This is a genomic window from Streptomyces sp. bgisy027 (genome assembly GCF_057710365.1).
Genome location: NZ_JBYIVZ010000001.1, coordinates 1 through 461,373, shown reverse-complemented (window position 1 = coordinate 461,373; position 461,373 = coordinate 1). Strand labels below are relative to the sequence as shown.

Annotated in this window: 385 protein-coding genes, 6 tRNA genes and 8 pseudogenes (1 of these 399 only partly in view); 227 read left to right on the top strand and 172 right to left on the bottom strand. The window is 70.0% G+C overall.

Going from position 1 to position 461,373, the window contains the following annotated elements:
* On the bottom strand, positions 1 to 1,988 hold the 5' portion of the coding sequence (locus tag AC3ETA_RS01995; RefSeq protein ID WP_432191035.1) for a bifunctional glycosyltransferase/CDP-glycerol:glycerophosphate glycerophosphotransferase. The gene continues 244 nt to the left of window position 1, outside the view; the window shows 1,988 of its 2,232 coding nt (coding positions 1-1,988); its start codon is at positions 1,986 to 1,988; the stop codon falls past the left edge of the window.
* Between the two features lie 326 nt (positions 1,989 to 2,314).
* Here AC3ETA_RS01995 and galE point away from each other — a divergent pair, with 326 nt between their 5' ends.
* The gene (gene galE, locus AC3ETA_RS01990; RefSeq protein WP_432191064.1) at positions 2,315 to 3,286 is read left to right on the top strand and encodes a UDP-glucose 4-epimerase GalE; all 972 of its coding nucleotides are present in this window, start codon (positions 2,315 to 2,317) and stop codon (positions 3,284 to 3,286) included.
* A gap of 79 nt (positions 3,287 to 3,365) precedes the next feature.
* On the opposite strand, the gene AC3ETA_RS01985 is transcribed toward galE, so the two are convergent.
* Positions 3,366 to 4,430: a phage baseplate protein gene (locus tag AC3ETA_RS01985; protein ID WP_432191034.1), complete on the bottom strand. Its 1,065-nt coding sequence runs from the start codon at positions 4,428 to 4,430 to the stop codon at positions 3,366 to 3,368.
* 402 nt (positions 4,431 to 4,832) lie between these two features.
* Between AC3ETA_RS01985 and AC3ETA_RS01980 the strand changes: the two genes are divergently transcribed.
* Together AC3ETA_RS01980 and AC3ETA_RS01975 are read left to right on the top strand one after the other, a co-directional pair.
* Positions 4,833 to 11,675 (top strand): polymorphic toxin-type HINT domain-containing protein, encoded by a 6,843-nt coding sequence (locus AC3ETA_RS01980; protein ID WP_432191033.1) that lies wholly within the window; start codon positions 4,833 to 4,835, stop codon positions 11,673 to 11,675.
* A complete protein-coding gene (locus AC3ETA_RS01975; RefSeq protein ID WP_432191032.1) occupies positions 11,675 to 12,142 on the top strand; it encodes a hypothetical protein in 468 nt (155 codons plus the stop codon). The genes AC3ETA_RS01980 and AC3ETA_RS01975 overlap by 1 nt, the downstream gene beginning before the upstream one ends.
* Positions 12,143 to 12,755: 613 nt before the next feature.
* Here AC3ETA_RS01975 and AC3ETA_RS01970 read toward each other — a convergent pair.
* Positions 12,756 to 14,804 (bottom strand): hypothetical protein, encoded by a 2,049-nt coding sequence (locus AC3ETA_RS01970; protein WP_432191031.1) that lies wholly within the window; start codon positions 14,802 to 14,804, stop codon positions 12,756 to 12,758.
* Between the two features lie 203 nt (positions 14,805 to 15,007).
* Here AC3ETA_RS01970 and proB point away from each other — a divergent pair, with 203 nt between their 5' ends.
* The 5 genes from proB (at position 15,008) to AC3ETA_RS01945 (ending at position 20,105) form a co-directional block, all read left to right on the top strand.
* Positions 15,008 to 16,135, top strand: a complete 1,128-nt coding sequence (gene proB / locus AC3ETA_RS01965; protein ID WP_432191030.1) for a glutamate 5-kinase — start codon at positions 15,008 to 15,010, stop codon at positions 16,133 to 16,135.
* Positions 16,136 to 16,315: 180 nt separating this feature from the next.
* On the top strand, positions 16,316 to 16,780 hold the full coding sequence (locus AC3ETA_RS01960) for a hypothetical protein (protein WP_432191029.1): 465 nt from the start codon (positions 16,316 to 16,318) through the stop codon (positions 16,778 to 16,780).
* Between the two features lie 74 nt (positions 16,781 to 16,854).
* Positions 16,855 to 18,141, top strand: coding sequence for a glutamate-5-semialdehyde dehydrogenase (locus AC3ETA_RS01955; RefSeq protein WP_432191028.1), 1,287 nt, complete (start codon positions 16,855 to 16,857; stop codon positions 18,139 to 18,141).
* Between the two features lie 185 nt (positions 18,142 to 18,326).
* On the top strand, positions 18,327 to 18,902 hold the full coding sequence (locus AC3ETA_RS01950; protein ID WP_432191027.1) for an SCO2584 family spore wall biosynthesis protein: 576 nt from the start codon (positions 18,327 to 18,329) through the stop codon (positions 18,900 to 18,902).
* Between the two features lie 123 nt (positions 18,903 to 19,025).
* On the top strand, positions 19,026 to 20,105 hold the full coding sequence (locus AC3ETA_RS01945; RefSeq protein WP_432191026.1) for an SCO2583 family membrane protein: 1,080 nt from the start codon (positions 19,026 to 19,028) through the stop codon (positions 20,103 to 20,105).
* Positions 20,106 to 20,156: 51 nt separating this feature from the next.
* On the opposite strand, the gene AC3ETA_RS01940 is transcribed toward AC3ETA_RS01945, so the two are convergent.
* Entirely contained in the window at positions 20,157 to 21,290 is a 1,134-nt protein-coding gene (locus AC3ETA_RS01940; RefSeq protein ID WP_432191025.1) for a M48 family metallopeptidase, read from the bottom strand.
* Positions 21,291 to 21,415: 125 nt separating this feature from the next.
* Between AC3ETA_RS01940 and AC3ETA_RS01935 the strand changes: the two genes are divergently transcribed.
* The 9 genes from AC3ETA_RS01935 (at position 21,416) to AC3ETA_RS01895 (ending at position 26,618) form a co-directional block, all read left to right on the top strand.
* The gene (locus AC3ETA_RS01935; RefSeq protein ID WP_093745985.1) at positions 21,416 to 21,577 is read left to right on the top strand and encodes a hypothetical protein; all 162 of its coding nucleotides are present in this window, start codon (positions 21,416 to 21,418) and stop codon (positions 21,575 to 21,577) included.
* Between the two features lie 131 nt (positions 21,578 to 21,708).
* Positions 21,709 to 21,873: a hypothetical protein gene (locus tag AC3ETA_RS01930; RefSeq protein ID WP_432191024.1), complete on the top strand. Its 165-nt coding sequence runs from the start codon at positions 21,709 to 21,711 to the stop codon at positions 21,871 to 21,873.
* Between the two features lie 76 nt (positions 21,874 to 21,949).
* Positions 21,950 to 22,588 carry a nicotinate-nucleotide adenylyltransferase gene (nadD, locus tag AC3ETA_RS01925; protein WP_030948193.1) on the top strand — a complete coding sequence of 213 codons (639 nt, stop codon included), beginning with the start codon at positions 21,950 to 21,952 and terminating at the stop codon, positions 22,586 to 22,588.
* A 25-nt stretch (positions 22,589 to 22,613) separates the two neighbouring features.
* Positions 22,614 to 24,335 carry an LCP family protein gene (locus AC3ETA_RS01920; RefSeq protein ID WP_432191023.1) on the top strand — a complete coding sequence of 574 codons (1,722 nt, stop codon included), beginning with the start codon at positions 22,614 to 22,616 and terminating at the stop codon, positions 24,333 to 24,335.
* 124 nt (positions 24,336 to 24,459) lie between these two features.
* On the top strand, positions 24,460 to 24,906 hold the full coding sequence (gene rsfS, locus AC3ETA_RS01915; RefSeq protein WP_030948187.1) for a ribosome silencing factor: 447 nt from the start codon (positions 24,460 to 24,462) through the stop codon (positions 24,904 to 24,906).
* A complete protein-coding gene (locus tag AC3ETA_RS01910) occupies positions 24,903 to 25,574 on the top strand; it encodes a histidine phosphatase family protein (protein WP_432191022.1) in 672 nt (223 codons plus the stop codon). Before rsfS ends, AC3ETA_RS01910 begins: the two co-directional genes overlap by 4 nt.
* A gap of 104 nt (positions 25,575 to 25,678) precedes the next feature.
* A tRNA-Ala gene (locus AC3ETA_RS01905) sits at positions 25,679 to 25,751 on the top strand.
* Positions 25,752 to 26,190: 439 nt separating this feature from the next.
* Positions 26,191 to 26,424 carry a hypothetical protein gene (locus tag AC3ETA_RS01900; protein WP_003976229.1) on the top strand — a complete coding sequence of 78 codons (234 nt, stop codon included), beginning with the start codon at positions 26,191 to 26,193 and terminating at the stop codon, positions 26,422 to 26,424.
* Positions 26,425 to 26,545: 121 nt separating this feature from the next.
* Positions 26,546 to 26,618 (top strand) — tRNA-Ala (locus tag AC3ETA_RS01895).
* Between the two features lie 123 nt (positions 26,619 to 26,741).
* Here AC3ETA_RS01895 and AC3ETA_RS01890 read toward each other — a convergent pair.
* Positions 26,742 to 28,355 (bottom strand): NADH-quinone oxidoreductase subunit NuoF family protein, encoded by a 1,614-nt coding sequence (locus AC3ETA_RS01890; RefSeq protein ID WP_030948180.1) that lies wholly within the window; start codon positions 28,353 to 28,355, stop codon positions 26,742 to 26,744.
* Positions 28,352 to 29,659 (bottom strand): ferric reductase-like transmembrane domain-containing protein, encoded by a 1,308-nt coding sequence (locus AC3ETA_RS01885; protein WP_432191021.1) that lies wholly within the window; start codon positions 29,657 to 29,659, stop codon positions 28,352 to 28,354. The genes AC3ETA_RS01890 and AC3ETA_RS01885 overlap by 4 nt, the downstream gene beginning before the upstream one ends.
* A gap of 586 nt (positions 29,660 to 30,245) precedes the next feature.
* On the opposite strand from AC3ETA_RS01885, the gene leuS reads away from it, so the two are divergent.
* The 10 genes from leuS to AC3ETA_RS01835 all read left to right on the top strand — a co-directional run bounded on the left by leuS (position 30,246) and on the right by AC3ETA_RS01835 (position 43,273).
* A complete protein-coding gene (leuS, locus tag AC3ETA_RS01880) occupies positions 30,246 to 33,116 on the top strand; it encodes a leucine--tRNA ligase (RefSeq protein ID WP_432191020.1) in 2,871 nt (956 codons plus the stop codon).
* Positions 33,117 to 33,366: 250 nt separating this feature from the next.
* Positions 33,367 to 34,269 (top strand): hypothetical protein, encoded by a 903-nt coding sequence (locus AC3ETA_RS01875; protein ID WP_432191019.1) that lies wholly within the window; start codon positions 33,367 to 33,369, stop codon positions 34,267 to 34,269.
* A gap of 93 nt (positions 34,270 to 34,362) precedes the next feature.
* Positions 34,363 to 35,208 (top strand): DegV family protein, encoded by an 846-nt coding sequence (locus AC3ETA_RS01870; protein WP_107906590.1) that lies wholly within the window; start codon positions 34,363 to 34,365, stop codon positions 35,206 to 35,208.
* A 661-nt stretch (positions 35,209 to 35,869) separates the two neighbouring features.
* Positions 35,870 to 36,934: a ComEA family DNA-binding protein gene (locus AC3ETA_RS01865; protein WP_432191018.1), complete on the top strand. Its 1,065-nt coding sequence runs from the start codon at positions 35,870 to 35,872 to the stop codon at positions 36,932 to 36,934.
* Complete coding sequence (locus AC3ETA_RS01860) at positions 36,931 to 39,537, top strand: ComEC/Rec2 family competence protein (protein ID WP_432191017.1); 2,607 nt, start codon at positions 36,931 to 36,933, stop codon at positions 39,535 to 39,537. The genes AC3ETA_RS01865 and AC3ETA_RS01860 overlap by 4 nt, the downstream gene beginning before the upstream one ends.
* Entirely contained in the window at positions 39,518 to 40,357 is an 840-nt protein-coding gene (locus AC3ETA_RS01855; RefSeq protein WP_432191016.1) for an arylamine N-acetyltransferase family protein, read from the top strand. The genes AC3ETA_RS01860 and AC3ETA_RS01855 overlap by 20 nt, the downstream gene beginning before the upstream one ends.
* Positions 40,358 to 40,530: 173 nt before the next feature.
* Positions 40,531 to 41,412, top strand: coding sequence for a YceI family protein (locus AC3ETA_RS01850; protein ID WP_432191015.1), 882 nt, complete (start codon positions 40,531 to 40,533; stop codon positions 41,410 to 41,412).
* 93 nt (positions 41,413 to 41,505) lie between these two features.
* Entirely contained in the window at positions 41,506 to 41,751 is a 246-nt protein-coding gene (locus AC3ETA_RS01845) for a hypothetical protein (RefSeq protein ID WP_107907336.1), read from the top strand.
* A gap of 68 nt (positions 41,752 to 41,819) precedes the next feature.
* Positions 41,820 to 42,809, top strand: coding sequence for a DNA polymerase III subunit delta (gene holA / locus AC3ETA_RS01840; protein ID WP_432191014.1), 990 nt, complete (start codon positions 41,820 to 41,822; stop codon positions 42,807 to 42,809).
* A 65-nt stretch (positions 42,810 to 42,874) separates the two neighbouring features.
* Positions 42,875 to 43,273, top strand: a complete 399-nt coding sequence (locus AC3ETA_RS01835; RefSeq protein ID WP_432191013.1) for a nuclear transport factor 2 family protein — start codon at positions 42,875 to 42,877, stop codon at positions 43,271 to 43,273.
* Positions 43,274 to 43,484: 211 nt separating this feature from the next.
* On the opposite strand, the gene rpsT is transcribed toward AC3ETA_RS01835, so the two are convergent.
* A complete protein-coding gene (rpsT, locus tag AC3ETA_RS01830) occupies positions 43,485 to 43,751 on the bottom strand; it encodes a 30S ribosomal protein S20 (RefSeq protein ID WP_030947131.1) in 267 nt (88 codons plus the stop codon).
* Positions 43,752 to 43,985: 234 nt separating this feature from the next.
* Here rpsT and lepA point away from each other — a divergent pair, with 234 nt between their 5' ends.
* Both lepA and AC3ETA_RS01820 read left to right on the top strand, forming a co-directional pair.
* Positions 43,986 to 45,854 (top strand): translation elongation factor 4, encoded by a 1,869-nt coding sequence (lepA, locus tag AC3ETA_RS01825; RefSeq protein ID WP_432191012.1) that lies wholly within the window; start codon positions 43,986 to 43,988, stop codon positions 45,852 to 45,854.
* 250 nt (positions 45,855 to 46,104) lie between these two features.
* Positions 46,105 to 47,979 carry an AMP-dependent synthetase/ligase gene (locus tag AC3ETA_RS01820; RefSeq protein WP_432191011.1) on the top strand — a complete coding sequence of 625 codons (1,875 nt, stop codon included), beginning with the start codon at positions 46,105 to 46,107 and terminating at the stop codon, positions 47,977 to 47,979.
* 88 nt (positions 47,980 to 48,067) lie between these two features.
* On the opposite strand, the gene AC3ETA_RS01815 is transcribed toward AC3ETA_RS01820, so the two are convergent.
* Both AC3ETA_RS01815 and AC3ETA_RS01810 read right to left on the bottom strand, forming a co-directional pair.
* Complete coding sequence (locus AC3ETA_RS01815; RefSeq protein ID WP_432191010.1) at positions 48,068 to 48,628, bottom strand: response regulator; 561 nt, start codon at positions 48,626 to 48,628, stop codon at positions 48,068 to 48,070.
* A 12-nt stretch (positions 48,629 to 48,640) separates the two neighbouring features.
* Entirely contained in the window at positions 48,641 to 52,846 is a 4,206-nt protein-coding gene (locus AC3ETA_RS01810) for a HAMP domain-containing protein (RefSeq protein WP_432191009.1), read from the bottom strand.
* Between the two features lie 102 nt (positions 52,847 to 52,948).
* On the opposite strand from AC3ETA_RS01810, the gene AC3ETA_RS01805 reads away from it, so the two are divergent.
* The 3 genes from AC3ETA_RS01805 to AC3ETA_RS01795 all read left to right on the top strand — a co-directional run bounded on the left by AC3ETA_RS01805 (position 52,949) and on the right by AC3ETA_RS01795 (position 56,835).
* Positions 52,949 to 54,886 (top strand): SpoIIE family protein phosphatase, encoded by a 1,938-nt coding sequence (locus AC3ETA_RS01805; RefSeq protein WP_432191008.1) that lies wholly within the window; start codon positions 52,949 to 52,951, stop codon positions 54,884 to 54,886.
* A gap of 43 nt (positions 54,887 to 54,929) precedes the next feature.
* A complete protein-coding gene (gene hemW / locus AC3ETA_RS01800) occupies positions 54,930 to 56,162 on the top strand; it encodes a radical SAM family heme chaperone HemW (RefSeq protein WP_432191007.1) in 1,233 nt (410 codons plus the stop codon).
* Positions 56,163 to 56,262: 100 nt separating this feature from the next.
* The gene (locus tag AC3ETA_RS01795; protein WP_432191006.1) at positions 56,263 to 56,835 is read left to right on the top strand and encodes a Uma2 family endonuclease; all 573 of its coding nucleotides are present in this window, start codon (positions 56,263 to 56,265) and stop codon (positions 56,833 to 56,835) included.
* Here AC3ETA_RS01795 and AC3ETA_RS01790 read toward each other — a convergent pair.
* Positions 56,825 to 57,628, bottom strand: coding sequence for a DUF3097 domain-containing protein (locus tag AC3ETA_RS01790; protein ID WP_432191005.1), 804 nt, complete (start codon positions 57,626 to 57,628; stop codon positions 56,825 to 56,827). The genes AC3ETA_RS01795 and AC3ETA_RS01790 overlap by 11 nt on opposite strands.
* 31 nt (positions 57,629 to 57,659) lie before the next feature.
* Positions 57,660 to 58,403, bottom strand: a complete 744-nt coding sequence (locus tag AC3ETA_RS01785; RefSeq protein WP_432191004.1) for an MBL fold metallo-hydrolase — start codon at positions 58,401 to 58,403, stop codon at positions 57,660 to 57,662.
* Positions 58,404 to 58,567: 164 nt separating this feature from the next.
* On the opposite strand from AC3ETA_RS01785, the gene hrcA reads away from it, so the two are divergent.
* The 9 genes from hrcA (at position 58,568) to AC3ETA_RS01740 (ending at position 69,434) form a co-directional block, all read left to right on the top strand.
* Positions 58,568 to 59,584 (top strand): heat-inducible transcriptional repressor HrcA, encoded by a 1,017-nt coding sequence (gene hrcA, locus AC3ETA_RS01780; RefSeq protein WP_432191003.1) that lies wholly within the window; start codon positions 58,568 to 58,570, stop codon positions 59,582 to 59,584.
* Positions 59,585 to 60,721 (top strand): molecular chaperone DnaJ, encoded by a 1,137-nt coding sequence (gene dnaJ, locus AC3ETA_RS01775; protein WP_359046827.1) that lies wholly within the window; start codon positions 59,585 to 59,587, stop codon positions 60,719 to 60,721. It abuts the gene before it with no gap.
* A gap of 168 nt (positions 60,722 to 60,889) precedes the next feature.
* The gene (locus AC3ETA_RS01770) at positions 60,890 to 61,975 is read left to right on the top strand and encodes a nitronate monooxygenase (RefSeq protein WP_432191002.1); all 1,086 of its coding nucleotides are present in this window, start codon (positions 60,890 to 60,892) and stop codon (positions 61,973 to 61,975) included.
* A complete protein-coding gene (locus tag AC3ETA_RS01765) occupies positions 61,972 to 62,721 on the top strand; it encodes a 16S rRNA (uracil(1498)-N(3))-methyltransferase (RefSeq protein WP_432191001.1) in 750 nt (249 codons plus the stop codon). Before AC3ETA_RS01770 ends, AC3ETA_RS01765 begins: the two co-directional genes overlap by 4 nt.
* Before the next feature lie 452 nt (positions 62,722 to 63,173).
* The gene (locus AC3ETA_RS01760) at positions 63,174 to 63,731 is read left to right on the top strand and encodes a hypothetical protein (RefSeq protein WP_432191000.1); all 558 of its coding nucleotides are present in this window, start codon (positions 63,174 to 63,176) and stop codon (positions 63,729 to 63,731) included.
* Between the two features lie 147 nt (positions 63,732 to 63,878).
* Entirely contained in the window at positions 63,879 to 67,052 is a 3,174-nt protein-coding gene (locus AC3ETA_RS01755) for a S41 family peptidase (RefSeq protein ID WP_488187626.1), read from the top strand.
* Positions 67,053 to 67,149: 97 nt separating this feature from the next.
* Positions 67,150 to 67,503, top strand: coding sequence for a histidine triad nucleotide-binding protein (locus AC3ETA_RS01750; protein ID WP_432190999.1), 354 nt, complete (start codon positions 67,150 to 67,152; stop codon positions 67,501 to 67,503).
* A gap of 12 nt (positions 67,504 to 67,515) precedes the next feature.
* Complete coding sequence (locus tag AC3ETA_RS01745; RefSeq protein WP_432190998.1) at positions 67,516 to 68,421, top strand: ribonuclease Z; 906 nt, start codon at positions 67,516 to 67,518, stop codon at positions 68,419 to 68,421.
* A gap of 20 nt (positions 68,422 to 68,441) precedes the next feature.
* The gene (locus tag AC3ETA_RS01740) at positions 68,442 to 69,434 is read left to right on the top strand and encodes an adenosine deaminase (RefSeq protein WP_432190997.1); all 993 of its coding nucleotides are present in this window, start codon (positions 68,442 to 68,444) and stop codon (positions 69,432 to 69,434) included.
* Positions 69,435 to 69,450: 16 nt separating this feature from the next.
* Here the strand turns inward: AC3ETA_RS01740 and AC3ETA_RS01735 are convergent, their stop codons facing one another.
* A complete protein-coding gene (locus AC3ETA_RS01735; RefSeq protein ID WP_432190996.1) occupies positions 69,451 to 70,692 on the bottom strand; it encodes an MFS transporter in 1,242 nt (413 codons plus the stop codon).
* 202 nt (positions 70,693 to 70,894) lie between these two features.
* On the bottom strand, positions 70,895 to 71,683 hold the full coding sequence (locus tag AC3ETA_RS01730) for an IclR family transcriptional regulator (RefSeq protein ID WP_432190995.1): 789 nt from the start codon (positions 71,681 to 71,683) through the stop codon (positions 70,895 to 70,897).
* Between the two features lie 150 nt (positions 71,684 to 71,833).
* On the opposite strand from AC3ETA_RS01730, the gene AC3ETA_RS01725 reads away from it, so the two are divergent.
* From AC3ETA_RS01725 to AC3ETA_RS01715, 3 genes are all read left to right on the top strand, one after another.
* Positions 71,834 to 72,730 carry a 5-dehydro-4-deoxyglucarate dehydratase gene (locus tag AC3ETA_RS01725; RefSeq protein WP_432191062.1) on the top strand — a complete coding sequence of 299 codons (897 nt, stop codon included), beginning with the start codon at positions 71,834 to 71,836 and terminating at the stop codon, positions 72,728 to 72,730.
* Positions 72,727 to 74,016 (top strand): glucarate dehydratase family protein, encoded by a 1,290-nt coding sequence (locus tag AC3ETA_RS01720; protein WP_432190994.1) that lies wholly within the window; start codon positions 72,727 to 72,729, stop codon positions 74,014 to 74,016. Before AC3ETA_RS01725 ends, AC3ETA_RS01720 begins: the two co-directional genes overlap by 4 nt.
* 182 nt (positions 74,017 to 74,198) lie before the next feature.
* On the top strand, positions 74,199 to 75,314 hold the full coding sequence (locus AC3ETA_RS01715) for a carbohydrate kinase family protein (protein WP_432191061.1): 1,116 nt from the start codon (positions 74,199 to 74,201) through the stop codon (positions 75,312 to 75,314).
* Positions 75,315 to 75,395: 81 nt separating this feature from the next.
* On the opposite strand, the gene AC3ETA_RS01710 is transcribed toward AC3ETA_RS01715, so the two are convergent.
* From AC3ETA_RS01710 to AC3ETA_RS01700, 3 genes are all read right to left on the bottom strand, one after another.
* Complete coding sequence (locus tag AC3ETA_RS01710; RefSeq protein WP_432190993.1) at positions 75,396 to 76,196, bottom strand: VOC family protein; 801 nt, start codon at positions 76,194 to 76,196, stop codon at positions 75,396 to 75,398.
* Positions 76,197 to 76,282: 86 nt separating this feature from the next.
* Positions 76,283 to 76,636, bottom strand: a complete 354-nt coding sequence (locus tag AC3ETA_RS01705) for a cytidine deaminase (protein ID WP_432190992.1) — start codon at positions 76,634 to 76,636, stop codon at positions 76,283 to 76,285.
* A 28-nt stretch (positions 76,637 to 76,664) separates the two neighbouring features.
* A complete protein-coding gene (locus AC3ETA_RS01700) occupies positions 76,665 to 77,486 on the bottom strand; it encodes a helix-turn-helix transcriptional regulator (RefSeq protein WP_432191060.1) in 822 nt (273 codons plus the stop codon).
* 149 nt (positions 77,487 to 77,635) lie between these two features.
* Between AC3ETA_RS01700 and AC3ETA_RS01695 the strand changes: the two genes are divergently transcribed.
* Positions 77,636 to 79,096 (top strand): MFS transporter, encoded by a 1,461-nt coding sequence (locus AC3ETA_RS01695; RefSeq protein ID WP_432190991.1) that lies wholly within the window; start codon positions 77,636 to 77,638, stop codon positions 79,094 to 79,096.
* Here AC3ETA_RS01695 and AC3ETA_RS01690 read toward each other — a convergent pair.
* The 5 genes from AC3ETA_RS01690 to era all read right to left on the bottom strand — a co-directional run bounded on the left by AC3ETA_RS01690 (position 79,058) and on the right by era (position 83,419).
* Complete coding sequence (locus tag AC3ETA_RS01690; protein WP_271663735.1) at positions 79,058 to 79,417, bottom strand: MmcQ/YjbR family DNA-binding protein; 360 nt, start codon at positions 79,415 to 79,417, stop codon at positions 79,058 to 79,060. The genes AC3ETA_RS01695 and AC3ETA_RS01690 overlap by 39 nt on opposite strands.
* A complete protein-coding gene (locus AC3ETA_RS01685) occupies positions 79,414 to 80,721 on the bottom strand; it encodes a hemolysin family protein (protein WP_432190990.1) in 1,308 nt (435 codons plus the stop codon). Before AC3ETA_RS01685 ends, AC3ETA_RS01690 begins: the two co-directional genes overlap by 4 nt.
* Positions 80,718 to 81,215, bottom strand: a complete 498-nt coding sequence (gene ybeY / locus AC3ETA_RS01680) for an rRNA maturation RNase YbeY (protein WP_388167591.1) — start codon at positions 81,213 to 81,215, stop codon at positions 80,718 to 80,720. Before ybeY ends, AC3ETA_RS01685 begins: the two co-directional genes overlap by 4 nt.
* Before the next feature lie 15 nt (positions 81,216 to 81,230).
* The gene (locus tag AC3ETA_RS01675) at positions 81,231 to 82,295 is read right to left on the bottom strand and encodes a PhoH family protein (protein WP_432190989.1); all 1,065 of its coding nucleotides are present in this window, start codon (positions 82,293 to 82,295) and stop codon (positions 81,231 to 81,233) included.
* Positions 82,296 to 82,459: 164 nt separating this feature from the next.
* Positions 82,460 to 83,419 (bottom strand): GTPase Era, encoded by a 960-nt coding sequence (gene era / locus AC3ETA_RS01670; protein ID WP_432190988.1) that lies wholly within the window; start codon positions 83,417 to 83,419, stop codon positions 82,460 to 82,462.
* A gap of 165 nt (positions 83,420 to 83,584) precedes the next feature.
* On the opposite strand from era, the gene AC3ETA_RS01665 reads away from it, so the two are divergent.
* Positions 83,585 to 84,904, top strand: a complete 1,320-nt coding sequence (locus AC3ETA_RS01665) for an ammonium transporter (RefSeq protein ID WP_432190987.1) — start codon at positions 83,585 to 83,587, stop codon at positions 84,902 to 84,904.
* The gene (locus tag AC3ETA_RS01660; protein ID WP_190068824.1) at positions 84,901 to 85,239 is read left to right on the top strand and encodes a P-II family nitrogen regulator; all 339 of its coding nucleotides are present in this window, start codon (positions 84,901 to 84,903) and stop codon (positions 85,237 to 85,239) included. Before AC3ETA_RS01665 ends, AC3ETA_RS01660 begins: the two co-directional genes overlap by 4 nt.
* Before the next feature lie 47 nt (positions 85,240 to 85,286).
* On the opposite strand, the gene AC3ETA_RS01655 is transcribed toward AC3ETA_RS01660, so the two are convergent.
* Positions 85,287 to 85,763, bottom strand: a complete 477-nt coding sequence (locus AC3ETA_RS01655; protein WP_432190986.1) for a hypothetical protein — start codon at positions 85,761 to 85,763, stop codon at positions 85,287 to 85,289.
* 241 nt (positions 85,764 to 86,004) lie between these two features.
* Positions 86,005 to 86,853, bottom strand: a complete 849-nt coding sequence (locus tag AC3ETA_RS01650) for a helix-turn-helix transcriptional regulator (protein WP_432190985.1) — start codon at positions 86,851 to 86,853, stop codon at positions 86,005 to 86,007.
* 119 nt (positions 86,854 to 86,972) lie between these two features.
* Between AC3ETA_RS01650 and AC3ETA_RS01645 the strand changes: the two genes are divergently transcribed.
* Positions 86,973 to 87,827, top strand: a complete 855-nt coding sequence (locus tag AC3ETA_RS01645) for an NAD-dependent epimerase/dehydratase family protein (protein ID WP_432190984.1) — start codon at positions 86,973 to 86,975, stop codon at positions 87,825 to 87,827.
* 113 nt (positions 87,828 to 87,940) lie between these two features.
* Here AC3ETA_RS01645 and AC3ETA_RS01640 read toward each other — a convergent pair whose 3' ends face one another.
* The 4 genes from AC3ETA_RS01640 to AC3ETA_RS01625 are packed head-to-tail and all read right to left on the bottom strand — an operon-like array spanning position 87,941 to position 91,929.
* Complete coding sequence (locus tag AC3ETA_RS01640; protein ID WP_432190983.1) at positions 87,941 to 89,182, bottom strand: MFS transporter; 1,242 nt, start codon at positions 89,180 to 89,182, stop codon at positions 87,941 to 87,943.
* Positions 89,179 to 90,525 (bottom strand): GH1 family beta-glucosidase, encoded by a 1,347-nt coding sequence (locus AC3ETA_RS01635; RefSeq protein WP_432190982.1) that lies wholly within the window; start codon positions 90,523 to 90,525, stop codon positions 89,179 to 89,181. Before AC3ETA_RS01635 ends, AC3ETA_RS01640 begins: the two co-directional genes overlap by 4 nt.
* A gap of 46 nt (positions 90,526 to 90,571) precedes the next feature.
* Positions 90,572 to 90,838, bottom strand: a complete 267-nt coding sequence (locus AC3ETA_RS01630) for a protealysin inhibitor emfourin (protein WP_432190981.1) — start codon at positions 90,836 to 90,838, stop codon at positions 90,572 to 90,574.
* 20 nt (positions 90,839 to 90,858) lie between these two features.
* The gene (locus AC3ETA_RS01625) at positions 90,859 to 91,929 is read right to left on the bottom strand and encodes a M4 family metallopeptidase (RefSeq protein WP_432190980.1); all 1,071 of its coding nucleotides are present in this window, start codon (positions 91,927 to 91,929) and stop codon (positions 90,859 to 90,861) included.
* 320 nt (positions 91,930 to 92,249) lie between these two features.
* Here AC3ETA_RS01625 and leuA point away from each other — a divergent pair, with 320 nt between their 5' ends.
* The 6 genes from leuA (at position 92,250) to AC3ETA_RS01595 (ending at position 100,406) form a co-directional block, all read left to right on the top strand.
* A complete protein-coding gene (gene leuA, locus AC3ETA_RS01620) occupies positions 92,250 to 93,971 on the top strand; it encodes a 2-isopropylmalate synthase (RefSeq protein WP_432190979.1) in 1,722 nt (573 codons plus the stop codon).
* A gap of 228 nt (positions 93,972 to 94,199) precedes the next feature.
* On the top strand, positions 94,200 to 94,898 hold the full coding sequence (locus AC3ETA_RS01615; protein ID WP_432190978.1) for a TerB family tellurite resistance protein: 699 nt from the start codon (positions 94,200 to 94,202) through the stop codon (positions 94,896 to 94,898).
* Between the two features lie 156 nt (positions 94,899 to 95,054).
* Positions 95,055 to 97,139: an MMPL family transporter gene (locus AC3ETA_RS01610; protein WP_432190977.1), complete on the top strand. Its 2,085-nt coding sequence runs from the start codon at positions 95,055 to 95,057 to the stop codon at positions 97,137 to 97,139.
* 103 nt (positions 97,140 to 97,242) lie between these two features.
* The gene (locus AC3ETA_RS01605) at positions 97,243 to 98,496 is read left to right on the top strand and encodes a sensor histidine kinase (protein WP_432191059.1); all 1,254 of its coding nucleotides are present in this window, start codon (positions 97,243 to 97,245) and stop codon (positions 98,494 to 98,496) included.
* Positions 98,493 to 99,152, top strand: a complete 660-nt coding sequence (locus AC3ETA_RS01600) for a response regulator (protein ID WP_432190976.1) — start codon at positions 98,493 to 98,495, stop codon at positions 99,150 to 99,152. The genes AC3ETA_RS01605 and AC3ETA_RS01600 overlap by 4 nt, the downstream gene beginning before the upstream one ends.
* A 39-nt stretch (positions 99,153 to 99,191) precedes the next feature.
* A complete protein-coding gene (locus AC3ETA_RS01595) occupies positions 99,192 to 100,406 on the top strand; it encodes a sialidase family protein (protein ID WP_432190975.1) in 1,215 nt (404 codons plus the stop codon).
* On the opposite strand, the gene AC3ETA_RS01590 is transcribed toward AC3ETA_RS01595, so the two are convergent.
* The 6 genes from AC3ETA_RS01590 to AC3ETA_RS01565 form a co-directional block, all read right to left on the bottom strand.
* Entirely contained in the window at positions 100,403 to 101,335 is a 933-nt protein-coding gene (locus AC3ETA_RS01590; protein WP_432190974.1) for a dihydrodipicolinate synthase family protein, read from the bottom strand. The two genes, AC3ETA_RS01595 and AC3ETA_RS01590, sit on opposite strands and share 4 nt — an antisense overlap.
* A 2-nt stretch (positions 101,336 to 101,337) precedes the next feature.
* Complete coding sequence (locus AC3ETA_RS01585; RefSeq protein WP_432191058.1) at positions 101,338 to 102,345, bottom strand: oligopeptide/dipeptide ABC transporter ATP-binding protein; 1,008 nt, start codon at positions 102,343 to 102,345, stop codon at positions 101,338 to 101,340.
* Positions 102,346 to 102,434: 89 nt separating this feature from the next.
* Entirely contained in the window at positions 102,435 to 104,423 is a 1,989-nt protein-coding gene (locus AC3ETA_RS01580) for a dipeptide/oligopeptide/nickel ABC transporter permease/ATP-binding protein (RefSeq protein ID WP_432190973.1), read from the bottom strand.
* Positions 104,420 to 105,379, bottom strand: a complete 960-nt coding sequence (locus AC3ETA_RS01575; RefSeq protein ID WP_432190972.1) for an ABC transporter permease — start codon at positions 105,377 to 105,379, stop codon at positions 104,420 to 104,422. The genes AC3ETA_RS01580 and AC3ETA_RS01575 overlap by 4 nt, the downstream gene beginning before the upstream one ends.
* A 10-nt stretch (positions 105,380 to 105,389) precedes the next feature.
* Positions 105,390 to 107,018 (bottom strand): ABC transporter substrate-binding protein, encoded by a 1,629-nt coding sequence (locus AC3ETA_RS01570; RefSeq protein ID WP_432190971.1) that lies wholly within the window; start codon positions 107,016 to 107,018, stop codon positions 105,390 to 105,392.
* Between the two features lie 171 nt (positions 107,019 to 107,189).
* Positions 107,190 to 107,348 (bottom strand): hypothetical protein, encoded by a 159-nt coding sequence (locus AC3ETA_RS01565; protein ID WP_432190970.1) that lies wholly within the window; start codon positions 107,346 to 107,348, stop codon positions 107,190 to 107,192.
* On the opposite strand from AC3ETA_RS01565, the gene AC3ETA_RS01560 reads away from it, so the two are divergent.
* The 4 genes from AC3ETA_RS01560 to AC3ETA_RS01545 all read left to right on the top strand — a co-directional run bounded on the left by AC3ETA_RS01560 (position 107,347) and on the right by AC3ETA_RS01545 (position 111,591).
* Positions 107,347 to 108,081: a FadR/GntR family transcriptional regulator gene (locus AC3ETA_RS01560; protein ID WP_432190969.1), complete on the top strand. Its 735-nt coding sequence runs from the start codon at positions 107,347 to 107,349 to the stop codon at positions 108,079 to 108,081. The two genes, AC3ETA_RS01565 and AC3ETA_RS01560, sit on opposite strands and share 2 nt — an antisense overlap.
* A 71-nt stretch (positions 108,082 to 108,152) precedes the next feature.
* Entirely contained in the window at positions 108,153 to 108,563 is a 411-nt protein-coding gene (locus AC3ETA_RS01555) for a VOC family protein (protein WP_432190968.1), read from the top strand.
* Positions 108,564 to 108,630: 67 nt separating this feature from the next.
* On the top strand, positions 108,631 to 110,994 hold the full coding sequence (locus AC3ETA_RS01550) for an ATP-binding cassette domain-containing protein (RefSeq protein ID WP_432190967.1): 2,364 nt from the start codon (positions 108,631 to 108,633) through the stop codon (positions 110,992 to 110,994).
* Positions 110,995 to 111,174: 180 nt separating this feature from the next.
* Positions 111,175 to 111,591: a helix-turn-helix transcriptional regulator gene (locus AC3ETA_RS01545; RefSeq protein WP_432191057.1), complete on the top strand. Its 417-nt coding sequence runs from the start codon at positions 111,175 to 111,177 to the stop codon at positions 111,589 to 111,591.
* Between the two features lie 67 nt (positions 111,592 to 111,658).
* On the opposite strand, the gene AC3ETA_RS01540 is transcribed toward AC3ETA_RS01545, so the two are convergent.
* The 4 genes from AC3ETA_RS01540 to AC3ETA_RS01525 form a co-directional block, all read right to left on the bottom strand.
* Complete coding sequence (locus AC3ETA_RS01540; protein WP_432190966.1) at positions 111,659 to 112,585, bottom strand: hypothetical protein; 927 nt, start codon at positions 112,583 to 112,585, stop codon at positions 111,659 to 111,661.
* Positions 112,582 to 113,106 (bottom strand): SigE family RNA polymerase sigma factor, encoded by a 525-nt coding sequence (locus AC3ETA_RS01535; protein ID WP_432190965.1) that lies wholly within the window; start codon positions 113,104 to 113,106, stop codon positions 112,582 to 112,584. The genes AC3ETA_RS01540 and AC3ETA_RS01535 overlap by 4 nt, the downstream gene beginning before the upstream one ends.
* A gap of 58 nt (positions 113,107 to 113,164) precedes the next feature.
* On the bottom strand, positions 113,165 to 114,025 hold the full coding sequence (gene bla, locus AC3ETA_RS01530; RefSeq protein ID WP_432191056.1) for a class A beta-lactamase: 861 nt from the start codon (positions 114,023 to 114,025) through the stop codon (positions 113,165 to 113,167).
* A 349-nt stretch (positions 114,026 to 114,374) separates the two neighbouring features.
* Entirely contained in the window at positions 114,375 to 114,821 is a 447-nt protein-coding gene (locus AC3ETA_RS01525) for a GNAT family N-acetyltransferase (RefSeq protein ID WP_256224998.1), read from the bottom strand.
* A 324-nt stretch (positions 114,822 to 115,145) separates the two neighbouring features.
* Between AC3ETA_RS01525 and AC3ETA_RS01520 the strand changes: the two genes are divergently transcribed.
* The 6 genes from AC3ETA_RS01520 (at position 115,146) to AC3ETA_RS01495 (ending at position 121,684) form a co-directional block, all read left to right on the top strand.
* Entirely contained in the window at positions 115,146 to 115,895 is a 750-nt protein-coding gene (locus tag AC3ETA_RS01520; protein WP_432191055.1) for an SCO2525 family SAM-dependent methyltransferase, read from the top strand.
* 85 nt (positions 115,896 to 115,980) lie between these two features.
* Positions 115,981 to 117,831, top strand: coding sequence for an SCO2524 family protein (locus AC3ETA_RS01515; RefSeq protein WP_432190964.1), 1,851 nt, complete (start codon positions 115,981 to 115,983; stop codon positions 117,829 to 117,831).
* 3 nt (positions 117,832 to 117,834) lie between these two features.
* The gene (locus AC3ETA_RS01510) at positions 117,835 to 118,752 is read left to right on the top strand and encodes an SCO2523 family variant P-loop protein (protein ID WP_125526061.1); all 918 of its coding nucleotides are present in this window, start codon (positions 117,835 to 117,837) and stop codon (positions 118,750 to 118,752) included.
* A complete protein-coding gene (locus AC3ETA_RS01505; protein ID WP_432190963.1) occupies positions 118,749 to 119,729 on the top strand; it encodes an SCO2522 family protein in 981 nt (326 codons plus the stop codon). The genes AC3ETA_RS01510 and AC3ETA_RS01505 overlap by 4 nt, the downstream gene beginning before the upstream one ends.
* Before the next feature lies 1 nt (position 119,730).
* Positions 119,731 to 120,705, top strand: coding sequence for an SCO2521 family protein (locus AC3ETA_RS01500; RefSeq protein ID WP_432190962.1), 975 nt, complete (start codon positions 119,731 to 119,733; stop codon positions 120,703 to 120,705).
* A 154-nt stretch (positions 120,706 to 120,859) separates the two neighbouring features.
* Positions 120,860 to 121,684, top strand: coding sequence for a DUF6879 family protein (locus tag AC3ETA_RS01495; protein WP_432190961.1), 825 nt, complete (start codon positions 120,860 to 120,862; stop codon positions 121,682 to 121,684).
* Here the strand turns inward: AC3ETA_RS01495 and AC3ETA_RS01490 are convergent.
* Together AC3ETA_RS01490 and AC3ETA_RS01485 are read right to left on the bottom strand one after the other, a co-directional pair.
* Positions 121,668 to 121,865: a DUF397 domain-containing protein gene (locus AC3ETA_RS01490; RefSeq protein WP_432190960.1), complete on the bottom strand. Its 198-nt coding sequence runs from the start codon at positions 121,863 to 121,865 to the stop codon at positions 121,668 to 121,670. The genes AC3ETA_RS01495 and AC3ETA_RS01490 overlap by 17 nt on opposite strands.
* On the bottom strand, positions 121,847 to 122,680 hold the full coding sequence (locus AC3ETA_RS01485) for a helix-turn-helix domain-containing protein (RefSeq protein WP_432190959.1): 834 nt from the start codon (positions 122,678 to 122,680) through the stop codon (positions 121,847 to 121,849). The genes AC3ETA_RS01490 and AC3ETA_RS01485 overlap by 19 nt, the downstream gene beginning before the upstream one ends.
* Before the next feature lie 114 nt (positions 122,681 to 122,794).
* On the opposite strand from AC3ETA_RS01485, the gene AC3ETA_RS01480 reads away from it, so the two are divergent.
* The 5 genes from AC3ETA_RS01480 to AC3ETA_RS01460 all read left to right on the top strand — a co-directional run bounded on the left by AC3ETA_RS01480 (position 122,795) and on the right by AC3ETA_RS01460 (position 125,586).
* Positions 122,795 to 123,001, top strand: a complete 207-nt coding sequence (locus AC3ETA_RS01480; protein ID WP_432191054.1) for a hypothetical protein — start codon at positions 122,795 to 122,797, stop codon at positions 122,999 to 123,001.
* A complete protein-coding gene (locus AC3ETA_RS01475) occupies positions 122,998 to 123,213 on the top strand; it encodes a hypothetical protein (protein ID WP_432190958.1) in 216 nt (71 codons plus the stop codon). Before AC3ETA_RS01480 ends, AC3ETA_RS01475 begins: the two co-directional genes overlap by 4 nt.
* Positions 123,214 to 123,243: 30 nt before the next feature.
* The gene (locus AC3ETA_RS01470; protein ID WP_432190957.1) at positions 123,244 to 123,864 is read left to right on the top strand and encodes a DUF1266 domain-containing protein; all 621 of its coding nucleotides are present in this window, start codon (positions 123,244 to 123,246) and stop codon (positions 123,862 to 123,864) included.
* Positions 123,865 to 123,982: 118 nt separating this feature from the next.
* A complete protein-coding gene (recO, locus tag AC3ETA_RS01465) occupies positions 123,983 to 124,729 on the top strand; it encodes a DNA repair protein RecO (RefSeq protein ID WP_030947864.1) in 747 nt (248 codons plus the stop codon).
* 17 nt (positions 124,730 to 124,746) lie between these two features.
* Positions 124,747 to 125,586: an isoprenyl transferase gene (locus tag AC3ETA_RS01460; protein ID WP_432190956.1), complete on the top strand. Its 840-nt coding sequence runs from the start codon at positions 124,747 to 124,749 to the stop codon at positions 125,584 to 125,586.
* Positions 125,587 to 125,715: 129 nt separating this feature from the next.
* Here AC3ETA_RS01460 and AC3ETA_RS01455 read toward each other — a convergent pair whose 3' ends face one another.
* From AC3ETA_RS01455 to AC3ETA_RS01440, 4 genes are all read right to left on the bottom strand, one after another.
* The gene (locus AC3ETA_RS01455; protein WP_030947874.1) at positions 125,716 to 126,132 is read right to left on the bottom strand and encodes a Fur family transcriptional regulator; all 417 of its coding nucleotides are present in this window, start codon (positions 126,130 to 126,132) and stop codon (positions 125,716 to 125,718) included.
* A 61-nt stretch (positions 126,133 to 126,193) separates the two neighbouring features.
* The gene (locus tag AC3ETA_RS01450) at positions 126,194 to 127,096 is read right to left on the bottom strand and encodes a metal ABC transporter permease (RefSeq protein WP_432190955.1); all 903 of its coding nucleotides are present in this window, start codon (positions 127,094 to 127,096) and stop codon (positions 126,194 to 126,196) included.
* Positions 127,096 to 127,863 (bottom strand): metal ABC transporter ATP-binding protein, encoded by a 768-nt coding sequence (locus tag AC3ETA_RS01445; RefSeq protein WP_432190954.1) that lies wholly within the window; start codon positions 127,861 to 127,863, stop codon positions 127,096 to 127,098. The genes AC3ETA_RS01450 and AC3ETA_RS01445 overlap by 1 nt, the downstream gene beginning before the upstream one ends.
* A 20-nt stretch (positions 127,864 to 127,883) precedes the next feature.
* On the bottom strand, positions 127,884 to 128,855 hold the full coding sequence (locus tag AC3ETA_RS01440; protein WP_432190953.1) for a metal ABC transporter solute-binding protein, Zn/Mn family: 972 nt from the start codon (positions 128,853 to 128,855) through the stop codon (positions 127,884 to 127,886).
* A gap of 162 nt (positions 128,856 to 129,017) precedes the next feature.
* On the opposite strand from AC3ETA_RS01440, the gene AC3ETA_RS01435 reads away from it, so the two are divergent.
* On the top strand, positions 129,018 to 130,400 hold the full coding sequence (locus tag AC3ETA_RS01435) for a glycine--tRNA ligase (protein WP_432190952.1): 1,383 nt from the start codon (positions 129,018 to 129,020) through the stop codon (positions 130,398 to 130,400).
* A gap of 112 nt (positions 130,401 to 130,512) precedes the next feature.
* Here AC3ETA_RS01435 and AC3ETA_RS01430 read toward each other — a convergent pair whose 3' ends face one another.
* The gene (locus AC3ETA_RS01430) at positions 130,513 to 131,637 is read right to left on the bottom strand and encodes an endonuclease/exonuclease/phosphatase family protein (protein WP_432190951.1); all 1,125 of its coding nucleotides are present in this window, start codon (positions 131,635 to 131,637) and stop codon (positions 130,513 to 130,515) included.
* 187 nt (positions 131,638 to 131,824) lie between these two features.
* Here AC3ETA_RS01430 and AC3ETA_RS01425 point away from each other — a divergent pair, with 187 nt between their 5' ends.
* Positions 131,825 to 132,436: a LysE family translocator gene (locus AC3ETA_RS01425; protein WP_432190950.1), complete on the top strand. Its 612-nt coding sequence runs from the start codon at positions 131,825 to 131,827 to the stop codon at positions 132,434 to 132,436.
* Here AC3ETA_RS01425 and AC3ETA_RS01420 read toward each other — a convergent pair.
* Entirely contained in the window at positions 132,433 to 133,584 is a 1,152-nt protein-coding gene (locus AC3ETA_RS01420; protein ID WP_432190949.1) for a TRM11 family SAM-dependent methyltransferase, read from the bottom strand. The two genes, AC3ETA_RS01425 and AC3ETA_RS01420, sit on opposite strands and share 4 nt — an antisense overlap.
* 177 nt (positions 133,585 to 133,761) lie before the next feature.
* On the opposite strand from AC3ETA_RS01420, the gene AC3ETA_RS01415 reads away from it, so the two are divergent.
* Both AC3ETA_RS01415 and AC3ETA_RS01410 read left to right on the top strand, forming a co-directional pair.
* On the top strand, positions 133,762 to 134,427 hold the full coding sequence (locus AC3ETA_RS01415) for a maltokinase N-terminal cap-like domain-containing protein (RefSeq protein WP_432190948.1): 666 nt from the start codon (positions 133,762 to 133,764) through the stop codon (positions 134,425 to 134,427).
* Positions 134,428 to 134,444: 17 nt separating this feature from the next.
* On the top strand, positions 134,445 to 134,990 hold the full coding sequence (locus tag AC3ETA_RS01410; protein ID WP_432190947.1) for a GNAT family N-acetyltransferase: 546 nt from the start codon (positions 134,445 to 134,447) through the stop codon (positions 134,988 to 134,990).
* Here AC3ETA_RS01410 and AC3ETA_RS01405 read toward each other — a convergent pair.
* A complete protein-coding gene (locus AC3ETA_RS01405) occupies positions 134,968 to 136,014 on the bottom strand; it encodes a chitinase (RefSeq protein ID WP_432190946.1) in 1,047 nt (348 codons plus the stop codon). The genes AC3ETA_RS01410 and AC3ETA_RS01405 overlap by 23 nt on opposite strands.
* Before the next feature lie 181 nt (positions 136,015 to 136,195).
* Between AC3ETA_RS01405 and AC3ETA_RS01400 the strand changes: the two genes are divergently transcribed.
* Both AC3ETA_RS01400 and AC3ETA_RS01395 read left to right on the top strand, forming a co-directional pair.
* Positions 136,196 to 137,203: an aldo/keto reductase gene (locus AC3ETA_RS01400; protein WP_432190945.1), complete on the top strand. Its 1,008-nt coding sequence runs from the start codon at positions 136,196 to 136,198 to the stop codon at positions 137,201 to 137,203.
* A 29-nt stretch (positions 137,204 to 137,232) separates the two neighbouring features.
* Positions 137,233 to 137,832 (top strand): TetR/AcrR family transcriptional regulator, encoded by a 600-nt coding sequence (locus AC3ETA_RS01395; RefSeq protein WP_432190944.1) that lies wholly within the window; start codon positions 137,233 to 137,235, stop codon positions 137,830 to 137,832.
* 4 nt (positions 137,833 to 137,836) lie between these two features.
* Here AC3ETA_RS01395 and AC3ETA_RS01390 read toward each other — a convergent pair whose 3' ends face one another.
* The 3 genes from AC3ETA_RS01390 to AC3ETA_RS01380 form a co-directional block, all read right to left on the bottom strand.
* Entirely contained in the window at positions 137,837 to 138,460 is a 624-nt protein-coding gene (locus AC3ETA_RS01390) for a GNAT family N-acetyltransferase (RefSeq protein WP_432190943.1), read from the bottom strand.
* Positions 138,457 to 138,675, bottom strand: a complete 219-nt coding sequence (locus AC3ETA_RS01385; protein WP_432190942.1) for a hypothetical protein — start codon at positions 138,673 to 138,675, stop codon at positions 138,457 to 138,459. Before AC3ETA_RS01385 ends, AC3ETA_RS01390 begins: the two co-directional genes overlap by 4 nt.
* A 135-nt stretch (positions 138,676 to 138,810) precedes the next feature.
* Entirely contained in the window at positions 138,811 to 140,241 is a 1,431-nt protein-coding gene (locus AC3ETA_RS01380) for an MFS transporter (RefSeq protein WP_432190941.1), read from the bottom strand.
* 101 nt (positions 140,242 to 140,342) lie between these two features.
* Here AC3ETA_RS01380 and AC3ETA_RS01375 point away from each other — a divergent pair, with 101 nt between their 5' ends.
* Complete coding sequence (locus AC3ETA_RS01375) at positions 140,343 to 141,242, top strand: helix-turn-helix transcriptional regulator (RefSeq protein ID WP_432190940.1); 900 nt, start codon at positions 140,343 to 140,345, stop codon at positions 141,240 to 141,242.
* 410 nt (positions 141,243 to 141,652) lie between these two features.
* Positions 141,653 to 141,901 carry a hypothetical protein gene (locus tag AC3ETA_RS01370; protein ID WP_432190939.1) on the top strand — a complete coding sequence of 83 codons (249 nt, stop codon included), beginning with the start codon at positions 141,653 to 141,655 and terminating at the stop codon, positions 141,899 to 141,901.
* Between the two features lie 7 nt (positions 141,902 to 141,908).
* Here the strand turns inward: AC3ETA_RS01370 and AC3ETA_RS01365 are convergent, their stop codons facing one another.
* Positions 141,909 to 143,354, bottom strand: a complete 1,446-nt coding sequence (locus tag AC3ETA_RS01365; RefSeq protein WP_432190938.1) for an MFS transporter — start codon at positions 143,352 to 143,354, stop codon at positions 141,909 to 141,911.
* A 64-nt stretch (positions 143,355 to 143,418) separates the two neighbouring features.
* Here AC3ETA_RS01365 and dusB point away from each other — a divergent pair, with 64 nt between their 5' ends.
* Positions 143,419 to 144,561, top strand: a complete 1,143-nt coding sequence (gene dusB, locus AC3ETA_RS01360) for a tRNA dihydrouridine synthase DusB (RefSeq protein WP_432190937.1) — start codon at positions 143,419 to 143,421, stop codon at positions 144,559 to 144,561.
* A gap of 24 nt (positions 144,562 to 144,585) precedes the next feature.
* Here dusB and AC3ETA_RS01355 read toward each other — a convergent pair whose 3' ends face one another.
* From AC3ETA_RS01355 to AC3ETA_RS01345, 3 genes are all read right to left on the bottom strand, one after another.
* Positions 144,586 to 146,862: a CDP-alcohol phosphatidyltransferase gene (locus AC3ETA_RS01355; RefSeq protein ID WP_432190936.1), complete on the bottom strand. Its 2,277-nt coding sequence runs from the start codon at positions 146,860 to 146,862 to the stop codon at positions 144,586 to 144,588.
* A 580-nt stretch (positions 146,863 to 147,442) separates the two neighbouring features.
* Positions 147,443 to 149,383 (bottom strand): amylo-alpha-1,6-glucosidase, encoded by a 1,941-nt coding sequence (locus tag AC3ETA_RS01350; RefSeq protein ID WP_432190935.1) that lies wholly within the window; start codon positions 149,381 to 149,383, stop codon positions 147,443 to 147,445.
* The gene (locus AC3ETA_RS01345; protein WP_432190934.1) at positions 149,380 to 150,777 is read right to left on the bottom strand and encodes an MGH1-like glycoside hydrolase domain-containing protein; all 1,398 of its coding nucleotides are present in this window, start codon (positions 150,775 to 150,777) and stop codon (positions 149,380 to 149,382) included. Before AC3ETA_RS01345 ends, AC3ETA_RS01350 begins: the two co-directional genes overlap by 4 nt.
* Positions 150,778 to 150,898: 121 nt before the next feature.
* Here AC3ETA_RS01345 and AC3ETA_RS01340 point away from each other — a divergent pair, with 121 nt between their 5' ends.
* Both AC3ETA_RS01340 and ppdK read left to right on the top strand, forming a co-directional pair.
* Positions 150,899 to 152,095, top strand: coding sequence for an ROK family transcriptional regulator (locus AC3ETA_RS01340; protein WP_432190933.1), 1,197 nt, complete (start codon positions 150,899 to 150,901; stop codon positions 152,093 to 152,095).
* 407 nt (positions 152,096 to 152,502) lie between these two features.
* Entirely contained in the window at positions 152,503 to 155,223 is a 2,721-nt protein-coding gene (ppdK, locus tag AC3ETA_RS01335; RefSeq protein WP_432190932.1) for a pyruvate, phosphate dikinase, read from the top strand.
* Between the two features lie 202 nt (positions 155,224 to 155,425).
* Here ppdK and AC3ETA_RS01330 read toward each other — a convergent pair whose 3' ends face one another.
* The 4 genes from AC3ETA_RS01330 to AC3ETA_RS01315 form a co-directional block, all read right to left on the bottom strand.
* Positions 155,426 to 156,343 (bottom strand): SDR family oxidoreductase, encoded by a 918-nt coding sequence (locus AC3ETA_RS01330; RefSeq protein ID WP_432191053.1) that lies wholly within the window; start codon positions 156,341 to 156,343, stop codon positions 155,426 to 155,428.
* A gap of 280 nt (positions 156,344 to 156,623) precedes the next feature.
* Positions 156,624 to 157,781 (bottom strand): alkaline phosphatase PhoX, encoded by a 1,158-nt coding sequence (locus AC3ETA_RS01325; protein WP_432190931.1) that lies wholly within the window; start codon positions 157,779 to 157,781, stop codon positions 156,624 to 156,626.
* Positions 157,782 to 158,014: 233 nt separating this feature from the next.
* Positions 158,015 to 159,529, bottom strand: coding sequence for a sensor histidine kinase (locus AC3ETA_RS01320; RefSeq protein WP_432190930.1), 1,515 nt, complete (start codon positions 159,527 to 159,529; stop codon positions 158,015 to 158,017).
* Complete coding sequence (locus AC3ETA_RS01315; protein WP_432190929.1) at positions 159,526 to 160,413, bottom strand: response regulator transcription factor; 888 nt, start codon at positions 160,411 to 160,413, stop codon at positions 159,526 to 159,528. The genes AC3ETA_RS01320 and AC3ETA_RS01315 overlap by 4 nt, the downstream gene beginning before the upstream one ends.
* 192 nt (positions 160,414 to 160,605) lie before the next feature.
* Here AC3ETA_RS01315 and AC3ETA_RS01310 point away from each other — a divergent pair.
* The 3 genes and pseudogenes from AC3ETA_RS01310 to AC3ETA_RS01300 all read left to right on the top strand — a co-directional run bounded on the left by AC3ETA_RS01310 (position 160,606) and on the right by AC3ETA_RS01300 (position 163,511).
* Positions 160,606 to 161,211: pseudogene (locus AC3ETA_RS01310) on the top strand (carbonic anhydrase).
* Complete coding sequence (locus AC3ETA_RS01305; RefSeq protein WP_432190928.1) at positions 161,208 to 163,001, top strand: SulP family inorganic anion transporter; 1,794 nt, start codon at positions 161,208 to 161,210, stop codon at positions 162,999 to 163,001. The pseudogene AC3ETA_RS01310 and the gene AC3ETA_RS01305 overlap by 4 nt, the downstream one beginning before the upstream one ends.
* Positions 163,002 to 163,085: 84 nt before the next feature.
* Complete coding sequence (locus AC3ETA_RS01300; protein ID WP_432190927.1) at positions 163,086 to 163,511, top strand: excalibur calcium-binding domain-containing protein; 426 nt, start codon at positions 163,086 to 163,088, stop codon at positions 163,509 to 163,511.
* Positions 163,512 to 163,521: 10 nt separating this feature from the next.
* On the opposite strand, the pseudogene AC3ETA_RS01295 reads toward AC3ETA_RS01300, so the two are convergent.
* The 4 genes and pseudogenes from AC3ETA_RS01295 to AC3ETA_RS01280 form a co-directional block, all read right to left on the bottom strand.
* Positions 163,522 to 164,019: pseudogene (locus tag AC3ETA_RS01295) on the bottom strand (SDR family NAD(P)-dependent oxidoreductase); the annotation flags it as partial.
* Entirely contained in the window at positions 164,020 to 164,370 is a 351-nt protein-coding gene (gene nirD / locus AC3ETA_RS01290; protein WP_432190926.1) for a nitrite reductase small subunit NirD, read from the bottom strand.
* The gene (gene nirB / locus AC3ETA_RS01285; RefSeq protein WP_432190925.1) at positions 164,367 to 166,979 is read right to left on the bottom strand and encodes a nitrite reductase large subunit NirB; all 2,613 of its coding nucleotides are present in this window, start codon (positions 166,977 to 166,979) and stop codon (positions 164,367 to 164,369) included. The genes nirD and nirB overlap by 4 nt, the downstream gene beginning before the upstream one ends.
* Positions 166,979 to 168,190, bottom strand: coding sequence for an NAD(P)/FAD-dependent oxidoreductase (locus AC3ETA_RS01280; protein ID WP_432190924.1), 1,212 nt, complete (start codon positions 168,188 to 168,190; stop codon positions 166,979 to 166,981). The genes nirB and AC3ETA_RS01280 overlap by 1 nt, the downstream gene beginning before the upstream one ends.
* A gap of 781 nt (positions 168,191 to 168,971) precedes the next feature.
* Here AC3ETA_RS01280 and AC3ETA_RS01275 point away from each other — a divergent pair.
* Entirely contained in the window at positions 168,972 to 169,754 is a 783-nt protein-coding gene (locus tag AC3ETA_RS01275; RefSeq protein ID WP_432190923.1) for a sulfite exporter TauE/SafE family protein, read from the top strand.
* On the opposite strand, the gene AC3ETA_RS01270 is transcribed toward AC3ETA_RS01275, so the two are convergent.
* The 4 genes from AC3ETA_RS01270 to AC3ETA_RS01255 all read right to left on the bottom strand — a co-directional run bounded on the left by AC3ETA_RS01270 (position 169,751) and on the right by AC3ETA_RS01255 (position 173,659).
* Positions 169,751 to 170,260 carry an NAD(P)-binding domain-containing protein gene (locus AC3ETA_RS01270; protein ID WP_432191052.1) on the bottom strand — a complete coding sequence of 170 codons (510 nt, stop codon included), beginning with the start codon at positions 170,258 to 170,260 and terminating at the stop codon, positions 169,751 to 169,753. The two genes, AC3ETA_RS01275 and AC3ETA_RS01270, sit on opposite strands and share 4 nt — an antisense overlap.
* Positions 170,257 to 170,925, bottom strand: a complete 669-nt coding sequence (locus tag AC3ETA_RS01265; RefSeq protein WP_432190922.1) for a class F sortase — start codon at positions 170,923 to 170,925, stop codon at positions 170,257 to 170,259. Before AC3ETA_RS01265 ends, AC3ETA_RS01270 begins: the two co-directional genes overlap by 4 nt.
* Positions 170,926 to 171,042: 117 nt before the next feature.
* A complete protein-coding gene (locus tag AC3ETA_RS01260; RefSeq protein ID WP_432190921.1) occupies positions 171,043 to 171,558 on the bottom strand; it encodes a hypothetical protein in 516 nt (171 codons plus the stop codon).
* Between the two features lie 454 nt (positions 171,559 to 172,012).
* Positions 172,013 to 173,659 (bottom strand): M4 family metallopeptidase, encoded by a 1,647-nt coding sequence (locus AC3ETA_RS01255; RefSeq protein WP_432190920.1) that lies wholly within the window; start codon positions 173,657 to 173,659, stop codon positions 172,013 to 172,015.
* Between the two features lie 110 nt (positions 173,660 to 173,769).
* Here AC3ETA_RS01255 and AC3ETA_RS01250 point away from each other — a divergent pair, with 110 nt between their 5' ends.
* Entirely contained in the window at positions 173,770 to 174,198 is a 429-nt protein-coding gene (locus AC3ETA_RS01250) for a gamma-glutamylcyclotransferase family protein (protein ID WP_432190919.1), read from the top strand.
* A gap of 30 nt (positions 174,199 to 174,228) precedes the next feature.
* On the opposite strand, the gene AC3ETA_RS01245 is transcribed toward AC3ETA_RS01250, so the two are convergent.
* Positions 174,229 to 176,406 (bottom strand): molybdopterin oxidoreductase family protein, encoded by a 2,178-nt coding sequence (locus AC3ETA_RS01245; protein WP_432190918.1) that lies wholly within the window; start codon positions 176,404 to 176,406, stop codon positions 174,229 to 174,231.
* Between the two features lie 386 nt (positions 176,407 to 176,792).
* The gene (locus tag AC3ETA_RS01240) at positions 176,793 to 177,494 is read right to left on the bottom strand and encodes a SanA/YdcF family protein (protein WP_432190917.1); all 702 of its coding nucleotides are present in this window, start codon (positions 177,492 to 177,494) and stop codon (positions 176,793 to 176,795) included.
* Positions 177,495 to 177,717: 223 nt separating this feature from the next.
* Here AC3ETA_RS01240 and AC3ETA_RS01235 point away from each other — a divergent pair, with 223 nt between their 5' ends.
* The 5 genes from AC3ETA_RS01235 to AC3ETA_RS01215 all read left to right on the top strand — a co-directional run bounded on the left by AC3ETA_RS01235 (position 177,718) and on the right by AC3ETA_RS01215 (position 184,898).
* On the top strand, positions 177,718 to 178,590 hold the full coding sequence (locus AC3ETA_RS01235) for a sirohydrochlorin chelatase (protein ID WP_432190916.1): 873 nt from the start codon (positions 177,718 to 177,720) through the stop codon (positions 178,588 to 178,590).
* Positions 178,591 to 178,795: 205 nt separating this feature from the next.
* The gene (locus tag AC3ETA_RS01230) at positions 178,796 to 180,049 is read left to right on the top strand and encodes a deoxyguanosinetriphosphate triphosphohydrolase (RefSeq protein WP_432190915.1); all 1,254 of its coding nucleotides are present in this window, start codon (positions 178,796 to 178,798) and stop codon (positions 180,047 to 180,049) included.
* A 156-nt stretch (positions 180,050 to 180,205) separates the two neighbouring features.
* Complete coding sequence (locus tag AC3ETA_RS01225) at positions 180,206 to 181,471, top strand: NAD(P)/FAD-dependent oxidoreductase (protein WP_432190914.1); 1,266 nt, start codon at positions 180,206 to 180,208, stop codon at positions 181,469 to 181,471.
* A gap of 105 nt (positions 181,472 to 181,576) precedes the next feature.
* Positions 181,577 to 183,481 carry a DNA primase gene (gene dnaG, locus AC3ETA_RS01220; RefSeq protein WP_432190913.1) on the top strand — a complete coding sequence of 635 codons (1,905 nt, stop codon included), beginning with the start codon at positions 181,577 to 181,579 and terminating at the stop codon, positions 183,479 to 183,481.
* A gap of 112 nt (positions 183,482 to 183,593) precedes the next feature.
* On the top strand, positions 183,594 to 184,898 hold the full coding sequence (locus tag AC3ETA_RS01215; protein ID WP_432190912.1) for an RNA polymerase sigma factor: 1,305 nt from the start codon (positions 183,594 to 183,596) through the stop codon (positions 184,896 to 184,898).
* Positions 184,899 to 184,981: 83 nt separating this feature from the next.
* On the opposite strand, the gene AC3ETA_RS01210 is transcribed toward AC3ETA_RS01215, so the two are convergent.
* The 4 genes from AC3ETA_RS01210 to AC3ETA_RS01195 form a co-directional block, all read right to left on the bottom strand.
* Positions 184,982 to 186,910, bottom strand: coding sequence for an ABC transporter ATP-binding protein (locus AC3ETA_RS01210; RefSeq protein ID WP_432190911.1), 1,929 nt, complete (start codon positions 186,908 to 186,910; stop codon positions 184,982 to 184,984).
* Positions 186,910 to 188,643 (bottom strand): ABC transporter ATP-binding protein, encoded by a 1,734-nt coding sequence (locus tag AC3ETA_RS01205; protein ID WP_432190910.1) that lies wholly within the window; start codon positions 188,641 to 188,643, stop codon positions 186,910 to 186,912. Before AC3ETA_RS01205 ends, AC3ETA_RS01210 begins: the two co-directional genes overlap by 1 nt.
* Positions 188,644 to 188,956: 313 nt before the next feature.
* Positions 188,957 to 190,411 carry a xylulokinase gene (locus tag AC3ETA_RS01200; protein ID WP_432190909.1) on the bottom strand — a complete coding sequence of 485 codons (1,455 nt, stop codon included), beginning with the start codon at positions 190,409 to 190,411 and terminating at the stop codon, positions 188,957 to 188,959.
* 151 nt (positions 190,412 to 190,562) lie between these two features.
* Positions 190,563 to 190,871: a YtxH domain-containing protein gene (locus AC3ETA_RS01195; RefSeq protein WP_432190908.1), complete on the bottom strand. Its 309-nt coding sequence runs from the start codon at positions 190,869 to 190,871 to the stop codon at positions 190,563 to 190,565.
* A gap of 159 nt (positions 190,872 to 191,030) precedes the next feature.
* Between AC3ETA_RS01195 and AC3ETA_RS01190 the strand changes: the two genes are divergently transcribed.
* The 3 genes from AC3ETA_RS01190 to AC3ETA_RS01180 all read left to right on the top strand — a co-directional run bounded on the left by AC3ETA_RS01190 (position 191,031) and on the right by AC3ETA_RS01180 (position 191,438).
* Positions 191,031 to 191,103, top strand: a tRNA-Asn gene (locus AC3ETA_RS01190).
* A gap of 5 nt (positions 191,104 to 191,108) precedes the next feature.
* Positions 191,109 to 191,181 (top strand) — tRNA-Asn (locus AC3ETA_RS01185).
* A 180-nt stretch (positions 191,182 to 191,361) separates the two neighbouring features.
* Positions 191,362 to 191,438, top strand: a tRNA-Ile gene (locus tag AC3ETA_RS01180).
* Between the two features lie 148 nt (positions 191,439 to 191,586).
* On the opposite strand, the gene AC3ETA_RS01175 is transcribed toward AC3ETA_RS01180, so the two are convergent.
* The gene (locus AC3ETA_RS01175; protein WP_432190907.1) at positions 191,587 to 193,476 is read right to left on the bottom strand and encodes a site-specific integrase; all 1,890 of its coding nucleotides are present in this window, start codon (positions 193,474 to 193,476) and stop codon (positions 191,587 to 191,589) included.
* Positions 193,477 to 193,991: 515 nt separating this feature from the next.
* Here AC3ETA_RS01175 and AC3ETA_RS01170 point away from each other — a divergent pair.
* Positions 193,992 to 194,969, top strand: a complete 978-nt coding sequence (locus AC3ETA_RS01170) for a recombinase family protein (RefSeq protein ID WP_432190906.1) — start codon at positions 193,992 to 193,994, stop codon at positions 194,967 to 194,969.
* Here AC3ETA_RS01170 and AC3ETA_RS01165 read toward each other — a convergent pair.
* Positions 194,966 to 195,742: a hypothetical protein gene (locus AC3ETA_RS01165; RefSeq protein ID WP_360841890.1), complete on the bottom strand. Its 777-nt coding sequence runs from the start codon at positions 195,740 to 195,742 to the stop codon at positions 194,966 to 194,968. The two genes, AC3ETA_RS01170 and AC3ETA_RS01165, sit on opposite strands and share 4 nt — an antisense overlap.
* 1 nt (position 195,743) lies before the next feature.
* Positions 195,744 to 196,277: a hypothetical protein gene (locus AC3ETA_RS01160; protein ID WP_432190905.1), complete on the bottom strand. Its 534-nt coding sequence runs from the start codon at positions 196,275 to 196,277 to the stop codon at positions 195,744 to 195,746.
* Positions 196,278 to 197,120: 843 nt separating this feature from the next.
* Here AC3ETA_RS01160 and AC3ETA_RS01155 point away from each other — a divergent pair.
* The 7 genes from AC3ETA_RS01155 (at position 197,121) to AC3ETA_RS01125 (ending at position 203,748) form a co-directional block, all read left to right on the top strand.
* The gene (locus tag AC3ETA_RS01155) at positions 197,121 to 198,257 is read left to right on the top strand and encodes a ParB/RepB/Spo0J family partition protein (RefSeq protein ID WP_432190904.1); all 1,137 of its coding nucleotides are present in this window, start codon (positions 197,121 to 197,123) and stop codon (positions 198,255 to 198,257) included.
* A gap of 189 nt (positions 198,258 to 198,446) precedes the next feature.
* The gene (locus AC3ETA_RS01150) at positions 198,447 to 198,764 is read left to right on the top strand and encodes a hypothetical protein (RefSeq protein ID WP_432190903.1); all 318 of its coding nucleotides are present in this window, start codon (positions 198,447 to 198,449) and stop codon (positions 198,762 to 198,764) included.
* Between the two features lie 148 nt (positions 198,765 to 198,912).
* Entirely contained in the window at positions 198,913 to 199,326 is a 414-nt protein-coding gene (locus AC3ETA_RS01145; RefSeq protein WP_432190902.1) for a DUF488 family protein, read from the top strand.
* 130 nt (positions 199,327 to 199,456) lie between these two features.
* Positions 199,457 to 200,791, top strand: coding sequence for a putative antirestriction adenine methyltransferase (locus AC3ETA_RS01140; protein WP_432190901.1), 1,335 nt, complete (start codon positions 199,457 to 199,459; stop codon positions 200,789 to 200,791).
* A 2-nt stretch (positions 200,792 to 200,793) separates the two neighbouring features.
* On the top strand, positions 200,794 to 201,699 hold the full coding sequence (locus AC3ETA_RS01135) for a ParB N-terminal domain-containing protein (protein WP_432190900.1): 906 nt from the start codon (positions 200,794 to 200,796) through the stop codon (positions 201,697 to 201,699).
* A 25-nt stretch (positions 201,700 to 201,724) separates the two neighbouring features.
* Positions 201,725 to 202,258 (top strand): hypothetical protein, encoded by a 534-nt coding sequence (locus tag AC3ETA_RS01130; protein WP_360841871.1) that lies wholly within the window; start codon positions 201,725 to 201,727, stop codon positions 202,256 to 202,258.
* Between the two features lie 53 nt (positions 202,259 to 202,311).
* On the top strand, positions 202,312 to 203,748 hold the full coding sequence (locus tag AC3ETA_RS01125; RefSeq protein WP_432190899.1) for a terminase large subunit domain-containing protein: 1,437 nt from the start codon (positions 202,312 to 202,314) through the stop codon (positions 203,746 to 203,748).
* 11 nt (positions 203,749 to 203,759) lie between these two features.
* Here the strand turns inward: AC3ETA_RS01125 and AC3ETA_RS01120 are convergent, their stop codons facing one another.
* On the bottom strand, positions 203,760 to 203,900 hold the full coding sequence (locus AC3ETA_RS01120) for a hypothetical protein (protein ID WP_432190898.1): 141 nt from the start codon (positions 203,898 to 203,900) through the stop codon (positions 203,760 to 203,762).
* A 375-nt stretch (positions 203,901 to 204,275) separates the two neighbouring features.
* Between AC3ETA_RS01120 and AC3ETA_RS01115 the strand changes: the two genes are divergently transcribed.
* The 7 genes from AC3ETA_RS01115 (at position 204,276) to AC3ETA_RS01085 (ending at position 210,205) form a co-directional block, all read left to right on the top strand.
* On the top strand, positions 204,276 to 206,021 hold the full coding sequence (locus AC3ETA_RS01115; RefSeq protein WP_432190897.1) for a hypothetical protein: 1,746 nt from the start codon (positions 204,276 to 204,278) through the stop codon (positions 206,019 to 206,021).
* A 96-nt stretch (positions 206,022 to 206,117) separates the two neighbouring features.
* Positions 206,118 to 206,981 (top strand): relaxase domain-containing protein, encoded by an 864-nt coding sequence (locus AC3ETA_RS01110; RefSeq protein WP_432190896.1) that lies wholly within the window; start codon positions 206,118 to 206,120, stop codon positions 206,979 to 206,981.
* A gap of 228 nt (positions 206,982 to 207,209) precedes the next feature.
* A complete protein-coding gene (locus tag AC3ETA_RS01105) occupies positions 207,210 to 207,917 on the top strand; it encodes a hypothetical protein (protein WP_432190895.1) in 708 nt (235 codons plus the stop codon).
* Between the two features lie 106 nt (positions 207,918 to 208,023).
* A complete protein-coding gene (locus AC3ETA_RS01100; protein WP_306501640.1) occupies positions 208,024 to 208,440 on the top strand; it encodes a head decoration protein in 417 nt (138 codons plus the stop codon).
* Between the two features lie 15 nt (positions 208,441 to 208,455).
* Positions 208,456 to 209,505 carry a major capsid protein gene (locus tag AC3ETA_RS01095; RefSeq protein ID WP_361267517.1) on the top strand — a complete coding sequence of 350 codons (1,050 nt, stop codon included), beginning with the start codon at positions 208,456 to 208,458 and terminating at the stop codon, positions 209,503 to 209,505.
* Positions 209,505 to 209,792 carry a hypothetical protein gene (locus AC3ETA_RS01090; RefSeq protein ID WP_361267515.1) on the top strand — a complete coding sequence of 96 codons (288 nt, stop codon included), beginning with the start codon at positions 209,505 to 209,507 and terminating at the stop codon, positions 209,790 to 209,792. Before AC3ETA_RS01095 ends, AC3ETA_RS01090 begins: the two co-directional genes overlap by 1 nt.
* An 80-nt stretch (positions 209,793 to 209,872) precedes the next feature.
* Positions 209,873 to 210,205: a hypothetical protein gene (locus AC3ETA_RS01085; RefSeq protein WP_432190894.1), complete on the top strand. Its 333-nt coding sequence runs from the start codon at positions 209,873 to 209,875 to the stop codon at positions 210,203 to 210,205.
* 90 nt (positions 210,206 to 210,295) lie between these two features.
* On the opposite strand, the gene AC3ETA_RS01080 is transcribed toward AC3ETA_RS01085, so the two are convergent.
* Both AC3ETA_RS01080 and AC3ETA_RS01075 read right to left on the bottom strand, forming a co-directional pair.
* Complete coding sequence (locus AC3ETA_RS01080; protein WP_432191051.1) at positions 210,296 to 211,252, bottom strand: HNH endonuclease; 957 nt, start codon at positions 211,250 to 211,252, stop codon at positions 210,296 to 210,298.
* Entirely contained in the window at positions 211,252 to 212,961 is a 1,710-nt protein-coding gene (locus AC3ETA_RS01075; RefSeq protein ID WP_432190893.1) for a ParB N-terminal domain-containing protein, read from the bottom strand. The genes AC3ETA_RS01080 and AC3ETA_RS01075 overlap by 1 nt, the downstream gene beginning before the upstream one ends.
* Positions 212,962 to 213,296: 335 nt before the next feature.
* Here AC3ETA_RS01075 and AC3ETA_RS01070 point away from each other — a divergent pair, with 335 nt between their 5' ends.
* Positions 213,297 to 213,830, top strand: a complete 534-nt coding sequence (locus tag AC3ETA_RS01070; RefSeq protein WP_432190892.1) for a hypothetical protein — start codon at positions 213,297 to 213,299, stop codon at positions 213,828 to 213,830.
* 454 nt (positions 213,831 to 214,284) lie between these two features.
* On the top strand, positions 214,285 to 216,015 hold the full coding sequence (locus AC3ETA_RS01065; protein WP_432190891.1) for an ATP-binding protein: 1,731 nt from the start codon (positions 214,285 to 214,287) through the stop codon (positions 216,013 to 216,015).
* 76 nt (positions 216,016 to 216,091) lie between these two features.
* Here the strand turns inward: AC3ETA_RS01065 and dndE are convergent, their stop codons facing one another.
* From dndE to dndB, 4 genes are read right to left on the bottom strand one after another with little or no spacing between them, the layout of a single operon-like run.
* On the bottom strand, positions 216,092 to 216,469 hold the full coding sequence (dndE, locus tag AC3ETA_RS01060) for a DNA sulfur modification protein DndE (protein ID WP_432190890.1): 378 nt from the start codon (positions 216,467 to 216,469) through the stop codon (positions 216,092 to 216,094).
* Positions 216,459 to 218,456: a DNA sulfur modification protein DndD gene (gene dndD / locus AC3ETA_RS01055; protein WP_432190889.1), complete on the bottom strand. Its 1,998-nt coding sequence runs from the start codon at positions 218,454 to 218,456 to the stop codon at positions 216,459 to 216,461. The genes dndE and dndD overlap by 11 nt, the downstream gene beginning before the upstream one ends.
* Positions 218,443 to 219,960: a DNA phosphorothioation system sulfurtransferase DndC gene (dndC, locus tag AC3ETA_RS01050; RefSeq protein ID WP_432190888.1), complete on the bottom strand. Its 1,518-nt coding sequence runs from the start codon at positions 219,958 to 219,960 to the stop codon at positions 218,443 to 218,445. The genes dndD and dndC overlap by 14 nt, the downstream gene beginning before the upstream one ends.
* A complete protein-coding gene (gene dndB / locus AC3ETA_RS01045; protein WP_432190887.1) occupies positions 219,957 to 221,087 on the bottom strand; it encodes a DNA sulfur modification protein DndB in 1,131 nt (376 codons plus the stop codon). Before dndB ends, dndC begins: the two co-directional genes overlap by 4 nt.
* An 83-nt stretch (positions 221,088 to 221,170) precedes the next feature.
* On the opposite strand from dndB, the gene dndA reads away from it, so the two are divergent.
* Positions 221,171 to 222,313: a cysteine desulfurase DndA gene (gene dndA, locus AC3ETA_RS01040; protein ID WP_432190886.1), complete on the top strand. Its 1,143-nt coding sequence runs from the start codon at positions 221,171 to 221,173 to the stop codon at positions 222,311 to 222,313.
* On the opposite strand, the gene AC3ETA_RS01035 is transcribed toward dndA, so the two are convergent.
* The 3 genes from AC3ETA_RS01035 to AC3ETA_RS01025 all read right to left on the bottom strand — a co-directional run bounded on the left by AC3ETA_RS01035 (position 222,305) and on the right by AC3ETA_RS01025 (position 226,596).
* Positions 222,305 to 223,756, bottom strand: coding sequence for a DNA phosphorothioation-associated putative methyltransferase (locus AC3ETA_RS01035; protein WP_432190885.1), 1,452 nt, complete (start codon positions 223,754 to 223,756; stop codon positions 222,305 to 222,307). The two genes, dndA and AC3ETA_RS01035, sit on opposite strands and share 9 nt — an antisense overlap.
* Before the next feature lie 201 nt (positions 223,757 to 223,957).
* Positions 223,958 to 226,306, bottom strand: a complete 2,349-nt coding sequence (locus AC3ETA_RS01030; RefSeq protein WP_432190884.1) for an nSTAND3 domain-containing NTPase — start codon at positions 226,304 to 226,306, stop codon at positions 223,958 to 223,960.
* 89 nt (positions 226,307 to 226,395) lie between these two features.
* A complete protein-coding gene (locus tag AC3ETA_RS01025) occupies positions 226,396 to 226,596 on the bottom strand; it encodes a helix-turn-helix domain-containing protein (RefSeq protein ID WP_432190883.1) in 201 nt (66 codons plus the stop codon).
* 458 nt (positions 226,597 to 227,054) lie between these two features.
* On the opposite strand from AC3ETA_RS01025, the gene AC3ETA_RS01020 reads away from it, so the two are divergent.
* On the top strand, positions 227,055 to 228,095 hold the full coding sequence (locus AC3ETA_RS01020) for an AAA family ATPase (protein WP_432190882.1): 1,041 nt from the start codon (positions 227,055 to 227,057) through the stop codon (positions 228,093 to 228,095).
* Positions 228,092 to 228,643 carry a P-loop NTPase family protein gene (locus AC3ETA_RS01015; RefSeq protein ID WP_432190881.1) on the top strand — a complete coding sequence of 184 codons (552 nt, stop codon included), beginning with the start codon at positions 228,092 to 228,094 and terminating at the stop codon, positions 228,641 to 228,643. Before AC3ETA_RS01020 ends, AC3ETA_RS01015 begins: the two co-directional genes overlap by 4 nt.
* A gap of 24 nt (positions 228,644 to 228,667) precedes the next feature.
* On the opposite strand, the gene AC3ETA_RS01010 is transcribed toward AC3ETA_RS01015, so the two are convergent.
* Positions 228,668 to 229,537, bottom strand: coding sequence for an NAD(P)-dependent oxidoreductase (locus AC3ETA_RS01010; RefSeq protein WP_432190880.1), 870 nt, complete (start codon positions 229,535 to 229,537; stop codon positions 228,668 to 228,670).
* Positions 229,534 to 230,199, bottom strand: coding sequence for an HAD family hydrolase (locus tag AC3ETA_RS01005; RefSeq protein WP_432190879.1), 666 nt, complete (start codon positions 230,197 to 230,199; stop codon positions 229,534 to 229,536). The genes AC3ETA_RS01010 and AC3ETA_RS01005 overlap by 4 nt, the downstream gene beginning before the upstream one ends.
* Positions 230,200 to 230,439: 240 nt before the next feature.
* Between AC3ETA_RS01005 and AC3ETA_RS01000 the strand changes: the two genes are divergently transcribed.
* The 3 genes from AC3ETA_RS01000 to AC3ETA_RS00990 all read left to right on the top strand — a co-directional run bounded on the left by AC3ETA_RS01000 (position 230,440) and on the right by AC3ETA_RS00990 (position 232,389).
* On the top strand, positions 230,440 to 231,144 hold the full coding sequence (locus tag AC3ETA_RS01000; protein ID WP_432190878.1) for a nucleotidyltransferase domain-containing protein: 705 nt from the start codon (positions 230,440 to 230,442) through the stop codon (positions 231,142 to 231,144).
* 124 nt (positions 231,145 to 231,268) lie between these two features.
* Complete coding sequence (locus tag AC3ETA_RS00995) at positions 231,269 to 231,754, top strand: NUDIX domain-containing protein (RefSeq protein WP_432190877.1); 486 nt, start codon at positions 231,269 to 231,271, stop codon at positions 231,752 to 231,754.
* 83 nt (positions 231,755 to 231,837) lie between these two features.
* Positions 231,838 to 232,389, top strand: a complete 552-nt coding sequence (locus AC3ETA_RS00990; RefSeq protein WP_432190876.1) for an ATP-binding protein — start codon at positions 231,838 to 231,840, stop codon at positions 232,387 to 232,389.
* 161 nt (positions 232,390 to 232,550) lie between these two features.
* Here the strand turns inward: AC3ETA_RS00990 and AC3ETA_RS00985 are convergent, their stop codons facing one another.
* Entirely contained in the window at positions 232,551 to 232,787 is a 237-nt protein-coding gene (locus AC3ETA_RS00985; RefSeq protein ID WP_432190875.1) for a hypothetical protein, read from the bottom strand.
* 157 nt (positions 232,788 to 232,944) lie between these two features.
* Here AC3ETA_RS00985 and gltX point away from each other — a divergent pair, with 157 nt between their 5' ends.
* Positions 232,945 to 234,312 carry a glutamate--tRNA ligase gene (gene gltX, locus AC3ETA_RS00980; protein WP_432190874.1) on the top strand — a complete coding sequence of 456 codons (1,368 nt, stop codon included), beginning with the start codon at positions 232,945 to 232,947 and terminating at the stop codon, positions 234,310 to 234,312.
* Between the two features lie 143 nt (positions 234,313 to 234,455).
* Here the strand turns inward: gltX and AC3ETA_RS00975 are convergent, their stop codons facing one another.
* The gene (locus AC3ETA_RS00975) at positions 234,456 to 235,163 is read right to left on the bottom strand and encodes a restriction endonuclease (protein WP_432190873.1); all 708 of its coding nucleotides are present in this window, start codon (positions 235,161 to 235,163) and stop codon (positions 234,456 to 234,458) included.
* 327 nt (positions 235,164 to 235,490) lie between these two features.
* Between AC3ETA_RS00975 and AC3ETA_RS00970 the strand changes: the two genes are divergently transcribed.
* The 3 genes from AC3ETA_RS00970 (at position 235,491) to AC3ETA_RS00960 (ending at position 239,354) form a co-directional block, all read left to right on the top strand.
* Positions 235,491 to 236,249: a methyltransferase domain-containing protein gene (locus tag AC3ETA_RS00970; protein ID WP_432190872.1), complete on the top strand. Its 759-nt coding sequence runs from the start codon at positions 235,491 to 235,493 to the stop codon at positions 236,247 to 236,249.
* Positions 236,250 to 236,944: 695 nt separating this feature from the next.
* The gene (locus AC3ETA_RS00965; protein ID WP_432190871.1) at positions 236,945 to 238,183 is read left to right on the top strand and encodes a helix-turn-helix transcriptional regulator; all 1,239 of its coding nucleotides are present in this window, start codon (positions 236,945 to 236,947) and stop codon (positions 238,181 to 238,183) included.
* Between the two features lie 703 nt (positions 238,184 to 238,886).
* Positions 238,887 to 239,354, top strand: coding sequence for a helix-turn-helix domain-containing protein (locus AC3ETA_RS00960; protein ID WP_432190870.1), 468 nt, complete (start codon positions 238,887 to 238,889; stop codon positions 239,352 to 239,354).
* Positions 239,355 to 239,493: 139 nt separating this feature from the next.
* Here the strand turns inward: AC3ETA_RS00960 and AC3ETA_RS00955 are convergent, their stop codons facing one another.
* Positions 239,494 to 240,477, bottom strand: coding sequence for a phosphotransferase family protein (locus AC3ETA_RS00955; protein ID WP_432190869.1), 984 nt, complete (start codon positions 240,475 to 240,477; stop codon positions 239,494 to 239,496).
* 252 nt (positions 240,478 to 240,729) lie between these two features.
* On the opposite strand from AC3ETA_RS00955, the gene AC3ETA_RS00950 reads away from it, so the two are divergent.
* Positions 240,730 to 241,284, top strand: coding sequence for a histidine phosphatase family protein (locus tag AC3ETA_RS00950; RefSeq protein ID WP_432190868.1), 555 nt, complete (start codon positions 240,730 to 240,732; stop codon positions 241,282 to 241,284).
* A gap of 149 nt (positions 241,285 to 241,433) precedes the next feature.
* Here the strand turns inward: AC3ETA_RS00950 and AC3ETA_RS00945 are convergent, their stop codons facing one another.
* Positions 241,434 to 241,697, bottom strand: a complete 264-nt coding sequence (locus AC3ETA_RS00945) for a hypothetical protein (protein WP_432190867.1) — start codon at positions 241,695 to 241,697, stop codon at positions 241,434 to 241,436.
* A gap of 600 nt (positions 241,698 to 242,297) precedes the next feature.
* Here AC3ETA_RS00945 and AC3ETA_RS00940 point away from each other — a divergent pair.
* Genes AC3ETA_RS00940 through AC3ETA_RS00895 form a run of 10 tightly spaced genes read left to right on the top strand, consistent with a single transcriptional unit; the run spans position 242,298 to position 251,981 of the window.
* Complete coding sequence (locus tag AC3ETA_RS00940; protein WP_432190866.1) at positions 242,298 to 244,112, top strand: carbamoyltransferase family protein; 1,815 nt, start codon at positions 242,298 to 242,300, stop codon at positions 244,110 to 244,112.
* 10 nt (positions 244,113 to 244,122) lie between these two features.
* Entirely contained in the window at positions 244,123 to 245,106 is a 984-nt protein-coding gene (locus tag AC3ETA_RS00935; RefSeq protein WP_432190865.1) for a hypothetical protein, read from the top strand.
* Between the two features lie 13 nt (positions 245,107 to 245,119).
* Positions 245,120 to 245,800, top strand: a complete 681-nt coding sequence (locus AC3ETA_RS00930; RefSeq protein ID WP_432190864.1) for a methyltransferase — start codon at positions 245,120 to 245,122, stop codon at positions 245,798 to 245,800.
* Positions 245,800 to 246,948, top strand: coding sequence for a hypothetical protein (locus tag AC3ETA_RS00925; protein ID WP_432190863.1), 1,149 nt, complete (start codon positions 245,800 to 245,802; stop codon positions 246,946 to 246,948). The genes AC3ETA_RS00930 and AC3ETA_RS00925 overlap by 1 nt, the downstream gene beginning before the upstream one ends.
* A 3-nt stretch (positions 246,949 to 246,951) precedes the next feature.
* Positions 246,952 to 247,419: a hypothetical protein gene (locus AC3ETA_RS00920; protein ID WP_432190862.1), complete on the top strand. Its 468-nt coding sequence runs from the start codon at positions 246,952 to 246,954 to the stop codon at positions 247,417 to 247,419.
* Positions 247,412 to 248,023 carry a hypothetical protein gene (locus AC3ETA_RS00915; protein WP_432190861.1) on the top strand — a complete coding sequence of 204 codons (612 nt, stop codon included), beginning with the start codon at positions 247,412 to 247,414 and terminating at the stop codon, positions 248,021 to 248,023. Before AC3ETA_RS00920 ends, AC3ETA_RS00915 begins: the two co-directional genes overlap by 8 nt.
* Positions 248,024 to 248,041: 18 nt before the next feature.
* Positions 248,042 to 249,070: a glycosyltransferase gene (locus tag AC3ETA_RS00910; RefSeq protein ID WP_432190860.1), complete on the top strand. Its 1,029-nt coding sequence runs from the start codon at positions 248,042 to 248,044 to the stop codon at positions 249,068 to 249,070.
* 36 nt (positions 249,071 to 249,106) lie between these two features.
* Positions 249,107 to 250,168, top strand: a complete 1,062-nt coding sequence (locus AC3ETA_RS00905; RefSeq protein ID WP_432190859.1) for a phosphotransferase family protein — start codon at positions 249,107 to 249,109, stop codon at positions 250,166 to 250,168.
* Positions 250,165 to 251,013, top strand: coding sequence for a phytanoyl-CoA dioxygenase family protein (locus AC3ETA_RS00900; protein WP_432190858.1), 849 nt, complete (start codon positions 250,165 to 250,167; stop codon positions 251,011 to 251,013). The genes AC3ETA_RS00905 and AC3ETA_RS00900 overlap by 4 nt, the downstream gene beginning before the upstream one ends.
* The gene (locus AC3ETA_RS00895; RefSeq protein ID WP_432190857.1) at positions 251,010 to 251,981 is read left to right on the top strand and encodes a phosphotransferase family protein; all 972 of its coding nucleotides are present in this window, start codon (positions 251,010 to 251,012) and stop codon (positions 251,979 to 251,981) included. Before AC3ETA_RS00900 ends, AC3ETA_RS00895 begins: the two co-directional genes overlap by 4 nt.
* Before the next feature lie 174 nt (positions 251,982 to 252,155).
* On the opposite strand, the gene AC3ETA_RS00890 is transcribed toward AC3ETA_RS00895, so the two are convergent.
* The 4 genes from AC3ETA_RS00890 to AC3ETA_RS00875 all read right to left on the bottom strand — a co-directional run bounded on the left by AC3ETA_RS00890 (position 252,156) and on the right by AC3ETA_RS00875 (position 256,466).
* Positions 252,156 to 252,695, bottom strand: coding sequence for a DUF2087 domain-containing protein (locus tag AC3ETA_RS00890; protein WP_432190856.1), 540 nt, complete (start codon positions 252,693 to 252,695; stop codon positions 252,156 to 252,158).
* 990 nt (positions 252,696 to 253,685) lie between these two features.
* Entirely contained in the window at positions 253,686 to 254,240 is a 555-nt protein-coding gene (locus tag AC3ETA_RS00885; RefSeq protein WP_432190855.1) for a flavoprotein, read from the bottom strand.
* Positions 254,241 to 254,245: 5 nt separating this feature from the next.
* A complete protein-coding gene (locus AC3ETA_RS00880) occupies positions 254,246 to 255,478 on the bottom strand; it encodes a helix-turn-helix domain-containing protein (RefSeq protein ID WP_432190854.1) in 1,233 nt (410 codons plus the stop codon).
* A gap of 259 nt (positions 255,479 to 255,737) precedes the next feature.
* On the bottom strand, positions 255,738 to 256,466 hold the full coding sequence (locus AC3ETA_RS00875) for an HAD family hydrolase (protein WP_432191050.1): 729 nt from the start codon (positions 256,464 to 256,466) through the stop codon (positions 255,738 to 255,740).
* A 652-nt stretch (positions 256,467 to 257,118) separates the two neighbouring features.
* Between AC3ETA_RS00875 and AC3ETA_RS00870 the strand changes: the two genes are divergently transcribed.
* From AC3ETA_RS00870 to AC3ETA_RS00860, 3 genes are all read left to right on the top strand, one after another.
* A complete protein-coding gene (locus AC3ETA_RS00870) occupies positions 257,119 to 257,259 on the top strand; it encodes a hypothetical protein (RefSeq protein WP_432190853.1) in 141 nt (46 codons plus the stop codon).
* Between the two features lie 747 nt (positions 257,260 to 258,006).
* Positions 258,007 to 258,492, top strand: coding sequence for a hypothetical protein (locus tag AC3ETA_RS00865; protein WP_432190852.1), 486 nt, complete (start codon positions 258,007 to 258,009; stop codon positions 258,490 to 258,492).
* Between the two features lie 75 nt (positions 258,493 to 258,567).
* Positions 258,568 to 260,094: an amino acid permease gene (locus tag AC3ETA_RS00860; protein ID WP_432190851.1), complete on the top strand. Its 1,527-nt coding sequence runs from the start codon at positions 258,568 to 258,570 to the stop codon at positions 260,092 to 260,094.
* A 253-nt stretch (positions 260,095 to 260,347) separates the two neighbouring features.
* Here AC3ETA_RS00860 and AC3ETA_RS00855 read toward each other — a convergent pair whose 3' ends face one another.
* Both AC3ETA_RS00855 and AC3ETA_RS00850 read right to left on the bottom strand, forming a co-directional pair.
* The gene (locus AC3ETA_RS00855; RefSeq protein WP_432190850.1) at positions 260,348 to 260,983 is read right to left on the bottom strand and encodes a 2'-5' RNA ligase family protein; all 636 of its coding nucleotides are present in this window, start codon (positions 260,981 to 260,983) and stop codon (positions 260,348 to 260,350) included.
* A 7-nt stretch (positions 260,984 to 260,990) separates the two neighbouring features.
* Entirely contained in the window at positions 260,991 to 262,520 is a 1,530-nt protein-coding gene (locus AC3ETA_RS00850) for a helix-turn-helix domain-containing protein (protein WP_432190849.1), read from the bottom strand.
* A 610-nt stretch (positions 262,521 to 263,130) separates the two neighbouring features.
* On the opposite strand from AC3ETA_RS00850, the gene AC3ETA_RS00845 reads away from it, so the two are divergent.
* A complete protein-coding gene (locus tag AC3ETA_RS00845; RefSeq protein ID WP_360822668.1) occupies positions 263,131 to 264,177 on the top strand; it encodes a phosphotransferase enzyme family protein in 1,047 nt (348 codons plus the stop codon).
* Positions 264,178 to 264,306: 129 nt separating this feature from the next.
* On the opposite strand, the gene AC3ETA_RS00840 is transcribed toward AC3ETA_RS00845, so the two are convergent.
* A complete protein-coding gene (locus AC3ETA_RS00840) occupies positions 264,307 to 264,783 on the bottom strand; it encodes a TrmO family methyltransferase domain-containing protein (RefSeq protein WP_432190848.1) in 477 nt (158 codons plus the stop codon).
* Positions 264,784 to 265,203: 420 nt separating this feature from the next.
* Here AC3ETA_RS00840 and AC3ETA_RS00835 point away from each other — a divergent pair, with 420 nt between their 5' ends.
* The 37 genes and pseudogenes from AC3ETA_RS00835 (at position 265,204) to AC3ETA_RS00655 (ending at position 296,968) form a co-directional block, all read left to right on the top strand.
* Positions 265,204 to 267,057 carry an ATP-binding cassette domain-containing protein gene (locus tag AC3ETA_RS00835; protein WP_432191049.1) on the top strand — a complete coding sequence of 618 codons (1,854 nt, stop codon included), beginning with the start codon at positions 265,204 to 265,206 and terminating at the stop codon, positions 267,055 to 267,057.
* 44 nt (positions 267,058 to 267,101) lie between these two features.
* Complete coding sequence (locus tag AC3ETA_RS00830) at positions 267,102 to 267,677, top strand: NUDIX domain-containing protein (RefSeq protein ID WP_432190847.1); 576 nt, start codon at positions 267,102 to 267,104, stop codon at positions 267,675 to 267,677.
* 324 nt (positions 267,678 to 268,001) lie between these two features.
* Positions 268,002 to 268,376 carry a hypothetical protein gene (locus AC3ETA_RS00825; RefSeq protein ID WP_432190846.1) on the top strand — a complete coding sequence of 125 codons (375 nt, stop codon included), beginning with the start codon at positions 268,002 to 268,004 and terminating at the stop codon, positions 268,374 to 268,376.
* Positions 268,366 to 268,797, top strand: coding sequence for a DUF6093 family protein (locus tag AC3ETA_RS00820; RefSeq protein WP_432190845.1), 432 nt, complete (start codon positions 268,366 to 268,368; stop codon positions 268,795 to 268,797). The genes AC3ETA_RS00825 and AC3ETA_RS00820 overlap by 11 nt, the downstream gene beginning before the upstream one ends.
* Positions 268,797 to 269,225: an HK97 gp10 family phage protein gene (locus AC3ETA_RS00815; protein WP_432190844.1), complete on the top strand. Its 429-nt coding sequence runs from the start codon at positions 268,797 to 268,799 to the stop codon at positions 269,223 to 269,225. The genes AC3ETA_RS00820 and AC3ETA_RS00815 overlap by 1 nt, the downstream gene beginning before the upstream one ends.
* Positions 269,222 to 269,665 carry a hypothetical protein gene (locus tag AC3ETA_RS00810; protein ID WP_432190843.1) on the top strand — a complete coding sequence of 148 codons (444 nt, stop codon included), beginning with the start codon at positions 269,222 to 269,224 and terminating at the stop codon, positions 269,663 to 269,665. Before AC3ETA_RS00815 ends, AC3ETA_RS00810 begins: the two co-directional genes overlap by 4 nt.
* 131 nt (positions 269,666 to 269,796) lie before the next feature.
* Positions 269,797 to 270,438, top strand: a complete 642-nt coding sequence (locus AC3ETA_RS00805) for a phage tail tube protein (protein ID WP_360822691.1) — start codon at positions 269,797 to 269,799, stop codon at positions 270,436 to 270,438.
* 2 nt (positions 270,439 to 270,440) lie between these two features.
* A complete protein-coding gene (locus AC3ETA_RS00800) occupies positions 270,441 to 270,995 on the top strand; it encodes a hypothetical protein (protein WP_432190842.1) in 555 nt (184 codons plus the stop codon).
* On the top strand, positions 270,938 to 271,336 hold the full coding sequence (locus AC3ETA_RS00795; protein WP_360822697.1) for a hypothetical protein: 399 nt from the start codon (positions 270,938 to 270,940) through the stop codon (positions 271,334 to 271,336). The genes AC3ETA_RS00800 and AC3ETA_RS00795 overlap by 58 nt, the downstream gene beginning before the upstream one ends.
* A 33-nt stretch (positions 271,337 to 271,369) precedes the next feature.
* Entirely contained in the window at positions 271,370 to 275,638 is a 4,269-nt protein-coding gene (locus AC3ETA_RS00790) for a phage tail tape measure protein (protein WP_432190841.1), read from the top strand.
* Positions 275,638 to 276,585: a phage distal tail protein gene (locus AC3ETA_RS00785; RefSeq protein WP_432190840.1), complete on the top strand. Its 948-nt coding sequence runs from the start codon at positions 275,638 to 275,640 to the stop codon at positions 276,583 to 276,585. Before AC3ETA_RS00790 ends, AC3ETA_RS00785 begins: the two co-directional genes overlap by 1 nt.
* A gap of 11 nt (positions 276,586 to 276,596) precedes the next feature.
* Positions 276,597 to 277,523, top strand: a complete 927-nt coding sequence (locus tag AC3ETA_RS00780; protein ID WP_432190839.1) for a hypothetical protein — start codon at positions 276,597 to 276,599, stop codon at positions 277,521 to 277,523.
* On the top strand, positions 277,520 to 278,629 hold the full coding sequence (locus AC3ETA_RS00775; RefSeq protein ID WP_432190838.1) for a hypothetical protein: 1,110 nt from the start codon (positions 277,520 to 277,522) through the stop codon (positions 278,627 to 278,629). Before AC3ETA_RS00780 ends, AC3ETA_RS00775 begins: the two co-directional genes overlap by 4 nt.
* Entirely contained in the window at positions 278,630 to 279,067 is a 438-nt protein-coding gene (locus AC3ETA_RS00770; RefSeq protein WP_432190837.1) for a hypothetical protein, read from the top strand. It begins immediately after the preceding gene.
* Positions 279,068 to 279,212: 145 nt separating this feature from the next.
* Positions 279,213 to 280,121: pseudogene (locus AC3ETA_RS00765) on the top strand (peptidoglycan-binding protein); the annotation flags it as partial.
* 322 nt (positions 280,122 to 280,443) lie between these two features.
* Positions 280,444 to 280,689, top strand: a complete 246-nt coding sequence (locus AC3ETA_RS00760; RefSeq protein ID WP_432190836.1) for a hypothetical protein — start codon at positions 280,444 to 280,446, stop codon at positions 280,687 to 280,689.
* 72 nt (positions 280,690 to 280,761) lie between these two features.
* Positions 280,762 to 281,220, top strand: coding sequence for a hypothetical protein (locus AC3ETA_RS00755; RefSeq protein ID WP_432190835.1), 459 nt, complete (start codon positions 280,762 to 280,764; stop codon positions 281,218 to 281,220).
* A 146-nt stretch (positions 281,221 to 281,366) separates the two neighbouring features.
* Positions 281,367 to 281,942, top strand: a complete 576-nt coding sequence (locus AC3ETA_RS00750) for a hypothetical protein (protein WP_361262556.1) — start codon at positions 281,367 to 281,369, stop codon at positions 281,940 to 281,942.
* An 87-nt stretch (positions 281,943 to 282,029) separates the two neighbouring features.
* Positions 282,030 to 282,233, top strand: a complete 204-nt coding sequence (locus AC3ETA_RS00745; RefSeq protein ID WP_432190834.1) for a hypothetical protein — start codon at positions 282,030 to 282,032, stop codon at positions 282,231 to 282,233.
* Positions 282,234 to 282,339: 106 nt separating this feature from the next.
* A complete protein-coding gene (locus AC3ETA_RS00740) occupies positions 282,340 to 282,684 on the top strand; it encodes a hypothetical protein (RefSeq protein ID WP_360822728.1) in 345 nt (114 codons plus the stop codon).
* 14 nt (positions 282,685 to 282,698) lie between these two features.
* Positions 282,699 to 283,685 carry a recombinase RecT gene (locus AC3ETA_RS00735; protein ID WP_432190833.1) on the top strand — a complete coding sequence of 329 codons (987 nt, stop codon included), beginning with the start codon at positions 282,699 to 282,701 and terminating at the stop codon, positions 283,683 to 283,685.
* Positions 283,686 to 283,757: 72 nt separating this feature from the next.
* On the top strand, positions 283,758 to 284,891 hold the full coding sequence (locus tag AC3ETA_RS00730; RefSeq protein WP_432191048.1) for a PD-(D/E)XK nuclease family protein: 1,134 nt from the start codon (positions 283,758 to 283,760) through the stop codon (positions 284,889 to 284,891).
* 84 nt (positions 284,892 to 284,975) lie between these two features.
* Positions 284,976 to 285,917, top strand: a complete 942-nt coding sequence (locus tag AC3ETA_RS00725; RefSeq protein WP_432190832.1) for a helix-turn-helix domain-containing protein — start codon at positions 284,976 to 284,978, stop codon at positions 285,915 to 285,917.
* 30 nt (positions 285,918 to 285,947) lie between these two features.
* Complete coding sequence (locus tag AC3ETA_RS00720; protein ID WP_432190831.1) at positions 285,948 to 286,277, top strand: hypothetical protein; 330 nt, start codon at positions 285,948 to 285,950, stop codon at positions 286,275 to 286,277.
* Positions 286,278 to 286,366: 89 nt separating this feature from the next.
* Positions 286,367 to 286,987 (top strand): hypothetical protein, encoded by a 621-nt coding sequence (locus AC3ETA_RS00715; RefSeq protein WP_432190830.1) that lies wholly within the window; start codon positions 286,367 to 286,369, stop codon positions 286,985 to 286,987.
* Positions 286,988 to 287,196: 209 nt separating this feature from the next.
* Positions 287,197 to 288,687 (top strand): DNA cytosine methyltransferase, encoded by a 1,491-nt coding sequence (locus AC3ETA_RS00710; RefSeq protein ID WP_432190829.1) that lies wholly within the window; start codon positions 287,197 to 287,199, stop codon positions 288,685 to 288,687.
* A 34-nt stretch (positions 288,688 to 288,721) separates the two neighbouring features.
* Entirely contained in the window at positions 288,722 to 289,447 is a 726-nt protein-coding gene (locus AC3ETA_RS00705) for a hypothetical protein (protein WP_432190828.1), read from the top strand.
* 18 nt (positions 289,448 to 289,465) lie between these two features.
* Positions 289,466 to 289,906: a hypothetical protein gene (locus AC3ETA_RS00700; RefSeq protein ID WP_432190827.1), complete on the top strand. Its 441-nt coding sequence runs from the start codon at positions 289,466 to 289,468 to the stop codon at positions 289,904 to 289,906.
* A gap of 2 nt (positions 289,907 to 289,908) precedes the next feature.
* Complete coding sequence (locus AC3ETA_RS00695; RefSeq protein WP_432190826.1) at positions 289,909 to 290,718, top strand: hypothetical protein; 810 nt, start codon at positions 289,909 to 289,911, stop codon at positions 290,716 to 290,718.
* 157 nt (positions 290,719 to 290,875) lie between these two features.
* Positions 290,876 to 291,217 (top strand): HU family DNA-binding protein, encoded by a 342-nt coding sequence (locus AC3ETA_RS00690; protein ID WP_432190825.1) that lies wholly within the window; start codon positions 290,876 to 290,878, stop codon positions 291,215 to 291,217.
* Positions 291,218 to 291,275: 58 nt separating this feature from the next.
* Entirely contained in the window at positions 291,276 to 291,776 is a 501-nt protein-coding gene (locus AC3ETA_RS00685) for a hypothetical protein (protein ID WP_432190824.1), read from the top strand.
* Positions 291,773 to 292,402 carry a hypothetical protein gene (locus tag AC3ETA_RS00680; RefSeq protein WP_432190823.1) on the top strand — a complete coding sequence of 210 codons (630 nt, stop codon included), beginning with the start codon at positions 291,773 to 291,775 and terminating at the stop codon, positions 292,400 to 292,402. The genes AC3ETA_RS00685 and AC3ETA_RS00680 overlap by 4 nt, the downstream gene beginning before the upstream one ends.
* Positions 292,403 to 292,696: 294 nt before the next feature.
* Positions 292,697 to 293,335, top strand: coding sequence for a hypothetical protein (locus tag AC3ETA_RS00675; protein WP_432190822.1), 639 nt, complete (start codon positions 292,697 to 292,699; stop codon positions 293,333 to 293,335).
* Between the two features lie 61 nt (positions 293,336 to 293,396).
* Positions 293,397 to 293,699, top strand: a complete 303-nt coding sequence (locus tag AC3ETA_RS00670; RefSeq protein ID WP_361262514.1) for a hypothetical protein — start codon at positions 293,397 to 293,399, stop codon at positions 293,697 to 293,699.
* Positions 293,700 to 293,790: 91 nt separating this feature from the next.
* Positions 293,791 to 294,801: an N-6 DNA methylase gene (locus AC3ETA_RS00665; RefSeq protein ID WP_432190821.1), complete on the top strand. Its 1,011-nt coding sequence runs from the start codon at positions 293,791 to 293,793 to the stop codon at positions 294,799 to 294,801.
* Positions 294,798 to 295,325, top strand: coding sequence for a hypothetical protein (locus AC3ETA_RS00660; RefSeq protein WP_432190820.1), 528 nt, complete (start codon positions 294,798 to 294,800; stop codon positions 295,323 to 295,325). Before AC3ETA_RS00665 ends, AC3ETA_RS00660 begins: the two co-directional genes overlap by 4 nt.
* A complete protein-coding gene (locus AC3ETA_RS00655; RefSeq protein ID WP_432190819.1) occupies positions 295,322 to 296,968 on the top strand; it encodes a DUF4192 domain-containing protein in 1,647 nt (548 codons plus the stop codon). Before AC3ETA_RS00660 ends, AC3ETA_RS00655 begins: the two co-directional genes overlap by 4 nt.
* A 166-nt stretch (positions 296,969 to 297,134) precedes the next feature.
* Here AC3ETA_RS00655 and AC3ETA_RS00650 read toward each other — a convergent pair whose 3' ends face one another.
* Positions 297,135 to 298,622, bottom strand: a complete 1,488-nt coding sequence (locus AC3ETA_RS00650; protein WP_432190818.1) for a hypothetical protein — start codon at positions 298,620 to 298,622, stop codon at positions 297,135 to 297,137.
* 661 nt (positions 298,623 to 299,283) lie between these two features.
* On the opposite strand from AC3ETA_RS00650, the gene AC3ETA_RS00645 reads away from it, so the two are divergent.
* Positions 299,284 to 299,562 carry a lyase family protein gene (locus AC3ETA_RS00645; RefSeq protein ID WP_432190817.1) on the top strand — a complete coding sequence of 93 codons (279 nt, stop codon included), beginning with the start codon at positions 299,284 to 299,286 and terminating at the stop codon, positions 299,560 to 299,562.
* A 35-nt stretch (positions 299,563 to 299,597) separates the two neighbouring features.
* On the opposite strand, the gene AC3ETA_RS00640 is transcribed toward AC3ETA_RS00645, so the two are convergent.
* The 3 genes and pseudogenes from AC3ETA_RS00640 to AC3ETA_RS00630 all read right to left on the bottom strand — a co-directional run bounded on the left by AC3ETA_RS00640 (position 299,598) and on the right by AC3ETA_RS00630 (position 320,793).
* Entirely contained in the window at positions 299,598 to 300,353 is a 756-nt protein-coding gene (locus tag AC3ETA_RS00640; protein ID WP_432190816.1) for a thioesterase II family protein, read from the bottom strand.
* Positions 300,354 to 300,429: 76 nt separating this feature from the next.
* Positions 300,430 to 306,927, bottom strand: a pseudogene (locus AC3ETA_RS00635) (thioester reductase domain-containing protein); the annotation flags it as partial.
* Between the two features lie 168 nt (positions 306,928 to 307,095).
* Positions 307,096 to 320,793, bottom strand: a complete 13,698-nt coding sequence (locus AC3ETA_RS00630; RefSeq protein ID WP_432190815.1) for a type I polyketide synthase — start codon at positions 320,791 to 320,793, stop codon at positions 307,096 to 307,098.
* Between the two features lie 269 nt (positions 320,794 to 321,062).
* On the opposite strand from AC3ETA_RS00630, the gene AC3ETA_RS00625 reads away from it, so the two are divergent.
* Entirely contained in the window at positions 321,063 to 321,470 is a 408-nt protein-coding gene (locus AC3ETA_RS00625) for a YybH family protein (protein ID WP_432190814.1), read from the top strand.
* A gap of 282 nt (positions 321,471 to 321,752) precedes the next feature.
* Here the strand turns inward: AC3ETA_RS00625 and AC3ETA_RS00620 are convergent, their stop codons facing one another.
* Positions 321,753 to 322,172: a YybH family protein gene (locus tag AC3ETA_RS00620; RefSeq protein WP_432190813.1), complete on the bottom strand. Its 420-nt coding sequence runs from the start codon at positions 322,170 to 322,172 to the stop codon at positions 321,753 to 321,755.
* Positions 322,173 to 322,248: 76 nt separating this feature from the next.
* On the bottom strand, positions 322,249 to 322,797 hold the full coding sequence (locus AC3ETA_RS00615; RefSeq protein ID WP_432190812.1) for a flavin reductase family protein: 549 nt from the start codon (positions 322,795 to 322,797) through the stop codon (positions 322,249 to 322,251).
* 179 nt (positions 322,798 to 322,976) lie between these two features.
* On the opposite strand from AC3ETA_RS00615, the gene AC3ETA_RS00610 reads away from it, so the two are divergent.
* Positions 322,977 to 324,581: an aspartate aminotransferase family protein gene (locus tag AC3ETA_RS00610; protein ID WP_432190811.1), complete on the top strand. Its 1,605-nt coding sequence runs from the start codon at positions 322,977 to 322,979 to the stop codon at positions 324,579 to 324,581.
* Between the two features lie 277 nt (positions 324,582 to 324,858).
* Here the strand turns inward: AC3ETA_RS00610 and AC3ETA_RS00605 are convergent, their stop codons facing one another.
* Both AC3ETA_RS00605 and AC3ETA_RS00600 read right to left on the bottom strand, forming a co-directional pair.
* Positions 324,859 to 325,740, bottom strand: coding sequence for an NAD(P)-dependent oxidoreductase (locus AC3ETA_RS00605; RefSeq protein ID WP_432190810.1), 882 nt, complete (start codon positions 325,738 to 325,740; stop codon positions 324,859 to 324,861).
* Between the two features lie 54 nt (positions 325,741 to 325,794).
* Positions 325,795 to 326,973 carry an acyl-CoA dehydrogenase family protein gene (locus AC3ETA_RS00600; RefSeq protein ID WP_432190809.1) on the bottom strand — a complete coding sequence of 393 codons (1,179 nt, stop codon included), beginning with the start codon at positions 326,971 to 326,973 and terminating at the stop codon, positions 325,795 to 325,797.
* 382 nt (positions 326,974 to 327,355) lie between these two features.
* Between AC3ETA_RS00600 and AC3ETA_RS00595 the strand changes: the two genes are divergently transcribed.
* Entirely contained in the window at positions 327,356 to 328,795 is a 1,440-nt protein-coding gene (locus AC3ETA_RS00595; protein WP_432190808.1) for a flavin monoamine oxidase family protein, read from the top strand.
* A gap of 650 nt (positions 328,796 to 329,445) precedes the next feature.
* Complete coding sequence (locus tag AC3ETA_RS00590; RefSeq protein WP_432190807.1) at positions 329,446 to 331,653, top strand: BTAD domain-containing putative transcriptional regulator; 2,208 nt, start codon at positions 329,446 to 329,448, stop codon at positions 331,651 to 331,653.
* Here the strand turns inward: AC3ETA_RS00590 and AC3ETA_RS00585 are convergent.
* Positions 331,563 to 332,309 (bottom strand): ABC transporter transmembrane domain-containing protein, encoded by a 747-nt coding sequence (locus AC3ETA_RS00585; RefSeq protein ID WP_432190806.1) that lies wholly within the window; start codon positions 332,307 to 332,309, stop codon positions 331,563 to 331,565. The two genes, AC3ETA_RS00590 and AC3ETA_RS00585, sit on opposite strands and share 91 nt — an antisense overlap.
* A 49-nt stretch (positions 332,310 to 332,358) precedes the next feature.
* The gene (locus AC3ETA_RS00580) at positions 332,359 to 332,475 is read right to left on the bottom strand and encodes an NAD-binding protein (RefSeq protein WP_432190805.1); all 117 of its coding nucleotides are present in this window, start codon (positions 332,473 to 332,475) and stop codon (positions 332,359 to 332,361) included.
* Positions 332,476 to 332,701: 226 nt separating this feature from the next.
* On the opposite strand from AC3ETA_RS00580, the gene AC3ETA_RS00575 reads away from it, so the two are divergent.
* The 4 genes from AC3ETA_RS00575 (at position 332,702) to AC3ETA_RS00560 (ending at position 336,139) form a co-directional block, all read left to right on the top strand.
* Positions 332,702 to 333,304, top strand: coding sequence for a TetR/AcrR family transcriptional regulator (locus AC3ETA_RS00575; RefSeq protein WP_432190804.1), 603 nt, complete (start codon positions 332,702 to 332,704; stop codon positions 333,302 to 333,304).
* Complete coding sequence (locus AC3ETA_RS00570; RefSeq protein ID WP_432190803.1) at positions 333,301 to 334,194, top strand: aldo/keto reductase; 894 nt, start codon at positions 333,301 to 333,303, stop codon at positions 334,192 to 334,194. Before AC3ETA_RS00575 ends, AC3ETA_RS00570 begins: the two co-directional genes overlap by 4 nt.
* 58 nt (positions 334,195 to 334,252) lie before the next feature.
* Positions 334,253 to 335,272, top strand: a complete 1,020-nt coding sequence (locus tag AC3ETA_RS00565) for an NADPH:quinone reductase (protein WP_432190802.1) — start codon at positions 334,253 to 334,255, stop codon at positions 335,270 to 335,272.
* 111 nt (positions 335,273 to 335,383) lie between these two features.
* Positions 335,384 to 336,139, top strand: a complete 756-nt coding sequence (locus AC3ETA_RS00560) for a cation:proton antiporter (protein ID WP_432190801.1) — start codon at positions 335,384 to 335,386, stop codon at positions 336,137 to 336,139.
* Here the strand turns inward: AC3ETA_RS00560 and AC3ETA_RS00555 are convergent.
* On the bottom strand, positions 336,087 to 336,347 hold the full coding sequence (locus AC3ETA_RS00555; protein WP_432191047.1) for a DUF389 domain-containing protein: 261 nt from the start codon (positions 336,345 to 336,347) through the stop codon (positions 336,087 to 336,089). The genes AC3ETA_RS00560 and AC3ETA_RS00555 overlap by 53 nt on opposite strands.
* A gap of 126 nt (positions 336,348 to 336,473) precedes the next feature.
* Between AC3ETA_RS00555 and AC3ETA_RS00550 the strand changes: the two are divergent.
* The 3 genes and pseudogenes from AC3ETA_RS00550 to AC3ETA_RS00540 form a co-directional block, all read left to right on the top strand.
* A pseudogene (locus tag AC3ETA_RS00550) lies at positions 336,474 to 336,818 on the top strand (trehalase-like domain-containing protein); the annotation flags it as partial.
* 378 nt (positions 336,819 to 337,196) lie between these two features.
* Entirely contained in the window at positions 337,197 to 338,129 is a 933-nt protein-coding gene (locus AC3ETA_RS00545; protein WP_432190800.1) for a cyclase family protein, read from the top strand.
* A gap of 90 nt (positions 338,130 to 338,219) precedes the next feature.
* Positions 338,220 to 339,797 carry a GMC oxidoreductase gene (locus tag AC3ETA_RS00540; RefSeq protein WP_432190799.1) on the top strand — a complete coding sequence of 526 codons (1,578 nt, stop codon included), beginning with the start codon at positions 338,220 to 338,222 and terminating at the stop codon, positions 339,795 to 339,797.
* Positions 339,798 to 339,807: 10 nt separating this feature from the next.
* Here the strand turns inward: AC3ETA_RS00540 and AC3ETA_RS00535 are convergent, their stop codons facing one another.
* The 9 genes from AC3ETA_RS00535 to AC3ETA_RS00495 form a co-directional block, all read right to left on the bottom strand.
* Complete coding sequence (locus AC3ETA_RS00535) at positions 339,808 to 340,851, bottom strand: cytochrome d ubiquinol oxidase subunit II (protein WP_432190798.1); 1,044 nt, start codon at positions 340,849 to 340,851, stop codon at positions 339,808 to 339,810.
* A complete protein-coding gene (locus AC3ETA_RS00530; protein ID WP_432190797.1) occupies positions 340,848 to 342,335 on the bottom strand; it encodes a cytochrome ubiquinol oxidase subunit I in 1,488 nt (495 codons plus the stop codon). Before AC3ETA_RS00530 ends, AC3ETA_RS00535 begins: the two co-directional genes overlap by 4 nt.
* 165 nt (positions 342,336 to 342,500) lie before the next feature.
* Positions 342,501 to 343,340, bottom strand: coding sequence for an SDR family oxidoreductase (locus AC3ETA_RS00525; RefSeq protein ID WP_432190796.1), 840 nt, complete (start codon positions 343,338 to 343,340; stop codon positions 342,501 to 342,503).
* Between the two features lie 237 nt (positions 343,341 to 343,577).
* Positions 343,578 to 345,329, bottom strand: a complete 1,752-nt coding sequence (locus AC3ETA_RS00520; RefSeq protein WP_432190795.1) for a VanW family protein — start codon at positions 345,327 to 345,329, stop codon at positions 343,578 to 343,580.
* Positions 345,330 to 345,508: 179 nt separating this feature from the next.
* Entirely contained in the window at positions 345,509 to 346,684 is a 1,176-nt protein-coding gene (locus tag AC3ETA_RS00515) for a DUF475 domain-containing protein (protein ID WP_432190794.1), read from the bottom strand.
* 1 nt (position 346,685) lies between these two features.
* On the bottom strand, positions 346,686 to 347,081 hold the full coding sequence (locus tag AC3ETA_RS00510; RefSeq protein WP_030946795.1) for a universal stress protein: 396 nt from the start codon (positions 347,079 to 347,081) through the stop codon (positions 346,686 to 346,688).
* On the bottom strand, positions 347,078 to 348,601 hold the full coding sequence (locus AC3ETA_RS00505; protein WP_432190793.1) for a tripartite tricarboxylate transporter permease: 1,524 nt from the start codon (positions 348,599 to 348,601) through the stop codon (positions 347,078 to 347,080). The genes AC3ETA_RS00510 and AC3ETA_RS00505 overlap by 4 nt, the downstream gene beginning before the upstream one ends.
* A gap of 7 nt (positions 348,602 to 348,608) precedes the next feature.
* Positions 348,609 to 349,118 carry a tripartite tricarboxylate transporter TctB family protein gene (locus AC3ETA_RS00500; protein WP_432190792.1) on the bottom strand — a complete coding sequence of 170 codons (510 nt, stop codon included), beginning with the start codon at positions 349,116 to 349,118 and terminating at the stop codon, positions 348,609 to 348,611.
* Between the two features lie 26 nt (positions 349,119 to 349,144).
* Positions 349,145 to 350,155, bottom strand: a complete 1,011-nt coding sequence (locus AC3ETA_RS00495) for a Bug family tripartite tricarboxylate transporter substrate binding protein (RefSeq protein WP_432190791.1) — start codon at positions 350,153 to 350,155, stop codon at positions 349,145 to 349,147.
* Between the two features lie 97 nt (positions 350,156 to 350,252).
* Between AC3ETA_RS00495 and AC3ETA_RS00490 the strand changes: the two genes are divergently transcribed.
* Together AC3ETA_RS00490 and AC3ETA_RS00485 are read left to right on the top strand one after the other, a co-directional pair.
* The gene (locus AC3ETA_RS00490) at positions 350,253 to 351,932 is read left to right on the top strand and encodes a sensor histidine kinase (RefSeq protein ID WP_432190790.1); all 1,680 of its coding nucleotides are present in this window, start codon (positions 350,253 to 350,255) and stop codon (positions 351,930 to 351,932) included.
* Complete coding sequence (locus tag AC3ETA_RS00485) at positions 351,929 to 352,609, top strand: response regulator (protein WP_432190789.1); 681 nt, start codon at positions 351,929 to 351,931, stop codon at positions 352,607 to 352,609. Before AC3ETA_RS00490 ends, AC3ETA_RS00485 begins: the two co-directional genes overlap by 4 nt.
* Positions 352,610 to 352,800: 191 nt before the next feature.
* Here the strand turns inward: AC3ETA_RS00485 and AC3ETA_RS00480 are convergent, their stop codons facing one another.
* Positions 352,801 to 353,097 (bottom strand): DUF1876 domain-containing protein, encoded by a 297-nt coding sequence (locus AC3ETA_RS00480; RefSeq protein ID WP_432190788.1) that lies wholly within the window; start codon positions 353,095 to 353,097, stop codon positions 352,801 to 352,803.
* Positions 353,098 to 353,237: 140 nt separating this feature from the next.
* On the opposite strand from AC3ETA_RS00480, the gene AC3ETA_RS00475 reads away from it, so the two are divergent.
* The 4 genes from AC3ETA_RS00475 to AC3ETA_RS00460 all read left to right on the top strand — a co-directional run bounded on the left by AC3ETA_RS00475 (position 353,238) and on the right by AC3ETA_RS00460 (position 357,999).
* The gene (locus tag AC3ETA_RS00475; RefSeq protein WP_432190787.1) at positions 353,238 to 354,134 is read left to right on the top strand and encodes a DUF6424 family protein; all 897 of its coding nucleotides are present in this window, start codon (positions 353,238 to 353,240) and stop codon (positions 354,132 to 354,134) included.
* Positions 354,135 to 354,435: 301 nt separating this feature from the next.
* Positions 354,436 to 355,113, top strand: a complete 678-nt coding sequence (locus AC3ETA_RS00470; protein ID WP_432190786.1) for a response regulator transcription factor — start codon at positions 354,436 to 354,438, stop codon at positions 355,111 to 355,113.
* An 18-nt stretch (positions 355,114 to 355,131) separates the two neighbouring features.
* Positions 355,132 to 356,376 carry a sensor histidine kinase gene (locus AC3ETA_RS00465; protein ID WP_432190785.1) on the top strand — a complete coding sequence of 415 codons (1,245 nt, stop codon included), beginning with the start codon at positions 355,132 to 355,134 and terminating at the stop codon, positions 356,374 to 356,376.
* 267 nt (positions 356,377 to 356,643) lie between these two features.
* Entirely contained in the window at positions 356,644 to 357,999 is a 1,356-nt protein-coding gene (locus AC3ETA_RS00460) for a hypothetical protein (RefSeq protein ID WP_432190784.1), read from the top strand.
* 33 nt (positions 358,000 to 358,032) lie between these two features.
* Here the strand turns inward: AC3ETA_RS00460 and mreB are convergent, their stop codons facing one another.
* From mreB to AC3ETA_RS00440, 4 genes are all read right to left on the bottom strand, one after another.
* Entirely contained in the window at positions 358,033 to 359,067 is a 1,035-nt protein-coding gene (gene mreB, locus AC3ETA_RS00455; protein WP_432190783.1) for a rod shape-determining protein, read from the bottom strand.
* A 346-nt stretch (positions 359,068 to 359,413) separates the two neighbouring features.
* The gene (locus AC3ETA_RS00450) at positions 359,414 to 360,778 is read right to left on the bottom strand and encodes a carboxyl transferase domain-containing protein (RefSeq protein ID WP_432190782.1); all 1,365 of its coding nucleotides are present in this window, start codon (positions 360,776 to 360,778) and stop codon (positions 359,414 to 359,416) included.
* Positions 360,775 to 362,319, bottom strand: a complete 1,545-nt coding sequence (locus AC3ETA_RS00445; protein ID WP_432190781.1) for an acyl-CoA synthetase — start codon at positions 362,317 to 362,319, stop codon at positions 360,775 to 360,777. The genes AC3ETA_RS00450 and AC3ETA_RS00445 overlap by 4 nt, the downstream gene beginning before the upstream one ends.
* A gap of 52 nt (positions 362,320 to 362,371) precedes the next feature.
* Positions 362,372 to 363,748: an SLC13 family permease gene (locus AC3ETA_RS00440; protein ID WP_432190780.1), complete on the bottom strand. Its 1,377-nt coding sequence runs from the start codon at positions 363,746 to 363,748 to the stop codon at positions 362,372 to 362,374.
* Positions 363,749 to 363,962: 214 nt separating this feature from the next.
* Between AC3ETA_RS00440 and AC3ETA_RS00435 the strand changes: the two genes are divergently transcribed.
* On the top strand, positions 363,963 to 364,670 hold the full coding sequence (locus AC3ETA_RS00435; protein WP_432190779.1) for a FadR/GntR family transcriptional regulator: 708 nt from the start codon (positions 363,963 to 363,965) through the stop codon (positions 364,668 to 364,670).
* 89 nt (positions 364,671 to 364,759) lie between these two features.
* Here AC3ETA_RS00435 and AC3ETA_RS00430 read toward each other — a convergent pair.
* A pseudogene (locus AC3ETA_RS00430) lies at positions 364,760 to 365,005 on the bottom strand (MerR family transcriptional regulator); the annotation flags it as partial.
* A gap of 131 nt (positions 365,006 to 365,136) precedes the next feature.
* Between AC3ETA_RS00430 and AC3ETA_RS00425 the strand changes: the two are divergent.
* On the top strand, positions 365,137 to 366,015 hold the full coding sequence (locus AC3ETA_RS00425; RefSeq protein WP_432190778.1) for an ATP-grasp domain-containing protein: 879 nt from the start codon (positions 365,137 to 365,139) through the stop codon (positions 366,013 to 366,015).
* Positions 366,016 to 366,029: 14 nt separating this feature from the next.
* Here the strand turns inward: AC3ETA_RS00425 and AC3ETA_RS00420 are convergent, their stop codons facing one another.
* The 10 genes from AC3ETA_RS00420 to pgfA form a co-directional block, all read right to left on the bottom strand.
* Positions 366,030 to 366,626: a hypothetical protein gene (locus AC3ETA_RS00420; protein WP_432190777.1), complete on the bottom strand. Its 597-nt coding sequence runs from the start codon at positions 366,624 to 366,626 to the stop codon at positions 366,030 to 366,032.
* Positions 366,592 to 367,419, bottom strand: coding sequence for an FkbM family methyltransferase (locus tag AC3ETA_RS00415; RefSeq protein WP_432190776.1), 828 nt, complete (start codon positions 367,417 to 367,419; stop codon positions 366,592 to 366,594). The genes AC3ETA_RS00420 and AC3ETA_RS00415 overlap by 35 nt, the downstream gene beginning before the upstream one ends.
* Entirely contained in the window at positions 367,416 to 367,706 is a 291-nt protein-coding gene (locus AC3ETA_RS00410) for a Trm112 family protein (protein ID WP_432190775.1), read from the bottom strand. Before AC3ETA_RS00410 ends, AC3ETA_RS00415 begins: the two co-directional genes overlap by 4 nt.
* Positions 367,703 to 368,629, bottom strand: a complete 927-nt coding sequence (locus AC3ETA_RS00405; protein WP_432190774.1) for a hypothetical protein — start codon at positions 368,627 to 368,629, stop codon at positions 367,703 to 367,705. The genes AC3ETA_RS00410 and AC3ETA_RS00405 overlap by 4 nt, the downstream gene beginning before the upstream one ends.
* Before the next feature lie 24 nt (positions 368,630 to 368,653).
* Positions 368,654 to 369,391: a class I SAM-dependent methyltransferase gene (locus tag AC3ETA_RS00400; protein WP_432190773.1), complete on the bottom strand. Its 738-nt coding sequence runs from the start codon at positions 369,389 to 369,391 to the stop codon at positions 368,654 to 368,656.
* A complete protein-coding gene (locus AC3ETA_RS00395) occupies positions 369,388 to 370,788 on the bottom strand; it encodes a condensation protein (RefSeq protein ID WP_432190772.1) in 1,401 nt (466 codons plus the stop codon). Before AC3ETA_RS00395 ends, AC3ETA_RS00400 begins: the two co-directional genes overlap by 4 nt.
* A gap of 166 nt (positions 370,789 to 370,954) precedes the next feature.
* The gene (locus AC3ETA_RS00390) at positions 370,955 to 375,505 is read right to left on the bottom strand and encodes an alpha-(1->3)-arabinofuranosyltransferase domain-containing protein (RefSeq protein ID WP_432190771.1); all 4,551 of its coding nucleotides are present in this window, start codon (positions 375,503 to 375,505) and stop codon (positions 370,955 to 370,957) included.
* Positions 375,502 to 376,227 carry a class I SAM-dependent methyltransferase gene (locus tag AC3ETA_RS00385; RefSeq protein ID WP_432190770.1) on the bottom strand — a complete coding sequence of 242 codons (726 nt, stop codon included), beginning with the start codon at positions 376,225 to 376,227 and terminating at the stop codon, positions 375,502 to 375,504. The genes AC3ETA_RS00390 and AC3ETA_RS00385 overlap by 4 nt, the downstream gene beginning before the upstream one ends.
* A gap of 97 nt (positions 376,228 to 376,324) precedes the next feature.
* Positions 376,325 to 377,473, bottom strand: a complete 1,149-nt coding sequence (locus AC3ETA_RS00380) for a glycosyltransferase family 4 protein (RefSeq protein WP_432190769.1) — start codon at positions 377,471 to 377,473, stop codon at positions 376,325 to 376,327.
* A 218-nt stretch (positions 377,474 to 377,691) separates the two neighbouring features.
* Positions 377,692 to 378,678, bottom strand: a complete 987-nt coding sequence (gene pgfA / locus AC3ETA_RS00375) for a cell envelope lipid trafficking protein PgfA (protein ID WP_432190768.1) — start codon at positions 378,676 to 378,678, stop codon at positions 377,692 to 377,694.
* A 270-nt stretch (positions 378,679 to 378,948) separates the two neighbouring features.
* Between pgfA and AC3ETA_RS00370 the strand changes: the two genes are divergently transcribed.
* The 5 genes from AC3ETA_RS00370 to AC3ETA_RS00350 all read left to right on the top strand — a co-directional run bounded on the left by AC3ETA_RS00370 (position 378,949) and on the right by AC3ETA_RS00350 (position 382,720).
* A complete protein-coding gene (locus tag AC3ETA_RS00370; RefSeq protein WP_163016988.1) occupies positions 378,949 to 379,101 on the top strand; it encodes a hypothetical protein in 153 nt (50 codons plus the stop codon).
* Positions 379,102 to 379,103: 2 nt separating this feature from the next.
* The gene (locus AC3ETA_RS00365; RefSeq protein ID WP_432190767.1) at positions 379,104 to 380,348 is read left to right on the top strand and encodes a PucR family transcriptional regulator; all 1,245 of its coding nucleotides are present in this window, start codon (positions 379,104 to 379,106) and stop codon (positions 380,346 to 380,348) included.
* A gap of 25 nt (positions 380,349 to 380,373) precedes the next feature.
* Positions 380,374 to 380,775 carry a zinc ribbon domain-containing protein gene (locus tag AC3ETA_RS00360; RefSeq protein ID WP_432191046.1) on the top strand — a complete coding sequence of 134 codons (402 nt, stop codon included), beginning with the start codon at positions 380,374 to 380,376 and terminating at the stop codon, positions 380,773 to 380,775.
* Positions 380,776 to 381,101: 326 nt separating this feature from the next.
* On the top strand, positions 381,102 to 381,875 hold the full coding sequence (locus tag AC3ETA_RS00355; RefSeq protein ID WP_432190766.1) for an IclR family transcriptional regulator: 774 nt from the start codon (positions 381,102 to 381,104) through the stop codon (positions 381,873 to 381,875).
* Positions 381,872 to 382,720, top strand: a complete 849-nt coding sequence (locus AC3ETA_RS00350) for an SMP-30/gluconolactonase/LRE family protein (protein ID WP_432190765.1) — start codon at positions 381,872 to 381,874, stop codon at positions 382,718 to 382,720. The genes AC3ETA_RS00355 and AC3ETA_RS00350 overlap by 4 nt, the downstream gene beginning before the upstream one ends.
* Before the next feature lie 6 nt (positions 382,721 to 382,726).
* Here the strand turns inward: AC3ETA_RS00350 and AC3ETA_RS00345 are convergent, their stop codons facing one another.
* Genes AC3ETA_RS00345 through AC3ETA_RS00335 form a run of 3 tightly spaced genes read right to left on the bottom strand, consistent with a single transcriptional unit; the run spans position 382,727 to position 385,966 of the window.
* Complete coding sequence (locus AC3ETA_RS00345; protein ID WP_432190764.1) at positions 382,727 to 384,136, bottom strand: NAD(P)/FAD-dependent oxidoreductase; 1,410 nt, start codon at positions 384,134 to 384,136, stop codon at positions 382,727 to 382,729.
* On the bottom strand, positions 384,129 to 385,358 hold the full coding sequence (locus tag AC3ETA_RS00340) for an MAB_1171c family putative transporter (RefSeq protein WP_432190763.1): 1,230 nt from the start codon (positions 385,356 to 385,358) through the stop codon (positions 384,129 to 384,131). The genes AC3ETA_RS00345 and AC3ETA_RS00340 overlap by 8 nt, the downstream gene beginning before the upstream one ends.
* Positions 385,355 to 385,966: a toxin-antitoxin system, toxin component family protein gene (locus AC3ETA_RS00335; protein WP_432190762.1), complete on the bottom strand. Its 612-nt coding sequence runs from the start codon at positions 385,964 to 385,966 to the stop codon at positions 385,355 to 385,357. The genes AC3ETA_RS00340 and AC3ETA_RS00335 overlap by 4 nt, the downstream gene beginning before the upstream one ends.
* A gap of 334 nt (positions 385,967 to 386,300) precedes the next feature.
* Between AC3ETA_RS00335 and arfA the strand changes: the two genes are divergently transcribed.
* The 3 genes from arfA to AC3ETA_RS00320 all read left to right on the top strand — a co-directional run bounded on the left by arfA (position 386,301) and on the right by AC3ETA_RS00320 (position 389,512).
* Positions 386,301 to 387,815: an arabinosylfuranosidase ArfA gene (arfA, locus tag AC3ETA_RS00330; RefSeq protein ID WP_432190761.1), complete on the top strand. Its 1,515-nt coding sequence runs from the start codon at positions 386,301 to 386,303 to the stop codon at positions 387,813 to 387,815.
* Between the two features lie 176 nt (positions 387,816 to 387,991).
* A complete protein-coding gene (locus tag AC3ETA_RS00325) occupies positions 387,992 to 388,360 on the top strand; it encodes a sulfite exporter TauE/SafE family protein (protein ID WP_432190760.1) in 369 nt (122 codons plus the stop codon).
* A gap of 492 nt (positions 388,361 to 388,852) precedes the next feature.
* Positions 388,853 to 389,512, top strand: a complete 660-nt coding sequence (locus AC3ETA_RS00320) for a DUF4360 domain-containing protein (protein WP_432190759.1) — start codon at positions 388,853 to 388,855, stop codon at positions 389,510 to 389,512.
* A 76-nt stretch (positions 389,513 to 389,588) separates the two neighbouring features.
* On the opposite strand, the pseudogene AC3ETA_RS00315 reads toward AC3ETA_RS00320, so the two are convergent.
* Together AC3ETA_RS00315 and AC3ETA_RS00310 are read right to left on the bottom strand one after the other, a co-directional pair.
* Positions 389,589 to 389,888: pseudogene (locus tag AC3ETA_RS00315) on the bottom strand (peptidase associated/transthyretin-like domain-containing protein); the annotation flags it as partial.
* A 98-nt stretch (positions 389,889 to 389,986) separates the two neighbouring features.
* Positions 389,987 to 390,949 (bottom strand): alpha/beta hydrolase family protein, encoded by a 963-nt coding sequence (locus tag AC3ETA_RS00310; protein ID WP_432190758.1) that lies wholly within the window; start codon positions 390,947 to 390,949, stop codon positions 389,987 to 389,989.
* Positions 390,950 to 391,085: 136 nt separating this feature from the next.
* On the opposite strand from AC3ETA_RS00310, the gene AC3ETA_RS00305 reads away from it, so the two are divergent.
* On the top strand, positions 391,086 to 391,676 hold the full coding sequence (locus AC3ETA_RS00305; RefSeq protein WP_432190757.1) for a TetR/AcrR family transcriptional regulator: 591 nt from the start codon (positions 391,086 to 391,088) through the stop codon (positions 391,674 to 391,676).
* A 344-nt stretch (positions 391,677 to 392,020) separates the two neighbouring features.
* Here AC3ETA_RS00305 and AC3ETA_RS00300 read toward each other — a convergent pair whose 3' ends face one another.
* From AC3ETA_RS00300 to AC3ETA_RS00265, 8 genes are all read right to left on the bottom strand, one after another.
* Positions 392,021 to 393,643 carry a pyridoxal phosphate-dependent aminotransferase gene (locus AC3ETA_RS00300; protein WP_432190756.1) on the bottom strand — a complete coding sequence of 541 codons (1,623 nt, stop codon included), beginning with the start codon at positions 393,641 to 393,643 and terminating at the stop codon, positions 392,021 to 392,023.
* A 204-nt stretch (positions 393,644 to 393,847) separates the two neighbouring features.
* A complete protein-coding gene (locus AC3ETA_RS00295) occupies positions 393,848 to 394,993 on the bottom strand; it encodes an aldose epimerase family protein (protein ID WP_432190755.1) in 1,146 nt (381 codons plus the stop codon).
* Positions 394,994 to 395,061: 68 nt separating this feature from the next.
* Positions 395,062 to 396,306: a multiple monosaccharide ABC transporter permease gene (mmsB, locus tag AC3ETA_RS00290; RefSeq protein ID WP_432190754.1), complete on the bottom strand. Its 1,245-nt coding sequence runs from the start codon at positions 396,304 to 396,306 to the stop codon at positions 395,062 to 395,064.
* Positions 396,303 to 397,853, bottom strand: coding sequence for a multiple monosaccharide ABC transporter ATP-binding protein (mmsA, locus tag AC3ETA_RS00285; RefSeq protein WP_432190753.1), 1,551 nt, complete (start codon positions 397,851 to 397,853; stop codon positions 396,303 to 396,305). The genes mmsB and mmsA overlap by 4 nt, the downstream gene beginning before the upstream one ends.
* A gap of 32 nt (positions 397,854 to 397,885) precedes the next feature.
* A complete protein-coding gene (gene chvE / locus AC3ETA_RS00280) occupies positions 397,886 to 398,998 on the bottom strand; it encodes a multiple monosaccharide ABC transporter substrate-binding protein (RefSeq protein ID WP_432190752.1) in 1,113 nt (370 codons plus the stop codon).
* Positions 398,999 to 399,153: 155 nt separating this feature from the next.
* Positions 399,154 to 400,116, bottom strand: a complete 963-nt coding sequence (locus AC3ETA_RS00275) for a hypothetical protein (protein WP_432190751.1) — start codon at positions 400,114 to 400,116, stop codon at positions 399,154 to 399,156.
* Between the two features lie 156 nt (positions 400,117 to 400,272).
* Positions 400,273 to 401,286: a zinc-dependent alcohol dehydrogenase gene (locus AC3ETA_RS00270; RefSeq protein WP_432190750.1), complete on the bottom strand. Its 1,014-nt coding sequence runs from the start codon at positions 401,284 to 401,286 to the stop codon at positions 400,273 to 400,275.
* Positions 401,283 to 402,446: a mandelate racemase/muconate lactonizing enzyme family protein gene (locus tag AC3ETA_RS00265; RefSeq protein ID WP_432190749.1), complete on the bottom strand. Its 1,164-nt coding sequence runs from the start codon at positions 402,444 to 402,446 to the stop codon at positions 401,283 to 401,285. The genes AC3ETA_RS00270 and AC3ETA_RS00265 overlap by 4 nt, the downstream gene beginning before the upstream one ends.
* Positions 402,447 to 402,759: 313 nt before the next feature.
* Between AC3ETA_RS00265 and AC3ETA_RS00260 the strand changes: the two genes are divergently transcribed.
* Complete coding sequence (locus tag AC3ETA_RS00260; protein WP_432190748.1) at positions 402,760 to 403,878, top strand: SCO2400 family protein; 1,119 nt, start codon at positions 402,760 to 402,762, stop codon at positions 403,876 to 403,878.
* 72 nt (positions 403,879 to 403,950) lie between these two features.
* Here AC3ETA_RS00260 and AC3ETA_RS00255 read toward each other — a convergent pair whose 3' ends face one another.
* Positions 403,951 to 405,276, bottom strand: a complete 1,326-nt coding sequence (locus AC3ETA_RS00255) for a diacylglycerol/lipid kinase family protein (protein ID WP_432190747.1) — start codon at positions 405,274 to 405,276, stop codon at positions 403,951 to 403,953.
* Between the two features lie 162 nt (positions 405,277 to 405,438).
* Positions 405,439 to 405,897, bottom strand: a complete 459-nt coding sequence (locus AC3ETA_RS00250; RefSeq protein WP_432190746.1) for a MarR family winged helix-turn-helix transcriptional regulator — start codon at positions 405,895 to 405,897, stop codon at positions 405,439 to 405,441.
* Positions 405,898 to 406,028: 131 nt separating this feature from the next.
* On the opposite strand from AC3ETA_RS00250, the gene AC3ETA_RS00245 reads away from it, so the two are divergent.
* Positions 406,029 to 407,027 carry an NADP-dependent oxidoreductase gene (locus AC3ETA_RS00245; RefSeq protein WP_432190745.1) on the top strand — a complete coding sequence of 333 codons (999 nt, stop codon included), beginning with the start codon at positions 406,029 to 406,031 and terminating at the stop codon, positions 407,025 to 407,027.
* 97 nt (positions 407,028 to 407,124) lie between these two features.
* Positions 407,125 to 407,544, top strand: coding sequence for an organic hydroperoxide resistance protein (locus AC3ETA_RS00240; RefSeq protein ID WP_432190744.1), 420 nt, complete (start codon positions 407,125 to 407,127; stop codon positions 407,542 to 407,544).
* 77 nt (positions 407,545 to 407,621) lie between these two features.
* On the opposite strand, the gene AC3ETA_RS00235 is transcribed toward AC3ETA_RS00240, so the two are convergent.
* Together AC3ETA_RS00235 and AC3ETA_RS00230 are read right to left on the bottom strand one after the other, a co-directional pair.
* Positions 407,622 to 408,773: a serine hydrolase domain-containing protein gene (locus AC3ETA_RS00235; protein ID WP_432190743.1), complete on the bottom strand. Its 1,152-nt coding sequence runs from the start codon at positions 408,771 to 408,773 to the stop codon at positions 407,622 to 407,624.
* 9 nt (positions 408,774 to 408,782) lie between these two features.
* Positions 408,783 to 411,401, bottom strand: a complete 2,619-nt coding sequence (locus AC3ETA_RS00230; RefSeq protein WP_432190742.1) for a M14 family zinc carboxypeptidase — start codon at positions 411,399 to 411,401, stop codon at positions 408,783 to 408,785.
* 164 nt (positions 411,402 to 411,565) lie between these two features.
* On the opposite strand from AC3ETA_RS00230, the gene AC3ETA_RS00225 reads away from it, so the two are divergent.
* Both AC3ETA_RS00225 and AC3ETA_RS00220 read left to right on the top strand, forming a co-directional pair.
* Positions 411,566 to 412,429: a serine/threonine-protein kinase gene (locus AC3ETA_RS00225; protein ID WP_432190741.1), complete on the top strand. Its 864-nt coding sequence runs from the start codon at positions 411,566 to 411,568 to the stop codon at positions 412,427 to 412,429.
* 69 nt (positions 412,430 to 412,498) lie between these two features.
* Positions 412,499 to 413,293, top strand: coding sequence for an EI24 domain-containing protein (locus tag AC3ETA_RS00220; RefSeq protein ID WP_432190740.1), 795 nt, complete (start codon positions 412,499 to 412,501; stop codon positions 413,291 to 413,293).
* Here the strand turns inward: AC3ETA_RS00220 and AC3ETA_RS00215 are convergent.
* Positions 413,283 to 414,542, bottom strand: coding sequence for a pyroglutamyl-peptidase I (locus tag AC3ETA_RS00215; protein ID WP_432190739.1), 1,260 nt, complete (start codon positions 414,540 to 414,542; stop codon positions 413,283 to 413,285). The genes AC3ETA_RS00220 and AC3ETA_RS00215 overlap by 11 nt on opposite strands.
* A gap of 253 nt (positions 414,543 to 414,795) precedes the next feature.
* On the opposite strand from AC3ETA_RS00215, the gene AC3ETA_RS00210 reads away from it, so the two are divergent.
* Entirely contained in the window at positions 414,796 to 417,231 is a 2,436-nt protein-coding gene (locus tag AC3ETA_RS00210; RefSeq protein ID WP_432190738.1) for a glycoside hydrolase family 3 protein, read from the top strand.
* An 80-nt stretch (positions 417,232 to 417,311) separates the two neighbouring features.
* Here AC3ETA_RS00210 and AC3ETA_RS00205 read toward each other — a convergent pair whose 3' ends face one another.
* Positions 417,312 to 418,289 (bottom strand): aldose epimerase family protein, encoded by a 978-nt coding sequence (locus AC3ETA_RS00205; protein ID WP_432190737.1) that lies wholly within the window; start codon positions 418,287 to 418,289, stop codon positions 417,312 to 417,314.
* Positions 418,290 to 418,299: 10 nt separating this feature from the next.
* Positions 418,300 to 419,190: an SGNH/GDSL hydrolase family protein gene (locus AC3ETA_RS00200; RefSeq protein WP_432190736.1), complete on the bottom strand. Its 891-nt coding sequence runs from the start codon at positions 419,188 to 419,190 to the stop codon at positions 418,300 to 418,302.
* Between the two features lie 267 nt (positions 419,191 to 419,457).
* On the opposite strand from AC3ETA_RS00200, the gene AC3ETA_RS00195 reads away from it, so the two are divergent.
* Positions 419,458 to 419,952 carry a DUF3145 domain-containing protein gene (locus tag AC3ETA_RS00195; RefSeq protein ID WP_432190735.1) on the top strand — a complete coding sequence of 165 codons (495 nt, stop codon included), beginning with the start codon at positions 419,458 to 419,460 and terminating at the stop codon, positions 419,950 to 419,952.
* 66 nt (positions 419,953 to 420,018) lie between these two features.
* On the opposite strand, the gene fabF is transcribed toward AC3ETA_RS00195, so the two are convergent.
* The 5 genes from fabF to fasR form a co-directional block, all read right to left on the bottom strand.
* Positions 420,019 to 421,290: a beta-ketoacyl-ACP synthase II gene (fabF, locus tag AC3ETA_RS00190; RefSeq protein WP_432190734.1), complete on the bottom strand. Its 1,272-nt coding sequence runs from the start codon at positions 421,288 to 421,290 to the stop codon at positions 420,019 to 420,021.
* Between the two features lie 85 nt (positions 421,291 to 421,375).
* The gene (locus AC3ETA_RS00185) at positions 421,376 to 421,624 is read right to left on the bottom strand and encodes an acyl carrier protein (RefSeq protein WP_004001566.1); all 249 of its coding nucleotides are present in this window, start codon (positions 421,622 to 421,624) and stop codon (positions 421,376 to 421,378) included.
* Positions 421,625 to 421,726: 102 nt separating this feature from the next.
* Positions 421,727 to 422,728 (bottom strand): ketoacyl-ACP synthase III, encoded by a 1,002-nt coding sequence (locus AC3ETA_RS00180; RefSeq protein ID WP_432190733.1) that lies wholly within the window; start codon positions 422,726 to 422,728, stop codon positions 421,727 to 421,729.
* Positions 422,729 to 422,743: 15 nt separating this feature from the next.
* The gene (locus AC3ETA_RS00175) at positions 422,744 to 423,655 is read right to left on the bottom strand and encodes an ACP S-malonyltransferase (RefSeq protein WP_432190732.1); all 912 of its coding nucleotides are present in this window, start codon (positions 423,653 to 423,655) and stop codon (positions 422,744 to 422,746) included.
* Between the two features lie 89 nt (positions 423,656 to 423,744).
* Positions 423,745 to 424,950: a fatty acid biosynthesis transcriptional regulator FasR gene (fasR, locus tag AC3ETA_RS00170; protein ID WP_432190731.1), complete on the bottom strand. Its 1,206-nt coding sequence runs from the start codon at positions 424,948 to 424,950 to the stop codon at positions 423,745 to 423,747.
* An 86-nt stretch (positions 424,951 to 425,036) separates the two neighbouring features.
* Between fasR and AC3ETA_RS00165 the strand changes: the two genes are divergently transcribed.
* Together AC3ETA_RS00165 and AC3ETA_RS00160 are read left to right on the top strand one after the other, a co-directional pair.
* Complete coding sequence (locus AC3ETA_RS00165; protein WP_432191045.1) at positions 425,037 to 425,690, top strand: pirin family protein; 654 nt, start codon at positions 425,037 to 425,039, stop codon at positions 425,688 to 425,690.
* Between the two features lie 82 nt (positions 425,691 to 425,772).
* A complete protein-coding gene (locus tag AC3ETA_RS00160) occupies positions 425,773 to 428,028 on the top strand; it encodes an MMPL family transporter (protein WP_432190730.1) in 2,256 nt (751 codons plus the stop codon).
* A gap of 6 nt (positions 428,029 to 428,034) precedes the next feature.
* Here AC3ETA_RS00160 and AC3ETA_RS00155 read toward each other — a convergent pair whose 3' ends face one another.
* Positions 428,035 to 428,850 (bottom strand): serine hydrolase domain-containing protein, encoded by an 816-nt coding sequence (locus tag AC3ETA_RS00155; RefSeq protein ID WP_432190729.1) that lies wholly within the window; start codon positions 428,848 to 428,850, stop codon positions 428,035 to 428,037.
* Between the two features lie 174 nt (positions 428,851 to 429,024).
* Here AC3ETA_RS00155 and AC3ETA_RS00150 point away from each other — a divergent pair, with 174 nt between their 5' ends.
* Positions 429,025 to 429,498 (top strand): MerR family transcriptional regulator, encoded by a 474-nt coding sequence (locus AC3ETA_RS00150; protein WP_432190728.1) that lies wholly within the window; start codon positions 429,025 to 429,027, stop codon positions 429,496 to 429,498.
* Positions 429,495 to 430,508: an aldo/keto reductase gene (locus tag AC3ETA_RS00145; RefSeq protein ID WP_432190727.1), complete on the top strand. Its 1,014-nt coding sequence runs from the start codon at positions 429,495 to 429,497 to the stop codon at positions 430,506 to 430,508. Before AC3ETA_RS00150 ends, AC3ETA_RS00145 begins: the two co-directional genes overlap by 4 nt.
* Positions 430,509 to 430,769: 261 nt before the next feature.
* Here AC3ETA_RS00145 and AC3ETA_RS00140 read toward each other — a convergent pair whose 3' ends face one another.
* The 3 genes from AC3ETA_RS00140 to AC3ETA_RS00130 form a co-directional block, all read right to left on the bottom strand.
* Positions 430,770 to 431,630, bottom strand: coding sequence for a DUF4429 domain-containing protein (locus tag AC3ETA_RS00140; RefSeq protein WP_432191044.1), 861 nt, complete (start codon positions 431,628 to 431,630; stop codon positions 430,770 to 430,772).
* A gap of 57 nt (positions 431,631 to 431,687) precedes the next feature.
* Positions 431,688 to 432,905, bottom strand: coding sequence for an alpha/beta hydrolase (locus tag AC3ETA_RS00135; RefSeq protein WP_432190726.1), 1,218 nt, complete (start codon positions 432,903 to 432,905; stop codon positions 431,688 to 431,690).
* Between the two features lie 93 nt (positions 432,906 to 432,998).
* Positions 432,999 to 433,625, bottom strand: coding sequence for a TetR family transcriptional regulator (locus AC3ETA_RS00130; protein WP_432190725.1), 627 nt, complete (start codon positions 433,623 to 433,625; stop codon positions 432,999 to 433,001).
* Between the two features lie 66 nt (positions 433,626 to 433,691).
* Between AC3ETA_RS00130 and AC3ETA_RS00125 the strand changes: the two genes are divergently transcribed.
* Complete coding sequence (locus AC3ETA_RS00125) at positions 433,692 to 435,311, top strand: MFS transporter (protein WP_432190724.1); 1,620 nt, start codon at positions 433,692 to 433,694, stop codon at positions 435,309 to 435,311.
* Positions 435,312 to 435,965: 654 nt separating this feature from the next.
* Here AC3ETA_RS00125 and AC3ETA_RS00120 read toward each other — a convergent pair.
* Both AC3ETA_RS00120 and aceE read right to left on the bottom strand, forming a co-directional pair.
* Complete coding sequence (locus tag AC3ETA_RS00120) at positions 435,966 to 436,736, bottom strand: potassium channel family protein (protein WP_432191043.1); 771 nt, start codon at positions 436,734 to 436,736, stop codon at positions 435,966 to 435,968.
* Between the two features lie 90 nt (positions 436,737 to 436,826).
* On the bottom strand, positions 436,827 to 439,574 hold the full coding sequence (gene aceE, locus AC3ETA_RS00115; RefSeq protein WP_432190723.1) for a pyruvate dehydrogenase (acetyl-transferring), homodimeric type: 2,748 nt from the start codon (positions 439,572 to 439,574) through the stop codon (positions 436,827 to 436,829).
* 353 nt (positions 439,575 to 439,927) lie between these two features.
* On the opposite strand from aceE, the gene AC3ETA_RS00110 reads away from it, so the two are divergent.
* The 6 genes from AC3ETA_RS00110 to AC3ETA_RS00085 all read left to right on the top strand — a co-directional run bounded on the left by AC3ETA_RS00110 (position 439,928) and on the right by AC3ETA_RS00085 (position 444,487).
* Complete coding sequence (locus AC3ETA_RS00110) at positions 439,928 to 440,365, top strand: DUF3052 domain-containing protein (RefSeq protein WP_432190722.1); 438 nt, start codon at positions 439,928 to 439,930, stop codon at positions 440,363 to 440,365.
* A 118-nt stretch (positions 440,366 to 440,483) separates the two neighbouring features.
* On the top strand, positions 440,484 to 440,942 hold the full coding sequence (locus AC3ETA_RS00105) for a peroxiredoxin (RefSeq protein WP_269639883.1): 459 nt from the start codon (positions 440,484 to 440,486) through the stop codon (positions 440,940 to 440,942).
* Positions 440,943 to 441,080: 138 nt separating this feature from the next.
* Positions 441,081 to 441,656 (top strand): TerD family protein, encoded by a 576-nt coding sequence (locus AC3ETA_RS00100; RefSeq protein ID WP_432190721.1) that lies wholly within the window; start codon positions 441,081 to 441,083, stop codon positions 441,654 to 441,656.
* Between the two features lie 140 nt (positions 441,657 to 441,796).
* Entirely contained in the window at positions 441,797 to 442,372 is a 576-nt protein-coding gene (locus AC3ETA_RS00095) for a TerD family protein (RefSeq protein WP_383409890.1), read from the top strand.
* A 126-nt stretch (positions 442,373 to 442,498) separates the two neighbouring features.
* On the top strand, positions 442,499 to 443,647 hold the full coding sequence (locus AC3ETA_RS00090) for a DUF475 domain-containing protein (RefSeq protein WP_432190720.1): 1,149 nt from the start codon (positions 442,499 to 442,501) through the stop codon (positions 443,645 to 443,647).
* Between the two features lie 102 nt (positions 443,648 to 443,749).
* Complete coding sequence (locus AC3ETA_RS00085; RefSeq protein ID WP_432190719.1) at positions 443,750 to 444,487, top strand: TerD family protein; 738 nt, start codon at positions 443,750 to 443,752, stop codon at positions 444,485 to 444,487.
* Between the two features lie 66 nt (positions 444,488 to 444,553).
* On the opposite strand, the gene AC3ETA_RS00080 is transcribed toward AC3ETA_RS00085, so the two are convergent.
* Complete coding sequence (locus AC3ETA_RS00080) at positions 444,554 to 445,357, bottom strand: TerD family protein (protein WP_432190718.1); 804 nt, start codon at positions 445,355 to 445,357, stop codon at positions 444,554 to 444,556.
* 187 nt (positions 445,358 to 445,544) lie between these two features.
* Here AC3ETA_RS00080 and AC3ETA_RS00075 point away from each other — a divergent pair, with 187 nt between their 5' ends.
* From AC3ETA_RS00075 to AC3ETA_RS00065, 3 genes are all read left to right on the top strand, one after another.
* A complete protein-coding gene (locus tag AC3ETA_RS00075) occupies positions 445,545 to 446,714 on the top strand; it encodes an HpcH/HpaI aldolase/citrate lyase family protein (protein ID WP_432190717.1) in 1,170 nt (389 codons plus the stop codon).
* 90 nt (positions 446,715 to 446,804) lie between these two features.
* Positions 446,805 to 449,408, top strand: a complete 2,604-nt coding sequence (locus tag AC3ETA_RS00070; RefSeq protein ID WP_432190716.1) for a phosphoribosyltransferase — start codon at positions 446,805 to 446,807, stop codon at positions 449,406 to 449,408.
* The gene (locus AC3ETA_RS00065) at positions 449,408 to 450,223 is read left to right on the top strand and encodes an HAD family hydrolase (RefSeq protein ID WP_432190715.1); all 816 of its coding nucleotides are present in this window, start codon (positions 449,408 to 449,410) and stop codon (positions 450,221 to 450,223) included. The genes AC3ETA_RS00070 and AC3ETA_RS00065 overlap by 1 nt, the downstream gene beginning before the upstream one ends.
* A gap of 113 nt (positions 450,224 to 450,336) precedes the next feature.
* On the opposite strand, the gene AC3ETA_RS00060 is transcribed toward AC3ETA_RS00065, so the two are convergent.
* Complete coding sequence (locus AC3ETA_RS00060; protein WP_432190714.1) at positions 450,337 to 450,570, bottom strand: FmdB family zinc ribbon protein; 234 nt, start codon at positions 450,568 to 450,570, stop codon at positions 450,337 to 450,339.
* Between the two features lie 251 nt (positions 450,571 to 450,821).
* Here AC3ETA_RS00060 and AC3ETA_RS00055 point away from each other — a divergent pair, with 251 nt between their 5' ends.
* From AC3ETA_RS00055 to AC3ETA_RS00045, 3 genes are all read left to right on the top strand, one after another.
* Positions 450,822 to 452,957: a transglycosylase domain-containing protein gene (locus AC3ETA_RS00055; protein WP_432191042.1), complete on the top strand. Its 2,136-nt coding sequence runs from the start codon at positions 450,822 to 450,824 to the stop codon at positions 452,955 to 452,957.
* 61 nt (positions 452,958 to 453,018) lie between these two features.
* The gene (locus tag AC3ETA_RS00050; protein ID WP_432190713.1) at positions 453,019 to 454,308 is read left to right on the top strand and encodes a polysaccharide deacetylase family protein; all 1,290 of its coding nucleotides are present in this window, start codon (positions 453,019 to 453,021) and stop codon (positions 454,306 to 454,308) included.
* 117 nt (positions 454,309 to 454,425) lie between these two features.
* On the top strand, positions 454,426 to 455,574 hold the full coding sequence (locus AC3ETA_RS00045) for an amidase domain-containing protein (protein WP_432191041.1): 1,149 nt from the start codon (positions 454,426 to 454,428) through the stop codon (positions 455,572 to 455,574).
* A gap of 26 nt (positions 455,575 to 455,600) precedes the next feature.
* Here the strand turns inward: AC3ETA_RS00045 and AC3ETA_RS00040 are convergent, their stop codons facing one another.
* Complete coding sequence (locus tag AC3ETA_RS00040; RefSeq protein WP_432190712.1) at positions 455,601 to 457,064, bottom strand: hypothetical protein; 1,464 nt, start codon at positions 457,062 to 457,064, stop codon at positions 455,601 to 455,603.
* Between the two features lie 74 nt (positions 457,065 to 457,138).
* Positions 457,139 to 457,912, bottom strand: a complete 774-nt coding sequence (locus tag AC3ETA_RS00035) for a DUF4097 family beta strand repeat-containing protein (protein ID WP_432190711.1) — start codon at positions 457,910 to 457,912, stop codon at positions 457,139 to 457,141.
* Positions 457,913 to 458,117: 205 nt separating this feature from the next.
* On the opposite strand from AC3ETA_RS00035, the gene AC3ETA_RS00030 reads away from it, so the two are divergent.
* Positions 458,118 to 458,189 (top strand) — tRNA-Val (locus tag AC3ETA_RS00030).
* Positions 458,190 to 458,342: 153 nt separating this feature from the next.
* Here the strand turns inward: AC3ETA_RS00030 and AC3ETA_RS00025 are convergent.
* The 4 genes and pseudogenes from AC3ETA_RS00025 to AC3ETA_RS00010 all read right to left on the bottom strand — a co-directional run bounded on the left by AC3ETA_RS00025 (position 458,343) and on the right by AC3ETA_RS00010 (position 460,859).
* The gene (locus AC3ETA_RS00025) at positions 458,343 to 458,942 is read right to left on the bottom strand and encodes a hypothetical protein (protein ID WP_432190710.1); all 600 of its coding nucleotides are present in this window, start codon (positions 458,940 to 458,942) and stop codon (positions 458,343 to 458,345) included.
* Positions 458,943 to 459,153: 211 nt separating this feature from the next.
* On the bottom strand, positions 459,154 to 459,492 hold the full coding sequence (locus AC3ETA_RS00020; RefSeq protein ID WP_432190709.1) for a hypothetical protein: 339 nt from the start codon (positions 459,490 to 459,492) through the stop codon (positions 459,154 to 459,156).
* A 64-nt stretch (positions 459,493 to 459,556) separates the two neighbouring features.
* A pseudogene (locus AC3ETA_RS00015) lies at positions 459,557 to 459,751 on the bottom strand (IS481 family transposase); the annotation flags it as partial.
* A 202-nt stretch (positions 459,752 to 459,953) separates the two neighbouring features.
* Entirely contained in the window at positions 459,954 to 460,859 is a 906-nt protein-coding gene (locus AC3ETA_RS00010; RefSeq protein ID WP_432190708.1) for a ketopantoate reductase family protein, read from the bottom strand.
* 96 nt (positions 460,860 to 460,955) lie between these two features.
* On the opposite strand from AC3ETA_RS00010, the gene AC3ETA_RS00005 reads away from it, so the two are divergent.
* The gene (locus AC3ETA_RS00005; protein WP_030964487.1) at positions 460,956 to 461,195 is read left to right on the top strand and encodes a DUF2277 domain-containing protein; all 240 of its coding nucleotides are present in this window, start codon (positions 460,956 to 460,958) and stop codon (positions 461,193 to 461,195) included.
* The last annotated feature ends 178 nt before the right edge of the window (positions 461,196 to 461,373 follow it).

The following is a 461,373-nucleotide window of genomic DNA, read 5'->3' as shown; positions in this document are numbered from 1 at the left end:
ACCATCCCGGGCGGCTCCTCCAGCAGGTTGAAGTACGTGCCGCGGACCGTGGAGTAGATGTCCCAGTCCGGCGTGTAGATGATGATCGGCCGGTCGAGGACGGCGTAGTCGAACATCGCCGACGAGTAGTCCGTGATGAGCGCGTCCGCGGCCAGGTAGAGCTCCTCCACCCGAGGGTGCGCCGAGACGTCGACGATCCGCTCGCTGCGCCGCAGTTCGGCAATGTGTGGGGAACTGCCGTAGAAGTAGTGGCCCCGCACCATCAGGGTCACGTCGGGGCCCAGCTCGTCGGCGAGCCGACCGAGGTCCAGGCCCGGGTCGAAGCCCGGCTGGTACTCGCGGTGGGTGGGCATGTACAGAAAGGCCTTGGTGCCGGTGGCGAGCGTCAACTGCGCGCGTGCCCGTCGGACGTCCGCGGCCGTGGCGTTCACGAGGACGTCGTTGCGCGGGTAGCCGGCCTCGAGGGAGACGTAGGAGCTGGGGTAGACCCGTTCCCACACAGCCGTCGAGAAGGCGTTGGAGCTGAGGCTGAAGTCCCACCGGTCACACCGCTTGAGGAGTTTGTCGAAGTCCATGTCGGTGGAGGCGGGGTACTTCTGCTGGTCCAGACCCATCGTCTTCAGCGGAGTGCCGTGGTGGGTCTGGAGATGGATCTGACCCTCTCGCTTCACCACAGCGTCCGGGAAGTTCACGTTGTTGACCAAGTACTTGGCGCGCGCCAGGGCCGCCCAGTACTTCCGGGAGCCGACGCGGACGTACTCGACGCCCTTGGGCACCTGGTCCACCGCGTCCGGCCGGATGGCCCAGACCCGGCGGATGTGCGGGGCGAGACGGGCGAGTTCCGCGTCGACGGCGGCGGGGTTACAGGAGACGCCGCGGCTCCAGTAGGCGGAGAACAGGGCGAGGTTCTCGTCGAGCGGCAGCCGCAGCTGCGACTGGTAGAAGACGCCCATGGCGCTGCGCTTGGACCGGTTGACGGCGCTCCGTGCCCGAGCCCTGACCCTGCGCCGGAACTTCACGGCCGCGGTGGCGCTCGCCATGGCCGCGTACGCGTCGCGCTCCAGCATCGCGTACTTGTGGCCGCGGCCGCCGGCCAGCCGCTGGAATCCCTCGGGCCGGTGCGCGCGATAGTCGGCGGCGGCGCGGTGGAAGAACTCCGCCCGGGCGTTCCGCGGCAGTCGGTCCGGTCTCTCCAGCACGGTCAGATAGTGGTCGACCATTTTGCAGAACATCGGTGTCCGCCACTGGTCGAGTTCCTCGTGGGCCGCGATGAAGTCGAACACGCGGCGGTACTGGTCGAAGACGTCGAAGTGCTTGCGGCTGACGGTCTTGAGGATGTTGCCGCCTTCGCGGCGCTGCCGGTAAAGCACACAGACGCGGTCCAGGATGGCTATTCGCTCGGCGCTGATCAGCGAGCAGAACGTCCAGGGAGCGTCCTCGTAGTACCCGGGAGGGAAGGTGAGGCCGGTGCGGGTGATGAAGTCACGCCGGTAGGCCTTGTTCCAGACGATCTGGAGCAGGTCGAGCAGTTGCGGGCGGTCGGAAAGGCGGAAGACGTCCGGGCCTTCGCCGCTGAGCAGATCCGCTCTCTGATTGGGGCGGACCCTGCCGTCCCAGTAGGTACGCACGTAGTCGTAGACGAGTATGTCCGGGTCCCCGGTCGCCGCGAGGCGGTCGGCTATCGCCGCCAGCGCCCCGTCGGACAACGTGTCGTCACTGTCCAGGAACAGGACGTAATCACCCTGGGCTTTCTCCAGTCCCACGTTGCGCGCGCGCCCCAGACCAACGTTTTCAGTGAGGTGAATCACATGAATGCGCGCGTCTCTCTCTGCGTATCGATCGAGAATGACGCCCGAGCCGTCCGGCGAACAATCGTCGACGGCGATGACCTCGAAGTCCGTGTAGTCCTGCCCGAGTATGGAGTCAAGGCACTCTGTTAAGTAGCCCTGCACCTTGTATGCAGGGACGACAAGCGAGATTTTGGGCATCCTTCAACCTGTTCCGAGAGCTGACCATGTACGCACGGACTGAAGTGGGACCGCTCCGGACGCAGTTGGGCCCGCAGGGTCCGGCCGCATCAGCGTAAAGGATTCATGGAAAGTTTCCGTGGGAGCGGTGGCGGCGCGTCTGAAGGCGGCCCAATGGAATTGCCTGACTCTGCAAGGCCCCTGCTTTCTCTCCGGGGACCGCGAAGCATGCTCGCGATGGTGGCGATTTTATCCCTTTTGGCCCCTTGCGTCCTGTCTGCCCGACTCGATTTTTCCAACTCCGCAGAAGAGTCTGCAGGCACGGACTAGACCCTGGAGGCATGAGCATGAGTTGGCTGGTCACCGGTGGGGCGGGGTACATCGGCGCACATGTGGTGCGCGCCATGCGCGACGGCGGGGAGTCCGTCGTCGTGTACGACGACCTGTCCACCGGTAGTGCGGACCGGGTTCCGGAGGGGGTGACCCTCGCGGTCGGCAGCGTCGGGGACCGCGACCTGCTGGAGCGGACAATGCGTGACAATACTGTGACAGGTGTGGTGCATATCGCGGCGAAGAAGCAGGTCGGAGAGTCCGTCGAGCGGCCCCTTCACTACTACCGGGAGAACGTCACCGGCCTGCAGACGCTCCTTGAGGCCATGTCCGCGGCCGGCGTCGACAAGATCGTGTTCTCTTCCTCCGCGGCGGTCTACGGCATGCCCGATGTGGACCTCGTCATGGAAGAGACACCGTGCGTGCCCCTCAGCCCGTATGGGGAGACGAAGCTCATCGGCGAGTGGCTGATCAAGGCGGCGGCCACCGCGTACGGCATTCGGGGCGCCTCCCTGCGCTACTTCAACGTAGCCGGAGCGGCCTCGCCGGACCTGTCCGACACTGGAGTCTTCAACCTCGTCCCCATGGTGTTCGAGCGCCTGGAGGCGGGGGAGTCGCCGCGGATCTTCGGCGACGACTATCCGACGTCAGACGGCACGTGCGTCCGCGACTACATCCATGTGCAGGACATCGCGTCCGCCCACGTCGCGGCGGCATCGCGGCTGAAGGAGGCCGCGGCAGGCACGGCTCTCACGCTGAACATCGGCCGGGGTGAGGGGAGTTCGGTGCGGGAGATGGTCGACCGCATCCTCAAGGTCACCGGACGGGAGGACCTGACCCCCGAGGTGACCGCCCGTCGCGCCGGCGACCCGGCGCGCGTCGTGGCCTCGGCGGACCGCATCCGCGAGGAACTCGGGTGGTCGGCCCGCTACGGCGTGGACGAGATGATCGAGTCGGCCTGGCAGGGGTGGCGGCACCGCCGCGCGTGACTTGATGTGGTGGGGAGTCTCGCCCGGCAGCGTGCGAGGGCCCGCCCGGCCGCCCGGGCGGGCCCTCACACACGGGGGCTCAGACGAGAAGGTCCTTGTAGTAGAAAGTGGCCTTCTTGTCGGTCTGGCTGAGGGACTCCTCGGAGCCGAAGCCGATGTGGAGGCGGAGGGCGCCGGGGTTGGCCAGGTCGGGGATCTGGACGGCCAGACCCTCCGGCTCCCGGTAGAACAGGCTGTAGGCGGCGTTGCTCCAGCGGCGTTCGTAGACGATGCCGGTGTTCCAGTCGACGGATGTCAGGTAGGTGTTGCTCTGGCTGGTCTGGTTGCCGCTTGCGTCGTAGGTGTACGCGGTGCCGTCGAGGAGGTACAGGTACTGGCCCAGGCTGGTGTACCCCTGGAAGGTCTTACCGGTGAGAACGTCAGGCTGGGGGATGGCCGCCAGCGGGGTGAACGTACCGGCCTTGAAGGTGGCGAGGTCGTACAGGCTGAACTGCCAGGCGCCGTTGATCCGGTGCCGGTGCACGAGGCGGTTGTTGACCGGATCGACGGCGACGGTGTTGTGATCCGAGCCCGGCACCGGATCGAAGCGCGTGACCTGGAACGAGTCGGGCTGCAGCACGGCTCCGTTGGCGAACTTGAAGCGCGCGACCTTGGTGCCGTAGCCGTTGTTCTGGCTGTCGGGCACGGATTCGGTCTCGGTCCACAGATAGGCGCTGTTGCCGGACGGCTCGACGCCGATGGAGACGCCGTGACCGAAGCCTTTCAGGTACATCCGGCCGATGATGTAGCCCTGCCAGTCGAGCCGGGTGATGCACAGGTCGCCGTTGGTGGAGCGCTCGGTGCCGGTGTACGTCCGGGTCTCGCCGGGGAGGATGCGGCCGGCCTGCACCAACTGGGCCGTGTAGAGGTGCTTGTTGGTGTTGTCGAAGGCGAAGGACTGCAGGATCCGAGTCTCGCTCAGCAGGATCTCGCGGAGCCATTTGTCGGATCCGTCGGTGAGATCGAACCGCTGGGAGGCGGGCACGGCCGCGGAGGCGGTGCCGGCCTGGGTGAGGACCAGGGACCCGGTGAGGGCGGCAGCCGTCAGTCCGCCGGCCCGTCTGAGCACTTGCCGTCGGCTCGGGCCGGACGTCTCGCCGTTCATCTGACTCGGGATCCTTCGCTCGGCGTGTGCGCGCTGTGATGTGACGCAGTGACGCGGAATTGAACCACTTCCCCCACTTCTTGCACCAGCGTTTGTTTGTGCAGCTCAGCAACTGGTTCCCGATCCGGCTAAAGCGTGATTGACGTCACATTCGTAAGGGTGCCGTAAAGGCCTGTTTCTGTTGATCATTCCGCTTTGCGTGACTGTTCACATGTCAGTCGCAACGTTTAACGTGCCGACTTGATTTGGCCTCTGAGCAGTCATCTTTTTGTTGGTGCCGCGCAGTCACGGCCTGTTCGCTCTGCTGTCAACGCCGGGACGGTGTCCCGGCTTCGTCTGGTTGGGGATGGTCCCGTGCGACACGCGCGCAGGCAGGGGAAGGCGACGCCGTGGGCGTTGGCCATGGCTATGGCGGCCTCGTTGCTGGTTGCGGTCCCGGTGGCCGAGGCCACGGCCGCGGTCTCCGCTGCCAAGCCGAAGCCGCCCGTGGACGTTCCCGCCGGGGAGGCCGGTTCCGTCCCGAAGGATGAGATGGCGGAGCCGACGCGGACGAAGCCGGTCCGTCCGAAGTGGCCCAAGGCCGCCCAGGCGCGCATCTCCCTGTCCGACCTGGCCCCGGGCAAGTCTGCCCCGGTGGTCCCGTCCGGTGGCGGCGAGGCAGCCGTCCAGGTGGGCCCGGCGCCGGTGTCGGCCCTGGCCCGGCCCCAATCGTCGCTCCTCACTTCCGCGCCCGAGGACATTGGGGTCAAGGTCCTCGACCATGCCCAACTGGCCAAGGCCGGCGGTGTCGGCCTCGGCGTCCAGGTCACCCGGCGCGACGGCACCGGTACCCCCGGCCCGGTACGCGTCTCGATCGACTACTCCGACTTCAAGTACGCCTACGGCGGCAACTTCGCCTCCCGGCTGCGCCTGGTTGCGCTGCCGGCCTGTGCGTTGACCACGCCGAAGGCCAAGGGCTGCTCGCCGGACAACCTGAAGTCCGTACCGGTCACCAACGACACGGACAGTGACACGATCACGGCCACGGTGCAGGCGGACGGTGACCCGGACGCGGGAGTCTCGCTGATCGAGTCGAACAGCTCAGCAGTGTCGAAGTTCCAGTCGGCACCGTCCTTCACCACCACTGCCGCCTCCGGGACGGTCTACGCGCTGGCGTCGGGCTCCTCGTCGGAGGCGGGCGACTACCGGGCCTCGTCGCTGAAGCCGTCCGGGTCGTGGAACGTCTCCACCGGCTCGGGCGCGTTCACCTACAACCTGCCAGTGCAGATCCCCAAGCCGCCCACCGGCCCCACGCCGCCGCTGTCGTTGTCGTACAACTCGCAGTCGGTCGATGCGATGACCTCGGCCCAGAACACCCAGGCGGGCTGGGCCGGTCTGGGCTGGGAGCTGGGCGGAACGGGCTTCATCGAGCGACGCTACCGCGGCTGCCAGGACGACGGCACCGGCACCGGCTGGGTGGGCGACCTGTGCTGGGACTCACCGAACTCGACGCTCGAACCCGACGGCGCGATGTACGTCATCCACTTCAACGGCGTCAGCTCCACCCTCGTCCAGGACGGCAACGGCACTGGCTCCTACCACGTCCAGGACGACCCGGGCTGGCGCGTGCAGCACCTGACGGGCGGGCACGGCTCGGACGACGAGTACTGGGTCATCTCCGCCCAGAACGGTATGCGCTACTACTTCGGCTGGGGCCGCTCCGAGCGCACCAGCGCGGCCACGGATTCGGTGCTGACGGTGCCGGTGTTCGGCAACAACCCGGGCGAGCCGGGCTACAACGGCGGCGTCGGCGTCCGGGACCAGGCATACCGCTGGCAACTCGACCGTGTGGTCGACCCAAACGAGGTGGAGTCCGCCTACTTCTACGAGAAGGAGCAGAACCACTACCGCTCGGTGCTGCTGACCGACCAGGCCCGCGCCTACGACTCCGCCGCGTACCCGGTCAGGATCGAGTACGGCTGGGCCTCGCAGATCCCCGGCGCCCAACTGCCCGCCAAGGTCGACCTGCGCTACGTAGGCCGTTGCGTGGAGCGCATGTCGGACACGGACCCGCTGGCCAGTGAGCCGGCGGCCTGTCCGGCCATCTCCTCCAACCCGGACTCCTACCCGGACGTGCCCACCGACCTGATGTGTGACGGCACCGACGCCGACAACGGCTGCCGCACCATCACCGGTGAGACCTACTCGCCGACCTTCTTCGCCGCGAAGATGCTGTGGGACATCAAGACCTACGTCCGGGACGACGACGCTTCGGCGTGGGATCCGGCGATGCAGTACCAGATGAAGTACGGCCTGCCCAACCCGGACGGCGTGGTCGACGCCAACCTCTGGCTCGACTACGTCCAGCGCAAGGGCTACGGAGACGGCCCCGACATCACCCTGCCCACCATCAACATCAACGGTGACTGGCGGGACAACCAGCTCGGCGGCGGCGTCCTCAACTTCCGCCGGGTCACCCAGATCCACGGTGACCTCGGCTCCTTCGTCAACGTCACGTACCGCAACTACGACGAGCAGGACACCTGCGACATCAACAACCCGCCCACGGAATCCAACAACACCGAGGCGTGCTTCAAGCAGCGCTGGGTGCCGGAGGGCTCCACCACGGAGCAGACGGGCTGGTTCAAGAAGTACGTCGTGTCGAAGGTGAGCGTGGACCCGGGCCCCGGGGCGGGCTCCGGCAACGACGGCGACCCGGTGATGACCACCACCTACGACTACGTGGGCAAGCCGGCCTGGGCCTTCCCCAACGATCCGCTGACCAAGGACGAGGACGAGTCCTGGACGGAGTGGCGCGGCTACCAGCAGGTCGAGGTCCACACCGGCACCAAGTCCAACGCGGCCTCCACCTACTACTGGCTCTACCGCGGCATGGACGGCGACCGAACCTCCAAGACCGACCCCTCAGCCACCCGCAGCGTCACCGTCGACGACGGCGACAGCGCGACCCCGGCGGTGACCGACTCGGCCTGGCTGAACGGCAAGATCCTGGAGACCAGCAACCGCGACGGCTCCGGCCAGTCCCACAAGCGGGTCTGGCACGAGTACTGGGTGTACAACACGGCCCAGTACGAGGGTCTGCCCGACGCCCGCTTCGTGCGTGAGTCGAAGACCACAACTGATGAGAAGACCTCGACCGGCTGGCGCGAGCACGTCGTCAAGGACGAGTACGACACAGCAGAACCCGCCAGCACCAAGTACGGCCTGCCCCTGCGCACCAACGACTGGGGCCTGTCCGCCACCGACGACAACCGCTGCACCACCTACGGCCGCGCCTACAACACCGACTACTTCCCCAACTCGCAGGTCCAGCGCTGGATGGTCCTGCCCGACGAGACCCGCCACTACGCAGCCGACTGCGCGGCCCGCTCGTCGGCCAACCAGGACGCCTACACGGTGACGCTGTACGACGGCGCTACCTCGGTCGCGACAAACAAGCCGGCCGACGGCAACGCCACCGAGGTGCGCAACTACACGGATGCCACCAACTACCGCCGCACGAGCGCGACGTACGACCAGGGCGGCCGCCAGATCACGGCGACGGACGGCAAGCAGAAGACCACCACGACCACCTACTCACCGGCGACGTCCTGGCCGGTCAACGGCGTCAAGGTGACCACCCCCGACCCCGACGGCACCACGGCCGGAGCCGGGCCACAGTCCACCACCACCTGGTACTCCCGCCTGTGGGGCACCCCGTACCGGATCCTGGACGCCAACAACCACACGGCCCGGATCGTGCACGACTCGGTGGGCCGCATCGCGCAGGTCTTCAAGCCCTCCCAGATCGCCGCCTATCCCAGCGGTACGCCGTCCATCGCGTACGACTACACGGTCACCGTGTCGGACAACAGCGCGGGTGTCCCCGATCTGGTCTCGGCGGTTCCGCCGAAGATCACGACGCGGACCCTGCTGGAGTCCAGTGGAAAGACGGCGACTTCATACAAGTACGTCGACGGACTGGGCCGCACCCGTGAGACACAGACCCCGGCTCCGACCGGCACCGGACGGACCGTCGTGTCGACCCGCTACGACACATCCGGCAACGTCACCGGCGCCAGCGCCGCGTTCTACAACGCGGACGCCGCGGGCTCCGGCATGGTCCTGCCCACCGTGACCGACCTGCCCTCCTATACCGACCTGATCATCGACTTCGCCGGCCGGACCACCGAGTCGCGGATCCTGGTGAACGGCATCGCGCAGAGCCAGGGCCAGACGCGCACCAACTTCCACGGCGAGTACACCACCACGATGCCTGCCGCTGGTGAGCGCACGAACACCTACTACGACGTGTTCGGTCAGGTCACCAGGGTCGTTGAGTTCGGCCCGTCCACGTACTCGACGTACTACGACTACACCCGGAGCGGCCAACTCTCGAAGATCACCGACTCCAAGGGCAACGTCACCACGTACACCTACAACTGGCTCGGCGAGCGCACGGGCGGCAAGGACCCCGACAGCGACCCGAACGGAATCGGCGCCTCCACCTACGATGCAAACGGCAACATCGAGACGACCAAGGACGGCAACGGCACCGTCCTGACGTACACGTACGACGCCCTGAACCGGCCGCTGACCGTGCAGAACGGGTCGACGGTGCTGACCCGCAACAGCTACGACACGGCGCCAGGGGGCATCGGCCTGCCTGCCGGCTCGACCTCGTACTCGGGCAGCTATGCCTACACCACCTCCGTCACCTCCTACGACGTGGACGGCAACGCCACCGGGGCGCAGACGACGATCCCCGCCGACGGAAGCGGCCTGCAGGGCACCTACGAGACGGCCTCCACCCACAATGCGGGCGGTCAGCAGACCAGCGTGACCTACCCGGCCGTCGGGGACCTGCCGCAGGAGACCGTCACCACGCAGTTCGACGCCCTCGGCAACCCGGAGAAGGTCACCAGCGACCTCGACAACACGGTCTACGTCGACGCGACCGGCTTCGACAGCCTGGGCCGCCTGACCGACCGCACTTACGGCACCACCGCCACGACCGGTACCACGGCCCGCCGCTCGTACGCGTACGACGACGCCAATGGCACCGGCTGGCTGAAGAACATCACCACGACCACCAGCACGAAGGGCACCGTCCAGAACGACGACTACCTCCGCGACAACGCGGGCCAGACCACCGACCTCGCCGACCGGATCACCGGCCAGCACCAGTGCTACACCTTCGACGAGCTGATCCGTCTCTCCCGCGCCTGGACCTCGGCGGCGGCCACCGGCTGCGCCGGCCCCTTCTCCACCGACCTGTCCACCGGTCAGGACCCCTACCAACTCGACTACACCTACGACGGCATCGGCAACCTGCAGAAGGTCACCAACACCACCGCCACCGGCGCCGAAGTCAACGACTATGTCTACCCCGGCTACTCCGCCGACCAGTCGACCTACACCGCCGGCGCCGACCGGCCGCACGCCGTCTCCACCGTCAAGACACCGGCCGGAACCGACAGCTACACCTACGACGACGCCGGCCGGATGAAGAGCCGCACGGTGAACGGGGCCACGACCGACCTCGCCTGGAACGCCCTGGGTCAGGTCACCGCGACCAGCGGGGCCAGCACCACCGGCTATGTCTACGACGCCGGCGGCAGCCTGCTGCTGCGCAGCTCACCGAACGAGAACGTGCTGTATCTGGACGGCCAGGAGGTCCACAAGGCACCGGGCGCCGACGCGAAGGCCACGCGCTACTACAGCGACGGCAGCGGCGTCGTCGCCTCGCGCACGGCGGTGGACCCGACCACCAGCAAGCTGAGTTGGGTCATGTCCGACACCCAGGCGTCGACCCAGCTGACCGTCGACACCGCCACGGGCACCCCGTCGCGCCGCCGCTACCTGCCCTTCGGCGCCCAGAACGGCGACACCGACCTGCCCGCCGGCAGCGACCGCGGCTTCCTCGGCAAGCCCGAGGACGACACGACGGGCCTGTCCGTCCTGGGCGCCCGCATGTACGACGCCACGCTGGGCCGTTTCCTCAGCCCGGACCCGCTGGTCACGCCGTACGCACCGCAGAACCTCAACGCGTACTCGTACTCGGTCAACAACCCGGTCAGCCTCATGGACCCCGACGGCCTCAAGCCGGTCACCATGTGCGACAGGGGCTGCAAGGACGGCGACGACACCTACCGGGACTGGATGACCCCGAACGGGGACGGAACCTGGGACTACCACTACGAGAACACCCACTACAACTACCGCTCCGACGGCGAGCTCCACAGCATCTACAAGACGGGCAGTGACCTGCCGACGCTCGGCAAGAAGATCGATTTCAAGCCGTACGACAACGCGATCACCGTGACTGTCTTCAAGACCGTCGCCTCGCTCGTCCTGCCCGACCCCACGGCATGGAAGGACTGTCTCTCCGGCTCCGGCGCGCAGAGCTGCCTCGTGGCGGGAACGGACCTTCCCCTCGCCAAGGCCCTGAAGCTGGTGCCCGACTCGGTGCTCAAGAAGGGCGTCGACGCCGTCGGGGACTGGCTCGCGAAGTTCGGCAAGGGCTGCAAGTGCTTCCTCGCCGGTACCGACGTCCTGATGGCCGACGGCAGGACCAAGGACATCGAGGACGTCAAGGTCGGCGACGAGGTCCTCGCCACCGACCCGAGAACCGGTGAGACGGACCCCCGAAAGGTCACCCGCCTCATCGTCACCGAGGACGACAAGCACTTCAACGAGCTGTCCCTCGCCACCGAGAACGGCATCGAAAACCTCACCGCGACCCACGAGCACCCCTTCTGGTCCCCGTCACAGCGAGACTGGGTCCAGGCGGGCAGTCTCCGGCCGGGCATGACGTTGCGCACGGACGACGGCGACACGGTCATCGTCACCGCCAACCGGCACTTCACGAAGAACGCCCGCACGTACAACCTCACCGTCGATGGCCTGCACACGTACTATGTGCTGGCGGGCGAGACTCCGGTCCTCGTTCACAACAGCAACTGCAATCTCTTCAGTGGCGACGGATGGCAACATGTGTTGGACGAGCATGTGAATGGAAGTCCTGGGGTGGCGCCAGGTAACACTACGTTCTCCGATTATCTTGACCTCGATGACATTGGAGATTTGATCGAGGACACGGCCAAAACGCGGGGGCGGCCGAATACCCCTGATGCAGCTGGGCGTCCTCGCGACGGAACAATTCACACATACGACTTCGAATACCCTGTTGGATCCAGGGGTGAAACGAGCGTCGAAGTGATCCTCAACCCGGACGGATCCCTGCGTACCGCCTATCCAAGGTGATGGAAGTGGAAGAATTTTCTCTGGATTGGAAGATGGTGCGGACCGGCTCTGCCGACCTCGTCCTACGTTTTCCGCAAGAGACTATCGAGGTGCACACCACGTACGTGGGGGATGGGCTCGGTTCAGTAGTGCAAGCGGCCATCGACCTCCAGTTGGGGTCAAGCTCGGCAATTGCTTTCCTTCCTGCTGAGCCTGCGGGTACCTTTCTGTTCTTTTCCGGAGCGGATGAAGGGGTGGTGTACTTGCAGGTCGTCCAATTCGCTGACATGGAATCGGAGTCCCGTCGCTGGAGTGGTGGTAGCTTGCGATGGCGCGGTCTAGTTGACGTACGCGTATTCATTCGAAGCGTGGTGGTCATGGCTGACGCTGTGCTGGCGAAGTGTGGCGGTAGTGAAGCGTATTCGAAGGCCTGGAGCGGAATTCCATTCCCGTGTGATGAATTGGAAGCCCTCCGGCTGGAATCGTGAACTGCGACGAGGGGCCACCCTGCGCGGGTTCGGTTCTTCCAGCTTGCAAACTTGAAATCTCGACGGAAGGGTGGTTTCTGCCGTTATGTCGTCACCTGACGGCAGTAGTTGACGCTGAGGTTGAAAGGGCGGGGTGACAAGCTACGGGGGCTCCAGCCAGTCCGGTCCCGGCGATGAAGCCGTTGGGGGCTTCGGGGCGGCGTTGGATGTCGTGTAGGCGGTTCTTCACGAGCGGGGTGAGGTCTCCGACCCTCGCCAGGGTCCACCGCTGATCCTCGCTCCAGCCGTGCGCCGCAGGGCCGGCATCCCTCAGCGGCAACGTCAGCGGACGATGGCTCCGCACGGCGGCGGGTCGTCGCCGTTGTTGCGGGCCCGGCTCGTCGTTGGCGGGACCGTCCAGGGCGGTGCTGAGGGTGTCTATGGCGTCGCGCTGGAGGCGGAGTCGGACGTGGGCGCAGACGCGACGACCCCAGCCAACCCAAGCCGAACAGCATCCCCGACTCCGTGCACCTCGCCGAGCCGCACGAAGCCCGCGCCGGCCACGGATATCGCGTGGTCGGCGCGGGCTTCGTGCGGCGTGCGGCGTGCCAGGCGCTCAGGTCCTCGGGCGGGCCTACGCTTGGTGGGCGGGCTGCGGCGGCGTAAGCGACTTGCCCTGGTCCGGGATCTCGGTGGCGGTCTCCGCTGCCAGCCGCTCCACCATCCGCGCCCGGTGTTCCTGGGCCTCGGAACACAGTGCCTGCACGGCGTCGTTGAAGCGTACCTGTGACACCGGCTCGTCCGGCCCCAGCAGCTCGCGCTTCAACTCGGCCCGAACCTCCGCCAGTTCGTCCTTCTCGGGGTGCCGCACCGTCTTCAGCAGGTCCGGCACTCCGGCCGCGTCCGGCGTCAGCACGGTCGCCGCGCGCACGGTCGGGAACGCCTTGCGGAAGGTGTCCTCCGCGAGTCCGCTGGTGTTGGCGACGGCGTACGGCTTCCCACTCGCCAGGAAGTCACTGATCACGCTCGACACATCGCTGATCAGCAGGTCCGCCCGGTCGAAACAGGCGTACAGCGCGGGCCGGACGTCCGTGACGACCTGGTGCTCGCCCTGCGGCAGCGACGCCCAGTACGCCTCCTCCCAGGCCGCCGTCGCCGCCGCCACCGCATTCGCCCGCCCCGGCTCCGGCGCGGACTGGAGCATCATCCGCTCGACCTGATCGGCGGCGGCTCGCGTCGCGGTCGTGGTGAGCCGGTCCAACTCCCGTGTCCGCAGGGCGAGTTCCCCCGTGTCGCGCGGCTGCTCGACGGCCCGCTCGCGGTTCGCCGCGCGGATCAGCTCACGGATGCGCAGATCGGCCGCCCCGGCTCGCGGATCCACCGAGCCCGTCAGCGGGTGCGGCTTGTACAGCAGCCGTACGCCCGGGTCCGCGAGCAGCGCCCGCACGAGGTTCTCGCCGGCCTCGATCACCGAGGTGTTGCCGGGATTGCCGTCCCAGCCTTCCCAGGTCGGGGCGTACAGGACCGTGGTCCAAGCGCCGGCCGGCGGGCCCGCGTACGGCCGTAGGCCATCCAGCTGCGGACGGCCGATCTCCACCACGTCCTTGTCCTCGACGCCGACGTCGGCCAGGGCATACCGCTCCCGCGCCGCCGGACCGGCCACCCACACCTCGTCGTAGGCCTTCGCGTACGGGTTGCAGGAGGACAGCTTGTCACTCTCGCCGTGGTTGACGAACGTGTGCTTCACCGTGGGGATGCGCAGCACCTGGGAGGTCTTGCCGGAGTTCGAGGGGTGGATGAGGATCTGGAGCGAGGAATCCTCCAGGCGCATCAGCGTCGAGACCTTCGGCAGGCACAGGATCGGCACGTCCGTCGGGCCGATCTTCTGCACCATGAACCGCTCGCGCAGCACGATGAGCGGCCGGCCGTCCAGCTTCGCCAGCGGCTCCAGCCACATGTTCGCCTGGTACGCCGAGGAGACCCCACCGGAGAAGTACAGACCGGCCGTCGGCCGGTACTCCGCGAGCCAGGCGTCCAGCCACTGAAGCGTCTCGTGCTCGCCCGCCGGGCGACGGCTCGGCAGCAGCCGTACGAGTAGGTTGCACAGGCCCACCAGGGAGAGTCCCAGGGACACCGCGATGCCGAGGACGGCGTAGCGCACATCGTCGGTGGCAGCCGTGGCCAGCAGGCCCGCGGTGGCCGGGAGCCCGAAGATCAGGATGCGGTCGTTGGGGCGGCGCAGCAGGAGCGGCGAGGCCGGGGACAGGCGCAGTGCCGAGGCGTCGATGTTGCGGGTGACCACCGGCAGGGTGCGGGTGCGGCGGACCAGTATCGAGACCGCCTGGATCGCGCAGTGCAGGGCGTAGAAAGCGAGCAGGCCCGCGACCAGCGGTGTGTACAGCGTCTCCCGGTTCTGCTCGCCGAGCCGCAGCAGGGCGACGACCAGCAGCAGATCCCGCAGCACATGCCGTACTGTGATGTCCGCGTGTGACTTGGCGAACACCGACTGCATGCCGCGCTGCCATCGGTACATCACGCCCTCGATGGCCAGGGACAGGACGGTCGAGGCGAGCAGCAGCGGGATGTGCGGCCGCAGCGCGGCCACGGCTTGGGCGCAGAAGGCTGCGACCAGGAGGGCCGCGACCAGGGCTCTGGCCGGGACGCTGGACAGGGGTGTGGGCAACTGCGGTCACTCCAAGATCAGCGCGGAAGTCTGCGCTCCGGTTAACGTGCGGCAGCATACAGGCGACACGCACATGCCTTGAATGCCTTGCGAAAGTGGTCACGTTTGCCTGTCCGGAGGTTGGACCGATGCGCACCACACGATCCGCTTCGCGTAGATTTCGGGGCAGGCAGCCGGCGTCCGCGCGAGGGGGAAGAGCACAGGTGGCAGGGGCAAGGCAGGGTGTGCGCGAGGCCCGCAGGGTCGTCGTCAAGGTGGGCTCCTCGTCACTGACCACCGCCTCCGGCGGCCTCGACGCGGACCGTGTCGACGCGCTGGTCGACGTCCTCGCCAAGGGGCGCAGCGGCGGGGAGCGGGAGATCGTGCTGGTCTCCTCCGGTGCCATCGCGGCCGGGCTCGCCCCGTTGGGGCTGCGCCGCCGCCCCAAGGACCTCGCCCGCCAGCAGGCCGCCGCCAGCGTCGGTCAGGGCCTGCTGGTCGCCCGCTACACCGCCTCCTTCGCGCGCTACGCCGTCCGCGTCGGCCAGGTGCTGCTGACCAGCGACGACATGAGCCGCCGCGCCCACCACCGCAACGCCTCGCGCACCCTCGACAAGCTCCTCGCGATGGGTGCGTTCCCGATCGTCAACGAGAACGACACCGTCGCCACGGACGAGATCCGCTTCGGCGACAACGACCGGCTGGCCGCCCTCGTCGCCCACCTCGTCCGCGCCGACCTGCTGGTGCTGCTGTCCGACGTGGACGGCGTCTACGACGGCGACCCGAGCAAGCCGGGGACCGCGCGGATAGCGGAGGTACGCGGGCCCGACGACCTCGCGCACGTCGAGATCGGCAGCGCGGGCAAGGCCGGCGTCGGCACCGGCGGCATGGTCACCAAGGTCGAGGCGGCCCGGATCGCGGCGGCCGCCGGCATCCCCGTCGTCCTGACCAGCGCGATCCACGCCGCCGAGGCCCTGTCCGGCGGCGACACCGGCACCTACTTCCACGCCACCGGCAAGCGCTCCGCCGACCGTCTGCTGTGGCTCCAGCACGCCTCCACGCCCCAGGGGTCGCTGACCCTGGACGACGGCGCGGTACGGGCGGTCGTGGAGCGCCGCAAGTCCCTGCTGCCGGCCGGGATCGCGGCCGTCGAGGGCGAGTTCAGCGCGGGCGACCCGGTCGAACTGCGCGACGCCTCGGGGCGCGCGGTCGCCCGCGGGCTCGTCAACTTCGACGCCAAGGAGATCCCCCAGCTGCTCGGGCGCTCCACGCGCGAGCTCGCGCGGGAGCTCGGAGCGGAATACGAGCGGGAGGTCGTGCACCGCGACGACTTGGTGCTCCTGGAGCCGTAGACGGCAGGTGCTCCTGGAGCCGTAGGCGGCCGAAAACAGGGGGAACGCCCCGTTTCGAAGTTCGCCCTGAGGTGGACGTTCCGCAAAACCGCCCCGCGAGCCCTTGCGGCCTGCTCAACTTTGTCTACGGGACACATTCCGCACGACCACAGGGTCGGTCACTGCGAAAAGGAGGCCGTCGTGAGACGAGTGCGCCCTGGGACGGCGTCCCGCAGTGCCGTCGGGGGCACGTCCCGAGCGGCCGGTGAGGAGCGTGCGTTGACCAGCGTGGCGGCCGGCGACCGGTACGAGCAGCCCGAGGACCTGCCCCGCCTGTGGCACGTCACCCTCTCGGTCTCCGGCCGGGAGGCCCCGCTCAAGGAGGTCCGGCGCGCTCTCGAACAGCTCGCCCACGACCACCCCTTTCTGCTCACCAGCCGGTACGCGAACGATCACGCGGAGATCCGCTACTGGGAAGAGGCCCGCGATCTGCACGACGCGGCCGCCGTCGCCCTGCGCCTGTGGGGCGAGCACAGGCAGAGCGCGGGGCTGCCGCCCTGGGAGATCGTCGGCCTGGAGGTCATCGACCGCGAGACCTATCACCAGCGCGTCGCCGAGGGCTACGGACCGCCACCGGCGACTCCGGTGGGTGTCCATCCGTATTGAGCGGCCCTGGGCGGCTTGTCTCGCGGTTCGGAACGCGCGGGGGAACGGCCCGGCAACCGCACTACCCTTCTTTCATGACCACGCTCTCGCCGTACGACTCCATGTCCCCGGTCAACCGGGCCGCCTACCGCGCCAAGGCCGCCGCCGCCGACCTCGCCCCGCTGCCGCGGGCCGAGAAGGACGACGCGCTCCTCGCCATCGCGGACGCCCTGGAAGTCCGTACGAGTGAGATCGTCGAGGCCAACGCCAAGGACATCGCCAAGGCCCGTGAGGCCGGCACCAGCGAGGCGATCATCGACCGGCTGACGCTGACGCCGGAGCGGGTGCGGGCCATCGCCGCCGATGTGCGGGACGTCGTCGCGCTGCCCGACCCGGTCGGCGAGGTGGTGCGCGGCTCGACCCTCCCCAACGGCATCGACCTGCGCCAGGTCCGCGTCCCGCTCGGCGTCGTCGGGATCATCTACGAAGCCCGCCCGAACGTCACCGTGGACGCCGCCGCCCTGTGCCTGAAGTCCGGCAACGCCGTACTGCTGCGCGGCTCGGCCTCGGCGTACGAGTCGAACACCGCCCTCGTCCGGGTGATCCGCGACGCCGTGGGCGGCGCCGGACTGCCGGCCGACGCCGTGCAGCTGGTGCCCGGCGAGAGCCGTGAGAGCGTGCGCGAGCTGATGCGGGCCCGCGGCCTGGTCGACGTGCTGATCCCGCGCGGCGGCGCCTCGCTGATCCAGACGGTCGTCTCGGAGTCGATCGTCCCCGTCATCGAGACCGGCACCGGCAACTGCCACGTCTACGTCGACGCCCACGCCGACCTCGACATGGCGATCGAGATCCTGATCAACTCCAAGGCCCAGCGCGTCAGCGTCTGCAACGCCGCCGAGACCCTCCTGGTCCACCAGGACATCGCCGCCGAGTTCCTGCCGCGCGCCCTGGACGCCCTCGCGGAGGCCGGCGTGACCGTGCACGCGGACGAGAGGGTGATGGCGTACGCCAAGGACTCCAAGGCGACCGTCGTCGAGGCCACGGCCGAGGACTGGGAGACCGAGTACCTGTCGTACGACATCGCCGCCGCGGTCGTGGACTCGCTGGACAAGGCCGTCGAGCACATCCGGCTGTGGACGTCCGGTCACACCGAGGCGATCGTCACCACTTCGCAGCAGGCCGCCCGCCGCTTCACCCAGCTGGTCGACTCCACGACGGTCGCGGTGAACGCCTCCACCCGCTTCACCGACGGCGGCCAGTTCGGCTTCGGCGCCGAGATCGGCATCTCCACGCAGAAGCTGCACGCCCGCGGCCCGATGGGGCTGCCGGAGCTGACCAGCACCAAGTACATCGTCACCGGGGACGGGCACGTACGGCGCTGAATCAGGCCGTTCCCGGGCCCTCGGCGTGCGTCGGCGGCCCTCGGGGGCGCATGGCGCGCGGCCAGGGCATATGCGCCCGACATGCGCCCCCGGAATGACCCCGTGCCGCAGGACGGTGTCTCACAAGGCGGATGAATTTCCATACCGTCTGCCCAAATTGACCCCCCAGGACTACTCTGGATCCCGTGCCGGAGGACGTGGGGGGCACGCCGTTCCCTGACGGCTGGGAGCCCGACGACGACCACGACCGCGGGGTGTCGGACGAAGAGTTCGCCTCCGTGGTCTTCGACGAGGCCTTCGTACAGGCGGCCGTGGTGCACGAGCCGACCGCCGTCGAGCGCCTCCTGGCCGCCGCCCAGGCGAGAGCCGAGGCCTCCGAGGCGGAGGCCCGCCGGGCCCACGGCAGGGGCGAGCGGTACGAAGAGGGGTACGGCCCCGACGGCCGCACCGGATTCAGTCATGATCCCGACCTGGACGATCTGGACGACACGGACATCCTGGAAGGTCCCTACGGCGCCCCTGGCACGTACGGCAAGCAGGTCCGCTGGCACCGTCCCGTCGCCTGGGTGCTCGCCTTCGTGATGGGCATCGGCATGGTCGCGCTGGCCTTCACGGCGGTCTACCGCGGCGCCTCCTCGGGCAGCAGGGACCAGGTTCCGCCGCCGGCCTCCACCGGCCTGGAGCAAGGCAGCGGAGCGGCTCCCTCCGCCTCCGCCGACTACTCGCCGCCGGCCGTCCCGGCGACCCCGCGCACGCCCTGACAGACAGACGGTCGAGGCCCCCAGCGCCACGCGGAACCGCCGGGCGAACCTGGTGAGAACCTGTCAGAACTTGTGGCGCAGCGGGGCGTTTACCCGAGCTCTCCGCGACCTACCCTTGAAGATATGGGAGGGTCTGGAGACCCACCCGAGGGGACACCCGAAGGCGGCCCCGGAGGTGGCGAGGAAGAGTACCGATCCGTCGTCTTCGACGAGTCGTTCATCCGCGCTGCCCGCCTCCAGGAGTTCTCCGCCCAGGAGCGGCTGGCCGACCACGCCCCCGCCGTACGCAGGCGGGCACCCGTGCGCCGGGGGCTGTCCCGGCAGGCCCTCGTCCTCGTCCTGCTGATCGCCGTGGCCTTCGGCACGGCGATCTACATGGGTGTACGGCACCCCTACCAGGGCCCCGCCGAGTCCGGGCCGCCCGCCGAGCCGCTGCGGATGACCGTCATCCCGCTCGCCCCCGAGGGCGAGGTGCCCGGGACCGGCGACACCGACCACCTTTACGCGAGCAGTCCGGCCGCGCAGTTCCGGATCGGCGCCGAGGGCATACCGCTGCCGGCCGCGCGGCGCACCGCGCACTTCTCGGACGGTCAGGTCACGAACGCGCTGAGCATCGCGAAGGACTACATCGTGCGGTCCTCGCTGTACCCGGAGGTGCTGACCGGCGACCAGGTCCGGCCGGTGCGGGTGCTGCTGGACCCCGACCAACTGGATCAGTTCGACCAGAGCTTCGCTCACCCGAGCGCGGACGGCCGGCATGCGCCGACCGGCTGGCTGGTTCGCTTCGACTCCTCGCAGGCACAGCTGGCAGACCGCAGCATCCGGGTGCAGGGCACGCTCCAGGCCGCCGAGACCGACGCGTCGACGCTGGAGGTCACCGCCGACCACACGTTCGTGTACGCACTGCGGGCGGTGGCCGGCGAGAAGGCGAAGACGGCCGAGGCGTCCCTGTTCACGGTGCGCCGGGAGCTGCACTTCCGCTTCGACCGCGAGGACCTGCGGCTGCACCAGACCCAGCTGGTCGTCTCCTACGTCCAGGCCGGCCCGCTGTCCTGCGCCGAGGACTCCACGAACCGGCTGCATCCGCTGCTCGCGGGCCAGACCGCGAAGGAGGGCGGCCCGGCGGGCACCGACCCGTACGCCACGGGCGGTACCACGGCGCTGTGCGGCTCGCTCGCCCCGGGCTCCCAGCCGAAGGTGTGAGCGCCGGTCCGGGCACCGTGCGGTCGCCCGGACCTACGTCGAGAGGTGGCCTCAGTTCTTGCTTCCGGCGTCGCCCGGGCCGTCCGCGCCGTCCGTGCCCGTGCCGTCGCTCCCCGGCTCGTCCCTCGGCGGCGCGCTCGTGAAGCCGCCGAAGCCCCGGCGCACCCGGCCGCCCAGGTCGCCCGCGCCGCCGGCGATGTCCGTGACCAGCTTCATCAGGGGGTCCTTGGAGGACTTCACGTGCGTGGCGTAGTGGGACGCCGACTCACGCAAGGAGTCGGTGACCGAGGTGTCCTTGTCCTCGCTGCGCCGCGGATAGTGGCCGTCCATGATCCGCTGGAAGTCGCGGGACTCGGCCCACTTCTTCAGCTCGGCCGCGCGGACCGTGGTGAAGGGGTGCGAGCGCGGCAGCACGTTCAGGATCTTCAGCACCGAGTCGCGCAGGTCACCGCCCGCCTCGTACTCCTCGGCCTGCTTCAGGAAGGCGTCCACGTTCATCTCGTGGAGGTGATTGCCGCCCGCGATCTTCATCAGGCCGCGCATCGAGGCCTTCAGATCCTGGCCGACCAGCAGGCCCGCCCGGTCCGCGGACAGCTCCGACTTGCGGAACCACTCCCGCAGCGCCGTCACGATCGCCATGATCGCGAGGTTGCCCAGCGGGATCCATGCGACCCGGACCGCGAGGCTGGTCAGGAAGAGCAGGATCGTGCGGTAGACCGCGTGGCCGGAGAGGGCGTGGCCCACCTCGTGGCCGATGACCGCCCGCATCTCCTCCTCGTCGAGCAGCTCGACCAGGCCCGTCGTGACGACGATGATCGGTTCGTCCAGGCCGATGCACATCGCGTTCGGCACCGGATCCTGGTTGACGTACATCGGCGGGACCTTCTCCAGGTCCAGGATGTAACAGGCATCCCGCAGCATGTCGTTGAGGTGCGCGAACTGCTGGTCCGACACCCGCACCGAGTCGGACAGGAACAGCAGCCGCAGGCTGCGCTCGGGCAGCAGCCCGCTGAGCGCCTTGAAGACCGTGTCGAAGCCGCTGAGCTTGCGCAGGGCCACCAGGGCCGAACGGTCCGCGGGGTGTTCGTACGCACGCGAGGAGATCCCCGGGAAACGCCTGCGCTGCCTGCTCGGCACGTTCTCGTGACCGTCGTTCTGGTGGCCGTCGGACATGTCTTCCCCCATGTGCGAGTGGATGGGTCTCTCTCGGCCCTTTGCGGAGCCTTGTTCCGCCCTTTGCGCCCCCGAAGCAGAGCCCAGCCTAGGCGGAGTTACCTTGGACGGGCACTACAGCGAAGGAGTTCCGCGTCATGGAGCACAACCCCTCGGCCGCCTGGCTCACCGAGGCCGCGAGGGCGGCCGAGCAGCAGGGAGCGGGGAATCTGCTCCGGGTCGTACTGATCGTGATGGTCGTGGGCTGTGTGCTGACCGCGTGGTTCCTGTTGCGGGGCTACAGGCAGAAGGACGACTGAACCGCCGGGAAGGTTGCCCGCCGCTCCGGCCGGGGCGCCCCAACGGTGGAGTCGGCGTGATCGCCGTCATGGCGGCCGCTTACGATGGGCCGACATCTTTATCCCGCCCACACCGATAGGTCACGCCGAAGATGAGCTTCCACAGCGCAGCTGCCCAGTTGGTCACCCTCGCCGCCGAGGGCGAGGAGCACGGCGGCAACCACGACAGCATCAGCCCGCTGGTCACCGGTGGCGGCGCGTTCATCATTCTCATGCTGCTGCTGTGGATCACCACCCGCTTCAACCGCGACCGCTGAGTCCCGGCCAGCCCCTCGCTCCGCCCGCGCGACTGCCGGCCGGAGCTCTCGGACGGGGCCGGTAGGGTCTGCACGCATGGGAGAGCAGGACATGCCTACCGGCCCCGGAAACGGCCCGTCGAACCCCGGCAAGCGCCGGCTCGGCGTCATGGGCGGAACGTTCGACCCGATCCACCACGGGCACCTCGTCGCGGCCAGTGAGGTCGCCGCGCAGTTCCACCTCGACGAGGTCGTGTTCGTGCCGACCGGCCAGCCGTGGCAGAAGAGCCACCGGCACGTCTCCCCGGCCGAGGACCGCTATCTGATGACGGTCATCGCCACCGCCGAGAACCCCCAGTTCTCCGTCAGCCGCATCGACATCGACCGCGGCGGTCCGACGTACACGGTGGACACCCTGCGCGATCTGCGCGCGCTCAACCCCGACACGGACCTCTTCTTCATCACCGGCGCCGACGCCCTCGGCCAGATCCTGACCTGGCGCGACTCTGAGGAGCTGTTCTCCCTCGCGCACTTCGTCGGGGTCACCCGGCCCGGCCACCACCTGGACGACGCCGGCCTGCCGGAGGGCGGAGTGTCGCTGGTCGAGGTTCCCGCGCTGGCCATCTCGTCCACCGATTGCCGCGCGAGAGTCGCGAAGGGCGATCCCATCTGGTATCTGGTGCCGGACGGAGTCGTGCGCTACATCGACAAACGTGAGCTGTACCGCGGCGAGTGAGGCAGTGAGCCGAGAGGGGCTACCGGTGAACGACCGATACGACGCGGGGGCGGCAGGACACGGCGCCGACCAGTACGAACTCGTCGGCTACGACGAGTACGGACAGCCGGTCTACCGACAGGTCCCGCCCCATCGGCAGACACAGCAGCCGTACGACAGCTACGCACAGCAGGGGTACGGCTACGACCCGTACGCGACGGGCGGACAGCAGCAGGCCCAGCAGTACGACCCCTACGGCGGCGACACCGGACGCCAGCCGCAGACGCCGTCCTACGACCCGTACGGCACCGGCTCGCACCAGCAGCAGCACCCCGGCAGCCACCAGCAGCACCCCGGCGGGCACTCGGCGCCGTACGACCCGTACGGCCGCACCGCCGCAGGCGGGCAGCAGCCGCGGGTCGCCGAGCAGACCGCCTACATCCCGCAGCAGGCCGGCCCGGTCGAGGAGCCGGTGGCCCAGGAGCGGGGCGAGAGGGACTACCGCACCGAGCAGTTCGCCTTCGTCGAGGAGCCCGACCAGGACTCCGAGGACGTCATCGACTGGCTGAAGTTCACCGAGAACCGCACCGAGCGCCGCGAGGAGGCCAAGCGACGGGCACGCGCGCGTGTGGTCGCCCTCGTGGTCGTCCTGGCGCTCGCGGCGGCCGGCGGCGTCGGCTACCTCTGGTACGCCGGGAAGCTGCCCGGCCTCACGTCCTCGGACGACAGGAAGGACACCGCGACGTCGGCGGGCGCCCAGAAGCGCGACGTGATCGTCGTCCACCTGCACAACACCAAGAAGGGCGGCACCTCCACGGCGCTGCTCGTCGACAACACCACCACCAAGCAGGGCACCACGGTCCTGCTGCCCAACGCCCTCGCACTCTCCGGCGACGACGGCACCACGACCACGCTGGCCAAGTCGGTCGACGACGACGGCTCCTCCGGCACCCGCGACGAGATCGACACCGTCCTCGGCACCGAGATCCAGGGCACCTGGCGACTGGACACCCCCTACCTCCAGAACCTCGTCGACCTGATCGGCAACATCGAGGTCGACACCAACGCGAACGTCCCCGACCCGGACGCCAAGTCCAAGGGCACCGCGCCCCTGGTGCGCAAGGGCAAGGCCCAGACCCTCAGCGGCAAGTCGGCCGTCGCCTACGCCACCTACCAGGGCTCGGGCGAGGCGCAGAACGCCCAGCTGGAGCGGTTCGGGCAGGTCATGCAGGCCGTGCTGCGCAAGCTGACGTCGGACGCGCAGGGCGCGACCACCACCGTGCAGACGCTCGGCATGATCATCGAGCCGCCGCTGACCGACGAGGACCTCGGCGCCTTCCTCGCCAGGCTCGCCGACCTCGCCAAGGGCGGCGACTACAAGACGGCCCTGCTGCCGGTCCGGACCGACGGCACGCTGAGCGCCCAGGCGAGCGCGAGCGTCGTCAAGGACGTCCTCGGCGGCGCCGCGAAGAGCCCCGACAAGGACGCCCCGGTCCGGGTGTCGGTGCGCAACGCGAGCGGCGTCAAGGACAACACCGGCAAGGCGCGCGTGGTGCTGCTGAACGGCGGCTTCTCGTTCCTGGAGGGTGGCTCCGGGGCGACCGAGGCCACCTCGGAGGTCGTCTACGCCGACGCCGCCGGCAAGGACGACGCCGTCGAGGTCGCCAAGACGCTCGGCCTGTCCGCGGACGCGGTCAGCAAGGGCGAGGTGTCCGGGAACGCCGACGTGTCCGTGGTCCTGGGGCAGGACTACGCCCCGTCCTCGTAACAGCGGTCGGCATATCGCCGCGGGCCACCCCACGTGAAGCGATAATCACGTGGGGTGCTGTCACCGGTCCGTGAGACCCTTGATGTCGAGTGAAGTCAAGTGTCCGCCGATCGAAAGCCTTGTAGTGACCGCTACCGACCGTTCCCTCGAGCTCGTCAACACCGCCGCCCAGGCCGCGGCCGACAAGCTCGCGCACGACATCATCGCCTACGACGTCAGCGACGTCCTGTCGATCACGGACGCCTTCCTGCTGGCCTCCGCGCCCAACGACCGCCAGGTCAAGTCGATCGTCGACGAGATCGAGGAGCGGCTCAGCAAGGAGCTCGGCGCCAAGCCGGTGCGCCGCGAGGGCGACCGCGAGGCCCGCTGGGTGCTGCTCGACTACGTCGACATCGTCGTCCACGTCCAGCACAGCGAGGAGCGCGTCTTCTACGCCCTTGAGCGGCTGTGGAAGGACTGCCCCGAGCTCGAACTGCCCGAGGACGCCAGGGCCACCCGCGGCAAGGCCGCCGAGCACGCCAAGCTCCAGGCCGCCGAGGAGGCCGCCGACCTCGGCGGTGAGTGGCGATGAGCACCACCGACGAGGTCCCCACGGGCAGGCCCGGCCGCGGCCGCCGCGTCATTCTGTGGCGGCACGGCCAGACCTCCTGGAACGTGGAACGCCGCTTCCAGGGCACCACGGACGTCCCCCTCACCGAGGCGGGCATCTCCCAGGCCCGCCGCGCCGCCCGGCTGCTCGCGGGCCTCAAGCCCGACGCGATCGTCGCCTCGGACCTCCAGCGGGCCGCGAACACCGCTGCCGAGCTGGCCGGGCTCACCGGCCTGGAGGTGACGTACGACGAGGCCCTGCGCGAGACCTACGCGGGCGTCTGGCAGGGGCTGACGCACGAGGAGATCATCGCCCGCCACGGCGAGGAGTACGCCGCGTGGAAGCGCGGTGAGCCGGTGCGCCGCGGCGGTGGCGAACTGGAGACCGAGGTCGCCGACCGCGCCGCGCCCGTGGTGCTCCGGCACACCGAGAAGCTGCCCGACGACGGCACGCTCGTGGTGGTCAGCCACGGCGGCACCATCCGTACGACCATCGGCCGCCTCCTCGGCCTCCAGGCCCGGCACTGGGAGAGCCTCGGCGGCCTCTCCAACTGCTGCTGGTCCGTCCTGGGCGAGGGCGCGCGCGGCTGGCGCCTGCTGGAGCACAACGCCGGCACCCTGCCGGAGCCGGTGCTCGGCGACGACGACTGAAGCCGGGCTCCCGGCCGGGGCGACCCGGGACCCGGATTTCACTTTCTGGCAGGTCGCAGGCTAAAGTTCTTCTTGTTCGCCCCGCTGAGCGGGACGGAACGCAAGGGGCTATAGCTCAGTTGGTAGAGCGCCTGCATGGCATGCAGGAGGTCAGGAGTTCAATTCTCCTTAGCTCCACAGTCAGACAACAAGATCCCGTCGATCGCTCAGATCGGCGGGATCTTCTGGTATCCGAACTGTTCGGGTCCGGCTTGAGTCACTTGGGCCTCGCAGGCGTATACCTCTCAGGAGAGGCGTGTTGGGGTGCGTGTTCGCATGGCCGTACGGCCACGGAGGCTGCCGTGTCCGGACTGGTACTGAGGCGTCGCTGACCGTATTGGTCCGGCCGTGGCAGAATCAAACGGCCGGAGGGGGCGCGGCCCGACGGGAGGGAGTAGCGATGCCTGCGAGCATCCTCGGAGAGGGCGGTCACCTCTTCGAAGCAGCATTGACACGGGACACGATCACCCGCCTCAGCTGCCCTTCCTGCGGCTCCGTCCATGTCGCCCAGCTTCTCGGTGACAACGGCGGAGTTTCCTACGTGTGCACGGCCTGCGGCCACAGCTGGAGCTGATCGATGGGTGCACACAGGCGAAAGTGCGACTGGTGCGGCAGCGGAACGCCGATCGTCCGCGACATGGAACCGGTGAACCCCGACTACCAGTACTGGTGCGAGGAATGCGCGCGGGCGCTGATCATAAAAGGCGACCCGATCGAGACCTACCGTGAACTCGAGGGCGAGCCGATCTATGGCCGGCTGCTCGAAGAGCACTGCACCCTCAAGCGGTTCTACTCGTTCGTCACGGCGTGACTCTCGGGTTATAAATTCCGACATTTGGGGTCGTACTGCCCTGGAGGGTAAACGATTTGGTGCTGCACCCGGTCGCCCGGTAATGTTGGCGTCGCCGCCGGGGAGACCGGGCGGAACGCAAGGGGCTATAGCTCAGTTGGTAGAGCGCCTGCATGGCATGCAGGAGGTCAGGAGTTCAATTCTCCTTAGCTCCACAGTGAGACAAGAAGATCCCGCCGGATGGAATCCATCCGGCGGGATCTTTTTCTTGTGCCTACACCCCTGGTTCCGAACACCCCTGGTTCCGGGGGCCGTCCCGGCGGGACGGCCCCTGAGTCTCAGCGGCCCAGGGCGCGCCTGCCGCGGCCCTGGGAGAGGACCGGCAGGTTGTTGCGGGAGGTGTCCTGCCCGCGGGTGTCCTCCTCGATCCGCAGCGCGAGGGCGGGGCAACGGCGCACCGCGCGCAGGGCCTTGGCCTCGGCGTAGCGAGGCACCATCGCCTGGGCGACGGTCGGGAAGCCGTCCGCACCGAGCTGGAAGACCTCCGGGAGGATGTCGGCGCACAGGCCGTGGCCGCGGCACAGCGTCCAGTCGACGTAGATCTTCTGGCGGGCCGGGCCGTTCTCCTCCTCCTCGGCGCCGCCCGGGATGCCCGTGGGTGCCCTGCCGCCCTCGAAGAGCGGCAGAACGCCCTCCACGGGCCGTCCGCAGCCATTGCCGAGGACATGGGCCGCGAGGTCGTCCGTGAACGCCTTGATGGTCGACTCCAGGAACATCGCGGAGCCGTCCGGGTGCGAGCACGCGCCGCGCCGCTTCACGTTCTTGGCGACCTGCTTGAGCGCCTCCAGGGCGGCCGGGCCGCCGCCGTTGAGGATGTCCTCCAGTCCGCGCGCGGCGGCCGGCAGACCGAGGTAGCAGGGGCCGCACTGGCCCGCGCTCTCCTCGGCCAGCCACTGTGCCACCCGCAGCGATTCGCCCAGCGGGCAGGTCTCCTGAGTGATCGGCAGGATCGCGCCGGCGCCGAGCGCGCCGCCCACCGCGTCCAGGGAGTTGCGCGAGACGATCGCCTCGTTGACCGTCGCCGCGTCGATCCACTTGCCGTGGTAGCCGCCGGTCAGCACGCCCTGCGGCACCGGCGGGGCGCCGGCCAGCTGGAGGACGTAGCGCAGCGGTACGCCCGTGGGCACCTCGATGACCATCGGGCGGGCGACCGCGCCGGAGACCGTGAGCATGACGGTGCCCGGCTCGTCGTACAGGCCGGTGTTGCCGTAGCGCTCCGGGCCGATGCGGGCGGCGATGGCCAACTGTGCGAACGTCTCGGCGTTGGAGAGCAGGGTCGGGGCGCCGCCGACGCCGTTCTGCGAGGCGCTGACCTTGCGGCCGGGCGGGATCGCCGGGCCGCCGTCGATCGAGCGGATCACGGAGGCCGCGGCACCGGTGACCATGCGCACCGGGTTGCGCTGCACGAACGCGCGTAGCGCCGAGCGGCGGCTGTTGCTCAGGCCGCGCTCGGCGAGGGCGGCCTCCATGGAACGCTGGGTGGACTCCCGGGTGACCGCGATCACGAGCGTGCGGGCACCCATGGCCTCGGCGCACAGCAGCGCGCCGTCCAGGATGAGATGCGGGGCACGGTTGATCATCACCGTGTCCTTGCGGCAGGCCGGTTCGTCCTCGCTGCCGTTGACCACGACGACGGGCCGTACGCCGCGCTTGATCGCGGTCTCGGCGACCGAGCGCAGCTTCTTGTGGAAGGGGAAGCCCGCGCCGCCGCGGCCCTTCAGGTTGATGTTCTCGGCGAGCTTGGCGAGTTGCTCGCCGCCCATCGGTTCGAGCGGCCCGTGCACCTTCAGGTGCATGGGCAGATCGAGTCTTTCGACAAGGTCGAAGCCCGACGTGAGCTGAGGAAGACCGACCACGCGGACTTCTGGTACGTCGGGCAGGGCCTCGTTCACTTAAACCCTCCGGAAGGCGTGTTCCAAGGTTCGCCCGAACCCGGTGCCTCGAAGTCGTAGGGGGCACCGGGGAATGTTTCAGTGGCGGGACCGCTGTTGTTGTACGTGTCGTTCTGGTTGTACGTACCGAAGACGGCGTTTGTCTCAGAGGTGTCGTACACATCACTCGACCCGTAGCCGGCCGCGTTGGAACCGTAGCCCGAAGTGTTCGAACCGTAGGTCGTGGTTCCGGAATTGTCGTACACCGGGATGTTGTAGCTCGTGTCGTTGAGCGGGTCGTAGGCGGACGGGGGTGCCTCGCCGACCGGCGGCGGGGAGGGGATGGGCCAGTTGCCGGTGCTGCTCGAGTTGCCGTCGACGCGCGGGATCGCCTCCGTCGGCTGCATGTCCATGGGCAGGTCCATGCGGGAGGTCTGGTCGGCGTACTGCTGCTGTTGCTGCCCGCCGGAGCGGGGGTTGACGGCGCGGTAGGCGGCGGCGAAACCGCCCGTGGTCTCCGCGGCCGAGGGGGGCTGGGAGGGCATGCCGGGCAGGGGGCCGGTGCGGTCATTGCGGTCGCTGCGAGAGGGGCGCTCGTCGCGTGCGCCCCGTCCCGGGCGCCGGGCCTCGTGGCCGGGCAGGGAGGAGCCGGACGCCGCCCGGGCGCGGCTCTCCTTCAGGTCCTCGCGGGCTCCGGGGGCGTTGCCGATGAGCTGGGCGAGGCGGTCGGCGATTTTACGCTTGACCGGGCGCGGGGCGGCGCGCAGGGCTAGGGCCGCGGCGACGGCGACGACGCAGAGTTCGTAGCAGACCATGAAGAACGTCTTCGCCGGGCGGCCGGCGAACAGGCCGTGGATCAGGGCCGCGCACCAGGCCGGGTAGGCCAGCATGTGCATCGCGCGCCAGCGGGCCGCGACCGGCGCCGGGGACGCGAAGCGGTTGCGCAGCGCGCCGGTGACGCCGACGAAGATCATGAGCAGGGCGGCCAGGGTGCCGAGGCCGATCAGGAACGCGGTGCCCGTGAACTCGTCGCCGCCCGTGAGGAGGAGCCCGAAGGGGATGATCACGGCGATCCAGCTCGTGTGCTCCAGCGCCAGCTTGGCGAAGATGTGCACGAGGAGGAAGGCGATCGAGGCGACCGCGGTCACCCGGTGAACGGCCTGCGCCGTGATCCGCTGCCGGGTGTCGAGGATCATCCGGTCCTGGGCGACGAGTCCCCAGATCACCGAGCAGGTGAGGCAGACGAGCGACAGGACGCCGACGCCGAAGTTGAGGAACTCCAGGATCGTGTCGTCCACTGTGCTGTCGTTCGGATCCGTCGTCACGACGTGCCTCCCGACGTCGTGATGACGGGTATGGACGACCGAGTGTCAGCGACCGTAGCCCCCCAGGCCGGGAGAACCGGTCCCGGGGGCGGGTTCTTGTGAGGACGAGGGTTCATGGGGGCAACTCCGAACGGTTCGGGAAGGCGGTCCCGCTGCCGCACTCTAAGTGGCTCCATACCGGGGGGTACGGCGTTTGAGTTATTGCGTTGTTATCTACGGACTGTGTGGGGCAGGCGATGTCCCTTAGTGACTGTTACGCCAGGTAACAATTGAACGTTGTTCAGCTTTTCCATGTCTTCACAACTCCCAGGTACGGATCAGGGGGCGCGGTTGTTCATGTGTGAGTCCTCTCATCGAGCGCCGCCGTGCGCCCCCGGAAGCCCGTCGCGACCCGCTGTGGCGCTGCGGTACCCTGACGCCATGCGTGCCGTACGCCTTCTGCTTAGCGAGCCGCGCTGATCAATCCCGACCACCGGGCGAATCGGATGGTCGGCATCGGCGCGGCGTCCCCTCCTGTGCGAGGGGATTTTTCGTTTCCCGGGAACCGCAGCCGCTGGCAGAGACGATCGATGGAGCTTTGAGGATCATGAGCGAGACGAACCCCGCTGCCGCCGAGGTGGCCGCGCCGCACCGCTACACGGCGGCCGTTGCCGCCGAGATCGAGGCACGCTGGCAGGACTTCTGGGACGCCGAGGGCACGTACGCGGCTCCGAACCCCAAGGGCGACCTGGCGGGCGACCCCGGGCTGGTCGCCAAGCCCAAGAAGTTCATCATGGACATGTTCCCGTACCCCTCCGGTGCGGGCCTGCACGTCGGTCACCCGCTGGGCTACATCGCCACCGACGTCTTCGCGCGCTTCCAGCGCATGACGGGCCACAACGTCCTGCACACCCTGGGCTTCGACGCCTTCGGCCTGCCCGCCGAGCAGTACGCCGTGCAGACCGGCACGCACCCGCGTGTCTCCACCGAGGCCAACATCGAGAACATGAAGGTCCAGCTGCGCCGGCTGGGCCTGGGCCACGACAAGCGCCGCTCGTTCGCCACGATCGACCCGGACTACTACAAGTGGACCCAGTGGATCTTCCTGCAGATCTTCAACTCCTGGTACGACGAGGAGGCGAAGAAGGCCCGCCCGATCGCCGAGCTGGTCGCGCAGTTCGAGTCCGGTGAGCGTGCGGTGCCCGGCCGCACGCGCGCGTGGAGCGAGCTGAGCGCCGGCGAGCGTGCCGACGTCCTGGGCGGCCACCGCCTGGCGTACGCCTCCGACGCGCCGGTCAACTGGTGCCCCGGCCTGGGCACGGTGCTGGCCAACGAGGAGGTCACCGCCGAGGGCCGCTCCGAGCGCGGCAACTTCCCGGTCTTCAAGGCCAAGCTGCGCCAGTGGAACATGCGGATCACCGCGTACGCCGACCGGCTGCTGGACGACCTGAACGAGCTGGACTGGCCCGAGGCCATCAAGCTGCAGCAGCGCAACTGGATCGGCCGCTCCGAGGGTGCCCGCGTCGACTTCCCGGTGGACGGCGAGCGCATCACCGTCTTCACCACGCGCCCCGACACCCTGTTCGGCGCGAGCTACATGGTGCTGGCGCCCGAGCACCCGCTGGTCGACAAGTTCACCCCGGACGCCTGGCCCGAGGGCACCCACGACGTGTGGACCGGCGGTCACGCGACCCCGGCCGCGGCCGTCGCCGCCTACCGCGCGCAGGCCGCCTCCAAGTCCGACGTCGAGCGCCAGGCCGAGGCCAAGGACAAGACCGGCGTCTTCATCGGCTCGTACGCGACCAACCCGGTCAACGGCGAGCAGGTGCCCGTCTTCATCGCCGACTACGTCCTGATGGGCTACGGCACCGGCGCGATCATGGCCGTACCCTGCGGCGACCAGCGTGACTTCGAGTTCGCGCGCGCCTTCGAGCTGCCGATCCACTGCATCGTCGAGCCGACGGACGGCCGCGGCACGGACACCTCCACGTGGGAGGACGCCTTCTCGTCGTACGACGCGAAGATCATCAACTCCACCGCCGAGGGCATCTCCCTCGACGGCCTGGGCGTCACCGAGGCCAAGGCGCGCATCACCGAGTGGCTGGAGCGGTCCGGCGTCGGCGAGGGCACGGTCAACTTCCGGCTGCGCGACTGGCTGTTCAGCAGGCAGCGCTACTGGGGCGAGCCCTTCCCGATCGTCTACGACGAGGACGGCATCGCCCACCCGCTGCCCGAGTCGATGCTGCCGCTGGAGCTGCCCGAGGTCGAGGACTACAGCCCGCGCACCTTCGGCCCGGACGACGCCGACACCGAGCCCGAGACGCCGCTGTCGCGCAACGAGGACTGGGTCAACGTCACGCTGGACCTGGGGGACGGCCCGAAGCGGTACCGGCGCGAGACCAACACCATGCCCAACTGGGCCGGTTCCTGCTGGTACGAGCTGCGCTACCTGGACCCGCACAACAGCGAGCAGCTGGTCGACCCCGAGATCGAGCGGTACTGGATGGGCCCGCGCGAGGGCCGGCCGCACGGCGGCGTCGACCTGTACGTCGGCGGCGCCGAGCACGCCGTGCTGCACCTGCTGTACGCACGCTTCTGGTCCAAGGTCCTGTTCGACCTGGGGCACGTCTCCTCCGCGGAGCCGTTCCACAAGCTGTTCAACCAGGGCATGATCCAGGCCTACGTCTACCGCGACAGCCGTGGCATCGCGGTGCCGGCCGCCGAGGTGGAGGAGCGCGACGGCGCGTACCACTACCAGGGCGAGAAGGTCTCCCGACTGCTGGGCAAGATGGGCAAGTCCCTGAAGAACGCGGTCACTCCGGACGAGATCTGTGCCGAGTACGGCGCCGACACGCTGCGTCTGTACGAGATGGCGATGGGCCCGCTGGACGTGTCCCGGCCGTGGGACACGCGCGCGGTGGTGGGCCAGTTCCGGCTGCTGCAGCGGCTGTGGCGCAACGTCGTCGACGAGTCGACCGGCGCCGTGACCGTGGTGGACGCCGAGCCCGACGAGAACACGCTGCGTGCCCTGCACAAGGCGATCGACGGTGTGCGCGGGGACCTGGAGGGCATGCGGTTCAACACCGCGATCGCCAAGGTCACCGAGCTGAACAACCACCTGACCAAGGCGGGCGGAGCGGTGCCGCGCTCCGTCGCCGAGTCGCTGGTGCTGATGGTCGCGCCGCTGGCTCCGCACATCGCCGAGGAGCTGTGGCGCAAGCTGGGCCGCGACGGCTCGGTCGTGCACGAGGACTTCCCGGTCGCCGACCCGGCGTACGTGGTCGACGAGACGGTGACGTGCGTCGTGCAGATCAAGGGCAAGGTCAAGGCCCGCCTGGAGGTCTCGCCCGCCATCTCCGAGGAGGAGCTGGAGAAGGTCGCGCTGTCCGACGAGAAGGTCGTGGCCGCGCTGGACGGGGCAGGGATCCGCAAGGTGATCGTGCGCGCGCCGAAGCTGGTGAACATCGTCCCGGCGTAGGGTGCCGGGGCACTGGGGCCGGCCGGAAGGGCCGTCCGGTCGGTTCGGCGTGGGGTGCCGGGGCTCTGGCCGGGCCGGAAGGACCGCCCGGTCGGCGGGCGTGCCGCCGGATGCCATGATCGCGGCGGACGGCTCGGGGTGATCCCCTACGGGCAGGTTCCGGGTTCTGCTGGAACTCCGGGCCTGCCCACTGCGTTTACCGTTGAAGAGTGACGTGGCCATGGGCCGCGGCCGGTCTGAGGAGGAGTTCGTGGAAGCAGTGATCGCAGTCGTCGCCCTGCTCTTCGTGCTCTTCGTGGCGCTCGGCGCGTACGCCACCGTGAAGGTGGTCGGCGCCGCCAAGCGCCGCGTGGACGAGACGATCACCCACGCCCGGCGCACGGTCGAGGACCACACCCTGCGGGCCAAGTCCTTCGCCCAGCCCGGCGCGGTCGGCGAGCTCGCCCAGCTGCGGCTGAAGCTGCGCACCTCGATGCGCGCCACCCAGGACGCCCTGCACGCGGGCGTGGGCGAGGACGAGTCCCTCAAGGAGTCCCTAGGCCTCTTCGAGCGCCTGAGCGCACACGGCCACGAACTGGACGCGGAGCTCAGGCGCCTGGAGTCCGAGCCGGACCGTACGACGCTCGCGGGGCGGCTGCCCGACCTGCGCGAGCGCACCGAGCGCATCGTCGAGGCCGCGGACTCCCTGCGCTGGGCGGCCCGCGACCGGGCCCGCCGGTTCGCCGACGACGACCTGGACACCCTCAGCGCCCAGATCGACGTGGAGACCGGCGCCCTGCGGCACTGGCAGACGACGGAGTCCATGGAGACCGGGTCGACGGGGGCAGGGGCGGCGGCGACCGCGCCCGGGTCCTCGACCGCAGGGGCTGCAGGATCTTCAGCGACGGGATCTTCAGCGACAGGGTCTTCAGCGACGGGATCCTCGAAGGCGGATTCCGCAGCGGCCGGGCCGGCGCCCGAGCGCTCCTCCTCCCCACCGCCCCCGTGGCCGGAGGCACCTGCCTCCGACGCCGCCGAGACCACCGAGCAGACCTGGCCCGACAGCCCTCAGCGGCAGCGGGCCGAGGAGCCGACGAGGCCCGCCATCAACCCGCCGGGGCCCCGCCAGACGTACCCCTGGCAGAAGAAACCCCGTCCCGAGAGCACGACTTGAGCCCCTACGGCCACGCGCCGCTCCGGTCAAGGCTTCACCGTCTGAGCGGGGTCGGGCTGCCGCCAGGGCACTACGCCAGGTAACCTCCAGCTCATGTCCCGCCATGTCGCTATCGTCACCGATTCAACGGCCTACCTGCCGCCCCGGACGATGGAGCGCCACGGCATCACAGCGGTACCCCTGACCGTGGTCGTCGGCGGCCAGGCGCTGGACGAGGGCACCGAGATCTCGACCCGTTCCCTCGCCCAGGCGTTGCAGAAGCGACGCCCCGTCACGACCTCACGCCCCAGCCCCGAGGTCTTCGCACGGCACTACCGCGAGGTCGCCGAGTCCGGCGCCACCGGCATCGTCTCCCTGCACCTGTCCGCCGAGCTCTCCGGCACGTACGACGCGGCGGTCGTCGCCGCGCGCGAGGCGCCGGTGCCGGTGCGCGTGGTGGACACCGGCATGGTCGCCATGGCGCTAGGGTTCTGCGCGCTCGCGGCGGCCGAGGCGGCGGAGACGGGCGGCACGGTGGACGAGGCCGTCACGGCCGCCGAGAAGCGGGCCGGGGGCACGGCCGCCTACTTCTACGTCGACACCCTCGACTATCTGCGCCGCGGCGGCCGCATCGGCGCCGCGCAGGCCCTGCTGGGCTCCGCGCTCGCGGTGAAGCCGCTGCTGCAGCTGGAGGGCGGGCGGATCGGGCCCCTGGAGAAGGTCCGCACGGCGTCCAAGGCGATCGCCCGCCTTGAGGAGATCGCCGCCGACCGGGCGGGCAGCGCACAGGTGGACATCGCGGTCCACCATCTCTCGGCACCGGACCGGGCGTCGGCACTGGCGGATCGTCTGCGGGCGCGGGTGCCGGGGTTGGCGGAGCTGCATGTGAGTGAGGTCGGGGCGGTGATCGGGGCGCATACCGGGCCTGGGCTGTTGGGGGTTGTGGTTTCGCCTCGGTGACGGGTCATTCGGGGTGATGGGTCATTCGAGGTGATGGGTGACTCGGGATGACGGGTGATTCGGCGTGATGGGTCGCGCGGGTGACGGGTCGCTCGGCGTGACGCGCCTTTGGGTGGGGGCGTCACTCGTGTGGGTGGCGGGGTTTTCCACAACTGGGCGGTAATCCCCGGGAAGTGAGCAAGATCATCGCGGGTGGGGCGAGACGTCGGATCCTCCTCGCATGGCACTTCGATCACGCACACGTTCACGTACTGTCACGCGGCCGGGCGCGACCATGGCTACCGCCGCATCCATGTCCTCGGCCGCACGGGGTCGCACCGCGACGGTGACCAGTGGTCCGGGGCGCGGTCCGCGATCCGACGGGCGCACTCGGCACCGGCGAGGCACGCATGTCACCGGGAGGGCGCGTCAGCGTCATGCGTCGGCGGAGGAACTGCGGCGCCGGGCGGAGGTGATTTTCTCCGAACGGGGCGGTGAGTGGGGAGAGTCGGGGGAGTCGGGGGCTGGGCCGCCGGGGCGGAGCGGGGCTGAGGGCGCGGGGAGGGATCTCGGTCTCGCCCCGGACCTGACGCGGGGCGGCGTGGTCGCAGGGGCCGGTCGCGAGAGTGGTTGCGGGGCTGGTGGGGAGGGTGGTTCCCGGGCTGGTCAGGAGGGCGGTTCCGTGGCTGGTGGGGAGGGTGGTTCCGGGGCTGCTCGGGAGGGTGGTTCCGTGGCTGGTCGGGAGGGCGGTTGCGGGGCTGGTCGGGAGGGTGGTTCCCGGGCTGGTCGCGGGGGCGGTTCCGTGGCTGGTGGGGAGGATGGTTCCCGGGCTGGTCGGGAGCACGGTTCTGGGGCTGTTGCCGGCAGCGGTGGCGGTGCCGCTGGTGTCGGTGGCGATACCGGCAGCCGTGCCGGTGCCGCCCCCGGTGCCCGAGCCCGTGCCGGTGACGCCGGCTTGGGCGCGGGCGCCGGCTCGAGGGAGTGGCGGGTGCGGGCCGGGCTGGCGTTGCGGGAGCGGATGCCGGTGTGGTTGCAGGCCCGGTGTGGGCTGGAGCGGCGGAACGTGGTCGCACTCACCGTGGTGCTCCTCCTCGCCGTCGGCTTCGCGGTGCAGCACTTCTGGGCCGGGCGGGCGCAGTCCGTGCGGGCTCCTGAGGTGGTGCGGGCGGCGGCACCGTACGGAGGAGGGGAACCCGGTGCAGAGCAGGGTGGTGAGCGCGGGCCGGCTGCATCGCGGCCCGGTGCTTCCACGGCAGGTGCATCGGCGGTCGGTGCGCCCGGTGCCGGGGGCACGTCGGCGCCCGAGATCGTGGTGGACGTCGGCGGCAAGGTGCGCGAGCCGGGGATCCATCGCCTCCCGGCGGGCGCACGCGTCGCCGACGCTCTGCGGGCGGCCGGTGGAGTACGCCCCGGCACGAACACCGACACCCTCAACCGGGCCCGGTTCCTGGTGGACGGCGAGCAGGTGATCGTCGGCGCTCCGCCGGCCCCGGCACCCGAGACCGGCACCAGCACGGGCACCGGCGGCGCCGTGGCCCCCGGTGCCGTACCCGCCGCACCGATCCCCCTCAACACGGCAACCGTGGACCAGTTGGACACCCTCCCGGGCGTCGGCCCGGTGCTGGCCCGGCACATCATCGACTACCGCACCCGGCACGGCGGTTTCCGCTCGGTGGACGAGCTGCGTGAGGTCAACGGCATCGGCGATCGCCGCTTCGCCGATCTACGGAATCTCGTACGGCCATGAGCCCGGACGACCACGACACCCCGGCACCCGTCTCCCGGCCCGCCCGAGCCGCCGTTCACGCCACATCCGGCCGACGGCTGGGCGCGGCCCACCCTCGTCAGGAAGGCCCGACGGACCTGCGCCTGGTCCCGCCGGCGCTCGCCGCTTGGGCGACGGCGGCGCTGACGTTGGACGCACCGCCGGAGTGGGTGGCCGGCGCGGCGGTGGTCTGCTTGGTTGCGGCAGGCGTACTGCTGCTGGTCGTTCGGCGAGGCGGGTCGGGCGGGCAGACCCTCCGGGTACCGGCGCGCCGGAGCCGGCCCCGCACCTCGGCCGCCGCCCTGCTGCTCTGCGTCGCGGCGGCCGCCGTCTCCGCCGCGTTGCACGGGGCCGACCTGCGGCGTGGGCCGGTGCCTGGGCTGGCGCGGGAGTACGCCACGGTGACCGCCGAGGTTGAGATCACCTCGGACCCCCGGCTCACCCGGCCCAGGGTCAAGGGGAATCACATGGCGCCGACCGCCGTGCTGGTCGACGCGGACGTACGACGCGTGGACAAGCCGGACGGCACGGTGGTGGAGACGCGGGCGCCGGTGCTGGTCATCGTCGACACGGGGTGGGGGCAACCCGCCTCCACCACCCGTCCCTCCGCGACGCGCCCGTCCCCCTGGCTGTCCCTCCTCCCCTCCACCCGCCTGCGCATCACCGCCCGGCTCGCTCCAGCTCTTGCGGGCGGGGACCGGATCGCGGCCGTGTTGCGGGTGCGGGAGTCCGCCGGGACGGAGGTCGTGGGGGAGCCGTCGGCGGTGCAGCGGCTCGCGGGGCGGTTGCGGGGAGGGCTGCGGGAGGCGACCGACGGGTTGCCGGCGGATGCGCGGGCGTTGCTGCCCGGCCTGGTCGTGGGAGACACCTCGCGGATCACGCCGGAGCTGGACGAGGCGTTCAAGGAGACCGACCTCGCGCACACGCTGGCAGTGTCCGGCAGCAACCTCACGATCATCCTGGCCCTGCTCATCGGCCCGCCCAGCCTCGCCCAGCAGGTCGAGCGCCGAGGACTCGCACCCCGGCTCGGCATCTCACTGCGCACGACCGCGTTGTTCGGCGGCGCGCTCACGCTCGCGTTCGTCGTGGTGTGCCGGCCGGACCCGAGCGTGCTGCGGGCAGCGGCGTGCGGGGCCGTCGTGTTGCTGGCCCTGGCGACCGGGCGCCGCAGATCGCTGATCCCGGCGCTGGCGACGGCCGTACTGCTGCTGGTGCTGTACGACCCGTGGCTGGCCCGCAGCTACGGCTTCCTGCTCTCCGTCCTGGCGACGGGTGCCCTGCTCACCCTCGCACCCCGCTGGAGCGCGGCGCTGCGCAGACGCCGGGTGCCGCCGCGTCTTGCCGAGGCGTTGGCGGCCGCGGCTGCCGCGCAGGCGCTGTGCGCGCCGGTCGTGGCGGTGCTGTCGGCCCGGGTGAGCCTGGTTGCGGTGCCGTGCAATCTGCTGGCGGAGTTCGCGATCGCGCCGGCCACGGTGCTGGGCTTCGCGGCGCTGGCGACGGCACCGCTCGCGATGCCGGTGGCCAAGGCGTTGGCCTGGTGCGCGAGTTGGCCGACCGGTTGGCTGGCGAACGTCGCCCGGACGGGTGCCGCGCTGCCCGGCGCGGGCGTGGACTGGCCCGGCAGCTGGACCGGGGCGGCACTGCTCGCCCTGGTCACGGTGGCCGTCGTGCTCGCCGGACGCCGGCTGCTGAGGCACCCCTGGTGGTGCGGGGTCTGCGGGGCGCTGCTCCTGCTGGCGGTGGTGCAGCCGCCGCCGCTGACCAGGGTCGTCACGGGGTGGCCGCCGCCGGGGTGGACGTTCGCGATGTGCGACGTGGGGCAGGGCGACGCGACGGTGTTCGCGGCGGGCGCGGGGACGGGGGTGGTGGTGGACGCCGGCCCCGATCCGACGCTGATCGACCGTTGTCTGCGCACGCTCGGCATCACGAGGATCCCGCTCGTCGTGCTGACCCACTTCCACGCCGACCATGTGGCGGGCCTGCCCGGCGTGCTGCGTGGGCGGGCGGTGGGCGCGATCGAGACGACGGGGCACGAAGAGCCCGTGGACCAGGCGGAGTTCGTGCGCGGACAGGCGGCTGCCCGACGGATCCCCGTGACGCGGGCCGCCGCCGGGGAGGAGCGGCGCACCGGGGCCCTGAGCTGGCGGGTGCTGTGGCCACCGCCCCACCCGGCCCTGACCCCGGACGCCCCGGACGGCCCGAACGACTCCAGCGTCACCCTGCTCGTCCGGTCGGCGGGGCTGCGGTTCCTGCTGCTCGGCGATCTGGAACCCCCGGCGCAGCGGGCGCTGTTGAGCTCGCCGGCGGGGCCGTTGCTCGGCGGCGTGGACGTGCTGAAGGTCGCCCACCACGGCTCGGCGTACCAGGACCCGGAGCTCATACGCCGGGCCGCACCGAGGCTGGCGCTGATCTCCGCAGGGGCGGACAACCCCTACGGTCACCCGGCTCCCGCCACGGTCGCGGCGCTGCGGGCGCAGGGCGCCGTCGTGCTGCGGACGGACGAGGACGGGGCGCTCGCGGTGGCGGGTACGGGCGCGGAGCTCATGGTGGCGGGAGACTGGGGCCATGGATTCCGTAGAGGTTGATGCCTATCTCCGGCGCCTGGGAGTCGAGCACCCGGCGTGGCCCACCGTGGACGTGCTGCGTGAGCTGCAACTGCGCCACCTGCAGACCGTGCCCTTCGAGAACCTGTCGGTCCACCTCGGCGAGGAGATCGTGCTGGAGGAGAAGCGGCTGCTGGACAAGGTGGTGGGTGCGCGGCGGGGCGGGTTCTGTTACGAACTGAACGGGTCGTTCGCGGCGTTGCTCGGCGCGCTGGGCTTCGATGTGACGCTGCTCGCGGCGCGCGTCTACGGCAAGGAGGAGCGGCTCGGGATCCCCTACGACCACATGGCGCTGAAGGTGGGCACGGTGGACGGGGGAGCGTGGCTGGCGGACGTCGGATTCGGGGCGCACAGCCACTATCCGCTGGCGTTCGAGGCGCGGGGTGAGCAGGTGGATCCGGCGGGGGTGTTCCGGATCGTGGAGGCCGGGCCGGACGCGGCCGGGGTGCGCGGCGGGCACGACTCGGCGGCGGCGGCTGACCTGGACGTCGTGATGGACGGCAGACCGCAGTACCGGTTGGACCGGCGGCCCCGGGCGCTCGGTGACTTCGCGGCGGGGGCGTGGTGGCACAGCACCTCGCCGCTGTCGCACTTCACACAGTCGCTGGTGTGCTCGCGGGTGACGCAGGAAGGGGGACGGATCACGCTGAGCGGCCGCACGTTCAAGACGACGGCGGCGGACGGGACACGTGAGGAGCGGGAGTTGGGGACGGACGAGGAGGTGCTGAGGGCGTACCGGGAGCGGTTCGGGATCGAGCTGGACCGGGTGCCTGCGGTGAGCAAGCCCGACAGAGCCGGCTGACGCCACAGGGTTCGGGGCTCGGCGCCTCGTGCGCCACTGGTGCTACTAGCTGGTAGAACCAGCGCATGTGCCGGTTTCCCACGATGTGATCCCGTGTTGCCCCGAAAAACTCGGCGGTGGTCGAATGCCCCTTCGGCAACGCGTGAGGTCGAGTTCGTACAGGGGTGTCGAGGATGATCGGTCGCCGGCGAGGAAGCCGAACGAACCCGGAACAGCGGACGAGCCCTCTGACGGCGCTGGAGACTCCGCCGAGCGCGGGAGTGCTGAGCTGCCGGGTGCTCGATCCGGTCAACGAGCCCGTCCGGCACGCGGAGTTCGTGGTGAGCGACACCATGGGACGGACGGTGATGAGCGGGGGACTGGATCCCTTCGGGTCGTTCGTGATCACGGTGCCGGCGGGTGAGTACCGGCTCGCGGTGTCGGCCGAGGGGTACACGCCGTACCGGACGACCACGACCGTCGTGGAGAACACGTTCGCCTCGCTGGGGGACGTGACCCTCCAGGTCGCCCAGCCGCCGGAGCTGCCGGCGCCGGGCGACTGGGAGGTCGAGCCGGCGCACACCTCGATCGGGTTCACCGCGCGGCACATCGGGCTGGCCCGGATCCACGGCCGGTTCAACTCATTCGCGGGGGCGGTGCGGATCACCGACCCCGTCGAGCGGTCGGCGATGCATGTGGTGATCGACGCGGCGTCCATCGACACGGGCGTGCGGATGCGGGACGACCATCTGCGGTCGGCGGACTTCCTGGACGTGGCGTCCTTTCCGACGCTGGAGTTCTACAGCGAGCGGTTCGTGCACAAGGGCGGCACCCGGTGGGCCGTGACGGGCGCGCTGACGTTGCACGGCGTGACGCGGACGGTCGTGCTCGACACGGAGTACCTCGGGCTCGGCAACGGCATGGAGGGCGAGGTGCGGGCGGCGTGCCGGGCCACGACCGAACTGCAGCGCGACGACTTCACCGTGAGCTGGCAGACGATGCTGGCGCGGGGGATCGCGGTGGTGGGGTCGAGTATCCGCGTCGAGCTGGACGTGCAGCTGGTGCGCAAGGGCTGACCAAGGGACTCCCCTCTCGCCGGGTGCCCGGGGACTCCCCTCCCGCCGGGTGCCCAGGGGCTCCCCTCCCGCCGGGTGTCCGAGAATGGCTCCGTGAGCGATGTGAGACATGTGCTGGTGCTGCCCGACCGTGACGCGGCCCAGGAGGCGGCGGAGGCGCTCGGGGAGCGGTTCGGGATCGACGAGGAGCCGCGCCTGGTGCGGGACGCGCTGGCCGGTGAGGACGATGCCGAGGACGCGCAGTGGCTCGTAGTGCTGAGGGACGAGGGCGGACGGCTCGATCCGGGGGCGCTGGACGAGTTCGCGGGGGAGTGGGACGGCTGGCGGGAGGAGCCGTGACCGTGCCGTAGCCGCCGGGTGTCCGGCGCCGGCGTGGGTTGTCAGCGGCCCGTGCCATCCTTGTCGCGATGGCCAAGAAGAGTGCGAACGACGCCCCCCTCGCCCCCGTGACCCTCGCCGTGGGTCAGGAGGAGCTGCTGCTCGACCGTGCCGTGCGGGAGGTGGTGGTCGCCGCCCGGGCCGCCGACGCTGACACGGATGTGCGGGAGCTGACCCACGACCAGTTGCAGCCGGGCACGCTGGCCGAGTTGACCAGCCCCTCGCTGTTCGCGGAGCGCAAGGTCGTGGTCGTACGCGGCGCGCAGGACCTGTCGGCGGACTCGGTCAAGGATGTGACGGCGTACATCGCCTCGCCTGCCGAGGAGATCACGCTCGTGCTGGTGCACGCCGGCGGGGTCAAGGGCAAGAAGCTGCTCGACGCCGCCCGCAAGGCGGGGGCGCGTGAGGTGGCGTGCCCGAAGATGACCAAGCCGGCGGACCGGCTGGCGTTCGTCAGGAGCGAGTTCCGGGCGACCGGGCGCTCGGCGACGCCCGAGGCGTGCCAGGCGCTGGTCGACGCCATCGGGAGCGATCTGCGGGAGCTGGCGTCCGCGGTGAGCCAGCTGGTCGCCGATGTCGAGGGCACCATCGACGAGGCGGTCGTCGGGCGGTACTACACCGGCCGTGCGGAGGCGTCGAGCTTCACCGTCGCCGACCGGGCCGTCGAGGGGCGAGCGGCGGAGGCGCTGGAGGCGCTGCGGTGGTCGCTGGCCACCGGCGTGGCACCCGTCATGATCACCAGCGCGCTCGCCCAGGGCGTCCGGGCCATCGGCAAGCTGTCCTCCGCGCGCGGCGGCCGTCCCGCCGATCTGGCCCGCGAGCTGGGCATGCCGCCCTGGAAGATCGACCGGGTCCGCCAGCAGATGCGGGGGTGGACACCCGACGGGGTCGCGGTCGCGCTGCGGGCGGTCGCCGAGGCCGACGCCGGTGTGAAGGGCGGCGGGGACGACCCCGAGTACGCCTTGGAGAAGGCGGTCGTGACCATCGCGCGGGCGGCTCGTTCCAGAGGGCGCGGCTAGGCTCCGGAGAGGAGAATCAGGCGTATCAGCCGTATTTCGCCGGACTGGGAAAGGTGGCGAGCACCATGGCTGAACACCCGCACGCGTCTCTCGTCCGCAGAGGCTACGAGGCCTTCCAGCGCGGAGACATGGACACCCTCAGGGGCCTGATGGCCGGGGACTGCACGCACCATGTGCCCGGCTCCAACCCGCTGTCGGGAGACTACAAAGGGCTCGACTCGATCTTCGAGGGGTACTACGGCCGGCTCTTCTCCGAGACGGACGGCACTTTCCGGGTCGAGCTGCGCAACATCTTCGTCGACGGCCGCGGGCACGCCATGTCCGTGCACCACTTCACCGCCGACCGGGGCGGCAAGCACCTGGACGAGATGGGCGGCATCGTCTTCCGCATCGTGGGCGACAAGATCACCGACCTCGACGAGTGCCTCGCGGACATCGAAAAGGGCAACGACTTCTGGTCCTGACGCAGGCATGCCGAAGGCCCCGGCGCCCGCCCTGGGGAAGGGCGAGGCACCGGGGCCTTCGGTTGAAGCTGCTGGATCCGCACCCGCGTGGCGAACGCAGGCCGCGTGCGAATCCGGGGTGCCGGCCGGGAGCGGATGAGAGAGGGCCCGCTCTGGGTCCTGCCGGCGGCTGGATCCGGGAAGCCGGATCCGATCAGACCAGATAAGGGGTTCAGCCCTTGAGGGAAGCGACCTTCGAAGCAAGCGCCGACTTCTTGTTGGCGGCCTGGTTCTTGTGGATGACGCCCTTGGAGACGGCCTTGTCGAGCTGACGCGCGGCAGCGCGCTGGTACTCGACGGCCTTCTCCTGGTCACCCGCGGCAGCGGCCTCACGGGCCTTGCGGATCGCGGTCTTCAGGGAGGACTTGACGGCCTTGTTGCGCAGCCGGGCCTTCTCGTTGGTCTTGATCCGCTTGATCTGGGACTTGATGTTCGCCACTGATTGAGCCTTTTCAGGTTCAGGTACGGGACCGCGCGGGAGCCGCACGGAATCCGTACCGGGTGATTTCTTCGGGGTGTGCCTCGCGCTGAGAGGGCATGAGACACAGCCACCCAGACTACCAGTGGCCCGGCCGACGGCCCAAAACGGTCCCCGGTCGCCGCCCATGGGACCATGGAACCTACGTATCGATCCGACCCGAGGCATAAGGCGCCTCAAGAGACAGGACCCTGCGTGCCCGCGACCCCTAACAATGTGCCCGAGCCGAGCCGTACCGACCCGGCTCTGATCCGCAATTTCTGCATCATCGCGCACATCGACCACGGCAAGTCCACGCTCGCCGACCGGATGCTCCAGCTGACCGGCGTGGTCGAGCAGCGGCAGATGCGTGCTCAGTACCTCGACCGGATGGACATCGAGCGCGAGCGCGGCATCACGATCAAGTCCCAGGCGGTGCGGCTGCCGTGGGCTCCCACCCACGAACCCGGCAACACGCACATCCTCAACATGATCGACACCCCGGGGCACGTCGACTTCACCTACGAGGTCTCGCGGTCGCTGGCCGCCTGCGAGGGAACCATCCTCCTCGTCGACGCCGCCCAGGGCATCGAGGCGCAGACCCTCGCCAACCTCTACCTGGCGATGGAGAACGACCTCACGATCATCCCCGTACTGAACAAGATCGACCTGCCGGCCGCGCAGCCCGAGAAGTTCGCCGAGGAGCTCGCCAACCTGGTCGGCTGCGACCCGGACGACGTGCTCAGGGTCTCCGCCAAGACGGGCATGGGCGTCGATGCCCTGCTCGACAAGGTCGTCGCCGAGGTTCCCGCTCCGGTCGGCGTCAAGGACGCGCCCGCCCGCGCGATGATCTTCGACTCGGTCTACGACTCCTACCGCGGTGTCGTGACGTACGTCCGTGTCATCGACGGCCAGCTCAACAAGCGCGAGCGCATCCGGATGATGTCGACGGGCGCCACGCACGAGCTGCTGGAGATCGGGACGAACTCGCCCGAGATGCTCGGCGCCGACGGTCTCGGCGTCGGTGAGGTGGGCTACCTCATCACCGGTGTGAAGGACGTCCGCCAGTCCAAGGTCGGTGACACCGTCACCAGCCAGCACAAGGGGGCCACGGAGGCGCTCGGGGGCTACAAGGACCCCAAGCCCATGGTCTTCTCCGGCCTGTATCCGCTGGACGGCTCGGACTACCCGGAGCTGCGCGAGGCCCTGGACAAGCTCCAGCTCAACGACGCCGCGCTCGTCTACGAGCCGGAGACCTCCGCCGCTCTCGGCTTCGGCTTCCGCGTCGGCTTCCTCGGCCTGCTCCACCTCGACGTGATCCGTGAGCGGCTGGAGCGCGAGTTCGGCCTCGACCTGATCGCCACCGCGCCCAACGTGGTCTACCGCGTGGTCATGGAGGACGGCAGCGAGCACACCGTCACCAACCCGAGCGAGTTCCCCGAGGGCAAGATCAACGAGGTGTACGAGCCGGTCGTGCGCGCCACGATCCTCGCGCCCACCGAGTTCATCGGCTCGATCATGGAGCTGTGCCAGACCCGGCGCGGCACCCTGCTCGGCATGGACTACCTCTCCGAGGACCGCGTCGAGATCCGCTACACCCTGCCGCTCGCGGAGATCGTCTTCGACTTCTTCGACCAGCTGAAGTCCAAGACCCGCGGTTACGCCTCGCTGGACTACGAGCCCACCGGCGAGCAGACCTCCAGCCTGGTCAAGGTCGACATCCTGCTGCACGGCGACAAGGTGGACGCCTTCTCGGCGATCACCCACAAGGACGCGGCGTACGCGTACGGGGTGCGCCTGGTCGCCAAGCTGCGCGAGCTCATCCCGCGGCAGGCCTTCGAGGTGCCGATCCAGGCCGCCATCGGCTCCCGGGTGATCGCCCGCGAGACCATCCGCGCCATCCGCAAGGACGTCCTCGCCAAGTGCTACGGCGGCGACATCTCCCGCAAGCGCAAGCTGCTGGAGAAGCAGAAGGAAGGCAAGAAGCGGATGAAGATGGTGGGTTCCGTGGAGGTTCCTCAGGAGGCCTTCATCGCCGTGCTGAGCAGTGATGACAGCGCGGGGTCGGGCAAGGGCAAGAAGTAACCACAGGTAACACCCGGTGACCCGGCAAATCGCCGCAAGAGGGGTCCGTCGCGTGCAAGTGCGACGGGCCCCTTTGTGTACGCCAGGTGACCCTCTGGAGGAAGTGATAGGGCGCGGACCCTTACGCAGTGGCCTGTCGACCTTTAACCTGATCCCTGCTCGATAGTTACTCGCGAGTTAAACAACGTCTCGCGCGTAGGAACCAGCCGCACTGAGCCAGCCGCATCGTCGCGGGCCCCCGGAGGATGTCTTGAGCGACACACAGACACTGATCGAGAACCGTCCGCCGAGCGTGGCGACCCTCTTCCTGGAGCGCGTGGCCGCCACGCCGGACGCCGAGGCGTACCGCTATCCCGTGCCGGCGGCCTCGGGGGAGGGCCCCGAGGACTGGAAGTCGCTGAGCTGGGGGCAGGCGTCCGAGCGGGTCTACGCCATCGCGGCCGGGCTCATCGAGCTGGGCGTCCAGCCCGAGCAGCGCGTCGCCCTCGCCTCCTCGACCCGGATCGAGTGGATACTGGCCGACCTGGGCATCATGTGCGCCGGTGCCGCGACGACCACCGTCTATCCGCAGACCAACGCCGAGGAGTCGGCCTTCATCCTCTCCGACTCCGAGAGCCGGGTGCTGATCGCCGAGGACGCCGCCCAGGTGGCCAAGGCGCTGGAGAAGCGCGCCGAGCTGCCGAACCTGACCCATGTCGTCGTCGTCGACGCGACCGGCGTCGAGACCGGTGACTGGGTGCTGAGCCTCGCCGAGCTGGAGGCCCGTGGCGCGGCCCGGCTGGAGAAGGACCCCGAGCTGATCAAGCAGCGGGTCGGCGCGATCACCAAGGGCCAGCTGGCCACCGTGATCTACACCTCCGGCACCACCGGCCGCCCCAAGGGAGTGCGGCTGCCGCACGACAACTGGTCGTACATGGCGAAGGCGATCGCGGCGACCGGCCTGGTCGGCGCGGAGGACGTGCAGTACCTGTGGCTGCCGCTCGCGCACGTCTTCGGCAAGGTACTCACCTCCGGCCAGATCGAGGTCGGGCACGTCACCGCCGTCGACGGCCGTGTCGACAAGATCATCGAGAACCTGCCGGTCGTGCAGCCGACGTACATGGCCGCTGTCCCGCGCATCTTCGAGAAGGTCTACAACGGGGTCGCCGCGAAGGCCCGCGCGGGCGGCGGCGCCAAGTACAAGATCTTCCAGTGGGCCGCCGGGGTCGCCCGCGAGTACGCCAAGGTCACCCAGGACAACTTCCGGCGCACCGGCACCCACTCCGCGCCGTTCGCTCTCGCCGCCAAGCACAAGGTCGCCGACACGCTCGTGTACGCCAAGATCCGCGAGGCCTTCGGCGGCAACCTGCGCGCCTGTGTCTCGGGTTCGGCCGCGCTCGCCCCGGAGATCGGCTACTTCTTCGCCGGCGCCGGCATCCACATCCTGGAGGGTTACGGCCTCACCGAGTCCTCGGCCGCGTCCTTCGTGAACCCGGGCGAGGCCTACCGCACCGGCACCGTCGGCAAGCCGCTGCCCGGTACCGAGGTCCGTATCGCCGACGACGGCGAGATCCTGCTGCGCGGTCCCGGCATCATGGAGGGCTACCACGGGCTGCCCGACAAGACCGCCGAGGTACTGGAGGCCGACGGCTGGTTCCACACCGGCGACATCGGTGAGCTGTCGCCCGACGGCTACCTGCGCATCACCGACCGCAAGAAGGACCTCATCAAGACGTCCGGCGGCAAGTACATCGCGCCCGCCGAGGTCGAGGGCCAGTTCAAGGCGGTCTGCCCGTACGTCTCCAACATCCTGGTGCACGGCGCCGACCGGAACTTCTGCACGGCGCTGATCGCGCTGGACGAGGTCGCGATCCAGGCGTGGGCCGAGGAGAACGGGCTGTCCGGGAAGCCGTACGCGGAGATCGTGGCCGCGCCGGCCACCGTGGAGATGGTCGACGGCTACGTCAAGAAGCTCAACGAGGGGCTTCAGAAGTGGCAGACGATCAAGAAGTTCCGGCTGCTGCCTCGGGATCTCGATGTGGAGCACGGTGAGATCACGCCGAGCCTGAAGCTGAAGCGGCCGGTCGTGGAGCGTGAGTACAAGGCGCTCATCGAGGAGATGTACGCCGGTACGCGCGAAGCGTAGGGGAGGGCGGGGGACTGCGTCGCGGCTGCCGGTAGGCGGTGGCCGGTCGCGCAGTTCCCCGCGCCCCCTTCAGGCGCGACGCGCAGCCCTAGCCGACCAGCCTGCGTATTTCGTGGACCCTCGCGCGCAGGTCCGTCAGGTCCGGGGCGCTGTCGTCGGACAACTGGTCCGCCAGGGCCGCCAGCCGGGTGCTCAGCTGCCTGCTCTGGATGTGCTCGCGGCTGAGCAGATGCTCCAACTGCCTGTTCTTGCGGTACAGATCCAGGAACACCGACACCTTCGCGCGCAGCACCCAAGGGTCGAACGGCTTGGTGAGATAGTCGGCGGCTCCGGTGGCGTAGCCGCGGAAGGCGTAGCCGGGCTCGTCCTCCGCGCCGGTCAGGAAGATGATCGGGACGTCCTTGGTCTGGTCGAGCCGTTTGATGTTCGCGGCGGTCTCGAAGCCGTCCATGCCCGGCATCCGGACGTCGAGCAGGACCAGGGCGAAGCGCTGCCGCAGCAGCGCCTTCATGGCCTCCTCGCCCGAACGCGCGCGGATGAGCGGCTCGTTGAGGGACCCCAGGACGGCCTCCAGCGCGATCAGGTTGTCCTCCATGTCGTCGACCAGGAGGATGCCGGCACGCTCGTCGGGCGTTGCCTCAGCGATCATGGTGAAGTGGCCTCATTCGGTGATGGTCGGCGGGACCTCTTCCTCCTCGGAAGCGTCCGGTCCCGGTACTGCGGTGTTCTCCGGGCCTGCGGAACGGCCCTCCGGCCGCGTGACCTCGGGGTCCAGGAGGTCGCAGACGACGGTGAGGAGCTGATCCACGTCCACCGGCTTCGGTACGTAGTCGTTGGCGCCCCGGGCGATGGACTTCTCCCGGTCTCCGGGCATGGCCTTCGCGGTCAGCGCGACGATGGGGAGATGGGCCCAGCGCGGTGTGCGCCGGATGGCGGAGATCGTCTCATATCCGTCCATCTCCGGCATCATGATGTCCATCAGAACGAGTTCGACGTCCGGGGTGCGCTCCAGCGTCTCGATGCCCTCGCGTCCGTTCTCCGCGTACAGCACCGGCATGCCGACCCGGCCCAGCACATGGGTCAGCGCGAAGACGTTGCGGATGTCGTCGTCCACGATCAGCACCCGCCGACCCGGCAGGACCTGGCCCGCCCGGCCCGTCTGCCACTCCTCCAGCTTGGTCGGCGTCGGCCATGAGTCCTCCGTGTCGTGGGCGGCCGCGTACGGCTCGGCCGACCGCTGCTCCGGCACCGGCAGCGGCCGGTCCTCGGGCACCGGCCCGGTCGCGGCGTGACCGGGGCTGACGACGGGGACGTACAGCGTGAACGTGGAGCCCTTGCCGGGCTCGCTCTCGGCGACGATACGGCCGCCCAGCAGACCCGCGATCTCGCGGCTGATGGACAGACCGAGTCCCGTGCCGCCGTACTTGCGGTTGGTGGTGCCGTCGGCCTGCTGGAACGCCTCGAAGATCACCGGGAGTTTCTCCCGCGCGATGCCGATGCCGGTGTCGGTGACCGCGAAGGCGATCACCTCGTCGCTCTCACGGACTCCCGCACTCTCGACTTCGTTCGAGCGGGGGGACCCCCATCGGCGCTCGGGGTCCTTCAGCCGGCCCACCCGCAGCTCGACCCGGCCCGTCGCGGTGAACTTGATCGCGTTGGACAGCAGGTTGCGCAGGATCTGCTGGAGGCGCTGTTCGTCGGAGTACATCTCGCGCGGCACGTCCTCGCCCACCGACACCTCGAAGGCGAGCCCGCGGTCCAGGGTGAGCGGGCGGAACGTGGCGTGGACGTAGTCGAGAAGTTTGATCAGCGGCAGCTTCTTCGGACGTACGTCCATCCGGCCCGCCTCGATCTTCGACAGGTCCAGGATGTCGTTGATCAGCTGGAGCAGGTCCGAGCCGGAGCGGTGGATCGTCGTCGCGAACTGGACCTCCTGGTCGGAGAGATGGCCGTCCGGGTTGTCGGAGAGCAGGCGCGCCAGGATCAGCAGGGAGTTCAGCGGGGTGCGCAGCTCGTGCGACATGTTCGCCAGGAACTCCGACTTGTACTGCGACGACGTCGCCAGCAGCGCCGCCTTCTCCTCCAGCTCGGCGTTCGAGCGCTGCAGCTCCGCCTGCTGCATCTGGAGTTCGTCCGAGCGTTCCTGGAGCTGCATGGCCAGGCGCTGGGACTCGCCGAGCAGGGACTCCGTACGGGAGTTGGCGATGATCGTGTTGATCGCGACGGCGATGGTGTTCACGAACTGGTCGAAGAACGCCAGGTGCACGTCGGAGAAGCGGGAGAAGGACGCCAGCTCGATCACGCCGAGGAGCTTGTCCTCGAACAGGATCGGGATGATGACGACGCTCGTCGGCGCCGCCTCACCCAGCCCGCTGTTGATCTTGATGTAGTCCGGCGGGGCCTCCTCGACGAGGATCCGCTTCTTCTCGCGCGCCGCCTGCTGGACCAGTCCGTGCACCGGGAGGCCGCCGGTCTCCACGGTCGCGCCCTGCGCCGAGCCGTACCCGGCGATGAACGCCAGCCCCTTGGCCGGAACGGTCGTGCGCAGCGAGGCGCTCTCCTCGTCCGGGTCGGCCAGGAAGAACGCGCCGTACTGTGCGTTCACGAGCGGCGTCAGCTCCCGGAGCAGCAGGTCGGCGACCTCCATCAGGTCGCGGTGGCCCTGCATCAGGGCGGCCAGGCGGGCCAGGTTCGATTCCAGCCAGTCCTTGGCGCGGGTCGTCTCGCGCAGGTTGGACACCATCAGGTTGATGTTGTCCTTCAGCTCGGCGTCCTCGCCGCGCGTCTCCACCGTGATCGAGCGGGACATGTCGCCCTGGGCCACCGCGGAGGCCACCTCGGCGATCGCGCGGACCTGGGTGGTCAGGTTCGACGCCAGCTCGTTCACGTTCGTCGTCAGGCGCTTCCAGGTGCCGTACACGCCCTCCACCCGTGCCTGGCCGCCGAGTTGGCCCTCGGAGCCCACCTCGCGGGCCACCCGGGTGACCTCGGAGGAGAAGGAGGAGAGCGTGTCGACCATCGTGTTGATGGCGGTCTTCAGCTCCAGGATCTCGCCGCGCGCGTCCACGTCGATCTTCTTGGAGAGGTCGCCGTTGGCCACGGCGGTGGTGACCTGGGCGATGTTCCGCACCTGGGAGGTGAGATTGTCGGCCATGTAGTTGACGTTGTCGGTGAGGTCCCGCCAGACGCCGGAGACGCCCAGTACCTGGGCGCGGCCGCCGAGCCGGCCGTCGGTGCCGACCTCGCGGGCCACCCGGGTGACCTCGTCGGCGAAGGCCCGCAGCTGCTGCACCATCGTGTTGACGGTGTCCTTCAGCTCCAGGATCTCGCCGCGCGCGTCGACGGTGATCTTCTTGGAGAGGTCGCCGTTGGCCACGGCGGTGGTGACCTGGGCGATGTTGCGGACCTGCGAGGTGAGGTTCAGCGCCATGAAGTTGACGTTGTCGGTGAGGTCCTTCCAGACGCCGGACACGCCCCGGACCTGGGCCTGACCGCCGAGGTTTCCTTCGGTGCCGACTTCGCGGGCGACGCGGGTGACCTCGTCGGCGAAGGCGGAGAGCTGGTCGACCATGGTGTTGATGGTCGACTTCAGCTCCAGGATCTCGCCCTTCGCCTCGACGGTGATCTTCTTGCCGAGGTCGCCCTGGGCCACCGCGGTGGAGACCAGGGCGATGTTCCTCACCTGTGAGGTGAGGTTGTCCGCCATGAAGTTGACGTTGTCGGTGAGGTCCTTCCAGACGCCGGAGACACCGCGCACCTGGGCCCGGCCGCCGAGGTTTCCTTCGGTGCCGACTTCGCGGGCGACGCGGGTGACCTCGTCGGCGAAGGCGGAGAGCTGGTCCACCATGGTGTTGATGGTCGACTTCAGCTCCAGGATCTCGCCCTGGGCGTCCACCGTGATCTTCTGCGACAGGTCGCCGTTGGCCACCGCGGTGGTCACCTGGGCGATGTTGCGGACCTGCGAGGTGAGGTTCGACGCCATGAAGTTGACGTTGTCGGTGAGGTCCTTCCACACGCCCGAGACGCCCCTCACCTGGGCGCGCCCGCCCAGCTGCCCCTCCGTGCCGACTTCGCGGGCGACGCGGGTGACCTCGTCGGCGAAGGCGGAGAGCTGGTCCACCATCGTGTTGACGGTCAGCTTCAGTTCGAGCAGCTCGCCGGTCGCCTCGACGGTGACCGTGCGGGTCAGGTCGCCCCGGGCCACGGCCGTCGTCACCGCGGCGATGTCACGCACCTGCGCCGTGAGCCGGGACGCCATCGCGTTGACGGCCTCGGTCACGTCCCGCCAACTGCCCGACAGGCCCCTCACCTTGGCCCGGCCGCCGAGCCGGCCCTCGGTGCCCACCTCACGGGCCACCCGGGTGACCTCGCCGGTGAACAGGGAGAGCTGGTCCACCATCTTGTTCACGGCCCGGCCCAGACGGCGCAGGTCGCCGCGTAACTGGCGGGTGCCGTCGTGCAGATCGACGCGCTGGGTGAGATCGCCGCCGGCCACCGCGTCCAGGACGCGCGTCGCGTTCGCCGCCGGGGCCACCAGGGCGTCGAGCAGATGGTTGACGTCGTTGACGCGGGTCGTCCAGTCGCCCTGGCCCGGGCTCGCCGAGAGCCGCTCGTCGAGCCTGCCGTGCCGGATCAACTCCCGCTTGACGCGCTGCACTTCCGTGTTGAAGTGCGTACTGCGGTCCATGATCTGGTTGAAGACCGCCGTCAGCTCGGCCACCACTCCCTCATCGGTCTCCGGGAGACGGCGGAAGTCCCCGTCCCGGGCCGCGGTCATCGCGGCGAGCAGCGGGCGCAGGTCCGATGCTCGAATTTGACCGTATTTCTGTCCTTCTTCGAGCACGCGCGTAGCACTGTTCTCACTCATGGCGGCCCACTTCGGTAACTCGGTGCTTATGGGCGCGGTCAGTCTGTCACTCTGTCGGCGTCGACTGAGGTGTATTCGTCCGAACCGCTCGGGGAGCTGTACATGGGGGCCATTCCGGTGCAACGGGAGACCATCACCCGTGCCTGTGATGCGCCCGCGCCCGGAAACGAGTGCGCGCAGGCCCGCACCGTCCTCCCCGGCAGCCCCCTCTCCCCGGGCTCCGCCCGCACCCTCGTGCGCGCCGCTCTCGACGACTGGGCCTCCTCCGGTCTCCCCGGCACCGAGCACATCGGCGAGCGGCTCCTCGACGACGCCGTCGTGGCCGTCAGCGAACTCGTCACCAACGCCGTCGTGCACGCCGGCACCGAGGTCGAGCTCAGCTGCCGCCTGGAGGAGGACGGCGCCCTGCTCGTCGAGGTCCTGGACCACCATCCCTCCCGCGCCCCGCGCGACGGGGAGCTGGAGGCGCCGTACGAGACACCCGAGTACGGGCGCGGGCTGCGGCTGGTGGCCCGGCTCGCGGAGTCCTGGGGCGTCACCTACCGCACCGGCGCCAAGACCGTGTGGGCGCGGCTGCCCGCCGAGGACCCCGTGGCGGTCAAGGACGACATCGAGGCGTACGCCGAGGAACGCGCACTGGAGCGCGGGCTGCGGGTCGCCGAGATCCTCGCCCCCGAGCCCCAGCGGGCCGAGCGCGAGCGGGACTGGCTCAACCGGGGCGCCCTGTCCTTCCTCGCGGAGGCCTCCGACCTGCTCGCCGGGCAGCTCGACGAGAACCTCGTCGCCGCGCTCGCCGGCCAGCTGATCGTGCCGAGGCTCGCGGACTGGTGCGCGGTCTGGCTGGAGGACGAGGTCGCCGGGCGCTGGGGATACGCCCGCTCCGGCGACGGGGACAGCGGCGGCGGCTGGGCCGTGGACGGCATCGCCGGGACCGGGCCCCGGCTCGCCCGGGTCTGGCACGGCTCCGAGAACCTCATCGAGGAACTGCGCCGGGTCCTGGAGAAGGAGCCGCCGCTGCCGCCCGACAACCACCGCACCGGGCCCGTCCCCTACCCCTGGCCCGGCGACGCGCTCGGCCGGCGCCAGGAGCACGGCACCGCGCTCGCGTACCGCCTGATCGCCGGCGGCCACCCGCTGGGCACGCTGGTCATCGGGCGGGCCGACCTCGTGCGCTTCCCCGACGAGGTCACCGGACTGGTCGAGGACCTCAGCCGCCGGGTCGCCCTGGCCATCGGCGCGGCCCGCCAGTACGCCCGGCAGGCCACCATCAGCCGGGTCCTCCAGCGCGGACTGCTGCCCGGCGCCGTCGCGGAGATCCCCGGTGTGGCCAGCGCGCTGGTGTACGAGCCGTGCGACAAGGGCGGTCCCAGCGGCGACTTCTACGACCTCTTCCCGGCCCGCGACGGCCGCTGGTGCTTCGCCATCGGCGACGTCCAGGGCAAGGGACCCGAGGCGGCCGTCGTGATCGGCATCGCACGGCCCTGGCTGCGGCTCCTGGCCCGCGAGGGCTACCGCGTCTCCGACGTCCTGGACCGCCTCAACCAGCTCCTCCTCGACGACGCCACGGAAGCCGCCGACGCCGCCGCCCGCGCCCTCGTCGGCCCGGCGGCGCCCGGCGACGGCCCGCAGACCCGGTTCCTGTCCCTCCTCTACGGCGAGCTCACGCCCTTCGACGGCGGCATCCGCTGCACCCTCGCCTCCGCCGGCCACCCGCTGCCCCTGCTCCTCGGCGCGGACGGCGAGGTCCACACCGCCGCCCAGCCGCAGACCCTCCTCGGGGTCGTCGAGGACGCGACGTACACCAGCGAGACCTTCGAGCTGCGCTCCGGCGACACCCTGCTGTGCGTGACCGACGGGGTGACCGAGCGGCGCAGCGGCTCCCGCCAGTTCGACGACGGCGACGGCCTCGCGACCGCGCTCGCCGGGTGCACGGGCCTGAACGCCCAGCTGATCGCCGAACGGATCCGCCGCCTCGTGCACGAGTTCGGCGGGCGCCCGCCGGAGGACGACCTGGCGCTGCTGGTACTCCAGGCCGAGTGACCGGCGGGGAGGGACACTCGCCCAGTACGGGACAATGGAACCCATGCCCTCCGCACTCCCCGACGGCGAGCCCGTTCCCGACGACGGCGCGCTGCCCGCCGCCGCGCTCACCGGGACCGCCGACCGCCCCCTCGGCTTCTATCTGCACGTCCCGTACTGCGCGACCCGCTGCGGCTACTGCGACTTCAACACCTACACCGCGACCGAGCTGCGCGGCACCGGCGGAGTGCTGGCCTCCCGCGACAACTACGCCGACACCCTCGTCGACGAGGTCCGCCTGGCCCGCAAGGTCCTCGGCGACGACCCGCGCGAGGTCCGCACGGTCTTCGTCGGCGGCGGTACGCCCACCCTGCTGGCCGCCGGTGATCTCGTACGGATGCTGGGGGCGATCCGCGACGAGTTCGGGCTGGCGCCCGACGCGGAGATCACCACGGAGGCGAACCCGGAGTCGGTGGACCCGGCCTATCTGGCCACGCTCCGCGAGGGCGGCTTCAACCGGATCTCCTTCGGCATGCAGAGCGCGAAGCAGCACGTGCTGAAGATCCTCGACCGCACGCACACACCCGGCCGCCCCGAGGCCTGCGTGGCGGAAGCCCGCGCGGCGGGCTTCGAGCACGTCAACCTCGACCTGATCTACGGCACCCCGGGCGAGTCCGACGACGACTGGCGGGCCTCGCTGGAGGCGGCGCTCGCCGCCGGACCCGACCATGTCTCGGCGTACGCCCTGATCGTCGAGGAGGGCACCCAGCTGGCCCGCCGCATCCGCCGGGGCGAGGTCCCGATGACGGACGACGACGTCCACGCGGACCGCTACCTGATCGCGGACGAGGTGATGTCGGCGGCCGGATTCGACTGGTACGAGGTCTCCAACTGGGCCACCTCCGAGGCCGCCCGCTGCCTGCACAACGAGCTGTACTGGCGCGGCGCCGACTGGTGGGGCGCGGGCCCCGGAGCCCACTCGCACGTCGGCGGGGTGCGCTGGTGGAACGTCAAGCACCCGGGCGCGTACGCGGGCGCCCTGGCGGCGGGACGGTCACCGGGCGCCGGGCGCGAACTCCTGTCGGAGGAGGACAGGCGGGTCGAGCGGATCCTGCTGGAGCTGCGGCTCCGGGAGGGCGCACCGCTGGCACTGCTCCGTCAGGAGGGACTCGCAGCGTCGCGCCGGACCTTGTCGGAGGGGCTACTACAGGCCGGTCCGTATGAGGAGGGGCGTGCGGTACTGACGCTTCGGGGGCGGTTGCTGGCGGATGCGGTGGTCAGGGACTTGGTGGACTGATCACTCGGGCGAGTGAATCGGTGCGGAACGTCGGTTCGGTCCCTAACCTGATTCGTAGGCTGCCGCCAAAAGGACGCGGCGGATGTGGAGGGCCACGGAGATGACCGCTGTGGATGATCGCCGGGTGCATGAGGCATTCGAGAACCTTGAGGTCCCCGAGGGCTTCAAGGCTGAGCTCATCCGGGGGGAAATCGTGATGATGGCCGGACCCGACAAGGTCCACAACCGCATCGTGCAGGCAGTGCAAGATCAGATCCCGTCGGCCGGATGGGACCGGCTGCAAACGCAGGACGTCGCCTTTCCCGGTCAGGACAGCGAGCCACAACCGGACCTCGTCGTCCTGGAGGTCGGCGCCGATGACGGCCCCGGGCGGCTCGTGCCCGCAGGTGCCGTGACCTTGTTGGTGGAGGTCGTCTCCAAGACCAGCGTCCACCGTGACTACGTGGAGAAGCGGTCGATCTACGCAGCCGGTGGGGTCCCCGCATACCTGATCATTGACCCCTTCGAAGCCAAGTGCCTGGTGTTGTCGGAGCCGATCGGGAGCGGTGTTTCGGCCGACTATCAGTCGGAGCGAACCCGTAAGTTCGGGGATTCGGTGCCGCTGCCATGGGTGAGCATCGATCTGGACACGAGCAGGTTCGGCACCTTGCCGCCGCTCGGTGCTACGCCGTGACGAAGTCGATCAGTTCCTCCACCCTCCCCAGCAACTCCGGCTCCAGGTCCTTGTAGGACCCCACCCGCTGGAGAATCGCCTGCCACACTGCCCCGGTGTTGTCCGACGGCCAGCCCAGGGCCCGGCAGACCCCGGTCTTCCAGTCCTGGCCGTGCGGGATCCGGGGCCATGCCTCGATGCCGAGGGCCGACGGCTTCACCGCCTCCCAGATGTCGATGTACGGGTGGCCCACCACCAGGGCGTGCTCGTTCGTCACCGACTCGGCGATGCGCCACTCCTTGGTGCCGGGCACCAGGTGGTCCACCAGGACGCCCAGGCGCGCGTCCGGACCGGGTGCGAATTCGGCCACGATCGACGGCAGGTCGTCGACGCCCTCCAGGTACTCCACGACCACGCCCTCGATGCGCAGGTCGTCGCCCCACACCTTCTCGACCAGCTCGGCGTCGTGCCGGCCCTCCACGTAGATACGGCCGGCGCGGGCAACGCGGGCGCGGGCGCCGGGGACCGCGACCGAACCGGACGCCGTACGGGTGGGGCGTACCGGAGCCGCCCCCGACGGGCGGACCAGCGTGACGGCCTTGCCCTCCAGCAGGAATCCGCGCGGCTCCAGCGGGAACACCCGGTGCTTGCCGAAGCGGTCCTCCAGGGTCACCGTGCCCGCCTCGCAGCGGATCACCGCGCCGCAGAACCCCGTGCCGGGCTCCTCGACCACCAGGCCGGGCTCCGCCGGGACCTCGCGGACGGGCTCGGGCTTCTTCCAGGGCGGGGTCAGGTCCGGGGAGTACTGGCGCATTCGGATGACGATAGGAGAAGCACGCCCGCGCTCACTGCGACACGCCGAATTCCGACGCGAGCTCGTCGCGCTGGCGCCGTACGAACTCCGCGTCCACCACCGCTCCGTGACCGGGCACGTACAGCGCGTCCTCACCGCCCAGGGACAGCAGCCGGTCCAGCGCGGCCGGCCAGTGCGAGGGCACCGCGTCGGGACCGGCCTGGGGCTCGCCCGACTCCTCCACCAGATCGCCGCAGAAGACCACCTCCCGATCGCCTGTGACGTCGCCCGGCACGAACACCACGAGGTCGTGCGCGGTGTGGGCGGGGCCCAAGTTCGCCAGCAGGACCCGGCGGCCACCGCCCAGGTCGAGCGTCCACTCGCCGCTGACCTGGTGTCGTGGCCGGATCAGCGCGTCCACCGCCTCCTCCGCCGCGGCCGGATCCAGACCGTGGCGCACCGCGTCGGCCCGCAGCTCCTCGCGCGCCTGCCGGCCGTCGAGCACCGTGTCCATGCCGACCGGGCCGTAGACCTCCGCGCCCGCGAACGCGGCCGCCCCGAAGACATGGTCGAAGTGGGGATGCGTCAGCGCGAGATGAGTCACACGGTGACCGGCGAGCAACTGCGCCTGCGTACGCAACCGCACGCCCTCCGCCAGGCTCGACCCGGCGTCGACGACCAGCGCGCTGCCGTCCCCCACGACCAGCCCCGCCGTGCAGTCCCACCCCGGGAGCCGGCACCTGCCCACCCCGGACGCCAGCCGCTCCCATCCCAGCTCTTCCCAAGTCACCGTCATGCGGCGACGCTAGCGGGGACACCCGCGTCGAGCACGGCGGACCTGGCCCGGCCTTGCCCGGGGTGTACCCCACCGCCGTACACTGGCCGGGGACGGCTGGCACTCGGATGGACAGAGTGCCAGGAAAGATGTCAAGGGGAACGAGTTCTGGAGGTGTGCGCGAGATGCTGAGCGAACGCAGGCTCCAGGTGCTGCGCGCCATCGTCCAGGACTACGTCGGGACGGAGGAGCCGGTCGGCTCCAAGGCGCTCACCGAGCGGCACAACCTCGGTGTCTCCCCGGCGACCGTCCGCAACGACATGGCGGCCCTGGAGGACGAGGGCTTCATCGCCCAGCCGCACACCAGTGCCGGGCGCATCCCCACCGACAAGGGTTACCGGCTGTTCGTCGACAAGCTCGCCGGCGTCAAGCCGATGACCCCGCCCGAGCGACGCGCCATCCAGAACTTCCTCGACGGCGCCGTCGACCTCGACGACGTCGTGGCCCGCACGGTACGGCTGCTCGCGCAGCTCACCCGGCAGGTCGCCGTCGTGCAGTACCCGTCGCTGACCCGGTCCACCGTCCGGCACGTCGAGCTGCTCTCGCTCGCGCCCGCGCGGGTGATGCTCGTGCTGATCACGGACACCGGCCGGGTCGAGCAGCGGATGATCGACTGCCCGGCGCCCTTCGGCGAGGCCTCGCTCGCGGATCTGCGGGCACGGCTGAACAGCAAGGTCGCGGGGCGGCGCTTCACCGATGTGCCCAGGCTCGTCGAGGACCTCCCCGAGGGCTTCGACCACGAGGACCGCGGCACCGTCTCGACCGTGCTCTCCACCCTCCTGGAGACACTCGTCGAGGAGAACGAGGAGCGGCTGATGATCGGCGGCACCGCCAATCTCACCCGCTTCGGGCATGACTTCCCCCTCACCATCCGGCCGGTCCTGGAAGCCCTGGAGGAGCAGGTCGTCCTCCTCAAGTTGCTTGGCGAGGCCGGGGATTCGGGCATGACCGTGCGGATCGGGCACGAGAACGCCTATGAGGGACTCAACTCCACTTCAGTGGTCTCGGTGGGCTACGGTTCGGGCGGCGAGGCAGTCGCCAAGCTCGGCGTGGTCGGACCGACCCGCATGGATTACCCGGGAACGATGGGAGCGGTACGCGCAGTGGCACGTTACGTCGGACAGATCCTGGCGGAGTCGTAAGTGGCCACGGACTACTACGCCGTGCTCGGCGTGCGTCGCGACGCGTCGCAGGAAGAGATCAAGAAGGCCTTCCGGCGGCTCGCCCGCGAGCTGCACCCGGACGTCAACCCGGATCCGAAGACCCAGGAGCGGTTCAAGGAGATCAACGCCGCTTACGAGGTGCTGTCGGACCCGCAGAAGAAGCAGGTCTACGACCTCGGCGGCGACCCGCTCTCGCAGGCGGGCGGCGCGGGCGCGGGCGGCTTCGGCGCCGGTGGCTTCGGCAACTTCTCGGACATCATGGACGCGTTCTTCGGTACGGCGTCCCAGCGCGGTCCGCGCTCGCGCACCCGGCGCGGCCAGGACGCGATGATCCGGCTGGAGGTCGAGCTCGACGAGGCGGCCTTCGGCACGACGAAGGACATCCAGGTCGACACGGCCGTCGTCTGCAACACCTGTAGCGGTGAAGGGGCCGCACCCGGCACCTCCGCCCAGACGTGTGACATGTGCCGCGGCCGCGGTGAGGTGTCCCAGGTGACGCGGTCCTTCCTGGGCCAGGTCATGACGTCGCGGCCCTGCCCGCAGTGCCAGGGCTTCGGCACCGTCGTCCCGACGCCGTGCCCCGAGTGCGCCGGCGACGGCCGCGTGCGGTCCCGCCGCACCCTCACGGTCAAGATCCCGGCCGGTGTCGACAACGGCACCCGGATCCAGCTCGCCGGTGAGGGCGAGGTCGGGCCCGGCGGCGGTCCCGCCGGTGACCTGTACGTCGAGATCCACGAACTCCCGCACTCCACGTTCCAGCGGCGCGGCGACGACCTGCACTGCACGGTGACGATCCCGATGACGGCGGCGTCCCTCGGCACCAAGGTGCCGCTGGAGACGCTGGACGGCATGGAGGAGGTCGACATCCGGCCCGGCACCCAGTCCGGCCAGTCGATCCCGCTGCACGGCCGCGGTGTCACGCATCTGCGGGGCGGCGGCCGCGGCGACCTCATCGTGCACGTCGAGGTCCAGACCCCGACCAAGCTGGACCCCGAACAGGAGCGGTTGCTGCGCGAGCTGGCCAAACTGCGGGGCGAGGAACGCCCGCAGGGGCAGTTCCAGCCGGGTCAGCAGGGGCTGTTCTCGCGGCTGAAGGATGCTTTCAACGGTCGCTGACCCGTGGGTGGGGGCGGCTCGCCGTGGCCGGGGGCTGCCGCCCCCGGACCCCCGCTACGGCCCTGAAGGGGCCTCGTCCTCGAACGCCGGACGGGCTTCCTTCAGCCGGCTCCCGCCAAGCGGTAGACCCGATTCGGACTTGTTCGGAGGACGTGACAACATGCCGTCATGTCCTCCGCGCTGACCGATCTTTTCCCCCATCCGATCGTGCAGGCCCCCATGGCGGGCGGCGTCTCCGTGCCGCATCTCGCTGCCGCCGTGTCCGAGGCCGGTGGGCTGGGCTTTCTCGCCGCCGGGTACAAAACCGCCGACGGGATGTACCAGGAGATCAAGCAGCTGCGGGGACTGACCCAGCGCCCCTTCGGCGTGAACGTGTTCATGCCGCAGCCCGAGTACGCCGACGCGGCCGCCGTGGACGTCTACCGTCACCAGCTCGCCGGTGAGGCCGCCTGGTACGAGGTCGAGCTGGGGGACCCGGACAGCGGTCGCGACGACGGCTACGACGCCAAGCTCGCCGTGCTGCTCGACAACCCGGTGCCGGTCGTCTCCTTCCACTTCGGCGTGCCCGGCGCCGAGGTACTGGAGTCCCTGCGCCGCGCCGGCACCGTCACCCTCGTCACCGCCACCACCCCGGACGAGGCACTCGCCGTGCAGCGGGCCGGTGCCGACGCCGTGATCGTGCAGGGCGTCGAGGCCGGCGGCCACCAGGGCACCCACCGCGACCACCCCGAGACCGACTGCACCGGAATAGGGCTGCTGTCGCTTCTCGCCCAGGTCCGCGAGACCGTCAGCCTGCCGCTGGTCGCCGCCGGCGGCATCATGCGCGGCAGCCAGATCGCCGCCGTCCTCGCGGCCGGCGCCGGCGCCGCCCAGCTCGGCACCGCCTTCCTCATCACCCCGGAGTCCGGCGCCAACGCCCTGCACAAGCAGGCGCTGACCAACCCCCTGTTCGTGCGCACCGAGCTGACGCGCGCGTTCTCCGGACGCCCCGCGCGCGGCCTCGTCAACCGCTTCATGCGCGAGCACGGCCCGTACGCCCCCGCCGCCTACCCCGAGGTCCACCACCTCACCTCGCCGCTGCGCAAGAAGGCCGCCGCGTCCGGCGACCCGCAGGGCATGGCGCTGTGGGCCGGGCAGGGCCACCGCATGGCCCGCGAACTCGCCGCCGGGCGGCTGGTGGAGGTCCTGGTCGCCGAACTGGACGCGGCGTCGACAGCGTTGTCGGCCTACCCGGAGGGCGGTGCGGCCGGATGACCGCGCCGGTCTTCGTCGTCGAGTCGATGGAGCGGGCCGGCGGCGCCGAGTTCGTGCTCGACGGTCCCGAGGGCCGGCACGCCGTCTCGGTGAAGCGGCTGCGGGCCGGCGAGGACGTCGTCCTCACCGACGGGCACGGCCGCTGGGCCGAGGGTGTGGTCAAGGCGGCCGAGGGCAAGGACCGGCTGGTGCTGGAGCTCGGTGCCGTGGCCGAGGAGGCCCCCGAGCGGCCCCGGATCACCGTCGTGCAGGCCCTGCCCAAGGGCGACCGCGGTGAACTCGCCGTCGAGACCATGACCGAGACCGGCGTCGACGCGATCGTGCCGTGGGCGGCCGCCCGGTGCATCACGCAGTGGAAGGGCGAGCGGGGCCTCAAGGCGCTCGGCAAGTGGCGGGCCACCGCCCGCGAGGCCGGCAAGCAGTCGCGCCGGGTGCGCTTCCCCGAGGTCGCGGACGCGGCGACGACCAAGCAGGTCGCGGCGCTGCTCGCGGCGGCCGACTTCGCCGCCGTACTGCACGAGGACCGCGACTACGGCAGCGAGCCCCTCGCGACCGCCGACCTGCCGGCCGAGGGCGAGATCGTGCTCGTCGTCGGGCCGGAGGGCGGGGTGTCGCCGGAGGAGCTCGTCCTCTTCGAGGAGGCGGGGGCGAAGGCGTACCGTCTGGGCCGTACCGTCCTGCGCACCTCGACCGCCGGAACCGCGGCGACGGCACTGCTCCTCGGCCGTACCGGCCGCTGGTCCTGACATCGGTCGCGCGTCCGGTTCGCAACCCGGTGGAATGGTGTTCGGCTCATCGCGCGCGATGGGCGGTTGGCGTTGCCACGGTCATCGCGTCCGACAGGACCTACCGCCGGACGGGCGGGAAGTGACGCCTGTGGAGGCCCAGCTCCGGCGAGTGCGGCTCGGGGCCGCCACGCGCGTGCGGGCGCCGTCCGGGCGGAGGTTCAGGACCTCACGGCACATGTCGCCGTCGTGGTGCTTGTGCCGGACGCTCCACAGACACGTCGTCCGCTCGTCGGCGACGAGCCCGCGCGGTCGGCGGTGGCGTCGCATCCGGCCACACCACGGCGCCGGGCACCGCCCGGTCTCCGGGTTCTCAGGGCCGGTTGGGCGGCACCCGATGGTGACGTCCGAGGTCCTGGAGTGGCCGTATGCGCTCTACCGCGTCGGCCGGGACAGTGGCAGGCTCCCCTCCCATGGGGGCATTCAGGAGGATTCCAGGTCGCGTGGACCGGCGTGCGGGGCGCGGCGTGCGGGTGGCCGGTGCCGCCGGGATCGTCGTGGTCGCGGTCGGCGGGCTGGGCGCCTGCGACCCGGGCGGACTGAGCAGCGCGACCGTCGCGTTCACCACCGACCAGACCGTGACCGCGGAACTGGAGCGGCAGAAGGCCGACGTGCAGTGGCTCAACTGCACCGGCTCCTACGACGGCGGCGGCAACAAGAGCTCCGGTGCCACGGCGAGCGAGAACACCGTGGTCAAGGTCGACTGCGAGGGCGAGACCGGCGACGGCAAGGACATCGTCGTCACCGGCCGGATCACCCGGGCCGTCAGCGGCGCCTGTGTGCGCGGGGACCTGGTCGCCAAGATCGACGGCAAGGAGTGGTTCCACGTCAACGGGCTCGGCAAGTGCGACGCCACACCCTCGCCCGTGAACCCGGGCGGCGGACAGCAGCCCGGGCCCACCGTCACGGTGACCGTCACCAAGACCGTCTACTGCAAGGAACACCCGAACTGCTGGCCGGAGGGCAAGTGACCGCTTCCCCCGGGCGGCGCGGGCAAGTGATCCAAAGGGCTGTTCGCGCACGCCGCCCTTGCTTAGGGTGATCGGGTGACACAGTCCGCGACGGCCGTGACGACCTCGGCCTCCCTCCCGCCGGCCGCACACCCCTCGTCCGCGTATCTGCGGTACCCGCATCTGCACGGCGACCTGGTCGCCTTCACCGCCGAGGACGACGTGTGGATCGCCCCCCTCGACGGCGGCCGCGCCTGGCGGGTCAGCGCCGACAACGTGCCGGTCTCCCGGCCGCGCATCTCGCCCGACGGCACGACCGTCGCCTGGACCTCCACCCGCGACGGCGCCCCCGAGGTGCACATCGCGCCGGTCGACGGCGGCCCCTCCAGGCGCCTGACGCACTGGGGCAGTTGGCAGACCCGGGTGCGCGGCTGGACCCCGGACGGCCGGGTCCTCGCGATCAGCACCCGGGGCCAGGCCGGCAGCCGCCGCACCTGGGCCCACACCGTCCCGCTCGACGGCGGCCCCGCGACCACCCTGCCCTACGGCCCCGTCGGCGACGTCGTGCACGGGCCGCACCTGGTGCTCGCCTCCGCGCCGATGGGCCTGGAGGCCGCCCGCTGGAAGCGCTACCGGGGCGGTACGGCGGGCAAGCTGTGGATCGACCGGGAGGGCGCGGGCGACTTCGTACGGCTCCACGAAGAGCTGGACGGGAATCTCGAGGACCCCGTGTGGGTGGGGGACCGGATCGCCTTCCTCTCCGACCACGAGGGCGTCGGGGCCCTGTACTCCTCGCTCGCCGACGGCTCCGACCTGCGCCGGCACACACCGGTCGACGGCTTCTACGCCCGGCACGCCGCGAGCGACGGCACCCGGGTCGTGTATGTGTCCGCCGGTGAACTCATGTTGCTGGACGACCTCGACGGCGCCGAGCCGCGCCGGCCGGACATCCGGCTCGGCGGGCAGCGCACCGACCGGCAGCCGTATCCGCTGAACGCCGCCCGCTCCTTCGGGGAGGCCGCGCCCGACCACACCGCGCGCGGCAGCGCCGTCTGCGTCCGGGGCACCGTGCACTGGGTCACCCACCGTTCCGGCCCCGCCCGCGCACTGGCCGCCGAGCCCGGCGTACGGGCCCGGCTGCCCCGCACCTTCCGCGCGGACGGCGAGGAGTGGGTGGTGTGGGTGACGGACGCCGACGGCGACGACGCGCTGGAGTTCGCCCCGGCGACCGGGCTCGCGCCCGGGGCCACCCCGCGGCGACTGGCCGCCGGACAGCTCGGGCGGGTGCTGGAGCTGGCCATGGCGCCCGACGGGAGCCGGGCGGCGGTCGCCGCGCACGACGGCCGGGTGCTGTTCGTCGAGCGGGAGAGCGGCGAGGTCCGCGAGGTCGACCGCAGCGTGGACGGTGACGTGTCGGGGCTGGTCTTCTCGCCCGACTCGGCCTGGCTCGCCTGGTCGCACCCCGGCCCGCGCCCGCTGGCCCAGCTCAAGCTGGCCAACACCACCGACCTCTCGGTCTCCGAGGCGACCCCGCTGCGGTTCCAGGACTACGCGCCCGCGTTCACGCAGGACGGCAAGCACCTGGCGTTCCTGTCGACGCGTGCCTTCGACCCGGTCTACGACGAGCACGTCTTCGACCTGGCCTTCGTGGTCGGCTCCCGCCCGCACCTGATCACGCTGGCGGCCACGACGCCGTCCCCCTTCGGTCCGCAGCGGCACGGCCGCTCCTTCGACGCGCCGGACAAGGAGGAGACCCCCGACAGCGAGGGCAGCCCCACCACCCGTATCGACCTCGAAGGGCTCGCCGACCGGATCGTGCCGTTCCCCGTCGAGGCCGCCCGCTACACCGGCCTGCGGGCCGCGAAGGACGGCGTGCTGTGGCTGCGGCACCCGGTGCGCGGAGCCCTCGGCGCCTCCCGGGCCACGCCCGACGACCCCGAGCCCAAGACCGAGCTGGAGCGCTACGACCTCCTCCAGCGGCGCGTCGAGCATCTCGCCGACGACGCCGACGACTTCGAGGTCAGCGGCGACGGCAAGCGGGTCCTGCTGTGGACCGACGGCAGGCTCAAGGTCGTACCGAGCGACCGGCGGGCCTCCGGCGACGAGGACAGCGACTCCAACATCACCGTGGACCTGACCCGCGTACGGCAGCGGATCGACCCGGCCGCCGAGTGGCGGCAGATGTTCGACGAGGCCGGCCGCATCATGCGGGACCACTTCTGGCGGCCCGACATGAGCGGGGTGGACTGGCCGGGCGTCCTGGACCGCTACCGCCCGCTCCTCGACCGCGTCGCCACCCACGACGACCTGATCGACCTGCTGTGGGAGGTGCAGGGCGAGCTGGGCACCTCGCACGCCTACGTGTCGTCGCGCGGCGGATACGGCGGCGGGGCCCGGCAGGGACTGCTCGGCGCGGACATCTCCCGTCACGCCGACGGGAGTTGGCGCATCGACCGGATCCTGCCGTCGGAGACCTCGGACCCCGACGCACGGGCACCGCTGGCCGCGCCCGGCGTCGCGGTGCGGGCCGGCGACGCGATCGTGGCCGTGGCCGGGGTGCCGGTGGACCCGGTGACCGGGCCGGGACCGCTGCTCGTCGGCACGGCGGGCAAGGCGGTCGAGCTGACGATCTCGCCGGCCGGCGGCGGGGACGTACGGCACGCGGTCGTGGTGCCCATCGCGGACGAGCAGCCGCTGCGCTACCACGCGTGGGTCGCGGACCGGCGGGCGTACGTCCACGAGAAGTCCGGCGGCCGGCTCGGCTACCTCCACGTGCCGGACATGCAGGCCCCGGGCTGGGCGCAGATCCACCGCGACCTGCGGATCGAGGTGGCCCGGGAGGGACTCGTCGTGGACGTCCGGGAGAACGGCGGCGGGCACACCTCCCAGCTGGTCGTGGAGAAGCTGGCCCGGCGGATCGTCGGCTGGGAACTGCCGCGCGGGATGCGGCCGTACAGCTACCCCCAGGACGCGCCCCGGGGACCCGTGGTGGCGGTCGCGGACGAGTTCTCCGGGTCGGACGGGGACATCGTCAACGCGGCGATCAAAGCGCTCGGCCTCGGACCGGTCGTGGGCACCCGGACCTGGGGCGGTGTGATCGGGATCGACAGCCGGTACCGGCTGGTCGACGGCACGCTGATCACCCAGCCGAAGTACGCCATCTGGCTGGAGGGCCACGGCTGGGACGTCGAGAACCACGGCGTCGACCCGGACGTGGAGGTGTTCCAGCGCCCACAGGACTGGGCGGCGGGCAGGGACACCCAACTCGACGAGGCGATCCGCCTGGCCCTGGAAGGGCTTGAGGAGCGGCCGGCCAAAGCGCCGCCGAGTCTGCCCACCTAGGGGCGCGGGGAACTGCGCGATCAACCCCCACGTGGCGGCACCCGGCGACGATACGATGCCCCCCGTGAACCGAACCGGCCCAACCCCCGGAGGGAACATGGCAGGGGAGCCGCAGGACGACTGCTTGTTCTGCAAGATCGTCGCGAAGCATGTTCCGGCGACGATCGTGCGGGAGACGGAGACGACCGTCGCCTTCCGGGACATCAACCCTCAGGCGCCCACCCACGTCCTGGTCATCCCCAAGGCGCACTACAAGGACGCCGCCGCCCTCGCCGCCGCCGAGCCGGCCCTCGCCGCGGACGTCCTGCGCGAGGCCCGGACCGTCGCCGACGAGGACAAGCTGGAGAGCTACCGCGTCGTGTTCAACACCGGAGCCGGCGCCGGCCAGACCGTGTTCCACGCGCACGCCCACGTCCTCGGCGGCCGTGGCCTGCAGTGGCCCCCCGGCTAGGCCGAAGCAGTCGTGTCCGTACGTGAGTTGGTCGTCCTCGGGACCGCGAGCCAGGTCCCGACCCGGCACCGGAACCACAACGGCTATCTGCTGCGGTGGGACGGCGAGGGCATCCTCTTCGATCCCGGCGAGGGCACGCAGCGCCAGATGCTGCGGGCCGGCGTCGCGGCCCACGACCTGAACCGGATCTGCGTCACCCACTTCCACGGGGATCACTCACTGGGGCTCGCCGGGGTCATCCAGCGGATCAACCTCGACAAGGTCCCGCACCCCGTGACCGCCCACTACCCGCGGTCCGGTCAGCGCTTCTTCGACCGGCTGCGGTACGCCACCGCCTACCGTGAGACCGTCGACCTCACGCAGGCCCCGGTCGACACCGACGGAGTCATCGCCGACACCGGCGGCTACACCCTGCACACCGCCCGGCTGTCGCACCCCGTCGAGTCGTACGGCTATCGCCTCGTCGAGCCCGACGGCCGCCGTATGCTGCCCGAGCGGCTCGCCGCGCACGGCATCAAGGGCCCGGACGTGGGCCGGCTCCAGCGCGAAGGCGTCCTCGGCGGTGTCTCGCTGGACGACGTGAGCGAGTTCCGGCGCGGACAGCGCTTCGCGTTCGTCATGGACACCCGGCTGTGCGACGGCGTGTACACCCTCGCCGAGGGCTGCGACATGCTCGTCATCGAGTCCACCTTCCTGGACCAGGACGCTGAACTCGCCGCCGAGCACGGTCATCTGACCGCCGGTCAGGCCGCCCGGGTCGCGCTCGGCAGTGGAGTACGGCATCTCGTGCTCACGCACTTCAGCCAGCGCTACACCGAGCCGGCCGATTTCGAGCGGCAGGCACGGGACGCCGGGTTCGACGGGGAGCTGACGGTCGCGCACGACCTGCTGAGGGTCCCGCTACCAAAACGTCGGTAATGCCGCCGTACGATGCGTTGATGCCCCTCCCCAAAGCAGAACTGCACCTCCATGTCGAAGGCACCCTTGAACCGGAGCTCGCCTTCGAGATGGCCGCTCGCAACGGCGTCACACTGCCCTACGGCGACACCGACGAGCTGCGCAAGGCGTACCAGTTCGAGGATCTGCAGTCCTTCCTGAACCTGTACTACGAGCTCATGGCCGTCCTGCGCACCGAGCAGGACTTCGCGGACCTCGCGCACGCCTATCTCGCGCGGGCCGCCGCCCAGGGCGTGCGGCACGCGGAGATCTTCTTCGACCCGCAGGCCCACACCAAGCGGGGCGTCGGGCTGGGCACGGTCGTCGAGGGACTGTGGCGGGCGCTGGGCAGCAGCGAGGCCGACCACGGGGTCTCCACCCGGCTCATCATGTGCTTCCTGCGCGACGACTCCGCCGAGTCGGCCATGGAGACGCTGCGGGCCGCCGAGCCGTATCTCGACCGGATCACCGGCGTCGGCCTGGACTCGGCCGAGGTCGGCCATCCGCCGGTGAAGTTCCGCGAGGTCTACGAGGCGGCCGCCCGGCTCGGGCTGCGGCGCGTCGCGCACGCCGGCGAGGAGGGCCCGCCCGCCTACATCACCGAGGCGCTGGACGTTCTCGGCGTCGAGCGCGTCGACCACGGGCTGCGCTGCATGGAGGACCCGGCGCTGGTCGAGCGGCTGGTGCGGGAGCGGGTGCCGCTGACCCTGTGCCCGCTGTCGAACGTGCGGCTGCGGACCGTCGACACCCTCGCCGACCACCCGCTGCCCGCGATGCTCGACGCCGGGCTGATGTGCACGGTCAACTCCGACGACCCGGCCTACTTCGGCGGGTACGCGGGCGACAACTTCGACGCGGTGCGCTCGGCGCTGGGCCTGGACCGGGAACGGCTCCGGGAGCTGGCCCGCAACTCCTTCCTCGCCTCCTTCCTGGAGGACGACGAGGAACTGCGGGCGCGGTATCTCGCCGAGGTGGCGGGCTACGCGTTCGGCTAGCCCGCCGGGCGGCCGCTCAGGTGGCGGCGGTCAGGCGGTCGGGGGCGGCCGGGGAGGCTTCGACGGTGTCCAGTGGGATCTCGACGACCTCGACCACCTCGACGACCTCCGCCGTCTCGGCGACCTCGCCGCTCGTGCGGGCCAGGCGGCCCAGCGCAACGGCCGTCATGGGGACGGAGACGACCAGCAGTCCCACCGCGAGGACCGCGCCCATGACCGGGAACCCGGCCCGCGCCGACAGCACGCTCCCGGCCAGCGGGCCCGCGGCCGTGCCCAGCGACGCCGCCGAACCCACGAGCACCGCCCAGCGGCCCCGTGGGTCGAGGGAGGCGGCGAGGCCGATGACGTACGACAGGACGATCGGGTAGATCGTGTTCCAGGCGATCTCGCCGGTCGCGAACGTCGGCAGATCGGTGGCGGACGCGCTGAGCGCGATGCAGCCCGCGATGAGGACCGTGCCGGCGCCGATCGGCAGGGCGAGGCCGAGCCGCGGGCCGAGCGCGCCCGCCCCGGTCACGCCGAGCAGCCCGGCGCCGAGCGCCACGGCGAACACCGCGCCGACCGTGGCCTCCGTCAACTGCGCCTGCGTGAGGCCGATCCGGCCGCTGACGCCCCACAGGGAGTTCTGGGCCAGGGACCAGCACAGCATGCAGCCGGCCAGGGCCAGGCCGGGACGCAGGTGGGGGAGCCGTGCGACGGGCCGGCGTGACTCGACCGTCGGCGCGTCGACCGGGATACGGCCCGTCAGCGGCCATACGGCGACGGCCGTGAGCGCGATGGCGGCCAGCGGCTGGCCATGGCCCGCACCGAGGTGCGGGACCGTCAGGTAGACGGCGCCCGCGAGGGCGGAGACGCCGAGCAGGCCGGCCGTGGTGGTCCGGTGGGGGTCCCGCTGGGCGGCGATACGGGTGGCCGCGACGGCAGTGGCCGTACCGGATCCGAAGCCGCCGACCAGGACGCCGAGGACGACGGCCGGGACGGCGTGCGCGAGGGCCGCGCCGCCGTAGCCGAGCAGGGCCAGGGTGAGGCCGATCCGGGCCGGCCTGCGGGCGCCGAAGCGATCCACGCGGGAGGCCAGCAGGAAGCCGGCCGAGGCCGAACTCAGCAGCAGCGCGCTGCCGACGGCACCGGCCTGGGTGGGGGAGAGCGGAAGTCCGGAGTCGAGCCTGCCGACGACGGTCGGCAGCAGATACGGAGCGAGGTACCCGGCCGTGAAAAGGGCAATGAGAGGCCAGGGGGTGGTGCGGGGGGCGAACACGGGCGGTCCCAGGGCATGCGAAAGGAGCGGCACAGAAAAAGGGGGAGGGGCGCATGCCGTCGACGGACAGGACCGCGCGGGCAATTTGTATCAAGCGGAGGGAGCCGCGAAGAAGTGGGGACGGAGTGATCTGAGGCACATTCCGTTTGCGGTGAGGGAAGGGGGGTAGTCGTGATGCTCGCCCGTGCCTCGTCGGGTACTCTCAGCTGCGCCAGTGCACCGAGCCGCCCCTGCCGCCGGGGGCCCTCGCCTCGATCTTCGCCCGGGTCTCCCGCAGCACCGCGACGATCCGCTCCTCGTGCGCGGCCGACAGCCGGGCCACCGGCACCGAGCAGCTGATCGCGTCCTGCGCCGGGGTGTCGTAGCGCAGCGCGAAGCCGAAGCCGACGATGCCGAGGACGCCCTCCTCGCGGTCGATCGACCAGCCGCGCGCCCGTACCTCGGCGAGGTCGGCGGCCAGCGCCTCGCGGCTGGTACGGGTGTTGGGGGTGAGTGCCCGGTAGGGGCCCTCGGGCAGGTCGCCGTCGGGGCGTTCGGCGAGCAGTGCCTTGCCCAGGGCGCCGACGTGCGCCGGCAGCCGGCGGCCGACCCGGCTGATCGTCCTGAGGTACTCGTGCGACTCGCGCGTCGCCAGGTACGCCACGTCCCGGCCGTCCAGCCGCGCCAGGTGGATCGTCTCGCCCAGCGCCTGCGACGCCTCGTCGAGGTACGGGCGCACCAGGCGCACACGCGGGTCGGAGTCGAGGTAGCTGGTGCCGGTGAGCAGGGCGTGGATGCCGATGCCGTAGAGCGAGCCGGTGACATCGGTGCGGACCCAGCCGCGCGAGATCAGGGTCTGGAGCAGCGCGTACATGGAGCTGCGCGGCACCTCCAGCTCGTCGGCCAGCTCCTGGAGACGCGCGGGCCGGTCGCCGCGCGAGGCGAGGAGTTCGAGGAGCTCGACCGTGCGCGCCGCGGACTTCACCTCGCGTACGCCGCCTGTCTCTGACATGGGCCGATCGTAATCGGACGGGCCGTGCGATTGACGGTCACCGTTCGCGTATCTAATCTCAGTTCTTATACGTGGAAGGCGTCCACATGGGGAGATGACAGGGTGAGCCTCAAGACGGACACGGACACGATCCGCCGGCTGCGGCACGGCATGACACGCGGCGTGCTGTCGTTCCCGCTGACGAGCTTCCACGACGACGGCTCGCTGGACGCGGACGGCTGCCGCGCCCATGTCGCCGCCCAGCTCGCCACCGAACCCGGCGCGGTCTTCCCCGCCTGCGGCACCGGCGAGTTCTTCTCGCTGGACGAGGACGAGTACCGCGTCGTCGTCACCGCGGCCGTCGAGGAGGCCGGCGGCCGGGTGCCCGTGGTGGCCGGGGCCGGGTACGGCTGGGCACAGGCCGCCCGGTTCGCGCGGATCGCCGAGGAGGCCGGCGCCGACGCCCTCCTCGTCCTGCCGCACTACCTCGTCGCCGCCCCGCAGGACGGCCTGGTCGCCCAGCTGGAGCAGCTCGCGGCCCGGACCCGGCTGCCGCTGATCGCCTACCAGCGGGGCCAGGTCGCCTTCACCGCCGACTCGTTGCGCCGCATCGTGCGCATCCCCGGCGTCATCGGCATCAAGGACGGCCACAGCGACCTCGACCGCCTCCAGCGCCTCACCCTGGCCGCGCCCGAGGGCTTCCTGTTCTTCAACGGCGCCGCCACCGCCGAGATCCAGGCCCGCGCCTACGCCACCGTCGGCGTCCCCGCCTACTCCTCCGCCGTGCACGCCTTCGCCCCCGAGATCGCGAACGCCTTCTTCGCCGCCCTGCGCGACGGCGACCACGGCTTCGCCGACAAGCTGCTGCGCGACTTCTACGTCCCGCTCGTCGAACTGCGCGACCGGGTGCCCGGCTACGCGGTCTCCCTGGTGAAGGCGGCCGCCCGGCTGCGCGGCCGCCCCGTCGGACCCGTGCGCGCCCCGCTCACCGACCCCTCGCCCGGCGACCTGGCCGAGCTCAGGGCCCTGCTCGTCACCGGACTCGACCTCGTGGGAGCCGTGCTGTGAACCTCACCATCACGGGCGTACGACTGACGCCGATCCTGGTCGCCGACCCGCCGCTGCTGAACACCCAGGGCGTCCACCAGCCGTACACGCCCCGCCTGATCGTGGAGGTCGAGACGGCCGACGGGATCACCGGTGTCGGCGAGACATACGGCGACACCAAGTACCTGGAGCCGGCGCGGCTCTTCGCGCGGAAGCTGGTCGGACGCGAGGTCACGGACCTGAACGGCCTGTTCGCCGTCGCCGACGAGGTGGCCGTCGACCGGTCCCGGGTCTCGGGCCAGGTCGACGTCGGCGGGCTGCGCGGTGTCCAGACCGCCGACAAGCTGCGGCTGTCCGTCGTCTCCGGCTTCGAGGTCGCCTGCCTCGACGCCCTCGGCAAGGCGCTCGGGCTGCCCGTGCACGCCCTGCTCGGCGGCAAGGTGCGGGACGCGGTCGAGTACAGCGCGTACCTGTTCTACAAGTGGGCCGGCCATCCGGAGGGCGTGCCCGCCCGGAAGGACGACTGGGGCGCCGCCGTCGACCCGGCCGGGGTCGTCGAGCAGGCGCGCAGGTTCAAGGAGACGTACGGCTTCACGTCCTTCAAGCTCAAGGGCGGCGTCTTCCCGCCGGACGAGGAGATCGCGGCCGTCCGGGCGCTCGCCGAGGCCTTTCCCGGGCATCCGCTGCGCCTCGACCCCAACGGGGCCTGGTCGGTGGAGACCTCGCTGAGGGTGGCGCGGGAGCTCGGTGACGTCCTGGAGTACCTGGAGGACCCCACCCTCGGCACGGCCGGCATGGCCGAGGTCGCCGCGCGCACCGGCGTCCCGCTGGCGACCAACATGTGCGTGACGACGTTCGCGGAGATCAAGGAGGCGTTCGCGTCGGACGCCGTGCAGGTGGTCCTCTCCGACCACCACTACTGGGGCGGGTTGCGCAACACCCGGCAGCTGGCGGCGATCTGCCGCACCTTCGGCGTCGGGGTGTCCATGCACTCCAACACCCACCTCGGCATCTCCCTGGCCGCGATGACCCACGTGGCGGCCACCGTGCCGGACCTCCACCACGCCTGCGACTCCCACTACCCCTGGCAGTCCGAGGACGTCCTCACCGAGCGCCTCACCTTCGAGGGCGGCAAGGTCGCCGTGCCGGACGGCCCCGGCCTCGGCGTCGAACTCGACCGGACCCGCCTCGCCGAGCTGCACCGCCGGTGGCTCGATGACGACGGCACCCTCAGGGACCGCGACGACGCGGCGGCGATGCGGATCGCGGAACCGGGCTGGGTCACACCGCGGGTGCCGCGCTGGTAGAGGCGGTCCGGGGCGGGCAGCGGCCGCTCCACCTGGACGGACGGGCGGCTCGGGCAAGATCGTGGTGGCGTTGTCAGTGGCTTGGTGCACACTGGCCAGATCGGCACCACGTCAGGGAGCGCACCGTGACCACGCCCACCGCGCCCACCGGAAGAGGACCCTCGCCCCAGCGGCCGTCGGCCATGGCGGCGGGACCGTACCGCCGCGCCCAGGTCGACCCGCTCGCCGGCCTGCGCGTGCCCGCCGACCCGCCCTGGGACGTGTACCTCACCGGCACCGTCTTCCTGGACATCATCTTCACCGGCCTCGACTCCGCCCCGGTGCGCGGGACCGAGTCCTGGGCGCGCGGCATGGGCTCCAGCCCCGGCGGCGTGGCGAACATGGCCACCGCCCTGGCCCGCCTCGGCCTGCGGACGTCACTCGCGGCGGCCTTCGGCGACGACCACTACGGCGACTACTGCTGGGACGCGCTGGAGCAGGGCGAGGGCATCGACCTCTCGCCGTCGCGCACGGTCCCGGGCTGGCACTCGCCCGTCACGGTGTCGATGGCCTACGAGGGGGAGCGCACGATGGTCTCCCACGGCCACGAACCGCCCCCCGAGCCCGTGCCCCTGCCCGAGGGGGCACCGGAGTGCCCGCCGCGCGCCCGTGCCGCCGTGGCCTCCCTGGTGCCGGGCACCCGAGCACCCTGGATCGCGCAGGCCGCGAGCAAGGGCACCCGGATCTTCGCCGACGTCGGCTGGGACGACACCGGGGCGTGGGACCTGGCGGGGCTGGCGGACCTGGAGCACTGCGAGGCGTTCCTGCCGAACGCCCAGGAGGCGATGCGGTACACGCGCACCGACTGCCCCCGCAAGGCGGCCCACGCCCTGACCGAGCACGTCCCGGTGGCGGTCGTCACCCTCGGCGCGGAGGGCGCGTACGCGGTGGACGGCAGGACCGGGGAGACCGCCGTCGTCCCGGCCATCGCGGTGGAGGCCCTGGACCCGACCGGTGCCGGTGACGTCTTCGTCGCCGGGTTCGTCACCGGCACCCTGGCCGACTGGCCGCTCGCCGACCGCCTCGCCTTCGCGGGCCTGACGGCCGCCCTCTCGGTCCAGGAGTTCGGCGGGTCCCTCTCCGCCCCCGGCTGGGCCGAGATCGGCGCCTGGTGGCGGCAGGTCCGCTCCCTCGACCGGCAGGACCCCGAGGCCCTGCGCCGGTACGCGTTCCTGACGGACCTCGTGCCGAAGGACGCGGAAAGACCCTGGCCGCTGCGCAGGGCGGTGCCGACGATCGGCTTCAGACGGTCGGCGTGAGCACGGCCCGGCCCAGGACGGCGTCGCCTGCGCCGGCACCGCGAAAGGCGCTGCGGGCAGCCGGCGGGAGAGCGGCCCGACTCAGCTCGGGGCCACCGGCTTCAGCACCACGAAGTCCGCCTTCGACGGGTCCACGCACACGGCCAGCCGGCCGACACCCTCGGCGTCCTCCGGACCCATCTGCACACTGCCGCCGTTCTCGGTGACCTTGGCGACCGCCGCGTCGCAGTCGTCGACGTTGAAGACCGGGTGCCAGTACGGCCGCCCGCCCGCCAGCGCGAGGTTCTCCGCCGGCAGCTCCATGAGACCGCCCTGCATCCGGTCCTCGGGCAGCCCGGCGGGCGTGATGATGGTGTACGCGCCACCGCCGCCCGGCAGTTCCATGTCGCCGTACCGCCAGCCGAAGATCCCGGCGTAGAACTCCTTCGCGGCCGCGGCGTCGGTCGTGTACAACTCGGTCCAGGACAGCGAGCCCGGCTCGTCCGCCAGCTCGAAGCCCGAGTTCTTCCCCGGCTGCCACACGGCGAACTGCCCGCCCAGCGGATCGGTGAACTGCGCCATCCGGCCCCAGTCCTCCAGGTCCATCGGCGCCACCCGCAACGTGCCGCCCGCGCTCTGCACCGCCTGCGCCGTGGCGTCCGCGTCCGTGACGGTGTAGTAGATCATCCAGGCCGAGCGCGCGCCCTCCTCGGTGAGCTTGCCGAGTCCGGCGACGGTCTTGCCGTCCTTCTTGAACATGCCGCCCTGGAATTCCTCGCTCTCCCCCATGGACTCGTAATCCCAGCCGAGCACCGCACCGTAGAAGGCCGCGGAGGCCCGGACGTCGGGAGCGCCGAGGTCGAGCCAGCAGGGGGAACCCGGGGCCTGGTCGGTGGTGATCATGACGATTCCCTTCCGCCGATCCTGTATGCCCTCAGCGTGACACCGGGCACTGACAACCGCCCGTCGGCTCCGCCCCGCGTCGAACCTCAGCCCGCCGTCACCGTGGTACGCACCGACCCGTCCGGCCCCGCCACCAGCACCGGCGTCCCCGGCCCGCCGAGGTCGCGTACCGCGGCCCGGTCCGCGTCCGAGGCGCCCTCCGCCTCCGTCACGACCGCCGCCGCCTCCAGCGACGTCGCCCCCGACGCCACCGCCATCGCCACCGCCGTCTGGAGCGCGCTCAGCTTCAGCGAGTCCAGGGCGACGGTCCCCGCGACATAGGTACGGCCCGTCTCGTCCCGTACGGCAGCACCCTCGGGCACGGCGTTGCGGGCCCGCGCGGAACGGGCCAGGGTGACGATCTTGCGGTCCTCGGGGTCGAGCGCGCTGTTGTCGGTCATGCGCTGAGCATACGTAGCGCCACCGGCCCTATCCGGCCACGGGGTACATCGCCCCGCGCCGGCCCTCCGGGGACGCCAGCCACTCCAGCTTGGCCGCGGTGTTCGCCTCGTCCAGCGGTGTGTGCAGCACGATCGACAGATCGGGCCGCACCGGCATCCGCATCACGCTCGACTCCATGCACAGCAGCCCGACCAGCGGATGCTCCAGCTCCTTGCGGATCTGCCCGGCGTCCTCGATGTCCCGGCGCTCCCACAGCGCGGTGAACTCCGCGCTGGACTCCTTCGCCTCGGCCAGCACGGCCTGGAACCCCTCGTCGTCGGGGGAGGCCGAGCACACCGCGCGGAACTGCGCCACGACGGTTGCCGCGTTCGCCTCCCAGCTCCTGGAGCGCGAGCGGTACATCGGGTCGGTGAAGAAGTCGATCAGACAGTTCCACCGCTTGCCGGGGCGCATGCCGAGCACCGTCGCGGCCGCGTCGTTGTGCAGCACGCCGTTGTAGTACCTGTCCATGATGTGCGCCGGGTACGGCATCCACGTGTCGATCAGCCGCCGCAGCCCGTCGCACATGTCCTGCTTCCCGGGCGTCACTTCGGGCGCCGGCGGATTCAGCCCCGCCAGCAGATACAGGTGCCGGCGCTCGGCGTCGCTCAGCCGCAGCACCCGGCCGACGGAGTCCAGCACCTGCGGCGACACGGAGATCTCCCGCCCCTGCTCCAGCCACTGGTACCAGGAGGCGCCCACCCCGGCCAGCACGGCGACCTCCTCGCGCCGCAGCCCCGGTGTCCGGCGTCGCGCGCCACCGTCGGGCAGTCCCGCCTCGCCCGGTGTCACCCGGGCCCGCCTGCTCATCAGGAACTCGCGCAGCTCGCGCCGCCGATGACTCTTCAGCGTGCCCTCGGACACGTACCGATCCCCCCTGATCGCGTTGGCTGGTGGTGCCACCACCAGCACAACTTCCCGCTCCCCACGGCTATTCCGACGCCGGCAGGCTCTTGCCCATGGCGATCGACACTCCCTCACCCACCTCCCCGCCCACCCCCGCGCCGCTGCCCGACACCCCCCGGATGCCGACGCGCGACAGACTCGTCCTGTTCGTCCTGTGCGCCGCCCAGTTCATGGTCGCGCTCGACTTCTCCGTGCTGAACGTCGCCCTGCCCGTCCTCGGCGCCGACCTCGGCATGAGCCAGTCGGCACTCCAGTGGGCGGTCACCGCGTTCGCGCTGCCGTCCGGCGGCTTCCTGCTCCTGTTCGGCCGCATCGGCGACCTCTACGGCCGCCGCAGGCTGTTCCTCACCGGGCTCGCCCTGTTCGCCGCCGCCTCGGTGCTCGCGACATTCGCCTGGGACCCGGCGTCGTTCCTCGCCGGACGCGCCCTCCAGGGTCTCGGTGCGGCGGTCATCGTCCCGACCGGTATGTCCCTGCTGACGACCACGTTCGCCGAGGGCCCCGCCCGCGACCGGGCGCTCGGCATCTCCGGGACGCTGATGTCCCTCGGCTTCACCATCGGCATGGTGGCCGGCGGCATCCTGACCGACGCGCTCGGCTGGCGCTCCACGATGGGCCTGCTCGCGGTCTTCGCCCTGGTCGTGCTGCCCCTCGCGCCCGGCCTGCTGCCCGAGTCCCGCACCCCGGAGCGCCCGCACCTCGACGTCCCCGGCGCGATCACCGTCACCGGCGGTCTGCTGTCCCTGATCTACGCCCTGACGACGGCCGCCGACCACGGCTTCGCCCGCGCCGACGTCATCGCGACCCTGATCGCCGGCCTCGCGCTGCTCGCCGCCTTCGTGGTCGTGGAGTCCCGCACCGCCGCTCCGCTGGTCTCCCTGCCCATGCTGCGCCGCCGCACGGTGGCGTGGGGCAACGTCGGCGGCCTTGTCACCTTCTCGATGATGTCGACAGTGATCTTCGTGCTCACCCTGTACCTCCAGGAGATCCTGCGCCTGTCGGCCTGGGAGACAGGTCTGGTCTTCGGCGTCCAGGGCGTGGTCTCGGTCGTCGCGGGCGCGTTCACCCCGAGGTTCGTCAGCCGCCTCGGCGCCCGCCGCACCCTGGTCCTCTCCCTCACGGGGCAGGGCGGCTTCATCTCCGCGCTGGTGTTCCTGAACACCGAGACCTGGTCCGTCTGGCTCGCCACGGCCGCCGTGTCGCTGGCCAGCATGTTCCACCTGGGCGCGATCATCTCCTACGGCCTGACGGTCACCTCCGGCGTCCCGAACGAGGAACAGGGCCTGGCGACCGGCCTGGTCACCTCCACCCAGCAGATCGGCCTCACGGTCGGCATCCCCCTGCTCGGCGTCCTCGCCACCACCGCGGGTGACCTGCTGTCCGGCACCCGCACGGCGATGGCCTTGAACGCGGCGATCGTCCTGACCGCCGCGGCACTTGTCGGCCTCGGACTGCGCGTTCGGCGGACGGCCGGGTCAGGGGCGGTCGAGGCGGAGGCGCTCGGCTCTCGGTAGACCGGCGACGACCAGGTCGTAGGAGTCCTCGACGAGCTCCCGGACGAGGCGGTCCGGGAGCTCGCCGTCGGCCGTGACGGTGTTCCAGTGCCGTTTGTTCATGTGGTACCCGGGGATGATCAGGCCGGGGTGCTCGCCGCGCAGGCGGACCGCGTCGTCCGGGTCGCACTTGAGGTTGACCGTCAGGGGGCGGGCGTCCAGGTTCGTCAGGGCGAAGAGCTTGCCGAGGACCTTGAAGACCGAGGTCTCCGGATTGAAGGGGAAGTCCTCCACGGCCGCGTTGAACGACAGGCAGAAGGCGCGCAGTTCCTGGGGGGTCACACGGACTCCTTCTCCTCCTCCGGGGGCACGAGGGGACCCACCGGCACGACGAGCACGGTCACGATCTTGTTCCGGCGGCCGGCCGCAGCCTCCGCCGTCAGCCTCAGCGCGCGGCCGTCCGGCAGCTCCACCACCGACGACGCCCCGGCGATCGGGACCCGGCCCAGCGCTTTCGCCAGCAGACCGCCGACCGTCTCCACGTCCTCGTCGTCGTACTCGTCGAGGCCGTACAGCTCGCCCAGGTCGGTGATGTCCAGGCGGGCGGTGACGCGGTAGCGGTCCTCGCCCAGCTCCTCCACCGGCGGCAGCTCACGGTCGTACTCGTCGGTGATCTCGCCGACGATCTCCTCGAGGATGTCCTCGATGGTGACGATGCCGGCGGTGCCGCCGTACTCGTCGATGACCACGGCGACGTGATTGCGCTCCTTCTGCATCTCGCGCAGCAGGTCACCGGCGTTCTTGGTGTCGGGCACGAAGAACGCGGGCCGCATCGCCGTCGACACCAGCTCGCTCTCCGCGTCCCGGGAGATGTGCGTCTTGCGGGTGAGGTCCTTCAGGTACACCATCCCGACCACGTCGTCCTCGCTCTCCCCGACGACCGGGATCCGCGAGAAACCGGAGCGCAGGGCGAGGGTGAGGGCCTGCCGGATGGTCTTGTAGCGCTCGATGACGACGAGGTCGGTGCGCGGCACCATGACCTCGCGCACGAGGGTGTCGCCGAGCTCGAAGACCGAGTGCACCATGCGGCGCTCCTCGTCCTCGATCAGCGACTCCTTCTCGGCGAGGTCGACCAGCGCGCGCAGCTCCGCCTCGGAGGCGAACGGGCCGCGCCGGAAGCCCTTGCCGGGGGTCAGCGCGTTGCCGATGAGGATCAGCAGATAAGGGATCGGGCCCATGACGCGGGCCAGCGGCAGCAGGATGTACGCCGCCGCCGTCGCCGTGTTCAGCGGGTGCTGGCGGCCGATGGTGCGCGGGGACACCCCGACGGCGACGTACGACACCAGGACCATCACGGCTATGGCGACCAGCAGCGCCTCGGTGGTGCTGTCGAACTCCTGCAGACAGGCGTACGTGACCAGCGCGGCGGCGGCCATCTCGCAGGCCACGCGCACCAGCAGCGCCACGTTCAGATAGCGCGTCGGGTCGGCGGCGACGAGCGCGAGCTTCTCGCTCCCGCGCCGCCCGCTGCGTACGGCCTCCTCGGCACGGAAGCTGGAGACGCGCGCCAGGCCCGCCTCCGCGCAGGCGGCGAGCCAGGCGACGACCACCAGGGCGATGGCGCCTGAGACGAGGGCGGGACTCATGACACGGTCGGGGCCGGGGAGGGACCGGTCAGGCCCTTCTCCGCGCGCCAGCCGTCCACGATGGCCGCCTGGAGACCGAACATCTCGGCCTTCTCGTCGGGCTCCTCGTGGTCGTACCCGAGGAGGTGCAGCACACCGTGGACGGTGAGCAGCTGGAGCTCCTCGTCCATGGTGTGCTGCGTGGGTGCCTCGGCCCCCTGCTTGGCGGCGACCTCGGGGCAGAGCACGATGTCGCCGAGCAGCCCCTGCGGCGGCTCGTCGTCGTCCTTCGACGGCGGGCGCAGCTCGTCCATCGGGAAGGACATGACATCCGTGGGCCCCGGCAGGTCCATCCACTGGATGTGGAGCTGCTCCATGGCGTCGGCGTCCACGACGATCACCGAGAGCTCGGAGAGCGGGTGGATGCGCATCCGAGCGAGCGCGTAGCGGGCGATGTCGAGGATCGCCTGCTCATCGACCTCGGTGCCGGACTCGTTGTTGACGTCGATCGACATGGGCTTGCGTGTTCTCTACTTCCCCTTGTGCCCGGCCTTGCCGCGGCCCTTGTGCGTGCCGTTCCGGGTGCCGTGCGTGCTGTCGTACTTCTCGTAGGCGTCGACGATACGGCCGACCAGCTTGTGCCGGACGACATCCTGCGACGACAGCCGGGAGAAGTGGACGTCCGCAACGCCGTCCAGGATGTCCTGCACCTGCCGCAGACCGGACTTGGTGCCGTCCGGGAGGTCGACCTGGGTCACGTCACCGGTGATGACTATCTTCGAGTCGAAGCCGAGGCGGGTGAGGAACATCTTCATCTGCTCGGGGCTGGTGTTCTGGGCCTCGTCCAGGATGATGAAGGCGTCGTTCAGGGTGCGACCGCGCATATATGCCAGCGGCGCCACCTCAATGGTCCCCGCCGCCATCAACCGCGGAATCGAGTCCGGGTCGAGCATGTCGTGCAGCGCGTCGTACAGCGGCCGCAGGTACGGGTCGATCTTCTCGTAGAGCGTGCCGGGCAGGAAGCCGAGCCGCTCGCCCGCCTCCACCGCGGGGCGGGTCAGGATGATGCGGTTGACCTGCTTCGACTGGAGGGCCTGTACGGCCTTGGCCATGGCGAGGTAGGTCTTGCCCGTGCCGGCGGGGCCGATGCCGAAGACGATCGTGTGCTTGTCGATGGCGTCGACATAGCGCTTCTGGTTGAGGGTCTTCGGGCGGATCGTGCGGCCGCGGGAGGAGAGGATGTTCTGGGTGAGGACCTCGGCCGGGGTCTCCTCCGGCCCCTCCCCGTTCTCACTGGCTCTGAGCATGGCGATCGAGCGTTCCACTGCGTCCTCCGTCATCGGTTGCCCGGTGCGGAGCACCAGCATCATCTCGTCGAACAGGCGCTGTACGAGGGCGACTTCCGCGGAGTCGCCGACCGCGCTGATCTCATTGCCCCGGACATGGATGTCGGTCGCCGGGAAGGCCGTCTCGATCACGCGCAGCAGGGAGTCGCCGGACCCCAGCACGGTCACCATGGGGTGCTGGGCGGGGACGGTGAACTGTGCTCTCGCCTGCCCCTGCGCGGGTGTGTGAGCTGTGGGTGTCTGAGTCATGGGCCGGCTCGTAGGCCTTGCTCGTCCTCCTCGATACGACTCGCCCGCCACATGGGCGGCCTGGCGATTTCAAGGGTACGCCGGGGGACTGACAGTGCCGTAGGCCTTTTCCGGGGGAGGGCCGGGAGGGGAGGGCCGGGGAAGCGGGGGCGGGCCCGGGAAGCTCAGAAGCCCAGCTTGCGCAGCTGGCGGGGGTCGCGCTGCCAGTCCTTGGCCACCTTGACGTGGAGGTCCAGGAAGACCGGTGTGCCGAGGAGGGCCTCGATCTGCTTGCGGGACTTGATGCCGACGTCCTTCAGGCGCTTGCCCTTGGGGCCGATGATGATGCCCTTCTGGCTGGGGCGCTCGATGTAGACGAAGGCGTGGATGTCGAGCAGGGGCCTGTCGGCCGGGCGGTCCTCGCGGGGGAGCATCTCCTCGACCACGACGGCGATGGAGTGCGGCAGCTCGTCGCGGACGCCCTCCAGCGCGGCCTCCCGGATCAGCTCCGCGATCATGACCTGCTCGGGCTCGTCGGTGAGGTCGCCCTCGGGGTAGAGCGCGGGCCCCTCCGGCAGCAGCGGGACGATCAGGTCGGCCAGCAAACCCACCTGCTTGTCGCCGACCGCCGAGACGGGCACGATCTCGGCCCACTCGAAGCCGAGCTCCTTGCCGAGCCGGTCGATCGCGATCAGCTGTTCGGCCAGGGTCTTCGAGTCCACCAGGTCGGTCTTCGTGACGATCGCGACCTTCGGCGTCTTCTTGATCGACGCCAGTTCCTTCGCGATGAACCGGTCACCGGGGCCGAGCTTCTCGTTCGCCGGCAGGCAGAAGCCGATCACGTCGACCTCGGCCCAGGTCGTACGCACGACGTCGTTCAGCCGCTGGCCGAGCAGTGTGCGCGGCTTGTGCAGCCCGGGGGTGTCGACCAGGATCAGCTGGGCGTCGGGCCGGTGCACGATCCCCCGCACCGTGTGCCGCGTGGTCTGCGGCTGGTTCGCGGTGATCGCCACCTTCTGGCCGACCAGAGCGTTCGTGAGGGTGGACTTGCCCGCGTTGGGGCGGCCCACGAAGCAGGCGAAGCCGGCGCGGTGGGGGGCCTCGGACGGCTCGGATGACTGATGGCGAACGCTCATGGCGCCCATTCTCCCTGATCCACAAGCCCCTGCCGCACAAGGGAGCGACCGTCCCCCGTCCTGTGAGCTTCCGGAAACCCTCACGCAATGAAACCTCGTGGAAACACATCCGTACGCGACCAGAAACGCGAGCCCGTGAATCTCTGACGAGCCCCCACCCGGTTGGAGACCACCGTGCCCCTCGCCGCCGCAGGCGTCGACACCGGCGACACCGCCTGGCTGCTCGCCGCCACCGCGCTCGTCCTGCTGATGACCCCGGGCCTGGCCCTCTTCTACGGCGGCATGGTCCGCACGAAGAGCGTCCTCAACATGCTGATGATGAGCTTCGTGTCCATCGCGCTGGTCACCGTCGTGTGGCTGGTCTGCGGGTACGCGCTCGCCTTCGGTGACGACGCCGGCGGCGGGCTGATCGGCGGCCTCGACCACCTCGGCATGGCCGGTATCGGACCGGACAGCGTGCAGGGAACCGTCCCGACCCTGCTCTTCGCCACCTTCCAGCTCACCTTCGCGATCATCACCGCCGCCCTGGTCAGCGGCGCCGTCGCGGACCGGGCCAAATTCGGGGCGTGGCTGGTGTTCGTGCCGGTGTGGGCACTCCTCGTATACGTTCCGGTCGCCCACTGGACCTGGGGCCCCGGTGGCTGGATCCTCGACGGTCTCGGCGCCCTCGACTTCGCGGGCGGTCTGCCCGTCGAGATCACCTCGGGCGCCTCGGGCCTGGCGCTCTGCCTGGTCCTCGGCCCGCGGCTCGGCTTCAAGAAGGACGCGATGCGCCCGCACAACCTGCCGATGGTCGTGCTCGGCGCCGGTCTGCTCTGGTTCGGCTGGTTCGGGTTCAACGCCGGCTCCGCCCTCGGTGCCAACGGCCTCGCCGCCGCCGTCTTCCTCAACACGCTCGCCGCCGGCTGCACCGGTCTGCTCGGCTGGCTCCTCGTCGAGCACAAGCGCGACGGCCACCCCACCACCCTGGGCGCGGCCTCCGGCGCGGTCGCCGGACTCGTCGCCATCACCCCGTCCTGCGGCTCGGTCTCCCTGCTCGGCGCGCTGGTCATCGGCCTGGCCGCGGGCGTCGTCTGCTCCTACGCCGTGAGCTGGAAGTTCAAGCTGCACTACGACGACTCCCTGGACGTCGTCGGCGTGCACCTGGTCGGTGGCGTCGTCGGCACCCTGCTGATCGGCGTCTTCGCGACGGCCTCCATGACGGGCGGCACCGAGGGCCTGCTGCACGGTGGCGGGTTCGCGCAGCTCGGCAAGCAGCTGGTGGCGATCGTGGCGGTGGGGGCGTACGCCTTCCTCGTCACCTTCGGCATCGGCAAGCTGATCGACAGGGTCATGGGCTTCCGGGCGAGCGAGGAGCAGGAGCACACCGGCCTGGACCTTACGGTGCACGCCGAGACCGCCTACGATCACGGGGTCCTGGGGCACGGAGCCCCGGTCACCGCGTCCGTGTCCCCGTCCGCTCCCGCCGCGCAGAAGGTCAAGAAGCAGGCATGAAGCTCATCACCGCGATCGTCAAGCCGTACCGGCTCGACGAGGTCAAGACCGCTCTCCAGGAGATCGGTGTGCAGGGCCTGACCGTGACCGAGGCCAGCGGCTACGGCCGGCAGCGCGGCCACACCGAGGTGTACCGGGGCGCGGAGTACCAGGTCGACCTGGTGCCGAAGGTCCGGATCGAGGTCGTCGTGGACGACGCGGCGGCCGAGGACGTCATCGACGCCATCGTGAAGGCCGCACAGACCGGCAAGATCGGCGACGGCAAGGTCTGGGCGCTCCCGGTCGACACCGTCGTACGGGTACGCACGGGCGAGCGCGGCCCCGACGCGCTGTAGTCGGCCCACAGCGCCGGGACCGCGCCCTTCTCACCGGATCACACGGTTCAGTCGAACACGAACGGGCCCGGCGACTGCGGCCCGGTCGCCGTGCACGTGATGGTGATGCCGAAGACGGTCATCTGCAACGAGCCGCCGAAGGCCTCAAGGCTGTCCCCGGAGGCGACGGTGCCGCTGAGCGGACCGACCTGGACGGGGTCGCCGGCGGCCATCGCCGGGTTCTCGGTGCCGGAGAAGGCGACGGTGCCGCCGCTCGCCCTGACCAGAGTGAGCGTCGAGGCGATGGAGTCCTCGGACAGCGCGATGGGCGCGGTGATCGCGGACGAGTTGACGGTGACGGTGGCGGCCGTGCCGCTCTGCGTCGCGGTGATGCTTGCCTCGCCGCCGCCGAAGCTGCCGCAGTCGGCGGTGATCGTCGCGGTGGCGGGGGTGACGGCGAGGGCGGCGGGTGCGAAGGCGAGGCCGGTGACGGCGAGGGCCCCGGCCGTCAGGGCCGCACCTGCTCCGATACGCGTTCGTCTCATGGGATGGGCTCCCTTTCGGGGTGGGGGAATTCCGTGGGGGGACAGCTCGGCAGGTGGGTGCGGGCACGCTGCGGGGCGAGCTGAGAACTGAGAGTTGAGAGTTGAGATCTGACGGCCCGTCGGAACCGTCGTTTCCATTGATGCGCCTGGGGCGAGGGTCGGCAAGGGTGATTTCCGGCCTCAACTACCGACGGGTCAACTACCGCGTCCGATAAGGCAGTCGGCGGGTCCGTCGTCGCGGTCAGCTCCTGCTGGGCGACATGTCCTGCAGGCCCACCACACGCAGCAGCTGGAGGCGTTCGTAGGCGTCCGTGCCGGGTCGGGCCGAGTGCACGACCAGGAGGTGGTGGTGCTGGTGGCTGACCATGACCTCGCAGTCCAGCTCCACCAGGCCGACCAGCGGGTGCAGGAAACGCTTGGTCGCCTGGTCGCGCCGGGACACCTCGTGCTCGTCCCACAGCCGGGCGAACTCCTCGCTGCCCGCCCGCAGTTCGGCGACCAGCCCGGTCGGCTCCGGGTCGTCGGGGCGGGCCGCGGCCACCGCGCGCAGGCCGGCCACATGGGCCCGGGCGTGGCCCGCCCAGTCCTCCTCCGGGATGAGCGTGCGCGCGGCCGGGTCGAGGAAGAACAGCCGGATCAGGTTGCGCTCGCGCCGCGGCCGGGACATCACGTCACCGACCAGCGCCCTGGCCATCGCGTTCTGCGCCAGCACCTCACCGCAGTCGTTCACCACCTGCGCCGGTGAGTCGTGCAGCCGGTCCAGGATCAGCAGCAGTCCCGGGCGCACATGCGCCGACGCCGTCTCGCGCCGCGGCGGCTCCTCGCCGGCCAGGTGGAACAGATGGTCCTGCTCGACGTCGGTCAGGCGCAGCGCGCGGCCCAGCGCGGTGAGCATCTGACGGGACGGGCGCGGGCCCCGGGACTGTTCCAGCCGGGTGTAGTAGTCCACCGACATGCCCGCCAGCTGCGCCACCTCCTCGCGGCGCAGGCCCGGTGTCCGGCGCCGGGAGCCGGGCGCGAGGCCCACGTCCGACGGGGTCAGCCGGGCGCGGCCCCGGCGCAGGAAGTCGGCGAGTTCGGCTCGGTTCACCCCTCCAGCCTGCGGCACGGCGCGCGCCTTATCCAGGGACTGCCGATCCCCTGATCAACGGGTCTCTCCCGCCCGCACCGGCCCCGCCCGAGGGTGGTCGGTGACGAGAGGAGCAGATCATGCAGACATTGGTGACGGGTACGACGGGACAGGTCGGCCGGCGTTTCGTGCCGAGGCTGCTGGCGCAGGCCAGGGCGGGGGAGCAGGTCAGGGTCCTGGTCCGGGACGCGGCACGGGGCGAGCCGTTCGCCGGGCTGGGCGCCGAGGTCGTCGTCGGCGACCTGCGGGACGCGGACGTGCTGGGCAAGGCGGTCGCCGGGGTCGACGCGGTGATCAACGTCGCGGCGGCCTTCCGGGGCGTGCCCGACGAGGAGGCGCGGGCGGTCAACCGGGACGCGGCCATCGAACTGGGCCGCGCCGCGCAGACCGCCGGGGTGCGCAGGTTCGTGCAGGTCAGCACCGGTCTGGTGTACGGCACGGGGCGCGGCCGCGCGCTGACCGAGGACGACGAGAGCCGGCCCGGCGGGGCGATGTGGGGTGCCTATCCGGAGTCGAAGGCACAGGCGGAGCGGGCCCTGCTCGCGCTGGACGGCATGGACGTACGCGTCGGCCGTCTTCCCTTCGTCTACGGCGAGGGCGATCCGCATCTCGCGCAGTCCCTGATGTGGGCGGGGAACTGGGCTGCGACCCAGCGGTTGCACATGGGGCACCATGCGGATGTCGCGCAGGGGCTGCTGCGGTTGCTGCATGCGCCGGGGATCGCGGGCGGCGTGTACAACATCGCCGACGACGTGCCTGTGACGGCGGTCGAGTTGCATCAGCTGAACGGGGTCGAGATCCCCCAGGAACTGTATGCCCGCACGGACCCCGACCCTTGGCTGGCGGTCATGTCCACCGAGCGGATCCGGCGGGAGCTGGGGTACCGGCCGCTGTTTCCGTCGGTCTACGCGGCTCGGGACGCCGGAGCGCTCTGAATCGGGCCGGTGGTCGTGTGCGGGTCCGTTGTGGCTGGTCGCGCCGGCGCGGCGGAGCCGCAAATCCCATGCAGCCCCGCGCCCCTCTGGGGCGGCGCCGAACCGTTGGCCGTCTAGTCCACGCCCTTGATCCGCCCCACCAGCACCGCCCCCGCCACCCCGATCACCGCCGCCACCGCGTACAGCATCCGGTAGCCGCCCAGGTACGTCACGATCGGGGCGGCGAGGGCCGGGGCCGCCACCTGGGGGAGGGCGTTGGCCACGTTGATCACGCCCAGGTCCTTGCCGCGGTCCCGGGCCTTGGGCAGGACGTCCGTCATCAGGGCGAAGTCGACCGACATGAAGACGCCGAGGCCGACGCCGAGCAGGGCCGCCACCACGATCGCGCTCGGCCAGGTCTGCCAGGCCGCGAGGAGGGCGGTGGCCGCCGCCATCAGGACGCCGGACCAGTGCACGAAGGGCTTGCGGCGGCCCACCCGGTCCGACCACATGCCGCCCACCACGACCGTGGCCAGCAGGGACACGGCGTTCACCGCGGTCAGGATCAGCACGCCCTGCTCGGGGTCGTCGTGGTGGAGGCGGTCCCGCAGGTAGTAGAGCAGGTAGAGGATCACCAGCGCGTTGCTGAGGTTGATCAGGAAGCGGGTCAGCCAGGCCCAGCCGAAGTCCGGAAACCGGCGCGGGCTCAGCCAGAAGCCGCGCGTGAAGGAGCGCCATGACCAGGCCGGCCGGTCCGCGGCCGGCAGCCGGAGATCCCGGTACCGGAGCACGTACGGCAGCACCCCGGCCACGACGAACACCGCGCACGCCGCGTACCCCGCCGTGATCCCGCCGACCGCGGTCGCCAGGCCCGTCCCGGCGACCGCCCCGAGGATCTGCGCCGCCCCCAACCAGCCGCCCACAGCGCCCCGTTGGAGCCGCGGCACCCGGTCCGGCACGGCCGCCGTGACCGCCGCGAAGGCCGCGTTCAGGGTCAGCTGGACCAGGCACCAGCCGAGCGCCATCAGCCACAGCCCGTCCGCGCCCGCGAGCAGCAGCAACGACAGCGCCCCGCCCGCCGCCCCGGCCACGATCCACGGCGTACGCCGGCCCCGCCGGGCCGTGGTGCGGTCCGACAGCGCCCCGAAGAACGGGTTCGCCGCCAGCGACACCACCGCGCCCGCGCCCGTCACCCAGGCCAGCAGGGTCTCCTTCGCCATCCCCGTGCCGGGCGCGAAGTCCTCAGCCTGCTGGGCCAGCAGGATCTGCAGCGGGCCGTACCAGCCCACCCAGATCGCCACGTTGGCCAGCCCCAGCGCCGTCGTCCAGCCCCCGCCGACCCGGTCCGTGGGTTCGGCCAGGGCGTCGGCCGTCACCCCCGCGCCCGGACCTGCGCCCGGAGCACGTCCCGCAGCCAGCCGTACGACGCCTTGGGCGTCCGTTCCTGCGTCGCGTAGTCCACGTGGACCAGCCCGAACCGGCGCGCGTACCCCTCGGCCCACTCGAAGTTGTCGAGCAGCGACCACACGAAGTACCCGCGCACGTCCACGCCCGCCGCCACCGCCCGGTGCAGGGCGCGGATGTGGCCGTCCAGATAGGCGATCCGCTCCTGGTCGTCGACGCCCTCGTACGAGCAGCCGTTCTCGGTGATGACGATCGGCGGGAGTCGGTCGCCGTAGCGGTCGCGGAAGGCCGTCAGCAGCTCCGTCAGGCCCTCGGGGACCACCGGCCACCCGAAGTCCGTCGTCGCCACGCCCTCGATCTCCCTCACCGAGAAGGGCAGTTCGGCGGGCATCGTCACGCCGCCGAAGTCGATCTCGGTGCCCTGCGGGGCGCCCACGCGGGTCGGGGCGTAGTAGTTGACGCCGTAGAAGTCGATCGGCTCGGCGATGACCTTCAGATCCGCCTCGACGTCGCCGGGCATCAACTCGCCGATGCCGTCCGGGTACCGCCCGAGCAGCAGGGGATCGGCGAACAGCCGGTTCAGGAGCAGGTCGTAGAAGTCCGCCGCCTCCAGGTCCGGCTGCTCCTGTGACGCCGGCCAGGTCGGGCCGTGCGAGTTGGCGATACCGATGTCGGTGGCGCCGGCCGCGCGCAGCGCCCGTACCGCCAGGCCGTGCCCCAGCAGCTGGTGGTGGGCGACCGGGAGGGCGTCGAAGAGCAGCCGCTTGCCGGGGGCGTGGGTGCCGAGGGCGTGGCCCAGCAGGGTGTGCTCGGCTGGTTCGTTGAGGGTGATCCACTTCTGCACGCGGTCGCCGAGGCGCTCGGCGACCACGGACACGTACTCGGCGAACCGCGCGGCCGTGTCCCGCTCCAGCCAGTCCAGCGTGAGGGGCAGGTCCCAGTGGAAGAGGGTCGGGACCGGGCGTACGCCCGCCGCGCACAGCTCGTCGACCAGACGGTCGTAGAAGTCGAGGCCCTTCGGGGCGTTCACCCGGGGCCAGGAGACCGAGAAGCGGTACCCGCCCACGCCCAGGCCGGCCAGCAGGGCCACGTCCTCGCGGTAGCGGTGGTAGTGGTCGCACGCCACCTCGGCCGTGGAGCCGTCCTTCACCGTTCCCGGCTCGGCCGTGAAGGCGTCCCACACGGACCGCTCGCGCTCGTCGACGGCGCCCTCGATCTGGTGGGCGGACGTCGAGACGCCCCACAGGAAACCGGCCGGGAAACGGGGTATCGGACGCTGCGCACCGCGCTCATCGATCGCCATGCGCCGGATCATCCGTACCGGTGGTAACGGAAGTCAACGCCCCGGCGTGAACTGCCCGTTACGCGCCTTCCTTGAGCACCCGGGTGATCAGCTTGCGCTGCTCCTCGGTGAGCCGTGGATCCGAGCAGTACACCGTCCGGCCGTCGACGGTGATCTGGTAGCTGAAGCCGTCCGGAACCCCGACGGGAGGTGTGCCCCGGCCGGACGCGACCGCGCTCTCGGCCAGGGCCTGCCACTGTGCCGCGTCGGGCCGCCCCGAGGTGTCCACCTCGGCGTACCGCTCGATGCCCGCGAATCCGCCCGTGCGCCGTACCTGAATACGCATGGTCCCTGTCTAGTACGGACCTACGGGATCCGCACCCCGACCTGCTCCCACGCCTTCGAAACGGCCTGAAGCTCCTCGCCGCCGTCGCCGAAGCGCTCGCGCGCGGCCTTCACGGTCAGCGCCGCGAAGTCGGTGAACATGGCCCGGTCCGACAGCTCGCCGCCGGTCAGCACGTCGTACCAGATCCGCCCGGCCTTCTCCCAGGCGTGGCCGCCGAGCGCGGTGGCGGCCAGGTAGAAGGCGTGGTTGGGGATGCCGGAGTTGATGTGGACGCCACCGTTGTCGCGGCCGGTGCGGACGTAGTCGGCCATGGTCGCGGGCTGCGGGTCCTTGCCGAGCACGTCGTCGTCGTACGCGCTGCCCGGCTCCTTCATGGAGCGCAGGGCCTTGCCGGAGACGCCGGCCGCGAGCAGTCCCGCGCCGATCAGCCAGTCGGCCTCGGCGGCGGTCTGGCCGAGCGTGTACTGCTTGATCAGGGAGCCGAAGACGTCCGACATCGACTCGTTCAGCGCGCCCGGCTGGCCGTAGTACGTGAGGTTGGCCGTGTACTGGGTGACGCCGTGGGCGAGCTCGTGGCCGATCACGTCGATCGGGATGGTGAAGTCGAGGAAGATCTCGCCGTCACCGTCGCCGAACACCATCTGCTCGCCGTTCCAGAAGGCGTTGTTGTAGTTCTCGTCGTAGTGGACGGTGGCGTCCAGCGGCAGGCCGTCGCCGTCGATGGAGTGGCGGGCGTAGGCCTTGAGGAAGAGCTCGAAGGTGGCGCCGAGCCCGGCGAAGGCTCGGTTGACCGTGGCGTCCTGGCCGGGCTCCGAGCCCTCGCCGCGGACCTCGGTGCCGGGCAGGGCGGTGCCGTGCCCGGCGTCGTAGATGGTGCGCAGCGGCCGGTCCGACGGTGCCTTCGCCGTCGGGGCGGCGGCGAGGGCGAACTCGGTCGTGACACGGCGGCGCCCGCGCAGCTCGCTGTCGCGCATCAGGGTGCGGCGGGCGGGATTGGCGAGTGCCGGGTCGTCGTTGCGGGCCAGTTTGTCCAGCACGTGGGGTGGTACGACGGTGCAGAAGACGGGCTCGAAGCCCCCGTTGGTCGTCATGTCCGGCACCATTGCACTGCGTGAGGTCGGTGTCACTAGCCGCAACCGTGATTGGTGAAATATGCGGATAGGGAGCGGCACGCTCCGTGACGAAGTGGTATGGCGCACGTTTTGCCCTTTTTATCCCTGGGGTCCCGCATACTGATACAGCGCCCCGCATCCGGAGAGGCTCGGCTAGCATGCTTCGCATCATGCGTTTCGGGCTGCTTCTTCTTAGCTGCCGCGGCGAGGGCCTGTAGTCCAGGTCGACTCCCTCCCCGCGGAGCTTCGCGTTGCGTCGTCGGCCGTCCTTGCCGGACATCCTGAGGAGCCCCGCAGACATGGCGAACCGCCAGCAGCCCAGCATCATGCCGATCCACAAGTACGGCCGCTACGAGCAGGTCGACATCCCCGACCGGACCTGGCCCGGCCGGCGCGTCACCGCCGCCCCCCGCTGGCTCTCCACCGACCTGCGTGACGGCAACCAGGCCCTGATCGACCCGATGTCGCCCGAGCGCAAGCGCCGGATGTTCGACCAGCTGGTCAAGATGGGCTACAAGGAGATCGAGGTCGGCTTCCCCGCCTCGGGCCAGACCGACTTCGACTTCGTACGCTCCATCATCGAGGAGCCCGGGGCCATCCCCGACGACGTCACCATCTCCGTACTGACCCAGGCCCGCGAGGACCTGATCGAGCGGACCGTGGAGTCCGTCAAGGGCGCCAAGCGCGCGACCGTCCACCTGTACAACGCCACCGCCCCGGTCTTCCGCCGGGTCGTCTTCCGCGGCTCCAAGGACGACATCAAGCAGATCGCCGTCGACGGCACCCGCCTGGTGATGGAGTACGCCGAGAAGCTGCTGGGCCCGGAGACCGAGTTCGGCTACCAGTACAGCCCGGAGATCTTCACCGACACCGAGCTGGACTTCGCGCTGGAGGTCTGCGAGGCGGTGATGGACGTCTACCAGCCCGGCCCCGGCCGCGAGATCATCCTCAACCTGCCCGCCACGGTGGAGCGTTCGACGCCGTCCACGCACGCGGACCGCTTCGAGTGGATGCACCGCAACCTGACGCGCCGCGAGCACGTCGTGCTGTCGGTCCACCCGCACAACGACCGCGGTACGGCCGTGGCCGCGGCCGAGCTGGCGCTGATGGCCGGCGCCGACCGCATCGAGGGCTGCCTGTTCGGCCAGGGCGAGCGCACCGGCAACGTCGACCTGGTCACCCTGGGCATGAACCTGTTCTCGCAGGGCGTCGACCCGCAGATCGACTTCTCCGACATCGACGAGATCCGTCGTACGTGGGAGTACTGCAACCAGATGGAGGTCCACCCGCGCCACCCGTACGTGGGCGACCTGGTCTACACGTCCTTCTCCGGCTCCCACCAGGACGCCATCAAGAAGGGCTTCGACGCGATGGAGGCCGACGCGGCCGCCCGCGGCGTCACGGTCGACGACATCGAGTGGGCCGTGCCCTACCTGCCGATCGACCCGAAGGACGTCGGCCGCTCCTACGAGGCCGTCATCCGCGTCAACTCGCAGTCCGGCAAGGGCGGTATCGCCTACGTCCTGAAGAACGACCACAAGCTGGACCTGCCGCGCCGGATGCAGATCGAGTTCTCGAAGCTGATCCAGGCCAAGACGGACGCCGAGGGCGGCGAGGTCACCGGCGGCGACATCTGGGCGGTCTTCCAGGACGAGTACCTGCCGAACCCCGAGAACCCGTGGGGCCGTGTCCAGGTCAAGAACGGTCAGTCGACCACCGACACGGACGGCGTGGACACGCTCAAGGTGGAGGCCACCGTCGACGGCGTCGACACGGTCCTGGCCGGTACCGGCAACGGTCCGATCTCGGCCTTCTTCGACGCCCTGGCGAAGATCGGCATCGACGCGCGGCTGCTGGACTACCAGGAGCACACGATGAGCGAGGGCGCGTCCGCGCAGGCCGCCTCGTACATCGAGTGCGCGATCGACGGCAAGGTCCTGTGGGGCATCGGCATCGACGCCAACACCACTCGTGCCTCGCTGAAGGCGGTCGTGTCGGCCGTCAACCGGGCGGCGCGTTGACGGTGTGCCCCGCCTTGGGCCCACTGACGAGTGAGTGAGTGCGGCGCCGTCGTGGCTGGTCGCGCAGTTCCCCGCGCCCCTCAGGGGCGCGGGGAACTGGCTGTTTTCGGCCATCGGCACGTGCAGGTCACGGAAAGGTCTCGTCCGGGGTACTGACTCCACGTCCGTGATGTGGCTAACATCACGCAAGCGCGGCGACGTTGCCGCGGGGTTTCGCGGAGGTGCGACGTGCTGCCAGGACGGGGACGAGACGGCCGTGCCGCCAGGCTTGCGCGCATCCTGGGCACCCGCACCGCATGGTCGGCCGTGGGCGACGGTGAGTTCTTCTGCCCCGGCTGCGGAGGCGACCGCAACTACCAGCGGCTGACCGGTCATCGCCGCTTCACGCTGCTCGGCGTGCCCGTGCTGCCGCGCGGCGAGACCGCCCCCGTGGTGGAGTGCGCGGCCTGCCGTCGGCACTTCGGCACCGAGGTCCTCGACCACCCGACCACCACCCGCTTCTCCGCGATGCTCCGCGACGCCGTCCACACGGTCGCCCTCGCGGTGCTGGCGGCGGGCGGCAGCTGCGCCCGCCCGTCCCTGGAGACCGCCGCGGCCACCGTGCGCGCGGCCGGCTTCGACGACTGCACGGAGGACCAGCTCAGCGCCCTGGTCGAGGCGCTGGCCGCCGACACCGGCCGTGTCTTCTCCGAGCCCTGCGGCGCCGGCCTCGCCATAGAGCTCCACGAGGCCCTGGACCCCCTCGCCCCGCACCTCGCCCCCGCCGGCCGCGAATCGATCCTCCTCCAGGGAGCCCGCATCGCCCTCGCCGACGGCCCCTACACCCCCGCCGAACGCGACGCCCTCGCGACGGTGGGCGCGGCCCTCACGATCTGCACCGACGACGTGACGAGCCTGCTGGCGGCAGCGGCCCGGACGCCTTCGTAGCCCCGGGACGAGCACCCGTACTCCCCCGGGAGTAATCGCAGCCCGGTGCCGCCCACGGCAGTAGCCCCCAACTCGCCCTCACGTCCGACGATTCAGCTCGCCCCCGACGGAAGTCTTGGAGTCGTCCAGACATCCGACCGGAAGGGGGCCCGTCTCATGGGGGCCGTAGGGACGAGTGCGCGGCGGCGGGGTGTGCCCTGGCTTGTGCTCGGGTTGTGGATCGTCGCCCTGGTGGCCGTGTCGCCGTTCGCGTCGAAGCTCGCGGACGTGCAGCGTGACCGGGCCGTGGACTATCTGCCGGCCAGCGCGGATTCCACGCAGGTGGCCAAGATCCAGGAGCGGCTGCCCGGCGGCGAGGCGACCGAGATGGTCGTCGTCTACCACCGCGACGGCGGGCTGACCGCCGGGGACCGGGCGACCGCCGCCGGGCAGATCGAGCGGATCGCGGGCGAGCACAGGCTCACCGGTGAACCGCACGGCGTGCCGTCGAGGGACGGGACCACCCTGATGTACCCGATCGCGAGCACCGAGCCGGGGACCGACGAGGAGGCACGCGACCGGCTCGTCAACGACGTCAGGGACGTCGCGAAGGGGAGCGACGGGCTGAGCGTCGAGGTCGGTGGGGCGGGGGCGCTGGCCACCGATGCGAGCGAGGTCTACGACTCGCTCGACGGGCCGCTGCTGTACACCACGGCCGCCGTCGTCGCGCTGCTGCTGATCGTCATCTACCGCAGCCCGTTCCTGTGGCTGGTGCCGCTCGCCGTGGCCGGCATGGCCGACTATCTGTCGATGGGCGTCGCCTACGGGCTCAACCAGGGCTTCGGGACGTCGGTTTCCGGTCAGAGCTCCGGGATCATGACCATTCTCGTCTTCGGGGCGGGGACGGACTACGCACTGCTGCTCGTCTCCCGCTACCGGGAGGAGCTGCGGCGCATCGAGCGGCCCTATGACGCCATGGCCGCCGCGCTCAAGGGCTGCGGGCCCGCCGTGCTCGCCTCCTCCGGCACCGTCGCCGCCGGACTGCTGTGCCTGCTCGCCGCCGACCTCAACTCCAGCCGCGGCATGGGCCCGCTCGGCACCGTCGGCGTGCTGTGCGCCCTCGTCGCCATGCTGACCCTGCTGCCCGCGATCCTGGTCCTGCTCGGCCGGCGCGTGTTCTGGCCCCTCGTGCCGCGGCTCGGCAGCACACCCAAGGCCCGCCGGTCGCTGTTCACGGCGATGGGCAGCTCGGCCGGACGCCGACCCCTGACCGTCCTCGCGGGCGGCGCCGTCCTGCTCGGCGCGCTCGCGCTCGGCACCCTGAGCCTGCCCGGCAACCTCAAACAGGAGGACTCCTTCACCTCCAAGCCCGACGCGGTCGCCGCCATGGAGACGCTCGCCGAGGCCTACCCCGAGCGCGGCACCCAGCCCATCAGCGTCATCACCCCCGAGGACCGGGCGGAGGCCACCCTCGCGTCGATCCGGGACACGCGCGGCGTCGACAGCGCGCAGGAGGGCCGTACCGGAGACGGCTGGACCGAGATCTCCGTCCTCGCCACCGCGGCGCCCCAGTCCGCCGGGGAGACCGCCACCATCGAGGCCCTGCGCGACCGGCTGGAGGGCTCCTACGTCGGCGGTGCCAGCGCCGAGCAGCTCGACCTGAAGGACACCAACGCCCGCGACCGCCTGGTCGTCGTGCCGATCGTGCTGCTGTCGGTGCTGCTGATCCTCGTCGTCCTGCTGCGCTCGCTCGTCGCGCCGCTGATCCTGGTCGCGGCCGTGGTCGCGGTGTGGGCCGCCGCGCTCGGCATCGGAGGACTCGTCTTCGAGCCGCTCTTCGGCTTCGAGGGCACCGACCCCGGACTCGGGCTGCTGTCCTTCGTGTTCCTCGTGGCCCTCGGCGTCGACTACGGCATCTTCCTGATGCACCGGATGCGCGAGGAGTCGCTGAAGGGCACGGAGCCGGTGGCCGCCGCCCTGACCGCGCTGCGCACGACGGGCGGGGTCATCGCCTCGGCGGGACTGGTCCTGGCGGCGACGTTCGCGGTGCTGACGAACATGCCGATGGTGCAGTTGGTGGAGCTGGGCTTCGTCATCGCGGTGGGGGTGCTGCTGGACACCTTCCTGGTCCGGACGTACCTGGTCACGAGCGCCAGCGTCGCGCTCGGACGCAAGGTGTGGTGGCCGGGCCCGCTCTCCCGGGAACCGCAGCCGCCCGTGCCGCCGAAGGAACCCGGACGCGTGGCCGTGTCCGCCCACTGAACCGTCGGGCGCCCCTCCCTCCCGGAGGGGCGCCCCCATCGCGGAGGATGAGCCCGTGCAGGCAGACAGGACACAGGTACGGCCCCGCGTCGGCGAACGGGTCATGGCGGTGATCAACCGCGATCCCCGCAGCGCCCCGCACGGCACCCGCAACGACGCGCTGCTGGCCGCCGGGTGGGCCGTCCTCGCCACGGCGATGGCCCTGCTCGGCGACGACGGGCGCCGGCCCGACGCGCTCGGCTGGGCCCTGCTGCTCGGCGCCCACGTCCCTCTGGTGTGGCGGCGCCGACGTCCGCTGCTGGTCCTGGTCGCGGCGATGGTCTGCATCGCGCCCTACCACGCCCTGGAGAACAACCACGCCGCGCCCATCTTCGCGACCATGGTGGTGCTGTACACGGTCGCGGCGACCGGCACGGTACGCCGTACGCTGCTCACCGGCGCCGCCGTCCTCGGCGTGACCCTGATCCTCAACGCCCTCACCAACCCCGACGGGACGCGGGAGCTCCTGCGGATCTCCGGCTGGGTCTTCGCGTTCCTCTTCTGCGGCATCGACGTCCGCTACTACCGTCAGTACGTCGCCGCCATCGTCGAACGCGCCGAGCGCGCCGAACGCACCCGCGAGGAGGAGGCCCGCCGCCGGGTCGCGGAGGAGCGTCTGCGCATCGCCCGGGACCTGCACGACCTGCTCGCCCACAGCATCACCCTCATCGGCGTGCAGACGTCGGTGGCCGCGCACGTGCTGGCGGCCGACCCTGAGCGGCTGGACCGCGCGACGATCGCCAAGGCTCTCGACGACATCGCCGAGACCTGCCGTACGGCACGCGGAGAAGTGCGCGGCACGCTGGAAGTGCTGCGCGAGCAGGGCGTCACGGGCGAGACCCGCGGCCCGCTGCCCGGGCTGGACGGGCTGGCCGACCTGGTGGAGGCGGCGCGGCTCGCGGGGGCGCGGGTGGAGTGCGACGTACGGGTGCGGGAGGCGCCGCCCGCCGTGGGGGCGGCGGCGTACCGGATCGTGCAGGAGGCGCTGACGAACGCGGTCCGGCACGCCGGCCCCGAACCGGCCGTGCACGTCGCGCTGTCCGAGGAGCGCGGCGCCCTGCGTCTGACGGTCACCGACGACGGCCGCGCCGCGCCCGCCGCGCAGAGCCCCGGCTATGGTCTGGTCGGGATGCGTGAACGGGCCCGGAGCGTGGGTGGCACACTCGACGCCGGGCCGCGTGACGAGGGGGGTTTCGAGGTGAGCGCCGTACTGCCCACCGGGACCGGACTGCCCACCGGGACCGTACCGCCGACCGGTTCCGGACCGCCCGAGGAGAGCCGGGTGGCCGTCGGGACCGGCCGGGAGGGGAAGAGATGATCCGCGTCCTGCTCGCGGACGACCAGACGCTCGTCAGGGAGGCGTTCGCCATGCTGGTCGAGTCGGCGCCGGACATGGAGGTCGTCGGCCAGGCGGCCTCCGGCCGGGAGGCCGCGGAACTGGCCCGCACCTCGGGTGCCGACCTCGTCGTGATGGACATCCGCATGCCCGACCTCGACGGCATCGAGGCGACCCGGCTGATCGCCGCCGACGAGGACCTGGCCGGGGTGCGCGTGCTGGTCCTGACCACCTACGACACCGACGAGAACATCGTGGACGCGCTGCGCGCCGGTGCCTCCGGGTTCCTCGTCAAGGACACCCGCCCGGCCGAACTCCTCGACGCCATCCGTACGGTGAGCGCGGGCGACTCCCTGCTGTCGCCGGGGCCGACCGCACGGCTGATCGAGCGGTTCCTGCGCAGCCCCTCGGCACCCGCGGCCGGCGGGCCCGAATGCCTGTCCGAACGTGAACGCGAAGTGCTGACGCTTCTCGCGCGCGGACTCAACAACACGGAGATCGCGGAAGCGTTGGGACTCAGTCCGCTCACGGCCAAGACCCATGTCAGCCGCATCATGGGCAAGCTGGGGGCGCGGGACCGGGCACAGCTGGTCGTCGTGGCGTACGAGTCAGGGATGGTGACTCCGGGGAACCTGTGACGGACAGGTCAATGTCTGACCCTCCGTCAAGGGAGCTCGATGACCCTCCTGAGCCGCACACTCCTGGCCACCGCAGTACTCCTGACCACCCCGCTCACCACCGCGGGCACCGCCTCGGCGGCCCCCGGCTGCACGTCCTCCGTCCCGTACGTCTCGGGCGAGGGCGGCTACGACACGTACCGCATCCCGGCGACGGTCACGACCGCGCGGGGCACGGTGCTGGCCTTCGCCGAGGGCCGGCACGACGGGGCCGGTGACACCGGCGACATCGATGTCGTGCTCAGACGGTCCCTGGACGGCGGCTGCACCTGGGGACCGGTCGCGGTGGTCGCCGCCGGGGACGGGGACACGCGGGGCAATCCGGCGCCGGTGGTGGACCCGCTCACTGGCGCGGTCGTGCTGGTCACCTCCTACAACAGCGGGAATGTGACGGAGGCGCAGATCATGCGGGGCGAGGCGACGGCGGAGCAGAGCCGCCGGGTGTTCGTGCAGCGCAGCACGGACGACGGGCGGAGCTTCGGCTCGCCGCGCGATGTCACGGGGGACGTGAAGCCCGCGAACTGGCGCTGGTACGCGACCGGCCCCGGGCACGCGATCGCGCTCCGGCACGGCAGGCACGCCGGGCGGCTGGTGGTCCCCTCGAACCACTCGGTGGCCCCGCCCGCGGGGTCGGGCGACACCGGGCAGGAGGCCAGGTACTACGGCGCCCACGCCATCTACAGCGACGACGGCGGGCGTACGTGGCAGACGGGCTTCGTGGACGAGACCTACGACGGCTACAGCAACGCCAACGAGTCCACCGCCGCCGAACTCCCCGACGGCAGGGTGTACTTCAACTCCCGCGACCAGAACGGCACGAGCGCGGGCAACCGCCTCGACAGCGTCTCCAGCGACGGCGGCGAGAGTCTGGACCGGCCGTACACGATCCAGCCCTCGCTGAACGACGTGCCGGTGGTCGAGGGCAGCGTTCTCCAACTCCCGGGCGCCGGGGCCCCGTTGCTGTTCTCCGGCCCGTCCGTGCCCACCGCCCGGCAGTCGATGGCCGTGTGGCGCAGCACGAACGGCGGGGCGACCTTCACCAAGGTACTGACGCTGTCGCAGAAGCGGGCGGCGTACTCCGACCTGGTGCGGCTCGACGGGCAGACGGTCGGGCTGCTGTACGAGACGGGACAGTCGGGCACCTACGAGACGATCGAGTTCCGCCGCCTGCCGGTGACCGATCTGAGCCAGCGGCCACCGAAGCGCAGGCTCTAGAGCAACCCCGCGCCGGCCAGGAACTTCCCCACCCGTTCGACCTCATCCGGCGACAGCGGCACCTGGGGCTCCGCCGTCGCCGGGCAGTCGATGACGCCCCGCAGGTGCAGCGCCGCCTTGAACGCGCCCAGCGCGGAGGAGCTGCCGCCCATCCGCTCGGGGTCGCCGACGGTCACCATGCCGAACAGGGCGCACAACCGTTCCTGCTCCGTGCGGGCCGACTCCCGGTCGCCGCAGCGGTACAGGCGGTCGAGGCGGACGTAGCCCGCCGGGTCGACGTTGGCCAGGCCCGGCACCGCCCCGTCGGCGCCGACCGCCAGGGCCGCGTCGACGATGAGCTCGGAGCCGGTCAGCACGCTGAAGCCCTTGAGGTCGGGCCGGTTGCGGACACCCATGACGACCTCGCGGAAACCGGCCAGATCACCGCTGGAGTCCTTCAGGCCCGCCAGCACCCCCTCGGCCGCCAGGTCCAGGACCACCTCGGCGGGCAGCTTGCTGTGCACCCCGGACGGCAGGTCGTAGGCGATGACCGGGACCGGGCAGGCCCTCGCGATCAGCCGGTAGTGGTGGGCGATCTCGGCGGGGTGGGTGCGCGCGTAGAACGGGGCCGTCGCCACCACGGCGTCCGCGCCGGCCTCCGTGACCTGCCGTACGTGGTCCAGGACCCGGGGCGTCGTCATGTCGATCACACCCGCCAGGACCGGGAGCCGGCCGGCGGCGTGCCGTACGGCCGTGTCCACCACCAGCCGCCGCTGCCGGTCCGTCAGATACGCCACCTCCGACGTCGAGCCGAGCACGAACAGGCCGTGCACCCCGCCCTCCGTCAGATGGTCGATCAGCCTGCGCAGTGACGGGACGTCCACCTCGCGGTCCGGTGTCAGGGGCGTGCAGACGGGCGGGACGACACCGGTGAGCGGGGTGGGGATCATGGTCAGGGCTCCCTGGAACTGTGGCTCTGTCGTACGAGGTCGCGGGTGGCCTCGCCCTCCTGCACCGGATGGTGACACCTGTAACGGTGCGCGGGGCTCGACGCGGCCGAGAACTCCGGCATCACGTCCGCACATACCCCGTCCGCCTTCCAGCACCTGGTCCGGAAGGGGCATCCGCTGGGCGGCCGGGTGGCCGACGGGACCGGCCCGGCCAGCGGGATCGGGTCGACCGGGTCCAGCAGGCCCGGGGTCGCGGAGAACAGGGCGCGGGTGTACGGGTGCCGGGAGCCGTCGGTGACGCCGGCCGCCGGGGCCTCCTCGACGATCCGGCCCAGATACATCGTGATCACCCGGTCGCTCATCCGCCGCACCGTCTGGATGTCGTGCGAGACGAAGACCAGGGCCAGGCCGAGGCGCTCCTTCAGGTCCAGCAGGAGGTTCAGGATCTGGGCGCGCACCGACACGTCCAGCGCGCTCGTCGGCTCGTCCGCCACCACCAGGCCGGGGTCCAGGGCCAGCGCGCGGGCGATGGCGACGCGCTGGCGCTGACCGCCCGACAGCTGGCCGGGCAGGGCTTCGGCCAGGGCGCGGGGCAGACCCACCAGGGCCATCAGCTCGCGCACCCGGTCCTCGCGCTCGCGCTTGGTGCCGCGTTCGTGCACGTCCAGCGGGTCCCGCAGTATCTGCCGGACCGGCAGCCGGCGGTTCAGGGCCGTGGAGGGGTCCTGGAAGATCATGCCCGTGCCGGCGCCCACGGCCGTCCTGCGCTCGGCCGGTGTCATGGCCCACAGGTCACGCCCCCGGAACGCCACGCTCCCCGACGTCGGCCGCTCCACCCCGACCAGCACCTTCGCCAGCGTCGACTTGCCGCACCCCGACTCCCCGACCACGCCCACCGTCTCGCCGGGCGCGATGGTGAGGTCGGCGCCGGTCAGGGCGTACACCTTGTCCCGGGTGAACAGCCCGCCGCTGCGCGCCTTGTGCACGACGTGCGCGTCGGACAGCGTCACCAGCGCGTTCGGGTCGACCGGGCCCGCGGTCACCTCGCCCACGGTCACGTCACCGGTGCTCTCATCATCCGCGTTCGTCCCGATCGCGCTCATGTCACCGCCTCGCTCTCGGAGCGGTCCGTCGGGGCCAGGAGGATCGCCGGGTGATGACAGGCCGCCGTGTGCGTCGCCGTCCCCGCCAGGGCGGGCGCGGTCGTACGGCACACCTCGCTCGCCAGCGGGCAGCGGTCCGCGAAGCGGCAGCCCGCGGGGAAGTCGGCGGGGGAGGGGACGACGCCCTTGATCTGCGTCATCCGCTCCTGCGCCGACTCCAGCGACAGCACGCTGCCGAGCAGCCCCCGCGTGTAGTGGTGCGCCGGAGCCTCCACCAGGTCGGCGGTCACGCCGGTCTCCACGATCTGGCCGCCGTACATCACGACCACCCGGTCGGTGACGTCCGAGATCAGCGCGAGGTCGTGCGAGACCAGGATCAGGGCGAAGCCCAGCTCCTCCCGCAGCCGCAGCAGCAGCTCCATGATCTGCGCCTGCACGGTGACGTCCAGCGCGGTCGTCGGCTCGTCGGCGACGATCAGCTTCGGGTCCCGGGACAGGGCCATCGCGATCAGCACGCGCTGGCGCTGGCCGCCGGAGAGCTCGTGCGGATAGCTGCGCAGGGTGCGTTCGGGGTCGAGTCCGACGAGGGTGAGCAGCTCGTGCGGGCTGCGCCGGCCGCCGCGGCGTACGACCTGCCGCAGCTGCGAGCGGATCGTCATCGCCGGGTTCAGGGACGACAGGGCGTCCTGGTAGATCATCGCCATCTCGTGGCCCAGCAGCTTGCGGCGCACCCGCATCGGCTCGCCCACCAACTGCCGCTGGTTGAAGCGGACGTGGCCGCGCACCCGGGCGCCCTTCGGCTCCAGGCCCATCACCGCGAGCGCGGTCAGCGACTTCCCGCAGCCGGACTCGCCGACCAGGCCGAGGACCTCGCCGGGCTGCACCTCGAAGCTGATGCCGTCGACGATGTCCACGCCGGTGTGCCGGCCCTCGAAGCCGATGGCCAGGTTCTCCACCGCGAGCACCGGCAGCCGTCCCCCGGGCAGCGGCCGGGCCCGTGACCGCAGCCGGGCCGCCGCCTCCGTGAGCCCGGGCAGCTGCAGCACCTCGCCGCTGCCCGGCTGCGGTGCCTCCAGGTGGTCGTGCTGTTCCTTCACGTCGACCTCGCGCGCGGACGGCGCCGCCCACGCGTCCGAGACGCCCTCGGAGAGGATGTTCAGCGACAGGACGGTCACCAGCATCAGCAGCCCGGGGAAGACGGTCGCCCACCAGCCGCCGGTCAGGACCATGTTCTTGCCGTCCGCGATGACGCTGCCCCAGGACGGGTCCGGCGGCCGCACGCCCGCGCCGATGAAGGACAGCGACGCCTCGAAGACGATCGCCTCCGCCACCTGCACGGTGCAGAACACCAGCACCGGGGCGGCGCAGTTGATCGCCACGTGCTTGATGACGATGTGCGGGGTGCGGGCGCCGATGACCCGTTCCGCCGTCACATAGTCCTCGCCGTACTGGTCGAGGACGTTCGCCCGGACCACCCGGGCCACGGGCGGTGTGAACAGGAAGGCGATCGCGCAGATCAGGACGGTGATGCCGCCGCCGAAGACCGCGACGAGCACCGCGGCCAGCGCGATGCCCGGAAACGCCATCACCACGTCCAGACAGCGCATCAGCGTCTCGTCGACCGCCTTGCGCGAGGTCGCCGCCACGGCGCCGATCAGGGCGCCGACGACGAGCGCGAGCGCGGTCGCGCCGAGCCCGATCGCCAGCGACCAGCGAGCCCCGTACATCAGCCGGCTCAGGATGTCCCGGCCGAGGCTGTCCTGGCCCATCCAGTGCTCCGCGGACGGGTGCCCGGTGCCGTCGACCGGCGGCTGCTGGTCGAGCGGGTCGTGCGGGGCGAGCAGCGGTGCGAACAGCGCCACCGCGACGACGACGGCCAGGAAGCAGACGGCCACCTTCGACAGCGCCGGCAGCTTGCGCCAGCCGCGCAGCCGGATGCCGGGCCGGGACAGCCCCTCGGCCAGACGCTTGCGGTTGAACGTCATGTCGCCTCCCGCAGCCGCGGGTTGACCAGCAGATACAGGATGTCGATGACGAGGTTGACGACGACGAAGCCGATCGCCGTGGTGAGGACGACGCCCTGGACCACGGCCGGGTCACCGTTCTTCACCGCGTCGATCATCAGCTTCCCCATGCCCGGCAGGGAGAAGATCGTCTCGATGACGACCGCGCCGCCCAGCAGATAGCCGACCCGCAGACCGAGCACGGTCAGCGGGTTGATCAGGGCGTTGCGGAGCACGTTCCGGCCGACGACCACTCGCGGCGGCAGGCCGCTGCCGATCGCCGTGCGGACGTAGTCCTTGTCGAGCTCCTCCACCACCGACGTGCGCACGATCCGGGTCAGCTGCGCCGCCACCGGCAGCGACAGCGCGAGGGCGGGCAGGGTCATCGTCTTCAGCCAGCCGGTGAAGGAGTCGGCCGGATTGATGTAGCCGCCGGTCGGGAACCAGCCGAGGTCGACGGCGAGGTACTGGATCATCAGCAGCGCCAGCCAGAAGCCGGGGGCGGCGACCCCGGTGAGCGAGACGACGCGGACGATCTGGTCGGGCAGCCGGTCGCGGTAGATGGCCGCGGTGACGCCGCCGACCAGCGACAGGACGACCGCGATGCCGAGCCCCAGGAAGGTGAGCTGGATGGTCAGCGGCAGCGCGGTCATCACCTGGTCGACGACCGGCGCCCGGGTCAGGGCGCTGGTGCCCATGTCGCCGTGGACCAGGTCGCCGATGAAGGCGACGTAGCGGACGGGCAGGGGATCCAGCAGGCCGTTCTGCTCGCGGAAGTCGTGCAACTGCTGCGGCGTCGGGTTGGCGCCCTGGAAGAACGCGGACGCCGGGTCGACGTCCGAGAACCGCATGACCAGGAACACGAACAGCACGATGCCCAGCATCAGCGGCACGAGCAGCAGAACGCGCCTGGCCAGGATCCGGACGACGGTGATCACTCGGTGACTCCTAGGCCCACTTGGCCTGGAGGAGGTTGATGCCGGGGTACGGCTGTGCCCTTATCCCGGTGAGCTCCTTCGGGTTCCACGCGGTCATCAGCTCGTTGTGGACGACCGGGTAGAGGACGGCCTGCTCGGCGACGATGTCGATGTAGTCCTGGACCATCGTCTTCTTCTTCTCGGCGTCCGGCTCCCGGGTCGCCCGGTCCATGTCCTTGAACAGCGCCTTGGCGACGGAGTTGTCGGCCCACCGCGTGTACTGCATCCACAGGTTCTCGGGCCCGTAGTTGTAATGCATGATCAGATCGGCGTCGAGGCCGAACTGGTTGGGGTTCGAGGCGGCGGCGACGACCTGGTAGTCCTGCTTCTGGTCCATCTTGGTGAAGACGGCCGTCGTCTCCTGCGGGGACAGGGTCGTCTGCACGCCGATCGCGTCCCAGGACGCCTTGATGGTCGGCAGGCAGTCCACGATCCAGCTGACGTTCACCGCGAGGATCTCGATCCTCAGCCCGCTGACCCCGGCCTGCCTCAGCAGCGCCTTCGCCTTGTCCGGGTCGTGGTCGTAGACCGTCCTGGCGGGCCGGAAGCTGGGGTTGGACCGGTTCAGGAAGGACGACGACGGCTTCCCGTGCCCCTTGAGCGCGACCTCGATCATCTTGCCGGTGTCGATGGCGTAGTGCAGGGCCTGGCGGACCCGGACGTCGTCGAAGGGCTTGTGCTCGGTGTTGAACATCAGGAACAGGTTGTTCATCCCGGCGCCGCCCGCGACCGTCAGCCCGCCGCTCTGAAGCTGCCCGATGTTGGCGTACGGGATGTTGTCGGCGATCTGCGCGCCCGCGCTGGCCCCCGAGATCCTGGCCACGCGCGGTGCCGCGTCCACGATGGTCAGCCAGTTCATCTTCTTGAAGGCCGCCTTGCGCGGGCCGTTGTAGTCCGGATACGCCTCGAAGGTGGTGTTGGACTTCGGGTGGTGCGCGGCCTGCATGTACGGCCCCGACCCGATCGCCTTGCCCTTGATGGCCTCGTCCCACGCGCCCGGCTGCGCGAACACGTGCTTCGGCATGATCTTGGCGAGGGTGAGCCGCGAGAGCCCGTCCGGGAAGGGGAACTTCAGCACCAGCTCGACGTTCTGCGCGTCGATCTTGCGCACTTCCTTCAGCCAGCTGACGAAGAAGCCCTTGGCGAGGGTCTGGGTCTTCGGGTCGAGGATCCGGTCGAAGACGAAGACCACGTCGTCGGCGGTGACCGGCTTGCCGTCGTGGAACCTGGCGCCGGCGCGCAGGGTGAACTTCCACGACGTGGCGTTCGGGTCGGCCGGCACCTGGGTGGCGAGCGCGGCGTACGGCTCACGGGAGATGGGGTCGGTGTCGAGGAGGCCCTCGTAGATGTGGTTGTTGGCGGCCATGCAGAAGGCGGACGCCGTCTGGGTGGGGTCCCAGCTGCCGTCGTTGCCGTAGCCGATCACCGCGGTGAGGGTCCGGTTCGCGCCACCGCCCCCACCGGTCTCGTTGGTGGACTGGGGCCCCGACGAGCAGGCCGACAGCGACGCGGAGACGGCGGCGGCCGCGCCCAGCGCGCCGGTGTACTTCAGGAACGACCGGCGGTGCAGCGCCGGCACGTCGTGGGTCACGTCGCGCACGGTTCCTCCAGCTGGTGCTCGGAATGTCTGAGGAGATACGACGTCCTACGTCCTGACGGTCAGCGCGACCATAGGTGGGGCGCTGTGGGCGGTCAAGGGATCTCACGCGAATGGCGCATCTGCCACAGGTCGGACCAATGGTGCTGGGAAATGGCGCGAGTTGACCCTCCGTCAGAGGCGTTCACGGGAGACATGGGACGTGGGACGTCCGGGTGCGCGTACGATGCGCCGCATGCCCGGGCAGCCCAGGAACAGTCGTACGTCCGAGGAGTCCAGGAACAGTCGTACGTCCGAGGAGTCCAGGAACAGCCGGATCCAGCGCCAGGTCATGCAGCTGATCATCGACCGCAGGCTGCAGGCGGGCGCCCTGCTGCCCACCGAGGCCGAGCTGATGGAGGACCTCGGCGTCAGCCGCAACTCCGTGCGCGAGGCGCTGAAGGCGCTCCAGGCCCTCGACATCGTGGAGATCAGGCACGGCTACGGGACGTATGTCGGCCGGGCCTCGCTCACCCCGCTGATCGACGGGCTGACCTTCCGCACGCTCGCCCGGCACGACCACGACACCGGCGCGCTCGCCGAGATCCTCCAGGTACGGGAGGTGCTGGAGGAGGGGCTGATCCGGCGGGTGGCGGCGACGGTCGGCGAGGCCGAACTGGACCGGCTGGAAGCGGTCGTGTCCCGGATGGAGGCGGCGGGGCGGTCCGGGCGGCCCTTTCCGGAGCTGGACCGCGAGTTCCACGAGCTGCTCTACGCCTCCCTCGGCAACGACCTGGTGCCGCAGCTCCTCGCGGCGTTCTGGACGGTCTTCCGCCGCGTGAACGGCGCCCGCGGCCGCCCCGACGACCCGTCGCCCGAGGTGACCGCCCGCTGGCACCGCGACATCCTCACCGCTCTGCGAGAGGGCGACGGCGAGGGCGCGCAGCGGGCGATGGCGGTCCATTTCCGGGGGATCGAGGCGCGGGCGGGGCGGGATTCTCCAGCCCGTCCGGCGTTTGAGGACGAGGCACGTTCAAGGCGGAAGCGGGGGCCGGGGGCGGCAGCCCCCGGAGAAGGGGACGGGTAGGGGCGACGGGGGCGAGGAAGGCGTCAGGAATCGAGAAGCGCCGCCACCGTGCCCCGGCTAGCGTGACCGGCATGGACATCAGCATTCACGCCAGTTTCCTCCCGCACGACGACCCGGACGCCTCCCTGGCCTTCTACCGCGACGCCCTCGGCTTCGAGGTGCGCACCGACGTCGGCCAGGGCAAGATGCGCTGGATCACGGTGGGCCCGGCCGGCCGGCCCGGCACGTCCATCCTGCTCGCGCCGCCCGCCGCGGACCCCGGCGTCACCGACGACGAGCGCCGCGTCATCGCCGAGATGATGGCCAAGGGCACCTATGGCTGGATCCTGCTGGCCACCGGGAACGTCGACGACACCTTCGAGAAGGTGCAGGCGAGCGGCGCCGAGGTCGTCCAGGAGCCCACCGACCAGCCGTACGGCATCCGCGACTGTGCCTTCCGCGACCCCGCGGGCAACCTGGTCCGTATCCAGGAGCGGGGCTGAGCTCCCACCCTGAGCCCCCGCCCTCACCGGCAACGTTCCCGACCGAGTTGCAGATGGAGACTTCACGATGACCGAGCCGCACGTTGCCGACAGCCACGAACTGATCCGGGTGCACGGTGCCCGGGAGAACAACCTCAAGGACGTCAGCATCGAGATCCCCAAACGCCGGCTGACGGTGTTCACCGGGGTCTCGGGCTCGGGCAAGAGCTCGCTGGTGTTCGACACGATCGCCGCCGAGTCGCAGCGGCTGATCAACGAGACGTACAGCGCGTTCCTGCAAGGGTTCATGCCGAACCTCGCGCGGCCCGAGGTCGACGTCCTGGACGGCCTGACCACCGCCATCACCGTCGACCAGCAGCGCATGGGCTCCGACCCGCGCTCCACCGTCGGCACCGCCACCGACGCCAACGCGATGCTGCGGATCCTCTTCAGCCGGCTCGGCGAGCCGCACATCGGCCCGCCCGCCGCGTACTCCTTCAACGTCGCCTCGGTCTCGGCACAGGGCGGCTTCACCGTCGACCGGGGCGCCGACAGGACCAAGACCGAGAAGGTCTCCTTCAGCCGCACCGGCGGCATGTGCACCCACTGCGAGGGCCGGGGCCGGGTCTCCGACATCGACCTCACCCAGCTCTACGACGACTCCAAGTCGCTGTCCGAGGACCCGTTCACCATCCCCACCTACACGGGGGACGGGTGGGTCGTGCGGGTCATCGCCGAGTCGGGCTTCTTCGACAAGGAGAAGCCGATCGCGAAGTACACCAAGAAGGAGCGGCACGACTTCCTCTACCGCGAGCCGACCAAGGTCAAGATCAACGGGGTCAACCTCACCTACGAGGGTCTGATCCCCAAGCTCCAGAAGACCTTCCTGTCCAAGGACCGCGAGTCGATGCAGCCGCACATCCGGGCCTTCGTGGACCGGGCGGTCACCTTCGCCGAGTGTCCCGACTGCGGCGGTACCCGGCTCAGCGAGCAGGCCCGCTCCTCGAAGATCGGCAAGGTCGGCATCGCCGACGCCTGCGCGATGGAGATCCGAGACCTCGCCGAGTGGGTCCGCGGCCTCAAGGCGCCGTCGGTCGCGCCGCTGCTCGCCAAGCTCCAGCACAGCCTCGACTCGTTCGTGGAGATCGGCCTCGGCTATCTCTCCCTGGACCGGGCCTCGGGCACGCTGTCCGGCGGTGAGGCGCAGCGCACCAAGATGATCCGCCACCTGGGCTCTTCGCTCACCGACGTCACGTACGTCTTCGACGAGCCCACCATCGGTCTGCACCCGCACGACATCCAGCGGATGAACAACCTGCTGCTGCGCCTGCGGGACAAGGGCAACACGGTGCTCGTGGTCGAGCACAAGCCGGAGACGATCGCCATCGCCGACCATGTCGTGGACCTCGGCCCCGGCGCGGGCACCGCCGGCGGCACCGTCTGCTTCGAGGGCACCCTCGACGGGCTGCGGGCCTCCGGCACCGTCACCGGGCGCCACCTCGACGACCGGGCCAAGCTCAAGGAGACGGTCCGCGAGGCCACCGGAAAGCTGTCCATCCGCGGCGCCACCGCGAACAACCTCCAGGACGTCGACGTCGACATCCCGCTCGGCGTGCTCTGTGTCGTCACCGGCGTCGCCGGCTCCGGCAAGAGCTCGCTCGTGCACGGCTCCATCCCGGCGCCGGAAGGCGTCGTCTCGGTCGACCAGACGCCGATCCGCGGCTCGCGGCGCAGCAACCCGGCGACGTACACCGGGCTGCTGGAGCCGATCCGCAAGGCGTTCGCCAAGGCCAACGGGGTCAAGCCGGCCCTGTTCAGCGCCAACTCCGAGGGCGCCTGCCCGACCTGCAACGGCGCCGGGGTCATCTACACCGACCTGGCGATCATGCAGTCCGTCGCCACGGCCTGCGAGGACTGCGAGGGCAAGCGGTTCGACGCGTCGGTGCTGGAGTACCACTTCGGCGGGCGGGACATCAGCGAGGTGCTCGCGATGTCGGTGACCGAGGCGGAGGAGTTCTTCCGCGACGGCGAGGCACGCATCCCGGCCGCGCACAAGATCGTCGAGCGGATGCGGGACGTCGGGCTCGGCTACCTCACCCTCGGCCAGCCGCTGACCACGCTGTCCGGTGGTGAGCGGCAGCGGCTGAAGCTGGCCGTGCACATGGCCGACAAGGGCGGGGTGTACATCCTCGACGAGCCGACGACCGGTCTGCACCTGGCCGACGTCGAGCAGCTGCTCGGGCTGCTGGACCGGCTCGTGGAGTCCGGCAAGTCGGTGATCGTCATCGAGCACCACCAGGCCGTCATGGCGCACGCCGACTGGATCATCGACCTCGGTCCCGGTGCCGGTCACGACGGCGGCCGGATCGTCTTCGAGGGCACCCCCGCCGACCTCGTCGCCGAGCGCTCCACCCTCACCGGTGAGCACCTCGCGGCGTACGTCGGCGGCTGAGCGGCGATGTGCACGGAGGCCGCACCGGTGCTGGCCCTCCTCTCGTCCCGCTCCCGCCGGGCGCGGGAGTGGACGAGGCGGGAGGCGGCCCGGGAGGATACGGGTGTGGGATCCGGCCGATCGACGTCCGAGGAACAGCGCCTGAGCACGCTCGTGGCGCTGCGCCGCGTCCGTGACCGGATGGACCGGGAGTACGCCCAGCCGCTGGACGTCGAGGCGCTGGCGCGGGGCGTGCACATGTCGGCAGGCCACCTCAGCCGCGAGTTCCGGGCCGCGTACGGCGAGTCGCCGTACAGCTACCTGATGACCCGGCGCATCGAGCGGGCCATGGCGCTGCTGCGCCGCGGCGACCGCAGCGTCACCGAGGTGTGCTTCGAGGTCGGCTGTTCGTCGCTGGGCACCTTCAGCACCCGCTTCACGGAGCTGGTCGGCATGTCGCCCAGCGCCTACCGGCGGCAGGAGGCGGACGCGACGGACGGGATGCCGTCGTGCGTGGCGAAGCAGGTGACCAGGCCGCTCAGGAACCGGCCGGCGCCGTTCAGCCTCGCGGCCGCGGTCAACGGAGTGGTGCCGGACGACGGGCAGCGCCCGGCATGACGACGGGTCGGGGGCGCCGTCCCCGGTGCGGCGCCCCCGACCCGTCGGTGCCATGCGCGCGGTGGCGCTACGGCAGGGTCCGCTCGTAGTACCCGTCCTCGTCGGAGTCGTAGATCAACTTGCCGGCGGCGTCGTAACCCTTGATGTGCGGTGCCAGGGTGACCTGCTGCTTCAGGACGCCGGACGCCACGAACCGGCCGTGGTCGACGGTGGCCTCCGCGTCGGAGTCGCCGTAGGCGACCGTCACCCTCGCCACCGACGGCTTGACCGTCCCCACCACACCCCAACGGAACGGCAGCTTCCACTTCCCGCGGTCGAGGAACGACTGCTGGTAGAGCTTGCCCCCGTTGGGGTTGACCAGCACCGGCCCCTCGTCCGGGATGATGCCGCTCTCGTCGGTGAAGGCGCTGATGCCCTGGGTCACGCCGTCCTTGAGGTCGCAGATCAGATACGACTGCTCAGGGGTGTCCGTCGCCGCGACCACGTACATGCCGTCACCCGGGGCGTTGGAGTCGCCGGTGCTGCGCATCGCCAGCACGATCGCGTACTCGTCCGCCGGGTCGAGGCCCGCCCCGCCCGGTGAGCGGTTGTTCGACAGCTCGGAGTCCAGGCAGTTCGCCAGCCCGTCCGCCGCCTGCTCGGCCGTGATCCCGTCGAACAGCTGCCCCTCGACGGCCGGCGGCGTGGTCCCGCCCGGCGTCGGCGAGGGGCTCCGCGAGGCACTGGCCGAGGGCGTCGGGGACGCGGCCGTGCTCGTGCCCGGCCCGCCGCCGCTCAGCGCGTACGCACCGACCGGCATCGCCGCCAGCGTCACCAGCGCCGCCCCGGCCGCGGCCACCCGGCGCCGCCGCTCGGCCACACCGCGCCTGCGGATCGCCGGATACGGCGCCGGCGAGGGCCGGATCGTGTACGCGTCCTCGGCGAGCAGCTCCCTCAACTGCTTCTCGAAGTCCCGCTCGCCGTCCGCTTCCTGCCGCCGCTCGTCGTCGTTCACCTGCTGCCTCCCTGCCCGGACGGCGTCATCCGGGCGAGCCCCGGACACGCACGCAACTTCGCCAGTCCCTTGGACGCCTGGCTCTTGACCGTGCCGACGGAGCAGCCGAGCACATCGGCGACCTCCGACTCCGACAGGTCCTCCCAGTAGCGCATGACCACCACCGCCCGCTGTTTGGGCGGCAGTTGGGCGAGCGCGCCGATGAGCGCACCGCGCTCGTCCACGCCCGCGTAGCCCTGGTCGCGCCCCGCCACGTCGGGCGGCGCGGCCGTCAGCGCCTCGGCCACCCGTCGTTTGCGGAACCGGTCGCTGTTGCAGCTGACCAGCATCCGCCGGACGTAGGCCTCCGGACTGTCGGCACGCGCCACCCGCCGCCATGAGCGGTACGCCTTCGCCAGCGCCGTCTGCGTCAGGTCCTCGGCGTGGTGCGTGTCACCGGTGAGGAGATACGCGGTCCGCACCAGGTGGGACCACCGCGCCCTGACGAACTCCTGGAACTGGGCCTCTTGTTCGGCCTGCATCAAGCACCCTCCCTCGCCCTCCAGACCACCGGAGGGGAGGAATCGGTTGCCCGGTGGGTCAGACGAGGGTCTCGGCGAGCAGCTTCGCCGTCTCCACGATCAGGGCGTGGTCGTACGCGGCGTCCCGCTCGGGCAGCGTCGTCTGGACCGCCAGGACGAGCGGGGTGCCGTCCTCGGTCCAGGCGATGCCCACGTCGTTGTTGGCGCCGTAGAAGCCGCCGCCGGTCTTGTCGGCGATCGCCCAGGTCGGGGGCAGGCCCGCGCGGAAGCGGTTGACGCTGGTGGTGTTGTTCAGCAGCCAGTGCGTGAGCAGGTCGCGGTCGCGGTGGTTCAGGGCGTCGCCGAGGACCAGCCGGGCGTAGCTGCGGCCGATCGCGCGCGGGCTCGTGGTGTCCGTGACGCGCCACGGCTCCGCCGAGTTGAGCTCGGTCTCCCAGCGGTCGAGGCGGGTCACCCGGTCGCCGAGCGAGCGGGCGAAGCGGGTGACGGCGGTGGGGCCGCCGAGTTCGCGCAGCAGCAGGTTGCCGGCCGTGTTGTCGCTGAACCGGATGGCCACGTCGGCCAGTTCACCGACGGTCATGCCGGTGGCCAGGTTCTCCTCGGTCTTGTCGGAGTTGGCCACCAGGTCGGCCTCCGTGTAGTGGATCCGCTTGGCGAGCACCTCGCCGTGCCGGTCCAGGTCGCGCAGGACGGCCGCGGCGGCCAGGGTCTTGAACACCGAACAGATCGGGAAGAGTTCGTCGGCGCGGTGGGTGACGGTCCTCCTCGTACGGACGTTGTACGCGAACACGCCCAGCCGGGCGCCGTGCTGCCGCTCCAGTGCGCGCAGGCGGTCGGTGGTGGCGTGGGCGGGTGCGCCGGTGAGGAGCGCTGCGGCGGTGGCGGTGCCTGCGGTGAGCAGGGTGCGTCGGCCTAGGATCTCGGTCTCCTTCGCTCGTTTTCGTCAGACGGATGGCGGCGATCTCGTCAGACGGATGGTGACGATCTCGTCCGACGGTGGTGACGATCTCTTCAGTGATCGACGCCGTACGCCATTCCTTGGTTGCCGTGTCGTAGACCATCGGCCGACAGCCGACGGCGCCCGCGCTCGCCACAGCGGCCGGATGGAGAACACCAAGGGCATCCGCAGGGCCCGGTTTCTCGCGGGGGCGGCAATGCTGCCGCCGAGGCCGCCGAGGCCGCCGAACGCGGGCTGCACGTCTGGCTCCAGCCGACCCTCGGGGACGGCGAGCTCCCCGATCCACCCCGGGGATCACCCCCTGCCCGCCCTACGCCGAACCCAACCCCAGCACCATGATGATCCGGTCCTCGCCGGGCCCCAGATAGTCCCGGTGCACGCCGCCGTCGGTGCCGAACCCCAGGGTGCGGTACAGCATGATCGCCGCCGCGTTGGTCGGCTCGACCGTCAGCCGCACCTCGTGCACCCGCTCCCTGCGCAGCTGCCGCAGCACCTCCAGCATCAGCCGTTTGCCCAGCCCGCGCCCGCGCTGGTCGGCGCTGACGGCCAGGCTCAGCACCCAGCACACATAGCCGTCCGACGTGGTCACGAAGAGGACATAGCCGTGCAGGTACTCCCCGTCGTCGAGGACCAGGATCCGGTCGCCGTGCACGTCGATGTGCTGGCGCAGCACGAAATACGGGTACGGGTCCTCGGGGAAGACCTCGCGGTCGACCCGGAGGAGTTCGGGCAGGTCCGTATCGGTGACGCCCCTCATGGTCAGCGGCCGATCGCTGCTGTCGGCGAGAAACGCCTGATCAGCGCGGCGACCCAGAAGAGGGAAACGTTCCTCCGGTACAGCCATCAACTGCCCCCTATGTGATGGAATGGTGTCACTCGTGCGGGTGAGCACCCGTTGCCCGCCGTTTCAGGCGCTCAGTTGGAGATCCGCCCATCTTGAGCAGCGGCAATCCGGCGGTTCAAGAGTGCGGCAAGAGTGAGAGAGCGCTTTGCCTCGACGCGCTCCCAGTGCGCCTTCCTTTGGTACCGTGAGTGAATGACCCAGAGATCGTCGGGGGGCGTCCAGTTGAAGAACGCTGAGGTGCGCTGGGCGGCATTCGACCCGATCGCCTACGTTGATCACAACTACCGCGACTTACAGGCAGAGGACGCGGAGATCCTGCATATGCTGCGGGACCATTTCGGCGATCATTTCCGGAAGCGAGGCAGCGGCCCCGTCTCCGGTATCGATGTGGGTGCCGGCGCCAATCTCTATCCCGCTCTGTCCATGATGCCGTGGTGCGACGAGATCACGCTCTTCGAGCGATCGCCCGCCAACGTCGGCTACCTCAGAAGCCAGATCCAGTCCTACGACCGCAACTGGGACCAGTTCTGGAGCGCCCTGTGCAAGCACGAGGCGTACAACTCCCTCGGTGCGGACCCGCGTGAGCGGTTCGCCAAGGTCGTCTCGGTCGAGCAGGGCGACCTCTTCGACCTCGCGCGGTACGAGCGGCAGTGGTCCATGGGGACCATGTTCTTCGTCGCCGAGTCCATGACCACCTCCCACCAGGAGTTCCGCCTCGGCGTCGAGCGTTTCATGTGCGCCCTGGCCCCGGGTGCGCCCTTCGCGGCGGCCTTCATGGAACATTCCAAGGGCTATCACGCGGGTGAGCATTTCTTCCCGGCCTGTGACGTGGGAGAATCCGAGGTGCGCGCGAGCCTTGAGACATTCGCGGGCGACTTCAAGGTCCAACGGCTCGAATCCGCGGCCGAAGTGCGTGACGGGTATTCCGGAATGATCGTCGCCTACGGGTGGCGCAGCGATTCGGACTCGATCATTCCGATCGACTGATCGGTGAATTTTCACAGTGAGTTTTCACAACAGAAGAGGGATATTCCTCAACTGATGGCAGGGCGGCCTGTGTGAGGGGCATGGGATGCAGATCAAGCCACGCCAGCATCTGCTGGACATCTGGCAGGGAATCGCTCGCCACTCTTTCGACGGGGGAGAGTGGGAATGGGGCGAATGGGGCGGAGAGAGCAGTGTGGCCGACGCCGAGCGGCTGCTCTGCCTGCTGTACCCGGCAACCGAGATCCCCGCGTTCCGGCTGGACGACCCGGACACCACACAGGAGGACGTGCAGCAGGTCCTGAAGAAGGCCGGCGGACGGCTGGACATCCCGGCCAACCTCGTGAGCGCCGCCGCCGACTTCATGCGCACCCACACCGGTGACGACAAGCGGCCCACCTTCGCCGGCGGCTACTACTTCGGCTCGGCGGACAAGAAGAAGGAAGTCACCGAGGAACAACGCCAGTTGGGCGTGGTCGACTCCTTCTCCATGTCGATCACCCTGTGCCTGGCGACCCTCGGCTTCCTCAAGGTCTACGAGACCAGAACCCGGCGCAGCGACGTCCGGGACAGCATCGCCGAACTGCGCCAGGCCACCAGCAACCGGCTGACCGCCGCCATGGTGAGCCTGCTGCGCGCCTTCGTCGTCAACGTCTTCGACACCGACTCCTCGCAGGGCCGCACGCTCACCGAACTCCTCGGCCAGGGGCGGCTGTCGCAGCGCCAGGTGCTGAACATGTTCCAGAGCCGGTTCCGCGCGCTGCGCGCGGCGATCGTCGAGAGCGTGTACCTCGGCATCGACGTCCAGGAGGGCCTCAAGGACGAGAACCAGCTGTTCGAGTGCGGCTGGGCCTGGAGCATGGTCAAGGACTCGCCCGAGGTCGAGACGACGGAACCGGTCGGACCGCAGCCCGAGGGCGTCGCCAACCCGGTGCCGTACCTGTACTTCACCGTGGTCGCCCTCGACGGTATCCAGGACCTCTTCTCCGACCGCACTCTCACCCTCGGCCTGCTCAACAACGAACAGCAGCGGCTCGCCGAGGCGCTCCGCCTGCGGTGGGAACTGACCCAGCAGTACTGGTCCCGCATCGCCCGCTTCGACGACGACCGCTGGCCCCTGGAGGACATCCCCTGGCGTACGACGGGACAGAAGCTGGAGTCGGAATACTTCTCCCTCTCCGTCGCCGCCATCCTCGTGCACGACCTGATGCGCCGCCGGGCCACCGACGACGACCTCACCCGCACCGTCGGCATCATGGAGCGCCTCGCCGAGCGCGGCCGCATCACCAGCCGCATGACCCGCGACGACCCGATGGTGCACCAGCTGCACAACGTCGGCGTCGCCCTGCCGCTGCAGGGCAGCGAGCGCCTCGGACCGCCCATGACCTGGGCCATGACCGACTTCTCGGCCCAGCTGCTGAAGCGGACCGTCCAGCTGTGCACCCTGTCCCGCAACCTCGGCTCGCACGACCGGCTGCTGCGGCTCTCCGAGGACATCTTCGACCACATGTGGCGCCGCCGTATCCGGGACGGCGAGGGCACCGGACTGTGGGACAACGTGCACGCCGCCTATCCCGAGGCGGAGATCCACAAACGGCGCGTACCGGTGTCCTGGAGCATCACCGAGCGGGTCACCGAGGTGATGGTGCAGGCCCACGCCATGTACCGGCAGCCGCCGATCCGCAGCCTCGAACTCACCGACCTCGCAAGGGCGTTGCTCAGTGAGTCCGCGCACCTGCTGGGCAACGAACAGATGGAACCCGCGCCCTCGGACGCCGGCCGGCACGGCATGCAGCTCAGGAACATCGAGGTCAAGCTGCGCCGGGCCCGCAGCCTCGTGGACGAACAGCCGGGTACCGCCTACGCGTTGACGCTCGACGTGCTGGGACAGCTCGACTCGCTCGCCCGCGCCCGCGAAGCCGCGGACCGGGGAGTGTGAACCGTGCTGATCTTCGCCGCCTCCGACAAAGGAGGCACGGGCCGCTCCGTCACGAGCGCCAACCTCGCCTACCACCGCGCGATGGCCGGGGACGACGTCTGCTACCTGGACTTCGACTTCGGCTCACCCACCGCGGCGGCTGTCTTCGACGTGGGTGACGCCCGTCAGGCCACCGAGGACCGCGGACTGCACGCCTACCTCATAGGAGAGGTCAGCGAACCGGCCCGGATCGACGTGTGGGCCGAGACGGAGCACCAGGTGCTGCGGTTCCCGCCGCCGGGCAGCGGACGTCTGGTGCTGATGCCGGGTGACGTCAGCGGCGGCGAGTTCGCCACCAGCGACGACAACCTGCGCCGCTGCGTCGACCTGCTGATGACGCTGTACTACGAGTTCGACCTGGTGATCGTCGACCTCAGCGCCGGCCGCTCCTATGCCGTCGACATGGTCCTGGAGGCCACCGCACAGACCGAGATGAGCGAGGTCACCGCCCGCTGGCTGGTCTTCCACCGCTGGACCCGCCAGCATGTCGGGGCCGCCGCGAGCCTGGTGTTCGGCAAGCGCGGCATCGTCGCGGGCGGGGTCGAGCGCGGCCACGGCGAGGACGCGCTGCGCAACTCGATCCGCTTCGTGCGCGCCGCCGTACCCGACCCCGAGTCGCCGCTGTGGTCGCAGGTCTCGCCCACCCAGTCCGCCTGGATGCGCAAGACCGACGGAGACCTCAAGCAGCTCGCCTCCACCCACGGCATCGGCTACAGCCAGGTCCTCGGCTCGGTACCGCTCGAACCGGTCCTCCAGTGGCGTGAGCAGCTCATCACCGACGAGGACGTGCTCGACAGCCAGATCGCCAACCAGGAGACCTGGCAGGCGCTCAGCCAGCTCGCAGGCCGCCTGACCGACGACAAGTACTGGGAGCAGGTGTGAGCGAGGCCGTGTTCCAGGAGACCACCGCGGAGCGGCGCACCCAGTCCGTTCCGCTGGCCCACCTGTCGCTGGAGCTGGGCCACCTGTACATGGAGGACTTCGAGGCGGGCCCCAAGCGGCTGGCCGAGCACTTCGCCGAGGTGCGGATCTGGGTGGACGCCGTGCGCGCCTCGGCGGCCCGCCGCAGCAAGCGGCCGCGGATCAGCACCTGCTTCCTGATCGACGACTACTTCACGCGCTTCTCCACCCCTGCCGAGCTGATCCCGATGGTGCTCAAGGAGGCCGAGAAGGCGGGCCTGGTCATCGACTACCTCGCCCGCGAGTCGGCGTGCGCGGTCGCGGAACGTGTCGAAATCGCGGAATCTGTCATGCACCGGCTGGTGGAGTCACCGCCGCCGGGGAGCTACGGCTCCCGGCCGTCCGTCAGTCACTCCGGCTGGCTCGCCAACGGCCAGCGCACACCGTCGACTTCACGCAGCGCCCTGGGCGAGGTCAAGGGCTGGGCGGCGCCCCAGGAGACCGCGGCCCGCAACCACTCCATCTTCATGGACGTGGAGCTCTGGTCCGAGAAGGACGGCAAACGGCTGTGGTCCTGCCCGTTCCTCGCCGCCGTATGGCAGCTCGCGCGGCTCGGCCTGTTACGCAACCTCGGCGAGCCCGTGCTGCCACCGACCCAGTGGGAGGGCGCGGAGTTCCCCCAGGACTGGGACCGGCTCCCGCCGCTGATCAGGCTCACCGACACCAAGGCGGCCTTCAGCGCGTACCGCACCTGCTCCCTGGTGCCGAACCGCTTCCTCGCCGTCGAGGACGCCGTACGGCTCATCCTGGACCAGATAGACGTCGACGCCGGGGCCCTCCAGCAGGTCGCCGAGCGGTCCGCCGGCGAGGGGATGCCGGTTCCCGCGGCGGTCGCACAGCGCGCCACCTACGTCTTCTACGAGGAGCCCGGCGACTCCTTTGAGGCTGAGGGGACCTGAGATGACGGCGGCCTTCGGACAACCCGCGCGTTCGGTCCTCGCCTGCGGCGAGGTGCGCACCTGTCTGCTGCCGTCCCATCAGGCGATGGACGGCCGGGCCGCCGCCCAGCTGCTCAGGCTGCGGGCCGACGAACACGTCCGGGTCTCCGAGCGGCCGTCCATGTACGCCCTGTCGCCCGAGGTCCTGACCGGTGTGGACTGCCGGCTGCCCGCCTCCAACGGCTCCAAGGTCCGGGCCGTCGGTACGGTGGCCGCCCGCGCGTCGCTGACCGAGGGCCGGCTGCTGCAGTCGACGGCGTACTTCAGCCTCCCGGCCTCCGGCCCCGACATACGCCGCCCCTGGGGGCAGTATCTGGTCCGCCCCGGTCTGGTCGAGCCCTTCGGCAAGCTGCCCCAACAGGCCACCGCCGAGGGCGTGCTGCAGGGCGCGCGACGCGGTGAGCTCGACCTCGGGATGATCGCCGAGGGGCTGCTGGCCGAGCTGCGCCGTCATCCGCTGCTCGACCGCCGGGTGCCCTTCAAGTCCAGCCCCACGAGGCTGCGTTGGGTCGCCCGGCGCACCTCCGACGGGGAGCGGGCGTCCCTGGTGAACTTCACCCTCGCCGAGGGCGGGCTGCGGACCATGGAACTACGGCTGCCGGAGCACGTTCCGGCGGCATCGGCGGCGGGCATTTGCGAAGATCTCGCCCTGCACGACTGGCTTTTGACGACTGTTCAGCACATGCTTGACAACAGCCGGCTCGGTACGGCGGACGGGCCCTCGGTGGTCGAGACGCTGCAACCGGTCGTCGTACATCTGCTGCATCTGTGGATGCCGCGCGCGCACGTGGACCCGGCGCTGGGTCACCTGTGGGACGTGCTGGAGGAGAAACCGGGGTTCTCCCGCCAGTGGGAGAACCTGAGCCGGCGCATCCGAGACCGACTGGCCCTCCAGGCCGTGGCGACGCCGCACCAAGCGCTCACCGACGCGCGCTGAGGGGCCGCAACCCAACCAGAAACCCGACGGGGGATGAGAAATGAGCGGAGCGTCGTTAGGAACCGGCAACAACGGGCGAGTCGCCCCACGAGTGCAGAACGCGGGCAGGTCGAAGGTCCTGCTCAGAGTGCTGGTCGCGGGCGTCGTCGGCGCTGTGACATTCCTCCTGAGCGGTCTGCTGAACCAGCAGGACGACAACCTGTGGGAGTGGACGATGTCCATCGTCCTCGGTTGCGCGGTGCTGATCGTGCAGTACCTGGTGGACTTCGGGGAGCGGTTCGAGAAGGTCGACCAGGGCTTCGCCGAGATCCTCGCCGCCACGGAGCTCTTCAGCCAGGTGGACGGTTCGGTCCTGCGCTCCGAGGAGGTGACCCGGCTGGTCCTCGGCTACACCAAGGTCCGTGAGCAGGGCGGCGACATCATGCAGGCCTTCGCGGAGAAGGAACTCGGACGCCTCGCCAAGATGATGGAAGGTCTCGGCAGCGGCAGTGCGGACTGCCCCGGCGAGAACCACGAGTGGCTGATCGACATCACCGACTGCGTCAAGATGACCCTCGACGCCACCAGTACCTCGGTGGACCGGGAGTTCTGGAACAGCGGGCCGGCCGAGCGGTACCTCGCCGCGCAGGAGAAGGCGATCAAGCGGCGCGGCGTGGAGATCCGGCGGCTGTTCATCGTGCGGGACCCCGACGAGGTCACGCCCGAACTCAGGGCGCTGTGCGACAGCCATCGCAGGCGAGGCATCGACGCACGCATCGCGGTGCGGTCACTGATGGAGTCCAGCCCCAGGGTGAGCGACTTCATCGTCTTCGACGGCGAACTCTGCCACGAGACCAAGCCGGACCAGGAGAACAACCCGGACAGCACGTTGCTGAATGCCGAACCGGACCACATCGAGGACCACATCACCCAGTTCACCGAGCTGTGGGCGGAGGCGGAACGTCAGCAGACGGCTCCGCGGGTCACCTCAGACACGTGAGGAACCTGTCCCAGGCGTGAGCGGAAACGAGGAGTACGGGGCTGTCCGAGGCGAGTTTGGAGTCTCGGACAGGGATGACGCCGGGGACTCCGTCGGCTATCTCCAGGCAGTCCTCCCCACCGTCGCCGCCACTGTAGGTGCTCTTGCGCCACTGGGCGTTGCTCAGGTCGTACTCGCGCATCGTCTGTAGTCCTCCGCTGCCGACTCGATCAGGGCGAGGGATGCCTCCCGCGAGAGCGCGGTGGCCCTGACCAGATCGTAAGACGCTCGGACTCGCTTCACCACAGCCGGGTCGTCCAGCAGATTCCCCGAAAACATGCCCTCTGTATAGACAGTTGGTGGGGCATCATCGAACTCCATCATCTTCAACATCTTGCCCATGGCCGGGTGCGCTCCGGCAGCGAACGGCAGCACCTGCACCAGTACCTTGCGCTCCCGCATCAGCGTCGCGATGTGGTCCAGCTGGTGCGCCATGACTCGTGAGCTGCCGACCGGGACGCGCAGGGCTGCCTCGTGCAGCACCGCCCAGTACACGGGCCGCGCTGCGTCCTTGAGGATCCGCGTCCGGTCCACGCGGCCCCTGAGCAAGTCCTCGATGTACTCGTCCGCGGCCAGCGGATTGCTCGCCAGGAACACCGCCCGCGCGTAGTCCGGCGTCTGCAGAAGCCCCGGGATCACCATCGGCGCGTACTCGCAGATCTCCGTCGCGAGGCGTTCCAGTTCCGCCACATGCGCGAAGTACTCGGTATAGGGCTGCTCCTTGATGAGCTTTCGCCAGAGTCGCTCGAAAATACCGTCGGTTTGCAGGGACTCGTCAATCCGCTGAGCCACGTCCAATTGCGGCTTTCGAATTGCCTGTTCGAACTGGCCGATGTATCCACCGGAGACAAATACCCGGGAACCCAGTTCCACCTGAGTGATACCCGCGTTCTCCCGGCGCCGTTTCAGCTCCGCTCCGAAGAACTCCCACGCCGCCTGACGCGAACCGTTGGCCATGGCCAACCCCCTTGTACTGCCCCGCACTTGTAGGGCACAGACTCCTGCCGAGTGTAGGCATCGCAGGTCACCATGGAGATGGAAAGCGTGAAACCCGAATTCGAGGGGAGTCAGGTGACGGCACGACACTCGGCGCGCTGCGTCGAAGAAGCGGAGGATGCGGTGAAGGAATTGCGGGCGGTGCTGGAGAAGGCAGGAATTACGCTTCCGACACTCCGGATCGATCCGGCAAGTCTTGCGCGTGAAGCTCCGTGCCCGCTCGTCGAATTGGGCCGTTGTTCCGTGGAGACCGTGAGGCGTCTCGCCGCGGTGCTGCGATGAAGCCACCCATCGGGTCGTACGTGATCGACACTCGTTCGGGTCGGATCGGGGTCGTGATGGGACACGAGGGGCCGTACGTCCAGCTGAGACCGTACGGGGGAGGCAAGGAGTGGGACGCCGACCCGGCGGCCGTACGCAACGCGACGCCCGCCGAGCGGCTGCGCGCCGCGACGGCGTACGCGAACGCACGCAGCAGGGGTGAGGTTCCTTGACGTAGGCGGGTGCGCATAGGGTGCGGCGGCATGGCCTTGTGGAGATGGAGAAGGCGTGGTGTGAAGGCGGCCCGCCGCTACCCCGTGCCGCTCACCACGCACCAGCTGTGGATGGTGTCGCTGAGCGCGCCGGTGAGCCGGGGCAAGAGCGCCTCGCGGACGACGCTCTACCCGTACGTGCGGATCGACGACGACAGCGCCCGGCGCTGGTTGGCCGACCAGTGGGAGATCACCTCGCGTGAGGAGCTGGTCGGCCGGCTCGACGACCTGTCCCGCAGCGGTTACCGGGCGCGGGTGTACCGGCAGACCGGCGTCTCCCCGCTGGCCTGGGACGCGGCGCTGTACGTCGACATCACCCGCCGGGGCTTCGCCTGCGGGCTGATCGGCGAGGCCGACGCCTGGACCGCGCTGAAGAACATCGTGCCGACGGTGGTGCGGCAGTACGCCTCCTGGCAGGAGTACGCCGATCACTATCTGCTGGGGCGGCAGGTGTGGCGGGCGGGGCTGCGCGACGCGGCGCACTCCGACCTGCCGGCGTCGCAGGCGGTCGCCGACGAGCATCTGAGGGCCCTCCTGGACCCGGCGAACCGCGCCAGCCCGTGGCACCAGGCCCCCTGGGACGCGATCAGCAACCCCGACCGCACCCGCTGACCCGCGCCGTACGCGAGAATGACCCCATGAGTCTGTTCCGCGACGACGGCATCGTGCTGCGCACCCAGAAGCTGGGCGGGGCGGAGCCGACCGTGCCGCGATCCTCCGGGGGCGCGCGATGAGTCTCTTCCGGGACGACGGCATTGTCCTGCGGACGCAGAAGCTCGGGGAAGCGGACCGGATCATCACGCTGCTCACGCGGGGGCACGGGCGGGTGCGGGCCGTGGCGCGGGGTGTGCGGCGGACCAAGTCGAAGTTCGGTGCGCGGCTCGAACCGTTCTCCCACGTCGACGTGCAGTTCTTCGCGCGGGGGAGCGAGCTGATCGGGCGCGGGCTGCCGCTGTGCACGCAGAGCGAGACCATCGCTCCGTACGGCGGCGGGATCGTCAGCGACTACGCCCGCTACACCGCCGGCACGGCCATGCTGGAGACCGCCGAGCGGTTCACCGACCACGAGGGCGAGCCGGCGGTGCAGCAGTACCTGCTGCTGGTCGGGGCCCTGCGGACGCTGTCCCGCGGCGAGCACGCGCCGCACCTCGTGCTCGACGCCTTCCTGCTGCGGTCCCTCGCCGTGAACGGCTACGCCCCGACCTTCAGCGACTGCGCGAAGTGCGGTATGCCCGGACCGAACCGCTTCTTCTCGGTCTCCTCCGGGGGCTCGGTCTGTGTCGACTGCCGGGTGCCCGGTAGCGTCGTACCGTCGCCGCAGACCCTGGAACTGCTCGGGGCGCTGCTTACGGGAGACTGGGGGACCGCGGACGCCTGCGAGCCGCGGTACGTCCGGGAGGGCAGTGGGCTGGTGTCGGCCTATCTGCACTGGCACCTGGAGCGCGGGCTGCGTTCGCTTCGGTACGTGGAAAAGTAGAGGGAGACGACAAGCACATGGCGGTAAGTGGGTTCCTCGGGCGCCGGCGACGCGAGTACAGCACGCCGGAGCCGCACCCGTCCGGCGCCCGCGCGCCGAAGCTCCCGGGTGAGCTGATCCCGAAGCATGTGGCGATCGTCATGGACGGGAACGGCCGCTGGGCCAAGGAGCGCGGGCTGCCGCGCACCGAGGGCCACAAGGTCGGTGCCGAGCGGGTGCTGGACGTCCTCCAGGGCGCCATCGAGATGGGCGTGGGCGCGATCTCGCTGTACGCCTTCTCCACCGAGAACTGGAAGCGCTCGCCCGACGAGGTGCGCTTCCTGATGAACTTCAACCGGGACTTCATCCGCAAGACGCGGGACCAGCTCGACGAGCTCGGAGTGCGGGTGCGCTGGGTCGGCCGGATGCCCAAGCTGTGGAAGTCCGTCGCCAGGGAGCTGGAGATCTCCCAGGAGCAGACCAAGGACAACGACAGGCTGACCCTGTACTTCTGCATGAACTACGGCGGCCGGGCCGAGATCGCGGACGCCGCGCAGGCCCTCGCCGAGGACGTACGGGCCGGGCGGCTGGACCCGTCCAAGGTCACCGAGAAGACCTTCGCGAAGTACCTCTACTACCCGGACATGCCGGACGTGGACCTGTTCCTGCGCCCGAGCGGTGAGCAGCGCACCTCCAACTACCTGCTCTGGCAGAGCGCTTACGCCGAGATGGTCTTCCAGGACGTGCTGTGGCCGGACTTCGACCGGCGTGACCTGTGGCGCGCGTGCGTGGAGTTCGCCTCCCGCGACCGGCGCTTCGGCGGCGCGATCCCGAACGAGGAACTGCTCGCCATGGAAGGCCGCTCCGAGCAGAGCTGACCTGCTGGACACAACGTGAACGGCCCCGCTCCACGAAGGGGAGCGGGGCTTTCGCAGGTTGTGGACGCCGCCCCGTGCTCGCCTTGCGGGTCCTGGTGTCGCCCTCGCCGCCGACGGCCCGGCATCACCTCAGCCGTTGGCGGCCGCGCACTCCGCGCATGTGCCGAAGATCTCAACCGTGTGCGCCACGTTCACATAGCCGTGCTCGGCCGCGATCGCGTCGGCCCACTTCTCCACGGCCGGGCCCTCGACCTCGACCGCCTTGCCGCAGACACGGCACACGAGGTGGTGGTGGTGCTCACCGCTGGAGCAGCGGCGGTAGACCGACTCGCCGTCGGAGGTGCGCAGGACGTCGACCTCGCCGGCGTCGGCGAGGGACTGGAGGGTGCGGTAGACCGTGGTGAGGCCGACCGAGTCGCCCTTGTGCTTGAGCATGTCGTGGAGCTCCTGCGCGCTGCGGAACTCGTCGACCTCGTCCAGGGCCGCCGCCACAGCGGCCCGCTGCCGAGTCGCGCGGCCCTTCACGGGCGGTCCAGCGGTCGTCACCGGTTTGCCTCCTCACGTCTGCGCCTTGCCGGGCCATTGTGCCAGCCCGGGCTGAGCGCGGTCAGACGCTCACCTTCCCGTCGCTCTCCCTGCTGGCCGGAATCGCGCACTCCGCCGGGTCGCCGGAGGGCTGCGCCGCCGCCAGGGCGCGGGCCCTGCGCCGGGCCAGCGGGGTCGCCAGCGCGGTCAGCGCGATGAACGCGCCGATGGTCAGCAGCACGATCGTCGCGCCGGGCGGCACGTCCTGGTAGTACGAGGTCACGGTGCCGCCGATGGTCACCGTGATGCCGATCGCCACGGCGATGGCGAACGTCGCCGCGAAGCTCCGCGTCAGCTGCTGCGCCGCCGCCACCGGCACCACCATCAGCGCGCTCACCAGCAGCAGGCCGACCACCCGCATGGCGACCGTCACGGTCACCGCCGCGGTGATCGCCGTCAGCAGGTTCAGGGCACGCACCGGAAGACCGGTGACCCTCGCGAACTCCTCGTCCTGGCTCACCGCGAACAACTGGCGGCGCAGCCCGAGCGTGACGAGCACCACGAACGCGGCGAGCAGGATGATCGCCGTCACGTCGGACTCGCTCACCGTGGACAGGGAGCCGAAGAGGTACGACGTCAGGTTCGCGTTCGAGCCGTTCGGCGCCAGGTTGATCAGCATCACGCCGCCGGCCATGCCGCCGTAGAAGAGCATCGCGAGGGCGATGTCGCCGCGAGTGCGGCCGTACCAGCGGATCAGCTCCATCAGCACCGCGCCGAGCACCGACACCAGTGTCGCCATCCACACCGGCGACCAGGACAGCAGGAAGCCGAGGCCGACGCCGGTCATCGCGACGTGGCCGATCCCGTCGCCCATCAGGGCCTGGCGGCGCTGCACGAGGTAGATGCCGACGGCGGGCGCGGTGATGCCGACCAGGACGGCGGCGAGCAGCGCCCGCTGCATGAATGCGTAGTTCAGGAAGTCCATCAGCTCAGCAGTCCCGTCCGGATCGGTTCGGCGTCGTGAGCCGCGTGCGGGTGTACGTGGTCGTGGCCGGGCAGCGCGTGCTGGCCGAGCGCCTTCGGGGGCGGCCCGTCGTGCAGGACGCAGCCGTCGCGCAGGACGACCGCGCGGTCGATCAGGGGCTCCAGGGGACCCAGCTCGTGCAGCACGAGCAGGACCGTCGCACCGCCCGCGACCTGCTCGGTGAGCGTGCGCGCGAGCACTTCCTGGCTGTCCAGGTCCACGCCCGCCATCGGCTCGTCCATGATCAGCAGCTCGGGCTCGGAGGCCAGCGCGCGGGCGATGAGCACCCGCTGGTGCTGACCGCCGGACAGGGCGTTCACGGAGTCCTTCACCCGGTCCGCCATGCCGACCAGTTCCAGGGCGTTCCGTACGGCCGCGTGGTCGGCCTTGCGGAAGACGCCGAAGCGGGTGCGGGACAGGCGGCCCGAGGAGACGACCTCGCCGACCGTGGCGGGCACCCCGCCGGCGGCCGTCGTGCGCTGCGGGACGTAGCCCACCCGCGCCCAGTTGCGGAACCGGGCCCGCGCGGTGCCGAACAGCTCGATCTCGCCGGCGCTGACGGGCACCTGGCCGATGACGCCGCGCACGGCCGTCGACTTGCCGGAGCCGTTGGCCCCGAGCAGGGCGACGACCTCACCGCGGTGCACGGTGAGGTCGATGCCGCGCAGGACGGGGCGCGAGCCCAGCTCGGCGCGGACGCCGCGCAGCGATATGACGGGCTCGGTCATGCCGTCCTCCGTAGGGTCGATCATTTGGCTCCCAGGGCGGTCTTCAGGGCCGCGAGGTTGGCCTCCATGACCCCGAAGTAGTCGTCGCCCTTGGACTTGTCGGTGATGCCCTCCAGCGGATCGAGCACGTCCGTCTTCAGGCCGGCGTCGTCGGCGAGGGTCTTCGCGGTCTTGTCGGACACGAGTGTCTCGTAGAAGACGGTGGTGACGCCGTCGGCCTTGGCCTCCTGCTGGAGCTCCTTCATCCGGGCCGGACTCGGCTCGCTGTCCGGGTCGACGCCGGTGATGGCCTCCTGGGTCAGGCCGTAGCGCTCGGCGAGATAGCCGAAGGCGGAGTGGTTGGTGAAGAAGACCTTGGAACGGGTGTCCTTCAGCCCGTTTGCGAACTCGGTGTTCAGCGCGCCGAGCCTCTTGACCAGGGCCTCGGTGTTCTTCTTGTAGTCGGCCGCGTGGTCGGGGTCCGCCTTCTCGAAGGCCGCGCCGACGCCCTTGGCGATCTCGGCGTACTTCACCGGGTCGAGCCAGACGTGCGGGTCGAGGGCGTGCTCTTCCTCCTCGGAGGGCGACTCCTCGGAGTGGGCCTCCTCGCCCTCGTGGTCGTGCTCGACGGCGCCGTGGTCCTCCAGCTCGGTCAGGGTGGCGGCGTCGATCTTCGTGTCGAGGCCGGACTGGCCGATGGCCTCGTCCACCGAGGGCTGGAGGCCCTTGAGGTAGAGGGCCGCGTCGGAGTCCTCCAGCTGGGCCCGCTGCCGGGCGCTGATCTCCAGGTCGTGCGGCTCCTGGCCGGGCTCGGTGAGGCTGGTGACCTTCACATGGCCGCCGCCGATCTGCTCGGCGAGGAAGGCCATGGGGTAGAACGACGCGACGACGTCGAACTTGTCCGTGTTGCCCGCGGCGCTGCTGTCCGAGGAACAGGCGGTGAGGGTGCCGATACCGACTGCGGTGACGGCCGCGAGGGCGATCCCGGATATGTGAGGTCGTCGTACGTTCATGACAGTCATTTTCAGCAAAGTTGGAAACGGTTGTCAACAAGCGTGAGCGGCCGTCCACAGAGGGCTACCGATTTGATTGAGGGGGAGTGCCCGCCGGTACCCTGAAGCATTCGCTGTGAAGCGCCTCGCTTCGTCGCCCGTCGTCGTAATGAAGAGAGCACCGTGGCCGCCGACAAGATCGACACCATCGTCAGCCTGAGCAAGCGCCGTGGCTTCGTATTCCCTTGCAGTGAGATCTACGGCGGCCAGCGCGCCGCCTGGGACTACGGGCCGCTGGGTGTCGAGCTCAAGGAGAACCTCAAGCGCCAGTGGTGGCGCTACATGGTCACCTCGCGCGAGGACGTTGTCGGTATCGACTCGTCCGTGATCCTGGCCCCCGACGTCTGGGTCGCCTCCGGCCACGTCGCCACCTTCACGGACCCGCTCACCGAGTGCACCTCCTGCCACAAGCGGTTCCGCGCGGACCACCTGGAGGAGGCGTACGAGGCCAAGAAGGGCCACCTGCCGGAGAACGGCCTCGCGGACATCAACTGCCCGAACTGCGGCAACAAGGGCCAGTTCACCGAGCCCAAGCAGTTCTCGGGTCTCCTCTCCACCCACCTCGGCCCGACGCAGGACTCCGGCTCCATCGCCTACCTGCGCCCCGAGACCGCCCAGGGCATCTTCACCAACTTCGCCCTGGTGCACACCGCTTCGCGCAAGAAGCCGCCGTTCGGCATCGCGCAGATGGGCAAGTCCTTCCGCAACGAGATCACGCCCGGCAACTTCATCTTCCGCACTCGCGAGTTCGAGCAGATGGAGATGGAGTTCTTCGTCAAGCCGGGCGAGGACGAGAAGTGGCAGGAGTACTGGATGGAGCAGCGCTGGAACTGGTACACCGGCCTGGGCCTGCGCGAGGAGAACATGCGGTGGTACGAGCACCCGAAGGAGAAGCTCTCCCACTACTCCAAGCGCACCGCCGACATCGAGTACCGCTTCCAGTTCGGCGGCAACGAGTGGGGTGAGCTGGAGGGCGTCGCCAACCGCACCGACTACGACCTCAGCGCGCACTCCAAGGCATCAGGCCAGGACCTCTCCTACTTCGACCAGGAGGCCGGCGAGCGCTGGACGCCGTTCGTCATCGAGCCCGCCGCCGGTGTCGGCCGCGCGATGCTGGCGTTCCTCCTCGACGCCTACGTCGAGGACGAGGCGCCGAACGCCAAGGGCAAGATGGAGAAGCGCACGGTGCTGCGCCTGGACCACCGCCTGGCGCCCGTGAAGGTCGCGGTCCTGCCGCTGTCCCGCAACCCGGAGCTCTCGCCCAAGGCCAAGGGTCTCGCCCAGGCGCTGCGGCAGAACTGGAACATCGAGTTCGACGACGCCGGCGCGATCGGCCGCCGCTACCGCCGTCAGGACGAGATCGGTACGCCGTACTGCGTGACGGTCGACTTCGACACGCTCGAGGACAACGCCGTGACGGTGCGTGAGCGCGACTCCATGAAGCAGGAACGCATCTCCCTGGACCAGATCGAGGGCTACCTGGCGAGCCGCCTGATCGGCTGCTAGCCCGGCTCCGCGGGTCAGTGTCCGGCTAGCTCGGGTTCTTTGCAGGCCGCGGGTTCGTCGTGGCTTGTCGCGCAGTTCCCCGCGCCCCCGAGGGTGCGGGGAACTCGTCGTTTCACAGGTCCAGATCGGCGTAGAGAGCGGCGTGATCGGAGGCGGAGTCGGCCTTCGATGTCACCTTGTCGAAGTGCTTGATCTCCGGGGGCGGGTTCCAGAAGATTCCGCGCGTTTCGAGGTCGACGTGCTGGATCCGGTGCCACAGCTGCGGCGGGAACAGCAGGTAGTCGATCTTGCGCTCCACCGTGTCGCACGGGCGGTAGGTTCCGGGGACGCCCCGGTAGCCGGAGTGGCTCATGGCATCGCGCAGGCCGGTGTCCAGCAGTACGTCGACGGGTTCGCTGTCCGGGTGGTCGTTGAGGTCTCCGGCGACCATGACGTACGGGGTGCGCTCCCGGGCGGCCTCGTAGATCTCGGCGACGCGCCGTGCCTGGGCGAGGCGCAGTACAGGGTCGTCGTCGCTCTGGCTCTTGAAGTGGTTGCCGAGGAGCACCAGCGGTGTCCCGTTGAACTCGATCTCGAACTCAGGGCAGTCGCGGCTGAACAGATGCTCACCCGGCCGGTCCGGGTCGGGGTCGAAGATGTGCGGCCGGACGGAGGTGATCGGGTACCGGCTGAGAATCCCGACGTCGATACCGCGGCCGTCGTTGCCGTCGATCAGCATGTTGAAGGGGTACGGCCGCCTCCCGTGCACGCCCGCCAGGATCTGCGTGTTGAAGCGGTCCAGCGTGAGGCGGTCCTCGACCTCCACCAGGAGCAGGATGTCGGCGTCGATCTCGTCGATCACCCGGCCGGTGTTGTGCACTGCCTGCGTGTCGAGGTCGTCCCGTACGAGATCGGCCCAACCGGCCCATCCTCCGCGGCCGTTGGCGACGACCTTGACCTCGAAGTCCTCGTCCTCCGGCTGCTCCTTCGTGTCGAACAGCCTGCCGCCTCCGAAGCGGGTCTGGTTGATGTGGATCGCCGGAGGGTTGTCGTGGTCCAGGCCGTGGGCCCGGTGCTTCTTGATGAGCGCGGAGATCCGGGCCTTGTCGGCCGGCTCGTAGGTCGTGAGGTTCAGCAGGGCGACCAGCGTGCTGAAGTCGGACACGACCTCGTTCCGCTGCGTCGGGTCCGGCAGGTTGAAGGCCTTGGGGCGGCGGAAGAGGTTCTCCACATTGAACGTGGCGATTCGGACGATCATGGCGGCCTCCTCGGGCGGCGCAGGAGTACCGCGCGGCCGGCGGCAGGCGCCGCCGGGGACACTGCACGCCGACAACTCCCATTGTCCGAGGGGTGCAAGGGGCTGTCCAACGGAGCCGATTGGTCCGGGATCACGGTCGTCGATTGGCCCTGTCCGGGGGCGCGGCGGGCCCGGCAGGCTGGCCCGCATGAGTCTCGCCTTTCTGCTCACCACCCTCGTCGTCGTCGCCACTCCCGGCACCGGTGTGGTCTACACGCTCGCCGCCGCGCTGTCCCGCGGCCGGCGTGCGAGCGTCGTCGCCGCGCTCGGCTGCACCCTCGGGATCGTGCCGCACATGGTGGCCACCATCACCGGCGTCGCCGCGCTGCTGCACGCGAGTGCGACCGCCTTTCAGGTGCTGAAGTTCGCGGGCGTCGCCTACCTGCTGTACATGGCGTGGGCGACGATCAGGGACAAGGACGCCCTCGTGGTGGACGCGGAGCCCGCGCCGCTGTCCGTGGGGCGGGTGATCGTGCGGGGTGTGCTGATCAACATTCTCAATCCGAAGCTGACGATGTTCTTCTTCGCCTTCCTGCCGCAGTTCGTGGACCCGGGCGAGGCGAACGCGCTGCCGCACATGCTCGTGCTCAGCGGGGTTTTCATGGCGGCGACGTTCGTGGTCTTCGCGGCGTACGGCGTCCTCGCGGCGTCCGTGCGCAGCCACGTCACCTCCCGGCCCCGGGTGATGACGTGGCTGCGGCGGACCTTCGCCGGGTCGTTCGTGGCGCTGGGCGCGAAGCTGGCGGTCACCGCCCGCTAGCGGCTCCGCCGGGTGCGCCGTTGTTCGGCTGCGGCGACGGGGGGCTGATCGCGCAGTTCCCCGCGCCCCTTGAGGGGTGCGAGGACTCGGCGTTCCAGGTGGACCAGGAGCGGCCGGCTGCCGAACAGGCTGAGTCGTTGGACGTGGACCGGGGACAGACCGACCGTCAGGGCGCGAGCGAGGCTGCTCGCGTCCGGCAGGAGCACCACCGCGCGTCCCTCGTCCGTGAGGACCCTGGCGAGTTCGTGCCACCAGCGCTCCGGGTGCCCGGCGAGGCGGCCAGCCGCGCCGACCTGTGCGCCCCACGGCGGGTTGCACAGCACCCGGTCCACGCTGCGGTCGGCGAGGGGGAGGGCCCCGGCGTCGCCGCGGCGGACCGTGACCGGCAGCGGGCCGGCGTTCTCCCGTGCCGCCCGGCGCGCGGCCGGATCGAGGTCGAAGCCGAGCAGGGTGGTGCCCGGCGCCGTGTGATGGGCCTCGATCAGCAGCGTGCCCGCGCCGCAGCACGGGTCCAGTACCCGCTGCCCCGGCCGTAGTTCGGCCGCCCGGGCCATGGCGGCGGCGACCGGGGGGTGCAGGGTGCCCGGGATCGTCGCCTGCTTGTAGGCGCGCCGGTGTGCGGGACGCCGGCCCAGGCGCAGCAGCAGGGTGGCGTGGGCACCGTCCAGGGTCAGCCGCCAGCCGCTGTGGCCGGGCGGGGGCGCGTCGCCGTGCCGGCGCGAGTGGTACGGCAGCCCCGCCCGCTCGGCCAGCACCCGGCCGACGGTGTCCTCGATGTCGTAGCGGTTGTACGTCCTGCGGCCCAGGAAGGACGCCGAGATCTCGATGCCGTCGCCGAAGCCGGACGGGCCGCCCAGGGCCCGGCGGTCGCGGGCCAGGTCGGTCAGGTCGAACTCGTGCGCCAGGGCGGTCAGTTCGGGCAGGTCGCTCTTGTGCGGGCCGATGTCCGGCCGGCGGTGGGCCGGCAGGAAGACATCGTCGGCGGTGCGGAGCCGAGGGGCGATGTCGTCGCCGGTCACCCGGAAGCCCACCTCGCGGTGGCCGATCCGGTCGATGGCCGCGGAGTGCGTCCGCAGAATCTCGGTGCCGAGGGCGGACTCCAGTCCCCGTACGCACCGGGCCACCAGGAACACGCGCGGTGTGCGCATGATGCCGTCTTCTCCCACGTCGAAGCCCGGGACGGTGGAGGACCGTCCCGCATCGCCGGCGCCGGGGTGTTCCGCGTCGTGCCGACGGAGCGGCTAGCGGAGGTGGAAGAAGTACGTCGTCGTCATCATGATCGCAAAAGCGTACCAGCCGGTCGGGTTTCCGTGAGAGCCTGCGGCATGGCCATCATTCACCGCACCACCCTCAAGCCGACGAAGCTGGAGCTGCTCACCGCGTGGCTGCCCACCCGCCCGTGGTACGCCGGTGCCGGTGAACCCCGGCCGGTCAAGGCCGGTGGCTTCCGGCTGGACGACCCGGAGGGCGAGGTCGGGATCGAGTTCATGGTGGTGACGGACGACTCCGGTCCTCGGACGGTCGGCCATCTGGTTCCGCTGACCTATCGCGGTGCCCCTCTGGAAGGCGCCGAGCACGCCCTCGTCGGCACCATGGAGCACGGGGTGCTGGGGCCGCGCTGGGCCTACGACGGCTGCCACGACCCGGTGCTGGTGGACCGGTTGTGGGCGCTGATCGAGGGCCGGGTCCAGGCCCAGGCGCAGAGCGTCACCGACGCCGTCGACCGGGAGGTCACCCGCTCCTACACCGGTCCGGGCCTCGGGGCGGGGCAGGTCGCCGCCCCGGTCGTCGAGGACTCGGAGAACGGCACCCTGCTGGCCGCGCCGGACGGCACGACCCTGCGGCTGCACCGCGTCCTGCGGCCCGCCCCGCAGGGTGTCCCGCTGCCGCCCGAGGGGGCCTCCGGTCATGTCGGCGGTGCCTGGCAACTGCCCGACGGCACCCGTGCGCAGGGCCTGTTCGCCGCCCTGTACGCCGACGGGCGGGGCTGAGGGCCGGCGCCCCGAGGATGTGTGAGGTGGAACTGTCCGACGGGGCGATCACCCTGAGCCCGCTGCGCCCGGCCGACGCCGAGGCCCACCTCGCGGGCGAGGACGAGCAGTTGGTCCGCTGGCTCAGCGGCGGCCCCGGCACGCGCGAGGGCGTCGACGCCTACCTCCGGCACTGCGAGGAACAGTGGGCGACAGCCGGCCCGCTGCGCGCCTTCGGCATCCGCGCGGGCACCGACGGGACGCTCGCGGGCACGATCGACCTGCGCCTCGCGGCGGAGGGCCTCACCCGCGGCCAGGTCAATGTCGCCTACGGCCTCTACCCGGCGTGGCGGGGACGCGGCCTGGCCACCCGCGCCGTCCTCCTGGTCTGCCGGTACGCGGCCGGCGTGGGCGGCAAGGAGGCCGTGATCCAGGTGGAGCCCGAGAACGCGGCGTCCACGGCCGTGGCCCGCCGGGCGGGATTCACGCCCGGCGGGCAGCGGTTCACCGAGGACGGCACGCTGCTCGACCGGTACGTCCGGGACCTGCGTGCCCCCGGCGTCAACGGCCCTGCAGCGACCTGACGTTGTCGCCGAAGGTCCAGTTCTTGGAGCCGTCCCAGTTGATCGACCAGGTCATCAGGCCCTTGAGCGAGGTGCCGTAGTGCCGCCAGGCCTGGGCGACGAGGGACGGTGACATGTAGCCGCCACCCGCGCCGGACTGCGCGGGCAGGCCGGGCACCTGCTTGTCGTAGGGCACCTTGATGGTCGTGCCCTGCACTACGAGGCCCTTGTCGAGGCAGTCCGTCTGGGCGGTGAAGCCGGCGACGGTGCCCGCCGAGTAGGAGTCGCCGGAGCAGCCGTACATGCTGCCGTTGTAGTACTGCATGTTCAGCCACCACAGGCGGCCGTTGTCGGCGTACTTCTTGATGATGGGCAGGTACGCGCCCCAGATCGAGCCGTAGACGACGCTGCCGCCGGTGACGTACGCCGTCTCCGGGGCCATCGTCAGACCGAAGTCGGACGGCATCCGCGCCAGGATCCCGTCGATGATGCGGATCAGGTTGGCCTGGGACGTGGAGAGCCGGCTGATGTTCCCGCTGCCCACCAGGCCCGTCTCGATGTCGATGTCGATGCCGTCGAAGTTGTACTTCTTCAGGATCGGCACGATCGTCGCGACGAACCTGTCCGCGACGGCCGTCGAGTTGAGGTCGATGCCGGCGGTCGCGCCGCCGATCGAGAGCAGGATCGTCCGGCCGGACGCCTTGGCCGCGCACATCTCCGCGGGGGTGGCCACCTTCACCCCGTTGTCCATGCCGTCCTCCCACAGCGCCGTGCCGTCGGAGCGGATGACCGGGAACGCCGCGTTGATCACGTTGTAGCCGTGCGCGGCGATGCGGGAGTCGGTGATCGGGGTCCAGCCGAAGGGCGGGTGGACGCCGTTGGCGGCGCCGTCCCAGTTCTCCCAGTAGCCCTGGAGGACCTTGCCGGACGGCTTGGACTTCACCGCGCAGGTGTCGGCGGCTGACGCGGGGGACGCGGCGGGGAGCTGGGCGAGACAGACGGTCGCCAGAGCCGCGGTGAGCAGGCTGAGGGCGCGGCGGAGCATACGGGGCCTCCCGGTGGGGGTCGGGGCGCGCGATGTCGTAGGCATGACAGTGCTCGTGGTCCAGACCTTTCGTCAATAGGTCTGGACCACATTGGGTGGCCGGGAGGCCCGGCGGGGGCGTGCGGACAAGTATGGAATGACAGATATTGAAATCTGTCAGCTGTTAGGGCAGGGTGGAGGCATGACGATGCAAACCCGCTCCCTCGGAACCACCGGCCCCCAGGTCTCCGCCCTCGGCCTCGGCTGCATGGGCATGTCCGCGCTGTACGGCGACGCGGACCGGACCGAGTCGATCGCCACCGTGCACGCCGCCCTCGAAGCGGGCGTGACGCTGCTCGACACCGGCGACTTCTACGCCATGGGCCACAACGAGATGCTGGTCGGCGAGGCCCTGCGCACCGCGCCCGCCGCCCTGCGCGAACAGGCCCGGATCAGCGTGAAGTTCGGCGCCCTGCGCTCCCCGGACGGCGACTGGATCGGATACGACGGCCGCCCGGCCGCCGTGAAGAACTTCGCCGCCTACTCCCTCCAGCGGCTGGGCGCCGACCACATCGACGTCTACCGGATCGCCCGGCTCGACCCCGACGTACCGATCGAGGAGACCGTCGGCGCGATCTCCGAACTGATCGAGAAGGGGTACGTCCGCCACGTCGGCCTCAGCGAGGTCGGCGCCGACACCGTCCGCCGGGCCGCCGCCACCGCCCCCATCTCCGACCTCCAGATCGAGTACTCGCTGATCTCCCGCGGCATCGAGGAGGAGGTCCTGCCGACCACCCGTGAACTGGGCATCTCCATCACCGCGTACGGCGTCCTGTCGCGCGGGCTGATCTCCGGGCACTTCACCCGCGACCGGCAGCTCGCCGCCAACGACTTCCGGGCGTACTCACCCCGCTTCCAGGGCGAGAACCTCCGGCACAACCTCGACCTCGTCGAGGCGCTGCGGAAGATCGCCGAACAGAAGGGCGTCTCCGTCGCCCAGATCGCCATCGCCTGGGTGCTCTCCCGCGGCGACGACATCGTGCCGCTCGTCGGTGCCCGCACCCGCGAGCGGCTCACCGAGTCGCTGGGTGCGCTGGACGTCACGCTGGACGGCGCCGATCTCGCGGCGATCGAGCGGGCGGTCCCGGCGGACGCCGCGGCCGGCGACCGCTACCCGGCCCCGCAGATGGCCCACCTGGGCAGCAAGTGACCAGGCCCCTGCCAGGTACGGTCTAGGGCATGCCACCGACGCCCCAGACCCTGACCGCCGAGCGCATCCTCGAAGCCACCGAGGAGGTGCTGCGCCGCCACGGCCCGGCCAAGGCCACCGTGGTCGACGTGGCCCGCGCGCTCGGCGTCAGCCATGGCAGCGTCTACCGGCACTTCCGTACCAAGGCGGCGCTGCGCGAAGCGGTCACCAAGCGGTGGCTGGACCGGACCACACAGGTGCTCGCGGCCATCGTCGCGGCACCCGGCCTGGACCCGGAGAGCCGGGTGCGCGAGTGGCTCGCGGCGCTGTTCGCCGCCAAGCGCCGCAAGGCGTTCGACGACCCGGAGCTCTTCGCCACGTACACGGTGCTGACCACCGAGACCGCAGAGACGGTCGTCGGCGAGCACATCGCCGAACTCACCGGCCAGCTCACCGAGATCGTGCGCGCGGGCGTCGCCGCGGGCGCCTTCACCGCCGACGACCCGGCCGTCACCGCGGGCGCCCTGTTCCGGGCGACCGGCTTCTTCCACGACCCGCACTACGCCCGGGAGTGGGAACAGCCGGGCGTGGAGGGCGACTTCGAGGCCCTCGTGGACCTGCTGCTGTGCGGGCTGCGGGCCCGCGGCTGAGCCGTCACAGGGCGTCGAGTGCGCCCGTAGTACGGCCGAGGAACGTGACCGGGCCCGGGTCCGGGACGGCTGTCTCGTGGAAGCCCAGCCGGTCGTAGAACGCCCGCGCCGGGGTGTTGGCGGTGACCATCGTCAGGTGCACCGCCGGGACCCCCTTGTCCCCGAGGGCCTTCAGCAGGGTGCGCATCAGCGCGCGCCCGTGGCCGCGGCCCTGCCAGTCGGGCAGCAGATCGATGTGGAGATGGGCCGGGTAGGCGGCGACCTCCGGGACGAGCATCCGCTCCGGATCGTGCAGCAGCCCGGCCATCTCCTCGTCCGGGGTGCGCGGCGGTCCCTCCGGCAGGGGATACCGGCCGCCGGCCGACGGCAGCCACTCGCGGCGGAACGCCGTCACGAAGCGCGCGGTGTCCGCGGCGCCCACGACATAGCCGACGGCCCGCCCGTCCCCGTCGTCCAGGACGAACGCCAGGTCCGGCTCCAGGACGGCGTACGGGACCGCGAAGGTCGCCGGGAAGATGCCGGGGTCCCGGTAGTGCGGCCGGCTGTCGCCGCCCAGGTGCGCCGTGCGGACGCAGATGTCCTCGACGGCCTCGCGGTCCCGGGGTCGGTAGCGGCGGATGCGGCTCATCCGTCGGTCTGCGCCTCGGTCGGGTCCACCGTGGCCTGGTGGGCCTCGGCCAGATGCTCCTCCGCCTTCAGCCAGGGCAGGAACTGCGCGCCCTTGCGCCAGCCACAGGTGTCGCATCTGACCGTGCGCTGCGTGCCCCTGCGGAGTACCCGTACGACATGCTCTCGTCCGTGGTGGTCCCAGCGGCTCACCTTGCTCGTGTTGATCTCCAGCATGACGCCTCCAGCGTCCGAGGGCATCGAGATTCCATGCGCGGCGCCGCGCAGCAAGGAGTGTGCAGCAAGACCAACATCAACAGGGACTTCGGCCCGGCGAGTTGACCAACCTGTGGCCACACCCTCACAACTCGATCAGGAGACCGTGCGCGGCAGACGCAGGCTGAGCAGGCCCGTCAGCGCCACCCCGGCCAGCTGGACCAGCAGCGTCGTCACCAGGGCGTCCCGCATACCGGCCCCGGGGACCAGGGAGAGGAACAGCGTGCCGAGGGTCGCCACGCCCAGCGCCAGCGCCGACTGCTGGGTCGTGATCATCACCCCGCTGCCCACGCCCGCCCTGGCCGGCGGTACCTCGGAGAGCACGATCCGGAAGACGACCGGGAGTTGCAGGGCCTGGCCCGCACCGGCGATCGCCGCGCCCGGCAGCAGTTCGAGCAGGCCGAGGTCCGGCCAGGAACGCCAGGCGGCCAGCGCCATCAGGCCCACGCCGACGCCCTGGACCGCGGCACCGGCGGCCACCACCCGGGTGCCGTGACGGGCCACGAGTCGCGGACCGGCGAGCGAGACGAAGAAGAACGCCACCGCCATCGGCACCAGCGCGAGACCCGCACCGACCGGACCGAGCCCCGCACCCTGCTGCAACGCCACCGCGATCACGAACATGAAGCCGCTGAAGCCGATCGAGAACGGCACGATCATCACCAGACCGCGGCGCAGCGACAGCAAGCCGAACAGGCTCGGCGGCACCAGCGGCGTACGGCCTTTGCGGTCTGCCCTGCGCTCCACCGCGTAGAACGCCGCCGCCACGAACGGGAACGCCGCCAGTGACAGCCACGTCCACAGCGGCCAGCCCGCCGCGCGGCCCTCGGTGAGCGGGGCCAGCAGCGCGATCAGGGCGACGGCGAGCAGGACCGTGCCGGGGGCGTCGAGCGGCTCAGGGTGCTGGGAGCGGGTCTCCGGGACCGTGCGGGCGGCCAGGAACAGGCCGACCAGGACCACGGGCACGTTCACAAGGAACACCGAGCGCCAGCCGGTGCCCCAGATGTCCGCCGCGACCAGGACGCCGCCGAGGATCTGCCCGGCGACCATCGACAGGCCGGCCGTCGCGCCGTACAGGCCCATGGCCTTCGCGCGGCGCCGGCCGCTGGTGGCCGACTGGATCGTCGCGAGGACCTGCGGCAGCATCGCCGCGGACGCCGCGCCCTGCGCGACCCGCGCCGCGACGAGCGTCCACGCGCTGGGCGCAAGACCGCACGCCAGCGAGGTCAGCCCGAAGGCCGCCATGCCGCCGAGGAACAGCCGCCGCCGGCCGAACAGGTCACCGAGCCGCCCGCCGAGGACGAGCAGTACGGCGTACGCCAACCCGTAGCCCGCCACCACGAGTTCGAGCACGGCCTCGCTCGCCGCGAGGTCGTGGCCGATGGTGGGCAGGGCCACGTTGACGATGAAGAAGTCGATGAGGGGCAGTGCCGCGGCGAGCAGCACCGTGAACAGGCCGAGGCCACCGAGCGAGGGTGCCGCCGCGGTGGCCCGGTCGGCCTTGCGTGAAGTGATGGTTTCGGTCACGGTCACCAGGCTGCGACGGTCCGGAGACTGGTACCAGAGTGTCCTTATCCTGGTAGCGGAACCACCCGGAAACAGGGTCCGGGAGGCGGCAGGCTGGAGGCATGACGACCATGGCCCAGGAGACGACGGCGACCGCGGACGCCTCGCACGGTACGGCCGCGTCGGCGATCCGGCGCCATGAACTCGCCGCCTTCCTGCGCCACCGCCGCGAGCACATCGCCCCCGAGCAGGTCGGTTTGCCCCGCGGCAGCCGGCGCCGCACACCCGGCCTGCGCCGCGAGGAGGTCGCGCAGCTCGCCGCGGTCGGCGTCACCTGGTACACGTGGCTTGAGCAGGCCCGGGACATCCAGGTCTCCGTCCAGGTCCTCGACGCCCTCGCCCGCACCCTGATGCTCGACCCCAGCGAGCGGTCCCATCTCTTCCAGCTGGCCGGCGCGGTGGACCCCACGCCGGCGACGGCCTGCCCGTCGGTGACGCCCGTGATGCGGGCCGTCCTGGAACAGCTGGAGCCGTATCCGGCGTGCCTGCAGAACAGCCGGTACGACATCCTCGCCCACAACCGCACCTACGGCCTGCTGCTCTGCGACCTGGAGGCGGTGCCGCCCGAGGACCGCAACTGCATGATCCTGTCGTACACCAACCAGGACTGGCAGTCCTCGATCGTGCACCTGGAGGAGACCCAGCGCCTCATGGCCGCCCGCTTCCGGGCCGCGATGGCGGGTCATCTCGGCGAGCCCGCCTGGAAGATGCTCCTGGGACGCCTGCGCACCGAGTCCCCCGAGTTCCGCGAGGTGTGGGAGCGCCACGAGGTGGTGTCCCACCGCAGCAAGCGCAAGGAGTTCCTCAACCGCCACGTCGGCCGAATCCTGGTCGACCACACCGACCTGTGGCTGAGCCCGGACGTGGGCCCGAGGATGGTGACTTACGTCCCGGCGGACGAGGAGTCGAGGGAACGTCTGGAGAAGCTGCACGCGATTGCGCTCGGGCGGGCGGTGGTCTGAGCCGCCGCGGCTGGTAAGAGCCCCTCAACTACTCGCAGTTGAAGGGCCTTTCGCATGTGTTGCGGTACTTGGTGCTGTGCTGCTTTGCTGTTCAGCAGGAGCGGTTGGGAAACACTACGGCCGTGCTGGGACCTGCTTCGCCCGGTGCACAGCCCAACCGGACGAGATCACGGGGGGTTTCTCGCGAAGTGCGAGAGACGCGATCATCAACGGCATCAGAGTTCCACCGGGCCATTGGCCCGTTTTGAGGACTGAAGCACAGGGCTGGTGCGACGGGACTCGACCAACTCCTTGAGAGGACCGCGCCCAGTGGCGCGGCACGGGGCGAGGAGTACACGTCATCTGCATGCGCAGGTGGCTGGTCGAGGCTGTCGCGCGCTCACCGGCCACCTCCAGAAGAAGGAGCAACGGTGAGCGCCAATCAGAAGAGGCTCATCGCTTTCGCGTTCTGTGTCCTGATCTCCCTCGTCCTGGGGTTTGCCTCCGGGCCGGCGGTCGGCGCGCTCGGCGCGTCCCGGCTCGCGGCCGTCTCCGCCGGCGGAGCCGCGACTGTGGCGTTGCTGGCCATTGGAGTTGCCGTGATCGCTCTTTCTGACTTCACCGACGACAGGGGAAACTCCACGGCGCCACCTCAGCACCGGATCGAGCGGCCGACTTGAACGCCGATCAACCGCGTACTCCAAGAACTTGCCGTACCTCGCCCGCGTCCAGGCGCTCAGCGGTTCTCGCGGCAGTACGTCGTGCCCAAGGCCCGCTCGTCACCGCGCCCACGACAAGGACCAGCAGCCCACACCCGGTGATGATCCACCACCCCGGCATCGAGGCGGACACGAACGAGTCCTTGTACGAGGACGAACCGATCCCGGCCGCCAGCACCGCCCCGATCACCGCCACCCCCAGCGTCTGGCCCAGTTGGCGGCTGGTGGAGGCGACGGCGGCCGCGACGCCGGCCTGCGCCCGCGGCATCCCCGACACGGCCGTATTCGTGATCGGCGCGTTCACGAACCCGAACCCGATGCCGAACAGCACGTACCCGAGCATCAGGGTGGCATCGGACGTCTCCGCCTCGAAGAGCGCGAACATCGCGCAGCTCGTCGTCATCGCGGCCCCCGCGACCAGCAGCGGCAGCCGTGGCCCCCGGCTGCCCACCAGCCGCCCGGACAGCGGCGCGCACAGGAACATCGGCGTCGCCATCGGCAGCATCCACAGGCCCGCGTGCAGCGCGTCGAGGCCGCGCACGTTCTGGAGGTACAGCGTCGACAGGAACAGGAACCCGCCCAGCGCGGCGAACGCGCCGATCGCGATCACCGTGGCCCCGCTGAACGGCGCCGACCGGAAGAACCGCAGGTCGATCAGGGGCTCGGCGCGGCGCGGCTCGTACCAGAGGAGGCCGAGCAGGGCCGCCGCCGCGACCGCCGCGAACGGCAGCACCGAGGCGAACCCGGCGTTCGGCGCCTCGATGATCGCGTACGTCAGCGCGCCGAACAGCACGATCACCAGGAGCTGGCCCACCGGGTCCAGTCGGCGGGCCTTCGGGGCCCTGGACTCGGGGACGAAGCGGAGGGTGAGCAGGAGGGCGGTCAGGCCCACCGGTAGGTTGACCCAGAAGATCGCGCGCCAGTCGACCGCGTCCACGAGCAGACCTCCGACGAGCGGTCCCGCGGCCATCGAGATGCCGACGACCGCGCCCCACACACCGATCGCCCGGGCCCGTTCGCGTGAGTCGGTGAAGGTGTTGGTGATGATCGACATCGCGACGGGGTTGAGCATCGAGCCGCCCACCGCCTGCACCATCCGGAAGACGATCAGCAAGTCGAGGGTCGGTGCGGCGGAGCACAGGGCCGAGCCGATGGTGAACAGGATCAGGCCGGTCATGAAGACGCGCTTGCGGCCGATCCGGTCCGCCGTGGAGCCGGCCAGCATCAGCAGCGAGGCCAGGACGAGGGTGTACGCGTCGATCGTCCACTGCAGGCCCGACGTGCTCGCGCCGAGATCGCGCTGCATCACGGGGAGGGAGACGTTGAGTGCCGTGGTGTCGAGGCTCACGATCAGCAGGCTCATGCAGCAGATCGCGAGGACCAGCACTCGGCGGCGTGGGCTGAGCTCCGGCATCCTTGAATAGTACGCCTAACTAACGAATTTCGCGGCACCCGGTCCGGTACGTGAGAATGGGTGGATGCCCACGACCGCCTCGCCGTTGCAGATCGGCCCGCACACCGTCCAGCCGCCCGTCGTCCTCGCCCCCATGGCCGGGATCACGAACGCGCCCTTCCGCACCCTGTGCAGGGAGTTCAGCGGTGGCAAGGGGCTGTTCGTCAGCGAGATGATCACGACCCGGGCGCTGGTCGAGCGCAACGAGAAGACCATGCAGCTGATCCACTTCGACGCGACCGAGAAGCCGCGCTCGATCCAGCTGTACGGCGTCGACCCCGCCACCGTCGGCAAGGCCGTCCGCATGATCGCGGAGGAGGGCCTGGCCGATCACATCGACCTGAACTTCGGCTGCCCGGTGCCGAAGGTGACCCGCAAGGGCGGCGGCTCCGCGCTGCCGTTCAAGCGGAACCTGCTGCGGGCGATCCTGCGGGAGGCCGTCAGCGGGGCCGGTGACCTGCCGGTGACGATGAAGATGCGCAAGGGCATCGACGACGACCACATCACCTACCTCGACGCCGGGCGGATCGCCGCCGAGGAGGGCGTCACGGCGATCGCGCTGCACGGCCGTACCGCCGCCCAGCACTACGGCGGCACCGCCGACTGGGACGCCATCGCGCGCCTGAAGGAGCATGTGCCGGAGATCCCCGTGCTCGGCAACGGCGACATCTGGTCGGCCGAGGACGCCGTGCGCATGGTGCGCGAGACCGGCTGCGACGGCGTGGTCGTCGGACGCGGCTGCCTCGGGCGGCCCTGGCTGTTCTCCGATCTGGTCGCGGTCTTCGAAGGACGTGATCAGGACATCGCGCGGCCGACCTTGCGCGAGGTCGCCGACGTCATGGTCCGGCACGCCACCCTGCTCGGCGAGTGGATCGGCGACGAGGCGCGGGGAGTCATCGACTTCCGCAAGCACGTCGCCTGGTACCTGAAGGGCTTCGCGGTCGGCTCCGAGATGCGCAAGCGCCTTGCGATCACGTCCTCGCTCCAGGCGCTGCGCGGCGGTCTCGACGAGCTGGACCTCGACCAGCCCTGGCCCGCCGGCGCGGACGGGCCCCGCGGCCGTACGTCCGGCAACAACCGGGTGGTGCTGCCGGACGGCTGGCTGAAGGACCCCTACGACTGCGCGGGCGTCAGCGAGGACGCGGAGCTGGACACCTCCGGCGGCTGACGCGCCGGGTGCGGTCCGGCGGGGCTACTTCGACGGGTTCGGCGTGGAGCCGTACGCCGTCAGGAAGCGGTCCCGGAAGGAGCTCATCTTCCACACCGGGGCCTCGGGCGCGGGCTGCAGGCCGTCCGTCCAGTTCCAGTCGGCGATCTTGTCCAGCACCTTCGGGTCCTTCGCGACGATCGAGATCGGCACGTCCCGGCTGGCCCTGACGCCGCTGACCCGGGATATCGGCTGGTGGTCGCCCAGGAAGACGAGGACGGTGTCGTCGGTGCCGTAGCGCTCCAGCCACTGGGTGAGGCTGGTGACCGAGTACGAGACGGACTTGCCGTACTCCTGCTTGGAGCGGCTGGAGTCGGAGATGATGTCTCCCGGCTTGACGCCCGCCTTCTGGATGGCCTTGAAGACCGAGCCGTCGCCCAGGTCGTCCCAGTCGACCATCTGCGGGATCGGCGCCCAGGGCTGGTGGCTGGAGGTCAGGATGATCTCCGACATCAGGGGCTTGTCGCGCTCCTTGCCGTGCACCTGGCGCTGGAAGGCTTCCAGGGCGTACTGGTCGGGCATCGTCGACCAGCTGAACTTGGGTCCCTTGTAGCCCAGTTGGAAGGCGTTGTAGACCTTGTCCAGTCCGTAGTACTTCTGCTCCGGCCAGCTCTTCTGCACGCCGGGCATCACGCCGACCGTGTCCCATTCGCCGGTCTTCTTGAAGACCTTGGTGAGGCTGAGGTGGTCGCTGGCCATGACCGTGCGGTAGCGCTGCTGGTTGTCGATCCACAGGCCGGACAGGGTGCTGGAGTGGCCCAGCCAGCTGTTGCCGCCGAACGTCGCCGACGTCAGCCAGCCGCTCTTCGCCTGGAAGCCGGCCTTCGCCAGGGCCTTCGTGCTGGTGTCGAGCGTGTTCGTGACGCCGGGGGCGATCTCCGGGTCCTCGATCGCGCTGCGGCCGTAGCTCTCGATGAAGGTGAAGACGATGTCCTTGCCGCGCAGGTCGGGGACCAGCTGGGCGGGCGGTGTGCCGCCGAACGTGTCGGCCTTCGCGTCCTTCGCGAACTGCGCCTCGTCGCGCAGGGTGTCCAGCGCGCGGCGGGCGTGCACCTTGACGACGCCGGCGGTGTGGTCGGCGGCGATCGGCACGCCGGCGATCTGGACGCCGAACGCCGTGCAGGTGATCCAGACGGTGCCGGCGATCAGGGTGCCCCTGGACGCGTTCGCCTTGTGCCGGGCCAGGAGGTTGGCGACGTGGACGGTGGCGAGGGCGGCCAGGGCTGTCAGGAGTACGGCGAGGAGTATCGAGCCGATCGTGAGCAGCACCGCGGTGGAGCCGCCCATGGAGTCCTGCATGTACGACTGGGCGTCGTCGAGGAGTTCCCAGTCCAGGACGATGTTGAAGTGCCGGCCCAGGTACTCGTTGAAGCCCATGTCCAGCAGGTTGAGCATGGTGAGGGCGCCCAGGAACGCGCCTGTCGTCGCCGCGACGATGATGCGGGGGCGGCGCGGGAGGCTGAGAAGTACGGCGGCGCCGATGACCGCTTCCGCGGGGAGGCGGACGAACTCCCGGAGTCTGAGGCTGCCGAGGGTGTTCGGCATCTGGAGGCAGACGTAGATGAGGGCGGCGGCGAGGAGGGTGAGGGTCCAGCGGAGGTATGGCCGCCGCCGCCCTTCGCCCTCGGCTCCGCCATCGCCCGATTCGCTCCCACCCGCACCACCCGTGACACTCTCGTCCCCGGGTGCGGGTGCCCCCTGCGGGGGCGCATCGCCGTCGGCGGCCGCGGGTTCGGGGGTCCGGGTGTCTGCCGGGGGTTTGTCGGCGTCCGCGGGGTCGTCGGGGTCGTCGTCCGTCGAGGGTTCGTCGTCGGTGGGTGTGAGGGTTCGGGGGTCTGCTGTCGACTGCTGGTCGCTGTCGGCGGCCGGGGGTTCGGGGGTTCGGGTGTCTGCCGGGGGTTTGTCGGCGTCCGCGGGGTCGTCGGGGTCGTCGTCCGTCGAGGGTTCGTCGTCGGTGGGTGTGAGGGTTCGGGGATCCGCTGTCGACTGCTGGTCGCTGTCGGCGGCCTCGGGTTCGGGGGTCCGGTCGTCTGCCGAGGTCTGGTGGGTGTCCGCGGGGGTGCTGGGCCTGTCGCCGGTGATGGGCGTGGGCTCGGGCGCCTGGCCGTCGGGCGAGGGCTCCGGCGCCTCGCTGCTCCCCGGGGGCTCGGGCGGCTGGTGGTCCGGCGGGGGGTCTTCCGAGGGCTTCTTGTCGGTGGGGGCCTCGTCGGTCAAGTCGTCGTTCTTGCCGGTGGGTTGACGAAAGCGCGTGAAGACAGGCACCCGAAGGTCCTTCCGTGCGAGGCCCCTGCTGGAGTTGTGGCGGGCCTCGCTGGGGAGGCTGAGGGCCCGCCATCTCCTCGTACGGGCCGGCCTGCACCTGTGTTCAGCTCCCGCCCCCCAGCGCTCGGCAAACACCCGGCAAACGGCGGGCCAACAGGTCCGAGGTGGCCCGCCAACGGCGTTGAACCCTCGACCGGATGGTCGGCCGCACGGGCCTGCGGGGTCGGCGGCCGCCGACAGCGACCGGCAGTCAACAGCAGACCTCCGAACCCTCACACCCACCGACGACGAGCCCTCGACGGACGACGGGTCCGACGACCCCGCGGACGCCGACAAGCCCCCGGCGGACCTCCGGACCTCCGGCCCCCCGGCCCCCCGGCCCCCCCGGCCCCCCCGGCCCCCCCGGACCTCCGGACCTCCGGACCCCCGGACCCTCGAACCCGCGGCCGCCGACGGCGATGCGCCCCCGCCAGGGCCACCCGCACCCGGCGACGAGAGTGGTACGGGTGGTGCGGGTGGGAACACGGCATCGGGCGACGGCGAAGCCGAGGCCGTGGAACCCCGCACCACCCCGGAGGGGCTACGCCCCGCCCACCGCCGTCAGCAGAGCCAGCGGCGCTGCCGCCGAGCGGGACTCGCGCTCGCACGCATGCGGATACGGCACCGGCTCCGCGTGCGTGTCACGGCCGTACCCCGCCAGCACCTCCGGCAGCCGATGCCCGGTCGTCGTCGCCGCGTCGACCAGCGCGTGCGCCACCGTCCGGGCCTCGTCATGCAGGCCGTAGCGGGCCAGGCCCAAACCGATCAGGGCGTTGTCGTGCGGCCAGACCGAGCCGCGGTGGTAGGAGAGGGGGTGGTAGGCGGGCTGGCCGGAGGCCAGCGTGCGTACGCCCCAGCCCGAGAAGAAGTCCGGCTCCAGCAGACGCCGGCCCACCAGCTCGCCGTACTCCTTGTCCAGCAGCCCGGACCAGAGCAGATGCCCGGCGTCGGATGCGAGGGCGTCCACCTGGCGGCCCTCGCCGTCCAGCGCCAGCGCCGGGAAGGAGTGCACCGGCATCCAGAAGTCCCGCTGGAAACGGTCACGCAGATCGGCCGCCGCCTGCTCCAGGAGCGCCGCGTACGTCCCGTCCTGCCACACCGTGCGGGCCAGCCACGCCGTGCGGCGCAGGGCGTCGTACGCATAGCCCTGGGCGCCCGCCGCCATCACCGGGCCGGCGGGCCGGGTGCCGTCGGAGGAACAGATCGCGCCGGGGGAGTCCTTCCAGTTCTGGTTGGCGAGGCCGCCCTGGTCGGCGCGGTAGACCAGATAGCCGCGGGTGGTGAGGCCGCCGTGGTCCAGCATCCAGCCGATCGCGGCACGGGCGTGCGACTCAAGGCGCCGCGCAAGGGGCGTGTCGCCGGTCTGCTCGACGTACGCGCCGAGCAGGATCAGGAACAGCGGCGTCGCGTCCACGGAGCCGTAGTAACGGCCGTACGGCACCTGCCCGAAGTGCGCCAGCTCGCCGTGCCGGACCTCGTGCACGATCTTGCCGGGCTGGGAGACCCCGTCGGGCCCCGTCCGGGCCGTCGCCTGCGTCGCCGCCAGCGCGGGGAGTGTGGCCGCGGCGAGCCGGGGCCGGTAGGGCAGCGTGAAGAGCGAGGTGAGCAGGGCGTCGCGGCCCAGCAGCGTCAGGAACCATGGGGCTCCGGCGGCCGGTACACGCAGTTCCTCGCCGTCGGGGCCCGTCGCCGGGACCTGGAGCGCGGCCAGGTCGGCCAGACCCCGCGCACAGGCGGCGGCCAGCTCCGGCCAGCCCGTCGGGAAGGCCACACCTTCGACGAACTCACCTTCCTGTGCGATGAGTTGGGCGGAAAGGGCCGCGGGGGAGCGGGGTACGCGCAGGGCGCGTTTGTCGCCGTGCGGGCGGGCCATCACCCGCAGGGTCAGCTCCGTCGTGCCGTGCGGTTCGAGACCCAGGGCCCACACCAGCCGGCGGGCACCGGTCCCGGTCTCCTCGACGGCGTCCGGCGCGGGCTCGGCTGTCACCGTCGTCACCGAGCGCCACTCGCCTCGCTGGTAGCTGAACTCCACGCCGTGGTCAAGGGCCTGTCGGCGCCGCTTGGCGCCGGACTTGGCGTACGTGCGGTGGTCGGAGCGCAGCTCGAACTGGTCGCTGAAGTCGGCGTCGGCGGTCAGCGCGAGACGGATCGTCGTCGGCACCGGACGGTTGCTCGTCACGCGGATGACGTCGATGAACGAGCCGTCGCCGACGGCCTGTTCGCGGAAGAGCGTGTACGCCGGAGGCTCGTCGCGTCCGCCGCGCGGCACCAGCACACAGCGTGCCGTGTCACCGTCGGCCACCGGCGAGAGCGTCTCGGGCACCGCCCCGTCCACGGTGAGCTGCCAGCGGCTCAGATGCCTGGCGTCGCGTACGAACAACCCCTCCGGAGAGCCGGCGGCCCGTACGCCGCTGATGTCGCCGGCGTCGCCCACGGCGGCGAACGTACCCCCGTACACGAGCAGATGGTGACGGTCCGTCATCCCCGGTCCCCTCCCTTGGAATCCATGAGTTCCTCGAAGTCGTGCAGCAGGTCGAGCGTGAGCGCCGCCGTCCAGCTGAAGCGTGTGGTGCCGCAGGCCTTGCCGGTGTACGGATCGACGTACTCGGCGAAGTCGGAGGCGACGGCGAGGTCGAGCATCGCCTCGCGCAGCGCCTCGGCCCGGTCCCGCTCGCCGTGCGTGCGCAGGCCCCGCTCCAGCAGCCAGCCGGTGTTGAACCAGGCCGGGCCCCGCCAGTAGCGGTGCGGGTCGAAGGCCTCGCCCAGGAGGTCGTAGGACGGGGCGAGGCGGGTGGTGCGGCCGAGGCCGAAATGCGGGCCGTGCGCCGTGCCGACCAGGGTGGCGGCGATGTCGCGCGGGAGCGTCGGCAGGAGGAGCGGGATCAGGCCGCTGACTCCGCGCTCCGGGATGAGCCCGCCCGACCGCACGTCGTGGCAGAGGAACATGCCGCTCGCCGGATCCCACATGCGGTCGATCAGTGCCGCCGTCAGGCGTTCGGCGCGCGCGTGCCGGGCCGTGCCGGTCGCCCCCAGCTCCCGCGCGATGCCGGCCAGCGCGTGCTCGGAGGCGATGAGCAGGGCGTTGAACGCCGGGTCCTCGACGGCGAACAGCCCCTGGCCATCCGCGTACTCGCCGTCCCGGTAGTCCGTCGCCAGCCGCACGTACCGCCCGTAGTCCAGATCCGTCGGCCGGTCCTCCGCCGCCCCGTGGTCGAGGTCGGCCCGGCGGAAGGAGCGGGTCGGCGCGGGCGGGACGCGGCGCAGGGGCGCGTCCCAGCAGGGGCTGTTGTCCATGCCCTGTTCCCAGGGGTGCACGACCGACGCGAGGCCGGCGCCGCCGAGGTCGCGCCGGTGCAGCAGATAGCGGTGCCAGGCGGCCAGCCGGGGATAGACCCGAGTGAGGAAACCGCGCGCCCGGGACAGCCCCGGGTCGGCGCGGTGCACCAGCCAGGCGGCCAGCGCGTGCACCGGTGGCTGCACGATGCCGGAGGTCTGTACGGTGCGCGGGGCGCCCGCGGCCCGCCCGGCGGTCGAGGAGCGCCAGAAGTCGGGGCTCGGGAAGTAGGCGTCGAGCGGCACGGAGGGGTTGAAGACGATGTGCGGGACGCGCCCGTCACCCCACTGGGCGTCGAGCAGCGTCTCCAGTTCCGTCTGGGCCCGTAACGGCGAGACGTGCCTCAGGCCGATCGCGATGAACGCGGAGTCCCAGGACCACTGGTGGGGGTACAGACCACGTGAGGGCACCGTGGAGGTGCCGGTCCAGTTCTCCTCCAGTACACGGGCGGCTCCGGCGTGCGGGGAGTCCGCCTCGGGCGGCGGATCGTATGCAATGTCACGGTCCGCGCGGCGGGCGGTGAGTTGGGCAGTGCGATCCACTCGGGGCTCCCCGAAAAGACGTCCGGCCGACCGGTTCGGTCGGCAACACCTTAGAGTTACGTCTATTTAACACGCAAAATCTAATATGTAATGCAAGCTTGAGAAACACAAGGGGGTGTGCATGAGCGCACGGGGTCAGATCAGCGCCGGGGATCTGCTCGAACTGGTGCGGAGCGGACGGGCCGTCACGCGCGGAGCACTTCAGCAGGCCACCGGGCTCTCCCGTGCCACCGTCGGCCAGCGCCTCGACCGCCTCTTCCGCGCCGGCTGGCTGCGCGAAGGCGCCGGCGGCCCCGTGGACTCCCCGCTGGGCGGTCGCCCCTCCATCACGCTGGAGTTCGACGACGCCCACGCCATCGTGCTCGCCGCCGACCTGGAGACCCGGCACGCGCGTGCCGCCGTACTGACGCTGACCGGCGAGATCCTCGCCGAGCACAGCGGCACGCTGGTCGTCGAGGACGGGCCGGAGGCGGTGCTGGGCGAGCTGGGGCACTGGTTCGCCGAACTGCTGGAGAAGGCCGGGCGGCGGGCCGGAGAGGTCTGCGGCATCGGGCTCGCGGTGCCTGGCCCCGTGGACAGCGAGACCGGCCGCGTCGTCCAGCCGCCGATCATGCCCGGCTGGGACGGCTACGACATAACGGGCCGGCTGGCGAGGGCCTTCGGCGAGGAGACCGGCGCGGCGCCCGTGCCGGTCCTCGTCGACAACGACGCCAACCTCATGGCGTACGGCGAACAGCGCACCGGATACCCGGACTGCTCGGCCTTCGTCCTGGTCAAGGTGTCGACCGGTATCGGCGCCGGGGTCGTCGTGGACGGCTCGGTCTACCGGGGCATCGACGGGGGCGCCGGCGACATCGGGCACATCCGGGTGGGCGCCGACGCCCAGTGCCGCTGCGGCTCCCACGGCTGTCTGGCCGCCGTCGCCAGCGGTCGTGCCGTGGCCCGGCGGCTGGCCGAGACGGGCGTGCCGGCGGCCTCCGGCTCGGACGTACGGGACCTGCTCGCGTCCGGACACCCGGGGGCGGCGGCGCTGGCCCGGGAGGCGGGGCGGCAGGTCGGGGACGTACTGGCGACCGTGGTGACGCTGCTCAACCCCGGAGTGCTGATGATCGCCGGGGATCTGGCCGGGACGGCCTTCCTGACCGGGGTCCGGGAGCTGCTGTACCAGCGGGCGCTGCCGCGCTCCACCGCTCATCTGGACGTCGTGACCTCGCGGCTGGGGGAGCGGGCCGGGCTGATCGGGGCCGGGGCGCTCGTCGTGGAGCATCTCTACGCGCCCGAGCGGGTGGAAGACCGGCTGGTCGCGCTGGGTGTGTGACGGCCGTGTTTCCGTTTCGGGGCCGGGTCCGCATGGTGAAATTCCGGCGGCTGTGGCAGCGTGATTCTCGCCACCCTTGATAAGGGTTCCGCTCAGATGAGCGGATCTTGAGCGGCTGCACTTCTCCAAGGGGTGGCACTGGGTGCCACCCCTTGATCGTTCATCGATCGAAATCAAACGTGCGGAGAGTCCGCTCATGTGAGCGGTAAACTGCACTTGAGGGCGCTCCTGCGTTCAAGAAGTGAAAACATCAGCCCGTCACGGCTTGCCAAGCCTTGACTTTCGATCCACTGGCGGACGGGTGGTTACAGGCGCATGACGCGTGAGTAGACGTACCCAGGCGCCTTCGATCTGGGTATGTTCCTCGCCGTCAGGGCAGCCACCACGTCCTCGAGGGAGTCGAGACCGTGTCGGAAAACAAAGAACCCCACGTAGCGAAGTTCGTTTACGACTTCACCGAGGGAAACAAGGACCTCAAGGACCTCCTGGGTGGCAAGGGCGCCAACCTCGCCGAGATGACCAACCTGGGGCTTCCCGTTCCCCCGGGCTTCACGATCACGACGGAAGCCTGCAAGGTCTACCTCGACAGCGGCGCGGAGCCGGCGGCACTGCGTGACGAGGTGAGTGCGCACCTCGACGCTCTCGAGAGCCGCATGGGCAAGAAGCTCGGCCAGGCCGACAACCCGCTTCTGGTCTCGGTCCGCTCCGGCGCCAAGTTCTCCATGCCCGGCATGATGGACACGGTCCTCAACATCGGACTCTCCGACAAGTCCGTGAAGGGCCTCGCCGACCAGGCCGGCGACGAGCGGTTCGCGTGGGACTCCTACCGCCGCCTCATCCAGATGTTCGGCAAGACCGTCCTCGGCGTCGACGGCGACCTCTTCGAGGAGGCCCTCGACAAGGCCAAGGAGGCCAAGAAGGTCACGGTCGACACCGACCTGGAGGCCGCCGACCTCAAGAAGCTGGTCACCGCCTTCAAGAAGATCGTCAAGAAGGAGGCCGGCCGGGACTTCCCGCAGGAGCCCCGCGAGCAGATGGACCTCGCCATCGAGGCGGTCTTCAACTCGTGGAACACCGACCGCGCCAAGCTCTACCGCCGCCAGGAGCGCATCCCCGGCGACCTCGGCACGGCCGTCAACGTCTGCTCGATGGTCTTCGGCAACCTCGGCCCGGACTCCGGCACCGGCGTCGCCTTCACCCGTGACCCCGCCTCCGGCCACCAGGGCGTCTACGGCGACTACCTCCAGAACGCCCAGGGCGAGGACGTGGTCGCGGGCATCCGCAACACCGTGCCGCTCGCGGAGCTGGAGTCGATCGACAAGAAGTCGTACGACCAGCTGATGCAGATCATGGAGACGCTGGAGAACCACTACAAGGACCTCTGCGACATCGAGTTCACGATCGAGCGCGGTCAGCTGTGGATGCTCCAGACCCGCGTCGGCAAGCGCACGGCGGGCGCCGCCTTCCGTATCGCGACCCAGCTCGTGGACCAGGGCCTCATCGACGAGGCGGAGGCGCTCCAGCGCGTCAACGGCGCCCAGCTCGCGCAGCTGATGTTCCCGAAGTTCGACGAGGAGGCGAAGGTCGAGCAGGTCGGCCGGGGCATCGCGGCGTCGCCGGGTGCGGCGGTCGGCAAGGCCGTCTTCGACTCGTACACCGCGGTCAAGTGGTCGCGTTCGGGCGAGAAGGTCATCCTGGTCCGCCGGGAGACCAACCCCGACGACCTCGACGGCATGATCGCGGCCGAGGGCATCCTGACCTCGCGCGGCGGCAAGACCTCCCACGCGGCCGTCGTCGCGCGCGGCATGGGCAAGACCTGTGTCTGCGGCGCGGAGGAGCTGGAGGTCGACACCAAGCGCCGCCGCATGACGGTCCCCGGCGGGCACGTCGTCGAGGAAGGCGACGTCATCTCGATCGACGGCTCGTCCGGCAAGGTCTACCTGGGCGAGGTCCCGGTGGTCCCCTCTCCCGTCGTGGAGTACTTCGAGGGCCGTATGCACGCGGGTGCGCAGGACGCCGACGAGCTGGTCGAGGCGGTCCACCGCATCATGGCCTTCGCGGACCGCAAGCGCCGGCTGCGGGTGCGCGCCAACGCGGACAACGCCGAGGACGCGCTGCGCGCCCGGCGCTTCGGCGCCCAGGGCATCGGCCTGTGCCGCACCGAGCACATGTTCCTCGGCGAGCGCCGCGAGATGGTGGAGAGGCTGATCCTCGCCGACACCGAGGAGGTCCGCGAGGCCGCCTTGGCGGAGCTGCTGCCGCTGCAGAAGAAGGACTTCGTCGAGCTGTTCTCGGCGATGGACGGGCTGCCGGTGACGATCCGTCTCCTCGACCCGCCGCTGCACGAGTTCCTGCCCGACATCACGGAGCTCTCGGTCCGCGTGGCCCTGGCGGAGTCCCGTCAGGAGCCCCACGAGAACGAGCTGCGCCTCCTCCAGGCCGTCCACCGCCTGCACGAGCAGAACCCGATGCTGGGCCTGCGCGGCGTACGCCTGGGCCTGGTCATCCCCGGTCTGTTCACGATGCAGGTCCGCGCGATCGCGGAAGCGGCCGCCGAGCGCAAGAACGCCAAGGGCGACCCGCGCGCCGAGATCATGATCCCGCTCGTCGGCACCGTCCAGGAGCTGGAGATCGTCCGCGAGGAGGCCGACCAGGTCATCGCGGAGGTCGAGGCGGCGACCGGTACAAAGCTGAAGCTCTCGATCGGCACGATGATCGAACTCCCGCGCGCCGCGCTCACCGCCGGCCAGATCGCCGAGGCGGCGGAGTTCTTCAGCTTCGGCACGAACGACCTCACCCAGACGGTGTGGGGCTTCAGCCGGGACGACGTGGAGGCGAGCTTCTTCACGGCCTACCTGGAGAAGGGCATCTTCGGCGTCTCCCCGTTCGAGACGATCGACAAGGACGGCGTCGGCTCCCTGGTCGCCGCGGCGGCGCAGGCGGGCCGTGAGACCCGCCCCGACCTGAAGCTCGGCGTCTGCGGCGAGCACGGCGGTGACCCCGAGTCGGTGCACTTCTTCCACGAGGTCGGCCTCGACTACGTCTCCTGCTCGCCGTTCCGCATCCCGGTGGCGCGCCTGGAGGCGGGGCGCGCGGCGTCCGAGTCGGTGGGCAGCGACCACCGCTAGCGGTACGGGCCGTACGAGCCGTCCGGCCCGTACGGCCCTCGGAACCCCGGAGCCGCTGCCCGTCCCCGACCCTCAAGACCGATGGGCGGCGGCTCCGGATCACGAAGGAGGGCGGCACCCTGTGCGGAGGGTGCCGCCCTTCCGTGCGTCGGCAGCCGTGTCGGCAGGCCCGCCGGCCGGGCTCGGTGCATGACGGTTCGGGTCACCGAGGAGGACGGGAACGCGGGGCCTCGGAGATGTGGGCGTCCCAGTCGGCGCGCCCACCCGCGCCCATCACTCCGAGGTCTACGGCGAGCCCGTCGGAGTCCGTCCGGCGCAGCTCTCGGCGGGCCACCCGGGTGACCACGGTGGGGAACAAGGGGCGCAGGGGCTGGCACCAGCGCAGCCAGGGCGGAGCGTAGATGTGGGGAGCCCGGCCGGTGACGCCCGCGGTGAGCCATTCGGCCACCTGCTCGGGGCTGTGCACGCGGCGGGCGAACCACGGCTGGTGGGCCCGCAGGGCCCGCAGTACCGGGTGATCGTCCATTCCGCTGATCATGTCCGTGCCCGTCCAGTGCACGTAGGCGATGCCGACCGCGACACCGTCGGGCTCGACCTTGCCGCGCAGGGCACGTGCGAAGGATTCCGCACCGGCTTTGGAGGCGCAGTACGCGCTCATCATGGGTGCCGAGCCGAAGGCGGCTGTGGAGGCGATCTGCAGGAAGTAGCCGCGCGTGCGGGACAGCTGGGGCAGGAAGGCGCGGGCGGTGTTCGCCGCACCGATCAGGTTGACGTCGATGACGCGCCGCCAGAGATCGGCGTCCGTCTGACGGAACGGACCGCCGGCTGCGACGCCGGCGTTGGCCACGACGACGGCCGCGTCTCCCAGCCGGCCCGCGACCTGCTCCGCCGCGCGGTCGAGTGCGTCCTGGTCGGTGACGTCCGCCTCGATACACAGGGTCGGGCCGGGAAGTGAGGCTGCCGCGTCCTGGAGGGACCGCGCCTCGCGACCGAGCAGGGCGACGTGCGTGCCGGCCTCCGACAGCCGCCGCGCGAGGGCCTCGCCGATTCCACGGGCGGCCCCGGTGACGACGGCGACCCGCCCCCGCAGAGGCGAGTCGTGGACGACGTCCCTCTGCATACGGTTCTCGCTCTCCACCACTGCGACGTGTCGGCGCATTCTGCGTGTGCCCTCCTGACACGAGTGCGTCCACCAACCCTGGCGCGGAGCGCCTTCCTCGGTCGAGTGCTCACCAGGTATTCGCCCCTTGAGCACCGGACGGATGCACCGCAACGGCCGGGCCACGACCACCGTGCAGGCGACGGCGGCCGACTTCGTCGACGTGCAGTGAGCCCGGCCCGGTGAGGAGAGCCGTCCGCCGCGGCCGGTGCCGCGGCGGACGGCCGTCGGAGTCGTACCGCTACGCGCGGAAGGGCCCCGTCACCTCGTACGTGATGCCGCCCGACGAGCTGCCGCTCGTGCCGCGCTGGCTGGAGAAGTACAGGCGGGTGCCGTCGGGGGAGAACGCCGGCCCGGTGATCTCCGAGCCGGACTGGCCGTCGACGCGCAGGAACGAGGCGACGACGTCGTCCGGGGTGATCAGACAGATCTCCATGTTGCCGCCGTCCTCGGCGACGAACAGGTCGCCGGAGGAGGAGCCGGTGATGTTGTCGACGCCGGTGAGCGGGGCCGTGCCGTTGACGAGGGAGTCGTCGTAGGCCAGCTCGTAGGTGCTCGACGTGAGGTCGAGCTGCCAGACGCGGTTGTCGCCCTTGGTCGTGAACCAGACCGTGTTGTCGGCGTAGTGGCAGCCCTCACCGCCGTTGAAGGACTTGGAGCCCGAGACCTGCGAGCGGGTCGCGGTCGGGGAGCCGTCCGGGTCGGGGACGTTCCCCCAGGTGAAGGAGCCGGAGGTGCCGCTGCCCGCGACCAGCACCTGAAGGGTGCCCGAGGACAGGTTGCCCCAGGTCGTCGGCACGAACCGGTAGAAGCGGCCGTTGGTCTCGTCCTCGGTCAGGTAGATCACCCGGCGCACCGGGTCCGCGGCCGCCGCCTCGTGCTTGAAGCGGCCCATCGCCGCACGCCGCACAGCGGCGTTCACGCCCCACGGGTCGGTCTCGTAGACGTAGCCCAGGGACACCTCCTCGCAGGACAGCCAGGTGTTCCACGGGGTCTTGCCGCCCGCGCAGTTCTGCCGGGTGGACGAGAGGATCCGGTAGGCGGCCGTGATCGAGCCCGTCGACGAGAACTTCACCGCGCTCGCGCCGCCGGAGGGGTTGATCTCCGAGTTGGAGACGTAGATCCAGCCGCTGCCGTCCGCGTAACAGGCGCCGCCGTCCGGGGCGTTGTGCCAGGTGTACGACGTTCCGGAGACCGTCTGGCCGGAGCGGGCGATGACGCGGCTGGTGAAGCCACTGGGGAGTCTGATGCCGTTGGCGTCGGGAGAGCCCAGCGCCCCGTAGGGGCCGGGGCCGGGCTGGGCCGGCGCGGCGTACGCGGCGCCGCGCCACAGGGTTCCGCCGAAGACGGCGGCGGAACCGCCGAGGACGGCCGCACGCAGCAGATTACGACGTTCCACTCTCACTCCAAGAGGTGGAGACCGCCCCGCCACCGGTCGGCGACGGGGGTCGTGCCTGGGGAGCGGCATGGAAACTAGAGGCGCATGGTTGACGGACCGTGGCCAACGCGTGACCGACGGACGGCATACCCGAGTGCTGCGTGTGTGCTGCTCATCGACGCTCAGCCGAGTGCCACCCGCGTACGCTCCCCGGAGTGCCGCCACCCCGGTGCGCCCCCTGAGTATCCCCGCCCTCACCCACGCAACGCCGGTATCACCCGCTTGCGTTGCCCGGTCGCCTTGTCGACCCCCGGACCGAGCGGGCCGAGCGGACCCAGGGGTCCGTGACCCTCGCGCGGCGGCTCCGCCGACGGCAGGCGGATCACCGCGTCCAGACCGCCCGAACGCGCGGCGTGCAGGCTCGCCTCGCCGCCGCTCGCGTGGGCGAGACGCTGGACCAGTGACAGGCCGAGGCCCGTGCCGCCCTTGGGGGCGCCCGGCGCCCGCCAGAACCGGTCGAAGGCGCGGTCCCGCTGCTCCGCGGTCATGCCGGGGCCCTCGTCGGTGACGTGCAGGTCGACCCAGGCGGGACGGGCGTCACGCAGGGCGCGCCGGGCCGGGACGTGCAGCCGTAGCTCCATGGTCACGGTGGAGTCGCGCGGGGAGGCGCGCAGCGCGTTGGAGAGCAGGTTGTCCACGATCTGCTCGACGCCGCCCGGCACCGCAAGCACCGGCCCCACACTGCCCGCGAACAGCACCAGCGAGACCCGCTGTTGCTCGAACAGCGGCTGCCAGGTGCGGTGCCGCTCCGCGCAGACGGCGCCCACGTCGACCTGGGCGGGCGAGGCGGAGTCCTCCTCCAGGCGGGCCATCGCCAGCAGCCCCTCGACCATCCGGGACAGCCGGTCCGTCTCGGTCACGGCGGCGGTGAGGCTGCCGAGGCCACGGTCGGAGACGTTCGGCTCCAGGTTCTCGAGCCGCAGCCGCAGTGCCGCCAGCGGCGTCTTGAGCTGGTGCGAGGCCTCGCCCGCGAACGCCCGCTGGGCGGCGAGGAGATGGGCGAGCCGGGCCGCCGTACGGTTGAACGCGGTGGCCAGCCGGCGCACCTCCGGCGGCCCCTTCGTCATCGTCACCGGCGTGGCCCGCCCGCCCTCGGCCAGCTCATGGGTGGCCCGCTCCAGCTCACGGATCGGCCGGCCGGTCCAGCGGGCGATGGCGAACCCCACGACCGCGACCGCGGTGAGCACACCGAGCCCGCCGAGCGCCAGCAACAGCCAGACGTGATGGACGCGTTCGTGCACCGTCCGGGTCGGCACCGTCAGCCATACGGCACCCTGCAGCCCCGAGGTGTGGCGGACCGGCGCGGCCACCGAGAGGTACTCGACCCCGCCGATGGTCGACGTACGGACGTCCACCGTGGAGGTGCCGTGCAGGGCGGCCGCGATGCCGGGGCGCGAGGCGAGGCCGGACGACATGACGGCGGCCCGCGGATGCGAGGTCGCGAGCAGCGCGCCCACGGCGTCCACGATCACCACCTTGCCGCCGATCCGTTCGGCGCAGTGCACCACCCGGCGCGGCAGATCCCGCTCGGCGCGGCCCGCGCTGAGCGACAGCGAGGCGTACGCGGAGACCGACTCGGCCTCGTCCTTCGCCGCGTTCACCACCCGCTCCCGCTCGCTGCGCGAGTACACGAAGCCCAGCGGGATCTCCAGGCACAGCAGCACGAGCGCGGCGAGGCTGAGGTAGCTGAGCAGCAGCCGGCGGGTCACGGCGAGGACACCTGCTGCCCGCCCGGTTCGGTCTGCACCGCCAGCCGGAAGCCGACCCCGCGCAGCGTCTGGATCCACGCCGGGTTGCCCAACTTGCGCCGCAGCGAGGCGACATGGACGTCCAGTGTCTTGGTCGGGCCCTCGTAGTGCGGGTCCCACACCCGGTCCAGGATCTGCTGCCGGGAGTACACCGCACCCGGATCCTCGGTCAGCAGCGCCAGCAGCTCGAACTCCTTCGGCGTGAGGGTGACGGGGATCTCGCCGACCCAGACCTGACGGGTGCGGCGGTCCACGACCAACGGGCCGGGCGGGTAGGAGGGCCGGGGTGTCGGGTCGTCGTACGACGGAAGCGGCGCGGCCTCGTAGGAGGGTGCGGTGGGCGGCGGGGCGGCCGCCCGTTCCGCCAGCGCCCCGGCCCGCAACCGCTCCACCAGCGCCTCCGTACGGCCACGGTCCAGCGCCGCCGTCCCGATGCGCTCCGGCTCGCCCGGAGCCTCCGTACCCACCGTCTCCGCCGCCGACTCCGTCCGCTGGGTCCGGCGGGTCACGGCGCGCACCCGTGCCACCAGCTCCCGGATGCTGAACGGCTTCGCGAGATAGTCGTCCGCCCCCAGCTCCAGCCCCAGCACCCGGTCGGCCTCCTCACCCCGCGCACTCAGGATGATGACCGGCACGTCCGAGAGCCGCCGGATGCCCCGGCACACGTCGACCCCGTCCATGTCCGGCAGCCCCAGGTCCAGCAGGACGACATCGCCGTACGGCCTTCTCAACCCCTCCGCCCCGGTGGTCACGTGATCCACCGTCAGCCCGAAGTGAGCCAGTCCCTCGGCGAGCGGTTCGGCGATCGTCTCGTCGTCCTCGATGAGCAGCACTCGTATGCCCATGCGTCCTGTCTCTCCGTGAATTTGCATTCTCTGCCCTGACGTCGACACGCTACAAGAAACAAGCGCTTGCGGGGCATTGCGACAAAGAATGTCCAATTACTGGACGCGCTCTGGGTTTTACTTAACCTTCCTCTGGTGTGCCCTCCTCTACGGTGCTGTGAACTGGTCGGACTCCCAGCTGAGGAGGCATCGTTGAAGGCATTGCTGGACCGTGCCCGCTCGTTCAGGCGCAGGGTCGATTTCGAGAGCGTCGAATACCGGAAACTGGCCGAGGGGCAATATCCCGAGGCGCTCTTCATAACCTGCTCGGACTCGCGGGTCATACCCGCACTGATTACCGGTGCGCGGCCCGGAGAGATATTCGAGCTGCGCAACGCGGGCAATATCGTGCCGCCGTAAGGCAGTCCCGGCGCGTCGGGGGAGGCCGCCACCATCGAGTACGCACTGGAGGTGCTCGGGGTTCAGGACATCGTCGTGTGCGGTCACTCACACTGCGGTGCCATGGGCGCGCTGAAGTCCGGTGACGACCTGACCGCGCTGCCGGGCGTGGACGCCTGGCTGAAGCTGGCCCGCCCCGAACTGGGGCCGGTCCTCACCGCCGCCTCCGACGACCCCTCGCTGCCGGACGTGGCACAGGGCAACGTCGTCAACCAGCTCGCCGTACTGCGGACCTACCCGGTGGTGCGGCAGCGGCTGGACGAGGGGCGGCTGCGGCTGCACGGCTGGTACTACGAGGTCGACACCGGGCAGGTGCACGAGCTGGAGGGCGACGGCCGGTTCCGGGTGCATACCGGATGAGCGGGGCGCATGCGCGCGGACGGACGCGCGGCAAGGGGGGCGGCCCGAAGGGCGGGGGCGCCGGGCCGGCGAAGACCGCGAACGCGCACGCTGCCCCGGGTGCGGGTGCGGGTGCGGGTGCGGGTGCGTTCGCGGGTTCGGGTGCGGTGAAGGCCGGGGGCGCGCGGCTCGATCTCGCCAACGAGATCACCGCCTCCCTCGTCGTCTTCCTCGTCGCCCTGCCCCTGTGCATCGGCGTCGCGGTGGCCTCCGGCGTCCCCGCCGAACTCGGCATCATCTCCGGGGTGATCGGCGGCCTGGTCGTCGGCGCGGTCCGGGGCAGCACCCTTCAGGTCAGCGGGCCGGCCGCCGGGCTCGCCGCGCTGGTCGCGGAGACGGTGCTGGAGCACGGCCTGGCGATGCTCGGCGTGATCGTCCTGTTCTCCGGCATCCTCCAGATCGTCCTCGGCGTCGTACGCCTCGGCCGGATGTTCCAGGCGATCTCCCTGGCCGTGGTCCAGGGCATGCTGGCCGGCATCGGACTGCCGCTGATGTTCAGCCAGGCCTACCCGATGGCCGACGCCAAGGCGCCCGGCACGCCGGTCGAGAACATGGCCGGGATCCCGGGCCTGTTCGCCGACATCCTCACCGACCCGCAGGCGATGATCGCCACGCTGCTCGGCATCGCCACCATCGTGCTGAGCTTCCTGTGGAAGAAGGCACCCGGCCCGGCGAAGCGCATCCCGGCCGCGCTGGTCGCGGTCGGCATCGGCATCGCGGTGGCCGCGCTGCCCGGCGTGGACGTGAAGACGCTCCAGGTCGGCAATCTGCTGGCCTCCGTACGGGTGCCGGGGGCGGGGGAGTTCGCGGGGCTGGCGGACGCGGCGGTCATCACCGCCGTCCTCACCTTCACGGTGATCGCCTCGGCGGAGAGCCTGTTCACCGCGGCCGCCGTGGACCGTATGCACAGCGGCCCGCGCACCCGCTACAACACCGAACTCATCGCCCAGGGCGCCGGGAACACCATCGCCGGCATCCTCGGCGCCCTCCCGATCACCGCGGTCGTGGCGCGCAGCTCGGCCAACGTCCAGGCCGGTGCGAAGACCCGGATCTCCCGCACCCTGCACGGCCTTTGGCTGCTGGCCTTCGCGCTGCTGCTGCCGCAGGTCCTGGCGCTGATCCCGATCTCGGTGCTCGCGGGCGTCCTGGTGCACAGCGGCTGGAAGCTGTTCGCGCCGGAGGAGTTCCCGAAGATGTGGCGCCAGGACCGCGGCGAGTTCGTGGTGATGACGGTGACGACGCTGGTCATCGTCGCGACCGCGCTGCTGGAAGGTGTCCTGATCGGCCTCGCGGCCGGGATCGTGCTGGCGGCCCTGCGCATGTCGCAGACGGTGATCAGGCAGCACGTCGAGGAGGACACCGCGAAGGTCGTCATGGCCGGCAACGCGACCTTCCTCCGGCTGCCGCAGGTCATCGAGGCGCTGGAGAGCGCGGCGGCCTCGGGCAGGCCGCGCATCCGCCTGGACCTGACCGGCGTGACGCATCTCGACCACGCCTGCCGCAGCCAGGTGGAGGAATTCACCGCGCAGCAGCGGGGGTTGGGCCTGCGCGTGGAGCTGCTGATGCCGGGACCGGCGAAGGCGGAGACGCCGGTCACCACCGGGCCCGCCCCGCAGCCGGAACCCATGCCGGCGTCGGCTCCCGGTCCGGACGCCGAGTGGTTCTACCTGGACGCGGGAGCGCTGCCCGGCGGCCACGCGGACCCCGCGGACAGCTATGCGGAGAGCTACCGTCCGGTCACGTCACGTTAGTATCACGGGTCCTTCATAACTCCGCCGCATCAGCGGCCCCTGGCTACGTTCGTCACCTCGTGAACGACCAGGGAAGGACTCCCCGTGAACCTGCTCCGCAAGCCCGGCGCCATCGTCGTCGCCGCGCTGGCGCTGGCCGCACTGCCGTCCACCGCCGCCGCCCATGACGGTGCCCACCCGTTCGAGAACTGCGCCGAGGCGTACGCCAACGGGTACTCCGACATTCCCGCGAGCGACGAGCACTACGGCTCCCACCTCGACCGGGACGGCGACGGTCTCGGCTGCGACAGCCCGCCGGCCGACTTCGTCCCGGTGGGGGAGGGGCCGGCGGAGGAAGGTGCCGCCGAGGAGGGCGCGACCTCCGACGAGGCGGCCGGCGAGGAGCCGAACGGCACCGACCTCGCCGCGACCGGCGGCGACGACAGCACCCCGTACCTGGCGGCGGGCGGCGTGGCCCTGCTCGCCGGGGGCGGGGTGCTGCTGGTGCTCCGGCGGCGCGCGAGCCGCTGATCCCCGCGGGCTAGGCGGTCGCCCCGCTGTCCACCACCAGGTCCGTGCCCACCACCGAAGTCGCGTCGTCCGAGGCGAGAGAGAGGACGGCCGCGGCCACCTCGTCCGTCGTCGAGATGCGGCCCAGGGGCAGGGTGGTCCGGGCGCGGGCCGCGCGGGCCGCGTCGTCCTCGCCGGGGCGCAGGGACATCGGGGTCTCCACGGCGCCCGGGCTGACCGCGTTGATGCGGACGCCGTCGCGGATGTGGTCGAGGGCGGCACCCCGGGTGAGCACGGAGACGGCGGCCTTGGAGGCGGAGTACGCGGCGGCGCCGGGGCTGCGGGTGTGGACGCCGAAGGCGGACGCGATGTTGACGATCGCGCCGCCCGTCGGCTGGGTGCGCATCTGCCGGATCCCGGCGCGCAGGGCCAGGAAGACGCCCGTGACGTTGATGTCCAGCGGCATGCGCCAGTCCTCCTCGGAGAGTTCGGCCGGCGGGGCGCCGCCCCGGAAGACACCCGCGTTGTTCTACGCGGCCCGTACCTCGTACGTCGTGATCTGCACCGACTCGTCGTCCAGGCACTGCCCGGTCTCCAGGTCGAACCGCTGCTTCAGCAGGGGTGAGGCCACGAACGGCCTGCCCTGATGGCTGCCGGTCAGGCCGCGGGAGAGCACCGCGGCGCCGCCGAACGGATCGCGGTTGTCGATCGCGTACAGCTGCCCGGCACGGTCGCGGAACAGGGCCACCTGGCCGCCGTCCGGCAGCAGCGCCGCCACACCCCGGCCCGGGAGCAGCCGGGTCAGGTCGCAGATCGTCAGCCAGTCGTCGGCCAGCCGTACTTGGATCTTCAGGTCGGTCGTCTCGGGTGCCAGGGTCATCGCTGGGCGCTTCCTTCCAGGGGGCGGTGGCCGATGGTCAGCAGCGGCAGGTCGGGCTTGATCTGGTCGCGCTCGGGGACGAATCCGACGACCGGGTCGGGGGTGTCGGGGGCGTTGACGAAGGAGACGAAGCGGGCCAGCTTCTCGGGGTCGTTGATGGTCTCCGACCACTCGTCGCGGTAGTTCGCGACGTGGGCCGCCATCAGCGTCTCCAGCTCCTCGCAGATGCCGAGGGAGTCCTCGACGACCACGTCGCGGACGTGGTCCAGGCCGCCGGGGATCCGCTCCAGCCACACGCTCGTGCGCTCCAGGCGGTCCGCGGTGCGGATGTAGAACATCAGGAAGCGGTCGATCAGCCGGATCAGCTCGGCGTCGGAGAGGTCCTGCGCGAGCAGGTCCGCGTGGCGCGGGGTCGCGCCGCCGTTGCCGCCGACGTAGAGGTTCCAGCCGCCCGCGGTGGCGATCACGCCGAAGTCCTTCGACTGGGCCTCCGCGCATTCGCGCTGGCAGCCGGAGACCGCCGACTTCAGCTTGTGCGGCGAGCGCAGGCCCCGGTAGCGCAGCTCCAGGTCGATCGCCATCCGGACCGAGTCCTGGACGCCGTAACGGCACCAGGTCCGGCCCACGCAGGACTTCACGGTCCGCAGCGACTTGCCGTACGCGTGCCCCGACTCGAAGCCCGCGTCCACCAACCGCGCCCAGATGAGGGGGAGCTGCTCGACCCGCGCGCCGAACATGTCGATGCGCTGGCCGCCGGTGATCTTCGTGTAGAGACCGAAGTCCCGGGCGATCTCGCCGATCACGATCAGGCCCTCCGGGGTGATCTCACCACCGGCGATGCGCGGGACGACGGAGTACGAGCCGTTCTTCTGGATGTTGGCGAGGAAGTGGTCGTTGCTGTCCTGGAGGGCCGCCTGCTCGCCGTCCAGGACATAGCCGCTCGCGCCGATCGTCGGGGCGAGGGAGGCGATGATCGAGCCGATGGCCGGCTTGCAGATCTCGCAGCCGTCGCCGCCCCTGGCGCCGTCGCGGCCGTAGCGGTCGAGGAGGTCCTGGTAGGTGTTGATGCGCAGGGCGAGGACGATCTCGTACAGCTCCTCGCGGGTCTGCGCGAAGCAGCCGCACAGGCCCTTGTCGACCTCGACGCCGGACGCCTCCAGCTCGGCGGTGACCAGCTGGCCGAGGACCTTGACGCAACTGCCGCACGTCGTACCGGCCTTGGTGCACTTCTTCACCTCGGGCACGGTCGTGCACTGGTGGTCGGTGACCGCGCCGCGGATCGTGCCCTTGGTGACGTTGTTGCAGGAGCAGATGATCGCGTCGTCCGGCAGCGCGGACGGGCCGAGCTGCGCGGGGGCGCCGGCGCCGGCCGGCAGCACCAGCGACTCGGGGGAGACCGGCGGCACCGAGCCGGTGAACGCCTTCAGGGTGCCGTACGCCTCCGCGTCACCGACCAGGATGCCGCCGAGCAGCGTGCCGTCGCGGCCGATGACCAGCTTCTTGTACAGGCCCGCGCGGGAGTCGGAGTAGACGACGTCCAGGCAGTCCTCGGTGCTGCCGTGCGCGTCGCCGAAGGAGGCGACGTCCACGCCGAGGAGCTTCAGCTTGGTGGAGAGGTCGGCGCCCGTGAAGGCGGCCTCGTCGGCGGCGATGGTCGCGGCCGCGGTCTCCGCCTGCTCGTAGCCGGGCGCCACCAGGCCGTACACCCGGCCGTCGGCGGCCAGCGCGCACTCGCCGATCGCGAAGACATGCGGGTCGGCGACCGTACGGCACTGCTCGTCGACCGTGATGCCGCCGCGCTCGCCGACCGTCAGACCGCAGTCGCGGGCCAGCTGGTCCCGGGGGCGGACACCGGCGCTGAACACCACCATGTCGGTGGCCAGTTCGGAGCCGTCGGACAGCTTCATGCCGGTGACGGCGCCGGCGGCGTCGACCACGATCTCCTGTGTCCCGACGCCCGTGTGCACGCTCAGGCCCATGTCCTCGATGGTGCGCAGCAGCGCGGCGCCGCCGCCCTCGTCGACCTGGACGGGCATCAGCCGCGGCGCGAACTCCACGATGTGGGAGGTCAGTCCGAGCCCCTTCAGCGCACCGGCCGCCTCCAGCCCGAGCAGTCCGCCGCCGACCACGGCACCGGTCGTGCGGGTCTTCGCGTACTCCTCGATCGCGAGCAGGTCGTCGATCGTGCGGTAGACGAAACAGCCCTCGGCGTCCTTGTTCGGGACCGGCGGCACGAAGGGGTAGGAGCCGGTGGCGAGGACGAGGGTGCCGTACTCGAAGACCTGGCCGGACCGGGCGGTGACCTTCTTCGCCTCGCGGTCGACGGAGACGGCCGGGTCGCCGACGTACAGCTCGATGCCGTGCGTCTGAATGAACTCCATGTCCGTCATGGACAGGTCCTCGGGGGTCTTGCCCGAGAAGTACGAGGTCAGCGCCACGCGGTCATAGGCCGGACGCGGCTCCTCGCACAGCACGACCACGCGGTGGGTGGCGGTCAGGCCGCGCTGGGCCAGCGCTTCGAGGAAGCGCTGGCCGACCATGCCGTGGCCGACGAGCACGATCGTGGGGGTGGCCTCCGTGGCCTCCGTGGCCTCCGGGGTGGCGGTCATCAGGAGCCTCCATCGTTGGTGAGCAGGTGGAGCAGGGGGGCGTCGTCGGGGAGCGGCTCCGCTCCCTCCCAGGCGCGGGCGAGCGCGCCGACGGTGCCGAGTTCGCCGACGAGAACCCCGCCGACCAGGCGGTCGTCGCGGACGACGACCTTGCGGTAGGTGCCGCGGGTGGCGTCCGTGAGCTGCACGACGTCGTCACCGGGCCGGGCCTCGGTCTCGCCGAACGCGGCGAGGTCGAAGAAGCCCTCGCCGGCCAGCGTCAGCCGGGTCAGCGCACGCGTGCCGGTGTAGCGGGCGGCAGCGTCCCCGGCCAGCGACTCGGCGAGGACGTCGGCCTGTTCCAGCGCGGGCGCGGCCAGCCCGTACACCGTGCCGTCGTGCTGCGCGCAGTCGCCCACGGCCCGGATGTGCGGGTCGGACGTACGGAGTTCGTCGTCGACGAGGATGCCCTTGTGCACGGCGAGCCCCGCCTCCTTGGCGAGCCCGGCGCGCGGGTGGACTCCGCAGGCCAGGACCACGAGGTCGGCGTCGAGGGCGTACCCGTCGGCCATCTCCACCGAGCGGACCGCGCCGCCGACGCAGCGCACGTCCCGCACCCGCAGGTCGGTGTGGACCTCCACACCGAGACCCTTGAGATGACGCCGGACCAGCTTGGAGGCCGCCGGGTCGAGTTGACGCTCCATCAGCCGCTCAGACTGCTGGGCCAGCACGACCTGCGCGCCGCGCAGTGCCAGCGCGCGGGCCGCGGAGACCCCGAGGAGCCCGCCGCCGATCACGACCGCCCGCACCCCCGGCCGCACCTGCTTGGACAGGCCCAGGCAGTCGTCCATGGTGCGGAAGGCGTGGACGCCCTCGGGCAGTTCGTGGTCCGGGGTGAACAGCCCGCGCAGCGGCGGCAGCACCGCGTTGGAGCCGGTGGCCAGGACGAGGGTGTCGTATGCGATCTCCGACCCGTCCGCGAGATGTACGGCTCGCATCTCGCGGTCGATGCCGGTGACCCGGCCCCGGGTCAGCTCCGCGGGCGCCGGCAGGGCGATCACGTCGGGGCTGTACCGTCCGGCGAGCACCTCGGCGAGCAGCACCCGGTTGTACGGGCGGTGCTCCTCGTCGCCGACGAGCGTCACGGGCGTGCCCAGCTCGCCGAGCCGCCGGGCGAGCCGTACGCCCGCGAGGCCGGCGCCGATCACCACCACACGCGTATTCGAGGTCATGTCCAGGAGCGTGCGTTGCCGGTGTTTCCCGACCGCATCACGTCTGTTTCCCACGAGGAACGCTGCCCTCAGCGGGGCCCGGGTACGGGTGTGAGGGTTCGGAGGGCGCGGTGCGGGCGGGCTGTGAGGCCGGGCGGTGTGGGGTGAACCGTACCCCCGGTTTCCGTGCAGCCCCCATCGAATACGACCCGGCGGGACGGGAGCCTGGAGGCATCGGCTTTCAGCAGCTCATGCCAGGGGGAACACGTGATGGACCTCGTCCGCGGAACGCCGCTTCCGGACCCGGGGAGGGACTCGGCGGGGGATCCTCCGGAAGGGGTCCGGGGAGGAGGACCGGCCGGGAACCGGGGAGGGGACCGGTCGGGGTCCGGGGAGGAGGTCTGGGGAGGGGACCGGTCGGGTCCGGGGAGGAGGTCCGGGAGGGGACCGGTCGGGGTACGGGGAGGAGGTCCGGGGAGGGGACCGGTCGGGGACCGGGGAGGGGACAGGTCGGGGTCCGAGGAGGAGGTCCGGGGAGGGGGCAGGTCGGGGTCCGGGGAGGAGGTCCGGGGAGGGGGCAGGTCGGGGTCCGGGGAGGAGGTCTGGGGAGGGGGCAGGTCGGGGTCCGGGGAGGAGGTCTGGGAAGGGGACCGGCCGGGGACCGGGAAGGGGACCGGCCGGGGACCCGGGCAGGGGCCCGAAAAGATCTCGAGGGTACGCGCGGCTGACCGGAGCCCCGTCAACCTCAGATGCTCCTCAGGTACGTGGACGGTGCACACATCCGCCGCCTAGGGTCGCGATCATGCCCGACATATCCCTGACCACGGTCGTCGTCCTGTGCCTCGCGGCCCTCGCGGCCGGCTGGATCGACGCCGTGGTCGGCGGCGGCGGACTGCTGCTGCTCCCCGCCCTGCTGCTCGGCCTCCCGGCGAGCACCCCGGCCGCCTACGCGCTCGGCACCAACAAGGCGGTCGCCATCGTCGGCACCACCGGCGCCGCGGTGACGTACGCCCGCAAGGCACCGGTGGACGTACGCCTCGCCGTCCGCATCGGCCTCGCCGCGCTCGCGGGCTCCTCCGGGGGTGCCTTCTTCGCGGCCGGGATGAGCACCGAGGTGCTCAAGCCCGTGATCATGGTGGTGCTGCTGGGCGTGGCCGCCTTCGTGATCCTGCGGCCGGCCTTCGGCACCGCCCCGGCGACCGGGCCGGCCGCACCCCGCCGGATCCTCGCGGCGATCGGCCTCGCGGGCCTGGGCATCGGCTTCTACGACGGCCTGATCGGCCCCGGCACCGGGACGTTCCTGGTCCTCGCCCTCACCGCCGTGCTCCACCTCGACCTCGTCACCGCCTCCGCGACCGCGAAGATCGTCAACTGCTGCACCAACGCCGGCGCGCTCGCGACCTTCGCCTGGCAGGGCACCGTGCTGTGGCAACTGGCCGCGGTGATGGCCGTGTTCAACCTCGCGGGCGGCACCCTCGGAGCCCACACGGCCCTGAAGAAGGGCAGCGGATTCGTCCGGGTGGTCCTGCTGACGGTGGTGTTCTCGCTGGTGGTGAAGCTCGCCTACGAGCAGTGGTCGGCTTAGGCGGGTCCACTCTCCGCCCGCCGCGCGTCGAGCAGTTCGACCGCGCCGGTCGTGTCCTCGTCCCCGTGCCCCTCGGCCGGCCACCGCTCCAACAGCGCCAGGTACGGCGTCAGCAGCTCCGGGCTCACACTCTGCTCCTCGGCCGTGGCCAGCAGCGTGGCGTTGCCCGCGACCTGCATCGCGAGGTTGGAGACGACGTCCTTGCCAAGGTCGCCGCTCTGCAACCGGTCGGCCGCCTTGTGCGCGGCGGGGGCCATCGCGCCGAGCCACGACACCAGGGCGTCGCCGACCGAGGCGCCGTCGAGCAGACAGAGCACGACCAGCCGGTTCGCGGCCACCGCCTCGGCGGCGCTCGCGGCGACGGCCGCGCCCTCGGCGGCGAGGTGCCCGGCGCGGGCCGGGGTGCGGTTCCGGACGGTGACCGGATGGCCGGCGGCGAGCCAGGCACGGGCCAGGGCGGTGCCTGGGCCGGGAGAACATCCTGGGGCCGCGCGCGGAGCGGTCAGCGGCTGCCGGTCAGATGCGCGAACACGACGACGTTGCCCCGGTACCCGGTCGTCCGTGAGTAGCCGCCGCCGCAGGTGATCACCCGCAGTTCGGGGCGGGCCGAGGGGCCGTACACCTTCTCGTCCGGGAAGCCCTTCGCGTCGTACACCTCGACGGCGTCGACGGAGAACAGGACCGTGCCGCCGTCGCGGCGCGCCACCTCGATCGTGCTGCCCTTGCGCAGCGCGCCGAGGCGGTAGAAGACCGCGGGCCCGTCGGCGTTGTCGACATGGCCGGCGACGATCGCGGTGCCCGTCTCCCCGGGCGTGGTGCCGGCCTCGTACCAGCCCGCGAGGTTCTCCCGGTCGGCCGGCGGGACGTCGAGGCTGCCGTTCCGCGTCAGGCCGAGGCCGATGAGCGGCGCGTCGACGCGGATCGACGGTATGCGTATGCGGTCGGGCGGGGAGGGCGCCGGCGCGAGCGCGGCGGCGTGCAGCGGGTCGCGCGGACCGGTGCGCGGGCCACCGTTCCCGGTGTCCGGCGAGGCGGCCCCGGCCTGTGCCGGCGACGGCTGCGGCGGGGCGTGCGTCTCGCCTCCGCTGTGCAGCAGCCAGGCGCCGCAGCACAGGGCAAGGACGGTGGCGGCGGCTATCGCAGCGTCACCGACGCTCCTTCGACTGCGCACGCGAGCCTCCCGTGACTCTCCTCGGACCACCCGTTCCCCCTCCGGGCCGCGAGGGGCGTCGGACCCGGAGGGGGAGGGGACGTGCGGTACCGGCTGACGGACAGCGGAGGGTGTCCGTCAGATCCCGTCGCCTCTCGCCCGGCGATGCAGGAGCCAGGTACCGCCCGCGGCGGCGACGGCGAGAGCCGCCACGCCGGCCGCGGTCTGCACGGGGTCGCGGTCGAGAGCGCCGCCGACCCCCGTCTTCACACTTCCTCTCGGGTGCACCTGCTGCCCGCTCGCCGGCGTCAGCGTGACCACCAGGTCGCCCGCGATCCGCTTCCCGCCTTCGGCGCAGGTCGCGACGATCTCGTACGTCCCCGGCTGCGCGCTCGGCGGCACCCGGAAGCGTCCGCTCGCCGCCCGCTCCCGCGGCGCCAGCGTGAACGAACCGGCGCCGACCGCGCTGGCGTCGCCCGCCGCGCCGCCGTCCCGGCACGCGGCCGTGTCCACCGTGACCTGCTCGCCCGGAACGACCGAGGCCGGGCGCAGCTGCAGACCGTCCGTGTGGGTGCCGTGCGCGGGCGCGACGAGGGTCGCCAGGGCGCCGACGGCCAGTGCGGTCCCGGTCAGCAGACGGGCGGTACGACGCATCGATGCTCCTCCGAGCGCAACGGACCCGCGGCCCGCGACACCCCCATGTGCCGCCGTCGGCCGGGCCCTGCCCTTCCGAGGAAAGTCCCGGCACGGCGAGCGCGCTCCCCGAGAGCCCGCCGAAAGAGGCGTTGCCGGGTGTCCGAAGGGAGCGGAAGGACCCGCCCACGGCGCCGTTTCAGCAGGTCACCGGGGCGGGAGCAGGCCGTCGTCGAAGAGATTGGGTTGGGCGGGGCGCCGGGGTGTGAACGGGTGACGGAACCAGCTGCCCACCTGGGCCGCGCTTGTGCCAGTGCCCCCGGACCCATGTCGCGTCGTCGACGTCGCAGCAGGTGGGCATCCGGCTCCCTGGCGACCGGGCGGGCCGGCCCAGGGGCGCGGGGAACCGCGCGACCAGCCATGGACGACCGGCACCCGGCCACGCGGCTCACCCCGCGAGCTCCGCCCCGACCGGTCAGCCCACGTTCACCGCACTCCACGCGGCAGCGACCGCCCGCTCCTCCGCACTCCCCGCGCCGTACAGGTCCGCGGCCGCGCTCAGCGTCGCCGTCCGAGCCCCCGCGTACTTCGTCGAGGACGTCATGTAGACGGTCAGTGCCCGGTACCAGATCTTCCCGAGCTTCGCCCGCCCGATCCCGCTCACCGAAGAACCGTCACAGGTGGGGGAGTTGTAGCTCACCCCGTTGACCGTCTTCGCGCCGCTGCCCTCGGCCAGCAGATACGCGAAGTGGTTGCCGACCCCCGACGAGTAGTGCACGTCGAGCTGCGCGGTCGACGTGCTCCAGCAGTCCACCGACACCCCGTCCCTCGACGGCTTGTCCATGTACCGCAGGGCGCTCCGCCCGAGCCCCGACCGGACGACCTGCTCGCCGATCAGATAGTCCCCGGGGTCCGAGGAGTTGCCCGCGTGGAACTCCACCAGCGACCCGAAGATGTCGGACGTCGCCTCGTTCAGCCCGCCGGACTCGCCCGAGTACGTCAGCGCCGCCGTCTTCGACGTCACGCCGTGCGACATCTCGTGCCCGGCGACGTCCAGCGACACCAGCGGACCGAGCCGGGTGCCGTCACCGTCGCCGTACGTCATGCAGAAGCAACCGTCGTCCCAGAAGGCGTTGTTGTAGGCGTTGCCGTAGTGCACACGGTTGAACGAGCCCTTGCCGTCGCCCGCGATGCCGTTGCGGCCGTGGACGTCCCGGTAGTAGTCCCACGTCACGTCCGTGCCGTACTGCGCGTCCACCGCCGCCGACGAGCGGTCGGCCGCATCGCCGGTGCCCCAGTGGTTGTCGGCGTCGGTGAAGACCGTCGCGGGCGCGCGGTGGAGGCAGATGGTCAGGACGCACAGGTCCGTCCTGCCGGCCGCGTCACCCGTGTAGGTGCCGCCGCGCGTCGCGTCCTGGAGCTGGTACGCCGAACCCGACGCCGTCGTCTCCAGCGGCACCGTGCCCGCGTACAGCGACCTGCCGTCACCGGACGCCGTCTCGATGCTGTCCCACGCGTCGATCTGCTCCCCCGTGCCGGCGTCGGTCAGCACGGTGCGGGCGACCGGGTTGCCGAGGGAGTCCTGTGCGACCGCGTCGGTCCGCCAGGCCAGCTTCGGGGCACCGTGCAGGGCGTCGACGACCAACTCGGGCCTGGAGGTGAGCTTCTTGAGCGTCTCGCCGACGTTCACGGCGCGCAGCGCGCTCGCGGCGAGGTCGGCGGCCCGCGGTCCGGAGACCTTGGGCGAGACGCTCTTCAGGGAGATGGGGCGCGAGCCGGCGCGGGAGGCGCCGCGGTAGGTGCCGTCCTCCTTCAGATGCACGACGAAGTCGCCCCCGAGTACGGGGAGTCGGTGATACGTCCGGTCGTAGCGGACGTGCTGTGCGCCGTCCGGGTCCACCACCACGTCCCGGACGTCGGTGTCCTGCGCGGCCGTCAGGCCCAGACTCCCCGCGACGTCGGAGAGGACCGAGGCCGCGTTCGCCACGGCGTCGGCCCTGCTGGGTGACTCGTCCGCGCCGGCGGTGGGGGTGAGGACGGCGGCCAGCAGGCTTGCGACGGCTACTGTGGTGCCCGCGGTGGCCGGGCGGGAACGTCGGATGTGCGGCCGTATTCGGCTCATCGGTCTCCTTGAACTGGACGGCTCGGGAGCTGACCAAGATTCAAGGGGGCGTGCACAGGCTGTGGCCAGGGTGAATACGTGGAGGTGTGTGAGAGGAGAGAATCGTTTCCGTGAGCCTCTCTCCCCGACTCCCGTTCTTCGTCTACGGCACCCTGCGGCCCGGTGAGCCCAACCACGACCGGTTCCTGCGCGGCCGCGTGCGGACCGAGGAACCGGCACGGATGGAGGGGGCGGTGCTGTACGACGGGCCGGGTTATCCGTACGTCGTCGAGGAGGTGGGCGGGGGCGGCGTCGTCCACGGCGATCTGATCACCGCTCGCCCCGGGGAGTACCCCGCGCTGCTGACCGCACTGGACCTGCTGGAGGAGTACGCCGCGGGAGACCCACGGAGCCTCTACGAGCGCGTCGCCCGCGAGGTGCTCCGCGAGTCCGACGGAACTGCCGTGAGGGCGTGGGTGTACGTCGCCGCTCCGCCCGTCGCGGCACGGCTGCGGGTGAGGGGCGCACCGATCGCGAGCGGCGACTGGGGGCGGCGCTGAAGTTCCCCGCGCCCCTCGCCGGCTGTGCGCTTACAGCTCGACCGGCTCAACCCGTACCGCGCACGTCTTGAATTCCGGCATCCGGGATGTCGGGTCGAGTGCCGGGTTGGTCAGGGTGTTGGCGCGGCCCTCGCCCGGCCAGTGGAAGGGCATGAAGACCGTGTCGGGGCGGATGGCGGTCGTGATGCGGGCGGGGGCCACCGCGCGGCCCCGGCGTGAGATCACGGCCACCGGGTCGCCGTCGGCCGCGCCGAGACGGGCCGCGAGCCGGGGGTGCAGCTCCACGAACGGGCCCGGCGCCGCGGTGTTCAGCTCGTCGACGCGGCGGGTCTGGGCGCCGGACTGGTACTGGGCCACGACCCGTCCGGTGGTGAGGAGGACCGGGTACTCGTCGTCGGGTTCCTCGGCGGCCGCCCGGTGCGAGACGGGCGCGAACCTCGCCCGTCCGTCGGGCGTGGCGAAGCGGTCGAGGAAGAGACGGGGCGTACCGGGGTGCGGTGCCGTACCGGCGTCGTGGTCCCGCGCGGGGTCGTCGGGCCCGGCGTCCAGCGAGGCGTCCTCGGAGTCGCCCGCGTCGTCGGCCGCCCCCGTCGCCGCCGGACACGGCCAGAACACCCCGTTCTCCTGCGCCAGCCTCCGGTACGTGATCCCCGAATAGTCGGCCGGCCCGCCCGCGCTCGCCCGCCGCAGCTCCTCGAAGACCTCCTCGGCGTCGGTCGGGAAACCCTTCTCCAGCGCCCGTTCGCCGCCCAGCCGCGCCGCGAGCTCGTGCATGATCTCCAGGTCGCTGCGGACACCCTCCGGCGCAGTGATCGCGCGGCGGCGCAGCAGGACCCGGCCCTCCAGGTTGGTCGTCGTGCCCGTCTCCTCCGCCCACTGCGTCACCGGCAGCACGACGTCCGCGAGCTCCGCCGTCTCCGACAGCACGACGTCGCACACGGCGAGGAAGTCGAGGGACCTGATGCGCTCCTCGATGTGCGCGGCACGCGGCGCCGACACCACGGGGTTGGAGCCCATCAGCAGCAGCGACCTGATGTCGGTGCCGAGCGCGTCCAGCAGTTCGTAGGCGCTGCGCCCCGGGCCGGGCAGGCTGTCCGGGTCCACGCCCCACACCTCGGCGACATGCCGCCGCGCCGCCGGGTCGTCCAGCTTGCGGTAGCCGGGCAACTGGTCGGCCTTCTGGCCGTGTTCGCGCCCGCCCTGCCCGTTGCCCTGCCCGGTCAGGCAGCCGTATCCGGACAGCGGCCGGCCCGCCCGACCCGTCGCCAGGCACAGGTTGATCCAGGCGCCCACGGTGTCGGTGCCCTTGGACTGCTGCTCGGGTCCGCGCGCGGTCAGCACCATGGCGTGCTCCGGCTCGCAGAACAGCCGTACGGCCTCCCGCAGTTGCGGAACGGGCACCCCCGTGATCCGCTCCACGTACTCCGGCCAGTGCGCCATCGCGGCGGCCCGTGCGTTCTCCCAGCCGGCCGTGCGCTCCTGGACGTACTCCTCGTCCACCCGCCCCTCGGCGACGACCAGGTGCAGCAGGCCGAGGGCGAGCGCGAGGTCGGTGCCGGGGCGCGGGGCCAGGTGCAGATCGGCCTGCTCCGCGGTCCGGGTGCGGCGCGGGTCGACGACGATCAGCGTGCCGCCGTTCTCCCGCAGCTCGGTGAAGTAGCGCAGCGCGGGCGGCATCGTCTCCGCGGGGTTGGAGCCGACGAGGATGACACAGCCGGTCCTCGGGATGTCCTCCAGCGGGAACGGCAGCCCCCGGTCCAGGCCGAACGCCTTCATTCCCGCCGCGGCCGCCGACGACATGCAGAAGCGGCCGTTGTAGTCGATCTGCGAGGTGCCGAGCACGATCCGCGCGAACTTGCCGAGGCTGTACGCCTTCTCGTTCGTCAGGCCGCCCCCGCCGAAGACACCGCACGCGTCCGGGCCATGTTCCGTACGCGTGCGCTGCAGGCCCTTCGCGACGCGGTCGAGCGCCTCGTCCCACGTGGCCGGCACGAGCGTGCCGCCCGACCGCACCAGCGGCGAGGTCAGACGGACGCCCGGGGCCAGCACCGCGGGGGCCGTACGGCCCTTGCCGCACAGCGCTCCCCGGTTCACCGGGAAGTCCGGGCGCTCGACCACCGCGACACCCCCGTCCTGCTGGGGCGTGAGGTTCATTCCGCACTGCAGGGCGCAGTACGGGCAGTGGGTGGGCGTCGCGGTGTTCTGCATGCCCTTCAGCGTGCTTCGGGCGTGTTACGCGCGCGGCGGCCCCCTGTTACACGGTCGGGACGGTGACCTCCCCGCCGCCGCCACGCCGTCGTGAGCTTGGCTGTGGTGCCGTGACATGGGCTGTCCGGTCGCCTGCCGCTCCGTCGTGGCCGGTCGCGCAGTTCCCCGCGCCGCTTGAGGGCGTTGCCCGACCGCCGGTGCCATGCCTCCGGACACGAAGGAGGGCGGGAGGGGGCCGGTGCCCCGCTCCCGCCCGTTCTGCCGTGAACGCCATGTATGGTCTGCCGGCCACGGAAAGCTCCCGGTTGTGAGGGTTCACCCGCCCGGCTGGCGTGCGCGCGTCAAAACCTGCGCGCGAGAGCGTGGGGCGCCCGTTCCGGGCGCCGCTACCGCCGCGCGGCCAGCGCATTCGCGACCCCCGGCTCCTCGCGCCCGAGGAAGTGCGGGTCCGGCTCGAAGGCGGCGTCCAGGGCCGCCTTGCCGGCCGCGAGGATCTCCCGGGTGCCGCCGTAGTACCAGGTCACGTCGTGCTTTTCCGGCACCCCGACGCCGTACGACGCCACCCCGGCCTCCTCGCACAGCGCCACCGCCCGCCGGATGTGGAAGCCCTGGCTGATCAGCACGGCCTCGCGCACGCCGAAGATCTTCCTGGCCCGGACGCAGGAGTCCCAGGTGTCGAAGCCCGCGTAGTCGCTGACGATGTGCGCGTCGGGCACGCCGTGCCTGGTCAGATACGTGCGCATGGCGTCCGGCTCGTCGTAGTCCTTGCGGCTGTTGTCGCCGGTGACCAGGACCACCTCGATCCGCCCCGCGCGGTACAACTCGGCCGCCGCGTCCAGCCGGTGGGCGAGATAGGGGGAGGGCTCGCCGTCCCACAGTCCGGCGCCGAAGACGACGGCCACGTCGGTGCGCGGCACGTCCGCCGTGGTGCGCAGCCGGTCGCCGGTGACGACGTACATCCAGGTGGCCGGAAGCAGCGCCAGCACGCATCCGGCCATCACGGCCTGCACCAGCCGCCGCTGCCCGGCGCGGGTGCGCGGAAGTCTCGGTCGGCCCAGCTTCGGTCGGCCCAGCTTCGGTCGGCGCATCGGACGGTCCCTCCCCGGTCGGCACACGGCCTGTCCTCGACCTTCAGGGACGCCCGTCCGGCCCCCACGGTTCACTCCCCAAGGCGTGATCAGCTTCACTCCGGCCGGTGAAACCGCAGGTCACCCCAGCTCACACCGCCCGGGTACCGCACCGTGAACCCGGCGAAAGAACCCGTCATTCCAGCGAAACGGGGCGGCAACGTCCCGCCGCCACCATCGGTTCATGACGGCGTCGAACCACCTTCACGACGAGTCCACGACGGCCCACCTCGACAGTACGGCGCACCTCATGAACCGGATCAGCAGCCAGCTCGCCAGCCAGCTCAGCCTCGTCCAGCGCGACGGGAGCCGGCGCCCCGAACCGCCCGCGCTCGTCGTCGTGGCCCACGGCAGCCGCGACCCGCGCGCCCTGAGCACGGTCCGCGCGCTTCTCGACCAGGTCCGCGCGCTGCGCCCCGGCCTGCCGGTCCACCTCGGCCACATCGAGCTGAACGAGCCCCTGCTCCCCGACACCCTCGCCGCCCTCGGCGACCGCCGGGCGATCCTCGTCCCGCTCCTCCTCAGCCGCGGCTACCACATCAAGCGGGACATCCCCGAGATGGCCGCCGAGTCGTCGGCGGGGGCACGCGTGGCCGGCGCGCTCGGCCCGCATCCCCTGCTGGTGGAGGCCCTCACCGCCCGCCTGGTGGAAGCGGGCTGGCGCACCCGCATGGACGAGCCCATGCGCCGCATCAGCGCGGTCGTCCTCGCAGCGGCGGGCTCCCGCGACCCCGAGTCCAAGGTCGACACGTCCCGCACGGCCCAGCTCCTGGCCAACCGCCTGGGCGTCCCGGTCGTCCCGGCCTACGCCACGACAGCGGCCCCCACGGTCCCTGACGCCCTGGCCGCGCTGGCGGCCCGGGGCCGCACAAGGGTGGCGATCGCCTCGTACTTCACGGCCCCCGGCCGCTTCGCGACGGAGTGCGCGGAGAAGGCCCCATGGATGGCGTCGGCGCCGCTGGGCACCCACCCGGCGATGGCGCGACTGGTCCTGCACCGCTACGACCGGACGGCGGCGACGCCGGTGACGACAACAGCGGAATTGGCGACCGCTTGAGACGCCGGGGGAGGTGCCCCACTCAGGGGCGGCGCGGGGAACTGCGCGACCAGCCCCCACCGACCCGCACTCGCCACTCAACAGCACCCGGCAGACACGAAGGCGCACCCGGCAGACACGAAGGCGCACCCGGCAGACACGAAGGCGCACCCGGCAGACGCAAAGCCGCACTCCGTTTGTCACCCCCTGCCCTTACTGTCGAGACATGTCGTACGACCTGCCGTCCCTCGAACGCTGGGCCCCCGAACCGGACAAGCGCCCCGGCCGAACCGCCTTCCAACGAGACCGCGCCCGAATCCTGCATTCCGCCGCGCTGAGAAGGCTCGCCGGCAAAACCCAGGTCGTGACACCGGGAACCCACACCAACGCATGGGATCCCAGCCCCCGCACCCGCCTCACCCACTCCCTGGAGTGCGCCCAGGTCGGCCGCGAACTCGGCGCGGCCCTCGGCTGCGACCCCGACCTCGTGGAGGCCGCCTGCCTCTCCCACGACCTCGGCCACCCACCCTTCGGCCACAACGGCGAAGTCGCGCTGAACGAGTTCGCTGAGGACTGCGGCGGCTTCGAGGGCAACGCCCAGTCCCTGCGCCTGCTCACCCGCATCGAGCCCAAGCGGTTCACCCCGGAGGGCTCCGTCGGCCTCAACCTCACCCGCGCCACCCTCGACGCCGCCACCAAGTACCCCTGGCCCCGCGGCGCGCACCCCGCCGACCCGGGGTCCCCGAAGTTCGGCGTCTACGACGACGACAGACCCGTCTTCGACTGGGTCCGCAAGGACGCCCCCGGCACCCGCACCACCTTCGAGGCCCAGGTCATGGACTGGTCCGACGACGTGGCGTACTCCGTGCACGACGTCGAGGACGGCCTGCACGCCGGCCACATCGACCCCAACTGCCTGCACGCCGAACCCGAACGCCGTGAGATCTTCGCCGTGGCCATCGGCCGCTACGTCCCCGAGGACACCGACCCCGCCGAACTCGCCGCCGCCCTCGACCGGCTCCAGGACGCACCCTGGTGGCCGCACGGCTACGACGGCTCGGCCGTCGCCCAGGCCCGTCTGAAGGACGCCACCAGCCAGCTCATCGGCCGCTTCTGCCTGGCCGCCGAGACCGCCACGCGCGCCGCCCACGGCGACGGCCGGCTCACCCGCTACGGCGCCGAACTCGTCGTACCGCACGGGACCCGCCTGGAGTGCGCGGTCCTCAAGGCCGTCGCCGACCGGTACGTCATGCAGCGCGCCGAGCAGGAGCGGCTCCGTGCCGACCAGCGGATCGTCGTCGCCGAACTCGCCGAGGCGCTCACCGCCCGCGCGCCCGAGGGACTGGACCCGCAGTTCCGGGCCCTGTTCGACGCGGCCGGCGACGAGCGCGCCCGCAAGCGCGTGATCGTCGACCAGATCGCGTCCCTCACGGACGCCTCGGCGCGCGCCCTGCACGGGCGGCTCACCCAGCGGGCGTGAGCGCCGGTGCCGTCACCCGCGCGAGACAGGTGAGACACCGGGGGCGAACGGGCACTCGAAAGTGACCCTGCGTGGCCTGATCGGGTCACCCCCTCTTCCCGCATCACGCTGCGTGCGGGACGCTCATGTGGCGGCACCCTTACGAGGAGGCATCAAGTGGTCGACGCGGATCAGACATTCGTCATCGTCGGAGGAGGGCTCGCCGGCGCCAAGGCGGCCGAGACGCTCCGGACCGAGGGCTTCACCGGGCGGGTGATACTGATCTGCGACGAGCGCGACCACCCGTACGAGCGGCCGCCGCTGTCCAAGGGCTACCTCCTCGGCAAGGAGGAGCGCGACAGCGTCTTCGTGCACGAACCCGCCTGGTACGCGCGCAACGACATCGAACTGCACCTCGGCCAGACCGTCGACCGAATCGACCGTACGGCCAAGACGGTGCGGTTCGGCGAGGACGGCACCGTCGTCCACTACGACAAGCTCCTGCTGGCCACCGGTGCCGAGCCGCGCCGCCTCGACATCCCGGGCACCGACCTGGCCGGCGTGCACCACCTGCGCCGCCTCGCGCACGCCGAGCGCCTCAAGGGCGTCCTCACCTCCCTCGGCCGGGACAACGGGCACATCGTGATCGCCGGCGCCGGCTGGATCGGCCTGGAGGTCGCGGCGGCGGCCCGTGAGTACGGCGCCGAGGTCACCGTCATCGAGCCCGAGCCGACGCCGCTGCACGGCGTCCTCGGCCCCGAGCTGGGCGGCCTCTTCGCCGAGCTGCACCGGGAGCGTGGGGTGCGCTTCCACTTCGGCCGGCGGCTGACGGAGATCGTCGGCCAGGACGGCATGGTGCTGGCCGCGCGCACCGACGACGGCGAGGAGCACCCCGCGCACGACGTCCTCGCCGCGATCGGCGCGGCCCCGCGGATCGGCCTCGCGGAGGCGGCGGGACTCGACATCGCCGACCGCGCGCAAGGGCGCGGCGTGGTGGTCGACGAACAGCTGCGCACCTCCGACCCCGACATCTACGCCGCCGGTGACGTGGCGTCCTTCCCGCACGCCCTGTTCGACACCCGGCTGCGGGTGGAGCACTGGGCCAACGCGCTCAACGGCGGCCCGGCGGCGGCCCGGGCGATGCTGGGGCGGGACGTCGCCTACGACCGCGTGCCGTACTTCTTCTCCGACCAGTACGACCTGGGCATGGAGTACTCCGGCTGGGCGCCCGCGGGGTCGTACGACGAAGTGGTGATCCGGGGCGACGCCGGGAAGCGGGAGTTCATCGCGTTCTGGATGAAGGACGGCCGGGTGCTCGCCGGGATGAACGTGAACGTGTGGGACGTCACAGAGCCGATCCAGCGGCTGATCCGCTCGAAGGCGCAGGTGAACGCCGAGAGCCTGGCGGATCCGCACATTCCGCTCGAAAACCTCGCACCGTAGGTGGCAGTGCGCCCCCGTGCCGCAGTTCCCGGGCGACGACCCCGGACCCCCGGCCGGGGGTGGGCTCGCCCCAGGAGTGTCAGTTCTGCCCCGTAGAATCACCCTGTGGCAGGACGGATCAACGACGAGGACGTGAAAGCGGTACGGGACGCGGTCCCGATCGACGCCGTGGTGTCCGAGTACCTCCAACTGCGCAACGCGGGCGGCGGGAACCTCAAGGGGCTGTGCCCCTTCCACGACGAGAAGTCGCCCTCCTTCCAGGTCAGCCCCAGCAAGGGGTTCTTCCACTGCTTCGGCTGCCAGGAGGGCGGCGACACCATCACGTTCGTGATGAAGGTCGACCACCTCACCTTCTCGGAGGCCGTCGAGCGGCTCGCCGCCCAGGCCGGCATCACCCTGCGCTACGAGGAGGGCGGCTACAACCCCTCCCACCAGCGCGGCGAACGCATCCGCCTGGTCGAGGCCCACAAGATCGCCGCCGACTGGTACATGGAGCAGCTCGCCACCGGTCCGGAGGCCGACACCGGCCGCCAGTTCCTCGCCGAGCGCGGCTTCGACCAGGCCGCCGCCCAGCACTTCTCCGTCGGCTACAGCCCCCAGGGCTGGGACCACCTCACCCGCTATCTGCGCGGCAAGGGCTTCACCGACAAGGAACTCCTGCTGTCCGGGCTGTCGCAGGAGGGCCGCCGCGGCCCCATCGACCGCTTCCGGGGCCGCCTCATGTGGCCGATCCGCGACATCGGCGGCGACGTCGTCGGCTTCGGCGCCCGCAAGCTGTACGAGGCGGACAACGGCCCGAAGTACCTCAACACCCCCGAGACGGCGATCTACAAGAAGTCCCACGTCCTGTACGGCATCGACCTCGCGAAGAAGGACATCGCCAAGGCGAGCCGCGCGGTCGTCGTCGAGGGCTACACCGACGTCATGGCCTGCCACCTCGCCGGCGTCACCACGGCCATCGCGACCTGCGGCACGGCTTTCGGCGGCGACCACATCAAGATCCTGCGCCGGCTGCTGATGGACAACGGCTCGGCCCGCGTGATCTTCACCTTCGACGGCGACGCGGCCGGCCAGAAGGCGGCCCTGCGCGCCTTCGAGGACGACCAGAAGTTCGCGGCGGAGACCTACATCGCCATCGCGCCCGACGGCATGGACCCCTGCGAACTGCGCCTCGCCAAGGGCGACGAGGCGGTGTCCGACCTGGTCGAACCGCGCACCCCGCTGTTCGAGTTCGCGCTGCGCCAGATCGTCGTCCGCTACGACCTCGACACCCCGGCGGGCCGCGCCGCCGCCCTGGACGAGGCGGCGCCGATCGTCGCCCGCATCAAGAACAGCGGGGCCCAGCACGAGGTCGCCGTCCAGCTCGCGGGCATGCTCGGCATCCTGGACACCCAGTTCGTGGTCAAGCGGGTGGCCCAGCTGGCGCGGTGGGCACGCGAGCGGGGCGGCAGGGGACAGGCGCCCACGTCCCGCGGCGGGCAGCAGCAGTACGACGCCGCACCCGCACCCCGCACCTCCGGCCCGGCCCTGACCCTGCGCAACCCCGTCTACGCCACCGAGCGCGAGCTGCTCAAACTCGCCCTGCAGCGACCCGAGTTGGTCTCCCCGGCGTTCGACGCGTACGGCGTCGACGAGTTCACCGCCGCCCCCTACGCCGCCGTACGCCAGGCGATCATGGACGCGGGCGGCGCGGAGTACGGCATCCAGGACGCGCAGGAGTACCTGGTCCGGGTCCGTGACGCGGCCCCCGACGACCAGGTCCGTGCGATGGTCACCGAGCTGGCCGTCGAGGCGATCATGCGCAGGACCGTCGACGAGAACTACGCCGGCGAGCAGCTCGTCACCGTCCGCCGCCGTGCCGTGGAACGCCGGGTGCGCGACGTCCAGAGCCGGCTCACCCGTCTCGGCACCGGCGGCGACCCGGCCCAACTGGCCTCCGTGCAGAACGAGCTGTGGGTGTTGCAGCAGTACGACCAGGCATTGCGCGGGCACGGCGCCGCAGCGCTCTGACCGTTCCCCGGGTCCCCGTCCGTCGGGATAACCGCGCGGTCACGGCCCGATTGCAAAAAGTCACCGCACGCCCCTCGTGGCGGCGATGTGTCGTACTCCACACTGGGTTCCGGTGCCTGAGTCCTCGGAGCGCGGCCGATCCGTCCCCCACGGGTCCCACACCCCCGCGGTTCCGCTCATCGCGTACGGGACGGACAGCGGCGAGGCCGCCGACTCCGCCCTCGAAGCAGCGCTGCCGTACCTCTCGGCAGCGATCATCCTGGAGGTCGCCCCCGTGCAGACCCAGACCCTCATCCAGACCGACACCGGTACGGACGGCCCGGCCGCCGACGCGGAGACCGACGTTCTGGTCGCGGTGCCGCCGCAGAACCGTGTCGCGCACCACCCCGAGGCGGAACCCGATACCGCGCCCGAACCGGCGGAGCCGCCGGCCGAGGCGCTGGACACCGCCGACACCGCCGAGCCGGTCGACGCACCGCTGCCGGCCCGGCCCCGCGCCGACAACAGCGGCCCCTCCTCCGACCTCTTCCGCCAGTACCTGCGGGAGATCGGCCGGATCCCGCTGCTCACGGCCGCCGAGGAGGTCGAACTCGCCCGCCGCGTCGAGGCCGGCCTCTTCGCCGAGGAGAAGCTCGGCACCCCCGGTCTGGACGGCCGGCTCGCCCTCGACCTGGACCGGCTGGTCGTCATGGGCCGGATGGCCAAGCGGCGCCTCATCGAGGCCAACCTGCGGCTCGTCGTGTCGGTCGCCAAGCGGTACGTCGGACGCGGCCTGACCATGCTCGACCTGGTCCAGGAGGGCAACCTGGGCCTGATCCGGGCCGTCGAGAAGTTCGACTACGCCCGCGGCTACAAGTTCTCGACGTACGCCACCTGGTGGATCCGCCAGGCCATGTCCCGCGCCCTCGCCGACCAGGCCCGCACCATCCGGGTGCCGGTCCATGTCGTCGAGCTGATCAACCGGGTCGTCCGCGTGCAGCGCCGCATGCTCCAGGAGCGCGGCTACGAACCGACGCCGGAAGAGGTCGCCGACCACCTCGACCTGCCGCCCGAGCGGGTCAGCGAGGTGCTGCGCCTCGCCCAGGAACCGGTGTCGCTGCACGCGCCCGTGGGCGAGGAGGACGATGTCGCCCTCGGTGACCTGATCGAGGACGGCGACGCGACGTCGCCGGTGGAGTCGGCGGCGTTCCTGCTGCTCAGGGAGCACCTGGAGGCGGTGCTGTCGACTCTGGGCGAGCGTGAACGCAAGGTCGTACAACTGCGGTACGGCCTCGCGGACGGTCGCCCCCGCACGCTGGAGGAGATAGGCCGCATCTTCGGCGTGACGCGGGAACGCATCCGCCAGATCGAGTCCAAGACCCTCAACAAGCTCCGTGACCACGCCTTCGCGGACCAGCTGAGGGGCTATCTGGACTGAGGAGCGTTCGGTTCACGTACTCAGGGGCGCGGGGAACTGCGCGACCAGCCACGACGGACCCGCAGCTCCCCGCGACCGGCCGCTCAGTCCACCTCGGCCACCGCCTGCGCGAACTGCGCCTTGTACAACCGCGCATACGAACCGTCGGCCGCCAACAGCTCCCCGTGCGCACCCTGTTCCACGATCGAACCGTCCTCCATCACCAGGATCGTGTCCGCGTCCCGAATCGTCGACAACCGGTGCGCGATCACGAACGACGTACGCCCGTGCGCCAGCTTCGCCATCGCCTTCTGGATCAGCACCTCGGTACGGGTGTCGACCGAGGACGTCGCCTCGTCCAGGACCAGGATCACCGGGTCGGACAGGAACGCCCGCGCGATGGTGATCAGCTGCTTCTCGCCCGCGCTGACCCCCGATCCCTCGTCGTCGATCACCGTGTCGTACCCGTCGGGCAGCGTACGGATGAACCGGTCGGCGTGGGCGGCCCGCGCGGCCTCCTCGATCTCGCCGCGAGTGACCTCCCCGGACGCTCCGTAGGCGATGTTCTCGGCGATGGTGCCCCCGAACAGCCAGGTGTCCTGGAGCACCATCCCGATCCCGGCGCGCAGCTCGTCCCGCGACATCCGGGCGATGTCCACGCCGTCGAGGGTGATGCGCCCGCACGACACGTCGTAGAAGCGCATCAGCAGGTTGACCAGGGTCGTCTTGCCGGCACCCGTCGGCCCCACGATCGCGACCGTGTGCCCGGGTTCCACCCTCAGCGACAGGTCCTCGATCAGCGGCTTCTCCGGGTCGTACCGGAAGGACACGCCCTCCAGCGCCACCCGGCCGCGCAGCTCCTCCGGCCGCACGCCCGGCACCGGATCCGCCTGCTGCTCCTCCGCGTCGAGCAGCTCGAAGACCCGCTCGGCCGAGGCGACACCGGACTGCACGAGGTTCGCCATCGACGCCACCTGCGTCAGCGGCATCGAGAACTGCCGCGAGTACTGGATGAACGCCTGCACGTCACCGATCGACAGCGCACCCGAGGCGACCCGCAGTCCGCCGACCACGGCGACCAGGACGTAGTTGAGGTTCGACACGAACAGCATCAGCGGCTGCATCACACCGCTGTTGAACTGCGCCTTGAACCCGGCCTCGTAGAGCGCCTCGTTCTGCTCGGCGAACTGCCTGGCCGACTCCTCCTGCCGCCCGAACACCTTCACCAGGGTGTGCCCGGTGTACATCTCCTCCACGTGCGCGTTGAGCTTGCCGGTCGTACGCCACTGCTGCACGAAGTGCGGCTGCGAGCGCTTGCCCACGCGCGTGGCGACGAAGAACGACAGCGGCACGGTCACCAGCGCGACCAGCGCCAGCAGCCACGACACCCAGAACATCATCGCCAGCACACCGATGATGGTCAGCACCGAGTTGATCAGCTGCCCCATCGACTGCTGGAGCGTCTGCCCGATGTTGTCGATGTCGTTGGTCGCCCGCGACAGCACCTCACCGCGCTGACGCTTGTCGAAGTACGACAGCGGCAGCCGCGACAGCTTCGTCTGGACGTCCTCGCGCATCCGGTACATCGTGCGGTTCACGGCCCGGTTCACCAGCCGCGTCGCCACCGCCATCAGCAGACCGGCGACGGTGAACACGGCCAGCGCGAACAGCAGGACGTTCCCCACGGCCCCGAAGTCGATCCCCTGGCCCGGCGTGAAGTCGGTGCTGCGCAGCATGTCGGCGATCTGGCTGTCGCCGCGCTCCCGCATGGCCGCGAGGACCTGTTCCTTGGTCATCCCGGACTCGAACTGGCGCCCGACGATGCCCGCGAAGACCAGGTCGGTGGCCGCACCGAGGATCTTCGGCCCGGCGACCGACAGGCCCACGCTCACCACCACGCAGATCAGCAGCACGTAGATGGTGATCCGCTCGGGCTTGAACCGGGCGATCAGCCGCCGACCCGACACCTTGAAGTCCAGCGACCGCTGATCGGGCCCGCCGCCGGCCATCATCCGTCCCATGGGCCCGGCCATCAGGCGGCCTCCGCTTCCGTCAGCTGGGAGAGCACGATCTCCCGGTACGTCTCGTTGTCCGCCATCAGTTCGTGGTGCCGGCCCGTGCCGACGACCCGGCCCTCGTCCAGCACGACGATCCGGTCCGCGTCCCGGATGGTCGCCACCCGCTGCGCGACGATGACGACGGTCGCCTCGGACGTCTCACGCCCGAGCGCGGCGCGCAGAGCGGCGTCGGTGGCGTAGTCGAGGGCGGAGAAGGAGTCGTCGAAGAGATAGATCTCCGGGCGCTGCACCAGCGTGCGCGCGATCGCGAGCCGCTGCCGCTGACCGCCCGAGACGTTCGTGCCGCCCTGTGCGACGGGCGCGTTCAGCCCGCCCTCCAGACGCTCCACGAACTCCTTGGCCTGCGCCACCTCCAGCGCGTGCCACAGCTCCTCGTCCGTCGCCTCCGGATTGCCGTAGCGGAGGTTGGTCGCCACCGTCCCGGCGAACAGGTACGGCTTCTGCGGCACCAGGCCGACGGTCTTCGCGAGGACCTGGGGGTCGATCCTCGCCACGTCCTCCCCGTCCACCAGCACCCGGCCGTCGGTCGCGTCGAACAGCCGGGGGACCAGCCCCAGCAGGGTCGACTTGCCGCTGCCCGTCGAGCCGATCACGGCCGTCGTCTCACCCGGCCGCGCGACCAGGTCGATCGACTTCAGCACCGGCTCCTCGGCACCCGGGTAGCGGAACCCGCCGCCCCGGATCTCCAGATGACCGTGCCGGCGCAGCTCCCGCACCGGCGCGGTCGGCGGCACCACGCTGGAGGAGGTGTCCAGGACCTCCTGGATGCGCTCGGCGCACACCTCCGCGCGCGGCACCATCATGAACATGAAGGTGGCCATCATCACGGACATCACGATCTGCATCAGATAGGCGAGGAACGCGGTCAGGTCACCGATCTGCATGCCGCCGCTGTCGATGCGGTGCGCGCCGAACCACACCACCGCGATGGACGACAGGTTCACCACCGTCATGACGATCGGGAACATCAGCGCGAGCAGGTTGCCGGTGCCCAGCGCCATGTCGGTCAGCCCGGCGTTGGCCTTCTGGAACCGGCTCTGCTCGTACTCGTCGCGCACGAACGCGCGGATCACCCGGTTGCCGGTGATCTGCTCGCGCAGCACCCGGTTCACCGTGTCCAGGCGCACCTGCATGGTCCGGAACAGCGGCCGCAGCCGCCGCACGATCAGGGTCACGCAGATGCCGAGGGTGGGCACCACCGCCACCAGCACCGCGGACAGCGGCACGTCCAGGCCGAGCGCCAGCACGATCCCGCCGACGCACATGATGGGCGCCGACACCATCAGCGTGAACGTCATCAGCGCCAGCATCTGCACCTGCTGGACGTCATTGGTCGTCCGGGTGATCAGCGACGGCGCGCCGAAGTGGCCGAGCTCACGCGCCGAGAAGGACTGCACCCGGTCGAAGACGGCGGCCCGCACGTCCCGGCCGAGCGCCGAGGCGGTGCGGGCGCCGTAGTAGACGGCACCGATGTTGCACACGACCTGCGCCACCGAGATGCCGATCATCAGGGCGCCGTAGCTCAGGATGTAGCCGGTGTCGCCGTTGACGACACCCTTGTCGATGATGTCCGCGTTCAGCGTGGGCAGGTAGAGAGTGGCGCAGGTCTGCAGGAACTGCAGCAGCACCAGCAAGGCGATGGGTTTTCGGTACGGACTGAGGTGGGTCCGCAGAAGTCGTATGAGCACGCTGCTTCTCTCGGAGTCGGCGACGGGGCGGCTTTTGGTTGCCCCTGGCCCCTATCGTCGAACACTCCAGCGGTGTTACCTCAACCGATTAAGCCGTCAGCGCCCCCTCATGCGGCCTTCCGGGTTCGGTTCCTACCTCGCTCTTACCTTCCGAGGACCCACAGCGCCCGTGCCGCTATGACCGGAACATCCCGGCCGCTACGACCGGAACGCCCCGGCCGCTACGACCGGAGCGCCCGTGCCGCCACGACCGGAACGCCCCGGCCGCTACGACCGGAACATCCCGGCCGCTACGACCGGAACATCCCGGCCGCTACGACCGGAACGCCCCGGGATGCGTCTGCTCGCGCACCGACACGAACTGCTGGCGCACCGCTTGGCCCACGGCCAGTTCCTCGCCGGGCTCCAGGACCTGCGCCGCCGCGCCCTGCCAGACGGGCGGGGTGCGCGGGTCGAGGGAACCCTGCGACGCGCCGAGCGCCCACGCGGCCTGCCGGGCGGCGCCGATCGCCGCGTAGTCCGCGGGCTGCGGTACGACGACCTGCGTGCCGAACAGCGCGGGCGCCGCCGCCTGCACGGCCGGCAGCTCGGCCACCGCGCCCAGCAGGAAGACCCGCCGCACCTCGACACCCCGGCCGCGCAGCACGTCGAGCGCGTCCGCGAGCCCGCACAGCATGCCCTCGAACGCGGCCCGCGCCAGATGCTCCGGCTTCATCGACTCCCGCCGCAGCCCCGCGAGCGTGCCCGCGGTGTGCGGCAGGTTCGGCGTCCGCTCACCCTCCAGATAGGGCAGGAACACCAGGCCGTGGGCGCCCGGCGTCGACTTCATCGCCAGGTCCGACAGGCCCTCCAGGTCGGGCACGCCGAGGAGTTCGGCGGTGCCGCGCAGGGTGCGCACGGCGTTGAGGGTGGTGACGACCGGGAGGTGCATGCCGGTCGCGTCGGCCAGGGAGGTGATCATCCCCGAACTGTCGACGAGGGCCTCGGGGTGCACGGCCATCACGGAACCGGACGCGCCGAGCGACACGACGGCGTCGCCCAGCCCGATGCCGAGCCCGAAGGCGGCGGCCATGGTCTCGCCGGTCCCCGCGGAGATCAGCAGCCCCTCCGGAGTCGTACCGGCCGCCTCGGCCGGCCCGATCACCTCGGGCAGCATGGCCTGGTGGCCGAGCGCGAGCTCGACGAGATCGGTGCGGTAGCCGCCGGTCGCCGCCGACCAGTAGCCGGTGCCGGAGGCGCCGCCCCGGTCTGTGGTCCTTCTCACGGGCCGGCCCAGGAGCTGCCACACCAGCCAGTCGTGGGCCTGCATGAGCACGGCGGTGCGCGCGGCGTTCTCCGGCTCGGTCTTGGCGAGCCAGCGCAGCTTGGTCACCGGCTGCGCGGCCTGCGGCACACAGCCCACCGCCTGCGCCCACGCCCCGCGCCCGCCCAGCGCGTCGATCAGATCCGCCGCCGCGACCTGGGCGCGCTTGTCGCCGCCGACCATGGCGGGACGCACGGTGTTGCCCTGTGCGTCGAGCGGGACCAGCGCGTTCTGCTGCGCCGACACGCCGATGGCCTGCACACCTTCGAGCAGCCCGCCGGTGGCCGCCTCACCGAGTGAGAGCAGCCAGGCCTGCGGGTCGACGTCGGAGGGACGCGCGCCGCCCTCCGGCGACTCCACCGGGTGCGGGGCGTACCCCTGCCTGAGCACGGCGCCCGAGTCCGTGTCGCAGACGACGATGCGCGTGAAATCGGGCGAACTGTCCAGCCCGGCGACTATCCCCATGGCCCAAATTGTGCCGTAGCGCTGCGCTTGCTCGGGCCGTGGGCGGCGTGGGGGTGCGTGTCGGGTTTCGGGTGCGGGTTGTGGGGGGCTGGTCGCGCAGTTCCCCGCGCCCCCTGGCGGCGTTGCCGGGCCCGGTGTCCAGGAGGTGCTGTCACGTGTTGCTCGTGCCCCAGTCGTCCTCCGCGCCTCCGTTGTGGGCGCTGCGCTCCCGTAGGGAGCGGACTCGCTGGGCCACCGTCTCGGGGACTCGGTCGCCGACCTTCTCGCTGACCGTGTGGTACGCCTTGCCCGCGAAGACGCGGCCCTGCTGTGCCGCCGACTCCGCGGTGTTGCGCACCGCGGGGTTCCGGGAGATGTCCCGGGCGGTCTTCTTCAGCTGCTCGTAGCGCTCGCGTCCGGCGCGTGTCCCGAGGACGTAACCGACGGCTACTCCGATGACGAACGTGAGCCGGTAGCGCATGGCTGCCACCCTTCCCTTGAGTAGGTCCCTGGTGCGGCGTCGGTGCCGGGGGGAACCGATTGGCGGAGCACCCCCCTGCTTGCGCTAATGTATGTGTCGCAGCGAGCGCACGCCCCCTGGCGATTACCCAGGTAGGTACGTTCGATGCAAACGAGACCTTCCTCGGTAGCTCAATTGGCAGAGCAGCCGGCTGTTAACCGGCAGGTTACTGGTTCGAGTCCAGTCCGGGGAGCTCGGTCCTCCGTAGCTCAATTGGCAGAGCAGCCGGCTGTTAACCGGCAGGTTACTGGTTCGAGTCCAGTCGGGGGAGCATGCTGAACGAGGACCCCCTTGGGGGTCCTTTTTCATGCTTGATCACCTGCGGCGGGAACCGTGCAGGTCGCAGCGGAGTCCTTCAGGGCAGGCGAAGTCGACCATGCGAAGCAGGAGATCGTATGAGCGGCTATGCTGCGGCAGACGGCGCGCACACTTGTACGCGACACGCCGCTATGGGGCGGTAGCTCAGCCGGTTAGAGCAGCGGACTCATAATCCGTCGGCCGTGGGTTCGAGTCCCACCCGCCCCACCAAGAGCTACACGCGCAGAAGCGTTTCTACCTGCGTAAACGTGAGAACGGGGGGCGCCACTCCAGGGTGGCGACCCCCGTTCATTCGTTCAGACCAAGATCCAGTGGACGCTCAGTGGACGCGGGAGCGGTTCAGTGGACAGCAGGGCCCTCATGCCGCCTTCCGGCGCCCGTTACGAGGCCGGCGAGCGGCCCGGGACGATGCTGGCGGGAGGCCCGTCGGCAACGCCCAGCCGTCCACGCCGGGGGACTCGGAGCGTGCGATGGTGAAGCGCGTGAGCGAAAACGTGCCTCGCTGCTTCTCGGGGTAGCGGTCGTTGAAGTTCTCCACCCGCACCAGTTCCAAGTCGTTGGCGGCGCAGTGATCGCGTATCCACTTCACGGCCGCGTTGGCGGCATCGTCCTGGCTTCGCCCGGTCAGGGTGATCATGCCGAGGAGGTCGGAGTCGGGTTGGGCCTGCGCTCCGACGGCCCAGACGTCACCTGACTGCTTGGCGCCGTGGGCGAAGAAGACGGCGACGTCGTTCTGCCATGCCGCCTCGGGGATCGTCAGCGGCGAGCGCACCTCGAAGGCAACGTCGCGGGGGACGACGGCCATGACCGACTCGGCCTCGGCCCGCATCATCTCGGGCAGCACGCTGGTGTAGGTGTCGGAGGTGATCTGCCGCGAGGAGTGCCCCAGCTTCTCCTGGACCACCTTGATGTCGTGGCCTGCGAGCAGGGCGAGGGTGGCGGCGAGGTGGCGAAGGTCGTGCAGGCGGACCGGCGGCAGGCCGGACAGTTCCACCAGGCGGGTGAAGCGCCTCGATATCCAGTCGGGGTGCAGCCCGGCGCCGTTCTCGTGCGTCCATACACGGCCGCTCTCGACGTAGGCGTCCGCCCACTCCTGGCGTTGCTGCTCCTGCTTTGCGCGGAAGGCGGCCAGGTTGTCTCCGGACTCCAGGCTCAGGGACAGGGTGCGGACGCTGTCGGCCTTCGGCGCTTCGCCGTACAGCTCGTACGCCACCTCGACGATCTGTTGGGAGATGCGCAGCCACAGGGCATCGAGGCTGACCTCTGTCCAGGGCAGCGCGGCCATCTCGCCGCGGCGGGGGCCGAGGAAGATGAAGGTGTGCCACAGCTCGTAGAGCCAGTCGTCCATGACGAAGTCGAGGAACTCGCCGGTGAGCTGTGGAGTCCAGACCATGACCGGGCCGGGCTTCTCGCCGGTGCGCTTCCAGTGCTCGATGCGCTCGGGCGTCCAGACTAGGGGCTTCGGCCGGGTGACCGGCGGCAGCTCCACAAGCTGCGCCCAGTTCTTGGTGAACGCCTGCTCGCGCTTGATCCCCCAGGACAGAGCCGAGCTGAGGGTGTCGTTGATGCGGTGCATGGTGGCGGCGGAGGTGATCTTCCGCAGCCCCTTCTTGCCCTCGCGGAGCGCGGCGTTGGCGTCGAGGAAGGCTCGGCGGGTGGCACGGCGCTCCTCCTTCTTGGCGTAGCCCGCGGTCCTCACCCAGGCTTGGTGGGCGTCGTCACGGTCCTTCTGGAGTTGATCGACGCGCAGGCGGTGAAGGATGCGCTCGGCGTTCTCCTTCTCGATCGCGTCGTACATCTTGTCGAGGTGGCGGACCTTGAGGTCGCGCCGCTTGATGTGGCCGAGGTGGGGGAGCAAGTAGTTGTTGATGTGCTCCTCATACCCGTGACGCGTGGTGCGGGCGAGGGACTTCTTCGCCTTGATCCACCGGAGGAAGAAGTCGCCGCACTTCTCGTCTGACAGCACGTCGGTGCCGGCCACAGCAGCGTCGTAGATCTCCTTCGCCTTCTTCTTGGCGTCGTCGAGCCTGGCGAAGCCGCCGCGGCGTACCCGCTGGCGGGTACCACCCTCGGCTGGTTCAAGCTCGAAGTAGAAGTTCCAGGTGCCGTGGCCCTTGCCCAGCTTGGGGCACGTCGTGCCGATGGAGCCGATCTTGGGGTTGCCGTCGGTATCAAGGACCAGCTTGCCCTCCTTGTCCTTGAGTGGTCCCTTGCACTGGCACCGCCGGTAGTAACTCGGCTCGAACATCCGGTCCCCTGCTGTCGGCTGTTGATTGGCTCAGAGCCAGTTCGTGGTGTCGTACGTTTCCGTACGTGTCTGGCGTGATCTCTTCCGATCTTGCTGGGGCTGTCGGACACTGCTGTAAAGTCGCTGATCAGTTGGCGCGGGGGAGACAGGCGACCAACAAGATGACTGCTCACGAAGCAGGCGGACCGGCCGGAGCCATGCGGCTGGAAGAGCTACTTGCCCTTCCGGCCACGGTCAATGTCACAACAGCGGGACGTGCACTGGGCATTGGTCGCGACAAGGCGTACGAGCTGATCAGGACGGGCACGTTCCCCGTCCGGACGCTCCCTCTTGGGGGGACGGTCCGTGTTCCCACGGCCGAGCTGTGGAGGGTGCTCGGCGTGGAGCCACGTACGGAGGTGAGTCCATGATCATGACGTATGCGCGATTCGAGGTGTTCGTTGCTCTATCAAGAGTGTGACCTATCTCGCTGGTAAATTGGTGGATGTAGGGGGTCGGGTAGAGGGGTCGAGATCATGCCAAGGCTCTACGGGTTTGAGGACATGGCGTACCGGCGCGTGCGCGAGGCGGAGGCGGAGGGCATTCGGGCCGCCGCCTCGCGGCGGCTGCTGAGACAGAGCTTTCCCGCGATCACGGAGTGGATGAGCGAGGAGGGCTACCGCACCACGTTGGGCAACAAGTTCAAGCCCGATGTCCTCGCCGGCGTGCTCCATCACCCAGCCATCGCCGGGTTGACGGAGGATGAGGCCGGAGAGCTGGTCGACAGCGGTGGCCCCCAGATCATCCCCGTTGAGGACTTCCTGGCCATCCGTGCGATGAAGCAGGCCGAGGGCGAAGGCAAGGAGAGGGCTGACCAGCGGGAGTACCTGCTCTCCGGTCCCATCAGCGTGTGCGGCCTGTGCGGCCATCCGCTCGGTACCTCGCCGTCGAATGCAGGGGCACGCGGGCACCGCTGTCAGCCGAGTTCACCTCAGCACCCGGGTGGCTGCGGCAAGGTCCGCATCAACGCCGACCTGTACGAGAAGTACGTCGGTGAGCAGGTTCTGGGCGAGCTCGCCAAGCCCGAGGTTGCGGAGCTGATCGGCGCTGCGCGCGAAGCCCTGCTTGCTAGGGCCGCCGTCCTGGACAAGGAGGTCGCGGCGGACCGGCGACGGCAGAAGAAGCTGGGTGCCGACTATGCCGCGAACTCGGGCATCTCGCTGGCCGCCTTCAAGGCGGCCGACAAGGAGTTGACGACCAAGATCAGGGAGAAGGCGACGCAAGCCCGCTTCCTGAAGCAGGTCAAGCACGTTCCCGTGGGAGACGTCCCTGATCTCGTGCGCTGGTGGAAGCACGCCCCGTTGAAGGCGAAGAAGGGCTTGGTCGTCCTGCTGCTGGAGCAGATCGCCGTGTACCCGGCCGCGTCCAGGGGCTCACGCACCGTGGACGCGGACCGAGTGGCCTTCACCTGGAGGCAATGGGACGCGGACATGCAGAAGCCGCGATCCGCCTAGACGTTGGCGCTGCTGCGTACGGACTCCGGGCGGCGGCTGTTGCTGAGCACAGCCATTGAGAGCCCGGCCGCCACGCTTCCGATGGACAGCCCTGCCAGCGCAGGGCTGATGATGTTGTCAAGGGTCAGCGGCCACGCGTGCCCCTGCTCATACGCGAGGATGTAGCCGCCTCGGCTCATGGCATACAGGACGCCGAACGTCGCTCCCGCCGCCGCCACAGCCAGGCCGACGGCTGCCGAGCGGCCCTGCCGCCATGCTGCGCAGGCGAGCTTCGAGGCGCGCGCCGCGACCTCGGCGGTGGCGGCCGCAAAGAAGCCCAGGTGGGTCAGCATATAGATCCGGACGTCGTTGGACTGGGCGTACGAGGTCGACAGATCCAGGTCGAGCCTGGCCGGGTCCGTGCGGTGGAACTGCAAGATCAGCAGGCCGCAGACCGCGATGACGAAGGCGATGCGGCACGCGATGCTGACGTAGTGGGGCAGCTCCCGGTACTCCCAGTCGATGACCATGATCTGGAGGCTCGCGCAGAAGATCACGACGGCTATGTCCGAGACCAGAGAGGACAGTTCGGGCGTCGTAGCCCTGTCTACGACGTCGCCAACGGCGGGGATGGTCAGTACGGAGCCGACGAAGCTGCTGGCCAGGGCCACGACGTGGGCGCGGCGGGACACGCGGAACGCGCTGCGTCTGCGCTGGGCGACGGCTCGACTGAGGGCTACCGCCGTGCTCAGCAGGGTGACCACCGAGCACAGGCCGAATATCGGGCCGTCCACGTCAGCGTCCTTCCAAGTAATCCGCTGCCCGCTCAGCGGCGTCGTGCAGGCTTCGACGGCGTGGACGGCCCTCGCGGGGCTGGTCGACGCCAGGGGGAGGTGGGGGGATCGTCGGGACGTCCTCGGACAGTCCTTTGTGACGACGGAGCTCCCGGAGCCTTGAACTGATTTCAAGAATGTCCTGCACTTCAAGATCCTGCATTAAACGCAAGACCTCGCGCGCCTCGGGTCTCGACGCGAACACGGACAGCGCGGTCAGGTCGTCCCATTCGGTGCCCGGCAGCAGGAAGGCTGCCGGCGCGTCGAGGGCGTGGGCGACTGCTTCGAGGGTGGCTGCTGTGGGGTTGCAACTCGACCCGTTGAACAGGCTGTTGACCTGGCCGTGAGAGACAGAAGCGCCCGAACCTCCTTGGGTGGCACGGGAGATGTCCCGTGCACTGGGCGTGTAGCCGTCGGAGTCGCGACGCAGCCTCAGCAAAGAGATGAGCTTCGCCTGAAGACTCAAGGGTCGCTCGGTGCCGTGGGTGTTCGCCATGTCCGTCATCTCTGGCCGTGTCGTATGCTCCGGCGAAGTGACCGGCCGGTAGCACCAGCAAACATAACACTACATCGCAGGTCGCAGGGGTTATAGGGTTTGTCGCACAGTTTCTCGGCGGAGCGTCGGCCGGTGAGCGGGCGTCGGTCGTACTCCCGTGTGCCCGCTGTCGGCGGGTGCTCCGAGGATTCGCATCAGGGCGGGCGGAGCGGCGCGCACGCCGTGCACGGGAGGAGCCGCATATCCATGTCCGAGGTAGACGAACGCCGGATAGCTGAGATCGCGAAGGGGGCTCCGCGGGTGCTGAGACAGGCGTCGAGTCAGGCGGCGCAGGGTGAGGTTCGGAAAGTAGTCGAGGTCATGGCGCTCCTTGGGGGCAGGGAATGGGGTGGAGGTGGCGCCGAGGGTGAGCCCTGACGCCCGTGAGGGCTCGCGCCCTTGGCTTTGAGATAGGTGACATTCTTGATGAGCTGTTGTACGTTCTAGTCCGCCGGGTGGGTACAGCAGCCGCAGGAGCCCACACGGCAGCGCCGCGCATGCGGCGTCCTTCCCTGCTCCTCGCCGGGTGGCCGACCCCCCGCGCCCCGCCCGGCGAGGAGTCGGCCGCCCGGTGCGGCCGTCGGGGTGTGTGACGGGAGCAAGCCCGCCGCGACCGCTCGGTCGTGGCGGGCTCTCTCGTATCCGCACTCGCGCGAGATGGAATTCAAAAGAGCGGAATTCCCCTTTCCGAATTCCTTTGAATAAAAAGAGTTCTGAACTTGCTTTGGCGGTATTCGCCATTAAGATATAAGTGTAAGAACAAAGGGAAACACTTCAAACGGAATTCACGGAAGGCGCGGGAAAATGGCTGACAACAACAAGGTCGCTTTCATCAGCATCAAGCTCGGCGAGATCGCCCCCAACCCCGACCAGCCTCGCAAGTTCTTCTCTCCGGAGGCGCTGGACGAGCTGACCGGGAGCATCAAGGAGAATGGCCTCCTTCAGCCGGTGGTCGTCCGGCCGGTCGAGGGCGCGAAGGTCCCCTACATGCTGATCGCGGGCGAGCGGCGCTGGCGGGCCTGCCAGGCGGCCGGCCTGGAGGTCATCCCCGCGAAGGTCATCGAGGGCGCCACCGAGGAAGAGGCCTACGTCCTCAGCATCGCGGAGAACGTCAACCGCTCGGACATGACGATCATGGAGGAGGCCGGAGCATACGCCGACCTCAAGGCGGCTGGCTGGACGCCCGCAAAGATCGCCAAGCAGTTCGGCAAGACCGAAACCCACATCACCTGGAGGCTCGGCCTGCTCACCCTGCGCCCCGAGGTGGCCGAAATGGTCGACAAGGGCTTGATCAAGAACAACCTCGCCTGGCACATCGCCCAGCTCAACCCGGCCAACCAGATGGTGGCCGCCTCCCGCTACGTGCGCGGCGACTTCGACTCCGAGGCCGAGGCGCAGCACTTCGCCAACGGCCTCAAGCTGATGGAGAAGCAGACCTCCCTGACCGGCGAGGAGCCGCCCACCGCGGAGGAGGAGGCCAAGCGTAAGGCGGCCAAGTCCAAGGCCAAGGATGGCCTCGGCAAGGCGGAAGAGGTCCTGATCCCGCTGCTGGAGGAGCTGGCCGAGAAGAAGCCGGAGGACCTGGCCGTCATCCTTGGGGACGACCTCGCCCGCCACCTGCGGGTCGTCGGCCGCCTGTACGCCAAGGTCCAGATGGTGCGCAACCTGCTGAGCAAGGCCCAGGGTGTCCAGCGCGCAATGACCGAGGAGTTCAACAAGGCGGCGGCCCAGGTTCAGCAGGAGGCGGCGGCTGCGAAGAAGGGTGAGGAGGGCAAGGTCGAGGCCGAGAAGCCGGAGGTCAAGGCGGCGGCCAAGCCGCAGCCCCCGGCGAAGAAGGCGGCGGCCAGGCCCTCCGCGAAGCCTGCGGCAAAGACGGCGGCGAGCGCCAAGCCTGCGGCACGCCGGGCGCCCGCGAAGAAGGCCACCGAAGCGGCGAAGTAGAGCAGGTGGGGCGCGGCTGAGCCCGCGCCCCAACTCTCCTCAGAGGGGCGTAGGGATGGGTGCAGCCGAACCCCCGGCTGCGCCCACTTTCATTCGAATTCCCTTCCATATTCCATGTTCACGGAATTGTAAATGTCATAAGATATAAGCACGGAAAGGGAAATTCCCTCCGGGATTGGGGATCTGGAAATGACGGAAAGCGGGAAACTCTCTGTTGGCTTCCATCAGGTCAAGTCGGAGTACGTGGACTGGGGGTCCAAGTCGGCCCACCCTGCGATCCGTCAGATCACAGACCACCTCTCCTCCCTCATGGCGGAGGCGCGCGATCTGGTACCTGGGCCTGCGTCGGAAGTGATCGAGGATGTCGAGGAGACCACGGCGTCCGCGTACGCCAACGAGACCAACCGCGTCATCCGGTTCACGGCCAACTGTGCAGAAGGCCCGGTGGAGTTCGACCTCGTCGTTCAACTGGCAGTTCGCACCCCCTTCGTCTACGCGCAGGAGTAAGAGACTGGCCCCGGGCCCGCGGGGGCTCTCCCTGCGGGCCCGGCGCCCTCCGGACCCCCGCTCACAGGCAGGGGCGGGGCCGGCAAGCCCCCGGCCACCGGCACCACGCCCACGGCCGGGGTGATCAGCAGTAAGGAAGGAAGCAAGCGTGCTCACCCTGTTCACCAACCGGTTCCAGGCGTTCCAACCCCCGCAAGGGGTACCGGTGCGCATCACCCTCGGCGGCGTCCGGTTCAAGCTCCCCTACTCCCTCACCCATGCGGTGCGGGAGCTCGCGCCGCGTCGGGACTACCTCAACGCGTCCGAGCCCGAGTTCACGAAGGCATACCGTGGGGACCTCGACCAGCTCGGCCCTGAGCGGATCGCGGCGCGGCTCCGGCAGATCGCGGAGGCTGAGGGCGACCACCGCCTGGTGCTCCTCTGCTTCGAGGACTTGGCCAAGCCCGGCCTGTGGTGCCACCGAAGGACGTTCGCGGCATGGTGGAAGGACCGCGCCGGGGATGAGGTGCGCGAGCTGTCTCCCATGGGGGACGACCACTACCAGCAGGGAACCTTGATGTGAGCGGCGGAACCGCTCTTTCAGGATAGGTGACATGATTCCAAGGGGCTGCGTGCTCCTTGTGTAGGTTCCAGCGCAGCGCCCGGTCCGGCACCCGCCGAGGCCGGGCGTTGTCGTTCGTTGGGAGGCGAAGATGTTCCAGGGCACCATCCCGGGTCCCATGCGCTCGATCGTGCGCGAGACCGCCAGCCTGTGGCCGAGCGGCCCGGTGTACGTACCGTGCTGCGGGAACTTCACCATCGAACGGTCACTGGCTGGCATGGGGTTCGGCCCTCACTCCTCCGACGTGTCCATCTACACCAGCGCGGTCGGTCGTTGGCTCACCCGGCAACCGGTCGGCATCCAGCTCCGCGAAGAGAGCGCAGACGAACTCGGCTGGCTCGCGGACTCCTTGGACGACGGCGTTGGCACCGTGGCCACGCTCATGCTCGGCACGCGGTTCCTCGCCAGCGTCGGGCGCGAAGGGTTGTGGCACGAGCGGGTGGTGCGCTCCTACCGCGAGCAGTGGAAGGCCAAGCACGCGGAGACCGTGGATCGGCTGTCCGGCTCTGACGTCGATCTGGCCTCGTACGAGGTGGAGGACGTGCGCTCCTGGCTCCAGAAGGTCCCCGGCGACGCTCCCGTGTGCTCCTTCCCTCCCTTCTACGGCGGCGGCTACGAGAAGCTGTACGAGCCGCTAGAAGCCCACTTCACCTGGGACGCGCCCCACTACGAGCCGCTGTCGGACGACGACGTGGTCAGCGTGCTCGGCGCGATCACGGACCGGCCGTACTGGCTGACGGCCTCCAACCACAGCGTGCCCGAGCTGCGCCCGTACCTGCGCGGCGTGATCAAGGCGACGCCGCGCGCCGCTCCCTTCTACGTGTACGCCAGTGAGGCGCGCACGAGGATCGTCGGCCCGCGCCAGCCGATCGACCCGGTGAAGATCCCGCGCCTGCGCGAGGGCGAGGAACTGGTCGGCCCGCTCTCGCTCTCGCTGCTCAAGCCCGGCCAGTTCAACGCGCTGCGCTCCCGGTACCTCAACCCCAGGATCGCTCCGGGCGCGGCGAACCTGGCGGTCGCGGTGAGGGACGGCGGCGGGCGGGTGCTGGGCGTGTTCGCGATGGCCCCGAGCACGTTCACCCCGGACGAGGCGTACGTGCTCTCGGACTTCGCGGTTGCGCCGACCGACTACCCGAGGTTGTCGAAGCTGATCGTGATGGCGGCAATGAGCGCCGAGACGCAGTTGCTGTGCCAGCGGGCGTTCTCACGGCGCATTCGGCGGGTGGCGACGACGGCGTTCAGCAACAACCCGGTGTCGATGAAGTACCGCGGGCTGCTGCGGCTGAACAAGCGCAGCCCGTCGAACGAGGACGGCTGGAAGTACCAGCTCCAGTACCAGGGGGCGATCGGCCAGCACTCGTTGGCCGAGGCCCTTCAGGTGTGGGCGAAGCGGTGGGGCGCCCCGACGACGAAGACGGGAGTCTGATCATGGAGACCGAGTCCACTCGCCTTGCCCCGCCGCAGATGGTGCAGGGCGACCCGCGCACGCTGACGCTCCTCGACGTCAACGCGAGGTTCCTGCCACACGAGCAGTTTCGGCAGCTCGTGGCGAACATCGAGCGGGACGGGCATCTGACCTCGACGCCGCTGGTGTGGAACGACCGGGACACGGGGCGGCTGGTCGTTCTCTCCGGGAACCACCGCACGCTCGCCGCGATCGAGGCCGGCCTGCCGCAGATCTGGTGGATGCAGATAGACGAGCCGCTGGCTCGCCAGCGGCAGATCGCGCTTCAGCTCTCGCACAACGCGATTGCGGGTCAGGACGATCCGGCGATCCTGAAGGAGCTGTACGACGAGCTGGAGTCGGTGGAGTGGCGGCAGTACACGGGCCTGGACGACAAGACCCTTGACCTGCTGGAGAAAGTGGACGTCGCCTCCCTCGGGGAAGCGAACCTGGACTTCGCCAGCGTCCAGTTCATGTTCCTGCCTGCCGAGTTGGAGCGCGCCGAGACGGCGTTCGATGCGGCCCGCTCCACGGCGACGGCGGATCAGCGGTGGGCGGCTGGGTTGGAGCAGTACGAGCCGGTGCTCGATGCGCTGGAGTCCTCCCGGGCCGCGTACAAGATCGGCAACTCCGCTACGGCGCTCGGCGTGATCCTCGCCGTGTTCGAGCGGCACCTGGGAGAGCTGGCCGAGGGCTGGTTCGACGCAGCCACCGGGGAGCCGACGCGGGCGGGGACGGCGCCGCTGGAGACGGTATTCGGCGTGCGGGACCTGCCGGTAGAGACCGCGGCCGTCGTACGGACTGCCATCGATCGGATGGTGCAGGACGGCACTGTGCCCGCTGACGAGCCGTGGAGGGCGCTGGAAGCCCTGGCCGCCCAGAACAACTAGAAGGCCGTCGGCCAGGAGGTGACCGGTGGCCGAGGACACCGTGGAGTCCTGGGAGCGGCAGAGCGGGGAGTCGGTCCAGGCGTTCGAGGCGTTCGCCGTGTACCGCGATCTCGGCTCAGCACGGAGTCTGACAAAGGCGGCACGCGAGTTGCATAAATCCCGCACGCTGCTGGGCCGTTGGTCGCGCCAGTTCGCATGGGTGATGCGGGCTGTGGCCTACGACCGGGAGCAGGACCGTCTGTTCCTCGCGGAACAGATGCAGGCGCGACGCGATATCGCCCGCCGGCACGCGAAGTTGGCTCAGGCCGTACAGAGCAAGGCCGTCGCGCGGCTCCAGATGCTCGACCCGCGGGAGCTGTCGCCCTCGGAACTGCTGCGCTACGTCCAGGTCGCGGCGGAGATCGAGCGTCGGGCCGTGGGCGAGGCACCGGCGGTCGGGACGGTCGAGGGCCGGGACCAGGGCGCGGACGTGGCCGCGCTGTCGGACGAGGACCGCCGGGCGCGGATGGATCAGCTCCGTCGTGAGCTGGAGCACCGGTTGTCGGAGGGCGCACAGTGAGCCGGGGCCGGGCCAAGCGGCGCCAGATCGAGGGGTTTGCCGACCCCTCGGTCATGACCGACGAGCAGCTGAGGGCCGAGGTCGCGGCGCTGGTGCGGGCCGATGAGCTGTCGGCGCGGCGGTGGGCGTGTGAGGTCCCCGATTGCGATGGGCTGCCCCATGCGGGGTGGCTGCATCACCACGCCCGAGCGGCGCAGCGTCGGCCACTGTGGCTGTGGACGGTGTGGATGCTGCTCACCGGCCGTGGCTGGGGCAAGTCACGGACGGCGGCGGAGGCAGTGCGGGAGTGGGCGCAGACGCCGGGCTTGCAGATCGCGGTGGTGGCGCGAAACGCGACGCTGGTGCGCGACATCTGCTTCGAGTCCCCGAAGTCGGGGCTGCTGTCGGTGTTCCCGCCGCAGGAGGTAGCGAAGTACAACTCGTCGCTGGGCGAGACGACGCTCAGGCTGACGAACGGGACGACCATCAGGGGGTTCGGCGCGGAGACGCCGGACAACCTGCGTGGCTGGGCGTTCGACAAGGCCTGGCTGGACGAGTACGCGGCCTGGAACCGGATCACGGCCCAGGCGGTGTACGACATGCTGTGGTTCTGCTTGCGGGAGGCGGACACCCCGCAGGTTGTCATCTCTACGACGCCGAAGCCGCTCCCCCACGTCAAGCGGCTGGTCGAGCGCGGCCGTTCGCAGGAAGAGGCGCACCGGAAGGGCGGGGCCCCGCCGCGGGTGGTGCTGACCCGCGGGCACATGCGGGAGAACGACGCGAACCTGTCGGCGGCGGCGCGTGAGGAGTTGGAGGAGGAATACGCCGGCACCCGGCTGGGGCGGCAGGAGCTGTCGGGCGAGCTACTCGAGGACGTAGAGGGCGCGCTCTGGAAGGGCTGGATGCTGGAAGTCGAGGGCTTCCGGTCCCGGCCCGAGCATCTGCCGGACCTTCAGCGGGCCGTGGTGGCCGTGGACCCGGCGACCAAGAGCCATGAGGACGCGGACATGACGGCATTTACGGTGGCGGGGCGCGGGTTCCCGGTGGACACGATGTTCGGGGACGACCGTCCCCGCGGGTATCTGCTGCACTGCGAGCAGGACCGGTACACGCCGACGCAGGCGATGAAGCGGGCCGCGACGCTGTATCACGAGCACCGTGCGGACTGCGTGGTCATCGAGGCGAACAACGGCGGTGACTACCTGCCTGCGCTGCTGGAGCAGGTGGACCCGACGGTGAATTGGCGGATCGTTCATGCCACGCGGGGGAAGCGGGCGCGGGCGGCTCCGGCGGCTCAGTTGTACGAGCAGGCTCGGGTGTCGCACGTTGGTCCGGCTCGGCGGTTCGCGCCGTTGGAGGAGCAGATGACGACGTTCGTGGGTCAGGGCGAGACGGAGGACTCCCCGGACTTGCTCGACAGCGCGGTATGGGCACTGTGGGATCTGTTCCTCGACCCGACGATGCCGCCTCCGCGTGGGGGCGATGATCAGCGACTGAGCGGCCGAAGGTAGCTGGCGGGGACTCACTCTCTGGGGTGGCCGAAGATCGCGCGTAGGACATGCAACGAACGTTGCCTGATGTCTGGGTCGGGGTGAGCGATGGCCAAGGTGATGACCACCGAGAGGGTGGAACCGAGGACGGCGAGTGCCGGTGCGAAGTCCATGCGAGGACGGTAGAAGCGGCGGCTGTGGCGCGAGAACCAGTTCGGGTGTCGCGGATGGTGCGCAACACCCGCGCCACAGGTTGTCGGTTGTCCGGGGGCCGTACGAGCTTGCTACCCCGTTCGGCGCGCTCGCGTTGGCGGGCGGGTTACTGATGGGCGGTACGGCCCCGGGGGAGCAGGATGTCACAGCGGGACGTCGGGTCCTCGGGGCGTCGACGTGAGCCAGATGCCGATATACGTGCCATATCTGGCTAATGGGGTGAGAGGCGTGCAGGCTCCGGCGTCAGCCGTGACGTGTCCAGCGGTGCCGTGCAGCGAGCGGGACCGGCGACGGCGCTTAGGCTGTGGCGATGGCGCGGGGCCGACCTTCCTGGAGTGGATGTGGGCCTGCGCCAATTCGTGATCGATGCGTGGTCGTGGCTGAACTACAAGCCCGTGATGGCCGAAGCCGGACGTCCGAGCAGCCGCGCCTTCCCAGAGCTGGCCAAGACATGGGTGCCGCCGTACGAGTTTCGGCGGCTGGCCGCATACAAGGTGCTGGCGTCGTACGACAACAACCAGGCTGGACAGCTCGCGGCGACCGGGGGCGACGCGACCGCGTTGGAGCGTCGGGAGCTGGGCGATGCCGCGAACCTTGTGGACACCGCTCTCGGCTACCTCCTCGGCTCGGAACAGAAGGTCGCGGTCGAAGGTGCGGAGCACGCCGACGAGGCGACGCCGACACCGGGGGCGGCGGAGGCCGCCGCAGTGCAGGACCGACTGCGGAAGTGGGCGGACAAGGAGCTGCTGACGTTCCGGGTGCAGCAGGCGGAGCGTACGGCGGTGCTGCTCGGGGACAGCGTGTTGGCGTTGGCGTGGAATCCGGAGAAGCAGCGGCCGACGCTTCGGGCCTACGATCCGGGGTTCTTCTTCCCGCAGTGGGACGACGAGGACGACGACTTTCCGCGCAGGGTGCATCTGGCGTGGGAGTTGCCGGCGGACGACGACGCGGGGTTGAAGGCGCGGGTGCGTCGGGTGACGTACGAACTCGGGCCGATCGGCGAGGGTGGCGACGACGATGCGGATGGCGTAGGTGCGTCGGGTCGCACGTATCCGTGGGAGCCGGGCCGGACATCGAATGTGACGTGCTACCTCACCGATGCGGAGTGGCTGCTTGATGACCTGAAGAACGGGGAGACGCTGGACCGTCTGCCGATGGGCAAGGCGAGCTTCCGAGTGCGGTCGGACGGCACGGAGTTGAACCGGCTGGACTTGATGATCGACTTCGTTCCGGTGGTGCACATCGCGAACACGATCCCGAACGGCGGGGAGCACTGGGGGCGTTCGGTGCTCGCGCGGGTTCTGCAGGCGCTCGACGAGCTCGCGGCGACGGACTCGGACAGCTCGGCGGCGTCGGCGACGACAGGCACGCCGATCATCGGACTCGCCGGTGCCCGGCTGCCGGTGGATCGGGCGACGGGCAGGCCACAGGAGCTTGAGGTGAAGGCCGGGGCCGTGTGGCAGCTTGGTGAAACGGGGCGGATGGATGCGCTGGACACGTCGCCTCAGCTGGCTGAGCTGCGGGCGCGGGTGGATCACCTGCTGGAGCGGATCGCGGCGAACTCGCGGGTGACGGCGGCCGGGCTCGGCACCTTGGACGCCACGGAAGTGCCGTCGGGGTACGCGCTGAAGCTGGCGCTGGGGCCGCTGGACGCGCTGATCGGCATGATGCGGCTCGCCCGCGAGCACAAGTACAGGTTGCTGTTCAAGATGGTGCAGCGGCTGTACCAGGCCGGGCGGGCTGAAGGCTGGACGGTCGGGGAGACGCTGCCGTCGCGGCTGGCTTGGGCGCCGCACACACCCACGGACAGGAGTGCGGTACTGGAGGAGGTGGTCAAGGCGTACGGGGCCGGGGTGCTGTCGCTGGAGACGGCCGTGTCGATGCTGCTGGAGGCTGGGTACCCGATCAAGGATGCCTCGCAGGAGGTAGAGCGGATCAGAGCGAAGGTGGAGCAGGAAGCCGCAGCGAGGGTGGCGGAAGTCGCTGTGAGGCGGGGTGCACAGGTTCCAGAGGACGGGGACGGCCAACAGGCTGATGGTCCGAGGGCCACACAGGTGTTGTCGACTGGGGCTACACGTTGATCGTCCGATCTGCTTCAGATCCCTCGGTGTTCGATTGCCAGGTGGGCCGGACTACCGCTGTGATGGTTTCGACTGGTGCTGCGAGAGGGGTATTCCGTGCTGACGGTTCGCACGCTTCGGGTAGCTAAGGACGAGGCCCGGCGGGCCGTGGAGCCTTTAGCAGCACCGGGGGCGTTCGTCAGGCCGGAGGATCCACCGGACCGGCTGGCGAACACGATGTGGGTGGGTGCGGCCGAGGCATTGGGGTGCCTGGGACTCAAGGCAGGCACAGAGGCAAAGACCGGGGCCCTGGCCGCGGCGATAGCAGGGCAACACACCATCAGTGGGGCGCGGGTTCGTGGGGACGGTGCGGCGTTCGACCTGACGTTTCTGGTGCCGCCATCGGTGTCCTGGGTCTGGGCCCAGCGCAGGGCGGATCTGCGCGTCAGGGTGGAGAAGACAGTCGTTGACGCCGCCTACCACTGCCTTCAGTACCTGATCCGGAAACTTCGGGGCGACAGCGTCGCGACAGTCCCCGGGTTTGCCGCTGCCGTGGCGCTCCACGCGGTCGGGCAGCCACAGCATCAGGCGCCGCCACCGCCGTTGCTGCATGTGCATAGCTATCTGGTAGGTGTCCTTGACGAGTTCGGAGAACTGCGCGGCCCGCGTCGGTCGTCACTGTTCGAGGACGATGTGGTCCTGGCGAGTGGTGCCTTTGGCCGGGCGAAGCTGGCCGAGGACCTGCGTGGGCTCGGGTTCGGCACCGAGGTGGTCAGTGGCCGTGACGGCCGCCTCTCCTTCGAGATCTCTGGCGTGCCCGAAGGGCTGCTGCGGGTGGGGGAGTCGGCGGACAAGGGCTGTGCGGGTTTGGGGCAGGAGACCGACCTTGAGCCGTGGGAGCCCGTTCCGCCGGAGCCAGACCCGTGGGAGCCAGATCCCTGGGAAACCGATCCATGGGAGAGCCCGTGGCGCAACGGCTGACGACGCATTTGGTGGGCGTCAGCCTCTGGTGCCCCAGTACTACGGAGCCTGATCGTCCTCCCTTCGAGCGGCCTGCCGAGTTCCTGACCGGAGTTGCACGCTAGGAGCCCGCCCGCCATCACTCCAGGTGTAGGACCTGCGTATAGGCAGGTTGTGGATGGATGCTCGATTGTCGGCGGCGATGGCTACACTGATCGTCAGCGCGGGGGCGCGCTCTGGAGGAATTGCATGGTCCGGCCCCTGCCGCCTCGCCGTCCTATCGGCTTCCGCCGTGATGGGCGGCCGATCTATCCGATTCTCGGTGCCTCTTCTGAGGACGAGACGAACGATCAGCTGGACGAGGGCGCCGACACGGGCGGCTCGGATCAGCAGGTCACTGTGACCCAGGAGCGTCTGGGGAAGTTGCTCACCCGGGAGAAGGCCCAGGGTGAACGGGCCGCGATCAAGCGCCTGTTGTCCTCACTTGGGTTCGACACCCCGAAAGCTCTGTCCGAGTTCGTGTCCACGCAGCGGGAGGCCGAGCAGGCCGCGCTGTCGGAGGTGGAACGCCGCGAACAGGCAGCGCAGGAACGGGAGTTGCAGGCCGCACGCCGGGAGGAGCTGGCCGCTGAGAGAGAACGGGCCGCGCTTCGCCGGGCCGCTCTGATGGCGCTCGGCGCGGAGGGCGACGACCTGGTAGACGCGGAGCGTCTGCTGGCCGTGGAAGATGAGGACGCCGACGAGGCCCAGGTCCAGGCCGCCGCCGAACAGCTCCGCACGCGGCGTCCCGAGCTGTTCGGAGAGGTGCGCACACCGGTGCCGGCCGCCCCCGCGGGCGCACCGGCCGGGCGCGGCCCGACCCGCACGACCCCGGTGTCCAAGCCCGGTTCGGCGGGGCTGGAGATGGCCAAGCGCCGTGGTTTGATCCCCGAGTTCAGCGACACCGCCGCCCGGTAGTACCGGGCCCAGCCCTTTGGGGGACCACGCCCCCTGAACTTCGTGGACGACATCGCCTCCGTGGCGGTGTGCGGATTCTGACCGCAGCGTCCATGGAGACACGCACATGACCATCCAGCCCGTCTCGAAGTCCGAGTACACGACCGCCAACCGCGAGTGGCTGGCGTCCCTGCACGGCACCGATTCCGTCGACACGATCACCCTCGATCTGAACCTGTTCTGCGAGGGCACCCACTACGTGTGCGGCGACGGCTGCGACCCGTACGGCCGGGTGCTGTCCGGTGTCCCGGTGGGCAGGGTCGCGGAGTCCGGTCTGTACGGCCCGTACGATCCGGAGGCGCACTGCGGCCGTCAGATCCTTCGCGGCTTCGTGATCGCGGAGGCCCCGTTCGCGCCGGGCCAGACCCGTGTTCCGGCCGCCCTGCTGTGGCACGGCGCGGTGAAGGCGTCGAAGGTGCCCGGCGGGATCGACGTGTCCCAGCTCGTGTGGCACCCGCGTGCCGCGCAGATCCGCTTCGTCTGAGCGGGGGCTTGAGCTGTGACGATTCAGGACCTGCTCAAGGACGTCTCGGTCATGGACCTGACGGCGTTCGCCAGGGCCATCCCGTCCCCGAAAGACTTCCTCCTCACCCAGACGATCTTCCCGACCGTGGAGATGCGGGAGGTGAAGTGGCGCACCCGTGACTCCGGCCGGTACGTCAACGTCGCCAAGTACCGGGCGTTCAACGCCAGTGTTCCGTTCGCGACCCGTGAGGCCTGGCAGACCTCCCGCGAGGGCGCACTGCCCGCGTTGGGGCAGAAGCTCGTTGTCTCCGAGCAGGAGCAGATCCTGCTGGAGGCGTCGCATGGCTCGGATCAGGACCGGCTGATCGAGCTGCTGTACGACGACGTGGAGCGCCACGTCGAGGCCATCCGGTCCCGGCTGGAGCTCGCCGCCGGCGACGTGCTCAGCGACGGCCGGTTCACGCTGGAGCAGGAGAACGGGCTGACGCTGGAGGTGGACTGGAACGTCCCCGCCGCGAACATGCCGGTCGCCCGGATTCCGTGGTCGGACCCGGCCTCCGACCCGATCGCGGACGAGCTGCGGTGGATACAGCAGCTCGACGACATCGGCGCCCCGGAGCCAGAGATGGTGATCACCTCCCGAAAGGCGTTCAGCTACCTGGCGGCGAACAATGCCTACCGGGCGGCGTACTACGGGTCCGTGAGCCCGTCGACCACGCCGACGGCGACGCTCACCCCGCAGCAGATCAACGTGGTGCGCGGCAACTATTCGCTGCCGCCGATCCAGTTCTACAAGGCCCAGGTGCGAGTCGACGGCAAGCCGCGCAAGGTGCTGCCCGAGGACCTGTGGATTCTGGTGCCACCGGAGCGGGAGAAGTGGGCGCAGACCCTGTACGGGGTGACGGCGGAGGCCCTGGTGCTGTCGCGGGGGACGAACCCGGAGATCATCCGGGAGGACGCCCCTGGCCTGATCATCACCCGAGGTGTCCAGGATGACCCCGTGCAGATCTGGACCAAGGGCGCCGCGGTCGGGATGCCGGTCATGCACACCCCGGACGCACACATCGTGGCGAAGGTCCTGTGATGGCGGGCCGCGGGCGGCTGAAGGCTGCGGTGTACGTACAGGACCCGACCACGAGGGAGGAACTCGTCCTGCTGCCGGGCGACTGCCCCGAACCGGAGGTGGCCGCCCTGATCACCAATCCGGACGCGTGGGACGTCCCGCCGGACGACTGTGAGGAGCCGGACGAGGCGGTCTCGGTGGAGAAGCCAGAGCCGACCGAGAACAAGGACGACGGCCAGGAGGACGACGCCGGCGCGAACGGGACGAAGAAGCCGCAGACCCGGCGCTCCCGCTCGTCCGGGTCGTAGGATGACGCTCGTACGGCTCGTCACCAGCATCCCCCGTCTGGTGACGGGCCGTACCTCGTTCGTTGGAGGGGCAGTCCCCTGTGGATGAGTTTCAGAGATCGTGGCTGCTGGCGCAGCTCGGCCCGGACACTGACCCGGCCGACTTGGAGCGCCGGTACTTCCGGCTGCGGTCGGTGCGTGCCGTCGCCCTCGAGGTGTTGGGCGAGCGCCGGGCCAAGCTCCTCGCGGACCCGTTGAAGGTCACCGTCGACGGCGTGGTGACGATGGACCTCCAGGAGAACCTGCGCGGCATCGAGCGGCAGATCGAGCAGGTCCGTCAGACGCCCGCCCCGGATGATCCCAGCGATGAGGATGAGGCCGCAGAAGCAGTCATGGAGGTGACGTGGCTGTCATCCACGCACCGCTACAGGTAGACGGACACGTGGCTCCGCGAAATACAGCGACGCTTCGTCCATGCTGCTACGCGGCTTCAATCGAATCGAAGGTCATCGACATACTGTGAGCTATTCGGCCACGACTGAAGCGAGTCGTTTGGGGCCGACCCACCTGTCCAGACGCCACGGGTCATGTTGCTCGCAGTACACGGCGACGTTTACCGGAGTCAGGGCTCCTCGCGCGTTCCTGGGCCCGGCGAAGAGCTCGGTCTCCTCGATTCGCAGGGTGCAGCCCTCGGGGGCCTCACAGCGCCTGCGTGTAGCTACGGTGCGGAGTATCCACAGCGGTTGCGGCTGGGTGACCGGTCCCAATGCCGGATGCTCAAATATCCCTACAGACCACGGGATGACATCGTAGATATTCGTGTAGCGGTTCTTCACCGAATTGCACCAGCCGCAAGCAAGACGGAGATTGCCAACTCCTGTCTCACCGCCTTCCGCAACCGGCACCACGTGGTCAACCTCGATACACAGCTGGGCCGAGCGCACTCCTCGGGGGCGCGTGAAGTCGACGAGCAACGGTTCTGGCGGGCTGCTCTTGGCTATGCCGAGGAACCTATCCCGAGCTTCCCCTCCGAACTCAAATCCGCATAGGTAACAGCGTGGTGCTGGCTGACCGAGAGCCCAGAGTTCTTCCCGTAGGGCCGCGCCAATTGCCGATCTCTTCCTGCTGCGCCGGGCAGACACGAGTTGCCATGCAAAACGTGTCAGAATCCGCGCGTACTCTTTGCGCTCGTCCATGGGGACTTGCGGGCTCACTGCGTTGACGTGGGCAAGTATGGGGACGTGCAAGTGGCCGATGGTTAGGGCAGGGTCCAGCTCAAACGGTGCTAGGTCTACCAGACTTTCGATAAACCAGCGCCCCCACACGGTGGACAGATCACCGCGCAGCAGCCATCCATGATTTCCTGCGATGACATCTGGCACTGTGTACTTGGCGAGGGATTTGAGTGCCTCGTCCGACCAGTTGTTGTCCAGGGCGTTCTTTATTTCGGCGAAGAACTCGCCGACTTCCTGGGGCTGCATCACGCCCCAGCAACCGGGTTGAACAGCCCTTCCTTGGGAAGCGATTCAGGATTCTTCCGGTAGCTGTGCCATAGGCTGGCCCACCTCCGTCGGACAGCGGGAGTGTCCTTCTTTTCGACCTTCCAGTTGCGGTTGAAGTACGCGAGGTTCACACCCTCAAGCCAAGACTCCATCGTGGCGTCGACGTCGTCAACGCTGTTCAGGGTCCTCTTCTGGAGGCGCAGAAACTCGAAGTAGTCCGCCGCAAGGATGGTCAGACTGATCTTGTTGAAGAGGTTGCTGTTCGTCGTGCCCCAGGCGTTTGACGCCTCGGGGTCGTCGGCACCGAACTTCTCCTTGATGATCGTGTAGAAGCGGATGAAAATGGCCCTCCATGGGCCATCCGGACGCGCCCACTCCGCCAGCTTCTCGTCGTGCGTTTCGAAGGCGGCGACGAGTGCGCTCTCATCCAGGTGGTACTTGCTCCACGCGCGTGCCCAGTCGGTTGGCTCGCTGTACAGCTTTCCGCCGGAGAGCTCTCGGAAGATACCGACCAGGCCCTTGAGAACCGGCCACTGGAGGGCAGTCGACCTGTCGCCAGCAGGTCCCGTTATGCCGGTCTGGACGCAGTTCTTGAACGGGCTGTCGTCGGCGCGCGTGAGGTAGGCGATCGCCTGCGAGTCGTCCAACTTGATGCCGGCGTCCTTGAGTCTTTGCGCGACAGGATCCAGCTCCTCCTTGCTCAAGCTGGTGGACACGATGGTGCCGAGGAGCGCCTTGCCCATGGGCGTGGCCTTCTGGTTCACGACCACGAACTGGAAGACGTGCTCACTCGGGTTGGGGTCCATGAGGAGCGACACAGGAAGGCGCCGCGCGTGCTTCGCGATGAACTCGGCTTTGGCCTGTGCAGGGTCCGTACCCTCTTCGGCGGCTTCGAGTAGGAAGGCTTCGCCATCGCCTCCCTCGGCCCGGCTCTCCGCAGCCAGCACCGCGCCTTTGAGGCGGTGCTGGCCGTCCACGAGCATGATCGGCTTGAGGTAGCTGATCATCGCTGCGCGGTCGAAGCCAAGAATGCGTTCGGGCTTCTTGTCGGGGTCAAGGGCTTCCAAGACCCGGACGCGCCCCTTGAGCTCGGTGTAGAAGTCGATCAGGTGGGTCTCATCGGTGAGCAGGACGCTTGCAGCGTCGTCGCCGCTCCCGTTGGCGTTCTCTTCGACGCTGTCGTCGTCATCGTCGTCTTCTTCGACCAAGTCGTCGATGCCGTGCTCCTTGCGGCCCCGCTCCATGATCGACGACAGACGCTCCTGGTCGAGGGGGGCTTCCTTGAGCTCTGGAACACGCGCTTCGAGCCGTTCAACGACCCGTGACATCAATGCCAGCAGCGAGGACTCGCTGAAGTCCGGGCTCACGATCTCCAGGGTGCCGAAGTCTGCGTGCCCGTCCAACGGTGTGAACTTCACCGAAGTCTCCCCCTGCGGGGCGGCAAGGAGCGGGTTCTGCACGATGTTGCGTTCATCGTGGTAGAAGCTGGAAAGCTCCTTGATGCGGGTCTTGTTCTCCTGGCGCTGGAACCCGATCGTCTCCTCGTCTTCCAGCCGACTCCGCTGAGGAACGCCGACCCACTGATCGATCTCGGTTGCCGGTGCGGCGAAGAAGACCAGCGGCTTGCCGGACGGCGTCTGCTGCGTGATGTGCGCCGGGTACGTATAGGTGATCGTCTTCGCGTTCACGCAGAAGCCTCCACAACAACATGATCCAGGGTTCCCCTAACGCTACCCGGTCTACGTACGGCGGAGGTGCCCGTTCGGCTCGACACGAGTCCGAATCGCTGACCTGCGCTGACGTCAAACCATCCAGCAGGTGCGGGAGTTGGTGAGGGGATCCGTCTTCACCCTGTCCCCTAGGTGATGTGAGCCTTCCACTGCCGAGTGTCAGTGGTGAGGTCTACAGTTTCAACACCTGCTCATGCCGAAGTCGACCGAACGGCGACGACGGCCAAAGGGCGAGCGGGTCACAACTGAGTGGGTCCGGCATATAGCAGCCGGGCACCCGGGGAGGAGCATTGATGCTCCAGCAGGACGGCGTGCGCGTCGAGACGATGTGCCGTCTGTACACGAAGAACAAGGCAAGGCCGTGGGACGGCGAGTACCTCGACGTTCTCGACACCGCTCTGAACCTCGCACTTGGCCACAAGCGTGTGGCCGACGACCCTGACCTGTTGTGCCGGAACGTCATCCGGGACGCACGTCGCACGATCCGCCGCTCGGAGGCCAACGCCCGCCGCAGTGCTGCTTGCCGGCCACTGGCCGACGCTGCTCGCCGTCGCGCATCCACTGCTACGGCGGACGGGACGCCCGTCGTCGAGATGGTCACGTACGACACCCCCGAGGCGCGTGCACTTGTCACCGAAACCCTTCAGGAGCTGACGGCTTTCGCCAGGACGCTTGGACCTCATGGCCCCGGCTGTCTCCAGGGCATGCTCGATATGGCGACCGTCCCGGACTCCGCCAGGCAGACCAGCGTGTCTGTGGCCACGGTTGAGCGTGCCCGACGCGCCCTCCGTACCCACGCCCGGGCGCTGATCTGCGGCACCGCATGAAGGCGTCCGCCGACGTTCACGTTCGGATAGCTGAGCCGTACGAGGGCACTACCCGTGTTGCTCTCCGGCTCACGCGAAGCGTCGTGAACATGCAGATCCCGACCGGGACCATCGGGGCTTATCTCCTGATGGAGTACGACCAGGACGGTGCCCGCCCGCTGTACGTGGGACGGTCGGACACCTGCCTCCGCAGGAGGTTATGCCGTCATCCGCTCCGCGGACGTGCGACCCACTTTGTCGTGACCCCGGCCCGCAACTCCCACCAGGCCTACGCGATGGAGTCCTACTGGTACCACGAATACCAGGCCGCGGGCCGCGCGGTCCGGAACCAGATACACCCCGCCAGCCCCGCCGGAACGGGCCGCCGCTGCCCGTTCTGCCCCGAAGACGCCATCAAACGCGCTCTGAGTCGGGCGCTGCCTCAACCTCGCCACTCTGACACCAGGAGCACACCATGACCACCGCCGACATGGACATCATCCCGGTCGTCCTCTCCGGCCAGGCCCTTCTCAGCCTCCGCGAGTCCGGCCACAACTTCCCCTCTGCCGTCGGGGAAGTGATCGACAACAGCATCGAAGCCCGCGCGAACCACATCCAGATCATCACCGAAGAAGCGATGAAGAGCCGCAAGAAGACCCTCACGCAGGTCTCCTTCATCGATGACGGTGAGGGCATGGACGACGAGACGCTGCAGCACTACCTGCAGCTCGGCTTCTCCAAGCGGTTCATGTCCGAGAAGACCATCGGCAAGTTCGGCGTCGGCGCGAAGCTCGCAAGTCTCAGCGTCGGCATGCGCATCGACGCCTGGTCCCGCGTCGAAGGCAGCGAGCAGATCAAGCATGTGTTCTTCGACCTCGAAGAGGGCATCGAGGCCGAGAAGCGTGGCGACAAGGTCGGCATCTACCCTCCCGATGACGAGCCGCTGCCGGCTCACCTTGAGGTCTACTTCCCCGAGGGCTCGGGCACCTTGGTGATGTGGTCGAAGATCGACCGGGTCTCCGACGGCCATGGCCGGAGCACACCGGACCACATCCGCAACGAGATGAACAAGGAACTTGCCCGAATCTTCCGGGAGTTCCTCAGTGGTGGCATCCGTATCACCGTCGACCACACGGACTTGAAGCCCCACGACCCGACCTTCCTCCGCAAGGGCACCTGGGCCGACCAGGTGCTCACCGAGGAACTCGCACGCACCAGCGGCGAATCCCGCGCCGAGGCCCGGCACTTCCACGGCCAGGTCTTCTTCAACGAAGAGGTCAAGGTGCAGGGCACAGATCACAAGATCCGCGTCGTCATCGCTCTGGCACCGCCCGAGATCCTGCGCTTCAAGGGCGCTGGCGGCGACGCCTTCGCCAAGCGCCTGCGGATCCCGGACAACGAGGGTGCCATCAGCTTCATGCGGCTTGACCGCGAGATCAGCTACACCCCCGTAGCCAAGCTCTTTCCCTCCGGGGTCCAGACCAAGGACCGGTACATCGGCTTCGAGGTCTACTTCACCCCGGAGCTCGACCGCATGATGGGCGTTCGCAACGTGAAGCGCGGCGCGGTCCCCGCTGATGAGCTCCGGAGGACCCTGCGGACCATCGCGGAGAGCATCATCCCGAAGGCTCGCGACGAGATCGATCGCGTATGGGGCGAGGTCAACCGCGACGACGCAGTGAAGTCCGGCGAGCACGCCCCCATCACGAAGGCCCTCAAGGACGCGGACCGCACCATGCCCAAGGCCCGGGTCAAGCAGGTCCCCACGCCGGCCCAGCAGGAGAGGGAGTACGACAACCTGGCGAAGGACGCCGGCCGGAACACGACGGAGGAGGAGAAGGCCGCCTACGTGCAGGAGATCAAGGAGCTTCCGTTCGTCATCGAGACGGTGGATGTGCCCGGAGACGATCTCTTCCAGCTCACGCACCTCAAGGATCAGACGATCATCCGGCTGAACCAGCGCCACGTGTTCTACCAGGAGATGTACGAGCCCCTGCAACTGCTGTCGAAGGATGGCAGCACGGGCACCGGTCCCAACGTGTCCGCAACGGCTCGCCGAGCCATCGAAGCGATCACCCTGCTCCTGGTGGCGTATGCGAAGGCCGAGTCGATGCACGAGACGCCGGTCGACCAGTACAAGGAGCTGCGGAAGTGGTGGGGCAGCTTCACTGAGCAGTACCTCACGAAGATCAAGGACGTCCTCTGAGGTCAGCTGACCCTCTGCGGAGAACGTGAGGGGCTGGCGGCGACACGTACGTGACGCCGCCAGCCCCTTGTCCGCGCTAAGCGACAGCGAGCGAAACGAAGTCGCTGATACTCCTCAGATCGCGCCGCCCGTGGAGAAAGCCGATGCCGCGGTGGATGTGGACGATCAACGTTCGGGAGACGACCTCGTCCGTGGGCTCTTCGCCGTCTGCGAGGCAGCGTTGCTTGAGAAGGGCGAGGTATACGTCCCCGTACGCCCCGGCGAACGTCTTCCAGCTCATCTCGACGTTCGAGTCAGTGACGATCTCCTTCACCAGCGGAGTCGAGTCGTCCTGCAGAGACAGTGCGAGAGCCCAGCGGCACAGGACATTCCAGTGTGTGATGCCGGTATGCCGCTTAAGCCAGACGAGTTGATCCTTGGCCGTCTGCGAGAGGCGGATGGTCTCAAGCGACATGTGCGGCTCCCTCGGTCCACCAGTAGCCGGGTTCGACGGTAGTGGTGAAGGTCTTGTCGTCATGGACGAGCGTGTAGGTGTGAGAGAGATACGGCTTGAGGCGCCCCAGCAACTTCTCGTCGATCTCCTCGTCTGTGGACAGAAGCAGCACCTGACGCCCGGCCTCGGGGAAGTAGCGGTCCACCAGATGCTCCCGGTGCTTGCTGTCCAGGCGGCCCAGTGGGGTGTCGATAATGCTGGGCAGACGGTTGCCTGCCGTCTTAGCCAGGCCCCACAGGAGAGAGACGGCAAGCAGCTGGCGTTCGCCGGCGCTCAGTCGACCAGGGTCGATGGCCTCGCCATCCGGGCCCGTGAGGACGAGCGCGAACTTGTCCTCTGTGTCGATGGTGATATCACGGATCAGACCTTGCTTGCGCATGAGCGTGTTGAAGCTCTGCAACACAGCGACTTCGACGTTCTCGATGTGATGGGCGAGGAGATCCACGCCGAGCTGCTCTAGGGTGCCGCGCGCCTTGCCCGAGTACTTGACCACTCGTTCGAGCCATTTGGAGCGCCACTCCGCCGCATGGCGAGAACTGTGGGCGCGCTTAAGCTCTGCTTCCAGCCGTCCGCAGCGAGCAACTGCTTCATCGTGAAGGCTCTCGTTCCGCTCGAATTCCGCCTGCGCGACAGCCAGCCGCTCGATCGCGATCTTTCGATCTTCAACGAGCCCACCGATGAACTCGTCGTCAGGCACAGCATCGACCTGCTGCTGGGCGACTTCGAGATCCTCGGCGAAGTCAGCAGCCTCCTTCATGAGTTCCTGCGCCCGATCGGCGGATGTGGCCAGAGCCTGGTCCAGTGCCGACAACTGCAGCAAGGCGTCATGCGGCAGGTCGAGGTTGTGTTCCAAATCCGCGGCAGCTGCACGCTTCTTGCGATCACTCGTCAGCTTCCGTTTCAGCACGGAGCGGGCACTCGCGGGCAGCTCGTCAATGATCTGCGTAATCAGCCACTCGTCGCGTTCTTCCAGGACTCCAAGGAATCGTGAGGCGTCGTCGGCATCCTTTTCCCGCTTCGCCTGCTCCTTGACGCTGGTGAGCTGATCTTGCAGGAGCAAGAGCGGCAGCGGACCTTCGGCGAGAGCTACCAGGGTCTTGTTCGTGGTGGCCAGTTGGTTCTTGATCCGGTTGCGCTCGGCCTCAAGTTCCTTTCTGCGCTCGTACTCCTTGCCGCCGGCGTATTCAAACTTCCGCTCGATTTCATCCAAGGCGACTTGGCGCTGGAGAAGCCCTGAGCGAGCCGCCGCCATCCGCTGATGGGCATCAGACGCGGCTTGAGTTGCCTGCGTGAGCTCCAACTCCTGCTTCTGGATCTTCTCCAGGACGTCTTGGTCGGCTTCGGACAGCCGCTGGCGGTTCTCAAGAGTCTTAAGAAGCTGCCGCAGCCTTTCTACGGCACTGACGCCGAGGAGGGAATGGATGGCCGATTCGATGACCCTGGCGGCGCTGCGCGGGTCGGCAAGCTCTTCGATCTTCTCGCCGTCGAAGAAGAAGAGAGTGGATACGTCGAGCGGTAGGATGGTCTCAACATGATCCGCCCAGTTCTCTGTATGCGTGCGACTGAACTCGCCGTTGACCAACACGGTCAGGAACTCGCGCAATGTTTTACTGCCGGTGAAGTACCAGTTCCTCACTACGCGGTAGTAGTGCTCCTCGTTCTCCACCGTGATCGAGAATTCCAGTGCGATGGACGCGCCTTCGGCGGGGTCAGCCTCGCGGTTGATGCACTGCTGAAGGTACTCGTTATAGGGGCGATTGCCGCGGCCACTGCAGTCCGCCTTAGGCCCGTAGAGTACGAGCTGGATAGCATCGAGAAGTGTGGTCTTCCCGCAGCCGTTCAAGCCACCGATTAGGACGATGGGGCGACCGGGCTCCGTTCGGAGGTCGAGCCGCTGCTCGCCTCGGTAAGCCCCAAAATCGTGCAGCGTAACGTTATGAAGGTGCATCGGTCTCTTCGTCCAAAGTCAGTGCCTGGGGCTGGTCGGCGGCCTCAGTTCGGACGCCACTCGCGGTAATTGATTCCTTGAGTTGCGCGAACTCCAGGGCGTCCTCCTTGTTTTCGTAGAAGCCCTTCTGGATTACCTTCTCAAGCGCCTCGTAGAGGCCTTTTCGGCGAGTCTTGGTCCTGTACTCCCGCTCAACAGCAAGTAGTTCGCGCACCATGGTGAAGTGAATTTCGTCATCGCCGCAGATCTTACGGAGGAGATCGATCTCGTTCGCGCGGATGACCAAGCTCTGATCGAGGTCCTGGCCCGGGAACTTCTCTCCGGTTTCCTCCTCGTAGATCCGGGGGAGGATGTCTTCCACCTCGTGCTTCTTGAACACCCAGATCCGGCGGATTTCGTGGAGCTCGCCCATCGTGATCAGCTCGATGTTGCGAGCCTCCTCCGGGCCTTCCTTGCGGACATGTGCCTGTGCGCGAAGCAGCTTCCGCAGCCAGTCCTCGCGAGCTTTCTGGGTGTAAGGACCCTGGATGATGCGGTCGTTGAACAGTTGCACGCGACCGTTCATCCTGCGGAAGTCCCGTGTCTCCTTCTCCGTCGATACATCGTCCAGCTCGTTCCGAAGCGTGAGGAGGGGCCGCATCCACTTCTTTTGCTCGGGGTCATTCTGGATCATGGCGGTCATGGACTTGTCCTGGTCCACAAGCGTGCATGTCCAGCAGCCGAACCGGCTGTCACCACAGGATGGGGTGGTGTCGTCCACAACCAGCGGACATTCGGAGTCGCTGGATGCCCCCTGATACATGGTGAGCAGATCCTTGTTCTTGTAACCCCATGGATTGGCCTGCTGCATGAGGAAGGCCCAGACCTCGTCGTTGGTCCAGTCCTCGATAGGGCTGTACACGAGCGAGTTTGGGAGGTTGCCGTTGGGGGACAGGCGGTCACGTACGCGCCGCTTCTCGTGCTTTGCCATGGCTCGGGCGCGGGCCTGGCTTTCAGCCTTGCGGATACCGAGGACGAGAATGGCTTCACCGTGACGACGCACAACCTGGCGGATGAACCGGTTCGACGGCTTGATCTTCATCCGCTCGGTGCACCATCGGAACTTCGGCCGAGGGGCCGGGTATCCGCGGCCAATCAGGTTGACCCAGAAGGTGTCCTCCACCTTGGGGGTGAGCCGGTGCGGTTCGATCGGCAGGCCCTGCTCCTCCGCCGCCTTCTTCATCGTCTCAAGCGACTGCGACACCCAGGCAGCGACAATCGGGTTTTCAACGAGGGTGTCTGTGCTGATCACGTGTACTGGCTTGGTGCGCTGCTCGGCCGGCAGGCCTTGCAGAGCAAGCCATACGAGTTGAAGGACGGCGGTGGAATCCTTTCCGCCGCTGTAGCCGATGACCCAAGGCACCTCGTCCGCGGTGTAGAGCTCACGCACTTCATCGGTCAGCTCGTTGACGACCTCGGAAAGGCCCCGGCCCTGGAAGGCCACGGGACGTGCCACGGTGCTCATGCATCTCCTCGTACGTATGCGTCCTCTACACGCTGTTCTTCGGGGCTGAGCCGAAGGTCCAAGTGGTGTCGGAGGTAGTTCACAGTCAAAGTCAGGTTCTGGTGGCTCTTCGACACGCGACCACCCACGAGTGCTCGGCCTTCCCAGTCGGTGTTGCTGCGCGTCCAGTCCACGGACTTCAAGCGGGCCAACTTCGGCTTCCACGCTTTGGGAGCGTGTGCGTTCCTGAGGAGGGTGTTCCCGATCCGTCCTAGGGCATGCAGTGCGATGCCATGGCTATGAATGAAGTCGCGGCGCACTTCGGGGGCCGTCAACTCGCGGCGGCGCACCAGAGACCATTCCGGGATGACCGCGTCAATGGCCTCCCAGTACTGCTCGGCGAGTGTCTGCGCTTGGTCCTTCTTAACCTCAAGTCCCTGAAGAAGGGACTGAGTTGCGTAATAGACAGCACTGAGAGTGAACAGTTTGCGGGACCGTTGGGAGAGAGTGCTGTTCTCCATCTCCACGTGTCCCTTGAAGACGGGCGACTTCATCGCAAGCAGTCGGGTGATGATGGCCAGGTCGTCTCGGTGGTCATAGAGCACGCCAATGGAACGGGCCGGGCGAACGGCATGACGGTTGAGATCGGCGAACATCTGCTGGCAGCGGGCGAGGCCAGCATCGTGGAAGAAGACGACGGCGATGGTCTCTTCGCCGAGGTCCGGGTTCTCCTTCAGTGCCTGTTCGATCGCAGCTCGACGGTGCTGGCCGTCGTTGATGAGGAAGCGAGCGGCCATGGGGATGCGGATCTGCCCTGCGCGCATCCCCACACCGGAGTCAGAGATGCCCTCGAAGTGCATCTCGCCATCCACGGACGCCGTCAGCGCACTAAAGACGTAATCGTCCGGATTGTCCACGATGTACCGAGTGAGGGCTGGGAGTCTCCCCTTGTTCAGCACCCGTTGCGCGCGGACTTCAGGGGCCAGCTCGTCTTCGTCGAACAGGAAGATCTTCGGAATGAGACGAAGCGGACACATGGACACGTAGAACTCGCGCCCCGCCTGGACCCCTCGGATGGCTGGAAAGATGTACTCAAAGCCTGAAGAGGTGGCGGCGTCCGCGAGCTGCGAAGGTGACTGTGATCCCACCTGCGCAACGGTATCGTACTTGTACGTCAGGGATTAGACGTACAGGGTATGCAGGAATAACGCACAGAGGTGTGGTGGGGCTAGTGGTGACGTATCTCGATGCGGCAGCGACCACGCGCGTGGACCCGCGCGTGGCCGAGGTTGTCCTGCACTGGATGACTGAGGAGTTCGGCAACGCAGGCAGTCGCACCCACGAGTACGGCTCCCGGGCGAAACGTGCCGTGCAGCAGGCGCGTCAGTACCTGGCCGGCACGTTCAACGCTGAGGTGGACGAGCTGATCTTCACCAGCGGCGCGACCGAGAGCAACAACATCGCCCTGCTGGGTCTGGCCCCCCACGGCGAAGAGGCCGGCCGACGTCACATCATCACCTCGGCAATTGAGCACAAAGCGGTTATCGAGCCTCTTGAGCACCTACAGACACGGGGCTTCGACGTCGACTTCATCGAACCCGGCCCGTCAGGACGCGTCAGCGTCGACGCCGTGATGGAACGCTTGCGTCCGGACACCCTGCTGGTATCGCTCATGCACGTCAACAACGAGACAGGGGTCGTGCAGCCTGTCGCCGAGATCGCTCACAAGCTGCGTGAGACCTCCACATACATGCACGTGGATGCAGCACAGGGCTACGGGAAGCTGCCCGAGGACCTCACGGCGCCGATCGACATGATCAGCGTCAGCGGGCACAAGATCGGCGGACCCAAGGGCGTCGGAATGCTCCTTGCCCGCCACCGCGGCTGGGACACCCTGCCCCTCAAGCCCATCATGTTCGGCGGCGGCCAGGAGCGGAAACTGCGGCCGGGCACCCTCCCGGTTCCGTTGATCATGGGGTTGGCTGAAGCGGCGAAGATCTTCCACAAGGAACACGCCCAGTGGAGCAAGGAAGCGGCTGCCTTCCGTGCTCGCCTCCTGGACGCACTCGCGAAGATCCGCTTCCGTATTAACGGCGACCCAGAACACACGGTCCCTCATATCCTCAATCTGACCTTCGACGGCGTGGACGCCGAGGCGCTCATTGTGATGCTGAAGGACCAGGTCGCCGTAGCGACGGGCTCCGCGTGCACGAGCGCCTCCTACACCCCCAGCCACGTCCTGACCGCCATGGGCCTGCCTGAAGAAGTGGCCTCCAACGGGCTTCGCCTGTCGTGGTTCCCCAGCCAGACGACGGACCTGGACCCCATCGAGCTGGCAAATGCGATTATGCGCTTGCAGCCGGACTCAGCTTGATCGGTCAGGCCCTGCCCGCCGGACCAGACGATGACCCCGCAGCTCGCGCTCACAGCGGAGGAGCTCGGCCTCCCAGCCGTTCTCCGTACCGATGAGGTGAGGATGCTCGTACAGCCCCGCCTTCACCTCTGCCGCCGTGAGTCGTTTGTAACGCTCGACGTCCGGATCGTCGGGAGCCAGGAACTCGTGCTTGCGGTGCAGTAGCGGCCGGTTCTTGGATTCGGCGTATGACGTGTGGGAGGTCTCGAGCGTTTTGAGATCTACCTGGTACGACGACAGGATCCGCGGGTGCGGGTCGGTGTCGAAGTCGGGGTAGTCCAGCCAGCTCACGGCCCGTCCCTGGTGACGCAGCTTGGCCACGGTCCAGTCCTGTGGGCGGCCGGCTGCGATCGAGGCACAGTGCTCGTACAGGCGCAGGATGGTGGGCATGTGGTGGAGGGCGCGCTGGTGCACGTACAACGCGGTCGGGGTGAGCTTCCCGACCGCGGAGGCGTTCATGGCTCCGCGGAGGTACGCGTCGTCGCGGAGTTTCAGCAGAAGGCGGTCGGATCGCTGGCATGCCTCCTTGTAGGAGGTGAAGAAGGCGCGGACGTCGAGCTGGACACTCAGGGGGAGGCTGCTGAAAGGGCCGCGGCCGTTGAAGAGTTCGACGGCCAGGAAGAGCAGGGTATTGAGCGTGGTTCGCTTGCGGCCCTCCTCGACCTTGGCTTCCTCGGCGGAGTCCCGGACAAGGCGGCGCAGTTCATTGGGGCGTAGGTGGCCGAGAAGCTCAGCCATCGGCTGGGGCACTTCCTCCATACGGGGAAGGCGCCCGCGCCGTTCCACGTGGTTGACCACTGCGGCGATCGCCGAGGTCGTGTCTTCGGAGGCGAGCCACTCTGCGTCAGGAACGATCCGTTGAGCGAGGTAGCTCAGCCGCGCCGTCTCATCCTTGAAGGCGTAGACAATCCCTGGCGCCGCGGAGACAGTCCGTACGCCCGTTACTTCTTCGACGTAGTTGCGCAGTTCGCTCGCCCCGAAGAGGTGCTGGAACGTTTGCCGGCTGGTGAGCAGGCCGTCACCGAACGCCTCACCGCGGACCTTCGACTTCTCCCAGGTAAGTCGTGCTGAGGCGACCAGGACTGTCCCCGCCAGTTCCCACGCTGCCTTGAGCGTCTTTCGTCGTTCCTGTGGATCTTCGATGACGTTGAGGACGTAGGTAAGAAGAACAACGTCCGCGGGCTCCAGTGTCGTCTCGGGCAGGTAGAACGGATCCCAGCCAACGGCGCGGTAGTCCAGCTGCTGAAGGGTGCGCACGTCACCACCGCGGCCGCAACCGTAGTCAAGGACGGTACGTCCGGGGAGTACCTGCCTGTCGATCACCGCCTGTCTGGCAGGCACGGAGAGGCTTGTGCGGCTGATGGCGGTCAGTCTGCGGTCGCTGTTCCATGCCTGCTGCTCCATGCTCACACCCTTGTACAACTGGGGGACACGCGGAGGGTAACGTCGGGCGGGCCTAGGCTTGGCGGCAACTCGGGACCGGCTGCTGGCGACGGGCATCGATGTCTACAAGCCTGGGCAGGTCAGTCTCCGACAGGTTCGCCACCCACGGCCTGGGGCGGTGTACTTCTGTGTGGACTCGCGGTGTCGGTTCGCCCCACGTGCTCAGGCGGAGTCCAGGTCGTCGAAGATGCTCCGGCTCACAGCGCCGTCGCTGCTCGCCTCTTCGCTCTTCTCCTCTTCGAATCCCCCACCACACAGGGGAGATGAGTACAGGTAGGTGTGGAGTACGTCTTCGGTGTACGAGAGCTCAGCGGAGGCATCGGGGTGGTCCTCGTAGGCGGCACGGTATGCGTGCACAGCGGCCTCGTAGTGTCGCGCAATGTAGAGCCAGTCTTCTTCAGACTCCCATTCGATGGTGCTTCCCGGATCCTCGATCACGTCCGCTAGCTCGGGGATGACCTCGCGGAAAACTCGCTCTCGGAGCTCCTGGTACTCATCTGATGTGGCGAGTTCAGTGGTTGCGGACGTCTTTGCCCAGTCGAAGTCGACCTCGAGATGGATGGGGAGGGATGCGGCGTTCTCTGTGATTTTGACAACGGCAGACCTCCGTTCCTTTTCCAGGAGGAGCCCGGCTCCCCATAGGCGAGCCAAGAGCTTGATGCCAGTTGCCCCGAAGCGAAGCGTGTCTGCATTGGTGAACTTTCCGATGATGTCTCCTCTCAACTCTGCGAGCCTCAGCAGGAAGACGGGGCTGCAGCATGAGGAGAGGAACTCGGCAAAGTCCGCAGACTCGCAGAGAAGACGAGTGCCCTGAAGTTCCGAGATTCGGTTGATGAGGAGGTTGTGGCACACCTCCGGGATCACGACGGTCTCGCGTGAGACGTCTTGTTGGCCGCCACAGTCGACCATGGTGAACAGTGCTCTTTCGGTCAGTCCGGAGATAAAGATCTCGACCAACTCGCTGTTCTGGCCGATGTGTTTCGCCAGGGCGTGCGCCAAACTGGGATGATAGAACTTCCATCGTGGACTGGTCTGAGTGTCGACCCTGAGGAGGAACGACCCGCGCAAGCGGCCAAGGGCCTGAGTCACTCCGGCCTTGGTTCCCCCTATGAGATCCATTGCTTCTACCTCCCGCGAGGTGAAGGCGATAGGTGACTTCAAGCCTTCGCCGGCCATGTACACCAGACACAACGCCGAAAGTGAATCTTCATCCAGCCCTCTGAGTACTTCACAGAGATGGTCGATGGGATTCGCGAAGAAGTCCAGCAGTTGCCGCTCCGATCCACTCTCAAGTCCGGATGACAAGTAGGTACTTCCCAGTCTCCTGGCTTGCTCGGGTGTGAAGGATGTAGATCGAGCCGCAACGTGCAGATGGTCCTTAATTCCTGTGAGGAAGCTCTTGGGCTGGTCTCCGTGCCGTAGGTGATTGTAGAGAATCTGCTCCCTTTCTCTCACCGTCAGGCCATAGGGGGACAGGTCCACCCGGCGATCGAGGAGTTCCCTTGCGGTCCCCTTGAACTCGCCTCGTGCGGCTTCAAGGATGTAATCACGGCTAGTGAAGACAAAACGAGCACCGTTCTTGATCGCAGTTCGCATCAGCCCGAAGTTGCGAACCCACTTCTCGGTAGACCGGGCATCGAACCTAAAGACGCCGAACGCGTCGTCAACCCAGAAGAGCTGGTCTGGCTCGTGCGGATTCCACGCCTCGCGGAATTCCTCAGGTGCGTCAACCCTAATGACGGCACTCCCATAAGCATCCACCGCACCGATGGCAAGAGCAGCCGCAGTGATCGACTTGCCGGAACCCGCCCCACCGACCAGGATGGCGAACCCATGATTATCCAGATAGTCCATGGCCTGTGCGTAGAATTTGGTTCGTACGAACGTCGCCAGGCTCTCGTCGCCGAGGTGCGATAGGAAAGCGTGGGCTTGACTATACCGCCTTTCGTCAAGAATCTGAGTCAGGTCACCCAGCCCGTACATCCGAGGAAGATTCCTTCGCAGGCTCACACTGCCGGCGATCATTTCCTGTATCCAAGTCCCGCCCAACACGAGGGTATGCTTGGCTCCAGCGGCCTGGAACATGCCGCGCATCGCTCTCTCACTGTCTGCTGTGACGCGCGCATTAGTCATGAGCACATAGGTTGAGGAGATATTATCCGCAACCAGTTTGCTAACCTTCTTCACTTCACCAGAGACATCCGAAGGCTTTAGCGTGTCCGACTCGTTCTGAACAAACTTGCATTGAATGACGAAAGGTCCGGCCAGTCTTCTGGCACCTGTGCCCCCGAACGGCGCTGGCGCCTTGGCATCCGGATTCCAATCGCCATAGAAGGCGCCATCACGTCCACCATCGCTGCCTTCGGCGAAGCTCACCACGGTCGGCCCGAGGAGCTCTCTCATGATGGCCAAGGCGAGATCCTCGAACGCTCGCCATCCAAGGGTGTGCAGTCGATAGTTTGGACGAGCGAACGCCTCTCCGGGATACCGGGAAGAGTGAGAACTGGTCATGCGCAAAGGCTACTTGGCAGCGGGAGATGACCGGTGCCGGTGGGCAAGGGAGTGGCTTCAATGGTTTGTCCCGACAGTTTGTCTCAGCCTCAGCGCCTTGCCATGGCCGGCAGGGTGCCATGACCCGACGAGACGCTGACCCGGGCAGGAAGGAGCATCGGTCCTGTGAGGTCGGCGGGTGCGTCCAAGCCGTCCAGGAGCACGATGATCCGGTCGATGTTGGTGAGGCGCCGCTGCCCGGACTCCAGCATCGACAGAAAGGCCTGACTCAGCCCCGTCAGGAAGGCCATGTCCTCCTGACGGAGATGGCCGTACTCTCGCACCAGCTGGCACAGTCGGCCGAAGTCCCTACAAACCAGAGCGTCTCTGACGTCCTGACACACCCAGACGCGGGGCGGGACGAAGGGGCGCACAGGCTGTGTCGCCGTCCCGCTGCGAGCGCAGCCGGAACAGACGTCATCGCTGTTGTACCTGCTTAAGCGGCACTGGCAGGTGATGCACCGCCGAGCGTCCGGCGCAGTCGCAGCTACCTCGGTGGTTCGCGACCCCGACACCGTGATCGTCTCCTTCATCAGATGATCAACCCTGAGGTCCGGCAGGTGTACCGCCGGAGTGGGCCCCATCACACCGGTGTTCGGCGCTGCGGAGTATCACTGGCGCTTGGCGAAGCTGCTCAACGTCTGGCGACGTGACTTTTCAACATCCGCTTACACATGCGTTCGTTCGGGGCAGACTTAGGGTCACGATCATGGTGAGCAGCGGGCAGGCGGTAGCAGGCATGGGGAAAGGCCGTGCGGGGTGGCGTCCCGACCAGCTTCGCGCCATGCGCGAAGCACACGGTCTGACGCTTGAGGGTGCCGGTGAGCGGCTTCGTGAAGTGGCGCGCGCTGCCGGACTCACTGTGCCAGCAGCGAACTTCCAGACCCTCTGGCAGCACGAACAGGGTGAGGTGTATCCCGGTCCGCATTACCGCCGGGCTTACTGTCTTCTCTACCGGGCCACCGAGCCCGAGCTGGGCTTCCGGAAAGCACTGCCGGGTGAGCAGACTCAGCTCAAGCTCACGCCGTCGAGGGCGGAGCCGCTCGGCGACCACGTGCTGGCCGTTGAGCGCGCAGTGCTGCAGATCGCTCCGGGCGACGCCAACAGCAATGGCCAGGAAGTTCAGCAGAGGATCATTGACGCGTGGAAACGTCGTCACACTGGCGGCGACCCGAACCGGCCCACGTTGTTGATGGTGGGCGGCTTCGCCGGCAGCGGGAAGTCGGAGTTCTCACGGTTCATCTCACGGCTCACCGGATGGCCTGTCCTTGACAAGGACCCCATCACCCGTCCGCTTGTTGAGCGGCTGCTGGTTGAGATGGGAAGCGATCCAAACGACCGCCACTCCCTGGTATATCGGGAGAATGTGCGGCCCCTGGAGTACCAGTGCTTGCTGGAGACCGCCTACGCCAATGTCGACTGTTCGATCAGTACGGTGCTCACCGCACCGTTTGTTTCCGAGGTGAGCGACGAGCGGTGGATGCGCCGGCTGATCAACCGATGCGAGGCTCGGGGAGTGACCGTGGCGGTCATCTGGATCCAGTGCGACCTGGAGACGATGCACGAGTACATCAGCTTCCGCTCGGCAGCCCGCGACAGCTGGAAGTTGCAGAACTGGGACGAGTACGCCTCGACCATTGATACAGAACTACGGCCGGTTGTACCGCACTTGGTAGTCGACAACCGTCTCGGTGCGGCAATATCCCTCACCGATCAGGTTCGGCAGATATTCGGGACGGTGTTCACATGAGCCAGGGCATCCTGTTGTACGGTCCACCCGCATCTGGGAAGGACACCATCACCACGGCGCTGTGCGAACACAACGAGATCTATAGCGCGTTCAAGCGTCTGAAGGTTGGCAGTGGCCGCACTGATGGCTACCGCATGGGGACCGCCGAGCAGCTCGTAGAGCTCGAGGCACGCGGAGACGTGATCTACCGCAACGACAGGTACGGCAACATCTACCTCGTAGACCGTCCGGGGCTTGTCCAGGCCATGCAGGACGGGTCCATTCCCATCCTGCATCTCGGGCAGGTCGCGGGAATTGAGACAATGGTGGATGAGTTTCCCGCCTCGTGGAGCAGTGTGTTGCTGTGGTGTTCACGGGAGAGTACCGCGGTCCGTTCCAAGGGGCGCGGCGACAGCGACACCGAAGCCCGCCTGGCCGCCTGGGACGCTACGGCCCGAGACGTCGAGGCCAGCTCGGATTTCGATTGGGATCTGCGGCTCGATACCGATGCCATGTCGCCTACAGAGGCGGCGCAGGAGATTGATCTCCTGATTCGCCACGGCATCTGATCGCAGGCGAACCATGGGTACGCGCTATGGTTCGTCGTCCCCCTCCCGGCCTTGGTCAACTTGCAGAAGCGAGAGTGCCTCGGCGACGGTGAGTTCGCGGTCTCGGGCGTCCGACCACTGGTGGAGGACTCGGCTGGCTGCTCGCATCAGGTCATCGGGGAGCCCGATCTCCCTCAGCAGAGCTGCTGCATCGTCGAGTTCAGGGCCCCAGCGCCAGGCGCGGGATGCTGTCTTGGGGATGTAGTCGGTTTCGGTCAGGTAGCTGCCGCCCCGTTTCCCGGCGATCTTGAGGAGCTCGTCGGCTACTCCGCTGGCATCGGCGACGCCGTAGGCGAGCGCCGCCAGGACGCGGGAGGCCTTCTGGTAGCTCGAGTAAGACAGCTTCAGTGCAGAGGCCGCTCCCACCTCGGCGCCCAGCACATAGGTCTTCACGTCGCTCGCGGCGAACAGGGCCGTGGCTTGGGAACAGCCGTCTGGGTCTCCGGACAGATACAACGTGGGCTGCTTGCCGCCCACAGGAGGGGAGCCGATCACCGCGCCGTCGATGACCTTGGTGCCAGGAAGCAGTTCTGCGACATCCTGGACGCGGCGCGGCGTGATCGCGTTCGCCTCGATATACAACCGGCCATCGAACCCGCAGGCAGCCACCTGCTGTGCGACAGCCACCGCGGCGGCAGGCGGACACAGAGACAGCAACACGTCAGCGTGCGCCACCAGTTGCGCAAGGTTCCGCACGCCTTCGAGGCCAGCGTTCTCGGCCCGGGCGCACGATTGGCTGCTGCGGCCATCTGCGCACCACAGCACCCGGACGTTCTGCCTTCGCAATTGGGCACCGAAAGCAGCGCCCATGCTGCCGGGGTGCATCAGCCCGACAGTTATCCCTGTGACCATCATCGTGCTGTCCTCGTCTGGGTGGTGTTCAGCAGCAGTGCGATGGCGCTGAGCGTGTCGGGTACCGCGTGGTTGGGCGGGGTGAGGTGATCGGGCCATGGTCTGTGGTGGCTGACCCAGATGGTTCCGAGGCCAGCGGTTTGAGCTCCGCGGATGTCGTTCTCGGGATTGTCGCCAACCATCCAAGCTTCCTCCCAGGGGGTGCCGCCGCAGCGGGCGACAGCGACGTGGAAGGCGTCCGCTTCTGGCTTGCGTGCTCCGATCTCTTCTGAGATCACGATGGCGTCGACAGCCTCGGTGAGTCCTGCGGCGGCGATTTTGGCGCGCTGGATGTCGGTGGCTCCATTGGTGAGGATGCCCAGTCGCCATCGCGCGTCGTGTAGCTGGTCGAGGGCCTGAACGATGTCCGGTCTACGGGGCACTCCGGCGGTGATTCCAGTGACGTAATTATCCCAGAGGTCCGTAGCCTGCGCCTCGAGGCCGAGCTCCTGGCGCAGTCGTTCGAAGGTGGCCGGGTAGGCCCTTTCCCGGAGCGCCCCAACGAGGTGCCCCTCGTCTTCGTCACTCAGGCCTTGGAGGCGGCAGAAGTCGGCCGCCCATTCCGTCAGCGCCCACTGGCGGTTGATGAGGGTGTTGTCGAGGTCAAAGAGCACCAGCTTCTGCACAGCGCGAGACCCTAGCTGAGCCCAGCGGCCGTCACGAGGTCTGGCCAGTGGACGAGACGGCCTTGGCTGGGGTGGGCACTGTTGCGAATAGGCGCAGGAGAGAACTGGCAACGGTAGCGCCACGATCACCACGATGCCGTTCTCCACATCCTGTGAACGCCTTCACCGCCGGTCACTGTCTGCGCGTCCGGATGCAGAAAGAGGATGCACGCTGCCCAAAGGCCCTGAATAGTGACCTACATGGATCCGGTTGCCGCAGCTCGCGCCGTTGCAGAGGAACGTCATCCTGCCGCTCGTGCGGCGTTCCTAGGGGGCAGCGTCGTCACGGCGCGCCGCACGGCGACGTCTGACCTCGACATCGTGGTGCTGTTGCACGGAGCGCCGGCTCCATACCGGGAGAGCCTTCAGCGTGGCGAATGGCCGGTCGAGCTGTTCGTGCATACCGAGGAGACGTGGCACGCCTTCGTAAAGCGGGAGGTAGTGAAGCGCCGGTCGCCTCTGCTGTGGATGTGCGCGGACGGCCTGCTGCTCTTCGACAGGGATGGAGTAGGTGAACGTCTCGCAGCTGAAGCCCGGAATCTGGCCGCCGCTGGGCCACCCGCTGTGACGGGCGAAGAGATCGAAGACTATCGCTACGCGATCACTGATCTCCTGGACGACCTCGCTGCGAGCACCGACCGGGTTGAGCGCCTGTTCATCGCTACCGAATTGACCCGTCGAACCGGCGAGTTGGCGCTGGCTGTTGGCGGGGCTTGGAGTGGTGGCGGGAAGTGGCTCGCGCGTCGTCTTGAGGCCCATGCACCCGGCCTCGGTGTGCGCCTGCACCACGCTGTCCGCGATGCGCTGGAGGGCCAGGACGAAGCCCTTGTCGACGTGGTCGACGACGTACTGGGGCAGGTCGGCGGCCGTTTGTGGGCCGGCTACCGGCGGAGCGGAACGCCATGACGGATTTGGTAGCCGTACGCCGTGAAGTGTCGGCACCGAGGTTCGGTGACGTTCTTGCCGTGAGCATGGAGTTCCCGGGGGCCAGACGACAGCGGGATGCTTGGCGGTGCCCTACCGTAAAGCGATGACTGACGATCTGAAGGGCCGGGCCCCGTTCCAGGTGCTGGTTCTGCCTTTCCGGCAAACCGGGGATGGGCTGAGATACGCCCTGTTCCGGCGTGCAGATCGGGGCTGCTGGCAGGGTGTGGCCGGAGGCGGCGGAGCAGGGGAATCCCCGATGAAGGCGGCTCGGCGAGAGGCCGCCGAGGAGGCGGGCTTAGACGGCGATCTTGAGTTCGTCGAACTCGACTCTCGCGCGACGATCCCGGCGGTGTACGTCACCGGCGAGTTCACCTGGGGACCGGATGTACTGGTGATCCCGGAGTTCGCCTTCGGGGTCCGAGTCGACAGCCCGGAGCTGTTGCTTTCCAACGAACACACCGAGTACAGATGGTTAGCCTTCGACGCGGCGATGACGGCTGTGCAGTGGGATTCCAACCGCTCGGCCCTGTGGGAACTCGATCATCGTCTGCGCCGCGCAGGTCGCGACGGATTGACAGCTCGCTCGTGAACTTATGATCCGGTGGGCTGTCCGTTGGGGTATTGCAGAGGTGATATCACCTGCGGGATAGGGAATTGAGCCACCTTTGGCCCATGGTGTTGTCCGCCACCTACTGGGCTGCTGCTGGCTTCCAGACGTCACCTGCTGGACGCGCCCGGTCAATACGGCGAGCGACCCATTCACTTCTGGGAGACTGCGTGGACACCCTAACTCCCGCCTCGCGAGAGGCCACAGTCATGTCCGGCTCACTCGAAGGTTCGCCTTACGCGTTCACCGTCCCACCCTCGGTCGAGGCGGTTCCATCCGCACGAGCCCGAGTTGTCAACCGTGCGCGACGGCTCGGGCCTCCCCTGGGTGACGAACTTACCGACGACCTGCGCTTGCTCACCGGAGAAGTAGTCGCAAACTCGATCACCCACACGCAGGGTTCGTGTGTGGTGTCGGTGCGGTGGACCGGAGAGCGATTGCGCGTTGAAGTCACTGATGTTGAGCCCACCTTGGTACGTCCGTCCCGCGCTGACGCGATGGATGAAGACGGGCGGGGCCTCTTCCTCGTTGACGCGTTGGCGACCGAGTGGGGCTCCGAGCCTTGTACGGCAGGCAAGACGACCTGGTTCGAACTGGCAGTCCCTGCTTGCTCATAAGGAGACCGCAGCCTCCTTGAGGCCGATGAGAAGCTGCTGTATCACGGCTCACGCACAACTGCATGGTCTCGTACAGGTGCGCTAACTATCGTGGCCGATCTTGTGCCGAAGTGCTGCCCTTCGGCTACGGGGAGGCCGAAAGGCAGGGCGGCTTCACGGAGTCAGAACGACCAGCTATGCCGGTCGGACAGCCATCGCAGAGTGACTTCGACGCACCATGTCTGATGCTGGCGAAGGTGCGGTGACCAGTCCGCCGGAGGCTGTGCACCGGAGACCGAGAAGAAGCCAGGGAGCGCGGCGAGGGCGGCGTCGAGCCGCGCGTCGGCGACCTCGAGGGCGGTGGGGTGCGCCGCGAACAGTGTCGTGGCGTCGTGGCCGTCAGTGAACGCGGTGGCCAAGAGGAGGACCAGGTCGAACCAACTGCCCCCGAGGCGCAGTCAGTTTCAGTCGCAGATCCACGCGCCATCGTCGGCCGAGCACCCGGTAGGAATCAGTAGGCTTGCGAGTATGTCTATGACCTCCACTCGCGTGCGTTTCGCCCCGTCTCCAACTGGAATGTTCCATGTTGGCGGAGCCCGGTCGGCTCTTTACAACTGGGCCGTCGCACGACAGTCGGGGGGCAAGTTCGTCCTGCGTATCGAGGACACCGACGCGGCCCGCAACAAGCCTGAGTGGATCGACGGGATCATCAGCGCGCTCGCGTCCATCGGGATCTCCAAGGACGACCCCGTGTTCGAGGGCCCCTACTTCCAGTCGCAGAACGCCGACCGGCACCGCGAGGCCGCCCAGCGGCTCTACGCCCAGGGCCGCGCGTACTACTGCGACTGCACCCGTGAGCAGGTGCAGGAGCGGACCGGCTCCCAGCACCTCGGCTACGACGGTTTCTGCCGGGACCGGGGCCTTGAGTACGTCGAGGGCCGGGCTCTGCGGTTCAGTACGCCCAACGAGGGCGACACGGTCGTCGTGGACCTGGTCCGCGGGGAGCCGTCCTTCCCGAACTCGGCGATCGAGGACTTCGTCATCGCCCGCGGCGACGGCTCCCCGGTCTTCCTCATCGCCAACGTCGTCGACGACCTCGACGAGGGCATGACCCTGGTCATCCGCGGTGACGAGCACCTGTCGAATACGCCCAAGCAGCAGATGCTGTGGGAAGCCCTCGGCGCGAAGCCCCCTGTGTGGGCACACCTGCCGGTGATCGTGAACGAGAAGCGGCAGAAGCTGTCCAAGCGCCGCGACAAGGTCGCCCTTGAGGACTACCTCGCCGAGGGCTACCTGCCCGAGGCGATGACCAACTATCTGATGCTGCTCGGCTGGGGCCCCGGCGACGACGTCGAACTCCTGCCGTACGAGGAGCTGGAGCAGAAGTTCCGCGTCAAGGACGTGAACACCTCCCCGGCCTTCTTCGACATCAAGAAGCTGACCGCGTTCAACGGCGAGTACATCCGCGCCCTGCCGTTGGAGAAGTTCATCGAGGCATGCGGGCCGTGGCTGCGCGCCCCGTACGCCAACTGGGCACCCGAGGACTTCGATCAGGCCGCCTGGGAGACGATCGCCCCGCATGCCCAGACCCGCGTGACCGTCCTGTCGGACATCACGGCCAACGTCGACTTCCTGTTCCTGAAGAAGCCGGTGGAGGACGAGGCGTCCTGGACCAAGGCGGTGAAGGGCGACCCGTCTGCCCTCCTGACCACGGCCCGCGCCAAGCTGGAGACATCTGACTGGACCAGTCCCGTGTCCCTCAAGGAGGCGGTACTGGCCGCCGGCGAGGAGCACGGCCTGAGGCTGGGCAAGGCCCAGGCCCCGGTGCGCGTCGCCATCACGGGCCGCACGGTCGGTCTGCCCCTCTTCGAGTCGTTGGAGGTCCTCGGCAAGGACCGCACGATGGCCCTGATCGACGCGGCCCTGGCGAAGCTCGCCCGATGAAGCCCTGCATTCCAGGTACGGGGAGGACGAAGGGCAGTGCGGCTTGAAGACCCCTCAGAGTCACGAGAAGGCAATCAAGGTCGAACGCGTCTACTGAGGGCAATCCTCAATCACCATAGGCTGCAGACTGGCCTGTGGCGAGATCAGGAGGTCCCTTCCGGGCGGCTTCTTGTTGTTGAGCGTCGGCGGGGCACTCCGCCACCGGCACCGCTCAAGGGCAGTAGGGATTCCAGTGGTGCTCCGCTATTCCAGGAGCCGAACAGGTTGCGGTTCAGAGCCACGATTTGGTGCTTGATCGCGAGGTCTCGTGCAGCTTTGCCGTACTCGCAGGTTGCGACGAACAGGGCGACGTCTGCCCGGTGTTCGTTGAAGGCCATGCCGACGAACTTCTGCATGTCGCCGCTGGGCACCGTGCGGTGGGGCGCGTAGTGCTTGACCTGTACGACCAGGCGCCGCCCGTCGGGCATGTTGCCGAGAATGTCCGCGGCAAGGTCGCCCGAGCCGCCGACTACGGCGACGTTGGTGCAGCCGTCTCGTCTGCATAATTCGGCGACGTAGTGCTCGAAGTCTTGCCAGCTCATGGCGTCGATGGAGGTCATGGAGCGTTCGAGCTCCATACGGCGGTCTTGCTCGCGCCAGCTGCGGTCTCCTGCCCGCTCGCGTCGGTGCGCTTTCCACAGCGCCGAACCCACCCCGGCGAGCGCGGCGGCGCCGAGGATGGTGATGAGCAGCCAGGCCGACTGCCGGAGTAGGAAGAGGAGTGCCCCGATGACGGCCATGGCGAAAACGATGCGCTGCTTCGCCTCACGTCGACGTTGAGCCTTGCTGCGACGCTTCTTCCTTCCAGCCATCAAGTCCCCTCATTCGTGATCTGCCGGTCAGTGTGGAAGTCGCTCGCTATGTGGCCAAGAGGGCCTTCTCGGCCACGTTCGTGGCGGGCTTCCGCAGGCTGGTGTCAGATGTCGACCGGTTCAACTCGCAAGTCAACGGCGCGCGCAGAAGGTGCCGGGAGGGTCCTGCGGGCGACCGTAGCACCGGGACAACTCACCCTATGGTCCTCCTCTTCCCAGGACGCAACCGACGTTGACCCGCTGTTGTCCGTAATCCGCTCGCAGTGCTGCGTCCTATGGTGTGTGCTTCACCAGGTGCGCACTGGTTGGCGCGACTGGGAGGTGGGCATGCCTGAAACGAACGAGGCCTTGCACGACCGGTTTCTTGCGCTATCGGATCCTCCTTCGGAAGGTTCCATCGTTGATCTTGGTTGCGGTGCCGGCCCTGCTCTCGCTGCTTTTGCGCGGCGACATCCCAAAGCGCAGCTCATCGGCTTCGACCGCGAAGTCGAGTCACTGGCAAAGGCTCGGGACCGGCTTCGAGGTCACAGCGGACCCGTCAAGCTGGAGTCCGCGGACCTGCGGGAGAAGTTTCCACTCGACGCCGCCAGCGTGGACGCCGTGGTCTCCTCCAACCTTTTGGAGTGCCTGCCCGACCCGACTCTGTTCCTACGGGAGGTGCATAGAGTTCTGCGGCCGGGTGGCCGGATGGTGCTCTCGCACTCGGATTTCGACTCGCTCGTGGTGTCCGGTGCTCCGGTCGAACTGGACCGGAAGGTCCTGCATGCGTTTGCCGACGATTCACCGCCCTGGATGGACAGTTCGGACGGTCGGATGGGACGCAAGCTGCCTGGCCTTGTGGCCGCTTCGCCGCTCGTGCGGACTCACGTGGAGACCCTGGTGACCCATTCAGCGGAGCTTTCTGGGCATGCCGCGCGTCGCGTCGGTGATATCCGTGGCGCCCTACGGTCGACGGCTCGCCGGGGTTGTGGGCGCGTGGACACGGTTGAGGTTGAGGACTGGTATGCCGCCGTGCAACAGGCAGATGCCGAGGGGCGTTTCTTCTTCGCGGAGATGGCAGTGGTGGTAGCTGCTCATCGCGTCTGAGGGCTAAGGGGGAGCCCCTCCCGCCGTCGTCGTGTCCGGGCGTGCCGCATCGCAGGCCAAGGGCATGTTGGGGGCGCGCGGACAGACAATGGTCGCAGGAGGTTACGGGCAGCCTCACCCTTCGTCCTCGCCTACAGGCGGCCGTTGGGCTTACCTGGCGAGGTCAGCTGGCGTGGAGAACTACGACATGCTCAGCGATGCCGCCGAGCAAGGCGCCGTTGTAGTCGTAGCGCGGTGCCCCAGGTGCGCGGGACACCGAGGCTGGGCTGCTCGGTCGACGCGACCTGGCGTGTGCGGGTGACGGGTCCGTACCACGGTGGCGTTCATCACGGCCGTCTGGGCGGGAGGTGTGCACGTGGAAGGTCTGACACCCAGAGCAAGGATGAGGTGTCGCCAGGTAGTTAAAGCGGCCGCACAATTTGTCCGTGGGTTTCTGTGCGCTGCCCCTTGACGCGGCGTCGATGGATCCCCTCCGTGACGCCCCTAATTGCGGTGAATTTACTGTTCATCCCATTTCCGTGCGCCGTCCCCGTGAGCTGTGCGTATTCCGCCGGAGGCTCCCAAGCCCGCGCCTCAGCGCACGAGGCCCTCGTGGGCGGACGGCGCCCTCGTAAACACTTGGCGACGCAGTCCGCCAAGGGGGACCTTGTCCGTACTCTGATCTGAGTGCTCCGTCGCGAAGGGATGATCCGTCCATGGCTGAGAACGTGACGCTGGGCGACCGGCTCCGGATAGCCCGCAAGGTTCGGAGACTGTCTGTCGCCCAGCTCGCTCAGAAAGTCGCCGTATCACCCAGCTACATAGAAAAACTCGAATCCGGGAAACGGAAGGCGCCGCTTTCGTTGGTCCTGGCACTCGCGAAGGCTCTGCACTTCGGCGTGGAAGTTCTCACAGGCCAGCCGTACTACGGAGAGCCGGAGGCCGAGGACGGTGTCCACGCGGTGATCCCGGAGCTCCGGCGGATCATGCTGTGCTACGACACTCCCGACGAGCTGGATGTCGCTCCCCGCGCGCTGCCCGTACTCGCTTCAGAGGTCGATCAGATCGCGGCTCTACGGCGGGACGCGCGTTACGCTCCGATGGGTCCGCTCCTGGCGCCGATCATCACCGAGCTCACACACGTGGCGCTCAGCAACCAGGGTGACGAGGAATCGACAGCCTTCTGGCATCTCGCCCGCGCCTACAGGGCAGTCAACTCCCTCGCGCACAAGCTGGGCCATCATGACCTCTCGACCGCCTCGCTGGAACGCGTCCGTTGGGCTGCGGACCGGTCCCGTGACCCGTTGATGCAAGTCACTGCCGCCTACCTCGTTGCCGGCGCGATGCTCCGACAGGGCGCTTACAGTTCCGCTCGTCGCAAGCTGCTGGCACTGCGTCACGAGCTTGAGCGGATTCAGCCAGAACGCTCATACTCGGAGGACGCCCTGGCGGTGGACGGCGCTCTGCTGCTCAAGCTAGCCGTGCTCGAGGCGCGGGAGAACAACCCCGATCGTGCGAGCGACTACCTGCGGGAAGCGGAGCAGGTGGCCAGGATGGCCGGCAACCGTGATTCCCTCGCCTATGAGATGTCATTCGGGCCGACGAACATCCGCATTCACGAAGTACACGCGATGATCGACACGGGCGACACGGAGCAGGCCCTGGCGCGGCTTCGAGAGTGGGCCCCCTCCTCTGGCGGCGAGTGGATGCCGCCTGCGGCGACCGTCGGCGAGCGGTCGAGCCACCACTTCATCGACGTGGCTTCTGCGAAGCTCACGGCAGGGGACAGGCCGGGGGCCTTCGCCGATCTTCAGCGGGCGCGCAAGGTGGCACCGAATCACGTCAGGTTCCACCCGTCTGTCCGCGAGACCACGTCTGCCTTGCTGCGCCTGGAGACTCATCCCTCCAACGAGCTGACTGGCTTTGCGAGTTGGGCAGGCCTTACCACAGCCTGACGACACGTCAAGGGGCTTGGCCGAGAGATCCCACGGACAGTCTGTCCGCTCACGGCACTTGCAGAATGGAATGGTCTCCTCACAACCAGTTGTGGGGAGACCATTCGCATGATGCCTGATGCCGCCCCGGGAGCGTCCACCCCGTTGCCTCGATGGATGCCCCTCGGTGAGGAGTCTGACCTTTGCGCCGCGGGCACGTCATGGGACGCGATCCGCGCAGTCGAGGCTACGGGTCTGCGTGCCATGGAGATCCTCACCGAAGCCGGCGACCTGATCGGTCCCGTCATTCTTGAGGCTGGTGGCCCAGAGCCCCGCCTCTACATCCTCGTCCCCAAGGGCACTGCACCGGATTGGGAAGAGCCAGGGACGGTTGCGCTCGGTTTGAAGTGCCACATCATCGTTCCACCAGTAGGCAAGACCGAGCCGCCCGGTCTGCACTGGCACAGGTTGCCCAGTTCCCCCAGGGCTCTAACGCAACCCGGCGCGCTGCGCCGAGCCCTGAGCAGGGCCCGCAGAGAGATCTATGGGGCGACGGAGGACTCCACCCTTTAGATCCAGCACGGTCGGGTGGACATCAGCAGGCTCCACATCTGCTGCTGAACGCTTCGAGATGACGTCTCGCTCTTAGCGGACGCCGCCGGCCAGGGTCAGCGTGATCGTGGCCTTTCGTCCCCAATCTGTATCTCGGTTCATCTAGGAGAGGATGTCCGTGTCGGCAATCCCCACGATCAAGACGCCCGCCGTAGGAGAGCATCTGCGTCGCTGTAACGGTTGCGGGTGCCGACTGAGTAGGTACAACAGCGACGCGTACTGCAGCACGTGCCGCCGCCTGGCATGGGGAGCTCAGCCGTTCGTCCCGGCCCAGGTCTGGGAATCGCCTGATGTCCAATTAGCCCTTAAAGAACGAGACTTCGGGACCGTCTGCCTACTTGTCCGGAGGCTTGGGTCGCTTCGGCAAGATGATGTGGCCACACTGACCGGCCTGAGCCAGGCCTTCCTGTCGATGCTGGAATCCGGCATGCGCAGGCTCACCAACGTCGACAAGATCGTCATGCTTCTCGAAGGCCTCGATGTGCCGATCGAGCTCACAGGCCCGATCCTTCGCGGCCCTAAGGACCCCGCCCTGTTTCATCGCCAGCGATCTGCTCACCCCGAGCTCGAATCCGCATAGACCCAGGATTACTGGCGCTTGTCCAATAGGTCCGGGTCGGACCCTGTTGAACCCGTCGGAGACGCGAGGGACTGACGTGACCAGGGCTGTTGCAGCATGACGACCAGCGTGAGGCCAAGGCCCTCGACGTAGCGTGGCCTCAGAACGTCCAACCACGCCGGTCTGCCAGCCACCGCAACGTGACCTCTCCGCACCAGGTCTGATGCTGGCGAATGTACGGGGACCAGTCGGCCGGGGGCTGCGCGCCGGAGATGAGGAAGAAGCCGGACAGAGCAGAGAGAGCGGCGTCGAGTTGTTCATCGGTGACTCCGCGAGCCGTGGGGTGTTCCGCGAATAGCGCGTTGGCGTCATGGCCGTCGGCGTGTGCGGTGGCCAATAGGAGCACGAGATCGAACCAGGGCGCCCCCAAGCAAGGCCAGTTCCAGTCGCAGATCCAGGCGGCCTCGTTGATATCGATCAGCACGTTGTCCTGGCGCAGGTCGTGGTGGAGGACCGCGTTGCCCGCGGTGGCCTGCCGCCATCCGCCCTCGAGTTCAGCCAAGCGGTCTAGGAACTGGACCGGTACCCACTCAGGCAGCAGATCGACTTTGGTGACGCCGGCCTGCAGGTCACGCCAGTCGCCGAAGTCTCCCCCAGCGCCGACGGGTTTGAGCCCGACTTGCATCAGTTGCTCCGGCGGTGACGAGAGCGCCTCAGCCGTCGTTGCGAAGGCGGCCAAGGTGGCGACCAACTCGTTGCGCTTCCACGGCTCGGTAGGCATCCGCCCACCGTCGACGGCTTCGAATCCAAGGATCACCCATCCGTCCTGCTCCTCCATCCACTGGATGCGTGGAGCTGGGACCTCCTCTGGTAGGGCCTGGTTGATCACCGCCTCCCGCCGGTAGCAGTTGGCGACATGGACCATGTCCGTGCTGTTGACTGCTTTGATGAACTGCGTGCTAGAACGCCCATTGATCACTGCGGCGAAGCCCCCGGTGAACCCGCTGCCGACGCTCGGCTGAGCGACGGCTGTGCCTCCCAGGCGTCGTGAGATCAGCTGGCGGACTTCCTGGGGAAGGCTCTCCCAGCAGGGGCGCGCGGCGGTAGAGGCGTATGGCGGTTTCGGAGTGACGGCGTCCGGCATTCCGCCAGAGTGGCGGACTCGCAGCCCGAGTCGCCACCGGAATTCCCGCACGGGACCAGGTCGGGCAACTCTCCGGCGCCCAGGCGCAAGCACCGGACCATCGCTGATCGGGGGAAGCAGGTGCTATGGGGATGCGTGCAGCGATCGTGGTGGGCGTCTCGACGAGTCGCGCGGGCGGGAGTCGCCCATGCAGGTCTACTGGGCGTGTCTTGAGTGGTGGAGCACGCGGCTCATGCGTCAGGCTTCGATGTTATGACGCTCTTCTACGTAGTGCAGCATGCCGAGAAGGAGCAGCAGCCCGGTGATCAACGGCTCACCGAACTCGGCCGATTGCAGGCTCATCGGACCGCACAGTGGCTTAGCCACCTAGGTCTGCGTGCTTTGGTGAGCAGTCCCTTGCGACGTGCTCGGGAGACGGCGGAGGCAATCGCCGCCGAGACTGGGCTCGAACTCCAGGTGGATGCCCGGCTGCAGGAGCGGGCGAACTGGGAGGAGGGCCAGTCATTTGAGGAATTTATGGCCGATTGGGCCAAGTCTGTACGAGATCGCGACTACGTCCCGCGGACTGGCGTCTCCTCACGTGAGGCGGGGGCCCGGTTCCGCGCGTTTCTCCTCGACTACGCCTCCAAGCCGGGGCCGATCGCGGTAACCACGCATGGTGGCGTCACTGTGGACTTGCTCCGGACGTTGCTCGGCGATGAGGCAGTGACGTCGGAGTTGCTGGATGAGGGAGTCCCCTCCTGCGCGGTCACCACGTTCGAGGACCTGACGGTAATTGACATCGCGTCGACAAAGCATCTGGGGTAGTGCGCTCGATGGCCACGGGATGCGGCTCGGGAAGTCGCCCTGGCACCGGTGTCTGCCGTGTCCCGTGCTGGCCTGATCGTGCTACGGCCAGAGCGAGTCTGTTTGAAAGGCTCATCGGTTGGTCGAACCTGTCCGTCCAGTTACGGTAGCTAGCCGGTAGCGGCAACCGCCTCGCGCGCTATGTCAAAGCCGGAACGCCCGTCGGTGGCCACGCGTACAGCATCCACGGGTACGTGCTCGTCCAGGAGCCGGGCCTCATAGGCGCTGCTCTTCAACTCATGCTCAAGCTCCGAACCAAGCTCCCTGCCCGCGAGCCGCTCACTGGCGGTGACATCGGAGTCGGTGAGCAATATCCGCACGATCTCGACGTCCCGGCCCATGGCCGGCTGGAACATGCCCTTGCTCTCAGCCAAGCCGATAGCGGCCTGTGCGTAGATCAGGCGGTACCCCGAGCTCGGCGAAGTTAGACGAGACTGCCGTCAGATTGCGCTCGACGAGCTCTTTGCGACGCGGGTCCGCCTGCGGAGCAGGATGTGCCTGCACCAGCGCGCCCTCCGACGAGCACTCCTCCGCTTGATCCACAACTGCACCTGAACGAACGAGTCGGGCGCGGATCAGAGAGACAGGGCGCCGCGACGAGCGGCAGCCGTGGCGCAGCACATGGACATATCACAGCGGTGATGTGCTCGACCTTCGCCCATGGGTCACGCTTGGCATTCGATCGGTGACAGCTCATAGGAATCCCGTCGTCGTCACAAGGGTGGGCTCATGCAGAAGGCAGTCGGGGCGATCCAACGGCTTGTAGCGAAGTGGACCGCGGCCATCGAGGCACACCGCCATCTCGGCAGAGACCCGATTTCTCCTCTGTCTGTGGAGTGGCCCTGCGAGCCCGCCTGGGAGACTTGGACCGCGGCGCGACAGATTGAGACTGTTCCGTTTGCCCGCAGACCAATCCGTGATGTAGCTCAGGGCCGTATCTCGACAACCAGCTACCCGCTGGCATGAGCAGGGCCATGAACGTCCTCGGAGTATCTGCGTACTTCCACGACAGCGCCGCCTGCCTGATCCGCGATGGCGAAATCGTCGCAGCTGCCCAGGAAGAGGCCTTCACTCGGCGAAAGCACGACCAGTCTTTCCCTGCACAAGCTGCGCAGTGGTGCCTGCAGTCTGCTGGCATCGACTGGTCAGATGTCGACTGGTTCGCCTACTACGAGTTGCCCTTGCTCAAGATGCGTAGGGTGTTGGCGTCAGCCGCAGCAGCCGGACAGCAGGAGCCGATTCGCGGAACGGAACTCTGGGCGCAGCTCAACGTCAGCAGCAGGCGGGATGTCGGAGCGATGTTCCCTCCGGGCCGCCGCCATGGGCGTGTGCTCGCGGTAGAACATCATCTGTCTCACGCAGCCTCTGCGTTCTTCCCGAGTCCTTTCGATGAGGCCGCGGTCGTGACCGTTGATGGCGTCGGCGAGTACACGACGACATCGATCAGTCTTGGCCGGGATCACAGTCTCACCCCCCTAAGGCGGCAGAAGTTCCCCCACTCTCTGGGGTTGTTCTACTCAGCCTTTACTCACTATTGCGGATTCCGTGTAAACAGCGGTGAGTACAAGCTCATGGGCCTCGCCCCCTACGGCACGCCGCGCTACAGCTCCCTGATCGAAGACCGGATCATCCGAATCTCGCAGGACGGCTCGTTCCGGCTGAATATGGACTACTTCGACTTTCTCAAACCCTTCTCCCAGCGGCTGTCGGCGGATCGACTCGAAGAAATGATGGGCCATCCCCGCCGCTCTGAAGAGACCGACATCGACGAGTTCTATGCCGATGTTGCAGCGTCGGCGCAGGCCACCTTCGAGAAGGCGGTCGTTCGAATCACGCGCCACGCACGATCGATCACAGGGGCAAGGAACCTGTGCCTGGCTGGCGGTGGCGCGCTCAACTGCGTTGCGAACAGCAAGATTCAGGCCGAGAGCGGCTTCGAAGGGATCTGGGTTCAGCCAGCGGCAAGCGATGCCGGCGGATCTCTCGGGGCTGCTTCGTACGTTTGGCACCAGCGGCTGTCGAACCCACGTCGGCCTGAGGGGAGGGACGCCATGCGGGGTTCGCTCCTCGGCCCATCGTTCGACAACGCGACCATCCGTAGCTACCTCGACAGCATTGGCGCCCAGTACAACCAGGTCGAACACGAGGAACTGGCCCGCACTGCAGCCGAACTGCTTGCCGAAGGGAAGATCGTCGCATGGTTCCAGGGAAGGCAGGAGTTTGGACCTAGGGCGCTCGGCAGCCGGTCCATTCTCGGGGACCCAAGATCACCTGGTCTCCAGCGGCACCTCAATTTGGCGGTGAAGAATCGGGAATCGTTCCGACCGTTCGCGCCTGCCGTACCTGTTGAGGATGCGAAGGACTACTTCGAGGCTCCAAACGGCTCGCCCTACATGCTGTTCGTAGCGCCAGTCAGGAAGGACCTTCGGGTACCGGTGACCAGTAAGGATGTCGGTCTCAGACCAGAGGAGCTTGTCGGGCAGGTCCGCAGCATTCTGCCGGCCATCACACATGTCGATCACTCGGCGCGCCTTCAGACAGTCGACCGTGCCACCCATCCACTGTTCTGGGATCTGCTTCGTGCATTCGGCTCCATAACAGGAACCCCGGTGCTAGTGAACACATCGTTCAACGTCAGGGGCGAACCCATCGTCTGCACTCCCGAAGATGCCATGAGGACGTTTCTTCGCACAGAGATTGACTATCTGTGCATCGGAGACAACCTTCTGGACCGTCGGAAGCAATCTGCCGTCGACATCACCATCTCACCTGTTGCAGACTTGGATTGAGTGGCGGAGCATGAGACCTCTCGATATGTACTATCAGGCGCTCTCGCTCATAGCGCCCCGCAGTCCTCTGGTGCGCTCAAGAATCTTGAATGAGGCCCTGCACGGGATCCCCTACACTCGTCTTAGGAAGCCGCACCTCGGTATGTTCCAGCCGGACTCCGTGCTTGGCTGGTCGCACGTGGAGGGTACTCAGGCCGTCCATCCGTCGTTTGAGTTTCGCGCACGATACAAGATCGATGGCTCCGGCAGGCGTGAGACTGGATACTCCGGAAAATCATCGAAGGTTGCGATCCTGGGCTGCTCTTGGGCATTTGGGCACGGAGTCAACGACGACGAGACTTTTGCTGCTCGACTGTTTAGAGACCAGAGCGTACCCGTCCACAATTACGCGTGCATGGGCTATGGGCCTGCACAGGCCTATCTTCAGCTGCTTCATCGAGTGGACCTGAAGCAGGCCGTGGAGAGCGACGGAGTCGTTGCGTACGTTTGGGTACCTGACCAACTCATGCGAGCTTGGCGCCGGCTGGAGTGGATCGTCCTGAATTCGTGGGTAAACCCACACGGGCCCAGCCACCCTGTGTTTGACCTCGATAATCAGGGGCTTCGGCATGCTGGACTTGTCGGGCGTGAAGGAGCCACAGTCGACTCGCCGCTTCTGCCGGGAGTCGTCGAGCGTACAGAGTGGCGAATAACCACTCTCCTTATCAGCGCAATGCATGAACTGGTCACTGCGACGGGGCGGCAGTTCATGGTGGTGGTGCCTCCCCTCCCTGACCGGAAGCAGGACCAGGCCGCTGGACAGAAGCTGGCAGCACTCCTGGCGGGTAGCGGAGTTCCCTGTATAGACATGAACCACGAGGTGAATCTCAGGCGTAGCGACAGCGGTGCGATGTTCTACCGATTCGACGAACACCCAACTGCTGCGTGGCATGCAATTGTCGCTGATTCCCTGGCGAAGGCAATCCTCGAATATACCGCCGCAAAAGAGAGCTGAGGCAAGGACACCAATGATGAACTCATCGACAGTCATCAACCTCGAGCCGGCACGTCGCCTGGTGGACCGGCACTTGGCGCACGAGACTCCATTCGAAGTCGCCATCGACTCTCTGAACCTGACCATCTTCCCTGGAGTGTTCTGCCCTGCGTACACCAAGACCAGCGCGTTTCTCGCGAAACATGTTCGGGTTGACCCCGGGGAGACGGTCCTCGATGTCTTCAGTGGGTCCGGCTACCAAGGGTTGCTGACCGCACATACTGCCGCCAAGGTGCTTTGTGTCGACAGCTCCCCCGAGGCAGTCCGCTGCGCCATGGCCAACGCCGAGAGCCAGCAGGTGTCTGACAGGGTTACGGCCCTGGTAGGCGATCTCTTTGATCCAGTGACCGAGCGGTATGACGTCGTCATCGCGAACCCCCCGCTGCTGCCTGGAACCCCAGCCAATGCCATCGAAGCAGCGATCTTTGATCCCGAGCTCGTCCACTCCAAGAGGTTCCTTGAGCAGGTCGGTGACTACCTGACCGACCGAGGGAGGGCGTACCTGATCGCCACCGATGCTCATCAGGGCATGGGGATCCTCGATGTCATCGCCTACAGCGAGGAGTGCGGCCTCAGCGCGTCGGCCATCGCCCGCCTGCCCCTTCCCTACGAGACTTATACCGTCTATCGGATCAGCTCACCGAGGTCTCACTGATGGCGCGCATCATTGCCACCGCCGAGAACTTCGCCTTCGGTCCCGCAGGCAAGCTCATCACTGTTGCGGAGAGGCTTTCACAGCAGGGGCATCAGCTCACATTCGTTGGGTATGGCACGGCCTTCCAGCTCGCTCGGCGTTCCGGGTTTTGGGAGGACGTCGTAGAGCGAGACACCGACGGGGAGAGCTTCGGCCGGTACTGCCAGAATTCTCTTCGCGGCTTCGACCTCCTCGTCTCCTGCGTAGATCGGTCAAGCGCCGAAGAGGCCAAGAGACTGGGCGTCCCCGTCGTCTGGCTCGATCCTCTCTCCTGGTGGTGGGATGAGCTACCGAACTGGGTCTCAGATCTCGACCTGCGGATCACACAGCGGAGCATTGGTTCAGAGCCGGCAGGGCACCCATCTCATCAGCACAACAGTCGCAATCACGTCGTCGTGGGGCCGATCGTCGAGTCGATACCTCGCCCGGATACGCCTCCAAGCGCCGCTGACCTGCTCGTCAACTTTGGCGGCGGGGAAGCAGCAGGATGGTACGAGTTGGGCAAGGACACCAATTACCCCCTTGTGGTGGTTGAAGTTCTGCATTCACATGTAGACCTGAATAGATTCAGCTCAGTCACCATCACTGGCGGCGAACGGTTTGTGTCTGAATGCAGTCGACAGTGGCCTGACAGCCCATACTCATTCGATTGTCTCGGGCATGATGAATTTCTGACGCGACTCGCGTCTTCCTGTGCCTTCCTCACTGTGCCGGGGCTCGAAGCTCCCTTGGAGGCGTGGTCTGCCGACATTCCCACACTGTTCCTGCCCCCTTCCAATAGCAGCCAGTACGTTCAACTCGACGAGTACCGAAGGCAGGGGGTTGCTGGCGCCAGTATCCACCTGAGAGATCACCTGCCCGGGCTGGACCTGATGCGACTCCCGTTGCGGGATCGCTCAGCGCGCTTCCTGGAGCAGTTGACTAGGTTTGAAGTCGACCCGGAACTCCGTCGGTCGTGGGGCAGGCAACTCGAAGCGATGCTGAACGACAGCGACTCATGGCCTCAGTTGGTCAGTGACGCCCATGCATTCATCGAGCGGCTCGGCCGGAATGGGCTTGATGACTGCGTCGAAGCCATCGAAGCTCTACTGCGGTGGAAGGGGATCTGAGCCATGCGTGTATTCCTAGCAGGCATCATCCAGGGTGCTCGTACTGATGACGGTATACATCACCAGGGCTACCGCAAGGAGATCCGTGATGCTGTATCGGCCTCCTATCCGGAGGCCCAGTTCGTGGATCCCCACGAGGAGAACCTTGGCCGGTTGGAGTGGTCGCGAGACCTCCAGAGGGAGATGTTCCTCCGCTACGTGACGGAGGCAGGACGGTGCGACGTTCTCGTTGCTTGGCTTCCCGAACCCAGCATGGGGACATCGGTCGAGATGTACGAGGCCTACCGCATGGGGGTCCCTGTGCTCACGATCAGCCCCATGGCGGGGACTTGGGCAGTTTTCTCGCTCGCGACTAGAACTTTTCCGGATATGGAGGCGTTCTCGGCGTTCGTTCGCAGTTCAGGCTTGACCGAGTTGATGCCTTCTCCCCGAGGCAGGGGGACATCAGAGGTGGGTGGCATGAATGAATGAGATCATCAACAGCTGTGCGGACTGGCAGTGGAACGTCAACTCCTGGTCGAAGCAGGACAGCCCCGCTGCTGCGATCAATCACTTCCTGGCGCGCCGGCACACGGGCGCAACTGAACACTCTGAGCGCCCCTTCGCATGGCTCTGCTACGGGCAGCGAAGTGATGCGACCGCGGTGGCTGCCTACCGTGCATACCGTGACTCGATGGGGGATGAGGGGCTGTTCGCCGCAGTACTCAAGGCTCACGGTCACCGGAAGGCGGACCTTGAGGAAGCCGCGGTGCATCTGGAGTGGCAGGCGCACAACCAGCCTCTCTCCCTGACTACAGGATGGGCGGCCTGGCGGGCCGGCGCCGCAAGCTCCGTCGAGGCCATGTTCCAGATACTGCTTGGCCAGAGCCACAATGGGAGCGCCTGTCAGCTGTACCGGGCGTGCTTTGACGAGAACCTTGCTGCGTTCTTCGAGGTGGTCAGCGTCCACGTGGCACAGCTCAAAGTGGGTGGGCACGACCACCCCTATCTCCACGGAGCGACACCGGATGCTTCCGTCCTGCGCGATCAGGTACCAACCGCAGTGGACGATCGCACCAGTCGAGGGGGCTGCTGAGTGCAGAAGTCACCGCGGGTGGATGTCATCGTCCCGTATGGGCACTCACCGGGTCAGCCTGAGCGCCAGGAGAACCTCCAACAGGTATTGGCAAGCCTGCAGAACAATCTTGAGTACAAGAACTGCCGCGTGGTCTTGGCCGAGTTGGGGTCGCGGGCCACTCAACAGGACCTGGCTCGCAGCCTGAAGGCGGACTACGTCTTCACCAGATCGGATGAGGAGTTCTCACCTGGCCGGGCGATGAACGCGGGCTTCCTCAGCCGGCAACATCCGGCTGATCTGGTGTACTTCCACCAGGCTGACTTCCTCGTTGCCCCGGACGTCCTTGACCGCGCGGTACAGCTGATGCTGCGACTGGACTGTCCGTTCGTCTATCCCTACTGGGGAGAAGTGCATCTCTCGCGGATGATGAGCGAGGCGGTGCGCTGCTCCGTGGTGGAGCCGGGGCAGGTCTTCGACGTCCTTCAGCGGTGCGTCGCACATCGGCGTGCCAGTCAGGGGGCGGGGCAGGCCGCCTCTGATGCGTATGACGAGGTCGCCCTGAACAATGACGAGTTGGAGTCCCTCGTCAGCTCGCTCCCGGCTAGTCTCCGACAAGAGATCATCGAGGCCGACCAGGTCCGGTTGTGGGGAGCGGATGACCGCTCGTACGCGCCCTACAGGTGGGTCGCGAAGGGGACTCTCGCTGCCCGGCTCTGCCGGATCAGCGGAGGGCCCCGTGCCAGTGCCGCCTATCTCTGCTCCGATGCCGCATTCCGCCAAGCCGGCGGGGTGCCAGAACTTCCTGGCTGGGGATACGAGGATCTCATCTTCTGGCACACGGTACAGGCCTTCCATCCCTATACAGGCGACCGCAATGGGATCTCGTTCGAAGACAGCACCATCACGATGAATTACCCACTTATTCATCTATGGCATCCCATCAGCGGGCGTCCTGATTACTACGCCGCCACGGAACAGAACGAGCGGATCTTTCACGAGTTCCGCACCCTCACCACTGATCAACGACGCGCTGCCGTAAGGCCGCTACCGCCTCGCGGCGAGTAAACCAACGGCACCCCAAGTAATGGAGGTGAAAATAGGATGGAAACCGCGCTAGGAATAGACCTGAACGCCCTCACGCCTATCGGACGATCCTCCTATCTCGGGTTGCTGGCATCTACAGGACAGCAGGTCAAGATAATTCTCGTCAAGGGTGCAGAGGTGCCGCCGCTTCAAAAGGCAGCTGCGCTCCGTCGGGAGCTCATCGAGGAATTAGCCGGCAAGGTTAGCTTGCCGGTGCCGTTTCCCGTCGAGATCAAATCCGGCCCGTGTATATTCGAAGGCTCTGCTGCATGGGCCTTCGTCAACTCCTACGTCCCGGGGTCAGATCTCACCAATATCGTCCGACAGCTCACCCCTGGCCAGGACTCCGAACTTGTCCACGCGATGGGACAGGCCGCGGGGGTGTCCCTCGCAGTCCTGCATAGCACGTCCCAGCGTTGGATCAGAGCTCGAGGCAAGGAAGACGCCGAATCCGTTTATCAAGAGAATGTCTGGCGAGACGCCACACTCGCCAGACAAAAGGCCCTGGCACGCCGAGTGTGGGACGCCAGCAAGATCACGGCGTTGGATGACCGGCAGCTGCGACAGGCCCGTTCACTGGCCGGTGCATTCACCAACCGTTTCAGGACCACACGCCACCCCGCCGCCGGTGAAACAACGGGCTGCTTGATCCATACGGATCTGCATGGTGGAAACATCATTCTGGACACCAGCGCACCAGCAGATGCCAGGATCGCTTCGTTCATCGATGACCAGCTATCCGTGGGCGATAGCGGATACGACATTGCCAGCATCCAGAACTGGGCGTTCGAAGTTATGGACGAGCAATCCTTCATAGCGTTCATCCATGGACTCGAAATCGGATACAAGAGTCTCATTCCGCACTACACCCTGCGAAGTTCTGATCTGCTTCTCTATCTCGCTGACCGTTCCCTTGGGCGACTGGCCTATTACGCACGGTCTGCTCCACAGTGGGTCGAGCCGTATGGATCGGAGCGACTGTTCCGCCATCTCGACCTGCTCGACGGGATTGCCAGTGCGGCGGCCTCGACCGACAGTTTCACAGACCCTTTCGTAACCGTTAGGAGACTGGCTACATGAATGAGATCTCCCCGGATGGGACCGTTAAGGCGCCCACTGGCGCACGCGTAGCTGAAGCCCAGGTGGTGCAGTTCCAAGAGGAGGGCTATTGCGTGCTGCCCGCCATCGTTCCTGAAAGGTTGATGAACCTGCTCGGCGAGGAATGTGAACAGGCCATTCGTAAAGTACATAGTGAAATGGTCGCCAAAGGTGTGGACGTCCTGGGCGGTAGCAGGCGAGGATTGCAGTACACACCCGGTGGCTGCCGGAACGCACAGCCGCGGCTCCGCGAGTTCCTGTTCAGCGACCTACTCCAGGGGATCTGCGCTCAACTGATCGGGCCTGAGGCCTATCTGGTATGGGAACAGTTCTCGGTAAAGATGGGTGCCAAGGGCTCCGATGGAGCGGGTGCCCGCTTCGAGAACGATGGGAACCCTCAGTCGCTCGGCTACTTTTCGTGGCATCAGGATTCGGGCTACGTGCCCCTGGATCACGTCCCGTACCTGTCCTGCTGGGTCGCGCTGGACGACATCACTGCCGACAACGGTCCCCTCCGGATCATCCCCTTCTCAGAACTCGGCATCCGAACCCGAGTCACACACACGCCGGACCCCCTCAACGGCGACCTGGTCGGGTACTTCGGAAGTCTGCCGGGGGTTGCAATCGAGATCCCAAGGGGCAGCGTGATCTGCTTCAGCAGCACCTTGTTCCACTCAAGCTCGACGAACGACACCAGTTCCCCCAGGCGCGCCTACTTGGCTCAATACGCGTCGACCACCAGTGCAGCCAGTGGGAACGTTCTCTGGCGGGATGCCGAACGCGTCCCCTCCGGGCCCGATGTCCCTGCAGAAGAAGGAAGCGCATGAACCAGCCACCTGCCCAGCCCGAGGACGAGAGGTCGCTTGATGCTGCTGTAATCAGCAAGGTGTGGCCTCGCTTCCACGATGCCGAACTCGCCGGTACTCGGAGACTGAAGGGGCGCAGCCATCGCGTCTACGAGTGCACTGACGCACGTGGTGCTGCTGTTGTGGTGCGTCTCTCGGCTCCGCAACGTGCACGATTCGACATCGAGGCCTCTCTGGTTGAGCGGTGCCGTGATGCCGGCGTCCCCGTGCCAGCGATCAGATACGTCGGCAGCGAGGACACCGTGGCCGGGCCAGTCTCGATCATGGTGCAGGACAGAGTGGCGGGCGAGACGCTCAGGGAGCATGCCAAGCGAATCGGGCCGGAGGGCGCCGGTAACGCGGTGCGACAAGCAGGCGAGGTCCTGGCCAGGATCCACCAGTTGAGCACCACAGGGTTCGGCTCCGTGGACGCCAGCCTTCATGGAACCGACAGCAAGTTCGGCAACTGGTTTATTGACGGCCTGCAGGCAAAGCTCGACGACGCCCGGCGCATTGAGCCGACCTCTGATCGGATCCTGGACAGGGCAATGGCTCTAATGCACGCCCATCGGGCTATGCTCGATGACTGTTCTCCTAGACTGCTGCATGGCGATTTCAGCCCTGACAACGTCATTGTGGAGAGCGGTAGCATTGCCGCCGTCATCGACTGGGAGGCAGCCAAGAGCGGTCCACCAGAGATGGATGTTGGCTGGTGGGATTGCTTCTTTGACTCTCCCCTGACTCAAGCACGCGAACTGGTCTCTGGTTACGAGCGGCGGAGCAAGTTCGATCCCGAGCGGCTGACGACGCTGAGGCACCTCGCCGTACTCCGGATCATGATTGGTCACTTCTCGTGGACGCTCTCGGTAGGTGATCCAGATGGGATCAAACATGCTGCCGAACGCATCGCGCTAGAAGTTGACACAGCAGCTTCCTGGGCCAGCGCATGACGTGGTGACAGCCCCATCGCTCCCTGCCTCATGGGTCAAGGAGCAACAGAGATACACGCATACGGCGATGTGCGCGTCTGTATCAGTTCAGCAGACGCGCACATCGCCGTATTAAGGGCTAACGCAGGTTCAGAATGATCGGCTCTCCATGCCGCCCCCAAACCCGCCTTGGATTCACGTGACTCGCTGATAGTCGCTGCTTGCCGCTCGAGTAACCAGCTTCAGATCGACAAGGAGCCGCCGCAATGCTGCATAGTCCGAGTGTACTTGGCCCAGCAAGTCGTTCACTTCGGACTCCGACAAATGCCGGTCTGCGGGCAGGAGCCGAGCAAGGAGCTGTGCAACACGCCACCGGAAGTCGGGATTCTCCGGAAGCTTTACGAGTCTCCCGTGCTTGAAGAACCGTTCGAGATCGGGGTCCTCAGTAAGCAATCCAGTCACTGGCAAGGTTGCGTCGATCGCATCAGCAGCCACGCTGAGCACTGAGAGGTCCGCCGCAAGGTTGTGCCCCTCGATGGACACCAGTCCGACTTCCTTGAGCCGCACAGCGTCCTTCACCATTGACTTCGGATCTCGGCCGACCGCAGCCGCGACAGCACTCAGGGAACAGTCATCGCCTCTACTCTGCCGCTCGGCTACAGCCGCGAGGAGAGTCAGCCGGCTGGATACAGAGAGAGCGCCAAGCATCTCTGCCGCGCTGCTGAGTTCAGACATGCGAACTTCCTAAGAGTCGGTCTATCTTGCGTCAAGACGGCTTCTAGCGACCTCATCGACCCGACGTCGACAGGTTGCGGCGCCCGCAGATCCGCCGAATCAGACAGTGGAGCTGTCATCGTCGCCGTTCCAAGGCCTGGGCAATCCGCGACGCCGCGCGAGCACGAACGGACAGCGATCCCCCCGTCGTCTGACACGCAAGCGTATGGGCGAGTTCCACTATAAGGACATCACTCCAGTGATATGGCCCTCCTTGACAGCCCGTTCGGGCGGGCTCAAGCAAGGCGTATCGGGACCCTGGGCAGGCTGGAGATGGGACGGCGCATGCTGCACGCGACGGAGTGGTGTGACCTCGGTTGAATTGCGAAGCATGGGGCCTGTGATCTCGACTGGCACATCCAGACCGTCGAGGAGCATGACTATCTTGTCGATGTGGGTCAGCTTGCGATCCCCGGACTCGAGCATCGACAGGAACGCCTGGCTCAGGCCCGTCAGCTGAGCTATGTCATCCTGCCGCAGCCTTCCTAAGCTTCGTACCAGTGTGCAGAGCCTCCCGAAATCTCGCCCCTTCAGGGCTGACCGGACTTCTGGCATATTCCAGACGTACTCGGGTACGCAGAGGGGAGCTGGGGCATCTGCCCGCTGCCCGCGGCGACAGGCGCTGCAGCAGTCCTCGTCGTTATACCTGCTCAGTTGGCACCCACACTCTGTACAGCGACGCCTGTGCACGGCAGTCACGGTTCCCTCAGCGGTGCGCAGTCCCGACACGGACATCCACTCCTTGGTGAACTGACACCGATGGTGCACCGCTGCGACCGCAGTGAGCTGGCCAGCATGTGACCGTTTCCGCTCATGGCCGTGCGTTGCCCTCACCAGCGCAGTCGCTCGTTGGACGGGCGATGCCCTCAAGACTGGCTCCAGTCAAAGCGAAGGACCCGGACAGACTGTCCAGGTCCGATTGCTTTTGCCATCAAGGCCATTGCTCGCGGATCAGGCATCCGCCCTTCCAGCCGCATCCAGCACGGCTTCCCACGGGTACCGACGACCCGGCATCCCAGCCCGCGGCTCAACGAGTGGCCACACCTCGTCCCCGTAGATCAACCGAACCCCCGCATCGCGCAAGGCCTTGATGTGGCCCTCCCAAGCGGGGTGGCGAGCGTGCGCTGCGTTCACCCGTGGCCAGACCACAACCGGGAGGTCAAGTGTCCCGATAGCCTCATTGACCTGTGTCAACGCCTGGTTGTCCGAGATGCCCAATGCGAGCTTGGCGACGATGTTGGCGCTCGCGGGGGCAACGACGTAGCAGTCCACTGGCGGATGTGGGCGGGAGTCGCCGGGAAGACGCGATTCAGTGCGAACGGGCAGGCCCGTCAGCTCCTGGAGCCTGGCGGCCTCTCCGCTGGAGCGGAGCCACTCACCTGCTGTCGGCGTGAGCGTGACCGCGACAGTCCAGCCGCGTTCGAGGGCGGGAACCACGATTCCCGTACGCAGCTCCTCGACGCCGCCGGCGCCCGACCCCACGACGCCCAGCACCTTGCCCTGCATCAACCTCATTGCACCGCCCTGCACCGTTTGGCCATGGCCAGCAGCCCGGACGAGTGTCTGCCGCCAGTAACCGGGGACTGCTTCCTCAGATCACGAAGAGTTTCTCGTACCCGTGGGTTGTTCCGCACGAGCTGCGGCGACGCGTGCTCAGCCTCTCGCAGCTCGCTGAAGGCGTCGTCGACCCGTCCGCTGAGGCACAGGGCGCGGGCATAGTCGATGCGGTGGGACACCGCGCGTTCCGGCGGCATGTGGTCGACGTCGATGTGCCCGTTGTCGATGACGTAGGGGATGTTCTCCAGGTCCAGCTCGATGGAGACGCGGTGTAGTTCGACGTTCGTCGGGCCGAAGCAGGTCTGCCAGTGGTTCTCGTCGGAACCGAGCCGCTCAGCCAGCCTTGTCGCTCGCTCAAGCAAAGAGCTGGCCGTGGACCTGTCCTGGTGACGCGCCGCGGCCACCGCCGCGCGCAGGTGAATCATCCCGAGCAGGCTCAGGGCGGCGGGCTCATCCTCGTCGACCTGACGCACAAGCCAGGCCGCCGCGGTGTCGCCCAATTCGAGGGCGTCTTCGTAACGCCCGTTGGCCAGGAGCGCATGAGTACCGGAACGCGCGGCAGAGGCGAGTGACAGCGGATCCTCGGACTCGTCGGCAGCCCGCATAGCACGTTCGGCCGCGAGCCACGACAGGTCCGACTCACCGATCTTGGCGAGGGTGGTTGCCGCCAGGTGGTGCGTGCGGGCGGAGACCGCGAGGCCGCGCCGCCGTTGATCGCCGTGGGGAAGGTCTTCGAGTTCCTGGGCGGTCTGGAGCAGACCGGGGAGCGCAGCGATGACCTCCCCGAGAACGCCTGCTTGGTAGTCACCCCAGCTGCGTTCCACAAGCATCTGGGCTTGCTCCGGCCTGGGCAATTCCCGCTGTGCCGTCGGCCCGAACAGCAGCTTCGAGAGACGGCGAGGGCTCATCAACGCATCACGAACAGCGGGTACGTCGTCCCTGTGCTTCTGATCGTCCTCCATGAGGAGTGGCTGCCCCATAAGGTCACCGAGAGGGACGCGTAGCACGCGGGCGAGCTCGGCGAGCTTGTCGATCCTCGGAGCTTTCCGCACACCTCGTTCGATCTTCGACAGCCAGTCGGTGCTACGGCCAACGAGTCCTGCGAGCACAGGCTGCGTGTAGCCTCGGCGCTCGCGGTAGTACGCGATCCGCTCTCCTATGCTGAGGTGATCTCCAAGACCCCGCATGTGGGCTGCCTCCCCGACTCTCCGTCTGCAATTCACAGTAGCGGCCGACCAGATCCCGGGATCAGGGAGTGATTCGGGTAGGTGGTGCCGGGCTCAGCATCCGCGCCCGGGTCAAGCGCGGGCCGGACACTCTGTCCGGCTTCGAGAGGATCAGTGGATACCTTGCTGTACTGGATGCCTGGGGCGGCGCAATCACCCGACCGTTGTGGGCAAACTCGGGCTAGCAGTCGTCAAGGACAGGAGAGGCCGGCAGTCATCTCTAATCGCGTCGAACCGTCACTCTCTCAATGGACGCTTGAAGTTTGGAGAAATCTTCAAGGCTGTCGAGGACGATGTCGGCCCCTGCGGCAACAAGTTCGTCTCCCGTGGTCTTGCCCGAGGTCACACCGATTACCGAAGCGCCGCCCTCAAGGCCGGTGCGGACGTCTTCAAGGGAGTCTCCAATGATCACGGTGTTGTTGTGAGTGAAGACCGTCCCATATTTGGCCTGCGCGCGCTTCTGCGCGATGCCGACGAGGGCGGGGCGATGGTCGTCGTCGGACGCGTACGCCCCGATCTCGGTTTCAAGGTAGGTATCGAGCTTGAAGGCCGCGAGCTTCAGAAGCGCGTTTGGCTTGAGATTGCCGGTGACGGCCGTAGGCACCCAGCTCCCGTGAGCACGTACTGCTTCCAGCGCGACAACGGCTCCGGGCATGAGGTGACCATCGCGGCGGAGGTCGTCCGCGTGGGCTGCGAGCCGCTCGGGCAGCAGCTCCACCATACGCGGCAGTAGATCTGCGACCGCCTCTTCGGCCACGCCGTTGTCCAGGAGCAGGGATCGGATGGCGAGGGGCATGGTGACGCCGGTGCCGCGCGCTGGCAGACGTTCGGCCGGGCGGCCGACGACTTCGGCAAACGTCTCGCGGTACACCTGGCGGTCGATGTCTCCGACGTAGAGCAGCGTGCGGTCGATGTCCCACAAGATGAGCGTCTGCTGGGCGTCGGTCACGTTCACGTCTTCGCTCCCGTCACGGCGGTACGGTCCAGTAGCCCCCGAGCGTACGTATCATTCACCACCGCTTGGAGATCGCTGAGCATCGGCTCTGGTGTGCTCGTTCAGACGGGCTGGCTGGAGCTGTTCGGCGGGATCCAGAGTTCGGTGCGCGGCGCGGGCCAAGAGGCAGACCGAGCAATGTGTTCTTGAGTTCTACCGGCTCAGTTGGCAGCAGCACTGTTCGTTAGCGTCGTGGCGACAGCGCAAGCACCTCTTCATCGCCCGTTGAGCACGCACCTGCCACCTCAACTTTCCCTGGTAAACCTTCAATCGCTCCGGTGATATCACCCGGGGAATGTGTGCATCGGGCGCTTTCCCGTCACTCTGGGACTCCCGCAGTGCACGGCGTCGATGAACCCGCTCGGAAGCGGATCATCCGGGTGTACACCCTTTGTCCTGTGGGCGCGTAGTTGTCCCTGAATCCGCCTACCGGAGTCCAAGGTGTCCTCGGCCTTACACGTACGGCTCGCTCAGTCCCTGCTGCTGGTTCGGTCGCGGAAGTGGCCACGCTGGCCTCCCTTCGACGGCGGCACGGTCTCCTCGGGGGTGAACCTTGGTCGTTAGCCTCTCCGCTGTCGTACTCCTCGGCGTCGTTGTCTTCCTCCTCGTGAAGAAGGCTGGCCTGAACGTGGCACACGCCGTCATCTGTGTCCTGTTCGGCTTCTTCCTGGCCGGAAGCTCCGCGGCGCCGAGCATCAGGAACGGCGTTCAGGGCGCGGTTCAGCTGATCGGAAAGATCAGCTTCTAGACCGGCGTCGGGGCGCAGACGAGGCTCTGGCCCTCTCCCTCTCCCTGGGCCCTGACGGCCTTTCCAACCACTGGACGTAACCCATGGACCGTTGATGACACCGATACCAGCTCTGTCCCAGAGCCTGACCGAGGGTATGGCCGCCGTCGCTGTATCCCTGCCGTACATGCGAGCCATGCCGGCCACGACGCACGGTGAGCGTCACCACGTCATGCGGGGAAGCGCCCTGTGCGTGAGGCCGCAGAATCTGTGCCTGTATAAGCGGGGCGGTCCGAGACGGGGGCAGTCGTGAAGCGTCGAGCATCGACTCTGGACAGGCATCCAGCCCGTGACGATACGCGACTGCAGGTAGTGGTTGAGGATGCGGCGATGGGCCGCTGGGAGGGTGCTCGAGAGCTGCTGGCTTCGACGGGGACGGACTGGGATCGGCGTATCTTCCGTCTTCAGGTGCTTGCCCGTGTCGGGGTGCGGCTGACGTTTGCCGATACTTGGGAGCAGGCCGAGCCGCGGTCTCCGCATGCTCTTGCGCTTTTGGCCCACGTGTTGGCCCTGCGGTCGATGGCAAACGGTCGGGGGCAGGGCCGCAGTGAGCTGATGGAGCAGGCTTGGGGGGTTTGTGTCGACGCTGCTGAAGCAATGCCCAGCGACCCATCCCCGCACGTTGTCATGCTCGCGTTAATTCGGTTTAACTCGCCTCACCGTGACCGCGAGTGGCGCGCGACTTTGCGGCACGTGTGGGGGCAGGTGATGCAGCGCGATCCGTGGAATCGGGAGGCGCACCACGAGCTCCTCACCTACATGTTCCCCTCCTGGCATGGCGTAGGAGGCGAGATGTTCCACTGGGCGCAGGAGCGATGCGCGCTCGCCCCTCGCGGTCTCCCGCTCCACACCCTTCCTTTGGTCGCTCTCGCCGAGTCCCACCGCCTGCGGATGGAGCAGGAGGGTCACCGCTATGGACTGACGGTGCACCCGTGGACGGACAATCCGTCGACGCGGCAGGCGTGGGAGAACTGGTGGGCGTACCGGGCTCCTGGCCGACCGCATGCCGCCTTCCACGAGGACGCCAACTACTTGGCCCACGCCTTGTGCTTTGCGAATCAGCACAGGGAAGCCGCGGAGGTCTTCGACGCGATCGGCCCGTACGCCACCGATGTCCCCTGGAGCTACTGCGGAGACGCGCAGACGCTCTTCACCCGCCACCGCACCTGGGCGGTCAAGGCGTCCGCGCCGTAACGCCCTCGCGTGACCCGTGGGTCACAACACCGTCTCATCCCCGTCCAGCTACTGCTGACAGAGAAGGGCATCGCCATGCCATTGGACATACCGAGCGTCACGCCATCGGAAGAGGAGCGTCTCGCAGAGCTCGGGATCAGACAGACTCTGGACCGCTCCATGTCGGGGCGCCAGAACTTCGCCGTCTCGTTCACGATCATCAGCATCCTGTCCGGCTGCCTGACCATGTACGGGTTCGGCATGAATACCGGCGGTCCTGCGCTGATCATGTGGGGCTGGGTGCTCGTCGGTCTCATGACGCTCCTCGTCGGCCTGGCCATGGCCGAGGTCTGCTCCTCCTACCCGACCTCCGCCGGGCTCTACTTCTGGGCCCACAAACTCGCCCCGCGCAAGTCCGCCCCGGCCTGGGCCTGGTTCACTGGCTGGTTCAACACCCTCGGTCAGGTCGCCGTCACTGCAGGCATCGACTTCGGCGCCGCATCGTTCCTCAACGCGTACCTGAACCTTCAGTTCGGGTACGCCGCGACCCCAGGTCACACCATCACTCTCTTCGGTCTCATCCTCCTGCTGCACGCCGTCGTGAACACCTTCCGGGTACGCGTCGTGGGCTTCTTCAACACCGTCTCCGTGTGGTGGCATCTGATCGGCGTCGTGGTGATCGTCGGCGCGCTGTTGGCCGTTCCCGTCACGCACCAGTCGCCCGGGTTTGTGTTCACCGAGTTCGTCAACAACACCGGCTGGGGCTCCACGGTCTACGTCGCCCTCATTGGCTTGCTCATGGCCCAGTACACCTTCACCGGCTACGACGCGTCCGCCCACATGACTGAGGAAACGAAGAACGCCTCCGTGGAGGGGCCGAAGGGAATCGTCCGATCCATCCTCGTCTCCTGGGCCGCCGGGCTCGTCCTCCTCTTCGGCTTGACCTTCGCCATCCAGTCCTACACCGGCGCTCTGGAATCACAGACGGGTGTGCCGCCGGCGCAGATCTTCATGGACGCACTGGGCGCGAGCACCGGCAAGCTGATGCTTCTCATCGTCATCGGTGCTCAGCTCTTCTGCGGTATGGCCTCCGTGACCGCGAACTCCCGCATGATCTACGCCTTCTCCCGCGACGGCGCGCTGCCGTTCTCGACCGTGTGGCACAAGCTGCACCCGGGAACCCGCACCCCGACCAGTGCCGTCTGGCTTGCTGCCGGTGCTGCGTTCGTCCTCGGCTTGCCCTACCTGTTCAACACCACCGCGTACGCCGCCGTCACCTCCATCGCGACGATCGGTCTCTACATCGCCTACGTCGTCCCAACCCTCCTGCGCCTTCGCCAAGGAGAAGACTTCCGACGAGGTCCCTGGCACCTGGGCCGCTGGTCCAAGCCCGTCGGCGTGATCGCGGTGATGTGGGTGGCGCTGATCACAGTCCTGTTCATGCTGCCCCCGTCCCGCCCTGTGACTGTCGAGACGTTCAACTACGCGCCCCTCGCCGTCGGCGTGGTTCTCGCCTTCGCGGGAACCTGGTGGCTCGTTTCCGCCCGTAAGTGGTTCCTCAACCCACACCATCCACGGAACGCCACACCGCTCAGCCCCGCTTCAGAGAGGGCCACTCGATGACGCACACCAAGATCGGCGGCGTACGAACGTCGTGACAGGGCTGCAGGCGCGATTGCGGGCAGATTCGTAGCCCACCACTTGGTCCAATGAGCCGATGCTCGCTCGGACTGGTCCCGCGGGCGACCGGACCTCGTTTCTCGTTCCCCTGCTATGGCTCGTGTGGGTGCTGGAGGACGCCGGTCCTCCAGCACCCACACGAGTCCGCGCAACCAGACCCGTCTCCTGTACGCACGGAAGCGAAGGATGCCTGATCTCAGCCGAATTCCAGCGAGTGGATGACCTGCCAGCGGTAGGCCTGCCCTTCACGACGCAGTTCGACCAGCCGAACGTTCTGCACCGCTACATCCACCGCACCGAGTTCCCGGAGGGGCCGTATGGCGTTGCGCACGATGTCGGCGGATACGGGGCGGTTGCAGTAGGCGATGCCCAGGTGCGGGCGAAGAAGCGATGTCGGCTTGCGCTGCGGAATCCCCGCCCCGGCGCCGGCTGCGAATAGGGCCTCATGCAGATGAAGGACGGGGTTCCAGGGGGCAACGCTGTAGCGGATCGCGCCGCGGGATGCAGTGAGCGGCACCGCCTGGAGGGTGAAACTCTCTGGTCTGCGTTCATGCGCCTTGGCGACCAGGCGGTCCAGATGTCCGGAGTCGATCTCGTCGACGCGGCCGATACGTCCAAGGGTCAGGTGCAGGCCGTCCGCATGAATGTCGTCGAAGGCGAGGTGGCGCAGCTCCTTCTGGCAATGGCCTGCGTGGTCGATGAGCGGGGTCGCGTCTGGGAAGGTGAGCATCCAGTAATAGGCGCGGGTCGAGGACGTCCAGCCGGGCCGGTCCCAGTGGTCCTTCATTTCCTCGACGGCATCGAAGGCGGCCCAGTCGTGCTCCGCGATCACGGTCGCGTCAGTTGTGCTGGGTGGTGGAGTGGGAGGAAATGCGCCCGGGTCGGCTGTGAGCTGCATCCGCGGCCCTTCTCGTCTGCTCCATCGGGCGTGTCATTTTGGCAGACTTCGCCAGGTCCCTCGTTTGCGGGGCGGATTGCCATGAGCGCAGGGCGTCGTCGTACTCCCGTACGGCCGGCAGTTCCTGCCATCTGCTGGCTCCGGCGTAGAGTTCACTGGCGCGTTGGACCACGGAGCGGATGGGCGGACCACCACCGGCTTCGAGGACCTGGCGGCCGAGAACCATCGCGTGCTCGACGTCGGGGCGTGGGCCGGCCAGGAGAGCGGTGGCGACGTCCAGGCGGACCAGGGCCTGGCTCCAGGCGGAGTCGGATTGCTCGACGAGTTCGTCGATCTGATCGGCGTAAGCGAGAACCCGTGGGGCGTTGGCGAGCGCGACATGGACTGTCGCGGCGTTGGCCAATGTGCGAGCCATACCGTAAGGCTCGAAGGAGATACACGAGGTCAGCCCCACAGGAACAAGATGCTGACTGCTCAGTTCCTCAGCGGCGGCGATCGCGCGTTCCGCGCCGGGGCGGTCGCCGAGCTTACCTAGGGCTCGCGCGAGTCCATTTGATTGGAGTCGGATGGCTTGTGGGTGGTGCGGGGCGATCTGGAGGCCCGCCTCTGCCCACTGGACGGCCTGGTCGTAGTGGCCTGCGTAGTAGGCGTTCAGTGATCGCGTGCCTTGGATCCACATGATCAGTTCACGGCCCGCGATCTCCTTCGCCAGTTCCCCTGCTTCCTTGCAGTACGCCTCCGCCACGGCTTCACGGCCGGCATTGACGGCCATGTAGCCGAGTAGGCCTGAGGCTTGAGCTGCCAGCCGGAACAGGGCTTCGCGCTGGCGAGGTGGCTGCCGACCCTCCAGCCGATCCTGGATGAACTTTCGTAGATCGACGGCTTCGGGGGCGAGGCGGTGCGGCCCTTCGGCCTCATAGCGGGCGACGAGGTCCGCCACGCCTTGTTCCAGGACCGCGACGGTCGCCGGATCGGTATTTGACGAGGTGGTGGCGTTCAGTCTCTTCGCGATGTCGAGAGGACTCTCCCACTCAGGGGTGGGTAACAGCGTGGATTGTATGCCGGAAGCCTGCATCTGATGCTGGGAAGCAGAGTCCTGGACGGGACATGGTGCCACAGGCCGAGAGACACCCAGTCGCTCAAGGACGGGGATGATCTTGTCGATGTTGACCAGTCGCCGCGTCCCGGATTCGAGCATGGACAGGAACGACTGACTCAGGCCGGTGATTGCCGACATGTCTTCCTGGCGGAGTGACGCAAGCTGGCGTATCAGGCGGAATGCAGTGCCGAAGTCCCAGTCGGCCAGAGCAGCAGTCACCGCCGGGTTCTGCCACACGTGATTTGGAACGCTCAGCGCCGCGGTGACCTCTTTGACCGCAGCTCGGGTACACGCGGCGCATCGCTCGTCAGTGTTGTACCGGCTCAGGAGGTTGCCGCAACGGGTGCATCGGCGATCGTCCTCGTGTGCCACTGCCACCTCCCATCAGGGCACCGAGATCATGGTCAGTGATCTTCGTGGGCGCAATCACCTCAGTGATATCACCAGGGGGATGTGCCAACGCGGGCTTTCCGTCAGACCCTTGGTTCCCAGCCAGCAAGAACGCGTGACCCGCAGACCACTCGCAACGTGACGGTGATCGTCTTGCAGAGAGATCACCCGGTGCGCATCGTCAGTGGCGGCTAGCAAGCTGCACACCCGTAGGGAAGCGCCATGTGTGTTCCGGTGATCACGCTGGGTGTCACGGGTAGGTTCCATGAACGGGAGGATGTGCCACAGTGACCGACATGCCCGAAACGGTCCGCCGCTTTGGCGACGTCGGTGACCAACAGTTTCCGCATCGTCGCCGACCCTTCATCGGCTGGCGAAGGACGCTCTGCCGCGCGGCAGAGCGAAGGCTCGGCCGGGTGCCGGTGGCTTGGCGAACGCCATCTCGGACACAGGCCGTATCGGCGCGAAATCGACGAGACGTGCACCATGCTGTGGCATCTCCACGCCAAGTACAACGTCCGCCCAAGCCGAGTATCCCCGACGCGATGACCACCGCTCGCTGCCCCTCCTCACACGGAAGCCGGTGAGGGGCATGGACGATGCAGACTGGGATGAACTGGCGGCCGACGTATTGGCAGAGCAGTACGGGGTTACCGCCGAGGCGGTGGAGCGTGTGCCGATGGGCACGGACACCATCAACCGGCGGGTCCTGACTACCGATGGTCGCAGATTGTTCGTGAAGGAGTACGAACCGACAGCTGACTTGGACGCGGCTAGATCGGCGTGGGACATGTCTGAGTTCTGCCGGGCGGCCGATCTTCCCGTGCCACGTGTCTGGCCCGACCGCCACGGCAATCTGGTTGCCTTGGCCGAAGGGAGTGCCTGGGCCGTGGTCGACGAACATCCCGGCCGGGTGACCACCTCGGCGATGGGCGTGGCGCGTGCGGAGCACATCGGCATGGTGCTGGGACGTATGCACCGAGCTCTGGCCGCCTATCCGCTGCCCCGGCTCCGGCAGCACACACGGTGGCGAACCGGTTCGGTCGAAGACGCCATGGTCAAAGCCGGCGCTGTGCTGGCGGCCGCTAAGCGGCAGCAACACCCGGACGTGGTGCTTCTGAGCCATGAACTGAACCAGAGGTGCGATGACTTGCGCGCACACGTGGACGGTCTGCGAGCTGGGCTTCCCGAGGAGTTCGTGGAGCAGGCCGTGCACGCCGACTTCACCCGCACCAACATGCTCGTCCTCGCCGATGTCGTCACCGGCGTCATCGACTTCCGCGGAGCGAGGGCGATTCCGGCCTGGGAGCTGGGACGCGCTGCCTTCGATCCCCGTACGGTCGCCACCAGCGACCAGTGGGCTGACTGCGCTCTGGTGATGATTCAGGCCTACCGATCGGAGAACCCCACTCTGCCGTTGGCCGACGTCGTGGCGTGCGTACGTGTTGCGCTGCTCTACATGCTGTTCAGCTTCTACGGCGCGGTCACATCCGATTACGGCCTGCCTGCGGAAGCGGAAGCGGACTTGCAGCGGCACTGGCACGAGCGGCAGACCAGCATCCGCCGACTCCTGGACCGCTTTGAGGATCTCGAAGATGCGCTCCGCTCCTCCGCTGAGCAACTTGGAGGCCGACCGTGATCAATGCGCGGCACTGGCTCGTCTTGCCCCTGCCATCTGCAGGCCGTCTCGCGGACCGCGGAGCCCGCCAAGGGGTTGCACGAAAGGGTGCTGAAGGTGGCACGTTCCGGCGCTGAAGTGCGCCCTGGCTCAGATTTGCGCCTCGCCCCAGTAGTCCGAAAGCATCTCCGCTGGCCACTTCGGCTCCCGGACTTCGCCACGGGGACCCATTTCCGCGAAGTATGGCCCCAGGTCGTAGACGGGGGTGCCGTCGATAGCGTCGAGGTCGGTGACGTGCAGGTCCAGGCCGACGACCTTAAGGAGGCGTGGGAAGGACTGCGCGAGCTGGTTCGGGCGACGATGGTTTCGGTGGACGAACGTGCCGGTGGCCGGCCACCGCGGGTTGTTACGAGGGCTGCGTGCATGCAGGGCGACATCACTGGGAGACGCCTCGTGGAAGTGCCAGACGACCAGCAGGTGGGAGAACTCCTCAAGGCCCCGTACCACTTCGAGGGGGAAGTCACGGCTCAGTCGGATGATCGCGCTCCCGCTCCAGTGGTCGTCGGTGGCTTCGGTGCGCCCTCCCACCACGATGCCGATGGGCTTGATCTCCAGCGACTGCGTCATGCGCCTTCCCCTTGTCCCTCGTTGCGACGCCGTCAATCTACGTGGGCCAGCTGGGCGGCAGCTCGTGCATCCAGCTCGGCGACGGCCGGGAACGACTGACACGCTGCCGTGGCCCTCACGTTGGCCATCACGCCGTAGCGCGACGGAACACGGTCGCCCCTCAGTCATCAAACCTCAAAAGTCACAACCGCCACAGGCGTCGGCGTTTCGGCCAACTTCCGCCGCCCTGAAAGCCGTTCAGCACCGCGACCACGCGTTCGATCCCCCAGATTCCAAGCCTGCGAGTCGTCCGGAATCGAGCGCGTTCGATTCGCTCGCAGCCTCGTTGAGCCTGGCACCGCGACACCGCCCAGGTGCCGCAACAACCGCACAGGAGGGACGCAGTTGACCGCCACTGACACCCCGATCGAAGCCCCGCAGATGCCCCCTCCACCACCCCCAGCGACCATCTCGTTCGAGAGCAACTATGGGAAGAACCCGCTGGGAGAGGCCACCTTCACGGCCATGTGCGCCCGGCTGCCCAGCGTGTTGCGGCAGACCGCACAGATGGCCTGGGCCATCGACCGGGTGGCCGTCATCCTGCTCCTGGCGTGCCAAGTGCTCACCGGCCTCGCCGCCGCCGTAGTTCTGGCATCTACGGCAAAGGCCATGAAGCACCTCGTCGGCGACGAGCCCGTGTCCGAACGGCTGCACGCCGCCCTCCCCACCCTCCTGGTCATCACGGCAGCGGTCGCCGTTGGCCGAATCTCCAGCGCGCTGTCCTCCTACTGCGACGGCCGAATCAGCCCCGGCCTGATCACCGCAGCCGACACCGCCTTGGTCGAAGCAGTCTGCCGCGTGGAAGCCTCCGCCTACAGCGAAGACGGATTCGCCAACCGGCAGGAAGCCGCTGAAGTCGGCGTCTCGCGCACCACGATGATGGTCAAGGACGCGCAGCGGTTCACCGCCGCCTTCGTCCGCATGATCGCCGCCAGCGGAGTCCTCGCGACGCTGCACCCCCTGATGCTGCCGCTGCTACTCCTGGCTGTCGTGCCCGCCGGCCTCGGGGCCGTGCTCTCTGCCCGAGTCGACTACGAGACGCACTACGCCAACGTCGGCGACCGCAACGTCCGAGGCATGATGCGCTGGTGGGCCACAACCTCCCGGCACGGGGACGAAGTCCGCGCCAACGGCATGACCGACTACATCGCGTACTGGTACCGCACTCTGTCCAAACGCATCGACCAGCGCACCCTTACGGCTGCTCCCCGCATGCTGCGCATCGTGCTGGCCACCTCGGCACTCGGCGGCATCTTCCTCCTGGCCACCTGGGCCACCCTCGCCTGGCTTGCCGCCACAGGTCGCCTCGACCTGGCCATTGCAGCCACCGCTGTCGTCGCAGTCCAGACCTCCCTGGCCGCCTTGTCCCAGCTCGTCATCAACGGCGCCGCGCTGTTCCACACCTCCCTGTACCTCGCCGACATGCGCTCCTTCCTCGACCTCGCCGCCGAGCGTGCCCCCAAGCGCGGGAAGGTGAAAATCTCCGCACCGGTCGAAGAGATCCGACTGGAGGAAGCGGTCTACTGCTATCCCGGGAAGGAACGGCCGGCCGTCGACCACGTCTCCCTCACCCTGCGCCGAGGCGAGATCCTGGCGATCGTCGGCGAGAACGGCTCCGGAAAGTCCACCCTCAGCCGACTGATCACCGGAATCCTCCTACCCGACAAAGGCCGCGTGACCTGGGACGGAGTCGACCTGGTCTCCGCTGACCCGAGCAGTGTGTGGGCGCACACCGGCCTGGTCCCGCAGATCTTCGCTCAGTGGCCCCTGCGCGCCCGGGAGAACGTAACGCTCGGACAGCCCCGCACCTTCAACGACGACCCCGTGTGGGAGGCCATCGACGCCGTCGGCATGCGCACCGCGATCGAAGAGCTGCCCAAGGGACTGGACACACTCCTCGCCCGAGAGTTCTTCGGTGGCTCCGAACTCTCCGGAGGGCAGTGGCAGAGGTTGGCCTGCTCCCGTGCGCTGTACCGACGCTCACCACTGTTGATCCTGGACGAGCCAACCTCGCAGATGGACCCGCGAGGCGAACACGACATCTTCGAGGAGATCAAGAGCATCGCCGCCGACCGCATCACGGTGGTGGTCACTCATCAACTCGAAAACACCAAGATCGCCGACCGGATCATCGTCATGCAAAACGGCCGGATCACCGAAGAGGGCCGATACGAGGAACTCGCCAACGGCGGCGGGCTCTTCGCAGAACTCCTCGCCCTGGCCAAGGACCGCTGATCACCCGACCAAGCCCATGCGCCTCGCCCTACCCAAGGAGTGAAGTGACCCACCAACCCGGAGGCGGCTGGACCCGCCATGGCCACCTGGAGCCCGTGCGTACCCAGGACTTCTGCATCAGACGGGACGACGTCACGCGGCCCGACGGCAGCCGGACCGTGTTCGAGTACCAAGAGATCGGGCACGGCGCGGCCGTCGTCGCCCAGCGTGGAGACGGAAAGATCGCACTCGTCCGCGTCTGGCACTACCTGCACGGCGACACCCTCAACCTCCCCGGCGGAACGATCGAGCCGGGAGAAGACCCACAGGAGGCAGCTCGACGCGAACTGGAGGAAGAGGCAGGCGTGATCGCTCAGCAGTTCACCCCTCTCACCGTGACACGCCTGCTGAACCGCTCGACCGTACGCCTCCACCTGTTCGCGGCGATGGATCTCACCCCGGGCGAACGGAAGCTCAGCAGCAACGAGAACGGCATGACTGTGGAGTGGTGGGACCTGCAAGGCGCAGTGGCCGCCGCTACCGACGGCTCCATCACGCTGGCTGGCGGGGCACTCGGAGTCCTGCTGTTCGCAGAGCACACGCGTTCGGGACGTCTGGGGGAACTGGCGGGGGAGAGGTGATCCCGCTCATCGGTAGGCGGGCGTCACTCCTGTCGTGAACGCTCGTCGTAGCGGGCCTCCGCCGCGCCCCTGAACGAATTGTGTGAGGAGGCTGGCGCAGCCGCCCGCGAGTATGGCGGCGACGATGGCGCCTGTTGTCTTCTCGGGCGTGCTGATGATGATCGCGATGCCTACGGTGCAGGTGACGATGATCCCAAGTGGCCTGGTGGGCATGCGGTACCACCACGGCGTGCCTGCCCCCTTGGGAGCCTCCCTCTCCACGTGCCGGATCGCGTGAGCATCGTACTGACAGGGCTGTCCGACAGCTCTTCTAGCGTCGGTTGAATGGATCACGACAGCGACGAGACCTTGCACAGCGTGCGGATCAACGCTCGCGGCGCGAAGGCCGCGATCGAGATTGATGGGCAGCGCGTGGACCCGGGGGCCCTGAGCGGCTACACGGTCACCCACCGAGAGGGGGAGTCGCCACGGGTTGTCCTGTACTCGGGGGACTATGCCGAGTCGACCTTCGAGGGCCTTGCTCGTGTTTCCGTGGCAGAGATGCCTGACCCTGGCCCGGCTGCCGCGGTCTTCCTGTCGGCGATCGATGCCGAGGAGCTGGAGCGGTCCGCGCTGGCCAGGCCCGACCTCGGCACCGGGCCGCACTCCCTGACGCAGGCGATGCTCACCCAGCTCGTGGAGTGGGCTCGTGGCCTTTGACGTGGAGGGTGCGCGTCGGGTTGTCGACCGCATCCTGGACGACAAGCTCGAAGTGTGGCGGGACGGCGCCGGCCGCGCGGACGATGTGCTGGACGAAGCCACCGGGCAACTCGTGTCCCCGACGCCTGACGAGTGCTTGGTCTGGGACGGGCTCGGTGCGGTGATGCCCGTCGGCCGCCCGGCCATCACCCAACCCGTCGGCGGGGCCGTTGCCGTCGAGCCGCCGACCACCGACTACCAGGCCGTGCTACCCGTGGACGTACCGGCGTTGAGGCGCGACGACGTGATCCGCGTTGCTGGTTCAGTGCGCCCCGGAGGCCCCCGCGACCCGATGCTGCTCGGGCGCCGGTTCCGCGTCTCCGACGAGGCGGTCGGCACCTACAGTGTGGTGCGCATCGTGCGGGTCCAGGTGATCGACTGATGGCCGCAGCGAAGCCGCACCCCAACGCCCACCCGGACGCGACCGCGTTCCGGGACCCGATCGCGCTGGCCGCCGCGCTGGCCCGGATGGGTCCGGCGGCCCGCGCCCGTACGCGGACGATCACCCGTCATCACGCCATGCTGTTGCGGGTCCGTATCCAGCGGAACGCGAGCGGCAGGCCCGGCCCTAACGTGATCACGGGGCAGTTCCGCGCCTCGTGGGACGTGCGGATGCGGACTGGCGGCGGCGAGGTCACCGCCGAGGTTTTCTCCGATGCGCCACAGGCCAGGCGGCTGGAGTACGGGTTCGTCGGCGTGGACTCGATCGGTAGGCACTACAGGCAGCCGCCGTTCCCGCACGTCGAGCCCGCGTTTCGGCAGACCGAACCGGCGTTCATCCAGGCCCTGGCGGACGGAGTGCTGCCGTGACCGCACGTTTGCCGGTAACCCGTGCGCTCGCCGCCCTGGTCGAGCACACCACCGGCCGCCCGTGCGGCATCGGTGAACTCCCTCGCGTGGAAGGGAAATCCGGCTGGGAACTCGCAGCCGCCCCGTACACCGTCCTCGACTCGCTGCCCGCTGAGTTCGGCGGACCGCCCCTGTGGGACTGGCACGCGGACGCGGCCTGGTCCTACCAGGTCACCTCGGTCGGAGAACGGGGCGACCAGGTCCAGTGGTTGGCCGACCGCGTCCGTGCCGGCGTCGTCGGCCGTACGGACGGCCATTGGACCCACGACCTTCTGATTCCCGAAGTGCGGGTCATCGACCGGGAGTTGACCTACGACGCCGGTGGGGAACCCTCAGTGTCCGCGGCAGGCGCTATCGTTTCCTACGTGCAGCGGGTCACGATCACTGTGACCCCGGCATGAAGAATTGCTTCTTCTGATCCTCACCGCGGAGGCCCGCGCGGACGCTAGGCCCCAGGCCAGGCGAACCCCCTTTGAACCTCAAGGGGCAGGGCCTCGGCACGGGACGCTGCCCCAGAAGTGGGAGCGGACCTGTGTCCACGAGCACGAAGAAGACCCAGACCCGATTTCTGCGGCGCGGCATTTCCAAGATTCTGTGGTCGAAGGATCTCAACGACCCGAAGTACCCCAGCCGCCGCGAGATCACCAACGCGTTCGGCCTGACCGATGCCGTCTCGGACATCGAGGGCTGGGCGCTGGAGAACGACCCGATCGAGACCCCCGACATGGGCTCGACCTTCAACAGCTCGATTCCGGGCAACGACAAGGCGGAGAACTCCAGCCTCACCTTCTACGAGGATCGGTTCTCCGACGACATCGAGCAGCAGCTCCCCAAGGGCGCCAAGGGCTACGTCATTCTGCTCCGCAAGGGCGACCTCCCCGGTTCCCGCTCGGTCGACGTGTTTCCCGTCCAGGTCGCCACCCGCGCCGCGACCTACTCGACCGGCAACGAGGCCGCCAAGTTCAAGGTTGACTTCACGATCACCGACGAGCCGTCTCTCGACCGTCCGGTGCCGCAGGCGCACCCCCGGCCACTGCCGGACGAGGACTGCGACGACGACCACGGTCACGGCCACCACGACCACGACGGCGACCACGTGGACGTAACCGTGGTCAGCACCACTAAGACCAAGACCGAGGCGACGGTCCGCGAGCACGACGCCGACGAGGGCTGATCATGTCGCGCCCTGCCCAGGCCAAGCGCCCGTCCCCCTCCGCCACGACGGCGGAGGGGGCGTGGTCGGCCAAGATGGAACGCCTCCGCCGCCGGGCCCGCCCGCAGAACCGGCTGCGTATCTGCGACGACGCCGAGCTGCGCCAGCGACACGACGACGCCGAGCAGGCCGCCCGCCGTACCCGGTTCGTCGCCGAAGCCAGCCCCGGTGACGAACTGGCCGAGCGCCAGGCCGCCGAGGCCGACACGGCACGCGAGCAGGCCCTCCAGGCGCTCGATACCGCCTCGGAGTTCCTGATCTTCCGTGCGCTGCCGCGCCCGGTGCTGGAGGAGCTGATTGCCCAGCACCCGCCGACCGAACAGCAGGCGGAGGAGGGGGCGATCTTCAATGCCGACACCTTCCCCGCCGCGCTCGTCTCGGCGGCCTCCGTGGACGGTATGAGCCGCGAGGAGGCCGAGGAGCTGCTGAACGGCTGGTCGGCGCCGGACGCGAACGCGCTGTGGGACGCGGCCTGGCAGATCCAGCAGGAGAGCCGGGTCGAGCTGGGAAAAGGCTGAGCCGTGACGCCGGCCTGCGCGCGGAGCTGGAGCTGTGCGAGCGGTTCCAGATCCCGCACTCGCAGTTCCTCGGTGGCGACGGCCGCTGGTCCGACCTCGACCGCGCGAAGGCCCTGGCCTGGTCGGAGTGGCAGCGGGCGGTGTGCCCGGAGTGCAGCACCCGGCTGGAGGAGTGGGACCGCACCCGTGGTGGTGACCCCCACGCCTACGTCACCGACACCCTGCGCTGCCCCGGCTGCGAGCTGATCGAGCAGGAACGCGACCACGTCCCGCAGGACCGGTCCGGCTACGGCGTGAAGATCCAGCTCCTCCCGCGCGAGCAGTACGAACAGCGCCCCTGATCTACCCCCGCACCACGTAAGGAGGCCGCCGCGGTGGCCGGGTTCACCCTCACGGTCGCGATGCGCGCCGAGGTCCGCGACCTGATCGCGGGAACCCGTGCTGCCTCCGCACAGATGCGGACCCTGGGGGGCCGCACCGACGCCGCGAACCGATCCCTGGCCCGATTGGATGCCAACGGGGCCCGCCTCGCTTCGCAGTTCGCCGCGCTGAATCGTTCCGCCCGCGGTGCCGTCGGTGAGCTGAACCGGATCACCGCCCGCGCCGGGGCCGCCCGTGCGGCGCTGCGCTCGGCGGGGGACGACGGCGCACGGTCCATGTCCCGGCTCCAGCGGGCGACCGCCGGCGCCGGAAGGCGCGGCATGTCCGCCACCAACATGCTCGCCGGTGGCGGCCTGCTGCTCGGCGCGGGCGAGATGATCCAGGAAGGCAACCGCTACCAGAAGCAGATGAATCTGTTCCGGGCGGTCACCTCGGCCACCGCCTCACAGATGAAGCGCGCCTCAGTCGTGGCGCAGGAACTCGGCAACGACCTGTCGCTGCCCGGCTCGACGGCGGCTGACGCCGCCGAGGGCATGGTCGAGCTGAGCAAGGCCGGTTTCAGGGCCGACCAGTCCATCGACGCTGTCCGGGCCTCGCTCCAGCTCGCCTCGGCGGCCGACGTCAACGCCGCCACGTCGGCCAAGTACCTGGGCGACATCATGGACCAGTACGGTCTCGGCGCCGACCAGGCGGCACGCGCCTCGGACACCCTGGCTGCCACGGCCAACAACGCCTCGGGCTCGATCGCCGACATCTACTACTCGATGCGGTACGCCGGGCCCGTCGCCAACGCCCTTGGCGTCTCGCTCCAGGACACCGCCGCCGCAGTCGGCATGCTCGGCAAGAGCGGCATCCTCGGGCATACCGCCGGAACGAGCCTGCGCGGGATCTTCGCGAACCTCGCGGCACCGACCCCCCAAATGCAGGGCGCCCTAAAGGACTTGGGCATCGACGCCTGGGACGCTGAGGGAAAATTCCGCGGGCTCCGGGTGGTCATCGATGGTCTCTCCAAGGCCGAACACAACCTGTCCCAGAAAGACTTCACCGCGGGAGTCACCAAGGCGTTCGGCAAGCCCGCGCTCAGCGGCGCCGCAGCACTCGCCCACCAGGGGACCGAGTCCTTCGACGCCCTGTCGGTGGCGGTGCGCCAGACCGGTGCCGCCGCGACCATCACCGCCTCGCGCGGCCAGGGCCTGACCGGCGCGATGACCCAACTACGCACCCAGGCACGGCAGACCGGTCTCGCGCTGTACGAGGGCATGGCACCTGGCCTGGAGTGGGTGACGCGCCTGCTGACGCGCGGCATGGCGGGTGCGACGCCGTACCTGACCACGGCGCTGGAGTACGGGCGCAACCTCGCCGTGCTGTACGGGCCCGAGCTGAAGGCCAAGACGAGTGCAGGGCTCGGCGGGCTCATCGATGAGGCCCAGGCGCTGATCGGTCCGCTGAAGGAGCTCGGCGAACACACGCTGGCCACCGGCCTGAACCTGCTGATCAACGCGGGCCGCACGCTCGGCGACGTCCTCAGCAACGCTGCCGACGGCGCGGAGCCGATCCTGAAGGCCATCTCCGGAATCGGACAGGACGGCGGGGCCGCGGCCGGCACGCTCGACATCATCGCGACCGTCGCCAACCTGGCGATGGACGCGGTCTCCGGACTGTCCGCCGTGCTGGTCCCCATCGGCCATGTCGTCGGTGGTCTCGTCAGCGCCTTCGGCGCGCTGCCCGCCCCCATTCAGTCGGCGGCCCTGGCGATGCTGCTGTTCCGCCGTGCGCAGCCGGGCCTGACCAACCTTGCCAACACCGTCACCGGACCCGTGCGCAGCGGCTTCGCCAGCTTCAACCAGCAGATGCGGGTCCAGCAGAGCCTGGCGGCGAGCGCGGGCGTATCGCTGTCCCGGTACGGGGCGGCGTGGGCGGCGGTGCAGGCCCGCGTCGGCTTCCTTGGCAACATGACCGCCGCGTTCCGCAGCGCGAACGGCGCGGGCGTGACGTTCATGGGGACGATGAACGGAGTGTCCCGCGCCGCCGGTTCGGGCCTGCGCTCGGCCATGTCCGGCATCTCTGGAGCACTGGGCGGGCCCTTCGGTATCGCGATGGCCGGAGTCTCCGTCGGCCTGGGGCTCCTCGCGGCCCGCCAGCAGCGCGCGGCGCAGGCAGCCGCCGAGCACCAGTCCCGGATCTCCTCCCTGACTTCCGCGCTGCGCGAGTCGGGCGGCCAGATCAACGGCAACGTACGAGGGCAGGCAGCTCAGGTCCTGCTCGACACCAAGGTCAGCCAGGGCCAGCTGACCAAGGTGATGGAAGACGCGGGAGTGTCGGTGTCCTCCCTGACCGACGCCTACCTCGGCCAGGGCACGTCCCTGGACGCGCTGCAGAAGAAGCTCCAGGCCACAGCCGACGAGAACAAGGAGTACGTCGACAAGGCCGGCGGGAAGGTGAGCACCCTCGAATACACCGACGTCGGGCAGCAGTACAAGGACGCCGCCGACGCCCTGGGCAGCGTCAAGGGCGAGATGGCCGAGTCCATCAAGAACGCGAAGGAACTGGCCAAGGCCACCAAGGGCGCGGGCGACGGCACCTCGGCGTACGACCGCCTCAAGGGCGCTGTCGGCGGCCTCGCCGACGAGACCGCCGACGCCGACACCCGCACCCGTTCCCTCAAGAGCGCCCTCGACCTGCTGTCGGGCGGACAGATCTCTCTCCAGGCCGCGAAGGCCAAGGTGAACAGCGCCGTCCTCGACCTGAAGGAGGGCGGCAAGAACGTCAATCGAGACCAGGGCTACGGCGGCAAGCAGCTCGTCAACGACGACAAGACCCTCAACACGACCACGCGCAACGGCCAGCAGCTCTACACCCAGCTCACCTCTCTGTCCGACGCGGCGGCCGATGCTTCCGTCGCCACCTTCGACCTGGCCAAGCGAAACGGTGAGACCCTGCCCGCCGCGCTTTCCAAGGCCCGCGGGGAGATGAGCCGGGCAAGAGCAGAGGCGATCCGGGCCGCCCGCGGCTACGGACTGACCAAGGCCCAGGCCGAGGCCGTTGCCGACAGCCTCGGCCTGCTGCCCTCCAAGGTCAGCCTCCTGCTCCAGACCAAGGGCATGGACTCCACCCTGGCCAACCTGATCGCCGTGCAGGCCGAGTTCCACCGGCTCCCGAAGGCGAAGACGATCAAGGTCGACTCGCTCTCGGACGGGGCGCAGAAGAAGCTCCGCGAACTCGGGTTCACGGTAGAGACCGTGCCGGGCACCCGGCAGATCAAGATCACCGCGCCGACCGCGGGGGCGAAGAAGAACCTCGACACCCTGATCGACAAGCTCGGGCAGACCCCCAGCAACAAGAACGTGAAGGTGTCCGCGCCGACCGCCGCGGCGATCAAGAGCCTGGAGGCCGTACAGGCGAAGATCCGCGCGACGCCCGGAGCGAAGTCCGTCATCGTGTCCGCGCCAACGGCCGAGGCCCGCAAGCAACTGGAGGCGCTGGGGTTCCGGATCGAGAAGGTACCCGGCTCGAAGGACGTCAAGATCACGGTGCCCACGAGCGGCCCGCGCAAGGCGGCCGACTCCATCCAGCAGCGCATCGACGCACTGCGCGGCAAGCAGGTCACGGTCACCACCCGGCACGTCTCGATCTTCGACGACCTCACCGAGCAGAACACCAACATTGCGGACGCCATCCGGCGCCAGGCCGACGCTCAGGCGCGCGCCGCCAAGAAGCACGCCGACGGCGCTGTGGTGGACTACTTCGCGGACGGCGGCGTCACCGGCGGTCCGCGCCGTGAGCGGCACGTTGCGCAGATCGCACCGGCCGGGAGCTACCGCATGTGGGGTGAGAGCGAGACCGGCGGGGAGGCCTATGTGCCTCTAGCCGCGTCCAAGCGCGGCCGGAGCAAGGCGATCGTGGAGGAAGTGGTCGGCCGGTTCGGCGGCCAGGTCGAGTGGTATGCCAACGGCGGCGTTCGAGGAGCCCGCGGCCGCGACTACACGCCGATGCTCGCCAGCTCCTTCAAGCAGGCCCGAAGCGTCGCGGCCATAGCGGGTGTTGTGCGCTCCTTCGACCCGCGCACAGGCAGTGACCACGCCCGCACCCGAGTGGTCGACGCCCGCGCCGGCGGCCGGGTCCAAGTCGTGGTGGTGCGCGAGCAACAGCCGCTGATCGGCTCGATGCCGGTCACCGTCACCGACAGCGCCGCCACCCCCGAGCAGATCGGCTCCGAGATGATGCGCACCCTGCGCAACGCGCAGCGGGGCGGGAGAGTGTGATGACCACAGCACTGAACAAGAACCCCGAACTGGCCCCGTGGCAGTACGAGATCGGCGGCGTCGTCCTCGGCACCGGCAGCCTTGTCCCGATCGGGAACATCGAAGGGCTCGGCTCCCCAGCCACCCGGTCGCAGGACGCCGACAACGCCAACGGCGACGGCACCGCGCCCGGCCGCGACTTTTACGGACCGCGCCCCTTGCGTTTCGAGGCGGGCATCAAGACACCCGGCGACCCGGTGAAGGCGGCCGAGACCCTCGCCCGGCTGGAGCGCGCCCTGGACACCCCGGACGCACGCACCAACCCGGACGGGCGCCACATCCTGCGCGGTCGGTGGCCCGGTCACAGAACACGCCGCATGTACGGGCGACTTCGCCGCATGGAGGCCACCAGCACCGCTACTACCGTGCACGGATGGATACCCCTGGACATCGAATTCGTCGGCCTGGACAGCCCGCGCTGGTATGAGGACGAGCTGTCGAAGCTGACGCTCGGCCTCGACCAGGCCGCCCACGCGCCCAGTGCCGACCGCACCGTTGACGAGGCGGTGGGCCGCGCCAGCGGCTGCCGCCCCTTCGAGCCGGAGCGTCGCCCGGCCGACGACAGGCCCGGCTGGGTCACCAACCACGGGGACGTGCCGACCTACCCGAGCCTGCGTGTGCACGGACCGGTCACAGCCCCGCGGATCTGGAACACCGCCACCCGCCGCGTCCTCGAACTCGACCTGTCGCTGCGCGAGGGTGAGTGGGTGGAGCTGGAGACCCGGCCCAACACCTGCTGGGCCCTGCGCAACGGCACCGTCAACGTCGCCAACGACCTGAGCCCCGCGAGCCGTCTCGACCTGTTCACGCTTCCGCCCGGTCGGTCCGAAATCGCCTGGACCGCGACCGACCCGTCCGGCACCGCGCGCCTCGAGGTGGCGTGGCGGTCCGCGTACACCACCCTGTGAACGGAGCACTCGTGACGCTGCAGCCCCCCATGATGGTGCGCGGGGCCGACCACTCGGCCCGTGCGATGCGCCTGATGATCCGCGACCTCGCCCGCGGCCGGCAGGGCGTCGCCGAAGGCGAGGACCTGAAGGTCCGGCCGCTGGAGCCCCCCGGCCCCGGTATCCGCGTCGGTGACGGCTCGGCCCTCATCCACGGCGCCCGGCCGTGGCAGGGGGCCTATACCCAGAGCAACATCGGTGACGCCAGGGTCGATGTCGAGCCCACCGGTCCGTTCGCACGGACCGACCTGATCGTCCTGCGGATCGAGGACCCCGAGTGGGAAGGAGAACGCGACCCCCACACGCAGGAGATCGGCTACTTCCACGTCGTCAAGGGCGTGGCCCATGACGCTACCGCCGTGCCCGCGGACATGACCGGCCTCGTTCTGGCCCGCATCGCTCTGCCGCGCAACACCGCGGCGATCACATCCGGGATGATCACCGACCTGCGACAGCTCGCGAATCCGCGCACCGAGCGCATCCTGCGCACCGTGCACCCGACGCAGACGGAGGAGGTGCCGGTCAAGCACGGCCAGTGGGCGGCATGGCCGCAAGAAGCAGCCTGGGATCTCGACGTCCCGGCCTGGGCGACGACGGCCACCGTCGTCGTCACGCTGTCCGGCCTGCGCTCGGAGGCGGGCTCGGTGTACGCCGAGCTGCGCACCCGCCTCGGGGAGCGCGCCGCAGCGCCGACCGTCGTGGACGACGACGGGACCACCACCCGCCGCTCCGGCGCGACCCTGGCCGACACCCTCGCCGTGCCGCCCGCCTACCGGGGCACCCGCCAGCGCCTCGCCGTCGAGATCAACCAGAACGACAAGTACGGGGACGGCAAGTTGGCCGTGGCCAAGGGCACCACGGCCGTGCTCGACATCGCCTTCACGGAAGGGCCTGCGTGACGATGGCCAATTACCGCTACATCGTCGCGCGGGCCGCGACGGGTGACGTCCTGCACTGGAACCTGCCGCTGAGCGAAGTCGAGTACGGCCCGGAGATATCCGGCCCCGGCTCGCTGAAGGCGACCTTGCCGACCTCGCTCCGCCGCTCGCTGAGCGACACGTTCGACGCCGGCGACACGGTGCTCCTGGTCGAGCGCAACGCCCGCCTCGACTGGGGCGGCATCCTGTGGCGCGCCGAACCGGAGGGCAACACCCTGCCCGTTGAAGCGTCCGGCTTCACCAGCTACCTCCACCGCCGATTCGACCTGCACGGCAACCTCGATGGCCGCGGCCCGTACATCGAGGCAGACCCCTGCCAGGTGATCCGCGACGTGTGGGCCTACGCCCAGTCCCAGCCGGACGGCGACCTCGGCGTGAGCGTGGACGACACGAAGTCGAAGGCGAAGACCGGCACCGCCAAGGACCCGTACACCACCTCCAAGACCGACCCGCGCAACCTCGGCGACATGGTGGACGAGATGGCCGAGATCGATGACGGCCTGGAATGGTCGGAGTCGGTTACCTGGCGCGGGCGCCGGGCCGAGCGGCGCATCCTCCTCGGCGCACCTCGCCTGGGGCGGCGCCGGGAGAACCTGACGTTCACCACCGGCGCGAACGTCGTCGGCACGCCGCACGTCATCAAGGACGCCGACTCCTACGCCCAGTGGATCATCGGCCTCGGCGCGGGCGAGGGCAAGAAGCGCAAGGTCGTCGTGGACGGCGTCCGCAACGGCCGACTTCGACTGGAACACCGGCTGGAGACCAGCGAGAAGGACGAGGCGAAGCTGAAGCAGCGGGTCCGCCGCGAGCGGCTGGCTCGTCAAGTGCTTCCCTCGCTGACCGAGCTGGAGATCACCGACCACCCCGCGGCTCCCATCCACGCACTACAGGTCGGGGACGACGTGCGGGTCCGCCTGTTCGAGCCCCATACCGAGTTCGACGGCTGGTGCCGGATCGTCGGGTGGACGATGCGGCCCGGCGAAGGCGAGACCGCGGAGCGCGTGACGCTGAAGCTGGAGCGCACGAACAAGCCCGAGGACGAGGCGGGCGAGGGAGAGGAACAGTAGATGCCGGACACGATCGCCGTCCTCGGCCGCCGACTGGCCAAACTGGAGCGGAGGGTCACCACGCTGGAGCGCGCCCGCCGCGCCCCGTACCCGGAGTGGCGGGACCTCCCGCTCACCGGAGACACCGCCGTCCCGGACGAGGACCAGCCACCGCAGTTCCGCGCCAACCCGTGGAACACAACGGAGTTCTGCGGCCGGATCGGCCTGACCGCCGGCCAGGCAACGGACGAGCAACTCGTCGCGCTGCTGCCGGAGGGGTACTGGCCGGAAGTGCCGCGCACGGTCGACGTCGCCTCCGACGCCGCGCGCCGCGCCCTCCAGCTCGACGTCGACCCCAAGGGCCTGGTGCGGCTGCGTGTCCAGGGCGGCGGCAGCGTCCGAGCGACCTGGGTCAGCCTCGACGGCACGACGTTCCGCACCGACCACGACGACTCCTGACCGACGGTGCTGCGGCCCCAGCCGGAGCACCGCCGGTAGCATGACGCGCGGGTGACCCTCCACCCGCTTCGCACTCCCGAGGGACCGGACCGCCGCGGCGGCCACGGCCGACTGCCATCCGGCGCAGGGGAGATGGACGAAGCGCGTGGCTACACCGCTGAGCGCGGACAGGTTCCTGTCCGTACTGAAGGGCGCCGGGCTCGGCGTGGTCGAGCACGGGAAGTGGCGCACCCACAACCGCAACACGCACGGCAACTGGGGTCCCGCGAACGGGATCATGATCCACCACACGGGGCCGTACAGCTCCGAGAAGGACATGGTGGAGCTGTGCCGAACCGGCTATGAGGACTTGCCGGGACCGCTGTGCCACGGCGTGATTGACCGCTCCGGCACTGTCCACCTGGTCGGCTACGGACGATGCAACCACGCCGGGATGGGTGACACCGACGTTCTGCTCGCCGTCATCGCGGAGAAGACGACTCTTCCGCGCGACAACGAGGCGGATACCGACGGCAACCGGCACTTCTACGGTTTCGAGTGCATCAACACCGGCAGCCAGCCGTGGCCGGCGACCCAGTTCGATGCGATGGCGCGGGCGGCTGCGGCCATCTGCCGCGCGCACGGCTGGAACGAGCACTCCGTCATCGGTCACAAGGAGTGGCAGCCGGGCAAGCCTGACCCCGGTGGCATCGACATGGACGACTTCCGCGCCCGCGTCGCCCGGCACCTCAAGAACGACGGCAAGCCGAAGCCCGACCTCAAGCCGAAGCCGAAGCCGGACCCGAAGCCCAAGCCGAGGCCGACGCCGAAGTATGCGGCCTACCCGGGTGCCCAGTTCTTCCGAGAGGGGCGTTCCTCCCCGGTGATCGCCGCCATGGCGAAGCGGCTGGTCGCGGAAGGGTGCGACTCCTACGACACCCCGCCCGGCCCGGTGTGGAACGAGGCGCACCGCCGCTCATACGCGGCCTACCAGATCAAGCGGGGCCACCACGGTGCCGACGCCGACGGGATTCCCGGCCCGCAGACCTGGGCGGATCTCCACGTTCCGCATCAGGCCAGTGCCGACCCGGCCCCTACGACCCCGAACCAGGAGCACGACCCGATGCCGCAGGCCCTTGCCGATGTCGCTGAGCGCACCATCGCCACCTACCTTCAGTCGCTACTGGGCCTGATGGCCGCCTCCAGTACGACGGACATGGTGTCGTTGTCGGCGTGGCAAGCCGCCGCGGTCTCCGCGATGCCCGCTGCGCTCAGTGCGCTGAAGTCCACGCTCGGCACTGTGCTCGGCAGGCCCGGCACGGCGTCGTGGCTGCCGATGAAGCGTGACCCCGCTACCCCCAAGCACTGACCGGCCAATGAGAGGAGAGGAGGAGACGGTGCCGGAGGGACAGGTCGCGCTCGCGCTGGCCGAGCTGCGCCAGACTCTGGAGGTCGGGTTCGCCCGCATCGACGGCCAGCTGGCCCTGCTCGTGCAGCGCAGCGACCAGACGGACAAGGCTCTGGAGGAGCTGGAGCAACGAGTGGCCGCGCTGGAGAAGACACGGTGGCCGCTTCCGACCGTCGCGGTGCTGGCCAGCATCATCGCCGTAGTGCTCACCGTGGTCAGCCTCGTGCGGGCGTGAGACGCCCCTTGGCGGGCCAGGAGGTGCTGTCCGACAGCGCGCTTAGCGTGAGGGCGCATTGTTCCTGCGGCCATGGGGGTCACGATGGATACGACACACCTGCTCGTCACCGACTTGGAGGTGGACACCGCGCTCGCGGACCAAGGGGTCCCGCCGGCGATCCGCGCGGTGTGGCAATTGATCTGGGAATCGGAGGTCGGGCTGGATGAGGTCCTGGCGTTCGATGTGCCGGATGCGGAGTTGGATGACCGGCTCGTCGTCATTCGGCACGCGAAGGAGGGCGGTGTCCTCGAGGCGGGGGTCACCGTCTCTGCGGCCAACGTGCTCCGTGAGCTGATTGGGGCGCGTACCGAGGGGCCGCTGTTCACCGTGGACGGGCGGCGGTTGACCAAGACCGCGGCGGCGGCAGCTTTCCGGAAGGCGAGTGGCGGGCGCACGATCCACGCTCTTCGGTTCACGCGGCAGATGAAGGCGAGGCGTCCCGCCCGGCTCAGCGCCGGAGCAGGGCAGCCGGAGGAGAAGTCCGCGTGAGGCGCGCGGAAATGCACACGGCCCCCGCCGAGGCGGGGGCCGTTTGGCCTCTTGGAGAAGACCGCCGCCACCATAGCAGCGTCTCGCCGGCGTGCGCGTGCGGCTACGCTGCCCTCTGCATTCAGGACGGACAGCGGAGGACGGGGATGAGCCGGCACGAGCCCAAGCCGTACTTGGTCGGGCACCAGGAGTTCGCCGCGCTGTACCGCGTCGATCCGAAGCAGGTCGCGCAGTGGCTGGCCCCGAGCCGGGGCGTGCTGGACCCAGAGACCTCCATCGTCGTCAGCGGGGTGCGGTACTGGCCGCTCGGCTTCGCGGCCAGGTGGGGCGCGACGACCGCGCGGTTCCGCCAGGTCGACCTCGATGTCAAGGCGCGGATCATCGCGGAGCAGGGCAAGGGCTGGGAGGCGGACCTGGGAGATGAGCTGCCGCCGATCGTCGGCCAGCAGGAGGTCATCGAGCTGTTCCACCTGCCCGCACAGGGCAACTTGGCGACGACCATCGCGACAGGGCGGTTCCCGGAGCACGACTGGCTGCTTTCCGGGTCGATGCTCTGGATGCTGGACACCGTCCTGGAGGCAGTTCCCCAGCTCCGGGAGAGCGCCAGGAGCCTGCCGTGGGATGTGGACGAGGACGTCGCTGCGGCCTTGCGTGACGGCACGTACGACGGTCCCGGCAGCCGCGTCCTGACCCGAGGGCGTCACGCCCGAAAGGCCCTCTGACCTGCGCAGAAACTGTACTTAGCCCCGAAATGCGAATAAAATATAAGCAATCCCCTTCGGGGGTTCGGATTCGCCAAGGAGGCAGTAGTGCAGTTCATTGCGACGCAGGATGGCGGAGAGGTCGCCATCATGGACGCCCGTGAGGCCCTGGTCATGGAGGGCGCCCTCTCGCTCTACGTCCTGAAGTATCCCGACTCGAACGTCGCCATCGGTGCTCTGCGGGCGGCGTCGGCGGCCAATGAAGCGCGCGAGGCCCGCATGGACGATGCGGCAGAGCGGGCCTCCGCCTGATGCGAGGCGGGGTGTGAAGTCGTCCCGTTAGCCGGTGGGGTTGATCATCTGTCCGCCGACCCCCAAGATAGGTGACATTCTTGAAAGATGTCACCAGGGGGTGGGTATGGCAGCCGTCCAGGACGAGATACCGGGCCTGGTCATCCACACCGTGAGGCAGCCGGAGGGCCAGCCCGCGTCGATCCAGGCTCAGTTCGAGACGTTCCACCAGCTCAACCCCTGGGTGCTCCGCGCCCTGGAGGCGTTGACCGCCGACTACTTGGAGCGCGGCGCAAGTCGCGTCGGGATCGGGATGCTCTTCGAGGTCCTGCGCTGGCGGTACGTCATGGCGACCGAGGGCGACGAGTTCCGCCTCAACAACAACTTCCGCAGCCGGTACGTCCGGTTGCTCATCGAGCGCCACCCCGAGTGGGCGCGCGCATTCGAGGTCCGCAGCCTGCGGACCGACTGACTCTTGGAGAGATCGTGACCGACGAACCATTCGCCGAACCCGCCATCGTGGAGGGCACGGTGGTCGAGACCGCCCGAACGGCAAGCCCCGCCGTCCGGCCGAGCGCCATCGTCCTGCGCGCCGATCAGGACGAGTTCGACCACAAGCAGCTCTCGACGCTGGCCCTGATCAGCCCCGGCCTGTCCGGCGCCCCGCGCGGCCACCTGGCGATGTTCTTCCACTACTGCGTACGGACCGGACTCGATCCGTTCGCGCGGCAGATCTACATGATCGGCCGCACCAACTGGAAGGCGGCCGACAACCCCGACGAGCCCGAGAAGACCTGGACCATTCAGACCGGGATCGACGGCTTCCGCACCGTCGCCCACCGGGCAGCGGCGAAGGCCGGGGAGTCCATCTCCTACGAGGACACCGTCTACTACGACTCCGAGGGCACCGCCCACGACGTCTGGCTGTCCAAGTCGTACCCGTCGGCCGTCAAGGTCACCGTCGTGCGCGGTACCGCGCGCTTCCCGTTCATTGCCCGGTGGGACGAGTTCGCCCCGACGTACTACGACCGCAAGGCGGGCGCGTACGTCGTGGCGAAGATGTGGCAGCAGATGCCCGCTCACATGCTCCGCAAGTGCGCCGAAGCCGGATCGCTACGCATGGCCGCGCCGCAGGACCTGTCCGGCGTGTACGTGGACGAGGAGATGGAGCGGGCCGACGCCGAAGCCGTCGTGCGCGAGGCGGAAGAGGCGACCCGACGGCTGCGCGAGGCCGCCGGACTCGAAGCGGGCAGCGGCAAGGAGGGCAAGGCGAGCAGCAAGCCCGCCGGCACCCAGGAGGAGGACCAGGGCGACGGCGTGGACAAGCCCGCACCGAAGAAGCGGGCACGTGCCGCGAAGAAGGCCGCCCCGAAGCCCAAGCCGGAGTCGGCCCCCGAGCCCGACGAGGCCCCCGTCCCGGCGAAGCGCGCACCCCGGAAGAGTCCCGCCGCGTCCCGCCGCGCCGCCTCCTGACCCTGACGACACCGGGTGCCGCCCGCTGTCGGCGGGCGGCACCCCATCCTCTTGGAGAACACCGTGACCACCATGGCCATCGCGCCCGAGCGGCCGGTCAGCCTGTGGCCCGCCGCTCACGCGGCGGACGCACGCCGCCCCCGTTCCCAGCAGACAAAGCTCGGCGCCAGCGACACCGTATGCGCACGCCGGGCCGGATACCTTCTGCACGGCCGGACCCCCACCGACCTTGGCGAGAAGCGCAAGGCGATCCTCGGGACCTGGCTGCACGCCGGCATGCTCGACGCCGCCCGCGAGGAGTACGGCTGGCTCGTCGAGCGCCGCGTCGAGGACCAGATTGTCCGGGGCCACATCGACGCCGTCCAGCTGGACCGCGCCACCGCCGCCCGTCTCCCGAAGCGGCTGCGCCCCACACTCCCCGCCGAGGAGACGACCGTCGAGGACGTGAAGACCAAGAGCACCTACCAGTGGGACAGCGTCCTGCGGTACGGGGCGAGCGAGGCCGAGCTGCGACAGGTGTACCTGTACGCCGACCTGCTCGGCACCGAGGGCTTCGCCAGCGTCCGGGGTCAGCGCCAGCTCGCCCGCCTCGGGCCGGTGCCGGTCGCCCGAGTCCGCTTCAGGTTCATCAACCGGGACAACGGCGACGACCACGTCCAGGAGATCGCCTACGAGGCGGACCGTGCGCGCCGCGCCCGCTGGTGGGTCCAGCAGGTGCGCTCGGCCGCCTCCCCAGAGGCGCTGCCCCGCACGTTCCAGGGGCCGGGCATCTCCGCGATCTGCGACCACTGCCCGTTCCGCACCGCGTGCTGGGGGCCGCTCGTCGCCGGGCGTTCGCCGCAGAGCCTGCTCATCCACGACGACGTGGAGCGCGCCAAGGCGCTGACCGAATACGCCCAGGTCTCCGAGCAGATCAAGCCGCTCAAGGAGCGGCAGAAGTTCCTGCGCGCCCAGCTCGACGGCTCCGAGCCCGGCGTCTACGGCGACAACGCGTTGAAGTGGAGCGGCGGCAACCCGACCAAGGTCGATGACGTCGAGGCGATGGTCGCGCTGTATCGCAGGGCGGGGCTTGAGGTGCCGATGGCCCCGGACGCCGCGGCGATGAAGGCGACGCTGAAGGAGGTGGGCATCCCCGTGCCCACGCGCCTCGACCACGACCGGCGGACCGCGGTGAGCATCAACGTCACCGCGTGCAAGAAGCCCTGATCGCCAGGTGCGCGGGCGCGGGGCCGGCGTGCTCCGCGCCCGCGCGGGGCTGCAGGACCCGGACGCAATCACGGAGAGGTGCCGGTGAGCATCCAACTGATGGTGGTCGCTGCCTACTTGCCGAAGGAGGTGATCAACACCACGCAGAAGCTAGTCCTCATGAAGATCGCGGACTCGGCCGACGACCAGTCGAGGCTCGCCCGGCCGGGCCTGGAACGGATGATGGCCTGGGCCGGCGTGGGCGAGAAGCAGGTCATCACGGTGGTGACCCAACTCGTCGGGCTCGGCCTGGTCGAGCGGGTCACCATCGGTCGCGTAGGCCGCCGTGCCGAGTACCGCGTGTTCCCGCACGGCGTGCCACCGATCCCGTCGACCGAGGAGCTGATCGAGCGGCGCCGTGCGGCGCAGCGCGCCCCGACCAACCCCCGGCTGGCCCGCAAGACCCCACGCCGCAAACCATCGTCGGCGGCCCGTACGCAGCAGGACGTCGCCGCACGGGAAGAGGCGCGGGCCGCTGCAGGGGCGGCTTCCGAGCCAGGGTTGCCCCGGGGGAACCCTGCCGGGGCCGAGGGCAGGGTTGCCGAAGGGGAACCCAGTGGGTTGCCGCAGGGAAACCGGGCGGGTTCCCCTGGGGAAACCCCTTCTCTTCCCTCTCCTTCCTCTTCTCTTCCTTACCCCCCTACCCCCACGGCTGGCGCCGCAGGGGAGGCGGGGGCGGGGCAGGAGGAGGAGCGGCGTGCGGGCTGCCCGAAGCACGCCGAACCGGTGGCGAACTGCCGGGGCTGCGGTACCAACCCGCGTGCGGGGCGCGAGCAGGCGCGACGCGAGGCAGCCGACCGGGAGCACCGCGGCCAGCAGGACTGGCTGAGGGAGTTCTTCGCCGAGCAGGAGCGGCGCGTTGCGGAGACGGACCCTCAGGCGCTGGAGATGGCCCGCCAGCGAGTGAGGGACCTGGCCCGCATGGGTCGTGAAGCAGGTGCCAACTCCCGGCGAGGAGCAGGGCGTTCACGAGATCGGAAACATTGACGCCCGGGTGTATGCCATTAAGATATAAGTATGAGTTCGGAACTGGTCGAACTCACCAACCTCTTGGAGACCGTCTTGACCGACACACTCGCCACCACCCCGGCCCCCGACGCCTACGTCGTGGTCGCCGAAGTCATCCACGGATCGCACCTCCCTCCGCGCCTCGGTCGCGGCCTGTACTGCTCGGCCGAGTGCGCTGAGCGCGGCGTGCACGAGCTCGTCGGCGAGCTGGCCAGGGAGGAGGACGGCAGCGGCTTCGCCCTGCCCTACGACGGGCGCACGATCGGCTGCGTCGTCACCCACGGGGGCCGGATGTGGGCGGTGCAGATCCTCGCCCGTAGCGAGCTGCCCACCGGCTGACACTCACGTCACATCAGATAGGTGACATTTTTCAACGGCGGGTGCACATTCTGTGCGCCCGCCGTGCACACCCTCTTGGAGAACGGCACATGACCACCACGATCGCGGCTCTGCCCGACCACAACGGCACCACCGACCCCCTGTGGCAGGAACTCTTCCGCCGCTACAGCCACGTCATCAGCCCGCTGCGCTACGCGGGCTGGGTGACGGACATGGAGACCTGCGGCGGCGAGTTCTTTGTCCGCGCCGACCTGCGCGACGACACGGAACTGATCATCGCCTCCGAGCACAGCCTGCCCGCCGACCCCGCCGAATTGCAGGGCTGGAACGTCGTCCGCCAGAACGTGCAGAACCCAAGCCAGCACACCGTCCTGTACGACTCCACCCCCAGCGGCCCGCAGCGCCACCACGGCAACAGCCTCATCCCGCCAATGGTGCGCATCGACGCCCTGGACGTGCCCAGCCGGGGGCCCCGGCTGATCGTCTCGGCCACGCACATCGCCCCGTACGGCGCCAGCCACAACCACGTCGCGGGGACCGAGGGCGCGGCGACCGCCATCGCCCGCCACTCGGAGTGGTCGCAGCGGCTCACCGGCGACGAGGGCTACCGCCGCGTCTGGCAGCGAAGCGAACGCGAGGGCTACCCGCTGTCGGTGTTCGAGAGCGCCGGACACATCACCACCGTCCGCGTCACCCGCAGCGATGACTGACCGGCCGCGCCGCGCACCGCGCCCCACCGGGGGCGCGGACCGGTGATCTGGCTGCTGATCGTGTGCGCCCTCGGACTGCTGGGGTTCACCGCCCTCGGCATCGAGGACAGCCGCCACCACCGCGCGTTACGCGCCACCGACCAGTCCTGACCACGGCCGCCCGGCCCGCCCACCGGGCCGGGCGGCCCCGCCTCTTGGAGACCACGACCTTGCCCCGATCCATCCACCTGCTCTGCGGAGCGGGCGGAGATGGCCAGGGTCTGCTCGAAGCCGGATTCGAGCCGATCCTCGGCATCAATCACTGGCAGACCGCGATCGACACCTTCTCGATCAACCACCCGACCGCGTCGGCTCGCTGCGCCGACATCCAGAACTATCCCATGCGCTGGCTCCCCAAGGCCCTGGTGCTCTGGGCCTCGATCATCTGCACCGAGGTCAGCCCCGCCGGCGGGCGCAAACGCCCCGACCCCGTGCAGGACGCCCTCTTCGAGGATGAGGAGCAGTGGCGCGAACTGCCGCCCGAGGCATTCGAGATGACCCGGGTGACCGCCTGGTGCGTGCTGCGCGCCGCCGAGGCGAAACGGTTCCCCTGCGTCGTCGTGGAGAACGTCGTCGAGTTCATCACCGACTGGCTGCTGTTCCCCGAGTGGATTCGCGCGATGAAGAAGCTCGGCTACCGGGTCCAGATCGTCTCGGTGTCCTCCGCGCACATCGGCTCGGAGACCAATGCGTACGCCCCTCAGTGGCGCGACCGCGTGTATCTGGTCTTCACCCTGTCCGGCATCCGCCGCCCCGATCTCGCGCCGCGCCCGCTGGCCTACTGCGTGGAATGCGGGCGGGACGTCGAGGCGCGCCAGAGCTGGCGCGACCCGCGGGTGAAGGTGGGCAAGTACCAGCAGCAGTACGACTACCGGTGCCCGCACACCCGCTGCCGACACGCCTTGGTGGAGCCGTATGTCCGGCCCGCCTCCGACGTGATCCTGTGGGACAACATCGGCCAGCGGATCGGGGACCGCACCAAGCCGCTGGTGCCCAACACCATGCGGCGGATCGCGGCCGGGCTGGACAAGTTCCCCTATGCGCCGTCCGTGGTCACGCTCACCCACGGCAAGGACGGAACGGACCGGGCCTTCTCTCCGCACGCCCGGCCGCTGCCCACCCGCACGGCCAAGCTCGGCGAAGCCCTCCTGGTGCCGGTCGGCGGCTCGTGGAACGACACCGCCTCCTCGGCGGCCGAGCCGATGCGCACCCGCACCACCCGCGAGAGCGAAGCCCTCGTCACGGTGGACCCGTTCATCGTGGAGTTCCGCAACAACTGCGACGCCGCGCCGATCGATGCTCCGCTCAGCACGATTGCCACGGCCCGCCATCACGGCCTGGTCGTGCCTGATGGCGACGTGCGGACCAGGGCGCGCAACACCCTGGTCATCCCGTACCGCAAGACGGCGCCGAAGACCGCGGCCGAGCCGCTGCACACCCTCTCCACCCGCGACTCGGCGGCGATCGTGCGCAGCGCCCCCGCCATCGAGGACTGCTACTTCCGGATGCTCCAACCCCGCGAGCAGCTGTCGGCCCAGCGGTTCCCCGAGACGTACGAGGTCGTCGGCACCAAGGCCGCCCAGACCCAGCAAGCCGGCAACGCGGTGAGCGTCAACGTCGCGCGCTGGATCGGTGAACGCCTCAAGCCCGTCCTCGCCTGACCTCCACCTCCGAAGAAGAAGGGATATCCCTGCCATGACACCGGCAGCCCGCGACGCAGTGACCATCCTCGCCCAGCAGCGAGACCACCTGGCCCTCGCGCTCCGCCGAGCCGAGCAGGCTCACTGTCTGGGCATCACCGACCACCTTGCGGCCAAGATCCGCGCCCGCTGCCCCCAGGCCGCCTACGTGGCCTTCGACCGGAGCGGCGAATACCGCAGCGTCACCGTGCACGGCGTGCTCGGTGAGCAGACCAGCCCGCTCGGGGGGTGCCCCTGGCTGTGGGACGGCACCGAGCCGGGCCATCCGCTCAACGAGATCGCCGAGGACATCGCCCTCGACACCGAGCACGCACTCATTCCCCCGACCTCACCGGCGTGGGCGCTCGTGCACCGCAACACGGCCATGGACGGCAGCTGGCTCCTGGAGCTGCCACCGGTCGACCGAGTGGCGCGCGTGGCCGAGCTGATACGCGGGCACCACCCGGCAGCCACGGCGGTCGTGGTGGACGGCCGCGCTGGCGGGGGCCGCGTCGTCGGAGTCGTCGAGGACCAGCACGACGGTGAGGAACGCGTTCCCGCGGTCCGGCCGCGCCTCAGCAACTCCTGCGACGACGCCCTCACCCGCCTCGTGGCGCAGATCTTCCTCCTGCCGCCGCTGGCGGACCGTCACCTCACACCGGTGCCGCCCGGCTTCGCCCACCCGTACGGCTCCAGCGTCAGCGACCAGGTGCGCCTGATGCCGCTGCCACCGACCGCCTAGATACGAGAGGAGGAGCAGATGAGCGGCATCGGGTGGGCCGGCGAAGCCCCCTGCGCCGGGGACGCCCGCTTCACGTCTGAACAGACGGCGGCCGAAGCCCCGACGGAGCCGCTGGTGCGCGCCCTCCTCGCGATCTGCCAGAGCTGCCCGTTCCGATCCCAGTGCATCGACCTGGTCCTGCCAAACATGAGCCTGTTCGACGGCGTGTGCGGCGGGCGGTTCTGGCGCAACGGGCGGGTCCTTGAGACCTGCAAGGGCGCGCGGCCCGCCGAACTGCTCGAACGCGGACGTCGTCCGATCACCCACGGCACCGAAGCCGGTGCCCGTGCCCACAGACGGCGCAGGGAGCGCACCTGCTCCCTGTGTCTGGAAGCCGACAAGCTCGCCCAGCGGGCCCGCCGGGCCCGCAAGCGTACTTCCGGCTCCTGCCCTGACCCCGACAACTCCTGCGGAGAATAACTGTGTTCACCATCAAGGCCCGAGACCTGGCGGTCGTCCTCGACCAAGCCGCCCCGCACCGCTACCAGGCCGACGACACCTGCGAGCCCGAAACTCTGATCCTCGACTGCGCCTCCCGCTACCTGCACGTCGTCGGATGCAGCGCCCGGACGCTCGCCGTCGCTCGCGCGTCGGGCAAGGGGAGCGACGTGTGGACAGCGCCTATCGGCTACGACGACGTCGCCGCGCTTCGCGGCTGGCTGGAATCGTCCGACACCGTCACCATCGAGCACCTGACCGTCGAAGGCCACCAGCTGCTCCGCTTCACCGAAGGCGTCGCGCAGCTCACCGTTCCCGCCGCATCGCACCTTCACCGCCTGCCCTGGCGCGTGCTGCTGCGCATCATGCTCGACGTCCGCAACCACCCGCTGGCCCAGGGGCGCCCCGTGCAGCTCAGCTCCGATGACCTGTCCCTGTGGCTGAACGCCGGTGCCAACGGTGAGGCGATCGAGTTCCGCTCCCTGGGCCCGGCGGGCACCCTCGTGACTGCCGGAAGCGACTTCCTCGGCCTCCAGACCCCGCACGGCTGGGACGGCCCCGAGCCCGGCGCCGGGTGGTCCATGTCGCTGCGTGTCCGCCGGTTCTCCTTCTCCGGGCAGTTCCTTGAGGTCGGGGCGCGCTACGCCGATGCCACCGGCACGGTGTGGATCGTGCCCGGCAAGCCCGGCCGCGGTGAGGAACCGCACCTGGTCTCGGCCGACTTCGTGGCCGTCGCTCTCCCCATCTCCCAGGTTCTCGCGGCCGGGAAGTTCCTGGTCCGTGTGCACGACTGACTCAAAGTAGGTGACATTTATGAATCAACACGTGTGCATTCGTGGTCCGGCCTGTGAGCAGTGCGCGGACCCCGGCTTCGGGCTCCATCCCTGGCCCGCGGCGTGGCGTGCGCGCCCCTCGACTCCTGCGATCCGCTCGAATCGGAAGGAAGACCCAGTGAACAAGGCCCAGCTCATCGAGGTGGTGGCCGCGGCGACCGGCGACCGCGCCCAGGCCAAACTCGCCGTGGAGACCACGCTCGACGCGATGGTCCGCGCCGTCGTCGGCGGAGAGGTCGTCTCCGTCACAGGCTTCGGCAGCCTGACGCCCGAGATGCGCCCGGCCCGAACCAGCCGCAATCCCCAGACGGGTGAGCCAGTGGAGATCGCTGAGCGCCGTGTCGTGAAGTTCCGCGCCGGCGCGCGGTTCCAGGACCTCGTCGCGTACCGCCGGGCGATGCCCGAGTCCGGCAACTGCATCCAGAAGGACCCCAAGACCCCCAAGGCCGCCCGCCCGTAACGCTGCACACCTGGGGCCGTCTCGGCGTGCCGAGACGGCCCCACCGAAGGAGAACGACATGAACGACCGTTCCGTGGGCGTAGAGGTCGAGGCCACTGCGAAGTGGCTGGAGGAGCGGGGCATGGTTGGCGCGGCCGGTCTGCTACGGCGCGTCGCGCGCCAGAGGGACGAGGCCGTGCGGCAGCTTGTCCTTCGCCCCTCCTCGCCCGCGCATCAGGCGGACGGTGGTGGGTGCACCACTTCGCGCGACCTGGACGCCGCCCTTGAAGCGGCAATGCTGCGCACCGACGTGGCGCGTTTCCAGGCCCTGGCCGAGCGTGCCGGCTGGGTGCCCGACCCGGACGCGAAGCGCCTGTGGAGCTGGCGCGACGGCTGGTGGGAACTCAGCTACCGCCGCAGGAATCCGAAGGACGGCTACCACGACACCGGCTGGTACCTGTGGGGGCCGCCAGGCAGTTATGACGGCGAGTGGACGGCCCGGGCCAAGACCGCGGCCATGGCTGAGGCCAACCGGCTTGTCGCCGTCCATCGCGCGGCAACCGGCGAGGGTGATCGGTGACTGCCGAACTCCAGAGCGCGCCCGTGACCCTGCCGAGCGTCCAGGAGGAGGGGGAGTGGCAGCCCCGCGTGGTGGGCCTTGACCTGTCGCTGACCTCGACCGGCATCGCCGGCACGGACTGGGCGCACGCCTGTCGGCCCGGCCGACGCCGAAGCCATGAACGGCTGGACTGGCTGGTCGAGGCCGTCGCGCTGAGCGTGAAGGACGGAGCGGACCTGGTGGTCGTCGAGGGCGCCGCGTACGCCCAGGGGGCGCAGGCCGGGCACCACGAGCTGGCCGGGCTGTGGTGGTTGGTCACCCAGTACCTGTGGCGGCACCGCATCCCGTATGCCGTCGTCACCCCGCACGGGCGGACGATCTACGCGACCGGCCGGGCAAACCCCGCGCACGAGTGGCCTCGCAAGGACAGGTCCCGCGTCGCGAAGGGCATGGTGCGCTCGGTGGCCGTCGAGCGGTACGGGGTCGAGTGCGAGGGGCCGGGCCGCTACGACCAGGCGGACGCCACGATCCTCGCCGCGATGGGCCTCGACTGGCTGGGCTACCCCACCGTGCCCGTGCCCGACTCGCACCGCCGCGCGCTGGAGTCGGTCCGCTGGCCCGAGCTCATTCCGGCCGCCGCGAATTAGGGAATTGAATTGCGGAAACTAAATGCGCATTCGGTTGGGTGTACCTTGCTTTTGGGGTATTTGCCATTAAGATATAAGTAAGGAATTCGGGAAATGCTCGAACCGGAAGGGGAATTGGAAGTGGAAACCCAGAACCAGGGATGCGGCTGCGAGTGCAACAGCGGCGGCTTCTGCGGTGGCTGCGGCCACGCCGGATGCGGACGCCGCTAGCCCGGCCCGAACCCCAGAGAACCCCGCGCCCCCGGCTTCGGCCGGGGGCGCACCCATACGCGCAAGCGCCTCTTGGAGAACCCCATGAACGACTACTCAACCGGAGTCCTGCAACTCGCCCACGAGATAGGGCTCGACCCCGAACACGTCGCTCACGCCATGCGCCTCGCCTCGCGCACCTTCGCCCGGGTGCAGGTGTCGACCGGCATGACCCTCGACCAGTTCCGCCGCCTGTTCACCCAGGACCGGCACTCCATCGTCATCGTCGCGAACATCGCCATGCGCCACGCCGGCCGCCGCGAAGACGCACAACTCCTCATGGACATCTACAAGGCCGCCGTCGGCCGCCTGCCGTACGAGCGCCCCATCCACACCGGCGTCGGCACCCTGCCCGAGCACCACAGCCACCCGCACGTCCAAGAGGCCGTGCGCATCCTGACCGCCGCCGGAATGCCGCCCATCCACACCGACGGCATCCACGAACTGCGCCCCGGCTTCCAGGTCATGCCCGACGACACCGGCCAGTTCCCCGGCTGGGTGTTCATCCAGCCCGACCCCAGCGCCAAGGCCCGCACGGGCTTCGCCGGCGGAGACCTCGGCTACCTCGCCGTCATGCGCTGGGCCGGATGGGGCGTCATCACCGAACGCCTCCCCGGCGGCCTGTACGCCGCCTGCCACCCCGACCACAAGAGCGACCCCTTCCCCGCCGCCCCGACCTCCTGACCACACCCGTGCCCGGCCGCACCACGCGGCCGGGCACGGCCCACCCGAAAGGCACCAGCCCGTGAAGCTCCCCGTTGACGACGCCACCCTGACGTCCTGGGCCCAACTGCTCGGCCTCACCGACAACCAGACCGCAACGACCCTCGCCGAGATCGAGAAGACCCTGCGCGTCGGCTACGAGCACCGCCCCGACGAGCTGCGCGACTCCAGCTTCGACGAGCTCATCAGCGACATGGACGCCGAGGAGGCGGCCCTGATGTTCCTCATCGGCGGACTGCGTCAGGCCGGACACCCCGAAGCCGCGTACGCCATCGAGGTCCGCGGCATCTTCGCCACCCTCCGGGACCTCCAGCAGACCAGCTGATCCCACTCCCAACCCCCTCCACACACCGCCCCGGTCGCGCACCGCGCACCGGGGCGGCCCCATGCGCGCCCGCAGAAAGGAATCCCCAGCCATGTCCGACGACTTCTTGCCCCGCGCGGCAGCCCCGGCCACCGCCGCGCGGCCCGCGCCCTCATGGGCGAAGAAGCCCCCGCCCCGGCCCAAAGCCCGCCCCACGGGCAAGATCACCGCCCGCCGCTACGCCGCCCCACGCCAGCCGTACGAGCATGCCTGCAAGATCGCGGAGAGCGTCCTCGACGCCTGGTACCAGTCCTTCGGCGGCAGCAGCATCGACGTTCCCCTCGGCACCGTCGCCGGGCTCTCCCTGCTGCGCAACGTGCCCGGCCTGGCGGACTGGGTGCTCAACCTACGGCCCGAGCAACTCCCGCAGCTGTTCAAGGAGATCTACCTCGGCCACTGGATCAAGCGCCCCGACCTGATCAACCGCGCGATACGTCTCCACGACTGGGCCTGGAACCCCAACCCGGACAAGCAGCAGCTCCGCGCCGTGCACGCCGTCACCCGCGCCGCCATCAACACCGGCCTGATGGACCTCACCGGCCACGACGACCCCTGGCAACGCTCCGAGGCCGACGTCCTCAGCCCCCTGCTCACCGGCCTGCGCCACAAGAGCGACAAGAAGTGGCGCGGCGAGTACCACACGCCGGCGTGCATCACCGACCTGATGGCCAACATGACCGTGGACAAGGACTTCGCCAAGCCAGGCATGTCCTTCCGCGAACCCGCCGTCGGCTCCGGCACGATGTTCCGCTCCGTCGCCCAACGCCTGCGCGACCTCGGCCTCAACCCACACGACTTCCACTGGTACGGCAACGACATCGACTCGTTGTCCGCCGGGTGCGCCGCCGTCAACGCGATCATCTGGGACCTCGGCCCGCGCTGCCTCATCGGCTGCGCCGACTCCCTCGCACCGGACGACGACTACGCCAAGACCCGCGCCGAAGCCAAAGAAGCCTTCGAGCAGCGCGACCGGTACGTGGAGACCGCCAGCACGATCGTCGCCTGGCGCCGCGCCTTCGACCTGGTCGACCAGCTCATGCCCAGCAAAGAGAACGCCGCGTGACCGAACCCGACCCCTTCGACCGACCCGGCACCACCCCGGCACCGCGCCGCCGACGCCCGGCCTTCGCCGGACCCCGCGACGAAATCGACCTGCCGCCCCTCGACCAGATCGCCCCCACCCTTGACCCGCCATGGCACAAGGAGGACACCGACACACCCGAACGCACCGCCACCTACCACCACCCCGACGGACACCGCATCGGCCTGCGCGTCCAATCCCGCGGCCTCGGCATCCAGACCTGGATCACCGCAGGCCCCGACCTGCCGCCGATCCCCGACGGCACCGACATCGAGCAAGCCGAAGCACAAGCCGCCAACGACGCCCGGCTCCAGCCCGGCCGCACCTGGCACACCGTCCTGACCACCCGCACCAGCAAAGCCCTGGCCGCCGACCTCGCCGCACTCGTCCGCGAACGGCTGCTCCCCGCCCTCACGAACAAGCCACGCGGCATGCCCGCCCCCGCGCCGCCCGCCCGCATCGGGCAGCCCGACACGCCATCGCAGAACGAAGGAACCCAGAAGTGAGCACGCCTGACAACACCGTGCAGGTCACCAGCCTGCCCAACCTCGCCCAGATTCTGCCGTACCTCCTGGGCCACTACCCGGACGACAGCATCGCGCTCCACGCCCCCGGCCCGAACTTCCACGACGGGCCGATCATGACGTGCCCCCTCCCCGACGACAGCGCCGAGTGGCAGGCCACCACCGAGAACGCCGCCCGTCAGTTCGTGGCCTACGCCCACGACCAGGGGCATGACCCCGCCCAGGGCGTCATCATCTACCTGTGCCGCGAACCGCGTCCCGGCCAGAGCCCAGAGGACACCGCCGCGCTCCTGGCCCCCATCGGCACCTGGCTCACGAACGAATTCACGGAGCACCGCGCCACCGTCCTCCAGACGATCGGGCTCGTCGCAAACCGGTGGTGGGCCTACGAGTGCGACATCGACGGCTGCTGCGAGGGCGAGCCGCTCCCGTCGCCCGACGACCCCACCAGCGTCGTCGCGCAGATGACCCGCCTTGGTCGCACCCCGGGCCCCCGCACCCGCGACATCATCAAGGAGTTCCGGGCCACGGCGGACCCCGCCCTCCTCAAGGACCTGCACACCACCGCCGACCACTTCAACTCGCGGTGCGCGACTAACGCCGGACGAGACGCGACGCTCGCGTTGACGTTGGAGCAGATCGACGCCGCCATGAGCCGGTTCCGTGACGGCGCGACCGTCCTCGGCCGCGCGCTAACCATGCAGCTCATCGTCGGCCTGCAGGACGACGCCGCCGTGGAGGCCGGCATGGCGCACGCGGAGGACGGCGACCTTCCCTATGCCCGACGCCTCTGGGCCTACCTCGCCCGGCACTGTGCCGGACCGTTCAAGCCGGAGGGCGTGCCCATACTGACGCTGTTCGCGTTCGTCGCCTGGCGGCAAGGCGACCTCATTGCCGCGCGGCTCGCCCTGCGCGACGCCATCACCACCGACCCCGACTACGAGCTGGCTACGGGCATGCACCTCGGCACGATCGACGGCGAAGACCCCCGAGACTGGCTCGCCTCCGCCCGCGAGGGCCATGCCCAGCGCGCGGCACACCTCCAGCACGCCGTCGAGGTCGCCAGCGAATACCGCCCTACCACCGACACCATCGCGGTGCGCTACCGCGAGGCACTCGACGCAGCAGCCACCCACTACTACGACCAGGTCCGGACCGTAGACGGACGGATCCTCGCCCGCTACGGCACCATCGACATCGTCAACGGAGCCTTGGCCGACTTCCGCAGCGGCCGTCCCCAGCTCACGGACGAGATCGCCGCTCGCATCATCCTCGGCCTGCAGGATCTGCACGCGAGGGACGCCGCGCTGTCCACCGGCGAGGAGAGTGGCCTTCCCTACGAGCGGCAGCTGTGGGGCTACCTCGCCCGGCGCTGCGTACCGCCGCACACCGGTAAGGCGCCGCCGCTCCTCACCCTCCTCGGCTGGGTCGCCTGGCGGCAGGGCGACACCGTCACCGCCAGCCACGCCTTCGCCGAAGCCCTCGACATCTACCCCGGCTACACGATGGCCGAGCTGCTGCTCGACGGCATCCGCAACCAGTGCGACCCGGCCCGGCTCCTGGCGATGTACCGCGAAGCGGCGGCGGAGTTCACCGCAAGCCGACCGGACCTCGACACCCCTTGACTGACACCGTGGCCCCGGCAACCGCCGGGGCCACCGGCCCGGAGACCCCATGGCTGCTCACCGCAGACAGGGCCGCGCTCTTGGGTGCAGACGGTGCGGCCCTGTCGCATCGGTCAGGAATGCGGCTAGCGATGCTCGCACTACACAAAGGCGAGGCGCGCCTCCCTCAGAAAGTGCTCCAAGCCGATGCGTGCGCCTCCGGACCGTAGGGACTCCACCCGCTGAGGTGCGGCTTGAGATCTTCCGGCTCGAACGTCAGCCCGGACGGCATAGTCGGTAGTTGTGTCAGCGGGTCGAGGGTCTCCGCGTAGTCGCGCGCCCACCGCAACCAGACACGAGCCGATTCGACGTCGACGTCCTCGTCAGCCGCTACATTGATCCTGCGCTCCAGAGCGTCGCAGTACTGGCGGAGCGCGTGAGCATCCTGCCACTGTTTTGCCTGCTCACGGAGAATCGTTGCGAAGCGAGCCTGAGCAGCCTTCTCTCTGGCGGTAGCCATGGCCGCCTCCCAGCTGATGCGGCGCTCTTCCTTCGCGCGTTCCTCATCCAGCTTCCTCTGCCGCTCCTCGACCGCGCGCGTCTCCAGTTCCTGGAGCACGATCCCGACGACGTCCTCGAGTTTCGACCGCTTGCGGTCGCCCCAGTGGTGCTGCCTCTTGGACCGGCTGTACCCGATGTCCAGAGCGAGCTGCTGAGAGCGGTCTGGATCGGCAGACTGGGGAAACTCCTGCTTGATAGTGACGCAGCTGGTGAAGCCGTCGATAACGATCTCCAGCACCCCTTCCCGACAACTCGCGGGGAAGTACCGGCCGTTGTAATAGTGCGCTGAACGGTGGTCACGCTCAGGGACCCGCTGCTCGCGTACCTTGTATCCCCGGCGTTCCGCCTCTGATGCGAGCCCTTGCAGCAGCAGCAAAGCGCGGCGACGCAAAGAGGGCGGCATAAGAAGCCGGCGCTCGCTGTCTCGCAAGGCCGCGACGACGCGGTGCGGCGAGCGCAACTGCGCGGGGACTGAAACCCGCGGGTTCTCCTCTGGGGAGCTCCGCCCAGAGTTGGCATGTGGGCCGTCTACCAACGAGATTTGCAGATCACGGCCTGCGTTCCACAGTCGCTGCTTCTCGATGCGTTTGCCCGCCGGCGCGAGTTTGTGCCGCTTGGCGAAGTCGATGACACGTCGCCACTCGGTGATCTCATCCTCGTCAGGCTCTGATATGACCACATGGCGCTCGGCGACCAATCGCTCCACGAGCTTGGTCGCCTTTGCGCGGCGTGCGACGGGGATGGGCCTTTCACTGTACGGCGTTGGCTGCTTCTTATGGGTGGTCGCCGGCTTGCTCCCATGGCCTGTCGCCGTTGTCGTGGAGCCGCGGACCCTGCCCTTCGCCACGGTAACCGGTGCCTTCGACTCACCAGCAGCCGTGCGCCCGTGTGCCGGATGCTCCGGATGATGACCGTGCTGCAGGTAGAACCGCCCTGCCTCCGTAACTTCCGCCCGCCAGCCGCCACCCCGGCGGCTCACCGTCACGAGACCCCGATCGCGCAGCGCATAGGTTGACCGCCGCATGCCCGGATCCTGAGCGCCGCGATCCTCGTCGGCAGCAAGTTTCCTGAGGAGCGTGAGTTGTCGATCGTTCAACGCTTTCCAGCGGTGCATGCGACAAGTTCACAAGGAAACAAGGCGGGTCACAAGTGGCCGTCGATGCCCTCGACCAGCGTGTCAGCACGCAGCCGGGCGGACATGCTCGCCCCGCTCGGGGCCGACTTCGGTACTCTTGTCCGCAGGCGGCTGACCAGTAGAAACGCCGTATGGCTCCATCCCCGGGCGAAGGGGGCGGAGTCCTTTCCGTCTGTAAGGCACTCCGCTGCGTGAGAGTTCGAGACCTCGTCTTCCCCCACGCTCAACCTGCATTGATCCAGCTGACGTCCCCAAGCGCCTCCTCCGGGAAGGCTCTCGGGAGACCGCCAGTGGACACGCAGTGGACGGAAGGACCCGGAAGGATCAGGAAGGCCGACGCAGAGCCAGAACGGCGAGGTGCCTCTGACCTGCGGTTATAGGAAGAATGAGGCAAGAGTGGGGCCGGATCGGAAGATCAGAAAAGGACTCATAATCCGTCGGCCGTGGGTTCGAGTCCCACCCGCCCCACCGCTCGCTACGCGAGGAGAACCGTTTCCACCTGCGGAAACACCTGGGCCCCCGATCGCTCGGGGGGTCTATTCATGTTCTCCAAGATCCTTGGCTCGGCCGTTGCTCGCCCGGGCGGGGCGATACCCAGGCCGACCGCACCCTGGCGAACCTGCGGGTCGACACGGCCCGTATGCGCGACAACCTCGACCTGACCGGCGGGCTCGCCCTCGCCGAAGCCGTCATGATGGCCCTCGCGCCCGGCCTGGGCAGACAGCGAGCCCACCAACTCGTCTACGACGCCCGCGCCCGGGCCACGGAAACAGGCACCGGCCTCGCCGAAGAACTGCTCAAGAACCCCGACATCGTCACACCCCTCGGCGAACACCGCATCCGCCGGCTGACCGACCCCTCCGCCTGCCTCGGCAGCGCCCTGGCGATGACACGGTCCGTCGCACGCCGATCCGCGTGACCGCTCAGGGCCGGTCCCTGACACCCGGCAGCGCCTCACACCACCGCGGGCTGCCCCAGTGCCGACCGCACCGCCGCGGCCACCGACGCCAGGTGCGCGTCGAGATAGAAGTGGCCGCCGTCGAAGGTGAGCACCTCGCCGGGCCTCGTCGAGTGGGCCAGCCAGCCGGCGGCGTCCTCGACGGTGACGATGGGGTCGGACGAGCCGACCATGACGGTCAGCGGGATGTCCAGCGGCGGACCGGGCAGCCAGCGGTAGGAACCCAGGGCGCCGTAGTCCGCCCGGAGGGTGGGCAGCACCATCTCCAGCACCTCCGGGTCGTCCAGCACACGACCGTTCGTGCCGTTCAGGCGGCGTATCTCGCCGATCAGGGCCGCGTCGCCGGAGAGCCGGTCGGTGGCCCGGGGCGTACGGCTCGGCGCGCCACGCCCGGAGAGGACCAGGGACTGTGCCGTGGGCAGGTCGAACTCGGCGAGGATCCGGGCCGTCTCGTACGCCACGACCGCGCCCATGCTGTGCCCGAAGAAGGCGTACGGGCGCTGCGGGAAGCGCGTCAGCTCCTCCGCGACGGCACGCGCCAGATGGGGCAGGGAGGTCAGTGCCGGCTCCGTACGACGGTCCTGCCTGCCGGGGTACTGCACGGCCGCGACGTCGATGTCGGGCGCCAGGGCGCGGGACAGGCCCAGGTAGGCGCTCGCCGCGCCGCCGGCGTGCGGGAAGCAGATCAGCGTGAGTTCGCCCTCTGCGGTGCTGTCGAACCGCCGGAACCACCGGCTCTGCGTTGCGGACATGTGGGTCCAATCCACGGCCGCGGCCGCCTCGCGGAGAGGCGGACGCGGCCGTTCGTCGTCTGTGGGGGTGGGAGGGTCAGGCAGCGGGCCGCGCGTCCTCGTTCACCGGCGGAAGGAAACCGGCCTCCCGGAAGAAGGCGACGTACCGCCGGAACAGCTCCGGCTCCATCTCGGGGCACTCAACTCCCGGGCCCGCCAGGGCCAGTTCGGCCACGCTCGTGTCCACGGGTGGATAGAAGGTGCCCTCGCTCTTCGCCATCATCTCGAACGCTTCCAGCAGCGGAAGCATGACGTTGTCGGGGTCCGACCTCACGAGTGTGCTCCACGCGTCCCACTCGACTTCCTTCAGCGGGTAACCCGTCGCCCTCAACTCGGTAATGAAGTCGGCGAACGTCATGTGACTCTGGTTGTAGAGATGGAAGGTGCCCGAACCGGTCCCGGCCGACGTGGACAGGGCGACCACGGCCGAGCTGACGTAGTCCACCGGGGTCAGGGGGACCGCGGCGGCCAGCCCGGCCGGGTACGCGCCCGCCTGGATCAGACCGCGCAGGCTCAGCCAGACGAAGTCACGCATCTGGCAGGCCCCGTTGACCTGGTCGCCGGAGACGACGTCCACGCGGTACACCGACACCGGCAGCCCCCTGTCGCGAGCGATGCCGACGACCTGCTCGGCCACCCACTTGCTGCGCAGATAGCCGCTGGGCAGCGCCTCGGCGGGGCCGGTGGGATCGTCCGCCCTCAGCGGGCTGTTCTCCGCCCGGTCGGTGGCGAAGACCCCGGTCGTGGACAGGTAGTGGACCGGGACGGTGCGGTGGCGCGCGGCGAGCCGCAGGACCTCCCGCGTGCCGCCCACGTTGGCCGCCTTGAGCGAGCTGAACGGGTGCAGCCAGTGGACCTTCGCGCCGCCGTGGTAGACCACGTCGACCCGGCGGGCGAGGTCGTCGAACTCCTCCTCGCTCAGCCCGAAAAGCGGCTCTGCGAGGTCCCCGACGACGATCTCCAGGCGGGCCGGGTCCACCTCGTCCCACACGCGGTAGTACTCCAGGTTCTCCCGCAGCCGCCGCAGCCCGTCCGCCGCGTCCCGGGCACGGACCAGGCAGTGCAGCGTGGCCCGAGTCCCCCGCAGCAGGTCGCGCAGCAGGAACGCGCCGAGGAACCCGGTCGCGCCGGTCAGGAAGACCTCCGCCGGGTCCTCGACCTGGTGCAGCACCTCGTCGGCGGGCCGGATCGCCTCGTCCAGCACGATCTCCGCCGCGTACTCCCGTGCCGGGTCGGCCGCCGCGGTCCCGCCCTCGTCGCCGTCCGGCCCGCCCACCAGAGCGTCCCGCAGGAACTCCGCCAGCCTCCGGGGCGTCGGATGGTCGAAGACCAGCGTGGCGGGCAGCCGCAGACCCAGCTCGGCGGCGAGGCGGTTGCGCAGCTCCACCGACGTCAGCGAGTCGAACCCGAGCCCCGTGAAGGGCTGTTCGCTCCCGAAGGACGACGGGTCGCCGTGCCCGAGGACCGCCGCCGCCCCCTCCAGCACCGCCTCCAGGACGAGGGCGAGCTGCGTGGACGCGTCGGCGCCGGTCAGCCGCTGCGCCAGCTCACCCACGGTGCGACCGGAGTTGTTGGCGACGCGCCGCACCGGCCTGCGCACCAAGGACGCGAGCAGTGCGGGCACCTGAGCGGGACGCTCACGCATCGCGGCGACGTCCAGCGGGGTGACGACCGGCGCGGGATGGGGCAGGGCCAGGACGCGGTCCAGCAGACGAGGGCCCTGGTCCACGGTGATCGCCCCGAAGCCGGCCCGGGTGATGCGGGCGATGTCCGCCTCGTCGAGGTCGCCGGTGATGCCGGACGGCTGGGCCCACAGACCCCAGGCCACCGAGGTGGCGGGCAGCCCCTCCGCCGCGCGCAGCGCGGCCAGGCCGTCCAGGAAGGCGTTGGCGGCAGCGTAGTTGCCCTGACCGGCGCCGCCGATCACACCCGCGATGGACGAGAACAGGACGAACGCGGACAGATCCAGGTTCCGGGTCAGCTCATGCAGGTACCAGGCCGTGTCCGCCTTGGGCGCGAGGACGGCGTCCAGGCGCTCCGGGGTCAGATCGGCGACCAGGCCGTCGTCGATGACGCCGGCGAGGTGCACGACGCCCGTCAGCGGCAGCCCGGCGGGCACCGCGTCGAGAACGCCGGCCAGCGCGGCCGGGTCCGCGGCGTCGGCGGCGACGATCGTGCTGGCGGTTCCCAGCCCGGCCAGTTCCGCCCGCAGCGCCTCGGCGCCCGGCGCGTCCGGGCCCCGGCGGCTGACCAGCAACAGGTGCCGTACACCGTGCTCGCGTGCCAGATGACGGGCGAACAGCGCGCCCAGGCTTCCGGTGCCACCGGTGACGAGCACCGTGCCGTCGGGATTCCAGGAGCCGGAACGAGCCGTGCCGTCCACGGGCCGCGGGGCGCGCGCCACGCCGGGCAGCAGGACCTGACCGCCGCGGATCGCGGCCTGCGCCGCACCGGAGGCGACCGCGCGGGACAGCGGATCCGCGAGGGCGCCGGCGTCGTCGCTGTCCACGTCCACCAGGACCACCCGGCCCGGCGACTCCGACTGCGCCGAGCGCAGCAGACCCCAGACGGCCGCGCCCACCGGATCGACCGCCGGCTCACCGCCGGTGGCCACCGCGTTCCTGCTCACCACGACCAGCGGAACGGTCCCGGCACCGTCTTCGGCCATCCACCGCCGGACCAGGTCGAGCAGGGCACGGGTGCGCGCGTGCAGGGCGGGCACAACGTCGCCCACCGGCCCGTCCGGGCCGGGCTCGCGGAACACGACCGCGTCGATCTCGCCGCGCTCCGCGAGCGCGGCGGCCTCGTCGAGGGTGGTACCGCTGCCGTTCGCACCGAGGAAGGCGAATGCGGGCGACTCGTCGGGGGCGGGCAGCGCGGTCGTCCGCCAGTCCACGACGAACAGGTTGTCGGCGTCCCGGACCAGGGCGTCGCGCACCAGGCCGGCGTCCAGCGGTCGGGACGTGACCCCTCGCGCGACGGCCACGGCCTGGCCGGCGCGGTCGGCGAGCCGCACGGCGACCGTGTCCTCGCCCGCCCGGACCACATGGGCGCGCACCGCGGTGGCACCCGTCGCGAACAACTGGAAGCCGCTCCACTCGACGGCGAGCGTTCCCTCGTCCTGTGCCGCGTCCGCACCGGTCCCGGCGGCGCGCAGCGCCGAGTTCAGCAGCGCCGGGTGCAGGCCGAAGTCCGCGGCCTCACCGTGCAGCGCCTCGTCCAGGACGACGTCGGCGAACACCTCGTCACCGAGCCGCCACACGCCGGTGATGCCGCGTGCCGCGTCGCGCTCGCCCAAGGGGACGGCGGTCGCCTCGGCGGGCGGCCACGTGACCGGACCGAAGGGCGCCCTGGCGAGGCCGGGAGCGAGCCGCCCCGTCGCCCACAGCGTCCACGGCAGGTCAGCGCCCTCGGGCCGGGCGTGCAGCGTGAAGGACCGATCCGGAGTGGCGCCCGGCTCCTCGACGGACAACTGGAGCACCAGGCGCCCGTCCTCGGGCAGAGCCGGCGGGGTGTGCAGGACCAGCGACTGAACGGCACTCGCGCCCAGTTCGTCCCCGACCCGCACCAGGGCGTCCACCAGGGCCTCCGGCAGCACCGCGGGCGCGCCGTGCAGCGGGTGCCGGGCCGGCCACGGGTGGCTGCGCGCCGAGACCCGGCCGGTGAGCAGCACGCCCGTACCGTCCGCGCGTTCCACCCTGGCCCCGAAGACGGGGTGACCGCCGAGTTCCAGGCCGAGACCGGCGGCGTCCGAGGCACCGGCAGCGGACTTGATCCAGTAGTACTGGTGCTGGAAGGCGTAGGTCGGCAGGGGTGGGATGGCGGCCCGGAGGGTGCCGGCGCTGGTGTCGCTTCCGGTGCTGGTGTCCGTTCCGCTGCCGGCGAAGAGCCGCGCCCAGTCCACGCGCACGCCATGGGCGTGCAGGGCGCCGACGGCCTGGACGAGGGTTTCCGCCTCGTCGTGGTCCCGCCGCAGCGGGGCGGCTGTGACGGCTTCGTCGAGGGTGTTACGAGCGAGCGTGGTCAGGACGCTGTCGGGGCCGATTTCGACGTAGTTGGTGGTCCCGGAGCCGTGAAGCGTGGTGACCGCGTCGGAGAAGCGGACGGCGCCGCGTATCTGCTGGGTCCAGTAGTGGGCGGAGGTGAGCTGTTCGGTGGTGGCGAGTTCGCCGGTGAGGGTGGAGACGAGCGGGATGCGGGGCGGGTGGTAGGTGACGGTGGCCGCGATCTCCTGGAAAGCGTCGAGGATGCCGTCCATGTGGGGGGAGTGGAAGGCGTGGGAGACGGTGAGGCGGGTTGCCCTGCGCCCGCGCTCACGCCACAGGGCGACCTGGCGGTCGACTATCTGGACGTCGCCTGAAATGACGGTGGAAGTCGGCGAGTTCAGGGCGGCGACGGCGATCGCGCCGTCCTCGGCGGCGATCGCTTTGGCGACTTCCTCCTCGTCGGCCTGTACGGCGGCCATGGCGCCGCCGGGGGTTGCGGACTGCATGAGGCGTGCGCGGGCGGTGACGAGTTTGGCTGCGTCTTCGAGGGTGAAGACGCCGGCGATGTGGGCGGCGGTGAGTTCGCCGATGGAGTGGCCGGCGAGGTGGTCGGGGGTGATGCCCCAGGTTTGCAGGAGGTGGGAGAGGGCTACCTCGACGGCGAACAGGGCGGGTTGGGTGTACTGGGTGTCGTCGAGGTGGGTTCCTTCGCGGATGACGTCGTGGAGGGGGTGGGGGAGGTGTGGGTCGAGTGCGGCGGTGACCTGGTCGAAGGCTTCGGCGTAGGCGGGGAAGGCGTCGTAGAGGGTCTGGCCCATGCCGATGCGCTGGGCGCCTTGGCCGGTGAACAGGAAGGCGGTACGGCGTCCTGGAGCGGCCTCTCCGGTGACGAGGTTGCCTGCCTTGGTTCCCTCGGCGAGGGCGTTGAGTCCGAGGAGCAGGTCGTCGGTGCTGGTGCCGGTGATGACGGCGCGGTGGTCGAAGGCGGCGCGTTCGGTGGCGAGGGTATGGGCGATGTCGGTGAGGGGCTGGTCGGGGTGCTGTTCGACGTAGGTCAGTAGTCGGGTGGCCTGGTCGCGGACGGCCTGCTTGGTCTTGCCGGAGAGGACCCACGGGACGACGGGGACGGAGGCGGATGTCCCGGAACCGTTCTCTTCGCCGTGCTCCTCGCCGTCCTCCCCGCCCTTCTCCTCCGCGACCGGGGGTTCCTCGATGACCACATGGGCGTTGGTCCCCCCGAAACCGAAGGACGAGACGCCCGCCCGGCGCGGCCGTCCCTCGGTCTCGGGCCAGTCCCGCGCCCGGGTCAGCAGTTCCACCGTGCCCGCGTCCCAGTCGATGTGGCTGGAGGGCTTGTCGGCGTGGAGGGTCTTGGGCAGGACGCCGTGGCGCATGGCCTCGATCATCTTGATGACGCCGCCGACGCCGGCTGCGGCCTGCGCGTGGCCGATGTTGGACTTGAGGGAGCCGAGATAGAGCGGGGCACCGTCGGGACGGGCTTGGCCGTAAGTGGCGAGCAGTGCCTGGGCTTCGATGGGGTCGCCGAGGCGGGTGCCGGTGCCGTGCGCCTCGACGGCGTCCACGTCGGCGGGGGTGAGTCCGGCGTTCGCCAGGGCGGCACGGATCACCCGCTCCTGGGCGGGGCCGTTGGGGGCGGTGAGTCCGTTGCTGGCGCCGTCCTGGTTGACGGCTGTGCCGCGGACGACGGCGAACACACGGTGGCCGTTCCTGACGGCGTCCGACAGCCGCTCCACCACCAGCAGACCGACGCCCTCGGACCAGCCGGTGCCGTCCGCGTCGTCGGAGAACGACCTGCAACGGCCGTCCAGCGACAGACCGCGCAGCCGCGAGAACTCGATGAACGCCGTCGGCGTCGACATGACAGCCGCACCGCCGGCGAGGGCGAGATCGCACTCGCCGTTGCGCAGGGCGCTGGCGGCCATGTGGAGCGCGACCAGCGACGAGGAGCAGGCCGTGTCGACCGTGACGGCGGGACCCTCGAACCCGAAGGTGTACGACATACGGCCCGACGCCACACTGCCCGCGCTACCGCTGAACAGATAGCCCTCGTTGCCGTCGGCGGGCAGGTCGGGACGAGAGCCGTAGTCGTTGTACATCACGCCGGTGAAGACACCGGTGCGGCTGCCCCGCAGGGTGGCCGGGACGACACCGGCGCTCTCCATCGCCTCCCACGCGGTCTCCAGCAGCAGGCGCTGCTGCGGGTCGATCGCAGTGGCCTCACGCGGCGACATCCCGAAGAACTCGGGGTCGAACAGGTCGGCCTCGTGCAGGAAGCCGCCCTCACGGGTGTACGAGGTCCCCGTGTGGTCCGGGTCGGAGTCGTACAGGTTCTCCAGGTCCCAGCCCCGGTTGGACGGGAACTGACTGATGGCGTCGGTGCCGCTCGCCACGAGTTTCCACAGGTCCTCCGGAGACGACACCCCGCCCGGGTAGCGGCACGCCATGCCCACGATCGCGATCGGCTCCTGCGCCTTGTCCTCCACCTCACGCAAACGCCTGCGCGCATCGCGTGCGTCGGCTATCGCCTTCTTGAGGTAGTCACGCAGTTCCTGCTCGTTCGCCACTGCTGTCAGCTCCCCGAAATGATGTGGCTCGTACGGTGAAGAAAAGTCGGTGGTGTCAGGCGCGGCGCCGCGCGCCCGTTCGCCTCCCCGGAGCCGGCCCTTCGGCGGCACCAGGGAGGCGAGTTCCGCAGCTCAGTCCAGTTCGTCGATCAGCGCGAACAACTCCGCGTCGCTCGCGGCGTCCAGATCGCTGTCGTCCGGCCCGGCGTCGTCCGGCGCCCTGCCGCTCGCCTCGTCCGCCACGACCAGCAGCTCTCGCAACTGCTCGGCGAGACTCTCGTAACCGGCCGGATCGGCGGAGGCCGACCTGATGACCGCCTTGAGACGGCCCAGCTCCTTGATGACCGTGTCGGCAGGCGACACCTTCTCCACCTTGATCCGATCCCGCAGGTGTAGTGCGAGGGCGGTGGGGTTGGGGTGGTCGAAGACGAGGGTGGTGGGGAGGCGTAGGCCGGTGGTGTTGTTGAGCTGGTTGCGGAGTTCGACGGCGGTGAGGGAGTCGAATCCGAGGTCCTGGAAGGCGCGTTCGGCGCCGATGGTGGCGGGGTCGGAGTGGCCGAGGACTGCGGCGACCTGGGCGCGGACGAGATCGATGAGCGCCTGCGCCCGCTCCTCTTCGGACAGTTCCCCGAGGCGCTGCGCCAGCGAGGGGCCGGAGTTCTGGCCGGATGCCGAGGCCGCCGAGCGGCGACGGGCGGCCGGGGCCAGGTCCCGTAGCAGCGGTGATACGGAGTCGCCCGCGTCACGCAGGGTTGTGGGGTCGAGGTGGGTGGCGGCGAGGAGGGGGGTGGTGGTGTGGGTGGCGGTGTCGAAGAGGGTGAGGGCTTGGGGGGTGGTGAGGGGGAGGAGGCCGAGGCGTTTGATGCGGTGGAGGTCGGTGTCGTGGAGTTCGCTGCTGATGGTGCTGGTTTGTTGCCAGAGGCCCCAGGCGAGGGAGGTGGCGGGGAGGTTGTGTGCGGTGCGGTGGTGGGCGAGGGCGTCGAGGTAGGTGTTGGCGGCGGCGTAGTTGGCTTGGCCGGCGTTGCCGATGAGTCCGGCGATGGAGGAGTAGAGGACGAAGGCGGTGAGGTTGAGGTGTTGGGTGAGTTGGTGGAGGTGCCAGGCGGCGTCGATTTTGGGTTGGAGGACGGTGTCGAGGCGTTGGGGGGTGAGGTCGGTGGTGATGGTGTCGTCGAGGACGCCGGCGGTGTGGATGACGGCGGTGAGGGGGTGTTCGGTGGGGATGGTGTCGAGGAGGTGGGTGAGGGCGTTTTTGTCGGTGACGTCGCAGGCGGTGATGGTGACGGTGTGGGCGCCGAGTTGGGTGAGTTCGGTGGTGAGTTGGGTGGCGCCGGGTGCTTGGTTGCCGGTGCGTGAGACGAGGAGGAGGTGTTTGGCGTTGTGGTGGGTGACGAGGTGGCGGGCGATGAGGGTGCCGAGGGTGCCGGTGGCGCCGGTGATGAGGGTGGTGCCCTGGTCCCAGCGGGGCTGAGTGCTGTCTGTGCTGCCTGTGCTGTCTGTGCTGTGGGTGTGGGGGGTGTGGGGGGTGAGGTGGGGGGTGTGGAGTGTGTTGTTGCGCCAGGCGAGTTGGGGTTCGCCGGTGGCGAGGAGGGTGGCGGGGTCGAGGGTGGTGTCGGTGGGGGTGTCGGCGAGGATGATGCGGCCGGGGTTCTCGGTCTGGGCGGTGCGGATGAGTCCGGTGACGGCGGCGGCGGGGAGGTCGGTGATGTCTTCGTTGCCGACGGCTATGGCTCCGTGGGTGACGACGATCAGGGTGGTGTTGTGCTTGGTGTCGTCGGTGAGGAATTCCTGGACGGCGTGGAGGGTGTCGCGGGTGACTTCGCGTGGGTTGCGGCCGCCGGAGATGATGTCGAGGACCTCGCTCGCGCCGCTGTCGGCAGGTGTCTCCGGTGTGGGTGTGGGGATGGGTTTCCAGTGGACGGTGTAGAGGCCGTCGGTGGTGGTTGTCGCGGCGCGGAGGGCGTCCTTCGACAGCGGGCGCAGTGACAGAGACTCCACGGTCGCGACCGGTGCACCCGCCGCATCCGCCACCGTCAGCGAGGCCTCCAGCGTCTCCGCCCCCTGATCGGCGACCGTGAGCCGGACGCGCAGCGCGCCGGCGCCCACCGCGTGGACCGTGACCCCCGACCAGGCGAACGGAAGCCGGGGCTGACCCGCCTCGCTCACGACTCCGGGCAGCAGGGTGTGCAGGGCGGCGTCGAGCAGGGCGGGGTGCAGCAGATAGCGTCCGGCGTCGGTGTTCGGGCCGTCGGGCAGGACGACCTCGGCGAAGATCTCACCGTCGCCGTGCCAGGCCCGCTTCAGTCCCCGGAATGCCGGTCCGTAGGCGTAGCCGAGCTTGTCCAGACGCTCGTAGGCGCCGTCCAGGGACGCCTCCCGCGCACCGGCCGGAGGCCACACGGTCAGCGGTTCACCGTCGGCCGCCTCGGCCGGGGCGAGCGTGCCCCGTGCGTTCAGCGTCCACGGTCCCTCACTGGCCTGCGTGCCCTGCTCCGGCCGGGAGTAGATCTCGACCGTGCGCCGGCCACCGTCCTCCGGCTCTCCGACGACCACCTGCAGCTGCACACCACCACGCTCCGGCAGCACCAGCGGAGCGGACAGCAGGAGTTCGGCGAGCAGTCCGGCGCCGACCTGCTCACCGGCGCGCACGGCCAGCTCGACCAGGGCGGTACCCGGCATCAGGACCGTGTCGTTGACGGCGTGCTCGGCCAGCCAGCCGTGCGTGCGCAGCGACACCGAACCGGTGAACACATGGGAGTCCCGGTCGGCCAGGCCCACCGCCGCGCCCAGCAGCGGGTGCTGGGCCGGGCTCAGTCCGAGGCCCTTCGCGTCGAGCGGGGTGTCGGGGCCGTCCAGCCAGTACCGCTCGTGCTGGAAGGCGTAGGTCGGCAGCTCGACGCTCCGGGCACTGGGAAAGACCCTGGTCCAGTCGGGCGTGGCACCGCGCAGCCGCAGCAGGGCCAGCGTCGACGCGACGGTCTCCCACTCGGGCCGGCCGCGCCGCAGCGCCGGCACGAGAACCCCGGCCGGCTCCGACAGGCAGGCCCCGGCGAGCGCCGTCAGCACCCCGTCCGGCCCCAGCTCCAGGAAGTCGGAGACGCCCTCGGACTCCAGGTACCGCACCCCGTCGTGGAACCGGACGGTGCCGCGGATGTGCCGGACCCAGTAGTCGGCGGAGGTGAGTTCCTCGTCGGTGGCGAGGACACCGGTGACGTTCGAGACGATGGGGATCTCGGGAGCCTTGAGGTGCAGCTCCGACACGATTTCCCGGAACTCGTCGAGGATCTCCTCCATGTGCGGGGAGTGGAAGGCGTGCGAGACGGACAGGCGCTTCACCGATGTGCCCTGCGCCCGCCAGGACGCCATGATCTCCTCGACGGCGTCCTCGTCACCGGAGATCACCGTGGCGCGCGGCCCGTTGACGCCCGCGACGGCGACGCGCCGCTCGCCGTAAGGGAGCAGGGACTCGCGCACGTCGTCCTCCGCGGCCTGGATCGAGGCCATCGCGCCGCCCTCGCGGGCCGCCTGCATCAGGCGTCCGCGTTCGGCGACCAGGACGCACGCCTCGGCGAGGTCGAGGACCCCGGCCACGTGCGCCGCGGTGACCTCGCCGAGGGAGTGGCCGAGCAGATAGTCCGGACGTACTCCGTAGTGGGCGAAGAGCCGGAACAGGGCGACCTCGACCGCGAACAGCGCGGCCTGGGTGAACGCCGTCTGGTCGATCAGCGTGGCGTCGGCGGACCTGTCCGGAGCGAACAGCACCCACTTGACGGGACGCACCAGCAGCGGGTCCAGGTGCGCGCAGACCTCGTCCAGGGCCGCACGGAACACGGCGCTGCTCTCGTACAGTTCGCGGCCCATGCCGAGACGCTGCGCGCCCTGGCCGGTGAGCAGGAAGGCGATCCTGCCGGTCCGTGCGGTGGGGGTGCCGACGACCGACGGGACCTTCTCGCCGTCGGCCGAACCGGCCAGCGCGGCCAGGTTCTTGAGCAGGTCCGCACGGCTCTCGCCCAGGACGACGGCGCCCCGGTCGAGCAGTGCGCGACCGGTGGCCAGCGAGTAGGCGACATCGGCCGCCGCCAGGTCCGGCTTCGACTCGACGAACCGGTACAGCCGTTCGGCCTGGTCGCGCACCGCCTTCTCGTCCTTGCCGGTGACGATCCACGGCACCGCGCCGGAGGGGGCGTCCGGCCGGGCGGCGGGCTCGGGCGAGGCCGGGGGTTCCTCGATCAGGACGTGGGCGTTGGTGCCGCTGATGCCGAAGGACGAGATGCCAGCCCGGCGCGGCCGTCCCTCGGTCTCCGGCCACTCACGGGCCTCGGTCAGCAGGGACAACGCCCCTGTCTCCCAGTCGATGTGGCTGGAGGGTTTGTCGGCGTGGAGGGTCTTGGGCAGGACGCCGTGGCGCATGGCCTCGATCATCTTGATGACGCCGCCGACGCCGGCTGCGGCCTGCGCGTGGCCGATGTTGGACTTGAGGGAGCCGAGGTGGAGGGGGGTGTCGCTGGGGCGGTCCTGGCCGTAGGTGGCGAGCAGTGCCTGGGCTTCGATGGGGTCGCCGAGGCGGGTGCCGGTGCCGTGGGCCTCGACGGCGTCCACGTCGGCGGGGGTGAGTCCGGCGTTCGCCAGGGCGGCGCGGATCACCCGCTCCTGGGCGGGGCCGTTGGGGGCGGTGAGTCCGTTGCTGGCGCCGTCCTGGTTGACGGCGGTGCCGCGGACGACGGCGAGCACACGGTGGCCGTTCCTGACGGCGTCCGACAGCCGCTCCACCACGAGCAGACCGACGCCTTCGGACCAGCCGGTGCCGTCCGCGTCGTCGGAGAAGGACTTGCAGCGGCCGTCCTCCGACAGACCGCGCTGCCGCGAGAACTCCACGAAGGTGTGCGGGCTGTTCATGACGGTGACGCCACCGGCGAGGGCGAGGTCGCACTCGCCGTTGCGCAGGGCGCTGGCGGCCATGTGCATCGCGACCAGCGAGGACGAGCAGGCCGTGTCGACCGTGATCGCCGGGCCCTCCAGACCGTATGTGTACGACAGGCGGCCGGACAGCACGCTGGAGAGGTTGCCCGCGAGCAGGAAGCCCTCGAACTCCTCCGGCGTGGCTTCCAGACGCGACGCGTAGTCGTCGTACATGGCGCCGGTGAACACACCCGTGTTGCTGCCGCGCAGGGTGGCCGGGTCGATGCCCGCGCTCTCGAAGGTCTCCCACGCGGTTTCCAGCAGCAGGCGCTGCTGTGGGTCGGTGGCGGTGGCTTCGCGTGGGGACATGCCGAAGAACTCGGGGTCGAACTGGTCGGCTTCGTGGAGGAAGCCGCCTTGGCGGGTGTACGAGGTGCCGGTGTGGTCGGGGTCCGGGTCGTAGAGGTTCTCCAGGTCCCAGCCTCGGTTGGAGGGGAACTGGCTGATGGCGTCGGTGCCGTTGGCGACGAGGTTCCACAGGTCCTCGGGGGAGGAGACCCCGCCGGGATAGCGGCACGCCATGCCCACGATCGCGATCGGCTCGTCGGTTCGCGCGGCGGCGCGGCCGGGGCCGGTCCTGGGCGCCTCGGCCGGTGCCACCTTGGTCAGCAGGTAGGCGGCGAGCGCCGCCGGAGTCGGGTGGTCGAAGACCGCCGTGCTGGGCAGCCGCAGGCCGGTGGCCGTCGAGAGCCGGTTGCGCAGGTCCACGCCGGCCATCGAGTCGAAGCCGATGTCCTTGAAGGCGCGATCCGGGTCCACGGCTCCGGCACCGGAGTGACCGAGCACCGAGGCGACCGTCGTACGCACCAGAGCCAGGACCGCGTCGCGGCGTCGCGCCTCCGGCAGCCGGGCGGTCTGCCCCGCCCAGCCGGACCCGCTGCCGGCCGTGCCGGTCTGCGCGGCGCGGCGCGGGCGCGTGCGCACCAGGCCGCGGTAGAGCGCCGGGACCGGTCCGTCCCCGGCCGCCGCACGTCCCGTGTCCAGTGCCACCGGCGCCAACAGCGGTTCGCCGGCCGCCAGCGCCTGGTCGAACAGGGCCAGGCCCTGCCGCGGGGTGAGGGGCGTCATGCCGAGCCGCGCCCAGCGGGCGATGTCCGCCTCGGTGAGGGTCGCGCCCATGCCGGCCGAGCCGTCCCACAGTCCCCACGCCAGCGAGGTGGCGGGCAGGCCGAGGGCGGAGCGGTGCTGGGCGAGACCGTCCAGGAAGGTGTTGGCCGCCGCGTAGTTGGCCTGGCCCGCGGTGCCGGTGAGACCGGACACCGAGGAGAACAGCACGAAGGCCGTCAGGTCCACATCGCGGGTCAGCTCGTGCAGGTGCCGGGCGGCCTCCGCCTTCGGCCGCAGTACGGCGTCCAGCTGCTTCTCCGTCAGCGACTGCACGGTCGCGTCGTCCAGCACGCCGGCGGCGTGCACCACCGCGGTCAGCGGGTGAGCGGCGGGGACCGAGGCGATGAGATCCGCTACGGCATCCCGGTCGCCGACGTCGGCCGCGGCCACCGTCACCTGCGCGCCGAGCCCTTCGAGTTCCGCGCTCAGTTCGGCGGCGCCGGGCGCGCCGAGGCCGCGGCGGCCGGCCAGCAGCAGGTGACGTACCCCGTGCTCGGCCACCAGATGGCGGGCGAACAACGCGCCGAGACCGCCCGTTCCACCGGTGATGAGGACCGTGCCGTCGGTGTCGAGGCGGCGCTCGGGCGCCCCGCCGACGTGCGCGGCGCGCGCGAGCCGGGGCACGAGCAGCCGGCCGTCGCGCACGGCGATCTGCGGTTCGTCGACGGCTGTCGCGGCGGACAGCAGGGACCCGGCAGCGGCGTCGTCCGCGCCGCCGAAGTCGGCGTCGTCGTCGACGTCGATCAGCAGTATCCGGTCCGGGTGCTCGGACTGGGCCGAGCGGACCAGCCCCCAGACCGAGGAGCCGGCGAGGTCCACGTCGTCGCCGGAGCGTGCCGCGACGGCCCGCCGCGTCACCACGGCCAGCCGGGAACCGGCGAACCGCTCCTCGGCCAGCCACTCCCGCACCAGGCGCAGCACCCGGCGGGCGGCCGGCGCCGGGGCACCCGCGCCGTCCGTGTCGCCCGGCACCCGCACGACCACGATGTCGTCCGCCGGTACGGAGTCGAACGAGTCATGGGCCTCGGACCAGGTCGGGACGGCGCCCGCCGCGGCCGGCGGCAGCTCCGTCCACTCCACGGTGAACAGGGAACCCCCGGCCTCGCCCGCCGCCACCGCGAGGCGCTCCTTGGGCACCGGGCGCAAGGCCAGTTCCAGGGCGGCCACGGGGGAGCCGGTGGGGTCGGCGACGGTGATGGCGGCCCGACCGGAACCGGTGGGTGAGATGCGCGCGCGTACCTCCGAGGCGCCCACGGCGTGCAGGGCGACGGCGTTCCAGCTGAACGGCAGCCGGATGTCCGCCGGATCGCTGTCGGCGCCCGCGTCCAGGACCAGCGGGTGCAACACCGCGTCGAGCAGCGCCGGATGCAGCCGGAAGGCGTCCGCGGACTCGGCCGGCGTCTCGGGCAGGCGCACCTCCGCGAATACTTCCTCACCGCGCCGCCAGACGCGGCGAAGGCCTTGGAACGCGGGACCGTACGCGTATCCCAGAGCGGCCAGCCGGTCGTGGACGCCGTCCAGGACGTCCTCCTCGGCGCCGGCCGGGGGCCACACGGCGAGATCGTCGTCCACGGGCGGCACGGCGGCCGCGGGGGCCAGGACGCCCGTGGCGTGCCGGGTCCACGCCGGGGCGTGGTCGTCGCCGTCCGGGCGGGCGTGCAGGGTGAACTGCCGGTGCCCGTCCGCGTCCGGGGCGCCCACCGCCACCTGCACGCGGACGGCGTCCCGCTCCGGAAGCGGCAGCGGCGCCTCCATCATCAGCTCCGCCACCTGCGGGACGCCGACGTACTCGCCCGCGGCGACGGCGAGTTCGAGGAACAGCGTGCCCGGCGCGATGACCGTACCGGCGATGGTGTGGTCGGCCAGCCATGGCTGCCCGGCGCGCGAGATACGGCTGGTGAACAGCGCGTCCGCCCGCTCGGCGAACTCCACCGCCGTGCTCAGCAGCGGATGCCCGGCGGGGTCGAGGCCGAGGCTGCGGGCGTCGGTGCGCGGGGCGGCGTCGAGCCACAGATGGGTGTGCTGGAAGGCGTAGACCGGCAGGTCGGTGCGGTGGGCGCCGGGGAAGAAGGACGCGACGTCGAGCGGAGCGCCCTGCACGTACGCTGCGGCCGCCCCGGCGGCGACGGTCTGCGCCTCGGGGTGCCCGGCGCGCAGCAACGGCACGGCGGTAACCGACGGTTCGTCCTCCAGGGTTTGTCGGGTGAGGGCGGTGAGTACGGCGTCGGGTCCGATTTCGATGAGGGTGTGGGCGCCTTGTTCGGTGAGTTGTTGGATGGCGTCGGTGAAGCGGACGGTGCCGCGGATCTGGTCGGTCCAGTAGCGGGGTGAGGTGAGTTGTTCGGTGGTGGCGGGTTGGCCGGTGAGGGTGGAGATGAGGGGGATGCGGGGTGGGTGGTAGGTGATGGTGGCCGCGGTGTCGTGGAAGGTGTCGAGGATGCTGTCCATGTGGGGGGAGTGGAAGGCGTGGGAGACGGTGAGGCGGTGGGTGCGGCGGCCTGCCGATTTCCAGTGCTGGGCGATTTCCTCGACCTGGTGGGTGTCGCCGGAGATGACGACTGAGGTGGTGGTGTTGATGGCGGCGATGGACACGGTTGTTTCGTGTCCGGTGAGGGAGGCGGTGATTTCGTCTTCGGTGCCTTCGATGGCGATCATGGCGCCGCCGGGGGGTGCGGACTGCATGAGGCGTGCGCGGGTGGTGACGAGTTTGGCTGCGTCTTCGAGGGTGAAGACGCCGGCGATGTGGGCGGCGGTGAGTTCGCCGATGGAGTGGCCGGCGAGGTGGTCGGGGGTGATGCCCCAGGTCTGCAGGAGGTGGGAGAGGGCTACCTCGACGGCGAACAGGGCGGGTTGGGTGTACTGGGTCTGGTCGATCAGTGCGTTGTCGGCTTCGTCGGCGAACAGGACGTCGCGCAGGGGCACTTCGAGCAGTCTGTCGAAGGCCGTGAAGACCTCGTCGAGGGCGGCGGCGAACACGGGGTGGGATGTGTACAGTTCGCGGCCCATGCCGATGCGCTGGGCGCCCTGGCCGGTGAACAGGAAGGCGGTACGGCGTCCTGGAGCGGCCTCTCCGGTGACGAGGTTGCCTGCCTTGGTTCCCTCGGCGAGGGCGTTGAGTCCGAGGAGCAGGTCGTCGGTTCCGGAGGCGAGAACGACGGCGCGGTGCTCGAATGCGGCGCGGGTTGTCGCCAGTGAGAAACCGAGGTCCGCGGGTGCGGTCTCGGTGTCCGTGACGTACCTGGCAAGGCGCGCGGCCTGCGCGCGGAGCGCGCCCCGGTCACGGGCCGAGAGCACGAAGGGCACGGGGCCGGCCGGAATGACTACGTCCGGAGCGGATGAGGCGCCGGTGGGCGCGGCTGCGGCCTGCGGGGCCTCCTCGACTATGACGTGGGCGTTGGTGCCGCTGATGCCGAAGGAGGAGACGCCCGCCCGGCGCGGCCGTCCCTCGGTCCCGGGCCAGTCGCGGGCCTCGGTCAGCAGCGCTACGGTGCCCTCGGACCAGTCGACATGGCTACTCGGCCGGTCCGCGTGCAGCGTCCTCGGCAGCAGACCGTGCCGCATCGCCTGGACCATCTTGATGACGCCGCCGACACCGGCCGCCGCCTGCGCGTGACCGATGTTGGACTTCAGCGAACCGAGGTGAAGGGGACGGCCGGAGTCGCGTTCCGAGCCGTAGGCGACCTGGATGGCCTCCGCCTCGATGGGGTCACCGAGGCGCGTGCCGGTGCCGTGCGCCTCGACGGCGTCCACGTCCGCCGCGCTCAGCCCGGAGTCGGCCAGCGCCTGCCGGATGACGCGCTGTTGCGACGGGCCGTTGGGCGCCGTCAGACCGTTGCTGGCGCCGTCCTGGTTGACGGCGGTGCCGCGGACGACGGCGAGGACCTGATGCCCGTTGCGCCGCGCGTCGGACAGCCGCTCCACCAGGAGCAGCCCGACCCCCTCGGACCAGCCGGCGCCGTCCGCGTCGTCGGAGAACGGCTTGCAGCGGCCGTCGGGCGCCAGACCGCGCTGGCGGGAGAACTCCACGAACATGCCCGGGGAGGACATGACGGTCACGCCGCCCGCGAGCGCGAGGTCGGTCTCGCCCGCACGCAGGGAGCGGACGGCCTGGTGCAGGGCGACCAGCGACGAGGAGCAGGCCGTGTCGACCGTGACGGCCGGGCCCACCAGGCCGAGCTGGTAGGCGATCCGGCCGGACATCACGCTCGCGGTGGTACCGGTCAGCACACTGCCCTGGACCGCCTCGGGGGCGTCGTCCATGCGCGGCCCGTACTCCAGGCCGGTCGCGCCGACGAAGACACCGGTACGGGTGCCGCGCAGCCGGGTGGGGTCGATCCCCGCGCGCTCGACGCTCTCCCACGCGGTCTCCAGGAGCAGGCGCTGCTGCGGGTCCATCGCCAGGGCCTCGCGGGGCGAGATCCCGAAGAACGCGGCGTCGAACCCGCCCGCGTCGTACAGGAATCCGCCGTGGCGCACCGCGCTGTGGCCGGGCCGGTCGGGATCGGGGTCGTACAGGTCCTCCGGCCAGCCGCGGTCCGACGGGAACTCGCCGATGGCGTCCTCGCCCGCGGCGACCAGGCGCCACAGGTCCTCCGGCGAGCTCACCCCGCCCGGGAACCGGCAGGCCATGCCGACGATGGCGATGGCCTCGCCCTCGGCGGACGGGGCGGCCGTCACCTCGATCCGGGCGGTCGCGCCGAGCAGTTCGGATTTGAGGAACCCGGCGAGTTCGCGCGGGCTCGGGTGGTCGAAGAGCAGGCCCGCCGGGAGCTTGAGGCCGGTGGCCCTGGCGAGCGCGCCGCGCAGCTCGGTGGCCATCAGGGAGCTGAAGCCCAGTTCCCGGAACGGGGTGTGCTCGGGCACCCGCCGTCCCGGCACGTACTCCAGGACCGCCGCGACATGGGCGTGGAGCAGGTCGTCGACGGCGCTCTCGCGTTCCGCCTCGCCGAGCGCGGCCAGGCGGCGGCCCAGTTCACCGCGCGGGGTCGCCGTGGCATCGGGCGCGGCCTCGGCGACGGGCCCCGGCAGCGGTACGGCCGCCCTGCGAGCGCCGTCCAGCCAGAAGCGGGTGCGCTGGAAGGCGTACGTGGGCAGCTCGACGTGGCGCGCGGGCCGGTCGCCGTACAGCGCCGTCCAGTCGATCTCGGCGCCGCGGGCGAACGCGGTGGCCAGCGCGGTCAGCGCCGTCTGCGCCTCGGACCGGCCGGCGCGCAGCAGCGGAACGGCGGTGATCGCCTCGGCGTCCACGACGCATTCCTCGGTCAGCGCGGACAGCACACCCTCGGGGCCCAGCTCCAGGAAGGTGCTCACGCCGGCGCTCTCCAGGGCGTGGACGGCGTCCAGGAAACGCACCGGGCGGCGGACCTGCTCCACCCAGTAGTCGGGCGAGGAGAACTGACCGGCGGTGACCGGCTCGCCGGTGACGGTGGACACCACCGTGAGGACCGGCTCGGCGTAGTCGAGGGAGGCCGCGACCGCCCGGAACTCCTCCAGCATCGCGTCCATGTGCGGGGAGTGGAAGGCGTGCGAAACGGTCAGGCGCCTCGTCCGGTGCCCGGCGGCCCGTAACGTGTCGGCGACCTCGGTGGCCGCGTCCACGTCACCCGACAGCACCAGGGCGTTCGGCCCGTTGAACGCGGCGACGGCGAGCACCTCCTCGCGCCCCGAGAGCAGCGGCAGCACCTCGGCCTCGGTGGCCTCTACGGCGATCATGGCGCCGCCGGTGGGCAGTGCCTGCATCAGCCGGGCGCGGGCGGCCACCAGCTTCGCGGCGTCGGCGAGGGAGAGCACACCCGCGACATGGGCGGCGGCCAGCTCGCCGATGGAGTGGCCGGCGAGCCGGTCGGGACGCAGCCCCCAGCTCTCCAGGAGACGGAACAGGGCGACTTCGACCGCGAACAGCGCCGGCTGGGTGGCGCCCGTCTGGTGCAGCGCCTCGTCGTCCGCGACGATCTCGGCGAGCGGGCGCCCGAGCAGCGGGTCGAGATGGGCGGCGGCCTCGTCGAAGGCGGCGGCGTAGGCGGGGAAGGTGTCGTACAACTCCTGCCCCATGCCGGTGCGTTGGGCGCCCTGACCGGTGAAGAGGAACGCCGGACCGCCCGGCCGTACGGCCCCGGTGACGACGGAGGCGGCGGGGACCCCGCCTGCGACCGCGTCCAGACCGGCGAGCAGCGCCTCGCGGTCGTCCGCGACGACGACCGCCCGGTGGGCCAGGAAGGACCGCGTGGTGGCGAGCGCCCGCCCGATGTCCTGAGCCGGCCGCCCGGGGTGGTCCGCGAGGAAGGCGCGCAGGGTGGCGGCCTGGGCGCGCAGGGCGTCCTCGTCGTGGCCGGTGACGACGCACGGCGTCAGGGCGGGAGCCTGGGCGGGCTTCCCGTCGGCGGGTGCGGTGGGCTCGGCGGATGCGGTGGGTGCCTCGCCGAGCACGACGTGGGCGTTGGTGCCGCCCATGCCGAAGGAGCTGACGCCCGCGACCAGCCGGCGGTCCTCGTCGGGCCACCGGGTCAGCTCACGCTGGACGGCCAGGCCCAGCGCGTCCAGGTCGATCCGCGGGTTCGGAGTCTCGAAGTTCAGGCTGGCCGGGAGCTGCCGGTGGTGCAGGCTCAGCAGCGTCTTGATCAGGCCGGCGATGCCGGCGGCGCCTTCCAGATGGCCGATGTTGGTCTTCACCGAGCCGACGCTCAGCGGCCCCCGGTCCGCGCGTGCAGTGCCGAGGGCGGCGCCGAGCGCGGCGGCCTCCAGCGGGTCGCCGACCGGCGTGCCGGTGCCGTGCAGTTCGACGTACTGCACCTCGTCCGGGGTGACCGCGGCGCGCTCGTACGCCTCGCGCAGCACGGCCTCCTGCGCCGGCGCGCTGGGCACGGTGAGACCGTCGGTGGCGCCGTCGTTGTTGACGGCGCTGGAAAGGATGACGCCGTAGATGCGGTCCCCGTCGGCCTGCGCTCTGCTCAGCGGCTTCAGGAAGACCGCGCCGCCGCCCTCGCCGGGCACGAAACCGTTGGCCCGGGCGTCGAAGGTGTAGGTGGTCCCGTCGGGCGACAGCGCTCCGAAGCGGGACTCGGTGACGACGTTCTCGGCGAGCAGGTTCAGATTGACGCCGGCCACGAGGGCGCTGTCCGACTCACCGGCGCGCATGCTCTCGCAGGCCAGGTGGACGGCGACCAGGGAGGAGGACTGGGCGGAGTCCACGATCATGCTCGGGCCGTGCAGACCCAGGTGGTACGAGACGCGGCCCGCGATCACACCCCGGTTGACGCCCGTCATGGTGTGCTGCGTGACGGCTTCGGCACCGTGCTGGTACAGCAGGCTGGTGTAGTCGTCGCGCAGGGTGCCGACGATGACGGCGGTCCTGCTGCCGCGCAGGGTCGCCGGGACGACCCCGGCGTCCTCCAGCGCCTCCCAGGTCAGCTCCAGCACCAGCCGCTGCTGCGGGTCCATCGCCACCGCCTCGCGCGGGGAGATGCCGAAGAACGGGGCGTCGAAGTCGGCGACGGCCTCCAGGAACCCGCCCCGGCCGGCGCCGAGTGAGCCGCCGTCCGGACCCCAACGTCCCTCCGGCACAGCGGTGATCGCGTTCTCGCCGCGCGTGAGCATGTCCCAGAACGCGGCCGGACCGCCGGCCCCAGGGAGTCGGCACGACATGCCCACGACGGCGATGGGCTCGGCCCGGCCGCCGCTCGCACCGCGCTGCCCGGCGGTTTCTCCATGGATGTCGTGCTCGCTCGTCGTCACTTTCAGCTGCCCTTTCCCTGCTGCGTGGCGCATTGGTCAAAGACTTCGGTTCACGTATTCGGAGCCCGGACGGCTCTCCTGGACCCCTGTTCGACTCTAAGGAGGGCGGGTTTGTGAACACCCAACGCGTGATCACGGCACGGTAATCAGAGCGCTCTCATCGCAATGCCGGACGGGGTGTTACTCCGCGATGAGTCGCCGGTTCCGGCCTGCGGATAGCTTTTCCGCTGTAGTTCCACCCTCGCCGTGCATTTCATCCATACGCACATGCACCTTCATCACACGTACCGGAGGAGAGAAGAATGCCGAACGCTGCGGCCGTCGCACTTCCCAAGGAGCTCGAGGAGCACCTCGAAAGCTATGTTGCGGCCTTCAACTCGGGTGACGCGGAGGGCGTCGACTCCCACTACACGGACGCGGGCATCATCGTGTGGGAGAAGGGGAACCCGGTGAGCGGCAAGGAACGCGGCGCCGCCATCAAGGAGTTCCTCGGCCTCACGCAGCCGCGCATCGAGACCGAAGTCCGCGAGGCCTACGTCACCGGGGACACCGCCCTGCTGGTCGTGGACTGGACGATGGAGGTCAACGCGGAGGACGGCACGGGCCGTGAGAACCTCCGCGGCGTCGGCCTGGACGTGCTGCGCAAGCAGGCGAACGGCACGTGGCTGTACGCCGTCGACGACCCCTTCGGCGAGGAGCCCCGCGACTGACCCGAGGGACAACCGCACGAGCCGGCCCACGCCGGCACGGATGACGCAGAGAGCCGCATGACCCGGTGTGCCCCGGGTCATGCGGCTCTCTGCGTCATGGGCACCCGAACCACATGCCGTGAACGGCCGGTCGGAACCTGGGGACTTGCAAACTCACGGGCAGGCGGCCCCGCGGAGATGCGGGCAGGTGGTCCGGCGGACTCACGGACAAGGCCGGGCCGCGCCCCGCCGTCGGGGGCGGCCCGGCCTCGTGGCGGACTTGCCTCGCCGCAGGTTACCGAGTCAGGACTCAGGCGTGAGGTCGGCGACCGGGCGGTCGACCGCCATCATCCACTTGCCGTTCTCGAGACGCCGGATGACGTCCGTGCAGGTGCCCTTTACCTGGACCAGTTCGCCGTCCTCGCCGGGCAGACCCAGCTCGAAGTCCACGACGATAAGGGTGACGTCATCGGCGGTGTAGGAGTGCTTGACGACGGACTTCAGAGTCGGGCCCTGCGCCAGCAGGTCGATGATGCCCTTGGTGCGGGCCTCACCGGTCAGCGGGCCGCCGGTCAGGTTGGAGATGGCGTCGGGACGGTACAGGTTGTCGAAGGCGGCACCGTTGCCCGAGTTGAAGATCTTCAGGAAGACCTCGTTCTGGACTTCCGGGTCGTCGGTGAGCTCGAGGCTGAACAGGTCGACTTCGGTCGTCGAGGTGGTCATGGACTGCTCCTTCAATCTGGGTCGTCATGGACGACTGGTCTGGTGCGTCCGCGCGCCGACCGGGCGCGCGGAGTCTTCATGCGGCGCGTGGCACGTTGCCGAACTTCCCGTCGAAGAACGTCAGAGCCTGTTCACCGTCGCCTCGCCGGCAATCCAGCACCCTCCCGACGAAGATCGTGTGGTCACCGGAGACATGCGCGTCGATCACATCGCACTCCAGCCAGGCGAGCGCGTCCGCCAGAAGCGGGGCGCCCGTGTGGGCGCCCGGCGTCCACTTGACGTCCTCGAACTGCGCGAGGCCGAGAGTGCGCTTCTTGTCCGCGAAGTGACGGGCGAGCGGTTCCTGTCCGGCGCCCAGGATGTTCACGCCGAAATGCCCGCCCCCCGTCAATTCCTCGAACATGACCGCACTGTGAGCAATGCAGACAAGGACGGTCGGCGGAGTGAGCGAGACGGAACTGAAGGCGTTGGCGGTCATGGCGTGGATGTGCTCGCCACCCACCGTGAGCACGGTGACGCCGGTGGCGAACTGCGACATCACATCTCGCAGCGAAGCGGCTTCGACAGACGTGCGCAGCCCCGTCCGCGAGACTGTGGGATCAAGCTCTGCGGATGCAGGAGTCATTTCCCCTCTTTGGATTCGGGTTCGCTGGCCCCTACGCAACGAAGGGCTGGACAGAGAAGCTATCCGTTCAGCGCTTTCCCGCGTTCAATCGCCAAGTAATCGAGGGGTTCGTGCGGTGCGGAATGCCCCGATGACCACGCCGTGACCACGCACTGGAGCGGGTTCGGCATGTTGGCTCCATGACCGATGTATCGCATCCCCACGCTGAAGAAACGCAGTTGGCCGAGCCGCACCTGGGCGCCGTACTGGCCTCCGCCGGCCTTGACGCGGAATATGTGCGGGCCGAGGGAAACACGCTCTATCAGCGAGCCGAAGACGGCGGCGAGATCCCCGTTCTGGACTACGCCGGCGGATACGGCTCACTCCTTCTGGGCCACCACCACCCGAAGCTCGTCGCGTACGCCAAGGAACTGCTGGACGCCGGTGTTCCGGTCCACTCGCAGTTCTCGCTGCACCCGGAGGCGGCCCGCCTGGCGCTCACTCTGAGCCGGATCGTGCGGCGGGAGAGCGGCTACGAAGAGCCGTACTTCGCCATCTTCGCCAACACCGGCGCCGAGGCCAACGAGGCCGCGCTCAAGCACGCCGAGATGGACCGGGTCGTGCGGCTCGGCGCGCTGTTGGCCACCATCGACGACGGCATCACCAAGGCGCGCGAGGCCGTGCGGGACGGCTCGGCGACGATACCCGCCGAGGTCTTCGAGCGCGTCGGCCTCGAGCCCCGCGACTCAGGCGTGGCCGCGCTGAACGAGCTCACCCATCACCTGGTCACCCGCAACGCGACCCAGGCCGGCCGCCCGCCGGTGCTCCTGACCCCCGAGGGCTCCTTTCACGGGAAGCTCGTCGGCACCGTCCAGCTCACGCACAACGAGGGTTACCGCAACCCGTTCAAGGCACTGGCGGCGCAGGCCCGGTTCGTGCCGCTGGACCGGCCCGGCATGCTGCGGAAGATGGCCGACGAGGAGCGCGCCACGCTGTTCGGTCTTGAGGTGGCCGACGGCCTGGTCCGGCTGACCGAGCATGACGCGCCCCTCATCTGCGCGTTCATCCTGGAGCCGATTCAGGGCGAGGGCGGTATCCGTGAGGTGTCGCGGGAGTTCGTCCAGGAGGTCCACGAGGTCTGCGCGGAGGCCGGCGCGCCGGTCATCGTGGACGAGATCCAGAGCGGAATGGGCCGCACCGGCGACTTCCTGGCCGGCACTCGCCTCGGGCTGCGCGGTGACTACTACACCCTCGCCAAGAGCCTGGGCGGCGGCCTTGCCAAGATCTCGGTGCTGCTGGTCCGTGGCTCGCGTTACCAGGGCCAGTTCGAGCTGATCCACAGCTCGACCTTCGCCAAGGACGGCTTCTCCAACCGCATCGCCCTGAAGGTCCTGGAACTTCTGGAGGCGGACGACGGCGCCGCGTACCGCAAGGCCGCCGAACTGGGCGACCGGCTGCTGGCGATGCTGGGTTCGGTGCGCGACGACTACCCCGACGTCGTCAAGGACGTCCGCGGCCGGGGGCTGTTCCTCGGCCTCGAGTTCCACGACCAGTCCGGCGCGCCGGCCGCCCCGGTCGCCGAGGCCGCCCGGTCCGGCCTGTTCGGCTACCTGGTCGCGGGACACCTGCTGCGGGGCCACCGGCTCCGTACCTTCCCCACCGCGAGCGCGCCCAACACGCTGCGCTTCGAGCCGTCCGTCCTGCTGACGGACGACGAGATCAAGTGGCTGGAGACGGCCCTGCGGGACACCTGCGACATCATCCAGGGCGGCTACCGGCGCCCGCTGGAGCTGCCCGGCGCGTAGCACGAGCGCGCGCAGGCCGGTGCCCGGGACGGGGAAGCCCGTCCCGGGCACCGGCCTGCGCGCACGTTCGGCGGACCTTTCGCCGGCCGTGACCGTCGTTCGCTCAGAGAGTCGTCCGCCGTGACAGACAGCAAGATGCACGGGTGGGCACCCCTCAGTCCCCACCCGTGCACCCCGCCGCCCGGCCGGCCCGGTACGGGGGAACGGGCCCGCCCGGCGGACGGCCGCCCGGGTGGGTGTGCGGTCGCACCCGGGCGGCCGATGGTGAAGCCGGCGGTCAGCCCTGCTTGAAGGCCTCGACCAGGCTGGCCAGGCTGTGGGTGCCGTGGCCCTGCGCGACGCGACGCTCGATCAGCGCCTGGATCGACGCGGAGAAGTCGCTGTTGATGCCCAGCTGCTTGCTCGTGGCGACCAGGTGCTCGATCGCGGCCTTGTTGACGGCGAGGCTGGAGACCTCGGTCTCGAAGCTGCTGGAGTCGATCTCCTGGGCGCTCGGCGGGATCGCCGGGGTGATGACGTGCTCGATCCAGGTCAGCGCGAACGGGGTGAACGCCTCCGCCGAGACACCGGCCGAGTTGACGAGCGCCACGGCGTGGAAGTACCCGGCGAGGCTCGACCACAGCAGCGACAGCAGACCGAGGTCGTAGACCAGCGGAACGCCGGCGTCCGTACCCAGGTACACATTGGTCCCGGCGAGCAGCTTCAGCAGCTCCTCGTGCTCGCCGTACAGCTCCTGCGAACCGGCGTAGAAGATGAGGGCCTGCGGCAGGCCGATCATCTGCGGCACGGCCATGATGGCGCCGTCCAGGTAGCGCACGCCGTTCTGCTCCGCCCAGGCGGCGAAGGCGCGGGCGTCGTCGGGGGTACCCGAGGTGAGGTTGACGACGACCTTGCCCTTGAGCTCGGTGGCCGCACCGGCGACGAGCTCGTTGAGTACCTCGTAGGTGGAGACGCACACCACGACGACCGGGCTGGCCGCGATGGCCTCCTTGATGTCGGGCGCGAAGACGGCCCCCTGCTCCACCAGCGCGTCCGCCTTGCCGGCGGAACGGTTCCACACCGTGGTGGGGTTGCCGTTCTTCACGAAGGCGGAGGCCAGGGCGGCGCCCATCATGCCCAGACCGAGGACGGTCACCGGACCCTGGTTCGTGTTCGACATGTGACTTGCTCCTTATGGTTGTTCGTTGAATCAGCGCCCCGCGGGGGCGGCGTCCTAAAGGAAGAGGCTGTCGGGGTCGAGGCCGAGCAGCGTGCGGCCGTGCACCTCAAGACCCATGTTCGGGGCCATCAGACCGTGCCGGGCCAGGCCCTGCAGGTCCCGGTAGAAGCGCTGGAAATGCGCCTTGCGGGACAGCGCACCGGCGCCGCTGATGGAGTGGAGTGCCTGGAGAGCCTCCTGGGTGAGCAGGATCGCGATGCCGGCCTTGCCGCGAACCTCCGCCTTCTCGTCCCAGGTCGGCTGCTCACCGGCGTCCGCGCGCTCCTGAAGTAGCGTCAGGTAGGTGTCGGCGAGCGCCTCCGCGGCCTCGATCTTGCCGTAGGCCAGGGCTATCTGAATCTGGGTCAGCGGGTGCTGTGCCTGGTCGGTCACGTTGCTGTACGCGAGCGGCTTGCCCTTGACCGTGGCGACGATCTCCTCGTACGCGGCACGGGCCATGCCGACGTAGGCGGCGACGGACTCTGCGACGACGTAGCTGATCAGGCTGTAGTCACGGCCCTTGGAGCCGGTGACCGCGCCGCCGCCGGACGTGCCGAGCACGGCCTCCTCAAGGGTGACCACCCGGTGGGCGGGCACGAAGAGGTCCGTGGCGCTGGACGTCGAGCTGCCGGTGGCGATGGCGGCCGACACGTGCCAGTCGTCGGCGATGGTGAGCTCGTCCACCGGCACCATCGCGTAGACCTCTTCGACGGTGCCGTCGGAGTGCTCCAGCTCCGCGGCGAGCAGGTCCCAGTGGGCCCCGCGGACACCGGAGTTGAAGCGCCAGGCGCCGTTGAGGACGTAGCCGCCCTCGGTGGGGACCATCTTCGCGGTCGGCGTGAATCCGCCGGAGATCCGGACCGAGCCGTTCTTGAAGATCTCCTCCTGGGCCTGGAGCGGGTAGAGGGTGGCCATCCAGGCACTGGAGATCCAGGCCACGGCGACCCAGCCGGTGGACCCGCAGCCCCGGGAGATCTCGGTGATGATCTCCACCTGCTCCTTCAGCGAGAGGTCCAGGCCCCCGAAGCGCTTCGGCACGGCGATCCGGAATACACCGGCCTTCTCCAGAAGTTCGATGTTCTCCTCGACGATCCAGCGTTGGTCCTCGGACGCCGGACCGTTCGCGCGCAGCGTCGGAACGATTTCCCGTACGGCTTTAAGAATGTTCTCGGCTTCGGTCGACCTGACGGCCATTCCAGCTCCTCGGTCAGTTCGGCATGAGTGAAAGAAGTCACCCATCGCCATTTCGGGACTCGGAAAAGCTAGCCGACCGGCGGGCACCTTCCAGCCACCACTGAGTAATCGTTTCCGGCCTCCAACAGCCATGCACGGAGAGATTACCGAATACGCGGGACAGGTTACCGGGAGGTGGTCTTCGGACGCCCACTGCCGGTCCACCGGCAGGTAATCGGACTGTCTCGACCGGGTTTTGTGATCCGAAACGGACGATTATCAGCCAGTGGGAGGAACCGCATCGTTTTCGGCCATGCCGCCATTAGGGTCGACCCGCATTCAGTTGTCCACGACAGCACGTCATTCCTGGACGACCGGCAACTTCGTGCACAAGGGGAGTGGAATGAAAGAGACATCCGTCAAAAGGGCGCATGCCTCGCGCCGCGCGATACTCAAGGCCGGAGCCGCCGCGGGCCTGGTGGGGGCCGCCGGTCTCGCCTCGGCCGGAAGCGCGTCCGCGGACGGAGCGACGTACCCGGCCGTACAGAGCTACGACGTGATCGTCATCGGCGGCGGCTTCGCCGGTGTGACGGCGGCACGCGAGCTCAGGAAGAAGGGCAAGCGCACGCTGATCCTGGAGGCCCGCAACCGAGTCGGCGGCCGGGCCTGGTCCAGCACCTTCTCGGGCCTGCCGATCGAGTTCGGCGCCACCTGGATCCACCCCAGCCAGACCCTGATCTGGAACGAGGTCCAGCGGCTGGGCATCGCCCGGGTCGACGACCCGAACCCCGACTACGCGGTCTTCGCCACCGAGTCCGGCGGCTACGCCCGGCAGGACCTGGCCTTCCTGGAGCACCAGGACGCCCTGCTGCGCAGGTTCGTCGAGGGCGCCGAGCAGTACATGCCGCGCCCGTACGACCCGTTCAACCGCGCGGACCTGCTGGCCGACGTCGACAAGCTGACCCTCGGCGACCGGGCGCGCCAGCTGCGCCTGACGACGCTGGAGCGGAACTGGGTGAGCGCCACCACGGGCGCGTACGGCGGCGGGTTCGAGCGCGGCTCACTCACCCAGCTCGCCCGCTGGTGGGCGCTGTGCGGCTACAACACCGAGACCTTCCACGGCATCAACGTCACCCGCCCCGTCGGCGGCATGAGCGGCATCATCACCAAGCTGCTCGCCGAGAGCGGCGCCACGATCGTGTACAACGCGCCCGTCACGAAGGTCGCCGACAACGGCTCCCGTGTGCAGGTGACCGCCGGCGGCGCGGTCTACGACGCCGGGTCCGTGGTCGTGGCCGTGCCGGTCAACGTCTGGAACTCCATCAACTTCACCGCGGGCCTGCCGGCCGAGTTCGGGCGGCTGAGCACCGAGACCGTCGGTGTACCGACGGCCAAGAAGATCCTCATCCAGGTCCAGGGCGACATCGGCCGCCCGCTGGTCAACGGCAAGAGCGGCGCCCCGCTCGACCTGGTCCTGGCGAACACCGACAAGTCGAGCCAGGGCACGGTGCTGGTCGCCTTCAGCGTCAACCCGAACCTGGACGCCAACAACCAGTCCCAGATCCAGAGAGCCATCACCGAGGTGCTCCCGGGCACCAAGGTGCTCTCCGTCAAGGGACACGACTGGGGCCAGGACCCCTACGCCAAGGGTGCCTGGACCTTCATGCGGCCGGGGCAGCTCCTGAGGTCCCTGCGCGCGGTGCGCCAGCCGCACGGGCGCCTCGTCTTCGCGGGCAGCGACATCGCCACGGGATGGGCCGGTTATGTGGACGGCGCCATCGAGTCGGGCGCCCAGGCCGCCGCTGTCGCCGCCAATCTGAGCGGAGCCGCGGCGCTCGCATAACTTCGTTTCCCGGCAGGCCCTTTCACCGCCCGCCGTCGGCAAGGCTCAGCCTCTGTCCGACGGCGGGCGCGGTCGTTTCCGCTCCGGATTGCGTTTCCGGGAATTCCGGCACCGCCACCGGCGCCGTTCCCTGGAATTTCCGCGCCGGTTCATTCTCCGTGTTCGTATTTCAGGGACCGATACGGCCGCTCGCCGATCATGGAAAAGCGCGGATAGATTTGAACTGATATCACCCAATTATGCCTGATATGGGTGCAGTGACACGCGGGCTCACACGGCGCGGCTTCGCCGACGGACCGGGGTGGTAGAACTGTCCCCGCCCCCTCGGGCGTGCCTTGGGCCGCCCGCACCCAGTTGAACGATGTGTTAATTCCGCCTGGAAAACGTTGCGGTATCGACGCAAACCGTTAGTAGCATTGGTTACGCTAATGACGTAGGGGGGGAGCGTGCTCTGCGTCACACATCGAGCACTGCGGGGAACTATGTGGTTCAGGGTGTTGGGTCCACTAGAGGTTGTCACGAGCGAACGCGTGATCCCGCTGGGGGGAAGTAAGCAGCGCGCGACACTCGGATACCTGCTCCTTCATCCCAATCAAACGATTCCCACAAGCAAACTATTAGAGGCATTGTGGAGCGTCGAAGAGGCGCCGATGACCGCCCGCAAGATCCTGCAGAACGCGATATGGGGCCTACGGCGTGCTCTGCTTCCGAGCCAGGACGAGTCCACTTCGGTGGCGTTGCGCACCCAGTCTCCCGGCTACTCGCTGGACGTCCCGCCCGACCACATCGACCTGCATCTCTTCCACCGCTGGGTGAAGGACGGTCGCTCCCGGCTGGAGGCCGGAGAGCCCGACGAGGCGGGCCGGCTGCTGAACGGCGCCCTTGAGCTGTGGCGCGGTCCGGCCCTCCTGGACGTCACCGAAACCGGCTTGTCCTGGCCGGAGTTGTCCACCCTGGAGAGCACACGGCTGGACGTCCTGGAGGACTTCTTCGAGACCCAGCTCGTCTGCGGACGCCACCAGGCCGTCCTCGGTGACCTGGAATCGGTGGTGGAGAACGAACCGCTGCGTGAACGCGCCTGCGGCCAGCTCATGCGCGCCCTGTACCGCTGCGGGCGCCAGTCGGACGCCCTCGGGGTCTTCAGCCGTCTGCGCAACCTGCTGGTCGAGGACTTCGGCCTCGAACCGAGCCGGGAACTCCAGCAGCTCCAGCAGGCGATCCTGAACCACGACCCCGACCTCGCGCTGGTACTCGGTGGGGACCACCCCCGTTCGAGGCCCGTCGCCTCCCTCGCGGTGGAGGGGACCCCCGCCGGGGCGCGCGCCGAGGAGCCCGTCCAGGCAGGCGGCTTCCCTGCCCTGACCCCGCCTCGGGCCCAGGGGGTGTGGCCCACCCCGCAGCGCGCGGCCACGGCGCCCCTGCGCGCGGTCGCCGCGACGGCGCCCCTCCTCGCCTCGGCCCCGAAGGTCGTGTCCGCTGTCTACACCACGACCCGGACCGCCGAGGCCCTGGCGCTCTCTCCAGGAGCCGGACCGCTGGAGACGTCGATGCCGGAGGAGCCGGGCCCGGCCCGGCCCGCGGCGGTGACCGTCACCGGTTCCACCGCCTCGTCCGCGGTGCGCCGTCGGGCCAGCGTCCTGGCCGTGCGGGCCGAACCCGACCCCGCCCCGGAGGACTGTTGCGAGCTCGACGCCTGGACGGACCGTATGAGCGGCCTCGTCCAGCGCGAGATCGAGCAGCACGGCGGAGTGGTCATCTCCTCGCTGGGCGATGCCACCGTCGCCCTGTTCGCCGCCGAGGAAGACGACGAGGAGTATGCCCTGGGGGCGGTCCTGGCCGCCTACGCGCTGCGCGGAGTCCTGACCGCTCCGCCGCGGGCATCCGGCGACGGCGCCGCCGCGGGCGTACGCACCAGGCTGCGGGTGTCCGTCGCCACCGGCGAGGTCCTCGTCAGCCAGTCCCTCGGCGCGAGTTCGCCGCCCAAGGTCTTCGGCGCGAGGGTGATGAACGAGTCCGGGGCCCTGCTCGACCTGGCACCCTCCGACCGGGTCCAGGTGTGCGACCGCACCCGCGAGGAGACCCAGGGACACTTCTCTTACGCCGAAATCCCCGGCACCCCCGCACACTGGCAGCTGCTGGGCCGGGTCGAGCCTGCCCGGGGCGACGTGGGAGGCGACGAGGACGACTCCCACCTGCGCGAACTGGATCTGCTCCAGGGCGCGATGACCCACAGCAGCCGCTGGTCGCAGCCGCACCTGATCACCGTGCTCGGAAACGTCGAGGAGCGCCGCAGCCGGATGCTCCACGAGCTGAAGATCTTCGCCACCGAGACGCTGGACGGAGCACAGGTCCTGACCTGGAGCAGGGCGGAGGCCGCCGACTCGGGCCCCTTCGGCCTGCACCGGAGGATCATCTCCCAGTACTCCGGAGTGGTGGACTCCGACCCGCCCTGGGCCGTCCGAAGGAAGATCAGTGCCATAGTCGACCGCCTGGACGCCGCGAAGAGCTGCTCCAACTGGCTGGTCGCCCGGTGCACTTCCCTCTTCGAGACGGTCAACCGCACCACGGAATGGCTGACCGCCCAGGAGTGGATGGACGTCTGGCGGTACTTCCTGGAGGCCGCCGCGCAGGACGGACCGCTGGTCCTGATCGTGGACGACCTGCACCTCGCGGACCAGCCCGGCAAGGAACTCGTCGGTCTCCTGGCCCGGCTCCCCGACATGATCCCGCTCACCGTCATCGTCGGCGCCACTCCGGAGCTGGTGCGTCATCCCGACTGGTCCTCGGACCGGCGCCTCGCCACCATCGTGATGCTCGACCGGCCCGACGAGTCCGAATTCGCCTGCTCCACCGCGTGACATCGCACACCTGACCGCACACGTCCCCTCGGCCGCACCGTCGGCCGGGGGGACGTCTGCTGTCCACTCCAGGGCGGGCGAGGGCACGGCGTCAACCGGTCGCCCGCGTGCCGTCGCCGCTCGTGCGGACGCTGCCCGGACGGAGCGTCTGGCTCGCCTACCGAGTCCTGTATACGTTCGGACGTGCATCGGTTACCCGTGAGCAGCGAGGCGACGACCAGGGCCGCCGTGGCCACGGTGCCGGCGACCAGGAGCAGCAGCGGGGGGTCGAGCCACGCCATGAGGACGATCGTCCCGGCGGCGACCAGGCTTCCCGTCACCAGATCGACCAGGGCCTGCGGCACGACCTCCCGGAGCAAGGTGGTGTCGGTGGTCACCCGGGAGATGAGATCGCCGCCCCGGTGACGGCCGTATTTCCTCATCTCCAGCCGGAGCAGCCGCCCCACCGGGCCGTGCCGGAGCTGTCGTACGACGCCTTCGCCCATCCGCTCCAGAAGGAAGCGCCCCACGGATCCCGTCGCCGCTTCGGCGACGAACAGCGCGCCCAGGAGTGCCCGCAGCGGCCAGATGATCTGCCCGCGGCCGCTCGCGTCCACGACGTGCTTGGCCACGAGCGGCTGGGCCAGTCCCAGCGCGGAGGCCACGAGGGTCGGCACGGTGGCGACGGCGACGGCACCCGGGTGCCCTTCGGTTCGCTCGTGCCGGTCATCGGTCCGAGTCCACGCCCTCACGGACCATCGTGGTCAGGGCCTCGCCCAGGGCGACGATGTTGATCGCCGTGATGAGGTTGTCGGCGAGCTTCACGACCTGGCCACTACCCATGACTCCCGGTTCGACCGTCTTCGGCGTAGCGGATCGCCACCGCCGCCGCGGAATGTGATCCGAAGAGCGCGACAGCCGAGCCCACGCGCGCACCGACTGGCTGCCTTCCATCTGGCGAACCTGTCGCGAACAGGTCCAGGCCGTCACGACCGGGCCTGTTCGTAGGTGACTCAGCCACCGCAACATGCGACTCACCCACCGCAAAAGGAACCGCCATTCTGCTAGCGTGGGCCTCTGCAAGCAGAACACCTATTCTTTTTGTGGGGGTGTGGTGCCGCGGCTCACCGACGCGCGCAAGGAACTCCGCCGTACCCAGATCGCTGAGGCCGCCGTACGCTGCTTCGGCCGCAACGGCCTGGAGCGGACCTCGATCGCCGACATCACCGCCGAGTCCGGCCTCTCGGCCGGCTCGATCTACGCGCACTACCGCAACAAGGCCGACCTGGTTCGGGCCGCCGCCCGCGAGGTGCTTGCCAGACGCGCCGACGTCCTCGGCGAGTACGCCGCGAGCGACGCCCCACCCGGCCCTGACGGTCTGCTCGCCCGACTGATCGCCGCGATCGACCCGGCCGAGGCCCGGGTCGGCGTGCAGACCTGGGGTGAGGCGACCACCGACCCGGCCATCCGCGACATCGTCGTCGACATGGCTGACCGGATGCGCGCGATGCTGCACGACTGCGTCACGGCGTGGCTGGTCAAGGTCGAGCACCACGAACCGGCCGAGGCCCGGGAGCGCGCCGCTCCGATCGCGCACCGCGTCATGGCGCTCTACCAGGCCGAACTGCTGTACACCGCCTTGCGATCACCGACCGAGGAGACAGCCTCATGACCACCGCGACCGCTTCGTTAGCCGCCCGCACCGTGTTCCGGATCGGCTACGGCGCCTTGCAGCTCGAGCGCCTGCACGACCGCCGCGGCGACGCAGTCGCGCTGTTGCGCCGCGCGGTCGAGCTGGGTGTCGACCACGTGGACACCGCCGAGTTCTACGGCTTCGGGTTCGCCAACGACGTGATCCGCGAGGCGCTGCGCCCCGAGGACGACGTCCTGGTCGTCACGAAGGTCGGTGCCGATCCCGACCCCGGCGGGCACCTGCCGCTCCGTCTGGCGCAGCGGCCCGAGCAACTGCGCGCCAGCGTCGAGGACAACCTGCGCAGCCTGCGCGTCGACCGGCTCGCGGTCGTCAACCTCCGCCGCCTGGACACCGGCCCCGGGCTGCGTCCCGAGGGCGACCAGGTCGTCGGCCTCGACGACCAGCTCGCGGTGATGACCGCCCTGCGCGACGAGGGCAAGATCGGCGCGATCGGCCTGAGCAGCGTCACCCTCGACGGCCTGCGCCGCGCCCTGCCGGCCGGCATCGTCTGCGTGCAGAACGCGTACAGTCTCGTCTCCCGCGACGACGAGGACATGCTGCAGCTGTGCGAGGCCGAGGGCATCGCCTGGGTGCCCTTCTTCCCGCTCGGCGGGGCCTTCCCGGGCCTGCCCAGAGTGACCGACGAGCCGGCCGCGCACGCCGTGGCCGAGTCCCTGGGCGTCACGCCCTCCCAGGTCGGCCTCGCCTGGCTGCTGCACCGTGCCCCGAACGTGCTGCTCATCCCTGGCACCGCGGACGCCGCGCACCTGGAGGCCAACATGGCGGTCAGCGCGATGACCTTCGACGCCGCGACCCTCGCCACCCTCGATGCCGTCGAGTCCCGCTCCAACGAGGTCCCCATCGGCTGACCGCAACCCACACGACCCGGGCCGCGACCAACCCCTGCCAGGACCTCAAGGACGGATCATGAAGGCCATCATCTACCGCGACAACGGTGCCCCCGACGTTCTCAGGCTCGTCGACCGTGACCTGCCCGCCCCCGGCCCCGGCGAGGTTCGCGTCCGGGTCGCCGTGTCCGGGGTCAACCCGACCGACTGGCAGGCCCGCTCCGGCGTCGGCCACCCCAAGCACTTCTCCGAGGTCACCCCGCACCTCGACGGCGCCGGCACGATCGACGCCGTCGGTGAGGGGATCGATCAGAGCCGGGTCGGTCAGCGGGTCTGGCTGTTCATGGCCGCCGCCGGGCGGCCCACCGGCACCGCAGCCGAGTTCACCGTCGTGCCCGCCGACCGGGCCGTGCCGCTGCCCGACCGGGCCGGGTTCGACGTCGGCGCCTCACTCGGTGTCCCCGCGCTCACCGCGCACCGCGCCCTCACCGTCGCCGAGGACGGGCCGCGCCGTCTGCAGCCCGGGGCACTTGACGGCAGGGTGGTGCTCGCGGCAGGCGGGGCCGGGGCGGTGGGGCACGCGGTGATCCAGCTCGCCCGATGGGCCGGTGCCACCGTGATCAGCACGATCAGCGGCCCGGAGAAGGCCCGGCTGGCCACCGCCGCCGGGGCCCACCACGTGATCAACTATCGCGAGGGAGACCCGGCCGCCGAGATCCGCAAGATCGCCCCGGACGGCGTCGACATCGTCGCCGAGGTGGCGCTCGGCGCCAACCTCGCACTGGACCTGGACGTGCTGCGGACGCGCGGCACGATCGCGACCTATGCCAACGACGGTGGCAAGCCGGTCGAACTGGACGTGCTGCAGAACATGGTGCTGAACACGCGCCTTCAGTTCCTCGTGCTGTTCACGGCCGGTCCGGAGGCACGCGCCGCGGCCGTCCAGGACGTCGCCGCCGCCGTCCGCGGCGGCGCCCTGCCGGTCGGCGAGGAGCACGGCCTGCCCCTGATCCGCTTCCCCCTCGACCGCACCGCCGACGCGCACCGAGCGGTGGAGAGCGGCGCGGTCGGCAAGGTACTGGTGGACGTCACATCATGATCTCCATCGGTGGCGTACGGGAGTGGCCCTTTCCCGACGCGGAGAGGCGGAGAGGCGGAGAGGGGGGAGGGGGAGAGGGGGAGAGGCGGAGGGAGGAAATCCGCTGAGAACTTGTCCGAAGCCCTCCCGGCGGCGGCACGGAGACCCGACACACCCTCTCTGAGCAGCTCGAAGATCCTGCCGGTCACCTTCCTGGTCATCGCCGCGGCCGTGGCGCCCCACGGTCCGACCGCGGTACCCGTCGCACGCCGGCTCGGCGTCGCCCGGACCACCCGCGCCCGCCCGCTGCCGGTCGGCGGCGATCCCTGGGCCGTCGCGCTCGGGCGTGCCCTGCGGTCGGCGGGGCTGGAGGTGCTGATGTGGGCCAGTTCCGAGGAGCAGCGGGGGCGTATCCGCTCGGCAGGGCCGGAACGGGCGCCGGGAGAGCCGCCGGCGGCGGCCACCGGACGCGGTGCCCGGCTCGAAGGCATCACCTCGGTGCTGTTCCTCACGGACGAGGACGACTTCAACGCGCTGGCCTCGACGGTGCTCCGCCGCGGCGGAGGGATGCCGGTCCACCGCCTCGGCCCGCGCAGCCGCGAGTACGAGTCCGGAGTGGTGGCCCCGTACGGCACCGGGGAGACGCTGCTCGCTCCGCGGCTCAGCCGGCTCGCCGTGTCGGAGCGGTACGCGCAAGGGGCGCGCATCGTGGCGCTGCGGTGGGAGCGCCCGGTCCCGCGCGGGTACGACCTGCTGCTTCCGGTGCGGGCCGGCGGCCGGCTGGAGCCCGCGGGCGGCGATGATCCGCCCGAGCCGCGGCCCGGTGACGTCGCCGTCATGATCGGACCGGTGCCCGATCGTCCCGGCGGGCCTCAGGAGCAGGACTGAGGGGACCCAGCGTGCGTCGGAGCGCCCGCCGCGGCGGCCCGATGCGCCGCCGGATGAACCGATGGAACCTGAGCGTCAGCACGCCCACCACGATCAACAGCGCCATGTCAAGCAGGAGTTGGGCCAGTGAACCGCGTGCCTGGTCCCAGTCGGAGGACGCGAGCGACACGCCGATGCCCGCGGCGGCCGGGATCGTGGTGACCGAGATGAGGACTCAGTAACGCGCACGGGGAGAGCGGTCGGTGAACCGACAGGGCGGGCGGCACCGGGGCGGTTGCCGGATAGTGGGAACAGGGCCCTTCCGAGATTGCTCCTCAGAGATTTCGGAGCCGCAATGGACCGCTGTCCCGCCATAGCCGAACACGGGCTGGTGGGCGACCTCCGGACCGCCGCCCTCGTCTCCTCGCAGGGTGTCGTCGACTGGTTCGCCGCTCCCCGGTTCGATGCGCCCAGTGTCTTCGCCGCCCTGCCCGACCACGACCGCGGCGGCCGTGTGCGGCTGTCCCCCGAGCATCCCGAGGGGACCGGCCGGCAGCTCTGCCACCCCGACACCGCCGTCCTGGTCACCCGGTTCCTGGCACCGGACGGGGTCGGAGAGGTCCTCGCCTCCATGCCTCTCGACCACAGCCGCAAGGCCACCGACCGGCACGCCCTGATCCGGGCCGTCCGGGCCGTCCGGGTCGTCCGGGTGGTGCGGGTGGTCCGGGTGGTGCGGGTGGTCCGGGTGGTGCGGGTGGTCCGGGTCGTCCTGGTGGTGCGGGCTGTCCGGGTCGTCCGGGTGGTGCGGGCTGTCCGGGTGGTGCGGGGCACCGTCGACTGCACGCTCGAATGCCGGCCGCGCCTCGACTACGGCCGGGCCGGGACCCACGTCGACCACGTCGACCACGTCGACCACGTCGACCACGTCGGTCTGTTCGCCGAGGAGATCGGTCCGACGGGGGAGCGGCTCGGCAACTTCCCCCGGGCCTTCACCCGGCTGTCCCTGATCATGGCCGCCCTCGCCCTCGCCCTCGCCCTCGACGACGCGCTCGACGCGGCGGCGGACGGGCGCTGAGCCATGGCCACCGACGCCCGTCCGGCCCGGCTGACCCCGGCCGAGTTCGACGCGCTCCACCGGCAACTCGCGGGGCGCGCCGCCCGGGCCGAGGGCGACGGGGGCGCCCTCACCCCCGCCCGGGTGCTGGCCGCGACCCGTGAGGTGCGCACCGGCCGGACGGTCACCATGGCCGCCCCGGTGCAGACGGCGCCCGGCCCCGACGACCCGGAACCCGCCAGGCACCGGATGAGCCAGTGGCCCGGGCGGTCCGGCGAGTCCGGGCACGGACTCCACTTCGCCATGGACCGCTTCGCCATGAACGTCCACGGGGACGCCGACAGCCACATCGACGCCCTGTGCCATGTGATCTACGACGGCACCCTGCACGGCGGCGTGCCCGCGAGCACCGTCACCGAGGGCGGCGCCACGGCGCTCGCGATCGACGCCGCCCACGACGGCATCGTGGGCCGCGGCGTGCTCCTGGACATCCCGCGGCTGCGCGGCGTGCGCTGGCTCGAACCGGGTGACCACGTGAGCGTCGACGACCTCGCCGCGGCCGAGCGCGCCCAGGACGTCCGGGTCACCGAGGGCGACCTGCTGTTCGTCCGGGTCGGCCACCGTCTGCGCCGTGCCGAGCTGGGCGCCTGGCACGTGGCGCGGGCGCGCGCCGGGCTGCATCCGTCCGCGCTGGAGTTCCTCGCCGAGCGCCGGGTCGCCGCGCTCGGCGGCGACGGCAACAACGACACCGCCCCGAGCTGCACCGACGGCGTCGACTTCCCCGTACACGTGCTGGCGATCCACGCCATGGGCCTGTACCTGCTGGACTACCTCCAGTTCGAGGACCTGGCGCGGGTGTGCGAGGAGGAGGGGCGCTGGTCGTTCCTCTGTGTCGTCGCGCCCCTGAGGCTGCCGGGGGCCACCGGCTCACCGGTCAATCCGATCGCCGTCCTGTGAGCAGGCCCCCGCCGAGTCGCCGCTCCCGGGGGCGGCCGATACCGTCGGAACAGGGGGCACACGTTCCACTCCCGGAACGGGGGTCTGCGCATGGCCGACGACCGGCACTACGACGTCATCATCATCGGCACGGGAGCGGGCGGCGGCACACTCGCCCACCGGCTGGCCCCCACCGGCAGACGCGTCCTCATCCTGGAGCGCGGCGACTACCTGCCGCGCGAGCGCGACAACTGGGAGTCCACCGCCGTCTTCGTCCAGGGCAAGTACCGCGCCCCGGAGTTCTGGTACGACAAGCACGGCAAGGAGTTCCCGCCGGAGGTCAACTACTACGTCGGCGGCAACACCAAGTTCTACGGCGCCGCGCTCTTCCGGCTGCGGCCCGAGGACTTCGGGGAACTGCGCCACCACGACGGCGTCTCACCGGCCTGGCCGATCCGCTACGAGGACCTGGAGCCGTACTACACCCAGGCCGAGCAGCTCTATCTGGTGCACGGACGGCACGGCGAGGACCCCACGGAGGGGCCGGTCAGCGGCCAGTACCCGCACCCCCCGGTCGAGCACGAGCCGCGCATCCAGCAGCTGAGCGACGACCTGGAGAAGCGGGGCCTGCACCCCTTCCACCTGCCCATCGGCGTGAACCTCACCCAGGACGAGAACGGCGGGGCCACCCGCACCAGCGCCTGCATCCGCTGCGACCGGGTCGACGGCTTCCCCTGTCTGCTGGGCGCCAAGTCCGACGCGCAGGTGATCTGCGTCGACCCGGCAATGCGGCACGACAACGTCACGATGGTGACCGGCGCCGAGGTGCGGCGCCTGGAGACCGACCCGACCGGACGGACCGTCACCAAGGTGGTCACCCGGATCGGCGACATGACCGAGTCGTTCAGCGCCGACATCGTGGTGGTGGCCTGCGGCGCGGTCAACTCCGCCGTCCTGCTGCTGCGTTCCGCGAACGACCGGCACCCGAGCGGCCTCGCCAACAGCTCCGACGTGGTGGGACGCCACTACATGCGGCACAACAACCTGGCCCTGATGGCCGTGTCGAAGGAACCCAACCCCACCCGGTTCCAGAAGACCATGGCGCTGCACGACTGGTATCTGGGCGCGGACGACTGGGACTTCCCGCTCGGCGGCATCCAGATGCTCGGCAAGTCCGACGCCGACCAGATCCACGGCGAGGCGCCTCGCTGGGCCGGTGCCGTCGTGCCCGACATGCCGTTCGAGACGCTCGCCCACCACGCCGTCGACTTCTGGCTCTGCGGGGAGGACCTGCCGCTGCCCGAGAGCCGTGTCACCCTCGACGAGGACGACGGGGTCCATCTCGCCCTCGACGAGAAGAACAACATCGCCGGGCTCAAGCGGCTCCAGCACAAGCTGCGCGGGATGCTCGAACACCTGGGCATGCACGAGCACCATCTGCTGCCGCACAGCCTCTACCTGCACAAGGGCATGCCGATCGGGGCCACCGCGCACCAGGCCGGCACCGTCCGGTTCGGCACGGACCCGCGCAGCTCCGCCCTCGACGTGCACTGCAAGGCCCATGACCTCGACAACCTCTATGTCGTGGACACCGGCTTCTTCCCGAGCATCGGCGCGGTGAACCCCTCACTGACCGCGATGGCGAACGCCCTGCGGGTCGGTGACCACATCGCCGAACGGCTGCGCTGACGAGCCGCCGTCAGTAGGTGTCCCCCGGTGCCTTCGTGGCCCCGGTGTCGGAGTCCGTGAGCGGCTCCAGGGTGCCCATGGTGGCGAGCCGGTACAGCAGCACCAGGGCCGGGCCGACCAGGACGACGGCGATGACCGTGACGATCGCCAGCCAGCGCAGGGTGTGCGCGGCACCGGCCGCCTCGGACACCGTCAGGGAGGTGGGCAGCAGATAGGGCCGTTGCGCGAGGCCCCAGGCGACGATGACCAGCGCGACGCTCGCCACCGAAGTGTGCCGGGTCCACGCGTAGGAGCGGCGCAGCAGGAGCACCACCGTGGCCGCCCCGCAGACCGCGGCCAGGATCACCGGCAGCAGTCCCCAGCCGCTGGTGAGGCCGTCCCAGACGTGGCGGGCGTCGTCGTGGGTGACGGGCAGGGCGACGATCGCGAGGACGACGACGGCGGCGAAGGCGAACAGCGCGCGCACCCGGAAGTAGTCCGCGAGGTCCTCGGCGTCGAAGCGCAGCGCGTCGGAGCAGAGGAACACCGCTCCCAGGAAAGCGGTGGCGGCGACGGCCAGCAGGCCCGTCAGGACGGACGTCGGATTGGCCCAGGCGTCCGTGGTGGCGGTCGTACCGACGGCGACCCGGCCGGCGGCGACGGCGCCGAGCGCCGCCCCGAGGAAGAACGGCGTGAGCAGCGACGCCAGGGCGAACGCGGCGCCGTAGATCCGTCGCCGGGCGAGCCGCCGGGTCGGCTTGCGCAGGGCGAATCCGGCGCCCCGCAGCACCAGCCCGACCGCGGCGAGGGCGAGTGGCAGCCACAGGGCGGTGAACACGGCCTGGAACAGCGTGGGGAAGCCGGTCCACATGATGACCAGGACGAAGATCAGCCAGACGTTGTTGGTCTCCCAGACCGGCGCCATGGCGTGGTCGATCAGCCAACGGGGCCGCCGGCCGCGTTCGGCCCCGCCGGCCAGCAGGTCCCAGAATCCGGCGCCGTAGTCGGTGCCGCCGGCGCAGGCGTAGGCGGCGATCGCGAGGACCATCACCCAGGCGATGAGGTCGGCCATCATGACGAACCGCCCTTGGCGTCTGCGGAGCCGCCACCGGGCGCGGTGCGGGCGCCCGCCGGCTCGGGCTCGCCCCTGGGGCCGTAGGGGGTGTCGGTCTCCGGGTGCGGCCCGGTGCCGGCGGCCGGGTCGGCCTCGTCGGCGATGCGCCAGCGCGTCCGCATCTTCAGCAGGACCGCGAGGAACGCCCCGAAGACGCACACGTACACGGCCATGACGATGCCGAGCATGGCCCACAGCGAGCCGGCGCGGGTGTCGGTCACCGCTTCCGAGACCCGCATGTGGTGGTAGACGATCCAGGGCTGACGGCCCACCTCGGTGGTGATCCAGCCGCACTCCACGGTCACCAGGCAGGCCGCGCCCGCGACGGCGGCGCAGCGGAAGAACCAGCGGCTGCGCGGCAGGTCCCGGCGCCGCCACCAGCACCAGCCGTACCAGAGGGCGAGCAGGATCAGCAGGCTGCCGATGGTGGCCATGATGTCGAACGCCCAGTGGACGATGGTGGCCTGGACGGCGTTGGGACGGTCCGAGGCCGGTACCGACGTCAGCCCGGTCACCTGGGTGCTGGGCTTGAAGCCGGCGAGGATCGAGTCCAGTTGGGGGATCCTGATCCCGCCGGAGACCGATCCGTCGCTGTTCAGCCGCCCGAACAGGTACTCGGGGACATGGGTGTCCGTCTCCCAGACGAGCTCCATGGCCGCGAACTTGACCGGCTGCTTGTGGAAGACGGCCCGGGCGGCGGAGTCGCCGAGGAAGAACTGGATCGGGGTGAGGATCGCGGCCACGGTGAACGGCACCGTGAAGCCGAGCCGGTGATACCGGTCGCGCCGCCCTCGCAGCCAGCCCGTCGCGTACACGCCGGCGACGAGATAACCGGCGGTCAGGAACATCGCGACCACGAAGTGCCAGTACTCCGCGCCGAAGATCGGGGTGAAGATCGCCTGCCGTACGTCGACCTGGACGGGATCACCGTTCGCGTCGAGTTCGAACCCGTGCGGGGTGTTCATCCAGGAGTTGGCCGCGATGATGCCGAACGCCCCCAGCAGCGCGGCCGCCGGCAGCGGCACGGCCAGCCAGAAGTGTGTCCAGGGCCTGAGGCGGCGCCAGCCGTAGAGGTAGATCGCGATCAGAATGGCCTCGAGGAAGAACGCCCATGCCTCGACCCCGAACCCGAGCCCGAAGACGTCACCCCAGCGGCCCATCATCCCCGGCCACAGCAGGCCGAGTTCGAAGGACAGCACGGTGCCGGTGACGACCCCGACGGCGAACTGGATCGCCATCACCGCCGACCAGCGCCGGGCGAGCTTGAGCGCGACGGGGTCGTTGCGGCGCAGCCCCCGGTGGTGCATGACCAGGGTGATGAACGGCAGGGCCACACCGAACGGGACCAGCAGGATGTGCGAGGCGAGCGTGAACGCCATCAGCTCGCGGGCCGGCAGGAGCTGGGGCGGGGTGCTCGCCGCCAGCAGGGACACGGTGCCGATCATGTGCGCCTCGGTGGTCTGGGCCCGCGGGTCGCGGGGGTACGGAACGACCAGGTGTGTTCCGGGCGGGGACACCGGACGGGCCGGGGCACCGGACGGGCCGGGGCACCGGACGGGGCGGCAGGCACGCCGGGCCGGGCCGCGGGCGCGGGCACCCCTGACGGGGGATCAGCCTCCGGTGGCGAAGCCGGGGAAGAGCGTCATGCCGCCGTCGACGTAGAGCGTGCTGCCCACGACGTAGTCGAGCAGGTCGGACGCCAGCGCGACCGCGGCGTTGGCGATGTCCTCCGGGTCGCCCACCCGCTTGTAGGGGATGAGCCGCAGCAGGTCGGCCTCGGCCTCCGGGGTGGCCCAGGCGTCGTAGTTGATCGGGGTGCGGATGGCGCCGGGCGCGATCGCGTTGACCCTGATCCGCTGCGGGGCCAGCTCCTGGGCGAGGGTCTGCATCAGCATGCCCACACCGCCCTTGGAGGAGGCGTAGTTCACATGCCCCGACCAGGGGATGACCTGGTGGACGGAGCTCATGCAGATGATCTTCCCGGCCGAGCGGGAGACCTCCTCGACCACGCCGCGCCGCATGAACTCCTTGGCGGCCTCGCGGGCGCACAGGAACTGGCCGGTCAGATTGACGTCGATGACCTTCTGCCAGTGGGCGAGCGTCATGTCGGTCAGGGGCGCGTCCCGCTGGAGGCCCGCGTTGGCGACCATGATGTCGATGGTGCCGAGCTCCTCGACCATCTGCGCGACCATGGCCACGACCTGGTCCTCGTCGGACACGTCGGCCTGGTGGGCGTAGGCGCGGACCCCGTGCGCCTTGATCTGCTCCACGACCTTCTCGGCCTCGTCCGCGCCGGCGACGTAGTTCACCACGACGTCCGCCCCGGCCCGGCCCAGCGCGATCGCGGTCGCCAGGCCGATGCCCGAGTTGGCGCCGGTCACCAGCGCCTTCTGGCCCCTGAGCAACTGGGCCGACAGCGCCGGCAGCTTGTCGTCGGCCGTTCCTGTCATCGCGATCTCTCCTTCGGCGTTTCGGACGCCATGTGTCACCGGCGGCGGGCGACACGGTGGGGGAAGGCCCGGGAGTGGATCGGCCGCCGGTATGCACGGGGGACGGAGGCAGCCCGGTGCCGGAGCCGTCGTGTGCCCGGTGCCCCGACCCAAGCACCACGAGCCGTGGTCGGGCCGCACCGGCACGCTGGGCAGCCGCTTCGGGCCGGGGCATGTCACACGGCCGGGCTACGGTCCCTACGGCGACTGCGGCTCGCAGACGATCTCGTCACGCGGTTCGTAGTGCGTGTGGAACGGCTCGCGCCGCACCACCCGGCCGTCCTGGACGAAGACCCGCTGCACGGCGACGTCGAAGCCCTCCAACGGAGTCTGCGGGACGCACCGTTCGGCCGTGCTCACCTTCCGCTCGGGCTGCTTCACCTTGGTGCGCGGGCTCTTGATCGCGCCGATGTCGTCGTACTTACGGGTGCCCAGGAAGGAGATCGTCACCGAGGAGTCGGTGGAACGGGCCTGGATGTAGATGGCGTGCCCCGAGTCGTTGTTGAACCTCAGGTCCAGGCTGCCCCAGGCGACCGTCGCCTCACGGCCCTCCGGGTAGCGCTCGATGTAGAACGAGTGGGCGCCGTGCTCCAGGGGCTTGACGCCGGCGAAGAACATCGCGTTGAACATGGTCGTCGCCACCGCCGACACGCCGCCGCCGGGCGCCCTGGTGAACTCGTCGTTGAAGATCATCACGCCCTCGACGAAGCCGTTGGCCTCGGTGCGCTCGCCGACGGTCCTGTTGAAGCTCCAGTCCTTGCCGGGCATGACGACGGAGCCGTTGATCAGTTCCACCGCACGGCCGATGTTCCGTGAGCGGTACGGCGCCGGTTCGAAGTTGACGGTGAAGGAGGACATCTGCTCGCGCAGGCCGAGCCGCTCGACGTTCGCGCGGGTCACCTGCGGCTCGGCCACGAGCGTGGCGATCTCGCCGCTGCGGGCGGCTCCCCGCCGGGTGAGCAGCGGCATCACGGCCTTGCCCAGCGCCTTGTCGGTGACCACATGTCCGGCCCGGCCGTCCTCGGTCACCCCGACGCGGTTGCCGACGAGGCGCAGCTGGGCGTTGTGCGCCCGGGCGGGCAGGGTGGACAGCGGGCGGGCCACCGCGGGGTCGGAGCGCAGCCCCTCGGCGTCCAGCTTCGGCGTGAGGTGCCCGGCGTCGTCCGCGCGCATCCTCAGGTGCTCGCCCAGGACGGGCTGGTCGATGGTGAAGCGCCGGTCGGCCGCGGTGAGGGTGACCGGCGCCGACATGGCCGGCTCCGCGAACTCGCGCACCGCCCGCCGCATCTCCCGCTCGGTGACCTTGGGCTTCGTCTCATGGGTGGGCAGGGCGGTGACGGCCTTGGCGTCGCCCTCCAGGAAGGCGGTGCTCAGGGTGCCGACGGCGGCGTCCGTGTCGAGGGCGTGGCCGCTGCGCGGGGGGACCGGCCGCACCCGGCCGTCCTCGAAGTCGACGGCGCCCTCGCGGACCTTCCGGTCGAGCGCCTTCGCCATCTTCTTCAGGGTGCCGTGGGCCTTGTCCTCGTCGACGTGCACGGCCGGCTCGACCGGGCCGCCCGAGCCGAAGAGGCCGCCGATCACGCTGAACGGGTCGGCACTCTCGGTGCGGCCCGCGCGGTCCACGGTCCTCTCGTAGTCGAAGGTGATGCCCACCTTCCGCGGATCGACCGTGGTCCTGCGGTCACCGATCGTCACGGTCAGTTCACGGGCACCGGCCGGTCCGAGCCGGTCCTGAAGCTTCTTGACGGCCTCCGTGCGGCTCAGGCCCCCGATGTCCACGCCTCGTACGGTCGTGCCGCCCTCTATGTCGCCGCCCGAGAGCAGCAGCCCGGCGAGATACAGGCCGCCGACGCCGACGGTGAGGGCACCGCCGGCCAGGGCCAGGGGCGGCAGCGAGCCGATACGGCGAGCCGAGACGGTTCGCGGGACGGAGGGGGCGCGGAGGCGCATGAGTCTCCAGGGCGGGCGATCGACGAGGACGGCGCGTGGGTGACGCGACGCTGTGCGCGAGGCAAACACATCCAGCTAGCCATAATCGGACGAAAACGCCTATGTTGTGGACCACGTTTGTCCTGCATCACGCCTTGTGTCCCGCCCGAAAGCCCCGCCCCGGAGCCCCGGCCTGCGTCTCACGCCCCCGACGGCACCTCCGCCTTCTCCTCCCGCTCGTCCTGCGCGTCGTCCTGCCCGTCCGCGGCCGTCCCGTCCGCCCCGGACGCCTCCAGCGCCTTGTTGCGGCGCACCGAGGCGAGGAAGGACGCGGCGATCAGGACCACACCGATCAGGCCCGTGATCAGCTCGCTGATCTGGTGCTGGATGGTGATCAGCAGGATCGCCGCGAGGGCGCCGATGGCGTAATGGGCGCCGTGTTCCAGGTAGACGTAGTCGTCGAGGGTGCCCTGCCGGACCAGGTAGACCGTGAGCGAACGGACGTACATCGCGCCGATGCCGAGGCCGAGCGCCATCCAGAAGATGTGGTTGGTGATGGCGAAGGCGCCGATCACGCCGTCGAAGGAGAACGACGCGTCCAGGACCTCCAGGTACAGGAACAGGAAGAACGCGGCCTTGCCGGCGAGCGCGACCGCCGAGACCGGCCTGCCCTCCGCCCGGGCCTTCTCCTCCTCCTCGTGCTCGTGCTCCTCCTGCTCTTCGAGCCGGTCCTCGAAGAAACCGGAGAGACCGCCGACCACGAGATACGTGATCAGACCGGCGACCCCCGACAGCAGCACGGTGGCGGTCTTGTCCGCGTGGCCGGTGCTGACGTGGGCCTGGCCGGCGAAGGTCAGCGCCGTCGCGAGCAGGGTGATCAGGGCCAGGCAGACCGCCAGCATGTCGATCTTGCCGAGTTTCGCGAGCGGGCGCTCCAGCCAGGCCAGCCACTTGATCTCGCGGTCCTCCAGGATGAACTCCAGGAAGATCATCAGCAGGAACATGCCGCCGAAGGCCGCGATCGCCGGGTGCGCGTCGGTGACCAGGTCCTGGTAGCGGCCGGGGTCGTCCAGGGCGAGCCGGACCGCCTCGACGGGCCCGACCTCGGCGCTGATGGCGACGATCACGACCGGGAACACCAGCCGCATGCCGAACACCGCGATCAGGATGCCGAGGGTCAGGAAGATGCGCTGCCAGAAGGCATTCATCTTCTTCAGGACCCCGGCGTTGACGACCGCGTTGTCGAAGGACAGCGATATCTCAAGGACCGACAGGATCAGCACGATCCCGAAGGCCTCCCAGCCCCACTGCCACGCGGCGAAGGCGAGGCCGAGCGCCGTGACGGCGAACGACCAGCCGAAGGTCCGCAGCACCATCTCAGCCCTCCGCCTTCACGGCCAGGACCGGGCAGCCCACGCCCAGCAGGATCTGCTGGGCCGCCGAACCCATGATCAGCTTGCCGACCGCGCTGCGCCGCCGCAGCCCGATCACCACCAGGGACGCGTCCTTGGTCTCCGCGAGGTCGATGATCTCCTCGGCGGCGTCACGGGCACCGAGGACCTGGCGGATGTCGAAGTCGATGCCGAGGGCCGCGAGGTCCTCGCGCACGTGGCTCAGATCGGGTTCCTGCGCGAAGCGGGGGTCCACCAGGGAGTCGCCCCGCGTGGTGTTCACGACCAGGAGTTTCTCCTTGCGCCGGCGGGCCTCGTCGATCGCCGCGCGCAGGGCCGCCTCCCCCTCCGGTGAGGGGACGTAGCCGACCAGGATGGTCATCTCGTTTCTCCAGACGCTCGGGCGGCGCTACGCGCGCGCAGGGGACGTACGACGAACCTGCGGATCAGCGGCCACACCAGGACCAGGACGATCACCGTGTAGACCGTGTACGACACCGGCCCGCCGAGCAGCCCCGACAGTTCGCCGCCGGACAGCTGGAGGGAGCGCCGGCCCTGGAGCTCCGCGCGCGGGCCGAGGATCACGCCGACGATCAGCGGCAGGACCGGCAGCCCGAAGCGTCGCATGATGAAGCCCAGCAGGCCCAGGGTGAGGAGGATGAACAGATCGAGCGGCTGCGCGTTGACGGCGTAGGCGCCCATCGTCGCGAAGAAGAGGATGCCCGCGTACAGATAGGGGCGCGGGATCTGGAGCAGCTTCGCCCACACCGGGGCCAGCGGCAGGTTCAGCAGCAACAGCAGCAGGTTGCCGATGAACAGGCTCGCGATCAGCACCCAGACCAGGCTCGCCTCGCGCTCGAAGAGCAGGGGCCCGGGCTGGATGCCGTACGACTGGAAGGCGGCCAGCATGACCGCCGCCGTCGCGTTGGTCGGCAGGCCGATCGCCAGCATCGGGACCAGGGTGCCCGCCGCGGAGGCGTTGTTCGCGGCCTCCGGGCCCGCCACGCCCTCGATGGCGCCCTTGCCGAACTCCTCGGGGTGCCTGGTCAGCCGCTTCTCGGTGGCGTACGACAGGAACGTCGGGATCTCCGCGCCACCGGCCGGCAGCGCGCCGAACGGGAAGCCGTACGCCGTCCCCCGCAGCCAGGGCTTCCAGGACCGCTTCCAGTCCTGCCGGCCCATCCACGGGCGGCCGACGGGGATCACCTCGGCCGGCCGGCGGCGCAGATGCGCGGCCACCCACAGCGCCTCGCCGACCGCGAAGATGCCGACGGCGACCACGACGACGTCGATGCCGTCGGCCAGCTGCGGTATGCCGAGGGTGAGCCGCTGCTGGCCCGAGACCGTGTCGATGCCGACCAGGCCGATCGTCAGGCCGAGGAGCAGGGATATGAAGCCGCGGATGCGGGACGAGCCCAGGATCGACGTCACGGCGATGAACGACAGCAGCATCAGCGCGAAGTAGTCCGGCGCGCCCAGGCTGACCGCGAAGTCCACCACGATCGGGGTGATCAGGACCAGCAGCAGGGTGCCGATGGTGCCCGCCACGAAGGAGCCGATCGCCGCCGTCGCCAGCGCCTGGGCGGCGCGGCCCGCCTTCGCCATCCTGTTGCCCTCGATGGCGGTGACCACGGAGGAGGACTCGCCGGGGGTGTTGAGGAGGATCGACGTCGTCGAGCCGCCGTACATGCCGCCGTAGAAGATGCCGGCGAACATGATGAACGCCTGCACCGGCTCCATGCCGTAGGTGATCGGCAGCAGCAGGGCCACCGTCATCGCCGGGCCGATGCCCGGCAGGACGCCGACCGCGGTGCCGATGAGCACACCGACCAGGGCGAGCAGCAGATTCAGCGGGTCCATGACGTCCGCGAAGCCCTGCATGAGGTTGTTCAGGTTGTCCATCGCGGCCTCACAGGATTCCTTGCAGCACGCCGGCGGGGAGGTTCACGCCGAGGCCGATCGCGAAGGCGTAGAAGGTCGTCAGGGAGAGCGTCGCGGCGATCAGCAGATTGCGTATGTAGTGCCGGTTGCCGAGCGCGAACGCCGTGCCCCAGAACAGCAGGCCGCCGCTGATCACCCAGCCGAGCCGCTCGATGAGCAGCGCGTTCGCCACGAACACCGCGACCAGCAGCGCCACCGTGCGCCAGTCGGCGCCGCCCGACAGATCGACGTCCTCGCCGGCCTCCGGCTCGCCGTGGCCGCCCCGGGCCACGTCGACGGCGTACAGCACCGCGAGCACCACCAGGAGCGTGCCCAGGATCAGCGGGACCGCGCGCGGGCCGACCGGGTCGGTCCCGCTGGTGATGTGCGGGATGCCGACGGCGTCCACGACCACGGCGGTGCCCAGCAGGGCGAGGAACGCGCACACGCCGTACTGCGCGCGGTCCCCGCCCTGACGGGGCGGAGGGGAGTCCTCCACGGTCCGTTCTTCCTTCACCTGGGAGCTCATGCCAGCCCGAGCTCGGCGAGCAGGTCGGCGACCGCCTTGTCCTGCTCGGTCAGGAAGGTGCCGAACTCGTCACCGGTCGCGAAGGCGTCGACCCAGCCGTTCTTCTCCAGCTGCGCCTGCCACTCCTTCGAGTCGTGCATCGTCGTCAGCGCGTCGACCCAGGTCTTCTCCTGCTCCTCGGTGATCCCCGGAGGGGCCACGATGCCGCGCCAGTTGGTGAAGACCAGGTCGATGCCGGAGTCCTTCAGCGTGGGCGCGTCCTTCAGCGCGTCGATCGGCTTCTCGCTGGTGACCGCGAGGACGCGGACCTGGCCGGCCTCGATCTGGTCGAGGAACTCGCTGAACCCGCTGGCGCCGAAGGCGATCTTGCTGCCGAGGATGGCCGGCAGCAGCTCGCCGCCGCCGTCGTAGGAGACGAAGTTGACGTCCTTCGGCTTGATGCCGACGGCCTTCGCCAGCTGCATCGGCAGCAGGTGGTCGGGGCCGCCCGCCGTCGAGCCGCCGCCCACCGCGAACTTCTTGGGGTTCTTCTTCCAGGCGGTGACGAGGTCGTCCATCGTCTTGTACGGGGAGTCCTTCGGCACGACGATCGCGCCGGCCTCCTCGATCAGCCTGGCGAGTGGCGTGGTGTCGGTCAGCGTCGCCTTCGACTTGGAGGTGTACGAGGCTCCGACGACTCCGAGGCCCATCTGCATGGCCATCTTGCCGTTGCCCTTCTCGTTCACCAGGCGCTGCAGGCCCACGGTGCCGCTGGCGCCGGGCAGGTTGAAGACCTGCACGCCGGAGGCGACCTCGGTGTCCTGCATGACCTGGGTGACGGTGCGGGCGGTGAGGTCGTAACCGCTGCCCGGGGTGTTGGGGACCATCAGCCGAAGGCCGGTCACGGGCTTGTCGGACCCGCTCCCACCTCCGGACTCCTCCTTGTCGGCGGTGGCGCCGCAGGCGCTCACCGCGATCATCGACACGGCGGCAAGAGCTCCGACAAGTGCGGCTCGTCGAGTTCTCATGGCTCATCTCTTTCGCTCGGCCCGTTCCGGCGCCATGATTGTGCGGTTCCTGAGACACCCCGTCTCGGTTGTGTGACCATTGAAGGTTGAGTTCATAGTGGTCATAACGTCCCGGCCACACAGGCGTCAGACGCTCGCAGGCGAGCTGCTGGTATGGCAGCTCGCCATTGTCGTGATCGTGCTCGCCGCCGTGGCGGCGGTGTCCCTGGCGCAGTCCAAGGCCACGTTCGACCGGGTCGAGGGGCGCCGGGTGACCGCGCTCGCCGAGGAGACGGCGGGCAACCCCCTGGTGCGCACGCAGCTCGTGCGGCCCGCCCCGGCCGAGATGCTCGCCCCGCTGCTCCAGTCCACGCTGACCAGGTCCGGCGTCACCTCCGCCCTCGTTGCCGACACCGACGGCGAGATCGTGGCGGCCACCGACCCGACCCTGGTCGGAACGCGGCTGCCGGGCGACGGACCGCAGGTCACCGAGGCCGTCGGCTGGTCCGGGGAACTGCCGGTGGGCGGCGTCACCCAGCTGGTGGCGCAGGCACCGGTGCTCGGGGCGCGGGGCCACAACGCGGGGGACCACCTGGGCACGGTGATGATCGGGCGGACCTCGCCGTCGGTCTGGCAGCGGCTGGTGGGCGCCTCGTCCTATCTGCTGGTCTACCTCGGCGTCGCCAGCGTCCTCGGCCTGGCCGGCTCCTGGCTGCTGGCCCGGCGCATCAAACGGCAGACCTTCGGCATGGAGCCGCGCGAGATCGCCGGACTCGCCGAGCACCGGGAGGCGATGCTGTTCGGGATCGCCGAGGGCGTGGTCGCCCTCGACCCGCAGCAGCGCCTCACGCTCGTCAACGCCGTCGGCCGCGGCCTGCTGGACCTGCCCGAGAACTGTGTCGGGATGAGTCTGGCCGACCTCGGGATCGAGGGGCGGCTCTACGACGTCCTCGCCGGGACCCCGCGCGAGGGCGAGCCCGGCGATCCCGCGCGGCGGGACGAGGTCGTCATCCGCCGGGGCCGCGTCCTGGTGATGAACCGGATGGACGTCACCAAGGACGGCCGCCTCCTCGGCTCGGTGACGACCCTGCGCGACCGTACCGAACTCGCCCAGATGGAAAGGGAGTTGGGCTCCTTCCGCAGCTCCGCCGAACTGTTGCGCGCCCAGGCCCACGAGTTCTCCAACCAGCTGCACACCATCTCCGGGCTCATCCAGATCAACGAGCACGACGAGGTCGTCCGGTACGTCCGCGCCCTGCGCAAGCACCGCGAGTCGCTCGACGTGAGCATCACCGGCCGGGTCGGCGACCGGGCCGTGGCCGCGCTGCTCATGGCGAAGTCGGCGCTCGCCGGGGAACGCAAGGTACGGCTGAAGATCTCCGAGCGCACCTCCCTGGACCGGCTGGAGCCGACCGACTCCGCGGACGTGGCGACCGTGCTCGGCAACCTCGTGGACAATGCCGTCGACGCCGCCGCCGGCGGCGCCCGGCCGGGGGACGGCGGCCCCGGGGCATGGGTGGAGGTGGAGCTGCGCCAGGACGCCTCCAGCGTGGAGATCGTCGTACGCGACTCGGGGCCCGGCGTGGCGCCCGAGCTCGCTCAGGAGGTGTTCCTGCACGGGTTCACCACCAAGGCCGCGCAGGGCGGCGACCGCGGCATCGGTCTGGCGCTGACCCGGCTGGTGTGCAAACGCCGGGGCGGTGAGGTGTCGGTGGCCAACACCGAGGAGGGCGCCATGTTCACCGCCCGCATGTCCGTCGGCCGACCGGCCGACCGAGCGACGGAGGCAGTCCGATGATCGACGTCCTGGTAGTGGAGGACGACTTCATGGTGGCGCGGATCCACCGTGGATTCGTCAACGACGTCGACGGGTTCCGGGTGATCGGCGCCGCGAACTGCGGCGAGCAGGCGATCGCCGCGGTAGGCGAGCTGCAACCGGACCTGGTGCTGCTCGACCTCTACCTGCCCGACATGTTCGGCCTGGAGATCATCCCCCGGCTGCGCAGCGCCGGGCACGACTGCGACGTCATGGTGATCAGCGCCGCACGCGAGTCCGAGGCGGTCCGCGGCGCCGTACGCCAGGGCGTCGTCGACTACCTGCTCAAGCCCTTCGACGCGGAGGACCTGCGCACCCGGCTGGAGCAGTACGCGGCCCGGCGCAGCAACCTCTACGCGGCCGTGGTCAGCGGCCAGTCCGACGTGGACCGGGCACTGGCCCGGGGAGCCGCGCCCGCCGCCGCGCCGGCCGCCCTGCCCAAGGGCATGAGCGTGGAGACCGCCGAACTGATCGAACGCGAACTACGGGCGGCCGACGGCAGCCTCTCCGCCGCCGAGTGCGCGGCCCGCTCCGGGGTGTCCCGGGTCAGCGCCCGGCGCTACCTGGAGCACTTCAGCGTCACGGGCCGGGCCGAGGTGTCCCTGCGGTACGGGCAGGCGGGACGGCCGGAGCGGCGCTACAGCTGGCTGGACGTCTAGGGCCTGGTGCGAAAGTGGCGTCGTCGCCCGGAGGGCGGCCGCGCGGCGTTCGGTGCGTCCTCTCGGCGTGCCGCCCGGAAGCCCTCGTACCGGGCGTAGTCGGGCTTTCGGGCGGTGCGGCCGGAGGACGTGCCGGGCGTCGCGCGGCAGGCGCCACTTCCGCACCAGGCCCCAGACGGCTCCCGAGCCCGTCAGGGCCGCTCCCACGCCCTGCTGCCCTCCCGGTCGGCCGGTCCGGTCAGGTTCACGATGTCGTCGGACGCGACGTCGTGCAGCCGGATCGCCAGGTCCTCCAGGGCGCGGCTGGCGGCGAGTTCGTCGCCGATCTCGGGGATCGGCCGGTCGACGGGGTTGCGGTGGGCCACACCCCGGCCGGTCACGACCATCAGGTCCTCCGGCGTGTCCTGTGTGGTCAGCACGGCCTCGGCGCGGGTGTCGTCGCCGTCCTCGGTGATGTGGATCCGGACGGTCCATTGCTTGTCTTCCATCGAGATCACTTCCGTACGAGGGGTGGGAGAGCCGGGGCCCCACTGACGAGAGTGCGCCTGTTCGCGTGCCGGGTCCAGCGCGGGTCGACGCCGCCCGGTCCCCGCCGGACCATGGAAGGAGAGACGGAAGGAGGCCGGACATGACAGACGTCCTGACACGGCCGGCAGGCCGTAAGCGGTTCGAACTCGGCAAGAACCGCAAGGAGAACCACCCCTGGGAGATACGGGTCGTCAAGCATCCGGAACGCACCCAGTCCTCGCACTTCCGCGCCGCGAAGGCGACCGCGAAGCTGATCCTCGCCGAGCTGACGGCCGAGGACGCGGACCTCCCGTACGGGCCGGGCCCCTGGGAGATGCACCACGGCGGCAGCCTCTGGGTGAAGGCCGAGGAGGGCGGAGGCGGCTGGCGGATGTACCGGGCCCGGGTCGGCATCGAGTGGAGCGCGCAGTTCTGCGCCGACCCCGAGAAGGTCGACCGGCTCCGCCGGGAGGCCGCCGAGCTGATCGCGGCCTTCCCGCTGACCCTGCCCGCCCTGGACGAACTGGGCTACAAACGTGCCCGCAAGCTGCTCGACACACCGATCGAGGACGCCGACGGCGTGGAGGCGTGGACCGACTCCCTGTTCAACTCGTGCGTGCCGCTCACCACCCCCGACCACTCCGGCGTCCTGCCCAAGGCGGCCGGCGAACACCACTACCCCTGGCCGATCAAGGCCGCGGACTACTTCCGGTACGACGACTTCCAACTGTGGGTGACCCTCCCCGACGGCACCAACGCCGGCGTCACCCCCGTCGGCCGCCGCGGCTCCGGCGACGGACACCTGCGCATCGTGCACGCCCGGCACGGCAGCGAGGCCGGGGACGCCGTCGCGGAGGCGCAGCGGCGCCACATGATGGCCGTCGTACCGCCGGACAGCCCGATCGCGCTGGCGGCGTTCGAGCAGCAGATCCGGCCCGGCGCCAGTACCGCCGCCGGACCGCTGCACACCCGGCGGCGTGCCTCGGCGGGCGGCGCACGCGGTGGTACCCCGAGGTGAGCCAGGGGCGCCGTCCTCCCTCGGAAGCAGCGCCGCCCTCATCCGCTCATGCCACGGAGGCATGACAAGTGCCTCCGTGGGCACGATGTGCCGAAAGGTTGCGGAGAGAAGGCCGGTCGCAACGGACCCGAGATACGAGGAGGGCGCCATGAACCGCCAGACCCACGTTCGTGTTCGTGTCACCCGCCGGCCCGCCGCTCCCCGCGACACCAGGGGCGAGATCGACCGGCGCACGCCTTCGGGGCGGATCCTGCCGTACTGACAGCGGGCCCGGGCGCCCTCGCGGACGTAGCGTGAGGGCATGCGGGTGCTGGTCGTCGAGGACGAGGAGCGGTTCGCGGCAGGGCTCAGGGACGGCCTGGAGGCCGAGGGCTTCGCCGTCGACGTGGCCCTCGACGGGGTGGACGGCCTGTGGCTGGCCCGGGAGCGCGGCTACGACGCGATCGTCCTCGACGTGATGCTGCCGAAGCTCAACGGCTTCCGCCTCTGCCGGACCCTGCGCGCCGAGCGCGACTGGACGCCGATCCTCATGCTCACCGCCAAGGAGGGCGAGTGGGACGAGATCGAGGGACTCGACACCGGCGCCGACGACTACCTGACCAAGCCCGTCTCCTACGCCGTGCTCCTGGCCCGGCTGCGCGCGCTGCTGCGGCGCGAGGCGCGGCAGCGCCCCGCCGTGCTCGCCGCCGGCGATCTGCGGCTCGACCCGGCGGCCCGGACCGTCAGCCGGGGCGGCCATGACATCGACGTCACCGCGCGGGAGTTCGCGGTGCTGGAGTTCCTGCTGCGCCGGACCGGGGAGGCGCTGTCCAAGCGGACCATCCTCGACCACGTGTGGGGCGACGACTTCGAGGGCGACCCCAACATCGTCGAGGTGTACGTACGGCGGCTGCGCAACAAGGTCGACCGGCCCTTCGGGCGGCAGTCGCTGCTGACGTCGCGGGGGCACGGGTACCGGCTCGTGCCCGACGACGGGTGACGGGAGCTCTGACGCCCCATGACGAGCGTGCGGGACGAGCGCAGGCTGCGGGCGGTACGGGTCCGGGCCACGGCCGTCGCCGTGCTCGCCGTGGCCCTCGCCCTGATCGCCGCCGGTGTCGGGCTCGTCGTCGGGCTGCGCACCGAGCTCAGCGGCGACGTACGGGACGCCGCACGGGAACGCGCCTCGGAGGTCGCCCGGGTCATCGAGGCGGGGCGCGGGGTGCCCGCCCTGACCGTGTCCGCGCCCGACGAGGAGTTCCTCCAGGTCGTAGCGGCGGACGGCACCGTCGTCGCGGCCAGCAGCAACGTCGCCGGGCGGCCCGCGGCGGCCCGGCTGGAGCCCGGCGAGAGCGCCACCGTGGCCGCCGCGCACCTCGACGACCCCTTCCTGGTCGTCGCGGTCGGCGCCCGGGACGGGGACCGGGAACTCGTCGTCCTCGACGGGCGGGACTCCTCCCGGGTCGCCGAGGCCACGGACACCGTCACCTGGCTGCTGCTCATCGGCCTGCCCGTCCTGCTCGTCCTCGCCGCCGCGGCGACCTGGGCCGGCGTCGGCCGCGCCCTGCGCCGGGTGGCCCGTGCCGAGGCCGCGCAGCGCCGCTTCGTCTCCGACGCCTCCCACGAACTGCGCTCACCCGTGGCCACCGTCCGCCAGCACGCCGAGGTCGCCCTCGCCCACCCCGGGCGCGCCGACACCGGATCCCTGGCCGCGACGGTGCTCGACGAGGCCGTCCGCATGCAGCGCCTCGTCGACGACCTGCTGCTGCTCGCCCGCGCGGACGAGAGCGCGCTGCTGCGGGGCGGCCGACGACCGGTCGACCTCGACGACCTGGTCCTGGCGGAGGCGGCCCGGCTGCGGTCGGCCTCGCCGGGTGTGCGGGTCGACAGCACGGCGGTGAGCGCGGGGCGGGTGAACGGCGACGAGGAGGCGCTCCGGCGGCTGGTGCGCAACCTCGGCGAGAACGCCGCGCTGCATGCCCGGGCGCGGGTGGCGTTCGGGCTTTCGGACGCGGGGGACGGGTGGGTACGGCTGGTGGTCGAGGACGACGGGGCGGGTGTGCCGGCCGACGAACGGAGTCGGGTCTTCGAGCGGTTCGTACGGCTGGACGAGTCCCGGGCGCGGGGGAGGGGGGTGGGCGGCGCCGGGCTGGGGCTGTCGATCGTCGCGGAGGTGGCGGTGGCGCATGGGGGGCGGGTGGAGGTGGGGGTGAGTGAGGGGTTGGGTGGGGCGCGGTTCGTGGTGATGATTCCGGCGGGGTGAGTGGGTGTGCCCATGGCGGGCGGGGTCGGTGGTCGTGGGGCGACTGCGGGTGGGTTGTGGTTGCGCGCGCAGTTCCCCGCGCTCCTGAAGGGCGTCCGCTGCACCCCCTCAAGGGGCGCGGGGAACTGCGCGACCAGCCCCCACGCACCCGCAGCCGACCCCCTCCGGCCGCCCACCCTTTCTGACACCGCGTTCAGGGACGTTCAGGGTCCGTTCAGCGTGCCCGAGGCACCGTCGGACCGTCGGACCGGTATCGAGGAGGCCGCCATGAACAGCCACCGCAAGTTGCTCTGGCCGGAGGCGGTCCTCGGGGCCGTCGTGCTGACGGTCGGCGCCTGTTCGGGCGGTGCGGGGAACGCACGCGCCGGCGACTGCGTGCACGTCGTGGACGAGCAGACCGGCGAGACCGGCAAGGACTGCCTGCCGCTCGCCCCCGAGAGCGACCGCGTGGACCTGACCGAGCCGAAGTTCTCCGACCCGACGCGGATCACCAACCCCCTGCACCCGACCGCCGAGACCGACCAGGTCGTCATGGGCGGCCAGACCGACGGCGAGCCGTTCCGCACCGAGGTCAGCACGCTGCCCGGCACCAGGACCATCGACCTCGGCGATGCCGGGGTCCGGGCCCTGACCTCGCAGTACGTCGCCTTCGAGGGCGGCCGTGTGCACGAGGTCGCCCTCGACTTCTACGCCCAGGCCGACGACGGATCCGTCTGGTACCTCGGCGAGGACGTCTTCAACTACGAGGACGGCGTCGTCGCGGACACCGAGGGCACCTGGCAGGCGGGCCGCGACAACGCGCCCGCAGCGATGATCATGCCCGCGCATCCGGAACGGGGCGACGTCTACCGGCCGGAGAACCTGCCCGGCGTCGTCTTCGAGGAGGTCACGGTGCGGGAGACCGACCGGACCGTCGACGGACCGTACGGGCCGGTCGAGGGCGCGATCACCGTGCACGAACTGCACCTGGACGGCTCGACGGAGGACAAGACCTTCGCCCCCGGCTACGGCGAGTTCTCCACCGGCAACGACGGCGGCGACCAGGAGGCGGTGTCGCTGGCCGCCCCGACGGACGCACAACAGGGCCCGCTGCCCACGGAGTTGAGGAACCTCGACCGCGCCGCGAGGGCCGTGCAGGACGGCGAGGTGACCGACGCCGACCTGGGCGCGGTGCGCGACGCGTGGACGGCCTACCGCGACTCCGACGCCGTACCGAAGCTGCTCGCGACGCAGATGACCCGCGACCTCGACTCGCTCGACGAGGCCGTGAGCGCGAAGGACGGGCAGGAGACGCCCGCCGCGGCCCTGCGGGTCGCCCAGAACACGTCCGACCTGCGACTGCGGTACGAGCCGGTGCGCACCGTGGACCTGGACCGCTTCGCTCTGTGGGCACGGCAGTTGGGGATCGACGCGTCCGCCGGGGACGCGGGAGCCGTCGCGGGCGACGTCACCAGCCTCGAACTCGTCTGGGAGCGGCTGAAGGACGACACGGGCGGAGCGGTCGCGGCCGCGGTGACGGCGGACCTGAGCGCGGCGCGCGCGGCGGCCGACCGCAAGGATCTGGCGAAGGCGGGGGAGCTGGCGCCCGGCCTGGCGGAGCACCTGACGCAGACGACGCGCTGAGGCCGAGGCTCGGGACCGCGCTGAGGGCGGGGTTCAGGAGATCGGGCTCAGTTCCATCGGCTCGATCTTGCCCTCCAGCATGGTGCCCAGCCCTTGGACCGCGCAGATGTCGGGTCGCTCGGCGATGTGCACCGGCATGCGGGTGGCCTGGCGGAGCATCTGGTCGAAGCCGGGCAGCAGGGCACTGCCGCCGACCATCATGATGCCGCGGTCGGCGAGGTCGGCCACCAGGTCGGGCGGGCAGTCGCGGAGCACCTTGCCGATGCTGTCGAGGACGGCGGTGAGCGGTGTCTGGATGGCGTCCCGTACGGCCGCGGTGTCGACGTGCACGGAGCGGGCGAGGCCGGTGCAGACGTCGCGGCCGTGGATCTCGGTGGAGGCGGGGCCGTGCGGGGTGAGCCCGTTGCCGGACAGGGCGAGCTGGAGCGGCCGTACGTTCTGGCTGGGCAGCATCAGCTCGTGCTCGTGCCGCAGGTGCTGCACGATCGCGTGGTCCACGGCCTCGCCGCCGACCCGGATCCGCTCGGCGGTGACGATGTTGCCGAGGGAGAGCACGGCGACCTCGGTCGCGGCGGCCCCGCACACCATGATCATGCTGGCCTCGGGCTGCTCCACGGGCAGCCCGCAGCCCACGGCGGCGGCGATGAGGGTGTCGACGAGCTCCACACGTCGGGCGCCGAGACCGACCAGGGTCTCGATCGCCGCGCGCTGGGCGAGCGGATCGGCGTCGTGCGGCGTGCAGGCCGCCGCGCGCAGGAACGGCTTGCGGCGCAGCGCGCGGCGCATCTTGTCGCCGAGCAGGTGCCGCAGCATGCGCTGCGCCATCTCGATGTCGACGACGGTGCCGCCGGAGACGGGCCGCATGACGCGGATGTAGGCCGGCGTGCGGCCGGTCATCCGCTCCGCGAACTCGCCGACCGCGATCAGGGCGCCGGTTCGGGTGTTGACGGCGGCGACGGACGGCTGGTCGACGACGAGCCCCGAGCCCTTCACATAGACACGGGTCCTGGCCGCCCCCAGATCGACGGCGAAGTGGCATCGACGCAGCTGCTCCAGAGTGGCGGTCATGGGGGTCCTCCCGGAAAACGCAGACCATGGGTCCGCCGGGTGGGTGGCGGGCCTCGCTCGGTGTGTGGGGATCGTGTTGTCCGAGCCCGCCTCGCGGCGGGCCTCCTTGACATCGATCGTGGGGTCGCCCGGCCGGGGGGCGCCTTCTGGAGGGGGCCGGGTGGGGTGCGGCTGAATGGGGGTTATCCGCTGCCCCCGCCGCGAGCCTCCTTGGGGATCCGGGCCTGTTCGTCCAGGCGGAGGCTGATGAACGGCATGAGAGGCCCGCGCCGCGACCGCGGTCGTCACGGTCGGGCGCGGGCCGTGCCGACGACGCGGCCGTACCGAGTACGGGCCGCGCCGCTGTTCAGGAGAAGCGATCGGCTTCGCCCGGGAGCCCTTCGTCCCAGCTCCGGACCACACCGAGTTCCACCAGGTCCTGGGGACGGATGCGCAGCTGGTCCGCTGTCGCCTCCACCTCCTGCGGCGGGCGCTTCAGGATCGCCGCCGCCATCTCCGGCCCGATCACCGAGAAGTAGCTGTCCGGCGTCGCCCACGTGTTGCCCGGGGCGGCCAGGGCCAGGGCGCCGCCCGAGCCGCCCTCGCCGATGAGGAGGGTGGTGATCGGGGTGCGGGCGGAGGCCACCGCGCCGAACAGGTCCGCGATGGCCGCGCCCACCCCCTGCCGTTCCGCCTCCGCGTCATTGGCGGCGCCCGGTGTGTCCACCAGGGTCAGCACGGGGATGCCGAGCCGGTCCGCGAGGCGGATCAGGCGGGTGGCGGTGCGGTAGCCGGCGGGACGGGTGGCCGCGCCGGTCTGGGCGGCGTAGGCGATCGTACGGCCGTCGTGCGCGCCGAAGCCGCAGAGCATGCCGTCGGGGTCGGTGCCGCCGCAGCGGTCGCCGCTGATCGTGACGCGGTGGGTGAAGTAGGCGTCCAAGTAGGCGTCGGCGCGGGGGCGGCGGGGAGAGCGGGCGCATTGGACCGCGGCCCAGCCGGTGGCCGGCAGGTCCGTGGTGCCGAGGGGGGCCGGTGGTGGGGCGGGGGTGGTGGAGGGGGCCGTCAGCAGACGTAGCCAGCGGGCCAGTTGGCCCCGTAGCTCCCCGGGGCGCACCACCGCGTCCACCGCCCCCGCCGCCACCTGCGCCTGTGCCGTGTACGCCGCCGGGTCCGCGTCCGGCGGGCGGACCCGGGAACCGGCGAAGCCGATCTGGGCGCAGGGCAGGGCGAGGCTCACGTCGGCGCCGGCGCCCAGGGTGGCCCAGCCGCCGCCGGTCGTCGGGTCCCGGAGCACCGCGATCTGCGGGAGCCCGGCCTCCCGGGTGAGCGCCGACTGGCGGGCCACGCGCTGGAGTTGGGTGAGGGCGAGCATGCCCTCCTGCATCCGGCTGCCGCCCGTCGCCACCAGCGGGACGACGGGGAGGCGGTGGGCACGGGCGTGGGCGTACGCCGCCTCCAGCCGGTCGCCGGTGCGCTCGCCCAGCGAACCGCCGAGGAAGCCGAACTCGAAGGCGATCAGGACCGCCCGCGTCCCCTCGATCGTGCCGGTGCCGCAGACCACCGACTCGTGCTCCCCGGTGCGTTCGACGGCACGGGCGCGCGAGGCGTCGTAGCCGTCCCAGGCGAGAGGGCCGTCCGGTGCCGACTGCCCTTCCCGGTACGGGAGTTCGGTGAAGGAGGAGCCGTCGGTCAGCAGGGCGACGACCTGCCGGGCCGCGAGCCGTTCCGTCATGAGGTCAGCGCCCGCTTCATGATCTTCCCCATGTCGTTGCGGGGGAGCGCGTCCAGGTGGTGGACCTTGCGGGGGCGCTTGTGCGGGGCGAGTCGGGCGGCGACGTGGTCCGCCAACTCCGCGATTGTGGGCGGCGACTGGGGGTCGGCCGGGACGATCCACGCCACGATCCGTTCGCCCAGGTCAGGGTCCGGCTCTCCGGTGACCGCCGCCTCCCGCACCCCCGGATGCTCCAGGAGCGCGTTCTCGATCTCGCCCGCCCCGATCTTGTAACCCCCGCTCTTGATCAGGTCGGTGGCCTTGCGGCCGACGATACGGACGTACCCGTCGGCCTCCCGCACCGCCATGTCGCCGGTGCGGAACCAGCCGTCGGCGGTGAACGCCGCGGCCGTCGCGTCGGGGCGGTTGAGGTACTCGGTGAACAGGTTCGGGCCGCGCACCTGGATCTCGCCCACCGTCTCGCCGTCGTACGACGTGATCGGCGTCCCGTCCTCCTCCACCAGTCGCAGCTCCACGCCCGGCAGCGGCACGCCGACGGTGCCGGCCCTGGCCTCGCCGTCCGCGCGGACGCTGGTGTTCATCAGCGTCTCCGTCATGCCGTACCGCTCGACGACCCGCTGCCCGGTCGCCGCCGTGATCCGCTCGTGGTCGTGGAGGGGGAGCGCCGCGGAACCCGAGACGAGCAGGCGGGCCTTGCCCAGTGCCTGGGCGAGGCCCGGGTCCTCGGGCAGTGCCTGGGCGACGCGGTGGTACATCGTCGGCACGCCGAACATCATGGTCGCGCCCTCGTTCAGCTCCCGCGTCACGCCCTGTGTGCCGAAGCGGCCCAGGTGGCGCACCGATCCGCCGCGGCGCAGCGGGCCGAGGATCCCGAGGACCAGGCCGTGCACATGGAACAGGGGCAGGCCGTGGACCAGTACGTCCTCGCCGGTCCACTGCCAGGCGTCGGCGAGCGCGTCCAGGGTGTGGGCGACGGCCCGGCGGGGGATGACGGCGCCCTTGGGCGGGCCGGTGGTGCCGGAGGTGTAGACGATGAGGGCGGGGTCCTCGCCGGACGAGGACGGCGCGGGGAGCGGAGTGGTGCCGGGCCCGTCGGAGTCGGGCTGAGCTGCTGCCTCTACGTCCGTGCGTGCCGGGTCGGTCTGAGGTGCTGTCTGTGTGTCCGTGCGTGCCGGGTCGGTCTGAGGTGTCACCTCCACGTCGATGCGCGCCAAGTCGGCCAGGGGGGCCGGCAGTTCGTCCCCGGCTGCCGCCAGCACCACCGTCGGCGCGCAGTCGGACAGGATGTGCCCGAGCTCCTTCTCCCCGGACTTCGGGTTGAGCGGTACGGCGGCGACACCGGCCTCCAGCGCCGCCACCACCGCCACGGCGGTCTCCAGCGCCGGGGTCGCCCAGACGGCCACTCTGTCCGCCCAGCCGATCCGTGCCGCGAGGGCACCGGCGGCGGCGCCGAGCTCGCCGTATGTCAGGGTCCGGTCGCCGAAGCTCAGGGCGAGTCGCCCCGCCGGACCGGCCGTCAGGGCCGGGAAGAGAGAGGACACGCGTGGTACTCCTTAGCTGTTCAACGGACACCGAGTGCTGTCGTCCACCGGCCTACCCCCAGCCCGGCACGACCATCAACAGCCACACCACCGCGGGTACCACCGCCACCACGATCCCTCCGTACATCATCAACTGCCGGAAGAAACGCTCACGGTCGACGTCGGGTGCCGCGGCCAGCACCAGCGCGCCGTTGGTCGAGAAGGGGCTCACGTCGACCACCGTCGCCGACACCGCGAGCGCCGCCACCATGCCGACCGCGCCGATCTCCCCCTGCGCCAGGAACGGCACGGCGAGCGGGATGAGCGCGCCCATGATGCCGACGGACGAGGCGAACGCCGAGACGATCGCGCCGATGTAGCAGAGCAGTACGGCGGCCAGCAGCGGTACGCCGATGCCGCCGACGCCCTCGCCGGCCCAGGTGATGGTGCCCATCTCGTCGAGCACGCCGACGTACGTCAGCACACCGCAGATCAGCAGCACCGTCGGCCAGTCGATCTCGCCGACCGCCTTGCGGCTGTCGTCGGGCCAGACGGCGCTGAGGACTACGGCGAGGGTGATCGCGGTCAGGCCCGCGTCCAGGTCGAGGACGAGGACGGCGATGACGAGGGCGACCAGGGAGAGGAGGGTCGCGATGCGGGGCGGGGTGAGGGTGAGGGCGGGGGTGGGGGCAGGGGGCGTTTCGCGGGTGGCGGTCGCCGTAGGGGTGGGCGAGAGGTGGGTGCCGGGTTCCGGGGTCGTCCCCGAGCCGCTTCGTTGTGGCTGGTCGCGCAGTTCCCCGCGCCCCTTCAGGGCGCCTCCGTCGACCTCCGCCGCCGAGCCCTGCCTCCACAGCCGGAGCCCTCCGCACACGACGAACACCACCGCCGCGATGACGAGGTTGACGATCAGCGAGGCCAGGAACAGTGTGACCTCGTTGCCGGGCAGCTTCTCCCGTTCGACGATGCCGTTGACGATCGAGCCGTAGATGCTGATCGGCGAGAAGCCGCCGCCCTGCGCGCCGTGCACGACCATCGCGCCCATCAGCAGCGGGCTGATCCCGTACCGCGCGGCGAAGCTCAGCGCGATCGGCGCGACGATCGCCACGGCGGCGGGGCTGACGGCTCCGATCGCGGTGAGCGCGCCGGTGAGGGCGAACATCACCCAGGGGATCAGTGCCACCCGGCCGCGCACCAGCCGGACGGAGGCGTGCACCAGCCAGTCGGTGGTGCCGTTGGAGCGGGCGATGGCGAAGAGGTACGTGACGCCGACGAGGACGACGAACAGGTCGCCGGGGAAGCCGGCGAAGACGCCGTCCGCGTCGAGGTCGGCGACCAGCGTGCCGACCGCGAAGGCGGCGGCGAAGGCCAGCGCGCCCATGTTGATCGAGCGGGTCGTCGCGACGACGAACACCACGGCGAGGACGAGGATCGAGATGAGTTCGGGGGACATGCGGGCTCCCGTCTTTGGGTCCCGGAGCGGTTGCGGGGTTCCACACCTTGGATTGGCCAAGTGGCTGAGCCAATTGGGGTGATGGCTGGAAAGCGTGGGCGGGCGGGCCGGGAACGTCAAGGGTTCGCACAAGAATTGGCTCAGCCAATTGGCCACTCGATGCGCCGATCACCCCTGCGCCCGGTGTTACGCTCCCGACGAGAAGGGGGAAATCGTGACCGACGCCCTGCGCCCCATGACCAAACAGCGCCTCTACGAGCAGGTGCTCGACCGGTTGCGCGCCTACGTCGCCGAAGGCGGTCTCGGCGCCGGGGACCGCCTGCCGACCGAGCGTGATCTGGCCCAGCGGCTGGGGGTCAGCCGGGCCTCCGTGAAACAGGCGATCGTCGTGCTGGAGGTGCAGGGCCTGGTCGAGGTACGGCACGGGGGCGGCATGTACCTGGTCCGCGACAGCCTCGACGTGGAACCCGTGGAGCGGATGGTCGAGCGCCGCCGGCGGCTGCCGGACGTCCTTGAGGCCCGCGAGGCACTGGAGACGAAACTCGCCGAACTGGCCGCCGAGCGCCGCACGGAGGAGGACCTCACGGTGATGCGGTCGGCGCTCGCGCACATGGCGAAGGAGATCGAGGACGCCGGCCACGGGGTCGAGGGCGACCGCCTCTTCCACGCCGCCGTCACCGCCGCCGCGCACAGCAGCATCCTGGCCGAGTTCATGCGCTCCATCGCCGGCCAGATCGCCGAGAGCCGCACCGAGTCCCTGCGTCAGCCGCACCGGCCCGCCCGCTCCCTCGCCCAGCACCAGGCCATCCTCGACGCCATCGCCGCCGGGCAGCCGAGTCGCGCCGCGGCCGCCATGCGCCGCCATGTCCGTACGGTCGCCAAGGTGCGGCTGCTCGACTGGGAGCCGGACGGAGAGAGCTGACCGCGGCCGTCGGCCGGCTCCCGCCCGCCCACCCGAAGCGCGTGGCTGACGGCGCTGTCGGTGGTTCTCAGGCCGGCGCCGGATCCACCACGTCCGCCACCACGTGGTGGCAGCGCGCACACCTGACGGATCCGGGCCAGCGGCATCCCCAGCCGCCGCAGCCACGCCACCAGCCTGGCCCGCTCCAGCTGTGCGACGGCGTAGTACCGGTACCCGGTGTCCGGGTCGACCCGGCCGGGCTTCAGCAGACCCAGCTCGTCGTACAGCCGCAGCGCCTTCGGCGACAGCCGGACGGCCTTGGCGAAGGCCCCGATCGTCAGCATGTCCTCGCGCATCGCGATCCCCTCCGCTTCCTCGCACCGATGCTGTGGCTTCACCGAAGGTGAAGGTCAAGCGGCCTGTCCCGGTTCCGCAGGCGCTTGTTAGCCTGCGCATCGCACACCCGTCCGACATGGAGGAGCCCGGCGTGCCCCGCATCGCCCTCGTCACCTGCCGCCCCGGCGACCGGATCAGCGTGGACCGCGACCTGCCCGTGCTGGCGCGGGCGCTGACGGAGGCCGGGGCCGAGGCCGACATCGTGCACTGGGACGACGAGACGGCCGACTGGGGCCGCTACGACCTCGCCGTCATCCGCTCCACCTGGGACTACAGCTGGCGCGCCGCCGAGTTCCTGGCGTGGGCCGAGCGCTGCGGCAAGGCCACCCGGCTCGCGAACCCGGCCGGCGTGGTGCGCTGGAACGCCGACAAGCGCTACCTCGGCGACCTCGCCGCGGCCGGCGTGCCGGTCGTGCCCACCCGCTACCTCGCCCCCGGCGACAGCGCCGACCTCCCGGCCGACCACGAGTACGTCGTCAAGCCCACTTCCGGCGCGGGCGCCCGGTTCGCCGCCCGCTACACCCCCGACGAGCACGAGACGGCCCTGCGGCAGCTCGCGCGCATGCACGCGGAGGGGTTCACCGCGATGGTGCAGCCCTACGTCGAGAGCATCGACGTCAGCGGCGAACGGGCGCTGCAGTTCTTCGGCGGCCGCTTCCTGCACGCCGGCCGCAAGGGCGCCGTCCTCACCCCGGGCACGCCCTACGACGAGCGCAAGGTCGCCCACCCCGGCCTGGAGCCCTGGACCCCGACCCCGGCCGAACTCGCCGTCGCCGAACGCGCCCTGGCCGCCGTACCCGAGGCCGCCGAGCTGCTGTACGCGCGCGTGGACCTCGTCGACGGGGAGGACGGGCAGCCCCGCGTGATGGAACTGGAGTTGGTCGAACCGAACCTGTTCCTGTGGCTGCACCCCGGGTCGGTGCCGCGGGTGGTGGAGGCGATCCTGGCGGCGTCCGCCACCGCCCGCTGACCCGGCGCTCCGGACTACCGGACCGCCACCCGCTGCAACAACCCCCAAGTGAACTCCGCCACCACTTCCCGCCCCACACCGCCCTCGTCCGGCGCCGTGAACGCCAGACCCCACCGCGTGGGAGCCGTGCCCTCCAGCGGGCGGGCCGGGGCGAAGGCGCGCGCCGCCTCGTCGACCGTGCAGGACCAGGGGGTGAGGTCGGCGAGGGTGCGCAGGGGCGGGGCCGCGGCGCCGGGGGCGCGGACCAGCCACTCGTTCCAGACCGCGCCGTTCGGGGCGAGCAGCACCTCGAAGCGCAGGTCGGGCCAGAGCGGGAGCGGCCACAGCCAGGCCTCGCAGTCCAGGTCGCCGACCTTGCGGGTGACGACGGACTCCGGCGCGCCCAGCACCGACCGGTACCGCGAGGCGGCCGCGCGCGCCCGCGGAGAGCGGACCATCGCCTGCCACCGCTTGTTCGCCTCGCGCATCCCGGCGAGAGAGACGCCCAGCTCACGGCGGGCGTCCTCCACCAGGTCCGGATTGTGGTCGGCCATGCGACGCAGCAGCACCAGCTGGAAGTCGGCGGCGGTGAACGGGCTAGCGGGAGGCTTTCCGGAGGGCATGCGACCCATGGTCGCGCACCGGTCCGGCGGGCCGGCGGCCGTCCGGCAGGAACAGGACGGAGTTGACGTAGCGGGGCCCCCGAAGGGCAGCGAACGGCAGGACCCGGCGCAGGAGGCCCTGGGAGGCGACGTACGACGCCTTCGCCTGGTGCGCCTCCAGCGGGAACGACGCCAGCGGCACCCAGCTGCTGCCGGGCAGCACCCAGCCGTCGTAGCGCAGCAGGGACAGGTACGTCACCACCGGCGCGATCGGCTGGATGCGGGACTCCAGTTCCACGAAGAGCGCCGGGCGGTCGCGGGCCAGGACGCCCGTCGCGCCGCGCAGCACCGCCAGCTCGTTGCCGTCCACGTCGACCTTGATGAAGTCGACGTCCTTGAGGCCGAGGTCGTCGAGGGCGACGCAGGGCACGTGCAGGGCGCGGGCGTGGATGTCGCGGCGGACCAGCGACGACACACCGCGGTCGCCGGAGTCGCCCGGCGGCAGCCACAGGCGGGCCGTGCCGGGGCGGTCGGAGGCAGCGGCCTGGATCACGCGCACGTTCGGCGGGGTCCCCGAGGCGAGGAGGCGCGCCAGATGGGGGACCGGTTCGACCGTCACCACCTGCCGTGCGCGTCTGCGCAGCCGGTGCGTCCAGGGGCCGTACCAGCCGCCGACGTCGACCGCCGTGCCGCAGCCGGGCGGGCACAGGTCGGCGATCCGGGCCAGCTCCGGTTCGAAGCGCGGATAGACGGCCCGGGCGGTCGCCGCGACCAGCTTCACCGGCAGGAACGGGGCCAGGCGCGCTGCCATCGTCCTGGTCATGTGGCCATCCGTTTGAGGAGTTCCTCGTGCTCGTCGTCGCAGACCTGCCGGCCGGAGTCCGGCAGCAGCTGCGGGATGCCGTCGATGATCGGGTAACGGCGGTGCAGGCGCGGGTTGTACAGCGCCTCGGCCGCCTCCCCGGCGTTCTCCCCGGCGTTCTCCCCGGAGTCCTTCCCGGTGTCCTTCCCGGTGTCCTTCCCGGCCGGGGTGTCCGGCACGACCAGGTGCAGCGGCCCCTTGTCGAGCGGGCAGGCCAGGATCCGCAGGAGTGGGTCGTCGGGCTTCACGGTGGCGTCAACTCCTTGGCACCGATGGAGGGTTGAGAGGACGGAGCGGGCTGCCGGTCGTGCCGGGGCATCGACATCAGTACGGTCAGGGCGAGCGCCGTGCCCGCCACCCGCAGCGCCAGCCGCAGGGGGTCCTCGGGCAGCGCCTCGCCGAACGACAGCGTGCCGAGCACGGCCGTGTACACGCAGGTCACCGTCGTGCACACCGGCACGATCAGCGAGGCCCGGCAGCGTTGCAGCGCGGCCTGCGACATCACCAGACCGAACGCGCCGGTGAAGAGCAGGAGATACGGGTACGGCGAGCGGAACAGGTCCAGCAGTGCGCCGGCCCATCCGCTCGTCGTCAGATGGCTCGACACGCCCTTGATCGCGAGGGAACTGACCCCGTACAGCAGCCCCACCGCCACGCCGTACTCGACGCCGGTCGTCGGCAGCCGGTGCCGGTGCCGGGTCCTGCGTTCGGCCGAGCCGTACAGCCACACGCCCGCCGCCAGCGACGGCACGCACACCAGCAGGATCAGCGGGTACGGGGCGGCCTGCCCGACCTTCTCCCCGCCGTCGGGCCCCTCTCGCAGGGACAGCACGACCATCAGCAGCGCGGCGAGGATCGCGCCGAGCGCGTACCGCTCCCGCCCGCTGGTCTCCTCGCCCAGCAGCCGCGCGGACAGCAGCACGAGCAGCACCAGGCCGGAGACGAAGATGCCCTGCGCGGCGGCGATCGGCAGGGTGCGGTAGACCACGAGCTGGGCCGCGAAACCGGCGGCGAGGGCGAGGGAGCCGCCGATCCACAGCGGGCTGCCGAGCACCAGCCGCAGCAGCCGCGCGGGCCGGCGGATCGTCACCTCCGGCAGGGCGGTGAGCGCCCGTTTCTCCAGGACGAAACCGAGGCTGTACAGGGTGTTCGCCATCAGGGCCGCGGCCACTCCCCACCACATGGTCCCCGCCCCCTAGGCCCGCCGCGCGTGCAGGAGCAGGATCGAGGCGAGCGAGGGCCTTTCACAGGCCAGCCGGTCGAGCGGGCGCAGTGCCCGCGGTACGCCGTGGAAGGGCGCACCCGCCAGCCGTACGACCTCGAAGCCGGACGCGGCCACGAACTCCCGCAGCGCGCGGGCGGTGTAGAGCCGCAGGTGCCCCACGACCTCCCGCCCCGGCCGGCCGTGGATCCCGCGCAGGCTGACCTCCGAGAACACCGGCTGCACCCCGGCCAGCAGCAGGGCCCGGTTGTACCAGGCGGCCAGGTTCGGGGTGGACAGCATCAGATGGCCGCCGGGACGCAGCACCCGGCGGATCTCGTCCAGGGCGGCGTCCGGGTCGACGAGGTGCTCGATCACCTCGCTGAACAGCACGGCGTCGGCGGAGCCGGTCAGCAACGGCAGCCCGCCGTCGGCGAGTTCACCGCGCACCGCGTACGGGATGCGGGTGCGGGCCCGCCGCAGGGCGTCCTGGGACCAGTCCAGGCCGACGATGCGGTGGCCGGTGAGGAAGGGGGCGGCGGTGGCCGCGGCGGTGCCGTCGCCACATCCGATGTCGAGGACGGTGCGCGCCCGTCCGGCGGCCGCCGGGCCCAGGGCCTCGGCGAGCATGCGGGCCTGGCGGCGGCTGCGGGGGGTGCCGGAGGCGACGGGGACGGCCGGGTTCTCGTAGAAGTCGCGGAGGTCCTTCGGGGGTGGGGCGGTCGTCGTCACTCGGTCACCTCCGTGGCGTGCAGGTAGTGCTCGAACAGGTCCCGTAGACGGGCTCCGTCGCCGTGGCCGAGCAGGGTCCGCGACCAGCGCAGCGCGAGGTGGAGGCGGCCGGCCGTGGAGGCGGTGGTGACGGTCAGGCCGCGCGGCATCCGGGCGGGCGCCGAGAACCACACGGCGTGCGCCCGGCCGGCGTCCGCACCGAAGTCCAGGGCGTAGGGGATACGGCCGATGTTGCTGAGCAGGGTCGTCGACGTCCAGGGCGCGGCGGCCCTGCGCAGGCCCCGGGTGACGGCGGCGCGCCAGGCGACCGGGACGACCGGCGCGGTGAGGAGGGCCGCGCCGTGGCCGAGCTGGGGCCGGGGGAGGGACTTCAGGGCGCGGGTGCGGGTGGCCGTGCGGTGCAGCAGGGCCGGCATGTCGGCCGGCGCGTGCGCGGCCGACTCCGCGGGTGTGAAGGGGACTTCGACGAGGCGGGTGCCGTTGCCGATGGGCATGGTGGCGTCCCGTGGGCGGTCGTCCACGGGCATGGTGATCCGCAGCGGGCGGGGCCGGTCGCCGTGTTCCCTGTTCCAGTGCGCGATCGTCAGGGCCGTGGTGACCATGAGCTGGTCGTTGACGGTGTAGGGGGAGCCCTTGGGGCGGTGCGGCAGGGGAAGTTCGGTGACGAGCATGCCGTTGCCTCGAGAGCTTGGGGGAGGCTCGGGGGTGCCGGGCGCCACCCGCGCGGGCGGTGACCAGTTGGAGGGGGTCTCCTCGGGCGGCGGCGGGGCCTCCTGCGTGCGGACCGGCGCGGCCGCGGGGGCGTTGTCCCGGCCGCCGTAGATCTCGGCGGCGGTGGCGAGGACGCGGAGGCAGGCGGGGCCGTCGAGGGCGGTGTGGTTGATGGTGAGGAAGAGGACGGTCCCGAGCGGCTCGGGAGCCGCCGTGCGAGCCTTGCCGCGTCCCCCGCGCTCGCCCACGGCGTCCGTCGCCTCGCTGCCCTCGACGGGCCCGCTCCGCTGGACGACCTCCAGCCTGATCGGCGGCGACAGGGTCAACGGCGGCGCCTGGGTGAGCGCCCTGGTCCGCGCGTCCCGCAGGGCGTTGCGCCCGGGCGCCGGAAAGCTCACCACCTCCACGTCCGGCTCCGCCGTCAGCTCCCATTCGTACCGGCGCCGGTACCACCGCCCCGGCGCCTCCCGCATCAGGATCCGCGGATGCCGGCCCAGCGCCTGCGCGAACGCCGTCCGCAGCCGCTCCTCGTCCAGCCGTCCCGGCAGATGGACCTCGATATGGACCGTCTCCGGCTCCTCCTCCTGGAGGCAGTGCCGGGCGACCTCGTCCACGACGGGGAACGGCACACGAACCGGCGGCCGCGACGGGCCCTCGGCGCGTGCGGGTTGCTGGAGCGCGGTCATGGGGCCTGGCCCTTTCCGGAGTGGTGTGTTGCGTTGCGGGTGGTGGCGCTGTGGTGCTTGGTGGGTGCCGGTGCGGTGTCGTCTTGGTGAGGGTGCCGGGCGTCTGCGTCGGTGAGGGCCGGCAGGCGTGATGGCCGCTTGGTGCGGGTGGGTCGCTGGCGTGCGGTCATGGGGCCTGGCCCTTTCCGGAGTCGTCCTTCCCGCCGTCGGCGGGGCCGGTGCCGTGCTGCCCGGCGTCCTCGGGGCCGCTCGCCCGCAGGCGCGGCCCGCGTGGCGGGATGCGCGTGGTCGGTGGATCGGGGTCCGGTACGCCGGGACCGCGGGCCGAGACGGTCGGCCCGGACGCGGAGGTGTGCGGCCCGGACTCGGGGGCGGCCGGTCCGGACTCGGTGGCCGCCGGTCCGGACTCGGTGGGCGCCGGTCCGGACTCGGTGGGCGCCGGTCCGGACGCGGGCGGCGGACAGCTCCTACCCGGCTCCCACTCGCCCCCGGGATCCGTCCCGAGCGGACTGCGCCCGCGCACCCGATGCGGCAACGGCTGCGTCGGCGCCTGCGGAGCGACGCCCGGCGTACCGCCTCCCGCGCTCACCGGGGCCCCGGCACCCCTCTCCCGCACACTGACGACAGCGGCGAACAACCCGAGCAGCGCCAGCACTTGGGCCGTGCGCCCGAAGGCCCCGTCCCCGGCGCCCACCGGCTCCCCGGCCCCGACCGCCGCGGCGATCCCCGCCCCCGCGAGCGCCAGGAACGCGAGCGGCACCAGCAGGGCGTGCCTGCGCCACGCCAGCAGGGCCAGTGCCGGCACCAGCAGCGCGAACCAGCCGGCGACGAACACGCCGACCACCGTCAAGGCGACCGTGCCGAGCCACAGCCCCGGCAGCGGCGCGGCGGTCTGCGGCTCATCCGTGTTCGGCGACCGGCGGCGCCACAGCACCAGCCCGGCCAGCAGGGCGACGCCGACCGCGCCGCCGATCAGCCCGGCCTCGTAGGCCACCGCAGGCTCGTACGACAGCGCGACCGTGCCCCCGGCGCCCGCCGGGATCCGCCAGCCCTGCTGCCAGCCGTCCAGCCGGACCGGCGTGAGCTCCTTGCCGTTCAGCGTCGCCCGCCAGCCGTCGTTGAAGTTCTCGTACATCGTCAGATAGCTCGCCGCGCCCGAGCCCACGGTCACCGCGCGCCGGTCGCCGAGCCAGTCCCGTATCCCGAGGTCGCGTGCCGCGGTCGTGGCCTCGGTGACCGTGCCGCGGGTCAGCGTGACCTCGGTCAGCGCGAGCGGTCCGCCGTCCCCGGCCTCCACCCGGTGCTCCCCGGACGTCAGCCGCAACGCGGCGTCCTCACGCCCCTGCTGACAGAGCGTCACCTCGACCTGGCGCCGTTCGACCAGATCGCCGACGGTCCCGCGCACGCTCGTCCGGTACAGCTCCCCGTCCACCGAGACGACAGGCCCCTTGCCGCACGGCAGCGAGAACGGCCGCGAGTCGCGCGGCTTGGGGGTCCGGTACTGGTCGAGGGCCGGGACGTAGGCCTCCGTGAGGCCGACCGGGAGGTGCAGGTCCTCGTCCACCACCGGGTTGTAGAGGGTCAGCGGGGCCGTCTCCGTGACGGTGATGTCCAGGCGGTCGGTGGTGATCGGCGGGAAGCGGACGTTTCCGTTCTCGTCGACGCCCGCGATCGCCGCGCCGTCCGGAGAGCTGATGTGGACCTCGGTGGGCCGGGTGGAGAGCCCGCCGGCCGGCGCCAGCACGATCTCCCCGACGGCCTGCTTCCCGGGCCAGCGCAGATGGACCGTCGGCCGGTCGCCCGCGATCCACGCCGTGGTCAGGTCGCCGTCGGTCAGGTTGCGCGGCGACAGCCCCGCCCCCAGCCGCGCCGTGGAGTCGGCGGTCGCGACGATCCGGCTCCGCTGGTCCGGCGCCACCTCGTACAGCAGCTCGTCCAGCTCCGTGCCCGCGACCGGCACCGCGCTCGCCCGCATCTCGTACGTCCCCGCGCCGGCCGTGCCGAAGCGCCGGTGCAGGCCCGCCTCCGTGCCGGTCGCCGACAGGCCGGTCGGATCGGCCGAACGCGAGAGCGAGACGATCTCGGCGGCTGCTGCGGAGTCCTCGGCGTCCGTCGGCAGCCGCAGCAGCCGGGTCACCGTCACGTCCGGCAGGGCGATCTCGGAGAAGCCCGCACCGGTCAGCCCGGCCTGCCGGGCCACCGAGTCGACGATCGTCAGCTTCATCCAACGCGTCGCGCCCGCGGGCGCCTTGACGCTCTGGGCCGTACCGTCCGGCCGCAGGAAACTGCTCACCGACCCCTTCTCCGTCTCCACCCGCACCCGCGTGGCCGCCGCCCGCACCGCCTCCTGCGGCAGCGGCGTCACCTTGAACGACGACGGCATGTCGTACGACCCGCCCGCGAAGGCGATCCGCAGCCACTCACCGTCAGGCGAGCCCTCCGAACCCTCGGTCCACGCCGTGTCCGGGTTGCCGTCGAAGGCGTTCACCGGGTCGAACTGCGGCAGATGGAAGAGCCAGCTGCCGTACGAGGACGCCGTCACCGACCGCGCCCCGCGCAGCTCGGCCACGGTCTGACGGCCGGCGCCGCTGGTGGGCAGGATCTGGTGCGGTTTCTCGCCCGCGTCCTGGGCGGCGTCCGGCGCGTTGCGCTCGTCGCGGGTGTACGTGTACGAGGTGTTGGCGTTGACCAGCCCGAACCGGGTGTCCGCGCGTCGCAGCCCGTCGCCGGTCACCTGCACCTGCGGTGAGCCGAGCCCGGGGTGGTTGTCGCCGGTCAGCACGCTCGGCCTGCCCCGCAGCTGTGACGCCAGCGGCAGCAGCGCCTCCGGGCCGCCGGAGACGACGGCCGTGTCGGCGACCGGTCGCAGCCCGGCCTGGTGCGGACGCGGCACGTCCGCGTCCGCCGGCCGGTAGATCTCCACCGCGCGCTGCCGTGGATACAGCCCCTCCACCTGGAGCGGGGTGCCCTCGGCGATCCGCCCGCCGGTCATCACCGGCCCGATGCCGGTCACCCGCTGGTACCCGGACTGCTCCAGGGCCCGCTTCACCGTCGTCGTCGGGACCGAGCCGATCTGGTCGGGGTCGAGGTCGTTGCGGACGACGACGTAGTACACGCCCGCCCGGCTCAGGAAGTCGGCCAGCCCCGGCACCTGGCCCCCGGTCATCAGGGCCTGCTCGACGGCGTCCATCGCGCGCCGGTTGCCGGGCGTGCCGAAGGGCACGTAGTCCCGCTGCGCCCAGCGCGAGTCGGCGAGGACGTCGAGGGGCTGGTCGATGGTCGAGCCCCAGGTGTAGATGCCGTGCGCGGTCGCCGGGACGACGAGGGCACGGGCGTCGGGGGAGTACTTCTCCATCCAGTCGGCCGTGCTCTGCCAGTACTCGGGGATCTCCTTGAAGGAACCCGGGTTGAGGATCGAGCCGTTGAGGTACGGCAGCAGCAGACCCGGCAGCACCAGCACGGCCGCGATCAGCGCGGCGAACCGCCGCCCCGGCACCGGCCGCGCCCCGCGCGCCTCGGCCGCCACGCCCACCAGATGGGCGAGGCCGAGCACCAGCGCCAGGGCCAGCCCCGTCTGGAACTTGTAGATGTTGCGGAAGGGGACCAGCCAGCCGTTCAGCCAGTCCTGCACGACCCCGTGGAAGGGAGCGCCGAACGCGCCGCCGTACCCGGCGAGCAGGATCAGCGCCACCGTCACCACGGTCAGCACCAGCCAGCGCCGCTCCGGCATGTCCCGCCGGGCAAGGCCCGCGAGCCCCAGCCCGGCGGCGAGCGCCGAGCAGACGACCGCGACGACGGACGCGGCCACGGTCCAGCCGGCCGGCAGCCAGGCCTCACCGAAGTGCAGATAGGCGACCCAGTTCCCGCCGCCGCGCAGCGCCTCCGTCGCCGACATGGTCTCGGTGGTGGTCTGCGAACTCTCCACGTAGGGAAGGAAGTTCTCCCCGTACGTGCCGAGCAGCAGCAGCGGGACCACCCACCAGGCGGTCGCCAGGATCACCCCCGGCACCCACCAGCCGATCAGCTTCCGCTGCCGGGGCCCCGGCGGACGGGACAGCAGATACAGCCCGACGGGCAGCAGCGAGGCCAGCGTCGAGGCCGCGTTGACGCCGCCCATGAAGGGGATGACCAGCGCCGACCGCAGCGCGGCGACCCGCGCCGTGTACCGCTCGTTCGTCAGCGGCAGCAGCACCCACGGCAGGAACGCACCCGGCAGCGCGGCAGCGGACGTCGACCCGACGACGATGGTGAAGACGGGCCACAGCGCGTACGCCACGGCCGCCACCAGCCGGGACCCTCCACTGCCCACCCGCAGCCGCTCCGCCAGCCGCAACGCGCCCCAGAAGGCGACCGAGACGATCAGCGACATCCACAGCCGCTCCGCCATCCACACCGGCAGCCGTACGAGATCGGCCAGCCAGTAGAACGGCAGCATCGGCCACAGATAGCCCGCGTACTGGTCCTGTATCCCGCCGAAACCGCCCTCGTCGTGCCACAACTGCCCGAGGTCGGCGAGGAACCGCCCCGGGTCGACGGTTACACCCAGCTTGGTGTCGAAGGTCTGCCGCCCCGGCTGCGCCGCGAGGAACAGCACGAACACCACGGCCCAGAACCCCAGCAGCCAGCGCCGCGACCGCGGACCCTCCGGCGGGCCCGAGGCGGGCGCGGAGGCGGGCACCGCCGCCGGGGGAGGAGCCTGGACCGTGGTCGTCGTCATGGTGGACACCGCCTGAGGATGAGGAGGAGGTTCCAGGTGGCGAACTCACGGATGCCGGGCACCTTCACCACGGTCTCCGCGAGGAACGGCCAGTAGCGGGAGCGCGCCGAGACGACCTTCACGTCGTCGCGGGCGCGCACCAGCCGCAGGGTGGCGCCGATGTGCACGGCGAAGAGGTTCTCGCCGAGGGTGTGCTTGGCGGCCCGCCCGGTGCGCCGGCGGTAGCGGGCCCGGGCCCGCTCGGCGCCGAAGTAGTGCCAGGGGGCCCATTCATGGCCGCCCCAGGGGGACAGCCAGTTGGTGAACGACACATAGATCAGCCCACCGGGCCGCGTCACCCGGGCCAGCTCACTGAGAAAGGTCTGCGGATCCGCCACGTGCTCCAGCACGTTGGAGGAGAAGGTGACATCGGCGACGCCGTCCTGAAGGGGCAACAGGTATCCGTCGGCGAGGACGGTTCCTTCGGGCGGCTTCTCGCCGAGTTCGCGCAGGTCCGGCTCGAAGAGGTACGCGTACGCGCCCCGCTGCCGGAACTCCTCGGTGAAGTACCCGCCACCGCCACCGACATCGACGACGACCCGCCCGTCGACGGAACCGTCGTGGGCCTCGACCTGATCCACGGCGTCGCGGGCGAGCAGCGAGTAGCAGGCTTCGGGGTCGTCCTGTTCACGCAGGAACGCCCGGAAGAGGGCGAGGGAGCGCCCAAGAGACGGATCCTTCATGCGCCGGTCCGGTGTCGCGCCCCCATAGGGGCGCGGGGAACTGCGCGACCGGCCCCAACGAACCGGTACTCGCGATACGCGCGAACCACCCCGGCGTTCAGGCGCCACGTCGCACCGCTTCCGCCGCAACGGCCCGGAACTGCCGAACCGTCCGATCCCACCGATACCGCGCAGCCCGGTCCCGAGCCGCCTTGCCCATCAGCTCCCGCCGACGCCCGGACAGAGCAAGCGTGCACCAAGCGGCGGCGAAGGACGATTCCCCGTGCGCAAGCACCCCCGTCTCCCCGTCCACGACGGAGTCCCGAAGCCCCGGCACATCGAAGGCGACCGTCGGCGTCTTTCGGGTCGCGGCCTCGGTGACGACGAGCCCCCACCCCTCGATCGCGGACGGATGCAGCAACAGCCACGCCGCACACAGCAGCCGGTGCTTCTCCGCCTCGGAAACATGCCCGGTGAACTCGACGCCGGGACCGGCGAGCGCCTGCAACCCGGCACGCTCGGGCCCGTCCCCGACGATGAGGAGCCGGCCGCCGGTCACCGGCCGTACCCGCTCCCACAACCGCAGCAGCAGATCGATCCGCTTGTACTCCACGAGCCGCCCGACGGCCACGAACAGCGGCTCCGGCGAACGGTCGCCCAGGGGGCCCGGCTCCTCGACCCCGTTGTGCACGACACGAATACGGTCCCGTTCGACACCGATCGCCCGCAGCGCGTGCGCGGTCGACGGGGACACGGCGACCAGCAGACCCTGCTGCTGCGCACCGGTGAGCGCCCAGTGCTCCAGTCTTCGTCCGAGCCGCGCGGCCGGCGCCAGCGGTCCGCCGAACCGCATCTGCCACAGATCGGTGTGCACATGGTTGACCAGGCACAGCGTGGGTCCGCGGTGCCACAGGGGAGCGAAGTACGGCATCCCGTTGCAGACCTCGACCAGCAGATCGCAGTCCCCGACCTGACGGGTGAAGGCGGATCTGGCGCGCAGGTAGTGACCGTACGAGCCGCCTGCCGAGACGACCCGGTAGTCGCGGTAGGACGCGGGGCCTCCGCACAGCAGGGTGACCTGGTGGCCGAGCCGGATGAGGCCGTCGGCCAGGCGGTCGACCAGCAGCTCGGAGCCGCCGGCGGATCGGTTGCCCAGGTCGCGATGGGCGAGAAAAACGATTCGGCGCGGATGTGGGGGGTGCGCCGGGGAGTGCTGCGACGCCCAGGGGAGAGCGGCGTGCAGGGGGGAGGGCACGTGCTGGGGCATGGGTGCTCCAACTCGTCTCAGGGTGCGGAACTCAGCGTGGGGGAGGGAGGGTTTGGGTTCCTGTGAGGGGAATCGAAGGTTTTCGGGCGTCTTACGGTCGTTGTGCGTGGGGTGTGGACAGGCTGTGTCCGGGTGGGGTTGGACAGTTTTCGCCCAGCGGTTCGCCACGGCTACTCACGGGCGTGACAATTTCCGGCTTTATTGGAGCTGACGTCACGTCACATTGTGGGCGAGGGCTGGGGCATCTCGACCGTCCCCGGCTCTTCCGGGCGCTTTCGCCCGCGTGCCACCAAAACCCCGCCCACCACCGCAAGCACGAATCCCGCCACAGCGGCACCGACGGGCAACGTCGTACCCACGAGCCGCAGCCGGTCGGTGTCCTCCCGCGCCTGCCGTACGGCCTCCTTCTGCGTGGCCGTCGTGAACGCGATCTTCTCGCTGTCCAGCAGCACCGCCGCGTCCTTGTCGCCGCCGGGCGCCCGCAGCGTGCGGCGCGGTCCGGTCTGCGCGTAGATCACCCGGCCGGTGCGCTGGTCCACCACCAGCACGAACCCGTGGTTGGAGTACCACTCCTCGGCCAGCACCTGCGGCCGGTTCGGCTCGCCGACGATGCTGCCGGGGACGAGCCGCGTGCCGGCCTTGCGGGGCGCGACCGTGGCGGTGAACCGGTAGCCCGTGTAGCCCTGGATCTTCTCGGTGCCGTCGTAGCGCATCGTCACCGTCGTGCCGCCGGTGTTGTCCCACCACTGGTAGGAGCGTTTCTGCACGTCGAAGGGGAACTTCAGATAGGCCTCGCCCTCGATGTACGGCTTCTCGCCGCAGCAGTGCACGGGCCTGGTGGTCCTGCGGTCCATCACCCAGCGGTGCGGGGTGTGGTCCAGCGCGTCGTGCGGGTCCGCGGCCGGCAGCGACTTGTCGGTGTCGACGGTGGTGATCACGTCCCAGACGGCGTCGCCGCTGCGCTCGCTCGCCGCCACGTCGCCCCGCACCCGCTGGGTGACGGTGATCCGCTGGTCGGGCACGGTCTCGATCTTGTCGGTGTCGAAGACACTCCCGGTGCCCTTGTAAACGGCGGTGGTGTCGATGTCGATGGGGTTCACGGCGGCCCGCGGGGTGACGTACCAGGCCAGCATCGGCGCCAGTACCAGCAGAAACGTGCCGAGGCCCAGCAGGATCAACGAGAGAGATGAGGCTGTACGGCGCATCCGGCACTCCTGGGGGGTTGACGCACGGTCGATGCTCGGTCGATGCCTGGCCGTTCTTGGGCCGGGAACCGTAGGCGTCCATTGACGGAGTGTCAATGTCTTGACGCGCTGTCACGGCTTGTCGAGACTGGGCCGACAGGCAGGGGTCGGGATCGGGCAAGCGACACCGGGGTGGGGAAACCTCCGGGACCTCCGGGACCGCCGGGACCTTCGGGTTCTCCGGAACCGTCGGGACCTCCGGGACCTTCGGACAGGAAGGCTGACCCTGCGATGCCCAGACTGCTCGCCGCCGCGCTGACCGTCGCGCTCGCCGCCGTTCTCGCGGTGGGAGCCGCGCTCGGCGTCGTCGCGCTCCTCGAAGCGACCCCCGACCAGCCGAACACCCCCTTGATCACCTACGAGCAAGCGGGCCAGGGGAGTTGACCGTGGCCGCCACCCGCTCCACGGCCTCGCCCGCCGCCACCCGCTCGGCCTGGCGTGACGTACCCCGCTTCCAGGTCCGTCGCTTCGCCGAACTGGCCATGGCGGACGCGCCCGCCCTCGCCGAGGAGATCCTGCGGGAGATCCAGCGCGAGTACCCGCATCTGCCGGTCGTCCTCGACGAGTCGGGCGAGCCGATGGCCCTGGTCGGCATACGGCGTGCGATCGAGGTCTTCGTCCAGCACCTGGAGACCTCGGAGGGCCGCCCGCGCGTCCCACCGGGCGTCTTCCAGGAGTTCGGCCGCGGCGAGGGCCTGAACGGCAGATCGCTCGACTCCCTCCAGGCGATCTACCGGCTGGGCGTACGGCTGGCCTGGCGCCGGTTCGCCGAGATCGGCCAGCGCGTCGACATCCCGCCGCCCGCGATGTACGAGCTGGTGGACGCCGGCTACGAGTATCTCGACGGCCTCGTCGACCAGTCGGTGCGCGGCTACGCCGAGGCCGCCGCGCGTCAGGCGGGCGAGCGGCTGCGTCTCCAGCGCCGGCTGATGGAACTGCTGCTGGCCGAACACCACCGGGGCGATCCGGCGGACGCCCTCTCCGAGCGCGCAGCCCGGATCGGCTGGCCGCTGCCCGAGAAGGTCGCGGTGGGCGTGCTGCTGCGGCCGGCCCGGGAGGCGCTGGCACCCGCCGTCGGACAGGGCGTGCTGCTCGACCTGGAGTACGAGCAGCCGCGCATGGTCGTCCCCGAGCCGGACGCGGCCGGCCGGCCCGAACTGCTGAACCGGGCGCTGTGCGGCTGGTCGGGCGCGATCGGCCCGCCGGTGCCGCTGGCCGACGCGGCGAAGTCGCTGCGCTGGGCCGAGGCCGCCGTCCATCTCATGGAACGTCGCCTGCTGCCGGCCGGCGAGGTCCTGTACTGCACCGAGCACACGGAGGCCCTCGTGCTCCTCCAGCCCGAGGAACTCATCGACGACCTGGCCGTCAGGTGTCTGGCGCCGCTGGAGCAGTGCGGACCCACCCACGGCCGACGGCTCGCGGAGACCCTGCTGGCCTGGCTGGAGACCAGGGGCGGCGCCCCCGAAGTGGCGGCCCGCCTGGGCGTACACCCTCAGACGGTCCGCTACCGGCTGCGCCAGATCCGGGAACTCTGGGGCGAGGAGATGGACGACCCGGACCGCCGCTTCGAACTGGAACTGGTGCTGCGGGCACAGCGGTTGAGGGGAGCCCTGGGCGAGACGCGCCGGTAGTCCGGGCCGGGTCACCCCGCTCCGGCTGCCGCTGCGTCCACCTTGCTTTCGGGTAGGGTGCCCGGTCGTTCAGGGCTGGGGTGAGTGCCCGGCCATCCTGGCCCAGGGCTGGGGCCTGCTCCGCCGGCGCACCCAGCACAAAGCCCCCGGCCGGGTCGAAGACGTTCCCGCCCCCTACACCTCCCTGCGGTGCAGCGCCTGCGGATGGATCGACAAGGACTCGCGCAAGAGCCAAGCCGAGTTCGTCTGTTTCTTCTGCCGCTTCACCTGCAACGCGGACACCAACGCAGCAACCAACGTCGCGGCAGGACAGGGCGGGATTCCCCGCCCCCGGCGCACAGCCGGTGCCGGAGGGACGACACCGCCCACACCGCGGTCGAGCGTCCGGGAACCTCAACCCACCTGGGTTGGAATCCCCCTCTTTTAAGAGGGGGAGGATGTCAACAACGCCTCACCGTCACCGTCAGCCCCGACGGCGACACCATCGAGGGCAGCTGGGAACAGTCCCCCGACGGGGAGCGGTGGACGACGGACTTCGACGTGACGTACGTCAGGCGCGGGAAGCCGCGCGACTGAGGCGGTACGGCGTCACCCCGCGCCGCCGGTCTCCTTCGCCGCCGCCCGGCGCGGTGCGGGCTGGTCCGCGCACGGCCATTGCCGGGGGAAACGAACTTTGAGTAGCCTGTGTTCGTTATCCCGATCGGCTGTTGAAATATCGAACGCAGCCGCACTGACGCAAGGGAGGGGCCGGACGTGGGACGCCTCGTACCAGCCGTGACGCGGGCTCTCGACATTCTTGAGCTCTTCCTCGACGGGGACGGCACGCTCTCCGCCCCCGACATCGTGCGCAAGCTCCAGCTGCCGCGCACCACCGTGCACGAACTCGTCACCACGCTCGCAGCCCGGTCGTACATCGTCCAGGTCCCGGGTCAGCCGGGACGGTACCGCCTGGGCGTACGGCCGTACCAGCTCGGGAGCCGATACGCCGAGCAGCTCGACCTTGCGGCCGAGGGACAGCAGGTCGCGCGGTCCGTCGCCGAGACCTGCGACGAGACCGTGCACGTGGCGATCCTCGAAGGCACGGACGTCATCTACATCGCCAAGGTCGACTCCACGCACGCGGTGCGGATGGTGTCCGCCGCCGGCCGCAGGCTCCCCGCGCACTGCACGTCCGTCGGTAAGATGCTGCTCGCCTCCCTTCCCGAGCCGGAGCTCGGCTCCCGGGTCCCCGACGGGGCCGAGCTCGTCGCGATGACTCCGAACAGCATCACCGACCCGGTCGCCCTGCGCGAGGCCCTCGCCTCGATCCGGCAGCGCGGGATCGCGGTGGAGAGCCGGGAGTCCAACCCGGACGTCTCGTGCGTGGCCGCGCCCGTGCGGGACCGCGCCGGGCAGGTCGTCGCCGCCCTCTCCATCTCCGTGCCCATGATCCGCTGGAGCGACGAGCGCCGCGCCGAGCTGGAGCAGCTCGCCGTGAAGGGCGCCGCCGAGCTGTCGGAGCGCCTCGGGCACCGGAGCGTGGCGTGAGCGCGGGCCACGAGATCGCGGTCCGGGCGGAGGCCGAGCTCGGCGAGGGCCCGACCTGGGACGCGCGCAGCGGCCGGCTGCTGTGGATCGACATCCTCGGGGCGCGGATCCACACCTTCGATCCCGTCTCCGGGCGGCGGACCGTCCGCACGGTCCCGCAGCACGTCGGGGCCGTCAAGCCCCGTGCCGGCGGCGGGCTGGTCCTCAACCTCCGTGACGGCGTCGGACTGCTCGACGCGGACGACAGCTTCCGCTGGCTGCACCACGAACCCGTGCCCGGCCGCCGAGCCAACGACGCCGCCGTCGCCCCCGACGGCTCCCTGTGGGCGGGCACCATGCGCTACGACGAGGCCCCCGGCGGCGGCAGTCTGTCCCGCTTCACCGGCGACGGTTCGGCCAGCCTCGTCCTCGACGACGTGGCGGTGAGCAACGGCACGGGCTGGAGCCCCGACGGCAGCCTCATGTACTACATCGACTCGCCCACGCGGCGCGTCGACGTCTTCGACCACGCGGACGGGCGGGTCGGCGAGCGGCGGACGTTCGTCGAGATCGAGGACGGCGCCGGGTTCCCCGACGGGCTCACCGTGGACGCCGACGGCTGTGTGTGGGTGGCCCTGTGGGACGGCTCGGCGGTACGCCGCTACACGCCGGGCGGCGAGCTGGACCGGGTCATCGAGCTCCCGGTGCCCCGGGTGACCGCGTGCGCGTTCGCCGGACCCGACCTGACCGACCTGTACATCACCACGGCCCGCGTCGGCCTGACGTCCCCGCTCCCGCTGTCGGGCTCGCTGCTCGTGGTCCCGGGTGCGGGGAAGGGGCTGGCCCAGCCCGCGTTCAAGGGCTGAAGCCCGCTAGCGCAGCCCCGCCGCCTTCAGTTCCTCCGCAGTCAACGGCGGTCCGCTCAACGCCGGTTTGAGCGGACCGACCAGGGCGGCGAGCGCGACGGACGGCGTCAACAGCGCTTCGGCCCCGCGCTCCAACGACGTCACATCGGTGACCCTCCGGGCGATCCGTCCGTTCCCGGTGGCGGTGTGCAGCAGCCGCCCGACATATGCGGCCACGATCCGGTCGCGCGGGGTGGGCCCGCCCGGAGTGGCTCCGGGATAGAAGACGTCCATCCCGAGGGCCAGGTCCCACGCCCCAGCGGCCGGTCGTGCCACCGCCCGCTGGATCCGGCGCGCAAGGCCGGAGGTTCGCGGGCCGTGGCGCCGTACCGTGTCCCGCAGGGCGACCGCTTCCTGGGCGGCCACGGACATTCCGTGGCCGTAGATCGGGTTGAGCGCGCACAGGGCGTCCCCGAGTACGGCGAAGTTCTCGGGCCAGGCCGGCATGCGCTCGTAGTAGTGACGTCGATTGGCGGTGGTGCGGGTGTGGGCCACGTCGGTCAACGGCTCTGCGAAGGTGAGCAGTTCGGCGATGATCGGGTGCCGAAGGTCCTCGCGCGCGTACCGGAGGAAGTCCTCCGTCTCGATACCGGGTTCGCCGCCCCGGGAGCCGAAGAGTGTGACGAGCCACCGGCCGTCCTCGACGGGTTGCAGGACGCCTCCGCACCCGGGCTTCCCGGCGCGAGGGTCCGGCTGGACATTGACCAGCGGGAAACCCTCACGCGCCCCTTCGGGTGCGCGGAACACCCGACTCGCGTACGCCACCCCGGAGTCGACTTCGCGTCGCCGGACCGCCGGCAGCCCGAGATCCGTCAGCCAGCGCGCCGCACGCGAGCCCCGTCCCGTGGCGTCGACGACCAGATCGGCGTTGAGTATCCGTTCGGGAGCAGCGGAGGACGAGGCGGATCGGTGGGCGGCGATCCGTATGCCCTTCACCGCCTCGTGCGTACCGATCAGCCCCAGCACCTCGGTCCCCTGGAGCAGTTCGACGCGTCCGGAGGCCAGGACCGCCGCCCGCACGCCCGCGTCCAGCAGGTCGCGACTGCACAGCAGCATGTGGTGCGACTCGGCCCACCGCCGGTACCAGCCGTGCGGTGACAGCGCCACCACGTCCGTGGTCACCGGCAACCGGTGCGCGCCCGCGTCCCGCAGTCGGCCGACGATGCCCGGAAGCAGCCCCTCCAGCGCGCCTGCCCCGCCCGACCACAACTGGTGGACGTGCCGCGCCTGCGGCAGGCCCCTGCGCGGCTCGGGACCGGTGGGCAGTACGTCGCGTTCCACTACGGTGACGTGGTCGACGACGTCGGCCAGCGCGCATGCGGCGAGCATGCCGGCGAGGGAGCCGCCGAGGACGACAGCGGTGGTGCGTTCAGTCATGTACGGGCACGTTTCCTCTCAGGGCGGCCGTACGGGCACGGACCGCTTCCATCTCGTCGCGGTGGCGGAGGGCGCGGGAGACCTCCCCGATGTCCCGCAGAAGATCCGCGGTGCCGGTGCCGCCGTCGCTGCCCTCGTCCGGGGCGTGGGTCCTGCGCTCTGCGGCGTCCTGGATGCTGATCGCGGCGGCGATCGCCTTCGCCCGCCCGGGCGCACAGCCGAGGCCGAGCGCGGCGTCGTACGACCGCCTGTTCAGATCCTCGTCGATGTGCCGGGCCAGCGGCAGCAGCACGTCCCGGATGAAGGTCTCCCGCCGGATCAGCCGCAGCTCCGGCGACGCACGCAGCACGAGCGGAAGGCCGTAGCCGTTGACGGACCGCATCAGCAGATAGAGCGGCCGTAGCTCGTGGTGGGCCAGGCGGACCCGCCAGCGGTCGTGCAAGTACTGGCCGGCGTGCGGCAGGATGAAGCCCACGGCGATCAGGATGGCGGACAGACAGGCGACCGGCGGCGCGAGGTCGGTGCTCAGCCAGTCCAGGTCGTGGCCCGTCCAGCGGGCGGTGACGGCGGTCAACTTGGCCGCGTCGAAGATCAGGTTGAGGGCATAGCCGACCCCCAGGCACACCAGCCCCCAGCGCAGCCAGGCGTCGAGTCCGTCGGTGCGCACCCAGTTCCAGATCAGCCGGGACGTGATGAGGACGGCCGTGCAGTGCGCGAGCAGGTAGAGCAGCGTCTCCTCGCGCATGAAAGGCGTATTGGCGTAGTACGTGTCCAGATCCCGTACCCGCTCCACGGGCGCGTCCGCGAGGGCGAAGAGCACCCAGAGCGCGACGATCACGCCGGAGTACGCGAAGACGACCAGGCGCATGACGCGGCGTGTCTCGGCACTGCGGTCGGACAGGCCGTTGCGCCACGCGATGATCAGCATGAGGCAGGACCCGCAGAACGCGGTGATGAGTGAGTACACCAGGGGCGCAGCGATGTTCGGCACGCCCGTGACGCGGTTGACCCACGCGATGGTGGCCGGGGCCGCGAAGACGAACACGCAGCAGGCGATCACCAGCAGACCGCCGACGGCGCGCAGTAACGGGTCGCGCCACAGTCGGACGATCGTGGGCAGCTTGATCGCCAGGGCCGCGGTCAGCACGACGGTGGGGATCCAGAACGATATGTACAGCTCGCCGAGGAAACCGGAGGGGTCCTGTCCCAGCAAGGTGTTCACCGCGTCGCCCTCCCGCTCCCGCGATATCCCAGTGAACGCTGAAGGGGGCCCGGAGTCCAGTCCCGGGCCCGCCCCGACAGCAGCGGCCGGAACGCCGCCGCCAGCCGGTGTCCGAAGTCGTCGGCCTCGGCCTCGTCCCGCTGCCGCGAGCCGTTGCGCGCGGCCACCGCGAGGGCCGTGACCTGCCAGCCGGGATTGCCCGCGAGGGCGTGCGCGGCGGCGCTGCCGTCGGTGTGGTGATGGCGGTGCCCGGCGTGCAGATGCCACAACTCGTGGCCGAGGACGACCAGTCGCTGCACCGCCTCCGCCCGCTCCTCGACGATCACCAGGTCGAAGTCCTGGAACTCCACGCACAGACCGGTCACTTCGATCTCGTCCGGGAACCGCTCGAACCGCAGCTCCACCGGCCGTCCGCCGCGCCGCGCGCTCATCTCCGCGCACAGCGCGCGGCACAACTCGCCGACGTCCGCCGGGGGGTGGGGTCCGGCCCGCACGGCCGCGCTGAGATCGGAGACCAGCTCCCGCATCCCGGCGGCGACGGGAGAACGCCGTGGCCGTAACGCCGCGGCGACCCGGGCCGCCCTCCTGCGCGCGCCCGCGATGTCCATCGCACCCCCTGTTCCCCCACCGTTCGGTCGGGCTGTTCGAGCCTACGCGGCGCGAAGTGTTCGCGTCATGCGATCCGACGACCGTCGTTCAACCGAGAACGACCGCCGGTGGTCGGAATTCATGCAGGAGGCATTGACTGGAAAGCGCTTCCACTCTACGGTCCCGTTCGAAGTTACGTGCGGAATTCGATATGTCGAACCATGAGGGCAGGCAACGGGACGACCTGACCTGAATCGCAGGCAACTTCTGGCCGCCGCCGGGGAACTGGGCGACCAGCCACGAACGACCCGCAGCCGCCCACGAGCCAGGAACCGCCCACCCCGAAAGGCGACCATGCACACCGCCCGCTTCACCCTCGACCCCGCCTTCACCGTCGGCGAGGTCAACCCCCGCCTCTTCGGCAGCTTCGTCGAGCACCTCGGCCGGTGCGTCTACACCGGCGTCTTCGAACCCGGCCACCCCACCGCCGACGACAAGGGCCTGCGCCAGGACGTCCTGGACCTCGTCCGCGAACTCGGCGTCACGGCCGTCCGCTACCCCGGCGGCAACTTCGTGTCGGGCTACAAGTGGGAGGACTCCGTCGGCCCCGCCGAGGACCGCCCCCGCCGCCTCGACCTCGCCTGGCACTCGACGGAGTCCAACCGCTTCGGCCTCTCCGAGTACATCGACTTCCTGCGCAAGATCGGCCCGCAGGCCGAGCCCATGATGGCCGTCAACCTCGGCACCCGCGGCGTCGCCGAGGCCCTCGAACTCCAGGAGTACGCCAACCACCCCGAGGGCACCGCCCTGGCCGACCTGCGGATCGCCCACGGCGACAAGGACCCCTTCGGCATCCGGCTGTGGTGCCTGGGCAACGAGATGGACGGCCCCTGGCAGACCGGCCACAAGACGGCCGAGGAGTACGGCCGCGTCGCCGCCGAGACCGCCCGCGCCATGCGCCAGATCGACCCGCGCGTCGAACTCGTCGCCTGCGGCTCCTCCAGCCAGTCCATGCCGACCTTCGCCGAGTGGGAGGCGACGGTCCTCGAGGAGACGTACGACCTGGTCGACCACATCTCGCTGCACGCCTACTACTGGCCCGAGAACGGCGACATCGACTCCTTCCTCGCCTCCGCCGTCGACATGGAGTCCTTCATCGACAACGTCGTCGCCACCGCCGACCACGTGGGCGCCCGGCTGAAGTCGAGGAAGCGGATCAACCTCTCCTTCGACGAGTGGAACGTCTGGTACCTGCCCGAGTGGGAGGCGCACGCCAAGACCTTCGAGCAGCACGACTGGCCCGAGGCCCCGCGCCTGCTGGAGGACAACTACAGCGTCACCGACGCCGTCGTCTTCGGCTCGCTCCTCATCGCCCTGCTGCGCCACGCCGACCGCGTCACCGTCGCCTGCCTCGCGCAGCTCGTGAACGTCATCGCCCCGATCATGACCGAACCGGGCGGGCCGGCCTGGCGGCAGACGACGTTCTTCCCCTTCGCGCAGGCCGCAGCCCACGGCCGCGGCCGGGTCCTCGACGTCCGCGTCGACTCCCCGACGTACGAGACGAGGAAGTACGGCGAGGCCGACCTGCTGCACGCCACCGCCGTACGCGCCGACGACGGCTCGGTCACCGTCTTCGCCGTCAACCGCAGCCGCACCGAGGAACTGCCCCTCGACGTCACCCTGAACGGCCTCGACGTCACGCGCGTCATCGAGCACAGCGCCCTCGCGGACGCCGACCCGGACGCCCGCAACACCCTCGACGACCCCGAGCGGGTCGCCCCGCACCGGGCCGGGGGAACGGCGCTGCGGGACGGCCGGCTCACCGCCGTACTGGAACCGCTGTCGTGGAACGTGATCCGGCTGGGCTGACCGGCGGGGCCGGGCCGGATGAGAAATCCTCATGGGCCCCAAGGCCGCGCTCAGGTCCCCTCAGGCTGCGCTCGGCCCGGGACCCTGCTGTCGCCCTCCATGCGCACGCTGATCCTGCTCGCCCTCGCGGGCCTCGGTGCCCAGCTCGTGGACGGCAGCCTCGGCATGCCTACGGGGTGACCTCGACCACGCTGCTGCCGGCCATGGGCACCCATCCCGCCGCCTCCGCCACCGTCCATCTCGCCGAGATGGGCACGACCCTGATGTCCGGGGCCGCGCACTGGCGCTTCGGCAACGTCGACTGGAACGTCGTCACGCGGATCGGGGTGCCGGGCGCGGTGGGCGCGGTGGGCGCGTTCCTCGGGGCGACGGTGCCGTCCCGCCTTTCGACCGAGGTCGCGAAGCCGGTGATGTCCCTGATCCTGCTCGGGCTGGGCGGGTACGTCATGGCCCGGTTCACCTTCCGGGGCCCGCCGAAGGACCGCCTGGGCAAGCCGCTCAGGCGCTGGTTCCCGGCCCCGCTCGGGCTGCTCGCCGGCACCTGACCGAGCAGTGCCATGCGGCACCGGCCCCCCCGCTGTCAAGGTCGCCTTGTGGCCGTCCGCCACCGTGTCACCACGTGCCGTGAGGGCCACTGGACCAAAGGACGCGCCTCGTCGCCGCAGCACAGCCGCCCGCTGTGAATGACCTCGCGCCCTGTGTACGAGTCGTCGGTGACCGTTACACCCGTGTGCACTCGCACAGGGAGGCGCACCGCGAGGGAGTCGCGCTCTGCGTTTCGCGTCATGTGCGGGGAGTTGAGAGCGCCGCCGGCGGCGGGTGGGTGTGCGGATGCGAACGGCCCGAGGGGTGAGCGGCTCAACTGCACCGTAAATGGCCGGAGTTGGCCCCTGTCGGGCCACATCCGGGGCTCTTACGATGCGTACGCCTTCGACCTTCACAGGAACCTCACTGTTTCTTCAAGGATTCAACGAAGACTCGACGGGACCGAAAGGGGTCGGGGGCGCAGCCACCCCCCATTCCCCGAGGAGAGATCCATGGCACGTGGACTCCTGAGATTTCTGCTGAGCGGCGGCTCGCTGGCCGCTCTTCTCGTCGCGGCATTGCCCGCGCAAGCGTCCCCGGCGTTCGAAGACCCGCCGCCGGACAAGATCGTCATCAAGGTCGCCACGGTGAACGGCTCCGGCTGCCCCCAGGGCACCACGGCCGTCGCCGTCTCCGAGGACAACACCGCGTTCACGGTGACGTACAGCGACTACCTCGCCCAGGCCGGCGGTAACTCCGACCCCACGGCGTTCCGTAAGAACTGCCAGCTCAGCCTGGTCGTGCACGTCCCCGGTGGCTTCACCTACGCCATCGCCAGCGCCGACTACCGCGGCTTCGCCGCCCTCCAGCCCGGCTCGAACGCCATGCAGAGGGCGTCGTACTACTTCCAGGGCTCGCCGGACACGCAGTTCCGCAACCACGCGTTCAGCGGCCCCCTCAACGACAACTGGCAGGCCACCGACGAGACCGACTGGGCCCAACTGGTCTGGGCGCCCTGCGGGGTTCAGCGCAACTTCAACATCAACACCGAGCTGAGGGTGAACCTCGGTTCGTCCTCGCCGAGCAAGGTCAGCTTCATGACCATGGACTCGACCGACGGCGACATCAGCACGGTGTACCACCTGGCATGGAAGCAGTGCCCGGGCAAGTAGCGCGCGCGTAGGGCCGCGCCCGCCGGGAGAGGCGGGCGCGGCCCGGTCGTAGGGGTCGGGTCGGTGCCGGCTGGCTCTCCGCGCCCAGGGTCAGGGTTCCCGCGCAGTCGGCGGAGGCCGAGCTGCCGAGCGCGGTCAGCGTCAGCAGGCCGGACGCGGCGCCTGCGTCGTCGTAGATGCCGTCCTGGGCGAGGGTGGTGCGGGGTACGGTGCTGGCGGCGTAGGTGGCCAGGGCCGCGACCCGCGTGGTGATGGTCTCGCCGAAGAAGAGCCGGCCGGTGTGGAGTTCATGGCCGCCGGTGAACGAGCCGTCGGCGGTGAGCGTGACGTCGGTGTGCACCCTGACGTGGATGTGGACGCGGCGGCCGCGGTACCAGCGGGCACCGCGGAAAGCGATGCTGCTGGTGGGCTGTCGGTTGGGCGAGACGAGTGCCCGTCAAGTTGCTTGCCGGTCTTTCGGTACGACCGTCCCGGCTACTTGGACTCCACGCGCCCGACGGCGTCCGGGCCCCTCGTCAGCGCGTCGCTCGCCACGCGCCAGGCGTCGTCGGCGGGGTCGAAGCGGGTGCAGAGGTAGGCCGGGACGAGACGGCCGAGGGCGGCCACGAGCGCGGGGTTCTCGTCCGTGGTCTCGGCGGCGTCGTAGCCGGCGATGCCGCCGAGTCCGTGCTCGGCGCCGAACAGGGTGAGCAGGGTCTTGGGGCCGGGCGCGAGGGCGTAGGGGTCGGTGTGCCAGTCCGGTCCGGCGTCCGTGAAGTGCCGGGGGTCGTCCTTGTCGCCGACGACGACCAGGGCGGGGGCGGTCATGGTGGAGAAGTCGGACGAGTGGACGAACGAGATGGCCTCCGCCATGGGACCGTTCAGGACGTCGGCGCCGCCCCTGCCGGGCGCCGCGAGCAGCACGCCCGCGGTGATGCGGGGCTCGCGCAGGTCCACCGCTTCCCCCGTCTCGGGGTCGGTGTTGCGGGCGCCCAGCAGGAGGCCAGCGGTGTGGCCGCCGAGCGAGTGCCCGGCGACCGCGACCCGGGCGCGGTCCACGCGTCCGGCGAGCTGCGGCACGGCGCCCTCGATCGCGTCGAACCGGTCGAGGACGTGCGTCATGTCCTCGGCGCGCGCCCGCCAGAAGAAGGGTGCCCCGGGGGCGTCGGCGACCAGGTGGCTCAGGGTCCTGGAGCTGAGGTGGGTGGGCTGGACGACGACGAAGCCCTGCGCCGCCCAGTGGTCGGCGAGTGGTGCGTAGCCGTGCAGCGAGGAGAGGTGGTTCGAGGGGCCGTGCCCGTGCGAGAGGAGGATGACGGGCAGGTCGGTCCCGCTCGCCGGCGCGGTGACGCGCAGGTGCAGATCGACGGGGCGGCCGGGGATCGGCAGCACCACCGGGCCGTACGACATCACGGGTACGGGCGGGGCGACGGCGGTGCTCCGGGTGGGTGCGGGCATGACGCGTTTCCCTTCACGGGCGGGGGTGGGCAGGGTGGTCGGAAGCGCCCGGCTCGACTAACCTGAACCGGAACGCTGCTCCACTTAGTATCCGGAACACTGTTCCGTTTTGTCAACGGCGCCAGAGGAATGCCTGATGTCCACCGAGAACCCGGCCGGGAAGACGCCGGCCCGAACCAAGCGGGCCGACGCGCAGCGCAACCAGCAGACGCTGCTCGCCGCGGCCGCCGAGGTCTTCGTCACCTCGGGCGTCGACGCGCCGATCCGCCAGATCGCGGCCAGAGCGGGCGTCGGGATGGGGACGATCTACCGCCACTTCCCGACCCGGGCGGACCTCGTGACCGCCGTCTACCGCCATCAGATCGAAGCGTGCGCCGAGGCCGGCCCGAGGCTGCTGGCCGCCGCCGACTCCCCGTTCACCGCGCTCCGCGAGTGGATCGACCTCTTCGTCGACTTCCTGGTCACCAAGCACGGCCTCGCCGGCGTACTGCACTCCGACAGCGCGGGCTTCGAGACCCTGCACACCTACTTCCTCGACCGCCTGCTCCCCGTCTGCACCGACCTCCTCGAAGCCGCCGCAGACGCCGGCGAGATCCGCTCCGGCATCGAGGCCTACGAACTCATGCGCGGCGTCGGCAACCTCTGCATCGGCGCGGACAACGACCCGCGCTACGACGCCCGCCGACTGGTGGAACTCCTCGTCATGGGGTTGCGCGGGCCGGTCTGACGGGTCGGTGTGTGATGCGGTGAGGGTGTCGCCGATCGACGCGGACGGTGCGTGCCGCGCGGCCGGAGAGCTCCCCGGGCCCGGCCCTGCGGTGAGCTGTCAGTCCGTCCTGTTGCGGTCGAGCAGGTCCTGGATGTCGGCGGCGATGGCGCGGCCCTGTTCCCCGACCGGCGTCAGGAGCCTGACGATCACCACGTACGCCAGTGGACCTGGCTGAACAACACGTGCCAACAGCGGAAGCTGACGCCGGTGCGGTGCAACGCCCCAGGGGCGCGGGGAACTGCGCGACAAGCCACAACGGACCCGCGGTCGCCCACGTACAACACCTCTACGGCGAGACGGCGCTACCCGACCTGTCCCATCCCCGCCGCATTCGGCCAACTCTGACTGTTCGGCCACCCCGTGGCCGGCGCCGGAGTCAACCCCGGCCCCGTGGTACCCCGCACCTGCGCGGCCGTAAGCCCCCCACGCGCCGGCACCCCCGGCGGCGTGGGCCCGGCCGGCGGCACCACGGCCGCGGCCGGTGCCGCGGGCGAGGGGAACGACATCGGCGCAGGGGCGGGCGCGGGCGTCGGCGTGGGTACGGGAGCCGGCGCCGGCATGGGCGCGGGCATCGGCGTCGGAGCCGGCGCAGGGGCAGCCGCCGCGGCCGGAGCCACCGGGACCGGTGCCGGCATCGGCATGCCGCCCCCCTGTGGCACCGCCTGCGGCTGAGGCGCCGTCACCGCAGTGGCCTGCGCGGCAAGACCCGGCAGCCCCGCGCCGTTGGTGGAGCTGACCAACCGGTCCACGGCCGCCGTACCCGAGCTGTAGTTGGTCCCTGTACCCAGCTCGGGTACGGCGGCTCCCCTCCTGGACCCGTAGAGCACCTGCTCCAGGCCGGACACCAGGCGACGCACATCCACCTGGGGGCGCACCACGAGTCGCAGGAAGCGGCTGGACGAACCGATCTTGTTGCCGCACTCGCGGACCAGGATCCGGTGCTCGGTGAGCAGCCGGTCGCGGACCACGGTGCCCTCGGCGCCCACAGGCAGGCGCACGAAGAGGAAGTTGCCCTGCGACGGGTAGACCGTCAGGCCGGGCAGCTGGGCCAGGTGGCTGGCCATGTCGAGGCGGTCGCGGCGCACCTGGTGCAGGCTCTGCGCGTACTCGGCGCCGTGGTTCTTCAGCATGAACACCACGTGCTCGGCGAACGCGTTGAGGTTCCACTTCGGCAGCATCGAGCGGACCATGCCGGCCAGTGCCGGGTTGGCGACGAGGTAGCCGAAGCGGATGCCGTGCAGGCCGAAGTTCTTGCCGAGGCTGCGCAGCACGATCACGTTCGGGCGCAGCATCGCCTCCTGGACGACCGACGGCTCCTGCTCGGCGTCGGCGAACTCCAGGAAGGACTCGTCGATGATGACCAGGTCGAGGTCGGCCATGGCGTCCATGAACTGCACGAGCGCGTGCTTGTGGAGGTAGCCGCCGTCGGGGTTGTTGGGGTTGCAGATGACCGCCACCCGGGTCCCCCTGGCCCGGATGAACTCGGCGTACTGCGCGAGGTCCAGGGCGAAGCCGCTGGACTCCTGGAGCGGGAACATGTCGACCCGCTTGCCGGTCTCCATGGGCTGGTCGGTCCAGCGGCCGAACGTGGGGACGGGGATGGCGAGGGACTCCCGGACCATCAGGTGGTCGATCCAGGTGATCAGCTCCGTGGAGCCGTTGCCCATCGCCACGCACTGCGGCGGAAGCTGGAGCAGGCTGCACAGTTCGGCCGTGATCGTGTCGGCGCTGCTCGGGTAGAACGTGATGATGTCCCGCAGCTTCTCCGCCATGTCCTGGAACATCTCGGGGGTGGGGAAGTACGGGTTGCAGGGAATGCAGAAGTCCACCGGACCGGCCCCGTCGCCGCCCTCACGTGTCAGCGCCGCCATCGACGGGCTGTGTGCCGCGGTACTGCGGAACAGCGAGGTGACGTTGTCGGCCATGGAACCTCCGTATGGGGCGGGCCCGGTGGGGACGACCGGGCCCGTCGTCTTTGGGTGGCCCGCGCGGGGGAGCACGGGCCGCCCTTACATACGGAGACCGGGGTGGCGCTGTTCAACCAATGGGAAGTCGGTGAGAACTTGTGCGCCACCTGTGAAGAACCGCCAGAACGGACGGTTCGGCCGGGCTCGGCGGCTGATCCGGACTCAGCGGCTGAACGAGTGGATCGTCGTCGACCGGTACGTCTGCCCCGGTCGCAGTACCGTCGACGGGAACGACGGCTTGTTCGGCGAGTCCGGGAAGTGCTGCGTCTCCAGGCACAGCGCGTCCCCCTGCCGGTAGGTGCGGCCGCCGGTGCCGACCAGGGTGCCGTCGAGGAAGTTGCCGGAGTAGAACTGCAGGCCCGGCTCGGTGGACGCCATCCGCAGGGTGCGGCCGGAGGAGGGGTCCTTCAGGGTCGCGATCCACTCGGGGCGCGGCGAGATGCCCTTGTCGAGCACCCAGTTGTGGTCGATGCCCTTGCCGTACAGCAGCTGCTGGTGCGCCTCGCGCAGGTCCTCGCCTATCCGCTTGCTGCGGCGGAAGTCGAAGGGGGTGCCGGCGACGGGGGCCAGCTCACCGGTGGGGATGAGGCCCGAGTCGACGGGGGTGTAGCGGGAGGCGTCGATCTTGAGCTCGTGGTTCTCGATCGTGCCGCTGCCCTCGCCCGCGAGGTTCCAGTAGACGTGGCTGGTGAGGTTGACGACGGTGGCCCTGTCGGTGGTGGCCGCGTAGTCGATGCGCCAGTCGCCGTACTTGGTGAGGGTGTACGTCACCTTCACCTTGAGCGTGCCCGGGTAGCCCATCTCGCCGTCGAGGGACGTGTAGTACAGGTGCAGGCCGACGTCGGAGCCCTTGGCGAACGGCTCGACGTCCCACACCCGCTTGTCGAAGCCCTTGGCGCCGCCGTGCAGGCTGTTCTCGCCGTCGTTGACGTTGACCTGGTAGGCCTTGCCGTCGAGGGTGAACTGCCCCTTGCCGATCCGGTTGCCGTAGCGGCCGATCAGCGCGCCGAAGTACGGGCTCCCCGCGACGTAGTCCTCGATGTTGTCGAAGCCGAGGGAGACGTTGGCGTGGTGGCCGCGCCGGTCCGGGATCTCCAGGGACTGCACGACGCCGCCGTAGGAGAGGACCTTCATCCGCGTGCCGCCGTTGGCCAGCGACCAGCTGTACACCTTGGTGCCGTCGGCGAGCCTGCCGAAGAGCGACCTCACCGGCGTCCGGCCTCCCGTGGCGTGCGCGCTGCCGATGGTCGCGGCGGTGATCCCCGCCGCCGCGGCTCCGGCTATGACCGTGCGTCTGCTCATGTCCATGTGCGGCTCCTGCTCAGGAAGTTGAAAGGGCCCCGCCTTCCGGCGGGGCCCGAGGGCCCTGCTTGGACTTACGAACCGACCTTGCGCTTGTTCCACACGTCGAATCCGACCGCCGCCAGCAGTACCAGGCCCTTGATGACCTGCTGCCAGTCGGTGCCGATGCCGACGAGGTTCATGCCGTTGTTCAGCACGCCCAGGACCAGGCCACCGATGATCGCGCCGAGGACCGTGCCGACGCCGCCGCTCATCGACGCGCCGCCGATGAACGAGGCCGCGATGGCCTCCAGCTCGAAGTTGAGGCCCGCCTTGGGAGAGGCCGCGTTGAAGCGGGCGGCGAAGACCAGACCCGCCAGGGCCGCGAGCATGCCCATGTTCAGGAAGACCAGGAAGGTGACCTTCTTGTCCTTCACACCCGACAGCTTGGCCGCGGGCAGGTTGCCGCCGATCGCGTAGATGTGGCGGCCGATGATCGCGTTGCGCATGACGTACCCGAAGCCGACGAGCAGCACGCCCAGGATGAGCAGCACGATCGGAGCGCCCTTGTAGCTGGCGAGCAGCATGGTCAGCGTGAGGATGGCGGCGCCGAGCGCGACCAGCTTCAGCAGGAACAGCTTGAAGGGCGGGACGTCGAGGGAGAACTCCTGCTGCCGGCGGCGGTCCCGGAACTCCTGGAAGACCACGAACGCGATCAGCGCGAAGCCGAGCAGCAGCGTGAGATTGTGGTAGTTCGTGTTCGGACCGACCTCGGGCAGGAAGCCGTTGGCGACCTTCTGCAGCCCCTTCGGGAACGGGCCGAGGGTCTGCCCCTCCAGGAAGATCTCGGTCAGGCCGCGCCAGATCAGCATGCCCGCGAGGGTCACGATGAACGATGGTATGCCGCCGTACGCGATGAAGAACCCTTGAACGGCGCCCGCGAGCGCGCCCACCGCCAGGCAGAGGATGACCGCGACCGGCCAGGGCAGATCGTTCTTGACCATGAACACGGCCGCCATCGACCCGATGAACGCCGTCAGCGAGCCGACCGACAGGTCGATATGGCCCGCGATGATCACCAGCATCATGCCCATCGCGAGGATCAGGATGTAGCTGTTCTGGAGCACCAGGTTGGAGACGTTGCGCGGCAGCAGCAGGTCGCCGTCGGTCCACACCGCGAACAGCACCACGATCAGGCCGAGCGCGATCAGCATGCCGTACTGCCGCATGTTGCGGCGCAGACCGTCCAGCACCAGCTGGAGCAGGCCGTCGCCCCCGGCCCCCGAGCTCTTCCCCGGCGGCGCGGGGGCCGGGGTCTTGGCGGTCACATCCGTGCTCATCGGGTTACCTCTTTGTCCTTAGTCATCTGACGCATCAGCGATTCCTGCGAGGCCTCGGCCCGCGAGAACTCGCCGGTCAGCCGCCCCGCGGCCATCGTGTAGATGCGGTCACACATGCCGAGCAGTTCCGGCAGCTCGGAGGAGATGAAGACGACCGCCTTGCCCTGGGCGGCCAGCTGGTCGATGACCGTGTAGATCTCGTACTTGGCACCGACGTCGATGCCGCGCGTCGGCTCGTCCAGGATCAGCACATCGGGACCCGCGAAGATCCACTTGCTGAGGACGACCTTCTGCTGGTTGCCGCCGGACAGCTTGCCCACCGGCTCGAAGACGGTCGGCGCCTTGATGTTCATGGACTTGCGGAAGCCCTCGGCGACCTGCCGCTCCCCGTGCTCGTCGACCACGCCCCGCTTGGCGACCTTGCCCAGCGCGCTGAGCGAGATGTTGCGGTTGATGGTGTCGATGAGGTTCAGGCCGTAGTGCTTGCGGTCCTCGGTGACATAGGCGATGCCGTGCTTCACCGCCTCGGGGACGGTCTTCGTACGGATCTCCTTGCCGTCCTTGAGGACCGTGCCGCCGTGGTAGCGGCCGTAGGTCCGACCGAACACGCTCATCGCGAGCTCGGTGCGGCCGGCGCCCATCAGACCCGCGATACCGACGATCTCCCCGCGCCGCACCTCGATCGACACGTCGTCGACGACCTTGCGCTGCTGGTCGATCGGGTGGTGCACGGTCCAGTTGCGGATCTCCAGGGCGGGTGCCGCACCCTCCTCCGGCTCGTGCGGGGTGCGGTCGGGGAAGCGGTGCTCCAGGTCCCGGCCGACCATGCCGCTGATGATCCGGTCCTCGCTGGTCTCCGCCGCCTTCACATCGAGCGTCTCGATGGTCCGGCCGTCGCGCAGGATCGTCACCGAGTCGGCGACCTTGCGGATCTCGTTGAGCTTGTGGGAGATGATGATCGAGGTGATGCCCTGCTTCTTCAACTCCAGGATCAGGTCCAGGAGTTTGCCGCTGTCCTCGTCGTTCAGGGCCGCGGTCGGCTCGTCGAGGATGAGCAGCTTCACCTTCTTCGACAGCGCCTTCGCGATCTCCACGAGCTGCTGCTTGCCCACGCCGATGTCGGCGACGCGGGTGTCCGGGTGGTCGGAGAGGCCGACCCGGCGCAGCAGTTCGGTGGCGTGCCGAAGCGTCTCGGTCCAGCTGATGATCCCGCGCGTGGCGTGCTCGTTGCCGAGGAAGATGTTCTCCGCGATGGAGAGGTAGGGGATCAGGGCCAGTTCCTGGTGGATGATCACGATGCCGTGATGCTCACTGGCCCTGATGTCCTTGAACTCGCAGACCTCCCCCTCGAAGAGGATGTCGCCCTCGTAGGTGCCGTGCGGGTGGACGCCGGAGAGGACCTTCATGAGGGTCGACTTGCCGGCGCCGTTCTCCCCGCAGATGGCGTGGACCTCGCCCTGCCGGACGGTCAGTGTGACGTCCGACAGCGCCTTGACGCCGGGAAAGGTCTTGACGATCGAGCGCATTTCCAGGACGGGTCCCGCCATGGTCGTGCCTTCCAATCAGTAGGAATCGGCGGTTACTTGAGGTCGCTTTCCTTGATGTAGCCGGAGTCGACCACCGTCTCCTGGTAGTTGGTCTTGTCGACACTGACCGGCGTGAGCAGGTACGCGGGGACGACCTTGGAGCCGTTGTCGTAGGTCTTCTCGTCGTTGACCTCGGGCTTCTTGTCGTTGAGCACCGCGTCGACCATGTTCGAGGCCACCTTGGCGAGTTCGCGGGTGTCCTTGTACACCGTCATCGACTGCTCGCCGGCGATGATCGACTTCACCGAGGCGACCTCGGCGTCCTGACCGGTGACGACCGGCAGCGGCTTGCTCCCCGAGCCGTAGTCGTCCGACTTCAGGGCCGAGAGGATGCCGATGGAGATGCCGTCGTACGGCGAGAGGACGGCGTCCACGCGCTCGCTCTTGTACGCCGAGGTCAGGATGTCGTCCATGCGCTTCTGGGCGGTGCCGCCGTCCCAGCGCAGGGTGGTGACCTGGTTCAGGGCGGTCTGCTCGGAGCGGACGACGAGCTGCTTCTTGTCGATGTAGGGCTGCAGGACGTTCATCGCGCCCTGGAAGAAGTAGCGGGTGTTGTTGTCGTCGTTGGAGCCGGCGAACAGCTCGATGTTGAACGGGCCCTTCTTGGAGCCGTCCTTCAGGCCGAGCTTCTCCAGGATGTAGTTGCCCTGGAGCTCGCCGACCTTCTCGTTGTCGAACGAGGCGTAGTAGTCGACGTTCTCGGTGCCGAGGATCAGGCGGTCGTAGGAGATGACCGGGATGTCCGCGTCCTTGGCCTGCTGGAGCACGTTGTTCATCGACTTGTTGTCGATGGCCGCGACGATCAGAGCCTTGACACCCTGCGTGATCAGGTTCTCGATCTGCGAGACCTGCTGGTCGGGGTCGTCCTCGCCGTAGACCAGCTTGGTCTTGTAGCCCTTGGACTCCAGGTCCTTCTTGACGTTGTTGCCGTCGGCTATCCAGCGCTCGGAGGACTTGGTCGGCATCGCGATGCCGATGGTGGCGCCCTCGGAGCTGCCGGAGTCCTCCTTGGAGCCGCCCTCGCCGCTCTGGCCGCAGGCGGTCAGGGTCAGCGCGAGGGACGCGGCGGAGGCTACGGCGGCGAGTGCGGCTCTGCGTGTACGCATGATCATCATCCTTGATGTGGGTGAGCAGGGCTCGGTGTGGGCGATTGCGAGGACGCGTGTCGAGGGCTGTGCGGTCGGCGGGTGGGAGTAGACCGAGGGTGTGTGGGATTGTGTTCGACTGCGTCTTCTTCTGTGAAGGGGGTTTGTCCGGAACGTTATGCGGGAGTTTCGAATCGCTTCAGCGTTCCGGGCAGCCGTGAACCGAGAGGCGCCATGTCGCCGTCAGCTCCGTGCCGTGCGAGCAGGTCCAGGGCCAGTCGGCCGCGCCGTACGCGTTCCCGGGCGGTGGCCAGTGTCAGGTCCCGCATGTGGTGTCCGTAGGGGTAGATGCCGGGGGCCTTGGAGAGCCCGAACTTCAGATAGAGCGGTGCGCCGCGCCGGATCAGCTCGGCGACCTCGTACATCCGGACATAACCGCCGAGATCGTCGGGGGCCTCGATGTACATGTCCATGGGGGCGGCGGAGACCCGCCGTATCTCGGTGAGGTGCTCCAGCGTGAGATCGCTGGGCACGTTGATCGAGTCGGCGCCGAGGTTCTCGTAGACCGCGTAGGCGGCCGGGTTGACCGGGCCTATCAACGCGCTCACCTTGAGGGTGGTGTCGGCCGGGATGATCCCGGCGGCCCGCGCCCGGTGCAGCGTCCACAGCACGCCCTCGTCGGCGACGAGCAGGCAGGTGACGCCCAGCTCCGTGGCCCGTACGGCGTCCTCGACGCAGCCGGCGAGGGCGTCGTGGCCCCGGGCGCGCAGTCCGGCCCCCCGCGAGTCGGTGCGCGTGGAGCCGCCGATGTCCCAGGTGCCGCGCGGGCCGGTGAACAGGCAGAGCTCGATGTCGCGTTCGTTCGTCGCGTCGACCATCTCGGCGATCTCGGCGTCGGTCAGCATCCACACGCCGCTGCCCTGGCTGATCCGGTGGATCGGCACGTCCAGCAGCGAGGCTTCCTTGAGGGCGACGGCGAGCGCTTCGGGACCCTCGCACGAGGGGATCTCGGTGCGCCAGCGGCCACCGCCCGGGAAGGTGTGGGGCGAGGCGTCGGCGGGGGAGAGGTCGGGCGCGCCCAGGCCGAGGGCGGAGAGCACCTGCTCACCGGGTCGACGGGGTGCGGAAGCGTCGGTCACAAGCTGTCCTTCTGGTTCGAAATATCGGACGAGGTTCGCGGCTCAAGGCGTGCGGGGCTGGTTGTACGCCGGTACGGGGGCCGTCAGGTTGCCCCCGTACCGGCGTACGGCTGAGGGGCGCCGGGAAAGCGCGTGCCCGAACCTTCCCGGGGTCACTCAAGGACGGAGCAGGACCTTGCCCACCTTCGGGTCGCCGGACCCGACGAGCTCGATCGCCTGCGGGAACTCCGCCAGCGGCAGCTCGTGCGTGATGAGTGGCAGCGGATCCAGCAGCCCGGCCGCGAACACGCGCACCGTGTGTGCCCAGGCGTCCGGCGGCGCCCCGAACACGGTGTGCACCTCCAGTTGCCGTACGACGAGATCGGTCGGGTCGAGCCCCTGCGCGCCCGGCGCCGGGATCCCGGTGAGGACCAGCCGCCCGCCGCGCCGCAGCAGCCCGGCGGAGACCCGCGCCGCGTCCGCGGACCCGGCGGTCTCGATGACGACGTCGAAGTCGTCAGGGAGCGCCGGCCCCTCTGCGTTCCTGGTGCGGAAGTCGGTCGCGCCGTACTGCCGCGACAGCGCCTCCCGGTCGCGTCGCGTGCCCACCACGAGCAGCTCGGCCGGCGAACCCGCCCGCAGGAACTGGACGGCGAACATCCCGAGCGTCCCCGTGCCCACCACGGCCACCCGCTCGCCCGGCAGCGCGTTCGCCTTGATCGCCGCGGCGGCGATGCAGGCGGCCGGCTCCAGCAGGGCGGCGGCGGTCAGGTCGCAGTCGTCCGGCAGGACGTGCAGCAGCCGGGCGGGGAGCGTGAGGGTGGCCGCCATGGCGCCGGGCTGGGTGAACCCGGTCTCCTCGTAGCCTGCGCCGCACAGCGTCGTCTCACCGGCGTGACAGCGGTCGCAGACCTGGCAGTTGCGGAACCCCTCGCCGACGACCTTGCGGCCGACGAGATCGGAGGGCACCCCGGCCCCGACCGCCCGCACGGTCCCGGACCACTCGTGCCCCGGCGTGAGCGGGTAACGGACGTACCCCTCGGGCCGGTTGCCCTGGTACACCTCGCGGTCGCTGCCGCAGATCCCGACCGCGTGGACCCGCACCAGCGCCTCGCCGGGCTCCGGCGCACGCGGCGTGTGCTCGGCGAGCCGGTGTTCGCCCGGCGCCTCGATGACGACGGCGGTGCTCACTGCGTGCCCTTGGGCTTGCGCTGCTCCCAGCCCTCGGCCCACAGGTCGAAGCGGGCCTGCTGCTGCGGGAACTCGGCGGCGGCGTCGGCGTCGAACTCCACCCCGAGGCCGGGGGCGTCGGAGAGGTGGAAGCAGCCGTCCTCCGGGTTCACCTGGGGCGCGCCCTTGACGACCTTCTTGATCTCCGCGTCGGCGAAGTCGTTGAAGTGCTCCAGGATCTTGAAGTTCGGGGAGGTGAACCCGACCTGGAGGGAGGCGGCGGTCAGGACGGAGCCGCCGACGTTGTGGGGCGCGACGAGTACGTAATGGGTCTCGGCCGTCGCCGCGAGCTTGCGGGTCTCCCAGATGCCGCCGATGTGGCCGACATCGGGCTGGATGATGTCGACGGCCTGGCTCTCGAAGAGCTCACGGAACTCGATGCGGTCGTGGATCCGCTCGCCGGTGGCGACCGGGATGTCGACCTTGGCGGCGACCTTCTCCAGCGCCTTGAGGTTCTCCGGCGGGCAGGGTTCCTCCAGCCAGGCCGGCTTGAAGGGCGCCAGCTCCTTGGCGAGCCGTACGGCGGTGGCGGGGGAGAAGCGGCCGTGCATCTCCAGCATCAGCTCGGCGTCGGGGCCGATGGCATCCCGCACGGCCTCGATGAGCGAGACGGCGTACAGCGACTGCTCGTGGTCGAGCTCGAAGTGCCCGGTGCCGAAGGGGTCGATCTTCAGCGCCCGGTACCCGCGCTCCATGACGCCCTGGGCGGCCTTGTGGTACGCCTCCGGGGTCCGCTCCGTGGTGTACCAGCCGTTGGCGTACGCCTTGACCTTGTCGGTGACCTTGCCGCCCAGGAGCTGCCAGACCGGCACCCCGAGGGCCTTGCCCTTGATGTCCCAGCAGGCCATCTCGATCACGGCGATGCCGGACATCACGATCTCGCCGGCCCGGCCGTAGTCGCCGTACTTCATGCGGCGGACGAGGTCCTCGACGGCGAACGGGTCCGAACCGAGGATGTGGTTGGCCTCGGCCTCCCGCAGGTAGCCGATCAGCGCGTCGGTGTGGCCCAGCATCCGGGTCTCGCCGACTCCGGTGACTCCCTCGTCGGTGTGCACCTGGACGTAGGTCAGGTTGCGCCACGGCGTCCCGACCACGTGTGTGCTGATTCCGGTGATGCGCACGGCAGTAGCCCCTTGCTGCGTCGTCGGCTCATGTGACGTCGCATTCGAGCATGTTCGAGATTTCGTCACACGTTCGAAATGCTGACGTGACAGTAGGGAGAGGGTGGTCGGAGTGTCAATGGGTCGAACGCATAACGGTTTCGACACCGCTTTCGATACGGATTTCGGGCAGTCCGTCGCGGAGCGTGGAGGGCGTCTCTGGCGTGTCCGCGCATATCCGTCAACTCGCCATGTACGAACGGCTTGTTTCATACAGAACTTTCACAGCCGTGACTAGGAACTGTGCGTCTGCGGAACCTAGTCTTCCCGCGTCATGGACTACTGCCACCCGTGCCGACGGCACCTGAATGGCGCCCTCGCCTGCCCGGGGTGCGGCGCCGCGGTCGAACAGCCCCGGGTGTACGCGGGTGCTCCGAACCAGGCCTACCCGCAGCCGGCCGAACGGCCCGCGGGAGCCGCGGGCCAGGGCGGGTACGACGGGTACACGGGCGCGGGGCAGTACGGCGGCGGGTACGGCACGGGCCAGTACGGCGGGCACCCCGGCGAAGGCCAGTACGGCGGTGCTCAGTACGGCGGTTCTCAGTACGGCGGTGCTCAGTACGGCGGTTCTCAGTACGTCGGTGCCCAGTACGACGGGCGTCACGACGAACCGAGCGCTCAGCAGGCCGAGTCGGCCGCGGAGCCCGAGGACGCTCCGGAGGCCGAGCCGGTCGCCGCGGACGCACCGGTCGGCGGGCGTGCCGCACGACGGGCGGCGCGGCGGCGCGGCCGTGGACGCAGACGCGGCCATGAGGAGCCCGGCGAGTCCGCCGAGAACGGCGAGTCCGCCGAGAACGAGTACGAGGACGAGTACGAGTACGAAGCCGACGACGAGTACGACGACGAGTACGACGACGCGGACGTGGACGAGGAGTCCGAGGCGGGCGGCGCGAGCCGTCGCGATCGCAAGGCCGCCGCGCACCGGCGCCGCCGTCGCCGGGTCCTGCTGATCACGGCCGGGTTCGTGCTCGCGGCCGGTGGCCTCAGCCTCGCGGAACTCGGCATGGACGCCCCGGGCAAGAGCGCCCAGCCGGCCGCCGCCGGGGACGAGTCGGCGAAGGGCGCCGCGGAGTCGGAGGTGTCGCCCTCGGCGGACGCGACGGACGGGAGCGCCGGAGCGGGCGCGGGTGAGTCGTCGAAGGACCCCTCCGCCTCCCCTTCGGTCTCCAAGTCCCCCAAGGACAAGGACAAGAAGGACGAGGACGGCAAGACCCCGTCCAAGGACCCCCAGTCCGCCACGACGGGCGGCTCCGGCCCGTCCACCCAGGACCCGGCTCCCACCCCCACCTCGGCCGAGGGCCCGACGCCGACGACCGAGCCGACCCCCTCGGACCCGACCCCGGACCCGGCGCCGTCCGAGACGTGCAACCGGTTCCTGTGGTGGTGCACCTGAGCGGCCGGCGTTCGCCTCGGTGAACGTCACCCGGGTGCTTCCGGTGAGTGACCGGCGTTCGCCGCGGTGACGTCACCCGGTGGTGCCCCCGGCCCGGCGTGGGAACGCCAGCCGGCGCAGGGCCCGCCAGTCGACCGGCGGCTTCGCGTCGGGCACACCCGGCCGGTCGCGCGGTACGCGCACGCGCAGCGCGCCCGGCATGACACGGCACACCACGGGAGCGGGCAGCAGCAGGGCCTCGCCGTCGACGCCGACCGGGACGTCGGGCGCGTCGGAGCGGACCACCACCTCCTCCGCGGCCAGTGAGGTCAGTCCGCGTGCCTGCTGGCCGCGCAGCAGCCCGGCCGCCTGGGCGGCGTTGTCGACGCTGACCCCGAGGATGCCGAGGGCGCCGGAGTCCAGCCGGGGCCGCCGGCCCAGACCGGCCGCGTCGCCGAGGGCGTAGGGGTTGTTGCTGATCAGCACGCCCTGGGGAGCGTCGATGGCCACCTGCCCCGCCCGCACGGTCAGCCGCGGGCCCGTGTGATGGGTCAGCAGGTCCGGGAGCTCCCGCAGGACGGTGCGCACCTTGTCGTCGCGGTACGCGGGGCTCTGCACCACCGCCGCGTACGCCCCGAAGGACGCGGTGTTCACGAACACGCGCTCACCGATCAGGCCGAGGTCTACACGGAGCTCGACGCCGTCGGTCAGCGCGTCGAGGCACTTCGAGGGGTCGTCCCGGTCGAGGCCGAGGTCCATGGCGAAGTGGTTGCGGGTGCCCGCGGAGATCACCATGAACGGCAGACCGTGCCCGGCGGCCACCCCCGCCACCAGCGCCTGGGTGCCGTCGCCGCCCGCGACCCCCAGCAGATCGGCCCCCTCCGCGACGGCCCGGCGGGCGAGTTCCTCGACGTCCTGGGGATGTGCCGGGTCCAGTACGACGACCTCGGCGCCGCGGGCCCGCGCCTTCCTCACGAGGCCGAACCTGCCGACCTTCCCGCCGCCCGAGCGGGGGTTCATGATCAGGAACGGTGCCCTGGGCGGGGGCGTCGACCGGGTCCATTCCCCGGCGTGCCCGGCGTCCGCCGCGAGGGCGGCCCGGCCGATCAGCGCCGCGACGGCCCACAGCGCGAGGGCCGACAGCACGGCCCACAGCAGCCCCACCGCCGAGTACGCCAGCAGCACCGCACCCGGCGTGAGCAACGCGAGCACGGCAGCCAGCGCCCGCACCAGCCCCCGCCGCGACAGCGTCCACCACAGGGCGGCAGCGGTGACGACGAGCCCCGCCAGCCCGACCACCAGCAGGCCGAGACTGCTGACCCCGGCCGCGGTCAGCACCAGCAAGAGCGCCCCGGCGGCGACGAGCAACGCCAGCCGCGCCGCCCACCGCGGCCGCGCCGAACCCCGTTCACCACCCACGAACGCATCCCACCGCGCCCGCCCCGGCACCACATCACCTGCACAGGGTGATCCCGCCGGGGGATGTGCGGCGGGGGGCGTCTCGCGTCTGCGGGCCCGTCGCCCCCAGGGGCGCGGGGAACCGCGCGACCAGCCACCGCGGACCGGCACCCGAACGATGACCTACCGCGGCACATCCTGCTGCGGTACCCCCAGCATGCGGCGCAACAGATCCCGCAGCGCCAACCGCTCCTCCCCCGACAACCCCGCAAGCGGCTCCCGGGCGAACCGCAGCGACTCGCGCAGCCCCCGAGCCACCGTCCGCCCGTCCTCCGTCACCGCCGCCAGCTTCACCCGCCGGTCCGCCGGATCCGGCCGCCGCTCCACCAGCCCCCGCGCCTCCAGCCGGTCCACGATCCCGGTCACGTTCGACGGCTCGCACCGCAACCGCTGCGCCAGCTTCCGCATCGGCAACGGCTCCAGCGACAGCAGACTCACCAGCCGCGCCTGCGCCCCGGTCAGCGCGTGCTCGGCGGCGGCCTCCTCGTACTCCTCGTGGTACCGGGCCACGACCGAACCGATGAGGTCGACGACTTCAAGGGTCAGTTCATCCGGACGGCGGGTCTTGTGTGGAGTGGCCATGGTCTCAGGGTAACCCCGTTACTTGACATCCTGAAATATTCAGGAGCATGGTTGTTTCAGATGCTGAAGTAAATTTCGCAGCAGACGCAGAAGATCGCAGCAGATGCAGTAGACCGGAAAGGCGCACCCCCATGACCAACCGCGAATGGCACCTCATCTCCCGCCCCGTCGGCTGGCCCGAGCCCGAGGACTTCGCCCTGGTCGAGACCGAGATCCGCACGCCCCGCGAGGGCCAGGTGCTCGTACGGAACAAGTACCTCTCCGTCGACCCGTACATGCGCGGACGCATGTCGGACGCCAAGTCCTACGCCGCGCCGTTCGAGCTCGGCAAGGTCATGCAGGGCGGCGCCGTCGGCGAGGTCGTCGCCTCCAATGCCGAGGGCTTCGCGGTCGGCGACCACGTCCTGCACTTCTTCGGCTGGCGCGAGTACGCCGTCATGGACGCGACGGCCGCCGTCAAGGTCGACCCCGAGGCCGCGCCCCTGTCCACGTACCTCGGCGTCCTCGGCATGACCGGCCTGACCGCGTACGCGGGTCTGCTGCGGGTCGGTGCGTTCAAGGAGGGCGACGCGGTCTTCGTGTCCGGCGCCGCGGGTGCCGTGGGCAGCCAGGTCGGCCAGATCGCGAAGCTCAAGGGCGCCTCGCGGGTCATCGGCTCCGCCGGCTCCGACGAGAAGGTCAAGCTGCTCGTCGAGGAGTACGGCTTCGACGCCGCCTTCAACTACAAGAACGGCCCCGTGTGGGAGCAGCTGAAGGAGGCCGCGCCGGACGGGATCGACGTCTACTTCGACAACGTCGGCGGCGAGCACCTGGAGGCCGCGATCGGCGCCCTCAACCTCAAGGGCCGGGCCGTGATCTGCGGCATGATCTCGCAGTACAACTCGACCGAGCCGACCCCCGGCCCGCGCAACATGGTCAAGATCCTCCAGAACCGGCTGCGCGTCGAGGGCGTTCTGGTCGGCGACCACTACGACCTCCAGCAGCAGTTCGTCCAGGAGGTCGGGCCCTGGGTCGCCTCGGGGCAGCTCAAGTACCGCGAGACGGTCGTCGAGGGCATCGAGAACAACCTGGAGGCGTTCCTCGGGGTTCTGCGCGGCGACAACATCGGAAAGATGATCGTCAAGCTCTGACGCCTTCTGTAGATTTCCGGTATGCGGTAACTTCTTTCCGAAACCGTCGTCGATCGTGGGCGCGAGTCGCGGCGGACCGAGGAGGAGAAGACACCGCATGACCATCCAGCAGTCCGACGTCCTGTACACGGCCGTCGCCACCGCCGAGAACGGTCGCGACGGCCGGGTCGCCACCGACGACGGCAAGCTCGACGTCGTGGTGAACCCGCCGAAGGAGATGGGCGGCAGCGGCGCCGGCACCAACCCGGAGCAGCTGTTCGCCGCCGGCTACAGCGCCTGCTTCCAGGGCGCACTCGGCGTCGTCGCCCGCCAGGAGAAGGCCGACATCTCCGGCTCGACCGTCACCGCGAAGGTCGGCATAGGCAAGAACGACCACGGCTTCGGGATCGTCGTCGAGATCTCGGCGGCCATCCCGAACGTCGACGCCGCCACGGCCCGGGACCTGCTTGAGAAGGCGCACCAGGTGTGCCCGTACTCGAAGGCGACGCGCGGCAACATCAGCGTGACGCTCCTCTGAGGTCGCACGCTGCACGAGCGGAGGCCGCACCCCTGGACGTGGGGTGCGGCCTCTGTGCTGCCGTCCGCCGTCCGCCGTCAGCCCGCCAGCGCCGCCCGGTGCACCGCATGCACCAGCCGGTCGTTCTCCGGTGCCGCGCCGCCCGGACAGGCGAACCGCCGCCGGGTGTAGCCGTAGGCGAGCCCGCTGCGGGGATCGGCGAAGGCCTGGGAGCCGCCCGCGCCGCTGTGGCCGAAGGAGCCCGCGCCCAGGAACGGGTAGACGTAGTCGGAGACCGCCTGGAACCCAAGGCCGAAGGACTTGTGGACCCGGGCCACCAGGTCGTACCCGGTGGAGTGGATCTGGCCCACCTCGGCGATCGTGTCCGGCTTCAGCAGCGGCGGGCGCTCGTCCACCTCGCTGATCGCCGCCGCGTACATCCCGGCGAGCCCGCGCGCGGACGCCACACCGCCCGCCGAGGCCGGACCGCTCGCCCGCACGGCGCGGGAGTTGGGGTAGTCCACGAGCTCACCGGCCCCCGGCACATGCGTGTTGAACGCGATCGAGGCCAGGGTGTGCGGCCCCGTCGGCGTCGCGTCCAGCACCGCCTGCTGCTCCGGCGTCGGCGCCATCGGCTGCACCGAGCGGTAGCGCGGCTCCAGCTCCTCGGGGAGCCCGAGATGGAAGTCCAGGCCGTACGGCGCCCGGATCCGCTCCTCGTACACCTCCTGGAGGGTGCGGCCGGTGGCCCGGCGCACCACCTCGCCGACGAGCGCGCCGATGACGAACGCGTGGTAGCCGAAGGCCGTGCCCGGCCGCCAGAACGGCCGCTGGTCGGCGAGCCGCTCGGCGATCGCGCGGTCGTCGGCCAGCTCCGCCCCGGTGAACCCGGCGTCAAGGCCGACCACCCCGGCCCGGTGCGAGAGCAGCTCGCGCAGGGTCAGGCCGCCCTTGCCCTCGGCCCCGAACTCCGGCCAGTAGTACGTCACCTTCCGGTCGGGCTCCAGCGTGCCCTCCTGGATGAGCAGCGCGACCACGAGGTACGCGGCGCCCTTGGTGGAGGAGAAGACGCCGTGCAGGGAGTCGGCCTCGCAGCCGTCACCGGCCCACAGGTCGACGACCTTCCGGCCGTGCACATAGGCGCACAACTGTCCTTCGTAGTCGGGGAGTTCACCCGCCACGAACGCGGCGAACTCCTCGCGCACCGGCTCGAAGCCGTCCGCGACGGTGCCGTGGATTCCTTGCGTCATCCGCTCTCCTCATCTGGTGCCGGTGGCGTCCGCCATGCTGAACAACGCCCTTCCGACCTGGGCGAATTCCCCCTTGGGATGATCCCGGAACATCGGCTCGGTGCCGAACAGGACCGCCTGCGGCCCGCTGACCACCGCGGCCCGCCCCGCCGCGTCCGCGGGCCCGCCGGTGCCGTCCTGCGACGGCCGCCAGTGCCCGGAGACGAGCGGATTGCCGGTGGCGTACGACTGCTCCACCCGGACGTCCGGGCCGAGGTCGGTGAACCACACGGGCGCGTAGACGAAGCCGTGCGAGGGGGCGCCGTTCATCAGGGCGCTGCCGGAGTTCGCCATCCGCACCACGCCGTTGGCGTCTCCGTTGCCCTCGACCGGCTTCACGGCCAGCAGCCCGGCCGCCGCGTTCAGCTCGGCGCCCGTGGCACCCCGTCCGACCAGCCCGTGCCCGTCCAGGAAGGCGTCCAGAGCGCTGCGGGCGCCGTCGTTCAGATCGCCGTGGTCCAGCCCCGCCGACACGCACAGCACGTCCACCGAGGACCAGTCGAACCCGGCGTTCAGCACACCCGGCGAGACCGGAGTGACCTCGAAGTTCATCTCCCGCAGCGCCAGCAGCTCACCCGGCGTGACGGCGGCGGCGACTCGCGTGCGGTGCAGCGGGGCCGTGCCCTTGGCCGTCGTCGCGTCGAAGGCGACGTCGTACGTCCGTGCCGCCGCCTCGGCCCTCACGCGGGCGGACGCCGGGACGATCGCACTGCCGTCGGCCGCCCGGCGTGCCGTGACACCCTGCTGGAGCAGCGAGTTGAGTGCCGCGACCTCGCGCGGGTCGTCCAGCCGCAGCCGCAGGTCGCCGCGCGGGGCGACGTACCCGACCCGGGCCGCGGCCGACACCGGCCGCAGCCCGGCGCCGGCCAGGCTCCCGCGCGTCACGGGCTCCACCGTCGCGCCCCACAGCCGGCCCAGACTCCAGCCCGAGATGTCGTACATCACCGACACCTTGTCGCTGATGTCCCGCCCGTCCGCGAGCAGCGCGTTCGCCAGGCCGCGCTTGGGCTGGCGCAGGTCGACGACGTACGAGCCCTTCGCGTACGTCCGTGAGCCGAGCCGGAAGCCGTGCGGTGCGCGGGTGACACGGACGTCGTTGGCGAGGAGGTGGTCCACCAGTCGGGCGGCGGCCGTCGCCGAGCGCTGGGCGGCGCGGCCGGCCGGGATGACGTAGGCGCGCGGGAACGTCGTCGTGTAGACGTCCTCGGGGCCGATGCCGGGGACGCCCGGGACCGTTTCCTCGGACACCGGGACCTGCGCGGCGCCCGTCGCACCGCGCCGGAAGACCTCGATCTGGTCGGCGACGAGGGAGGCGTGCCGGGTCCGCACGAAGTCGAGGGTGGCGCGCAGGGCGGCCCCGGCGACGTCGACGTTGATGGCGGAGCGGCGACGCAGCTCGGCGACGGGCAGATGGGCGTAGTCGGCGTTGTTCACCCGCATCGGGATCTCCACCGTGTGCGCGGCGACCGTGCCGTGGTAGGCCGCGTACTGCGGGGTGAAGATCGGCGGCCAGTCGTCCCAGCCCTCCTCCTGGTCCCGGAACGGGATCTGCACGGGCTGCACGCCGTCCTTCCCGGCCGTGTAGCCCAGGCCGTTGACGGCGGCCTCCATGCCGAGGGCGGCTGCGTAGGTGTTCTTCAGGAACAGGTCGTACTCGTAGTTCTCGCCGTGCGGGGGAGTGGTCGGCTCGATCAGGGTGCCGTTGACGTAGCCGTGCAGGTCGAGCATGACGGCCGGCTGCTTGTCGATCATGATGCGCCGCATCGCCCGCACCTCGGGCTGCGAGGCGGTGACGAAGTCCCGGTTCAGGTCGAAGCCGCCCGCGTTCGCGCGGGTCCCGGCGATCCGGCCGTCGGGGTTGGCGGTGATGTTGAAGTAGAGCCGGCTGTGGGCGAGGAGGTCGCGCGTGGCGCTGTCGTCGGCGGTGGCGAGCCGCTCGATGAGCTTCAGGGAGGCGTCGGTGCCCTCCCACTCGTTGCCGTGGATGTTGTTGTTGAGGAAGACCGGCGCCTTGTAGTCCCGCTTGATCCCGGGGGACTTGGCGGCGAGCGCGGGCGCGTTCTCGATGAGCTCGCGCATGCGGGCCTGGGCGCGGGCCCGGCGGGCGCTCTCCGGCGCGGTGACGGTGACCAGGTACAGCCGGTGCCCGCCCGCCGACCGCCCCGCGACCTCCACGCTCACCCGGTCGCCGAGGGCCTGGAGGGCGTTCAGCTTCGGCGCGATGGCGTGGTACGGGGCGAGACCGAGCTTGATGGACCTGTCGGCCGGGTTCTCCGGGTCGGGGGCGAGGACCTGGCGACGGGGATAGCCGCGGCTGTCGTCGCCGAGCACGGCGGCGGAGGCGGACTCCGCGGCGGCCTCGGCGGTGGACTCGGCGGCGGCCTCGGAATTCGCCGCGCCGGCCAGGGCCCGCCGGGCCGCGCTCAGGGGCGTCTGTGCGGCGGGCCCTTCCGGCGCGGCCTCGCGGTGGACCGGCGGTCGGGGCTCGGCGACGGCGGTCTGCGGGGTGAGCAGCAATGAGCCGGCCGTGGCAAGGACCAGGGCGGTGATCGGAACGGGTCTCGCAGGAACGGTTCTCGTGATGCGCACGCGTACCTCCTCCGGGAACTTCCTGTGATCGGTACGGCGAGGTGTACCTGTTCGACTCAACCGCAACAAGAGGGAGTTGGTGTCCCGGATGCCCCGGACGGCCCATGCCGGGGCACCCGGACCGGGCATGCTGAGGGCCCGGGTGTGCAAGGCGAGGAGGGCTCATGGCAACGATCCCCACGCTCCCCAGCAGGGACGACGTACTCCGCATGGCGCGCAGCACGACCGACATCACCGGCCAGCTCCTGGACACCGCCGGGAACCTCACCCGGATCGCGCTCAACACCTTCGACCCCAGGGACGGATCGGGCGCCGAGGTACTGCGCGTTCTGCGGCAGACCACCGCCGAACTCGCCGAGGCCAGCGCCTCCCCGCAGGCGCAGGAGGCCTTCTACCGCATCGTCGAGACGCTCACCCGTCTCGGCACCAGCGGGGCGCCCCTCGCCGTTCACCCGGTGAGCGAACCGGCGCAGGCCCTTCTCGCGGCCCTCGGCGACAGCCTGCTGCCGGTGCTGGACGCGGTGGAGCCGGCGATCGAGGAGTTCGCGGCGGCGCTCGGCGAACTGGTCGAGGCGACCTCGCCCCTGCTGCCGGCGACGGCGGGTGTCGCCGCGGGCGCCCTGCTCGCCGTGACCCCGCTGCTGCGCGCCGCCGCGGAGGTGCTGCGCGAGTCGTCGCCCGAACTGCGCCGCATCGCGGACGCGTTGACGGCCGCGCCGGCCCCGCTGATGCCGCTCCAGGTCGCCCTCGCCGAGCGGACGGCCGCCGCCGGCGCGAACGTCGTCCGCGCCGCTCTCCCGCCGCTTGCCGATCTCACGGAGGCGGCGGCGGCCACGGCCAAGGCCGCCCGCCCCGCCCTGATCGCCGGCGAGGAACTCCTCGTGGCCGGACTGGAACGCCTCCAGCCGATCCTGCTCGCCGGGGCCTCGCGCACGGGACGCGTGGCACGCGGGGTCGCGGTGCGGGTGTCGGCGGCGGTCAGCCCGGCCGTCGAGCCGGGGGTCGTGGTGGCCGTCAGTCCCGCGTAGAGGGCATGGTGACCCGGCCCCGAAACGGCTGTGACTGAGGTGTGACACGCCCCGGCTAGAGTTCTTGCCATGCGCGATCTTGGTGCCGGTTTCAGGTATCTCCTCAAGGGCCAGCGATGGGTGGCCCGGCACGGCAAGCAGTACGGCTTCGGGCTGATCCCGGGCCTGATCACCCTGGTGCTCTACGGGGGTGCGCTCGTCGCGCTCGCGCTGTGGGGCGAGGACTTCGTGTCCTGGTCGACGCCGTTCGCCGACGACTGGTCGAGCCCCTGGCAGGGCCTGTTCCGCGGCTTCCTCACCGCCGTGCTGTTCACCCTGGGCCTGCTCCTGTCGGTCGTCACCTTCACCGCCGTGACGCTCCTGATCGGCCAGCCCTTCTATGAGAACCTCTCCGAGAAGGTCGACCGGGACGTCTCCCCGGACGGCACGGCACCCGAGTCCGGTCTGCCGCTCTGGCGCGAGCTGTGGATCTCGGGCCGCGACAGCCTGCGGATCGTGGTGCGCGCCGCCCTGTGGGGCGTGCTGCTCTTCGCCCTCGGCTTCACCCCGGTCGTCGGCCAGACGGTCGTTCCGGTGCTCGGTGTCGTGGTCACGGGCTTCTTCCTCACCGAGGAACTCACGGCCGTCGCCCTCCAGCGCCGCCGTGTCGAACTCCGCGACCGCCTCACCCTGATGCGCTCCCGCAAGACCCTGGTCTGGGGCTTCGGCACGCCCCTGGCCGCAGCCTTCCTGATCCCCTTCGTCGCGGTGTTCCTGATGCCGGGCGCGGTCGCGGGGGCGACGCTGATGGCGCGGGAGCTGCTGGGTGAGGAGACCCAGGAGGACGGGGCGCCCGCGCCCGACCAGCAGAGCGTCAGCCGGTGACCGGGCTGCCGGCCGCCACCCTCAGGATCGTCCGTACCTGGGCGATGATGTCCAGCCGGTTCCGCACGAACTCGGGGTCGGTCACCGACCCCGTCGCCGGGTCGGTGTTGCCCGCCCCGAACTGCAGCACCGGCGTGTGCACATGCCCGCCCGGCAGCGTGTCGTGCAGCCCAAGGCGGTCCCGCAGCAGCGTCGCCCGGTAGGCGATCTCGTTGGACAGGTAGTCCCCGCCGCCCCCGGCCCGCGCGGTCGAGCCGGGCGTCGGCCCGTCCGGCCGGACCACGGCCTGCGTACCGCCCGCCGGGATCTCGGTCACGCTGGTGTTGTCGTACACCGGGAACCGGCCCGTGTCCGCGGCGACGATCTTCGCGTACGGCAGGGTCGTCGTCGTCCACTGCGGCTGCGAGGCCGGGTCGGCGACCGGCACGGTCCCGGTGCGGGAGACGTTGTCGTTGTCCGGGAAGCCGCCCCGCCAGGCCCCGTTGGTCCGCTCGACGTCGAACCGCCCGACCCGGCCCTGGCTCACGGTCGTGAACAGGTCGGCCCGCTTCAGATACGGCCGCAGTGTCCGCTCCACCGTGCCCTCGGCGAAGTCCTGCCAGCGCACCGGGAACACGGCGGTCTCCACCCGTGCCGGCCCGTCCGCCGTCTCGATCACCGTGCCGTCGAGGGCGAGCGCGGTGGCCCCGGACGGATTGGAGATACGGATGTCACGGTCGAGCGTGAACGGGTCGAAGCCGGTGACCAGGATCCGCTTCAGATCGCCGTGCGGATACCGGATGTCGGTCTGGCCACGCGACGTCCGCTCCAGCGCGTCCAGCAGCGCGCCCCGCTGCCCGTCGCCCAGCCCGAAGCCCGGCTCCCATGTCCGCACCTCGCGCGTCATCGACAACCGCGCCCAGTACAACGGCCGATCGTCGTCCCGGCTGAGATCCCCCGCAGCCGATCCTCGCCCCTGCGCCCGGTCCACGGCCCTGCGCCACAGCGCCGACCCCGTCCGCTCGACGACATGGCGGGCCTGCGCGTACGAGTGCGCCGCCTTGAGGTCGCGGGCGAACCGCGCGGCCGGGGCGTCGAATCCGGAGCGGCGCAGTATCTCCTGGGGCACGGCCCTGTCGAGCCGTTGCTCCTCGACGGTCGGCGGCGCCGCTTGAGTCCCGGCGGCGGCAGCGGTGCCCGCCGTCGGGGCCGAGAGGCCGGCCAGCAGGGCCAGTCCGAGGACGCCGATCCGAACACGTATGGAATTCAAGGCAGTTCCGGTCCTTCCGTCACGGTGGGGGAGGCAGAGCCTGTGTCGTGCGGGACGCCGGAAGTATCGCGTGGCGGGAGTGGTCTACGCCATGGTGCCGGACATCTTCACCGCCGCTTCCCCAGCACTTCAGGTCTCGCGGACGTGGTTGCTCGCCGTGGGGGGTTCCTCAATCGGTGGTTGCGGTTTCAGGTGCTTCGCAGGCGCCGAGGAAGGGGGGAGACGTGCTCGAACTCACCGAGGAGGCACCGCGATGGCGGCAAGGCGCACCCAGGCCGATGAAGCACGCGAGGCGGTCGTCGAGGCGGCCCTCGCCCGGCTCGACCTCGACGCGAAGGCGCGGCTGCTCTCCGGCCAGGACATGTGGACCCTGCCCGCGCTCCCCGGCATCGGCCTGAAGTCCCTCGTCATGTCCGACGGCCCGATCGGCGTGAGGGGCGTGCGCTGGACCGCCGACGACCCGTCGATCGCGCTGCCCTCGCCCACCGCCCTCGCCGCGACCTGGGACCCGCCGCTCGCCCGCCGCGCCGGCACCCTCCTCGCCCAGGAGGCCCGCCGCAAGGGCGTCCATGTGCTCCTCGCCCCCACCGTCAACCTCCACCGGTCCCCGCTCGGCGGCCGCCACTTCGAGGCGTACAGCGAGGACCCGTATCTGACGGGGACGATCGGCGCGGCCTGTGTGAGCGGCGTCCAGGCCGGCGGCGTCGGCACCACTGTGAAGCACTTCGTCGCCAACGACGCCGAGACCGACCGCTTCACCGTCGACAACACCGTGAGCGAACGCGCCCTGCGCGAGCTGTACCTGGCGCCCTTCGAGATCATCGTCGGCAACGCCCGCCCCTGGGGCATCATGACCGCCTACAACACGGTCAACGGCACGACGATGACCGAGCACCACCACCTCGTGAACGAGGTTCTGCGCGGCGAATGGGGCTTCGACGGCTTCAACGTCTCCGACTGGATGGCCGCCCGGTCCACCGCCGGCGCGATCGAGGGCGGCCTCGACGTCGCCATGCCGGGACCGCGGACCGTGTACGGCGAACCCCTCGCCCGGGCCGTGCGGGACGGCGAGGTCGCCGAGGCCAGGGTCGACGACGCCGTGCGCAACGTCCTGCGGCTCGCCGCCCGCGTCGGCATCCTCGACGGCGCCGAGCCCGTGGTCACCGACCTCCCCGAGACCGTCGACGGCCGTGCCCTGGCCCGCGAGATCGCCCGCCGCTCCTTCGTCCTGGTCCGCAACGACGGCGCCCTCCCGCTGCGCCCGAACGGCACGGTCGCCCTCATCGGCGCCGCCGCCCGCGACGCCCGCGTCCTCGGCGGCGGCTCGGCCACCGTCTTCCCCGCCGGCGTCGTCTCCCCGCTCGACGGCCTGACCGCCGCGCTCCCCGAGGGCACCCTCACGTACGCCGTCGGCGCCGACCCGAACACCGAACTCGCCGCCGCCGACCAGGGCTTCGAGCTACGGGCCGTGTGCCGGGACGCGGACGGCAACGCCATCGGCACGGGCTCCGCGCCCAGCGGCCACATCCAGTGGATGGGCTCCGACCTCCCCGAAGGGGTCACCCACGAGACCCTGCACTCCGTCGAACTGACCGGCACCTTCACCCCGCGCGACACCGGCGCGCACACCTTCGGCATCAAGGGCATCGGCGGCTTCAAGCTCGTCATCGACGGCACCACCTACTACGACGACGTCCAGCGCCCCGCCAAGGACGACCCCTTCATCACCTTCTTCGGCGCCCCCGTCCCGCGCGCCCGGCCCGAACTCACCGCCGGCACACCGGTCGAGGTCTCCCTAACCCACCTCGTGGAGTTCCCCGAGGACGTCCCGATGAAGGTCGTCGGCTTCACGCTCGCCCACCAGGAGCCGCAGCGCGACCCCGACGAGCTGATCGCCGAGGCCGCCCGCGCCGCCCGGGGCGCCGGCACGGCCGTCGTCGTGGTCGCCACCACCGACCGCGTCGAGTCCGAGGGCTTCGACCGCACCGACCTGACGCTGCCCGGCCGCCAGGACGAGCTGGTGCGCGCCGTCGCCGCCGCCAACCCGAACACCGTCGTGGTCGTCAACTCCGGCTCCCCGGTGGAGCTGCCGTGGCGCACGGACGTCGCCGCGGTGCTGCTGAGCTGGTTCCCCGGCCAGGAGGGCGGCGCCGCCCTGGCCGACGTCCTCACGGGCACCCACGAGCCGGGTGGCCGGCTGCCCACCACCTGGGGCTCGCTGGCCGACGCCCCGGTCACCGAGGTCGTCCCCACGTCCGGCGGGCTGTCGTACACCGAGGGCGTCTTCATCGGCTACCGCGCCTGGGAGAAACACGGCAGGGTCCCGTCGTACCCCTTCGGGCACGGCCTCGGCTACACCGACTGGACCTACGAGTCCGCCGAGGTCAAGGGCGGCACCGTCACCGTCCGCGTCCGCAACTGCGGCGAGCGCGCCGGGCGCGAGGTCGTGCAGGTCTATCTGGCGCCGAGCGAGCCGGACGCCGACCGGCCGGCTCGGTGGCTCGCCGGGTTCGCCCCTGTGGAGGCGGGACCGGGGGAGCGGGGCGAGGCCGTGGTCGAACTGCCGCGCCGGGCGTTCGAGGTCTGGGACGAGAAGACCAATGCGTGGACCTTTGTGAAGGGTTCGTACGAGATCCAGGTGGGGCGCTCGATCGCGGACCGCCGGGTCACGGCGACGATTAACGTCTGATCCGGGAGAAGTGCCCAGGAACAGCCCCGGTCCAGGACCCTGACAACACCTGGACCGGGGCTCGTGCCTTTCGCCGTCGGTCAGCGCGCCGAGAAGCCGTACACCGTCTCCGAGCGGAACACCTCGCCCGGACGCAGCACCGTGCTCGGGAACTCCGGCCGGTTCGGGGAGTCGGGGAAGTGCTGGGTCTCCAGCGCGATGCCGTCACCCGCAGCGAAGGGCTCGGGCAGATGGTCGCCGGTGTAGAGCTGGAGGCCGGGCTCGGTCGTCGCCACCGTCAGCACCCGCCCGCTCGACGGCTCGTACAGCTCGGCGACCTTCTGCGCGCTCGCCGTCACACCCTTGTCGAGCACGAAGTTGTGGTCGTACCCGGCGCCGACCTTGCGCGCCTGACGGAAGTCGAAGCGGGTGTCCGTGACGTCGTCCAGGGCGCCGGTCGGAATGAGGTCCGCGTCGACCGGAGTGAACCGGGAGGCGGCCAGCCGCAGTTCGTGCCCGCCCGCGCTGCCGGAACCGGCCCCGGCGAGATTGAAGTAGCTGTGGTTGGTCAGGTTCACCACGGTCGGCGCGTCCGTGACCGCCTCGTACGCGATCCGCAGCGCCCCGCCGGCGTCCAGCGTGTAGGTCACCGAGACCTCCAGCCGCCCCGGGAAGCCCTCCTCGCCGTACGGGCTGACCCGCTCGAGCCGCAGCCCGTGCTCGACGGGCGTCACGTCCCACACCCGCTTGTCGAAGCCGCGCTCGCCGCCGTGCAGGGAGTTGGGCGGCGTGTTGGGCTCCAGCGCGTACGTCAGGTCGTCGAGCGGGAAGCGGCCGCCCGCGATCCGGTTGGCGTACCGCCCGATGAGGGCGCCGAGATAGGGACCCGGGTGGGACACGTAGTCCTCCAGGGAGGCGAACCCCAGCACCACGTCCGCCGGGTGACCGTCCCGGTCCGGCACCTGGAGCGACTGCACGATCCCGCCGTACGACAGCACCCGTACCCGCACGCCGGCGCGCTCCAGGGTCCATCGGTGGACCTCGGTGCCGTCGGAAAGTGTGCCGAAGTGTTCGCTCATGAGCGGAACACTAGTTCGTGACCGTCCGGTAGGCGATCTCGGCCAGCCGTGCCTGCCCGTCGACACTCGGATGGAACCAGTCCCACCGGCTCAGCTGCTCGGTGCCGAACCGGAAGTCGTACACCGCGCCGTCGTCGAAACGGCACCGGCGGTCCTTCTCGCAGACCTCCTCCAGCACCTTGTTGTACGCCTCGACACGCCCCTGCACCGTCTCGCGCCGCTGGTTGGACTGCGTGGTGAGGGAGTCGGGGTCGCTCAGCATCGACGGGCAGATGCCGAGCTCCCACACCTGTTTGCCCAGCGGATTGGTACGGCCCTGCTCCCACAGCCGCATCAGATTCGGCACGCTCGCCACGAACACCTGTGCCTTCGGCAGCGACTCGCGCAGCGTGCCCATCGCGTCCTCGAACTGCGCCCGGAAGTCGGCCACCGGGGTCATCGCGTCGGTCGACGCACGGCAGGCGTCGTTCGCCCCCGCCATCACCGCCACCAACTCGGGCCTGCGTGTCGCCGCCTGGGCCATCTGCCCGGGTACGTCCGCCATCCGGGCCCCGGTCACCGCGTAGTTCCAGCTGTTCCGGGCCGCGTTCGCCTTCCCCAGCAGCCGTACGGCCAGGCTGTCGACCTGGGCGCTGCTGCCGGTCGCCCAGGAGACCTCGGGGCAGTCCGACAGGACCGAGCAGGCGTCGAAACCACGGGTGATGGAGTCGCCCACGGCCGCGACGGAGGCCGGGCTGCGGTCCCAGGTGGGCGTCGGCTTCGGGGACGGGCGTGCGCTGCGCGCGTCGGTGCCGGAGGGTGCCGGCGAGTCGCCGCCGACGGCGTCACAGCCGGCGGCACCCAGGACGGCCGCGGTCACGGCGGCCAGGACAGCGCGCGAAAGGTGCTGTCGCTTCGGCATGCCCTGGTCCATCCCCTCGTCCGTCCCGGTCGGCCACCCACTGATGTGTCCAACCCATAACAACGCACGAGGGTTCCCGCCCGGCTCATGCAACGGCTCACACCCGTACAAGCGTCCCCCCGGGTGAATGGCGGGCGTTTGACGGCACCTGGACGGACGGTACGTCACACTCCTTGCGCCGCCGCACGGTAGCCTCGCCATCAACGTGGCCGCCCGGCCACGATCGTCCGCCAGTTCGCAAGATGTCCGCTCAGCCCGGAGGTCCCGGTGACGACACGTGGAGTTCTGTACGTGCACTCCGCGCCGCGCGCGCTGTGCCCGCACGTCGAGTGGGCCGTCGCCGGGGTGCTCGGCACGCGCGTCAACCTCGACTGGATCCGGCAGCCCGCCGCGCCCGGCACCTGGCGCTCGGAGTTCTCCTGGCAGGCCGAGGCGGGCACCGCCTCCAAGCTGGCCTCCGCCCTGCGCGGCTGGCACCTGCTGCGCTTCGAGGTCACGGCCGAGCCCTGCCCCACCGCCGAGGGCGAGCGCTACAGCTGCACCCCCGAACTCGGCATCTTCCACGCCGTGACCGGCATCCACGGCGACATCCTCATCCCGGAGGACCGCCTGCGCGCCGCCCTGGCCCGCTCCCAGCGCGAGGAGACGGACCTGGCGGCCGAGATCGCCAAACTCCTCGGCAAGCCGTGGGACGACGAACTGGAGCCCTTCAGATACGCGGGCGAAGGCGCCCCGGTCCGCTGGCTGCACCAAGTGGTCTGAGACAGGGACAAGTGAAGGGCCCCCACCTCGAAAGGTGGGGGCCCTTCACGTACGTACAGGGGGCGCTCAGATCGTCCGGAACGCCAGCACCACGTTGTGCCCACCGAAGCCGAACGAGTCGTTCAGCGCGGCGATACGGCCCTCCACGGGCAGCTTGCGGGCCTCACCGCGGACGACGTCGGCGTTCGCCTCGGCCTCCGGGTCCAGGTTCTCGACGTTGATGGTCGGCGGAGCCACCCGGTGGTACAGCGCGAGCACCGTCGCCACGGTCTCCACACCACCGGCGCCGCCCAGCAGATGACCCGTCATCGACTTGGTGGCCGACACGGCCATGTGGTCGGCGTCGTCACCGAACACCTTCCGCAGCGCCTTCAGCTCGGCGATGTCACCGGCCGGCGTCGACGTCGCGTGCGCGTTGACGTGCACGATCTCCGCCGGGTCCAGGTCGTTGCGCTCCAGCAGGTTCTGCAGGGCCTGCGAGATGCCCCGCCCCTCCGGCTCCGGCTGCACGATGTCGTGCGCGTCGGCGGAGATGCCCTGCCCGACCGCCTCGGCGTACACCCGGGCCCCGCGCTTCGCGGCGTGCTCGGCGGACTCCAGGACGACCACGCCGGCGCCCTCACCGAGGACGAAGCCGTCGCGGGCGACGTCGTAGGGACGCGACGCGCCCTGCGGGTCGTCGTTGTTCTTGGACATCGCCATCATGTTGCCGAACGCGGCGATCGGCAGCGGGTGGATCGCCGCCTCCGTGCCACCCGCGACGACGATGTCGGCGCGGCCGGTGCGGATCATCTCGATGGCGTAGCCGATGGCCTCGGCGCCCGAGGCGCACGCGGAGACCGGCGTGTGCACGCCCGCACGGGCGCCCACGGCCAGACCCACGTTCGCGGAGGGGCTGTTCGGCATCAGCATGGGGACGGTGTGCGGCGAGACACGGCGAACGCCCTTGTCCTTGAGCACGTCGTACTGGTCGAGCAGGGTCGTCACACCACCGATGCCGGAGGCGATGACGGCACCGAGGCGGTCGGGGTCGACCTTCGGGTCCTCACCGGCCTTGGCCTCGAAACCGGCGTCGGCCCAGGCCTCCTTGGCCGCGATCAGCGCGAACTGCGCCGAGCGGTCCAGGCGGCGGGCCTGCGGCCGCGGGATGACCTCGGTCGGTTCCACGGCGACCGGCGCGGCGATACGGACCGCCTGCTCGGCGGCCCAGTCCTGCTCCAGGGGCTTGACGCCGGACTTGCCGGCGATCAGGCCCTCCCAGGTAGAGGCTGCGTCGCCACCCAGCGGTGTGGTTGCGCCGATACCGGTGACGACCACGGTGCGATTGGTCGAGCTCACGGGAATTCTTTCTCCAACGGATACGAGGATTCAGCGGCGCCACCGCCGGGTGGCGGGGCAGGCAGCCCCAGGCTGGATCGGAGGATCAGCCCTGGTGCTTGAGGATGTAGTCGGTCGCGTCGCCCACGGTCTTGAGGTTCTTGACGTCCTCGTCCGGGATCTTGACGTCGAAGCGCTCTTCGGCGGCGACGACGACCTCGACCATGGACAGCGAGTCGACGTCCAGGTCGTCGGTGAAGGACTTGTCCAGCTGGACGTCCTCAACCGGGATGCCGGCGATCTCGTTCACGATGTCGGCGAGACCGGCGACGATCTCTTCCTGAGTGGCGGCCATCTTGGCGCTCCTTCGTAGATATCTCAGAGGGTTTGGCGTCCGCCGCGTGAGCGGCAGGTGGTGCGTTTCCCGTGCCGGCTCACATGATCCGGCACGGAGTGCCTAGGGGAGAGTAACGACCGTCGCGGCGTATACGAGACCCGCCCCGAATCCGATGACGAGCGCGGTGTCGCCGCTCTTCGCCTCGCCGGTCGCCAGGAGCCGCTCCATCGCGAGCGGGATCGAGGCGGCCGAGGTGTTGCCGGTGGTGCGCACGTCACGCGCGACCGTGACGTGTTCCGGCAGCTTGAGTGTCTTCACCATCGAGTCGATGATCCGCTCGTTGGCCTGGTGCGGGATGAAGACGTCCAGGTCGTCCGAGGTGATCCCGGCCGCGTCCAGCGCCTGCTGGGCGACCTTCGCCATCTCGAACACGGCCCAGCGGAAGACCGCCTGGCCCTCCTGCGTGATCGCGGGGAACTTCTCGACCTCGCCGGCGCGGTAGTCCGTCCACGGCACGGTCTGCTTGATCGTCTCGGACTTGTCGCCCTCGGAGCCCCAGACGGTCGGGCCGATGGCGGGCTCCTTGGCGGGGCCCACGACGACCGCCCCGGCGCCGTCACCGAACAGGAAGGCCGTCGCGCGGTCCTCCAGGTCGGTCAGGTCGGACAGCCGCTCGACGCCGATGACCAGGACGTACTCCGCGCTGCCCTCGACGATCATGCCCTTGGCGAGGGTGAGACCGTAGCCGAAGCCCGCGCAGCCGGCCGAGATGTCGAAGGCGGCGGCCCTGTTCGTGCCGAGCTTGTCGGCGATCTCGGTGGCGACGGCCGGGGTCTGCTTGAAGTGCGAGACGGTCGAGACGATCACGCCGCCGATCTGCTCGGCGGAGATCCCGGCGTCGGCGATGGCCTTGCCGGACGCCTCGATCGACATCGCGGCGACGGTCTCCTCGTCGTTCGCCCAGTGCCGCGTCTCGATGCCGGAGCGCGACCGGATCCACTCGTCGGACGAGTCGATCTTCTCCAGGATCACCTCGTTGGGCACCACACGCGTGGGGCGGTAACCGCCCACGCCGAGGATGCGCGCGTACGGGGCGCCCTTGCTGGGCTTCAGCTTCGCCATGCTCCGGGCTCCTTGTCAGGCGTGCTCTGCGATGAGCTCGCGAGCAGCGTCCAGGTCGTCGGGGGTCTTGAGCGCCAGGGTCTTCACACCCGGCAGCGCGCGCTTGGCCAGACCGGTCAGCGTGCCGCCCGGGCACGCCTCGATCAGGGCCGTGACGCCGAGCTCCTTGAAGGTCTCCATGCACAGGTCCCAGCGGACCGGGTTGGCGACCTGCCCGACGAGCCGCTCCAGCACCTCGGCGCCGGTGGCGACCGCGTGGCCGTCCTTGTTGGAGACGTAGGTGACGCGCGGGTCGCCGGGGACCAGCTCCTTGGCCGCCTCGGCCAGCCTGTCGACGGCCGGGCCCATGTGGTGCGTGTGGAACGCGCCGGCGACCTTCAGCGGGACGACCTTGCGCACGCCCTCGGGCTTGTCCTCGTTCAGCGCGGCGAGCTGCTCCATGGTGCCCGCGGCCACGATCTGGCCGGCGCCGTTCATGTTCGCCGGGGTCAGGCCCAGCTTCTCCAGGTGCGCGACGCTGACCTCGGGGTCGCCGCCCAGCAGCGCCGACATGCCGGTCTCGGTGATCGCGGCGGCCTCGGCCATGGCCAGGCCCCGCCCCCGCACGAGGGTCAGCGCGGCGGTGTCGTCGAGGACGCCCGCGTAGGCGGCCGCGGTGATCTCACCGACGCTGTGGCCGGCGACGGCGCCGGGCGGGGTGTCACCCAGTGCCGCGGCGGACAGGATGCCGGCCGCGACGAGCAGCGGCTGCGCCACGGCGGTGTCCCGGATGGCGTCGGCGTCGGCCTGCGTCCCGTAGTGGGCGAGGTCCAGTCCGATGGCGTCCGACCAGGCACCGAGGCGGTCGGCGGCACCGGGCAGTTCGAGCCAGGGGGTCAGGAAGCCGGGCGTCTGGGCGCCCTGGCCGGGAGCGACGAGTACGAGCACTCTCACACTCTCTCTTGGGGACGGGCGGCGCCGCCCGTGGGGACAAGGACGAAGAACACGAGGGGGTTTTGTGGGGCCCCGACAAAAGCCTAGAGCTGGAGATCGCCGTCGGCCAGACGCCCCAGGATCAGCGCGATCCGCAAAGTGAACGCGGAGCGCACATCGGACGGCGACCAGCCGGTGACGTCAGTCACACGTCGAAGCCGGTAGCGCACGGTGTTGGGATGCACGAACAGCATCCGCGCCGCGCCCTCCAGACTGCTCGCCTGTTCGAGATAGACGGAGAGTGTCTCCAGGAGAGCGGAGCCGGCTTCCTCCAGCGGTCTGTAGATCTCCTCCACCAACTGCTCGCGGGCGCTCGGATCGCCCGCGATGGCACGCTCCGGGAGCAGATCGTCGGCGAGTACCGGCCGCGGGGCGTCCTGCCAGGCGGAACACGCCTTCAGCCCGGCCGCCGCGGCCTGCGCGGACCGCGTCGCGGCCAGCAGATCCGGCACGACGGGGCCCGCGACGACGGGTCCGGCGGCATACGGCCCGATCAGCGACTTGGCCACGGCGAGCGGGCTGTCGCTGCCGCCCGCGATCACCACCAGCCGGTCCCCGAGCACCCCGGTCAGCACCTGGAGCTTCGCGTGCCGGGCGGCCCGCCGGATCGCCTCCACGGTCAGTTCGCTGTCCCCGTCGGGCGCCGTCCCGAGCACCACGCACACATGCTCCGGCGAGTTCCAGCCGAGCGCCGCGGCCCGCGACACGGCGCCCTCGTCGGCCTCGCCGCTGAGGACGGCGTTCACGACCAGCGACTCCAGGCGCGCGTCCCAGGCACCGCGTGCCTCGGCCGCCTGGGCGTAGACCTGGGCGGTGGCGAAGGCGATCTCCCGGGCGTAGACGAGCAGCGCCTCGCGCAGCACGCTCTCGTCGCCGGGGGCGGCGACCTCGTCGATCGCCGACTCCATGACCTCGATGGTCGTACGCACCATCTCCACGGTCTGCCGCAGCGTGATGGCGCGGGTCAGTTCGCGCGGGGCCGTCCCGAAGACGTCGGTGGAGATCGCCTGCGGCGCGTCGGGATGCCGGAACCACTCGGTGAAGGCGGCGATGCCGGCCTGCGCGACGAGACCGATCCAGGAACGGTTCTCCGGGGGCATCGCCCGGTACCACGGCAGCGTCTCGTCCATCCGCGCGATGGCCTGTGCGGCGAGGGAACCGGAGGATTTCTCCAGCCGCTTCAGGGTCGCGGAGTGGGAATGGACGTCGTGCGCGGCGGCGGGGGAGTTTCGGGCTTCGGGTTCGGGCACGGGGACAAGACTGCCTTATCCGGACGCGAGTGCGTGCCGGAGGGTCGCGGGTGAGCCTTTCCCGGTGCGGCTACGGTGGTGCCGTGATGGATGTACGGCGCGCCGCGGAGCGCTATCCGGGAGGGGATCCGGCCTCGGGCATCGAGTCGCGCCACGCCTTCTCCTTCGGCCCGCACTACGACCCCGACAACCTCCGCTTCGGCGCGCTGATCGCCTGCAACGAGGAGCGGCTCGCGCCCGGCGCCGGCTTCGACGAGCACCCGCACAGCCACACCGAGATCGTGACCTGGGTCGTCGAGGGCGAGCTCACCCACCGCGACTCCACCGGCCACGAGACCCGGGTCGGCCCCGGCGACGTGCAGCGGCTCAGCTCGGCGGGCGGCGTACGGCACGTCGAGCGCAACGACGCCGAGGTGCCCCTGACCTTCATCCAGACCTGGCTGGCCCCGCTCGCGCCGGGCGGCGACCCCGCGTACGAGATCGTCCACGGCATCGCCGACTCCACGCCGTACGCCGTGCCGGAGGCGGGCGCCCTGCTCCATGTACGCCGACTGGGCGCGGGTGAGCGTACGGCCGTGCCCGACGGGGCGTACCTGTACGTGCAGGTCGTGCGCGGCACGGTGCGTCTGGACGGCGAGGAACTGGGCGCGGGGGACGCGGCCCGCATCACGGACGCCAAGGACATCGAGGCCGTGGGGGTGAGCGCGGCGGAGCTGCTGATGTGGGAGATGGCCGGATAGTGGTGGGGCTCGAGATGCCCAAGTGGTCGGAACATCGTCAAATGGAGGTCGGAATCCCGCCCGGCAGAGAAGAGCCGAGCCCATGGCAAGACGCAAGGCCGAAGGGGGACGGGGCGACGCCCCGAAAAGTGGGGGACTGCGACGGCTCGGCGAGTGGTGTGCCCACCACTTCGTGATCGTGATCGTCGCCTGGGTCGTGGCGCTCGGCGTGCTCCAGGCTCTCAACCACATCCACGGCGGGGAGTACTCGGACAACTTCGCCCTGTCCGACGTGCAGTCCGAGAAGGGCCTGGACGTCCTCAAGGAGCACGATCCGCAGGCCGGCGGCTACAGCAGCCAGATCGTCACGCACGACGCGGACCAGCCGCTGACCTCGTTCGGCTCACAGATGTCGGCCACCGTCGCCGACCTCCAGAAGCTGCCGCACGTGCTGAGCGTGCAGAACCCGCTGGAGGCCACCTCCTCCAAGGTCGGGCCGCTGTCCTCGGACGGGAAGACCGGCTACATCACCATCCGCTTCGACGAACAGCCCGCCCTCCTGGGCGACAGCTACCTGAACGGCGTCGACAGCGCCGTGGAGCCGCTCCGACAGGCGGGAGTCGACGTCGAGTACGGCGGATCGCTCGGCGAGCTGGAGCGGCCCGCCGGCAACGACCGGCTCAGCGAGGCGATCGGGTTCGGCGTCGCCATCATCGTGCTGCTGGTCGGCTTCGGCAGTCTGATCGCCGCCTTCCTGCCGCTGATCTCCGCCCTGATCGCGGTGGTCGGCGGACTGGCCTGTCTCGGGCTGCTCGCCCTCGCGTTCACCTTCGCCACGGTCTCGCCCACCCTGGCCACGATGATCGGCCTCGGCGTCGGCATCGACTACGCCCTCTTCCTGCTCACCCGGCACCGGCAGAACCTCATGGACGGCGCCGATCCGGTGCGCGCCGCCGGTCACGCCGCCGCCACCTCAGGACGCGCGGTGCTCGTCTCCGGCACCACGGTGATCGTCGCTCTGATGGGCCTGTGGGTGTCCGGCGTGAACTTCATCGGCCTGCTCGGCGTCGCCGCGGCCGTCACGGTCGTCTCCGCCGTCCTGGGCGCGCTGACCCTGGTCCCGGCCCTGCTGGGGCTGGTCGGCCGCAACGTCGACCGCTGGCACCTGCGCAGGCCCGTCGCCGAGACCGAGGCCGGAGGGGACATCTCCCAGGGCACCTGGCACCGCTATGCCAAGCGCGTGGAGCACCATCCGTGGCGGTACCTGTCCGCCGGCGTGGCCACCGTCGCGGTGCTGGCCATCCCCGTCTTCTCGATCCAGCTCGGTCACATCGGCGACGGCGCCGACCCCACGTCCTTCACCGACCGGCGGGCCTTCGACCTGATGACGGACGCCTTCGGCGCGGGCTCCAACGGGCCGCTCACCGTCGTCGTGGACCAGACGAACGTACCGGACTCGCAGCGCTCCGACCTGGCCTCGAAGACCCAGCAGGCACTGAACGACGCGTCCGGGACCTCCTTCGTCAGCCCGCTGCAGCCGACCCAGGACGGCGACGTCCTGGTCGGCACGGTCTACTCGTCGGTGTCCCCGCAGAACAAGGACACCACCGACCTCGTCAACCGCCTCTACGACCACACGCTCCCCGACGCGGCCTCCGGCACCGACGCCGAGGGCTACGTCACCGGGACCACGGCCGCCCAGGTCGACTTCCGCAACATCGTCGCCGAGCGGCTGCCGCTGATCATCCTCGTGGTGGTCGGCCTCGCCTTCCTGATCGTCCTGGCGGTCTTCCGCGGCCTGCTGGTCGCCGTGAAGGCGGCCGTCCTCAACGTCCTGTCGATCGCGGCCTCGTACGGCGTGGTGGTCGCCGTCTTCCAGTGGGGCTGGGGCGGGCCCGCGCTGGGGGTGCACGGCAAGGTGCCCATCGAGAGCTATGTGCCGATGATGATGTTCGCGATCATCTTCGGCCTGAGCATGGACTACGAGATCTTCCTGCTGTCCCGGGTGCACGAGGCGTGGAAGCGCACCGGGAACGCCAAGGACTCGGTCGCCCACGCGCTGGAGATCACCGCGCGTGTGATCACCTGCGCCGCGCTGATCATGGTGAGTGTGTTCGCGGCCTTCATCATCAGCGACAACATCGTCGTCAAGATGCTGGGCCTGGGGCTCGCCGTCAGTGTGCTCATCGACGCCACCGTGGTCCGGCTGCTCATGGTGCCCGCCGTGATGACGCTGCTGGGCGAGCACGCCTGGTGGACGCCCCGCCGGCTGGACAGGATCCTGCCGCACATCGACACCGAGGGCACCGGCGAGAAGCTGGGCGCCCTGCCGGAGCCCGGGCCGCCCAAGGACGGGTGACCGGTCCTACAGCCCCGCCAGCACCGCGTCCGTGAACGGCGGCCACGCCTGGACCGCCCACGGCCCGAACGCCCGGTCCGTCAGCGCGACGCAGGCCGCGCTCGCGTCGGGGTCGATCCACAGGAACGTACCCGACTGCCCGAAGTGCCCGAAGGTGCGCGGCGAGGACGAGGCGCCCGTCCAGTGGGGGGACTTGCCGTCGCGGATCTCGAAGCCGAGGCCCCAGTCGTTGGGGTTCTGGTGCCCGTACCCCGGCAGGACGCCCTTCGTCCCCGGGTACTGCACGGTCATCGCCTCGGCGACCGTGCGCGGGTCCAGCAGCCGGGGCGCCTGCACCTCAGCCGCGAAGCGCAGCAGGTCCTCGACGCTCGACACGCCGTCCTTGGCCGGGGAGCCCTCCAGGGAGGTGGCCGTCATGCCCAGCGGCTCCAGCACGGCCTGCCGCAGATACTCCGCGAACGGGATGTCCGTCGCCTTGGCCACATGGTCCCCGAGCTGCTCGAACCCGGCGTTGGAGTACAGCCGCCGCTCCCCGGGCGGGGCCGTCACCCGGTGCTCGTCGAAGGCCAGCCCCGAGGTGTGCGCGAGCAGATGCCGCACCGTCGACCCCGCGGGCCCGGCCGGCTCGTCGAGCTCGACGGCGCCCTCCTCGTAGGCGACGAGCACCGCGTACGCGGCCAGCGGCTTGGTGACCGAGGCCAGCGGGAACCGGTGCCCGACGGGACCGTGCGTACCCACGACCGTGCCGTCCGCGCGTACGACACCCGCCGCCGCGGTGGGCACGGGCCAGTTCTCGATCAGTGCGAGGCTGCTCAACGACATGCCGTCGAGCCTATGCGGCCCGAAGGCACGGGCGCATCGAGGGGTCCGGCAGTGCCCTCAGGACGATCTCGGCCCAGGTCCGGCTCGTCGGCCACGGTGATCGCGTCACGTCCCGTGGTTTTCTTACCGTTTCCGCTTGCTTGGAGCGCACTCGAAGGTCATAGCGTTGAGGACATGACGGTGATGGAGACCACGAGTACCAGGACCGACACCTGCGCCGCCCCGCCGCACCCCCATCGGCGGCCGACGGGCCAGGACAGCTACACGATCAGCGAGGTCGTCGCCTTCACCGGTCTGACGGCCCACACCCTGCGCTGGTACGAGCGGATCGGTCTGATGCCGCACGTCGACCGCTCCCACACGGGCCAGCGCCGCTACAGCAACCGGGACCTGGACTGGCTCGACCTCGTCGGCAAGCTGCGGCTGACCGGCATGCCCGTCGCCGACATGGTCCGGTACGCCGAGCTGGTGCGCGAGGGCGACCACACCTTCGGCGAGCGCTTCGAACTGCTGGAGACGACCCGGCGCGACGTCCTCGCCCGGATCGCCGAGCTCCAGGACACGCTCGCCGTGCTCGACCGGAAGATCAGTTTCTACGCGGACGCCGGGCGTCTGTACGAGCAGGAGAAGACGGAGAAGGCGGTATGACGGACAGCAGGATCGCGACGGCACGACTCGGCGCCACCGGACCCGAGGTCGGTGTCCAGGGCCTCGGCTGCATGGGCATGAGCTTCGCGTACGGCCCGTCGGACGCGGACGAGTCCAGGGCGACCCTGGAGCGGGCCCTGGAACTGGGCGTCACGCTGTACGACACGGCGGACGCTTACGGGGCGGGGGAGAACGAGAAGTTCCTCTCCCCGTTCTTCCGGGCCCACCGCGACGAGCTGGTGATCGCCACGAAGTTCGCTCTGGCGATCGACCCGGACGACCCGACCAAGCGGATCATCCGCAACGACGCGCCCTACATACGCCAGTGCGTCGAGGCGAGTCTGAAGCGCCTGGACGTCGACGTGATCGACCTCTACTACATGCACCGCCGCGACGTGAACGTCCCCCTGGAGGAGACCGTCGGCGTCATGGCGGAGCTGGTCCGCGAGGGCAAGATCAAGCACCTGGGCCTCAGCGAGGTGACGGCGGCCGAGCTGCGCACCGCGCACGCCGTGCACCCGATCGCGGCCGTGCAGTCCGAGTGGTCCCTGTTCAGCCGTGACATCGAGGCGAAGGTGGTGCCGGCCGCCCGGGAACTGGGCGTGACCCTGGTGCCGTACTCCCCGCTCGGCCGCGGCTTCCTCACCGGCTCCTTCGCCAAGGCCGAGGACCTCACGGCCGGCGACTTCCGCCGCCAGCAGCCCCGTTACACCGGCGAGAACGCCGCTGCCAACGCCGCCCTCCTGGACCCGATCCGCACGGTGGCCGAGGCCCACGGGGCCACGCTCGGACAGATCGCCCTGGCCTGGGTGCAGCAGCGCGCATCGGTACACGCCCTCCCGGTCATCCCGATCCCGGGCACCCGCAAGCCGTCCCGAGTCGAGGAGAACACGGCGGCGACCCGGATTGTCCTGACCGAGGAGGAACTGGCGCTGTTGGAGCCGATCGCATCGAAGGTGGCCGGAGACAGGTACGCGGACATGCGGTTCGCCTCGGCGGGCCGGGAGTAGGACGCCCCACCGAGGCGGAGAGACGCGGCCTTTCGAGGCGGAGAGACGCGGTTCTCGGAAGCGCCGGGGCCCGTAACGTCCCTCCGGGGCGCGTGACGCGGCCTTTCGAGGCGGCGAGACGCGGATCTCGGAAGCGCCGGGGCCCGCAACCTCCCCAGGGGCGCGGGGAACTGCGCGACCAGCCCCCACCGACCCGCAGTCGCCGACGCACAGCACCCGGCACCCGGCATCCGGCATCCGGCATCCGGCATCCGCGAAGCGTTAAAGCTCCGCCAGCAACTCCGCCTTCTTGGACGAGAACTCCTCATCCGTCACGAGTCCCGCCTCATGCAGCTCGCCCAAATGCCGGATCCTCTCCGCGATGTCGGCCGGATCGCGCCTCGGCGCACTGGCCGGCACCGCGGCGACCGGCCCCCTCCTGCGCACGGCCGAGAGAACCGCCGCCGCGAACGGCAACGACTCGTGCACCGGCCCGTACCCGAGCCCGAACACGACGGCCGCCGGATCCTGATCGGCCTGCGCCGGCTGCCCATCCGCCGAGTCCCGCCGCAGCAGCCGTAGATGTCCCTCGAACACCTCCGGCGAGCGCCACTCCACTCCGCTCAGCTCGGCCACCGGGAAACTCTGATCGCCGGCCTTCCACTTCGCCGAGGACGCACCGGTCCAAAACCATCTGAAACGGACGACACTGCCATCAAAGGTGGCTTTCGCGTCATACGCCTTGAAATGCATCGGCACCTCAGGCGCCCCCATGAGGAACTCCTCGGCCGGCCCGGACTCCGTCAGCTGCGCCCGCAGTTCGTCGCCGTAGTACTCGGCCAGCGTCTCGCGCTCCGCCGGCAACACCAGCCGGTACGGATCGCCGCTCTCCTTCAGCTGCCCGGCCGCCGCCTCCAGCAGGGGATCGGCGCCGGGCCTGGGTTCGAGGCGCAGGGCGACGGTTCCACGCTTGCCGGGCGTCAGCGTCACCGCACCGAGCGCCGCATAGGGGACACGGCGCTCACCGAGCGCCTGAAAGAGCTTAGGTGTTCGAATCCCCCGTTCGTAACGGATGAGCACGGAGTCGGACTCGAACTCCCAGGCGGCATGAAATCCGGCCAGTACGTCACCCATGCGGCTCATCGTATGCGGCACGTGCTCCTCCGTCGCCACCCCGCGCACACCGCAATTCCTGCGCGTCTACGCGCGTCCGGCCGACGCCGTGTCGGACAAACCCGCCCGGCAGACCTCGGCATCGTGTGCGCAGCGCACCGCGTGGTATGCGCCAACGCCGATCTCTGCGAAGTTCGTGACACTCTCCGTGCCCGGCTCGAAATAGCCACCGTGACCCTTCGCGTCCCACGCCGACAGCACCCGGGCGCCGAACGCCGAGGACACCGGGTCCTCCCCGTGCCCCAGCCCGCCGACCTCCAGATAGGGCACGTCCTGCACCCAGTCGTCCGCGTCCCGCATCGCCCACACGCGCGCGGACGTACCCAGCTGGGAGGCCTTCGCGACCCGCATCCCGGGGCTGCCGGCCACCGCTATGTCGGCCACCCGCTCCGGCAGCACGGGCGCGGCGAGGCCGCACAGCACCGAGCCGTAGCTGTGGCAGAACAGGGAGACGGGCGAGTCGCCGGGCAGGCCCCGCACCAGCGCGTTCAGGCGTACGGCCCCCGACCGGGCCCGCATCGCGGTCGCCGAGTCGATGCCGAGCCCGTTCGGCGCGGTGTAGTCGGCCCAGGCGATCACGGCCGTACGCGTCGTGGGGGCGGCCTCGCGCTCGGCGGCGTACAGCGACTCGGCCATGCCGACCGGTGCCGTGTACTTGCGGTTGGTGCGCTGGAAGGTGAGCAGATCGGTGTCGACGCCGGGGACGACGACCGAGATCCGCTCGGCCCTGGTCAGGTCTCCGAACACCTCGGCGGCCCGCCCGGAGCCGTCCGGATCGAAGGCGAGGATGTGCCGTTCCGGCCGCATCATGTCCTCGAAGCGATGCATACGGCGGCCCGCCTCGCGCTGCCCGCCGGGCGTGAGCCGTTTGTCGTGCATGCGTTTGCGCTCGACCTCACGGGCGTCGTCGAGCGCGAAGCGGTTCGCGCGGTAGCGCAGCTCGACCGGCGCGCCGTTCATGTTGCCGACCGCGAGTGAATAGCGGTGGGCGAGGCTCGTGCGCTGCGCGTCGGTGAGCGAGGCGAAGAACCGGGCGAGCCGCGTGGGGGAGGAGTTCGCGGCCGGCAGTTCGCGCCCGGCGATGGCGCCCTGCTCCCAGGCGCTGATCGAGGCCTGGAGCGGAGCGGAGCCGCGGTGGTGTCGCAGGGCGGTCCAACCGGTGGTCGCCAGCATCACGAACACCACGGCCAGCGCGAGAAGAGCGCGCCAGACGTTCAGTTGCGGGGAGGTGTCGAAGGAAGTCACTGGGAGGACACACTAGGAGAACGGGCGGGTCTCGCGTTAACCAAGTGACAGGTATCACGTTTCGATCACAGCGCTGCGAACACGCCCATGACCTCAGTGTGTTCGCCAGCTCTCGCTGAGTGCGGGGCCGATCTGTTCGAGATACGAGACGGTCAGTGCCCGCATCGCGTCGAGGCTGAAGTCCTCCCCCGTGCTCCACTGACGCTCCGTCAGTCGCATCACCCCGCCGAACACGGCCACCGCGAGGCGCGGGCGCGGATCGGTGTCGGGGTCGACGCCCTCGCGCTCGGCGAGGATCAGGGCGATGGCCTCCTCGATCTCGACGGACCTGCGCAGATGGGCGGCGAGCAGCACGGGCGTCGACTCCACCACCTGGTACATGCGCAGGTAGAGCTCGACCGGCGCGACGGCCTCGATCACGTCGTTGAGCGTGTCCCAGCCCTCCAGGACGGCCTGGCGCAGCGCCTCCATGGGCGGTTCGTGCGGCGGGCGGGCGCGCACCGCGTCCAGGAAGTGCGCCACGGTCATGTCCTGGAGCGCGAGGGCGGCCTCCTCCTTGCCCGCGAAGTACCGGAAGAACGTGCGCTGCGACACCTCGACGGCCGCGGCGATGTCGTCGACGGTCGTGTGCTCGTAGCCCTGGCTGGTGAACAGCTCCAGCGCGGTCCGCAGCAGCGAGTCCCGGGTGCGCTGCTTCTTGCGTTCGCGCAGTGTTTCCATAGGTGTCAGTTACCGACTTGTGAATTGGTTTGTCAATTGTCAGCGGCTGTCATTAGCCTCGAACGCATGACTAGTCAGACCACCATCGACAAGACGGGGTCGGGGGGCGACGCACCGCCGGTCCCGTCGGACGCGGCACCGGCCAAGGGGCTGCGCGGGCACCCTTGGTTCACCCTCATCACCGTCGCGGTCGGGGTCATGATGGTGGCCCTCGACGGCACCATCGTGGCCATCGCCAACCCGGCCATCCAGAAGGACCTCGGCGCCACCTTCGCCGAGGTGCAGTGGATCACCAACGGCTACTTCCTCGCCCTCGCGGTCTCCCTGATCACCGCGGGCAAGCTCGGTGACCGCTTCGGGCACCGCCAGACCTTCCTGATCGGTGTGGTCGGCTTCGCCGCCGCCTCCGGTGCCATCGGCATGTCCGACAGCATCGCGCTGGTCGTCACCTTCCGTGTCTTCCAGGGCCTGTTCGGCGCGCTGCTGATGCCGGCCGCGCTCGGCCTGCTGCGTGCCACCTTCCCGGCCGAGAAGCTCAACATGGCCATCGGCATCTGGGGCATGGTCATCGGCGCCTCGACCGCCGGCGGCCCGATCCTCGGCGGCGTCCTCGTCGAGCACGTCAACTGGCAGTCGGTGTTCTTCATCAACGTGCCGGTCGGCATCCTCGCCGTCGTCCTCGGTGTGCTGATCCTGCTCGACCACCGTGCCGAGAACGCCCCGCGCTCCTTCGACATCCTGGGCATCGCCCTGCTGTCCGCCGCGATGTTCTGCCTGGTCTGGGCGCTCATCAAGGCCCCCGAGTGGGGCTGGGGCGACGGCAGGACGTGGGCGTTCATAGCCGTCTCGGTGATCGGCTTCGCGCTCTTCGGCTTCTGGGAGACGAAGGTCCGCGAACCGCTGATCCCGCTCGCGCTGTTCCGCTCGGTCCCGCTGTCCGCGGGTGTCGTCCTGATGGTCCTGATGGCCATCGCCTTCATGGGCGGTCTGTTCTTCGTGACGTTCTACCTCCAGAACGTCCACGGCATGAGCCCGATCGACGCGGGCCTGCACCTGCTGCCGCTCACCGGCATGATGATCGTCGGCTCCCCGCTCGCGGGCGCGATGATCACCAAGTTCGGCCCGCGGGTCCCGCTGGCCGGCGGCATGGCGCTCACCGCGATCGCCATGTACGGCATGTCCACGCTTGAGACGGACACCGGCAGCGGCATCATGTCGGTCTGGTTCGCCCTGCTCGGCCTCGGCCTCGCGCCGGTCATGGTCGGCGCCACCGAGGTCATCGTCGGCAACGCGCCGATGGAGCTGTCCGGCGTGGCCGGTGGTCTCCAGCAGGCCGCGATGCAGATCGGCGGCAGCCTCGGTACGGCTGTCCTCGGCGCCGTCATGGCCTCCAAGGTCGACAGCGACCTCGCCGGCAACTGGGCGGACGCCGGGCTCCCGGCGCTCACCCCGGCACAGGAGGCCCAGGCCTCCGAGGCGGTCCAGGTGGGTGTGGCCCCGGTCGCGCCGGGCACACCGGACGCCATCGTCACGAAGATCACGGACGTGGCGCACGACACGTTCATCTCCGGCATGAGCCTCGCCTCCCTCGTCGCAGCCGGTGTGGCGCTCGTGGCCGTCGCGGTCGCGTTCCTCACCAAGCGCGGCGAGAACGCGGAAGCCGGAGCGGGCGCCGCGCACATCTGACGCGCCCCAGGCGCCGGTCGGTCTCGCCGGGAGGGATCCGGGCGGTGGTTCCCCTATCAGGGTGACAACACCGATGATCCCTCCCGATCGGCATGCGCCGCAGGTGACAGTGGGTCAAGCCAGGGCCTGCGGCGCGCTGCCGGAGGGGGTCAGCGCGCCGCAGGCCCGGATGAGCAGGGATGAGAACGGTGACGGGCGCACTTTCCGCTGCAGTTGCCGCAAGGGCAATGCTCCCGCCTCCGCCACCACACCCGGCCCGCCCCCGTTCGAAACCCGGGAGTTCACAGTAAAGGGTGCCAAGTGCCGGGTCTGGACCACCGGCGGGGGCCTCGTGGGCCACGCGAAGTGCTGGAGTGGCGGTTCCTCCCAGCACAGAGCTGTTGTCAGGTGCGCCGCCTACAACCGCCCGGGCACCACCACCGGGTATGGCCGCTGGTGGTCCAGTTTCCCGCCGGAGAACGAGGCGGAAACGTCGAGCTACCGCTGTTCGTCGGATGGACGAGGTTGGGTTGATGACGTGTATGCCGAGAACCTGACCGTGTCCTGGTCCGCCCTGGTCCGATCCCGCATGAGGGACCGTCGGCTTGCTGTCGGTCCCTTTTGGGTTCTTCGGAGCGCGGACTTCAAAGGCGCGGGTCGAACGGGCGGCCCGGGTCAGTGCTGCCGGTCCTCCACAGGCATCGGGGCAGGACGTGGGGCGGTCGAAAGCGCGTTGATTTCGGCCCGCAGTGACCTCACCTCTTCGGTGAGTGCGGCGATGGCCGCGGTCTGCCGGCGCTCCTCCACGTCGTCCGCTTCGAAGCGGGAGATGAACCAAGCAGCGATGTTGGCGGTCACCACACCGAGCAGCGCGATCCCGGAGAGCATCAGGCCGACCGCGATCATGCGGCCCGGGCCGGTGGTGGGCGAGTGATCGCCGTAGCCCACGGTCGTCATCGTCGTGAACGACCACCACACCGCGTCGCCCAGCGTATGGATGTTCGCGCCCGGCGCGTCCCGCTCCACGGAGAGCACCGCCAGGGAGCCGAACATCATCAGCCCCACCACGGAGCCGACGATGTACGTCGTGAGCCTGATCTGCGAGGCCATCCGCGCCCGCTGCCCCACCAGCACCAGCGTCGACACGAGCCGCAGCAGCCGAAGAGGCTGGATCAGGGGCAGCAGCACCGCGCACAGGTCCAGCCAGTGCGACCGTACGAACTCCCGTCGCCGGTCCCTGTCCGTGAGGGTGAGCCGGACGGTGTAGTCCGCCGCGAACGCGCCCCACACCAGCCACTCCACCGCGAGGCACACGGACACCGTGTCCCGGCTCGCGTCCGGCGAGACGATGGGCACGGCATAGGCCACGGCGAAGGCCACGGACAGACCGAGAAGGGGCCGTTGGGTACGCCGTTCCCAGCGGACTAGCGCGGGCGATTGCTTCATGGGCATGGGCGCATCGTAGGAAATGCGAAGGGCGGTGCGCCCCGCAGGCCACCCACGGGCGCCTCGGGCGCACCACCCCGTCGACAGACGCTACGCGTCGCCTCCCGCGGCGCCCGGGTCCGCCGCCGACACGTCGAGCAGCTGGTAGCGGTCGATCGCCTGCTTCAGCGCCGACCGGTCGACCTTGCCCTCCTTGGCCAGTTCGGTGAGCACCGCCACCACGATCGACTGGGCGTCGATGTGGAAGAAGCGGCGGGCCGCGCCACGGGTGTCCGCGAAGCCGAAGCCGTCCGCGCCCAGCGACTGGTAGGTGCCCGGCACCCAGCGCGCGATCTGGTCCGGCACCGACCGCATCCAGTCGGAGACGGCCACGAACGGCCCCTCGGCCCCGCTCAGCTTCCGGGTCACGTACGGCACCCGCTGCTCCTCCTCCGGATGCAGCAGGTTGTGCTCCTCGCACTCCACGGCCTCGCGCCGCAGCTCGTTCCAGGACGTCGCCGACCAGACGTCGGCCTTGACGTTCCACTCCTCGGCGAGGATCTTCTGCGCCTCGACCGCCCACGGGACGGCGACACCCGAGGCCATGATCTGCGCCGGGATCGACCCTGCGGTGCCCTCGCCGATCCGGTGGACGCCCTTGAGGATGCCCTCGACGTCGACGCTCGTCGGCTCGGCCGGGTGCTGGATCGGCTCGTTGTAGACGGTGAGGTAGTAGAAGACGTCCTCGCCGTGCGGGTGCTCGGCGTCGCCGCCGTACATCCGGCGCAGACCGTCCTGCACGATGTGCGCGATCTCGTACGAGTAGGCCGGGTCGTAGGCGACACAGCCCGGGTTGGTCGAGGCGAGCAGCTGCGAGTGGCCGTCCGCGTGCTGGAGGCCCTCACCGGTCAGGGTCGTACGGCCGGCGGTCGCACCCAGCACGAAACCGCGCGCCAGCTGGTCCGACATCTGCCAGAACTGGTCGCCGGTGCGCTGGAAACCGAACATCGAGTAGAAGACGTACACCGGGATCAGCGGCTCGCCGTGCGTGGCGTACGCCGAGCCCGCCGCGATCAGCGAGGCCGTGCAGCCGGCCTCCGAGATGCCGTCGTGCAGCATCTGGCCCTGCGGCGACTCCTTGTACGCGAGCAGCAGATCGCGGTCGACCGACTCGTACTGCTGGCCGAGCGGGTTGTAGATCTTCGCACTCGGGAAGAAGGAGTCCATGCCGAACGTGCGGTACTCGTCCGGCGCGATCAGCACGAACCGCTTGCCGATCTCCTTGTCCCGCATGAGGTCCTTGAGGAGCCGGACAAAGGCCATGGTCGTCGCGATGGACTGGTGGCCCGAGCCCTTCTTCACGGTCGCGTACGTCTTGTCGTCCGGCAGCGCCAGCGGCTGGGAGCGCACCACACGCGTCGGGACGTAACCGCCGAGCCCCTTGCGGCGGTCGTGCATGTACTGGATCTCCTCGGAGTCGCGCCCCGGGTGGTAGTACGGCGGGAGCCCGCTCTCCAGCTCCTTGTCGGCGATCGGCAGGTGCAGCCGGTCACGGAAGCGCTTGAGGTCGTCGACCGTCAGCTTCTTCATCTGGTGCGTGGCGTTGCGGCCCTCGAAGTTGGGGCCGAGCGTCCAGCCCTTGATCGTCTTGGCGAGGATCACCGTCGGCTGGCCCTTGTGCGCCTTGGCCGCCGAGAACGCCGCGAAGATCTTCTTGTGGTCGTGACCGCCGCGCCCCAGGTGCAGGATCTGGTCGTCGGTCATGCCCTCGACCATCGTGCGCAGCCGCTGGTCGTCGCCGAAGAAGTGGTCGCGGATGTACGCCCCCGTCTCGGTCGCGTACGTCTGGAACTGGCCGTCCGGCGTGGTGTTCATGCGGTTGACCAGCAGCCCGTCGCGGTCCTGCGCGAGCAGCGGGTCCCAGGTGCGGTCCCAGATGAGCTTGATCACGTTCCAGCCGGCGCCGCGGAAGATCGACTCCAGCTCCTGGATGACCTTGCCGTTGCCCCGGACCGGGCCGTCGAGGCGCTGGAGGTTGCAGTTCACCACGAAGGTCAGGTTGTCCAGGCCCTCACGGGCGGCGATGGACAGCTGGCCCAGCGACTCCGGCTCGTCCATCTCGCCGTCGCCGAGGAACGCCCACACGTGCGACTTGGAGGTGTCCGCGACGCCGCGCGCCTGCAGGTAGCGGTTCATCCGCGCCTGGTAGATCGCGCCGATCGGGCCGAGGCCCATCGACACGGTCGGGAACTCCCAGAAGTCCGGCATCAGCCGCGGGTGCGGGTAGGAGGACAGGCCGTACGGCGCCTTCGACTTCTCCTGGCGGAACGCGTCCAGGTTCTGCTCGCTGAGGCGGTCCAGCAGGAACGCGCGTGCGTAGATACCCGGGGAGGCGTGGCCCTGGAAGAAGACCTGGTCGCCGCCGTCGCCCTCGTCCTTGCCCCGGAAGAAGTGGTTGAAGCCCACGTCGTAGAGCGAGGCGGAGGAGGCGAAGGTGGCGATGTGACCGCCGACGCCGATGCCGGGGCGCTGCGCCCGGGACACCATGACCGCGGCGTTCCACCGGGTGGCGTTGAGGATCTTGCGCTCGATCTCCTCGTTGCCCGGGAAGAACGGCTCGTCCCTGGTGGCGATGGTGTTGACGTAGTCCGTGCTGCGCATCTCGGGCACGGCCACACGCTTCTCACGCGCCCGCTCGATCAGCCGCAGCATCAGATAGCGGGCCCGCTCCCGGCCGCGCTCGTCCACGGCGGCGTCGAGGGAATCGAGCCACTCCCGGGTTTCCTCGGGATCGAAGTCAGGAACCTGACTCGGAAGGCCGCCAATGATGATCGGGTTGCGATCTGATCCGGAAGCCACGCTGTTCCTTACCTGTCAGAGGGCCGTATTTCTGGGTGTCTGCACCGCTCCCCATCGTGTACCTCGGGGCGCCAAACGTCATCTCTACTGTGAGGTAACCGGCGCTTCGTGAACGGTGGAGTACCCACGCATGGTTCCCAAACTCACAAAGGGGGCAGATTGGTGTGGTGCGCGTCACCTTGAGACCATGAGGGTGTGCCTGGAGTTGCGGTGACACGTTCAGGATCGTCACCGTTTCGGCGGTCTGAACGGCCGGGTACTTGCGCGATCCGTCCCGCCCGTGTGGACTACGGCCAATGCTTCGCGCACGCGCGTGGCTGAGTTATTCCCAAGACATGATCAGGAGGCAACCCGTGAGCGCGACCGCGGACCACGCGGAGGAGCGGACGAGCCCTGCCGTCAGGCTGGGGTTCCAGCCCGAGCAGGTGGTCCAGGAGATCGGCTTCGACGACGACGTCGACCAGGAGCTCCGCGAGGCCATTGAGGAAGTCATCGGCACCCAGCTGGTGGACGAGGAGTACGACGACGTCGCCGACGCCGTGGTGCTGTGGTTCCGCGACGAGGACGGCGACCTGACGGATGCGCTGGTGGACGCCACCACGTACATCGAGGAAGGTGGCTCGATCCTGCTCCTCACGCCGAAGACCGGCCGTGACGGCTACGTGGAGCCCAGCGACATCTCTGAAGCCGCGACCACGGCGGGTCTGTCGGCGTCCAAGAGCGTCAGCGTCGGCAAGGACTGGAGCGGCAGCCGTCTGGTGACGCCCAAGGCCGCCAAGTCCAAGAAGTAACCGGTGGCTGTGCCGGGTCGGGCCGAGGAGCCCGGCCCGGCCTCCTGCGCGGCGTGCGGTGGCCGCTGCATAGGGTGGTTCCCACCCGAACAGCCCCACCGAAGGGACATCCACGACGATGGCGATCCAGGTCGGCGACAAGGCCCCCGATTTCGAGCTCAAGGACAACCACGGCGCCACCGTGAAGCTCTCCGACTTCCGTGGTTCCCAGAACGTCGTCCTGCTCTTCTACCCCTTCGCCTTCACCGGCGTGTGCACCGGCGAGCTGTGCGAGGTCCGCGACAACCTCCCGAAGTTCTCCGACCGCGACACCCAGGTGCTCGCCGTCTCCAACGACTCCATCCACACCCTGCGCGTCTTCGGCGAGCAGGAGGGCCTGGAGTACCCGCTGCTCAGCGACTTCTGGCCGCACGGCGAGGTCAGCCGGGCCTACGGCGTCTTCGCGGAGGACAAGGGCTGCGCGGTGCGCGGCACCTTCGTCATCGACAAGGAGGGCGTCGTCCGCTGGACCGTCGTCAACGCCCTGCCGGACGCGCGCGACCTGAACGAGTACGTCGCGGCGCTCGACACCCTCTGACCCCTCCGGTGACCGACACCTGTGATTCTTCGGCGCCAAGCCATGCGAGCCACGGGAACCCGTCACTAGGATCGAGTCGTTGATCCGATATCAAACGCACGGCGGGGCTCCCCGCCCCTGGACACCAATGGAGGACTCGTGGGAGTCAGCCTCAGCAAGGGCGGCAACGTATCACTGAGCAAGGAGGCGCCCGGCCTGACCGCGGTCATCGTCGGTCTGGGATGGGACGTCCGCACCACGACGGGCACGGACTTCGACCTCGACGCCAGCGCGATGCTGCTGAACAACACGGGCAAGGTCGGCAGTGACGCCAACTTCGTGTTCTTCAACAACCTGAAGAGCGCCGACGGCTCGGTCGAGCACACCGGCGACAACCTCACCGGTGAGGGCGAGGGCGACGACGAGCAGATCAAGGTCAACCTCGCGGGCGTCCCGGCCGACATCGAGAAGATCGTCTTCCCGGTCTCGATCTACGACGCCGAGAACCGCCAGCAGTCCTTCGGCCAGGTGCGCAACGCCTTCATCCGCGTCGTGAACCAGGCCGGCGGCGCCGAGATCGCGCGCTACGACCTCAGCGAGGACGCGTCCACCGAGACCGCCATGGTCTTCGGCGAGCTGTACCGGCACGGTGCGGAGTGGAAGTTCCGCGCCATCGGCCAGGGCTACGCCTCGGGCCTGCGCGGCATCGCGCAGGACTTCGGTGTGAACGTCTGAGTTCGGCATCCGAGATGTGATCGGCCGGAACACCACTGGCCGAGTCAGGCGCCGTACCCTTCGGGTGCGGCGCCTGGGGGTGCCCCCATCGGGGTAGTGCAGGACAACCAAAGAAGCATCACGCGGGGAGGACCAGCATCATGGGCGTCACGCTCGCCAAGGGAGGAAATGTCTCCCTGTCCAAGGCCGCACCCAACCTCACTCAGGTGATGGTCGGGCTCGGCTGGGACGCACGCTCCACCACCGGAGCCCCCTTCGACCTCGACGCCAGCGCGCTGGTGTGCAGCGGCGGTCGGGTACTGGGCGATGAGTGGTTCGTCTTCTACAACCAGCTCAAGAGCCCGGACGGCTCGGTGGAGCACACCGGCGACAACCTCACCGGCGAGGGCGACGGCGACGACGAGTCGCTCCTGATCGACCTGTCCAAGGTGCCGGCCCACTGCGACAAGATCGTCTTCCCGGTCTCGATCCACATGGCCGACGAACGCGGCCAGACCTTCGGTCAGGTCAGCAACGCCTTCATCCGTGTCGTGAACCAGGCCGACGGCCAGGAACTCGCCCGCTACGACCTCAGCGAGGACGCCTCCACCGAGACCGCCATGATCTTCGGCGAGGTCTACCGCTACCAGGGCGAGTGGAAGTTCCGGGCGGTGGGACAGGGGTACGCGTCCGGACTCCGGGGCATCGCACTCGACTTCGGGGTCAACGTCTCATAACGCGATATGAGCAAAAGCCGGGCCCCGGTGGGGTGCGGAGGGCGTCCGACTAGACTTCGGGTTCAAAGTCTTCGTAAAGCCGAGTGCGGCGCGCGGGAGCCCCGTACACACAGGATTGGGTAGCCAGTGGTTCTGAAAACCTTCGGCTGGTCGTTCGCGGTCACCGCGCTCGGCCTGGTTGCGGCGGTCCTCTTCGGGGGGTGGACCGCTCTCGGCATCGTGGCGATCCTCTCCGTCCTCGAGATCTCGCTGTCGTTCGACAACGCGGTGGTCAACGCCGGGATCCTGAAGAAGATGAATGCCTTCTGGCAGAAGATCTTCCTCACCATCGGCATCCTGATCGCCGTCTTCGGTATGCGACTGGTCTTCCCCGTCGTCATCGTCGCGATCAGTGCCTCGCTGGGTCCGATCGAGGCGGTGGACCTCGCGCTCAACGACAAGGACATGTACCAGCAGCTCGTCACCGACGCGCACCCGGCGATCGCCGCCTTCGGTGGCATGTTCCTGCTGATGATCTTCCTGGACTTCATCTTCGAGGACCGGGACATCAAGTGGCTGGGCTGGCTGGAGCGCCCGCTGGCCAAGCTCGGCAAGGTCGACATGCTGTCGGTCTGCATCGCGCTGATCGTCCTGCTGATCTCCGCCCTGACCTTCGCGGCCAACGCCCACCAGCACGGCGGCGCGCATGTCGACAAGGCGGAGACGGTCCTGCTCTCCGGTATCGGCGGCCTGATCACGTACATGATCGTGGGCGGTCTCTCTGGCTTCTTCGAGAACCGGCTCGAAGAGGAGGAGGAGCGCGAGCACGAGGCGGAGGAAGCGGCCGAGCGCGCCGGCAAGCCACGCTCCGCGGTCGCCCTGGCCGGCAAGGCCGCGTTCTTCATGTTCCTCTACCTCGAGGTCCTGGACGCGTCCTTCTCCTTCGACGGTGTGATCGGCGCCTTCGCCATCACCAACGACATCGTCCTGATGGCGCTGGGTCTCGGTATCGGCGCGATGTACGTCCGGTCGCTGACCGTGTACCTGGTCCGCCAGGGCACCCTCGACGACTACGTCTACCTGGAGCACGGCGCGCACTACGCGATCGGCGCGCTCGCCATGATCCTGCTCGTCACCATCCAGTACGAGATCAACGAGATCATCACCGGCCTGATCGGCGTCGTCCTGATCGGTGCCTCCTTCTGGTCCTCGGTGCGCCGCAACCGCGCACTGGCGGCCGCGGAGGGAAAAGCGGAGGCCTCGGACGAGAAGACTGAGGTGTCGTCCGGGGTGTGACATCCCCGTGGGTGAGGAACGCTCTCGACGGGGCGGACGGACGTCCGGCCGCCCCGTCGGTATTTCCAGTGGACGCGGGGCTTAGTGGGACGTGGGGGCGGAATGGGCTTCTTGGACGGGCTCTGGCGTGGCCGGGCGGCCGAGTTCGACTCGGGCAGCGCGTCGTCGAACTCGATCGAACTGACGAAACGGCACGACAGGGTCTCGCTCACCAAGCAGGGCGCGGCGACCGGGCACCTGCGGATCAACCTGACCTGGCGGATGCGGACGTCCGACATCGGGGGCTCGCAGCGGGAGAGCCTGCTGCGGCACCCCTTCAAGGCGCTGAGGCCGCCGGAGGTGCTCGGGCACAGCCAGAGCATGGTCAACGTCGACCTGGACCTCGGGGCTCTGTACGAGCTGACCGACGGCACGAAGGGCGTCGTCCAGCCGCTGGGCGGGTTCCTCGGCGACGTCAACTCGCCGCCGTACGTGAAACTCAGCGGGGACGACCGGTTCGGGTCGGCGTCCGGGGAGACGATCTACGTCAACCTCGATCACCGCGAGAACATCAAGCGGCTGCTGGTCTTCGTGTACATCTACGACCAGACGCCGGCCTTCGACCGCACGCACGCGATCGTCACGCTCTACCCGAGCAACGGGCCCAGGATCGAGATAGGCCTGGACGAGCGGCACCCGCAGGCCCGGTCCTGCGCGGTGGTGATGATCGAGAACGTGAAGGACGAGATCTGGGTCCGGCGCGAGGTGAAGTTCGTCTACGGGTTCCAGGCGGAGCTGGACCGGTTGTTCGGGTGGGGCCTGCAATGGGGGCGTGGCTACAAGACGAAAGCGGAGCAGTAGCCCCCAGGAGGACGCGGCCCAGGAGGACGCGCCCCAGGAGGACGCGCCCCTGGAGGGGTGCCGTCGTCACCGCCCGATGAATTGCGGGCCCTGCGGCGGCAGGCGGAAGTCCGGGGCGGCCACGGTCGTCACCGGGGGCGGGTAGCCGTAGCCGGACTGGGCCGTGGCCGGCCGGCCGTCCGGCTGGGGGTAGCCGTACGCCGGCTGGGTCGGCGGGGGCTGCTGCGGGTAGCCGTAGGCCGGCTGCGGCGGGACCGTGGTCGTCGGCTGCTCGGGCGGCAGCGGCTGGGAGATCTCGGGTGTCTGCGCGTGGTCGTCCAGGGTCTCCGACTCGTCCACCGAGATGCCGAAGTCCGTGGCCAGGCCCTTGAGGCCGTCGGAGTAGCCCTCGCCGAGCGCGCGGAACTTCCAGACGTCGCCGCGGCGGTACAGCTCGCCGCAGATCAGGGCGGTCTCCTGGCCCGTCTCCGGCTTGATGTCGAAGTACGCCAGCGGATCGCCCTCGGCGGCCGTCGCGTCGTACAGCAGGATGCGCAGGTCCCGTACGCGGTCGAAGGGGACGCCGTCCGCCGACGCAACCACCAGAATCTGACCGACGCCCGACTCGACACCGGCCAGATCTGTCTGGATCGTGTCGGTGAGGCCCTCGGCGAGTCGCTTCTTGCCGAGCCGCCAGACCTTCCCGGAGGGGTGCCGGGGCTGGTTGTAGAAGACGAAGTCCTCGTCGGAGCGCACACGACCGTCGAGGCCGAGGAGCAGAGCCGAGGCGTCGACATCCGGAACCCCCTGCCCGGGCGTCCAGCGCAGCACGGCGCGTACCGTCGTGGCTTCGAGCGGGACGTTCGACCCCTTCAACATCGCGTGCGTCATGCCGTCATCCTGCCTTCTCCGTCCTGGTCACGACAACGCGGGGGTACACACGCAGTGCGCGGTCGTGTTTGTCCGCGTTACCAGAAATTCATGCCCGTCGGGAACCCCTGACATGGGTATCTACGTACTATTACCGGCCACCTGTGAACCGGTCACAGGTGTCACTCAGTCTCCGCGGGGGAGTTCTATGCGTCATTTCGGGCACATCGCCCCGGAGGTGCGGCAGCGCCTGTTCCACCAGGAACCGTGCGAGTTCACCGCCGACTCTCCGGCCCGGCTGCTCTCCGCGGCCCTGGGCGCCACGCTCTACAGTCCGGCCACGCGGCCGCGGCTCGCCGACGACATCGTCAAGCAGACCGGACGCGGCGTGGTCTCGATGGTGCTGTGTCTGGAGGACTCGATCGGTGACGAGGACGTGGCGGAGGGCGAGGAGAACCTGGTCCGCCAGTTCGCCGACCTCGCCGCACGCGACGACGCGAACGATCTGCCGCTGCTCTTCATCCGGGTCCGCACCCCCGAGCAGATTCCCGACCTGGTGCGCAGAATCGGTCCTGCCGTGCGGCTGCTGTCCGGATTCGTGCTGCCGAAGTTCACCGAGGAACGCGGCATGCCCTTCCTGGAGACCCTCGCGACCGCCGAGGCGCACAGCGGCCGCCGGCTGTTCGCCATGCCGGTGCTGGAGTCGCCCGAGCTGCTCTACCGCGAGTCGCGCGTGGAGACCCTGGAGGGCATCTTCCGTGCCGTCGACAAGTACCGCGACCGCGTGCTCGCGCTGCGCCTCGGTGTGACCGACTTCTGCTCGTCGTACGGACTGCGCCGGGCCCCGGACATGACGGCCTACGACGTCCAGATCGTCGCCTCCGTGATCGCCGACGTGGTGAACATGCTGGGCCGGGCCGACGGCACCGGGTTCACGGTGACCGGGCCGGTGTGGGAGTACTTCCGGGTGCAGGAACGTATGTTCAAGCCCCAGCTGCGCCGCAGCCCCTTCCTGGAGGGCCAGGCGGAGGAGCTGCGCGAGGCCCTGATCGAGCACTCCATGGACGGCCTGCTGCGCGAGATCACGATGGACCACGCCAACGGCCTGCTCGGCAAGACGTGCATCCACCCCTCCCATGTGCTGCCCGTGCACGCCCTGTCCGTGGTCAGCCACGAGGAGTTCAGCGACGCCGAGGACATCCTGCGGCCCGAGCGCTGCGGCGGGGGTGTACTCAGGTCGCAGTACACGAACAAGATGAATGAGGTGAAGCCGCACCGGGCCTGGGCCGAGCGGACCATGCTGCGGGCCGAGGCGTTCGGTGTGGCCAATGAGGACATCGGCTTCGTGGAGCTGCTCGCCGCCGGGATCCCGGCCTGAACCGGGCCGACCGGCTTCGATCCGGCCGACGGCTTCGATCCGGCTGACAGGCTTGGATCCGGCTGACCGGCTTCTATAACCAAGGGACGCATGAACAAGGCAGTGAACGACGGGGTCTGGTCCGGGAGCTGGGTCGCCGAGCGGCTCGGGGTCCGGCTGGAGGGCGACGACGACCTCACCGGAATGCTGGGGCTCGCCCTGCGGCGCAACCCCAAGCGGGCCCATCTGCTGGTCTCCAACGTGCTCGGCAAGCACGTACCGCAGTCACCCTCCGTGGTGTACGGCGCGGGCTTCGCCCTGGGACGGCGGGTGCGGGAGCTGCTGGGCGCGGAGGAGGCCGCCAGGGCGGTCGTCCTCGGTTACGCGGAGACGGCGACCGGGCTCGGGCACTCCGTCGCCGACGGCGTCGGGCCGGCCCCGTATCTGCACTCCACCCGCCGGCCGGTCGCCGGTGTCGCCCGTGCGGGCGGCTTCGAGGAGTCGCACTCGCACGCCACGTCCCATCTGCTGCTGCCGGAGGATCCCGCGCTGCTGGTGGGCGACGGGCCGCTGGTCCTGGTCGACGACGAGTTCTCGACGGGGAACACGGTGCTGAACACCGTGCGTGATCTTCATGAGCGGTATCCGCGGCGGCGGTACGTCGTGGTCGCGCTGGTGGACATGCGGTCGGCGGCCGATGCCGGGCGGCTGGAGGAGTTCGCGCGGGAGATCGGCGCGCGGGTGGACCTGGTGACGGCGGCCTCGGGGACGGTGCTCCTGCCGGAGGGGGTGCTGGAGAAGGGGCAGGAGCTGGTGGCGCGGTACGAGGCGGAGAGTGCGGGGGCCGGTGGCCGGTCGTCCGCGGCGCCGTCGGGGCCGGTCGCGCAGTTCCCCGCGCCCCCGGACAGCGGCGTCGCCGCCGAAGCCGGCCGGGAGGGCAACCCCTCAGGGGCGCGGGGAACTGCGCGATCAGCTCCCACCGGCCCGCACCCGGGGGAAGAGCGCACCCACCCCCACGTCACCCGAGTGGAGCTGCACTGGCCCCCCGGCCTCCCCGACGGTGGTCGCCACGGCTTCACCGCCGCTCACCGGACGCGGCTGGAGGCCGCCCTGCCCGGCATGACCGCGCGGCTCGCCGAGGCGCTGCCCGAGGGTGCCCGGCGCGTGCAGGTACTGGGCTTCGAGGAGCTGATGTACGCCCCGCTGCGGCTCGCCCGTGAGCTGGAGCAGGTCACCGAGGGTGTCGAGGTCAGCTACTCGACCACGACCCGCTCACCGGTCCTCGCCGTGGACGACCCGGGGTACGCGATACGCACCCGCCTGGTCTTCCCGGCCCACGACACCCCGGCCGACGGCCCCGGCGAGCGCTACGCGTACAACGTCGCCGGCGCCGGGTTCGACGCCGTCATAGCCGTCGTCGACTCGGTCGCCGACACCCCCGAGCTGCACGCCCCCGAGGGCCTGCTGGCCCGGCTCGCCGACCACACCCCCCACGTTCTGCTGGCAGTCGTGCCGTCGTACGTCCCCGGGCCCCTGGCCCTTCCCGAAAGGCACCCGATGCTGCCCGAGCCCCTCCGTGGCCCCGCCTTCTCCTCGTACGCCCCCGAGGAGGTCGGCTGGCTGCTCCAGGACCTCTCGGACGTGACGCTGGAGGCGCCGACCGAGGAGAGGGAGGAGGCCATCCAGAGCGGGGGCGCGCACTACGCCGAGTCCCTGCCCGTCGAGTACCAGCCGAGCGAGCAGTACCAGGAGCTGTTCCACGCGGCACTGGAGGAGTCGGCGGTGCGCCTCGCGCAGGCGGCCGGCGCGGTCACGGAGCTGGTGCTCGCCGAGCGCTCGCCCCGCCCCGTGCTGGTCTCGCTGGCCCGCGCCGGCACCCCCGTCGGCGTTCTGATGCGCCGCTGGGCCCAGTTCCGGCACGGCCTCGAACTGCCGCACTACGCCGTCTCGATCGTGCGGGGCCGCGGCATCGACGCCAACGCCCTGCGCTGGCTGGCCGCGCACCACGACCCGCGGGACGTCGTCTTCGTCGACGGCTGGACCGGCAAGGGCGCCATCACCCGCGAACTGACCGCGGCGATACGGGAGTTCGAGGCGTCCGACGGCATCACCGGCTTCGACCCGGAGATCGCCGTGCTGGCCGACCCGGGCTCCTGCGTGCGGACGTACGGCACCCGCGAGGACTACCTGATCCCCTCCGCGTGCCTCAACTCCACGGTCTCCGGCCTGATCTCCCGTACGGTCCTGCGGGCCGACCTGGTCGGCCCGTACGACTACCACGGCGCGAAGTTCTACCGCGAACTCGCCGGCGCCGACGTCTCCGTGGCCTTCCTCGACGCCGTGTCCGCGCGCTTCGCGGAGGTCGTGGACGCCGTCGACGCGACCGCCAAGGAGCTGCTGTCCGGCGACCGCGAGCCGACCTGGGAGGGCTGGGCGGCCGTCGAGCGCATCAGCGAGGACTACGGCATCCACGACGTGAACCTCGTCAAGCCGGGCGTCGGCGAGACCACGCGGGTGCTGCTGCGCCGGGTGCCCTGGAAGATCCTGGCGCGGGCCGGAGCCGGCGCCGACCTGGACCATGTACGCCTGCTGGCCGAACAAAGGGGAGTACCGGTGGAGGAAGTGGCCGAACTGCCGTACACCTGCGTGGGGTTGATCCACCCCCAGTACACGCGGGGCGCGACGGGTGCCGACGGCCGGGCGGTGAACCTCTGATGCCGGTGCTGGTGGCGAGCGACCTCGACCGTACGCTGATCTACTCCGCCGCGGCCCTCGCGCTGACCATGCCGGACGCGCGGGCGCCGAGGCTGCTGTGCGTGGAGGTGCACGAGAGCAGGCCGCTGTCGTACATGACCGAGACGGCGGCCCAGCTGCTGACCGACCTCGGTGACGCGGCGGTCTTCGTGCCGACGACTACCCGGACCCGTAAGCAGTACCAGCGCATCAACCTGCCGGGCCCCGCGCCGAAGTACGCGATCTGCGCCAACGGCGGCCACATCCTCGTCGACGGCGTCGCCGACGCGGACTGGAGCGCACGGGTCGCCGCCCGGCTGGCCGAGCAGTGCGCGCCGCTCGCGGAGGTGCAGGACCACCTGATGGCGTCGGCGTCCCCGGCGTGGGTGCGCAAGCACCGGATCGCCGAGGACCTCTTCGCCTACCTCGTCGTCGAGCGCGAGCTGCTGCCCGAGGAGTGGGTCAAGGAGCTCGCGGTGTGGGCGGAGAACCGCGGCTGGACGGTGTCCCTCCAGGGCCGCAAGATCTACGCCGTCCCGAAGCCGCTGACCAAGAGCGCCGCCGTGCGCGAGGTGGCCCGCCGCACCGGCGCGGACCTGACCCTGGCCGCCGGCGACTCCCTCCTGGACGCCGACCTCCTCCTCGCCGCCGACCGGGGCTGGCGCCCGGGCCACGGAGAGCTGGCGGACGCCGACTGGACGGCCCCGGCGATCAGCGCGCTGCCGGAGCGGGGCGTGCTGGCGGGGGAGCGCATCCTGCGGGAGTTCCTGAAGGCGACTCGCACGGAAGCGCCCTGAGGGGCGCGGAGCCCCCTGAGGGGCGCGGAGTGCCCTGAGGGGCGCGGGGCTCTGTCCATCTGCGGCTCCGCCGCGTGGGCGCGACCAGCCCCCACGCACCCGCAGCCGAGGAACTACCGGCCCGCCTGGCCGCAGCACCCTCCTCCGCAGCATCCGCCCCCGCCGCCGCTCGCCCTGGGCGCGGCGGCCGGGGCGGACGCCGTCCCGCCGACGGCGACCGTCGACAGCAGCTTCACGGTGTCGTCATGCCCGGCAGGGCAACTCGCCGGCGCGGACGACTCCGCCATCGGACGGCTCAGTTCAAACGTGTCGCCGCAGCTGCGGCAGCGGTATTCGTAGCGAGGCATGGTCACAGGTTAATCGGCATGACCGGTTACACACCCCTCTGCGGTTGTTTGCGATCGAAGCTGTCCGACACCGGTGTGGAGAATTTGAAAAGGTCACTGATACTTTTCGATTGCCGGGAGGAGCCGTAAGGCCGGGGGAGCAGGGGGCGCGCTGCCGTTGACCGCGGTGGCCATGCCCTTCCTCGCGGGCACGACCGAATGCGGGGAGGGGCGCAGCCGTGACCAGGGCTGGGCAGGAGCCGGACGAGACCATGCAATTAAAGGTCCCCGCGCTCCCGCCGGACGAGACCGTGCAATTGCGGACAGTCGAGGCGGGTTTATCCCGCAATTCCGATGACCTTTCGGACAAGAGCCGATTGCGCCCACCGGGACGCCGCCGCAGGGCCGCGCGCCCGGCCGCCCTGTCCCGTCTCAAGGCGGCAGCGGGCCCCTGGGCGACCCGCGCGGCGCCCTGCGTCCGCCGGCTGCGCCCGCAGTACCCGCGCCCCGGCCGCACCGGCTGGCGCCGCTGGGTGCCCTCGCGGCGGCAGTGGCTCGGCGGCGTCCTGACGTTCCTCGGCCTGACCACGGTCGGCCTGGGCGTGGGCTACGCCGCCACCGACATCCCCGAGAACCTCAACTCGTACGCGACCCAGCAGGACAACGTCTACTTCTGGTCCGACGGGACGCCCATGGCCCGCACCGGCTGGGTGCGCCGGCAGGACATGCCGCTGAAGGACATACCCGAGGACGTCCGCTGGGCGGTGCTCGCCGCCGAGAACGCCAGCTTCTACAGCGACCCCGGCATCTCCCTCAGCGGAATCGGCCGGGCCGTGTGGCGCACCTTCGGCGAGGGCGACACCCAGGGCGGCTCCACGATCACCCAGCAGTACGTCAAGAACGTCTACCTCAACCAGGACCGCTCGGTGGGCCGCAAGTTCACCGAGGCCATGCTCGCGCTCAAGCTCGACAACCGGATGAGCAAGGACGACATCCTTCAGGGCTACCTCAACACCAGCTGGTTCGGCCGCGGGACCTACGGCATGCAGCGCGCCGCCCAGGCCTACTACGGCAAGGACGTCTCCGAACTCGACGTCAGCGAGGCCGCGGTCCTCGCCTCCCTCCTCAAGGGGGCGGCCCTCTACGACCCCGCGCTGAGCCGGGCCAACCACGCGCGGGCCGTGGAGCGCTGGTCCTGGATCCTCGACCGCATGGTCGACATCGGCCGGCTGTCACCGGCCGAGAGGGCGAAGTACAAGACCTTCCCCGAGCCGTTGAAGCAGGCCCGCGGGTACGACACCGGCAAGCAGAGCGACTACCTGGTGGAACTGGCCGCCCAGTACGCCAAGAAGGCCGCGCATCTGACGGACAAGCAGTTCGACCTCGGCGGCTACCAGATCTACACGACCTTCGACCGCAAACGGGAGACCGCGCTCACCGACGCCGTGACCAAGGCCCGCGGCAAGGCCCGGAAGGCGGACGCGGCCGCGGCGAGGGCCGCGCACTACGGCGCCGCCTCGGTCGCCACCGACGGACGAATCCTCGCCGTCTACGGCGGCCCCGACCACCGTAAACAGGGCTACAACGAGTCCAACGCGACCACCGTGCCCGCCGGTTCGGCCTTCCAGCCGTTCGTCTACGCCTCCGCGCTCCAGAACGGCGTCCGGCGCACCCGTGACGGCGGCCCGACCGAGGTCACCCCGGACACGCTGTACGACGGCGACGACGGGGTGCCGGTCATGACGCCCGAGGGGCCCTACTGGGACCGCAGCGGCAAACGGGTCGCCGCCCGCAACGACGGCCGTAAGGACTACGGGCGGATCAGTCTGCACCAGGCGCTCGCGCAGTCGGTGAACACGCCGTTCATGCAGCTGGGCATGGACACCGGCCTGGACAAGGTGCGCCGGACCGCACAGGCGGCCGGGCTGCTCTCCTCCAGCTTCGGGCCGCAGGTACCGGCGCTGTCCCTGGGCAGCGCCACGCCCAGCGCGATCCGCATGGCCAGCGGGTACGCCACGTTCGCCGCCGCGGGCACGCACGTCGAGCCGTACTCGGTGGCCCGGATCACCCGTAACGGCTCCACCGTGAGGCTGACGAAGCCCGCCTCCCGCCGTGCCGTGACGGCGAAGGTGGCCGAACAGGTCCAGTCCGCGCTCAGGTCCGCCTTCCGCCTCGCCCACCCGGCCACCGCTGCCCCCGCCGCGCGGGTGGCGGGGAAGGCCGGCACCACCCAGGACGACACCGCGGCCTGGTACGTCGGCACCGCGTCCTCCGTGTCGACGGCCGTCGTGGCCTACCGCATCGACCTCACCAAGAGCCTGGAACCACTGCCGTTGAAGGGCATCGCCGGCACCCCCGCCGGCAGCGTCCCGTACGACATCTGGTCCGGCGCCCAGGGTCTCGGCTGACCCGGCGCCTCCGTCCCCCGCCCCCCTCAACCCCCCACCCCCCTCGCAGATTGAGCCGCCCATGATGTCTCCGTCCGGCCGCCGTCGCCGACCCCGCGAACCCCGCCGCAACCGGCCTCCGGGGATGCTGACCCTGGCGGCCCTGCTCGTCGTCGCGTCCCTCGTCGGCGGCTATCTGGTCCTCAACCGCACGGGCAACACCGCCCCGACCGCCTCCTCCGGCGCCTCCCCGGCGGACGACGGCCGCGCCTCCGCGGAGCCGAGCGGCGAACCCGAGTGGGACGGCAGGACGAAGGTCCTCGGCGACGGCTCGACCTCCTACACCGGCCCGCAGAAGGGCCAGTTCAAGCCGGAGCCCCTCAACCCGGGCCGGAAGCCGCCCCAGTTCGTCGTCTTCTCCTGGGACGGCGCGCTCCAGGGCGACGACGAACTCTTCTCGCACTACCGGGAGATGGCGAAGAAGTACGACGCCCACATGACGTTCTTCCTCACCGGCATCTACCTCCTGCCCAAGGACAAGAAGGACCTCTACTCCCCGCCCCAGCACCCCAGGGGCTCGGCGGCCATCAGCTTCCCCACCGACGAGCACATCCGCACCACGCTGGAGCAGCTCGGCAAGGCGTGGACGGACGGGAACGAGATCGGCACCCACTTCAACGGCCACTTCTGCGGCGCCAAGGGCGGCGACGACTGGAGCGTGGCGGAGTGGAAGAGCGAGATCGACCAGTTCTACGACTTCGTGGAGCGCTGGAGGACCAACACCGGCTACACCGACCTCAAGCCCCTGCCGTTCGACTTCCGCAAGGAGGTCACCGGCGGCCGCGCACCCTGTCTGGAGGGCCAGGCGAACCTGCTGAAGGCCATGAAGAGCTACAAGTGGCGCTACGACGCCAGCTCCACCGGCGACTTCCAGATATGGCCGAGGAAGAAGAACGGCATCTGGGACTTCCCGCTCCAGATGCTCCCGTACGAGAACGGCGACTTCCAGGGCCTGTCGATGGACTTCAACTTCCTCTACAACCAGTCCGACGGCGAGACCGACGGCGACCCGGCCAGGCACGCCGAGTGGCAGCGGGAGACCCTCGACACCTACATGGCCGGCTTCAACCGGGTCTACTACGGCAGCCGCGCCCCGCTGTTCATCGGCAACCACTTCGAGGAGTGGAACGGCGGCATCTACATGAAGGCCGTCGACCAGGTCATCGAGAGCGTGTGCACGAAGAAGGACGTCAAGTGCGTGTCCTTCAAGGAGCTCGCGGACTGGATGGACGTCCAGAAGCCCGAGACGCTCCAGCGGCTGCGCGGGCTCGACCCGGCGCAGTCGCCGGACTGGTCGACCGTGGTGAAGTAGTCGGCCGAAGCTTCAACTACCCCCGGGTTCTTCACAGTTGAGGAGAAGGTGTAAACATTCCTTGCCCGGGTTCGACCACCCCGGGCAAGGAGAATCCCCGTGAGATCAAGAACACCCATGCCCGCACGCCGTCGCGCCACCATAGTCGCGGCGGCCGTCGCCTCGATCGCCGCCTCGGCGGCACTGCTGCCCACCTGGAGCGCCGGCGCCACGGTCGTCGACGACCCCACCGTGGACGCCGGGACCAGGGCCACCTTCCAGCGGCTTGCGGACGCGGTCTTCACCGACCGCACCCAGGCCCTGGTCGACGGCGGGCGGAGCGGAAAGCCGCTGACCGACGGCTTCTCGGGCGACGTCCGTCTGTCCTCCCGCACGGCCCGCGGCGAGGACGCAGCCCGGACCACGCTAGAGGGGCGCAAGGACCTCCTCGCGCGGCTCGGCGAGCAGTACCGCAAGGCCGACACCGCCGTCACCCTGGACGCCACCCGCGTCACGGGCCGTACGGCCAGGGCCGCCGTCACCGAGACCACGACCCTGACCTATGCCAAGGTCCGCGGCGACGAGCCGAGGACCACCGGCTTCCAGGCCCACCACGAGCTCACCTTCACCGCGGACCGGCACGGCGACTGGCAGCTCACCGGCATCCGCGACACCGACCAGGGCATGGCGGTGAACACGCTCGCCAAGCCGTCCGTGAAGGCGCCCACGGTCGACGACACCATGCCGTCGGCCCCGCGCGCCGCGACCACCTACCCCGCCCCGGCCAAGCCCAAGACGCTCACGGGCGCCGCCCTGGACTACAAGGCCATGGCGACGTACGCGGAGAAGTACTGGAGGAACTACAACACGGACTACCCGGACTTCAACGGCCAGGGCGCCGGCGGCGACTGCACCAACTTCGTCAGCCAGTCCCTGAAGGCCGGCGGCTGGAAGCACGTCCCGGGCTACGTGTACGACTACACCAAGTGGTTCGGCAACGCGGACATCCAGTCGCACTCGTTCGTCGGCGTCAACGAGTGGTCCTGGTTCGCCCAGAACTCCAAGCGGACCACCCCTCTCGCCAACGTCTACCAGATGGACGTCGGTGACGTGCTCCAGATGGACTTCGACAAGGACGGGTCCAAGGACCACACGATGGTCGTCTCCTACCGCAGCCCGCAGGGCGTGCCGTATCTGACCTACCACTCCACCAACACCTACCGGCGTTCGGTGGCGAGCATCATCGCGTCGTACTCCAGCGCGGCCTTCTACGCCTACCGCACCTGATCGCCCCCGGACGGAGGTCGTACGGCTCAGTGGCCGCCGCCGCGCTCCTCGCGGATCCGCGCCACGACCTGGGCCACGGTCTGCCGCACGGCCTCCGTCTCGGTCAGGAAGTGCCAGTAGTCGGGGTGGCGGCCCTCCAGGGTGCCGATCGCCCGCTCCAGCCGGGCGACCGAGTCGTCCAGCGGCCGGGCGTGCCGCGGGTCGGGCGTGTTCCGCCCCGCCATCGCCAGCCGCTGGGCGTCCCGGATCGCGAACCGGGTCCGGTCGATCTCCTGCTGCGGGTCCTTCTGCACGGCGTTCAGCCGGCGCAGCCGGTCACCGGCCGCCGACACCGACTCGTCCGTGGTGTTCAGCAGGGCCCGGACCGTGGACAGCAGTGCGGTGGCGTCCGGCCAGCGCTGCTCGTCGCGCGCGGCCTGGGCCTCGGTCAGCTTCCGCTCCGCCTGCCGTACGTTCTCCCCGGCGAGGTCCGGGACACCCTGGAGGTCCTGCCAGCAGGCCGCCGTGAACCGCCGCCGCAGCTCGCTCAGCACCGGCTCCACCTGCCCGGCACGTGTGGTGAGCGCCTGGGCGCGGGTCCGCAGCGACACGAGCCGGTGGTCGATCTCGGCCGCCTTCTCCGGCAGCCGCTCCGCCTCCACCCGGACCGCTTCCGCCTCCCGTGCGACCCGCTCGGCGCGCTCCAGCGTCTGCGGCACGCCGTGCTGCCCGGCGCCCTGGTTCAGCTTCGTCAGCTCCGGGGCGAGGATCGCGAGCCGGGCCGCGAGGTCGTCCGCCCGCAGCCCCGATGTGCGCGCGGTGTCCAGCGCGTTCGACGCGGCCAGCAGGCCCTGCCGGGCGCGCTCGACGGCCGGGGCGAGCCGGGCCAGCTGGGTCTCGGCCTTGCCGAGCAGCGGACCGAGGCCGTCCGCGAAACGGTCCAGCTCGCGCCTGACGTTGTCGAGGTCGTCCTTGGCCTTCGCCAGCTCCGTACGGGCGCGGGCCGCGGCCGAGGCCTCCAGGTCGTCGCGGTCGAGGTCGTGGGCGTCGACCGCGTTGATGTACTGGTGGCTGACCTCGTCGATGCGCCGCCCGAGCGCGTCGAAGTCGGTGATCGCCCGCCGGGCGGCCGGGGAGTCGTCCACGGCCGCGATCGTCTCGATCGAGATCCGCAGATCCCGCTGGGCCGTGTCCAGCTCGTAGAACGCGGCCGCCGCGGCGTCCTTCGCGGCCTGCGCCTCGGCCCGCTGGCTCTCGGACCGGCCGCCGAACCAGCGCCGGGTGCCGCCGCCGGCGAAGGCGGCGGGCAGGGCGAGGGCGACGACCAGGGGGAGGGCGACGAGCGTGAGGGAGTCGGCGAGGGAGTCGCGCAGGGCCCGGCGCGGGCGCCGTACGGCCCGGGAGGCGGGCTGCGGGGCGACCCGGGAGACGGCCTGCGGGAGGCCCCGCGCGAAGCGGCTCCGCCCACGCGGCACTGACGGCGATTTCGGCTGTCGAGGTGTCGCCGTCACATCCCTCTCCCGTGCTGTCATCCACCCTGCCCGGTGTCATTCTCCCACCGGTTAAGGACGAACACACGGGCCGGTCAGTTCGCGGTTCGCACCGTGACTTTTCCGTCGCCGGTGCTGGCGGAGACCACATGGGAGCTGGTGTCGCTGCGCGGCACGGACACATCCACCCCGCCGTCACCGGTCTTCGTCGTCACGCGGTAGGTCGCCCGTGGCAGCTCGATCGTCACCGATCCGTCGCCGGTGCGGGTCTCCACCTTGTCCGGCACGGTGCCCAGTTCGAGCTTCACCGAGCCGTCCCCGGTCTGTGCCTTCACCTGACGCGAGGAGACGTCGGAGACCCGCACGGACCCGTCGCCCGTCCGCAGGTCCAGGGGACCGCTGGAGTCGGTGACGTGCACGGAGCCGTCCCCGGTGCGCACGCTCAGCGCGTCCCGGAAGCCGCGCGCCCGCACGCTGCCGTCGCCGTCCTCGACCTTCACGGTGACTCCGCGGGGCACCTCGATGCGGTGCTTGGTCGAGCAGTCGGCGATCATGCCGCTGCACTTCTCCCGCAGCACCAGCCGGTCGTCCTTCATTTCCCAGGTCACCTTCGGGTCCGACCCGATCGCGACGGATCCCCGGAACCACCGGGTGACCTCCACGGTGCCGGCCTTGTGCCCGTCGGCGGCGACGATCTCCAGCGCCGAGTCGTCCGAGTCGACGGTCAGGGTCCGGCCCTCCAGGGCGAACGACTTGTGATCCGGCTCCTTGTCGTCCCCGGCGGAGGCCCCACAGGCGGCGAGACCCGCGACGAGCGCCACGACCACCCCGGAAACGGCTACGGAGCGGGCTGGAACGGTACGGCCCATGACGATCTCCCCCTGAGAGTTCCCCGGGCCGACCTCTTCGGCCCAGGGCTGCGCTGGTGCTTCGACCGTACGGATCCCGGGCCCGGCGCGGGATCCGGGCCGCTCCCGGATCCATGGTGGGGATAACCCCAGGACTTCCCTGACCTTCGCCGGAACGGGTTTGCGGGACATGGCCCCAGGCAAGGTAGGCTGTCGACTCGTTCTCGGGTGCGTAGCTCAGGGGTAGAGCGCCTGCCTTACAAGCAGGATGTCGGCGGTTCGAAACCGTCCGCGCCCACCGCAGAAGAACACCGGCTCAGCCGGCGTTCCACGGCCCCCGGAGATCTCTCCGGGGGCCGTTCCCGTTCCCTCCCGCCCACGGAAAGGCCCGGCCCGCGCACGGGTGCGGGCCGGGCCGGTCTGCGACGGGCGGTGGTGCCCGTCGAACGGGTCAGTAGTTCCCGTTGGCGATCATGTCGCCGTCACTGCCGTACACGGTCACCAGACCGTTCTTCGACTCGTAGCAGGACGCGAAGGCCGACGCGATCAGCTTGGCGTCGCCGGCGTTCTCGCTCAGGAACCCGCCCTTGTAGTCGGTGAAGACCTCGGCGGCGTCGAGAATGTCGTTGGTCTTGTCGGTGCCGGTCACCTTGGTGACGTGGCCGGCGGCGGCCTTCTCGCTGTCCGTGCCGGACTTGGCGACGCAGTCCTTGAACTGCTCGGCCTGGCTCTTGTCCGCGGCCGGCTCTTCCTTCGCGGGTTCGTCGGCGGCCGGTTCCTCAGCGGCCTTGGGCCTGTCCGAAGTGGCGGCGACGGCCTTGTCCTTGTTGCTCTTGTCGGTGGAGTCGTCTCCGCCGCCGGCGACGGCGCCGATCACGATGAGGCCGACGAGGACGGCTCCCGTGATGCCGAGGATCTTGCCGATGCTGCGCTTCTTCGGCGGCTGGGGCGGGGGAGCGCCCCAACCGGGCTGCTGCGGATAGCCGTAACCGGGCTGCGGCGGCTGCTGCGGCGGCCCGTATCCGGGCTGCTGCGGGTACTGCTGGCTCATGTGCCCCCCTTGGCGCAATTTGCGTGAGGGGTGAACATATCTGGTGTGTGGGATATGTGAAGGCGTTGGGATGATTCTGTGACCTGCGTGAGTCGGAGTCAGGAACCGGCGGAGGCCCGCACGATGGCGGGCCTCGGGCGCGGTTGCGCGCGGTCCTTTCCGTGTGCCGGTTCTGACTGACCTTGAGGCATGGGCACTTCGGTCGTGCGGTTCACGATCCCTCGGTCGCCCCGCGGGTGTGCTTCAGCTTCGTGCGGGCGTCGACCCGGTCCGGGCCCGCCGTCTCCGACCAGAACCGGTGACCGCTGACGAACACCGCGAGTTCGTGCTCGCGCTGCCGGAGCTTCTCCACCTCGGCCTGCTCGTCCTCCGTCCAGCCGGGGGAGGCGGGGCGCTCGACCTTGCGCCAGCCGTTGTCGTCGCTGAACCCGTCCAGGGGTACGACCGACCAGGGCAGCCGCTTCAGCAGGGCCGACAGCTCGGCCCGGACCTGATGCAGCTCCTCCTGACCGGCGAGCAGGTCACTCGGAAAGTCATAGGGCGTAGCCACGCCGCAATGCTACGCCTGTTCGATTTTGGGTTGCGAGTGCCTTCGGGTGGTTCATGCGAACGAGTGCGGCCCGGCGCAGGAAGCCGGCACAGGTGTCGGCCTTCTCGTCGTGGTGGATCTCGCTGTAGGCGAGGCGGGAGTGGTCGTCGACGGCGGAGTGGATGCAGTCGAAGCCCATGTCGCCGCGCCGGGCACGGCCGGCCTGGCGGCCGAGGACTATGTGGCCGCCGCCGTCGGGGATCCGGCCGGGTTTCTTGAGGCGGCTGCGACTGCGATATGCGCGACCGGGCGGCCGGCGCGGACGCGTTCGACCAGCAGCCGCCTGCCGTGAACGGTCAGCCGGGCATTACGGTGGGACACGAAGACCTCCGTGCGGTGCAGTCCTAGACAGCTCCACCGCACCGGAGGTCTTCGCCATGCTCAAGCCCGGCCAGCGTCAACAACGCTCGTGATCAACACACCTAGTGGCCCGCCGCCCTCAACTCGCCCACCAGGCGGGTCGCCACCGGTACCGGGACTCCGTGCCGGTCGGCCGCCCGCAGCAACGCGCCGCCGATGGCGTCCAGTTCGAGGGCGCGGCCCGCCTCCGCGTCGCGCTGCATCGAGGACTTCGTGGTGGGCGGGAAGGCGTCGTAGCGGGCGAGGGCCAGGGACGGGTCGGAGGGGCCGCCGCAGGCTGCGCTGACGGCTGTCGCCTCGTCGACGAGGGCGAGCAACTCCTCGCGGTGCTGGGTGCGTACGTCGCCGACGGGGAGGGCGTAGCGGGTGGTGAGCAGGGCGAAGGGCGCCAGCAGGGACATCTTCGACCACAGCGTCGCCGCCTCGTCGGCGTGCACCCGGGTCTTCGGGCCGGCCGCGTCGAGGACCTGCGCCAGGGCCGCCAGGCGGTCGTCGGGGACCGGGTCGCCGGTCAGGTCGATCTCGGCGAACGGCGTGCCGTGCTCGATCTCTCCCGGGGCGACGCGGGTCGACTCGGCGCGGATCGCGGCGGGCGCCACCCGGTCCGGGCGGTAGCGGGCGCGCAGCAGCTCGGGGTGCTCCACGCCGTTCAGGAACGGTACGACCAGCCCGTCGCCCAGCACGGCGGGCGCGACCCTGGTCAGCGCCGCGTCCAGAGCCGTGGCCTTGACCGCGATCAGACAGGCGTCGACCGGTTCGCGGAGCTCGGTGTCGGCCTCGACCGGGGCCGTGAAGTCCCCGAACAGGCCGCTGCGCACGTGGATGCCCTTCGCACTCAGGGTCTTCGCCGTCTCGTCGCCGGCCAGGCAGATGACACGGTGGCCGGACCGGGACAGCAGCGCGGCGAGCAGTCCGCCGATGCCGCCCGGGCCCAGGATCGCCAGGGTGAGTCCGTCGTTCGCGGTCATGCGCATCCTCTCGTCGGTCGGCCCCACCCCCTCAGCGGTGGCCGCGCCGGACGTGATCATGGCAGACGGGTACGGTCCCGAGGGAGACTGTTCGACATGTGCCGCAGTATCAAGACACTCCGTCCGCCCGTGTTGCCCGAGGAGGCGACGGAGGAAGAGATCCGGGCCGCCGCCCTCCAGTACGTGCGCAAGGTCTCCGGCTTCCGTGCCCCGGCCGCGCACAACAGGGAGGTCTTCGACCGGGCCGTGGAGGCCATCGCCGAGGCCACGGCCGAACTCCTCGACGGACTGGAGGTGCGGGGCGCCCCCGCGACGGCGCGCAGGGCGGCCGGGTAGCGGGGCGGTCCGCCGGGTGCGGGTTGGTGGGGGTTGTTTGCGCAGTTCCCCGCGCCCCTTCGGGTGGGCTGAGCCGTAGCTGGCTGATGGGTGCGGGTTGGTGGGGGTTGTTTGCGCAGTTCCCCGCGCCCCTTCGGGTGGGCTGAGCCGTAGCTGGCTCACAGGTGCGGGCCGGTGG

Excerpts from the sequence above, each read along its gene's own strand:
- galE (WP_432191064.1), top strand. The coding sequence starts at position 2,315 with ATGAGTTGGCTGGTCACCGGTGGGGCGGGGTACATCGGCGCACATGTG.
- AC3ETA_RS01985 (WP_432191034.1), bottom strand. The coding sequence starts at position 4,430 with ATGAACGGCGAGACGTCCGGCCCGAGCCGACGGCAAGTGCTCAGACGG.
- AC3ETA_RS01980 (WP_432191033.1), top strand. The coding sequence starts at position 4,833 with ATGGCTATGGCGGCCTCGTTGCTGGTTGCGGTCCCGGTGGCCGAGGCC.
- AC3ETA_RS01975 (WP_432191032.1), top strand. The coding sequence starts at position 11,675 with ATGGAAGTGGAAGAATTTTCTCTGGATTGGAAGATGGTGCGGACCGGC.
- AC3ETA_RS01955 (WP_432191028.1), top strand. The coding sequence starts at position 16,855 with ATGACCACGCTCTCGCCGTACGACTCCATGTCCCCGGTCAACCGGGCC.
- AC3ETA_RS01945 (WP_432191026.1), top strand. The coding sequence starts at position 19,026 with ATGGGAGGGTCTGGAGACCCACCCGAGGGGACACCCGAAGGCGGCCCC.
- AC3ETA_RS01940 (WP_432191025.1), bottom strand. The coding sequence starts at position 21,290 with ATGGGGGAAGACATGTCCGACGGCCACCAGAACGACGGTCACGAGAAC.
- AC3ETA_RS01935 (WP_093745985.1), top strand. The coding sequence starts at position 21,416 with ATGGAGCACAACCCCTCGGCCGCCTGGCTCACCGAGGCCGCGAGGGCG.
- AC3ETA_RS01930 (WP_432191024.1), top strand. The coding sequence starts at position 21,709 with ATGAGCTTCCACAGCGCAGCTGCCCAGTTGGTCACCCTCGCCGCCGAG.
- nadD (WP_030948193.1), top strand. The coding sequence starts at position 21,950 with ATGGGAGAGCAGGACATGCCTACCGGCCCCGGAAACGGCCCGTCGAAC.
- AC3ETA_RS01910 (WP_432191022.1), top strand. The coding sequence starts at position 24,903 with ATGAGCACCACCGACGAGGTCCCCACGGGCAGGCCCGGCCGCGGCCGC.
- AC3ETA_RS01900 (WP_003976229.1), top strand. The coding sequence starts at position 26,191 with ATGGGTGCACACAGGCGAAAGTGCGACTGGTGCGGCAGCGGAACGCCG.
- leuS (WP_432191020.1), top strand. The coding sequence starts at position 30,246 with ATGAGCGAGACGAACCCCGCTGCCGCCGAGGTGGCCGCGCCGCACCGC.
- AC3ETA_RS01870 (WP_107906590.1), top strand. The coding sequence starts at position 34,363 with ATGTCCCGCCATGTCGCTATCGTCACCGATTCAACGGCCTACCTGCCG.
- AC3ETA_RS01860 (WP_432191017.1), top strand. The coding sequence starts at position 36,931 with ATGAGCCCGGACGACCACGACACCCCGGCACCCGTCTCCCGGCCCGCC.
- AC3ETA_RS01855 (WP_432191016.1), top strand. The coding sequence starts at position 39,518 with ATGGATTCCGTAGAGGTTGATGCCTATCTCCGGCGCCTGGGAGTCGAG.
- AC3ETA_RS01850 (WP_432191015.1), top strand. The coding sequence starts at position 40,531 with ATGATCGGTCGCCGGCGAGGAAGCCGAACGAACCCGGAACAGCGGACG.
- holA (WP_432191014.1), top strand. The coding sequence starts at position 41,820 with ATGGCCAAGAAGAGTGCGAACGACGCCCCCCTCGCCCCCGTGACCCTC.
- AC3ETA_RS01835 (WP_432191013.1), top strand. The coding sequence starts at position 42,875 with ATGGCTGAACACCCGCACGCGTCTCTCGTCCGCAGAGGCTACGAGGCC.
- AC3ETA_RS01815 (WP_432191010.1), bottom strand. The coding sequence starts at position 48,628 with ATGATCGCTGAGGCAACGCCCGACGAGCGTGCCGGCATCCTCCTGGTC.
- AC3ETA_RS01810 (WP_432191009.1), bottom strand. The coding sequence starts at position 52,846 with ATGAGTGAGAACAGTGCTACGCGCGTGCTCGAAGAAGGACAGAAATAC.
- AC3ETA_RS01805 (WP_432191008.1), top strand. The coding sequence starts at position 52,949 with ATGGGGGCCATTCCGGTGCAACGGGAGACCATCACCCGTGCCTGTGAT.
- hemW (WP_432191007.1), top strand. The coding sequence starts at position 54,930 with ATGCCCTCCGCACTCCCCGACGGCGAGCCCGTTCCCGACGACGGCGCG.
- AC3ETA_RS01795 (WP_432191006.1), top strand. The coding sequence starts at position 56,263 with ATGACCGCTGTGGATGATCGCCGGGTGCATGAGGCATTCGAGAACCTT.
- AC3ETA_RS01790 (WP_432191005.1), bottom strand. The coding sequence starts at position 57,628 with ATGCGCCAGTACTCCCCGGACCTGACCCCGCCCTGGAAGAAGCCCGAG.
- AC3ETA_RS01785 (WP_432191004.1), bottom strand. The coding sequence starts at position 58,403 with ATGACGGTGACTTGGGAAGAGCTGGGATGGGAGCGGCTGGCGTCCGGG.
- hrcA (WP_432191003.1), top strand. The coding sequence starts at position 58,568 with ATGCTGAGCGAACGCAGGCTCCAGGTGCTGCGCGCCATCGTCCAGGAC.
- AC3ETA_RS01770 (WP_432191002.1), top strand. The coding sequence starts at position 60,890 with ATGTCCTCCGCGCTGACCGATCTTTTCCCCCATCCGATCGTGCAGGCC.
- AC3ETA_RS01765 (WP_432191001.1), top strand. The coding sequence starts at position 61,972 with ATGACCGCGCCGGTCTTCGTCGTCGAGTCGATGGAGCGGGCCGGCGGC.
- AC3ETA_RS01760 (WP_432191000.1), top strand. The coding sequence starts at position 63,174 with ATGGGGGCATTCAGGAGGATTCCAGGTCGCGTGGACCGGCGTGCGGGG.
- AC3ETA_RS01750 (WP_432190999.1), top strand. The coding sequence starts at position 67,150 with ATGGCAGGGGAGCCGCAGGACGACTGCTTGTTCTGCAAGATCGTCGCG.
- AC3ETA_RS01740 (WP_432190997.1), top strand. The coding sequence starts at position 68,442 with ATGCCCCTCCCCAAAGCAGAACTGCACCTCCATGTCGAAGGCACCCTT.
- AC3ETA_RS01730 (WP_432190995.1), bottom strand. The coding sequence starts at position 71,683 with ATGTCAGAGACAGGCGGCGTACGCGAGGTGAAGTCCGCGGCGCGCACG.
- AC3ETA_RS01725 (WP_432191062.1), top strand. The coding sequence starts at position 71,834 with ATGACACGCGGCGTGCTGTCGTTCCCGCTGACGAGCTTCCACGACGAC.
- AC3ETA_RS01715 (WP_432191061.1), top strand. The coding sequence starts at position 74,199 with ATGGCGGCGGGACCGTACCGCCGCGCCCAGGTCGACCCGCTCGCCGGC.
- AC3ETA_RS01710 (WP_432190993.1), bottom strand. The coding sequence starts at position 76,196 with ATGATCACCACCGACCAGGCCCCGGGTTCCCCCTGCTGGCTCGACCTC.
- AC3ETA_RS01705 (WP_432190992.1), bottom strand. The coding sequence starts at position 76,636 with ATGACCGACAACAGCGCGCTCGACCCCGAGGACCGCAAGATCGTCACC.
- AC3ETA_RS01700 (WP_432191060.1), bottom strand. The coding sequence starts at position 77,486 with ATGAGCAGGCGGGCCCGGGTGACACCGGGCGAGGCGGGACTGCCCGAC.
- AC3ETA_RS01695 (WP_432190991.1), top strand. The coding sequence starts at position 77,636 with ATGGCGATCGACACTCCCTCACCCACCTCCCCGCCCACCCCCGCGCCG.
- AC3ETA_RS01685 (WP_432190990.1), bottom strand. The coding sequence starts at position 80,721 with ATGAGTCCCGCCCTCGTCTCAGGCGCCATCGCCCTGGTGGTCGTCGCC.
- ybeY (WP_388167591.1), bottom strand. The coding sequence starts at position 81,215 with ATGTCGATCGACGTCAACAACGAGTCCGGCACCGAGGTCGATGAGCAG.
- AC3ETA_RS01675 (WP_432190989.1), bottom strand. The coding sequence starts at position 82,295 with ATGACTCAGACACCCACAGCTCACACACCCGCGCAGGGGCAGGCGAGA.
- era (WP_432190988.1), bottom strand. The coding sequence starts at position 83,419 with ATGGGCGCCATGAGCGTTCGCCATCAGTCATCCGAGCCGTCCGAGGCC.
- AC3ETA_RS01660 (WP_190068824.1), top strand. The coding sequence starts at position 84,901 with ATGAAGCTCATCACCGCGATCGTCAAGCCGTACCGGCTCGACGAGGTC.
- AC3ETA_RS01655 (WP_432190986.1), bottom strand. The coding sequence starts at position 85,763 with ATGAGACGAACGCGTATCGGAGCAGGTGCGGCCCTGACGGCCGGGGCC.
- AC3ETA_RS01645 (WP_432190984.1), top strand. The coding sequence starts at position 86,973 with ATGCAGACATTGGTGACGGGTACGACGGGACAGGTCGGCCGGCGTTTC.
- AC3ETA_RS01635 (WP_432190982.1), bottom strand. The coding sequence starts at position 90,525 with ATGATCCGGCGCATGGCGATCGATGAGCGCGGTGCGCAGCGTCCGATA.
- AC3ETA_RS01630 (WP_432190981.1), bottom strand. The coding sequence starts at position 90,838 with ATGCGTATTCAGGTACGGCGCACGGGCGGATTCGCGGGCATCGAGCGG.
- AC3ETA_RS01625 (WP_432190980.1), bottom strand. The coding sequence starts at position 91,929 with ATGACGACCAACGGGGGCTTCGAGCCCGTCTTCTGCACCGTCGTACCA.
- leuA (WP_432190979.1), top strand. The coding sequence starts at position 92,250 with ATGGCGAACCGCCAGCAGCCCAGCATCATGCCGATCCACAAGTACGGC.
- AC3ETA_RS01610 (WP_432190977.1), top strand. The coding sequence starts at position 95,055 with ATGGGGGCCGTAGGGACGAGTGCGCGGCGGCGGGGTGTGCCCTGGCTT.
- AC3ETA_RS01605 (WP_432191059.1), top strand. The coding sequence starts at position 97,243 with ATGGCGGTGATCAACCGCGATCCCCGCAGCGCCCCGCACGGCACCCGC.
- AC3ETA_RS01600 (WP_432190976.1), top strand. The coding sequence starts at position 98,493 with ATGATCCGCGTCCTGCTCGCGGACGACCAGACGCTCGTCAGGGAGGCG.
- AC3ETA_RS01595 (WP_432190975.1), top strand. The coding sequence starts at position 99,192 with ATGACCCTCCTGAGCCGCACACTCCTGGCCACCGCAGTACTCCTGACC.
- AC3ETA_RS01590 (WP_432190974.1), bottom strand. The coding sequence starts at position 101,335 with ATGATCCCCACCCCGCTCACCGGTGTCGTCCCGCCCGTCTGCACGCCC.
- AC3ETA_RS01580 (WP_432190973.1), bottom strand. The coding sequence starts at position 104,423 with ATGACGTTCAACCGCAAGCGTCTGGCCGAGGGGCTGTCCCGGCCCGGC.
- AC3ETA_RS01560 (WP_432190969.1), top strand. The coding sequence starts at position 107,347 with ATGCAGCTGATCATCGACCGCAGGCTGCAGGCGGGCGCCCTGCTGCCC.
- AC3ETA_RS01565 (WP_432190970.1), bottom strand. The coding sequence starts at position 107,348 with ATGACCTGGCGCTGGATCCGGCTGTTCCTGGACTCCTCGGACGTACGA.
- AC3ETA_RS01555 (WP_432190968.1), top strand. The coding sequence starts at position 108,153 with ATGGACATCAGCATTCACGCCAGTTTCCTCCCGCACGACGACCCGGAC.
- AC3ETA_RS01550 (WP_432190967.1), top strand. The coding sequence starts at position 108,631 with ATGACCGAGCCGCACGTTGCCGACAGCCACGAACTGATCCGGGTGCAC.
- AC3ETA_RS01545 (WP_432191057.1), top strand. The coding sequence starts at position 111,175 with ATGGACCGGGAGTACGCCCAGCCGCTGGACGTCGAGGCGCTGGCGCGG.
- AC3ETA_RS01535 (WP_432190965.1), bottom strand. The coding sequence starts at position 113,106 with ATGCAGGCCGAACAAGAGGCCCAGTTCCAGGAGTTCGTCAGGGCGCGG.
- AC3ETA_RS01525 (WP_256224998.1), bottom strand. The coding sequence starts at position 114,821 with ATGAGGGGCGTCACCGATACGGACCTGCCCGAACTCCTCCGGGTCGAC.
- AC3ETA_RS01515 (WP_432190964.1), top strand. The coding sequence starts at position 115,981 with ATGCAGATCAAGCCACGCCAGCATCTGCTGGACATCTGGCAGGGAATC.
- AC3ETA_RS01500 (WP_432190962.1), top strand. The coding sequence starts at position 119,731 with ATGACGGCGGCCTTCGGACAACCCGCGCGTTCGGTCCTCGCCTGCGGC.
- AC3ETA_RS01490 (WP_432190960.1), bottom strand. The coding sequence starts at position 121,865 with ATGCGCGAGTACGACCTGAGCAACGCCCAGTGGCGCAAGAGCACCTAC.
- AC3ETA_RS01485 (WP_432190959.1), bottom strand. The coding sequence starts at position 122,680 with ATGGCCAACGGTTCGCGTCAGGCGGCGTGGGAGTTCTTCGGAGCGGAG.
- AC3ETA_RS01475 (WP_432190958.1), top strand. The coding sequence starts at position 122,998 with ATGAAGCCACCCATCGGGTCGTACGTGATCGACACTCGTTCGGGTCGG.
- AC3ETA_RS01470 (WP_432190957.1), top strand. The coding sequence starts at position 123,244 with ATGGCCTTGTGGAGATGGAGAAGGCGTGGTGTGAAGGCGGCCCGCCGC.
- recO (WP_030947864.1), top strand. The coding sequence starts at position 123,983 with ATGAGTCTCTTCCGGGACGACGGCATTGTCCTGCGGACGCAGAAGCTC.
- AC3ETA_RS01460 (WP_432190956.1), top strand. The coding sequence starts at position 124,747 with ATGGCGGTAAGTGGGTTCCTCGGGCGCCGGCGACGCGAGTACAGCACG.
- AC3ETA_RS01450 (WP_432190955.1), bottom strand. The coding sequence starts at position 127,096 with ATGGACTTCCTGAACTACGCATTCATGCAGCGGGCGCTGCTCGCCGCC.
- AC3ETA_RS01445 (WP_432190954.1), bottom strand. The coding sequence starts at position 127,863 with ATGACCGAGCCCGTCATATCGCTGCGCGGCGTCCGCGCCGAGCTGGGC.
- AC3ETA_RS01440 (WP_432190953.1), bottom strand. The coding sequence starts at position 128,855 with ATGAACGTACGACGACCTCACATATCCGGGATCGCCCTCGCGGCCGTC.
- AC3ETA_RS01430 (WP_432190951.1), bottom strand. The coding sequence starts at position 131,637 with ATGATCGTCCGAATCGCCACGTTCAATGTGGAGAACCTCTTCCGCCGC.
- AC3ETA_RS01425 (WP_432190950.1), top strand. The coding sequence starts at position 131,825 with ATGAGTCTCGCCTTTCTGCTCACCACCCTCGTCGTCGTCGCCACTCCC.
- AC3ETA_RS01420 (WP_432190949.1), bottom strand. The coding sequence starts at position 133,584 with ATGCGCACACCGCGCGTGTTCCTGGTGGCCCGGTGCGTACGGGGACTG.
- AC3ETA_RS01415 (WP_432190948.1), top strand. The coding sequence starts at position 133,762 with ATGGCCATCATTCACCGCACCACCCTCAAGCCGACGAAGCTGGAGCTG.
- AC3ETA_RS01410 (WP_432190947.1), top strand. The coding sequence starts at position 134,445 with ATGTGTGAGGTGGAACTGTCCGACGGGGCGATCACCCTGAGCCCGCTG.
- AC3ETA_RS01405 (WP_432190946.1), bottom strand. The coding sequence starts at position 136,014 with ATGCTCCGCCGCGCCCTCAGCCTGCTCACCGCGGCTCTGGCGACCGTC.
- AC3ETA_RS01400 (WP_432190945.1), top strand. The coding sequence starts at position 136,196 with ATGACGATGCAAACCCGCTCCCTCGGAACCACCGGCCCCCAGGTCTCC.
- AC3ETA_RS01395 (WP_432190944.1), top strand. The coding sequence starts at position 137,233 with ATGCCACCGACGCCCCAGACCCTGACCGCCGAGCGCATCCTCGAAGCC.
- AC3ETA_RS01390 (WP_432190943.1), bottom strand. The coding sequence starts at position 138,460 with ATGAGCCGCATCCGCCGCTACCGACCCCGGGACCGCGAGGCCGTCGAG.
- AC3ETA_RS01385 (WP_432190942.1), bottom strand. The coding sequence starts at position 138,675 with ATGCTGGAGATCAACACGAGCAAGGTGAGCCGCTGGGACCACCACGGA.
- AC3ETA_RS01375 (WP_432190940.1), top strand. The coding sequence starts at position 140,343 with ATGACGACCATGGCCCAGGAGACGACGGCGACCGCGGACGCCTCGCAC.
- AC3ETA_RS01365 (WP_432190938.1), bottom strand. The coding sequence starts at position 143,354 with ATGCCGGAGCTCAGCCCACGCCGCCGAGTGCTGGTCCTCGCGATCTGC.
- dusB (WP_432190937.1), top strand. The coding sequence starts at position 143,419 with ATGCCCACGACCGCCTCGCCGTTGCAGATCGGCCCGCACACCGTCCAG.
- AC3ETA_RS01350 (WP_432190935.1), bottom strand. The coding sequence starts at position 149,383 with ATGACGGACCGTCACCATCTGCTCGTGTACGGGGGTACGTTCGCCGCC.
- AC3ETA_RS01340 (WP_432190933.1), top strand. The coding sequence starts at position 150,899 with ATGAGCGCACGGGGTCAGATCAGCGCCGGGGATCTGCTCGAACTGGTG.
- AC3ETA_RS01330 (WP_432191053.1), bottom strand. The coding sequence starts at position 156,343 with ATGCAGAGGGACGTCGTCCACGACTCGCCTCTGCGGGGGCGGGTCGCC.
- AC3ETA_RS01315 (WP_432190929.1), bottom strand. The coding sequence starts at position 160,413 with ATGGGCATACGAGTGCTGCTCATCGAGGACGACGAGACGATCGCCGAA.
- AC3ETA_RS01305 (WP_432190928.1), top strand. The coding sequence starts at position 161,208 with ATGAGCGGGGCGCATGCGCGCGGACGGACGCGCGGCAAGGGGGGCGGC.
- nirD (WP_432190926.1), bottom strand. The coding sequence starts at position 164,370 with ATGACCCTGGCACCCGAGACGACCGACCTGAAGATCCAAGTACGGCTG.
- nirB (WP_432190925.1), bottom strand. The coding sequence starts at position 166,979 with ATGACCGCCACCCCGGAGGCCACGGAGGCCACGGAGGCCACCCCCACG.
- AC3ETA_RS01280 (WP_432190924.1), bottom strand. The coding sequence starts at position 168,190 with ATGACCTCGAATACGCGTGTGGTGGTGATCGGCGCCGGCCTCGCGGGC.
- AC3ETA_RS01275 (WP_432190923.1), top strand. The coding sequence starts at position 168,972 with ATGCCCGACATATCCCTGACCACGGTCGTCGTCCTGTGCCTCGCGGCC.
- AC3ETA_RS01260 (WP_432190921.1), bottom strand. The coding sequence starts at position 171,558 with ATGCGTCGTACCGCCCGTCTGCTGACCGGGACCGCACTGGCCGTCGGC.
- AC3ETA_RS01255 (WP_432190920.1), bottom strand. The coding sequence starts at position 173,659 with ATGAGCCGAATACGGCCGCACATCCGACGTTCCCGCCCGGCCACCGCG.
- AC3ETA_RS01245 (WP_432190918.1), bottom strand. The coding sequence starts at position 176,406 with ATGCAGAACACCGCGACGCCCACCCACTGCCCGTACTGCGCCCTGCAG.
- AC3ETA_RS01240 (WP_432190917.1), bottom strand. The coding sequence starts at position 177,494 with ATGCGCCGACCGAAGCTGGGCCGACCGAAGCTGGGCCGACCGAGACTT.
- AC3ETA_RS01235 (WP_432190916.1), top strand. The coding sequence starts at position 177,718 with ATGACGGCGTCGAACCACCTTCACGACGAGTCCACGACGGCCCACCTC.
- AC3ETA_RS01230 (WP_432190915.1), top strand. The coding sequence starts at position 178,796 with ATGTCGTACGACCTGCCGTCCCTCGAACGCTGGGCCCCCGAACCGGAC.
- AC3ETA_RS01210 (WP_432190911.1), bottom strand. The coding sequence starts at position 186,910 with ATGGCCGGGCCCATGGGACGGATGATGGCCGGCGGCGGGCCCGATCAG.
- AC3ETA_RS01200 (WP_432190909.1), bottom strand. The coding sequence starts at position 190,411 with ATGGGGATAGTCGCCGGGCTGGACAGTTCGCCCGATTTCACGCGCATC.
- AC3ETA_RS01195 (WP_432190908.1), bottom strand. The coding sequence starts at position 190,871 with ATGCGCTACCGGCTCACGTTCGTCATCGGAGTAGCCGTCGGTTACGTC.
- AC3ETA_RS01175 (WP_432190907.1), bottom strand. The coding sequence starts at position 193,476 with ATGTTCGAGCCGAGTTACTACCGGCGGTGCCAGTGCAAGGGACCACTC.
- AC3ETA_RS01170 (WP_432190906.1), top strand. The coding sequence starts at position 193,992 with ATGCCAAGGCTCTACGGGTTTGAGGACATGGCGTACCGGCGCGTGCGC.
- AC3ETA_RS01160 (WP_432190905.1), bottom strand. The coding sequence starts at position 196,277 with ATGGCGAACACCCACGGCACCGAGCGACCCTTGAGTCTTCAGGCGAAG.
- AC3ETA_RS01155 (WP_432190904.1), top strand. The coding sequence starts at position 197,121 with ATGGCTGACAACAACAAGGTCGCTTTCATCAGCATCAAGCTCGGCGAG.
- AC3ETA_RS01150 (WP_432190903.1), top strand. The coding sequence starts at position 198,447 with ATGACGGAAAGCGGGAAACTCTCTGTTGGCTTCCATCAGGTCAAGTCG.
- AC3ETA_RS01140 (WP_432190901.1), top strand. The coding sequence starts at position 199,457 with ATGTTCCAGGGCACCATCCCGGGTCCCATGCGCTCGATCGTGCGCGAG.
- AC3ETA_RS01135 (WP_432190900.1), top strand. The coding sequence starts at position 200,794 with ATGGAGACCGAGTCCACTCGCCTTGCCCCGCCGCAGATGGTGCAGGGC.
- AC3ETA_RS01125 (WP_432190899.1), top strand. The coding sequence starts at position 202,312 with ATGACCGACGAGCAGCTGAGGGCCGAGGTCGCGGCGCTGGTGCGGGCC.
- AC3ETA_RS01120 (WP_432190898.1), bottom strand. The coding sequence starts at position 203,900 with ATGGACTTCGCACCGGCACTCGCCGTCCTCGGTTCCACCCTCTCGGTG.
- AC3ETA_RS01105 (WP_432190895.1), top strand. The coding sequence starts at position 207,210 with ATGGTCCGGCCCCTGCCGCCTCGCCGTCCTATCGGCTTCCGCCGTGAT.
- AC3ETA_RS01100 (WP_306501640.1), top strand. The coding sequence starts at position 208,024 with ATGACCATCCAGCCCGTCTCGAAGTCCGAGTACACGACCGCCAACCGC.
- AC3ETA_RS01090 (WP_361267515.1), top strand. The coding sequence starts at position 209,505 with ATGGCGGGCCGCGGGCGGCTGAAGGCTGCGGTGTACGTACAGGACCCG.
- AC3ETA_RS01080 (WP_432191051.1), bottom strand. The coding sequence starts at position 211,252 with ATGCAGCCCCAGGAAGTCGGCGAGTTCTTCGCCGAAATAAAGAACGCC.
- AC3ETA_RS01070 (WP_432190892.1), top strand. The coding sequence starts at position 213,297 with ATGCTCCAGCAGGACGGCGTGCGCGTCGAGACGATGTGCCGTCTGTAC.
- AC3ETA_RS01065 (WP_432190891.1), top strand. The coding sequence starts at position 214,285 with ATGACCACCGCCGACATGGACATCATCCCGGTCGTCCTCTCCGGCCAG.
- dndE (WP_432190890.1), bottom strand. The coding sequence starts at position 216,469 with ATGTCGCTTGAGACCATCCGCCTCTCGCAGACGGCCAAGGATCAACTC.
- dndD (WP_432190889.1), bottom strand. The coding sequence starts at position 218,456 with ATGCACCTTCATAACGTTACGCTGCACGATTTTGGGGCTTACCGAGGC.
- dndC (WP_432190888.1), bottom strand. The coding sequence starts at position 219,960 with ATGAGCACCGTGGCACGTCCCGTGGCCTTCCAGGGCCGGGGCCTTTCC.
- AC3ETA_RS01035 (WP_432190885.1), bottom strand. The coding sequence starts at position 223,756 with ATGGAGCAGCAGGCATGGAACAGCGACCGCAGACTGACCGCCATCAGC.
- AC3ETA_RS01030 (WP_432190884.1), bottom strand. The coding sequence starts at position 226,306 with ATGACCAGTTCTCACTCTTCCCGGTATCCCGGAGAGGCGTTCGCTCGT.
- AC3ETA_RS01025 (WP_432190883.1), bottom strand. The coding sequence starts at position 226,596 with ATGGCCTTCCTGACGGGGCTGAGTCAGGCCTTTCTGTCGATGCTGGAG.
- AC3ETA_RS01020 (WP_432190882.1), top strand. The coding sequence starts at position 227,055 with ATGGTGAGCAGCGGGCAGGCGGTAGCAGGCATGGGGAAAGGCCGTGCG.
- AC3ETA_RS01015 (WP_432190881.1), top strand. The coding sequence starts at position 228,092 with ATGAGCCAGGGCATCCTGTTGTACGGTCCACCCGCATCTGGGAAGGAC.
- AC3ETA_RS01010 (WP_432190880.1), bottom strand. The coding sequence starts at position 229,537 with ATGATGGTCACAGGGATAACTGTCGGGCTGATGCACCCCGGCAGCATG.
- AC3ETA_RS01000 (WP_432190878.1), top strand. The coding sequence starts at position 230,440 with ATGGATCCGGTTGCCGCAGCTCGCGCCGTTGCAGAGGAACGTCATCCT.
- AC3ETA_RS00995 (WP_432190877.1), top strand. The coding sequence starts at position 231,269 with ATGACTGACGATCTGAAGGGCCGGGCCCCGTTCCAGGTGCTGGTTCTG.
- AC3ETA_RS00990 (WP_432190876.1), top strand. The coding sequence starts at position 231,838 with ATGGTGTTGTCCGCCACCTACTGGGCTGCTGCTGGCTTCCAGACGTCA.
- gltX (WP_432190874.1), top strand. The coding sequence starts at position 232,945 with ATGTTCCATGTTGGCGGAGCCCGGTCGGCTCTTTACAACTGGGCCGTC.
- AC3ETA_RS00975 (WP_432190873.1), bottom strand. The coding sequence starts at position 235,163 with ATGGCTGGAAGGAAGAAGCGTCGCAGCAAGGCTCAACGTCGACGTGAG.
- AC3ETA_RS00970 (WP_432190872.1), top strand. The coding sequence starts at position 235,491 with ATGCCTGAAACGAACGAGGCCTTGCACGACCGGTTTCTTGCGCTATCG.
- AC3ETA_RS00965 (WP_432190871.1), top strand. The coding sequence starts at position 236,945 with ATGGCTGAGAACGTGACGCTGGGCGACCGGCTCCGGATAGCCCGCAAG.
- AC3ETA_RS00960 (WP_432190870.1), top strand. The coding sequence starts at position 238,887 with ATGTCCGTGTCGGCAATCCCCACGATCAAGACGCCCGCCGTAGGAGAG.
- AC3ETA_RS00955 (WP_432190869.1), bottom strand. The coding sequence starts at position 240,477 with ATGCCGGACGCCGTCACTCCGAAACCGCCATACGCCTCTACCGCCGCG.
- AC3ETA_RS00950 (WP_432190868.1), top strand. The coding sequence starts at position 240,730 with ATGACGCTCTTCTACGTAGTGCAGCATGCCGAGAAGGAGCAGCAGCCC.
- AC3ETA_RS00940 (WP_432190866.1), top strand. The coding sequence starts at position 242,298 with ATGAACGTCCTCGGAGTATCTGCGTACTTCCACGACAGCGCCGCCTGC.
- AC3ETA_RS00935 (WP_432190865.1), top strand. The coding sequence starts at position 244,123 with ATGAGACCTCTCGATATGTACTATCAGGCGCTCTCGCTCATAGCGCCC.
- AC3ETA_RS00930 (WP_432190864.1), top strand. The coding sequence starts at position 245,120 with ATGATGAACTCATCGACAGTCATCAACCTCGAGCCGGCACGTCGCCTG.
- AC3ETA_RS00925 (WP_432190863.1), top strand. The coding sequence starts at position 245,800 with ATGGCGCGCATCATTGCCACCGCCGAGAACTTCGCCTTCGGTCCCGCA.
- AC3ETA_RS00920 (WP_432190862.1), top strand. The coding sequence starts at position 246,952 with ATGCGTGTATTCCTAGCAGGCATCATCCAGGGTGCTCGTACTGATGAC.
- AC3ETA_RS00915 (WP_432190861.1), top strand. The coding sequence starts at position 247,412 with ATGAATGAGATCATCAACAGCTGTGCGGACTGGCAGTGGAACGTCAAC.
- AC3ETA_RS00905 (WP_432190859.1), top strand. The coding sequence starts at position 249,107 with ATGGAAACCGCGCTAGGAATAGACCTGAACGCCCTCACGCCTATCGGA.
- AC3ETA_RS00900 (WP_432190858.1), top strand. The coding sequence starts at position 250,165 with ATGAATGAGATCTCCCCGGATGGGACCGTTAAGGCGCCCACTGGCGCA.
- AC3ETA_RS00895 (WP_432190857.1), top strand. The coding sequence starts at position 251,010 with ATGAACCAGCCACCTGCCCAGCCCGAGGACGAGAGGTCGCTTGATGCT.
- AC3ETA_RS00890 (WP_432190856.1), bottom strand. The coding sequence starts at position 252,695 with ATGTCTGAACTCAGCAGCGCGGCAGAGATGCTTGGCGCTCTCTCTGTA.
- AC3ETA_RS00885 (WP_432190855.1), bottom strand. The coding sequence starts at position 254,240 with ATGCAGGGCAAGGTGCTGGGCGTCGTGGGGTCGGGCGCCGGCGGCGTC.
- AC3ETA_RS00880 (WP_432190854.1), bottom strand. The coding sequence starts at position 255,478 with ATGCGGGGTCTTGGAGATCACCTCAGCATAGGAGAGCGGATCGCGTAC.
- AC3ETA_RS00865 (WP_432190852.1), top strand. The coding sequence starts at position 258,007 with ATGCAGCGCGATCCGTGGAATCGGGAGGCGCACCACGAGCTCCTCACC.
- AC3ETA_RS00860 (WP_432190851.1), top strand. The coding sequence starts at position 258,568 with ATGCCATTGGACATACCGAGCGTCACGCCATCGGAAGAGGAGCGTCTC.
- AC3ETA_RS00845 (WP_360822668.1), top strand. The coding sequence starts at position 263,131 with ATGGACGATGCAGACTGGGATGAACTGGCGGCCGACGTATTGGCAGAG.
- AC3ETA_RS00840 (WP_432190848.1), bottom strand. The coding sequence starts at position 264,783 with ATGACGCAGTCGCTGGAGATCAAGCCCATCGGCATCGTGGTGGGAGGG.
- AC3ETA_RS00835 (WP_432191049.1), top strand. The coding sequence starts at position 265,204 with ATGCCCCCTCCACCACCCCCAGCGACCATCTCGTTCGAGAGCAACTAT.
- AC3ETA_RS00825 (WP_432190846.1), top strand. The coding sequence starts at position 268,002 with ATGGATCACGACAGCGACGAGACCTTGCACAGCGTGCGGATCAACGCT.
- AC3ETA_RS00815 (WP_432190844.1), top strand. The coding sequence starts at position 268,797 with ATGGCCGCAGCGAAGCCGCACCCCAACGCCCACCCGGACGCGACCGCG.
- AC3ETA_RS00800 (WP_432190842.1), top strand. The coding sequence starts at position 270,441 with ATGTCGCGCCCTGCCCAGGCCAAGCGCCCGTCCCCCTCCGCCACGACG.
- AC3ETA_RS00785 (WP_432190840.1), top strand. The coding sequence starts at position 275,638 with ATGACCACAGCACTGAACAAGAACCCCGAACTGGCCCCGTGGCAGTAC.
- AC3ETA_RS00770 (WP_432190837.1), top strand. The coding sequence starts at position 278,630 with ATGCCGGACACGATCGCCGTCCTCGGCCGCCGACTGGCCAAACTGGAG.
- AC3ETA_RS00755 (WP_432190835.1), top strand. The coding sequence starts at position 280,762 with ATGGGGGTCACGATGGATACGACACACCTGCTCGTCACCGACTTGGAG.
- AC3ETA_RS00750 (WP_361262556.1), top strand. The coding sequence starts at position 281,367 with ATGAGCCGGCACGAGCCCAAGCCGTACTTGGTCGGGCACCAGGAGTTC.
- AC3ETA_RS00740 (WP_360822728.1), top strand. The coding sequence starts at position 282,340 with ATGGCAGCCGTCCAGGACGAGATACCGGGCCTGGTCATCCACACCGTG.
- AC3ETA_RS00730 (WP_432191048.1), top strand. The coding sequence starts at position 283,758 with ATGGCCATCGCGCCCGAGCGGCCGGTCAGCCTGTGGCCCGCCGCTCAC.
- AC3ETA_RS00720 (WP_432190831.1), top strand. The coding sequence starts at position 285,948 with ATGAGTTCGGAACTGGTCGAACTCACCAACCTCTTGGAGACCGTCTTG.
- AC3ETA_RS00715 (WP_432190830.1), top strand. The coding sequence starts at position 286,367 with ATGACCACCACGATCGCGGCTCTGCCCGACCACAACGGCACCACCGAC.
- AC3ETA_RS00705 (WP_432190828.1), top strand. The coding sequence starts at position 288,722 with ATGACACCGGCAGCCCGCGACGCAGTGACCATCCTCGCCCAGCAGCGA.
- AC3ETA_RS00700 (WP_432190827.1), top strand. The coding sequence starts at position 289,466 with ATGAGCGGCATCGGGTGGGCCGGCGAAGCCCCCTGCGCCGGGGACGCC.
- AC3ETA_RS00685 (WP_432190824.1), top strand. The coding sequence starts at position 291,276 with ATGAACGACCGTTCCGTGGGCGTAGAGGTCGAGGCCACTGCGAAGTGG.
- AC3ETA_RS00675 (WP_432190822.1), top strand. The coding sequence starts at position 292,697 with ATGAACGACTACTCAACCGGAGTCCTGCAACTCGCCCACGAGATAGGG.
- AC3ETA_RS00665 (WP_432190821.1), top strand. The coding sequence starts at position 293,791 with ATGTCCGACGACTTCTTGCCCCGCGCGGCAGCCCCGGCCACCGCCGCG.
- AC3ETA_RS00650 (WP_432190818.1), bottom strand. The coding sequence starts at position 298,622 with ATGCACCGCTGGAAAGCGTTGAACGATCGACAACTCACGCTCCTCAGG.
- AC3ETA_RS00645 (WP_432190817.1), top strand. The coding sequence starts at position 299,284 with ATGCGCGACAACCTCGACCTGACCGGCGGGCTCGCCCTCGCCGAAGCC.
- AC3ETA_RS00640 (WP_432190816.1), bottom strand. The coding sequence starts at position 300,353 with ATGTCCGCAACGCAGAGCCGGTGGTTCCGGCGGTTCGACAGCACCGCA.
- AC3ETA_RS00630 (WP_432190815.1), bottom strand. The coding sequence starts at position 320,793 with ATGCGCCACGCAGCAGGGAAAGGGCAGCTGAAAGTGACGACGAGCGAG.
- AC3ETA_RS00625 (WP_432190814.1), top strand. The coding sequence starts at position 321,063 with ATGCCGAACGCTGCGGCCGTCGCACTTCCCAAGGAGCTCGAGGAGCAC.
- AC3ETA_RS00620 (WP_432190813.1), bottom strand. The coding sequence starts at position 322,172 with ATGACCACCTCGACGACCGAAGTCGACCTGTTCAGCCTCGAGCTCACC.
- AC3ETA_RS00615 (WP_432190812.1), bottom strand. The coding sequence starts at position 322,797 with ATGACTCCTGCATCCGCAGAGCTTGATCCCACAGTCTCGCGGACGGGG.
- AC3ETA_RS00610 (WP_432190811.1), top strand. The coding sequence starts at position 322,977 with ATGACCGATGTATCGCATCCCCACGCTGAAGAAACGCAGTTGGCCGAG.
- AC3ETA_RS00605 (WP_432190810.1), bottom strand. The coding sequence starts at position 325,740 with ATGTCGAACACGAACCAGGGTCCGGTGACCGTCCTCGGTCTGGGCATG.
- AC3ETA_RS00600 (WP_432190809.1), bottom strand. The coding sequence starts at position 326,973 with ATGGCCGTCAGGTCGACCGAAGCCGAGAACATTCTTAAAGCCGTACGG.
- AC3ETA_RS00595 (WP_432190808.1), top strand. The coding sequence starts at position 327,356 with ATGAAAGAGACATCCGTCAAAAGGGCGCATGCCTCGCGCCGCGCGATA.
- AC3ETA_RS00590 (WP_432190807.1), top strand. The coding sequence starts at position 329,446 with ATGACCGCCCGCAAGATCCTGCAGAACGCGATATGGGGCCTACGGCGT.
- AC3ETA_RS00580 (WP_432190805.1), bottom strand. The coding sequence starts at position 332,475 with ATGGGTAGTGGCCAGGTCGTGAAGCTCGCCGACAACCTCATCACGGCG.
- AC3ETA_RS00570 (WP_432190803.1), top strand. The coding sequence starts at position 333,301 with ATGACCACCGCGACCGCTTCGTTAGCCGCCCGCACCGTGTTCCGGATC.
- AC3ETA_RS00565 (WP_432190802.1), top strand. The coding sequence starts at position 334,253 with ATGAAGGCCATCATCTACCGCGACAACGGTGCCCCCGACGTTCTCAGG.
- AC3ETA_RS00545 (WP_432190800.1), top strand. The coding sequence starts at position 337,197 with ATGGCCACCGACGCCCGTCCGGCCCGGCTGACCCCGGCCGAGTTCGAC.
- AC3ETA_RS00540 (WP_432190799.1), top strand. The coding sequence starts at position 338,220 with ATGGCCGACGACCGGCACTACGACGTCATCATCATCGGCACGGGAGCG.
- AC3ETA_RS00535 (WP_432190798.1), bottom strand. The coding sequence starts at position 340,851 with ATGATGGCCGACCTCATCGCCTGGGTGATGGTCCTCGCGATCGCCGCC.
- AC3ETA_RS00530 (WP_432190797.1), bottom strand. The coding sequence starts at position 342,335 with ATGATCGGCACCGTGTCCCTGCTGGCGGCGAGCACCCCGCCCCAGCTC.
- AC3ETA_RS00525 (WP_432190796.1), bottom strand. The coding sequence starts at position 343,340 with ATGACAGGAACGGCCGACGACAAGCTGCCGGCGCTGTCGGCCCAGTTG.
- AC3ETA_RS00520 (WP_432190795.1), bottom strand. The coding sequence starts at position 345,329 with ATGCGCCTCCGCGCCCCCTCCGTCCCGCGAACCGTCTCGGCTCGCCGT.
- AC3ETA_RS00515 (WP_432190794.1), bottom strand. The coding sequence starts at position 346,684 with ATGGTGCTGCGGACCTTCGGCTGGTCGTTCGCCGTCACGGCGCTCGGC.
- AC3ETA_RS00510 (WP_030946795.1), bottom strand. The coding sequence starts at position 347,081 with ATGACCATCCTGGTCGGCTACGTCCCCTCACCGGAGGGGGAGGCGGCC.
- AC3ETA_RS00505 (WP_432190793.1), bottom strand. The coding sequence starts at position 348,601 with ATGGACAACCTGAACAACCTCATGCAGGGCTTCGCGGACGTCATGGAC.
- AC3ETA_RS00495 (WP_432190791.1), bottom strand. The coding sequence starts at position 350,155 with ATGAGAACTCGACGAGCCGCACTTGTCGGAGCTCTTGCCGCCGTGTCG.
- AC3ETA_RS00485 (WP_432190789.1), top strand. The coding sequence starts at position 351,929 with ATGATCGACGTCCTGGTAGTGGAGGACGACTTCATGGTGGCGCGGATC.
- AC3ETA_RS00480 (WP_432190788.1), bottom strand. The coding sequence starts at position 353,097 with ATGGAAGACAAGCAATGGACCGTCCGGATCCACATCACCGAGGACGGC.
- AC3ETA_RS00475 (WP_432190787.1), top strand. The coding sequence starts at position 353,238 with ATGACAGACGTCCTGACACGGCCGGCAGGCCGTAAGCGGTTCGAACTC.
- AC3ETA_RS00470 (WP_432190786.1), top strand. The coding sequence starts at position 354,436 with ATGCGGGTGCTGGTCGTCGAGGACGAGGAGCGGTTCGCGGCAGGGCTC.
- AC3ETA_RS00465 (WP_432190785.1), top strand. The coding sequence starts at position 355,132 with ATGACGAGCGTGCGGGACGAGCGCAGGCTGCGGGCGGTACGGGTCCGG.
- AC3ETA_RS00460 (WP_432190784.1), top strand. The coding sequence starts at position 356,644 with ATGAACAGCCACCGCAAGTTGCTCTGGCCGGAGGCGGTCCTCGGGGCC.
- mreB (WP_432190783.1), bottom strand. The coding sequence starts at position 359,067 with ATGACCGCCACTCTGGAGCAGCTGCGTCGATGCCACTTCGCCGTCGAT.
- AC3ETA_RS00450 (WP_432190782.1), bottom strand. The coding sequence starts at position 360,778 with ATGACGGAACGGCTCGCGGCCCGGCAGGTCGTCGCCCTGCTGACCGAC.
- AC3ETA_RS00440 (WP_432190780.1), bottom strand. The coding sequence starts at position 363,748 with ATGTCCCCCGAACTCATCTCGATCCTCGTCCTCGCCGTGGTGTTCGTC.
- AC3ETA_RS00420 (WP_432190777.1), bottom strand. The coding sequence starts at position 366,626 with ATGGGTCGCATGCCCTCCGGAAAGCCTCCCGCTAGCCCGTTCACCGCC.
- AC3ETA_RS00415 (WP_432190776.1), bottom strand. The coding sequence starts at position 367,419 with ATGACCAGGACGATGGCAGCGCGCCTGGCCCCGTTCCTGCCGGTGAAG.
- AC3ETA_RS00395 (WP_432190772.1), bottom strand. The coding sequence starts at position 370,788 with ATGACCGCGCTCCAGCAACCCGCACGCGCCGAGGGCCCGTCGCGGCCG.
- AC3ETA_RS00390 (WP_432190771.1), bottom strand. The coding sequence starts at position 375,505 with ATGACGACGACCACGGTCCAGGCTCCTCCCCCGGCGGCGGTGCCCGCC.
- AC3ETA_RS00385 (WP_432190770.1), bottom strand. The coding sequence starts at position 376,227 with ATGAAGGATCCGTCTCTTGGGCGCTCCCTCGCCCTCTTCCGGGCGTTC.
- AC3ETA_RS00380 (WP_432190769.1), bottom strand. The coding sequence starts at position 377,473 with ATGCCCCAGCACGTGCCCTCCCCCCTGCACGCCGCTCTCCCCTGGGCG.
- pgfA (WP_432190768.1), bottom strand. The coding sequence starts at position 378,678 with ATGCGCCGTACAGCCTCATCTCTCTCGTTGATCCTGCTGGGCCTCGGC.
- AC3ETA_RS00370 (WP_163016988.1), top strand. The coding sequence starts at position 378,949 with ATGCCCAGACTGCTCGCCGCCGCGCTGACCGTCGCGCTCGCCGCCGTT.
- AC3ETA_RS00345 (WP_432190764.1), bottom strand. The coding sequence starts at position 384,136 with ATGACTGAACGCACCACCGCTGTCGTCCTCGGCGGCTCCCTCGCCGGC.
- AC3ETA_RS00335 (WP_432190762.1), bottom strand. The coding sequence starts at position 385,966 with ATGGACATCGCGGGCGCGCGCAGGAGGGCGGCCCGGGTCGCCGCGGCG.
- arfA (WP_432190761.1), top strand. The coding sequence starts at position 386,301 with ATGCACACCGCCCGCTTCACCCTCGACCCCGCCTTCACCGTCGGCGAG.
- AC3ETA_RS00320 (WP_432190759.1), top strand. The coding sequence starts at position 388,853 with ATGGCACGTGGACTCCTGAGATTTCTGCTGAGCGGCGGCTCGCTGGCC.
- AC3ETA_RS00310 (WP_432190758.1), bottom strand. The coding sequence starts at position 390,949 with ATGCCCGCACCCACCCGGAGCACCGCCGTCGCCCCGCCCGTACCCGTG.
- AC3ETA_RS00305 (WP_432190757.1), top strand. The coding sequence starts at position 391,086 with ATGTCCACCGAGAACCCGGCCGGGAAGACGCCGGCCCGAACCAAGCGG.
- AC3ETA_RS00300 (WP_432190756.1), bottom strand. The coding sequence starts at position 393,643 with ATGGCCGACAACGTCACCTCGCTGTTCCGCAGTACCGCGGCACACAGC.
- AC3ETA_RS00295 (WP_432190755.1), bottom strand. The coding sequence starts at position 394,993 with ATGGACATGAGCAGACGCACGGTCATAGCCGGAGCCGCGGCGGCGGGG.
- mmsB (WP_432190754.1), bottom strand. The coding sequence starts at position 396,306 with ATGAGCACGGATGTGACCGCCAAGACCCCGGCCCCCGCGCCGCCGGGG.
- mmsA (WP_432190753.1), bottom strand. The coding sequence starts at position 397,853 with ATGGCGGGACCCGTCCTGGAAATGCGCTCGATCGTCAAGACCTTTCCC.
- chvE (WP_432190752.1), bottom strand. The coding sequence starts at position 398,998 with ATGCGTACACGCAGAGCCGCACTCGCCGCCGTAGCCTCCGCCGCGTCC.
- AC3ETA_RS00260 (WP_432190748.1), top strand. The coding sequence starts at position 402,760 with ATGGACTACTGCCACCCGTGCCGACGGCACCTGAATGGCGCCCTCGCC.
- AC3ETA_RS00250 (WP_432190746.1), bottom strand. The coding sequence starts at position 405,897 with ATGGCCACTCCACACAAGACCCGCCGTCCGGATGAACTGACCCTTGAA.
- AC3ETA_RS00245 (WP_432190745.1), top strand. The coding sequence starts at position 406,029 with ATGACCAACCGCGAATGGCACCTCATCTCCCGCCCCGTCGGCTGGCCC.
- AC3ETA_RS00240 (WP_432190744.1), top strand. The coding sequence starts at position 407,125 with ATGACCATCCAGCAGTCCGACGTCCTGTACACGGCCGTCGCCACCGCC.
- AC3ETA_RS00235 (WP_432190743.1), bottom strand. The coding sequence starts at position 408,773 with ATGACGCAAGGAATCCACGGCACCGTCGCGGACGGCTTCGAGCCGGTG.
- AC3ETA_RS00225 (WP_432190741.1), top strand. The coding sequence starts at position 411,566 with ATGGCAACGATCCCCACGCTCCCCAGCAGGGACGACGTACTCCGCATG.
- AC3ETA_RS00220 (WP_432190740.1), top strand. The coding sequence starts at position 412,499 with ATGCGCGATCTTGGTGCCGGTTTCAGGTATCTCCTCAAGGGCCAGCGA.
- AC3ETA_RS00210 (WP_432190738.1), top strand. The coding sequence starts at position 414,796 with ATGGCGGCAAGGCGCACCCAGGCCGATGAAGCACGCGAGGCGGTCGTC.
- AC3ETA_RS00205 (WP_432190737.1), bottom strand. The coding sequence starts at position 418,289 with ATGAGCGAACACTTCGGCACACTTTCCGACGGCACCGAGGTCCACCGA.
- AC3ETA_RS00200 (WP_432190736.1), bottom strand. The coding sequence starts at position 419,190 with ATGCCGAAGCGACAGCACCTTTCGCGCGCTGTCCTGGCCGCCGTGACC.
- AC3ETA_RS00185 (WP_004001566.1), bottom strand. The coding sequence starts at position 421,624 with ATGGCCGCCACTCAGGAAGAGATCGTCGCCGGTCTCGCCGACATCGTG.
- AC3ETA_RS00180 (WP_432190733.1), bottom strand. The coding sequence starts at position 422,728 with ATGGCGAAGCTGAAGCCCAGCAAGGGCGCCCCGTACGCGCGCATCCTC.
- AC3ETA_RS00165 (WP_432191045.1), top strand. The coding sequence starts at position 425,037 with ATGGATGTACGGCGCGCCGCGGAGCGCTATCCGGGAGGGGATCCGGCC.
- AC3ETA_RS00160 (WP_432190730.1), top strand. The coding sequence starts at position 425,773 with ATGGCAAGACGCAAGGCCGAAGGGGGACGGGGCGACGCCCCGAAAAGT.
- AC3ETA_RS00155 (WP_432190729.1), bottom strand. The coding sequence starts at position 428,850 with ATGTCGTTGAGCAGCCTCGCACTGATCGAGAACTGGCCCGTGCCCACC.
- AC3ETA_RS00150 (WP_432190728.1), top strand. The coding sequence starts at position 429,025 with ATGACGGTGATGGAGACCACGAGTACCAGGACCGACACCTGCGCCGCC.
- AC3ETA_RS00145 (WP_432190727.1), top strand. The coding sequence starts at position 429,495 with ATGACGGACAGCAGGATCGCGACGGCACGACTCGGCGCCACCGGACCC.
- AC3ETA_RS00140 (WP_432191044.1), bottom strand. The coding sequence starts at position 431,630 with ATGAGCCGCATGGGTGACGTACTGGCCGGATTTCATGCCGCCTGGGAG.
- AC3ETA_RS00130 (WP_432190725.1), bottom strand. The coding sequence starts at position 433,625 with ATGGAAACACTGCGCGAACGCAAGAAGCAGCGCACCCGGGACTCGCTG.
- AC3ETA_RS00125 (WP_432190724.1), top strand. The coding sequence starts at position 433,692 with ATGACTAGTCAGACCACCATCGACAAGACGGGGTCGGGGGGCGACGCA.
- AC3ETA_RS00120 (WP_432191043.1), bottom strand. The coding sequence starts at position 436,736 with ATGAAGCAATCGCCCGCGCTAGTCCGCTGGGAACGGCGTACCCAACGG.
- AC3ETA_RS00105 (WP_269639883.1), top strand. The coding sequence starts at position 440,484 with ATGGCGATCCAGGTCGGCGACAAGGCCCCCGATTTCGAGCTCAAGGAC.
- AC3ETA_RS00095 (WP_383409890.1), top strand. The coding sequence starts at position 441,797 with ATGGGCGTCACGCTCGCCAAGGGAGGAAATGTCTCCCTGTCCAAGGCC.
- AC3ETA_RS00085 (WP_432190719.1), top strand. The coding sequence starts at position 443,750 with ATGGGCTTCTTGGACGGGCTCTGGCGTGGCCGGGCGGCCGAGTTCGAC.
- AC3ETA_RS00080 (WP_432190718.1), bottom strand. The coding sequence starts at position 445,357 with ATGACGCACGCGATGTTGAAGGGGTCGAACGTCCCGCTCGAAGCCACG.
- AC3ETA_RS00075 (WP_432190717.1), top strand. The coding sequence starts at position 445,545 with ATGCGTCATTTCGGGCACATCGCCCCGGAGGTGCGGCAGCGCCTGTTC.
- AC3ETA_RS00070 (WP_432190716.1), top strand. The coding sequence starts at position 446,805 with ATGAACAAGGCAGTGAACGACGGGGTCTGGTCCGGGAGCTGGGTCGCC.
- AC3ETA_RS00065 (WP_432190715.1), top strand. The coding sequence starts at position 449,408 with ATGCCGGTGCTGGTGGCGAGCGACCTCGACCGTACGCTGATCTACTCC.
- AC3ETA_RS00060 (WP_432190714.1), bottom strand. The coding sequence starts at position 450,570 with ATGCCTCGCTACGAATACCGCTGCCGCAGCTGCGGCGACACGTTTGAA.
- AC3ETA_RS00055 (WP_432191042.1), top strand. The coding sequence starts at position 450,822 with ATGCAATTAAAGGTCCCCGCGCTCCCGCCGGACGAGACCGTGCAATTG.
- AC3ETA_RS00050 (WP_432190713.1), top strand. The coding sequence starts at position 453,019 with ATGATGTCTCCGTCCGGCCGCCGTCGCCGACCCCGCGAACCCCGCCGC.
- AC3ETA_RS00045 (WP_432191041.1), top strand. The coding sequence starts at position 454,426 with ATGCCCGCACGCCGTCGCGCCACCATAGTCGCGGCGGCCGTCGCCTCG.
- AC3ETA_RS00035 (WP_432190711.1), bottom strand. The coding sequence starts at position 457,912 with ATGGGCCGTACCGTTCCAGCCCGCTCCGTAGCCGTTTCCGGGGTGGTC.
- AC3ETA_RS00025 (WP_432190710.1), bottom strand. The coding sequence starts at position 458,942 with ATGAGCCAGCAGTACCCGCAGCAGCCCGGATACGGGCCGCCGCAGCAG.
- AC3ETA_RS00010 (WP_432190708.1), bottom strand. The coding sequence starts at position 460,859 with ATGACCGCGAACGACGGACTCACCCTGGCGATCCTGGGCCCGGGCGGC.
- AC3ETA_RS00005 (WP_030964487.1), top strand. The coding sequence starts at position 460,956 with ATGTGCCGCAGTATCAAGACACTCCGTCCGCCCGTGTTGCCCGAGGAG.